General features: G+C 66.4%; 391 protein-coding genes, 10 pseudogenes and 1 riboswitch (2 of these 402 running past the window's edge). Of the genes and pseudogenes, 196 read left to right on the top strand and 205 right to left on the bottom strand.

Annotated features, from left to right (window positions below):
• The 10 genes from KR541_RS27685 to KR541_RS27640 form a co-directional block, all read right to left on the bottom strand.
• Positions 1-839, bottom strand: the 5' portion of a protein-coding gene (locus KR541_RS27685; RefSeq protein ID WP_235356115.1) for a quinone oxidoreductase family protein. It extends 115 nt beyond the left edge of the window; only the first 839 of its 954 coding nucleotides appear in the window; its start codon is at positions 837-839; the stop codon falls past the left edge of the window.
• 63 nt (positions 840-902) lie between these two features.
• Positions 903-1,469 carry a TetR/AcrR family transcriptional regulator gene (locus KR541_RS27680; protein ID WP_050010910.1) on the bottom strand — a complete coding sequence of 189 codons (567 nt, stop codon included), beginning with the start codon at positions 1,467-1,469 and terminating at the stop codon, positions 903-905.
• 117 nt (positions 1,470-1,586) lie between these two features.
• Positions 1,587-2,453 carry an MOSC domain-containing protein gene (locus tag KR541_RS27675; RefSeq protein WP_050010911.1) on the bottom strand — a complete coding sequence of 289 codons (867 nt, stop codon included), beginning with the start codon at positions 2,451-2,453 and terminating at the stop codon, positions 1,587-1,589.
• A 94-nt stretch (positions 2,454-2,547) separates the two neighbouring features.
• Complete coding sequence (locus KR541_RS27670; RefSeq protein WP_050010912.1) at positions 2,548-3,501, bottom strand: ABC transporter substrate-binding protein; 954 nt, start codon at positions 3,499-3,501, stop codon at positions 2,548-2,550.
• A gap of 33 nt (positions 3,502-3,534) precedes the next feature.
• Positions 3,535-4,719: a c-type cytochrome gene (locus KR541_RS27665; protein WP_089489309.1), complete on the bottom strand. Its 1,185-nt coding sequence runs from the start codon at positions 4,717-4,719 to the stop codon at positions 3,535-3,537.
• A 50-nt stretch (positions 4,720-4,769) separates the two neighbouring features.
• Entirely contained in the window at positions 4,770-5,591 is an 822-nt protein-coding gene (locus KR541_RS27660; protein ID WP_176015326.1) for an ABC transporter ATP-binding protein, read from the bottom strand.
• On the bottom strand, positions 5,585-6,682 hold the full coding sequence (locus KR541_RS27655; protein ID WP_050010915.1) for an ABC transporter permease: 1,098 nt from the start codon (positions 6,680-6,682) through the stop codon (positions 5,585-5,587). The genes KR541_RS27660 and KR541_RS27655 overlap by 7 nt, the downstream gene beginning before the upstream one ends.
• A gap of 4 nt (positions 6,683-6,686) precedes the next feature.
• Complete coding sequence (locus KR541_RS27650) at positions 6,687-7,721, bottom strand: ABC transporter substrate-binding protein (protein WP_027782912.1); 1,035 nt, start codon at positions 7,719-7,721, stop codon at positions 6,687-6,689.
• A 33-nt stretch (positions 7,722-7,754) separates the two neighbouring features.
• Complete coding sequence (locus tag KR541_RS27645) at positions 7,755-8,594, bottom strand: class II aldolase/adducin family protein (RefSeq protein WP_124554185.1); 840 nt, start codon at positions 8,592-8,594, stop codon at positions 7,755-7,757.
• Between the two features lie 23 nt (positions 8,595-8,617).
• Positions 8,618-9,703, bottom strand: a complete 1,086-nt coding sequence (locus KR541_RS27640; RefSeq protein ID WP_050010917.1) for an LLM class flavin-dependent oxidoreductase — start codon at positions 9,701-9,703, stop codon at positions 8,618-8,620.
• A 241-nt stretch (positions 9,704-9,944) separates the two neighbouring features.
• Between KR541_RS27640 and KR541_RS27635 the strand changes: the two genes are divergently transcribed.
• On the top strand, positions 9,945-11,303 hold the full coding sequence (locus KR541_RS27635) for an acyl-CoA dehydrogenase family protein (protein ID WP_216089922.1): 1,359 nt from the start codon (positions 9,945-9,947) through the stop codon (positions 11,301-11,303).
• Positions 11,304-11,382: 79 nt separating this feature from the next.
• On the opposite strand, the gene KR541_RS27630 is transcribed toward KR541_RS27635, so the two are convergent.
• On the bottom strand, positions 11,383-12,357 hold the full coding sequence (locus tag KR541_RS27630; RefSeq protein ID WP_179233168.1) for a LysR family transcriptional regulator: 975 nt from the start codon (positions 12,355-12,357) through the stop codon (positions 11,383-11,385).
• Between the two features lie 17 nt (positions 12,358-12,374).
• On the opposite strand from KR541_RS27630, the gene KR541_RS27625 reads away from it, so the two are divergent.
• Together KR541_RS27625 and KR541_RS27620 are read left to right on the top strand one after the other, a co-directional pair.
• Positions 12,375-12,941, top strand: a complete 567-nt coding sequence (locus KR541_RS27625; protein WP_050010920.1) for a cysteine dioxygenase family protein — start codon at positions 12,375-12,377, stop codon at positions 12,939-12,941.
• A 105-nt stretch (positions 12,942-13,046) separates the two neighbouring features.
• Positions 13,047-14,678, top strand: coding sequence for a rhodanese-related sulfurtransferase (locus KR541_RS27620; RefSeq protein WP_050010921.1), 1,632 nt, complete (start codon positions 13,047-13,049; stop codon positions 14,676-14,678).
• A gap of 70 nt (positions 14,679-14,748) precedes the next feature.
• On the opposite strand, the gene KR541_RS27615 is transcribed toward KR541_RS27620, so the two are convergent.
• Entirely contained in the window at positions 14,749-15,894 is a 1,146-nt protein-coding gene (locus KR541_RS27615; protein WP_050010922.1) for a glycerophosphodiester phosphodiesterase, read from the bottom strand.
• A 369-nt stretch (positions 15,895-16,263) separates the two neighbouring features.
• Between KR541_RS27615 and KR541_RS27610 the strand changes: the two genes are divergently transcribed.
• Both KR541_RS27610 and KR541_RS27605 read left to right on the top strand, forming a co-directional pair.
• Positions 16,264-17,328 carry a phytoene/squalene synthase family protein gene (locus KR541_RS27610; RefSeq protein ID WP_089489316.1) on the top strand — a complete coding sequence of 355 codons (1,065 nt, stop codon included), beginning with the start codon at positions 16,264-16,266 and terminating at the stop codon, positions 17,326-17,328.
• 465 nt (positions 17,329-17,793) lie between these two features.
• Positions 17,794-19,008, top strand: coding sequence for a porin (locus KR541_RS27605; RefSeq protein WP_050010924.1), 1,215 nt, complete (start codon positions 17,794-17,796; stop codon positions 19,006-19,008).
• A 67-nt stretch (positions 19,009-19,075) separates the two neighbouring features.
• Here the strand turns inward: KR541_RS27605 and KR541_RS27600 are convergent, their stop codons facing one another.
• From KR541_RS27600 to KR541_RS27545, 12 genes are all read right to left on the bottom strand, one after another.
• Positions 19,076-20,554, bottom strand: coding sequence for an efflux transporter outer membrane subunit (locus tag KR541_RS27600; protein WP_050010925.1), 1,479 nt, complete (start codon positions 20,552-20,554; stop codon positions 19,076-19,078).
• A 10-nt stretch (positions 20,555-20,564) separates the two neighbouring features.
• Positions 20,565-21,719: an ABC transporter permease gene (locus KR541_RS27595; protein WP_050010926.1), complete on the bottom strand. Its 1,155-nt coding sequence runs from the start codon at positions 21,717-21,719 to the stop codon at positions 20,565-20,567.
• Positions 21,716-22,666, bottom strand: coding sequence for an ABC transporter ATP-binding protein (locus KR541_RS27590; protein WP_124638088.1), 951 nt, complete (start codon positions 22,664-22,666; stop codon positions 21,716-21,718). Before KR541_RS27590 ends, KR541_RS27595 begins: the two co-directional genes overlap by 4 nt.
• Complete coding sequence (locus KR541_RS27585) at positions 22,663-23,628, bottom strand: HlyD family secretion protein (protein ID WP_050010928.1); 966 nt, start codon at positions 23,626-23,628, stop codon at positions 22,663-22,665. The genes KR541_RS27590 and KR541_RS27585 overlap by 4 nt, the downstream gene beginning before the upstream one ends.
• The gene (locus tag KR541_RS27580) at positions 23,625-24,320 is read right to left on the bottom strand and encodes a TetR/AcrR family transcriptional regulator (protein ID WP_050010929.1); all 696 of its coding nucleotides are present in this window, start codon (positions 24,318-24,320) and stop codon (positions 23,625-23,627) included. The genes KR541_RS27585 and KR541_RS27580 overlap by 4 nt, the downstream gene beginning before the upstream one ends.
• A gap of 275 nt (positions 24,321-24,595) precedes the next feature.
• Positions 24,596-25,015: a cupin domain-containing protein gene (locus KR541_RS27575; RefSeq protein WP_124630287.1), complete on the bottom strand. Its 420-nt coding sequence runs from the start codon at positions 25,013-25,015 to the stop codon at positions 24,596-24,598.
• Between the two features lie 10 nt (positions 25,016-25,025).
• A complete protein-coding gene (locus KR541_RS27570; RefSeq protein ID WP_050010931.1) occupies positions 25,026-25,463 on the bottom strand; it encodes a carboxymuconolactone decarboxylase family protein in 438 nt (145 codons plus the stop codon).
• 95 nt (positions 25,464-25,558) lie between these two features.
• Positions 25,559-27,043, bottom strand: a complete 1,485-nt coding sequence (gene pdxR / locus KR541_RS27565; RefSeq protein ID WP_216089921.1) for a MocR-like pyridoxine biosynthesis transcription factor PdxR — start codon at positions 27,041-27,043, stop codon at positions 25,559-25,561.
• A 103-nt stretch (positions 27,044-27,146) separates the two neighbouring features.
• A complete protein-coding gene (locus KR541_RS27560; RefSeq protein ID WP_050010933.1) occupies positions 27,147-28,424 on the bottom strand; it encodes an MFS transporter in 1,278 nt (425 codons plus the stop codon).
• Between the two features lie 29 nt (positions 28,425-28,453).
• The gene (locus KR541_RS27555) at positions 28,454-31,276 is read right to left on the bottom strand and encodes a molybdopterin-dependent oxidoreductase (protein WP_216089920.1); all 2,823 of its coding nucleotides are present in this window, start codon (positions 31,274-31,276) and stop codon (positions 28,454-28,456) included.
• Entirely contained in the window at positions 31,257-32,111 is an 855-nt protein-coding gene (locus tag KR541_RS27550) for an FAD binding domain-containing protein (RefSeq protein WP_050010935.1), read from the bottom strand. Before KR541_RS27550 ends, KR541_RS27555 begins: the two co-directional genes overlap by 20 nt.
• 56 nt (positions 32,112-32,167) lie before the next feature.
• Entirely contained in the window at positions 32,168-32,845 is a 678-nt protein-coding gene (locus KR541_RS27545) for a TetR/AcrR family transcriptional regulator (protein WP_050010936.1), read from the bottom strand.
• A 332-nt stretch (positions 32,846-33,177) separates the two neighbouring features.
• Between KR541_RS27545 and KR541_RS27540 the strand changes: the two genes are divergently transcribed.
• The 3 genes from KR541_RS27540 to KR541_RS27530 all read left to right on the top strand — a co-directional run bounded on the left by KR541_RS27540 (position 33,178) and on the right by KR541_RS27530 (position 35,838).
• Complete coding sequence (locus KR541_RS27540) at positions 33,178-34,560, top strand: sensor histidine kinase (RefSeq protein ID WP_050010937.1); 1,383 nt, start codon at positions 33,178-33,180, stop codon at positions 34,558-34,560.
• A 339-nt stretch (positions 34,561-34,899) separates the two neighbouring features.
• On the top strand, positions 34,900-35,289 hold the full coding sequence (locus KR541_RS27535) for a BON domain-containing protein (RefSeq protein ID WP_050010938.1): 390 nt from the start codon (positions 34,900-34,902) through the stop codon (positions 35,287-35,289).
• Positions 35,290-35,379: 90 nt separating this feature from the next.
• Entirely contained in the window at positions 35,380-35,838 is a 459-nt protein-coding gene (locus KR541_RS27530) for a DUF3331 domain-containing protein (RefSeq protein WP_050010939.1), read from the top strand.
• A gap of 23 nt (positions 35,839-35,861) precedes the next feature.
• Here the strand turns inward: KR541_RS27530 and KR541_RS27525 are convergent, their stop codons facing one another.
• The 3 genes from KR541_RS27525 to KR541_RS27515 form a co-directional block, all read right to left on the bottom strand.
• The gene (locus KR541_RS27525; RefSeq protein WP_050010940.1) at positions 35,862-36,293 is read right to left on the bottom strand and encodes a universal stress protein; all 432 of its coding nucleotides are present in this window, start codon (positions 36,291-36,293) and stop codon (positions 35,862-35,864) included.
• 185 nt (positions 36,294-36,478) lie between these two features.
• Positions 36,479-37,024 (bottom strand): RNA polymerase sigma factor, encoded by a 546-nt coding sequence (locus tag KR541_RS27520; RefSeq protein ID WP_050010941.1) that lies wholly within the window; start codon positions 37,022-37,024, stop codon positions 36,479-36,481.
• Between the two features lie 110 nt (positions 37,025-37,134).
• Entirely contained in the window at positions 37,135-37,365 is a 231-nt protein-coding gene (locus KR541_RS27515; protein WP_050010942.1) for a DUF4148 domain-containing protein, read from the bottom strand.
• A gap of 584 nt (positions 37,366-37,949) precedes the next feature.
• Here KR541_RS27515 and KR541_RS27510 point away from each other — a divergent pair.
• The 4 genes from KR541_RS27510 (at position 37,950) to KR541_RS27495 (ending at position 41,712) form a co-directional block, all read left to right on the top strand.
• On the top strand, positions 37,950-38,618 hold the full coding sequence (locus KR541_RS27510) for a response regulator transcription factor (RefSeq protein WP_050010943.1): 669 nt from the start codon (positions 37,950-37,952) through the stop codon (positions 38,616-38,618).
• A 128-nt stretch (positions 38,619-38,746) separates the two neighbouring features.
• On the top strand, positions 38,747-39,130 hold the full coding sequence (locus tag KR541_RS27505; protein WP_050010944.1) for a response regulator transcription factor: 384 nt from the start codon (positions 38,747-38,749) through the stop codon (positions 39,128-39,130).
• Positions 39,131-39,272: 142 nt separating this feature from the next.
• Complete coding sequence (locus tag KR541_RS27500) at positions 39,273-40,349, top strand: sensor histidine kinase (RefSeq protein ID WP_050010945.1); 1,077 nt, start codon at positions 39,273-39,275, stop codon at positions 40,347-40,349.
• Positions 40,350-40,521: 172 nt separating this feature from the next.
• Entirely contained in the window at positions 40,522-41,712 is a 1,191-nt protein-coding gene (locus tag KR541_RS27495) for an MFS transporter (RefSeq protein ID WP_089489322.1), read from the top strand.
• Between the two features lie 34 nt (positions 41,713-41,746).
• Here the strand turns inward: KR541_RS27495 and KR541_RS27490 are convergent, their stop codons facing one another.
• On the bottom strand, positions 41,747-43,012 hold the full coding sequence (locus tag KR541_RS27490; RefSeq protein WP_050010946.1) for a condensation domain-containing protein: 1,266 nt from the start codon (positions 43,010-43,012) through the stop codon (positions 41,747-41,749).
• Positions 43,013-43,264: 252 nt separating this feature from the next.
• Here KR541_RS27490 and KR541_RS27485 point away from each other — a divergent pair, with 252 nt between their 5' ends.
• The 4 genes from KR541_RS27485 (at position 43,265) to KR541_RS27470 (ending at position 46,983) form a co-directional block, all read left to right on the top strand.
• Positions 43,265-43,681 carry an organic hydroperoxide resistance protein gene (locus KR541_RS27485; RefSeq protein WP_050010947.1) on the top strand — a complete coding sequence of 139 codons (417 nt, stop codon included), beginning with the start codon at positions 43,265-43,267 and terminating at the stop codon, positions 43,679-43,681.
• Positions 43,682-43,897: 216 nt separating this feature from the next.
• Complete coding sequence (locus KR541_RS27480) at positions 43,898-44,446, top strand: RNA polymerase sigma factor (RefSeq protein WP_050010948.1); 549 nt, start codon at positions 43,898-43,900, stop codon at positions 44,444-44,446.
• A gap of 20 nt (positions 44,447-44,466) precedes the next feature.
• Entirely contained in the window at positions 44,467-45,309 is an 843-nt protein-coding gene (locus KR541_RS27475) for an anti-sigma factor (RefSeq protein ID WP_235356117.1), read from the top strand.
• 210 nt (positions 45,310-45,519) lie between these two features.
• Entirely contained in the window at positions 45,520-46,983 is a 1,464-nt protein-coding gene (locus KR541_RS27470) for a catalase (protein ID WP_050010950.1), read from the top strand.
• 169 nt (positions 46,984-47,152) lie between these two features.
• Here KR541_RS27470 and KR541_RS27465 read toward each other — a convergent pair whose 3' ends face one another.
• On the bottom strand, positions 47,153-48,058 hold the full coding sequence (locus tag KR541_RS27465) for a ketopantoate reductase family protein (protein WP_050010951.1): 906 nt from the start codon (positions 48,056-48,058) through the stop codon (positions 47,153-47,155).
• Between the two features lie 308 nt (positions 48,059-48,366).
• Between KR541_RS27465 and KR541_RS27460 the strand changes: the two genes are divergently transcribed.
• The 3 genes from KR541_RS27460 to KR541_RS27450 all read left to right on the top strand — a co-directional run bounded on the left by KR541_RS27460 (position 48,367) and on the right by KR541_RS27450 (position 51,593).
• Complete coding sequence (locus tag KR541_RS27460) at positions 48,367-49,659, top strand: MFS transporter (RefSeq protein WP_050010952.1); 1,293 nt, start codon at positions 48,367-48,369, stop codon at positions 49,657-49,659.
• Positions 49,660-49,803: 144 nt separating this feature from the next.
• The gene (locus KR541_RS27455) at positions 49,804-50,721 is read left to right on the top strand and encodes a LysR family transcriptional regulator (protein ID WP_089489325.1); all 918 of its coding nucleotides are present in this window, start codon (positions 49,804-49,806) and stop codon (positions 50,719-50,721) included.
• A 122-nt stretch (positions 50,722-50,843) separates the two neighbouring features.
• Entirely contained in the window at positions 50,844-51,593 is a 750-nt protein-coding gene (locus KR541_RS27450) for an SDR family oxidoreductase (protein ID WP_050010954.1), read from the top strand.
• 45 nt (positions 51,594-51,638) lie between these two features.
• Here KR541_RS27450 and KR541_RS27445 read toward each other — a convergent pair whose 3' ends face one another.
• Both KR541_RS27445 and KR541_RS27440 read right to left on the bottom strand, forming a co-directional pair.
• Complete coding sequence (locus KR541_RS27445; RefSeq protein ID WP_050010955.1) at positions 51,639-53,276, bottom strand: glycoside hydrolase family 32 protein; 1,638 nt, start codon at positions 53,274-53,276, stop codon at positions 51,639-51,641.
• Between the two features lie 177 nt (positions 53,277-53,453).
• Positions 53,454-55,037 (bottom strand): glycoside hydrolase family 68 protein, encoded by a 1,584-nt coding sequence (locus tag KR541_RS27440; protein WP_050010956.1) that lies wholly within the window; start codon positions 55,035-55,037, stop codon positions 53,454-53,456.
• Positions 55,038-55,224: 187 nt separating this feature from the next.
• Between KR541_RS27440 and KR541_RS27435 the strand changes: the two genes are divergently transcribed.
• The 6 genes from KR541_RS27435 to KR541_RS27410 all read left to right on the top strand — a co-directional run bounded on the left by KR541_RS27435 (position 55,225) and on the right by KR541_RS27410 (position 60,373).
• Entirely contained in the window at positions 55,225-56,253 is a 1,029-nt protein-coding gene (locus KR541_RS27435; protein ID WP_050010957.1) for a substrate-binding domain-containing protein, read from the top strand.
• A gap of 374 nt (positions 56,254-56,627) precedes the next feature.
• Positions 56,628-57,314, top strand: coding sequence for a type 1 glutamine amidotransferase domain-containing protein (locus KR541_RS27430; RefSeq protein WP_050010958.1), 687 nt, complete (start codon positions 56,628-56,630; stop codon positions 57,312-57,314).
• A 144-nt stretch (positions 57,315-57,458) separates the two neighbouring features.
• The gene (locus tag KR541_RS27425; protein WP_050010959.1) at positions 57,459-58,568 is read left to right on the top strand and encodes an NADH:flavin oxidoreductase/NADH oxidase; all 1,110 of its coding nucleotides are present in this window, start codon (positions 57,459-57,461) and stop codon (positions 58,566-58,568) included.
• Positions 58,569-58,707: 139 nt separating this feature from the next.
• On the top strand, positions 58,708-59,778 hold the full coding sequence (locus KR541_RS27420; protein WP_089489328.1) for an AI-2E family transporter: 1,071 nt from the start codon (positions 58,708-58,710) through the stop codon (positions 59,776-59,778).
• On the top strand, positions 59,766-59,951 hold the full coding sequence (locus KR541_RS27415; protein ID WP_143328899.1) for a hypothetical protein: 186 nt from the start codon (positions 59,766-59,768) through the stop codon (positions 59,949-59,951). Before KR541_RS27420 ends, KR541_RS27415 begins: the two co-directional genes overlap by 13 nt.
• A 47-nt stretch (positions 59,952-59,998) precedes the next feature.
• A complete protein-coding gene (locus tag KR541_RS27410) occupies positions 59,999-60,373 on the top strand; it encodes a hypothetical protein (protein WP_089489329.1) in 375 nt (124 codons plus the stop codon).
• A gap of 39 nt (positions 60,374-60,412) precedes the next feature.
• Here the strand turns inward: KR541_RS27410 and KR541_RS27405 are convergent, their stop codons facing one another.
• Positions 60,413-61,207: an SDR family NAD(P)-dependent oxidoreductase gene (locus KR541_RS27405; protein ID WP_050010962.1), complete on the bottom strand. Its 795-nt coding sequence runs from the start codon at positions 61,205-61,207 to the stop codon at positions 60,413-60,415.
• A 160-nt stretch (positions 61,208-61,367) separates the two neighbouring features.
• Here KR541_RS27405 and KR541_RS27400 point away from each other — a divergent pair, with 160 nt between their 5' ends.
• Entirely contained in the window at positions 61,368-62,213 is an 846-nt protein-coding gene (locus KR541_RS27400) for a helix-turn-helix transcriptional regulator (RefSeq protein ID WP_050010963.1), read from the top strand.
• 12 nt (positions 62,214-62,225) lie between these two features.
• Here KR541_RS27400 and KR541_RS27395 read toward each other — a convergent pair whose 3' ends face one another.
• The 7 genes from KR541_RS27395 to KR541_RS27365 form a co-directional block, all read right to left on the bottom strand.
• The gene (locus KR541_RS27395; RefSeq protein ID WP_050010964.1) at positions 62,226-62,813 is read right to left on the bottom strand and encodes a LysE family translocator; all 588 of its coding nucleotides are present in this window, start codon (positions 62,811-62,813) and stop codon (positions 62,226-62,228) included.
• Positions 62,814-62,911: 98 nt separating this feature from the next.
• On the bottom strand, positions 62,912-64,396 hold the full coding sequence (locus KR541_RS27390; protein WP_216089919.1) for a heavy metal sensor histidine kinase: 1,485 nt from the start codon (positions 64,394-64,396) through the stop codon (positions 62,912-62,914).
• On the bottom strand, positions 64,393-65,088 hold the full coding sequence (locus tag KR541_RS27385; RefSeq protein ID WP_050010973.1) for a heavy metal response regulator transcription factor: 696 nt from the start codon (positions 65,086-65,088) through the stop codon (positions 64,393-64,395). Before KR541_RS27385 ends, KR541_RS27390 begins: the two co-directional genes overlap by 4 nt.
• 33 nt (positions 65,089-65,121) lie before the next feature.
• A complete protein-coding gene (locus tag KR541_RS27380) occupies positions 65,122-66,633 on the bottom strand; it encodes an efflux transporter outer membrane subunit (RefSeq protein ID WP_124630341.1) in 1,512 nt (503 codons plus the stop codon).
• 5 nt (positions 66,634-66,638) lie between these two features.
• Positions 66,639-67,871: an efflux RND transporter periplasmic adaptor subunit gene (locus KR541_RS27375; RefSeq protein ID WP_124630270.1), complete on the bottom strand. Its 1,233-nt coding sequence runs from the start codon at positions 67,869-67,871 to the stop codon at positions 66,639-66,641.
• A gap of 36 nt (positions 67,872-67,907) precedes the next feature.
• Entirely contained in the window at positions 67,908-71,156 is a 3,249-nt protein-coding gene (locus KR541_RS27370) for an efflux RND transporter permease subunit (RefSeq protein ID WP_089489335.1), read from the bottom strand.
• Positions 71,157-71,341: 185 nt separating this feature from the next.
• Positions 71,342-72,085: a Crp/Fnr family transcriptional regulator gene (locus KR541_RS27365; protein WP_050010976.1), complete on the bottom strand. Its 744-nt coding sequence runs from the start codon at positions 72,083-72,085 to the stop codon at positions 71,342-71,344.
• A gap of 168 nt (positions 72,086-72,253) precedes the next feature.
• Between KR541_RS27365 and KR541_RS27360 the strand changes: the two genes are divergently transcribed.
• Entirely contained in the window at positions 72,254-73,906 is a 1,653-nt protein-coding gene (locus KR541_RS27360) for an acyl-CoA synthetase (protein ID WP_089489336.1), read from the top strand.
• 37 nt (positions 73,907-73,943) lie between these two features.
• Here KR541_RS27360 and KR541_RS27355 read toward each other — a convergent pair whose 3' ends face one another.
• Positions 73,944-75,932, bottom strand: coding sequence for a methyl-accepting chemotaxis protein (locus KR541_RS27355; RefSeq protein ID WP_089489337.1), 1,989 nt, complete (start codon positions 75,930-75,932; stop codon positions 73,944-73,946).
• 138 nt (positions 75,933-76,070) lie between these two features.
• Positions 76,071-76,502, bottom strand: a complete 432-nt coding sequence (locus KR541_RS27350; protein ID WP_204384250.1) for a YqaA family protein — start codon at positions 76,500-76,502, stop codon at positions 76,071-76,073.
• Between the two features lie 356 nt (positions 76,503-76,858).
• On the opposite strand from KR541_RS27350, the gene KR541_RS27345 reads away from it, so the two are divergent.
• Entirely contained in the window at positions 76,859-78,547 is a 1,689-nt protein-coding gene (locus tag KR541_RS27345) for a DUF6119 family protein (RefSeq protein WP_204384251.1), read from the top strand.
• A gap of 92 nt (positions 78,548-78,639) precedes the next feature.
• Here the strand turns inward: KR541_RS27345 and KR541_RS27340 are convergent, their stop codons facing one another.
• Positions 78,640-79,305: a LysE family translocator gene (locus KR541_RS27340; RefSeq protein WP_216089918.1), complete on the bottom strand. Its 666-nt coding sequence runs from the start codon at positions 79,303-79,305 to the stop codon at positions 78,640-78,642.
• Positions 79,306-79,590: 285 nt separating this feature from the next.
• Here KR541_RS27340 and KR541_RS27335 point away from each other — a divergent pair, with 285 nt between their 5' ends.
• Positions 79,591-80,073, top strand: coding sequence for an Lrp/AsnC family transcriptional regulator (locus KR541_RS27335; RefSeq protein WP_006479115.1), 483 nt, complete (start codon positions 79,591-79,593; stop codon positions 80,071-80,073).
• An 804-nt stretch (positions 80,074-80,877) separates the two neighbouring features.
• On the opposite strand, the gene KR541_RS27330 is transcribed toward KR541_RS27335, so the two are convergent.
• Positions 80,878-82,527, bottom strand: a complete 1,650-nt coding sequence (locus KR541_RS27330) for an IclR family transcriptional regulator (RefSeq protein ID WP_216089917.1) — start codon at positions 82,525-82,527, stop codon at positions 80,878-80,880.
• 177 nt (positions 82,528-82,704) lie between these two features.
• On the opposite strand from KR541_RS27330, the gene KR541_RS27325 reads away from it, so the two are divergent.
• The 3 genes from KR541_RS27325 to KR541_RS27315 all read left to right on the top strand — a co-directional run bounded on the left by KR541_RS27325 (position 82,705) and on the right by KR541_RS27315 (position 86,650).
• Positions 82,705-83,664 carry an MBL fold metallo-hydrolase gene (locus tag KR541_RS27325; protein ID WP_124593332.1) on the top strand — a complete coding sequence of 320 codons (960 nt, stop codon included), beginning with the start codon at positions 82,705-82,707 and terminating at the stop codon, positions 83,662-83,664.
• Positions 83,665-83,847: 183 nt separating this feature from the next.
• Complete coding sequence (locus KR541_RS27320) at positions 83,848-85,206, top strand: MFS transporter (RefSeq protein ID WP_216089916.1); 1,359 nt, start codon at positions 83,848-83,850, stop codon at positions 85,204-85,206.
• Positions 85,207-85,300: 94 nt separating this feature from the next.
• Positions 85,301-86,650: an MFS transporter gene (locus KR541_RS27315; protein WP_050010984.1), complete on the top strand. Its 1,350-nt coding sequence runs from the start codon at positions 85,301-85,303 to the stop codon at positions 86,648-86,650.
• Here the strand turns inward: KR541_RS27315 and KR541_RS27310 are convergent.
• Positions 86,647-87,447, bottom strand: coding sequence for an SDR family NAD(P)-dependent oxidoreductase (locus KR541_RS27310; RefSeq protein ID WP_050010985.1), 801 nt, complete (start codon positions 87,445-87,447; stop codon positions 86,647-86,649). The genes KR541_RS27315 and KR541_RS27310 overlap by 4 nt on opposite strands.
• 133 nt (positions 87,448-87,580) lie before the next feature.
• Between KR541_RS27310 and KR541_RS27305 the strand changes: the two genes are divergently transcribed.
• Together KR541_RS27305 and KR541_RS27300 are read left to right on the top strand one after the other, a co-directional pair.
• Entirely contained in the window at positions 87,581-88,540 is a 960-nt protein-coding gene (locus KR541_RS27305; protein WP_050010986.1) for a GlxA family transcriptional regulator, read from the top strand.
• Between the two features lie 78 nt (positions 88,541-88,618).
• Complete coding sequence (locus KR541_RS27300; RefSeq protein ID WP_089489342.1) at positions 88,619-89,767, top strand: epoxide hydrolase family protein; 1,149 nt, start codon at positions 88,619-88,621, stop codon at positions 89,765-89,767.
• Positions 89,768-89,868: 101 nt separating this feature from the next.
• Here KR541_RS27300 and KR541_RS27295 read toward each other — a convergent pair whose 3' ends face one another.
• Positions 89,869-90,360 (bottom strand): 2,4'-dihydroxyacetophenone dioxygenase family protein, encoded by a 492-nt coding sequence (locus tag KR541_RS27295; protein ID WP_050010988.1) that lies wholly within the window; start codon positions 90,358-90,360, stop codon positions 89,869-89,871.
• Between the two features lie 152 nt (positions 90,361-90,512).
• Between KR541_RS27295 and KR541_RS27290 the strand changes: the two genes are divergently transcribed.
• Genes KR541_RS27290 through KR541_RS27280 form a run of 3 tightly spaced genes read left to right on the top strand, consistent with a single transcriptional unit; the run spans position 90,513 to position 92,612 of the window.
• Complete coding sequence (locus KR541_RS27290) at positions 90,513-91,001, top strand: MarR family winged helix-turn-helix transcriptional regulator (RefSeq protein WP_373452499.1); 489 nt, start codon at positions 90,513-90,515, stop codon at positions 90,999-91,001.
• Between the two features lie 37 nt (positions 91,002-91,038).
• On the top strand, positions 91,039-91,374 hold the full coding sequence (locus KR541_RS27285) for a hypothetical protein (protein WP_050010990.1): 336 nt from the start codon (positions 91,039-91,041) through the stop codon (positions 91,372-91,374).
• Positions 91,371-92,612, top strand: coding sequence for an MFS transporter (locus KR541_RS27280; RefSeq protein ID WP_050010991.1), 1,242 nt, complete (start codon positions 91,371-91,373; stop codon positions 92,610-92,612). The genes KR541_RS27285 and KR541_RS27280 overlap by 4 nt, the downstream gene beginning before the upstream one ends.
• A gap of 12 nt (positions 92,613-92,624) precedes the next feature.
• Here the strand turns inward: KR541_RS27280 and KR541_RS27275 are convergent, their stop codons facing one another.
• Entirely contained in the window at positions 92,625-93,575 is a 951-nt protein-coding gene (locus KR541_RS27275) for a LysR family transcriptional regulator (protein WP_050010992.1), read from the bottom strand.
• Between the two features lie 105 nt (positions 93,576-93,680).
• Between KR541_RS27275 and aptA the strand changes: the two genes are divergently transcribed.
• Both aptA and KR541_RS27265 read left to right on the top strand, forming a co-directional pair.
• Positions 93,681-95,036 carry an omega-aminotransferase AptA gene (gene aptA / locus KR541_RS27270; protein WP_050010993.1) on the top strand — a complete coding sequence of 452 codons (1,356 nt, stop codon included), beginning with the start codon at positions 93,681-93,683 and terminating at the stop codon, positions 95,034-95,036.
• Between the two features lie 49 nt (positions 95,037-95,085).
• Positions 95,086-96,603 carry a CoA-acylating methylmalonate-semialdehyde dehydrogenase gene (locus KR541_RS27265; RefSeq protein ID WP_050010994.1) on the top strand — a complete coding sequence of 506 codons (1,518 nt, stop codon included), beginning with the start codon at positions 95,086-95,088 and terminating at the stop codon, positions 96,601-96,603.
• Between the two features lie 128 nt (positions 96,604-96,731).
• Here KR541_RS27265 and KR541_RS27260 read toward each other — a convergent pair whose 3' ends face one another.
• Positions 96,732-97,106: a COG4315 family predicted lipoprotein gene (locus tag KR541_RS27260; RefSeq protein ID WP_050010995.1), complete on the bottom strand. Its 375-nt coding sequence runs from the start codon at positions 97,104-97,106 to the stop codon at positions 96,732-96,734.
• Positions 97,107-97,178: 72 nt separating this feature from the next.
• Here KR541_RS27260 and KR541_RS27255 point away from each other — a divergent pair, with 72 nt between their 5' ends.
• Complete coding sequence (locus KR541_RS27255; protein ID WP_150123282.1) at positions 97,179-97,436, top strand: hypothetical protein; 258 nt, start codon at positions 97,179-97,181, stop codon at positions 97,434-97,436.
• A 75-nt stretch (positions 97,437-97,511) separates the two neighbouring features.
• A complete protein-coding gene (locus KR541_RS27250; protein WP_050010996.1) occupies positions 97,512-97,889 on the top strand; it encodes a nuclear transport factor 2 family protein in 378 nt (125 codons plus the stop codon).
• A 97-nt stretch (positions 97,890-97,986) separates the two neighbouring features.
• On the opposite strand, the gene KR541_RS27245 is transcribed toward KR541_RS27250, so the two are convergent.
• Positions 97,987-98,790, bottom strand: coding sequence for a helix-turn-helix transcriptional regulator (locus tag KR541_RS27245; protein WP_050010997.1), 804 nt, complete (start codon positions 98,788-98,790; stop codon positions 97,987-97,989).
• A 132-nt stretch (positions 98,791-98,922) separates the two neighbouring features.
• On the opposite strand from KR541_RS27245, the gene KR541_RS27240 reads away from it, so the two are divergent.
• On the top strand, positions 98,923-100,329 hold the full coding sequence (locus tag KR541_RS27240) for an APC family permease (protein ID WP_050010998.1): 1,407 nt from the start codon (positions 98,923-98,925) through the stop codon (positions 100,327-100,329).
• Positions 100,330-100,393: 64 nt separating this feature from the next.
• Positions 100,394-101,503: a DmpA family aminopeptidase gene (locus KR541_RS27235; RefSeq protein WP_050010999.1), complete on the top strand. Its 1,110-nt coding sequence runs from the start codon at positions 100,394-100,396 to the stop codon at positions 101,501-101,503.
• A gap of 153 nt (positions 101,504-101,656) precedes the next feature.
• Here KR541_RS27235 and KR541_RS27230 read toward each other — a convergent pair whose 3' ends face one another.
• Both KR541_RS27230 and KR541_RS27225 read right to left on the bottom strand, forming a co-directional pair.
• Positions 101,657-101,869: a hypothetical protein gene (locus KR541_RS27230; RefSeq protein ID WP_050011000.1), complete on the bottom strand. Its 213-nt coding sequence runs from the start codon at positions 101,867-101,869 to the stop codon at positions 101,657-101,659.
• A gap of 136 nt (positions 101,870-102,005) precedes the next feature.
• A complete protein-coding gene (locus tag KR541_RS27225; protein WP_050011001.1) occupies positions 102,006-104,189 on the bottom strand; it encodes an FUSC family protein in 2,184 nt (727 codons plus the stop codon).
• Positions 104,190-104,387: 198 nt separating this feature from the next.
• Between KR541_RS27225 and KR541_RS27220 the strand changes: the two genes are divergently transcribed.
• Positions 104,388-105,335 carry a LysR family transcriptional regulator gene (locus tag KR541_RS27220; protein ID WP_050011002.1) on the top strand — a complete coding sequence of 316 codons (948 nt, stop codon included), beginning with the start codon at positions 104,388-104,390 and terminating at the stop codon, positions 105,333-105,335.
• Between the two features lie 110 nt (positions 105,336-105,445).
• Here the strand turns inward: KR541_RS27220 and KR541_RS27215 are convergent, their stop codons facing one another.
• Both KR541_RS27215 and KR541_RS27210 read right to left on the bottom strand, forming a co-directional pair.
• Positions 105,446-105,748 carry a DUF4148 domain-containing protein gene (locus KR541_RS27215; protein WP_050011003.1) on the bottom strand — a complete coding sequence of 101 codons (303 nt, stop codon included), beginning with the start codon at positions 105,746-105,748 and terminating at the stop codon, positions 105,446-105,448.
• A gap of 213 nt (positions 105,749-105,961) precedes the next feature.
• Positions 105,962-107,104 carry a porin gene (locus tag KR541_RS27210; RefSeq protein ID WP_050011004.1) on the bottom strand — a complete coding sequence of 381 codons (1,143 nt, stop codon included), beginning with the start codon at positions 107,102-107,104 and terminating at the stop codon, positions 105,962-105,964.
• A gap of 335 nt (positions 107,105-107,439) precedes the next feature.
• Between KR541_RS27210 and codA the strand changes: the two genes are divergently transcribed.
• From codA to KR541_RS27185, 5 genes and pseudogenes are all read left to right on the top strand, one after another.
• On the top strand, positions 107,440-108,681 hold the full coding sequence (gene codA / locus KR541_RS27205) for a cytosine deaminase (RefSeq protein WP_050011005.1): 1,242 nt from the start codon (positions 107,440-107,442) through the stop codon (positions 108,679-108,681).
• Positions 108,682-108,844: 163 nt separating this feature from the next.
• The gene (locus KR541_RS27200; RefSeq protein WP_050011006.1) at positions 108,845-110,179 is read left to right on the top strand and encodes a chloride channel protein; all 1,335 of its coding nucleotides are present in this window, start codon (positions 108,845-108,847) and stop codon (positions 110,177-110,179) included.
• A 252-nt stretch (positions 110,180-110,431) separates the two neighbouring features.
• Complete coding sequence (locus KR541_RS27195) at positions 110,432-110,746, top strand: helix-turn-helix domain-containing protein (protein ID WP_080334114.1); 315 nt, start codon at positions 110,432-110,434, stop codon at positions 110,744-110,746.
• Positions 110,743-112,002, top strand: a complete 1,260-nt coding sequence (locus KR541_RS27190; protein ID WP_050011008.1) for a type II toxin-antitoxin system HipA family toxin — start codon at positions 110,743-110,745, stop codon at positions 112,000-112,002. The genes KR541_RS27195 and KR541_RS27190 overlap by 4 nt, the downstream gene beginning before the upstream one ends.
• A 115-nt stretch (positions 112,003-112,117) precedes the next feature.
• Positions 112,118-112,264 (top strand): annotated as a pseudogene (locus tag KR541_RS27185) (TIGR00366 family protein); the annotation flags it as partial.
• A 14-nt stretch (positions 112,265-112,278) separates the two neighbouring features.
• Here KR541_RS27185 and KR541_RS27180 read toward each other — a convergent pair.
• From KR541_RS27180 to KR541_RS27165, 4 genes are all read right to left on the bottom strand, one after another.
• Positions 112,279-113,607 (bottom strand): MFS transporter, encoded by a 1,329-nt coding sequence (locus tag KR541_RS27180; protein WP_050011009.1) that lies wholly within the window; start codon positions 113,605-113,607, stop codon positions 112,279-112,281.
• A gap of 223 nt (positions 113,608-113,830) precedes the next feature.
• Positions 113,831-114,763 carry a 3,5-dioxohexanoate:acetyl-CoA acetone transferase gene (gene kce, locus KR541_RS27175; RefSeq protein ID WP_050011010.1) on the bottom strand — a complete coding sequence of 311 codons (933 nt, stop codon included), beginning with the start codon at positions 114,761-114,763 and terminating at the stop codon, positions 113,831-113,833.
• A 35-nt stretch (positions 114,764-114,798) separates the two neighbouring features.
• On the bottom strand, positions 114,799-115,605 hold the full coding sequence (locus KR541_RS27170; RefSeq protein ID WP_050011011.1) for an SDR family oxidoreductase: 807 nt from the start codon (positions 115,603-115,605) through the stop codon (positions 114,799-114,801).
• A 73-nt stretch (positions 115,606-115,678) separates the two neighbouring features.
• Complete coding sequence (locus tag KR541_RS27165) at positions 115,679-116,389, bottom strand: GntR family transcriptional regulator (protein ID WP_050011012.1); 711 nt, start codon at positions 116,387-116,389, stop codon at positions 115,679-115,681.
• Positions 116,390-116,676: 287 nt separating this feature from the next.
• Here KR541_RS27165 and KR541_RS27160 point away from each other — a divergent pair, with 287 nt between their 5' ends.
• A complete protein-coding gene (locus KR541_RS27160; protein ID WP_124630339.1) occupies positions 116,677-117,129 on the top strand; it encodes a type VI secretion system amidase immunity protein Tai4 in 453 nt (150 codons plus the stop codon).
• Between the two features lie 54 nt (positions 117,130-117,183).
• Here KR541_RS27160 and KR541_RS27155 read toward each other — a convergent pair whose 3' ends face one another.
• The gene (locus tag KR541_RS27155) at positions 117,184-117,975 is read right to left on the bottom strand and encodes an IclR family transcriptional regulator (RefSeq protein WP_124630253.1); all 792 of its coding nucleotides are present in this window, start codon (positions 117,973-117,975) and stop codon (positions 117,184-117,186) included.
• Positions 117,976-118,134: 159 nt separating this feature from the next.
• Here KR541_RS27155 and KR541_RS27150 point away from each other — a divergent pair, with 159 nt between their 5' ends.
• The 5 genes from KR541_RS27150 (at position 118,135) to KR541_RS27130 (ending at position 122,525) form a co-directional block, all read left to right on the top strand.
• Positions 118,135-118,911, top strand: coding sequence for an ABC transporter substrate-binding protein (locus KR541_RS27150; protein WP_089489349.1), 777 nt, complete (start codon positions 118,135-118,137; stop codon positions 118,909-118,911).
• Between the two features lie 88 nt (positions 118,912-118,999).
• The gene (locus KR541_RS27145) at positions 119,000-119,656 is read left to right on the top strand and encodes an amino acid ABC transporter permease (RefSeq protein ID WP_050011016.1); all 657 of its coding nucleotides are present in this window, start codon (positions 119,000-119,002) and stop codon (positions 119,654-119,656) included.
• Positions 119,653-120,408, top strand: a complete 756-nt coding sequence (locus KR541_RS27140) for an amino acid ABC transporter ATP-binding protein (protein WP_124630252.1) — start codon at positions 119,653-119,655, stop codon at positions 120,406-120,408. Before KR541_RS27145 ends, KR541_RS27140 begins: the two co-directional genes overlap by 4 nt.
• Positions 120,405-121,715 (top strand): NAD(P)/FAD-dependent oxidoreductase, encoded by a 1,311-nt coding sequence (locus KR541_RS27135; protein WP_050011018.1) that lies wholly within the window; start codon positions 120,405-120,407, stop codon positions 121,713-121,715. The genes KR541_RS27140 and KR541_RS27135 overlap by 4 nt, the downstream gene beginning before the upstream one ends.
• Positions 121,716-121,793: 78 nt before the next feature.
• Complete coding sequence (locus KR541_RS27130) at positions 121,794-122,525, top strand: class I SAM-dependent methyltransferase (protein WP_050011019.1); 732 nt, start codon at positions 121,794-121,796, stop codon at positions 122,523-122,525.
• A 24-nt stretch (positions 122,526-122,549) separates the two neighbouring features.
• Here KR541_RS27130 and KR541_RS27125 read toward each other — a convergent pair whose 3' ends face one another.
• A complete protein-coding gene (locus KR541_RS27125; protein WP_050011090.1) occupies positions 122,550-123,971 on the bottom strand; it encodes a cytochrome-c peroxidase in 1,422 nt (473 codons plus the stop codon).
• A 96-nt stretch (positions 123,972-124,067) separates the two neighbouring features.
• Positions 124,068-125,741 (bottom strand): phospholipase C, encoded by a 1,674-nt coding sequence (locus KR541_RS27120; protein WP_124554250.1) that lies wholly within the window; start codon positions 125,739-125,741, stop codon positions 124,068-124,070.
• Positions 125,742-126,142: 401 nt separating this feature from the next.
• Here KR541_RS27120 and KR541_RS27115 point away from each other — a divergent pair, with 401 nt between their 5' ends.
• Positions 126,143-127,000, top strand: coding sequence for an EamA family transporter (locus tag KR541_RS27115; RefSeq protein ID WP_216089915.1), 858 nt, complete (start codon positions 126,143-126,145; stop codon positions 126,998-127,000).
• A gap of 70 nt (positions 127,001-127,070) precedes the next feature.
• Here the strand turns inward: KR541_RS27115 and KR541_RS27110 are convergent, their stop codons facing one another.
• The 3 genes from KR541_RS27110 to KR541_RS27100 form a co-directional block, all read right to left on the bottom strand.
• Positions 127,071-127,562: a hypothetical protein gene (locus tag KR541_RS27110; protein ID WP_063772871.1), complete on the bottom strand. Its 492-nt coding sequence runs from the start codon at positions 127,560-127,562 to the stop codon at positions 127,071-127,073.
• On the bottom strand, positions 127,559-128,272 hold the full coding sequence (locus KR541_RS27105; protein ID WP_089489353.1) for a M35 family metalloendopeptidase: 714 nt from the start codon (positions 128,270-128,272) through the stop codon (positions 127,559-127,561). Before KR541_RS27105 ends, KR541_RS27110 begins: the two co-directional genes overlap by 4 nt.
• Before the next feature lie 309 nt (positions 128,273-128,581).
• Positions 128,582-129,055 (bottom strand): Lrp/AsnC family transcriptional regulator, encoded by a 474-nt coding sequence (locus KR541_RS27100; RefSeq protein WP_050011023.1) that lies wholly within the window; start codon positions 129,053-129,055, stop codon positions 128,582-128,584.
• Between the two features lie 322 nt (positions 129,056-129,377).
• Here KR541_RS27100 and KR541_RS27095 point away from each other — a divergent pair, with 322 nt between their 5' ends.
• The 6 genes from KR541_RS27095 (at position 129,378) to KR541_RS27070 (ending at position 133,749) form a co-directional block, all read left to right on the top strand.
• Complete coding sequence (locus KR541_RS27095; RefSeq protein WP_050011024.1) at positions 129,378-130,763, top strand: amino acid permease; 1,386 nt, start codon at positions 129,378-129,380, stop codon at positions 130,761-130,763.
• A 46-nt stretch (positions 130,764-130,809) separates the two neighbouring features.
• A complete protein-coding gene (locus tag KR541_RS27090; protein WP_124554254.1) occupies positions 130,810-132,012 on the top strand; it encodes an amino acid aminotransferase in 1,203 nt (400 codons plus the stop codon).
• Between the two features lie 167 nt (positions 132,013-132,179).
• Positions 132,180-132,578 (top strand): DUF488 domain-containing protein, encoded by a 399-nt coding sequence (locus KR541_RS27085; RefSeq protein ID WP_050011026.1) that lies wholly within the window; start codon positions 132,180-132,182, stop codon positions 132,576-132,578.
• 120 nt (positions 132,579-132,698) lie between these two features.
• Positions 132,699-132,989 carry a DUF1488 family protein gene (locus KR541_RS27080; protein ID WP_050011027.1) on the top strand — a complete coding sequence of 97 codons (291 nt, stop codon included), beginning with the start codon at positions 132,699-132,701 and terminating at the stop codon, positions 132,987-132,989.
• A gap of 16 nt (positions 132,990-133,005) precedes the next feature.
• Positions 133,006-133,245 (top strand): hypothetical protein, encoded by a 240-nt coding sequence (locus KR541_RS27075; protein ID WP_006479066.1) that lies wholly within the window; start codon positions 133,006-133,008, stop codon positions 133,243-133,245.
• A gap of 153 nt (positions 133,246-133,398) precedes the next feature.
• Complete coding sequence (locus KR541_RS27070) at positions 133,399-133,749, top strand: hypothetical protein (protein WP_050011028.1); 351 nt, start codon at positions 133,399-133,401, stop codon at positions 133,747-133,749.
• A 29-nt stretch (positions 133,750-133,778) separates the two neighbouring features.
• Here the strand turns inward: KR541_RS27070 and KR541_RS27065 are convergent, their stop codons facing one another.
• From KR541_RS27065 to lhpI, 3 genes are all read right to left on the bottom strand, one after another.
• Positions 133,779-134,555: a helix-turn-helix domain-containing protein gene (locus KR541_RS27065; RefSeq protein ID WP_050011029.1), complete on the bottom strand. Its 777-nt coding sequence runs from the start codon at positions 134,553-134,555 to the stop codon at positions 133,779-133,781.
• A gap of 16 nt (positions 134,556-134,571) precedes the next feature.
• Complete coding sequence (locus KR541_RS27060; RefSeq protein ID WP_050011030.1) at positions 134,572-134,976, bottom strand: response regulator transcription factor; 405 nt, start codon at positions 134,974-134,976, stop codon at positions 134,572-134,574.
• 169 nt (positions 134,977-135,145) lie between these two features.
• Positions 135,146-136,081, bottom strand: coding sequence for a bifunctional Delta(1)-pyrroline-2-carboxylate/Delta(1)-piperideine-2-carboxylate reductase (gene lhpI / locus KR541_RS27055; protein ID WP_050011031.1), 936 nt, complete (start codon positions 136,079-136,081; stop codon positions 135,146-135,148).
• Between the two features lie 263 nt (positions 136,082-136,344).
• Here lhpI and KR541_RS27050 point away from each other — a divergent pair, with 263 nt between their 5' ends.
• From KR541_RS27050 to KR541_RS27020, 7 genes are all read left to right on the top strand, one after another.
• Positions 136,345-137,082 (top strand): FadR/GntR family transcriptional regulator, encoded by a 738-nt coding sequence (locus KR541_RS27050; RefSeq protein WP_050011032.1) that lies wholly within the window; start codon positions 136,345-136,347, stop codon positions 137,080-137,082.
• A gap of 115 nt (positions 137,083-137,197) precedes the next feature.
• A complete protein-coding gene (locus KR541_RS27045; protein WP_050011033.1) occupies positions 137,198-138,319 on the top strand; it encodes a branched-chain amino acid ABC transporter substrate-binding protein in 1,122 nt (373 codons plus the stop codon).
• 68 nt (positions 138,320-138,387) lie between these two features.
• Entirely contained in the window at positions 138,388-139,395 is a 1,008-nt protein-coding gene (gene lhpH, locus KR541_RS27040; RefSeq protein ID WP_050011034.1) for a trans-3-hydroxy-L-proline dehydratase, read from the top strand.
• A gap of 175 nt (positions 139,396-139,570) precedes the next feature.
• A complete protein-coding gene (locus tag KR541_RS27035; protein ID WP_050011035.1) occupies positions 139,571-142,150 on the top strand; it encodes a penicillin-binding protein 1A in 2,580 nt (859 codons plus the stop codon).
• Positions 142,151-142,229: 79 nt separating this feature from the next.
• Positions 142,230-143,108 (top strand): flagellar brake protein, encoded by an 879-nt coding sequence (locus KR541_RS27030; RefSeq protein ID WP_050011036.1) that lies wholly within the window; start codon positions 142,230-142,232, stop codon positions 143,106-143,108.
• A gap of 223 nt (positions 143,109-143,331) precedes the next feature.
• Positions 143,332-143,661 carry a DUF4148 domain-containing protein gene (locus KR541_RS27025; protein WP_050011037.1) on the top strand — a complete coding sequence of 110 codons (330 nt, stop codon included), beginning with the start codon at positions 143,332-143,334 and terminating at the stop codon, positions 143,659-143,661.
• A gap of 299 nt (positions 143,662-143,960) precedes the next feature.
• Positions 143,961-144,365 (top strand): lysozyme inhibitor LprI family protein, encoded by a 405-nt coding sequence (locus KR541_RS27020; RefSeq protein WP_050011038.1) that lies wholly within the window; start codon positions 143,961-143,963, stop codon positions 144,363-144,365.
• A gap of 82 nt (positions 144,366-144,447) precedes the next feature.
• Here KR541_RS27020 and KR541_RS27015 read toward each other — a convergent pair whose 3' ends face one another.
• Together KR541_RS27015 and KR541_RS27010 are read right to left on the bottom strand one after the other, a co-directional pair.
• Entirely contained in the window at positions 144,448-145,095 is a 648-nt protein-coding gene (locus KR541_RS27015) for a response regulator (protein WP_006479054.1), read from the bottom strand.
• Complete coding sequence (locus tag KR541_RS27010) at positions 145,092-147,194, bottom strand: PAS domain S-box protein (protein WP_050011039.1); 2,103 nt, start codon at positions 147,192-147,194, stop codon at positions 145,092-145,094. Before KR541_RS27010 ends, KR541_RS27015 begins: the two co-directional genes overlap by 4 nt.
• Positions 147,195-147,514: 320 nt before the next feature.
• On the opposite strand from KR541_RS27010, the gene KR541_RS27005 reads away from it, so the two are divergent.
• From KR541_RS27005 to KR541_RS26950, 12 genes are all read left to right on the top strand, one after another.
• Positions 147,515-147,985, top strand: a complete 471-nt coding sequence (locus KR541_RS27005; RefSeq protein WP_176016895.1) for a universal stress protein — start codon at positions 147,515-147,517, stop codon at positions 147,983-147,985.
• A gap of 310 nt (positions 147,986-148,295) precedes the next feature.
• Entirely contained in the window at positions 148,296-148,802 is a 507-nt protein-coding gene (locus KR541_RS27000; RefSeq protein WP_050011041.1) for a cupin domain-containing protein, read from the top strand.
• Between the two features lie 185 nt (positions 148,803-148,987).
• Positions 148,988-150,013, top strand: coding sequence for a DedA family protein/thiosulfate sulfurtransferase GlpE (locus tag KR541_RS26995; protein WP_050011042.1), 1,026 nt, complete (start codon positions 148,988-148,990; stop codon positions 150,011-150,013).
• Between the two features lie 541 nt (positions 150,014-150,554).
• Positions 150,555-159,632, top strand: a complete 9,078-nt coding sequence (locus KR541_RS26990) for a two-partner secretion domain-containing protein (protein WP_216089914.1) — start codon at positions 150,555-150,557, stop codon at positions 159,630-159,632.
• A 1-nt stretch (position 159,633) separates the two neighbouring features.
• On the top strand, positions 159,634-160,083 hold the full coding sequence (locus KR541_RS26985) for a hypothetical protein (RefSeq protein WP_143328900.1): 450 nt from the start codon (positions 159,634-159,636) through the stop codon (positions 160,081-160,083).
• A gap of 182 nt (positions 160,084-160,265) precedes the next feature.
• Positions 160,266-161,705 (top strand): UbiA family prenyltransferase, encoded by a 1,440-nt coding sequence (locus tag KR541_RS26980; RefSeq protein ID WP_050011044.1) that lies wholly within the window; start codon positions 160,266-160,268, stop codon positions 161,703-161,705.
• Between the two features lie 14 nt (positions 161,706-161,719).
• A complete protein-coding gene (locus KR541_RS26975; RefSeq protein WP_150123283.1) occupies positions 161,720-162,910 on the top strand; it encodes a hypothetical protein in 1,191 nt (396 codons plus the stop codon).
• On the top strand, positions 162,907-163,245 hold the full coding sequence (locus tag KR541_RS26970; protein WP_050011046.1) for a hypothetical protein: 339 nt from the start codon (positions 162,907-162,909) through the stop codon (positions 163,243-163,245). The genes KR541_RS26975 and KR541_RS26970 overlap by 4 nt, the downstream gene beginning before the upstream one ends.
• Positions 163,246-163,328: 83 nt before the next feature.
• Positions 163,329-164,996 carry a ShlB/FhaC/HecB family hemolysin secretion/activation protein gene (locus KR541_RS26965; RefSeq protein ID WP_235356123.1) on the top strand — a complete coding sequence of 556 codons (1,668 nt, stop codon included), beginning with the start codon at positions 163,329-163,331 and terminating at the stop codon, positions 164,994-164,996.
• A 190-nt stretch (positions 164,997-165,186) separates the two neighbouring features.
• Positions 165,187-165,477 carry a hypothetical protein gene (locus KR541_RS26960; protein ID WP_239468970.1) on the top strand — a complete coding sequence of 97 codons (291 nt, stop codon included), beginning with the start codon at positions 165,187-165,189 and terminating at the stop codon, positions 165,475-165,477.
• Positions 165,464-166,846 carry an amino acid permease gene (locus KR541_RS26955; protein WP_089489366.1) on the top strand — a complete coding sequence of 461 codons (1,383 nt, stop codon included), beginning with the start codon at positions 165,464-165,466 and terminating at the stop codon, positions 166,844-166,846. The genes KR541_RS26960 and KR541_RS26955 overlap by 14 nt, the downstream gene beginning before the upstream one ends.
• A 209-nt stretch (positions 166,847-167,055) precedes the next feature.
• Positions 167,056-167,991 (top strand): universal stress protein, encoded by a 936-nt coding sequence (locus KR541_RS26950; protein ID WP_089489367.1) that lies wholly within the window; start codon positions 167,056-167,058, stop codon positions 167,989-167,991.
• Positions 167,992-168,453: 462 nt separating this feature from the next.
• Here KR541_RS26950 and KR541_RS26945 read toward each other — a convergent pair whose 3' ends face one another.
• Positions 168,454-168,888, bottom strand: coding sequence for a hypothetical protein (locus KR541_RS26945; RefSeq protein ID WP_050011050.1), 435 nt, complete (start codon positions 168,886-168,888; stop codon positions 168,454-168,456).
• A 542-nt stretch (positions 168,889-169,430) separates the two neighbouring features.
• Between KR541_RS26945 and KR541_RS26940 the strand changes: the two genes are divergently transcribed.
• A complete protein-coding gene (locus KR541_RS26940) occupies positions 169,431-169,685 on the top strand; it encodes a DUF3562 domain-containing protein (RefSeq protein ID WP_050011051.1) in 255 nt (84 codons plus the stop codon).
• Positions 169,686-169,871: 186 nt separating this feature from the next.
• Positions 169,872-171,671: a methyl-accepting chemotaxis protein gene (locus KR541_RS26935; protein ID WP_089489369.1), complete on the top strand. Its 1,800-nt coding sequence runs from the start codon at positions 169,872-169,874 to the stop codon at positions 171,669-171,671.
• Between the two features lie 21 nt (positions 171,672-171,692).
• On the opposite strand, the gene KR541_RS26930 is transcribed toward KR541_RS26935, so the two are convergent.
• Positions 171,693-172,670 (bottom strand): sigma-54 interaction domain-containing protein, encoded by a 978-nt coding sequence (locus KR541_RS26930; protein WP_235356122.1) that lies wholly within the window; start codon positions 172,668-172,670, stop codon positions 171,693-171,695.
• A gap of 454 nt (positions 172,671-173,124) precedes the next feature.
• Here KR541_RS26930 and KR541_RS26925 point away from each other — a divergent pair, with 454 nt between their 5' ends.
• The 4 genes from KR541_RS26925 to KR541_RS26910 all read left to right on the top strand — a co-directional run bounded on the left by KR541_RS26925 (position 173,125) and on the right by KR541_RS26910 (position 176,896).
• Positions 173,125-175,116, top strand: a complete 1,992-nt coding sequence (locus tag KR541_RS26925) for a hybrid sensor histidine kinase/response regulator (protein ID WP_216089913.1) — start codon at positions 173,125-173,127, stop codon at positions 175,114-175,116.
• A 66-nt stretch (positions 175,117-175,182) separates the two neighbouring features.
• A complete protein-coding gene (locus tag KR541_RS26920) occupies positions 175,183-175,593 on the top strand; it encodes a BON domain-containing protein (protein ID WP_050011054.1) in 411 nt (136 codons plus the stop codon).
• Positions 175,594-175,672: 79 nt separating this feature from the next.
• On the top strand, positions 175,673-176,221 hold the full coding sequence (locus KR541_RS26915; RefSeq protein WP_089489370.1) for a hypothetical protein: 549 nt from the start codon (positions 175,673-175,675) through the stop codon (positions 176,219-176,221).
• Between the two features lie 51 nt (positions 176,222-176,272).
• Complete coding sequence (locus KR541_RS26910; RefSeq protein ID WP_216089912.1) at positions 176,273-176,896, top strand: DUF4142 domain-containing protein; 624 nt, start codon at positions 176,273-176,275, stop codon at positions 176,894-176,896.
• Positions 176,897-176,927: 31 nt separating this feature from the next.
• On the opposite strand, the gene KR541_RS26905 is transcribed toward KR541_RS26910, so the two are convergent.
• The 3 genes from KR541_RS26905 to KR541_RS26895 all read right to left on the bottom strand — a co-directional run bounded on the left by KR541_RS26905 (position 176,928) and on the right by KR541_RS26895 (position 178,554).
• On the bottom strand, positions 176,928-177,431 hold the full coding sequence (locus KR541_RS26905) for a PRC-barrel domain-containing protein (protein ID WP_216089911.1): 504 nt from the start codon (positions 177,429-177,431) through the stop codon (positions 176,928-176,930).
• 99 nt (positions 177,432-177,530) lie between these two features.
• The gene (locus tag KR541_RS26900) at positions 177,531-177,962 is read right to left on the bottom strand and encodes a CBS domain-containing protein (protein WP_012340039.1); all 432 of its coding nucleotides are present in this window, start codon (positions 177,960-177,962) and stop codon (positions 177,531-177,533) included.
• A gap of 343 nt (positions 177,963-178,305) precedes the next feature.
• On the bottom strand, positions 178,306-178,554 hold the full coding sequence (locus KR541_RS26895) for a hypothetical protein (protein ID WP_089489373.1): 249 nt from the start codon (positions 178,552-178,554) through the stop codon (positions 178,306-178,308).
• 121 nt (positions 178,555-178,675) lie between these two features.
• Between KR541_RS26895 and KR541_RS26890 the strand changes: the two genes are divergently transcribed.
• The 5 genes from KR541_RS26890 (at position 178,676) to KR541_RS26870 (ending at position 184,766) form a co-directional block, all read left to right on the top strand.
• A complete protein-coding gene (locus tag KR541_RS26890; protein WP_050011058.1) occupies positions 178,676-178,975 on the top strand; it encodes a hypothetical protein in 300 nt (99 codons plus the stop codon).
• A 308-nt stretch (positions 178,976-179,283) separates the two neighbouring features.
• On the top strand, positions 179,284-179,595 hold the full coding sequence (locus tag KR541_RS26885) for an ATP-binding protein (protein ID WP_041492268.1): 312 nt from the start codon (positions 179,284-179,286) through the stop codon (positions 179,593-179,595).
• 203 nt (positions 179,596-179,798) lie between these two features.
• Complete coding sequence (locus KR541_RS26880; RefSeq protein ID WP_050011059.1) at positions 179,799-180,680, top strand: MipA/OmpV family protein; 882 nt, start codon at positions 179,799-179,801, stop codon at positions 180,678-180,680.
• A gap of 94 nt (positions 180,681-180,774) precedes the next feature.
• A complete protein-coding gene (locus KR541_RS26875; protein ID WP_124630234.1) occupies positions 180,775-182,469 on the top strand; it encodes a VRR-NUC domain-containing protein in 1,695 nt (564 codons plus the stop codon).
• Positions 182,466-184,766: an ATP-dependent DNA helicase gene (locus tag KR541_RS26870; protein ID WP_216089910.1), complete on the top strand. Its 2,301-nt coding sequence runs from the start codon at positions 182,466-182,468 to the stop codon at positions 184,764-184,766. Before KR541_RS26875 ends, KR541_RS26870 begins: the two co-directional genes overlap by 4 nt.
• 15 nt (positions 184,767-184,781) lie before the next feature.
• Here the strand turns inward: KR541_RS26870 and KR541_RS26865 are convergent, their stop codons facing one another.
• The 3 genes from KR541_RS26865 to shiA all read right to left on the bottom strand — a co-directional run bounded on the left by KR541_RS26865 (position 184,782) and on the right by shiA (position 188,778).
• The gene (locus tag KR541_RS26865; protein WP_050011062.1) at positions 184,782-185,555 is read right to left on the bottom strand and encodes an IclR family transcriptional regulator domain-containing protein; all 774 of its coding nucleotides are present in this window, start codon (positions 185,553-185,555) and stop codon (positions 184,782-184,784) included.
• A 382-nt stretch (positions 185,556-185,937) separates the two neighbouring features.
• Positions 185,938-187,239: a UDP-N-acetylglucosamine 1-carboxyvinyltransferase gene (locus tag KR541_RS26860; RefSeq protein WP_050011063.1), complete on the bottom strand. Its 1,302-nt coding sequence runs from the start codon at positions 187,237-187,239 to the stop codon at positions 185,938-185,940.
• 231 nt (positions 187,240-187,470) lie between these two features.
• Positions 187,471-188,778: a shikimate transporter gene (shiA, locus tag KR541_RS26855; protein WP_089489376.1), complete on the bottom strand. Its 1,308-nt coding sequence runs from the start codon at positions 188,776-188,778 to the stop codon at positions 187,471-187,473.
• 359 nt (positions 188,779-189,137) lie between these two features.
• Here shiA and KR541_RS26850 point away from each other — a divergent pair, with 359 nt between their 5' ends.
• Positions 189,138-190,265, top strand: coding sequence for a 4-hydroxyphenylpyruvate dioxygenase family protein (locus KR541_RS26850; protein WP_050011065.1), 1,128 nt, complete (start codon positions 189,138-189,140; stop codon positions 190,263-190,265).
• A 45-nt stretch (positions 190,266-190,310) separates the two neighbouring features.
• On the opposite strand, the gene KR541_RS26845 is transcribed toward KR541_RS26850, so the two are convergent.
• From KR541_RS26845 to KR541_RS26835, 3 genes are all read right to left on the bottom strand, one after another.
• The gene (locus KR541_RS26845) at positions 190,311-191,651 is read right to left on the bottom strand and encodes a type II toxin-antitoxin system HipA family toxin (RefSeq protein ID WP_050011066.1); all 1,341 of its coding nucleotides are present in this window, start codon (positions 191,649-191,651) and stop codon (positions 190,311-190,313) included.
• A 2-nt stretch (positions 191,652-191,653) separates the two neighbouring features.
• The gene (locus KR541_RS26840) at positions 191,654-192,061 is read right to left on the bottom strand and encodes a helix-turn-helix domain-containing protein (protein WP_050011067.1); all 408 of its coding nucleotides are present in this window, start codon (positions 192,059-192,061) and stop codon (positions 191,654-191,656) included.
• Between the two features lie 176 nt (positions 192,062-192,237).
• Positions 192,238-192,903 carry a cation diffusion facilitator family transporter gene (locus KR541_RS26835; protein WP_050011068.1) on the bottom strand — a complete coding sequence of 222 codons (666 nt, stop codon included), beginning with the start codon at positions 192,901-192,903 and terminating at the stop codon, positions 192,238-192,240.
• A 270-nt stretch (positions 192,904-193,173) separates the two neighbouring features.
• Between KR541_RS26835 and KR541_RS26830 the strand changes: the two genes are divergently transcribed.
• The 9 genes from KR541_RS26830 to KR541_RS26790 all read left to right on the top strand — a co-directional run bounded on the left by KR541_RS26830 (position 193,174) and on the right by KR541_RS26790 (position 205,718).
• Positions 193,174-194,193: a DNA-binding protein gene (locus KR541_RS26830; RefSeq protein WP_204384263.1), complete on the top strand. Its 1,020-nt coding sequence runs from the start codon at positions 193,174-193,176 to the stop codon at positions 194,191-194,193.
• A 169-nt stretch (positions 194,194-194,362) separates the two neighbouring features.
• Entirely contained in the window at positions 194,363-194,983 is a 621-nt protein-coding gene (locus KR541_RS26825) for a TetR/AcrR family transcriptional regulator (protein ID WP_050011070.1), read from the top strand.
• A gap of 234 nt (positions 194,984-195,217) precedes the next feature.
• Entirely contained in the window at positions 195,218-196,276 is a 1,059-nt protein-coding gene (locus KR541_RS26820; protein ID WP_050011071.1) for an NADP-dependent oxidoreductase, read from the top strand.
• A gap of 92 nt (positions 196,277-196,368) precedes the next feature.
• The gene (locus tag KR541_RS26815) at positions 196,369-196,668 is read left to right on the top strand and encodes a putative quinol monooxygenase (RefSeq protein ID WP_050011072.1); all 300 of its coding nucleotides are present in this window, start codon (positions 196,369-196,371) and stop codon (positions 196,666-196,668) included.
• A gap of 144 nt (positions 196,669-196,812) precedes the next feature.
• Positions 196,813-197,268 (top strand): (2Fe-2S)-binding protein, encoded by a 456-nt coding sequence (locus KR541_RS26810; protein WP_006479019.1) that lies wholly within the window; start codon positions 196,813-196,815, stop codon positions 197,266-197,268.
• A gap of 1 nt (position 197,269) precedes the next feature.
• Entirely contained in the window at positions 197,270-199,489 is a 2,220-nt protein-coding gene (locus tag KR541_RS26805; protein ID WP_216089909.1) for a xanthine dehydrogenase family protein molybdopterin-binding subunit, read from the top strand.
• 16 nt (positions 199,490-199,505) lie between these two features.
• Positions 199,506-200,810, top strand: coding sequence for a c-type cytochrome (locus KR541_RS26800; protein ID WP_050011074.1), 1,305 nt, complete (start codon positions 199,506-199,508; stop codon positions 200,808-200,810).
• A 153-nt stretch (positions 200,811-200,963) separates the two neighbouring features.
• Positions 200,964-202,409, top strand: coding sequence for an NAD-dependent succinate-semialdehyde dehydrogenase (locus KR541_RS26795; RefSeq protein WP_050011075.1), 1,446 nt, complete (start codon positions 200,964-200,966; stop codon positions 202,407-202,409).
• Between the two features lie 372 nt (positions 202,410-202,781).
• Positions 202,782-205,718 carry a Tn3 family transposase gene (locus KR541_RS26790; RefSeq protein WP_216090248.1) on the top strand — a complete coding sequence of 979 codons (2,937 nt, stop codon included), beginning with the start codon at positions 202,782-202,784 and terminating at the stop codon, positions 205,716-205,718.
• A 289-nt stretch (positions 205,719-206,007) separates the two neighbouring features.
• Here the strand turns inward: KR541_RS26790 and KR541_RS26785 are convergent, their stop codons facing one another.
• The 10 genes from KR541_RS26785 to KR541_RS26740 form a co-directional block, all read right to left on the bottom strand.
• Positions 206,008-207,498, bottom strand: a complete 1,491-nt coding sequence (locus tag KR541_RS26785) for an ISNCY family transposase (RefSeq protein ID WP_050017844.1) — start codon at positions 207,496-207,498, stop codon at positions 206,008-206,010.
• Positions 207,499-207,954: 456 nt separating this feature from the next.
• Positions 207,955-208,401 (bottom strand): hypothetical protein, encoded by a 447-nt coding sequence (locus tag KR541_RS26780; RefSeq protein WP_124906032.1) that lies wholly within the window; start codon positions 208,399-208,401, stop codon positions 207,955-207,957.
• Positions 208,398-208,601: a hypothetical protein gene (locus KR541_RS26775; protein WP_175033142.1), complete on the bottom strand. Its 204-nt coding sequence runs from the start codon at positions 208,599-208,601 to the stop codon at positions 208,398-208,400. Before KR541_RS26775 ends, KR541_RS26780 begins: the two co-directional genes overlap by 4 nt.
• A 231-nt stretch (positions 208,602-208,832) precedes the next feature.
• Entirely contained in the window at positions 208,833-209,768 is a 936-nt protein-coding gene (locus tag KR541_RS26770; RefSeq protein WP_216089907.1) for a hypothetical protein, read from the bottom strand.
• 269 nt (positions 209,769-210,037) lie between these two features.
• Positions 210,038-210,235: a CsbD family protein gene (locus KR541_RS26765; protein ID WP_124906022.1), complete on the bottom strand. Its 198-nt coding sequence runs from the start codon at positions 210,233-210,235 to the stop codon at positions 210,038-210,040.
• Positions 210,236-210,411: 176 nt separating this feature from the next.
• Positions 210,412-210,837, bottom strand: a complete 426-nt coding sequence (locus tag KR541_RS26760; RefSeq protein WP_124906028.1) for a PRC-barrel domain-containing protein — start codon at positions 210,835-210,837, stop codon at positions 210,412-210,414.
• Positions 210,838-211,506: 669 nt separating this feature from the next.
• Entirely contained in the window at positions 211,507-211,704 is a 198-nt protein-coding gene (locus tag KR541_RS26755; RefSeq protein ID WP_216089906.1) for a hypothetical protein, read from the bottom strand.
• 482 nt (positions 211,705-212,186) lie between these two features.
• A complete protein-coding gene (locus tag KR541_RS26750) occupies positions 212,187-212,360 on the bottom strand; it encodes a CsbD family protein (RefSeq protein WP_012328521.1) in 174 nt (57 codons plus the stop codon).
• A gap of 139 nt (positions 212,361-212,499) precedes the next feature.
• Positions 212,500-212,970 (bottom strand): PRC-barrel domain-containing protein, encoded by a 471-nt coding sequence (locus KR541_RS26745; RefSeq protein ID WP_216089905.1) that lies wholly within the window; start codon positions 212,968-212,970, stop codon positions 212,500-212,502.
• Positions 212,971-213,236: 266 nt separating this feature from the next.
• Positions 213,237-214,535, bottom strand: a complete 1,299-nt coding sequence (locus KR541_RS26740; protein ID WP_175033208.1) for an NRAMP family divalent metal transporter — start codon at positions 214,533-214,535, stop codon at positions 213,237-213,239.
• 966 nt (positions 214,536-215,501) lie between these two features.
• On the opposite strand from KR541_RS26740, the gene KR541_RS26735 reads away from it, so the two are divergent.
• Positions 215,502-216,089 (top strand): BPSL1445 family SYLF domain-containing lipoprotein, encoded by a 588-nt coding sequence (locus KR541_RS26735; protein ID WP_216090014.1) that lies wholly within the window; start codon positions 215,502-215,504, stop codon positions 216,087-216,089.
• 432 nt (positions 216,090-216,521) lie between these two features.
• The gene (locus KR541_RS26730; protein WP_174911959.1) at positions 216,522-217,241 is read left to right on the top strand and encodes a Crp/Fnr family transcriptional regulator; all 720 of its coding nucleotides are present in this window, start codon (positions 216,522-216,524) and stop codon (positions 217,239-217,241) included.
• Positions 217,242-217,337: 96 nt separating this feature from the next.
• On the opposite strand, the gene KR541_RS26725 is transcribed toward KR541_RS26730, so the two are convergent.
• Positions 217,338-217,766: a PRC-barrel domain-containing protein gene (locus KR541_RS26725; RefSeq protein ID WP_105801296.1), complete on the bottom strand. Its 429-nt coding sequence runs from the start codon at positions 217,764-217,766 to the stop codon at positions 217,338-217,340.
• Between the two features lie 822 nt (positions 217,767-218,588).
• Here KR541_RS26725 and KR541_RS26720 point away from each other — a divergent pair.
• The 4 genes and pseudogenes from KR541_RS26720 to tkt all read left to right on the top strand — a co-directional run bounded on the left by KR541_RS26720 (position 218,589) and on the right by tkt (position 222,780).
• Entirely contained in the window at positions 218,589-219,077 is a 489-nt protein-coding gene (locus KR541_RS26720; protein WP_175868027.1) for a Spy/CpxP family protein refolding chaperone, read from the top strand.
• 136 nt (positions 219,078-219,213) lie between these two features.
• Positions 219,214-219,477 (top strand): hypothetical protein, encoded by a 264-nt coding sequence (locus KR541_RS26715; RefSeq protein ID WP_252996688.1) that lies wholly within the window; start codon positions 219,214-219,216, stop codon positions 219,475-219,477.
• Between the two features lie 347 nt (positions 219,478-219,824).
• Positions 219,825-220,610: pseudogene (locus KR541_RS26710) on the top strand (PRC-barrel domain-containing protein).
• A 94-nt stretch (positions 220,611-220,704) separates the two neighbouring features.
• The gene (gene tkt / locus KR541_RS26705) at positions 220,705-222,780 is read left to right on the top strand and encodes a transketolase (protein WP_175868025.1); all 2,076 of its coding nucleotides are present in this window, start codon (positions 220,705-220,707) and stop codon (positions 222,778-222,780) included.
• 23 nt (positions 222,781-222,803) lie between these two features.
• Here the strand turns inward: tkt and pgm are convergent.
• Both pgm and KR541_RS26695 read right to left on the bottom strand, forming a co-directional pair.
• Positions 222,804-224,479 (bottom strand): annotated as a pseudogene (pgm, locus tag KR541_RS26700) (phosphoglucomutase (alpha-D-glucose-1,6-bisphosphate-dependent)).
• 81 nt (positions 224,480-224,560) lie between these two features.
• A complete protein-coding gene (locus KR541_RS26695) occupies positions 224,561-224,779 on the bottom strand; it encodes a hypothetical protein (RefSeq protein ID WP_105801292.1) in 219 nt (72 codons plus the stop codon).
• Between the two features lie 81 nt (positions 224,780-224,860).
• Between KR541_RS26695 and KR541_RS26690 the strand changes: the two genes are divergently transcribed.
• Positions 224,861-225,049, top strand: coding sequence for a CsbD family protein (locus KR541_RS26690; protein WP_216090013.1), 189 nt, complete (start codon positions 224,861-224,863; stop codon positions 225,047-225,049).
• A 116-nt stretch (positions 225,050-225,165) separates the two neighbouring features.
• Here KR541_RS26690 and KR541_RS26685 read toward each other — a convergent pair whose 3' ends face one another.
• Positions 225,166-225,504 (bottom strand): hypothetical protein, encoded by a 339-nt coding sequence (locus KR541_RS26685; protein WP_175868028.1) that lies wholly within the window; start codon positions 225,502-225,504, stop codon positions 225,166-225,168.
• A gap of 527 nt (positions 225,505-226,031) precedes the next feature.
• Between KR541_RS26685 and KR541_RS26680 the strand changes: the two genes are divergently transcribed.
• Positions 226,032-226,304 (top strand): hypothetical protein, encoded by a 273-nt coding sequence (locus tag KR541_RS26680; RefSeq protein WP_098553545.1) that lies wholly within the window; start codon positions 226,032-226,034, stop codon positions 226,302-226,304.
• A 52-nt stretch (positions 226,305-226,356) separates the two neighbouring features.
• A complete protein-coding gene (locus KR541_RS26675; protein ID WP_175033133.1) occupies positions 226,357-226,536 on the top strand; it encodes a hypothetical protein in 180 nt (59 codons plus the stop codon).
• Positions 226,537-226,600: 64 nt separating this feature from the next.
• On the opposite strand, the gene KR541_RS26670 is transcribed toward KR541_RS26675, so the two are convergent.
• From KR541_RS26670 to KR541_RS26655, 4 genes and pseudogenes are all read right to left on the bottom strand, one after another.
• Positions 226,601-227,782, bottom strand: a complete 1,182-nt coding sequence (locus KR541_RS26670; RefSeq protein WP_216089903.1) for a DesA family fatty acid desaturase — start codon at positions 227,780-227,782, stop codon at positions 226,601-226,603.
• Positions 227,783-227,868: 86 nt separating this feature from the next.
• Entirely contained in the window at positions 227,869-228,087 is a 219-nt protein-coding gene (locus KR541_RS26665; protein WP_059598812.1) for a glycine zipper 2TM domain-containing protein, read from the bottom strand.
• 215 nt (positions 228,088-228,302) lie between these two features.
• Positions 228,303-228,952 (bottom strand): annotated as a pseudogene (locus tag KR541_RS26660) (hypothetical protein); the annotation flags it as partial.
• A gap of 60 nt (positions 228,953-229,012) precedes the next feature.
• The gene (locus KR541_RS26655) at positions 229,013-229,465 is read right to left on the bottom strand and encodes a type II toxin-antitoxin system HicB family antitoxin (RefSeq protein WP_175033131.1); all 453 of its coding nucleotides are present in this window, start codon (positions 229,463-229,465) and stop codon (positions 229,013-229,015) included.
• Positions 229,466-229,792: 327 nt separating this feature from the next.
• Between KR541_RS26655 and KR541_RS26650 the strand changes: the two genes are divergently transcribed.
• Positions 229,793-230,665 carry a slipin family protein gene (locus tag KR541_RS26650; RefSeq protein ID WP_098553541.1) on the top strand — a complete coding sequence of 291 codons (873 nt, stop codon included), beginning with the start codon at positions 229,793-229,795 and terminating at the stop codon, positions 230,663-230,665.
• 758 nt (positions 230,666-231,423) lie between these two features.
• Here the strand turns inward: KR541_RS26650 and KR541_RS26645 are convergent.
• Positions 231,424-232,233: a hypothetical protein gene (locus tag KR541_RS26645; protein WP_235356225.1), complete on the bottom strand. Its 810-nt coding sequence runs from the start codon at positions 232,231-232,233 to the stop codon at positions 231,424-231,426.
• 386 nt (positions 232,234-232,619) lie between these two features.
• Between KR541_RS26645 and KR541_RS26640 the strand changes: the two genes are divergently transcribed.
• The 3 genes from KR541_RS26640 (at position 232,620) to KR541_RS26630 (ending at position 235,033) form a co-directional block, all read left to right on the top strand.
• A complete protein-coding gene (locus KR541_RS26640; protein WP_089489379.1) occupies positions 232,620-233,831 on the top strand; it encodes a porin in 1,212 nt (403 codons plus the stop codon).
• Between the two features lie 420 nt (positions 233,832-234,251).
• Entirely contained in the window at positions 234,252-234,743 is a 492-nt protein-coding gene (pal, locus tag KR541_RS26635; protein ID WP_050014064.1) for a peptidoglycan-associated lipoprotein Pal, read from the top strand.
• Positions 234,744-234,871: 128 nt separating this feature from the next.
• Positions 234,872-235,033 (top strand): hypothetical protein, encoded by a 162-nt coding sequence (locus KR541_RS26630; RefSeq protein ID WP_162838122.1) that lies wholly within the window; start codon positions 234,872-234,874, stop codon positions 235,031-235,033.
• A gap of 87 nt (positions 235,034-235,120) precedes the next feature.
• Here KR541_RS26630 and KR541_RS26625 read toward each other — a convergent pair whose 3' ends face one another.
• From KR541_RS26625 to KR541_RS26615, 3 genes are read right to left on the bottom strand one after another with little or no spacing between them, the layout of a single operon-like run.
• Positions 235,121-236,380 (bottom strand): cytochrome c, encoded by a 1,260-nt coding sequence (locus KR541_RS26625; RefSeq protein ID WP_216089902.1) that lies wholly within the window; start codon positions 236,378-236,380, stop codon positions 235,121-235,123.
• Positions 236,377-237,045, bottom strand: coding sequence for a (2Fe-2S)-binding protein (locus KR541_RS26620; RefSeq protein ID WP_204384266.1), 669 nt, complete (start codon positions 237,043-237,045; stop codon positions 236,377-236,379). The genes KR541_RS26625 and KR541_RS26620 overlap by 4 nt, the downstream gene beginning before the upstream one ends.
• Positions 237,042-239,918, bottom strand: a complete 2,877-nt coding sequence (locus KR541_RS26615; RefSeq protein WP_089489382.1) for a xanthine dehydrogenase family protein molybdopterin-binding subunit — start codon at positions 239,916-239,918, stop codon at positions 237,042-237,044. The genes KR541_RS26620 and KR541_RS26615 overlap by 4 nt, the downstream gene beginning before the upstream one ends.
• A gap of 453 nt (positions 239,919-240,371) precedes the next feature.
• On the opposite strand from KR541_RS26615, the gene KR541_RS26610 reads away from it, so the two are divergent.
• From KR541_RS26610 to KR541_RS26600, 3 genes are all read left to right on the top strand, one after another.
• Positions 240,372-241,928 (top strand): sensor domain-containing diguanylate cyclase, encoded by a 1,557-nt coding sequence (locus KR541_RS26610; protein WP_216089901.1) that lies wholly within the window; start codon positions 240,372-240,374, stop codon positions 241,926-241,928.
• 253 nt (positions 241,929-242,181) lie between these two features.
• Positions 242,182-242,457, top strand: coding sequence for a hypothetical protein (locus tag KR541_RS26605; protein ID WP_050014069.1), 276 nt, complete (start codon positions 242,182-242,184; stop codon positions 242,455-242,457).
• A 248-nt stretch (positions 242,458-242,705) separates the two neighbouring features.
• A complete protein-coding gene (locus KR541_RS26600; RefSeq protein ID WP_050014070.1) occupies positions 242,706-243,740 on the top strand; it encodes a succinylglutamate desuccinylase/aspartoacylase domain-containing protein in 1,035 nt (344 codons plus the stop codon).
• 61 nt (positions 243,741-243,801) lie between these two features.
• Here the strand turns inward: KR541_RS26600 and KR541_RS26595 are convergent, their stop codons facing one another.
• On the bottom strand, positions 243,802-244,869 hold the full coding sequence (locus KR541_RS26595) for a zinc ribbon domain-containing protein (RefSeq protein WP_050014169.1): 1,068 nt from the start codon (positions 244,867-244,869) through the stop codon (positions 243,802-243,804).
• A gap of 164 nt (positions 244,870-245,033) precedes the next feature.
• Positions 245,034-245,990, bottom strand: coding sequence for a LysR family transcriptional regulator (locus tag KR541_RS26590; protein ID WP_050014071.1), 957 nt, complete (start codon positions 245,988-245,990; stop codon positions 245,034-245,036).
• A 201-nt stretch (positions 245,991-246,191) separates the two neighbouring features.
• On the opposite strand from KR541_RS26590, the pseudogene KR541_RS26585 reads away from it, so the two are divergent.
• From KR541_RS26585 to KR541_RS26565, 5 genes and pseudogenes are all read left to right on the top strand, one after another.
• A pseudogene (locus KR541_RS26585) lies at positions 246,192-246,362 on the top strand (flavodoxin family protein); the annotation flags it as partial.
• The gene (locus tag KR541_RS26580; protein ID WP_050014073.1) at positions 246,359-246,658 is read left to right on the top strand and encodes a hypothetical protein; all 300 of its coding nucleotides are present in this window, start codon (positions 246,359-246,361) and stop codon (positions 246,656-246,658) included. The pseudogene KR541_RS26585 and the gene KR541_RS26580, both read left to right, overlap by 4 nt.
• Positions 246,659-246,790: 132 nt before the next feature.
• On the top strand, positions 246,791-247,816 hold the full coding sequence (locus KR541_RS26575; RefSeq protein ID WP_050014074.1) for an aldo/keto reductase: 1,026 nt from the start codon (positions 246,791-246,793) through the stop codon (positions 247,814-247,816).
• A gap of 88 nt (positions 247,817-247,904) precedes the next feature.
• A complete protein-coding gene (locus tag KR541_RS26570) occupies positions 247,905-248,348 on the top strand; it encodes a putative quinol monooxygenase (protein WP_235356226.1) in 444 nt (147 codons plus the stop codon).
• Positions 248,349-248,556: 208 nt separating this feature from the next.
• Positions 248,557-249,480, top strand: coding sequence for a recombination-associated protein RdgC (locus tag KR541_RS26565; protein WP_216089900.1), 924 nt, complete (start codon positions 248,557-248,559; stop codon positions 249,478-249,480).
• Between the two features lie 125 nt (positions 249,481-249,605).
• On the opposite strand, the gene KR541_RS26560 is transcribed toward KR541_RS26565, so the two are convergent.
• The gene (locus KR541_RS26560) at positions 249,606-249,857 is read right to left on the bottom strand and encodes a hypothetical protein (protein WP_124557144.1); all 252 of its coding nucleotides are present in this window, start codon (positions 249,855-249,857) and stop codon (positions 249,606-249,608) included.
• A gap of 95 nt (positions 249,858-249,952) precedes the next feature.
• Between KR541_RS26560 and KR541_RS26555 the strand changes: the two genes are divergently transcribed.
• From KR541_RS26555 to KR541_RS26530, 6 genes are all read left to right on the top strand, one after another.
• Positions 249,953-250,513: a GNAT family N-acetyltransferase gene (locus KR541_RS26555; RefSeq protein ID WP_050014076.1), complete on the top strand. Its 561-nt coding sequence runs from the start codon at positions 249,953-249,955 to the stop codon at positions 250,511-250,513.
• Between the two features lie 57 nt (positions 250,514-250,570).
• Complete coding sequence (locus tag KR541_RS26550; RefSeq protein WP_050014077.1) at positions 250,571-251,524, top strand: ABC transporter substrate-binding protein; 954 nt, start codon at positions 250,571-250,573, stop codon at positions 251,522-251,524.
• Between the two features lie 46 nt (positions 251,525-251,570).
• Positions 251,571-252,620 carry an LLM class flavin-dependent oxidoreductase gene (locus tag KR541_RS26545; protein WP_050014078.1) on the top strand — a complete coding sequence of 350 codons (1,050 nt, stop codon included), beginning with the start codon at positions 251,571-251,573 and terminating at the stop codon, positions 252,618-252,620.
• A 10-nt stretch (positions 252,621-252,630) separates the two neighbouring features.
• Positions 252,631-253,983, top strand: a complete 1,353-nt coding sequence (locus KR541_RS26540) for an LLM class flavin-dependent oxidoreductase (RefSeq protein ID WP_050014079.1) — start codon at positions 252,631-252,633, stop codon at positions 253,981-253,983.
• A 68-nt stretch (positions 253,984-254,051) separates the two neighbouring features.
• Positions 254,052-255,842: an amino acid ABC transporter permease/ATP-binding protein gene (locus KR541_RS26535; RefSeq protein ID WP_080334267.1), complete on the top strand. Its 1,791-nt coding sequence runs from the start codon at positions 254,052-254,054 to the stop codon at positions 255,840-255,842.
• A gap of 34 nt (positions 255,843-255,876) precedes the next feature.
• Entirely contained in the window at positions 255,877-256,809 is a 933-nt protein-coding gene (locus tag KR541_RS26530; RefSeq protein ID WP_050014080.1) for an ABC transporter substrate-binding protein, read from the top strand.
• A 70-nt stretch (positions 256,810-256,879) separates the two neighbouring features.
• On the opposite strand, the gene KR541_RS26525 is transcribed toward KR541_RS26530, so the two are convergent.
• Together KR541_RS26525 and KR541_RS26520 are read right to left on the bottom strand one after the other, a co-directional pair.
• The gene (locus KR541_RS26525) at positions 256,880-257,974 is read right to left on the bottom strand and encodes an LLM class flavin-dependent oxidoreductase (RefSeq protein WP_050014081.1); all 1,095 of its coding nucleotides are present in this window, start codon (positions 257,972-257,974) and stop codon (positions 256,880-256,882) included.
• Positions 257,975-258,044: 70 nt separating this feature from the next.
• Positions 258,045-259,004 (bottom strand): ABC transporter substrate-binding protein, encoded by a 960-nt coding sequence (locus tag KR541_RS26520; RefSeq protein ID WP_050014082.1) that lies wholly within the window; start codon positions 259,002-259,004, stop codon positions 258,045-258,047.
• 306 nt (positions 259,005-259,310) lie between these two features.
• On the opposite strand from KR541_RS26520, the gene KR541_RS26515 reads away from it, so the two are divergent.
• The 3 genes from KR541_RS26515 (at position 259,311) to KR541_RS26505 (ending at position 262,555) form a co-directional block, all read left to right on the top strand.
• Entirely contained in the window at positions 259,311-260,228 is a 918-nt protein-coding gene (locus KR541_RS26515; protein WP_050014083.1) for an alpha/beta hydrolase family protein, read from the top strand.
• Positions 260,225-260,656 carry a MarR family winged helix-turn-helix transcriptional regulator gene (locus KR541_RS26510; RefSeq protein ID WP_050014084.1) on the top strand — a complete coding sequence of 144 codons (432 nt, stop codon included), beginning with the start codon at positions 260,225-260,227 and terminating at the stop codon, positions 260,654-260,656. The genes KR541_RS26515 and KR541_RS26510 overlap by 4 nt, the downstream gene beginning before the upstream one ends.
• 453 nt (positions 260,657-261,109) lie before the next feature.
• Positions 261,110-262,555: an exo-alpha-sialidase gene (locus tag KR541_RS26505; RefSeq protein WP_216089899.1), complete on the top strand. Its 1,446-nt coding sequence runs from the start codon at positions 261,110-261,112 to the stop codon at positions 262,553-262,555.
• Between the two features lie 70 nt (positions 262,556-262,625).
• Here KR541_RS26505 and adhP read toward each other — a convergent pair whose 3' ends face one another.
• Positions 262,626-263,654 (bottom strand): alcohol dehydrogenase AdhP, encoded by a 1,029-nt coding sequence (gene adhP / locus KR541_RS26500; RefSeq protein WP_050014086.1) that lies wholly within the window; start codon positions 263,652-263,654, stop codon positions 262,626-262,628.
• A gap of 383 nt (positions 263,655-264,037) precedes the next feature.
• On the opposite strand from adhP, the gene KR541_RS26495 reads away from it, so the two are divergent.
• Positions 264,038-266,122, top strand: a complete 2,085-nt coding sequence (locus KR541_RS26495) for a TonB-dependent receptor (RefSeq protein ID WP_089489389.1) — start codon at positions 264,038-264,040, stop codon at positions 266,120-266,122.
• A gap of 522 nt (positions 266,123-266,644) precedes the next feature.
• A complete protein-coding gene (gene otsA / locus KR541_RS26490; protein ID WP_089489390.1) occupies positions 266,645-268,051 on the top strand; it encodes an alpha,alpha-trehalose-phosphate synthase (UDP-forming) in 1,407 nt (468 codons plus the stop codon).
• Positions 268,052-268,221: 170 nt separating this feature from the next.
• Here otsA and ftsH read toward each other — a convergent pair whose 3' ends face one another.
• Positions 268,222-270,198 (bottom strand): ATP-dependent zinc metalloprotease FtsH, encoded by a 1,977-nt coding sequence (gene ftsH, locus KR541_RS26485; protein WP_089489748.1) that lies wholly within the window; start codon positions 270,196-270,198, stop codon positions 268,222-268,224.
• Positions 270,199-270,655: 457 nt separating this feature from the next.
• Between ftsH and KR541_RS26480 the strand changes: the two genes are divergently transcribed.
• On the top strand, positions 270,656-272,320 hold the full coding sequence (locus tag KR541_RS26480) for an acid phosphatase (RefSeq protein WP_050014089.1): 1,665 nt from the start codon (positions 270,656-270,658) through the stop codon (positions 272,318-272,320).
• A gap of 98 nt (positions 272,321-272,418) precedes the next feature.
• Here KR541_RS26480 and KR541_RS26475 read toward each other — a convergent pair whose 3' ends face one another.
• Together KR541_RS26475 and KR541_RS26470 are read right to left on the bottom strand one after the other, a co-directional pair.
• The gene (locus tag KR541_RS26475) at positions 272,419-274,284 is read right to left on the bottom strand and encodes a phosphoenolpyruvate carboxykinase (GTP) (RefSeq protein WP_050014090.1); all 1,866 of its coding nucleotides are present in this window, start codon (positions 274,282-274,284) and stop codon (positions 272,419-272,421) included.
• 788 nt (positions 274,285-275,072) lie between these two features.
• Entirely contained in the window at positions 275,073-276,656 is a 1,584-nt protein-coding gene (locus tag KR541_RS26470; RefSeq protein ID WP_050014091.1) for an isocitrate lyase, read from the bottom strand.
• Between the two features lie 400 nt (positions 276,657-277,056).
• Here KR541_RS26470 and KR541_RS26465 point away from each other — a divergent pair, with 400 nt between their 5' ends.
• The 7 genes from KR541_RS26465 to KR541_RS26435 all read left to right on the top strand — a co-directional run bounded on the left by KR541_RS26465 (position 277,057) and on the right by KR541_RS26435 (position 283,857).
• Positions 277,057-277,578 carry a YbaK/prolyl-tRNA synthetase associated domain-containing protein gene (locus tag KR541_RS26465; RefSeq protein WP_216089898.1) on the top strand — a complete coding sequence of 174 codons (522 nt, stop codon included), beginning with the start codon at positions 277,057-277,059 and terminating at the stop codon, positions 277,576-277,578.
• Entirely contained in the window at positions 277,575-278,213 is a 639-nt protein-coding gene (locus KR541_RS26460; protein ID WP_050014093.1) for a helix-turn-helix transcriptional regulator, read from the top strand. Before KR541_RS26465 ends, KR541_RS26460 begins: the two co-directional genes overlap by 4 nt.
• 52 nt (positions 278,214-278,265) lie before the next feature.
• The gene (locus KR541_RS26455) at positions 278,266-279,240 is read left to right on the top strand and encodes a threo-3-hydroxy-L-aspartate ammonia-lyase (protein WP_216089897.1); all 975 of its coding nucleotides are present in this window, start codon (positions 278,266-278,268) and stop codon (positions 279,238-279,240) included.
• Positions 279,241-279,463: 223 nt separating this feature from the next.
• Positions 279,464-279,656: riboswitch (cobalamin riboswitch) on the top strand.
• Positions 279,657-279,873: 217 nt separating this feature from the next.
• Entirely contained in the window at positions 279,874-281,802 is a 1,929-nt protein-coding gene (locus tag KR541_RS26450) for a TonB-dependent receptor domain-containing protein (protein ID WP_216089896.1), read from the top strand.
• Between the two features lie 128 nt (positions 281,803-281,930).
• On the top strand, positions 281,931-282,482 hold the full coding sequence (locus tag KR541_RS26445) for a TetR/AcrR family transcriptional regulator (RefSeq protein WP_235356227.1): 552 nt from the start codon (positions 281,931-281,933) through the stop codon (positions 282,480-282,482).
• A 22-nt stretch (positions 282,483-282,504) separates the two neighbouring features.
• Positions 282,505-283,506: an alpha/beta hydrolase gene (locus KR541_RS26440; RefSeq protein WP_050014097.1), complete on the top strand. Its 1,002-nt coding sequence runs from the start codon at positions 282,505-282,507 to the stop codon at positions 283,504-283,506.
• Positions 283,507-283,512: 6 nt separating this feature from the next.
• Entirely contained in the window at positions 283,513-283,857 is a 345-nt protein-coding gene (locus KR541_RS26435) for a DUF6331 family protein (protein ID WP_235356228.1), read from the top strand.
• A gap of 70 nt (positions 283,858-283,927) precedes the next feature.
• On the opposite strand, the gene KR541_RS26430 is transcribed toward KR541_RS26435, so the two are convergent.
• Entirely contained in the window at positions 283,928-284,560 is a 633-nt protein-coding gene (locus KR541_RS26430) for a LysE family translocator (protein WP_050014098.1), read from the bottom strand.
• A gap of 117 nt (positions 284,561-284,677) precedes the next feature.
• On the opposite strand from KR541_RS26430, the gene KR541_RS26425 reads away from it, so the two are divergent.
• Entirely contained in the window at positions 284,678-285,139 is a 462-nt protein-coding gene (locus KR541_RS26425) for an Lrp/AsnC family transcriptional regulator (RefSeq protein ID WP_050014099.1), read from the top strand.
• Positions 285,140-285,250: 111 nt separating this feature from the next.
• Here the strand turns inward: KR541_RS26425 and KR541_RS26420 are convergent, their stop codons facing one another.
• The 13 genes from KR541_RS26420 to KR541_RS26360 all read right to left on the bottom strand — a co-directional run bounded on the left by KR541_RS26420 (position 285,251) and on the right by KR541_RS26360 (position 297,872).
• Entirely contained in the window at positions 285,251-286,432 is a 1,182-nt protein-coding gene (locus tag KR541_RS26420) for a collagen-like triple helix repeat-containing protein (RefSeq protein ID WP_216089895.1), read from the bottom strand.
• 263 nt (positions 286,433-286,695) lie between these two features.
• Complete coding sequence (locus KR541_RS26415) at positions 286,696-287,043, bottom strand: copper-binding protein (protein WP_050014173.1); 348 nt, start codon at positions 287,041-287,043, stop codon at positions 286,696-286,698.
• Positions 287,044-287,096: 53 nt separating this feature from the next.
• Positions 287,097-287,888, bottom strand: coding sequence for a DUF2182 domain-containing protein (locus KR541_RS26410; RefSeq protein ID WP_050014101.1), 792 nt, complete (start codon positions 287,886-287,888; stop codon positions 287,097-287,099).
• Positions 287,885-288,529 (bottom strand): DUF1326 domain-containing protein, encoded by a 645-nt coding sequence (locus tag KR541_RS26405; RefSeq protein WP_050014102.1) that lies wholly within the window; start codon positions 288,527-288,529, stop codon positions 287,885-287,887. The genes KR541_RS26410 and KR541_RS26405 overlap by 4 nt, the downstream gene beginning before the upstream one ends.
• Before the next feature lie 167 nt (positions 288,530-288,696).
• Positions 288,697-288,996, bottom strand: a complete 300-nt coding sequence (locus KR541_RS26400) for a hypothetical protein (RefSeq protein ID WP_050014103.1) — start codon at positions 288,994-288,996, stop codon at positions 288,697-288,699.
• 219 nt (positions 288,997-289,215) lie between these two features.
• A complete protein-coding gene (locus tag KR541_RS26395; RefSeq protein ID WP_050014104.1) occupies positions 289,216-289,464 on the bottom strand; it encodes a hypothetical protein in 249 nt (82 codons plus the stop codon).
• A 199-nt stretch (positions 289,465-289,663) separates the two neighbouring features.
• Positions 289,664-291,133 carry an efflux transporter outer membrane subunit gene (locus KR541_RS26390; RefSeq protein WP_080334270.1) on the bottom strand — a complete coding sequence of 490 codons (1,470 nt, stop codon included), beginning with the start codon at positions 291,131-291,133 and terminating at the stop codon, positions 289,664-289,666.
• 6 nt (positions 291,134-291,139) lie between these two features.
• Positions 291,140-292,270: an ABC transporter permease gene (locus tag KR541_RS26385; RefSeq protein WP_089489396.1), complete on the bottom strand. Its 1,131-nt coding sequence runs from the start codon at positions 292,268-292,270 to the stop codon at positions 291,140-291,142.
• A 2-nt stretch (positions 292,271-292,272) separates the two neighbouring features.
• A complete protein-coding gene (locus tag KR541_RS26380) occupies positions 292,273-293,199 on the bottom strand; it encodes an ABC transporter ATP-binding protein (RefSeq protein WP_050014107.1) in 927 nt (308 codons plus the stop codon).
• Positions 293,196-294,161: an HlyD family secretion protein gene (locus KR541_RS26375; RefSeq protein WP_050014108.1), complete on the bottom strand. Its 966-nt coding sequence runs from the start codon at positions 294,159-294,161 to the stop codon at positions 293,196-293,198. Before KR541_RS26375 ends, KR541_RS26380 begins: the two co-directional genes overlap by 4 nt.
• Positions 294,162-294,203: 42 nt before the next feature.
• Complete coding sequence (locus KR541_RS26370; protein ID WP_089489397.1) at positions 294,204-295,418, bottom strand: alpha/beta hydrolase family protein; 1,215 nt, start codon at positions 295,416-295,418, stop codon at positions 294,204-294,206.
• Positions 295,411-296,622, bottom strand: coding sequence for a phosphoadenosine phosphosulfate reductase domain-containing protein (locus KR541_RS26365; protein ID WP_050014110.1), 1,212 nt, complete (start codon positions 296,620-296,622; stop codon positions 295,411-295,413). The genes KR541_RS26370 and KR541_RS26365 overlap by 8 nt, the downstream gene beginning before the upstream one ends.
• Positions 296,619-297,872: a hypothetical protein gene (locus tag KR541_RS26360; protein ID WP_150123330.1), complete on the bottom strand. Its 1,254-nt coding sequence runs from the start codon at positions 297,870-297,872 to the stop codon at positions 296,619-296,621. The genes KR541_RS26365 and KR541_RS26360 overlap by 4 nt, the downstream gene beginning before the upstream one ends.
• 1,073 nt (positions 297,873-298,945) lie before the next feature.
• On the opposite strand from KR541_RS26360, the gene KR541_RS26355 reads away from it, so the two are divergent.
• On the top strand, positions 298,946-300,325 hold the full coding sequence (locus tag KR541_RS26355) for an MFS transporter (RefSeq protein ID WP_050014112.1): 1,380 nt from the start codon (positions 298,946-298,948) through the stop codon (positions 300,323-300,325).
• A 506-nt stretch (positions 300,326-300,831) separates the two neighbouring features.
• Here the strand turns inward: KR541_RS26355 and infA are convergent.
• From infA to KR541_RS26335, 4 genes are all read right to left on the bottom strand, one after another.
• Positions 300,832-301,095, bottom strand: a complete 264-nt coding sequence (gene infA / locus KR541_RS26350) for a translation initiation factor IF-1 (protein ID WP_006483034.1) — start codon at positions 301,093-301,095, stop codon at positions 300,832-300,834.
• 464 nt (positions 301,096-301,559) lie between these two features.
• On the bottom strand, positions 301,560-301,763 hold the full coding sequence (locus KR541_RS26345) for a cold-shock protein (protein WP_006483056.1): 204 nt from the start codon (positions 301,761-301,763) through the stop codon (positions 301,560-301,562).
• A 397-nt stretch (positions 301,764-302,160) separates the two neighbouring features.
• On the bottom strand, positions 302,161-302,577 hold the full coding sequence (locus KR541_RS26340) for a type II toxin-antitoxin system VapC family toxin (protein WP_235356229.1): 417 nt from the start codon (positions 302,575-302,577) through the stop codon (positions 302,161-302,163).
• Positions 302,564-302,800 (bottom strand): FitA-like ribbon-helix-helix domain-containing protein, encoded by a 237-nt coding sequence (locus KR541_RS26335; RefSeq protein WP_050014174.1) that lies wholly within the window; start codon positions 302,798-302,800, stop codon positions 302,564-302,566. The genes KR541_RS26340 and KR541_RS26335 overlap by 14 nt, the downstream gene beginning before the upstream one ends.
• Positions 302,801-303,309: 509 nt before the next feature.
• On the opposite strand from KR541_RS26335, the gene KR541_RS26330 reads away from it, so the two are divergent.
• Complete coding sequence (locus KR541_RS26330) at positions 303,310-304,587, top strand: acyltransferase family protein (protein ID WP_235356230.1); 1,278 nt, start codon at positions 303,310-303,312, stop codon at positions 304,585-304,587.
• Positions 304,588-304,678: 91 nt separating this feature from the next.
• Positions 304,679-306,067: a DHA2 family efflux MFS transporter permease subunit gene (locus KR541_RS26325; RefSeq protein WP_050014114.1), complete on the top strand. Its 1,389-nt coding sequence runs from the start codon at positions 304,679-304,681 to the stop codon at positions 306,065-306,067.
• 9 nt (positions 306,068-306,076) lie between these two features.
• Here KR541_RS26325 and KR541_RS26320 read toward each other — a convergent pair whose 3' ends face one another.
• Positions 306,077-306,457: a DUF4377 domain-containing protein gene (locus KR541_RS26320; RefSeq protein ID WP_050014115.1), complete on the bottom strand. Its 381-nt coding sequence runs from the start codon at positions 306,455-306,457 to the stop codon at positions 306,077-306,079.
• 296 nt (positions 306,458-306,753) lie between these two features.
• On the opposite strand from KR541_RS26320, the gene KR541_RS26315 reads away from it, so the two are divergent.
• On the top strand, positions 306,754-307,950 hold the full coding sequence (locus KR541_RS26315; RefSeq protein WP_124630215.1) for a tyrosine-type recombinase/integrase: 1,197 nt from the start codon (positions 306,754-306,756) through the stop codon (positions 307,948-307,950).
• A gap of 323 nt (positions 307,951-308,273) precedes the next feature.
• On the opposite strand, the gene KR541_RS26310 is transcribed toward KR541_RS26315, so the two are convergent.
• The 7 genes from KR541_RS26310 to KR541_RS26280 all read right to left on the bottom strand — a co-directional run bounded on the left by KR541_RS26310 (position 308,274) and on the right by KR541_RS26280 (position 313,583).
• Positions 308,274-308,492: a YXWGXW repeat-containing protein gene (locus tag KR541_RS26310; RefSeq protein ID WP_050012702.1), complete on the bottom strand. Its 219-nt coding sequence runs from the start codon at positions 308,490-308,492 to the stop codon at positions 308,274-308,276.
• Positions 308,493-308,549: 57 nt separating this feature from the next.
• Entirely contained in the window at positions 308,550-309,707 is a 1,158-nt protein-coding gene (locus KR541_RS26305; RefSeq protein WP_050012703.1) for a DUF1501 domain-containing protein, read from the bottom strand.
• Positions 309,708-309,709: 2 nt separating this feature from the next.
• The gene (locus tag KR541_RS26300) at positions 309,710-311,104 is read right to left on the bottom strand and encodes a DUF1800 domain-containing protein (RefSeq protein ID WP_050012704.1); all 1,395 of its coding nucleotides are present in this window, start codon (positions 311,102-311,104) and stop codon (positions 309,710-309,712) included.
• A gap of 231 nt (positions 311,105-311,335) precedes the next feature.
• Complete coding sequence (locus KR541_RS26295; RefSeq protein WP_050012705.1) at positions 311,336-311,839, bottom strand: periplasmic heavy metal sensor; 504 nt, start codon at positions 311,837-311,839, stop codon at positions 311,336-311,338.
• A complete protein-coding gene (locus KR541_RS26290; protein WP_050012706.1) occupies positions 311,836-312,255 on the bottom strand; it encodes a hypothetical protein in 420 nt (139 codons plus the stop codon). Before KR541_RS26290 ends, KR541_RS26295 begins: the two co-directional genes overlap by 4 nt.
• Complete coding sequence (locus tag KR541_RS26285; RefSeq protein ID WP_080334195.1) at positions 312,252-313,046, bottom strand: RNA polymerase sigma factor; 795 nt, start codon at positions 313,044-313,046, stop codon at positions 312,252-312,254. Before KR541_RS26285 ends, KR541_RS26290 begins: the two co-directional genes overlap by 4 nt.
• 237 nt (positions 313,047-313,283) lie before the next feature.
• Positions 313,284-313,583: a YXWGXW repeat-containing protein gene (locus tag KR541_RS26280; protein WP_050012707.1), complete on the bottom strand. Its 300-nt coding sequence runs from the start codon at positions 313,581-313,583 to the stop codon at positions 313,284-313,286.
• Between the two features lie 293 nt (positions 313,584-313,876).
• Here KR541_RS26280 and KR541_RS26275 point away from each other — a divergent pair, with 293 nt between their 5' ends.
• From KR541_RS26275 to yddG, 3 genes are all read left to right on the top strand, one after another.
• On the top strand, positions 313,877-315,562 hold the full coding sequence (locus tag KR541_RS26275) for a purple acid phosphatase family protein (RefSeq protein ID WP_050012708.1): 1,686 nt from the start codon (positions 313,877-313,879) through the stop codon (positions 315,560-315,562).
• A gap of 106 nt (positions 315,563-315,668) precedes the next feature.
• On the top strand, positions 315,669-315,962 hold the full coding sequence (locus KR541_RS26270; RefSeq protein WP_050012709.1) for a hypothetical protein: 294 nt from the start codon (positions 315,669-315,671) through the stop codon (positions 315,960-315,962).
• A 163-nt stretch (positions 315,963-316,125) separates the two neighbouring features.
• Positions 316,126-317,091 (top strand): aromatic amino acid DMT transporter YddG, encoded by a 966-nt coding sequence (gene yddG, locus KR541_RS26265; protein ID WP_050012710.1) that lies wholly within the window; start codon positions 316,126-316,128, stop codon positions 317,089-317,091.
• A gap of 76 nt (positions 317,092-317,167) precedes the next feature.
• On the opposite strand, the gene KR541_RS26260 is transcribed toward yddG, so the two are convergent.
• Together KR541_RS26260 and KR541_RS26255 are read right to left on the bottom strand one after the other, a co-directional pair.
• Positions 317,168-317,794 (bottom strand): LysE family translocator, encoded by a 627-nt coding sequence (locus KR541_RS26260; RefSeq protein ID WP_050012711.1) that lies wholly within the window; start codon positions 317,792-317,794, stop codon positions 317,168-317,170.
• A gap of 116 nt (positions 317,795-317,910) precedes the next feature.
• Positions 317,911-318,807: a LysR family transcriptional regulator gene (locus KR541_RS26255; RefSeq protein ID WP_050012712.1), complete on the bottom strand. Its 897-nt coding sequence runs from the start codon at positions 318,805-318,807 to the stop codon at positions 317,911-317,913.
• A 222-nt stretch (positions 318,808-319,029) separates the two neighbouring features.
• Between KR541_RS26255 and KR541_RS26250 the strand changes: the two genes are divergently transcribed.
• Together KR541_RS26250 and KR541_RS26245 are read left to right on the top strand one after the other, a co-directional pair.
• Positions 319,030-319,287: a hypothetical protein gene (locus tag KR541_RS26250; RefSeq protein WP_006478949.1), complete on the top strand. Its 258-nt coding sequence runs from the start codon at positions 319,030-319,032 to the stop codon at positions 319,285-319,287.
• A 281-nt stretch (positions 319,288-319,568) separates the two neighbouring features.
• Positions 319,569-319,868 (top strand): DUF4148 domain-containing protein, encoded by a 300-nt coding sequence (locus KR541_RS26245; protein WP_050012713.1) that lies wholly within the window; start codon positions 319,569-319,571, stop codon positions 319,866-319,868.
• Positions 319,869-319,952: 84 nt separating this feature from the next.
• Here KR541_RS26245 and KR541_RS26240 read toward each other — a convergent pair whose 3' ends face one another.
• Together KR541_RS26240 and KR541_RS26235 are read right to left on the bottom strand one after the other, a co-directional pair.
• On the bottom strand, positions 319,953-321,725 hold the full coding sequence (locus tag KR541_RS26240; protein WP_216089894.1) for a GGDEF domain-containing protein: 1,773 nt from the start codon (positions 321,723-321,725) through the stop codon (positions 319,953-319,955).
• A complete protein-coding gene (locus KR541_RS26235) occupies positions 321,722-322,849 on the bottom strand; it encodes an extracellular solute-binding protein (protein ID WP_050012715.1) in 1,128 nt (375 codons plus the stop codon). Before KR541_RS26235 ends, KR541_RS26240 begins: the two co-directional genes overlap by 4 nt.
• Before the next feature lie 137 nt (positions 322,850-322,986).
• Here KR541_RS26235 and KR541_RS26230 point away from each other — a divergent pair, with 137 nt between their 5' ends.
• The 5 genes from KR541_RS26230 (at position 322,987) to KR541_RS26210 (ending at position 327,695) form a co-directional block, all read left to right on the top strand.
• On the top strand, positions 322,987-323,232 hold the full coding sequence (locus tag KR541_RS26230) for a hypothetical protein (RefSeq protein ID WP_050012716.1): 246 nt from the start codon (positions 322,987-322,989) through the stop codon (positions 323,230-323,232).
• A 130-nt stretch (positions 323,233-323,362) separates the two neighbouring features.
• The gene (locus KR541_RS26225) at positions 323,363-324,796 is read left to right on the top strand and encodes an aminotransferase-like domain-containing protein (RefSeq protein ID WP_050012717.1); all 1,434 of its coding nucleotides are present in this window, start codon (positions 323,363-323,365) and stop codon (positions 324,794-324,796) included.
• 95 nt (positions 324,797-324,891) lie between these two features.
• The gene (locus KR541_RS26220) at positions 324,892-325,281 is read left to right on the top strand and encodes a hypothetical protein (RefSeq protein WP_050012718.1); all 390 of its coding nucleotides are present in this window, start codon (positions 324,892-324,894) and stop codon (positions 325,279-325,281) included.
• Between the two features lie 195 nt (positions 325,282-325,476).
• Positions 325,477-327,261: a nitrite/sulfite reductase gene (locus tag KR541_RS26215; RefSeq protein ID WP_050012719.1), complete on the top strand. Its 1,785-nt coding sequence runs from the start codon at positions 325,477-325,479 to the stop codon at positions 327,259-327,261.
• On the top strand, positions 327,258-327,695 hold the full coding sequence (locus KR541_RS26210; protein WP_050012721.1) for a DUF934 domain-containing protein: 438 nt from the start codon (positions 327,258-327,260) through the stop codon (positions 327,693-327,695). Before KR541_RS26215 ends, KR541_RS26210 begins: the two co-directional genes overlap by 4 nt.
• A gap of 83 nt (positions 327,696-327,778) precedes the next feature.
• On the opposite strand, the gene KR541_RS26205 is transcribed toward KR541_RS26210, so the two are convergent.
• From KR541_RS26205 to KR541_RS26190, 4 genes are all read right to left on the bottom strand, one after another.
• Complete coding sequence (locus KR541_RS26205) at positions 327,779-329,059, bottom strand: virulence factor family protein (protein WP_050012722.1); 1,281 nt, start codon at positions 329,057-329,059, stop codon at positions 327,779-327,781.
• The gene (mprF, locus tag KR541_RS26200) at positions 329,056-331,650 is read right to left on the bottom strand and encodes a bifunctional lysylphosphatidylglycerol flippase/synthetase MprF (RefSeq protein ID WP_050012723.1); all 2,595 of its coding nucleotides are present in this window, start codon (positions 331,648-331,650) and stop codon (positions 329,056-329,058) included. Before mprF ends, KR541_RS26205 begins: the two co-directional genes overlap by 4 nt.
• A 425-nt stretch (positions 331,651-332,075) precedes the next feature.
• Positions 332,076-332,510 (bottom strand): hypothetical protein, encoded by a 435-nt coding sequence (locus tag KR541_RS26195; protein WP_176015744.1) that lies wholly within the window; start codon positions 332,508-332,510, stop codon positions 332,076-332,078.
• Positions 332,511-332,589: 79 nt separating this feature from the next.
• Positions 332,590-333,504 carry a LysR family transcriptional regulator gene (locus tag KR541_RS26190; RefSeq protein WP_216089893.1) on the bottom strand — a complete coding sequence of 305 codons (915 nt, stop codon included), beginning with the start codon at positions 333,502-333,504 and terminating at the stop codon, positions 332,590-332,592.
• 116 nt (positions 333,505-333,620) lie between these two features.
• On the opposite strand from KR541_RS26190, the gene KR541_RS26185 reads away from it, so the two are divergent.
• Together KR541_RS26185 and KR541_RS26180 are read left to right on the top strand one after the other, a co-directional pair.
• Entirely contained in the window at positions 333,621-334,064 is a 444-nt protein-coding gene (locus KR541_RS26185; protein ID WP_050012726.1) for a GlcG/HbpS family heme-binding protein, read from the top strand.
• Positions 334,065-334,068: 4 nt separating this feature from the next.
• Positions 334,069-334,845, top strand: coding sequence for an SDR family oxidoreductase (locus tag KR541_RS26180; RefSeq protein ID WP_050012727.1), 777 nt, complete (start codon positions 334,069-334,071; stop codon positions 334,843-334,845).
• 205 nt (positions 334,846-335,050) lie between these two features.
• On the opposite strand, the gene icmH is transcribed toward KR541_RS26180, so the two are convergent.
• The 3 genes and pseudogenes from icmH to tssL all read right to left on the bottom strand — a co-directional run.
• Positions 335,051-336,265, bottom strand: a complete 1,215-nt coding sequence (icmH, locus tag KR541_RS26175) for a type IVB secretion system protein IcmH/DotU (protein ID WP_216089892.1) — start codon at positions 336,263-336,265, stop codon at positions 335,051-335,053.
• Positions 336,266-336,283: 18 nt separating this feature from the next.
• Entirely contained in the window at positions 336,284-340,393 is a 4,110-nt protein-coding gene (tssM, locus tag KR541_RS26170) for a type VI secretion system membrane subunit TssM (RefSeq protein ID WP_204384282.1), read from the bottom strand.
• A gap of 25 nt (positions 340,394-340,418) precedes the next feature.
• Positions 340,419-341,198: pseudogene (gene tssL / locus KR541_RS26165) on the bottom strand (type VI secretion system protein TssL, long form); the annotation flags it as partial.
• A 54-nt stretch (positions 341,199-341,252) separates the two neighbouring features.
• Between tssL and KR541_RS26160 the strand changes: the two are divergent.
• Positions 341,253-342,503: an IS256 family transposase gene (locus KR541_RS26160; RefSeq protein WP_050014915.1), complete on the top strand. Its 1,251-nt coding sequence runs from the start codon at positions 341,253-341,255 to the stop codon at positions 342,501-342,503.
• Between the two features lie 41 nt (positions 342,504-342,544).
• On the opposite strand, the pseudogene KR541_RS26155 reads toward KR541_RS26160, so the two are convergent.
• The 14 genes and pseudogenes from KR541_RS26155 to tssH form a co-directional block, all read right to left on the bottom strand.
• A pseudogene (locus tag KR541_RS26155) lies at positions 342,545-342,949 on the bottom strand (DotU/TssL family secretion system protein); the annotation flags it as partial.
• Between the two features lie 137 nt (positions 342,950-343,086).
• Entirely contained in the window at positions 343,087-343,350 is a 264-nt protein-coding gene (locus tag KR541_RS26150) for a PAAR domain-containing protein (protein ID WP_080334197.1), read from the bottom strand.
• A gap of 16 nt (positions 343,351-343,366) precedes the next feature.
• Entirely contained in the window at positions 343,367-344,557 is a 1,191-nt protein-coding gene (locus tag KR541_RS26145) for a tetratricopeptide repeat protein (RefSeq protein ID WP_235356176.1), read from the bottom strand.
• Positions 344,554-346,215: an SEL1-like repeat protein gene (locus tag KR541_RS26140; protein WP_252996819.1), complete on the bottom strand. Its 1,662-nt coding sequence runs from the start codon at positions 346,213-346,215 to the stop codon at positions 344,554-344,556. The genes KR541_RS26145 and KR541_RS26140 overlap by 4 nt, the downstream gene beginning before the upstream one ends.
• Positions 346,212-347,858, bottom strand: coding sequence for an SEL1-like repeat protein (locus tag KR541_RS26135; RefSeq protein WP_235356177.1), 1,647 nt, complete (start codon positions 347,856-347,858; stop codon positions 346,212-346,214). The genes KR541_RS26140 and KR541_RS26135 overlap by 4 nt, the downstream gene beginning before the upstream one ends.
• 12 nt (positions 347,859-347,870) lie before the next feature.
• Positions 347,871-349,841 carry a phospholipase D-like domain-containing protein gene (locus KR541_RS26130; RefSeq protein ID WP_089489752.1) on the bottom strand — a complete coding sequence of 657 codons (1,971 nt, stop codon included), beginning with the start codon at positions 349,839-349,841 and terminating at the stop codon, positions 347,871-347,873.
• A 30-nt stretch (positions 349,842-349,871) separates the two neighbouring features.
• Entirely contained in the window at positions 349,872-352,601 is a 2,730-nt protein-coding gene (locus KR541_RS26125) for a type VI secretion system Vgr family protein (RefSeq protein ID WP_124631107.1), read from the bottom strand.
• A 75-nt stretch (positions 352,602-352,676) separates the two neighbouring features.
• The gene (locus tag KR541_RS26120; protein ID WP_124631106.1) at positions 352,677-353,012 is read right to left on the bottom strand and encodes a hypothetical protein; all 336 of its coding nucleotides are present in this window, start codon (positions 353,010-353,012) and stop codon (positions 352,677-352,679) included.
• A 67-nt stretch (positions 353,013-353,079) separates the two neighbouring features.
• Entirely contained in the window at positions 353,080-354,426 is a 1,347-nt protein-coding gene (gene tssK, locus KR541_RS26115) for a type VI secretion system baseplate subunit TssK (protein ID WP_050012732.1), read from the bottom strand.
• Between the two features lie 31 nt (positions 354,427-354,457).
• Entirely contained in the window at positions 354,458-354,964 is a 507-nt protein-coding gene (gene tssJ / locus KR541_RS26110; RefSeq protein WP_050012733.1) for a type VI secretion system lipoprotein TssJ, read from the bottom strand.
• Between the two features lie 87 nt (positions 354,965-355,051).
• Positions 355,052-355,537, bottom strand: a complete 486-nt coding sequence (locus tag KR541_RS26105; protein WP_050012734.1) for an Hcp family type VI secretion system effector — start codon at positions 355,535-355,537, stop codon at positions 355,052-355,054.
• 93 nt (positions 355,538-355,630) lie between these two features.
• A complete protein-coding gene (gene tssC, locus KR541_RS26100; RefSeq protein WP_124639598.1) occupies positions 355,631-357,124 on the bottom strand; it encodes a type VI secretion system contractile sheath large subunit in 1,494 nt (497 codons plus the stop codon).
• 27 nt (positions 357,125-357,151) lie between these two features.
• Positions 357,152-357,694, bottom strand: a complete 543-nt coding sequence (tssB, locus tag KR541_RS26095; protein WP_050012736.1) for a type VI secretion system contractile sheath small subunit — start codon at positions 357,692-357,694, stop codon at positions 357,152-357,154.
• Positions 357,695-357,750: 56 nt separating this feature from the next.
• Positions 357,751-360,426 (bottom strand): type VI secretion system ATPase TssH, encoded by a 2,676-nt coding sequence (tssH, locus tag KR541_RS26090; protein ID WP_216089890.1) that lies wholly within the window; start codon positions 360,424-360,426, stop codon positions 357,751-357,753.
• A gap of 488 nt (positions 360,427-360,914) precedes the next feature.
• Here tssH and KR541_RS26085 point away from each other — a divergent pair, with 488 nt between their 5' ends.
• The 5 genes from KR541_RS26085 (at position 360,915) to KR541_RS26065 (ending at position 366,372) form a co-directional block, all read left to right on the top strand.
• Complete coding sequence (locus tag KR541_RS26085; RefSeq protein ID WP_050012738.1) at positions 360,915-361,586, top strand: TagK domain-containing protein; 672 nt, start codon at positions 360,915-360,917, stop codon at positions 361,584-361,586.
• A gap of 133 nt (positions 361,587-361,719) precedes the next feature.
• Positions 361,720-362,277: a type VI secretion system baseplate subunit TssE gene (tssE, locus tag KR541_RS26080; RefSeq protein ID WP_050012739.1), complete on the top strand. Its 558-nt coding sequence runs from the start codon at positions 361,720-361,722 to the stop codon at positions 362,275-362,277.
• Positions 362,278-362,309: 32 nt separating this feature from the next.
• Positions 362,310-364,199, top strand: a complete 1,890-nt coding sequence (tssF, locus tag KR541_RS26075; protein WP_216089889.1) for a type VI secretion system baseplate subunit TssF — start codon at positions 362,310-362,312, stop codon at positions 364,197-364,199.
• Positions 364,199-365,272, top strand: coding sequence for a type VI secretion system baseplate subunit TssG (tssG, locus tag KR541_RS26070; RefSeq protein WP_050012741.1), 1,074 nt, complete (start codon positions 364,199-364,201; stop codon positions 365,270-365,272). Before tssF (KR541_RS26075) ends, tssG begins: the two co-directional genes overlap by 1 nt.
• Positions 365,269-366,372, top strand: coding sequence for a type VI secretion system protein TssA (locus KR541_RS26065; protein WP_050012742.1), 1,104 nt, complete (start codon positions 365,269-365,271; stop codon positions 366,370-366,372). Before tssG ends, KR541_RS26065 begins: the two co-directional genes overlap by 4 nt.
• A 139-nt stretch (positions 366,373-366,511) precedes the next feature.
• Here the strand turns inward: KR541_RS26065 and KR541_RS26060 are convergent, their stop codons facing one another.
• From KR541_RS26060 to KR541_RS26045, 4 genes are read right to left on the bottom strand one after another with little or no spacing between them, the layout of a single operon-like run.
• Complete coding sequence (locus tag KR541_RS26060; protein ID WP_089489415.1) at positions 366,512-370,705, bottom strand: bifunctional nitrate reductase/sulfite reductase flavoprotein subunit alpha; 4,194 nt, start codon at positions 370,703-370,705, stop codon at positions 366,512-366,514.
• A gap of 16 nt (positions 370,706-370,721) precedes the next feature.
• Positions 370,722-371,069, bottom strand: a complete 348-nt coding sequence (gene nirD / locus KR541_RS26055) for a nitrite reductase small subunit NirD (RefSeq protein ID WP_050012744.1) — start codon at positions 371,067-371,069, stop codon at positions 370,722-370,724.
• 38 nt (positions 371,070-371,107) lie between these two features.
• On the bottom strand, positions 371,108-373,681 hold the full coding sequence (gene nirB, locus KR541_RS26050; RefSeq protein WP_050012745.1) for a nitrite reductase large subunit NirB: 2,574 nt from the start codon (positions 373,679-373,681) through the stop codon (positions 371,108-371,110).
• Between the two features lie 21 nt (positions 373,682-373,702).
• Entirely contained in the window at positions 373,703-375,028 is a 1,326-nt protein-coding gene (locus KR541_RS26045; RefSeq protein ID WP_050012746.1) for an MFS transporter, read from the bottom strand.
• Between the two features lie 659 nt (positions 375,029-375,687).
• Between KR541_RS26045 and cobA the strand changes: the two genes are divergently transcribed.
• The 6 genes from cobA to KR541_RS26015 all read left to right on the top strand — a co-directional run bounded on the left by cobA (position 375,688) and on the right by KR541_RS26015 (position 380,803).
• The gene (cobA, locus tag KR541_RS26040; RefSeq protein WP_050012868.1) at positions 375,688-376,449 is read left to right on the top strand and encodes a uroporphyrinogen-III C-methyltransferase; all 762 of its coding nucleotides are present in this window, start codon (positions 375,688-375,690) and stop codon (positions 376,447-376,449) included.
• A gap of 120 nt (positions 376,450-376,569) precedes the next feature.
• On the top strand, positions 376,570-377,163 hold the full coding sequence (locus KR541_RS26035; RefSeq protein WP_050012747.1) for an ANTAR domain-containing response regulator: 594 nt from the start codon (positions 376,570-376,572) through the stop codon (positions 377,161-377,163).
• Between the two features lie 5 nt (positions 377,164-377,168).
• Complete coding sequence (locus tag KR541_RS26030; protein ID WP_050012748.1) at positions 377,169-378,221, top strand: CmpA/NrtA family ABC transporter substrate-binding protein; 1,053 nt, start codon at positions 377,169-377,171, stop codon at positions 378,219-378,221.
• Between the two features lie 134 nt (positions 378,222-378,355).
• Positions 378,356-378,955 (top strand): uracil-DNA glycosylase family protein, encoded by a 600-nt coding sequence (locus KR541_RS26025; RefSeq protein ID WP_050012749.1) that lies wholly within the window; start codon positions 378,356-378,358, stop codon positions 378,953-378,955.
• A 90-nt stretch (positions 378,956-379,045) separates the two neighbouring features.
• On the top strand, positions 379,046-379,987 hold the full coding sequence (locus tag KR541_RS26020; RefSeq protein ID WP_050012750.1) for a helix-turn-helix transcriptional regulator: 942 nt from the start codon (positions 379,046-379,048) through the stop codon (positions 379,985-379,987).
• A 117-nt stretch (positions 379,988-380,104) separates the two neighbouring features.
• Entirely contained in the window at positions 380,105-380,803 is a 699-nt protein-coding gene (locus KR541_RS26015; RefSeq protein WP_050012751.1) for a fumarylacetoacetate hydrolase family protein, read from the top strand.
• Between the two features lie 55 nt (positions 380,804-380,858).
• On the opposite strand, the gene KR541_RS26010 is transcribed toward KR541_RS26015, so the two are convergent.
• The 7 genes from KR541_RS26010 to pdxR (KR541_RS25980) all read right to left on the bottom strand — a co-directional run bounded on the left by KR541_RS26010 (position 380,859) and on the right by pdxR (KR541_RS25980) (position 388,995).
• The gene (locus KR541_RS26010; protein ID WP_050012752.1) at positions 380,859-381,398 is read right to left on the bottom strand and encodes a DUF4303 domain-containing protein; all 540 of its coding nucleotides are present in this window, start codon (positions 381,396-381,398) and stop codon (positions 380,859-380,861) included.
• A 126-nt stretch (positions 381,399-381,524) separates the two neighbouring features.
• On the bottom strand, positions 381,525-382,736 hold the full coding sequence (locus tag KR541_RS26005) for an MFS transporter (protein WP_216089888.1): 1,212 nt from the start codon (positions 382,734-382,736) through the stop codon (positions 381,525-381,527).
• A 228-nt stretch (positions 382,737-382,964) separates the two neighbouring features.
• Positions 382,965-384,560, bottom strand: coding sequence for a trypsin-like peptidase domain-containing protein (locus KR541_RS26000; RefSeq protein ID WP_179233170.1), 1,596 nt, complete (start codon positions 384,558-384,560; stop codon positions 382,965-382,967).
• 348 nt (positions 384,561-384,908) lie between these two features.
• On the bottom strand, positions 384,909-385,814 hold the full coding sequence (locus KR541_RS25995) for a hypothetical protein (protein WP_050012755.1): 906 nt from the start codon (positions 385,812-385,814) through the stop codon (positions 384,909-384,911).
• A gap of 44 nt (positions 385,815-385,858) precedes the next feature.
• Positions 385,859-386,704 (bottom strand): CPBP family intramembrane glutamic endopeptidase, encoded by an 846-nt coding sequence (locus KR541_RS25990; RefSeq protein WP_050012756.1) that lies wholly within the window; start codon positions 386,702-386,704, stop codon positions 385,859-385,861.
• Between the two features lie 368 nt (positions 386,705-387,072).
• Entirely contained in the window at positions 387,073-387,474 is a 402-nt protein-coding gene (locus KR541_RS25985) for a hypothetical protein (protein WP_235356178.1), read from the bottom strand.
• A gap of 42 nt (positions 387,475-387,516) precedes the next feature.
• Positions 387,517-388,995, bottom strand: a complete 1,479-nt coding sequence (gene pdxR / locus KR541_RS25980; RefSeq protein ID WP_050012757.1) for a MocR-like pyridoxine biosynthesis transcription factor PdxR — start codon at positions 388,993-388,995, stop codon at positions 387,517-387,519.
• A gap of 195 nt (positions 388,996-389,190) precedes the next feature.
• On the opposite strand from pdxR (KR541_RS25980), the gene KR541_RS25975 reads away from it, so the two are divergent.
• Positions 389,191-390,393: a GNAT family N-acetyltransferase gene (locus tag KR541_RS25975; protein WP_050012758.1), complete on the top strand. Its 1,203-nt coding sequence runs from the start codon at positions 389,191-389,193 to the stop codon at positions 390,391-390,393.
• Here the strand turns inward: KR541_RS25975 and KR541_RS25970 are convergent.
• Positions 390,362-390,859: pseudogene (locus KR541_RS25970) on the bottom strand (DUF3331 domain-containing protein). The gene KR541_RS25975 and the pseudogene KR541_RS25970 overlap by 32 nt on opposite strands.
• A 371-nt stretch (positions 390,860-391,230) precedes the next feature.
• Between KR541_RS25970 and KR541_RS25965 the strand changes: the two are divergent.
• From KR541_RS25965 to KR541_RS25950, 4 genes are all read left to right on the top strand, one after another.
• Positions 391,231-391,971, top strand: coding sequence for a GNAT family N-acetyltransferase (locus KR541_RS25965; RefSeq protein WP_050012760.1), 741 nt, complete (start codon positions 391,231-391,233; stop codon positions 391,969-391,971).
• Positions 391,972-392,318: 347 nt separating this feature from the next.
• Positions 392,319-393,383, top strand: a complete 1,065-nt coding sequence (locus KR541_RS25960; RefSeq protein WP_050012761.1) for a 2,3-butanediol dehydrogenase — start codon at positions 392,319-392,321, stop codon at positions 393,381-393,383.
• 318 nt (positions 393,384-393,701) lie between these two features.
• Entirely contained in the window at positions 393,702-394,358 is a 657-nt protein-coding gene (locus KR541_RS25955) for a VC0807 family protein (RefSeq protein ID WP_050012762.1), read from the top strand.
• Positions 394,359-394,443: 85 nt separating this feature from the next.
• The gene (locus KR541_RS25950; RefSeq protein ID WP_050012870.1) at positions 394,444-395,310 is read left to right on the top strand and encodes a CPBP family intramembrane glutamic endopeptidase; all 867 of its coding nucleotides are present in this window, start codon (positions 394,444-394,446) and stop codon (positions 395,308-395,310) included.
• A 33-nt stretch (positions 395,311-395,343) separates the two neighbouring features.
• On the opposite strand, the gene KR541_RS25945 is transcribed toward KR541_RS25950, so the two are convergent.
• The 5 genes from KR541_RS25945 to KR541_RS25925 all read right to left on the bottom strand — a co-directional run bounded on the left by KR541_RS25945 (position 395,344) and on the right by KR541_RS25925 (position 401,067).
• Positions 395,344-396,324 carry an aldo/keto reductase gene (locus KR541_RS25945; RefSeq protein WP_050012763.1) on the bottom strand — a complete coding sequence of 327 codons (981 nt, stop codon included), beginning with the start codon at positions 396,322-396,324 and terminating at the stop codon, positions 395,344-395,346.
• Between the two features lie 160 nt (positions 396,325-396,484).
• A complete protein-coding gene (locus tag KR541_RS25940) occupies positions 396,485-397,156 on the bottom strand; it encodes a MarC family protein (RefSeq protein ID WP_027780810.1) in 672 nt (223 codons plus the stop codon).
• 137 nt (positions 397,157-397,293) lie between these two features.
• Complete coding sequence (locus KR541_RS25935; RefSeq protein ID WP_050012764.1) at positions 397,294-398,094, bottom strand: enoyl-CoA hydratase-related protein; 801 nt, start codon at positions 398,092-398,094, stop codon at positions 397,294-397,296.
• Between the two features lie 38 nt (positions 398,095-398,132).
• Positions 398,133-399,455, bottom strand: a complete 1,323-nt coding sequence (paaK, locus tag KR541_RS25930; protein ID WP_050012765.1) for a phenylacetate--CoA ligase PaaK — start codon at positions 399,453-399,455, stop codon at positions 398,133-398,135.
• Positions 399,456-399,510: 55 nt separating this feature from the next.
• Positions 399,511-401,067: a 3-hydroxyacyl-CoA dehydrogenase gene (locus tag KR541_RS25925; protein ID WP_050012766.1), complete on the bottom strand. Its 1,557-nt coding sequence runs from the start codon at positions 401,065-401,067 to the stop codon at positions 399,511-399,513.
• Positions 401,068-401,608: 541 nt separating this feature from the next.
• On the opposite strand from KR541_RS25925, the gene KR541_RS25920 reads away from it, so the two are divergent.
• Complete coding sequence (locus KR541_RS25920; RefSeq protein ID WP_124631091.1) at positions 401,609-402,697, top strand: calcium:cation antiporter; 1,089 nt, start codon at positions 401,609-401,611, stop codon at positions 402,695-402,697.
• Between the two features lie 134 nt (positions 402,698-402,831).
• Here KR541_RS25920 and KR541_RS25915 read toward each other — a convergent pair whose 3' ends face one another.
• The 6 genes from KR541_RS25915 to KR541_RS25890 all read right to left on the bottom strand — a co-directional run bounded on the left by KR541_RS25915 (position 402,832) and on the right by KR541_RS25890 (position 409,908).
• Positions 402,832-403,689 (bottom strand): amidohydrolase family protein, encoded by an 858-nt coding sequence (locus tag KR541_RS25915; RefSeq protein WP_216089887.1) that lies wholly within the window; start codon positions 403,687-403,689, stop codon positions 402,832-402,834.
• Positions 403,686-404,708, bottom strand: a complete 1,023-nt coding sequence (locus KR541_RS25910; protein WP_089489424.1) for an NAD(P)-dependent oxidoreductase — start codon at positions 404,706-404,708, stop codon at positions 403,686-403,688. The genes KR541_RS25915 and KR541_RS25910 overlap by 4 nt, the downstream gene beginning before the upstream one ends.
• Positions 404,705-405,790 carry a LacI family DNA-binding transcriptional regulator gene (locus tag KR541_RS25905; RefSeq protein WP_050012770.1) on the bottom strand — a complete coding sequence of 362 codons (1,086 nt, stop codon included), beginning with the start codon at positions 405,788-405,790 and terminating at the stop codon, positions 404,705-404,707. The genes KR541_RS25910 and KR541_RS25905 overlap by 4 nt, the downstream gene beginning before the upstream one ends.
• 8 nt (positions 405,791-405,798) lie before the next feature.
• Complete coding sequence (locus KR541_RS25900) at positions 405,799-407,685, bottom strand: TRAP transporter large permease (RefSeq protein WP_216089886.1); 1,887 nt, start codon at positions 407,683-407,685, stop codon at positions 405,799-405,801.
• Positions 407,686-407,688: 3 nt separating this feature from the next.
• Entirely contained in the window at positions 407,689-408,720 is a 1,032-nt protein-coding gene (locus KR541_RS25895; protein WP_216089885.1) for a TRAP transporter substrate-binding protein, read from the bottom strand.
• Positions 408,721-408,999: 279 nt separating this feature from the next.
• Positions 409,000-409,908: a LysR family transcriptional regulator gene (locus KR541_RS25890; protein ID WP_050012772.1), complete on the bottom strand. Its 909-nt coding sequence runs from the start codon at positions 409,906-409,908 to the stop codon at positions 409,000-409,002.
• A 113-nt stretch (positions 409,909-410,021) separates the two neighbouring features.
• Here KR541_RS25890 and KR541_RS25885 point away from each other — a divergent pair, with 113 nt between their 5' ends.
• Both KR541_RS25885 and KR541_RS25880 read left to right on the top strand, forming a co-directional pair.
• Entirely contained in the window at positions 410,022-410,960 is a 939-nt protein-coding gene (locus tag KR541_RS25885; protein ID WP_089489426.1) for a 2-hydroxyacid dehydrogenase, read from the top strand.
• A 64-nt stretch (positions 410,961-411,024) separates the two neighbouring features.
• A complete protein-coding gene (locus tag KR541_RS25880) occupies positions 411,025-412,389 on the top strand; it encodes an MFS transporter (RefSeq protein ID WP_050012774.1) in 1,365 nt (454 codons plus the stop codon).
• A 27-nt stretch (positions 412,390-412,416) separates the two neighbouring features.
• On the opposite strand, the gene KR541_RS25875 is transcribed toward KR541_RS25880, so the two are convergent.
• A complete protein-coding gene (locus KR541_RS25875; protein ID WP_050012775.1) occupies positions 412,417-413,385 on the bottom strand; it encodes a LysR family transcriptional regulator in 969 nt (322 codons plus the stop codon).
• Positions 413,386-413,745: 360 nt separating this feature from the next.
• Here KR541_RS25875 and KR541_RS25870 point away from each other — a divergent pair, with 360 nt between their 5' ends.
• From KR541_RS25870 to KR541_RS25855, 4 genes are all read left to right on the top strand, one after another.
• Positions 413,746-414,918, top strand: coding sequence for an HPP family protein (locus KR541_RS25870; RefSeq protein WP_050012776.1), 1,173 nt, complete (start codon positions 413,746-413,748; stop codon positions 414,916-414,918).
• Between the two features lie 120 nt (positions 414,919-415,038).
• Positions 415,039-415,452 (top strand): MarR family winged helix-turn-helix transcriptional regulator, encoded by a 414-nt coding sequence (locus KR541_RS25865; protein WP_050012872.1) that lies wholly within the window; start codon positions 415,039-415,041, stop codon positions 415,450-415,452.
• A 14-nt stretch (positions 415,453-415,466) separates the two neighbouring features.
• Positions 415,467-417,254: a chloride channel protein gene (locus tag KR541_RS25860; RefSeq protein ID WP_050012777.1), complete on the top strand. Its 1,788-nt coding sequence runs from the start codon at positions 415,467-415,469 to the stop codon at positions 417,252-417,254.
• A gap of 435 nt (positions 417,255-417,689) precedes the next feature.
• Positions 417,690-418,022: a hypothetical protein gene (locus KR541_RS25855; RefSeq protein ID WP_171984430.1), complete on the top strand. Its 333-nt coding sequence runs from the start codon at positions 417,690-417,692 to the stop codon at positions 418,020-418,022.
• A gap of 98 nt (positions 418,023-418,120) precedes the next feature.
• Here the strand turns inward: KR541_RS25855 and ppnP are convergent, their stop codons facing one another.
• Together ppnP and KR541_RS25845 are read right to left on the bottom strand one after the other, a co-directional pair.
• Entirely contained in the window at positions 418,121-418,441 is a 321-nt protein-coding gene (gene ppnP, locus KR541_RS25850; RefSeq protein ID WP_006478890.1) for a pyrimidine/purine nucleoside phosphorylase, read from the bottom strand.
• Positions 418,442-418,613: 172 nt separating this feature from the next.
• Complete coding sequence (locus tag KR541_RS25845) at positions 418,614-419,516, bottom strand: LysR substrate-binding domain-containing protein (RefSeq protein WP_050012778.1); 903 nt, start codon at positions 419,514-419,516, stop codon at positions 418,614-418,616.
• A gap of 181 nt (positions 419,517-419,697) precedes the next feature.
• On the opposite strand from KR541_RS25845, the gene KR541_RS25840 reads away from it, so the two are divergent.
• From KR541_RS25840 to KR541_RS25830, 3 genes are all read left to right on the top strand, one after another.
• Complete coding sequence (locus KR541_RS25840; RefSeq protein ID WP_176015767.1) at positions 419,698-420,882, top strand: M20 aminoacylase family protein; 1,185 nt, start codon at positions 419,698-419,700, stop codon at positions 420,880-420,882.
• A gap of 43 nt (positions 420,883-420,925) precedes the next feature.
• Positions 420,926-422,251: an MFS transporter gene (locus KR541_RS25835; protein ID WP_050012780.1), complete on the top strand. Its 1,326-nt coding sequence runs from the start codon at positions 420,926-420,928 to the stop codon at positions 422,249-422,251.
• 242 nt (positions 422,252-422,493) lie between these two features.
• Positions 422,494-423,036 carry a cysteine hydrolase family protein gene (locus KR541_RS25830; RefSeq protein WP_089489429.1) on the top strand — a complete coding sequence of 181 codons (543 nt, stop codon included), beginning with the start codon at positions 422,494-422,496 and terminating at the stop codon, positions 423,034-423,036.
• 50 nt (positions 423,037-423,086) lie between these two features.
• Here the strand turns inward: KR541_RS25830 and KR541_RS25825 are convergent, their stop codons facing one another.
• The 3 genes and pseudogenes from KR541_RS25825 to KR541_RS25815 form a co-directional block, all read right to left on the bottom strand.
• Positions 423,087-423,587 carry an AAA family ATPase gene (locus KR541_RS25825; RefSeq protein ID WP_089489430.1) on the bottom strand — a complete coding sequence of 167 codons (501 nt, stop codon included), beginning with the start codon at positions 423,585-423,587 and terminating at the stop codon, positions 423,087-423,089.
• On the bottom strand, positions 423,584-424,102 hold the full coding sequence (locus KR541_RS25820) for an NUDIX domain-containing protein (RefSeq protein WP_050012783.1): 519 nt from the start codon (positions 424,100-424,102) through the stop codon (positions 423,584-423,586). Before KR541_RS25820 ends, KR541_RS25825 begins: the two co-directional genes overlap by 4 nt.
• A 289-nt stretch (positions 424,103-424,391) precedes the next feature.
• A pseudogene (locus tag KR541_RS25815) lies at positions 424,392-424,640 on the bottom strand (porin); the annotation flags it as partial.
• Positions 424,641-425,043: 403 nt separating this feature from the next.
• Between KR541_RS25815 and tssF (KR541_RS25810) the strand changes: the two are divergent.
• Complete coding sequence (gene tssF, locus KR541_RS25810; RefSeq protein ID WP_216089884.1) at positions 425,044-426,840, top strand: type VI secretion system baseplate subunit TssF; 1,797 nt, start codon at positions 425,044-425,046, stop codon at positions 426,838-426,840.
• A 2-nt stretch (positions 426,841-426,842) separates the two neighbouring features.
• Here tssF (KR541_RS25810) and KR541_RS25805 read toward each other — a convergent pair whose 3' ends face one another.
• The 11 genes and pseudogenes from KR541_RS25805 to KR541_RS25755 all read right to left on the bottom strand — a co-directional run bounded on the left by KR541_RS25805 (position 426,843) and on the right by KR541_RS25755 (position 440,658).
• Complete coding sequence (locus KR541_RS25805) at positions 426,843-427,094, bottom strand: PAAR domain-containing protein (RefSeq protein ID WP_050012786.1); 252 nt, start codon at positions 427,092-427,094, stop codon at positions 426,843-426,845.
• A 24-nt stretch (positions 427,095-427,118) separates the two neighbouring features.
• Positions 427,119-427,994 (bottom strand): tetratricopeptide repeat protein, encoded by an 876-nt coding sequence (locus KR541_RS25800; RefSeq protein ID WP_216089883.1) that lies wholly within the window; start codon positions 427,992-427,994, stop codon positions 427,119-427,121.
• Between the two features lie 836 nt (positions 427,995-428,830).
• A pseudogene (locus KR541_RS25795) lies at positions 428,831-429,361 on the bottom strand (lytic transglycosylase domain-containing protein); the annotation flags it as partial.
• Positions 429,362-429,400: 39 nt separating this feature from the next.
• Positions 429,401-430,611 (bottom strand): IS3-like element ISBcen6 family transposase gene (locus KR541_RS25790; protein ID WP_141661769.1). Its coding sequence is split into 2 segments (ribosomal slippage): positions 429,401-430,296 and positions 430,296-430,611, totalling 1,212 coding nucleotides; the frame shifts between segments, so codons are not numbered across the junction.
• A gap of 40 nt (positions 430,612-430,651) precedes the next feature.
• Entirely contained in the window at positions 430,652-432,433 is a 1,782-nt protein-coding gene (locus KR541_RS25785; RefSeq protein WP_252996685.1) for a hypothetical protein, read from the bottom strand.
• Positions 432,434-432,495: 62 nt separating this feature from the next.
• Entirely contained in the window at positions 432,496-435,000 is a 2,505-nt protein-coding gene (locus KR541_RS25780; RefSeq protein ID WP_216089882.1) for a type VI secretion system Vgr family protein, read from the bottom strand.
• A gap of 488 nt (positions 435,001-435,488) precedes the next feature.
• Positions 435,489-436,595 (bottom strand): porin, encoded by a 1,107-nt coding sequence (locus KR541_RS25775; RefSeq protein ID WP_089489432.1) that lies wholly within the window; start codon positions 436,593-436,595, stop codon positions 435,489-435,491.
• A 62-nt stretch (positions 436,596-436,657) separates the two neighbouring features.
• Positions 436,658-437,077 (bottom strand): DoxX family protein, encoded by a 420-nt coding sequence (locus tag KR541_RS25770; RefSeq protein WP_050012789.1) that lies wholly within the window; start codon positions 437,075-437,077, stop codon positions 436,658-436,660.
• A gap of 175 nt (positions 437,078-437,252) precedes the next feature.
• Positions 437,253-438,530, bottom strand: coding sequence for a cytochrome c (locus KR541_RS25765; protein WP_050012790.1), 1,278 nt, complete (start codon positions 438,528-438,530; stop codon positions 437,253-437,255).
• Between the two features lie 2 nt (positions 438,531-438,532).
• The gene (locus tag KR541_RS25760) at positions 438,533-440,152 is read right to left on the bottom strand and encodes a GMC family oxidoreductase (RefSeq protein ID WP_069617960.1); all 1,620 of its coding nucleotides are present in this window, start codon (positions 440,150-440,152) and stop codon (positions 438,533-438,535) included.
• The gene (locus tag KR541_RS25755) at positions 440,152-440,658 is read right to left on the bottom strand and encodes a sugar dehydrogenase complex small subunit (RefSeq protein ID WP_050012792.1); all 507 of its coding nucleotides are present in this window, start codon (positions 440,656-440,658) and stop codon (positions 440,152-440,154) included. Before KR541_RS25755 ends, KR541_RS25760 begins: the two co-directional genes overlap by 1 nt.
• Before the next feature lie 310 nt (positions 440,659-440,968).
• Between KR541_RS25755 and KR541_RS25750 the strand changes: the two genes are divergently transcribed.
• The 3 genes from KR541_RS25750 to KR541_RS25740 all read left to right on the top strand — a co-directional run bounded on the left by KR541_RS25750 (position 440,969) and on the right by KR541_RS25740 (position 450,104).
• Positions 440,969-447,019: an alpha-2-macroglobulin family protein gene (locus tag KR541_RS25750; protein WP_050012793.1), complete on the top strand. Its 6,051-nt coding sequence runs from the start codon at positions 440,969-440,971 to the stop codon at positions 447,017-447,019.
• A gap of 11 nt (positions 447,020-447,030) precedes the next feature.
• Positions 447,031-449,283: a penicillin-binding protein 1C gene (gene pbpC / locus KR541_RS25745; protein WP_050012794.1), complete on the top strand. Its 2,253-nt coding sequence runs from the start codon at positions 447,031-447,033 to the stop codon at positions 449,281-449,283.
• A gap of 131 nt (positions 449,284-449,414) precedes the next feature.
• Positions 449,415-450,104: a hypothetical protein gene (locus KR541_RS25740; RefSeq protein WP_124631076.1), complete on the top strand. Its 690-nt coding sequence runs from the start codon at positions 449,415-449,417 to the stop codon at positions 450,102-450,104.
• A gap of 28 nt (positions 450,105-450,132) precedes the next feature.
• On the opposite strand, the gene KR541_RS25735 is transcribed toward KR541_RS25740, so the two are convergent.
• Both KR541_RS25735 and KR541_RS25730 read right to left on the bottom strand, forming a co-directional pair.
• Positions 450,133-450,654 (bottom strand): GNAT family N-acetyltransferase, encoded by a 522-nt coding sequence (locus tag KR541_RS25735; RefSeq protein WP_050012796.1) that lies wholly within the window; start codon positions 450,652-450,654, stop codon positions 450,133-450,135.
• A gap of 20 nt (positions 450,655-450,674) precedes the next feature.
• The gene (locus KR541_RS25730) at positions 450,675-451,922 is read right to left on the bottom strand and encodes a multidrug effflux MFS transporter (protein WP_050012797.1); all 1,248 of its coding nucleotides are present in this window, start codon (positions 451,920-451,922) and stop codon (positions 450,675-450,677) included.
• Between the two features lie 291 nt (positions 451,923-452,213).
• On the opposite strand from KR541_RS25730, the gene KR541_RS25725 reads away from it, so the two are divergent.
• Positions 452,214-452,738, top strand: a complete 525-nt coding sequence (locus KR541_RS25725; RefSeq protein ID WP_050012798.1) for a hypothetical protein — start codon at positions 452,214-452,216, stop codon at positions 452,736-452,738.
• Positions 452,739-452,813: 75 nt separating this feature from the next.
• Here the strand turns inward: KR541_RS25725 and KR541_RS25720 are convergent, their stop codons facing one another.
• Positions 452,814-453,710, bottom strand: a complete 897-nt coding sequence (locus KR541_RS25720) for a glutamate/aspartate ABC transporter substrate-binding protein (protein WP_089489435.1) — start codon at positions 453,708-453,710, stop codon at positions 452,814-452,816.
• A 213-nt stretch (positions 453,711-453,923) separates the two neighbouring features.
• Between KR541_RS25720 and KR541_RS25715 the strand changes: the two genes are divergently transcribed.
• The 3 genes from KR541_RS25715 (at position 453,924) to mgtA (ending at position 459,276) form a co-directional block, all read left to right on the top strand.
• Complete coding sequence (locus KR541_RS25715; protein WP_124631073.1) at positions 453,924-454,130, top strand: hypothetical protein; 207 nt, start codon at positions 453,924-453,926, stop codon at positions 454,128-454,130.
• Positions 454,127-455,794 carry a S8 family peptidase gene (locus KR541_RS25710; RefSeq protein WP_216089881.1) on the top strand — a complete coding sequence of 556 codons (1,668 nt, stop codon included), beginning with the start codon at positions 454,127-454,129 and terminating at the stop codon, positions 455,792-455,794. Before KR541_RS25715 ends, KR541_RS25710 begins: the two co-directional genes overlap by 4 nt.
• Before the next feature lie 716 nt (positions 455,795-456,510).
• On the top strand, positions 456,511-459,276 hold the full coding sequence (gene mgtA, locus KR541_RS25705; protein ID WP_089489756.1) for a magnesium-translocating P-type ATPase: 2,766 nt from the start codon (positions 456,511-456,513) through the stop codon (positions 459,274-459,276).
• A 114-nt stretch (positions 459,277-459,390) separates the two neighbouring features.
• Here the strand turns inward: mgtA and KR541_RS25700 are convergent, their stop codons facing one another.
• Together KR541_RS25700 and KR541_RS25695 are read right to left on the bottom strand one after the other, a co-directional pair.
• Positions 459,391-459,675 (bottom strand): transcriptional regulator, encoded by a 285-nt coding sequence (locus KR541_RS25700; RefSeq protein WP_124631070.1) that lies wholly within the window; start codon positions 459,673-459,675, stop codon positions 459,391-459,393.
• Between the two features lie 71 nt (positions 459,676-459,746).
• Positions 459,747-460,622, bottom strand: coding sequence for a LysR family transcriptional regulator (locus tag KR541_RS25695; RefSeq protein WP_050012801.1), 876 nt, complete (start codon positions 460,620-460,622; stop codon positions 459,747-459,749).
• 51 nt (positions 460,623-460,673) lie between these two features.
• On the opposite strand from KR541_RS25695, the gene KR541_RS25690 reads away from it, so the two are divergent.
• Both KR541_RS25690 and KR541_RS25685 read left to right on the top strand, forming a co-directional pair.
• Positions 460,674-460,952, top strand: a complete 279-nt coding sequence (locus tag KR541_RS25690; RefSeq protein WP_050012802.1) for a hypothetical protein — start codon at positions 460,674-460,676, stop codon at positions 460,950-460,952.
• 198 nt (positions 460,953-461,150) lie between these two features.
• A protein-coding gene (locus KR541_RS25685) for a serine hydrolase (protein ID WP_089489438.1) crosses the window boundary here: on the top strand, positions 461,151-461,373 show its 5' end (the start). 860 nt of this gene lie beyond the right edge of the window; 223 of the gene's 1,083 nt are visible here — the first part of the coding sequence; the start codon lies at positions 461,151-461,153; its stop codon lies off the right edge, out of view.

Raw genomic sequence — 461,373 nt, 5'->3', positions numbered from 1 at the left:
GCGATCCAGTCGAACAGCCGCGCCGAGTGCGCGCGGAGCAGTTCGGGCGTGTAGATATGATCGAAGAAGGTCGTATAGCCGATCTTGATGCTCCTCGGCAGGCTCATGAGGTCGATCGGCCCCGGCCCGCCGAGCACCGGACCGTACCAGCAGAAGGTTCCCGAGCGGCGCAGCACGTCGAGCGACCCCTGAAAGGTCTTCGGCCCGGAGCCGTCGTAGACGACGTGCACGCCTTCGCCGTTGGTCAGGCGCAGCGCCTTCGCGGCGAACCGCCCGCTGGTATCGACGATCAGATGATCCGCGCCCGCTTCCCTGGCCGCGGCGACCTTGTCTTCGGACGAGACGCGCCCGATTACCCGGCCGCCGCGCAGCTTGATGATCTGCGTCAACAGCAGGCCCAGCCCGCCGGACGCCGCGTGGACGAAAGCGACGTCGCCCGGCTGTACGGGATAGAAATCGGTCGCGAAATGGCTGGCGGTGAGACCCTGCATCATCACGGCGGCGGCCGTGCGATCGTCGATCGTATCCGGAACCGCCACCAGCGACGTGGCGGGGATCGCAATCTGCTCAGCATAGCTGCCGGGCGCGTAGGCCCACGCGACGCGCTGGCCGGGTGCGATGCCGTCGACGCCGTCGCCGACCGCCAGCACCCGGCCCGCGCCTTCGACGCCAAGAATCTTCGGGTTCGGCCATCCCGTCCACGCCATGCCCTGTCGCACGCCGATGTCCATGAAGTTGACGCCTGCGAAGGCGATCTCGACCAGCGCCTCGCCCGTACGTGCGACCGGGGCGGGCCGCTCGACCTGCTCCAGCATGTCGCGGCCGCCGGTGCCGTTCATCACAATGGCTTTCATGATTTACCTTGTTATTGAATGATCATTCATTAATTTGCCAAAAAAAATCTACCGTAGCGCCCGCAGCGTCATGTCGGCCAACGCGCTCAGGCTTGCGTGGTCGGCGCCGCCGCGACCGGCCGCGCGGATGCCGGTGATGTTCGCGATCAGGAACCGGGCGGTCGCTTCGGGAACGAGGCCGGCGGCCACGTCGCCTTCGCGCTGCGCATCGCGGACTCGGGCCGCGATCGCGGCGATCAGGCTATGGGCCAGCACCGCATGGATCTCCGCGAGCTCGGGGCGGGACACGCCGAATTCGTAGACCGAAATCGTACCAAGACAAGGTTGGGCGGCCGCTTCGACCACGCGACGGAGCAATGCGTCGATCCCGTCGATCGCGCGTGCGCCGCTGCGCAGCGCGTCGAAGTGCGCAGCGCATTCGCCCATCCCGTAGCGGCGCACGGCCGACAGGTAAAGCTGCCATTTGTCGCCGAAGGCCGCATAGAGGCTCTGCCGCCCGATGCCCATCGCGCTGACGAGCATCTGGGCCGAGCTGCCCTCGAAGCCATGCTCGCTGAAAACGGCGATCGCGCCGTCAAGCGCTGCATCCGTGTCGAATTCCCTTGGTCTTGCCATGAGCGAACTATATCAATTCAGGAACAATCGTTCAATAAAATTGTGGGTGGAGAGCCGAGCCTTGATCTGCCGGCGCATGTGCACGCCTGTGCGGCAGTCGTCGTGGCGGATCGTCGCTCAGTCGCCGAACCCGATCTCCGCTTCGACCGGCTGCCCGACTTCGAGCCACGCGCCCGCGCCTTCGACGACGATCGCATTGATGCCGAACGTCAGCGCGCCGTCGTAATTCGGGTTCGCGCGATAGGTCTGCATCGTGTCGGTCGGCTCGTGCGGCCATGCGGGATCGGGCGTGCCGGTGGCCTGGTCGATCGTCGGCACCGGGCAGCGCGTGCACAGCTTCACGAGCCGCAGCCGCACCGGCGTGTCGCCGTCGGTGTCGAGGTGCTCGACGAAATCCTCTTCGTACGCGTCGAGATCCGACACGACGATGTTCGGACGGAAGCGGTTCATCGGGATCGCCGGCGCGCCTTTCGCGGCGAGCCGCGCATTCAGGTCGTCGAGCGACGACTGACCGATCACGAGCAGCGGATAGGCGTCCGAGAATTGCGTATGCGTATCGATGTCGCCGGTCCATTGGCGGTTGCAGCCGCGGCGCGCGTCGGGGCCGAAGCGCGCGAGCTTCGTCGGCGTGCCGAGGAATTCGGTGAGCCACGCGGCCGTGTCGGCGCCCGTGTCGATCGCGTCGACGGTGTCGCGCCACACGGTCGCGGCCATCTTCGGCGTGGCGGGCGTCGCGTCGCCATCCAGCGGCGTGCGGATTGCCGGCATGCCCGGCGCGTTCAGCACGAGCGCGTCGCTGTCGAGCGTCGGGCGGATCAGCGCGAGGCGCGGGTGCGTACGCTGCGTCAGCATCTGCCCGTGCGGATCGGTGATCAGCCAGTGGCGGTCGTACGCGAGGCCCGTTTCGAGCAGTTGCGCACGCGGCAGCGCGATGCCGGCGCAGGATTTGATCGGGTAGACGAAGAGTTCGGCGATGGCTGGCATGACGTGGCGCTGGCTGAAGGCGGGATGATCGAAACGCGATTGTGCCAGATCATGCCCGCGCCGTTCGGGCGGTCGCGCGCCGCCACGCGGCCCGTCACGCGAGCGGGAAGCCCGTGTCGAAGGTCGTGCGCACGTCGAGCGGCTGGCGCAACAGCCCGGCCTTCAGGTAGAAGTCGGCCGTGCGCTGCTGCTCGGCGATCACCGTCGCGTCGATCGGCTGCCAGCGCGTGCCGCGGCGCTCGAACTGCAGCTTCGCGGCGGCGGGCGGAATGCCGATGATGCGCGCGAGCGCGGCCGAATACGCGTCGACGTGCCGGTACGACCAGGCCTGCGCGCGCACGACGCGCCGCAGGAAATCGTGCAGCACGTCGCGCTTCGATGCGATCGCCGCGTCGGTCGCCGCAAGATAGCTGAGGCCCGACCACAGCCCGCGGCCGTTGACCAGCACGCGTGCGCGGCCGCTCGTTTCGGCGAGCGCGGTATAGGGCTCCCAGGTCGCCCACGCGTCGATCGAGCCGGTGGCGAGCGCCAGCATCGTGTCGGCCGGCGGCAGGAAGCGGAACGACACGGCATCGGGCGGCAGGCCGGCCGCGTCGAGCGCCTTCAGCGTGACGAAATGGCCGATCGAGCCGCGCGTGGTGCCGATGCGCTTGCCTTTCAGGTCGGCCGCGCCTTTCAGCGCCGCGTCGGGTTGCACGAGCACGGCCGTGCCGTATGGATCGGAACGGTTCGCGCCGATCACCTTGATGCGGGCGCCCGACGCGAGCGCGAAGATCACCGGCGCGTCGCCGATCGGCCCGCAGTCGACGGCGGCCGCGTTCAGCGCTTCCGCGAGCGGCGCGGCGGCCGGGAATTCGGTCCATGCGATGTCGTATGCGAGGCCGTTCAGTTCGCCGGCCGCTTCGAGCAGCGCGCGCAGCCCGCCTTTCTGGTCGCCGGCGCGCAGCAGCGGGCGGGCGCCGGATTGCGCGCGCAGGGCGGCCGGCGCGGCGACGATCGTGGCAAGGGCGCTCGCCTGCGCGAGGAAGTGGCGTCGGGTCGGATTCATCGTGAAGTTCTGTCGAAGGAAGGATTCGTGGGTTCAATGCGGGAGCCCGGCCTGTACGTCGCGCACGGGTTCCTGATCGACGCGCAGCAGCAGCGCGGTCAGTGCGTCGCCGCTTGTCACGCGCGCGGCGGCCGGCCGGACCGCCGCGTCCGAGCGGCACAGCAGGTCGGCATCCGACCAGCCGGCGCTGCCCGGCAACGCGCGCGCCCGCAGCCAGCCGCGCCGATCCGCCAGCAGTTGCGTGCCGCCGAGCGCGTCGGGCGCAACGCCGGCAATCGTCGCGAATGCGCGCCACGCATCGGCCGTCGTCGCGACGCAGTTCGCGCGCGCGCCGGCTGACGTTGGCACGGGCGCGCCGCGTTCGGTGACGAGCAAGGTCTGCCAGCGCGCGTCTTCCGGCGGTGGCGTCGCACCCGGCGCGAGCGCGACGACGCGCACGCGCTGACCTTCGCGCCAGCGCTGGAGCGCCTGAGGCGCGGCGTCGCCGCAGCGCACGTCGAGTGCCGGCAGCGGGACCGGCACCGGCCACGCGCCTTCCGCCTGCGCGCCGCTACCGGCGGACAACGCTTTCAGGTAGTCGAGCACGGCCCACGTGTCCTGCGGGCCGAGCGTCGCCGCGAAGCCGGGCATCGTCGCTGCGCCGTGCTCGTCCTGCGTGCCGTGGCGCACGCGCCAGAACAGTTCGCCGTCGAGGCGACGCGCGAGCAGCGTGCCGGCGAAGGTCGGCGGCCAGTGCGCGAGCGTGGCCGCGAGCGGCCCTTCGCCGCGTCCGTCCGCGCCGTGGCAGGCCGCGCAATGTTGCGTATACAGGTGCGCGCCGCGCATCACGTTCGATACGGAAAACGGCGCGGGATCGCGCTGGAAGCTCGTCGGCACGGCAGGCGCGAGCCACAGCGAAGCGGGCGGCCACGGCGCGAACCACGCGACGGCGAGCGCGGCGATGGCCGACGCGACACGCCACTTGCGCGAAGCCAGTGCGAGGCAGGCGAGCACGACGGCCAGCGCCGTCACGCCACAGGCGAACGCGAGTTGCCGCGTGAGTCCCGCGTCGATGTGCAGCGTTTCGAGCGCGATGCGGCGTGCCCACGGCCACGCGGCCTGGCCGTCGGCGTCGCCGGTCAGGCCGAGCGCGTGCAGCACACGCGCCAACGCGATCTGCGCGCGATACAGCAGTTGCAGGAACGCGATGGCCCAGTCGGCGAATGGCGGCGCGTTCATCGCGCGCGTCTCCGGCGTACCGCAGTCAAACGTCGAACGGCATCCGGCATCTACCAGCTCGCATCGAGCCCGAGATGCCGCAGCGCGTCGTGGCGCAATGCGGCGAGGCGCGGGTCGCCGCGATGGCGCGGGTAGGGCAGGTCGACGCGCAGTTCGGCGACGATCCGTGCCGGGCGCGGCCCGAACACGATCACGTGCTGCGCGAGGAACAGCGCCTCTTCCACGTCGTGCGTGACGAGCAGCGCCGAGAAACCGTCGCGTTGCCACAGCGCGGTCAACTCGGCCTGCATCGTGAGCCGCGTCAGCGAATCGAGCTTGCCGAGCGGTTCGTCGAGGATCAGCAAGCGCGGATCGTTGACGAGCGCGCGGGCGAGTGCGACGCGCTGCGCCATCCCGCCGGACAACTGATGCGGAAACACGTTCGCGAACTCCTGCAGCCCGACGCGCGCGAGCGCATCGTCGACGCGATGCTGCGCGGTGCGCGCGACGCCGCGCGCTTCGAGGCCGAGCGCGACGTTCGCGCGCACGCGCCGCCACGGGTACAGCGTCGGGTCCTGGAACACGACGATGCGCGACGGATCGGGGCGTTCGATCGGCGTGCCGTCCTGCGCGATCGTTCCTTGCCGCGCGGCGTCGAGCCCCGCGACGAGCCGCAGCAGCGTCGATTTCCCGCAACCGCTCGGGCCGAGCAGCGCGACGAATTCGCCGGCCGCGACCGACAGCGACACGTCGTCGAGCACCGGTAGCGCGCCGCCGGGGCCGTCGAACGCATGGCTCACGCGGCGGATGTCGATGCGTGCGCCGCGCGGCGACGTGACGGCGGGCGCCGCGACCGTGGCAGCGGACGATTCGAGTACGGCGGCGCTTACCATTTGACGGTTCCTTTCTGCCACGCGAGCACACGGTCGCGCACCGCGAACAGCAGCGCGATCAACCCGGAAAACAGCAGCGCCATCACGAGCAGCGCCGCATACATGTTCACGTACGACGCCCAGCCCTGCGCCCAGCTCAGATACCAGCCGAGCCCCGACTTGACGCCCATCATCTCGGCGACGACCAGCACCGTGAACGACGCGCTCAGCCCCATGAAGATGCCGACGAACACGTGCGGCAGCGCGGCCGGAATCGCGACGCGCAGCACGAGGAAGCGCGCGTTCGCGCCGAGCGTGCGCGCGACGTCGTAGTACTGCTTGTTCACGCTCGCGACGCCCGACCACGTCAGCACGGCGACCGGAAACCCGGTGGCGAGCGCGATCAGGAACGCCGCGGCTGAATAGCTCGACGGGAAGAAGTAGAACGTGAGCGGCAGCAGCGCGGTGGCCGGCACGGGGCCGAGCACGCGCAGCACCGGATGCACCCAGTAGCCGATCCGGCGCGACCAGCCGATCGACACGCCGACCGCGAAGCCCACCGTGACGCCGTACGCGAACCCGAGCGCGAGCAGCTTCAGCGTGTTGCCGGCGCTGCCGGCGAGGCGCGGCCAGTCGTCGACGTAGACCTCGATCAGCGCCTGCGGCGGCGCGAAGAACGGCGTCGGCAGCCAGCCGGTTTTGGCGGTGACGATTTCCCACGCGGCGAGCACGAGCGGCAGCGCGACGAGCCACGGGCCGGCCGGTCGCACCCGTGCGAGCCGCGTGCGGGTCGCCGCGACGAGATGGCCGAGCGTCGCGGCGACGAGCAGCAGCGCGGCGATCGTCCACGCGGCCGTGCCGAACGTATCGGTGTACGCCCAGTCGCTGAAGCCGACGATCCGGTTCGGCCACAGCTGCGTGAGCGCGCCGAGCGCGGCCCACGCGAGCGCGGCGGCGATCCCGGTCGGCCAGGTGCGCGCGCGCCGGGCTTCTGCGGCCAGCGTGGCTTCGCAAGTCGTGCAGGCTGCGCGCGCGGAAACCGTAGCGTTGGCAGCGGCGCCGGCCGGGGCCGATGCGGCGCGTGCGGCGGAAGCGTGTTCGATCGTCGACATCGCGTTACCCCAGTACGTTCGCATAGACCTGCTGCGCGAAGCGCTGCGGGTCCGTGCTCTTCTTCAGCACGCTGATGCGCCGGAAATCGTCCGCATAGAACGCGATTTCCTGCTGCAGGTCGACGTTGGTCGGGTGATGCGTGTAGGTGAGCGTCGCGTACAGCTTGCGCAGATCCTCGGGGCTGATCTTCGGCGAATACTTCGCGAACACCTTCGCTGCTTCGTTCGGGTTGTCGTGCGTGTATTCGGTGGCCTGCACGATCGAGCGCGCGAGCGCGGCGGCCGACGGCCGGTCGTTGCGCACGAGGTCGCCGCGTGCGCCGATCACGCAGCACACCTTGCGCGCGTATTCGCCGGACAGGTTGGTCGCGAGTTCGGTATACGCGCCGTTGCTGCGCTTTTCGAGCAGGTAGAGATTCGGGTCGCCGTCGGCGATCGCGTGGATTTCGCCCTTGTCGACCGCGACGCCGAGCAGGTCGGCCGGATACTGTCGCCACGTGATGTCGCGCTCGGGATCGATGCCGTTCTTCGCGAGCAGGATCGAGAAGAAGTGCTTGCCGGGCGCGGCCAGATCGCTGACGCCGACCGTCTTGCCCTTCAGCGCCTGCAGCGTCGTGACGCCTGCGGCCTTCGCGCCGAGCAGCCGCACGCAGCCGCCGTGCGAGCTGCCGATGATCTTCACGTCGAAGCCGGCTTCGAGCGGCTTCAGCCAGCGGTGGATCATCCCGACCGCCGCATCGGCCTTGCCGGTCGCGATCGATTCGAGCAGCTGGTCGGTCGAGCCGCTGTAGTTGATCAGTTCGACCTTCAGCCCGTTTTTCTCGAAGAAGCCGCGCTCCTGCGCGACGACGATCGGCGTCAGGCAGAACGCGTTCTGGTTCCACGCGAACGTGAGTTTCTTCAGCGGCGGCGCGGACCAGGCCTTGCGGCCGAGCGTGATCGCCGGCACGGCGAGCGCGGCGGCGCCGGCCGCGCGCAGCAGGCGGCGGCGTTGGTCGTCGTGCGCGTCGGCAGGCGTGGGCGCGGTGGTGTGGGTCATGTTGTCTGGTCTCCGGTGTGGCGGAAAGGCGGCTCAGTCGAGCAGGTCGGGTTCGTCGGCGACGACGCGCGCGAACAGGCTGTCGAACGCATGCAGCGCGCCGTCGGGGCCGCCGATCTGGCCGTGCGTATGGCGCGCGGTCGCATGATCGATCGGTTGCGGCGTGCCGGCCGCTTCGGCCAGCAACTGCGTGTGCGCGACGTTGTCGAGCGCGATGTACCACCACGCGGCGGCCTCGACCGTCGGGCCGGCCGTCAGGATCCCGTGGTTCTTCAGGATCACGCCCTTGTGCGTGGTGCCGTCCGGCTTCGCGAGCGCATCGGCGATCCGCGCGCCTTCGCTGGTGTCGACGACCATCCCCGTGAAGTCGTCGAACAGCGCGTGATCCTCGTAGAACACGCACGCGTCCTGCGTGAGCGGATCGAGCGGGCGGCCGAGCGTCGACCAGGCCTTGCCGTAGGTCGAATGCGTGTGCGCGGCGGCGACGACGTGCGGATGGGCTTCGTGGATCGCCGCGTGGATCGCGAACGCGGCCTTGTTCAGCGGCCGCGTGCCGATCGCGGTTTCGCCGCGCGCGTTGACGAGCAGCAGGTCGGACACCTTGATCTGCGAGAAATGCACGCCGAGCGGGTTCACCCAGAAATGGTCGGGCAGCTCCGGATCGCGTGCGGTGATGTGACCGGCGAGGCCCGCCGCGAAGCCGAAGCGCGCGAACAGGCGGAACGCGGCCGCGAGCCGCTCCTGCCGGTGGCGGCGCTCGGCGGCGACGTCGACGCGCGGCGCGGGCGGATCGAACCAGAAGTGCTGGCGCGGCGTATCGGCGAGCACGAGGCCCGATGCGGTACGGTTGGGCGAGGACAGGACGGCGGACATGGTCGCGTAGGGCTCCGTTGGTCTCAGGCAGCGCGGCGCGCCGCGTCGCGTGCGGCGACGGCGCTGCGCACGCGCGGAATCAGTTCGCGGCCGTAGTCGATCGCGTCTTCCAGCGGATCGAAGCCGCGAATCAGGAACGTCGTCACGCCGAGGTCGTAGTAGTCGAGCAGTGCGTCGGCGACCTGTTCGGGCGTGCCGACGAGCGCCGTCGAATTCGAGCGCGCGCCGGTGAGCTTCGCGATCTCGGTCCACAGCCGCTTGTCGACGCGCGAGCCGCGCTCGGCCGCGGCGAGCAGGCGGCGCGCGCCTTCGCTCTGCTGCGGGCCGCCGGCGCCGAGTCCGGCCGCTTCGCGCAGCCGGCGCGTTTCGTCGAGGATGCGGTGCGCACGCGCCCACGCTTCGTCCTCGGTCGCCGCGAGGATCGGGCGGAACGACACGGAGAAGCGCACCTGGCGGCCGTGTTTCGCGGCTTCGGCGCGGACGCGCGTCGTCAGGTCGCGCACCTGGTCGAGCGATTCGCCCCACAGCGCGTAGACGTCCGCGTGCTTGCCGGCCACCGCGAGCGCGGCTTCCGACGCGCCGCCGAAGTAGATCGGCACATGCGGCTGCTGGACCGGCTTCACTTCCGAGAAACCCTGCTTGAACCGGTAATGCGCACCGTCGTGATCGAACGGCTGCGCTTCGGTCCAGATGCGCCGCAGGATGCCGAGGTATTCGTCGGTGCGCGCATAGCGTGCGTCGTGATCGAGGAAATCGCCGTCGCGCTGCTGCTCGCTGTCCGAGCCGCCGGAGATGAAGTGCACGGCGAGCCGGCCGCGGCTGAACTGGTCGAGCGTCGCGATCTGCCGCGCGGCGAGCGTCGGCGCGGTGAAGCCCGGCCGATGCGCGAGCATGAAATGGATGCGCTCGGTCGCGGCCGCCGCGAACGCGATCGTCAGCGTCGCCGACGGGCCGGTCGAGTGATGCGGCACGAGAATCCGGTCGAAGCCGGCCGTTTCGTGGGCGCGGGCAAAGTCGCGCACATAGTCGGGATCGACCACGGGGCCGGACGCCGGGTGGATTTCCGACTGCTTCTGGCTCTGGATCATGCCGATGAATTCGACGCTCATCTGGGGTCTCCGGTACAGGGACGTCCCGGCGCACGGCCGGGCAGGAATGGAGCGCAGGTTAACGCCGGGATCATGCGGAATGGAAATAATCAATCCCGATTTGAATATCAGATTTGCATGGTTTGGGGCCGTATGCGTTGCGCATACGCTATGGGCTCATGAATGATCGGGCGCGCGTTGACGCTGTATTTGCCGCCGCGCTTTCGCCGCCGTGTTCGACCTACCCAGGGAATCCGTTTCGATGTCCGCCAGCCTTGCCGCTTCCTCGCCGCCACCGCAACCTTCGCTGCGCCTTCTGCCTGCTGACGCTGCTGACCTCGTCGCCGCTGCAGACGCCGACGAGGCGAGCGACGCGCGCGTCGCCGCGCTGCTCGAGCGCCTCGCCCCCGAGCTCGCCGCCGATGCGGCCCGCAACGACGTCGACGGCCGCTTTCCGCACGAGAACTTCGCACGGCTGCATCGTGCCGGGCTGATCGCGCAGGTCGTGCCGCGCGAGCATGGCGGCGCCGGTGCGACGCTGGCGCGGGCGAGCCGGATCGTCGCTGCCGTCGCGCGGGCCGACCCGGCGACCGCGCTGGTGTTGACGATGACGTATCTGCAGCATCGCGCGCTCGGCCGCGCCGACAACCGCTGGCCGGCGCAGGTGCGACGCGCGGTGTTCGACAGCGCGGTCGCGCACGGCGCGCTGATCAACGCGCTGCGCGTCGAGCCCGCGCTCGGTTCGCCGTCGCGCGGCGGGCTGCCGGACACTATCGCACGCCGCGATGGCGACGGCTGGCGGCTGTCGGGCCACAAGCTCTACAGCACCGGCATTCCGGCGCTGCGCTGGCTGGCCGTGTGGGCGCGTACCGACGAGCCGACGCCGCGCGTCGGCGTGTTTCTCGTGCCGCGCGACCCGGAGACCGACGGCGACCGCATCCGCGTGATCGAAAGCTGGAATCACGTCGGCCTGCGCGCGTCGGGCAGCCACGAGGTCGTGTTCGACGACGTGCCGCTGCCGGCCGATCACGCAGTCGACGTGCGCGCGCCGGACGCATGGGCCGTGTCGGCTGCCGCGCACGCGGATGCCGACGCGCAGGCCGATCAGCAGGCGTGGATGGTCGCGCTGCTCGGCAGCCTGTACGACGCGGTGGCGCGCGCGTCGCGCGACTGGCTGGTCGAGTTCGCGACGACGCGTGCGCCGAGCGGGCTCGGCGCGCCGCTCGCGACGCTGCCGCGCGTGCAGGAGGCGGTCGGTGAAATCGAGGGCTGGCTGCATACGAATCGCGTGTTGCTCGACGAACACATCGCGCGCACCGACGCAGGCAACGCGCCGTCGCTGACGACCAGCGGCCTCGTCAAGCGCACCGTGACCGAGCACGCGATCCGGACGGTCGAGCAGGCGTTGAAGCTGTCCGGCAATCACGGGTTGAGCCGCGCGAATCCGCTCGAACGCCACTATCGCGACGTGCTGTGCAGCCGCGTGCATACGCCGCAGGACGACGCGATCGCGGTGGCGGCGGGGCGGGCGGTGCTCGATGCGGCAACGCGCGGGCGGACGAACGCGGCGGCGGACGCAACGTCACGCAACGGGATCGAAACCGGTCGACGCGATGCGTGAGCCGGGCCGGGTTGCCTTGCCCGGAAATGGCGAGGCGGGAGGCAGGCGCTGTGCGGTGGCCGCAGCCACCGCCACAACGTTAGGCGGCCTTGTCGTGCGATCGTTCGGGCAGCGCGAATGCCGTGCGCGCATGCGCGGCGACGGCCGCCAGCGGCGCGTCGAGGCGCGCCGCATCGTGCCGGCGCAGCAGCCACAGGTCGATCTGCGGCTTGAAATCGGCGAGCGGCACGATGTCGAGCGCATCGCGCAGCGGGCTGCCTTCGACGAGCGGCAGCGGCATCAGCCCGAGGCCGAAGCCGTTCGCGACGCTCTGCAGTTGCAGGTCGCGGCCGTACGCATCGAGCGTGACCGGCATCGGCAGGCCCTGCGCGTCGAGCGCGCGCCGCAGGCCCGCACGAAAGCCGCAGCCGTCCGGATTGAGCACCCAGCCGCGCGCGTGGCAATCGGCAAGCCGGTAGCTGCGTCGCGGCCAGTCGCCCTTGCGGCCGACCGCGACGAGCCGCGTGGCCAGCAACCGTTCACCCTCGACCTGCGCCGGCAGCACCATTTCGCGGGCGAGGAAGACCAGCGCCGCATCGAGTTCGCGGCGGGCGACGCGTTCGACGAGCAGGCCGCCCCATGCGGTCGTGACCTGGGTCGCGAGCGCGGGCCACTGCGCGGCGAGCTCCGCGATGAGCGCCGGCAGCATCAGCTCGCCGAGCCCTTGCGTGAGCCCGATCCGGAATTCGCCGGCCGGGGGCTGCTCGCCGGCCGTCAGTTCGCGCAGCGCGTCGACCTCGCGCAGGATCGCGCGACACTGCTCGAACACCTGCCGGCCGATGTCGGTCGGGCGCGGCGGCTTCGTGTTGCGGTCGAGCAGCGTCACGCCGAGCGCTTCCTCGAGATTCTGGACGCGCCGCGTGATCGCGGGCTGCGTCATCCCGAGCTCGGCCGCGGCCTGGCTCAGGGTCTGGCAGCGGACGACCGCTGCAAAAGCGTCGATATCGCTAATTTTCATGTTTGTTCTGCATGGTCTTTCGGGTGCATCATGACGATCCATCATATTCCGCATCATATTCGAGGAGCCGGCCGATGAGTACGCTTTCGTTGCAGCAGACGCCGCTGCGTCCGTTCGTCGAGGGGCTGGATGCGCTGCTCGCGTCCGGCGCGAACGAGGCGCGCATTCTCGACGAGGGCGGCGCGCTGCTTGCCGCGCTCGTCGAACACGACGACTGGTTGCCCGACGCGTTCGCGCAGCCCGATCCCGAGCGTTACCGGCAGTACCTGCTGCATCTCGACCCGGGCGAGCGCTTCTCGGTCGTCAGCTTCGTGTGGGGGCCAGGCCAGGCCACGCCGATCCACGACCACACGGTGTGGGGGTTGATCGGGATGCTGCGCGGCGGCGAGTTCTCGCAGCCGTACCGGTTCGACGCGGCCGGCAAGCCGGTGCCCGCGGGCGACGCCGTGCGGCTGCAGCCGGGCGAGGTCGAGGCCGTGTCGCCGCGCATCGGCGACGTGCACCGCGTGACCAACGCGTTCGCCGACCAGGTATCGATCAGCATCCACGTGTACGGCGCGAACATCGGCAAGGTCGAGCGCGCGGTGTACCTGGACGACGGTACCGTGAAGCCGTTCGTGTCCGGCTATTCGAATGCCTGACGCTCGGCCCGCTCGCGCGGCCCGTTGCGGGTGCGCGCGGGCAGGGCCACGCTTGCTCCGTTCCGCTTTCTTCATCGACTTCAACACATTCAACACCGAGACATCGTGACGCAATCCGCCGATTCCACTTCTACTTCCCGCTTTCCCGCCGCGTCGTACGAGAACGTACGCGCACGCCTGCTGGCCCGCGACGAGATCGCGCTGATCGACGTACGCGAGGAAGATCCGTACGCACAGGGCCATCCGCTGTGGGCCGCCAACTTTCCGTTGTCGAAGCTCGAACTCGACGCGTGGACGCGGATTCCGCGCCGCGACACGCCGGTCGTCGTGTTCGGCGAAGCGGGTGGCGAGGATCTCGCGCCGCGCGCGGCCGCGACGCTCGCGCGCCTCGGCTACACCGACGTGCGGCTGCTCGACGGCGGCCTCGCGGGCTGGGTCGCGGCGGGCGGCGAGCTGTTCATCGACGTGAACGTGCCGAGCAAGTCGTTCGGCGAATGGGTCGAGGCCGAGCGCCATACGCCGTCGCTGTCCGCGCAGAAGGTGCAGGCGCTGATCGATGCGAAAGCCGATGTCGTGATCGTCGACGCGCGCCGCTTCGACGAGTACCAGACGATGAACATCCCGACGTCGACCAGCGTACCGGGCGCGGAGCTCGTGCTGCGCGTGCGCGCGCTCGCGCCGGATCCGCGGACGCAGGTGATCGTCAACTGCGCGGGCCGCACGCGCAGCATCATCGGCACGCAATCGCTCGTCAACGCGGGGCTGCCGAACCCGGTCGCCGCGCTGCGCAACGGCACGATCGGCTGGACGCTGGCCGGCCAGACGCTCGAGCGCGGCGCGGCGCGCCGCTTTCCGGACGAGATCGACGCGACGCAGCGCGCCGACGCGCGTCGGGCCGCCCGCGCGGTGGCCGAGCGCGCGGGCGTGCCGCGCATCGCGCTGGCCGACGTCGCGGCGCTCGACGAGCCGGGCCGCACGCTGTACCGCTTCGACGTGCGTACGCCCGAGGAATACGAAGCCGGCCACCTGCCGGGCTTCCTGAGCACGCCGGGCGGCCAACTCGTGCAGGAGACCGACCATCACGCGGCCGTGCGCGGCGCGCGGATCGTGCTGGCCGACGACGACGGCGTGCGCGCGGACATGACCGCATCGTGGCTCGCGCAGATGGGCTGGGACGTGCGCGTCGTCGAACCGGCCGGTGCCGCGGCATTCGCCGAGCGCGGCCAGCCGCCGCGCGACGTGCCGGCGACGCCGCCCGCAGCCGACGTGTCGCCCGCGACGCTCGCCGGCTGGCTGAAGGAAGCCGCGCCGGGCGAACTCGCGATCGTCGACGTGACGGCCAGCGCGAACTACGTGAAGCGTCACATCCCGGGCGCATGGTTTGCCGTGCGTGCGCAGTTGCGCGACGCGCTGGCGGCGATTCCGCCCGCGAAGCGCTACGTGTTCACGTGCGGATCGAGCCTGCTCGCGCGGTTCGCGGCGGACGACGCGCGCGCGCTGCTGCCGGCCTCGGCCGAGATCCGGGTGCTGACCGGCGGCACGGCCGCGTGGATCGACGCCGGGCTGCCGCTGGAGAGCGGCGAGACGCATCTCGCGTCGCCGCGCGTCGACCGCTACCGGCGCCCGTACGAAGGCACCGACAATGCGGCCGCCGCGATGCAGGCATATCTCGACTGGGAGTACGGACTGGTCGACCAGTTGAAGCGGGACGGCACGCACCACTTCAACGTGATCTGACCGACGCGGGGCAACCGGGCGCGGCACGTCGTGCGCGGCGCCCGGTCGCGATGCGGGTCGGCGCCGGGTATCAGCGCTTGAACGTATCGACGGCCGTGCGACCGACGGCCGGATCGTCGGTGAAGAAGCCGTCGATGCCCGCGCGCAGGTATGCCTGGATCTCGCGCACCGAGCCGGCCGTATTGCGCGTGGCCGGCGTGCCGCCATCCTTCAGCGATGCGGGCAGGAAGTTGTTCTCCGGGCGGAACGTGTACGGATGCACGACGAGGCCGGCCTCGTGCGCATGGCGCACGTACGGCGTCGGCTGCTGCAGCGTGCCGTCCGCGGCGACCGCGATGATCGACGTCTTGTACGGCCCGACGCCGTTCGCATAGGTCGCGATCTCGCGCATCCCGTCGCGCGTCGACAGGTCGCCGTAGGTGCGCGTGTCGTTCGCCTTCACGAAGTCGTACGGGCGCTGGCCCGCTTCGTCCATCAGCTGCACGAGCTTCCAGTTCGGCTGGCTCGACTTGATCCGGTTGCGGATCGTCTTCAGGTTCGCGACCTCGAACGACTGGATGTAGACGGTCGCCGTGCGCGACGTGTACGCATCCTTCAGCAGCGCGTCGACGAGGCGATCCTCGAGCGGCAGGCCGATCGACTGGAAGTAGGTCGGATGCTTGGTTTCCGGATACAGGTGGATCGTGCGGCCGGTCTGCGCGGACATCTGTTTCGCGAGCGCGACGATCTCGTCGAACGTCGGAATCTCGAACTGGTCGTTGTACGCGGTGTTGGCCGGGCGCACCTGCGGGATGCGCTCGCGCGCCCGCAGCGTCTTCAGCTCGGCGAGCGTGAAATCCTCGGTGAACCAGCCGGTCAACTGCGTGCCGTCGATCGTCTTGGTCGCCTTGCGGCTCGCGAACTGCGGCAGCGTCGACACGTTCGTCGTGCCCGAGATCTCGTTCTCGTGGCGCGCGACGAGTACGCCGTCGCGGGTCGACACGAGGTCGGGCTCGATCACGTCGGCGCCGTCCTCGATCGCCTTGCGGTACGACGCGAGCGTGTGTTCGGGGCGCAGCGCGCTTGCGCCGCGATGGCCGACCACCTGGACCTTCGCGGAAATCGGCTGCGTGGGATCGCGCGTCAGATCGTCGTCGCCGCCGCACGCGGCGAGCAGGAACGCGGCGGCACAGGCGAACGGGACGTAGCGCAGGGAGGTCGGGCGCTTGAGGGGCATGTCGATGAACCTTCGAAACGGAGTCGGGAAAGGGCGCTCGCGCCGGCGGCCGGGCAGGGCGCCGGGCTGCGGAGTCGAACGGTGCGCGATCGTCGCATCGAATCATTACATATGTATTACTTCGACCTTTCCGTTTCGTTTTGGGGCGGCGGTGCGCACGGTAGCGCGCGTGACGGCAGGCGGGCGCGCACCGCATTCCGGCCGTCACAGCGAACCCGCGCGCCGGATGCACTAAACTTGCGGGAATTTTGCATCGCCGCACCGGGGCCGACGCCCGCCTGGCGCGACGATGCGGCGACTCGCGGGCCGGCGCGGGCGCCCGGCGCCCGTGTGCGTCCGGGGCCCGCGCCGGCCGATTTTTCCCGACCCATGACGACCCATACCGATCCCGCCTATCTGCTCGGCGAGCTGCTGAAGAACGTTTCCCGCTCCTTCTACCTGACGCTGCGCGTGCTGCCCGACGGCATGCGCGACCCGGTCGGCCTGGCGTATTTGCTGGCGCGCGCGGCCGACACGATCGCCGACACGGCCCTTGTCGCGCCCGACCGGCGCGCCGCGCTGCTGACCGACCTGCGCGACGACGTCGAGCGGCTTGGCGACGGCGCGGCGCTGTCGCGTTCGCTCGACGACGTGACGCGGATGCAGACCGATTCGCACGAACACCTGCTGCTCGGCTCGATGGAGCCGATGCTCGCGCTGCTGCGCGCGCAGCCGGAGGCCGATCGCGCGTCGATCCGCAAGGTCGTCGCGACGCTGACGGCGGGGATGGAATTCGACCTGCGCACGTTTCCGGACGAGCAGTCGGGGCAGGTCGCCTCGCTGCCGACGCGCGACATGCTCGACCGCTACACGTATCTCGTCGCCGGCTGCGTCGGCGAATTCTGGACCGACATGACGGGGATGCACACGCGCGCCGCGCGCGACTGGGATCTGGCGGACATGCGCGAGAAGGGCATCCGTTTCGGCAAGGCGCTGCAGATGACCAACATCCTGCGCGACTGCGCGAAGGATCTGCGCATCGGCCGCTGCTACCTGCCCGACGACGTGCTGCGCGCGCACGGGCTCGCGGTGGCCGACCTGATGCGGCCCGAGGATTCGGCACGCGCGCGCGGCGTGCTGGTCGACCTGCTGCGCGCCGCGCTCGACCAGTATCGCGACGCCTGCCTGTATACACTCGCGATCCCGCGCCGTTTCGTGCGGCTGCGGCTCGCGTGCCTGTGGCCGATCATGATCGGGCTCGAAACGCTCGAGCTGCTGGCCGGCCACGCGGCGTGGCTCGATCCGACGAAGCCGGCCAAGGTGCCGAGAAAGCGTATCTACCGGATCATGGCGGCGTCGCTCGCGCTGGTCGGTTCGAACACGGCGATTCGCGCGCGCCTGACCGCGCTCGCCGATGCGGTGTCCGCGCGGCTCGCTTCTGCGCCACGGCATTGAAGATCGCCGGCATCGCCTGCCGGTCCGCGTTCGCCGGACCGTACCCGTCCGGTTCCCGGCACGCGGACTAAAAACGTTTTCATGATTTCGTGTCTCGAAATGTGGGTGTCACGAATGTCGGCGATCCTGCGCGGCGGCGTGAATCGCGGCGTCAGCTTCGAACGCGCATTGGTAAGACGTTTTGTCGCCGAAGGCGTCTGACGACATCAGGCAGTCGTGTTGCACCCGTAAAAATGTAAAGCTAGGGTTTTCACCGGCAAATGCCGGAAACACCCGCTGCACAAGCGTTTCGGGCTGTCTTGTAACCGTTTGGTGAACCGCTGCGTTGCGTCGATCATACGATGACCGACCGCACATGTTGGGAAACAATCGGTAATCCGTCAGAATCGCGTCGGCATGTACTCGCACATGTGTCGGTCATAAAACCACACCAGAAAAGAAACATTCTTTGAGGACGGAGAATCAATGAAAAAGCGCGTCGCTTTTGCCATGACGGCAGCGGGTCTCGCAGCCGCTACCGCCGCCCACGCCCAGAGCAGCGTGACCCTGTACGGTATCGTCGACAACGGTATCGCCTGGCAGAACAACTCGTCGGCAGTCGGTGCGACCACGGGCGGTCACTCGAAGGTGCAAATGTCCACCGGCGTGTGGGCAGGCAGCCGCTTCGGCCTGAAGGGCAGCGAAGATCTCGGCGGCGGCACGAAGGCGATTTTCCAGTTGGAAGCCGGCGTCAACACGGCTAACGGCTCGTCGCAGTGGACGGGCGGCATCTTCACGCGTCAGGCATGGGTTGGCCTGACCAACTCCACGTACGGTACGCTGACGGCCGGCCGCCAGTACACCGCGTACTACACGCTGCTGTCGCCGTACAGCCCGACGACCTGGCTGACCGGCTACTACGGCGCGCACCCGGGCGATATCGATTCGCTGGATACCAGCTACCGCGCGAACAACTCGCTCGTCTACATGTCGCCGAAGTTCTACGGCTTCACGGTCGGCGGTTCGTACTCGTTCGGCGGCGTCGCAGGCGCGACGAACCGCGGCTCGACGTGGAGCGCGGCGATCCAGTACCTGAACGGCCCGGCAGGCATCGCGGTCGGCTACCAGAAGATCAACAACTCGACGCTCGGCGGCGGTGTGTGGGGCGCGAACTCGACCGCCCAGAACGGTCTGGACACGAGCGGCAACGGTGCGGAACAGGCCGTGTCGTCGATCAACAACGGCTACAAGACGGCACAGTCGCAACAGCGCGTCGCCGTGACGGCCGGTTACCAGTTCACGCCGTCGTGGGATATTTCGGCGTCGTACTCGAACGTCCAGTACATCCCGGGCGTCGGCTCGTCGTTCCGCAACACGGCGATCTTCAACACGGCAGGCGCCGTGCTGCACTGGAAGGCATCGCCGCAGTGGGACTTCGCCGCAGGCTACTCGTACACGCGTGCGACCGAGTCGAACGGCATCTCGAGCTCGGCCAAGTACCATCAGGTCACGCTGTCGCAGTACTACAGCCTGTCGAAGCGCACGGGCCTGTACGCGGTTGAGGCGTATCAGCACGCGAGCGGCAACACGCTCAACGGCGCGGCGGTCATCGCGGCAACGACGTCGATCGGCGACGGCGTGGGCGCGGGTTCGAAGCAGAACCAGATCGGCGTCGGCGTCGGCCTGATCCACCGCTTCTGATGTCGCGCGGCGCGCGAGCGCCGCTCACGGCATGCGGTATGAAAAACCGGCCTTCGGGCCGGTTTTTTCATGGGGCGGCCGTTTGCTCCGCCCAGTCTCCCGCCAGCGCCTGAAACAGCGCGGCCGTATCGGTGAGCCGGTCGGCCTGCGCGCGCGTGCGCTCGAGCGTCGTCTGCAGCGCCTGCCGCTGCGCGTCGAGCAGCTCGAACGCGTTGATCCCGCCCGCCGCGTAGCGCACGCCGGCAATCGCCCAGCTGGCTTCCGCCTCCCGCGCGGCCGTGTCCCGCGCCTGCCATTCGGCGGCATCGTGCTCGACGGCGCGCATCGCGTCGGCGACCTGCTGCAGCGCCTGCAACACGATCGACCGATAGCTCGCAAACGCCGCGTCGTAGGCGGCCTGCGCCGCGCGTCGCTTCGCCCGCAGCTCGCCGCCGCGAAAGAGCGGCTGGGCGAGACCGAGGCCGATGTTCCAGATATTCAGGCCGTTCACGATGTCGGCCACGCTCGTGCGTTCGGAGCCGACGCCGGCCGAGATCGAGAAGCGCGGATACAGGTTCGCGGTCGCGACGCCGATGTTCGCGCTCGCCTGATGCAGCATCGCCTCCGCCGCACGGATGTCGGGCCGCTCGCGTGCGAGCGTCGACGGCAGCGTAATCGGCAACGCACGCGGCAGCGCGAGCGCATCGAGCGTCAGGTCGGGGAGGTCGGCATCGGCCGGCGGCGCGCCGAGCAGGATCGCGAGGCGATGGTCGGCCTGCGCGAGTCGTGCCGCGAGCGGCGGCAGCGACGCCTGCGTCTGCGCGAGCAGCGTGCGCTGCGCGTGGACGTCGGCCTGCGACACGCCGCCCGCCGCCGCGCGCGCCTCGACGATGCGCAACTGCCGCGCCTGCGCGTCGGCGAGCTGCCGCGTGAGCGCGATCTGCTGCACGAGCGACGCGCGCAGGATCGCGGTGGCGACGACGTTGCCCGCGAGCATCAGGCGCGCCGCGTCGAGCGTGTACGACTGGTAGTCGATCCGTGCGCGCAGCGCTTCGAGCGCGCGCCGGTTGCCGCCGAACACGTCGAGCGTGTACGACACGCTCACCGATGCGTCGTACAACGTGAACGGCCCCGGGTTCGGCACATTGGCCGGCAGGCCGAACGCGGCGATGTCGACCTTCTCGCGCGTCGCGGACAGGTTCGCGTCGACGCGCGGCAGCATCGTCGCGCCGGCTTGCGCCACATGGTTCTGTCGCGCCTCGTCGAGCCGCGCGCGCGCTTCGGCGAGCGTCGGGCTGTTGCGCCACGCGGTATCGACGAGCCGGTTCAGCGGTTCGGAGCCGAATCGTGTCCACCAGCGCACCGGCGCATGCGCGGCCGGCGCGAATGTTTGCACGGCGTCGGCCGTCGTCGCCGGCGGTGCGCCGCGTGTGTAGCGTTGCGTCGCCGGCGCGTCCGGCGTGCGGAAATCCGGCCCGACCGCGCAGCCGGCGACGAACGAGGCGACCGCCAGCGAAACGGCGATGGCCGGGCGGGGGGCGCGCGCGCGACGCGAAGCCGGTTTCATCGCGCGCCGCCTAGTCCAGCGTGCGCCGGTAGAAACGCAGCGCGACGCCCATCACGACGACCGTGAACAGCGCGACCGGCCACACCGATGGCCACAGGTCGGCCCAGCCGTCGCCTTTCAGCAGGATGCCGCGCACGAGCCGGTTGAAGTAGGTGAGCGGCAGCAGGTTGCCGATCGCCCGCGCCCACGCCGGCATTCCCGCGAACGGGAACATGAAGCCCGACAGCAGGATGTTCGGCAGGAAGTAGAACACCGCGAGCTGCATCGCCTGCAACTGGTTCTGCGCGAGCGACGACAGCGTGATGCCGACCGTCAGGTTCGCGGCGATGAACAGCAGCGCGGCGAGGTAGATCGCGGGCAGGCTGCCGATGAACGGCACCGCGAACACGAAGCGTGCGGCCGCGAGGATGATCGACACCTGGATCAGGCCGATGAACACGTACGGCACGATCTTGCCCGTCATCACCTCGAGCGGCCGCACTGGTGTCGCAAGCAGGTTCTCCATCGTGCCGCGCTCGCGTTCGCGCGTGATCGCGAGCCCCGTCATCATCACCATCGTCATCGTCAGGATCACGCCGATCAGGCCCGGCACGACGTTGTATTGCGTGATCCCCTCGGGGTTGTACAGCCGGTGCAGCACGACGCCGAACGCGGCCGGGCGGCCGTTCAGGTGCGCGAGCGGCCCGCTCAGGTCCTTCGCCGCGACCGCTTGCGCAAGGCCCGACAGCGCGCCGAGCGCGGACGCGGTCGCGACGGGGTCGGTCGCGTCGGCCTCGACGAGCAGCGACGGCCGTTCGCCGCGCAGCAGCCGGCGCGAGAAATCGGCCGGCACGCTCAGCACGAACAGCACGTCGCCGCGCGCGAGCGCGCGCCGGCCGGCCGCTTCGTCGGGCAGGGTCTCGACGATGTCGAAATACGCGGAGTTGCGCATGGCGGCAATGAAGCTGCGCGTGAACGGGCTCGGATCGGCGGCGATCACCGCCGTCGGCAGGTGCTTCGGATCGGTGTTGATCGCGAAGCCGAACAGCGCGAGCTGGATGATCGGCACGCCGACGATCATCGCGAACGTCACGCGGTCGCGGCGCAACTGCAGGAATTCCTTCAGCACGATGCTCCACCAGCGCGCGGCCGAGAACGATTCGTGCAGGCGCGCCCACGGTCTCATCGCGTCGCTCCGCCGGCCGGGCCGGACGCGCGGCTCATCATGTAGATGAAGACGTCCTCGAGCCCCGTCTCGATCGGCGCGATGCGCAGCGCCGCATCGTCGCGCGCGACCTGCGCGAGCGTCGCGTCGAGCGCGACGCGGTCGTGGCCGCTCACGTGCAGCGCGGAGCCGAACACGACGGTCTGGTCGATGCCCGGCATCGCATGCAGTCGCGCGGACAGTTCGGCCAGGTGCTCGCCGGTGACCGCGCGGGTCGACAATCCCTGCGATGCGACGATCTCGGCCGACGTGCCTTGCGCGAGCAATTCGCCGTACGCGATATACGCGAGCTTGTGGCAGCGCTCGGCTTCGTCCATGTAGTGCGTGCTGACGAGCACCGAGATTCCTTGCGCGGCGAGCCGGTGCAATTCTTCCCAGAAATCGCGGCGCGCGGCCGGGTCGACGCCCGCGGTCGGTTCGTCGAGCAGCAGCAGTTCGGGCTCGTGCAGCATGCACGCGGCAAGCGCGAGGCGCTGTTTCCAGCCGCCCGACAGCGCACCGGTGAGCTGGTCCGCGCGGCTCGCGAGGCCGAGCCCGTCGAGCGCGCGCGAGACGGCGGCCTTGCGGTCGGCCATCCCGTACACGCGCGCGACGAAGTCGAGATTCTCGCGGATCGACAGGTCCTCCCAGTACGAGAAGCGCTGCGTCATGTAGCCGACGCGGCGCTTGATCTGCGTGCTGTCGCGCACGATGTCGTAGCCGAGGCAGGTGCCGCTGCCCGAATCGGGTGTCAGCAGGCCGCACATCATCCGGATCGACGTGGTCTTGCCGCTGCCGTTCGGCCCGAGAAAGCCGAAGATCTCGCCGCGCGCGACGCGCAGCGATACGTCCTTCACGACGTGCTTGTCGCCGAAACGCTTGTTCAGGCGCTCGACGTCGATCGCATACGGGGCCGGCGACGCGTTCACGGCACCCTCACGGCGACGGGCTGGCCCGGGCGCAGCTTCGATGCGTCGGCCGCGGCGGGGCGTGCCTCGATCATGAACACGAGCTTGCTCCGGCTCTCGTTGCTGTAGATCACGGGCGGCGTGTATTCGGCTTCGCTCGACACGTAGGTGATGCGTGCGGGCACGTCGGCCGCGCAGCCGTCGCAATGGATCGCGACCGCGCGGCCCGGCGCGAGCGAACCGACGGCGGCCTCCGGCACGAAGAAGCGCACCTTCAGGTTCTGCGGCGGCAGCATCTGCACGACCGGATTGCCGGCCTGCACCCATTCGCCGACGCGGTACAGCGTGTCGTACACGCGCCCGGCCGCCGGCACGGCGACGCGCTTCTGGTCGAGCTTCCATTGCGCCTCGGCCACGGCCGCCTGCGCGGCGTCGACCTGCGCGGCCTGCGCGGCAACCTGTTGCGCGCGGCCCGGCAGGCGCGCGACGTCGACCTGGCTTCGCAGCTCGCGCATCTGCGCGGCGGTGGTCTGCGCGGCCGTGCGCGCATCGTCGAGCTGCTGCTTCGAGATGCCGCCCGCCGCGTACTGGCGTTCGTCGCGGGCGAGCTGCGCAGCGGCGCGCGCGGCCTGGGCGGCCGCCTGCGCGAGCTGGGCCTTCGTCACGTTCACTTCGGGCGGGCGCTTGCCGGTCTGCAGATCGGCGAGCTGCGCACGCGCCGCGTCGAACTGATGCCGCGCCTGCTGCAGCGCGGCCGTTTCGTTGACGGCCTCGAGCGAGAACGCGGGCGCGCCGGCGGCGACTGCCTGGCCGCGCTCGACCGACAGCTGCGTCAGCGTGCCCGATTGCGACGACGACAGGTACACGAATTCGCCTTCGACGTAGCCTTGATACGTCGGCGTGCGATCGGTCTGGCGGCCGCAGCCGGCGAGCAGCGCGACGGCCGCGCCCAGCGCGAGCGGCCAGGTGCGCGCCGCGTTCACGACGGCCTCCGCGGCGCGCGCGTGCGTGCGCGAGGGGCGGCAGCGGGCGGCCGCATGCCCGAATCCAGCAGCGCGCGGACATGCCGGTGCAGCACGTCGCGGTCGATCGGCGGCAGGCCGCGCGCGCTTTGCCACAGCTTCGCGGTCGCGAGCGGCAGCATCACGAGCGCGACGATCGAATGGAACAGGAACGCGGGTTCGAGCGCGGGATTCAGCGTGCCGGCCCGCTGGGCGGCGCGAATGCGTTCGGCGAGGTGTCCGACGTGCTCGAGCGGAATGCGGCGGATCATCCGTTCGCGCAGCAATCCGCCTTCGTGGACGATCTCGCGCAGCCAGATCGACGGCAGCCACGGCATCCGGCCCGTCACGTCGAAGAAGCGGTCGACGAGTTCGGCGGCGAGCGCGAACGGGTCGTCGGCGGGCGGGTCGGTCGGCCGCCACACGAACGCGATGGCGTGCGCGATCCGCTCGTCGACGATCGCGTCGAGCAGCTGCTCGCGATTCGTGAAATAGTAGTGGACCATCGCGGACGTGACGCCGGCAGCGGCGGCGATCTGCGCGACGGTCGTCGCGGCGATGCCGCGTTCGGCGAACAGTTGCGTCGCGACGTCGAGCATGTGGTCGCGCAGGTCGAAATCGTCCACCGACGGGCGGCGCCCGCGCGGCCGGGCGACGGCGGATTTCGCGTTCATGCAGATGACGCTAATTGATGGGTTAGTTAATTTCAAGGAAGGATCCGCGCGTGCGTTGATCGCGATCAGGGGAACGGCAAGCAGCGGCGTGGACGAGCGGGGGGGGGCGACGCGACGGCGGGCAGGGCACCCGCGCCGGAATGTAGGAAGCGGCTAACGAGAAAGGGCGGGAAAACAGGCGGAAAACAGCCGGACAGCGAACGCAGGCGGAAAACCGGCGGGCGAGCGCGCGGCACACGGGCGCGGGCCCTGTCGCGCCCGCGCCCGTTCCGGCATCACTGATCGATCGGCGACTTCAGCGGCTGATGCTCGCCCGTCAGCCCGAACACGACGAGTTGCGCGGGCTCGGTCGCGCTCGCGTTGCGCGACACCTGATGGCGCGAGCCGGGCGGTTCGTACCAGCCTTCGCCGGCGCGATAGCGGCGCAGCGGGCCGTCGTTTACCTGCGACAGCACTTCGCCTTTCGACACGACGGCGAACACCGAGCCGAGATGCCGGTGCGGTTCGGACACCTGACCGGGCGCATAGTCGACCGTCGCGACGACAGCGAGCTTGCCGGGCGCTTCGGGCACGGCCTGCTGCATGATCGCGTGCACGGTGTCGTCGGCGTCGTGCGCGTGAGCGGCGGCCGGCAGCGCCGCGGCGAGCACGAGCCCGGCGCACAGCGCGACGCGATGGAGCGGGGAACGGATCATCGTCGGCGCCTTACTCGGGCATCTTGCGGAACGCGATCGCGAAGCGGTTCCACGCGTTGATCGTCGCGATCAGCATCGACAGGTCGAACAGCTCCTCGTCGGTGAAGTGCGGCTTCACGGCTTCCCAGACGGCGTCGGGCACGTGGTTGCTGGCCACCAGCGTCAGCGCCTCGGTCCATTCCAGTGCAGCGCGTTCGCGCTCGGTGAAGAACGGCGTTTCGCGCCACGTGACGACGGTCGCGAGACGGCGGTCGGTTTCGCCGCCCTTGCGCGCGTCGGTCGTGTGCATGTCGACGCAGAACGCGCAGCCGTTGATCTGCGACGCGCGCAGGCGGACGAGTTCGGCGAGCGGCTTCTCGATCGAGCTCTTCGCGAGGAATTCCTCGGCGTTGCGCATCACCTTGATCGCATTCGGGCTGGCGGCATAGAAGTTCAGGCGCGGTTGCATGGCAGGTCCTTTTCGGTTGGGTGCGCCGGGGTGGCGCGACAGGACCCACTTTAAGAGCCGTACTGGCCTGCTTGAATAGCCAATTCCACGGAAATTCAGGTAACCAGTGGCGGGCCGCCCGCGATGCCGGCATCGAGCAAGCCGGCCAGCTTCGCGAGCGCCGTGTCGATGCGCAGCGCGTCGATCCCGCCATAGCCGAACAGCAGCCCCGGGCGCACCGGCACGCCCACGTGAAACGCCGAGATCCCGTACAGGCCGATGTCCTGCGCGCGCGCCGCGCGGACCAGCGCCGCTTCGTCGAGCCCCGGTTTCAGGTGCGCGGCGAGATGGATGCCGGCGGTCGGCACGATCGCGTCGAACCACGGCGCGAGTTCGCCGCGCAGGTGCGCGATCAGCATCTTGCGACGCGCGTCGTAGTGCTTCTGCACGCGCTTCAGGTGCCGCGCGAAATCGCCTTCGAGCATGAAGCGCGCGAGCGCCGCCTGCGTCAGCGTGCACGTGTGCCAGTCGACGATCTGCTTCGCCTTGGCCAGCGCGCCGCGCAGCGCGCGCGGCGGAATCGCGTAGCCGATCCGCAGCTCGGGAAAGATGGTCTTCGAGAACGTGCCGACGTACGCGACGAGGCCCGTGCGGTCGAGGCTCTTCAGCGATTCGACCGGCCGACCTTCGAAGCGGAATTCGCCGTCGTAGTCGTCCTCGATGATCACCGCGCGGCGGCGCTGCGCCCATTCGAGCAGCGCGACGCGGCGATCGAGCGTCATCGGCATGCCGAGCGGGAACTGATGCGACGGCGTCACGTAGACGAGCCGTGCGTCGTCGGGCAGCCGTTCCGCGACGAGGCCCTGCGCGTCGACCGGCGCGCCGATCACCGTCGCGCCGAGCGACGCGAACGCGGCGCGCGCGGGCGGATAGCCGGGATCCTCGACCGCGACGACGTCGCCCGGCCGCACGACGACGCGCGCGAGCAGGTCGAGCGCCTGTTGCGCGCCTTGCGTGACGAGCACGTCGTCCCAGCTGCAGGCGACCGCGCGGCTGAATCCGACGTAGCGCGCGATCGCGCCGCGCAACTGCGGATCGCCGGCCGGGTCGTGGTACTGGCCGGGGCCGCGCGCCTGCTGGCGCAGCGCGTGATGCAGGCAGCGCCGCCAGGCGTCGAACGGGAACAGCGTCTTGTCGGTCACGCCGCCGCGAAAGTCGAAGCCGGGCGCGTCCTGCGGCGCGGGCATCGCGAGCGCGTCGGGCAGGTCGTTCCACAGCGCGCGTGCATCGACCGCGTCGATGCGCGGCATCTCGTCGACGATCGACGGCGCCGACGTTGCCGCGGCATGCGGCACGCGCGCGAGGCCGCGGGCGACGAACGTGCCGTCGCCCGCGCGCGTCGTCAGGTAGCCCTCGGCGACGAGGCGCTCGAACGCGTCGAGCGTCGTCTTGCGCGACACGCCGAGCTGTTTCGCGAGGTCGCGCGTCGACGGCAGCCGCGCGCCGCCTTCGAGCCGCCCGTCGACGATCGCCGTGCGCAGTTGCCGGAAGATTTGCCCCGTCAGGTCGTGACGGCCTTCGATGCGGATCGCGATGTCCATCGCAGTGGTTACCTTGATTCCCGGGATTTCGCGTGGATCAGCATACCGGAAGTCGACCGCGCGGCGGCTGTTCGCGGCTAGCGGCCGCAGCCGCGTCCGGCATTCAAAGCGACGTCGCCTTCGTCTCCGGCAGCAGCAGGACGGCGAGCAGCACCACGCCATAGGCTGCGCCGGAAAAGATCGCGATGGCCAGCGCGAGGCCGAGCGAATGGCTCAGCATCCCGACGAGACTCGGGAACAGCGCGCCGATGCCGCGTCCGAAGTTGTAGGTGAAGCTTTGCGCATTGGCGCGGAAAGTCGACGGATACAGTTCCGTCAGGTACGCGCCGACGCCGCTGAAGATGCCGCATGACGAAAAGCCGAGCGGAAAGCCGAGCCACAGCATCTGTGCATTCGACAGCGGGACGGTCAGGTACGCGCACACCGACACGAGGGAGAGCGCGGAGAACAGCATGAAGTTGCGTCGGCGTCCCCACCAGTCGGAAAGATACGCGCCGACGACATAGCCGCAAAACGACCCGACGATGATCACGAACAGATAGGCGCCCGTATCGAGCACCGACAGGTGTCGCTCGATCTTGAGAAAGGCCGGCAGCCACGTCGACATCGCATAGAAGCCGCCCTGGATGCCGGTGCAGAGCAGCGCGGCCAGCACCGTGCGCCGTGCGTGCGCGCGCGAGAAGATCGCCCACACCGACGGCTGGCCTGCGCCTTGTTTGCGGGCGGCGTCCGCCTGCACGAACACTTCCGGTTCGGGCACGTGCTTGCGTACGTACAGGACGAGCAGGGCGGGCACGATACCCACCCAGAACAGGCTGCGCCAGGCCAGCGACTCGGGAAGGACCGAAAACGCGATGCTGTAGAGAATCGCCGCGCCGCCCCAGCCGATGGCCCAGCCGCTCTGCACGAGGCCGACCGCTTTGCCGCGATGGGCGGGTGCGACGATCTCGCCGATCAGCACGGCGCCGACGGCCCATTCGCCGCCGAAGCCGAGCCCTTGCAGCGCGCGCAGCACGAAGATCTGCTCGAAGTTCTGCGCGAAACCGATTGCCAGCGTGCAGACGGAGAACCACAGGATCGTCCCCTGCAATACCTTGACCCGTCCGTATCGATCCGCGAGGATGCCCGCGATCCAGCCGCCCACGGACGAGAAAATCAGCGTCACGGTGCTCAACAGGCCGGCCTTGCCGCGATCGAGGCCCCACAGGTCGATCAGCGAAGCGAGCACGAAGCTGAACACCATGAAGTCGAACGCATCGGTCGCCCAGCCGGCGAACGCCGCCTTGAACGCGCGCTTGCCCGCGGAATCGAGTTCGGCGTACCACGACGCGCGCGGCACGATTCGCAGCGCGGCTTCGTCGGCATCTCTCGTTGTCGTCATTGTTGTTGTTCGTGAAGTAGGGGATGGCGTTATCGAAGCGCGCAAGGCCGTTTGCCGGTCGCGAGTGCACGCCGCACGACGTCCGGCGTGGCCGGCGCTTCGCGGATGCGTACGCCGGTCGCGTGATGGATCGCGTTCAGGATGGCCGCGGCCGTCGGCACGAGCGCCGGCTCGCCGATGCCTTTCGCGCCGTACGGGCCGACGGCCGTCGGCGCCTCGACGAAGATCGACTGCACGTCGGGCATGTCGTGCACGGTCGGAATCACGTAGTCGTGCAGATTGTTGTATCGGCCGGGGTGGTACTTCTCCATCAGCGCCATGCCAATGCCTTGCGCGACCGCGCCTTCGACCTGTCCTTCGAGCAGCGTCGGATTGACCATCCTGCCGACGTCGTGCGCGGCCACGACCTTGAGTACCCGCACGCGCCCGCTTTCGCAGTCCACCGCGACCTCCGCCATCTGCGCGCCGAACGCGTAGGTTGCATAAGGCGTGCCTTGCCCCGACGCATCGAGCGACGTGGTCGGCGGATCGAAGCGCTCCTCGGCCGCGATCACGTAGCCGTGCGCATCGACGGGCAGCGTCCGCAGATCCACCGGATGGCCGTCGACGGCGATGCCGCGCGCATCGGACGAAATCCGCGCATCGGACGCCGCGCCGGCGAACGCGAGCAACCGGTGGCGCAGCGCGGAGCCGGCAAGGAAGGCCGCGCGACCGGTGATGAAGGTCTGCCGCGACGCCGACGTGCGGCCGCAATCCGGCGACAGCGCGGTATCCGGGCCGACGAATCGCAGCCGGTCGACCGGTACGCCCAGCGCATCGGCCGCGATTTGCGGAATGACCGTGTTCGCGCCCTGGCCGGCGTCCACCGCACCCTGGTGCAGGACGATCGTGCCGTCGCGCCGGATGCCGAAGCGGACCGTCGACGGATTCGGCAATGCGGTGTTGCCGCAGCCGTAAAAGAACGCCGCGACGCCGACGCCATGACGAATGTGGCCGGGCGCCGCCGCATTCAGCGTCGCGATCCGCGCATGCGCGTCACGCCACGCCGGACGCAGCGCATCGAGGCATGCGACGAGGCCGACGCTGTCGTCGAGCACTTGCCCGGTCGGCAGCGTATCGCCGGGGCGCAACGCATTCAGCGCGCGGAACTCGAGTGGATCGATGCCCGCCGCGAACGCCAGCTCGTCGATCAGCTGTTCCTGCGACATCGTCGTCTGCGGCACGCCGAAGCCGCGGAAAGCGCCGGCCGGCGTGACGTGCGTATGAATCGCGCGCGTGCGGGCCGCGTAGTGCGGGATCACGTACGGGCCGCCTGCATGCACCGGTACGCGATTCGCGACGGCCGTCCCCCAGGACGCGAACGCGCCGGTGTTGTAGTCGCCTTCGAACGTCACCGCGCGCAGCCGCCCATCGGCATCGGCGGCGATGCTGGACGTCATGCGGCCGGGATGGCGCTTGGTCGACGTGGCCATCGATTCCTCGCGCGAGAACGCCATCGCGACGGGCCGGTCGAGATGCCAGGCCGCGATCGCGAGCAGCGGCTGGACCGTCATGTCGAGCTTGCCGCCGAAGCCGCCGCCGACCGCGGTCGCCACGACGCGCACCTGTTCCGGCGCCACGCCGAGAATGCGCGCGAGGTCGGCGCGATGCGGATGCGGCGCCTGCGTCGACGAATGGATTTCGATCACGTTGCCCACGCGTCGCGCCCAGCCGGCTTCCGGCTCGAGGTACGCATGCTCGACGAAACTGGACTGGAACGTTGCGCTGACGACGTGACGGGCATCCTGTATCGCGCGCTCCGGGTCGCCGCGGCGCACCACGCCCTCGATCAGCACGTTGCCGGGGCGATCGGCGTGCAGCTGCGGACTGTCGTCCAGCACGGCGTCGGCGATCGCGAGAACCGGCGTCAGCGGCGCCCACCGCACCGGAAAGCGGTCGAGGTCGAGCGCCGCGAGCGCGGCGCGCTCGCCGACCACCAGCGCGACCGCCTCGAGATGGTGGCGTGTCTCGGTATCCGGAAGGACCGGCTGGTCCGCGTACGGCGTCGCGACGCCGTGCAGATTCATGCCCGGCACGTCGGCGTGGGTGAGGATGCGATGCACGCCCGGATGCGCGTCGACGAATGCGGCGAGGTCGCCGAACGCGAAACGTGCGCGGTGATGCGGGCAACGCACCGCGCGCACGAACAGGCTGTCGGCCGGGTAGTCGTCGGCGCCGAATCGCTGGCTGCCGTCGACTTTTTCGGGGCCGTCGAGACGCGTGAGCGGGACGCCGACGGACGGCCCGTCGGCCGGCGCGGGCGTGCGGCACCGTGCGGCGGCGCCGCATCCGACTTCGGTCACCGCGTCGACGATCTTCTGATAGCCGGTGCAGCGACACAGCACGCCGTCGATCGCGGCCCGCGCACCGGCGCGGTCGCTGACTTCGCCGGCGTCGATGGCCGCCGCCGCTGCGGTGAGCATGCCGGGCGTGCAGAAACCGCATTGCACCGCCTGATGGGCGAGAAATGCCTGCTGCAGGCGGCTGCCGCATCGCGTGCCGTCGGCAAGACCTTCGACGGTGACGACACGGCGCCCCGCGATCTGCCCGACCGGGATCAGGCATGCATAGCGTGCGTCGCCGTCGACGATCACCGTGCAACTGCCGCAATCGCCCTGGCGGCAGCCTTCCTTGGTGCCGAACTGGCGCAGGTCCGCACGCAGATGGTCGACGAGGCGCTGCGAGCGGTCCGCCGGCAGGGGGCGCCGCGTGCCGTTGAGGTCGAACCAGTCCGGTTCCGGCGAAATCGCCGGGCCGCCGCCCGCGATCGTTTCGCGAACGTCGGCAAGCGGGTCAGGCTGCGGATGCGCCACGTGCGTTCTCCTCGATGCAGCATGTGAAAGCGCGCGAGATGGCCAGCCGCGCGAGATGAAGGCGATGCAGGGCGGTCGCCCGGCAGTCGTCGGCCGGGGACAGCTCGTCCAGCGGCGACGTTGCAAGCACGTCGGCCAGTTCGTCGCGCCGCCGGCCCGTCAGTGCATTTTCGAGCACCTGCATCCGGCGCGCAACGTCGGAGGCGCCGCCGACGGCAACGGCGGCCGCCTCGATCGTCCCCGCGGCGCACACGCGCAACTGCGCGGCGGCCGACACCACGGCGATCGCCGCGCCGTCGCGATTCGTGCACTTGATGAACGACGTACGCGCGTGCGCGCGGGGTTGCGCAAACCGCAGCGCCACCAGCAATTCGTCGGCGTCCAGCGCGGTCCGGCGGTTGCCCAGCAGGAATTCGGCCAACGGCAAGCGGCGCATGCCGCGCACGCTGGCCAGTTCGACGCTCGCATCGAGCGCCAGCAGCGCGGGGATGCCGTCCGCGACGGCGGACGCATGGCACACGTTCCCGCCGATCGTGCCCTGCACGCGAATCTGCCGGGGGCCGATCGACGCGGCTGCGTCCGTGAGCGCCACGGGCAGCCATGCCGTGCGCGCGATGGCGTCCCACGTGGCGGCCGCACCGATACGGGCGACGCCGTCGTTCAGCTCGATGCCGCGCAGCGCGTCGACGCGGCTGATATCCAGCCATGCCGAGCGCGCCGGCACGAGCCCGATATCGGCAAATGCGTCGGTGGCCCCGCACACGATGCGCGGCCGCGGCTGCGCCGCGAGCGTACCGAGCGCTTCGTCGAGGGTAGTGGCGCGAACGTAGTTCATTTCAAGGTGTCTGCATCGTCATGGTCACGCGGGGCGACATCGGCGCCGGCACACGCTCAATCGCCGATCGGCGGATCCTTGCGAACGACCCGCAGCACGCTGTCGATGACGAACGCTTCCCATCGGCGCACGGCCTCCGGCGCATTCAGTTCCTCGCCGAGGAACGCGGACAACGTGTGGCGGTTCGACGTATAAAAATACGCTGCCGAAATGATCAGCAGGAAAACGTCGCGCGCGTTCAGTTCCGTGCGGAACAATCCTTGTTCGGCGCCGTTTTCGAGAATCCTGGCCACGATCTGCACCGCATGCGACGAATATTCGCCCCGGCGTTCGAGCCTGGCCAAATGCTTGCCCTGGTGCAGGTTCTCAGTGTTGAGCAGCGTGATGAAATCGGGATTGCGCCAATAGTAGTCCAGCTTGAAGCGAATCACGGTCTTGAGCGCTTCCACGGGATTCGACGGATCCGGCGCCATCTTGAGCTCCGCCTCGTCCATGCGCCGATAGATGCCTTCCAGCACCGCGACGAACAGGCCCTCCTTGCTCCCGTAGTAGTAATAGATCATCCGGTCATAGGATTTCGCCAGCCTGGAGATCCGCTCCACGCTGCCGCCTTCGTAGCCGTAGCGCGCGAAGACCTTGGTCGCCGCGCGCAGGATCTTGTCGCGGGTTTCCTGTGCCGCTGCCTCCCGGACACCGGTTCCGCGCACCGTCTTGGCTTTTGTTGCTTGAGTCATACCGCTCCTATGGCGGCCGGCAACCTCGTCCTGCCGCCTGAAAGAAACCTGGAACAGCGGCATTCCTCGAACTTTCGTACAGGGAACGCTACATGAATTCGGGATTCTACGGAACTCTCGACGGGTTCGCAACAAATCATGAATAGGTAATTGATTCAAGGGGTTGTGGGAGTCGTGTCCGACGTATCGGCACGCATGGAGGAGGCGTGAACGCTATCTTCACATTTTTATTTTGAGAAACTGCTGCTACCATTCGTTTGTGGAGTACTCACTACATGAAATGTTGATTTCAGGTTGGCAGAGGCCGATGCCGGCAAGCAGGAGATAGACCCATGAACAACGAACTCGACGATGTCTGCAGCGCGCTCGCTGCGCGGACGCCATGGAAATCGCGCGTCGATCCGGGTGGCGCCGAAGCGGGCCCGGCCTTCGACGAACTCATGCCTCGATCGCTGCTGTCGATCGACGTGCACGTGTTGCACGACGTCTCGCGCGCAATGGCGCACGAGGCTTCGCCCGCGACGCGCGTCGCGACACTGCTCGAGTCGGCGCTGCGGGGGGCGGGGGCAACGTGGGGCGTGATCGCGGTGCTGCGCGACGGCGGCTGGGAGGCAGCCGCCGTCGCGACGGCCGCGAACGGACCGCACACCGAGCGGCGGTCGGTCGACCGGCTGCCCGTGCCGATCATTGCCGCCGCCGTGCACCTGCGCAACGGCCTGGTGCTGCGCGATGCGTGCGCCGCCGACCATTGGCGAACGGACGACTATGTGCGCCGCCGCAAGCCGCGCTCGGTGATCTGCGTGCCGATACGGTGCAATGGTGAACTGATCGGTGCGCTGTATCTCGAGCATGGCGACCTGCCGGGCATGTTTACGCCGGCGAAGGCCGCACTGGTCGAGATCATTGCGCCGCATGCCGGATGCGTGCTGGAGAATCTTCGGCTGCGCGACGAGCTGGACGCGCAGCGCGCACGCGTGGGCAGCGTCGAAGCCGCGATGCGCGAAACCCAGTCCGAAATGGACCGCACCAGTCGGCTGACCGCGTACGGAGAGCTTGCGGCGTCGATCGTGCACGAGGTCGCCCAGCCCGTCACGGCGATCGACACGTCCGCGCGTGCCGGGCTGAAATGGCTCGACCGCGGCGCGCCGAACATCGAAGCCGCCCGCGAGATGCTTGCGCACATCTGTGCGTGCACGGTGCGGGCGCGGACCATCATCGGTGCGCTGCGCGCCAGGGCACGGCGCACGGCGCCCGTGTTCGCCGTGTTCGACCTCGCCGATGCGCTGCGCGAGGCGGCGGAGATACTCGAAAGCACGCTGGACGCGATGAAGGTGAACCTGCGCGTCGACGGATGTGCGTCGGCGATACCGATGCGCGGCGAACGCGTGCCGCTGCAGCAGGCCATCATCAGCCTGCTGATGAACGGCGCGGAATCGATGATTGGTACACCTGAAGGAAAGCGTGTCATCGTGCTGACATGCGAATTGGAGCGGAACCTCGTGCGCATCCGGATCGACGACAACGGCGACGGCTTCGATCCGCAGGTGGCCGCGCGCCTGTTCGAACCGCTGTTCACCACCAAGCCGCACGGAATGGGCATGGGGCTGTCCATCTGCAAGTCCATCGTTGAAGCGCACAACGGGCAGCTGGAACTTGCGCCGCGCGAGCACGGCGGCACGCGGGCCACGGTGACACTGCCGGTTTCTTCGATGTGAGCGGGCACGGGCGCGATGTGTCGGGGCGTGAATCGGTGCGCGACCGGTGCACGTCGCGGGAAGGGGCAGGGGGGAAACGGACCGGCTGCCTATACGAACGTATGCGGCGACTCATGCCGACGCGTCAGGCGGCTAGCTGCAGATGCTATGGAGCACGCCGACGCGTCACCTTATGCTCGCTTCACCGGTACACGATTCACGTTGACGACGGCTCGACCGACCCGTCAGCGAGTCGGAATCGCGACGCGGCGCGGACGTGATGCGTGCGCATCGTGACGACGCAGGTCGCCGGAACACACGTGCTTGTCGATCCGATACCAGACATCCAAGGAACCCATCATGAAACTCCGACACATCGTCGTCACCGGCGGCCTCGCCGTCGCCCTGATCGCCGGCATGAACCTGCGCGCGTTCGCGGACGAACGACCCGATACGGCCGGCGCGGATGCCGCGCTCACGACGACGCCGGCGGCCGGCACGTCGAAGAAGGCGGTCCGTGCGGCCAATCGCACGTTCTCGCGGTCGGTGCAGAAGGCACTGTCCCATACGAAGGGGCTTGAAGGGAAGCCGATCGTCGTGTTCGGCAACGCGTCGACCGGACGCGTGACGCTGACGGGCCAGGTCGAAAGCGAAGACCTCGATCATCTGGCGGTCGAGGCGGCGCGGAAGGTACGCGGCGTCACGGCGGTGAACAGCCGGATCACGCTGCGCTCGGAAGGCGGCGCCTGAGCGACGGCCGGACGCACCGCCGTGGCCGCTTGCGTGCGTCCGCTTTCACACGACCGATACGACCGACACGACCGGATGGGAGAAACGATGATGGCGACCCTGCCTGAAGCGGACATCATGATTCGCACGTTGATCAATGTCCTCGATCCTTCGCTGGAGCAACGCGATGTTTGCCGGCAAGCGCAGCGCACGCGATACAAGTCGCGCCGCTTCGGCCGGCGCCGGTGCGACGACGACGACACGCGCGCACGTGAAGCCCCGCTTGACGCGATCGAGGTGATCGAGTGCCTGTCGTCGTCCATGATCACCGTTTCATGGAGCGACTCGCGTTCGGGACGGTATACCGAGCAGATCTGGTGCCGCAGCCGCGCACGCGAACCGGCGGTCTGCGCGTTGACGGGAAGCGCGATCGCGCGCGGCGATCGCGTGTTCCGTCCGCGCTCGAGCGACGTTTGCCTGCCCGCCAACCGGCAACGCATGATTCTCGCGGCGACCATTCAGTCATGCACCGGCGTATCGGTGCCCGACGCGACCGAGCCGGACGCGTGATGCGCGCGGCGCGAGCGGCGGCCCTACGCGGACGGCACCGTCACGACGATCAGCGCCGCACCGCGAAGGCGCTCGGCGAGATCGAAGTGAACCGGGCGCTCGCGCCACCAGCGCGCGAACCCGCTGCTCGCGCGATGGCCGACGACGATCATGTCCGGACGGGTGGTCAGCGCGTGGGCGGCGACGGCGTCGGCCGCGCGTCCGAATCGCACGAAGCCGCGCGCGTCGATGCCGTCGTCCGCGAGTTTGACGATCGCGCGCTGAAGTGCGTCGCGCGCGAATTCCTCGAGGCGGTGGTGGGCGAGACCGGTGAGCAGTCCGGCCGTCTGCGCGTTCGCGGTCACGGGATCCACGACGGTGACGACGTCGACCGCCGCGGACAGCGCGTGCGACAGCGCCGCACATCGCGCGAGCGCGGCCTGTGCCTCGTCGGTTCCGTCATAGACGAGTAGCATTCTGGAAAGTGCTGACATATTTCGTGTCGAGTAGTAGGTGCCTGGTCGCATCCCCCGCGGCGGATGCGATTGCCTACACTGAACACGCCACGCACGGCGTTTATTCCGTCGCCGTTCGTGCATGGCCGCGACGCGCCGCGAGCGAGGCGGACCCGCGGCGATCGACTTGCCCGCGGCAACGTGCATCAGCCGCCGGCCGCCGAACCCGTGAAGTTGTCCCGCGACGTGCGCGCTGCGCCGCCGCCGAGCGCGATGCGGATTGCCTTGCGCGCACGCGATATCCGGCTCATGACGGTGCCGATCGGGATGTCGAGTGTGTACGCGGCTTCCCTGTAGCTCAGCCCGTCGACGCTGACGAGCAGCAACGCGATGCGCTGCGGTTCGGGCAACCGTTCGACGGCGTCGACGATCTGGCGGACGGCCACGGCGGTCTCCGACGCTGCGCGCGGATCGGCGACCGTTTCCAGCAGCGCGTCGCTGCACTCGAGCAGCAGGCGGTCGCGCCGATTGCGTCGCCGCAACTCGTTGAGCCAGATCGAATGGACGATCGAGAAGACCCAGCTGACCGGCGCCGTATCGGACCGCAGTTGATGAACCCGCTCGAGCGCGCGAATGCATGCGCGCTGCACGAGCTCGTCGGCGTCGTGTCGATTCCCGCTCAGACGCAGCGCGAACGACCGCAGACGCGGCAGCATGTCGGGAAGCATCGTTGAAAATTCGGTTGGCTTCATGGGCGGACGGGCGTGCCCCCTACCTGGGGCGAAATGCAGTGACGGCCCGGGCGCAGGCGAGGACGCCGGCGGTGTCCCGCCCGTGCCGGGCTCGACACGAGGGCTGCCGTTCAATGCCCGGAATAGAGTTTCCTCAGCGCGTCGAGCTCGCCGTTCTGTCGCGCCGCCACGAGCTCCTGGCGGACTTCCGAGCGGGTCTTCGCCATCGGTGCGAGCGGCGCCCACTGGGTGGCGGCCTGCACGTCGGAATGTCCGGCGACCGTGTCGGCCGGGGACGCCGCGTAGGCCGATGCAGTCAGCGCGAGCGCGGCGAATGCGAGCGTGATTTTCGAAGTGTTCATGCGGGGCTCCTGAAGAAGGATGGATCGGAACGTATTCGCGTCACCTGATGGCGTCGGGAGCCTGCATGGGCCCGCGGCGTCGTGTTCGTATCAGGTTCCGCCGTGTGTGTATTGAGCCTCCGGGAGGTATCGCGCATGTGTCCGGCGCGCAGCGTTTTGCAATGTCATGTATCCGCCCCGAAGCCCGATACATTCGGATACCCATGGGTGCGTCGGCGCGTAGCGGCAACCGACGGACGCGGTCGGCGCGGTCGATATGCAGCGTCGTTTCCGCGCGGACGCCGATGCACGACCGGCGGTCATGCGCTGTGACGAGGCCGCGCAAGCCGATGAACTGCCGAGCGCGATGCGCACGCAGTTGCATCGGTGAATTGCGACTGGAATAATTGGCGCGTTCGCGTGTTTTCATTGATGCCGGCAGAGTGGGCGATCGTTGGGGCATCGTCCGCATGCGTCGCGGCAACGTGCCCGGCCGCACCATGCGAACGGGGCATCCCGCTTCGAGCGACGGCCGCACCGCATGCGTCGAGATGCCTTCGCGCCGTCACGCGGCCGTCCCAGCAAATTCACCAGCGAATATTTCAATGCCCGAGATCAGAATGCCGAACGTGGCGACTTCATCCGACGATCGGAGCGGCCGTGTCGTCTACGTCGTCGACGACGACGAATTCGTGCGTGCCGCGCTCGTCAGCCTGTTGCGCTCGATCGATCTGGCGGTATGCGCGTTTGCGTCGACCGAAGCGTTTCTCGCGGCGCCGAAGGGGACGGGGCCGTCTTGCCTCGTGCTCGACGTGCGATTGCGCGGGCAGAGCGGGATCGCGTTCCAGAAGTCGCTGGTCGAGAATGGCGGCCCGCAGATGCCGATCATCTTCATGACCGGGCACGGCGACATCGCGATGACGGTGAAGGCGATGAAGGCCGGCGCGATGGATTTCCTGACGAAGCCGTTTCATGACCAGGAAATGATCGATGCGGTCGTCGCGGCGCTCGACCGCGACGCGCAGCGGCTGGAGGCCAGCCAGTCGCTGCTCGATCTGCGCGAATGCTGGGAATCGCTGACGCCGCGGGAGCGGGAGGTGCTGCAACACGTCGCGACGGGCCTGATGAACAAGCAGGTCGCCGGCAACATGGGCATCGCCGAGATCACGGCCAAGATCCATCGCGGCCAGGCGATGCGAAAGATGAAGTGTCGTTCCGTCGCGGAACTGGTGCGCAAGATGACCGCGCTCGGCATCGAATTGCCGTCGCGGTAGCGATGGCGCCGTCGGGAGCAAGCCGACCCATACGTAGATATGGTGGCGGTTCGGCGGCGTGACGGTATGCTGGCGACTTGTGTAGCAGTATGGGGCGAGCGTGCTCGTTCCCCAGGCCATAAGCGCGGATGTCTCTTTCACTCTCAGTCACCGATCTCGTAGCGATTGTCGACGACGATCCGTTCGTGCGCGCCGCCGTGAGAAGCTTCGTGCGCGCGCTGGGCGGCGACGCGTGCGAGTTCGCGTCGGCGCCGGCATTCCTCGTGTCCGACCGGGTGGCGCGCACGCGCTGCCTGATCTGCGACATCCAGATGCCCGGGATGGACGGCATCGACGTGCTGTCGCGGATCGAAGCCGCCGGCGCGCGCATTCCGACCATATTCGTCACGGCGTTCGCCACCGTCCGCCAGCGCGAGCGCGTGCGCGCGAGCGCCGCGCTGTGTCTCCTCGAAAAACCGATCGACGCGCGGGAACTCGAAGGGTGGCTCGCCCGCGCGCTCCGGCGCGGCTGACCGTCTGGCGGTTTAGGTTGCCGCGGCGGCAACCTAAACCTTCGTAGGGGGTGAATGGCCGCTCGTTTGATGGTGCACGCCCCCGTGCGCGTGTTTTCATCTGTCCTGTACCGTCCGCCGCGACGGCGACAGGAGAACGAAGATGGCGCACATTCCTACCTTATCGTCAGCGACTGTGTTTGAATCGCGGGCCACGCGCAGCTTGCGCGGCGTCGCCCGCGCAGTGTTCCCGCATCCACGCGAATTCGTCGTGTGGTCGGTGCGCCTCCTGCTCGTCGCCGGCGTGCCACTGGTCGCGGCCGGCATATACGACGCACGCGCGACGTTCGCGAACGCATTGCGCGCGGTGGCCAGCGAGGGTCTGCTGATCGCCGCCGTCGTGGCGATCCTGTTCGCGCTGGTCGCGACCGTGCTGTGGTCGCGGCTGCGGATGCTCAGGCTGGATGCGACCGTGCGCGAGCTTGCCGATGCCATCGACAAGCAAGGTATCGAGGCGCTCCCCGATACGTGGGCCGAACGCGGCGCGCTATCGATCTCGACGCTCGCACGCGCGATCAACGGCGCGCACCGCCAGCATGCGGAACGCATGACGGAATTGCTGCACGTGCTGGCCGCCTATGCGCACGACCTGCGCACGCCGCTCACGCGAATGATGCTGCGCAGCGAGATGCTGGATGACGGTGCGCTGCGCGATGCGATCGAGCGCGATCTTGCCGAGATGAGCGAACTGGTCGACGCGAGCCTGGCGTGCGCCCGGCTTCAATGCAGTGTGCCGGAGCCGCCGCGCCGTGTCGACGCGGACGAGATGCTCGGTGTGCTGGTCGACAGCTATCGCGACGCGGGCCTCACCGTCGATCTCGACGGACGGGTCGGGCATCCTCTCGTGACGTTCCCGCACGCGCTGCGCCGCGTGCTTGTCAACCTGATCGACAATGCGTTGCGTTACGGAGGCGACGTCCGCCTGTGTGTATGCGTCGACGCGCGGCACGTGATGCTGACCGTGCTGGATTCGGGGCCGGGTATCGTGCCGACGGAGCTCGAGGCGGTGTTCAAGCCCTGGTACCGCGCGCCGCAGACGGCGGCGCGCGCGCCGGGGTCGGGGCTGGGGCTCGCGATCGCCCGCCGGCTCACGCGGGCGATGCAGGGGGACCTGCAACTGAACAATCGCAGCACCGGCGGCCTCGAGGCGACGGTGATACTGCCGCTCGCGCCTGCATGAACGCATCGCCGCGGGCCGTTCATTTCCTCCGATACATTTCGATACGCGAGCGACATACGCCGGATACATGGCGGGCGCCCAATCGGGAAGGCGGGCGCGGCATTCCGCTGGATGGCGCGGTCAACTGAAGGACCGGCAGGCCGGCCGGAATTTCGAGACGACAGGAGGCACGATGGCCGATCCCCACACGATGTCCGCGCGCGGCGCATCGTTCGTGCTGCTGGGCGCGCTGTTGACGGCATGCGGATACGGCGCGACGTTCCTGTTGTCGATGCATTTTCGTTCGGCGGGCGGAGGCGACGTCGATACCGGCGTCGCGCTGGTCGAAGCGATGGTCGGCGCGTTGATCGGCCTGCCGCTGGTCGCATGGCTGGCCCATTCGATCGGCACAGCCCGTACCGCTGCGCTGGCCGCACTCGTCGTCGGCGCGGGCGTCGTCGGGTTTGCGCTGATCGACCGCACCGGCTCACTGAGCGTCGTGCCCGGACTGCTGGTCGGCGTCGGCTGGGGCGCGTTCTACCTCGCGGCGCCGATGATGCTAGCCGAGCGCACCGCGGATACCGAACGCGAGCGCTGGTTCCTGCGGTTCGGGTCGTTTCAGATGGCGGGCGTCGGCGGCGGCCCGGCCGTCGCGTCGCTCGCGATACGCAACTGGCACTGGACGACGGGGACGGTGTTCTGCACCGTCGGCGGATTGTGCGCGATGGCCGCCGTCATGCTGGAATGCTTCGGCCGGCTGTCGCCGGCGTCGCTGCCCGCCGCGCGGCCGATGCGGCCACGATGGGGCCGCGAGATGGCGGCGATCGCCCGCACGCACGCGATCTATCCGATCGCGATCATCGCGCTCGGCTCGAGCGTCTTCTCGGGGCTGATGACGTTCCAGATGTCGATGGCGCAGGAAACCGGCGTGAAGGCCGGAACGTTCTTCGGGCTGTATTCGGCCACGGTGGTCGTCATCCGCTGGCTGCTCGGCGCGCTCGTGATCCGGATGCGCGTCGATGCGACCACGCAGATCCTGCTCGGCTTCATGATCCTGAGCGTCGCGGTGACGTTCGCCGTGCCGCACCATGCGCTCCTTCATTCGGCCAGCGCCGTGCTGCTCGGCACGGGCTACGGCCTCATCTATCCGATCGTCCAGGCGCAGGCCGTCAACAGCGCCGATGCGCGGCATCGGCACGCGGTGCTCACGTGGTTCGTCGCATCGTACTTCGTCGGCGCGTTCGGATTCCCGGCGCTCGGCAGCCTGGTGCTGGTCACCCTGGGCAGGACGATGCTGCTGACGCTCATCGCCGCATGCGGGCTGGCGGCGCTGCTGCTGTCGGTCGTCGAGCACCGCAAGCGAGTGTCGCTCGCGGCGTTCTGAAATCGGCGCAACCGGCGCGGCGCCGGGCCGCCGTTCAGCCGGCGGCGTGCTCGAGAATCGTGCGGACTTCGCCGAGCAGTCCCGGGATGGCGCGATGGCTCGTATGCGCGAGTCGCAGGACGCCGTCGATCGTGCAGGCGCCGATGACCTGATCGTCGGCGAATCCGGATGTCACGAACGGACCCCACAGCGCGTCGAGCGATACGCCGTCGTACGTGGCGGCGATGGGTTGATTGCCGAGATTCGACAGCAGGACGTCGAAGGCCAGCACGTTCGACAGGAAGCCGGCCGCGTGTTCGACGCTCGGTCGCGCCGCCATCGCGGTATCCAGCGCCTTCAGCTCCGCCGCGACGCTCGCGCGCGTTTGCGACGGCGCGAGGTCCTGCTTGATCTTGCGGGCGGCTGTCCACAAGTCGACCCCGCGCGGGTGATCGTCGATCGTGACGGTCTGCGTGATGTACACGCCGTTGGCGACACCGGCTTCGCTGGCGAAAGCGCGTACGTCGATCGGCGTGACGGTCCTCAACGCGCGCGCGGCCCAGTCGCTCGACAGGCGCCGGCCCGCTTCATGAACGGCTGCGGCAATCGCGCCATGCACGGTCGTGCACGCTTGCCGGGCGCGCGCGGCGAGGCGGCGCGTGGCTTCGGCTGAAAGCGCGACGGCGTCGATGTGCGGCAGCGCCGTCGTATTCGCACGGAACGGCTTCGGCTCCGGCGCCGGAACGGGCGCGGGCAGGGTGGCCGCGTCGTTCAGGTCGGCCGCGAGCAGCGTCTCGAGCGACTGCACGAGCGGCAGCGGCGCCGCGGGCTTGCCCGTCAGCGTGCGCAGCAGTTCGTCGATCAGATACGCGGCGCCCATGCCGTCGAGTACGGAGTGATGCGCGACCAGGATCAGCGTCGACGTCGATTCGCGCTGCAACAGTGTCGCGCGCACCAGCGGCGCGGTCGCCCAGTCGAAGCGCGTCGCGATTTCGCGGGCCGTTTCGGTTTGCCACGACGTCGCGTGGTGCTCGATCACGCGCAACGGCACCACGGCGCCGGGTACCGAATGGAACGCCGAATTGTGCTGCGCGTCGGTGGCGATACAGGTGGACAGCAGCGGATGTCTGCGCTGCAGCGCCTGAAAGGCAGCGTGCCATGCGCTGGGCGCAAAGCGCCGGTCGATCTCCGCGACCATCGCGAAATGCGTCGGCCGATTCTGGTCCAGCAACCAGAACAGATGTTCCGTGCTGCCGAGTGCCCGCACGCGCGTGTGCGCGGGCGTCGGACGATCGTCGATTTCCTGCTGCGGGTTCTGCACCGTTTCACTCCCGAAAGGTTGTCTGCCTCAACAGAACACCGCAGGGCGAAGCGTTATTCCCGCTTCGTTTCGGCAATGGCTTTGCCCGGAGCGGCGGATGTGTTTCTCAATGTGTACGCGTCGCGAATGGATACATGACGTTGCAATAGCCCGGCGTCGGGACACATGACCGATACGTGGGCGCGCTCTAATGCATCCCGGCGACGCAATACGTTCTCCGTTCATTCACCCCCATCCAGCACGGTACCGATCATGAGCCAGCAAACCAGAATTCTGTACACCGGCAAGACTCGCACCACCGGCGGGCGCGACGGCGCGGCCCGCAGTGCCGACGGTCGCCTCGACGTGAAGCTCGCCGGGCCCGGCTCGGCCGCGCCCGGTACGAATCCCGAGCAACTGCTGGCGGCGGGCTGGTCGGCATGCTTCATCGGTGCGATGGGGCTGGCCGCGCAACGGCTGAAGGTTGTGCTGCCGCGCGATACGCACGTCGATGCGGAAATCGATCTGGCCATGGCCGACGGCGCGTACTTCCTGCAGGCCCGGCTGAACGTCAGCGTGCCGGGCGTCGACGCGGACGTCGCGCAGGCGCTGGTCGATGCCGCGCACCAGACGTGCCCGTATTCGAAGGCGACGCGCGGCAACGTCGACGTGGTCGTCACGGTGATCTGACGCGCATCGCGCGCCACGCCGCCGACGCACGGCCGGCGCCCCGTGATCCGGCCTGTCGGGCGACACGCGACCGCGGATGGAATATCTGCGCCGTCCAGCTGTTTACGTGGGCTGTAGGGGTGTTGCCCGTTCAATTTCGCCTAAACCCATGGATACACATCAGATACGGCCGTTCGTCCGCGTCGGCCGGCTTGCACGTTGCGGAGATCGACGTCGATGACCGCGGCCGAACTGTCCGCCATGCTGCCCGCGATGCTTCCGCGCCTGTGGACGTTCGCGCTGCGCCTCTCCGGCGATCGGCACGACGCGGAGGATCTCGTGCAGTGCGCGTGCGTGCGTGCACTCGAACGCGCGCATCAGTTGCGGCCCGGAACGGCACCGCTCAGCTGGATGTTCTCGATCGTGCAGTCCACCTGGCTCAACGAGCTTCGCGCGCGCAGCGTGCGCCGGCGCTCGGGCATGGACTGGGACGACGACCTGCTCGAAACCATCTCCGATCCCGCCGCGCCGACACTGGAGCAGCAGGCGCTGGATGCGCAGATCGTCAGGGCCGTGCAGCAACTGCCCGAAGCGCAGCGCGCGGTGATGTTGCTGGTGAGCGTGGAAGGACTCAGTTATAGCGAAGCGGCCGACGTGCTCGATGTGCCCATCGGTACGATCATGAGCCGGCTGTCGCGTGCTCGCCAGGCGATCGGTGCGCTGTTCGCCGATCGACACGAACGACCCGTGAAAAGCGCGGCGAACAGTGAGGATCAGGGGGCTTGAAAATGGACGACGTCCTGCTCATGGCATACGTGGACGGAGCGCTCACGTCGCACCAGCGCGCGGAAGTCGACCGGGCGATCCGAACGTCGGTCGAGATCGCGACGCGGGTGGCCTTGCTCGAAGCATCGGTGTTGCCCTATCAGCGCGCGTTTCAGCGTCACCCATGGCTGCCGGTGCCGCAGAGTCTGATCCGGACGGTCGCCGACATCGCGCACGCGCATGCGCCGCCGTCGGCGCGGCCGGTCGGCGGCGGCGATCATCGGCAAATCTCGGGTCCAGCGCAGCCCGGCATACGTGGGCGGCCGTCCACGCCGGTTCGCTCGCGCGTTCGCATGATGGCGCCGTGGCTCGCGGTCGCATTCGTCGCGGGCGCGTTCTGCAGCGCCGCCGTACTGCGCTTCGCGCCGCCACCCGCATCGGTGGTCGCGCAGGCGCGGATGTCGCCGTGGATCATGGCGGCCGTCAATTATCAGCGGCTCTATACGCGCGACACCGTTGCATTCGATTCGGCGAACTTCGCGGCCGCCGCGCAGACGATCGACACGATTCGCCGGGACGACGGACTGGGGATTCGGATTCCGGACCTGCGCTCGGCCGGGCTGACGTTCAAGCGCATCCAGCGCCTGAATTTCAATCGCAAACCACTGGTGCAGATCGTCTATCTGCCCGACCAAGGCGCGCCCGTCGCGCTATGCGTGATGAAGGACGAGCGGCCGGACACCGTGCCCGACCGTCAGCAGGTCGGCAACATGGACGTCGTGACGTGGCGGCGCTCGGGAGTCGCGTATGCGCTGATCGCCGCCCCCGGCGACGCGGACCTCGGCGCGCTCGGCGACCGGATCGCCGACAGCGAACCATCGTGACGGCCGGCGCGACGCGCGTGGTGCAACCGGCTGCCGACGGAGCCCGGTACAAACCGATACAAACCGGACAAACGCCGGATACGTCGTCCATTTCCAATCTATCCGTGGACGGCCTGACGGATGGCCGTCTGCACGACGCGCGATGCCCGCACCGACGGCGGATCGCGCGACCCATGAACTGAAATCACATACCGTTGGGGGAACCAGGACATGTCAGAGGATTCGATTCCGCGCGAAATTGCCCATGCGAACGGCGCGCCGGTCAGCAACAACGTCAACATCCAGACGGCCGGCGCGCGCGGTCCCGCGCTGCTGCAGGACGTGTGGCTGATCGAAAAGCTCGCGCATTTCGATCGCGAGGTGATCCCGGAGCGCCGCATGCATGCGAAGGGCGCCGGCGCATACGGGACCTTCACCGTGACGCACGACATTTCGCGGTACACGAAGGCGAAGCTCTTCTCCGAAATCGGCAAGCAGACGCCGATGTTCGTGCGCTTCTCGACGGTGGCCGGCGAGCGCGGCGCGGCCGATGCGGAGCGCGACATCCGCGGCTTCGCGCTGAAGTTCTATACCGAGGAAGGGAACTGGGATCTGGTCGGCAACAATACGCCGGTGTTCTTCTTTCGCGATCCATTGCGCTTTCCCGACCTCAATCATGCGGTCAAGCGCGACCCGCGCACCGGCATGCGCAGCGCGGAAAACAACTGGGATTTCTGGTCGCTGCTGCCCGAGGCGCTGCACCAGGTGACGATCGTCATGAGCGAGCGCGGCATTCCGCGATCGTACCGGCACATGCACGGGTTCGGCAGCCATACGTACAGCATGATCAATGCGCAGAACGAGCGGACCTGGGTGAAGTTCCATTACCGCTCGCAACAGGGCATCGAGAACCTGACCGACGCGCAGGCGCAAGCGCTGATCGCCCGGGACCGCGAAACCCATCAGCGTGACCTGTTCGACAGCATCGAGGCCGGCAATTTTCCGCGCTGGACGCTGTACATTCAGGTGATGACCGACGCGCAGGCGAAAGCGTTTCGGTTCAACCCGTTCGATCTCACGAAGGTCTGGCCGAAGGCTGAATTTCCGCTGATCGAAGTCGGCGAATTCGAGCTCAACCGCAATCCCGACAATTTCTTCGCCGAGACGGAGCAGGCCGCGTTTTCGCCGGCGAACGTCGTGCCGGGCATCGGCTACTCGCCGGACCGGATGTTGCAGGCGCGCCTGTTTTCCTACGGCGATGCGCAGCGATATCGGCTGGGCGTCAACTTCGCCCAGATCCCGGTGAACGCGCCGCAGTGCCCGTTCCACAGTTATCACCGCGATGGTGCGATGCGCACCGACGGCAATCTCGGCGCGGCGCCGTCGTACTGGCCCAACAGCAAGGGCGCGTGGTCGGACCGGCCGCAGCTCGACGAACCGCCGCTCGAGCTGAACGGCGCGGCCGCGCATTGGGATCATCGCGTCGACGATGATCACTATCAGCAGCCGGGCGACCTGTTCCGGCTGATGGATGCGCGGCAACGCCAGTGCCTGTTCGATACCACCGCACGGCAGCTTGCCGGCGTGTCGGCGGACATCCGGCAGCGCCACATCGACAACTGCTCGCGGGCCGACCCGGCCTATGGCGCGGGGATCGCCGCGGCGCTCGCTCGACTGGCTGGCGAACGCGAATAGCGGCGGGGATCGGCGCTGCGCGTTCGGCCGCGGCCGGCGCGCGGCAGCGCGGCTGGCGGGCCGGTTCGACGCCCCGACAGCCGACGTCATGTCGCCGGTGGGCGCGCCGGCCGCGCGGCGCCGCTCGACCCGCCGCGGCGGTCGGCGACGCACGCGCGAGCGCCGCCCGTCACGAACGCGCGGCCGTCTTTGCTTCCAGCATCTTCACGAGCAGATGGAGCGTCCGATTGACCGGCGTGTCGATGCCTGCCGCGCGCCCGCGCCGCACGACCGCGCCGTTCAGGTGATCGATCTCGCCGGGTCTGCCGCGCGCCAGATCCTGCGCCGTCGACGAATACTGGCCGGGCGGAATCGTCGCTTCGATGCGCTCGACGATCGCGGCCGGCCCGTCGGCGAAATGGATGCCTTCGGCCGCCGCGACCGCGATGCACTCGGCGACGGCCGCACGCATCGTTTCGCGCAACGCATCGCGATGCGACATCTCGCCCAAGGGCAACTGGACGATCGCGGAAATCGCGTTGTACGCGCAATTGAGGATGAACTTGTGCCAGAGCGCCGCGCGCACGTCGTCGGCGATCCGGGTCGGAATGGCCGCTGTCCGCAGCACCTGCGCCAGCCGTTCGCTCGACGGCGACGCTTCGATCGCGAGATCGCCGCGGCCATGGTGCAGCAGATGCCCTGGGCCCGCCATCTCGCTGGCGACATAGACCGCCGCGCAAATGACCGGGCCGGCGATCTCCGCGCGCAGCACGGCCGCGTTGTCGACGCCGTTCTGCAGACTGACCACGAGCGCTTGCGGCGCCAGCACGCGGCTCAACGTGCGCGCGGCTTGCGCGGTATCGCCGGACTTCACGCACACGAACACCACGTCGGCCGATGCCGCGGCGTCGATATCGGTCGACGCGTCGGCCGGCACGCGACGGTCGAACGTGCGCGTCTGGACGCGCAGACCCCGGTCGCGAATCGCGTCGACGTGCAACGGACGGCCAATGAAAACCACCTCGTGGCCGTGCAGCGCCAGCATGCCGCCGAAGTAGCAGCCGACCGCGCCGGCGCCCAGAACCGCAAAACGCATGATTGCTCCAGGAGAAGGCGTGAACGTGTCACGCACGGGCGAGGCGCGCGCAAGCGGCAGGCTCGTGCGCCCTCCATCCTCATGGAACACGCGACGGCGGCCGTTTATTCCCGGCGTCGCACCGGATTCGCGACACGGCGTGCCGACATTGCTCCGCCTGCAGTCCAAATGGAGGTTGCCGAGCGCGGCCTTGAACAGTCGCCGCGGAAAATCGACGCGCAATGGAATGACATGGGGTGCCCGGGTGTTGTCCATCCGTAGCGCGTCATCGGGTTGGCGCGCGGTTCCCGATTCCTGACTTTTTCGAGATGAACTTTCCAGACTCGCTTCAGATTCCGGCTGTATCCCATCGCCCGCTGACCGGCCGCGATCACCGGACGCTCGCGCTCGCCGCGCTCGGTGGCGCGCTCGAATTTTACGATTTCGTGATTTACGTGTTTTTCGCGACGGTCATCGGTCAATTGTTCTTTCCGCCATCGATTCCCGACTGGCTGCGGCAGTTGCAGACGTTCGGCATTTTCGCGGCGGGTTATCTCGCGCGCCCGCTCGGCGGCGTGGTGCTCGCGCATTTCGGCGATCTCGTCGGCCGCAAACGCATGTTCACGTTGAGCGTGATGATGATGGCGCTGCCGACGTTGACGATGGGGCTGCTGCCGACCTATGCGTCCATCGGCATTGCCGCGCCCGTGCTGCTGCTCCTGTGCCGGTTGTTGCAAGGGGCGGCGGTAGGCGGCGAGGTGCCGGGCGCGTGGGTGTTCGTGGCCGAACACGTGCCGCCGCGCCATGTCGGCTATGCGTGCGGCCTGCTGACCGGCGGCCTGACGCTCGGCATCCTGCTTGGCTCGCTGATCGCGTCGACGATCAATCGTCATTATTCGCCGGCGGAGATCGGCGCGTATGCGTGGCGACTGCCTTTCGTCGTCGGCGGCCTGTTCGGGATCGTGTCGGCGTTGCTGCGACGCTGGCTCGACGAGACGCCCGTATTCGTCGAAATGAAGCGGAGCCGGTCGCTGACCCGCGAAGTGCCGCTGAAAGCCGTGCTGCGCGATCACGGGCGAGCCGTGCTGGTATCGATGATCCTCACGTGGACGCTCACCGCCGCGATCGTCGTCGTGATCCTGATGACGCCGACCCTCGTCGCCAGGCAATTTCACATCGCGCCCGCGCTTGCGTTGCAGGCCAATTCGGCCGCGACGTTCTGCCTGACGATCGGATGCATCGTCGCCGGTTCGATCGCGGGACGGTTCGGCACCGGCCGCACGATCTTCGTCGGCTGCCTGATGCTCGGTGCGTCGTACTGGCTGATGGCGTCGCGACTCGCCGTCGATCCGTCGCTGCTGTTGCCGCTTTACGCGCTATGCGGCTTCTGCGTCGGGGCGGTCGCGGCGATTCCGGTCGCGATGGTCCACGCGTTTCCGGCGGCCGTGCGCTTTTCCGGGATCTCGTTCTCGTACAACGTCGCCTATGCGGTGTTCGGCGGTCTCACGCCGGTGTTCGTCTCGGTACTGCTGAAGTCGCATCCGCACGCGCCGGAACTGTACGTGGGCGCGCTGTGCGTGGCGGGTGCGCTGACGGGCATCATGCTGCGGCCTGCACGGTAAGCGGTGCGCTGAAGCCATAGGGACAGGGAGATCCGGCGGTGACGACCGTTCGCGGCAAGCGGGCGGCGCAGCCGCGATCGCCCGATTGGACCGCGGCGCGCCAGTACCTTACGATCCACGACATCCTCACCGTGGAGCGACCTCATGCTGTCCGAAGACGAACTGGCGCTGCTCGACGCGATCCGCGCCACCGGCAGCCTGTCGCGGGCCGCCGCGCAGCTCGGCAAGGCGCCGTCGACGGTGTCGCACGCGGCGCGCCAGCTCGAAACGCGCTTCGACGCGCTGCTGTTCGACCGCCGCGGCTACCGGCTGCAGCTCACGCCGGCCGGACAATTGCTGGCCGACGAGGCGGCGCGGCTGGCGCTCGACGTCGCCCGGCTGACGCAGCGCGTGCGGCAGGTCGCGAGCGGCTGGGAGGACCGGCTGTGGATCGTCAGCGACGAGGTGCTGGAGTTCGATACGCTGCTGCCGGTCGTCCGCGCGTTCGATGCGCTCGATTCGGGCGTGTCGCTGCGCTTCACGCACGAGGTGCTCGGCGGCACCTGGGAAGCGTTGCGCGACGGCCGCGCGGATCTGGTCGTCGGCGCGACGAACGAGCCGCCGGCGATTCCGGGCCTCAAGTGGTTCGAACTCGGCGCGATGGAGTGGGTGTTCGCGGTGTCGCCGCGCCATCCGCTGGCGTCCGTGGGCGGGGTGCTGACGCGCGACGCGATCGGTGCGCACCGATCGGTCGTCGTCGCCGATTCGTCGCGGCGCGCGGCCGGCCGCGCGTACGGGCTGCTCGGCGGGCAGGCGGTGCTCGCGGTGCCGTCGATGCGCGCGAAGATCCTCGCGCAGCGCGATGCGCTCGGCGTCGGCTGGGTGCCGCGCCGGCGCGTCGCGTCGCTGCTCGCGCGCGGCGAACTGGTCGAGAAGCAGACAGCCGACCCGCGGGAGCCGAACCTGCTGTATGTCGCATGGCACGACGACCGCGACGGCCGCGCGCTGCAATGGTGGCTGGAGCAATTGCGCGAGCCGCGGCTCGCGCAGCGGCTGCTCGACGGGATCGACGTCGTCGGCTGAACCTGCTCGCGCCAACATGTTCGACGTTTTCGAACATGTTCGTCGCGCCGGTCGTACGGCAAGGCCCGGCGCCGCGCGCATCCTGTGTTCACGGTCAACTCACCGGTTCACAGGAGAACATCATGCAACGCTTCGAAGGAAAGACGGTCCTCGTCACGGGCGGCAACAGCGGCATCGGCCTGGCGGCCGCCCGCGCATTCGCGGCCGAAGGCGCGCGGGTCATCATCACCGGGCGCGACGCCGACACGCTGGAAGCGGCCCGCCAAACGCTCGGCGAAGGCGCGCTCGCGATTCGCAACGAAGCCGGCAGCGTCGCGTCGGCCCGCGCGCTGGCCGACGCGCTCGCCGCCGCCGGCGTGCGGCTCGACGCCGTGTTCGTCAACGCGGGCGTCGCGAAACTCGCGCCGTTCGCCGACAGCGACGAAGCGATGTGGGATCTCGTGTTCGACACCAACGTGAAGGGCGCGTATTTCCAGATCCAGTCGCTGGTGCCGCTGCTGAACCGCGGTGCATCGATCGTGATCAACGGCTCGATCAACGCGCACATCGGGATGCCCGGCTCGTCGGTGTACGCGGCCAGCAAGGCGGCCGTCAATTCGTTCGCGAAGACGCTGTCGACGGAACTGCTGCCGCACGGCGTGCGCGTGAACGTGGTGAGCCCCGGGCCGGTGCAGACGCCGCTGTACGGCAAGCTCGGGCTCGATGCGGCGACGCTCGACGCGACGGCCGACAAGATCAAGGGCCTCGTGCCGATCGGCCGGTTCGGCACGCCGGACGAAATCGCGTCGACGGTGCTGCACCTGAGCGCGCCGGAATCCGCGTTCATCGTCGGCGCGGAAATCATCGCGTCGGGCGGGATGGGGTTGCTCTGAGCGGTGAGGCGGGCGGGGACCGTAACCGGCCCCCGTCACCTGCACCTATCGGGACGCACAGGCGCCGCGTGTATCGTCGCCGGTTCCCAGTTGCGTCACCGTCAACCCCGAAAACGTCGCGCGGCCCTGTTCGGCAAACACGGCCACGCGATCCGCGTCGAGCGGCGGAAAGACCAGGTCCGTCAGCGCGACGCGGCCGCCGTTCGCGAACACTTCGACCGAGCCGCGATCGACGACGATGTCGAGCCGCAGTTGCCCGCGTTCGAGCGGCAGATCGACGATATGCTCGCGGCTGAACGTGCCGGCGAAATTCGCTTCGCCGGATCGCGAGCGGTCGAGCGTCAGCGTGCGCTTCGCGGTGTCGTACACGATCCGGGTGCCGATCGACCCGTCGGCCGAACGCCGCACGATCAGCCCCGCGCGCGCGGCACGCTGCGGCGAGAGCGTCACCGTGATGCGCTGGACGATGCCGCGTGTGGCGGCCGACAGCGGGCGGGTAGCGGAGTCGACCGTGACGTCGCCTTCATGCACGGCCGGCCGGCCGTCGGCCCATGCGTCGAACGCGGCGGCCGGCGCGACGATCAGGGTCGGCTCGCCGTCGATCGCCTTCAGCGACAGTTCGCGCGGCAGCGTGGTCGCGCCACGCCACGGGGTGGTCGGCACTTTTGCCGCGTAATCCCAGTTGCTCATCCAGGCGATCGCGACCGGCCGGGCGCCGGGTGCGCCGGAGAACGTGCCGGCCGCGTAGAAGTCGGCGCCGTGATCGACCCAGCGGAAGTGCGCGGGATCGGAGCCGGCGGGCGCGACGCGGTCCGGCGTGAACGTGCGGCCGTCGAAATCGCCGACGAAATACATGGCCCCGGAGCCGCCCGCGATCGACCACGGATTCACGTTGACGATCATTACCCATTTGATTCGCTTCGGATCGCCGTCGAGCGGTAGCGGTATGAGGTCCGGCATTTCCCACAGCGCGCCCGCATGCGGCACGTCCGGCAGCGTGAAGTCGCTGAGGAACGACCAGTGGATCAGGTCGTCGGAACGATAGAGCTTCACGACGTGCGCATCGGCGACGACCGTCGTCATCAACCAGTAGCCGCCCGCCGCATACCACGACACTTTCGGGTCGCGAAATTGCTTCGATTCCGGATCGAGCGTCAGCACCGGGTTGTGCGCATACGGCTGCCAGGTCGTGCCCTGGTCGAGGCTGTACGCGAGCGACTGCGCCTGTATGCCCGGTGCGTGACCCGAGCCGGGCTTGTAGACGCTCGTATAGAGCGCGACGAGCGGCGTGTGGCCCGGTGTGCCGAGACCGGACGTGTTCAGCGTATCGGCGACGATCGAGCCGGAGAAGATTTCCTCGGTGGCGTTCGCGCGCATCGCGACCGGCTGCTCGCGCCAGTGGACGAGGTCGGTGCTGGTTGCGTGGCCCCACGACATGTTGCCCCAGTCGTTGCCGAGCGGGTTGTACTGATAGAACAGGTGATAGCGGCCGTTCGCGTAGACGAGCCCGTTCGGGTCGTTCATCCAGTTGCGCTGCGGCGTGTAGTGGAGGGCGGGCCGCCACTGCGGCGTGCCGTTGTCGGCCGGCGTATGGCAGGACGCGGCGACGGCCTGCGTGGACGCCATGCAGACGAGCAGCAGCCGGATGAGGCGGACGGAAAAGCGGAAAGACGTCGATTTCATGCGGTGCCGGAGGCGCTTCGTCGGACGAAGCGGGAAAGGAGGGCGCAGGCCGCCTGCAACGGCGGCATGCGCAACGGTCAAAAGAAAGTCGAAAAAAAGCGGAGGCGCGCACGCGGCACGCGCGATACGCGACTCCTGAACCTCGTGCCTTTGTCGACGATGGTTATTTTCGGTTGCTTAATTGGCTTGGCCGTTCCCGTCGTTGTGGCCGGCCCCCGTCGCCGGCAGGTTCGACGGGATGTCGCCGTAGCCGCCGAGGCCGCCGCGTCCATACGTGCGGTCGACCGCCGTCGACGTGCCGTTGATGTTCACCTTCACCGTCGGCGCGAGCGTGCCGCCGCGGCGCGGGCCGATCGCGTCGATGAACGACTCGACGAGCCCGCCCGGCATCACGTAGTGCGAATACGACTGGAATTCGCGCGGGTTCTGGTTCGGGTCCTGCGCATACGGTGCGCCGGCCGGTGCGGAGAAGTCGGTCGGGTTGCCCAGCACGAGGCCGCTGCCGCCGTTCAGCGGCAGGTAATCGCTGCGGATGCCGTTGCCGACGAAGCCGTACACGCCGTCCGGGCCGTCGACGCCGGCCGCCATCGTCGTGCGGTGGCTGATCGTGAACAAGTAGTACTTGCCGTCCTTCAGGTAGATCTGCGGGCGCTCGGTCTGGTCGTCGACGCAGTTCGCCGACAGGATCGGCGGCAGGAACTTCCACTCGGTCAGTTGCGGGTTCGTCGCGACCGCGAGGCCGACGTTGGCCTTTTGATACACTGCGCCCGAATTCATCACCGCGTTGAGATCTTCGCGGTTCGGATCGTTCGGTGCATAGCCGAGATCGGCCTCGGTGCAGGTGCGTGCGCCGCGCGGGCCGCCGGTGTTGCCTTCGAACACCATGTAGGTCTTGCCCGGATGCGCGGGGTCGGTAAACACGAACGGATCGCGGAACGAGAAGTAGGTGTTCTGCTGGCCGGTCTGGTAGTAGTTGCCGTCCGGCTGCAGCAGCGCCTTGTGATCGCCGAAGCCGGTGAACCACACATGCTTGTCGTCGGCGTGGATGTTGCCGTCGGCGCGCGTGATGATCGCCTGCGGCGGCGTGATGTCGGCGCCGCCGGGGGCCGAGCGGTTGAACGACGTCGCGGTGTAGTACAGGCTGACGTTGCTGCCGTTCGTGAGGCGCGCGGAGCCCGACCATTCGGCGTTGTTGGTCATCGGCGCGGTGCCGAACACCCGGGCGCTCGCGCCGTCCGGGAACAGGTGGCCGCCCCAGGTCCAGCCGCCGTTCGCGGGGCGTTGCGACGCGGGGATGCCGGCGCGGCGATAGAAGAAGCCGATGCGGGCGTGGACGTGACGGTCGTCGAACGTGTAGCCCGCGTGCGGATCGGCGGTGAGCGAGAAGATCACCTCCCAGCCCTTGTAGCTGAGCTGGTTCGCGCGCAGGTCGGCCAGCGGCCACGTGTCCCACACCCACACGTTCGAGTTGATCAGCGGGAAGTCCTGCGGGATGTCCGGCATCGTCAGCGCTTGCGGCAGCGAGTTCTTGTCGGCGCCGGCGGTGTGCGACTGGGCGACGATCTGGCGGATGTCCGCGCGCGTCCAGCGCATCGTGAAGTTGCCTTCGGGATCGTAGGCTTGCTGCGTATGGGGCGTGGGCACGGGCGCGCCCGTGCCGCCGGACTGCGCGTGCGCGACGGACGCGAAGGCGGCGAGTGCGCCGCCAGCGAGCAGCAAACGTTTGGCCGCGATCGGGCGGAAAAGGGGAAAGTATGTCATCTCGTCGTTGTTTCCTTGGCAGGTGAAAATGAACGGCTGAGTGGGCATCGATGTCCAAACCGGTTTGGATGCTATTTCAAACCGGTTTGGAACGCAAAAGATATTTATTTGACGGTAATGATTACTCAATGGAAATAATTACCCGGTCGGCGCATCCCGGACCTCGGGCGGCCGGGCGGATCGGCGAATGCGAGGAATGACGGTGAAGGTGAATCTGAAGGCGCTGTCGGACGCGCTGGGTCTGTCGCGGACGACGGTCAGCCGCGCGTTGAACGGTTACGACGACGTCAGCGAGGCGACGCGCGAGCGCGTGGCGAAGGCCGCGCGCGAAATGGGCTACGTGGCCGATCCGACCGCGCGCCGGCTGGCGACCGGCCGGGCCGACATGATCGGCATCGTCTATCCGTTCGGCGCCGGCGATCTCGGCGATCCGCGTTTCGGCGAGGTCGTCGCGGGCATCACCGAGCGGCTCGCCGAGCGCAATCTCGATTTCATCATCGCGTCGGCGCGACCGAACGCGGAACTGGACACCTATCGGCGGATCGTCGACGGCAAGCTCGTCGACGGGCTGATCGTCGCGCGCACGCAGGTGGACGATCCGCGTCTCGCGTACCTGCAAGCGAGCGCGTTTCCGTATGTCGCGTACGGCCGCACGCAGGCGGCCGGCCCGTATGCGTGGTTCGACTTCGACAACGAAGCGGGCGCGCGCGACGCGGCGCGCCGGCTGATCGGCTTCGGGCATCGGCGCATCGCGATGATCAGCGCGCCGCTCGAGCTGAATTTCGCCGCGCAGCGGCGCGCCGGTTATCTGTCGGCATTGCGCGAAGCCGGTATCCAGGCCGATCCGGCGCTGCTCGTCGAGTGCGCGTTTACGCACGACGGCGGCCAGCAGGCGGCGCGGGCGCTGCTCGAGCGCGCCGAGCCGCCGACCGCACTGCTGGTCGACAACAACATCGCGGGCGGCGGCGCGTTTCGCGCGCTGGTCGACAGCGGGCTGCGCCTGGGCGCCGATATGTCGCTGATCGTCTACGACGGCGTGCCGCCCGATATCGCGCACCCGTATCGTGTCACGGCGGTCGTGCAGCCGACCGGGCACGCCTCGGGCCGCGCGCTGGCGGAGCTGATGCTGCGGCTGCTGGACGACGGCGTGCGCGATCACCGGCTCGAAGCGCCAGTCATCGAAGCGGGGGACACGGACGGGCCTGTGCGCGGGTAGCCGTCGGGAGTCGGCGCGGCTGCAGCGGCCGGCTGCTGCGGGCAAACGGCGAAGGGCGGCGACGGCGATGCCGGACTCCGCCCCCCGTCGAAAAGGCCATGACGACGGCAGGGGCGAATACGCGTTCCTCTAGACGACCGGTCTAATTCGAGGCTATCATCCGTCCTTGTGAATGCGGCGACGTCCCCGGCAGCTTCATGTCGCGAGACGCCGTCGTTTTATTTCGGCTACTTCTAGACGACTGGTCTAATAGGTGTATATCGCATGCGGATGAATGAATCGCACGTTGCCGCGCGCGGGCGGACTAACCATCAGGCGCGCCGCGCCGACGTGCGGCTCCGTTCCCCCGTTCATTTTCGAAGGAGTGTCCGATCATGAAGATTCTGGTTGTCCTGACCTCGCACGACACGCTCGGCGACACCGGCAAGAAAACCGGCTTCTGGCTCGAGGAACTGGCCGCGCCGTACTACACGTTCAAGGATGCGGGCGTCGAGCTGACGCTCGCGTCGCCGAAGGGCGGCCAGCCGCCGCTCGACCCGAAGAGCAGCGACCCGACGGCCCAGACCGACGCGACGCGCCGCTTCGACGCCGATGCGGCGGCCCAGGCCGAACTCGCGTCGACGCGCAAGCTGGCCGACGTGTCGGCGGACGACTACGACGCGGTGTTCTACCCGGGCGGCCATGGCCCGCTGTGGGATCTCGCCGAGGATCTGCATTCGATCGGCCTGATCGAGCGCACGCTCGCGGCCGGCAAGCCGGTCGCGGCGGTCTGCCACGCGCCGGGCGTGCTGCGCCACGTGAAGAACCCGCAGACCGGCGAGTCGGTCGTGCGCGGCAAGCGCGCGACGGGTTTCACCAATAGCGAGGAAGCGGCGGTCGAGCTGACCGAAGTCGTGCCGTTCCTCGTCGAGGACATGCTGAAGACCAACGGCGCTGAATTCGAGCGCAGCGCCGACTGGGCGCCGCATGTCGTCACCGACGGGCTGCTGATCACCGGGCAGAACCCGGCGTCGTCGGCGCCCGCGGCCGAGGCGCTGCTCGCGAAGCTCGGCCACCGCTGAACACATGGCGCCGGCCCGGCCGGCGCCGCGTCCTCGCCGTCGCCGTCGCCGGGCGCAGCCGGCCCGCCGACGGCCCGCATCGTTGCGCCGTGCGCCCCGCACGACGCATTCCCCGTTTTGCAGGACCCAATAAAGGAGTCGTGGATGTCTGCCCTGTTCGAACCGTTCAAACTCAAGGATGTCACGCTGCGCAACCGCATCGCGGTGCCGCCGATGTGCCAGTACGTCGCCGAAGACGGCGTCGTCAACGACTGGCATCACGTGCATCTGGCCGGCATCGCGCGCGGCGGCGCGGGCCTCGTGATCGCGGAGGCGACGGCCGTGTCGCCGGAAGGCCGCATCACGCCGGGCTGCGCGGGGTTGTGGAACGACGCGCAGGCCGAAGCCTTCGCGCCGTCGGTCGCGGCGATCAAGGCGGCCGGCGCGGTGCCCGGCATCCAGATCGCGCACGCGGGCCGCAAGGCCAGCGCGAACCGCCCGTGGGAAGGCGACGACCATATCGCCGACGGCGATCCGCGCGGCTGGCAGACCATCGCCCCGTCGGCCGTGCCGTTCGGCGCGCACCTGCCGAAGGTGCCGCGCGAAATGACGCACGACGACATCGCCCGCGTGCAGGCCGATTTCGTCGCGTCCGCGCAGCGTGCGCGCGACCTCGGTTTCGAATGGCTGGAACTGCACTTCGCGCACGGCTATCTCGGCCAGAGCTTCTTCTCGGTGCACTCGAACCGGCGCACCGACGAATACGGCGGTTCGGCCGACAACCGCGGCCGCTTCCTCGTCGACACGCTCGCGGCCGTTCGCAAGGTCTGGCCCGAGCATTTGCCGCTGACCGCGCGCCTCGGCGTGATCGAATACGACGGCCGCGACGAAGAGACGCTCGCCGAGTCGATCGCGCTCACGCAGCGGATGAAGCTCGAAGGGCTCGACATGCTGAGCGTGTCGGTCGGCTTCTCGACGCCCGACGCGCAGATTCCGTGGGGGCCGGCGTTCCTGGCGCCGGTCGCCGAACGCGTGCGCCGCGAGGCCGGCTTGCCGGTGTCGTCCGCATGGGGAATCGATACGCCGCAACTGGCGAACCGCGTGGTGGCGCAGGAACAGCTCGATCTCGTGATGGTCGGCCGCGCGCACCTGGCCGACCCGCACTGGCCGTACTACGCGGCCAAGCAGCTCGGCGTCGAGCGTCCGTCGTGGACGCTGCCCGCGCCGTACGCGCACTGGCTCGAGCGCTACCGGATCGCCGACAAGGTGGCCTGAGCGGCGCGCGTCCGCGCGGCGCCGGGTGGTCCGCGCATCGATCGCGCGTGCCGCCGATCCGGCGCCGATGGATAGAATGGCGGTTCGTCCGGGCGATTGCCTGGGCGAGCCGCCATTTTTTCATTTCGACAGAGGTGCCATGGGCGCACATGTCCCGTCGTCTTCCGATTCCGCCGCGCGGCCGCGCGCCCAGCAGGTCGCCCGCATCGCGCTGTATGCGGCGCTGCTGGTGCTCGCGCTGTGGGTGATCCGCGACTTCCTTCCCGCCATCGCATGGGCGTGCGTGATCGCCATCGCGATGTGGCCGCTGCTGAAGTGCTTCGAATCGCACCGGCTGTTCCGCAATCGGCCGACGCTGATCGCGACCGTCATCACGGCGGCGATCTCGCTGCTCGTCGTGCTGCCGGTGGCGGTCGCGACGACCCAGGCGATCGCGCAGGCGCACGACCTGCGCGAGTGGCTGCACACGATCCAGGACAACGGCATCCCGCTGCCGGACGTGATCGGCCGGTTGCCGTACGGCGCCGCGCAGATCACCGAATGGTGGCAGGCCAATCTCGGCCATCCGCTGCATGCGGCCACCGCGATGCACGGCGTCAATAGCGAGAAATTCATCGCGTTCGGCCGGCAATTCGGCACGAAGCTCGCGCACGTGCTGCTCGAATTCGGTTTCATGCTCGTCACGCTGTTCGTGATCCTGCGCGCCGGTCACAAACTGTCGGGCGCGTTGCTGCAGGGCGCGCGGCGCGCGTTCGGGCGTAACGGCGCGGAACTGATCGAGCGCATGGTCGCGGCCGTGTACGGCACGGTGACGGGGCTCGTCGTCGTCGGGCTCGGCGAGGGCGCGCTGCTCGGCATCGCCTACGCGCTCGCGGGCGTGCCGCACGCGGCGCTGCTCGGGCTCGTCACGGCCGTCGCCGCGATGCTGCCGTTCTGCGCGCCGGTCGTGTTCTGCGGCGCGGCGCTCTGGCTGTTCGTGCAGGGGGCGACCATGTGGGCCGTCGCGATCGCGGCGCTCGGGTTCATCGTCGTGTTCGTCGCCGAGCATTTCGTGCGGCCGGTGCTGATCGGCGGTTCGACGCGGCTGCCGTTCCTGCTCGTGCTATTCGGCATCCTCGGCGGCGCCGAGACGTTCGGCCTGATCGGGCTGTTCGTCGGCCCCGCGCTGATGACGGTGCTGACGATGCTGTGGGCCGAATGGATCGCCTGATCGCGCATGCCGTTGCACCGGTTCGATACGACGGTGCGGCGGTGCGGATGCGCATGCGCGCGCGCCGGCTGCAACGATTGATGACGATTCAGCCGGCGCGAAGGCCTGCAAACGCAGGGATTCGGATAAAGATCTCTACATTTCTTTTCGATCCGGACCCAAAGGTCGAGTAGCATGGGGTTTTCGATCACGCCGGTATGGCGCAGCAGATTTCCCGAGCATGCGATTGATTCCGATGGCCCGTCCCGCAGCGACGCTGTCCCTGGCCGCCAGTTGCCTGATGTTGCATGGCTGTGCGTGGTTCGACTCGTGGCTGCCGTTCTCGTATTCGCGCACGCCGCTTGCACGGGCCGCGTCGCGGCACGGCGCGACGCGCGCCGACGTCGTCCGCGTCGCCGGCAACCCGCGCAGCGTCTGGATGGTCCGTAACGGCGGCGGCGTCTGCTACAACTACTTTATCGAGCACGGCAACGATCACCGCGCGTACTTCGTCGTGTTCGACAAGGCCGGCGTCGTCACGCAGTCCGGCTTCGATACCTGCATGGACGCCGATCGCAAGGGCACGCTCCAGTCCGGCAAGCGCGCGTCGCGCTAGGGCGGCGGCCACGCGCGGCGCGAGCGCGTCATCCGGCCGTCACGCTATCGTGTCGACCACGCCGCCGTCGACGCGCAATGCCGCGCCGGTCGTGGCCGACGCCTGCGGCGAGCATACGTACACGACCAGGTTCGCGACTTCCTCCGTCGTCGCCGGCCGCTGGATGATCGAGCTCGCGCGTTCGCTGCGCACGAACTCCACGGCAATGTCGTCGATGCTGCGGCCCGTTTCGTCAGCCTGCGCCTTCAGCATCTCGCGCACGCCTTCCGACATCGTCGGCCCCGGCAGCACCGAATTGACGGTCACGCGGGTGCCGGCCGCGAGCTTCGCGAGGCCGCGCGCGATCGACAACTGCGCGGTTTTCGTGAACCCGTAATGAATCATGTCGACGGGGATGTTCAGGCCCGATTCCGACGAAATGAACACGATGCGCCCGGCATTGCGTTCGATCATCCCTTTCAGGTAATGCCGCGCGAGCCGCACGCCGGACATCACGTTGATCTGGAAAAAATGTTCCCATTCGGCGTCGTCGATGTCGAAGAACGCCTTCAGGCCGTAGATGCCCGCGTTGTTGACGAGAATGTCGGCGTTCGGCGTGTGCTGCGTGACGCGCGCGACGCCGGCCGCGTCGGACAGGTCGGCGGCGACGCCGTCGAAGCTTGCGCCGGGCACGGCGTCGCGCAGTTTCCCGAGCGCGGACTGCACCGACGTGTCGCTGCGGCCGTTGACGACGACGTGCGCGCCGGCGCGCGCGAGCCCTTCGGCGATCGCGAAGCCGATGCCGGCGGTGGAAGCGGTGACGACCGCGGTCTTGCCTTTCAGATCGATCTGCATGTGTGTACCGGTGGGAAGAGGACGCGGAACCCGCCGCGTCTGCCGCGGCGGCCGAATTCAAAGCTTAGGCGATCCAGCCGCGAAGCGTCGGCTCGCTGTTGCGCGGCGCCGCACAGTCTTGTACGGTGAGCGTTCGCCGTTCGAACCGGGAGCCCGCCGCGTGAGCCGTACCGCCAACCGATCCGCCGTACCGTCGCCGTTCTGGCGCGATACCGCGCTGCCGTTCATCGAGGCGCGCACCGTCGACGACGGGCGCGCGATCTGCTACGCGAAGCACACGCACGACACGTTTTCGGTGGGCGCGATCGTCGGCGGCACGAGCACGTACGTGAACGGCGCGACGCACGCACACGTCGGGCGCGGCGTGCTCGTGATCATCGATCCGGAGCAGGTGCACGCATGCAATCCGTACGGTGCCGATGCGTGGGCGTACCGGATGGTCTATGTCGACGTGCCGTGGCTCGCGCGGCTGCAACATTCGCTGGGCCGCGATCCGAACCGCGATTTTCACGGGTTTTCGCCGAAGTTGACCGAGCGCGGCGATCTGTTCGCGCAATTTGGCGGCTTCTACCGCACGCTGGTGTCGCCCGCCACCGATGCGCTCGGCAAGGAGAGCGCGGCGGTCGAATTCTTCACGGCGCTGCACGGCGCGCTCGACCGCGAACTGCCCGACCCGCGGCCCGGAGACGACAACGCGAAGCTCGCGCGCGCGGCCGACTACATCGCCGCCCATTGCCGCGAGGCCATCACGCTCGATGCGATCTGCGCGGCGGCCGACCTGTCGCCGTCGTACCTGATCCGCGCGTTCAATGCGCGTTACGGGATGACGCCGCATGCGTTCCTGATCGATCGGCGCGTGCAGTACGGCCGCACCGAGTTGCGCCGAGGCCGGCCAATCGCCGAAGTCGCACTCGACGCCGGCTTTGCGGATCAGGCGCATTTCCAGCGCGCCTTTCGGCGAATCGCGGCCGCGACGCCGGGGCAGTACCGCGGCGCGAGGCGCTGAACGCAACGGTGTCTACACGTCGAGCAGAAACAGCGCGCTGCCCGCGAGCAGCAGCGCCATCAGCCGGTTGAACACGCGCATGCGCCGCGCGTTCGCGAGCCGGTGCCGCAGCGACGCGCCCGCATAGCCCCAGCATGCGATCGACGCGAAGCAGATCACCAGATACAGCGCGGCGAACTGCCAGACCTGCGCGCGGTCGCCGTCGGCCGCATACGCGCCCATCGCGGCCACGCACGCGAGCCACGCCTTCGGATTGAGCCACTGCATCGCCGCGCCGGCCGCCGCCGACGGGCCGGCCACGTCCGGATCGGCCGCGAGCCGGCCGTCGTCGAGCGCGAGCCGCAGCGCCAGGTAAAGCAGGAACGCGATCCCCGACCACTGCGTGGCCGTCGTCAGTGCGGGCCAGCGCGCGAGCGCCGCGTGCAGGCCGAGGCCGATCAGCAGGAACAGCGCGACGAAGCCGAGCGTCGCGCCGGCCGCGTAGCGCAGACTCGCGCCGAGGCCGTGGCGCGCGCCCGCGCTGAGCGCGACGATGTTGACGGGACCGGGGGTGATCGACGAGGCGAGCGCGAACGCGGCCATCGAAACCAGCATGCTCATCAGGTGTCTCCATGCGACATGTTGAAAGTCGCATCGAGACTACGGGCGCGGCGTCGGCCCGTATTGAAGAAAACTGCCCTCGGCGGTGCGCGCCGCCGTCAGTGCAACGCGCGCGGCACGTGCGCCGGTCGCACGCCGTGCGGATCGGTGGAATCGGTGGAATCGGTGGAATCGGCCGGGCCAGCGGCGTCGGCCGCGCGCAGCGGCCCGCCCGACCACGGTTGCGTCGACACCGAAAAACCGAACGTATTGACGCCGCCCGAGCACGCGACGAACACGCCGCCGCCGTGCATCTCGGCCACGGCCTTGACGATCGACAGCCCGAGCCCGTGGTTTTCCTTGCTGTTCGCGCGCGCTTCCTCGAGCCGGTAGAAACGCTCGAACACGTGCGCGCGCTGCACCGGATCGATCGGCTCGCCGGGGTTCGACACGGTCATCTCGACGAGCGCGTCGCGGCGCGCGATCGTCACGTTCAGCGTCGCGCCCGGCGCCGAATGCTGGATCGCGTTGATCAGCAGGTTCGTCATCGCGCGGCGGAACAGCGACGGATCGACGGCCGCGCGCGCATCGCCGTGCAGTTCGGCGCGCAACTGCGCCTCGTCGAGCGGGATTTCGAGGAAGTCGAGCATGCGCCGCACCTCGTCGGCGAGCGACACGTCCTTCAGGTCGGTCGCGCGTTCGCCGCGGTCGCTGCGCGACAGGAACAGCATGTCGTTGATGATCACGCGCAGCCGCTCGAATTCCTCGAGATTCGACTGCAGCGTCTGGCGCATCCGGTCGACCGAGCGGTCGCGGCTCGTCAGCGCGACCTGGGTCTGGCCGATCAGGATGCTGATCGGCGTGCGCAGCTCGTGCGCGACGTCCGCGTTGAACGCTTCGAGCCGCGCGTAGGTTTGCTGGATGCGTTCGAGCGCGCCGTTGAACGACGTCGCGAGATCGCGCAGCTCGGTCGGCAGCGCGTCGGTGTGCAACCGCTGGCGGCGGTTGGTCGCGCTCACGCTCGCCGCGTCCTGCGACAGCCGGTCGAGCGGCGCGAGCCCGAAGCGCGCGACCGCGCGGCTCAGCAGCAGCGTGATGACGGTGGCCGTCGCGATCAGCGCGGCCAGCGTCCACACGAAACGGCGCAGCATCCGCTGCGTGCGCTCGCACGACGACGCGACGATCAGCTTCACGTCCGGGCGCTCGCCGCTGCCCGCGATCGCGACGGTCTTCGTCATCACGTTGTAGCTGCTGTTGTTGAGCGCGTACTGCTGGAACGCACCGAATGGCTTGCCGTCGGGCACACCGTCGACGGGATGACCGAAGCGGAAAGCGGCGTCGGGGCTGTCGACCTGATAGCGCGTCGACCCGTCGGGCGGTTCGAGGTCGGCGAGCTTTTCCTGCATCACGCGGCCGCGCGCGGCCGTGGTCGCATGCGACACGATCATCTGCGCGACCTTCGCGCGCGTGTCGATCGTCGCGCGCAGCTCGGCGAGCAACTGGCGCTCCATCATCACGAACAGCCCGCAGCCGACCAGCGTGAACACGAGCAGCGACACGATGCCGAACATCGCCGACAGGCGCAGGGCGATCGAGCGTTTCATGCGTGTCGCTCCACGTCGCCGTCCTCGCGCGCCTCGAGCACGTAGCCCATCCCGCGGATCGTGTGCAGCAGCTTGTCCGCGAACGGGCCGTCGAGCTTCGCGCGCAGGCGCTTGATCGCCGTCTCGACGACGTTCGCGTTGCTGTCGAAGTTCACGTCCCACACGAGTTCGGCGATGGTCGTTTTCGACAGCACCTCGCCGCTGCGCCGCGCGAGCACGCCGAGCAGCTGGAATTCCTGCGCGGTCAGGTCGAGCCGCGCGCCGTCGCGAGTCGCGCGGCGGCCGATCAGGTCGACGCGCAGGTCGCCGATCGAGATCAGCGTCGATTCCTGCACGCGCGCGCGGCGCGTCAGCGCGCGCAGCCGTTCGATCAGTTCGAGGAACGAGAACGGCTTGGTCAGGTAGTCGTCGGCGCCGCCGCGCAAGCCCCGCACGCGGTCGTCGACACGATCGCGCGCGGTCAGCATGATCACCGGCGTCTGCTTCTGCGCGCGCAACGCGCGCAGCACGCCGAAGCCGTCGAGCTTCGGCAGCATCACGTCGAGCACGACCACGTCGTAGTCGAATTCGACAGCTTTCCACGCACCGTCCTCGCCGTCGAGCGCGGTGTCGACGACCCAGCCTTCCTCGGTCAGACCGCTTTTCAGGTATTCGACGACTTTCGGTTCGTCCTCGACGATCAGCACTTTCATGTTCGTTGTCCGCGTAACCGGGTTAAGGGCGGCTCAAGGCCCGACGCTCGCGCCGCGCGGCGGGGCCGCCGACGCGACGTCGGACGGCGCGGGGCCGTTAGACGCATCGCCGTCCCAGCCGCCGCCGAGCGCCTTCGCGAGAAACACGACGAGCGCCGCGCGCTGGCCCTGGATCTGCACGGCCTGGCGCTCGCTCGTCAGCAGTTGCTGCTGGGCCGTCAGCACGTCGATGAACGGCGTCAGGCCGCCCGCGTAGCGGTCCTGCGCGAGCGACACGAGCTTGCGCGCGTCGTCGACGGCCGCCGACGCCTGCTGCGCCGCCTGCGCGAGCACCGACAGGCCGGTCACCGCATTTTGCACCTCCTGGAACGCGGTGAGCACGGTCTGCCGGTAGCTGGCCTGCGCGGCGACGTAGCCGGCCTGCGCGAAATCGACGCCGGCCTTCAGCTTGCCGCCCTCGAACAGCGGCTGGCTGAGCGACCCGCCGACCGACCACAGCAGCGCCGGCACGGTGAACAGGCCCGCGAAGCGCGTCGCGTCCCAGCCGATGTCCGGCGACAGCGTGATGCGCGGGAAATACGCGGCGCGCGCGACGCCGATCTGCGCGTTCGCGGCGGCCATCGCGCGCTCGGCCGACGCGACGTCGGGGCGCCGCTGCAGCAGGTCGCTCGGCATGCCGGTCGGCAGCGCGGGCGCGTTGATCGGCACCACGCGCGGCGGCAGCGAGAACGCGGGGGCCGGCGTGCCGACCAGCGTCGCGATTGCGGTTTCGACCTGCGCGCGCTGCTGAATCAGCAACTGCGCCTGCGTGCGCGTCGCGTCGAGCTGCGCGCGCTGCTGCAACAGGTCGAGACCCGACACCGCGCCGAGGTCGTGGCGCGCGCTCACGTAGTCGAGCGCCTTTTGTTGCAGTTCGATCGAACGCCTGACGACGTCGATCTCGGTGTCGAGCTCGCGCAGCGCGAAATAGCTCGACGCCAGATCGGCGCCGAGTACGAGGCGCGCGTTCGCGAAATCGTCGCGCGCCTGCTCGGAGCTGGCCTGCGCGGCTTCGACGTTGCGCCGCACGCGGCCGAACAGGTCGAGTTCGTAGCTGACCGCCGCGCCGACCTGGATCTCGTTCTGCACGGTCGACATGCTCTTCGTCGCGTAGTTGGTCTGCGGCCGGTCGGCGGAGATCTTGAAGCGCTGGCCGCTCGCGTTCAGCCCGACGGCCGGATACCGCGCGGATGCGACCGACGCGAGCGTCGCCTTCGCCTGGTCGTAGCGCGCGGCGACCGCCTTCAGGTTCTGGTTATTGCGCAGCGCATCGGCTTCCAGCGCGTCGAGCTGGGCGTCGCCGAACGCGGTCCACCAGGCCGGATCGAGCGGCGCGCGGGCCGGCGCGGCCGGCTGCCAGTATGCGTCGGCCGGATCGAGCCGCCACGCGGCCGGCGTGTCGACGGCCGGGCGCCGGTAATCCGGGCCGACCGTGCAGCCGGCGAGCACCGCCGCCGCGACGATCGCGACGGCGCCAATCGCGGCCGGGTGCACGCGCGTGCGTATCGCACTCAAGACTTCGCTCCCGCGACGGCCGAGGCCGGCTGCGCCGCCGGCGCCTGCACGACGACCGCGTCGCCGGTCGCGAGCGCGTCGCTCGGGTTCGCGACGAGGCGATCGTTCGGCGTGATCGGCCCGTCGACTTCGAGCGTCTGCCCGATCGTGCGCACGACCGTCACCTGTTTCAGCCGGACCTTGCCGTTCGCATCGACGGTCGCGACCGTCGGGCCTTCGGCGCGGAACAGCAGCGTATTGGCCGGCACCTGCAGGCGGCCGACCGGCGTCATCGGCAGCGTCGCCTGCACGTACGCGCCGGGCAGCAGCCGCCCGTCCGGGTTCGGCAGCGTGATCTCGATCTGCAGCGAACGCGTGGCGACGTCGATCGCCTGCGACGTGCGCGTGATCGTGCCGTCGAAGGTCCGCCCCGGCAGCTCGGCCTGCGCGACGCTCACGTGCTGGCCGACCTTGATCTGCTGTGCATACGCCTGCGGCACCTGCACGTACAGGCGCAGCCGGTCGGCCTGCACGACCGTGAACAGCGAGCGGCCGGCGTTGCCGGAATTGACGAGATCGCCGACGTCGACGTTGCGCTGCGTGACGATCCCGTCGATCGGCGCGACGATCCGCTGGAAGCCCTTCAACTCGGTGAGGCGGCGCATGTTCGCGTCGGCCGCGGCGAGATTCGCGGTGCCCTGGTTGAACGCGCCTTGCCGGTCGTCGAGTTCCTGCTGAGACACGGCATCGCGCTGGCGCAGCTGCTGCGCGCGGTCGAACGACGTCTTCGCGAGCGCGAGCGACGCTTGCGCCTGCTGGCGTTGCGCGGTGGCCTGCGCGAGTTCCTGGTTCAGCTCCGGCGTGTCGAGTTCGGCGAGCGTTTGCCCCTGCTTCACGTGCGCGCCGATGTCGGCCTGCCAGCGCAGCACGTAGCCGCTGGCACGCGCATAGATCGGCGCCTCGACGAAGCCGCGCAGCGTGCCGGGCAGCGTGAGCTTGCCGCCGGTGGCCGCGTCTACCGGATGCACGACGCTCACGTACTGGCGCGTGTTCTGCTCGGCGACCGCGTCGAGGCGATGCCGGTTCAGCACGTTGACGACGAGGGTGCGCGCGGCGCCGGCGGCCAGCAGCACGCCGATCACGATCACGACGATCCGGCCGCGTCGCGACACCGACGCGCGCGCCGGCAGGTGCATGCCGTGTTCGTCCACCTGGATGCCGACGGCGCTGTGATGATGTTTCTCTTCCATGAATTCAACCAGTTCAACCGGGTAGTGGGGCGAAAGTCAGTGACCGGCCTGGCGCGCGCGTCGCCGGGCCAGTCGCGCATGCACGCCGCCGAACACGAGCGGCACGAACAGCAACGTCGAAACGGTCGCGAACAGCAGCCCGCCGATCACCGCGCGGCCGAGCGGCGCGTTCTGCTCGGCGCCTTCGCCGAGACCGAGCGCCATCGGCACCATCCCGATGATCATCGCGAGCGCCGTCATCAGCACCGGACGGATCCGTGTCGCGCCGGCTTCGAGCGCGGCCGTGAGCGGCGGCGCGCCGGCCGCGAGGCGCTGGCGCGCGAACGACACGACGAGAATGCTGTTCGCGGTCGCGACGCCGACCGTCATGATCGCGCCCGTCAGCGCGGGCACGCTCAGGTGCGTGCCGGTGACGAACAGCATCCAAGCGATGCCGGCGAGCGCGGCCGGCATCGCGCTGATGATGATCAGCGGGTCGAGCCACGACTGGAAATTGACGACGATCAGCAGGTAGACGAGCACGATCGCCATCGCGACGCCCGCGCCGAGGCCGACATACGACGTGCGCATCGTCTCGATCTGGCCGCGCATCGTGAGGTCGGTGCCGCGCGGCAGCGTCGCGCGCGCGTCGGCCACGATGCGGTCGATCTTGCCCGCGACCGCGCCGAGATCGCGGCCCTCGACGCTCACGTACACGTCGATCGCCGGGCGAATGTTGTAGTGCGTGATCACGGCCGGGTTCACGGTGCTGCGCACCTGCACCAGGTTGCCGAGCAGTTGCAGCGGCATGCCCGTGCGGCCGCTGGCGGAGATCGGCGTGCCGAGCAGGTCGTCGACCGACGACAGGTTGTATTGCGGGGTCTGGATCTGCAGCGGGTACTGGACGCCGGTGCGCGGGTTGATCCAGAACGACGGCGTCGTCTGCGAACTCCCCGACAGCGAGATCAGCATGTTCTGCGCGACGTTCTGCGCGGAGAGATTGAGCTGCTGCATGCGCGTACGGTCCATGTCGGCCAGCAGGGTCGGTTCGTCGTTGCGTTGCAGCACGTGTACGTCGACGGCGCCGGGGATTTGCCTGATCTTTTTCATCAGGCTGCTCGCAATGGTCATGTTACTCGCGAGATCGTTGCCGAGCACCTGCACGTCGATCGCGGCCGGCTGCCCGAAGTTGAGGATCTGCGTGATGATGTCCGACGGCTGGAAGAAGAACTCGACGCCCGGGAAGCGTTGCGGCAGCAGCGTGCGCAGCGTCTCGACGTAGTGCGCGGTCGCGCGGTGGCCGGGCTTCAGCGCGATCAGCAGCTCGCCGTCGAGCGTGCCGATCGTGCCGGCGTTGCTGTACGACAGGTTGATGCCGCTCACCGGCAGCCCGAGGTTGTCGACGATCGCGCCGAGCTCGTCGGGCGGCACGGTTTCGCGGATCACGCGCTCGACCTGGTCGGCGAGCCGCGCGGTTTCCTCGATCCGGTAACCGGTCGGCGCACGCACGTGCAGCCGGAGGTTGCCGGAATCGGCGTTCGGGAAGAAGTCGCGGCCGAGCACGAACACGAGGCCCGTCGACAGCACGCAGAAGGCGAGGAAGCACAGCGCGTAGAAGCGGCGGCGCACGAGCAGGATGCTGAGCAGCACGATGTACCACGCGCGCAGCCGTTCGAACGCATGGTTGAACGCGTGATGGATGCGCGCGAAGCGCGACGTCGAAGCGGCGGGGCCGGTGCTCGCCTGCTGCGGGCGGAACAGCAGCATCGCGAGCGTCGGCACCAGCGTGCGCGACAGCACGTACGACGCGAGCATCGCGAACACGACGGCTTCCGCGAGCGGCACGAACAGGAAGCGCGCGACGCCGGTCAGGAAGAACATCGGCACGAACACGATGCAGATGCACAGCGTCGACACGAGCGCGGGCACCGCGATTTCGCCTGCGCCTTCGAGAATCGCTTCGTGCAGGTCGGTACTGAACGACGACCCCCACGCTCCCTCCGGTCGCTGCCCCCCGAGGGGGCTGCTCGGCACGCTTGGGGCGGCCCGGCGCGTACCGAGATGCAAATGCCGCTCGATGTTCTCGATCGTGACGGTCGCATCGTCGACGAGAATGCCGACCGCGAGCGCAAGCCCGCCCAGCGTCATGATGTTGATGGTCTCGCCGAGCGCGGACAGCGCGATCAGCGACGTGAAGATCGACAGCGGGATCGAGATCGCGATGATCAGCGTGCTGCGCCAGTTGCCGAGGAACAGCAGGATCATCATCGCGGTCAGCACGGCGGCGATCAGCGCCTCGTGGATCACGCCCTGGACGGCCGCGTTGACGAACACCGACTGGTCGAACAGCGGCGTGATCGTGAGCCCCTCGGGCAGCGTCGGGATCACCTTCGGCAGCAGCGCCTTCAGGTCCGACACGACCTTGAGCGTCGACGCGTCGCCGCTTTTCAGGATCGAGATCAGCACGCCGCGCTGGCCGTTCTGGCGCACGACGTTGGTCTGCGGCGCGAAGCCGTCGCGCACCGCCGCGACCTCGCGCAGGTAGGTCGTCGCGCCGTTGATCGTCTGGACCGGCAGGTTGCTGATGTCGGCGACCGTATCGGCCGACGCGTTCGTGTCGATCCGGTATTCGGTCTGTCCCATCTTCGCCGTGCCGGTCGGCAGCACGAGGTTCTGCGCATTGACCGCGTTGACGATGTCGGCCGGCGTGAGGCCCTTCGCTTGCAGCGCCTGCGGATCGAGGTCGATCGCGACCACGCGCGTGCGGCCACCGTACGGAAACGGAATCTGCACGCCCGGCACCGTGATCAGCTGCGGGCGCAGGAAGTTGAGCGCGATGTCGGCGAGCGACTGTTCGCTGAGCGTCTTGCTCGACAGCCCGAGCTGGATCACCGGAATGCTCGACGCGGAATAGGTGATCACGAGCGGCGGCGTCGCGCCCTGCGGCATCTGCCGCACGATCGCCTGCGCGGACGACACCGTCTGCGCGATCGCCGTCTGCACGTTCGCGCCCGGTTGCAGGAACACCTTCACGACCGCGATGCCGGGCAGCGACGTCGATTCGACGTGCTGGATGTTGTTGACGGTCGTCGTCAGGATCCGTTCATGGACGGACGTGATGCGATTCGTCATCTCCGTCGCGGAGAAGCCGCTGTAATTCCAGATCACGCTGATCACGGGGATGTTGATCGCGGGCAGCACGTCGACCGGTGTGCGCATCAGCGCAAGCGGGGTGGCCAGCACGATCATGATGGCCATCACGATGAACGTGTAGGGGCGCCTGAGCGCGAGATTGACGATCCACATGGAGGCAGCGGGGCAGGCGGTGATCGGGCGTCGGTGAAGGGAACCCGAATGATAGGCGTCGGCCCGCAACGGGTTACTGTCGCGAAACTGGCGGAATGGTCAGGTTGGGGCACGCCGGCCTTCGGCCGATTCCGCAGACGGAGTGCGCGGTCGCGATGGCGACGGTTTCGTGCAGCGGGCGGCGCTCACAGCTGCTCCATGCCGAAGCGCGCGAGCGCGTCGAGATCGACGACCTCGATCTGGTTGTACGCGAGCCGCAGCGCGCCGAGCTTCTCGAGCTGCTGCAGCGCCTGGTTGATCCGCTGGCGCGACACGCCGACGAGCATCCCGAGTTCCTCCTGCGAGATCGACAGCGACGGGCCGGTATCCGGATACAGCGCGGGGTTGAAGAGCTGCGCGAGCGCCTGCGCGACGCGCGCGTCGACGTCGAGCAGCCGGCTGTTCTGGATCGACGCGATGAATTCGCCCATCCGGTTGTTCAGCTGATGAATCACGAAGCGCGTGAACGGCAGGCTCGTGTCGAGCAGCGCATGAAACGTGTCGACCGGCACGAACAGCACGGTCGAGCGCTGGATCGCGACGACCTCGTACTTGCGCAGCTCGCGCTTGATCACGCTGCCTTCGCCGAACCAGCCGCCCGACGGCACGCCGGAAAACGTGCAGCCGCGCCCCGACACGTTGAAGATCGCGAGCTTCAGCAGCCCTTGATGGACGCCGATCCAGTATGCGGACGGCGCGAGCCGGCGCGCGATCACGTCGCCGGCGTCGCACTGCACGACGTGCGACTGGGCGAGCACGAGCGCCTGGTGTTCGGGCGCCAGCGTGCGGAACCACGCGCACTGGCCGAACAGCGTCGCGAGCGGCGGCAACGGGCCCGGTTCGGGGAGCGTATCGGCTGGCCGGGCGGCCGCGTCGGGATGGTCGTGCATGGGTGCGGGTTTGCGAGGATAGGGATAACGCGCAGCGCCTGAGCGGCACTCTGTCGTTTCGACGACAGACGGCTCACAATAGCGCCCGTTAGGCTGTCGGCCATTGAACCACATCAAGACGATCCGGGGTGCACGCATCCCGGTCGACAGAACACGGGAGACAGGATCATGACGCAGATGTTCGAGGCCGGGCTCGGCCGCCGCGATGCCAACTACGTACCGCTCACGCCGATCGATTTCCTGATCCGCGCGGCCGAAGTCTACGGCGAGCGCCTCGCGATCGTGCACGGCGACGTGCGGCGCACGTGGGGCGAGACCTGCACGCGCGCGAAGCGGCTGGCGAGCGCGCTCGCGCAGGCCGGTGTCGGTCGCGGCGACACGGTCGCGGCGCTGCTGCCGAACATCCCGGCGATGGTCGAGGCGCACTTCGGCGTGCCGATGGCCGGCGCCGTGCTGAACACGATCAACACGCGGCTCGACGTGTCGTCGGTGCTGTTCATGCTGCGTCACGGCGAGGCGAAGGTGCTGATCGTCGACACCGAATACGCGGAGCTCGCACATCGCGCGGCGCTCGAGGTGCCGGGCCTGAAGATCGTCAGCGTGGCCGACGCGATGCCGGCCGACCCCGACCGTTTCGCGGGCGCGACCGACTACGAGGCATTCGTGGCGGGCGGCGACGCCGGCTACGCATGGACGCCGCCCGCCGACGAATGGGAGGCGATCGCGCTGAACTACACGTCGGGCACGACCGGCGATCCGAAGGGCGTCGTCTACCACCATCGCGGCGCGTATCTCGCGGCGATCAGCAACATCCTCGAATGGGACATGCCGAAGCACGCGGTGTATCTGTGGACGCTGCCGATGTTTCACTGCAACGGCTGGTGTTTCCCGTGGGCCGTCGCGGCGCGCGGGGGCGTGAACGTGTGCCTGCGCAAGTTCGACGCGAAGACCGTGTTCGACCTGATCCGCCGCGAGCGCGTCACGCATTACTGCGGCGCGCCGATCGTGCAGAGCGCGATCGCGAACGCGCCGGCCGAGTTGCGCGCGGGGATCGACCATACGGTGCACGCGATGGTCGCCGGCGCGGCGCCCGCGCCGGCCGTGATCGCGAAAATGAAGGAAATCGGCTTCGACCTGCTGCACGTGTACGGGCTGACCGAGGTCTACGGCCCGGCGACCGTCTGCGCGAAGCAGGCGCACTGGGACGCCGTCTCCGACGAGGAACGCGCGCGGCTCAATGCGCGCCAGGGCGTGCGCTACCACCTCGAAGCGGGCGCGACGGTGCTCGATCCCGACACGATGACGCCGGTGCCGGCCGACGGCGAGACGCTCGGCGAGATCATGTTCCGCGGCAACATCTGCATGAAGGGCTACCTGAAGAACCCGAAGGCGACCGACGAGGCGTTCCACGGCGGCTGGTTCCATACCGGCGATCTCGCGGTGCTGATGCCGGACGGCTATATCCGGATCAAGGATCGCAAGAAGGACATCATCATCTCGGGCGGCGAGAACATCTCGAGCATCGAGGTCGAGGACGCGCTGTACCGGCATCCGGCGGTGGCGGTCGCGGCCGTCGTCGCGATGCCCGACCCGAAGTGGGGCGAGGTGCCGTGCGCGTTCGTCGAGCTGCGCGAAGGCGCGAGCGCGACCGAGGCGGAGATCGTCGCGCACTGCCGGCAACTGCTCGCGGGCTTCAAGGTGCCGAAGGTCGTGCGCTTCGGCGAGCTGCCGAAGACATCGACCGGCAAGATCCAGAAGTTCCAGCTGCGCCATGCGGTCGGCTCGGACAAGGCGATCGACCTGGCGGGCGACAAGAAGTAAGCCAGCCGCCCGGCCCAGGTCGATCATCGGTCGCCCGTCACGCGTTGCGTTCGAGCCGGAACACGCTGACCGCGTCCGACAACTGCGCGGCCTGGTCGCGCAACGCGACGGCCGCGCGCTCGGCATCGGAGATCAGCGTCGCATTCTGCTGTGTCGCTTCGCCGATCTGCGTGACGGCCAGGTTCACCTGCTCGATCCCGGTCGATTGTTCGCGCGACGCCGCGCTGATCTCGCCGATCAGCGTGCGGACCTGGTCGACCCGCGCGACGATGTCGCGCATCGTGCCGCGCGCGGCGTCCGCGATCCGGTAACCCTGTTCGACGGTCGTCGACGATTCGGCGCTCAGGGCGTCGATCTCCTTGACCGCGGCCGCGCTGCGCTGCGCCAACGCGCGCACCTCGGCCGCGACCACCGCGAAGCCCTTGCCGTGTTCGCCCGCGCGGGCGGCCTCGACGGCCGCGTTCAGCGCGAGGATGTTGGTCTGGAACGCGATGCCTTCGATCGCGCCGGTGATCTCCGCGATCCGGCGCGTCGCGCGGCCGATGTCGTCCATCGTCGCGACCACGCGCTGCACCGCGGCGTCGCCGTTCGTCGCGGCGGCCGATGCGTCCGCGACCAGCGCGTTGGCTTGCGCCGCGTGCTCGGCGCTTTGCTGCACGGCGGCGGTGATCTGCTCCATGCTCGCGGCCGTCTGCTCGACGCTGCTCGCCTGCGTCGCGATCCGCGCGGCGATGTCGCCGCTGCCGGCCGCGATGCCGACCGTGCCGTGCGCGATGTCGGCCGCGCTGTTGCGCACCTGTGCGACGATGCGCGCGAGGCCGTCGCCGATCCCGTCGACCGCCTGCACGAGCCGGCCGATCTCGTCGTTGCCCGCGCTGCCTTGCTCGACCGCGCCCGCGCTGTCGCGAATGCGCACGCTGAGATCGCCTGCCGCGTAGCGCTCGGAGGCGCGGGCGGCGGCTTCCAGCGGCCGGCTCACGACGCGACGCACGACGATCACGAACAGCGTCGCGAACGCCGCGACCAGCACGGCGCCGATCATCAGGAAGCGGTTGCGGGTGGCGCGCATCGTGGCGAGCAGTTCGTCGTCGAGCGCGATGCCGCCGACGAGCCATTGCCACTGCGGAATCGTCGTGAAGGACACGACTTTCGCGGTCGGGCCAGCGTCGTGCGCGGCCGGGTCGGTCGACGTGTATGCGAGCCGGCCTTGGGCCGTCGCGAGCATCTGCGCGTAGGGCGCGCGCGTGTTGTCGGCCGGTTGGCCCGCCGCGTCGGGATGCACGACGAAGGCGCCGCGCGACGGGCCCTGCGATGCATCGAGCACGAAGTAGTAGCCGTTGTCGCCGATCTTCAGCGAGCGGATGCCGTCTTCGACCAGCTTGAGCTCGGCGCCGATGTCGAGGCCGACGAACAGCGCGCCGATCACGCGGCCGGTCGCGTCGGTCACCGGCTTGTACTGCGTGATGTACGACCGGCCGAACAGCTTCGCGAGGCCCGTATAGCTGCGCCCCGCGACCAGCGGCGCATACGCGGGGCCCGCGCGGTCGAGCTTGGTGCCGACGGCGCGCGCGCCGTCCTGCTTCTTCAGCGACGTCGTGATGCGCACGAAGTCGTCGCCGTCGCGCGCGAAGATCGTCGCGATCGCGCCGCTTTTCTTCAGGAACTGGTCGGGAATCGAGTAATCGAGGTCGAGCGGCTGGCCGCCCGCGAAGAGGGTCGGCGCGGCGACGCCGCCGATATCGACCGTGCGTGCCGGGTCGAGCGAGAAGTCGGCCGGCAGGAAACTCGCGAACAGCGACATCGAGCGGTTGGCTTCGGCGGTGAGCGCCTTGTCGAACAGGTCGACCATCGCGCGGATCGACTGCTCCCTGTCGTCGATCCGCAGGTGCGCTTCTTCGGCGAGCTGCTGGCCGGCGAAATGGGCGAGCGTCCACGCGAACACGGTAAACAGCAGGGCGACGAGCGTGCACGCGAGCGCGGCCAGACGCGCGCCGACGCTCACCCGGCCCAATTGGGTCAGTCTCATGGAACATCCTGAGTGGAGTGAGAGGGGGCGGAACGCACGCGTCACCGCTCGTGGACCCGTTAATACGGCAACTTTCGCGAAATCTTTAGCGGCTGTCGCGCATCGCGGACCGGCAGGCGGGCGAAGGGAGGGCGGAGGTCAGTGCGTGACGAGCCACGCGACGGCCAGATAGCGGCCGACCTTTGCGATCGTCACGATGACGAGAAAGGTCGGCAGCGGCTCGCGCAGCACGCCGGCGATCATCGTCAGCGGATCGCCGATCACCGGCGCCCAGCTCAGCAGCAGCGACCAGCGGCCGTAGCGCGCATACCAGCCCTCGGCGCGCGCCAGCGCCGACGGCTTGACCGGAAACCAGCGGCGCTCGCGAAAGTGCTCGATGCCGCGCCCGAGCGACCAGTTGATCGCCGAGCCGGCGACATTGCCGACGCTCGCGACGAGCACCAGCGCCCACACGGGCTCGCGGCCGGCGAGCAGCAGGCCGGCGAGCACGGCTTCGGACTGGAGCGGAAACAGGGTCGCGGCGACCATCGACACGGCGAACAGGCCGCCGTAAGTGAGCAATTCGGACATCGCGGGATTGTACTGGCCCACTCTAGGCTATTCACGTAAGCAGAGTAGGTAGCCGACTCGTCCTTGGCAGTTCCAAGGGCTCGCCAGAGGGAAAAGGCGCGTTCACGCGTGAAGGTACCTTCGAACTGACCACGAACAGAATCGGGGCGACTCTCTTTAACGGAGTTGAGCGAAGTTAAATCGCACTGGCGCCTAGTATCCTCTCGTTGCAAGGAGCGACGGGCAATTCGGTTCAAGAAATCACAGCTCGATCCGTCCGATTTCGATTTGCCTTTTTTGACATAGAATGGAGTTTCATCTCAATGTCCTGATTTCGGTTCGGATGATGAGAGTCACATAAAATTTTGGATTGTAAAATGAAAAAGAAGAGCGAAGAGACCAGTAAGTTAAGTGGGCGATCCAGTACCCTTTCGATTCGTTTAATGAACAAAGGAGCTTCTGTCAAAGATGGCTTGCGCTCGGGGCACACAATGATTGAGCGAGAAAGCGAGGGTGGATATCTGTATACGGCGCAGTCCGAAGATGCCCCGCCAAGCTGGGTCAAAATTGTCCGCGAATTTTCTATAGAAGATCTCCCGGATTTGACCAATCGTCACTGCTCGGCGGTCCTGTTTTTGGAGGTTACCCCCTCTGATCTGCGAATGAGTAAACGATTTTTTGCGATAACATTTGGTAGTGGTCATCTTTTCCTTAATCCGGATTCTTACGTTAAAAATTTCGGATTGCGTGTGACGCTCAATGCGGTGGCTCGAAGTGATTTGCGCAATGTGGATGTCGCTCAATTGGATACTACTCTTATTCAGAAGAGAATTCAGGCAAGTAGAAAATCTGATCTGCGCGACTTTGGTATCGATGAGCAGAGTGACTTGTTGAGGCTGGCTGGCGGAGCCCCTACTGATAGAGAGTTTGCTCGCGCGCTAGTTGGGAAGGATGCTTTGTCTCTCACGGCAAAAATAGATCCTGCTAAGATTGCCGATAAGTGTAGGGAGGCATTTGATTTATATTGTGAAAAGCATTACGAGAGAGATTTTAAATTTATTGATTATATCGTTCCGGAAAATCGCCAAAGTGTTGTAAAGGTTCTCGATAAGAAGGTTTTTGATTCATTAAAATCGATGGTTGATGGAAGGTCGTCAAGTCTTCATATTGCGATTCCCGAGATGATTAACCCGGAGGATGCATTTGAAATTGGATATTATGGGAGTGGACTTAGATCAGGGAGCAAGGCGACATATCCGGATGTTGAAATTGAAGACTATGTTTCGGAGCTTCGATCTGGACGTATGGCGGATATCGCTGATATGTCAGAATTGAAGGCTAGTCACGAAATTCGTGTAATTGTCAATGGGGAGGGGGATAAGCGTCAGCGTCAGCGGTTATATGACTGCTTTATATTTGAAGCAAAATATGGGGGTGCAACTTATGTACTCTTTGCTGGATCATGGTATCGAATTGACAGTGGGTATTATGCACGAGTTGTTTCGAATTTTGAAAAATATTTATCAAAAAAGCCATTTGTAAAATCAACAAATTCAGTTAATGAAAGAGATTTTATTGGTGAATTGAATGCCCGTAAGGAGTTGTTGAATTTGGATCAGGTTAAATTGTCTCCATTAAATGCATCTGGCGCAAATCTTGAGCCTTGTGATTTTTTTTCTAAAAGCAGACAATTTATTCATTTGAAAGATGGGCATGATTCTGCTCCAATTAGTCATCTTTGGAATCAGGGCTTGGTATCGGCTGAGTGTTTGGTTAGTGATGGTGAGTTTCGTCAGCAATTAAGAGATAATGTGCAGATTCGCCAAATCAAGTACGGTCGAGCTGGATTTGTGAAGCTCTTGCCCAGAAAAGGGGATCAGACCGTGACTGCTAGTTATTCCGTTGTTTATGGAATTATGCGAACTGCATATGTATCAAAAAAGGCGAGGTCAAAGGGATTGGATTTGCCATTTTTTAGCAAAGTAAGCTTTCAGCCGATCGCGGAGCGCATAGGAAGGATGGGGTTTAAGGTTGAAGTGCATTTGATTGAGAAAAAAAGAAAGTAAGTATGTGTTTTGATAAAATTTTCTTAAGAATATCGGTTTATCTGGGCGAAGCGGTTTCGGTTGACATGTTGATCAGAGAATTTGTGTTTTTTTCAGTTCCAGCCGACCATGATCGCGCCCATCCCGACGAGCAGCCCGCCCGTCACGCGGTTCATCGCCCGCATCCGCGCCGGCCGCTGCAATGCGCGGCTCAGCCGGTGCGAGAACAGCGCCATCGACGCGACGCCGCCCGCGAACAGCAGCGCGAACGTCGCGGCGAGCAGCAGGAATTGAAGGTTCAGGCTCCAGTCGGCAGTCGGGCTGATGAACTGCGGAAAGAACGACGGAAAGAACAGCAGCGTCTTCGGATTCAGGCCGGACGTCGCGACGCCGCGCCAGAACAGCGCGCGCCCGGTATCGGTGTCCGGCGCGGCGATTTCGGTTCCGGTGCCAGTGGCGCCGGCCTCGGCCGGCGCCGCGGCTGCGCCGGCCGGCGTGCGGCTCAGCCATTGCTTGCCGCCGAGCCACACGAGATACGCGGCGCCGGCCCAGCGCAGCACGGTGAGCGCGTGTTCGTCGAGGTGGACCAGCGAATTCAGGCACAGCGCGGTCAGCGCGAGTTGCAGCAGCACGGCGAGCGTGCCGCCCCAGACGCACGGCAGCGCGCGGCGCCAGCCGGTGCGCAGCGCCTGGTTCATCGTGAGCAGGTTGACGGGGCCGGGTGCGTAGATGAGGACGACGGAAGCAGCGAGGAACGACAGATAAAGCTTGAACGACATGACGGACGGGCAGGAACGGGGAAGCAGGCACCGGCCCCGCACGCGGTCGGATAGGCGTGCGGGCGGCGGGGAATCGCATGCCTGCCGGCCGGCACCGCAACTCGTGATTGCGGCCGTGCGTCCCGTTGCGAGGGGGTGATCGCGGGGAGCGTGCCGGGCAGCAGGCATGGAGAAAATGTATCAAGCGGCCCGGTTAAAAGGCTTCCTGTTTTCCAGCAAAACAGACCTGAAACCGGAATGTCGTTCAGATAGAATGCCCATTTTTAGTAGAAGATTCTTCTCATCATGGCTACCCGCGAACGCACGCCGAAAACGCTCGACAATCAGGACCGCAAGATCCTCGGTGCATTGCAGAAAAATGCGCGTCTGTCGAACGCCGAACTGGCCGAACAGATCGGCATGTCGACCACCGCCTGCTGGAACCGCACGCGGCAACTCGAACTCGACGGCTACATCGACGGCTATGTCGCGCTGGTCAACCAGCGCAAGCTCGGCTATGCGGACATCGTGATTCTCGAAGTCACGCTCGATCGCCATGAAGACGACGCGCTGGCGCGCTTCGGCGCCGAACTGGCGGCGCTGCCCGAGGTGCTCGAGGCGTATCTGGTGTCGGGCGAGTACGACTACTGGATCAAGGTCGCGGTGGACGGCACGGCCGGCTACGAGCGCTTCCTGCGCGAAAAGCTGTACCGGATTTCGAGCATCCGTCACAGCCGTTCGATGTTCGCGCTGCGGTGCATGAAGGACGTGCCTTCGATTCAGGTGTGACGGGGAGAGACAGGAGCGCGGCCGTCGCTGTAACGACGGCGGGTGCGATCGGACCCGGGCGCGGAGAAAAGCCGGCGAACGGCTTACAGGAAAGGCTCGCCGGGCAGACGGCCCGCGGGAGCACAAAAACGGATGAATCTTCCGTCCGGCATGGCCCGGCGCCAGCGCGCGCACGAAGGGAAGAATGGCTTCCCGCCCGGACAACCGCCTGACGACGATCCGCGCCGATGCGAATCGGCGCCGGCTTCGGCCTGAAACACGGCCTCGGGACGACCTTGAAACGCTTCCGATGCGGTGAGCGTATCCGGCCGGGAAGGACGACCCCGGCCTCTTTCTACATGACCGGCGCGCCCGTCCAATACGCCGCGTAACAGCCGCGGTCGGCGCGCGTCAGCGCAAGCGCATCAGGCGACCGGAGCTCCGCTCAGCGCGGCAGGCGCGCGTGTGCTTCAGCGATGACTTCGCAGTTCTCGAGGTGCAGTGCCCAGGCTTCCGCCAGCAGCTCGCCAACGCGTGCGAGCCAGCCAGTGGATTGGGTGGAACGATCGGAGACATTAGACGTTTGCATGACGAAGCCCCATATAGGTGGCGAGTTAGGGATAACCCTAATCATAACGAAGCGGCCCCGCTTTGTGAAATGCGATTTCGTTATATGAGAATTACTGACAATTCATGTTGCTGCTGCGCAACATGAACATTGGCGGCCCGCGGTTGTCGGGCAGGCGTGACGACGCCGTGCCGGCGCGGCCTCGCGGGCAGAAAGAAGCGGAGTCGAACGTACGTACGTCGGGGAAAAGGGCGCGGCTACCGGCCGATCCACCCGAAGCGCCAGGACAGCCGTCGCGTCGCGGCGCGCAGCGTCTGCGCCAGCGCGCTGTCCGGCCCGCGCGGGAAGCCGCGCGACGAGCCGATGATTGCGATCACGAGCCGGATGCTGCCGGTGTGATCGAACACGGGCGCGGCAATCGTGCCGATGCCCGGCACCGGCGCGTCGAACGCGAAATCGAGTTCGTCCGCGCGGATCGCCGCGAGCCGTGAGCGGAAGGCCGCGTCGTCCGGCGCGGTGCGCGCGCCGGCGAGCCGCACGGGCTCGTCGGCGAGCAGGTCGGCCAGCACGTCGTCGGACATGCCGGACGCGAAAACCCGACCGATCGCCGTATTGACGAGGGACATCACGGTGCCGACCTGCAGGCTCACGTGCTGCGGCCGCGCCGATTCTTCCAGCCGGATCACGGTCGGCCCGAGCGGCCCGAGCGTCGCGGCGGCCACGCTCATGTCGGTCGCGCCGGCGAGCGCGACGATCTCGGCTTCCGCGTCGCGCGTCGGCGACACGCGCTGCATCGCGATCAGGCCGAGCGCCTGCGCGAGCGGGCCGCCGTCGAAACAGCCGACGTCGTCGCGGCTCAGCAGGCCGATCTTCTGCAGGCTGACCAGATGCGGAAACGCCTTCGCCGCCGGCATGCCGGCCACCGTCGCGAGATCGCGCAGCGGCAGCGCGCGGCCCGCCGACACCAGCGCGAGCAGCAGGTCGCCGGTGCTGTCGAGCGCATTGATCCCGCGCTGCGCCTTCGCGTCGTCGGCGAGCGCGGGCGGTACGCGCGCGGTGCCCGGCGCCGGTGCGGGCGCCGGCTCCGCACGCACCGCACCGAGCGACGCGGTGGCCTGCCGCGCCGCGTCGCGCAACGCCGCGGCGATCGGGCCGTTCCAGTCGACATCGATCGAACCCGTCGAACCGATGACCGTCAACGCGAGCTGCAGGCGCCCGTGCGCATCGAAGACGGGCACGCACATTCCGCTGACGCCCGGGCTCGGCCGGTCGATGCTGCGTTCGATGCCGCGCGCGCGGATCGCGTCGAGTTCGACGTGTTGCGCAGCGGCATCCGGCACGACCGGCTCGCGTTCGGCGCCCGCCAGCGTACCGCCCGCACCGGCCTGGCTGGCCGCCATCGCGTTGATGTGCGCGGCGTCGCCGAACGCGCGGAACACCCGGCCGGTCGCCGTGGTGTCGAGCGACATCACCGAACCGACGTGCAGGTTCATGTGCAGCGGATAGCCGCCGTGCTCGATGCGCACGATCGTCGGGCCGAGCACGCCCGGCACCGACAGCGCGACGCTCAGGCCGACCGTTTCCGCGAGCCGCGCCGCATGCGGCAGCGTCGCGCGGTAGGCCGGCTGGCGCTCGATCGACATCAGCCCGAGCCGCAGCGACAGCGGGCCGGGCTCGTAGTTGCCGGTGATCGCATCGCGCTTCACCAGCGCGAGCCGCGTCAGGCTCACGAGATAGGTGTGCGCCTGCGCGGTGGAGAGCTCGGCCGCCGCGGCCAGTTCCGACAGCCCGAGCGGCTTGCGCCGGCGCGCGAACGCGTCGAGCAGCCGGCCGCCGACCTCGACGCTCTGGATGCCGCGCTGCGCCTTGGGCTGCGCGTCGTCCGCGCTGACTTCGTGGTTCTGCACGCGATGATTCTTCCGTTGACGAAACCCCGCATGGTATCCGACGCCGTTTTCAGCGCCAGCCCGCAGGTTTACCCGTATTAGACAATAGCAAGCGCGTTTGCCATTGACAAATATTCAACGCAAGCCGATGATCCGCTCATTCCCCTCAACACATGGCTCGCAGCCACGGAACGCACAATGGCCAAAGCATTCGCCTCCCAAGCCGATCTGGAAGAGAAGAAAGTCACCTGGACGAAGCTGTCCGAGAACGCGTACGCGTACACCGCCGAAGGCGACCCGAACTCGGGCGTGATCATCGGCGACGACAGCGTGCTGATCGTCGACACGACCGCGACGCCCGCAATGGCGCAGGACCTGATCGCGAAGATCCGCAGCGTGACCGACAAGCCGATCAAGCACGTGGTGCTGTCGCACTACCACGCGGTGCGCGTGCTCGGCGCGTCCGCGTACTTCGACGAAGGCGCGCAGCACGTGATCGCGAGCCGCGGCACGTACGAGATGATCGTGGAGCGCGGCGAGGCGGACATGAAGTCGGAGATCGAGCGCTTCCCGCGCCTGTTCGCCGGCGTCGAGACGGTGCCGGGGCTGACCTGGCCGACGCTCGTGTTCGAGCGCGAGATCACGCTGTTCCTCGGCAAGCTCGAAGTGAAGATCATGCACGTCGGCTCGGGCCACACGAAGGGCGACACGATCGTGTGGCTGCCGTCGCAGAAGGTGCTGTTCTCGGGCGACCTCGTCGAATACGACGCGGCCTGCTATTGCGGCGACGCGCAGCTCGAACAGTGGCCGGCCACGCTCGAGGCGCTGCGCGCGCTGGGCGCCGAGAAGCTCGTGCCCGGCCGCGGCCCCGCGCTGCTGAATCCGGTCGAAGTGAACAAGGGCCTCGACTACACGAAGGATTTCGTCACCACGCTGCTCGCGCAGGGCCGCAAGGCCGTCGAGCGCAATCTCGACCTGAAGGCGGCGATGGCGCTCACGCGCGAGGCGATGGACCCGAAGTTCGGCCACGTGTTCATCTACGAGCACTGTTTGCCGTTCGACGTGTCGCGCGCGTTCGACGAAGCGAGCGGCATCGCGCATCCGCGCATCTGGACCGCACAGCGCGACAAGGACATGTGGGCCGCGCTGCAGGAGTGAATCGCACGCGGCGGGGCGGCATTCGCACGATCGCTTCGCCGTTTCACTGAGGGTTGCGGCATTCGCGGCGGTATCGTGCCGCGGCGCCGGCAGCCGTATCCGGTCTCACAAGAAAGCAGGGCGCATGCACGCCCTCGGAGACTGCCGCGCGCTCGATATCGCGCGGCCCGTTTGGAGAGAGACATGCCCCAATCGCTTCCCGCCGAAGCGACGCTCGCGCACGCGAGCGCTTCGGCGCCGACTTCCGTATCCGAATCCGCCATCAGCGACGCGCTGCTGTTCCGCAAGATCGCGTGGCGGATCGTCCCGTTCCTGTTCCTCTGCTACGTCGTGTCGTTTCTCGACCGCATCAACATCGGCTTCGCGCAGTTGCAGATGAAGCACGATCTCGGCTTCAGCGATGCGATGTACGGCCTCGGCGCCGCGGTGTTCTACGTCGGCTACGTGTTTTGCGAAGTGCCGAGCAACATGCTGCTCGCGCGGTTCGGCGCACGCCGCACGTTCACGCGAATCATGCTGCTGTGGGGCCTCGCGTCGACCGGGATGATGTTCGTGTCGCAGCCGTCGCATTTCTACGTGCTGCGCTTCCTGCTCGGCGTGTTCGAGGCCGGCTTCTTCCCCGGCATCGTGCTGTACCTGACCTACTGGTTCCCCGCGAACCGGCGTGCGGCGGCGATCTCCGTGTTCTTCGCGGGCGTCGCGGTGGCCGGCGTGCTCGGCGGGCTGCTGTCCGGCTGGATCATGCGCGACATGAGCGGCGTGCTCGGCCTGCACGGCTGGCAGTGGATGTTCGCGATCGAAGGCGCGCCGGCGATCCTGCTCGCGTTCGCCGCGTTCACGTTGCTGGTCGACCGGCCGCAGGACGCGACCTGGCTCACGGCCGACGAAAAGGCGCGCGTCGCCGCGCTGTGCGCCGAAGGCCGCGCACACGGCGGCGCGCACGACGGGCGCAGCGTGCTGGCCGCGCTCGCGAACCCGCGCGTGTACCTGTTCGCGTTCATCTATTTCTCGCTGACCTGTGCGTCGCTGACGCTCAACTTCTGGATGCCGCTGATGATCCGCGACTTCGGCGTGACCGACGTCGTGGCCGTGAGTCTCTACACGGTCGTGCCGAATGCGGTGGGCGCGGTGGGGCTGGTGCTGATCGCGCGCCGCTCGGACCGCACCGGCGAGCGGCGCAAGCACTTCGCATGCTGCACGATCGGCGGCGGCCTCGCGCTTGCGGCGCTGACGCTGCACCTGCACAGCTTCGCGGCGATGCTCGCGTGCCTGTCGGTCGCGGCGACGCTGGTCTTTGCCGCGCTGCCGATCTTCTGGGCCGTGCCGACCCGCTACCTGTCCGGCAATGCGGCCGCGGCCGGGATCGCGCTGATCAGCAGCATCGGGATCACGAGCGGCATCGTCAGCCCGTGGGTGATCGGGATGATCCGCACGCGCACGGGCAGCATGGATCTCGCCGTGTACCTGCTCGCCGCGCTGCTGGTCGCGAGCGGCGTGGCGCTGATGGTGGGCGTGAAGGGAGAATCCGTGCGGCGCGGCTGAACGTCGGCTTTGGCCGGTCGCCGTCGGTGGGCGGCGGCGACTGGCGTCGCGGTTCCCGCCCGGCCCGTATTCGCATCCATCGAGGAGACGATCGATGTCCATCCCCTTGCAAGCGGACGCCGCGCACGCGGCTGAGTCCGGTTCCGCCGCGCCCGGCAACGACGCGCTGTACCGCCGCATCGGCATCCGGATCGTGCCGTTCCTGTTCGTCTGTTACATCGTGTCGATTCTCGATCGCAGCAACATCGGCTTCGCGCAGTTGCAGATGCGGCAGGATCTCGGCCTGACCGATGCGATGTACAGCCTCGGCGCGGTACTGTTCTTTGTCGGCTACGTGCTGTTCGAGGTGCCGAGCAACGCGCTGCTGCGCCGCTTCGGCGCAAGACGCACGTTCGCGCGGATCATGGTCCTGTGGGGTGCGGTGTCGGTCGCGATGATCACCGTCGACAGCGCGAAGCAGTTCTACGTGCTGCGGTTCCTGCTCGGGCTGTTCGAAGCCGGTTTCTTCCCCGGGGTGGTGTTCTATCTGACGTACTGGTATCCGGCGCGCCGGCGCGCGTCGGTGCTGTCGATCTTCTATGCGGGCGTCGCGGTGGCCGGCATGATCGGCGGGCTGCTGTCGGGCTGGCTGATGCGCGCGATGTCTGGCGTGCTCGGGCTGCACGGCTGGCAATGGATGTTCGCGATCGAGGGCGCGCCCGCGATCCTGCTCGGCGCGATCGCATGGTTCTGGCTGTGCGACCGCCCCGAACACGCGCGCTGGCTGTCCGACGACGACCGGCAACGGCTCGCGGCCGACCTGGCCGCCGATCGTGCCGGTGCGCCCGCGCACGCGGCTGCTTCGCTGCGGCGGGTATTGGCCGAGCCGCGTACCTACCTGTTCGCGTTCATCTATTTCTCGCTGACGACCGCGTTGCTGATGCTGCTGTTCTGGATGCCGCTGATGATTCGCGAATTCGGCATTCACGACGTCGTGCACGTCAGCCTGCTGTCGATCGTGCCGAACGCGATAGGCGCGGCAGGCCTGATCGCGATCGCGCGGCGCTCGGACCGCAAGCGCGAACGCCGCCGGCATTTCGCCGCGTGCGCGTTCGGCGGCGCGGTGGCGCTCGCGTTGCTGACGCTGCACCTGCCGAGCATCGTCGCGATGATCGCGTTGCTGTCGATCGCGGCGATGCTGATCTTCGCCGCGCATCCGGTGTTCTGGGCCGTGCCGTCCGCGTATTTCGCGGGGGCCGGCGCAGCGGGCGGGATCGCGCTGATCAGCAGCATCGGCGTATCGAGCGGGATGATCACGCCGTGGATCGTCGGCGTGATCCGCACGCGCACCGGCAGCATGGATGCGGCGATGCTGATGATCGCCGGATTGCTGGCCGCGTGCGCGGTCGCGATGCTGCTTGGCGTGCGCGCCACGCCGCGCGGCGCAGGCCCGGCCGACACCTAGCGAGCCGCAGTGTAGCGCGGGGCCGGCGTATCGGCCGACAAATGCGGCGCCATCGTGCGGCGCGCGGCCTCGTACGCGTCCCATTCGTCACCCGCATGCAGCGAAGGGATCGTCACGAGCTCGCCGCGATCGAATCCGACCAGCGCCGCATCGACCATGTCCGGCGCCGTCATCACGATTTCCTTCGGCAGGTGCTCCAGCGGCAGGCCGCCCGTCTGCCAGAAATCGGTGGCCGTCGCGCCGGGCAGCACGGCCTGCACCTGCACGCCCTTGTCGGCGAGCTCGTGATGCAGCGACTGGCTGAACGCGAGCACGAACGCCTTGCTGCCGCCGTACACGCCGTTCAGCGTTTCCGGCGAGATCGCGACGATCGACGAAATGTTGATCACCGCGCCGCGGCCGCGCGCGACGAAGCCGGGCACGGCCGCATAGGTCAGCCGCGTGAGCGCGGTCACGTTCAGGTCGATCATCCGCGTCATCGCGTCGACGTCGCTGTCGAGCAGCGGCGCATGCGTGCCGATGCCCGCGTTGTTCACGAGCAGCGTGATGCTCGCGTCCTGTTTCAGCTTCGCTTCGACGGCGGCGAGCGCCGCGCGGTCGTTGAGGTCCGCGTCGACGATCTCGACGCTGCGCTGCGTGTCGTTCGTGATGCGCTCGGCGAGGGCGCTCAGCCGGTCGCGGTTGCGCGCGACCAGGATCAGGTCGTAGCCGCGGCGCGCGAGGCGGTCCGCGTAGACGGCGCCGATGCCCGACGACGCGCCGGTAATGACAGCGGTACCGCGATGTGCTTGCGTCATGATGTACTCCGTTTTGATGAGAATGGCCGGATGGCGTGAACGCATTCTGGCCTCGAAGCGCGGCGACACAAATGACGTAGATGGGTATGATTTCGGACATCGGGGCCAATCGGCACGAAACCGGAGAACGCGGATGCACCGAATCGGCTTTCTGATCAGCGACGGCTTTCAGATCATGGCGCTCGCCGCGCAGTCGGTGTTCGAGTACGCGAACATGGGGATGGACGCGCCGTTCTACGCGATGGACAGCTATTCGGTCGACGGCGGCGACGTGCGCTCGTCGCTCGGGCTGCCGGTCGCCACGCGCGCGCTGCGCGGGCGGCTCGGCGTCGACACGTGGATCGTCGCGGGCGTCAACGATCCGCTCGCCTCGCCGGCGCCGGCCGGCGTCGTTGCCTACCTGCGCCGCGCGAACGGGCAGGCGCGGCGGATCGCCGGCATCTGCACGGGCGCGTTCGTGCTGGCCGAGGCCGGGCTGCTCGCGCAGCGCCGCGCGACCACGCACTGGGCGTTCGGCCGCGACATGCAGCGGCACTACCCGGAGATTCGCGTCGAGGACGACCGGATCTTCATCGTCGACGGCCCGATCTGGACGTCGGCCGGGATGACGGCCGGCCTCGATCTCGCGCTCGCGATGGTGGAAAAGGACCTCGGCGCCGACGCCGCGCGCTCGGTCGCGCACAAGCTGGTGATGCATCAGCGCCGGGCCGGCGGCCAGTCGCAGCATTCGGAAATGCTCGAGCTGGCGCCGAAATCCGACCGGATCCAGAACGCGCTCAACTACGCGCGGCAGAATCTCGGCCGCGCACTGACCGTCGAGGAGCTGGCCGAGGCCGTGCACCTGAGCCCGCGCCAGTTCAGCCGCGTGTTCACGCTCGAAACCGGGCAGTCGCCGGCGAAGGCAATCGAGCGGCTGCGGCTCGAATCGGCGCGGCTGATGATCGAACAGAGCCGCCATCCGCTGGACGTGATCGCGAAGGAGAACGGTTTTCGCGACCGCCGGCACATGCGCGACGCGTTCGTGCGCGGGTTCGGCGTGCCGCCGCAGGCGCTGCGGCGCGATGCGCGGGCGGGCGAGCGGGAAGCGGGCTGACGGGCGCAGCCGTACGCCGCCAGCACCGGTCGGGAAAATCGCGCAGAATCCCGTCGACATGTTTCGCGAGGAGACACGATGCACGCCGAGCCGTTCGACATTGCGATACCCGATCAAGCACTTGACGACCTGCGTCGACGTCTGCACGACACCCGCCCGCCGAACCTGGCGCCTGCCGAGCCGTGGCAGCAGGGTGTAGACGGCGCGTGGCTGCATGAGCTGGCCGCGTACTGGGCCGACGGCTTCGATTGGCGCGCGGCGGAACGCGCGCTGAATCGGCTGCCGCAGTTCGTCGCGGACGTCGGCGGCCGGCGCGTGCACTTCGTGCATCGGCGCGGCACAGGCCCGAAACCCTATCCGCTCGTCGTCACGCACGGCTGGCCCGGTTCCGTATTCGAATTCCATGCGTTGATCGATCGCCTGTGCGATCCGGCCGCGTTCGGCGGCGATCCGGACGACGCATTCGACATCGTCGCGCCGTCGCTACCAGGCTTCCTGTTTTCTCCGGCGCCTGCGGTGCCCGGTACATCGGCGCTCCAGGTCGCCGACTGCTGGGCGGAATTGATGGCCGGCCTCGGCTACCGACGCTTCGGCGCGCAGGGCGGCGACCTGGGCGCGGGCGTGTCGGTCGCGCTCGGCGCGCGGCACGAGGGCGTGGTCGACGGCATCCATCTGAACTATCTGCCCGGCAGCTACGAACCGCCGATCGACGCGGCGCGGCCGCTGACCGACGACGAACAGGCGTTCCTGAAGCAGCGCGGCGACTGGGCGGCGCTGGAAGGCGGGTACGCGCACGTCCACATGACGAAGCCGCGGACGCTGGCCGTCGCGCTCAACGATTCGCCGCTCGGGCTGGCCGCGTGGATCGCCGAGAAATTCCGTGCGTGGAGCGATTGCGACGGCGACGTCGCGCGGCGGTTTTCGTACGACACGCTGTTGACCGGCATCTCGCTCTACTGGTTCACCGGCTGCATTGGCTCGTCGATGCAGATGTATTGGGAGAACCGGCTGCAGCCGATGCGGTTTACCCCCGGGCAACGCCTGGCGGTGCCCGTCGGTTTCGCGCGCTTCCCGAGGGAAATCAGCCGCCCGCCGCGCAGTTGGCTCGAACGCGTATTCGACGTGGTGCAGTGGACCGACATGCCGAGCGGCGGCCATTTCGCGGCGATGGAGGAGCCGGATTTGCTGGCCGACGATATTCGGCGGTTTTTCAGGCGTTTTCGATAACGAGCGGGGCGGTCGGCGACGCGTGCGAAGTACGCCGGTGGCCATCCTGGCAACCGGGTGCGGCCGCATCGCGCGGATCGCGCCGACGCCTATCTCGAGTCTTACCGCGTAACGAACGCCGTGGCCGCATCCGGCGCCGTACGCGCATGCTTGCGCTGGCGCAGCAGCGCGACGCGGCAGTTCTCGCGCGCCGTTTCGCGGCCGTCGTCGTCGAGCAGCACGAGGTCGCCGCGCATCACGTTCAGCGTGATCACATCCTCGCCCGGCGCGCCGAGCGTTTCCGGCGTATGTACCGAGCCGGCCGGTTCGAGCACCGTCGAACCGGCGTGCGCGACCCAGTCGTATTCGCGGTAGCGCCACGCACCCTGCAGCGTATGGACGAATACCTCGCCGTCGTGCCGATGGCGCGGAAGCGTGCCGCCGGCCGGCATCTTCAGCAGCGCGGTGAGCGTGTCCTCGGCCGCATTGATGTGCAGGTACTTGATCGCGAGCCCCGGCAGGTCGGCGCTCATCGGCAGCCACGGCAGCGCGTCGCCGGGCAGGCACGAGATCGGCGGCAGGTCGGTGGAGAGCGGGGCGGACGGCTGCGTCATGGCGGAAGGCGGGGTGGAAACGGGAAGCCCGCATTATCGCAGAGGCGGATCGCGCGGCCGAACGGGGGACACGACCGCGTGCCGAAAACGGGGGCGACAGCCGGCTCCTTGCACGATGAAATATACAGTCAAACTGTACAGTTTGACTGTCGATGTGTTATCTTGAATTGATGAACTCGCCATCGTCTCCCCCCGACACTCTCCCCCTGGCCGGTCTCGCCGGCGACCTCCGCATCTCGGTCGGCAAGCTGATGCGGCGGATGCGGGAGCAGACCCATCCGAACGACCTCACGTCGTCGCAGAAATCGGTATTGCTGCGGCTCGATCGCGACGGCCCGGCGACCGTATCGGCGCTTGCACGCGCCGAAAGCGTGCGCCCGCAGTCGATGCGCGTGACGGTCGCGACGCTGGAGGCGCTCGGCGCGGTCGCCGGCGCGCCCGATCCGACCGACGGCCGGCAGACGCTGATCGCGCTCACGCCCGGTTTCCGCAAGGTGCTGCAAGCGAACCGCGCGGCCAAGGACGACTGGCTGTTCCGCGCGCTGCACGCGCAACTGTCGGCGGCGGAACAGGCCGAGCTCGCGGCGGCCGTGAAGCTGCTGCAGCGGCTCGCCGAATTCCAGGACCCGGCGCGTTCGTAAACCGTATCGACCCGCTCGCTGAAAGGATGGCTCGCCCATGAACTTCCTGCATCTCGTGTCGTACTTCTTCGGCGGCGCGTTTCTCGCGAATGCCGCGCCGCATCTCGTCAGCGGGCTGCGCGGCGAGCCGTTCCAGACACCGTTCGCACATCCGCCCGGGCGCGGACTGTCGTCGTCGACCGTGAACGTGGTGTGGGGCGTCGTGAACCTCGTCATTGCTTATGCGCTCGTGCGCCGGGCCGGCGATTTCGACCTGAAGATCACGGCCGACGCGGCGGCGTTCGGCCTCGGCATCCTCGTGCTGGGGCTGTTCCTTGCGCGCCATTTCGGCGAACTGCACGGCGGCAACGCGTCCGACCGGGAGCGGCGATGAGCGTGCCGGCCGCGGGCGTGTTCCGCTCGCTTCGCAGCTTCAACTATCGCGTGTGGGCGATCGGCTCGCTGGTGTCGAACATCGGCACGTGGATCCAGCGCACCGCGCAGGACTGGCTCGTCCTCACGCAGCTCACGCATCACGACGCATCGGCGGTCGGCACGGTGATGGCGCTGCAGTTCGGCCCGCAACTGCTGCTGTTGCCGTGGACCGGCTACGCGGCCGACCGCTTCGACCAGCGCAAGCTGCTGATGGCGACGCAGGCGCTGATGGGCGCGCTGGCGCTCGTGCTCGGCGTGCTGACGGTCACCGGCGCCGTGCGGCTCGAGCACGTTTACGTGTTCGCGTTCCTGTTCGGCTGCGCGTCGGCGTTCGACGCGCCGGTGCGGCAGACCTTCGTTGCGGAACTGGTCGGCGACCGCGAACTCGCGAACGCGGTCGCGCTCAATTCGACGTCGTTCAACGCCGCGCGGATGGTCGGCCCTGCGGCGGCCGGCTTCCTGATCGCATCGGTCGGCACCGGCTGGGCGTTTCTCGCGAACGGGCTCAGCTTCTTTGCGGTGCTGGCGTCGCTGTCGCGGCTTCGGGAAGACGAATTGCGCGCGAACGTGCGGGCAGGCCGCTCGCGCGGCAGCCTGCTCGACGGGTTCCGCTACGTATGGCATCGCCCGGACCTGACGGCGATCCTCGTGATGCTGTTCCTGATCGGCACGTTCGGGCTCAATTTCCCGCTGTTCATTTCGACGATGGCCGCCAGCGTGTTTCACGTCGATGCGCGCGGGTTCGGCTTCCTGTCGTCGATGATGGCGGTCGGCACGATCTCGGGCGCGCTGCTCGCCGCGCGCCGCGAGCAGCCGCGGTTTCGTCATCTGTGGATCGGCGCGGCGCTGTTCGGGCTCGGCTGCACGTTCGCCGCGCTGGCGCCCGGCTACTGGTCGTTCGCGGCCGCACTGGTGCTGACCGGCATCGCCGCGATCACCTTCATGAATTCCACGAACAGCCTGATGCAGCTCTCCACCGAGCCGGCGATGCGCGGCCGCGTGATGGCGCTGCGCCTCGCGGTCGCATTGGGCGGCACGCCGATCGGCGCGCCGGTGGCCGGCTGGGTCGCGAACCATCTCGGCCCGCGTTGGGCGCTCGGCCTCGGTGCGGCGTCGGGCTTTGCCGCGGCGCTCGTCGCGACCCATTTCGTCACGCGCGAGCGCGCGCAGCCGCGCGCGGCCGACGATGGGGCCTGAACGAAGCCGCCGCTACGCCGCCGGCAACACCGCCGCATGCGCGGCTTCGAGGCACGTCTGGAACAGCAGCGCCGCCCGCGACGGCTGCGGCGAGCGTCGCAGCAGGCTCACGAACCGGCACCGGTAATTGAACCGGTGCGGCGCGATCGGCTGCATCAGCCCCTTGTTGTCGAAACTTTCCGCGTAGTGATCGGGCAGGAAGCCCAGATAGCGGCCCGACAGGATCAGCGTTGCAATCGATTCCTGGTCCGACGCGGTCGCGCTGCGCGTGAGCTTCGCGCGATGGCTCAGCTCCATGTTCGGCGAATGGAAACCGAGCCCCGCGAACGCGTGGTGGCGGATCGTCGTCCACGTGAGCTTGCCGTGCGGCGCGTCGAACAGCGGATGCTGGCGGCCGCAGTACAGCAGCATCCGTTCGTCGAACAGCGCCGAATACACGAGGCTGCCGGAGTTGCGGTGCGCGGGAATGATCCCGACGTGGTAGCTGCCGTCGATCACCCCGCGTTCGACCTCGTTGATCGACGCGACGTGCAGGTTCAGCGCGACGTCGGGCGCCTCGTCCGCGAACTGGCGGATCGCGTCGCCCAGGCGCGCATGCGGGTTGGTCGCCGTCTTGTCGAACACCGCGATGTGCAGTTCTCCGCCCATCTTGTCGTGAATCCCGTCGATTCTGCTGCGAAATGCCTCCATCGACGCGAGCAGCCGCAGCGTTTCCTCGTACACCGTCTGCCCCTCGGGCGTCAGCGTGAAGCCCGCGCGGCCGCGCCGGCACAGCACGAGGCCGAGCCGCGTTTCGAGATCCTTCACGTGCCGGCTGATCGTCGAGATGCCGATATTCAGTTCCAGTTCGGCCGCCGCCATCCCGCCGCACTGCACGACGCCCTTGAAGACCCGCAGCAGGCGGAGATCCATGTCGCTGAGCTGCCCGAGCAACGCGCGGCTCTTCGGTTTCTTTGCTTGCATAGTTGCGCAAGTGAACATTGATATTGCGATATTCAAAAGACTAATTGGCGTCCCGACAATGCGCAATATCAATACGAGAAGGAGGGGCGCGCCGCGCCGACCGACATGACCGACATCACCACCGCGCAGCACGACGAAACCAACCTCCGCACCGACGCCGCCTGGCTCGACGCGCACTGGATGCCGTTCACCGCCAACCGCCAGTTCAAGGCCGATCCACGCCTGATCGTATCGGGCAAGGGCGCGTATTACACCGATGGCGAAGGGCGCAAGATCTTCGACGGCCTGTCGGGCCTCTGGTGCACGGGCCTCGGTCACGGCCGCACGGAAATCGTCGAAGCGGTGAGCCGCCAGGTCGCGCAGCTCGACTACGCGCCGGCCTTCCAGTTCGGCCATCCGAAATCGTTCGAGCTCGCCAACAAGATCAAGGAGCTGACGCCGGCCGGCCTCGACTACGTGTTCTTCACGGGGTCGGGCTCGGAAGCGGCCGACACGTCGCTGAAGCTGGCCCGTGCGTACTGGCGCGCGAAGGGCAAGGGCACGAAGACGCGCCTGATCGGCCGCGAGAAGGGTTATCACGGCGTGAACTTCGGCGGTATCTCTGTCGGCGGGATCGGGCCGAACCGCAAGCTGTTCGGCCAGGGCCTCGACGCCGATTTCCTGCCGCATACGCAACTGGCCGAGAACAAGTTCTCGCGAGGGATGCCCGAACACGGCGCCGAGTTGGCCGACCGCCTGCTCGAGTTGATCGCGCTGCACGACGCGTCGAACATCGCGGCCGTGATCGTCGAACCGTTCTCCGGTTCGGCGGGCGTGGTCGTGCCGCCGAAGGGCTATCTGAAGCGCCTGCGCGACATCTGTACCGCGCACGACATCCTGCTGATCTTCGACGAGGTCATCACGGGCTTCGGCCGGGCAGGCGCGATGACGGGCGCCGATGCCTTCGGCGTGGTGCCGGACATCATGAACTTCGCGAAGCAGGTGACGAACGGCGTGCAGCCGCTCGGCGGCGTGATCGCGACGAAGGAAATCTACGACACGTTCATGGCCGCGGGCGGTCCCGAGTACATGCTCGAATTCCCGCACGGCTACACGTATTCGGCGCACCCGGTCGCGTGCGCGGCCGGCGTCGCGGCGCTCGACCTGCTGGTGAAGGAAGACGCGGTGGCCCGCGTGCGCGATCTCGCGCCGCATTTCGAGGCGGCCGTGCACGGGCTGAAGGGCCAGCGTCATATCACGGACATCCGCAACTACGGGCTGGCCGCCGGCCTGACGATCGCCGCGCTGCCCGGCGAACCGGCACGGCGCCCGTACGAGATCGCGATGCGCTGCTGGGCGAAGGGCTTCTACGTGCGCTACGGCGGCGACACGATCCAGCTCGCGCCGCCGTTCATCGCCGAGAAGCGCGAGATCGACAATCTCGTGAACGCGCTGTCCGACGCGCTGAACGAAGTGGATTGAGCCCGCGCTCGCTTCCGGCCATAACCGAATTCAAGCAAGAGTCAGACACATGAAACACGACAGCAATGTGACCTCCACCGTCGGCCACCTGATCGACGGCAAGCGCGTCGACGGCGGCAGCCGGGTCCAGCCGGTGTTCGACCCGGCCACCGGCGAATCGCACAAGAGCGTCGCGCTCGCCGACAAGCTGACCGTCGAAGCCGCGATCGGGTCCGCGCAGGCCGCGTTCCCGGCATGGCGCAACACGCCGCCGCTGAAGCGCGCCCGCGTGATGAGCCGCTTCAAGACGCTGCTCGAGGAGCACGCGGAAGAGCTGTGCGCGCTGATCACGGCCGAGCACGGCAAGGTGCTCGCCGACGCGATGGGCGAACTGCAGCGCGGGATCGAGAACGTCGAATACGCGTCCTATGTGCCCGAACTGCTGAAGGGCGAGCACAGCAAGAACGTCGGCCCCGCGATCGATTCGTGGAGCGAGTTCCAGGCGCTCGGCGTGGCCGCCGGTATCACGCCGTTCAACTTCCCGGTGATGGTGCCGCTGTGGATGTGGCCGATGGCCGTCGCGTGCGGCAACACGTTCGTGCTGAAGCCGTCCGAGCGTACGCCGTCGTCGACGCTGCGCATGGCCGAGCTCGCACTCGAAGCCGGCCTGCCGCCGGGCGTGCTGAACGTCGTGAATGGCGACAAGGAAGCGGTCGAGACGATCCTGACCGATCCGCGCGTGAAGGCCGTGAGCTTCGTCGGCTCGACGCCGATCGCCGAAACCATCTACTCGACCGGCTGCGCGCACGGCAAGCGCGTGCAGGCGCTCGGCGGCGCGAAGAACTTCGCGGTCGTGATGCCGGATGCCGATATCCCCAACGCGGTGAACGCGCTGATGGGCGCCGCGTACGGCTCGTGCGGCGAGCGCTGCATGGCGATTCCGCTCGTCGTCGCGATCGGCGACGAAACGGGCAACCAGGTCGTCGCGGGGCTGAAGGCCGAGATCGAGAAGATGAAGGTCGGCCCGGGCAACGGCGCGGGCGTCGACATGGGCCCGCTCGTCACGCAGCAGCATTTCGAGAAGGTGACGGGTTTCGTCGAAGCGGGCGTGGCAGCGGGCGCGACGCTCGTCGTCGACGGCCGCGGCGTGAAGGTCGACGGCCACGACGGCGGCTACTACCTCGGCCCGTGCCTGTTCGACAACGTGAAACCCGGCATGCCGATCTATCAGCACGAGATCTTCGGGCCGGTGCTCGGCGTGATCCGCGTGAAGTCGCTCGACGACGCGATGGCGCTGATCGACGCGCACGAATATGGCAACGGCACGTGCCTGTTCACGCGCGACGGCGAGGCCGCGCGCTACTTCAGCGACAACATCCAGATCGGCATGGTCGGCATCAACGTGCCGCTGCCGGTGCCGGTCGCGTATCACTCGTTCGGCGGCTGGAAGCGTTCGCTGTTCGGCGATCTGCACGCGTACGGTCCGGATGCGGTGCGGTTCTACACGAAGCGCAAGACGATCACGCAGCGCTGGCCGTCGGCCGGCGTGCGCGAAGGGACCGTGTTCAGCTTCCCGTCGAACCGCTGAGTTGACGCGCGCGCCGGCCGCATGCAGCCGGCGCGACGTGCAAAGCCGCAAAAGCCCGCCCCGATCGACGATCGGCGGCGGGCTTTTTCACGTCCCGGCGAAACGCGCGGAACGCGGCGCAAGCCGGCTCAAGGCGCGACCACGTGCCACACGTTCTTGAAGTTGTCGCCGTTGCGTTCGCCCTGTTTCATGTCCTTCGAGTAGAAGTACAGCGGCTTGCCCTTGTATGCCCATTGCGGGCTGCCGTCGTCGCGCTTGACGATCGTGTAGGGGCCGACCGGTACGTCGGTCGCGCTGGCCTTGTACGGCGGCCAGAGGGTTTCGCATGGGCCCGAACAGGCGCTGGTGCCGGCGTTGGGCTTGTCCTTGTCGAACGAGTAGACGGTCATCCCGTTCGCGGCGACGAGTGCGCCGTTTTCTTCCTTCGTGATGGAACCCTGGGCCGTGGCCGAAGCTGACGCAATGGCGAGCAGGGCGGAGCTGACGAGCAGCGCGGCTTTCATGAGTGCCTCCTGATAATCCGGTGGGCGGCCGCGATTGCGTGCACGGGCGAGCGTGCGCCGGAATCGCGATGAATGGTGCCGGAGCACGGCGCCGTCGCTGCCGGCCCGCGCGAGCCGCGGCGGGGCGAATGGCGGCGAACGGAGCGCCTTATTCACGATAGGCGGTTTTTGGCGGTGCTGCGAGAAGATGGGGGGCATATCGGCGGCACGCACGCGGCGCGCAACGGCGCGACGATCGTCGTCGTGCCCGGGTATTCGGCATCCGTCCCCGCGCCCGCGCCGGGCGTGAGTTGCGGCGGCAACGACCCCGATACGGGTTTGCGTGGATGACATCGCGCGCATTCCGCCGGAATATCTTCGTCAGCGCGAGCCGGGCTCGCGCCGATCCTTCCGGGAGGGACGACGATGCTTCAGGATCCAGGCGATGTTGCGCGCGCCAGCTATCGCGCGTATGTCGACAAGGACCGCGACGCGATCGAAGCGCTGATCGCGCCGGATTTCCATTTCACGAGCCCGCTCGACAACCGACTCGATCGCGATGCGTATCTCGCACGTTGCTGGCCGAACAGCGCGATACTCGCCGCTTTCGAGTTCGTCGACGTCGCTGTGCACGGCGAATACGTGTACGTCGTGTACGAAGCCGTGACGACCGCCGACAGGCGGTTCCGCAATGCCGAACGATTGCGCGTGCGCGATGGCCGGCTTGTCGAGGCCGAGGTGTATTTCGGCTGGTATGTGCCGCACCCGGCGCCCGATGGCGGGTTCGTCGAGTCGGGCAGGTGAATGCAATCGCGCGGCGCGAAGCTGACGTTTCGCCGTCGCGAGGCGCCCGCGCAGGGCGGCCCGCCGGGGCGTCGCCGGTTGACGGCGTGCGCGCCGCTCAACCGGCTGCATCGTCTTCCCCCAGCGCCCGAATGAACCGCGAAAACAGCTCAGGCTGCGACGAGATTCCAAGCTTCGCGTAAAGGTGCCGCCGATGCACCTTCACCGTCTCCGGTGAAATCGCGAGCCGCTCCGCGATCGCCTTCGACGAATTGCCGCGCAGCACCATTCTTGCGATCGCCATCTCGCGATCGGTCAGCACGCCCGCGCCGAAGCGCGCGAGCGCCTGCTCGACGCGCGCACCGAGGTCCGCGTCGGGCGTGGCGCGCGCGGCATCGCCCACCAGCCGCCAATGCTGCCGGATGACCGCGAGCACCCACGGCATCGCGGCCGTCAGCTTGCCGAGCGGCTCGACGTCGAAGCGCGTCGACGCACCGAGCGACAGCGACAGCAGCGTGTCGGCGTTCGGTCGCACGAGAATCTGGATCTCGTCGTCGCCGACCGCGTCGCGGAAATAGCTCAGGAAATATTCGCTCTGCCGGAACAGGTCGGGTGCGACTTCCTCGAGCCGGTAGCAGCCGTCGGCGAGCCCGTCGTGCGCGGCCTGCAGGAACGGATCGAGCAGATATAACCCGTTCAGGTAAAGCGGCACCGGCGACGCGGTGTCGGCGCCGCCCGTGTCGTATTCGTCGAGCACGAGCGGCACGCCGTCGCGGCCGATCGCGGTCGCGAGCGCGTTGTCGAACGGCGCCATTTCGTTGAGCAGCAGCACGAGGAACCGCCAGAAGCGCGGCTGGCCGAGATGATCGATCGCGCGGCCGAGCGCCTGGTGCATCGCGATTTCGGAAAAGAGACGATCCATACCACCACCGGAAGGGCGTAACACGAAGGGGGAATAGCGGTCCTGAAATTGGCTTCCTAGACTGCCACGCAATCAATCGGGCCCGAGTATGGGTGTTCAAAAAAAGGCGGCAAAGGAACAAAGGAGCACGAAATGGCGATGATGTCGGAATCGACGGGCACGCTGCAAGCGGCCTCTGCAACGGAAGACGCGCCGCGCGCGCTGTCGCAGACGCTCAGCGTGCGCGACGCTGTGATGATCACCGTATCGGGCGTGACCCCGGCCAGCTCGATCTTCGTGATCGCGCCGTTCGCGATCCAGCAGGCCGGCAGCGGCGCGGTGCTGTCGTTCGTGCTCGGCGGCGTGCTCGCGCTGGCATTCGCGCTCTGCTATGCGGAACTCAGCGCCGCACACCGCAGCGCGGGCGGCGAATACGTGATGGCCAAGCGCGTGTTCGGCACGCTGCCCGGCTACCTGACCTTCATCACGGTGCTGTCCGTCAGCGTGTTCATCCCGGCCGTGCTCGCGAGCGGCGCTGCGCCGTACCTGAACAGCGCGCTCGGCACGCACTTCGGCAATCAGTCGGTCGCGCTGACGATCGTGCTGCTCAGCTATCTGCTCGGCATGCTGAACATCAAGACGAATGCGTGGATCACCGGCGCGTTCCTGGTCGTCGAAATCGGCGTGCTGATGCTGATCGCCGGGCTCGGTTTCGGGTCGCCGCATCGCGGCGCCGACGTCCTGATCGCACCGGTCGTCGCGAGCGGCAATGCGCTCGTGCCGGCCACGCTCGCGGCCATCGTGCCCGCGATCGGCACCGCGATCTTCTGCTACAACGGTTTCGGCTCGGCCGCCTATCTCGCGGAGGACTTGCGCGGCGGCAACCGCAACGTCGCGAAGGCGGTGATCTATTCGCTGCTCGTGATCCTCGCCGTCGAACTGGTGCCGCTCACCGCGATCGTGCTCGGCGCGCCTTCGCTGACGGAACTGACGAAGAGCGCCGATCCGATCGGCTATGTCGTGCGCTCGCTGAGCAATCCGGCCGTGTCGCGCGTGGTCAGCGGCGGGATCTTCCTGTCGGTGTTCAACGCGATCATCGCGATCGTGATCGCGATGGGCCGCCTGCTGTACAGCAGCGGCCGGCATGCGCTGTGGTCGCGCACCTGCAACCGCGCGTTCTCGACGATCCATCCGCGCCTCGAATCGCCGTGGCTCGCGACGATCGCGCTCGCGATACCGTCGGCCGGGCTCGAGTTCGTGTCGAGCCTCGATGAACTGACCGCATTCACGGTCGACCTGTTGCTGCTGATCTACCTCGTCGTGGGGCTGGCCGCGCTCGCGAGCCGGTTCGTGCGCCGCGACGTCGAGCATCATTACCGGATGCCGCTGTGGCCCGTGACGCCGCTCGTCGCGGTGGCGGGCGCCGCGTATACGCTTTACACGACGCTGGCGACGGCGACGAAGCCGACCGACCTGATCATCATCGCGGGGCTGCTGGTCGCGGCGCTCGTGATGTACGTCGTATGGGCGCGCCACAGCGCGGCATTCCGCGCGCTCTGAGCATCGGCTCGACTCCGTGCATCACCGATACACCGAATCATCGAAAGACAGGAGGAATCGCATCATGCGCACGAGGGATCTCGGCATCCGCATCGGACTCGGCACGCCGGGCCGCTTCAACGCGATCACGGACGTGCCGGGCGTGCGGGTCGGACATTGCACGCTGAACGTCGAGAACGGCGACGCATCGATCCGCACCGGCGTCACCGTCATCGAGCCGCGCGCGGGTGCCGCGCACGATTCGCCGTGCTTCGCGGGCGTGCACGTGCTGAACGGCAACGGCGACGCGACCGGGCTCGAATGGATTCGCGAAGCCGGCCTGCTGACCACGCCGATCGCCTATACGAACACGCACAGCGTCGGCGCGGTGCGCGACGCGCTGGTCGCGAACGAACGCGAAGCGGCGGCCGGCCGCGTGTACTGGTGCATGCCGGTCGTGATGGAGACCTACGACGGACTGCTGAACGACATCTGGGGGCAGCACGTGAACGCCGCGCACGTGCAGCGCGCGCTGGCAGCCGCGCAGTCGGGGCCGGTCGCCGAAGGCGGCGTGGGCGGCGGCACGGGCATGATCTGCCACGAGTTCAAGGGCGGCATCGGCACCGCGTCCCGCGTGCTGGCGAGCGATGCGGGCGGCTGGACCGTCGGCGCGCTCGTGCAGGCGAACTACGGCGTGCGCGAGATGCTGCGCGTGGCCGGCTACCCGGTCGGCGAAGTGCTGCGGCACGTGCATTCGCCGTTTCGCGAAGCCGAAGCGAAAGGCGAGGCCGGCATGGGTTCGATCGTCGTCACGATCGCGACCGACGCACCGTTGCTGCCGCATCAATGCACGCGTCTCGCGCAGCGCGCGAGTGTCGGGCTCGCCCGCGTCGGCGGCGGCACCGAGGATTCGAGCGGCGACATCTTCCTCGCGTTCGCGACCGGCAACGCCGGCTTGCCGGCGGTGAACTACGGCAGCAAGGGCACGCCGACCACCGACGTGCGGATGGTCAACAACGATCATATCTCCGCGCTGTTCGTCGCGGCGGCGGAAGCGGTGGAGGAAGCGATCGTGAATGCGCTGGTTGCGGGCGGCGACGTCGCGTCGCGCGGGGTGCGGGTCGAAGGGCTCGGGCCGGCGCGCTTGCTGGATGCGTTGCGCGAAGTAGGCTGGCGGCCGGGGCGCGGCGCCTGAAACGGCACGCGCCGCTTCAATCGAAGCGGCGTGGTGTAGGACGGCGATGCGGCGATCGGCCGGGCCGCGATCGGCCGGACCGCCGTCCGTCCGCGCACGTCATGCATGCGGTGCGGGCGATGCGGGCCTGGCCGTGACGACGCGGCGTCATGCTCAGCTGCCGAAGTAGATGTTGCAGAAGCTGACGGGGCCGACGCACGCGTTCGGGTCTTCCTGATTCGATTGCGCACGATCGACGCGGCCGGCGGCCTGGATCGCCTCGGCGCGGTTCGCCTGTTGCGGTGCGGCGTCTGCCGGCGCCGGCTGCGCGTGAGCGACGGCAGCGGTGAGCGACAGGGCAACGAGGGCGAGGTGCAGCGGCTTCATTTTGTTTCTCCTGGGTGAGTGCCAGTCTCGCTGGCAGTGAGGAAACTATAGGCTCGCACTGCTTAAAGATTAATCACCGCGCCTGTAGAGCTTATTTCCATCCGGAACAAGGATCCCGTTGCGCGCGCATCGATCTTCAATGGCGGTGCCGGTTGAACGGCGCGTCTTTGTCGAGCAGCGCGCTGCGCATGAAGTGCAGGCAGCCGACGATCCGCTGCATGTTGCGACGCGCGTCGGGCACCGCGTACCACGCCTGCAGCGCGTGCTGAGCCGCGCGGATCGCGAGATTCACGGATTTCAGCGTGCGCGCATGGCGGGCGGGCGTCGGATCGTCGAAGAAGCGCGGCAGTTCGAGCAGCACCGCCTCGATCGAACCGGTCCAGCGCAGCGTCTGCGGCGGTCTCGCCGCGCAGAACATGTGCAGCTCGTCGCGCAGGTCGATGACCGCGTGGCCGATCTCGAGCGTCGACAGCATCCAGCGCAGTGCATCGCGATGCTGCCGCGTGCGGCGCACCAGCAGCGTACGCAGTTGCGCCATCAGGTCGTGCGTGCTCGACTGGAAGCGTTGCGCGAGGCCGTCCGGCGCGCCTTCGCACGCAAGCGTCACCTGGCGGCGCAAGTCGTGCGCGATCCGGCCGGTGAGCCAGGGCATGTGCGTCGGGAACACGACGGCGAACACGAGCGAGCACGCCAGCATCGCGACGACGACCGCCAGCCCGTTGTTGATCAGCACTTCGGGCGTATACGCGATCGTGTTGTCGGGGCCCGCGAGCAGGCAGAAGAACACCGCGAAGCCGATCCCGTAGCCGGACAGGCCCGGCCGCATCGCGAGAAACGCGCCGAGGCCGAGCACCGGCGCGAGCGCCGCGCACAGCAGCGGAAAGCCGTCGATGTTCGGATAGACGTAGCACAGGAAGATGTAGCCGACGGCGGTCGCGAACGCCGCGCCGACGCCCATCTGCGCGACGAACTTCGGCGCGCGCGGCGACGTCGAGCTGAGCGCGCACGCAATCGCGGTGGCGATCACCGCGAGCGAGCCGCTCGGCCATTCGGACGCGATCCAGAACGCGCTCATCGCGCCGACGGCAACCACCGTGCGCAGGAACGCGAAACCGACGAAGAACGCATTGGTTTTCACCGCGTAATGCGTGACCGAGCGCTCGAACGCGTGATCGTCCTGGTCGAGCGACGCATAGGTGTCGACGTAGCCGAGATATTCGCCGATGAACCGGTACAGCAGTTCGATCGCGGTATCGAAGTCGAGCAGGCCGCCGGCCGCGTGCTCCTCGATGGCTCGCCGCGATGCGCGCGCGGCCTTCGGCAATGCACCGTGGAAGCGGCGCAGTTCGAGCAGCGCGCCGGTGGCCGGCGCGATGCCGCGCTGGCGTTCGTCGCGCAATGCGGCGAAGCGCAGTGCGAGCGCGTCGACGTGCGGCGCCAGCGCGTCGAGCACCGCGTCCGACTGATTCGCACGCAGCCGCTTGACGAGCTGGTGCAGCGCATGCAGCCGCGTGCATGCGTTCATGAACTCGCTGTTCAGCCGTGCGAGCCGGCGGCTGCGCGCGCGAATGTGCGGATCCTCGAACGACGCGAATGCACGGTTCGCTTCGAAGCCGACGATGTCGTCGACGAAATCGGCGAAGCGCCGCTCGAAATCGCCGCGCGCGACGTCGCCCGACAGCGCGCCGGCCGTGAACGCCGCAAACGTCGCGTGGCGCGCGCTCAACGAGCGCATCAGCGCCTTCGCGGAACTCAACGGCAGGATCAGCGCGCTGACCGCGCCGGAGCATGCGATGCCGAGCGCGACTTCCGCGGCGCGCGTGAGCGCGGACTGGAACAGCGTCTGCGGCGTCATCACGGCCGGCAGGCCGATCAGCGCGGCCGTGTAGCCGGCGAGCACGAAGCCGTACCAGCGGAAGTGGCGGTTGCGCACCGCGAGCGCAATGCAGCCGCCGATCCACAGCGTGATGCCGGCCATGTACAGCTCGGGCTGCTGCGCGAACAGCCCGCCGAGCGCGAGCGCGCCGACGAGGCCTGCCGCCGTGCCGAGCACGCGGTAGAAGCTTTTCGCGAACACCATCCCCGACAGCGGCTGCATCAGCACGAACACGGTGGTCATCGCGGTGCGCGGCTGCGACATCTCGAGACGCATCGCGATGCCCATCGCCAGCAGCGCCGCGAGCACGGTTTTCGCGAGGTGCAGCCAGATCAGCCCGTCGGTCACGACCCAGTCGCGCGCCGCATTGCCGAGCGGATCGAGCCATCGCCTCCATCGTGCCGGTTCGATGGAAGGTCGCGCGATCGCAGGTGGTGGCTTCATGAAAAGGGGCCCAAGGCCGCCCGCGCGAGGTGCCGCGGTGCGTCCGAACGGGTCCGTTCGACTGGTGAGGCGCCGATTGTAGGAGCGCGGCGCCCGCGCATTAACGCAGTTGCGGGGAAACGATAGTTGCAGCCCGAGTAACAATCTGTCGCATCCAGTGGAGGAAAATGGCGGCTCCGCTACAGGTCGCTCACAGGAATGGATACCCTACAAAACATGCGGGTGTTTACGCGCGTCGTCGAGACGGGCAGCTTCACCGCCGCCGCGCAATCGCTGAATTCGACGACGGGCGCGATGTCGCGTGCGGTGTCGGAGCTCGAGGCGCGTTTGCGCACCCGTCTGATGAATCGCTCGACGCGCCGTCTCGCGCTCACGTCGGCCGGCGAAAGCTATCTGCGGCGCTGCCGCCAGATCCTCGCCGACGTCGACCGCGCGGAAGAAGAGGCGAGCTGCGCGCACGAGCGCCCGGCCGGCGTGCTGCGCATGCACAGCTTCGCGAGCGTCGGTCATCACTATGTATTGCCCACGCTGACGCGCTATCACGCGCAATTCCCGGACGTGTCGATCGAACTGTCGCTGTCGCAGCGCATGCCCGACCTGTTCGACGGCACGAGCGACACGGCCGTCGTCACCGCGTCGTCGCTGCCCGATTCGGAACTCGTGTCGCACCTGCTCGGCTCGACGTTCAGCATTCTGTGCGCATCGCCCGACTACGTGAAACGGCACGGCGTGCCGGCCCGCCCGCAGGATCTCGCCGCGCATGCGTGCCTGACGCTGTGTACGCCGGCGTTTCCGACGCACGAATGGGTGCTCGAAGGACCCGAAGGCGTCGAGCAGATTCATGTCGCCGGGCCCGTGCAGACCAATACCGCCGAATCGCTCGCGCTTGCGATCCGCGACGGCATCGGGATCGGCATGCTGCCGCTGTATTCGGCGATCGACGCGCTGCGCGACGGCTCGCTCGTCCGCGTGCTGCCCGCGCATATCCTGCAGAAGATGAACGTGTATGCGCTGTACCCGTCACGCCGCTTCGTCGATGCGAAGGTGCGGACCTGGGTCGAGATGCTGCGTGCACAGGTGCCGACGATGATCGCGCGCGACGTCGAGATGCTGAACGCGATCGATCGCGAACCGCAGGCCGCCTGAGCGCAAGCCGCCTTGACCCCGCGCGCGCATCGGCGCGCGGCGGGTTGCTTCATGCCCATGCCGGAACCGCGTCATTCGCCATCCATGCTGGATGCGAGCGACGCGCGCCGTCACAGCGCGGGCTTGGCCGCCGCGCCCGATTCGGTTGCCGGCTCGCCGGTCGGGCCGTAGGCGGCCCGCGCCGCTTTCCGTTCGGCGAGACGCTTCGCCTGCAGTCGTTCCTGCGCCGCGAGAATGTCGTCCGGATAGTTGCCGATTTCCCCGCGCGCCGGGTTGTAGCCGACCGATTCGAGGTCGATCAGCTCCTGCAGCACCTGCGCGCGCGTGACGGGCGACTTCGCCTGCTGGGCGAACGACAGGGCCGGTGCGACAAGCAGGACGGCAGCGGCGGCGGTAACGACGAGCGATTTCACGAGGTTCTCCTGAATAAGGGGTGGGTGGCCGGATCGACACGCTGCGCGCGGCGCCGACCTTGGACGTCAGTCTACGGAGCGAGTCCGCGTGCAAACACCCCGATTCCAGGAGGGCTGCGTTCCAGAAGCAACAACATTGGCGGCGTCGCCCGCGGCTACTGAACCCGTGTGTGCACACGGCTCCTGCAGGCGGACGACGTCGCGCGATGCCGGTCAGAACCGCGTGCGCATGCCGATCGTGCCGACCACCTGGTTCGCCGTGCTCGATGCGCCGCCCGACGTGTTGATGAACGCCTGGTAGCCGCGGCCCGACGCATGCTGGAACATCGCTTCCGCGTACAGGTCGGTGCGGCGCGACAGCTTGTACACGGCCTGCAGGTTGGCCTGATGCCACTTCGGATCGCTGCCGTGCTTGCTGTCGGGATTCGACACGCTGGCGTCCGTGTACACATAGGCCGCGCCGACGCTGACGGCCGGCGTCACCGCATAGCGCACGTTCACGTCGTAGTTGTTGAACGCGATCTGGCCGCTGGAGCCGAACGCGCCCGTGTTGTCGTACTGCGAGCGCGTGTAGACGAAGCCGACGGTCGCCGGGCCGAACACGTAGCTGACGCCGCCGCCGTAGCTGCGCATGCGGTCCGAGCCGATCGACCAGCCGCCCTGGTTCAGGCTTTTCGCTTCGGCCGAATCGGTCGCGCCTGGGCTCGCGCTCGTCGAGCCCTTCGTGCCGTTCATCTGCAGGTACGCGCCGGCCAGCTTCAGCGGGCCGTTCGTGTAGCTCGCGGCCACGCTGTACGCGCGGTTCGCGCTGAAGTTCGCCGAGTTGGAGAACGCGTACAGCGCGCCGACCTTGAAGCCCGCGATCGTATCGCTCGTGTACTTGACCGCGTTGTTGATACGCAGCGAGTGGTTCAGGTTGTCGTTGTCGAACGGATGCGCGAAGCCCGTATCGCCGAAATCGCCGGACGTCGCGGACAGCGGCGCGACGAAGTCGACCATCGTGTCGTACTGGCGGCCGAGCGTCAGCGTGCCGTAGCCGGCCTGGCTGAGGCCGACATATGCGTGCCGGCCGAACAGCTTGCCGTCCTGGCCGAGCCCGCCGTTGTTCGCGTTGAAGCCGTTCTCGAGCACGAACAGCGCCTTCAGGCCGCCGCCGAGATCCTCGGTGCCGCGCAGGCCGAAGCGGCTGCCGTTGATCGTGCCGGTCGCCATGCGCCACTGCGACGCACCGTTCACGTTGTTGGTATAGGCGATGCCGGCGTCGATCAGGCCGTACAGCGTGACCGAGCTTTGCGCGTGGGCGAGCGGCGCGAACAGGGCGGCGGCGCACGCGCCGGCGATCAGGGTTTTTTTCAAGGTGAAGCTCCTGCGTGTGGGACGGGAAACCAAAGTTCGGCGCCAGTATAGGAATGCGCGGCGCGCGCAAGGGCCGGGCGGCCGCGAGCGCACTGTTCCGGATCCTGCAAGAGTCGTTCACAAAACCGACACGACGCGATGCGCCCGCGCCGGCCGGCGGTTCTTGCGCGACGGCAGGCCCGCGGCTGCTGTCCTGCCCGGCCCGGCTGTCGTGTCGATGCAACATGCACGGTACGTGCGCGCATCGCTGCTTTTCCTCCATACTGGTTGCCCGGACCACACGGCCGCCGACTCGGATCGCGCGGCCGTGTCAATGCATACGACAAGAGGCCCCCATGAACCTGTTCAACGTACGCCTGCGCGGCCGCGACGGCCTGTTCACGATTGGCGTCGATGCCGGCAAGATCGCGCGGATCGATGCGCAAACCGCACCGATCGCGTCGACGAACCCCGACCATATCGATGGCGGCGGCCGGCTCGCGATTGCGCCGCTCGTCGAACCGCATATCCACCTCGATGCGGTGCTGACGGCCGGCGAACCCGCGTGGAACATGAGCGGCACGTTGTTCGAGGGCATCGAGCGCTGGGCCGAGCGCAAGGCCACGATCACGCACGAGGACACGAAAGCACGCGCGCATGCGGCGATCGGCATGCTGCGCGACCACGGGATCCAGCACGTGCGCACGCACGTCGACGTGACCGATCCGACGTTGGCCGCGCTGAAGGCGATGCTCGAAGTGAAGGACGAGGCGCGCGGGCTGATCGACCTGCAGATCGTCGCGTTCCCGCAGGAGGGCATCGAATCGTTCGACGGCGGCCGCGCGTTGATGGAGCAGGCGATCGAACTCGGCGCGGACGTCGTCGGCGGGATTCCGCATTTCGAGAACACACGGGAGCAGGGCGTCAGCTCGATCCGCTTCCTGATGGATCTCGCGGAACGCACGGGCTGCCTCGTCGACGTGCACTGCGACGAGACCGACGATCCGCATTCGCGCTTTCTCGAAGTGCTCGCGGAAGAGGCGCGCGTGCGCGGCATGGGGGCGCGCGTCACCGCGAGCCACACGACCGCGATGGGTTCGTACGACAACGCGTACTGCTCGAAGCTGTTCCGGCTGCTGAAGCGGGCGGGACTGAACTTCATCTCGTGCCCGACCGAGAGCATCCATCTGCAAGGGCGCTTCGACACGTTTCCGAAGCGGCGCGGCGTCACGCGCGTCGCGGAACTCGACCGTGCCGGGATCAACGTGTGCTTCGGGCAGGATTCGATCAAGGACCCGTGGTATCCGCTCGGCAACGGCAACATCCTGCGCGTGCTCGACGCGGGCCTTCATATCTGCCACATGATGGGTTACCAGGACCTGCAGCGCTGCCTGGACTTCGTGACCGACCACAGCGCGACGACGATGCATCTCGGCGATGGCTACGGCATCGCGGTCGGGCGGCCGGCCAATCTCGTCGTCCTCGACGCGGACAGCGACTACGAAGCCGTACGCCGGCAGGCGAAGGCCACGCTGTCGATGCGCCACGGGAAGGTCATCATGCGGCGCGAACCGGAGCGCGTGACGTATCCGGATTGACGGGAAGGCGGGCGATCGCGGCTCCCCGGTCTGGGTATTCATGAAATGCATCAGTCGATTCGAAAAATACGTTTGTCTCATGAGAGGCGCGGGCCTACGATTCGGTCCTGACGACGGCGTGCCACTTGCGCGCCGTCCTTTTTCCTCTTCGTTCGCCGACCCCATGCGCCTCGATCTTCCGTCCGCTCCCGCTGCTGCTTCGCCGACCGCCAGCCCGTTCGCGCGCATGGCCGTCGTCACGGTCCTGACCGGCATCGGCGCGGGTCTCGGCGGCATGCTGCTCGCGTTGCTGCTGCATGCGATCCAGCACGTCGCGTACGGCTACAGCGTCGCGCACGTGATCGGGTCCGAGAGCTTCCTCACTGGCGTGACCGCGGCCGAACCGCTGCGTCGGCTGGCGGTGCTGACCGTCTGCGGGATCGTCGCCGGCGGCGGCTGGTGGGCGCTTTACCGGTATGGCCGGCCGCTCGTCAGCATCCGTCGGGCGGTGCGTGCGGCCGATCCGCGGATGCCGTTCGTCAGCACGACGGTTCACGCGCTGTTGCAGATCGTGACCGTCGCGCTCGGCTCGCCGCTCGGCCGCGAAGTCGCGCCGCGCGAGATCGGTTCGCTGCTCGCCGGGCGGTTTGCCCATGCGGCGCGGCTCACGCCCTGCGACTGCCGGCTGATGGTCGCGTGCGGCGCCGGCGCGGGGCTCGCGGCCGTCTACAACGTGCCGCTCGGCGGCGCGATCTTCGTGCTCGAGGTGCTGCTCGGCACGTTCGAACTGCGCGCGCTGATCGTGGCGGTCGTGACGTCCGCGATCGCCGCGGTCGTCGCATGGATCGGCCTCGGCAACGAGCATCAGTACACGGTGCCGGCGTTCGTGCTGAGCACGCCGCTCGTCGCATGGTCGATCGTCTGCGGGCCGCTGTTCGGTTTCGCCGCGTACGGTTTCGTGCGGCTCACGAGCCGCGCGCGCGCGAACGCGCCGAAGGACTGGCGGCTGCCGGTGTTCGCGCTGCTCAATTTCGCGGTGATCGGCGTGCTCGCGATGGGGTTTCCGCAACTGCTCGGCAACGGCAAGGGCCCGGCGGCGCTGGGTTTCGACGGCACGCTGACGATCGGCTTCGCCGCGACGCTGCTCGTGCTGAAGGTACTGATCGAGGCCGGCAGCCTGCGGGCCGGCGCGGAAGGCGGGCTGCTGACGCCGGGTCTCGCGAACGGCGCGTTGCTCGGCGTCGTGCTCGGCGGATTGTGGAGCGCCGTGTGGCCGGGCGCATCGCTCGGCGGATGCGCGCTGATCGGTGCGACCGCGTTTCTCGCCGCATCGATGCAGATGCCGATCACGGCCGTCGTGTTGATGCTCGAATTCACGCGTGCGAATCACGACAGCCTCGTGCCGATGTTGCTGGCAGTGGCGGGTTCGCTTGTCGCGTATCGGCTTGCGCAGAAGCTGGCGGAGCGGCGAGCGACCGCGATCGCGGCCGTCGGCACGCCGGAGGCGGTTGCTCGCTAGCGGGCTCACGCCAGGGCTCGAGTACGCATCGATGCGCGCGGCGATCCATCCACGACGTGGCGTATCTGGAGGGCGACGGGTGGGTACGGGAAGCGCATGCATCGCTGACGCATCACTTCCGTTTCAGAGGGGATTATCCGGGAAATTCTCCCCATAAGATACAACATCAGGGAATTATATTTTCTAAGTACATCCCTTCTATAACTCTGTGATATTGTGAGTTACGAGAGATATCACGCCGGAAGCCCCCCTATGTTGGAATTAAGTTTTCGCAAGCCCAATGAAATCGTCACGCTGCTTTGCGCCAGGCTTCGCACGGAGCGGCTGGCGTTGCAACTGACGCAGAGCGACGTAGCCGCGCGTGCCGGCGTGGGTTCCAATACCGTGTCCAATCTGGAAGCCGGACGCAATGTGAGCCTCGAGACGGTAGTTCGTGTAGCCATGGTCCTGGGACGAAGCAAGGAACTCGAAGGACTGTTCCTGCCGAAGCTCGATAGCCTGGAAGACGTTCACCGGTATGAAAAAAGTGCCAAACGTCAGCGCGTCAAGAGGGGCAACCAGAAATGATCGAGCGGATCGATGTCTACTATGACGGCTGGGGGGAGCACTGGCTGTGGGGATCGATGGTTTCTACGACGGCGATCACGGGGCGCCCGTTGATCGTATTCGAATATAGCGATGACGCGCGCAAGAGGGGGCTGGAACTGTCGTCTTATGCGCTCCCATTGCATGGGGCGAGGCTGCGCAAGGACTTTCCGTCCCACCAGCTGGGATTGCCCGGCCCAGTCTATGACGCGCTGCCCGACGGATGGGGCATGTTGCTCATGGACCGCTGGTTCAAACGCCGCGGTCTCAACGCGGCACGCATCGGGCCGCTGGAGCGGTTGGCTTACATTGGCAACCACGCAATGGGCGCCCTGTCGTTCGAGCCGGTCGCGCTCGAGATCCAGGCACCGCAGCCGGATATTCCTCTCGACCGGCTCGCGGCCGAGGTACAGGAAGTCCTCAATGGTGAGGGCGGCGAATTCCTTCATCAACTGCTGCAGGTGGGCGGCTCTCCGCAAGGTGCCAGGCCGAAGGCCCTGGTCTATCGTGATCCGCAGTCCGGCGTTTTTACCACGGCCGCGGTGGCGGGTTTTGAAGCATGGCTGGTCAAGTTCCCGGCCCGGCAAGAGCATCCCGAGGTGTGCGCGATCGAAATGGTCTACGCCGAGTGCTTGCGCATGTGCGGCATCGAGACCCCGGACACGCTGCATTTCGATTTGCCTGACGGGATGGCGGCATTTGCGTCCAGGCGTTTCGATCGACGGGACGGTCTGCGCGTGCCCATGCAAAGCGTTGCCGCCTTTACCGGTGCCGACTACAAAACGCCGGGTGCGCTGGACTACGTGAACTTCTTGCGCGCGACTCACATGTGCACCAACGACGTACGCGAGAAGGCGCGGGCGTTGGAACGGGCTGTCTTCAATGTCGCGTTCAACAATCGCGACGATCATCCGAAAAACTTCGCATACGTCATGTCGCGATCCGGCCAGTGGAAACTCGCGCCGGCCTACGACGTGACATTCTGCGAGGGACCGGGCGGTTACCACCAAATGGACGTCATGGGCGAGGCGCTGCGGGTCGACCGGGCGGCATTGGTCGGACTGGCAAAGGAAGCGGAGCTTTCCGCAGCGGCTGCCGGCGACATGATCGACGCAATGTGCGGAGTGGCCAGCCAGTTCTCGGCCATTGCGAAGCGCCGCTACGAGGGGATCATCACAGAAGACACGCTGACGGACATTCAGCGTCGAATCGACGAGAACGTTGCGCTGCTGCGCTAGGGCGTGAACATGCCCTCGGGGGGCAGGGGTTGCCGAAAGAGAAGCGGCGAGACGGGCGTTCGTCGGCTCACGGTCTCGCACATGCATGATGGGGATCGGCTCTTGGCAGCGGGGCGCCATCGCGGGGCTCGCCGTGCGCGACATCATAGGATATTGCGTGACGACGCTGCTGTTCGCGGGCGTTGTGTTCGTCGCGCGAATGTACCTGTTCCGACGGCGTGAGGCGCGAGGGGCGGGGGGAACCCGCCTCCCGCCAGCTTGATTCCAGCCGGGCCTTCAGCCGCGCGACCGCACGTCGGCGCGCTCGTGCCCGTGACGCAACGCGAGGCTCGCGAACGCCGCGACGACGAGCGCGGCCGCGAGCAGCGTCAGCCCGTTCTTCGCATTGCCGGTCGTCTGTTCGATCGCGCCGACGACGGTCGGCCCGACGAAGCCGCCGAGCAAACCGCAGGTATTCACGAGCCCGAGCCCGCCGGCCAGCGCACTGCCCGCGAGCCGCGACGCCGGAAACGTGAACACGATCGACTGCACGACGAAGAACATCGACGCGGCCACGCACACGCAGAGCAGCCCCGCCAACGGCGATGCATGCGCGGCGCCGACCATCCCGGCCGCCATGATCACCAGCCCCGCACACAGCATCCGCCGCGAATGACGCGATTCGCGGGCGAAGCGCGGCAACGTGCCTGCGCCGAGCGCGGCGGCGAGCCAGGGCAGCGACGTCAGCAACCCGACCGCGACCGGCGACAGGCGCCCCGACGCGCCGATGATCCCCGGCAGGAAGAAGATCACCGTGTAGATGGTCAACTGATGGCAGAAGTACACGAAGATCGCGAGCCAGATCTGCGGATCGCGCAGTGCGGCGCCGAACGCATGGCCGCCGTGCGCGGCGACGCCTGCGTCCTGCTCGGCGGCCAGCTTGCGCTCGAGCGCGCGGCTGGTTTCCGCGGAGAGCCACGGCGCGGCGCTCGGCCGATCCGGCAATCGCGTCCACACGACGAACGCGAGCAGGATCGCCGGAATGCCTTCGACGACGAACAGCCATTGCCAGCCGTGGAAGCCGAGCGTGCCGTCGAGCTCGATCAGCGCGCCGGCCAGCGGCCCGCCGACGATATTCGCGATGCACACGCCGAGCAGGAAATAGCCGGTCGCACGCGCACGCTCCTCGCGGCCGAACCAGTACGTCAGATACAGCATCACGCCGGGAAACAGGCCGGCTTCGGCCACGCCGAGCAGCAGCCGCATCACGTAGAACGACGTCTCGCCGCTCACGAACGCCATCGCGACCGACAGCGCGCCCCACGTGATCATGATCCGCGTGATCCAGAAGCGCGCGCCGACGCGATGCATGATCAGGTTGCTCGGAATCTCGAAGAGCGCGTAGGTGAGAAAGAACAGCCCCGCGCCGAGCCCGTACGCGGCCGATGAAATGCCGAGATCGACGCCCATCGAATGTTTGGCGAACGCGATGTTGGTGCGGTCGAGAAAACTGATCACATACGCGGCGATCAGCAGCGGCATGAGTTTGCGGAACAGCAGCCGGTTCAGCGACGCGTTCGCGTCGGTCGCGGCGGACGACAAGGCCTGAGCGTGATGAGTGGACATGCGGACGACTCCGGTAAGGGGCGAACCGGCGCGCACGGCAAGCACGGCGCGCCGCGTTCGGCAAATGCCGCTGCGGCAAGGCAGCGGATGGGCAGTCGACGGAGCCGCGCCGGCGGCGCTCGAACGGAGCGGGGCGATCAAGGGCGTCCTGGCGCCGGCCGGCTCGGGCCGGCGCCTTGTCACTGCGCTTGCGGATGCTCGTGTTGAGGGCGGGACCCGGCGATCAGAAATTCACCGCGTCGCCGCCCTTGAGCGCGAGCATCGCGCGCGCCTCGGCCGGCGTCGCGATCTCGAGCGACAGGCCTTCGAGCACCTGACGCATTTTCAGGACTTGCGCGGCGCTCGATTCCGCGAGCTTGCCGGGCGCGATCCACAACGAATCCTCGAGCCCGACGCGCACGTTCGCGCCTTGCGCGGCGCCGATCGTCGCGAGCGGAATCTGGTTGCGCCCGGCGCCGAGGATCGACCACACGTAATCGCCGCCGAACAGGCGGTCGGCCGTGCGGCGCATGTGCATCAGGTCCTCCGGATGCGCGCCGATCCCGCCGAGCAGGCCGAACACGCTTTGCACGAAAAACGGCGGCTTCGCGAGCCCGCGGTCGACGAAGTGCGCGAGGTTGTACAAGTGCGAGATGTCGTAACACTCGAATTCGAACCGCGTGCCGTTCGCGCCGCAGCGCGTGAGGATCGTCTCGATGTCCGCGAACGTGTTCTTGAACACGAGATCGCGGCTTTTCTCGAGATGTTCGCGCTCCCACGGATGCTTCAACTCGGTAAAGCGCTCGAGCATCGGATACAACCCGAAGTTCATCGAGCCCATGTTCAGCGACGCGACCTCGGGCTGGAAATGCAGCGCCGGCTGCAGCCGTTCGTCGACCGTCATGTGCGGGCTGCCGCCCGACGTGAGGTTGATCACCGCGTCGGTCTGCGCCTTGATGCGCGGCAGGAACTCGGCGAACACGGACGGATCCTGCGTCGGTTTGCCGTCGGACGGGTTGCGTGCGTGCAGATGCAGGATCGCCGCGCCGGCCTGCGCGGCCGCGACCGCGGCCGTTTCGATTTCGTGCGGCGTCACGGGCAGATACGGCGACATCGACGGCGTATGGATCGCGCCGGTCGGCGCACAGGTGATGATGACTTTGCGAGCGTTGGCCACGGATGGATTCCTTTCGATGAACGATGCAGGACGCGTCAGAGCACTTCGACGTTGCCGCAGACGGAGATCGCCTGCCCGGTGATCCCGTGCCCGCCCGGCGAGCACAGGAACAGCGCGGTCGCGGCGATTTCGGACGGATCGGTCATGCGCCGCAGCGAGATCTTCTCGAGATAGCGCTTTTCCATTTCGTCGTAGCCGATGCCGAGCTGCTGCGCGCGCGCGTCGATCACGCGGCGCATCCGCGGACCGCGCACGATGCCGGGCTGGATCGCGTTCACGCGGATGCCGAGCGGCCCCAGTTCGATCGCGAGGCTTTTCACGAGGCCGACCACCGCCCATTTGGTCGCCGCATACGGCGTGCGGAACGCGTAGCCGAGCCGGCCGGCGACCGACGACAGCGCGATGATCGCGCCACCGTGTTTCGCTTCGCGCAGCAGCGGCACCGCGCGGCGCGCGAACTGGAATTGCGCGTTCAGGTTGATCGCGACGGTCTGCTCCCACTGCACGGGGTCGATTTCGTCGATGCCGCCGGTCGGGCCGGCGATGCCCGCGTTGTTGACCAGCACGTCGAGGCCGCCGAGCCGCGTCGACACGTCGGCGAACACGCGCTCGACGGCGGCCGGGTCGGATACGTCGGCCAGCGTCGCGCTGATCGCGCCGGCCGCGGCGTGCGGCGGCCGGTCGGCGAGCGCCGCGATCGCGGCTTGCGACGCGTCGCACACGTGCACGCGCGCGCCGCATTCGGCGAACGCGTCGGCGATTTCGAGACCGATGCCCGACGCGCCGCCCGTCACGAGGACGCGCAGGCCGTCATAGGGTTTCAGCAGGTCGGAAGCTGTCATGCCGGGTTGTCTCCATCGTTGATGTAGTGGGATGGCGGCCGCTCGCGTGTCGGGCGGCCGTCGCAAGCGGCCGCTACGGCTTCGCGTTCACGGTCCGCGGCGTCTGTTCGGCCCGCAGCGTCTCGGCGAGATCGTGCGCGGCGCCGCCGATGTCGAGCGCGATGCCGGCCCGCACGCCCGCGCCGTCGCGACGTTCAAGCGCATCGACGATCGCGCGGTGCGCATCCATCGAGCGCCGCATGTGCGGGATGTCGAGCGCGACCATGTTGAGGAACGGGCCGACGCGCATCCACAGGTTCTCGACGATCGCGAGCGTGTTTTCGCTGGCGCCATGCGCGTAGATCGCGCTGTGGAACGCGAAATTGCTTTGCAGGTAGGCGCGCGAGCGGCCGGCCTCGACGTGTGCCTGCATCGTCTCGCAGGTCCTGCGCACGGCCGCGATCTGCGCGTCGGTCATCCGCTCGCACGCACGCTCGGCGATGCAGCCTTCGAGCGCGATCCGCACGTCGCGCAGTTCGTCGAGCATGTCGAGCGTCATCGGCGGGACGACGAGCGCGCGATTCGGGCCGTCTACCAGCGCGCGTTCGGCGCGCAGCCGCGTGAGCGCGGCACGCACGGGCATCGTCGACGAGCCGACCGCCTCGGCCACGCTGCGCAGGCTCAGCGCCTGGCCGGGCGCGAAGCGGCCGCTCATCAGTGCTTCGCGCAGTTGCTGGTAGACCTTGTCGGCCATCGTTTCCTGTTCGATGGCTTTCAGTGCGGGCGGGACGATACGGGGCGGCAAGGCGTGGCTCCTGGGTTTGATCTGCGATCTGTGATCACACTGGTGATGTGCGAAGTTTTGTCGATCGGCGGAGCCGAGTCAAGGCGAACAGGATCGGGGAAAACCAGGGGATGGACGAAGAGGCTGTCGGCGACAGTCGGCAATACTTTTCCGCGTCGGGGTTGGATCCGATCATCGAGGCACGACTGCGGATGGCGATGGAGGCGACAATCCAGGGGCGCGGCCAAGTTACTTCAACGAACCGGGTGCGCGGTATCGTACCGATCGCGCAAATTTTGGAGCCTGTCATGAGGCGAATCTGGATCGCTGCCGCGTTGGCGTGCATCGCGTTTCAACCGGCGATGGTCGTGGCGAAGGACGTCGCACAGCAGTCGCCTGAAGCAGGCTCACGGATTTACCTCCAGAACTTCAAGGACATGGTGCTTGCGGAGTGCCTGGCTACCGCTTATAAGCACGAGCCCGGCGCGAGCACGGACATCGGCAGCAGCGCCAGCGCGTTGCGCGACTGGACCTACTACGACATGGAACGTGCGCCGGACGTGATTCACGCGCTGGTCGCGAAGTATCTGGCGCGCGACTATCGGAATCCGATTGTCGAATCCGAAGTCCGGGATGTGAAGTTCGACTTCCTGAAGTGCATCGATCTGTATCACGGCAAGGCACTGGACGCTGCGGCGAAGCAATTCGTATCGCGCCCGAACCGTACCTACCGGGTCGAGCATCCGCCGAAGCCGCAGTAGCGATCGAACGTCGTTGCGCGATGCAACGGCGCGCCGTATGCCATTTCGCTGCCGCTATTCAAGCGTCCGAATCGAATTGCTGATCCCGCGCGCGCAGTCGATCACCGCCGGCGCGAGCTTGCGACGCGCGTCGTCGAACGTCCAGCGGCTTGTCGGCGCGACCACGTGCACGGCCGCGACCGGCTGCCCCTGGCTGCCGAGCACGGGCGCCGCGATCGACATGTCGCCGATGAACAGTTCTTCCTGGTTGGTCGCATAACCTTCGCGCCGTGCGCTGTCGAGCAGCGCGACGAGATCGTCGAGCGCCGTGACCGTGCGCGGCGTATGCGGCGTGCGCGCCATGCCGTCGAGCCGCACACGCGCATCGTCCGGCGGCAACGCGCTCAGGAACGCGCGCCCGGAGCCGGTGCAGTACATCGGGATACGGCTGCCGATCGGCATGTGGATCGGCACGAACTTCGTCGACACGAAGCGCGCGACGTACACCATTTCATCCTCGTCCGGCTCGGTGAGGTTGGTGGTTTCGCCGGTCAGGTTCGTGAGCTCGGACAGGAACGGATTCGCGACGTCGATCAACGTATCGGCCGCCAGATAGTTGAAGCCGATCCGCATCACGTGCGGCGTGAGCTGGTAGCGCCGCGTGACCGGATGCTTGCGGATGTAGCCGAGCTTCTCGAGCGTATAGACCATCCGCTGCGCGGAGCTTTTCGTCATGCCCGCCGCGTCCGCCACTTCCGCCAGCGTCATCGTGCGCCGCTTCGCGCTGAACGCGCGCAGCACGTTCAGCCCTTTTTCCAGCGACTGGTTGAATAGCAGATCGTTTGCTTGGTCGGGCGACGTTTCCATGGCGAAGGGCGGAATCGATTCGATATCGCATCATAGCGTATCGAATATCGATACGCAAAAATCTGTTTGCGATGTTTTTGATTCGTTTTAAGATCAAGTCATCGTCGCAGTGTCGATCAGCGACCGGCCGGCGCCCGGATTATTCGAGAAGGAGTCACCATGGTTCCGTTCATCAAGCGGTTCGGCGCACTGGCCGCCGGTTTCGCCATCTGTATCGCACTCTCCACGGCATCGGCGGGCGCCGTTGCGGCCGAGCCCACGCTGAAGGTCGGCGCGACGGCCACCGGCGTGCCGTTCACGTTTCTCGACGTCAAGAGCAATTCGATCCAGGGGATGATGGTCGATGCGATCACGGCAGCCGGGAAGTCGGCCGGGTTTCGCGTCGACGTGCAGCAGACCGTGTTTTCCGCGCTGATCCCGTCGCTCACCACGCAGAAGATCGACATCATTTCGGCCGCGATGCTGAAGACGCCCGCGCGCCAGCAGGTCGTCGATTTCTCCGACACCGTCTACTCGTTCGGCGAAGGCCTGATCGTGAAGGCCGACGATCCGGGCCGCTATACGTCGATGGACGATTTCAAGGACCAGGTGGTCGGCGCGCAGGTCGGCACGGCGTTCGTCGATGCGCTCAACAAGAAGGGCATCTTCAAGGAAGTCCGGACCTACGATTCGATCGCCGACATCATGCGCGACGTCGCGCTCGGGCGCATCAAGGCCGGTTTCGCCGACCAGCCGATCGTCGCGTACCAGATCGAGCACGGCGTCAATCGCCAGGTGCGGCTCGTGCCCGAATACCAGAGCGTCGTGAAGGGGCAGGTGTGCTTCATCGTGCGCAAGGGCGACACCGCGACGCTCGAACAGCTCAACGGCGCGATCCGCAAGATGAAGACCGACGGCACGCTGCAGCAGATCCTGCAGAAGTGGCACATGAGCTGAGCGTCGTCGCTCGATTCCCGACCGGTATCGCCCGCGCGTCGCGGGCATCCCCAGCGGCGGTCTGTCCGGACGTCGCATAGGAGACCTCATGTTTTTTCAGAACGCGATCGATTTTCTGCCGATCCTGCTGAAGGGCGCGGTGGTCACGATCGAGATCACCGCTTGCGCGTTCGTGCTCAGCTCGGTGCTCGGGCTGATCCTCGCGCTGCTGAAGGTGTCGCGCAATCGTGCCGTGTCGACCGCCGGCAGCACGATCGTCAACGTGATCCGCGGGCTGCCGATCATCGTGCAGCTGTTCTACATGTACTTCGTGCTACCTGATCTCGGCATACAACTATCGGCGTTCCAGGCCGGCGTGCTCGGCCTCGGCATCGCGTATTCGGCATATCAGGCCGAGAACTTCCGCGCGGGCATCGAGGCGATCGACCGCGGCCAGATCGAAGCCGCGCACGCGATCGGCATGCGCGGCCCGATGATCATGCGGCGCGTGGTGCTGCCGCAGGCATTCCGCATCGCGCTGCCGCCGTACGGCAACACGCTGGTGATGCTGCTGAAGGATTCGTCGGTCGCGTCGACGATCACGGTCGCGGAAATCACGCGCGCCGGCCAGTTGATCGCGTCGTCGACGTTCCAGAACATGAGCGTCTACACGCTCGTCGCGCTGCTGTATCTCGCGCTCGGTCTGCCGCTGATGTTCGGCGTGAACCGGCTCGGCAAGCGGCTCGCACTGAGGAGGGGCGCATGATCCGGATCGATTCGATACACAAGCGGTTTCAGCAGCACGCGGTGCTGAAGGGCGTGAGCCTCGACGTGCAGGCGGGCGAAGTCGTGTGCCTGATCGGGCCGTCCGGTTCCGGCAAGTCGACCGTGTTGCGCTGTATCAACGGCTTCGAGACGTACGACGAAGGGTCGATCACGATCGACGGCGTGAAGGTCGACGCGCATTCGAAACGGATCCACGAACTGCGGATGCGGGTCGGCATGGTGTTCCAGCGTTTCAACCTGTTCGCGCACCGCACGGCGCTCGAGAACGTGATGGAAGGGCCTGTGCACGTGCGGCGCATGCCGGCCGCGCAAGCGCGCGAGCAGGCCCGCATGCTGCTCGACAAGGTCGGGCTTTCGCACCGGATGAATGCGTATCCGTCGGAACTGTCGGGCGGACAGCAGCAGCGCGTCGCGATCGCACGCGCGCTCGCGATGGCGCCGCAGGCGATCCTGTTCGACGAGCCGACGTCGGCGCTCGACCCCGAGCTCGTCGGCGAAGTGCTCGGCGTGATGCGCGGGCTCGCGCGCGACGGGATGACCATGGTGGTCGTCACGCACGAAATGGCATTCGCCCGCGAGGTGGCCGATCGCGTGTGCTTCCTGCACGACGGCACGATCTGCGAAAGCGGGCCGGCGCGCGACGTGCTCACGCAGCCGGCCCATCCCCGCACGCAGGAATTCCTGCGCCGCCTGCTGGCGTCGGACGGCGCCGACCACCCGGATCGAACATGAGCGCAACGCACGCGGCACCTGGATGGCCCGACTCGCCGTGGCCCGATTCGCTGTGGGCAGCGACCGCCGCGCCGGCGGCCGATACGCCCGCGCTCGACGCGTCCGTGTCGTGCGACGTGGCGATCGTCGGTGCCGGCTTCACGGGCCTGTCGACCGCACTTCACCTGGCCGAACGCGGCGTGAACGTCCGCGTGATCGACGGCGCGCAGCCGGGCTGGGGCGCATCGGGCCGTAACGGCGGGCAGGTGATTCCCGGGCTGAAATACGACCCGGACGAACTGGTCCGCCGATTCGGCGACGAGGCCGGCGAGCAGCTTGCCGGCATCGTCGGCGGCGCGGCCGATACCGTGTTCGACCTGATCGCGCGGCACGGAATCGACTGCGATGCGCGTCGCGCCGGCTGGATCCAGCCGGCGCCGACCGCCGCGATGCTCGACACGGTCGCACGCCGTGCGCAGCAATGGGCGGCGCGCGGCGCGCCGGTCGACGTGCTCGGCCGCGACGACGTCGCGCGGCGGCTCGGCACGCCGGCGTATGCGGGCGGATGGATCGATCGCCGCGCCGGCAGCGTGCAGCCGCTCAGTTATACGCGCGGCCTCGTACGCGCCGTGCAGGCGAGCGGGGCGGTCGTGCACGGCTTGACCCGCGCCGTCGGGCTGACGCGCGCCGACGGCCGCTGGCGGATCGCGACGTCCGGCGGCGCGACGCTGTCGGCCGAGCGCGTCGTGATCGCGACCAACGGCTACACGGACGGGCTGTGGCCTGGCTTGCGTCAGTCGGTGATCGCCGCGAACAGCTTCATCGTCGCGACGGAACCGCTCGCGCCAGCGCTCGGTCGCGACATCCTCGCCGGCGGCGAGGTCGCATCGGATGCGCGGCGTCTGCTGCTGTACTTCCGCCGCGACGCGGCCGGGCGCCTGTTGATGGGCGGCCGAGGCCCGTTCGCCGACCCGCGCGCGCCGAGCGACTGGCGACATCTCGAACGCGCGACGACGCTGTTGTATCCGCAACTGAAGGGTGTCCGGTTCGACTACCGCTGGGCGGGGCGCGTCGCGATCACCGCGGATTTCCTGCCGCACGTGCACGAGCCCGCGCCGGGCGTGACGATCGCGCTCGGCTACAACGGCCGCGGCATCGCGATGGCGACGACGCTCGGCAAGCATCTGGCCGCGCATCTGTCGGGCGATGCGCAACTGCCGCTGCCGTTCCGGGTCACGCCGATCCGGCCGATCCCGTTGCACGGGCTGCAGCGCTTCTATATCGCGGCCGGCGTCGCGTGGTATCGCTTGCTCGACAGCCTGTCCTGACGCAAGCGTGACGGCAGTCGCCATTCGTCGTCCGATCGGGCAGAATCGGCCTGCCCAGTGTCGACCGACGGATGCCGCATGACCGAACCGAACGAACCGCCCGGCCGCCGCGCGTACGCGAGCTTCGCGCAACGCTATGCGGATCTCGCGCCGACGAAGGCGCACAACGCGCTTTACGAGCGTCCGGCAACGATGGCGCTGCTCGGCGACGTCGACGGCCTGACGGTGCTCGACGCCGGCTGCGGGCCCGGCATCTGCAGCGCGCATCTCGCCGGTCGCGGCGCGACCGTGCATGCGTTCGACGTGACGCCGGAGATGGTTGCGCTCGCGCGAACGCGCTGCGCGGGCCTGCCGGTCGACGTCAGGGAAGGCGATCTCGAAGCGCCGCTCGCGTGGCTGCCCGATGCGTCGGTCGACAAGGTGCTGTGCTCGCTCGCGCTCGACTACGTGCGCGATCTCGCGCCGACGCTGCGCGAATTCCGGCGCGTCGCGCGTCCGGGAGGAACGCTCGTGTTCTCGATGGCGCATCCGATGCGCGACTGGATGGACGAACGCACGCGCGGCGACGGCACGTACTTCGACACGTCGCGCTTCGGTTTTCACTGGTCGGGGTTCGGCGAACCGAGGCCGTACGTCGAAGCGTGGCGGCGGCCGCTCGGCGACATCCTGAACGCGGTCGCCGACGGCGGCTGGCGGCTCGACCGCTTCGTCGAACCGAGGCCGCTGCCGGAGATGAAAGCCGTATCCGAACGGCTTCATGCGGAGCTGTCGCTGGCGCCGGCATTCCTGTGCATCCGCGCGCGCTGCTGATGCGGCGCGGCGCGCGGCCGGCGCTCAGTGCTGCGCGGGCGCGTCCGTCAGCGTGCCGAGAAACGCTTCGATATCCTTGATGTCCTGCGCCGTCATCGCAGGCTTGTCGCCCGGCTTGCGATCGAACGGCGCGTCCGTCACGTCGACGTTCGCGCGATATTTCGGCGGGATGTCGTCGTATTCGTCGACCTTGCCGTCCGCACCACGCGCATAGAACTTCTGCGGCGAAATGCTGCGCTCGTTGTAGAACGCCATCACCTGATCGAGCGTGTGGAACACGCCGTTGTGGAAGAACACGCGGCGCGTCGCCGAATTGCGCAGCGTCGGCGTCAGGAACATCCCGCAATACTGCGTCTGGTCCTTCAGGTCGTCGCGGAACGGCCCGCACACGCCGAGATCGTAGAACGCCGGGTTGCGGTTCTGCGCGAGCGCCCGGTTGCGCGGCGCGCCGAGCGCCTCGTACTGGTAATCGGTAAACATCGGCGGCAGCCCGTCCTTGCCGGGTTTCGACAGGTGGCAGCCCGCGCAATTCGCCTTGTCCGGATCGTTGAACAGGCGCAGCCCGCGCAGTTCGGCCTGCGTGAGGCGCGCGCGGCCTTCGAGCCAGCGGTCGTACTTGCTGTCGTACGGATGGAACGACGGATCCTCGACCTGATAGCGCGCGATCGCGAACATCGCCTCCGACACCGCGAGCTGCGGGGCGGAGAACACGCGCGGCCCGAACAACTGCTCGAACTGCGCGCGATGCGACGACTGCGCGAGCTTGCGGGCGACATCGTCGACGCTCGCGTTCGCCATCTCGACCGGATTCAACAGCGGGCCGAACGCCTGCTGCTGCAATGTATCGGCGCGGCCGTCCCAGAACATCCCGCCCTGCGGCACGAGTTGCGGCGCTGCCGACGTGCCGGCCACCTTCTGCGCCTTGACGACGCCGGCCGCCGCCGTCGCCTGCTGCGCGACGCTGGGCGCCGCGTCGTTCTCGCCGGCATCGGGGCCGATGCTGAAGTTCGGCTGGCGGTACAGGTACATCAGGGACGGCGGCGGACGATAGCCCTGCTGCGTCATCGCGAGGCCGCCCGGCTGCACGTCGAGCGCATTCGGCGGGCCGTACGCGTGATCGGGGCTGTGGCACGACGCGCACGATTGCTTGCCCGATGCCGACAGCGACGGATCGTTGAACAATGCGCGCCCGAGCTGCGCGACCGCCGACAGCGGCTGCGCGGCGGGCCGCTGCAGCACGACCGGATGCGGGTTCGCGCCGGTCCAGTCGGCGACCACGGTGCCGATCGCCGTCGGCACCCGCGCGGGAAACGCGACGGCGAACGCGCCATAGCCGAGCACGGCCGCGCCGAGCGCGAACGCCGCGCGGCGCAGCAGGCGGGAGCGAGCGCGCGGCGCGGGCGTGCCGGCGGCATCGGGAGACGGAAACGCGGGGCGAGCTGTCATGCTGTCGGTCGAAAAAACGGGCGTCGCACGAAGCGACGCGTTGAAATGGAAACGGCCGGCGCGTGATGCGCCGGCCATGCGGTCAGGCCGTGACGGTCAGATCGCCGGGGCCGCGCTCAATGCGGTGCCGAGCGTCGGGTCGAGATACAGCGGCGTCGTGTTCGGCTTCGACGTGAAGTCGAACAGGTTGCGCAGGTCGCCGGCCGTCGCATCGAACGAACCGCCGCCGATACGCTGGCCGCCGAGCCAGTTGTCCTCGATGAAGCGCACGACGGACGCCTGGTCGAGCATCGTGTGATCGACGTAGTTCTGCTTCGCGTACGGCGAGATCACGACGAGCGGAATGCGCACGCCCGGGCCGCAGCGGCCGTTCACGGTCGCGCCGTTCACGCCGGTGGTGCCGCCCGTGCCGCACTTGCCGGCGCCGTTGAGCTGGTCGACCGGGTCCGACGACGCGTGCGTCGGCGGCGTGTACACGTGGTCGTACCAGCCGTCCGAGTCGTCATAGGTGACGATCACGGCCGTGTTCTGCCAGTCCGGCTGCTGCTGCAGGAAGTTGACGACCTTCGTCACGAACGCCTGCTCGTCGAGCGGATCCGAGTAGCCCGCGTGCCCGTCCTGCGCGGCCGGCGCCTTCAGGTAGCTGACCGACGGGAAGTTGCCGGCCTTCACGGCGGCGAAGAAGTCGTCCGTGTCGTACTGGTGGTTCGCCGGTTCGGCCGTCTTGCCGTCGGTCTCGACGCTCGAGCCGATCGCCGCGATCGAACTCGGGCGCGTGTGTTGCGGGTTCGCGGTCGACGCGTAGTACTGGAACCAGTTGTGGTGCGGGATGTAGTCGGCCGTCGCGGCATTCACGGCGGTCGCGACTGTGCTGCGCGCGCAGCCCGTCGTGCCGTTGCCGTTCGTCGTCGACAGGTTGAAGCCGCCCATGAAGCCGCCCCACGTGATCTTCGCGGCGTTCAGCAGGTCGCCGATGTTCTTGCCGGTCATCATCGCCTGGTCGGTCGTGCTCGAACACACGTCGAAGCCCGGGTCGACGTCGTTGATCATCGTGAGGCCGCCCTGGCCGTCATTGATGTAGTACGAAGTCGCGGCGAGCGTCGACGGCTGCTTCGACGTCTTGACGATCTGCATGCCGTTGGTCTGCCCCGCGACGACGTTCAGCGCGCCCGGCGTCGACGGGCCATAGACCGTCGTGAACGTGTTGTCGCTCATCGCGAAGCGCTGTGCGTAGTTCCACAGCGCGGTCACCGTGTTGCCGTCGAAGTAGCCCATCACCTGGCCCTTCGTGCCGAATGCGCCGGCGCCGCCGGACGAGCCCTTGCCGGTGTATTTCGGGAATAGATCCGCAAGACCGTTGTCCTCGGCCTGCTGTTCGGCCGTGTACGCGTGGTTCTGGTCGGCGGTCGCGGCCTGCGTGCGGTCGAGACGGAACGGGTTCGCCGCGTCGGTGCCGTTGGCCGTGTTCGTGAAGTTCGGGTTCGCGGTGAGCAGCGTGCCCGTCAGGCCGTTGGACGTCGGCGTGCCGGACTTCGCGGTGAACGCCGGTTCGCCCGACGGGTTCGTCGCGTTCGGATAGGTGCCGAAGTAGTGGTCGAACGAGATGTTTTCGCCGTAGATCACGACGACGTGCTTGATCGGCGTGGCGGTCTGCAGCGCATCCTGCGACGACACGGCGGGCGTCGGCGTGGAATCGTCGCTGCCGCCACAGGCGAACAGCGCCAGCGCTGCGGCTGCGCAGGCGGTGACGAGCAAGGCTTGACGGAACATCGGGAAACTCCAGGGTAAGGTCTTCGATGGTGGAGAACGGCCCCGTCGCCGTGTCGGTTCGGCGCGAAGCTCGTGAGGGAGCACGCGCATTGGAACAGCCGCGTATGAAAATATGGGGACGGAGTGTTTTCGCGACGGTTGCGCTCCGGTATCGGTTTCATTACGGTGCGGCGCGAGGCGAAAGAGAACGGAAAGGGGCGGGCCGCCCTCAATCTCGCGTCACATGTCGCGGCTGGGCGGCTGCTTGCGGCGCAAGCGATGCGGGGCGGGCGATGGAGAGCCGGCGGCCGGATCGTTGACGGCGCGCCGTGCGTCGCTTTTTTGACAATCCGGTGACGCATTCATACGATGGACGCCTGCCGCGCACCGCGCGGCCTCCGACCCGTCAGCGAGGTTTCAGCGTGCCGATCCCCGTTCTGTTTGCCGTTCTGTGCGCGGCATTCCTGCATGCGTCATGGAATGCGCTGGTGCGCAGCAGCGGCGACCGGCTGCGCTCGGCCACGGTGCTGCAGATCGCGATCGGGCTGTTCGCGCTGCTGTTCCTGCCGACTGCCGCGCCGATCGCGCCGGCGAGCTGGCTCTGCGTCGTCGCGTCGGCCGTGATCCACGTCGTCTATACGCTGCTGCTCGTCCGTGCGTACGAGCACGGCGACCTGAGCGTCGCGTACCCGGTCGCGCGCGGCACGGCGCCGCTGCTCGTCACGCTCGGCGCGGCGGCGTTCGCGGGCGAGCACCTGAACGTCGGTGCGCAAGGCGGGCTGGTGCTGATCTGCGCGGGCATCCTGGCGATCGGGCTGGAGCGCGGGCGCGGCGCGAAACACCGGATGATGCAGGTGCTGCCGACCGCGTTTGCGACTGGCGTGTCGATCGCCGCGTACAGCGTGGTCGACGGGATCGGTGTGCGCGAGAGCGGCAGCACGGTCGGCTATACCGCGTGGATGTTCGTGCTGACGGGCGCGCTGATGGCCGTGTACTACCGGCTGCGGGCGGGGCCGCTGCGGTTGACGCAGGCGGTCGGCGAAACCGCGAAGGCTGCCTGCGGCGGCGTGTTCGCGGCGCTCGCGTACGGCATCGTGATCTGGGCGATGGACCGTGCGCCGATGGGGCCCGTGTCGGCGCTGCGGGAGACGAGCGTGGTGTTCGCGGCGCTGATCGCGCGCGTGTATCTCGGTGAGCGGCTGACGCCGCGCCGGGCGGCAGGGTGCACGGTGATTGCTTGCGGGGCGTTGTTGATCAGTGCGTTCGAGGCGGTGCGGTGAGCAAACGCCAAGATGGCCCCGTTCGGACGCCGTGTACGTACGCGCGCAGCCGACAAATCGTCATTGCCCCTCACAGAATCGCCTTGCTTCGGGGCGTAACGCGCGGGTCGTCGCAAAGCCTTTGACACCCGCCTCGGCAAAGGGGGGTTAGCTCGATGTCGATCTGGTACAGGGTTAGTGTTCCGTCGCTGTTCCGCACCATGGCATCGGTGAAAGTTTTTTTGTCGATGATGATGTGTTCGTTCCTGATTCCAAGTTGCTTCAGATATTCGCTCGCGATCTTGGCTCGCTCGGTCTTCAGGCGCTCGCGGTTCCGTTCCGTCGTATATGCACCGGATATGACAACGGCCTGAATTTCTGCATCCGGCCATTTTCGCGCCTCGATTACAGCATTTGCGATTTTCAGCCTGTCAGCATTGGTCACGTCGACGCTGTTGAGCGGTAACGGGATTCGCACCGATTCCCCAATCGTGCATGCATGTGCTGGAAAGATGCCGGCGCATGCCGACAGTGCAATCACCCGTGAGATACCGGAAAATACGGCTTTGATATGGACTCTCATTCCATGATTCTCTTGTCGAAGGTTGCGATGTATCCCGTAATACTGTCCGCATTTCTAATGGCGACGTCGGCATTGCTTTCTGCAAAAGCCCTTAGCCCTGATTCTGTGTCGGAATATATGATGTCGCCGGAATTGAATGTGTCGACATAGTGCGTGCATTCATGGATCAGTGTTTTAACCTTTGATGCCGTCCATAGGTCTCCGTTTGAAATTGTGCAGAATTTTGAATAGATGGCGATGATCCGCTTCTCAGAGTCCGGCTTGCATACCCCTGCGATGTTGTTACCGCTGTCGGGCACTACACTGCAGGTAAGACGTCTGTTCATGGAGTCGTCCCATCGAACGATCTTCTCCGGCACGAGCGCCCGCATCGCATTAAGTAGTCTAGGCAAGCCAGCGGCAAGGACTGATCTGACATCATTGTCGGAGCGGCCGAAGTAGAGTCGAGCCCGCGCTTGTTCAGCCTTGTCCCAAGCTGTGACGCCCTCAATGCGCTGTAGTATTAGAGAGATTGCTGCATCACGAGCCTTCATGATCAGCTTTCGGAATTCTCTGTTACTCATATTCGAGCATATGGGAGTCGTGTTGATTGACACATACACCATTGAGCCGGGGTTGGTATTGGTGATGGCGCCGGAATGTACCAAAACCCAATTCTCACTGTCGTCAATGTCGAAGTCGTACGGTTTTTTGTCGAAAAAATTGGTCATCCGTCAGCACCCCTTTACATGGATTCTCAAGGATCAAGCTGAGTTCTTGAGGAATGCTCTAGGGTCGCCAGAAGGGCGATTATTGTCCATCGGACGTATTCGAAATTTTGATTGAATCCGCCCGTGGCTCGTAGCGGGCCGCGCGCATACGAACATGAGATCGTAGCGCTCGATGCAATGCGGATGAGCTGCGAGGTGTGCTACGCGAGGTGGGAATAGGCCGACGAGGGATTCGAGCCTATTCGGGGCGACCACGTGCTGCGGATGCCGGGCGCGCGAATGGCGCCGCCGAGAATCCACGTGTGAAGGTCAGCCCTCCACCGGCATCGCACTCGTGCACTTGATCTCGTCGAGGCACACGCTCGAATGCACGCCGCTCACGCCGGGAATGCGCATCAGCGTCTCGAGCAGGAATCGCGACAGCCCCTTCAGATCGTGCGCGACGACTTTCAGCACGTAGTCGATGTCGCCCGTCACCGAGAAACATTCCTGGATCTGCGCGAGATCCGACACGAGTTTCTGGAATTTCGACAAATCGCGGATATGCCCGCGCTCCATCGTCACGTGCACGAACGCGGTGACGCCGAAGCCGAGCGTGTCGGGGCAGAGCCGGGTTTCGTAACGCCGGATCGCGCCGATTTCCTCCAGCCGGCGGTGACGTCGCAGCGTCTGCGCGGGCGACAGCCCCACGGCCTTCGCCAGATCGAGGTTCGACGCGCGGCCGTTCTCCTGCAGCACCGACAGCAACTGACGATCGATACGATCGAGAACCGGGTCAGGCATTTTTGTTTCCTCATTCGTCTCCCGGATGCAATCTTATCTCATAATGTAGGGTTTGCATGAGCGGGTTACGCAACCCGATTTCGCGGTCGCGACGCTAAACTGACGCCGGATTTTCGTGTGCGGCCGCAGCAGTGCGGCGTGAGCGGGCGAGTCGGCGGCCAGTCTGACCGGCGCGCTGACGCGAATCGGTTGCCGCCGCACGCGAAAATTGCAGTCCCCAACCCGGCGCCCCCACGAACGGCCGCCGGCACAGCAAAACAGCGCCCGGCACACCGAGGCGCGCCGCACCGCTTCCGGCGGAGGCGGGCAGAATGGAGAAGACATGGTTTCTGGAAACGAGAGCGACGGCCTGAAGCGCGGGCTGAAGAACCGGCACATCCAGCTGATCGCGCTCGGCGGCGCGCTCGGCACGGGGCTGTTCCTCGGCATCGCGCAGACGATCAAGATGGCCGGCCCGTCCGTGCTGCTCGGCTATGCGGTGGCCGGCATCGTCGCGTTCTTCATCATGCGCCAGCTCGGCGAGATGGTCGTCGACGAGCCCGTCGCCGGCTCGTTCAGCTACTTCGCGAACAAATACGTCGGCCACTTCACCGGCTTCCTGTCCGGCTGGAATTACTGGGTGCTGTACATCCTCGTCAGCATGGCCGAGCTGTCGGCCGTAGGGATCTACGTGCAGTACTGGTGGCCCGGCGTGCCGACCTGGGTGTCGGCGCTGGTGTTCTTCGTCGCGATCAACCTGCTGAACCTGGCCAGCGTGAAGTCGTACGGCGAGACGGAATTCTGGTTCTCGATCATCAAGGTCGCCGCGATCGTCGGGATGATCGGCTTCGGCGGTTGGCTGCTCGTGAGCGGCCATGCCGGGCCCGAAGCGAGTGTCGCGAACCTGTGGCAGCACGGCGGCTTCTTCCCGAACGGCGTGTCCGGCCTTGTGATGTCGATGGCCGCGATCATGTTCTCGTTCGGTGGGCTGGAGTTGATCGGCATCACCGCGGCCGAAGCCGACGATCCGAAGCGCAGCATTCCGCGCGCGACCAACCAGGTCATCTACCGCATCCTGATTTTCTACATCGGCGCGCTGGCCGTGCTGCTGTCGCTGTATCCGTGGCAGAAGGTCGTCACCGGCGGCAGCCCGTTCGTGCTGATCTTCCACGCGCTGAGCAGCAACCTGGTCGCGAACGTGCTGAACGTCGTCGTGCTGACGGCCGCGTTGTCGGTCTACAACAGCGGCGTGTACAGCAACAGCCGGATGCTGTTCGGCCTCGCGCAACAGGGCAACGCGCCGAAGGTGCTGTGCTCGGTCAACAAGCGCGGCATCCCGCTCGCCGCGCTCGGCGCATCGGCGCTCGCGACCGGCGTGTGCGTGCTGGTCAACTACTTCATGCCGGGCAAGGCGTTCGAGGTGCTGATGGGCCTCGTCGTGTCGGCGCTGATCATCAACTGGGCGATGATCACGGTGATCCACCTGAAGTTCCGCCAGGCCAAGCGTGCTGCCGGGGAGCAGACTTCCTTCCGCAGTCTGGGCTATCCTTTCACGAATTACCTGTGCCTGGCGTTCATGGCCGGCATTCTCGTCGTGATGTACCTGACGCCGGATCTCCGTCTGTCGGTGTACCTGATCCCGGTATGGCTCGCGGTGCTCGCGATCGGGTATCGCTTCCGTCAGAAGAATGCCGGCTTTGCGGTGCACGACGGTGCGTCCGCACGCTGACGCAGGCCACGACCGACCATTCTTCCAAACGAGACCGATTCAAGCCATGTTCGAACACATCGACGCGTACCCGGGCGACCCGATCCTGACGCTCAACGAGAACTTCCAGAAAGATCCGCGCGACCAGAAGGTCAACCTGAGCATCGGGATCTATTTCGACGCCGAAGGCCGGATTCCGGTGCTGGGCGCCGTGCGCGAAGCCGAAACCGCGCTGCAGCGCGACAGCGGCCCGAAGCCGTACCTGCCGATGGTCGGCTTGGCCGCGTACCGCGACGCCGTGCAAGCGCTGGTGTTCGGTGCGGATCACCCGGCTCGCGCGGCCGGCCGCATCGCGACGCTGCAGACGCTCGGCGGCTCGGGCGCGCTGAAGGTCGGCGCCGATTTCCTGAAGCGCTATTTCCCGGATTCGCAGGTGTGGCTCAGCGATCCGAGCTGGGAAAACCATCGCTTCATCTTCGAGCGCGCCGGCTTCACGGTGAACACGTATCCGTACTACGACGAGGCCACGGGCGGCCTGAAGTTCGACGCGATGCTCGCGGCGATCGACGCGCTGCCGGCGCGCAGCATCGTGCTGCTGCACGCGTGCTGCCATAACCCGACCGGTGTCGATCTCGACGAAGGCCAGTGGGAGAAGCTGATCGACGTGATCGAGGCGCGCGGGCTGCTGCCGTTCGTCGACATGGCGTACCAGGGCTTCGGCGCGGGCCTCGACGCGGACGCGTTCGCGGTGCGCGAACTGGCCCGCCGCGGCGTGCCGACGCTCGTCGCGAACTCGTTCTCGAAGAACTTCTCGCTGTACGGCGAACGCGTGGGCGGCCTGAGCGTCGTCTGCGAGGACGCGGCCGCGGCCGAGCGCGTGCTCGGCCAGTTGGCCGGCGCCGTGCGCTCGAACTACAGCAACCCGCAGACCTACGGCGCGAAGGTCGTCGCGGCCGTGCTCGGCACGCCGGCGCTGCGCAAGCAGTGGGAAGAGGAGCTGTCGGCGATGTGCCGCCGCATCGCGCGGATGCGCCAGTCGATCCACGACGGCCTGCGCGACCACGTGAGCGGCGAAGCGCTCACGCGCTACGTGAAGCAGCGCGGGATGTTCACGTACACGGGCCTGACCGAAACGCAGGTCGACGCGCTGCGCGAGGTGCACGGCGTATACATCCTGCGCTCGGGCCGGATGTGCGTGGCGGGCCTGAACGACTCGAACGTCGGCATCGTCGCGGACGCGATCGGCAAGGTACTGAAGAGCGGCGTCTGAACGCGGCGCGCCCCGGCGCGCAACGCTGAAGAACCGGCTGTTTCCCGTCGCGGGAACAGCCGGTTTTTTGTTGGGCGGCCGTCATGTGCGAGGCGCGGATGACCCACGGGCGGGCGCGGCGGTACGATCACGGGATCGTACGCAATGCAGGGGAGCAGAGGAGCGACATGGGCATCCGGATCATCCAGCTCGGCACGCCGCGCGCGGCCGGCGAGGGCCTGCGGATTGGCACGGTGCGGCGGCCGCCGCGCGGCGTACCGAAGGCGGAATTCGCGTCGCGCAACTACTATGATGTATGGTTGCCGACGTTGTCGCCGAGCCCCGAGCTCGTCGCGCAGGCGCAGGCCGCTGAAACCGACGCCGAATGGAACGCGTTCAAGCGCCACTTCCGCGCGGAGATGGCGCATGGCGATCCGGCCAAGGTGCTGGACCTGCTGGCCGCGCTGTCGGCGACGACTGCGTTCTCGATCGGCTGCTACTGCGACGACGAAAACCATTGCCACCGCAGCGTGCTGCGCGAGCTGCTCGCGCAGCGCGGCGCGGCGATCGAGCCCGACGCCGGCTGAAGCAGAGGAAGCGGCGGCGCGCGGCTACACCGCGATCGTGCGGTGCAGCGAGCCTGTTGACGTGGGTCAAGCGCGCGGCCGCGCGCGCCACTATGCTCTCGTCATGGAGCCATCACGACGATGACAGACCGACAGATGCACATCGTTTTCCCGTCCGAGCCGCCGGAATATTGCGCGCGCGATCTGGTCGTCGCGTTTTCGGCGCTGGTCGACGGGCGTTGCGTTCAGTGCGCGGTCACGGCCGAGGCGCTGGAAGACCATTTCGGCGCGCAGTCGCTGCTCGAACGCGATCTGCTGGGCGCATTCGACGCGCACCGGTCGGCCATCGAGGCGATGGCACGACGAATGCTCGAGGAAATCGGCGGCCGGCCGGTGCTGCTGCACAGCGGGCACTTCCGGCTCGAAGGCTGATACCGCAGGAGGGCGCATGACACTGCAGGGCAACATTCACGAACGCGACTGGTCGGTCGAAGTGGAGACGCGCCCGTGCGAATCGGGCGAATTCCGCTGCCGCGTGTCGGTCGAGCACGGCGCCGGCGCCGCGCGGTTTCATCATACGTTCGAGCACAGCCACGCGTATCCGACGGAGCGCGAGGCGATGATCGAAGGGTTGCGGGCCGGCATGACGTGGATCGAGATGAAGGCGTCGCAGACCTTCAACGTCTGAACGGTCCCGCGCCTGTCGGGCGCGGGCAGACAATCGGCCGGCCGCGATCGAACAATGCGCGCCGCGCCACGGGAAACACGGGCCGCCCCATCGTGAGGCGGCCGGCACTTGCAAGGCGGTCGACGAGCGGGCGGCCCCGTCAGGAGAGACGACATGGGCGTGGGCATGCAGATCGCCTGCCTCGGATTCACCGGTTCGGCTGCGGTCGAGGCCGAAGCCGGCGCGCAACTGGTGCGACTCGAGCGGTTTCGCGCGTGGATCGAAGGCTGCCATCTCGCGATCGAATCGCGCACGGCGGCCGATGGCGCGCGCCGGTACGACGTGCGGCTGGAACTGGTGATGCGCGACGCGACGCTCCGGTCGCTGCCGCCGTGCGTCGGGGCCGACGTGGACGACGCATTGCGTCTCGCGTTCGCGCAGGCCGAACGGGCGCTGCTCGCGTGGCAGGCAGGCGCCGCAACGGTTGCGCTGCGCGACGCGGCGACCGGCGACGCGATGCGGTGACGCCGCGCCTGTCAGCGCGGCGCCGCGTGTCAGACTCGCGCGAGCGCTTGCGGGTTGATGATGCGCACACGCTTGCCGCGCGTTTCGACGAGCGCGTCGCGATGGAACCGCGAGAACATCCGGCTGACCGTTTCGAGCTTCATCCCGAGATAGCAGCCGATTTCCTCGCGCGTCATCCGCAGGTTGAATTCGGTCGCCGAATAGCCGCGCGCCTCGAACCGCGACGACAGGTTCAGCAGGAAATGCGCGACGCGCTGCTCGGCCGACATCGTGCCGAGCAACAGCATCTGGCTCGATTCGCGGACGATCTCGCTGCTCAGCATCTGGTAGAGGAAGTGCTGCATCGGCTTGATCTCGCGGCACGCGGCTTCGAGCGCGCCGAACGGGATGATGCACACCACGCTGTCCTCCAGCGCGATCGCGTCGCAACAGTGCTGGCCGCTGCCGATGCCGTCCATCCCGAGCGTTTCGCCGGCGATCTGGAAGCCCGTCACGTGCTCGCGGCCGTCGCGATGCATCATCACCGTCTTGAACGAACCCGCGCGCACCGCGTAGATGCTCTGGAACGGATCGTCGGTGCGGAACAGCGCGTCGCCCTGGCGAACCTGCCGCGTCGTGCAGATGATCGCGTCGAGGCGGCCGTATTCGGCGGGCGTCAGGTGCGGTGGCAGGCACATCGAGCGCATCGCGCAGGCCGAGCAGCGTGCGGCCGGGTGCTTGGCGGCGTCGGCGCGCGCGGCCGGGCGCGGCGGAATCGTCGGCCGGGGTACGACGGATACGTCGGCGAAGGCGGTGGCGGTGGACATGAGGCGCTCCGGCTCGTCAGGGGCGGCGCACGCGAGCGTGCACCAGGGATTCGATGACACGGCATGCGGTGTCGAATTCGACGGTCTTGTCGAAGAAGTAGTCGGCTCCCGCCGTCGCGCATGCCTCTCTGAATGCCGGCGCCGAGTGGTTCGTCAGCACGATCGTGACGATGCGCGGCGCGGCCTTCGACAGCATCCCGATCAGGTCGAGACCGCTGCCGTCCGCGAGCCGCACGTCGACGATCACCACGTCCGCGCGACTGCTGCGGATATGCGTCCACGCGTCCTGGCCGTCTTCCGCTTCGCCCACGACGGCGACGCCGCGAATCGCGCCGACGAGCAGCGCGATCCGTTGGCGGACGGCAACCGCGTGATCGACGAGAAACACCCTGAGTGCGGCGGGTGACAGGCTGGCATTCATGCCGGCAGTATCGTGTTGCGCCGCCGAAATTGAAATCGGCCGAATTGGAACTTCGTGTAGGCCGCTTCGACGCGGTGTAGGGCGTTTCCTACACCGCGTACGGGAAATCGCCGGTGTGAATCCGACGATGCGATGCCGCGCGAGCGGCGCGAACGGTTGCGCGGCCGGGTCAGCCGGCGCGGCGCGCGGCCAGTGCGTCGCGCGCGGTGCGGCACGCGGCCAGATCCCATGCGGCGCAGCCGACGCTCTTGAACAGCAGCGGGCCGCCGCGGGCGAAGGTGCCGTTCAGCACGTCGGCGAGCGACGCGACGTGCTGCCAGTCGACCTGCGCGACGATCAGGTCGCCGGCTTCGTGGCGCGCGCCGGCCGGATCGTCGACGACGAGCCGGCTGCCCCGCACCGTGTTCGCGTCGATCTCCGCGGCATCCGCGGTGAACGCGCCGACGCCGACCACGAGCCGGCCTTCGCGCGCGGCGTCGCGATAGACGGGCGTGCGGCTCGTCGTCAGCGTGACGACCACGTCGATCGCATCGGGAATCGCGTCGCCGTCGAGCGGCGCGAGCTGCGGCGCATGCGCGCGGTGGGCGGCGCAGAAGGCGGCCGCGCCGTCCGCGCTCGTGCCGCGCACGTGAAGGCGCGCGTCCGGAAAGATCGCGGCGAGCGCTTCCGCGTGATTGGCCGCCTGCTTGCCGGTGCCGATCAGCAGGATGTCGCGCGGCGCGTCGCCATGCAGCGCCTGGATGCCGAGCGCGGTGATCGCCGCCGTGCGGCGGCCGGTGACGGTCGGGCCGTCGAGCGCGAAGCGCATTTCGCCGGTCGTCGCATCGTACGCGGTGACCTGGCCGAGAATCGTCGGCAGCCCGCGTGCGCCGTTGCCGGGGCACACGTTCACGAGCTTGTGGCTCGCCAGATCGTGTGCGCTCGACGGCATCGACAGCATCACGCCGCCGCGTTGCAGCGGCACGACCAGGCGTTCGGGGCTGACGATGTCGCCTGCCGCGTACTCGACGACCGCTTGCCTGAGCGTGGCGAGCAGCGCCGGATAGTCGAGCAGCGCGGCCGTGTCGGCCGCATCGAAAACGGGAATCGGGGAGAAGGCGGTCATCGTGTACGTCTTGGCGGTCAGTAAGCGTGGACGGCGGACGCATGCCGCGCCCGCCGCAGGTCTGCCGGTACCGTGACACAGGGCAGTGTGGATCGAATCTATACCACTTGCTGGCGCGTCGGCAACCCAGAAAATAAAGCGTGCCGGTGATTTTGGTTCTAATATCTGGCCAGAAGGCTCGCCGCTGCCGCGCTGCCCGCGCCGCTCCGGTATAGTGCGAACCCATTCCAGATCCACGCCCGCGAACGGGCAGGAGCCACACGATGATGTCCGCGCGTCCCGACTCACTCGAAGGCGGTTTCAGGCCGCTGCAGATCTACGAGCAGGTAGCCGAAAAGATCCGCGACGAGATCCGCGCGGGGCGCTACGCGGCCGAATCGCGGCTGCCGTCCGAGCGCGAGCTCGCGGCGCTGTTCCAGGTCGGCCGGCCGGCCGTGCGCGAGGCGCTCGGCGCGCTGCAGAACGAAGGGCTCGTGTTCACGAAGCGCAATTCGGGCACCTACGTCGTCGCGGCCCCGCTCGACGTGCTCGCACAGCGCGGCGACGCGCACGCGGCGTCCGAGGCCGACTTCAGTCCGACGTCGACGCTCGACGTGCGGCTGATCCTCGAGCCCGCGATCGCGCGCCGCGCGGCCGCTCATGGCCGCGCCGACCCCGGCGCCGAGCGCTATCTCGCGCAAATGGAGACCATCACCGACGTCGACGATCCGCACCAGCGCGCGTTGTGGAACGAGAGCGACCGGCTGTTCCACCGGCAGCTCGCGCTGATGACCGGCGACGCGCTGATCGTGAAGATCGCGGACGAAGTCGCGAAGACGATGGACCAGCCGCTGTGGAAGCGGCTGAAGGACGATGGCATCTACGACGGGGGCCGGATCCGGCTGTACGTGTCCGAGCACCGGTTGATCTACGAGGCGATCGTGTCCGGGGATGCCGATGCGGCCGCGTTCTATGTCGAACAGCACATTCGCCGCGTGCGGCGCGACATTGCGCCAAAATGATGGGAGTGGTTTGGTCTTCAATGTGACCAAAATCCCGATAATTATTTTGAAATTGCTTGCGATGTGACCACGCGTGTCCTACATTGGTTTCACACAAAACCAATCAGGAGACACCATGCGACACCTCATGACCGCGCTCTCGGTGGCCGTGGCCGCCGGCGCGCTGACTTCCGCGCATGCGCAGGAAGTCGTGATGATCGGCCATTCGGCGCCGCTCACGGGCCCGCAGGCCGCCAACGGCAAGGACAACGAAAACGGCGCGCGGCTCGCGATCGACGAGCTCAACAAGGCCGGCGTGAAGGTCGGCGGGAAGACCGTGACGTTCAAACTGGTTTCCGAAGACGACCAGGCCGACCCGAAGGCCGGCGTGCAGGTCGCGCAGAACCTCGTCGACAAGGGCGTCGTCGCCGTGCTCGGCCCGTACAACTCGGGCGTCGCGATTCCGGCGTCGCGCGTGTATTCGACGGCCGGCGTGCCGATCCTGCCGGTCGCGTCGAATCCGGCGCTGACGAAGCAGGGCTTCAAGAACATCTTCCGGATCGGCGCGAGCGACGAGCAGCTCGGCGGCACGATGGCCACGTTCGCCGCGAAGACGCTGAACGCGAAAACCGCCGCCGTGATCGACGATCGCACCGCGTACGGGCAGGGCGTCGCCGAGCAGTTCATCAACGTCGCGAAGGCGAACGGGATCAAGATCGTCGACCAGGAATACACGAATTCGTCGGCCACCGACTTCCTCGGCATTCTCACCAAGATCAAGGCCGCCAACCCCGACGTGATCTTCCTCGGCGGCTATGCGGCGCAGGGTGCGCCGATGGCCAAGCAGATGAAGCAGCGCGGCCTGCGCGCGAAGCTGCTCGGCGGCGACGGCATCTGTTCGGCCGACATGGGCAAGGTCGCGGGCGAGGCCGCGTCGATCGTCTATTGCGCGCAGGGCGGCGTCGCGCTCGAGAAGACGCCGGCCGGGCGCGAATTCCTGAAGAAGTACCACGACGCCTATCGCACCGATACGCAGGTCTACGGCGTCAACTACTACGACGGCATGAAGCTGCTCGCCGATGCGATGGTCAAGGCCGGCACGACCACCGACAAGGCGAAGCTGATCGCGCAGCTCGCGAAGACGAACTACGCGGGCGTCGCGGGCACCTATTCGTTCGACGCGAACGGCGACCTGAAAGGCGCGCCGACCACCGTCTACGTGATCCGCAACGGCCTGCCGGAACCGTACGCGAAGTAATTGCCGCACGGCCCGTCACCGGACGGCGGCCCGGCCGCCGTCCTTCGTTTCAACGCACCCGATCCCCCATGAAAATTTCCCGATCCCTGTCCACCGTCGAAGTGCACACCGGCGGCGAGGCGTTCCGCATCGTCACGAGCGGGCTGCCGCGCCTGCCCGGCGACACGATCGTCCAGCGCCGCGCGTGGCTCAAGGAACACGCCGACGAAATCCGCCGCGCGCTGATGTTCGAACCGCGCGGCCACGCCGACATGTACGGCGGCTATCTGACCGAGCCCGTGTCGCCGAACGCCGATTTCGGCGTGATCTTCGTGCACAACGAAGGCTACAGCGACCATTGCGGACATGGCGTGATCGCGCTGTCGACCGCGGCCGTCGAACTCGGCTGGGTGCAGCGCATGGTGCCCGAGACGCGAGTCGGCATCGACGCGCCGTGCGGCTTCATCGAGGCGTTCGTCCGGTGGGACGGCGAGCATGCGGGGCCCGTGCGCTTCGTCAACGTGCCGTCGTTCATCTGGGAGCGCGACGTGTCGGTCGACACGCTGTCGTTCGGCACCGTGACCGGCGACATCGCGTATGGCGGCGCGTTCTATTTCTATGTCGACGGCGCGCCGTTCGACCTGCCGGTGCGCGAATCGGCAGTCGAGAAACTGATTCGCTTCGGCGCCGAGGTGAAGGCGGCCGCGAACGCGAAATATCCGGTCGCGCATCCGGAGATCCCGGAAATCAACCATATCTACGGCACGATCATCGCGAACGCGCCGCGCCACGCGGGCTCGACGCAGGCGAACTGCTGCGTGTTCGCGGATCGCGAGGTCGACCGCTCGCCGACCGGCTCCGGCACCGGCGGGCGCGTCGCGCAGCTCTACCAGCGCGGGCTGCTCGCGGCAGGCGACACGCTCGTCAACGAATCGATCGTCGGCACGGTCTTCAAGGGCCGCGTGCTGCGCGAAACGACGGTCGGCGACATCCCGGCCGTGATCCCGGAAGTGGAAGGCAGCGCGCATATCTGCGGGTTCGCGAACTGGATCGTCGACGAGCGCGATCCGCTCACGTACGGATTTCTCGTGCGCTGAGCCGCGGCGCGGGGCACGCCGCCGTCGCGCGGCGTTCCGGTTGTGGTACCAGGTTTGGCGCGTCGCTCCGATTGCCGGACACGCGCCTTTTTTTGCGTGAGCGCCGTCGTAACACCGTACCGCGTGTGCCAGCCCAAGGCCGCCGCGGGCCGGACGGCCGCGCGAGTTTGGTACGATGCAGCCTTTTCAGCCGAGCTCCACCCGCGTGAATCGCCGAAACGTGCCGTCAGTGCGTGCCTTCTGTGCCAGATGGGTCGCGCGCGCCCAACCCGTCGCGGCGGCCGCCGTCGCGCGGGTCAAGCCTCTCGCCGCCACCGCGTGGCGCCATGTCCGCCACCCGACGCGCCGTGGCGCGCTGCTCGCCGCCGCCGCCGTGCCGGCGCTGTTCGCCGTGTACGTGGTCGCGCTGATCCCGTTCACGCCGGGCATCGGCGACATCCGCAAGGCGCGCGTCGACCAGCCCGCGCAGGTGCTGTCCGCCGACGGCAAGCTGCTGGCCGAATTCAAGCCGTCGAACCGCGAATGGGTGTCGCTCAAGCAGATCTCGCCGCACATGGTCGACGCGCTGATCGCGACCGAGGATCATCGCTTCTACGAACACCACGGCCTCGACTGGAAGCGCACGGCGTCGGCCGCGCTCCATACGTTCTCGGGCAGCCGCCAGGGCGGCTCGACGATCACGCAGCAGCTCGCGCGCAACCTGTACCCGGACGAGATCGGCCGCGCGCCGACGCTCACGCGCAAGGTGAAGGAGGCGATCACCGCGCTGAAGATCGAGGCCGTCTACAGCAAGGACCAGATCCTCGAGACCTACCTGAACACGGTGCCGTTCCTGTACAACGCGTACGGCGTCGAGATGGCCGCGCGCACCTATTTCGACAAGTCGGCCGACGAACTCGACGTGCTCGACAGCGCGACGCTCGTCGGGATGCTGAAGGGCAACAGCTACTACAACCCGGTGCTGAACCCCGAGCGCGCGCTGCAACGGCGCAACACGGTGCTCGGCCAGATGGTGAAGTACGGCAAGCTGTCGCCGGCGCAGTTCGCGCAGCTGCAGCGCCGGCCGCTGCGCATCGACTTCGAGCGCCAGAAGGAGCCGCCCGGGCCGGCGCCGCATTTCGCGCAGCAGTTGCGCAAGTGGCTGATCGCGTGGGCCGACCGCAACGACTACAACATCTACTCGGACGGGCTGATCGTGCGCACGACGATCGACTCGCGGCTCCAGCAGATGGCGACGCAGGCGCTCACGCTGCAGGGCAATCAGTTGCAGGGCATCGCGAACAACGCGTGGAGCGGCCGCGACGGCTGCGGCACCGACAACGAGGTGTTCCGCACCTTCATGCGCGAATCGCCCGAGTACAAGGCCGCGCAGGACGCCGGCAAGGACGACGCGGCGGCGATGAAGCTGCTCGCGGCCGACCGCGGCTTCCTGCATGCGCTGTGCAAGGCGAAGACCGACGTGCAGGCCGGCTTCCTCGCGATCGATCCGCGCGACGGGCAGATCCGCGCGTGGGTCGGCAGCCGCGACTTCACGCGCGAGCCGTTCGACCACGTCGCGCAGGCGCGGCGCCAGCCGGGCTCAACGTTCAAGCCGTTCGTCTATGGCGCCGCGTTCGCGAGCGGGATGAAGCCGGAGGACACGTTCATCGACCAGCCGGTCGAGATTCCGCTGAAGGGCGGCGAGATCTGGCGACCGAACGATGACGCGCCGCCTACGGGCAAGCCGATGACGCTGCGCGACGCCGTCGCGCTGTCGCGCAACCGGATCACCGCGCAAGTGATGGAGAAGGTCGGGCCGGGCGCCGTCGCGCGGCTCGCGCGCGACATGGGCGTGCGCGAAAGCCCGCTCGAACGCGTGCCGTCGCTCGCGCTTGGCACGAGCCCGGTCACGCTGAAGGAAATGGTCGCGTCGTACGCGACGATCGCGAACGGCGGGCTGTACGTCGAGCCGCAGATGGTCACGCGCATCGAGAACCGCCAGGGCGAGGTGCTCGCCGAATACGCACCGGCGCCGCCCGAGCGTGCGCTCGATGCCGAAACCGACAAGACGCTGCTCGACGTGATGCGCGACGTCGTGACGCGCGGCACGGGCGGCAGCATCCGCACCCGCTTCGGGATCCGCGGCGACGTGGCCGGCAAGACCGGCACGACACAGGACAACGCGGACGGCTGGTTCATCCTGATGCAGCCGGGCCTCGTCGCCGGCGCGTGGGTCGGGTTCGACGACGGCCGCGTGACGCTGCGCAGCGATTACTGGGGGCAGGGCGCGCACAGCGCGCTGCCGATCGTCGGCGATTTCTTCCAGCGCGCGCAGCGCGCCCGGATCGTCGATACGAAGGCGAAATTCGATACCGAGCCGTCGCCGGGCTGGTTCGGATCGCTGCGCGAGCGCGTGACCGACCTGTTCGACACGTGGTTCCCGCCCGAGGCGAAGAAGGCGCCCACGCCGGTCAGGACACAGCGTATCGAGCGTCCGGCCGAGACCGACGAAGAGGCGGCGTCGGCGGCTTCGGCTGCATCGGCGCCGGATGCCGCGTCCGGCGGCATCGTTGAGGAATGGGTGCCGGCGTCCGAAGTGGCCGCGTCGGCTGCGGCGCTGTCGGCGAGCGCATCGCAGCCTGCGCAGCCACCGGCAGGCGCCAGTATCACGAGCGGAAGCAGCACCGGCGTCGGCGCCGCCCCGTCGGCCGTGCCGGCTCCGCCACCGCCGGTGCCGGTCCCGGCGTCGCCCGATGCCACGGGTGCGTCGCAGTAACGAAGCCATTCAGATTCCGCGCGATGCTGCCGTAATCAAGTTGTCACGATAGCTCGCGCGGTCGCTCCGCGCTTCTCCGATGCGGCTTTCCACCGACTACGTCGCGCTCGCGCGCGACGATCTTTCCGCCGGCGTCCCGCTCGGCTTCGACCTCTACGACGCCGACGGTGCCGCGCTGCTGCCGGCCGGCACGACGCTGCAGGATGCCGCGCAGCATGCGTTCCTGTTCGACCATTTCCACCCCGTACGCCGACGCGAGGGCAGCGGCATCGAGCCGAGCGTGCCCGGGGCGGCGGGCGCGCCCGCCACGCGCATGGGCTTGTCGGCGGGCGCGGCGATCGGCATTCGCCGCCGGGTCGGCACGACGCGTGCGCTGCAACGCTGCCGGCTGATCGGTGTCGGTGCGTCGGGCGCGCTGTTCGTCGAACCGCTACCCGCCGCCGTGCTCGAGTTCGCACGCGGCGACGACGTTGAAGCGGTGGCGATCGGCGCTGCCGCGGTGTTCCGTTTCGGCGCGACGGTCGAATCGGTGCAGGCGTCAGGCGCCGCGCCGTTCATGATCCTGTCGCCGCCCGGCTTCGTCGACCGGCTGCGTGCGCGCGCGGAGCCGCGCGTGCCGGTGCGCATCGCCGCCCGCTGCAGCGGCGCGGCGCAGGGGGCGGAAGGCATCGGAATGGTGCACGACATCAGCCTGAGCGGCTTGTCGATCGCCGTCGACCGGCCGCTCGCGGCCACCGGCGAGCCGTTGCGCGTGCTGCTTCCGTACGAAACCGGCGGCCGCGTCGAGCAACTGGCGCTCGACGGCACGGTGCGGGCCGTGCATGCCGACCCGGCGGCCCCAGCGCTGACGTTGCATCATGCGGCGTTCGGCGACATCGATGCCGACGATCGCGTGCGCCTCAAGGCGTTGCTGTTCGACAGGCAGATGGCGTCGGTGGATACCGATCGCCCGCGCTGACGCGCTGCCGAGCGTGCCGGATGCCGAAGAGTGGCATTCGGTGTGCGAGCGTCGATAATCGTCTGATGAATCACGTTATTCCCGCGCGATTGTACGGTTTCGGTCAACAGTGAATTTGCGATTTAAGTATTTACCCTGATAGCGGCGACTCCTAGACTTCTACTCATGCGCAACGACCCCGAGTCCGAAGCGCCTGACAAAACAATCCTGGAGGTAACGCATCATGAAATCGCTGATCAAGGCAGTTGCACTGGCCGCCCTCGTGGCTGCACCGGTCGTCTCGTTCGCCCAATCGAACCAACAGCCGCTGACGCGCGCGCAAGTGCGCGCCGAGCTGGTCCAGCTCGAAAAGGCCGGGTACAACCCGAACGACTGGATCAACTATCCGGAAAACATCCAGGCCGCCCAGGCCAAGATCGCCGCCGCGCAGAACACGGGCGCGCAAGCCGACGCAACCGGTTACGGTTCGAACCCGATCGCGACGTCGCAGTCGGGCCAGCGCGCGGTCGTGCCGGCCGTCAGCGACCGCTCGTCGGTGTATTTCGGCCACTAAGTCGGCCGTTGTGTCGCGGCCCTTGGGGACCGTGGCTGAAGGTTTGTCGAGAAAGCCCGCACTCGGTTCAGTTCCGAGTGCGGGCTTTCTCAATGATGCGCAGCGATCGGATGCTTTCGCCGTCAGGAAAACACGACAACCGGCGAAATCGCGTCTCGGGCGTCACCCCGGCACCCGCTGACAATCCGCCGCGCGTGCGCTAGCATCGCGGTCGATGTCGCCGCGGTGGCGCGGCCCATGCACACGGGGCGCAACAAGGCGCCGGGTTCCACACTTCAACGAACAACAAAGGAGCATCCATGCGTGTCTTGACCGGTCTGCTGGGCTCGCTGGCGCTGGTGGCGAGCGTCGCCCATGCGCAGGCGAATTGTGCGGACGCGACGGATCAGGCGACGATGACGGCGTGTGCCGATCGCGCGTACAAGAAATCCGACGGGGAACTGAACCGGATCTACCAGGCCGTCACCGCGCGCCTGCGCGGCGCGCGGCCGCTCGCCGACAAGCTCGTGGACGCGCAGCGCGCGTGGATCGCGTACCGCGACGCCGAATGCCATTTCTCGAGTGCGAATGCCGAGGGCGGCAGTGCATACCCGATGGTCGTATCGACCTGCCTCGACGATCTGACCAAAGTGCGCACCGAAACGCTGAAAGGCTATCTGTCCTGCGAGGAAGGCGACCTCGCGTGCCCGGTGCCCGCGAAGTAACGCGTCATGCGCGGGCCTGCCGAGGCCCGCACCACGCCGGCCAGACGTCGTCCGTTACACGTCGTCCGCTACACGTCGTCCGTTACACGTCGTCCGTTTCGTCGAGCAGCTTGTGCCGCATCGCGTAACGCACGAGCGCCGCTTCGTGCGGCATCTGCATCTTTTCCAGGATCCGGGTCTTGTAGGTGCTGACCGTCTTCGCGCTCACGCACAACGCGTTCGCGATCTCGGTCAGCGTCTGGCCGGCGGCGATCCGCCGGAACACGTCGAATTCGCGGTCGGACAGCCGCTGGTGCGGCAGCGTTTCGGCCGGCTCGTTCAGGCTCTGCGCGAACTGCTCGGCCATCGCGAGGCTCACGTAGACGCCCCCCGACGCCACTTTCGTGACCGCGCCGACCAGCTCCGCGCTCGCGCTTTCCTTCGTCAGATAGCCGGACGCGCCCGCGCGGAACGCACGCACCGCGTATTGCTGCTCCGCGTGCATCGTCAGCACGAGCACGCGCAGCGCGGGCTTCTCGTCCTTGATCTGCTTGATCAGTTCGACGCCGTTGCGGCCCGGCATCGACAAGTCGAGCACGAGTACCTGCGCAGGCGTCGCCCGCACCAGCGCGATCGTCGACGGGCCGTCGAAGGCTTCGCCGGCCACCTCGAATCCGGTGGCGTTCTGGAGGATGTGCCGCAGACCGTCGCGTACGAGCGTATGGTCGTCGGCGATGAGCACCTTGATCATGTGATGAGCGTGTCCTGTTGAACGGTGCCGAGCGGAAACGAGACGGTAATCGAGAAACCGCGCGCGAGCGCGGTATCGATGGTCACGGTGCCGCCCAGCATGTGTGCGCGTTCGCGAATGCCGATCAGGCCGAACGATTTGTCCTCGTGGGCCGGCCCGCCGGGCGCCGCGCCGCGGCCGTTGTCCGCGACGCGCAGCACGCAAAAGCCTTCCTCGATGTCGAGCCGCAACGCCACGCGCGTCGCATCCGCATGGCGCGCGACGTTCGTCAGCGCTTCCTGGACGATCCGGAACAGCGTGGTCGCGCCCGTGCTGGTGAACGTGAGGCCGCCCGTTTCGATGTGGCGCTCGACATCGATCCCGTAGCGGTTCGTGAAATCGTTCGCGAGCCATTCGATCGCGGGCACGAGGCCGAGGTCGTCGAGCATTACCGGCCGCAGGTCGGCCGCGATGCGCCGCACTGACGCGACCGTCGCGTCGATCAGCCGCCGCATGCCTTGCAGATGCGTCTGCAGGCCTGCGTCGGGCTGCGCGCGGCCGGGCATGCGCAGTTGCTGTTCGACGACCGACAGATCCATCTTCAGCGCGGTGAGCTGCTGCCCGAGGTCGTCGTGCAGCTCGCGCGCGATGCGGGTCTTTTCCTCTTCGCGCACGTTCTGCAGGTTCGCCGATAGTTCGCGCAATTCCTCGCGCGATTGCTTCAGCGCGTTCTCGGCCCGCAGCCGCTCGGTGATGTCGCGCAGCATCACCGTATACAGCTTGCCCGACGCGTCGCGGATCTGCGAGATCGATGCTTCGATCGGGAATTCCTCGCCGTTGGCGCGCAGCCCGAACAGCACGCGCTGGCGGCCCATCTGCCGCTCGGACACGCCCGTCACGCCGAACTGGTCGACGTGCTTCGCATGTGCGGCGCGGAACCGTTCGGGAATGAAGCGCGACAGCGGCGCGCCGATCGCCTCCATTGCGGACACGCCGAACACCTGCTCGGCCATCGGATTGAAGATCACGACCGTCTGCTTCTCGTCGATCGTGATGATCGCTTCCATCGACGACCGGATGATGCCCATCATCCGCGCTTCGTTGAGGCTGCCGCGACTGCTCGCGCCCGCATCGGCGCGGCCGCGCAGTAGCGCATGGACGAGCGCCGCGAACCCGAACGACGCGATCAGCCCGGCGGCGAGCACGGTGCCGGCCGCACGCTGCGCGCCGGTCGCGCTCGGCCGGCCGTCCGCGGAATAGGCGAGCGTCAGCGCGGTGCCGCCGAAATTCAGCACATCGGTGCGCCGCATCAGGTCGGGCGACGCCGATGCTTCGTCGGTCGTCGTCTCGACGCTGACGATCGCGCGCGAATCGCCGCTGGCGGTCATCCACAGATCGATCCCGCGTTCCGCGTCGAGCGCACGCTCGACCAGGCGCCGCGGGCTCAGCGCCGCGAACAGCATCCCGTCGACGCCGGCTTCCCGCGTGCCGGACGGCGTGGCGGCGGCCAACGGCGAGCTCGTCACGGGCAGGAACAGCGTCAGGGTGCGGGCGTCGCGGGACGCGTCGTCGTCGGCCGGGTGGACGCCGAGCGCGATATCGCCGGTCCGCAGCGCGCGCGTGAGCGGCACCGCGTCGGACGCACCGAAGCGCACGACCGGCGAGTTCGACACGGGCGCGCTGAGCGTCGCTGCCGCGAGCGGATCGGCCGGCAGCGGCTTCGCGCCGGCCAGCGCGCCGCGGGCCGCGCGCGTCAGCGGCGCATAGCCGATCTGCCGGACCGGCGAGCGGCCGCTGTCGAGATCGAGCGTCTCCGCATACCGGCGCCATTGGCCGGGCGTCATGTCCGGGACGAGGCCGAACGCGCCGCGCGCACCTTCGAGCACGGCGACACCGGCCTGTAGTTCATGCCGCAGCATCGCGGTCACGTGCGTGGTCCGGCGTTCGAAACGCGTATGAACGGCGGTTTGCCACTGCTCGCGCACGAGCAGCGCGACGCCGAGCGACAGCACGGCGCCCGCGCACAGCGCAACGACGCCGGCCGCGAGCGGCTGGCGTAACATGATCTCGAGGCGCGTGGGCTCTCGGGCGTCCCGCGTCGGGGTTCCACTGACGGTCATTCGATGGCCATTCTGTTGTTCGGGCTGCCGGGGCACGCGGGCAGCGCGGCAAAACCGGGGGGAAACTCGCACCGGCTGCGTGCAACGATGATTTTCAGGACGAAATTGTGCGCGTTTTACACGTTTTTTGTAATGGGGGCAGTTGAAATTGCGGCAAACGGCGGGCAGCAGCAGGCGCGCCGGGCACGCTTGACGCGCGTCAACGCACGCGTCGGCACGTGGGGCAGACTGTTCGGCAGGCAAGCCGGCGCCGGGCCGGCTCGCGGTAACGGGCCGTGGTTGCGCAACGCGCGACGCACGCCCGGTCGGAGGGACGGACCATGTACAAGCGGATTTTCGTCGGGCTCGATGGCAGCCCGAGCGCGCGTCTCGCGCTGAACGAGGCGATCCGGATCGCGGCCGCGTCCGGCGGCGAAGTGACGTGTGCGTACGTCGTCGAACATCGGCCGCAGCTCGTCGACGTCGACGCCGGCTTCGCAGCCGAGCGCGACGGCGACGTCGCCGCGAACGATGCCGCGACGCCGGTGCTCGACGACGCGAAAGCCGCGCTCGCGCAGCAGCATGTGCGGGGCACGGTGCGCGCGCTCGACGCGTACGGCGAGGACATCGCGACGGTGCTGATGCGCACGGCGGCCGAAGCCGACGCCGATCTGGTCGTGATGGGCACCAGCGGGCGGCACGGCCTGCGCAGGCTGTTGCTCGGCAGCGTAGCGGAATCGTTGCTGCGCGCGGCCGACCGGCCCGTGCTGCTGGTGCGGCACGCCGAGGGCGGGACGCCGGCGGCCGCATAAGCGACGCGGTGCGGCGGTCGACGCTGCCTGCCCCGCGCATTGGCGGGCCGCAGGGCGCCGCGTGCTTGACCGCACATGGGCGTGATCGGCGTACTGCGCCGTGCCACCGGTACGTTCGACGGTGCGTGATTGCACGTCGGCGGTTGCCTCCCGGCACGCAGTTCTGGCAGCATCGGCCGGTGTCCGCTTGTTCGCCGCGCGCATGGCCGCGGCGATCGACGCAGGGACATCCGGCGGCACGCGATCGCAAGAATGAGGGTCGTGCAACCCCGCCGGATGCCGGTTTTCACCCTTACCGACGTCATCCGCCATGCCGATTTCCGCGACCGACCTGATTCGCCAGTTCGACCTGCAGCCGCATCCCGAAGGCGGCTATTTCCGTGAAACCTACCGCGCGACCGATTCGGTCGTGCGTCCGGCCGACGGCGCGCCACGTGCCGCGTCGACCGCGATCTACTACCTGCTGTGCGACGGCGCGTATTCGTCGTGGCATCGCATCCGCTCCGACGAGGTCTGGCATTTCTACGCAGGCGATCCGATCGAAGTGTGGGTGCTCGACGCGCGCGACGGGCTGACGATCCACCGGCTCGGCAACCCGCTCACGCATCCGGGCACCGTGTTCCAGGCGGTCGTGCCGGCCGGCAGCTGGTTCGGCGCGCGCTGCGCGTCGCCGGAGCACGTCGCGCTCGTTGGCTGCACGGTGGCGCCGGGGTTCGAATTCTCGGAATTCGAGCTGGCGGACGCGGCCGCGCTCGCGGCCGAGTTTCCCGACTACGCGGAACATGTCGCGCAACTCGCGCAGCGCCCGGACGTGTGACCGTCACGGTCGCGTCACGCCGGGCGCAAAGCCCGTGCGGACGGCCCGTGTTCCGCGCGGCCGAGGCCAAACCCGTTTAGAATGCGCAGGATGCACCGGTTGGTCGCGGACATGCCGCGGCGGCCGTTGCGCCGCCGTACCGACGGCCCTGTCGCGCGGCCCGCATGTCTTCCAGGAGCGCCGCCGTGTGGCACTTTCCCATCGCAATTCCATCGTCGCTCGGCCCGTGGGCCGTGTTCGCGAGCGTGTTGATCACGCAGCTCGGCGTGCCGGTGCCGGCCGTGCCGATGCTGATTCTCGGCGGCACGATGGCGGCGATGGGGCAGGCGTCCTGGGTCAGCATGTTCGCGGCGGCGATCGGCGCGACGATGCTGGCCGATTCGCTGTGGTTCTTCATGGGCCGCACGCGTGGCCGGCGCCTGCTGAACGGCCTCGTGCGCTTCTCGCTGTCGCTCGACACGACGCTGCGTTTCGCACGTAACGTATTCGAAAGGTATGGTGCGCCGCTGCTCGTGCTGTCGAAATTCCTGCCGGGCCTCGGCCTCGTATCGGCGCCGCTGCTCGGCACGACCGCGATCGGCATCGGTGTGTTCCTGTTCTGGGATCTGGCCGGCGCGTCGCTGTGGGCGGCGTTCTGGCTGATCGGCGGCGCGGCCATTCACGACCAGATTGTCCAGTTCGTGCTGTGGGTGCGCGCGAGCGGCGGCACGATCCTCGACGCGTTCCTCGCGATCTTCATCACGTTCCTGCTGTACCGCTGGGTGCGCCGCGTGCAGTTCCGCCGCTATCTCGCGCAGGTGCGCATCTCGCCGCCGCAGCTCGTCGAAATGATGACGTCCGACGAGCCGCCGCTGATCTTCGACGCGCGGCCGAAGGCGATTCGCGAACGCGAGCCGTACCGGATTGCCGGCGCGGTGCCGGTCGATCTCGATTCGCCGGACCTGCTCGACCCCGAAGTGTTGAAGCGGCCGATCGTCGTCTATTGCGTGTGCCCGAACGAGGCCACCGCGAAGCGGCTCATCGCGAAGATGCAGCGCAAGAAGATGATCCACAACATCCGCGCGCTGAAGGGCGGGCTCGATGCGTGGGAAAAGCACGGTTATCCGGTCGAGCCGCTGCCGGCCGATCTGGATTCGTCGCGGTATTTCGTGCGGCCCGAGCAGGGCGGGCTGGAAGGCGAATATACGGTGCGGGCGACGTTGTCGAAGTGATGCGGCCAGCGTTGCAGGTTTCGGCGCTCGATAGCGCATATTTTCCATCTTGATTTTTATATATTGTCGACAAGCGAGTTTCGCGGAGCGATCTCCGCTTATCTCGCAATGGTTCGGCTAACAATATCAGGAGCATTCAGCTGCGCTCGGTCGATTGGCACTGTGTCTAAAACCGCGTCGCACCTATCCCAATAAAGTTGCATCCCACCTCAGAATTAACAATCTGAAAACATTATAAAAATATTAATTCTTCAGCATTTTTTAATATCTCCGCCTGCAGGAGCAGGGAAGGCCAATGCTCCTCGTGTCGCGTTAATCATTTCTGACAGTGTGCGGGGATTGCTTCTGCTAGGATCGCGCAGCGGATAAGAGGAGACCCACTGCGAGCGCCGTCTCGCAATCGCGACACGCATGAGAGGCGCTGTCGTTCTGACTATCCGTTGCAAGCGCGTTCAAGACAAGACAGTGAATTACGTTCTGTCCTATTGGCGCTGAATTCAAATCGGATTGCAAGCAGGAACGCAGTGCGCGTCAACGAAGAATGAACAAGAAATGCTATCGGGTTGTGTTCAATCGCGCGCGGGGCGCGATGATGGTCGTTCAGGAAAACGGTAGTTCACCGCATGCAGCCGGGAATTCCAAAGGCGTGAGCGCGCTATCGCGCTTGCGGATCGTTTGGCAGCCGATCGCGATGGCTGCTGCATTGCTGTTTGGGGTGCCGCTATTCAGTTTCGCTCAAATCGCTCCGACTCCGGGCACGAGCACTCATGTCATTCAGACGCAGAGCGGCATCCCGCAGGTGAATATTGCCGCACCGTCAGGCGCTGGCGTGTCGGTGAACACGTACAACCAGTTCGACGTACAAAAGCCGGGCGCGATCCTGAACAACTCGCCGACGATCGTCAACACGCAACAGGCGGGGATGATCAACGGCAACCCGAATTTCGGTGCGGGCCAGTCTGCGCGGATCATCGTCAACCAGGTCAACAGCAATGCGCCGTCGCAACTGCGAGGTTACGTTGAGGTCGCGGGCAATCGCGCCGAAGTGATCCTGTCGAACAGTGCCGGTATTCAGGTTGACGGCGGCGGGTTCATCAATACGTCGAAAGCCGTTCTCACGACCGGCACACCGTATTACGGTGCCGACGGCTCGCTCGGTGGATTCAACGTATCGCGCGGCCTGATTTCTGTAAGCGGTGCTGGCCTGAATGCATCGAATGTCGATCAGGTTGACTTAATTTCGCGTGCAGTGCAGGCCAATGCAGCCATTTACGCAAAGAATCTGAACGTCGTCGCAGGTGCGAACCAAGTCAACCACGACACGCTGGCGGCTACGCCGATCTCTGGCGATGGTGCGGCACCGGCGATCGCAATCGACGTGAGCCAGCTCGGCGGCATGTACGCGAACAGGGTCTTTCTCATATCGAACGAGAACGGCGTCGGTGTCGCGAACGCCGGGACGATCGCGGCACAAGCGGGCGACCTGACGCTGCAATCCAACGGCCAGCTCGTACTCACGGGCAAGACGACTGCGAGCGGAAATCTCACGGCAACCGCAAATAGTATTCAAAACAGCGGCACGACGTATGCGCAACAGAGTGCAAACGTTTCAGCAGCCGGTACGTTGTCGAACAGCGGCACGCTCGCAGCGCAACAGAATACGACGCTCAACGCGAGCACCATCAATTCGACGGGAATGCTGGGCGCAGGTGTCAATAGCGATGGTTCCGTCGGGAAAAGCGGCGATCTGAATCTGTCGAGCACCGGCCAATTGACGGCGACCGGGCAGAACGTTGCGGGCGGGAGCGCGTCGATTTCAGGTGCTGCCGTGAGCCTCGCGGGTAGCCAGACGAGGGCGAACGGTAACGTGTCGCTGAACGCAAGCGCCGGGGACTTGAACCTCTCGAATGCGACAACGAGTGCGCAGGGCGCGCTCAATGCGAACGCAGCGGGTGCGTTGATCAACGATCGCGGCACGCTGTCGAGCCAAGCCAACGCAACGTTGACCGCAGGCAGCATTTCGAATCAAAGCGGCAAGATCTCGGCGCAAGGTCCGCAGAACGTGCAGTCGAACGGCTCAATCGCGAATCAGGGCGGCACGCTGGTTTCTGAAAGTGCGATGCAGGTGCGCGGCGGCGCAATCGCGAACAACCAGGGCACGATCCAGAGCGCGGCCGGAATGAATATTTCGGCAAGCTCGCTGGACAACAGCGCAGGTCGCGTGACGTCGCTGAATTCGGACGGTCTGTCCATTGCCACGACGGGGCAACTGACGAATGCTGCCGGTACGACCGCACTTGGCGCCCAAGGCGGTGTCATTGGTGGCAACGGCGGCGTGGCGATTCAATCGGGCAGCGTCGTGAACCGTGGCGCGGTCAGTGCGCAAACGAATCTGAATGTCGACACGCAATCCCTCGACAACGGCAGCGGGACGTTGTCGGCTGCGCAAAACGCAGTGATCAAAGCGGGTGCGCAGTTGACGAACGGTTCGGGCAGCATCACGGCCGGACAGTTCGCGACCGTGAATGCCGCGACGCTGAGCAACGATGCGGGTTCGGTACAGGCAGCGCAGTTGTCGCTCGGGGCGACGAATTTATCGAACCACGGCGGCACCATTACACAAACCGGGACCGGCGCAATGAATGTTGCCGTCTCGAACACACTTGATAATTCAAGCAACGGCGTTATTCAGACCAACAGCACCGACCTGAACCTGACGCCCGCGACGCTGATCAACGACCACGGGAAAATTACTCACGCCGGAAGCGGTGCGCTGTCGATTTCGACCGGCGCTTTGTCGAACCAAAGCGGCACGATCGCGACCAATGGCGCGTTGAGCCTGAAAGCTGCAGCCGTATCGAATAGCGCAGGTACGCTCGCCGCGCAGCGACAGGCGACGCTCGATGTGCAGTCGCTCGATAACCATGCGGGCTGCTACATCGGTGCGGACAGCATTACGCTGAAGGCTCAAGGCGCTGTCGATAACCGTGCGGGCACGCTCGAAGCGAACAACGGCGTTTCCGTGACGGCCGACAGTCTCGCCAATGATGGCGGCTCGCTTAAAAACGTGGGCACGAGCGCGCTGTCGGTTGGGACGACAAATGCGCTGACGAATACGGCGGGCGGTACGATTGGCGGCAACGGAGCCGTTTCCGTGTCGGCGGGCAGCGTCGACAATTCCAGCGGATCGCTGCTGGCTGGACAAGCGCTTTCGGTACAGTCGAACGGCGCAATCACGAATGCAGCCGGCCTTGTTCAGGCGAACGGGAATCTGTCGCTGCGAGCACAAGGCGCGATCAACAACAGCGCAGGGCAAATCGAAGCGAACGGCACGAATTCGACGCTCGCGCTGTCGGGGAGCAACGTCGACAACAGCGACGGACGTATCGCGAATATCGGCAGCGGTGCAACGACGATCGACGGCGGTGCATCGATCACGAACACGAACGCGTCCGGCAAAGCGGGAGCGGGCACGATCGGCGGTAATGGCGATGTTACGCTGACCACCCAAACGCTCACGAATGCACAAGGCGGTCAGACGCTTTCCGGCCACGATCTGACCTTGAACGTCACAAACAACGTGAATAATGCGAGTGGCGTGCTGTCGGCCGCGAACAACCTCGAGCTGAGCGCGGCAAACGCTGCGTTGTCGAATCAGGCCGGATCGATTCGTGCAAACGGCGCACTGTCGTTGAACACGGCGTCGATCGACAACAAGTCCGGAAAAATCGGCAACGACGCAGGCAGCGGCGGCAGTATTTCAATCCAGACCGGCACGTTTGCCAACCAGAACGGCGTTATCGGCAGCGATCAGGACCTGACGTTGACCGCGAGCGCGTTGAGCGGTGACGGATCGATCGTAGCAGGCCGAAACGGTGCGGTGACGCTCGGTAGCGACTACACGCAGACCATGGCGAACAAGCTGCACGCAAACGGCGACCTCACGTTTTCCACGTCGGGTAAGCTGACGAACCAAGGCGTGCTGGATGCCAACGGCGCGCTGACGGTGAATGCCGCGACCGTGGAGAACCAAGCGGGCGCCGATCTGAATTCCGGCACGACGACAATCAATGCCAACGGCGGCACGATCGATAACGCAGGTCGCATCGAAGGCGATACGGTTACGACCAACAGCACGACGCTGAACAACACCGCGACGATCATCGGCCGTGAAGTGACCGCTAATGCGAGCACGATCACCAATACCGGTGCAGCGGCGGTGATCGCCGCAGCCGAACGGGTGAATTTGTACGCGTCCAACCAGTTGTCGAACACGGGCGGCGCGAATGTCTTCAGCGTTGGCGACATCAATATCGCCGCGAACGGTCAGCGCGACGCGGACGGGTTTCTCGCGAACCGTACGCAAAATGTCTTGAACGATCAGTCCACGATCGAAGCACAAGGCAGTATCGAACTCGCGGCTGGTACGTTCACGAACACGCGTCCGGCTCCGGTGGTGACCACTGAAACCACGAGCACGACGAGTAAACACGAAACCAAGCGTCAGAAGTACATCGTGTGCGCGACGATGAATGCGGACCCGAACGGCGGGTGCTCGCAGGCAATGTGGGTGAACGGCTACAAGACGCCGCTCACCTCCACCTATAGCCCTTCGCAGGTTGTATCGGAAACGTCCGGACCGAACGCGACCGACAAGGTATTGGTCGTGAACGTGAACGGCAAGCAGCAGACGATTTACTACAACACGCTGACGACCCACGCGGACGGTACGGTGACGGTCAACTACTGGGATGCGTACGATCCGCACGTCAACTACGTTCCGGATACGGAATACACGACGCGTAGCGATGGCCACAATGGCTATCAGCGTGTCGAAATCTGGCGCGACACGACGACCACGGTTCAGCAGGACAAGATTGCAAGCCAGGCGCAGCAAGCGCAACTCGTGGCAGGCAACAACATCGTGATGAAGAACGTCGGCACGATCAACAACGAATACAGTTCGATTGCGGCGGGCGGGTCGATCAAGATCGGCGATTCGGATGTGTCCGGCAGTGCAGGTTCAGGCAGCTACGGTGGCACGGTCGTGAACAACGTCGGGCGGACGCTGTATCAGTATCAGACCGACAACATCGTATCGATGTACGCGTGGAACGAGGATACGACGCAGGATCGCGGCACGATCGTTCAGCCTTCGAAGGTGTATACACCGGTTGCCATCGGCGGCACGGGCGGCACGATCATCGCCAACCAGTCGGTGATCATCGACGCAAAGGATGTCAACAACCAGAACGTTGCCGCGCAGAATTCTTCGACTGGCGCAACCGGCGGCACGCTTGGAAATAATTCGACCAATGAGGGCGTATCCGGTGGCAAGTTGACGCCGGTTGGAGCCGCAGGCGGCTCATCGACACCGGTTGGCGCACAGCAATCGGTCGCGAATGCGTCGGGCGCACTGCCGATCACGTTGCCGACGAGCGGTCTTTATTCGATTCACGACGCACCTGGCCAGCCGTATCTGATCGTGACCGATCCACGCCTGACGAGCTATACGAACTTCATTTCGAGCGACTACATGCTCGGCCAGTTGAACCTGAATCCGGCGAGTATCGAGAAGCGCTTGGGTGACGGGATGTACGAGCAGCAGATGGTGCGCAATCAGATCACGCAACTGACGGGGCGCACGTTCTTGCCGGGCTACGCGAGTGCCGAGGATGAATATCGTGCGCTGATGACGAACGGGGCGAACTACGCAAAAGAGTTCGGCCTGGTGCCGGGGATGGCGCTGACGGCCGCGCAGATGGATGCGCTGACGAGCGATATCGTATGGCTGGTCGATCAGACGGTAACGTTGCCGAACGGCAGCACGACGCACGTGCTGGCGCCTGTCGTCTACATGGCGCAGACACACGCGAACGACCTGCAACCGACTGGCGCGTTGATCGCGGCGGACGATGTGGAAATTCATGCGACGGGTAGCGCAACGAATTCCGGCGTGATCAAGGGCGGAACGAAAACGGTCCTGACGGCGACGGATATTTTGAATCGTGGCGGTGCGATTTCGAGCAGCGGCACGAACGGCACGACGGTCGTTTCGGCGAGCAATGATGTCGTGAATGCGTCGGGGATGATTACCGGCAATCGGGTCGCAGTGTCGGCCGGTCGCGATATTGTCAATACAACGTTGGTCGACACAGTTGGCGCAACCGGCACGTCGGGCGCAAGCAAGGTCAGTACGAGTCTGATTGGCCAGCAAGGCACGATTGCGGCAACGGGTGATCTGTCCGTTCACGCCGCGCGCGATTTGAGCATTCACGGCGCGAATTTGTCGGCGGGCGGCGATGCACTGGTGACGGCGGGTCGGGATATCAACGTCGATACGGTTCAGTCCACGACGAACCAATCGATGTATCTGAATGATCAGCATCATTGGGAAGAATCCACGACGAAGAACGTAACGAACGGCATCACCGCAGGCGGCAGCTTGGGGATGCAAAGCGGCAACGACATGACGCTGAAGGGCGCGACTGTATCCGCCGGAAAAGACTTGTCTGCGCTTGCAGGCGGGAATTTGACGGCAACGACGGTCACGGATACCGCGAAGCTCGACAATGTGGCGGCGGACAGCAAGACGCGTAAGGAAGTTGATCACAACTACGACGAGCACGCTGTTGGCACGCAATTCACGGCAGGCGGCAATGCGGCGCTCGGGGCGGCGAGCACCGATGTGTCGAAAGGCAACGTCACGCTGACAGGTTCGTCGCTGACGGCGGGCATGACGAACGGTGTTGAGAACGGTACTGGTGCGGCGAACATCGTTGCAACGGGCAACGTCACGGTGAACGAGGCCCGCGAGGAACACGACAAGTACCAGTCGGTGCAGGTCCAACGCGGCAGCTTCGTCAGCAGCACGAAAACCGATTCGATGCAGAATACGCAGGCGAATGTCGGTGTCGGCAGCACCGTGTCGGGTAATACGGTCAACATTCAGTCAGGCCGTGACCTGACCGTTCAAGGTAGCACGGTGGTAGGGACGAACGATGTCAATCTCTCGGCGGCGAACGACGTCAATATCACCACGTCCAAGGATACGGTTACGCAGGACAGCTACTATCACGAAACGCATTCGGGTATTGGAACCAGCGGCTTGAGCGTGAGTATTGGCACGCAAACGAAGAAAGATACGGATCATGCTTCTTCTGTCACGAACAACGCGAGCACGGTGGGCTCGCTCAATGGCGATTTGACTATCAAGGCTGGCGATACGTTGCACGTGACAGGTAGCGACTTGATCGCCCGGAAGAATTTGACCGGCATAGCGTCGAATGTCGTGATCGATTCGGCAACCGATACCAGCAACAGGACCCATAGCGAGACAACCAGTAGCAGTGGCGTCACGCTCGGCTTGTCGGGTAGCATTGGCGATGCGATCAACGGCGCTTACCAACAAGCGCAGGCAGCGAAGAGCGGAAGCGGCGACGGTCGGGCGACGGCCCTGCATGCGATTGCAGCGGCAGGTAATGCAGCAATGGGTGTGGCCGGTTTGACAGGCGGTGCGCTTGCGGGCGGTGGTACACCGAGTATCGGCGTTCAAGTCAGCGTCGGATCGAGTCATAGCAGACTCGATACGTCGGAGAACCAGGCTACGCAACGCGGATCGAGCGTCAGCGCTGGCGGCACTACATCGCTGATTGCGACCGGCAACGGCGCGCCTGGTAGTGGCAATATCACGGTGGCCGGTTCGAACGTTTCCGGCAACGATGTGCTGTTGGCCGCGAAGAATCAGATTGACGTGCAGAACACGACGAACACCGATTCGACGCGCAGTTCGAATTCGTCATCGAGCGCTAGCGTCGGCGTGTCGATCGGCACGAACGGTATCGGGGTGTCGGCCGCCATGTCGCGCGCACATGGTGACGGCAACAGCGATGCGGTGATGCAGAACAACTCGCACGTAACCGGTTCGAATAGCGTGACGCTTGTTAGCGGTGGTGATACGAATGTAATCGGCTCGACCGTATCGGGCCGCACCGTCACTGCGGACGTGGGCGGCAATCTGAACATGCGCAGCGTGCAGGACACGACCGTCAGTAGCGCGCATCAAAGTAGCGCGGGCGGCGGCATCAGCGTCAGCACGATGGGGGGGAGTGCCAGCTTCAGTTCGTCGCACGGAAACGCGAACGGCAATTACGCGGCCGTGAACGAACAGGCCGGGATTCAGGCAGGTGAGGGCGGGTTCAATGTAAACGTCAAGGGCAATACGGACCTGACGGGCGCGGCGATCGCCAGCACAGCCGATCCGTCGAAAAACACGCTGACGACCGGTACGCTGACCTATCGGGATATCGAAAACCATTCGACCTACAACGCGGATAGCAGTGGTTTTAGCGCGGGCGCAGGCGTTGGTGTCACCGGGAAGTCGATCGGACCGGGATCGGTCAGCGGCGCAGGTGGCGTGACGCCGATGATTTCGCAGTCGGATAGTGGTAGTGAAAACGCGACCACACGAAGCGGCGTGAGCGTGGGCACGATCAATATCACTAACCCGGCGGGCCAGACGCAAGACGTGGCAAACCTGAACCGCGACACGTCGAACCTGAACGGAACGGTTTCGAAAACACCGGACGTGCAGAATCTGCTGGATAAGCAAGCCGATACGATGAACGCTGCGCAAGCTGCAGGACAGGTCGTCGCGCAAGGCATCGGCGCTTACGCGGATATGAAGCAGAAGGAAGCCCAACACGCTGCCGATGCGGCCAAGCTGGCAGGCGATACGACGGCGCAAGCCGCCTATCAAGCCGAAGCGGATTCTTGGGACGAAGGCGGAACTAACCGACTTTATCTGCACATAGCAGGCGGTGCGCTGATCGGTGGCTTGGGTGGCGGCGGAGTCGGGAGCGCGGCGCAGGGTGCAGCTGGAGCAGGACTGGCGGCGTTGCTAGCCGATCAGACGAAGCAGGCCGCAAATGCGGTGGCTGGTGCGACGGATTCGACCCTTGCCGGAAAGGTGTCAGGGAACTTGCTCATTGGTGCGTTGGGTGGGCTGGTCGGAGGAACAGCGGGCGCGGCTACTGCTTCGAATGTGAACCTGTACAACCAGTGGAACCACACGGATACGGACACGCTTGAAGAGGCCAGTGGGCAAGGCACGCCCCGGAAGAAAACGACAGCGCTTGATCTGATATTTCAGGGTATAGCGAACGGGCTGAACGCGATTAGTGGGTTTGGTGGCGGTAAGCCGCCTACGGCGAGTCCGGGATTGGTATTCGTTGGCGAAGGGGCGGGCGGGCCGACGGTCCAGTCGAGAGGGGCCGGCTATGGGCCCGGGAACGTGATGTTGAACAGCGGAAACGCCGAAAATGCTAACAGTAATTCTAATACGAATGGGAAATCACGAAACAAGCCACCTGCCCCTTTGCAGGAAGCCGAGGGATTACCCCATACAATCATAGAGCGGCCTGGACCTGACGGACAGTACACCACGTATAACGGCGACGGAACCTCGATGCAGTATCGTGGCTCCGGGCAAGATCACGGGGGAATACCGCGTCCGAATGTTAAAGAGACGACCATTAACGTGGCTCCGGACGGCACGGTCTTTGTGGGGAAAGGTGTAGTTCGACCGGCTAGACCCAATGAAATTCCAAAGGGGAAGTGAAATGAATGTGGAAGATTGGAAATACGACGCTTTTGTCAAAGCAAACGGAGGAAAATTCTCTGTTTTGGACTTCGTACATGCAGTTTTCGCGAAGGTTTCATTGCCTCAAGATTTTACGCTCTGTATGGGTCGATTTTTTGCGCCACGGATGATTATGCTTGATGGCATTATCGTAGCCTCGGACTGGTTTGATGGCGAGCGATACAAAGAGTATCGAAATAGTGGGATGAGTCCTCGGCAGGCGCAGCCGTGGATAAATATGGTGGAGATTACGGATATTTTTCGAGGAATTTCGTTCGATAATGCAAAGGACCTAGCGGCACTCATAGCGGGATTGTGGGATAGTCGAATCATTCAGAATTTTCCAGATGAGGAAGCCAGGGCTACGGTCATCCTGGAAAATGACGCGGGTGAGGTATTTGTTACTATTGGAGAATACGTTAAGGCGTAGCAGCTAATGTATTTGTGGCATTTTATGTATCGCCAATGGATTGAAAGTGCTTATTGGATTTGGCCGTGGCACGCCTACTTTTTTTGGATTGTGAGGTTCCGGGGTATTTGAGGGGGCGGGAATTTTTGGCGAAATGACGAATATGTGCAGTATGGCACCCCGTTTAAGTTGAATCACAAGAAATGCGAGAGACCAGGAAATTTCCACTTGTGGTCGATCTTGACGGCACGTTGACAACTTCGGATACCTTGATGGAATCCGTGATACGTGTCGTCAAGCGAAAGCCTGCAAACCTACTGCGCCTGCCTTTTTGGCTCGCGGGCGGCCGCGCCGCCTTCAAGGCCGAGGTCGCAGAGCATGCGGATTTTCGAGCGGAAACAATTCCATATCGGAAGTCGCTCATCGACTACCTCACCCGCGAACGCGAGAGCGGTCGAAAAATCGTGCTTGCAACTGCCGCACATTGTTCGATCGCCGAGCGTGTGAGCACGCATCTCGGCTTGTTCGATCGTGTCATCGCTACCAGTGGCGACACGAATCTCGAGGGGGAGGCGAAACTGGCCTGTATTCGCGAGCAGATCGGCGACGACTTCGTGTATGCGGGTGACAGCAAAGTTGATTTGCCGATTTGGGCCGGCGCGAGAGGTGCCATACTTGCTGGCGTTTCGTGTGATGTCGCCGCCGATGTTCGCAGCCACGTTCCCATCGAACACGAGTTCACGAATGTACGTGCAACGTTCTCCACATGGTGCAAGGCCCTGCGTGTTCACCAGTGGCTAAAGAACCTGCTGCTGTTCGTCCCATTGCTGACGGCCTTTGCATTCCTTGATGTCGACAAAGTCGGCGTGCTCGCACTGGCGTTCTTGTCAATGTCGCTTGGCGCGTCGGCAACCTACATCGGCAACGATCTTTGGGATCTGGACAGTGACCGCAGACATCCAAGAAAGCGCAATCGTCCGTTTGCGAGCGCGGTGTTGTCGATCAGTCAGGGCATCGCGTGCGCAGCGGTACTGCTGACATTGGCGTTTGCATTGGCGTTGGCTGTGTCAGCCGAATTTACAGGCATGTTCGTGCTCTATCTGTTCCTGACGACCGCGTACAGTTGGCGCTTGAAGTCGATCGTGCTACTCGATGTGGTCGTTCTGTCATTGCTGTACACGTACCGAATCGTCGCCGGAGCAGTTGCAGCGGAAATTATGGTGAGTCGATGGCTCCTTGCATTCTCCGTGTTTGCTTTTCTCAGCCTCGCGCTCGTGAAACGTTGCTCCGAGTTGGTGTTCTTGCGCCAGAGTGAAAAAAGCGCAACGGCTGGTCGGGATTATCGAGTAGGTGACCTCGAAGTCCTTTGGCCGTTTGGCATCGGTGCTTCCCTTGCTGCGGTGGTCGTATTTGGTCTGTTCATCAATGCCCCGGAAACGGTAGCTCGTTACACGGTTCCGCACCTTCTCTGGTTCGTGCAGATCGGGTTGATCTACCTGTTCGGTCGTCTATGGATCGCAACAGTGCGTGGCACGATGCACGACGATCCGATAGTCCATATTCTCGAGAATCGCGGTAGCTTCAGCATGCTTTGCATCATGGTGGTGATCGTCCTGGCCGCTCACTTCTTGCCAGCTCCGTGAGCGGCACAGTTCCTATGACCGAAAAAAACCGAAACCGCGTGCTGGTGTTCTGCCGCTTCGCCATCGTCTATGTGCTGCTGTTCGTATGCGCGGGAAACATCACCAACAGCATGTTGCTGAAGTGGGGCTTTCGTGACGACCAGAAAGGGGATTTTGCAACCAGCTACAGTCTCGTCGGCATGATGAACGGCGAGGCACCGAAGCCGTATGTCTATCGCTCGTCGTTCCCGCGAGCCGCAAAATGGATAGCCGAGCGGCTTGGGCAGGAGAAGCAGGAAAAGCTTTTCAAATCGATCAAACGACATGATTCGCTGCACAACGCCTATTTCACAAGTGTGCCGGACGAATATTGGACACCGATCGTGGCGCTCGTCTATCACCTGACGTACATCGCGATCGTGTTGTCGACGCTGTTCGCGCTGTTGCTGGTCTACAAGCTCGCCAGACTACACGGCCTGAACTTCGGGCGATCCGTTGGCTTTCTGGCGGCGTTCGGCTTCGTCTATCCGCTCACGTTTCAGCAGGGCGGTTACTACTATGACTTTTTCGAACTGCTCGGCGTACTCGGTGCCTGCTATTTCCTGTTGAAGAAGCGGATGCTGGCATGCACGTTGATGGTTTCCATCTTCTCCCTGAACAAGGAAACGTTCTTCCTTGTCCCGCTCGCGCTATTTTTCCTGCACGAGCGCGACGTTCCGGTATTGAAACGAGTCGGTTGGCTGGTGCTGCAGCTTGTGATCTGCGTGAGCACGCGCCATTTCATCATGAGCGGCTACGACGCGAATGCAGGTGGTTTCGTCGAATTTCACGTGTGGGATAACCTGAAATTCTGGCTTAATCCCTTGTCTTACCTGTCGTTCTACAACCTGATCGGCAAAGGCATCTTTACGCCAAGTCTCGAAAATCCGCTGATGCTTGTCCCGCTTGCGGTGTTCTTCGGCTCGGCGTGGCGCGCGACGCCACATCGATACCGTATCTATTTTTTTGCGGCATTCCTGCCGGTGCTGGTGTTGTTCTTCTTCTTCGGCTACCGCGATGAGGCGCGAAACTTTTCGGTCGTCTTTCCCGCCATCGTGCTGATCGCGCTCCATGGCGCGAATCGTTTCAATATGATTTTTGATGGGAACACGGGCGCATCCGATGACACCCGCACAAACGCCAGTCACCGACCAGATGTGGAAGTAGTGACGGAGGCCGCGCGGTGAACGGGCTGATCGTCGTCGCAAGTGGCTTTTTCGGTGGTCTCGCGAGCATATTGCTCCGCGTTGCGGCGCTCAAGGGAATCGCACTGGGTGAATCGAGCGTGTTGCCATGGATCGCCCGTGGGGCGGCCATAGGTGCCTACGGTGTCGGGTTCCTCCTTTACGCAATCGCGCTGCGCAAAACAACGCTAGGCGTCGCGTATCCGGCGATGGTGGCGATTTCCATGCTCGTGGTGTTGTCGTTCACCGCGTTACACGAATACCTGTTGCGGCCGATGCAGGTCGTCGGCGCTGTCGTCATCCTGATTGGGGTCTGGATGATCACGCGGTACGCGTAATCGAGAGAATCAAATACATGAAGAAGAAAATCCGAGGGGGTAGCCTTGTTGCGGGGTCGTTGCTTATCGCATCGACCTGTGCGATGGCACAGTCGGTACAGCCGCTTGGTAACGAACAACAGGCACGTCAGCAGGAGGAAGCGCGGGAGCGGGAGCGAATCGTTTCCGCGCCGGGGGTTCGTTCGAGTGTCGCGGCGAGCGCAGGCTACCCACAGCTTCCGACCGAAACACCGTGCTTCCGCATTGATCGTTTTACGGTCGACGTTCCCGATTCGCTGCCGGAGGGCGTGAAGGCGCGAGGCGCGTCCGTACTGCCCATGGATCGCTTCGCGTTCGCGCGTGAATGGCTTGAACACTATACGGGGCAGTGCGTTGGCAAGCAAGGGCTTGATGTGCTCATCAAGGCGCTGTCGCAACACATTCTTTCGCGCGGCTACATCACGACGCGCGTGCTGCTCCCCGAACAGGATTTGTCGTCCGGTACGTTGAAAGTCTCGCTGATTCCCGGCGTGATCCGACACGTGCGCTTCGCCGATGAAAAACTGCGTGGCACATGGAAAACCGCATTCCCGACGCGCGACGGCGAACTGTTGAACCTGCGCGACCTCGAGCAAGGTCTGGAGCAGATGAAGCGCGTACAGAGTCAAGACGTCTCGATGCAGATCGTTCCGGGCGACGTACCGGGCGAAAGCGATGTCGTGCTCGACGTGAAACGCGGCAAACCGTGGACTGTGGTGGCGTCGATCGACAACTCGGGCACGCGCGCGACCGGCAAGCTGCAAGGCAACCTGTCGATCGGCATCGATAACCCGCTCGGGCTAAACGACATCTTCAACGTCGGCGTGAGCCAAGACCTCGAACTTGGCGACAACCGCCTTGGTTCGCACGGCTGGAACGGCTTCTACTCGATCCCGTGGGGTGACTGGACCGCGACGTTATCGGCCTACACGAACACGTACTACCAGCAAATCGCTGGCGTGAATCAAACATTCGTTGCAAGCGGCAATTCGAAGACGATCGATTTCAAGCTTGCCCGAGTGCTTGCCCGTAGCCAGAACGACGTATTCGGCGGCTATGTCCGCTTGTCCCGTCGCTTCGGCCAGAGCTTCGTCGAAGATACGGAAATCCCACAGCAGCGTCGCAACAACACGTTCGTTGAATTCGGCCTGACTGACCGCCATTACTTCGACGGGGCGCAGTTCGACGGCACGCTGGCGTACCGACAGGGCGTCGCGGGCCTGGGTGCGCAGGACGACATTCTCGCTGCCGGTGGCGGTCCTACTTACCGCTTCAAGATGGCGGTACTCGATGCGAACCTGTCGGTGCCGTTCGCGATCGCGAAGCAGCCGTTCCGATACGTGACGAGCATCCACGGCCAATATACCGGGAACTCGCTGTACTACATCGATGACTTGACGATCGGCAGTCGCTATACAGTTCGCGGTTTCGACGGCGAAACGATGCTGGCAGCGGCACGCGGTTTCTACTGGCGCAACGAGCTGCAGATGCCGATCGGACAGACCGGACAGGCGATTTATGCAGGATTGGATTACGGCCGCGTTTGGGGGCCGCAGCCGGTTGCGTTGGTCGGTACGCAGTTGGCCGGTGCCGTAATTGGCGTCAAGGGCAGCGTCGCGACGCGTTTCGGTGGCTACGGTTACGACCTGTTCGCCGGTACGCCGGTCTACAAGCCGTCCGGTTTTCCCACTGCGCGTGTGACGGTCGGATTTCAGATGACGGCCCAATTTTGAGCGGGATCGTGACGCCCGTTGCGATCTAGCGTTGTATTCCGCGCCCTCCAATCCAACCACCACTTTCACCCACCGCGATTTTCCCCAAAATCGCCTGGCGTGAAACCGCCGATCCTCCCTATAATCCCGCCTGCATATTGCGTGCGCTTGATTGTGCACATTCGACGCGCGGTCATTCGCGCCGAAAGCGATGGATCCCGTTATCGCTCGTCAGGCGCACAGCCGCGTCGCGCGGGCCGTTCGGGTGTATTCCGTGAAAGGCCCGATCCGTTTTTCCGGCTTGTTCCGTGAAATACGGATAATCCGCGCCAATTCCAACCGAATTGACGCGGCATCCGTGTCGTTTCCCATTCGGAAATCGACAGCGGGGATTATTTCGTTTTCGGCTGCCAAAAATCGGCATGAACGGTCGCGCATGGTCATCGACACAATGACGGCGGCCCGCTCGCGGCTGCCAGGAGACGAATTTGAAACAACCTGAAGACCAGTTGCACCGCGGGCTGGAAGAACGCCACATCAACCTGATGGCGCTCGGCGCGACGATCGGCGTCGGCCTGTTCCTCGGCTCGGCCACCGCGATCCGCACGGCCGGCCCGGCCATCCTGCTGACCTACCTGCTCGGCGGCCTCGCGATCTTCCTGATCATGCGCGCGCTCGGCGAGATGGCGATCACCAATCCGGTCGCCGGCGCGTTCAGCCGCTATGCGCGCGACTACCTCGGCCCGCTCGCCGGTTATCTGACCGGCTGGACCTACTGGTTCGTGTGGATCGTCACCTGCATGGCGGAAATCACCGCGGTCGGCGTCTACATGCACATGTGGTTTCCCGGCGTGCCGAACTGGATCTGGGCGCTCGCGGCGTTGCTGGCGATGGGCTCGGTGAACTTCATCGCGGTCAAACTGTATGGCGAATTCGAATTCTGGTTCGCGCTGATCAAGATCGTCACGATCGTGCTGATGATCGTCGGCGGCGGGTTGATGATCGCGTTCGGCATCGGCAACGGCGGCATCGCGACCGGCATCTCGAACCTGTGGTCGCACGGCGGCTTCATGCCGAACGGAATCAACGGCGTGATCGCCGCGCTGCCGATCGTGATGTTCGCGTATCTCGGCGTCGAGATGCTCGGCCTCACGGCTGGCGAGGCGCGCAATCCGGAGAAGTCGCTGACGAAGGCCGTGAATTCGGTGTTCTGGCGCGTGCTGATTTTCTACATCGGCGCGCTGTTCGTGATCATGTCGCTCTATCCGTGGGACCAGATCGGCACGCAGGGCAGCCCGTTCGTGATGACGTTCTCCCGGCTCGGCATTCCGGCCGCCGCCGGCATCATCAACTTCGTCGTGCTGACCGCGGCGCTGTCGTCGTGCAACAGCGGCCTGTTCAGCACCGCGCGGATGCTCTACAACCTCGCGCAGCAGGGCCAGGCGCCGGCCGCGCTCGGTCGCGTGAACCGCAGCGGCGTGCCCGTGTATGGCGTGGCCGTGTCGGTCGCGCTACTGCTGATCGGCGTGTTACTCAACTATCTCGCGCCGCAGCACGTGTTTACGTGGCTCACGTCGGTGTCGACGTTCGGCGCGATCTGGACGTGGTGCGTCATCCTGATCGCGCAGATGCGTTTTCGTCGCACGCTGTCGGCCGACCAGATCGCGCGCCTGCCGATCCGCGTGCCGCTCTTTCCGCTCGGTTCGTTCGTCGCGCTCGGCTTTCTCGTGCTGGTCGTCGTGCTGATGGCGTTCACGCCCGATACGCGCGTCGCGCTCGTGATCGGGCCGGTGTGGATCGTGCTGCTCGGCATCGCGTACACGCTGTTCTACGCGAACCGTCCGGCTGCGTCGATGCCGACGAAGTCGTAAGCCGCGCGGGCAGGGTGCCGCGCGACCGTTCGCGATCGTTGATCGCGATCATGCACGCGCGGGCCGGACGGCCTATGCTGAACGAACGCATTGCTTGTCCGCGCTTCGCGTGGCATCCCGCCGATCCCTGACCGTAGCGGCTGTCCGGCCGCCGCGCGAAACGCCCCGTCGTCGCCCGGCGACGACGTGCACGCACGGAGACCTTCGCCATGCAGCCTGCCCAGCCCATCCCGACGCTCGCGCGAATCGCGCTCGCCGTCGATCCGACGCCCGAATCGCTGACCGCCGCCCGTTACGTGCGCACGCTGCTGCGTCCCGGCATGCGATTGCGCATCATTTGCGCGATCGACAATCCGCGTCTCGTATTGCCCGACATTCCGCGCATCGACGCGCTGCTGACGTCGGCGCGCGAGGACATGATGCGCGACGCGCAGGCCACCTGCGAGCGGATCGCGGCGCTGTTCGCCGACAGCGGGATCGAAGTCGAACAAGTGGTCGTCGACACGTCGGTCACGGGCGGCTCGGTCGCCGACGCACTGGTCAACGATACGTCGACGTGGCACGCGGACGTGCTGGCGATCGGCGCGAATCCGCATCACGGGCTGTTGCGGCTGGTCGAAGGCGCGATGTCGGACACGCTGACGAAACGCGCGCGCTGCGCGCTGCTGATCGTGCCGTCGGCCTATGCACGGACGTCGGACGGCACGCTGCAGCGGCTGATGTTCGCGGTCGACGGCAGCGAGCCGTCGCTGCACGCGGTGCGCGTGGGGCTCGGCTTCGCGGCGCCGACGACGTTGCTGTATGCGGCGTACGTGATCGATCGCGCGGTTCGTCTGACCGATGTCGTGCCGGTGCGCGCCCTCGAGGATGCGTACCGCGCAGAGGGCGAGGATGCGCTCGCTAAGATCGGCCCGCTGTTTCATGCGACAGGCAACCCGACCAAGCGCGGCATCGTCGAAACGCATCCGACCAGCGACGACGTGGCCCATGCACTGATGCGCGATGCGGTGCACTGGCGGGCGGAGCTGCTGGTGGTCGGCACGCATGGCCGTCGCGGCATCGCCGCCTGGCTGATCGGCAGCGTCGCGCGGCGGGTCGCGCATCTCGCGCAGGTGCCGGTGCTGCTGGTGCGCGGTGCGGAATGAATCGCGTGTCGTCGCGATCGAAGCGGTATGGATTGACCTGCATCAGAAACGCGGCGCATGTCGCGTGAGACAGTGGGGGAGCGTCCCCGCGACGCGGCTGGCCTTCGCATGCATGCGGGACCAAGGCCGCGCCGGCGTGCGAAAGGCGATGAAAGGCGATCGCTGTCGCACTCGCCGCCACATCATGTTCGGGCGCCGCGCCGCGTGTGTGTCCGGCGCGCCATCCGACCGGAAACTCTCTGGCACGAGGGTAGGCAACCGACGGTTGCCTTGGAGGACGGGCGGGGTGGAAGTCACCCCGTCCGCTTTCCGCCTGGCCCCGTCGAATTCATTTCCCCGTACGAATGGTCTGGAATGCGGCCGCGTCGAGCCGCGCGTCATCGCGCGCGGTCGCTTCGATACGGATCGCGGCGGATAGCGCGCATGCACGGCGCCGTGCCGTGCGCCGGTGACGTGCGCAGATCAGAGGGAGCGAAGAATCGATCGCAGGTCGTGCCGGCGGCCCGTGCAGCGACGGACCCGCGCATGCGGACGCACGACATGGAGCGGCGCACATACGCTGCACGTGCGACTGCGCAAACGATTCGCATGGGGCCACCCGGGGCGCGCCTTGCGACGCGGCTCCGATGCGGCCGGCGCGTCGGCCGCGTTGCGCGCGGACAGCGCCGCGGCGAATCGCTGCAACGCGAGGACGGACCCCGCGACGCTCTGATACTTTTCGCGGCCGATCTGCCCGTCGAGCGTGACGAGCAATCCGGCCTCGCGTGCGAGCGCGAGCAAGGTGTCGAGGTCGTCGGACGGACGGTTGCCGGCCGACGCGGGCCGGGCGGGCAGGGCGCGCGCGTTGCCCGACGCGCGCCGCTGGCCGTCCCGGCCCGGTAAGGTGCGATGTGCCATGGTTGGTCTCCTGCGCCGGACCCCGCGTGCCGGCTCGATGGCCGACTGAGCGATGTTCCGGTATGAACGCCTGGTTCATGTGATCAGTATCGTGTGGCGACGGCGCGCTGCCAAGCGGCGCGCGCTGAAGTCGCTGTCAGGAAATTGCGCGGCGCTATCGGAATCCGCTGACACGCGCGGCGGATGATCGGCCGCACCGCCGCGTTCGTCCGACGAATGCATCGCAGGGGGGCGCTTGACGCATGATTTCGGACGGTCTAAGTTTCCCCACTGCATCGGCGTCGCGCGGCGGTCCACCCGCCGCCCGTCGCCCATGCCGCGCCCCGGGGTGGCGTGGCAAGGCTTCCATCCAGTCTCGTTCGCGGGCCATGTGCACCGCGAACCCTGCGCGAACGGTTCGGAAACGGATCGACGCGGCGGCACGCGACGTGCCGTTGATCGCGCGCAAACCCGCGCCGGCGCATCGTACGCCGCGTGTCTGTCCAGTCTTTAAGCTTCCAGTACCGTCATCTTTTCGTTCCTCGACCGTCAGGAGTCTGTCGATGTCCAAGGACAATTTGCTCGATTCACTGAAGGAAGCCGCCGAACGGCGCGCGATCGGCGCGGATCAGCTGCGTGCGATGCTCGACGACGAAGTGCGTGCGCTGTCGTCCGGCGCGCGCGTGCACGACTACATCCACGTATTCGCGATCCGGCACCTGCGCGAGCGGATGCGCCAGAAGGACGTCTTCGACCGCGACACCCGGGCCGATGCGGCGCCCGCGGACGCCGATCCACGTCCGCGCCACCGGCTGTAGGGAGTAGCCGGCGGGCAGCACGCAGGTCGAACCCGGCCATCCTGACGATTTATTGGCAGTCGCAGACACCTGTCGTCATACGTTTCATCGAATCGTCACAACGACCTCAAGTAAGTGGCCCGATTTGCCGTTTACACGGTGAATTCGTCCAATCGGGCGTTCCTGCTCTCTTACCGAGTCGTTGCCATGTTCTCGTCCATTCGCGCCCGCATCCTTGCCGCGTGCGTCGCCATCGTCGTATTCGCGCTCGTCGCCACGACCCTGATCAACTATTTCATCGCACGCGCGTACAACGACGACGCGATCGACCGCAACCTGACCTCCGTCGCCAGCGGCCACGTGGTCGGGATCGCCGATTGGGTCGCGACCCGCAGCCGGATGATCGCGTCGCTGCAGGATGCCGCGCTGACGCCCGACCCGCTGCCTGTGTTCAAGCAGATGGCGGCGGCCGGCGGCTTCACGAACGTCTATGCCGGCTATGCCGACAAGGCGTTCCACTTCTCCGACCCGACCGGCATCCCGCCCGACTACGACCCGACGGGCCGCCCGTGGTACAAGCAGGCCGCGCAGGCCGGCAAGCCGGTCGTCACGCCGCCGTACGTCGATGCCGGCACGGGCAATCTCGTCGTCACGTTCGCGGTGCCGATCCTGCGCGACGGCGCGCTGAAGGGCGTGGTCGCCGCAGACCTGTCGATGGACAGCGTGATCGCCAACGTCAAGTCGATCCGCCCGACGCCGGCGAGTTTCGGGATGCTGGTCGACAGCAGCGGCCACGTCGTCGCCCACCCGGACGCCAAGCTCACGCTGAAGCCGGTCGCCGACGTGTCGCCCGAACTCGGCTCGCTGGGCGTGGCGTCGATCGCGGCGGCGAACGCGCCGGTCGAGGTCGGCGTCGGCGGCGACGCGAAGCTGGTGCGCGCGAAGCCGGTGCCGGGCACCGACTGGTACGCGCTGGTGCTGCTCGACAAGACCGAGGCGACGGCCGGGATGCGCTCGCTGCTGACCGCGTCGCTGATCACGCTGATCGTGATCGTCGGCGTGGCGTCGCTGATCATCGGCGCGATCACCGCGACCGCGTTCCGCCGCCTGTCCCAGGTGCGCCAGGCGATGGCCGCGATCGGCTCGGGCGCCGGCGACCTGACGAAGCGGCTGCCGGCCGACGGCCGCGACGAAGTCGCCGACATCGCGCGCTCGTTCAACAGCTTCGTCGACAAGCTGAACGACGTGATGCGCCAGATCCGCGACGCGAGCGAATCGGTGCGCACGGCCGCGAACGAGATCGCGGCGGGCAACCAGGACCTGTCGTCGCGTACCGAATCGGCGGCGGCGAGCCTCGAGGAAACCGCGGCGTCGATGGAAGAGATCACCGCGACCGTCGGTCAGTCGGCGGCGGCCGCCGGCCAGGCCGACGAGCGCGCGGCGGCCGCGTCGCGGATCGCGTCGCACGGCGGCGTGGTCGTGTCGGACGTCGTCGCGACGATGGGGAAGATCGAGGAAGCATCGGGCCGGATCGGCGACATCATCGGCGTGATCGACGGGATCGCGTTCCAGACCAACATCCTTGCGCTGAACGCGGCCGTCGAGGCGGCGCGGGCAGGCGAACAGGGCCGCGGCTTCGCGGTCGTCGCGCAGGAAGTGCGCAGCCTCGCGCAACGCAGCGCCCAGGCCGCGCGCGAAGTGAAGGTGCTGGTCGAGTCGACGGTCGCGAGCGTGTCGGCCGGGTCCGGGCAGGTGCGCCAGGCCGGCGATACGATGCGCGAGATCGTGGCCAACGTGGCGAACGTGACGACCATCATCTCCGAGATCACGCATGCGGCGAACGAGCAGACGCGCGGGATCCAGGAAGTGAACCGCGCGGTCAGCCAGCTCGATGAGATGGTGCAGCAGAACGCGGCGCTCGTCGAACAGTCGACCGCGGCCGCCACCGCGCTGCAGTCGCAGGCGAACGCGCTCGCGACGACGGTCGGGCAGTTCAAGGTCGCCTGACGCGGCGGCCGACCGCGCCGCTTACGAACCGTCCTGGTCGCGCATCAGCGCGAGCCGGTTGTAGAGCGTCTTCAGGCTGATGCCGAGCGCCTTGGCCGCGCGCGGCTTGTTGCCGTCGAAGTGACGCAGCGTCGCCGCGATGAAGCGCTGCTGTGCGTGGTGCAGCGTCGCGCCGACCGGCAGCGCCATCGCGCCTTCCGACGTGCTGTCGGCCACCGGCATCGGCTGCTTCGGCAGGGCGACGTCGATGCCTTCGTCCGCCAGGATGTACGCGCGCTCGATCGTGTTGTGCAGTTCGCGCACGTTGCCGGGCCACGAATACGCGCGCAATGCGGCGATCGCCGCGTCGGTCAGCCGCTTGTGCGCGCGATGCCGCGCGTTCAGCGTGTCGACGAATTCCTGCGCGATCGTCTCGACGTCGCCGTCGCGCTGGCGCAGCGGCGGCACGTAGATCGCGAACGCGGCGAGCCGGTAGAACAGGTCCTCGCGCAGCCGGCCGTCGCGCACCGCGTCGGCCGGATTGTGGCGGGTGGCCGACACGAACCGCACGTCGAGCGGAATCGATTCGGTGCCGCCCACGCGTACGATCGTGTTCGACTCGATCGCCCGCAGCAGTTTCACCTGCAGCGCGGCGGGCATTTCCGCGACCTCGTCGAGCAACAGCGTGCCGCCGCGCGCGGCTTCGAAGAAACCCTCGCGCTGCGTGATCGCGCCGGTAAAACTGCCTTTCTCGTGCCCGAAAAGTTGTGCCTCGGCAAGATCGGCGGGAATCGCGCCGCAGTTCATCGGCACGAACGGGGCGTCGCGCCGCGCGCTCAGATCGTGCAGCCGGCGCGCGACGATATCCTTGCCGACCCCGCTTTCGCCGGCAATCATCACGCTCGCGCCGGTGGGCGCGATTTTGTCGATACGGGCGAGCAGCGCGCGCATCGCGGCGGACCGGCCGGACAGCCGGCGACCGTCTGCGCGCTGCTTCGTCCGGTTGGCGGATTCACCCATAAGCGTTCGCGGGCCGTTTTGAAAAACGGCATCACGCGTCCCGTTGATTGCAATATTTATCGTCGACAGCGAAACGACCGCGAAGGTGCCGCGGAATAGAAAATTCCAATGTGCGCGGCGCGAGCGAAAGAAATCGTCCATCGTTTTTCGCGCACCCTTGCACGACGCGTCGGTCAGGTGATAACCGGCGCTTTTTTACAGAAACTCGATGAAAAAAGCGGTCGGCGACCCATTGCGACGCTGCGCGTGGCAACACCGGCAGCCACCCATCCGGGCCGCAGCCGACGCGGGCGGAGGGTCCGGCCATCCGTTGCCCGGAACGCCGCGCGCGGCCACCATCGGGTACGTCGTTTGCTGGCGTTTTCCTGCTCGCCCGGCGCGCTCGACGGTATGCCGGATGGCCGAAAGGCGGCATCCCCCCGCACGACGGGAGCCGGCGCGATGCAAGGACGCAATGAGGACTCTGACCCGTGAGTTGTTCCGGCAGGGTGCATGGGTCGTGCTGGCCGTCGGGCTGGCGTCCGCGCTGCAGGCGTGGGCGATTCGGGCCGTCGGCCAGCACGCGCCCTTTGCGCCGCTGCCTTTTTATGCCGGCGTGGCGGCCGCCGCATGGCTGACGTCGTTCGGCGGCGGCCTCGTCGCGACCGTCGCGAGCGTCGGCGTGATCTCCGCATTGTGGTGGGGCGACGCGCCGCTGGTTACGCTGCTGGCGCAAGCCAGCGCGTTCGTCGCGATCGGTTTCGTCGAATGCGTGCTGGTGGCGGCGGTGAAGCCGCTGCTCGCGAACGATCGTCCGCACGGGACCGGCGACCACGACGACGATCCGTATCCGCCGCATCGCGAGCCGTCGTCCGTCGCGTGCGTGTCCGACGACGGGCTGCTGCGCCGCGTGGTCGATGCGTCGCCCGATGCGATCGTCGGGACCGACGCCGAGCGCCGGATCGTCAGCTGGAATCCGGCCGCGGCACACATCTTCGGCATCGATCCGGCACAGGCGAGCGGACGCGACATCGTCACGATGATCGCGCCGCGCTGGTTGCGCCGGCATGCGGTGCCGGCGTCGTTCGCGAACCTGCGCACGCCGGTCGGGCCGCTCGACGTCCTGTGCGTGCGCCCCGACGGCGGCCGTTTTCGCGCCACCTTCGCCGCGTCGCCGCTCGTCGACGCGCAGGGCAACTGCACGGGCCTGTCGCTGACGCTGCGCGAAGCGGGCGAACGCCGCCGCAACGAACGCCACCACCTGCGCTCGCTGCGCGGCGCGCGCGACGCGCGCGTGCAGGCCGACGCGTCGAACCGGCTGAAGGACGAACTGCTGGCGACGGTGTCGCACGAACTGCGCACGCCGCTGAACGTGATCTACGGCTGGGTCGAGGTGCTGCGCAACGCCGACGGGCAGGGCCTCGCGCAACAGGCGGTCGACGCGATCGATCGCAGCGCGCGGTCGTTGTCGCACATGGTCGCCGACCTGCTCGACGCGTCGTCCCTCGCGACCGGCCGGCTGCGCCTGGAACGCGTGCCGGTCGATCTCGTGCGGATCGTGCGCGACGCCGCGCGCGAACTCGACGCGACGGCCGAGGCGAACGGGCTCGTGCTGTCGACGGAGTACGCGATGCCGGCCTGCGTGATTCCGGCGGACGGCGAACGCCTGCGCCAGGTCCTGTCGAACCTGCTGTCGAACGCGATCAAGTTCACGCCGCCGGGCGGACGCATCAACGTGTCGCTCACGCGTGCCGGGGAGCGCGTGCGGCTGTCGGTCTCCGATACCGGGCAAGGCATCGCGCCGGAATACCTGCCGCACCTGTTCGACACGTTCAGCCGGCCGGAAGGCGCGTTCACGTCGCCAAAGCGCGGCCTGGGGCTCGGCCTGTCGATCGTGCGCAACATCGCGCAGCTGCATGGCGGCGAGGTCGTCGCGACGAGCGCGGGGGCGGGGCGCGGCATGACCGTCACGGTGACGCTGCCGGCCGGCTGGGACGCCGACGATCCGGTGGAGCAGCCGCCACGCGCGAAGCGTATGTCCGATACGGTCGCGCTCGACGGCCAGCGCGTGCTCGTGGTCGACGACGACCCGACGTCGCGGACGAGCCTCGCGGTGGCGCTCGAAACGATGGGCGCGCAGGTATCGACCGCGCGGTCGGGGCACGATGCGCTCGAGGCGGTCGAGCGGCAGCAGCCGAGCGTCGTGCTGTCGGATCTCGCGATGCCGGACGGCGACGGTTACTGGCTGCTGGACCGGATCCGGCGCCTGCCGAACGGCGGCGGGCATCTGCCGGTCGTCGCCGTCACCGCGCACGCCGGCAACGCAGACCGGCGCCGCGTGATGGCCGCCGGGTTCGATGCCTATCTGTGCAAGCCGGTCGACATGCCGACGCTCGCGAGCGTGATCGTCGACGTCGTACCGGACGACCCGAACGACAGGAGCGGCGGGAAGCCGCGCGAGCAGTAGCGGCGCACACGGACGGCGCGGCACGCCGGTCGCGTGACGCTGAGCACATACGAAAAAGGAGACGCGATGGACGCAACGGAAAACCCGCGGCGCGACGGCACGGACGGCAAGCCGGCACGCACCCGACGCAGGACGCCGGTCGTGCCGATCGCGAGCATACTGATGATGTCGTGTGCATGGTTCGCGACGCCCCGCTACGCATCGGCCGACGAAAGCACACGTGCGAAGCTGGCGAGCCAGGCGTCGGCCGTCGGGGGCCAGATCCGCGATGCGACGCTCGCGTCCCGCGTCAGGGCCGCGCTCGTCGCCGAACGCGGCCTGGCCTCCGGCGACATCGACGTGCAGGTTCGCGACCGCGTGGTCGAACTCACGGGCAACGTGCCCGACGAGCGGCAACGCGCGACCGCCATCCGCGTCGCGCACGACGTCAGCGGCGTGAGCGGCGTGCGCGACAAGCTGCAGATTCGCCGGAAGTAACGTGATGCGCGGGCCAGCGCCGGGCCGATCGGGCGTCGCGCGCCCGCGACCCTGCGCGTCACCGGGCAGGAGGTTCGACATGGACACCATCATCGCGGGCCGCTTCTCGCGGCTCGAACAGGCGGAACGCTGCGCGGAGCAGTTGCGCGGCCACGCGATCCATCGGGACGACGTGAAGGTCTTCTTTCTCAATCCGCCCGGGCAGCACGCGCTGTTCTGGCTCGGCGGCGACGTCTATGCGGACTCCGCCGCGCGGCCCGGCGGCCTCGGCGCGCTGGAAGGCGTGGCCGTCGGCGCGGTCGTCGGGCTCGCCGGGGCCGCGCTGCTGTATCTCGGCGGCCTTCATTCGCCGCTCGCGTGGATCGGCGTGCCGCTCGTGGGCGGCTATGTCGGCGCGTTGTGCGGCGCGCTCGGCAAGATGCGCGGCGATGCGCCGGAGGGGCATGGCGCGTTGAACCAATGCGAAAACGGCGTCGTGCTGGCCGCGCATGTGACGCGGCGCACGATCACGTTCGCGGAGCGGACGATGCTCGCGGCCGGCGCGCTGTCGGTGGAGCGTACCGAGGGCGCATGGCACCACGGCGCGTGGACCGATTTCTTCACGTCGTCGGCCCATCGTCCCGCGTGACGGCAAGCCGCGCGGCCGGCCCGCTCCGTCGTTCCACACGGGAGGCCCCGGATGACGAAAACGAACCGAATCGAGCAACGCACGCGTCGGCCGCTGGGCAGCGTGCTGACGGCCATCGCCGGTGTCCTGGCGTGCGCGGCTTCGCACGCGCAGACGCCGGCTTCGTCCGCCCGGGTCGCGCCGGGCGTCATCCTCCCCGGCCCGACCGCCGACGAGGCCGGCATGACGCAGCGGCCGACCGGCATCGACGCCGAGTTCGTCGACAAGGCCGGCATGATCGGCAAGGTGGAACGGCAAGCCGGCCAACTCGCGCTCGACCGTTCGTCGAACGCGGACGTGAAGGCCTTCGCGCGCCGGATGGTCGACGATCACGCGCGTATCGCGGACGAACTGCGGCACCTTGGCGCGCAAAAGGGCGTGCCGGTCCAGACGCGTATGCTCGTGGACCCGGCCGTGACGGCATTGCGGGCGAAGAACGGGCGCGCGTTCGATACGGCGTATGTGGCGCTGGCCGGCCCACACGCGCACGAAGCGGCGGTCCGGCTTTACGAAGCCGAGGCGAAAGAGGGCCGCGACGCGCAGCTACGCGCATTCGCGGCCCGCACGCTGCCCACGCTGAACGCGCATCTGGGCGCCGCGCGGCAACTCGCGAAGGCGGTGGCCACCGCGCAGTGACCGGCTTTCGGGCGGACAGTTCGGATAGCGTTCAGTGCTGCCGCGACCCGTCTTCCGGGCTGCCCGGCGACGCCTCGTACGGCGGCGAATCGAGCGCCGTTTCGCCTTCCTCGATCAGCCAGTACGGCGAACGGCCGTAATACGCATGCAGCGCTTCGGCCCACTCGGGGTCGGCCATCGTCGGCCACCGGCTCTTGTCGAAGCCGGGCGCCTCGCGCACACGTGCAGTGTCGACGGGCAGCACGAAGCATTCGCGTTCGGCATCGAGAACGAGCGCGTTCCACGGCACCGCGAGCAGCTTGTCGCCGATCCCGAGCAGACCGCCGGACGACACGACCGCATACGCGATCCGCCCGGTGCGCACGTCGAGCATGATGTGGGCGATCTTGCCGATGTCGTCGCCGTCCATCGTCAGCACGCGATCGCCTTCGAGCGTGCGGGCGGCCATCACGTCGGGTCCCGGCCCGCCGGTGGCCGTACGCGGATTCGCGCCGACGATGCGCGCGGCGTCGCGCGACGGTTTGTCCGTTGTCATCGAAAACCTCCTGGTCGAAGCGGCAACCCGGCCCGCGCGCAGACTCGTCGCGCGGGTAGTGCGCCGGGGCGGCAGGCCGCGGGATGATCGGGGCGCCGGTCAGCGGCGGCGCGGCAACGAGACGTCCTCGAGCGTATTGGCCAGCTCGTCGCGCGCCGGTCCGCCCGCGCGCGTCGCGATGTCGCCGAGCGACACCATGCCGACGAGCTTCAGGCTGCGGTCGAGCACCGGCAAGCGGTGCAGCTGCACGTCGGCCATCCGCTGTTGAACGTCGCCGACGCCGTCGTCCTCGACGCACCACTGCACGGGCCTGGACGCGACCGCCTGCACCGGCGTATCGGGCGAATGGCCGTGCGACAGCGCCCGCACCGCGAGGTCGCGATCGGTCACGATCGCGACGAGCTCGGCGCCGTCGCAAACGGGCAGCACGCCGATATCGAAGCGCTGCATCAATTCGGCCGCATGGCGAATCGTGTCGGTCGGCGCGACGCACACTACGTCGCGCGACATGATCTCGTTGACGCGATACATGAACGCCTCCTTCGTGATCGGGACGATACGGGAGCACCGCTTGTGCCACGCGCACGGCGCGTAACGCACCTGCACCTGGCTTGCCGGGCGACGGAGAAATTTGCCATCGCGCTTGTACATCTTCCACGGCGGCAGCCGCGGCCTGGCGACGGGGGCGTCAGTGACCGATGCCCGTCATCGTGACGATTGCCAGCACCACCGCGCTTTCGATCGCGGCGAGCGCCGCCACGCCGGCCGCGCCACTGATTTCATGCCATCTGCGTTCAAGGACTTTCATCAGATCGCTCCTGATTTGAGCCGACGCGGGGCTGCGCTGCCACGCAACGCGCGCCGGGTGCCCCCGTCAGCCGTGATCGCGGGGCGGGGAAGGGACGTGCGGCGCGCGACGCTCGCGCTCGCCGGACGGCTTGGTGGGGTCGATACGCGTCGCACCGCCGACGGCGGGCGGATCGCTGGCCGGAAACGTCTCCTCGAGCCCTTCGTCGATGCGCTCCTCCGTCTTGTCTTCAGACGGCGGACGCGACGAGGCGAGCCGGAGCAGTCCGGCAGCCGGTGACACGGCGTCGCGGCGGCCGGTGGAGTATACGGTCATGGTCGAACCTCCTTGTCGATGAGAAGCCGCAAGCACCGTACCCGCGGCAGCCGGGGGCACGGCGTTTGCAAGCCGGCGGAACCAGCCGGCACGCGTCCGGGATGGACGAGAGGACATCGTGATGAATGCAGCCAGGGAAAGAATACGTTACGACGCGAACGTATGCGGTGGCGATTTCGGCCATGTGCGCGAGCGTTTCGATACGTGGAAACGCGAGTCGCGGCTCTATCGGCCGGAGCGGCGCATGTTCGACGGCAAGGACGAGGTGCGCGAACTGAACGACACCGTTTACGACGGCCCGGAACGCGCGCAGCAGGCACTCGTCGCGCAATGCGAACCGTCCGATCCGTTCGCGCTCGCCGTGCAGCTGACCGCCGAGGGGCGCACGATGTGGCTCGTCATGGCGGCGTACGATGCGTGAGCCGCCCGGCCAAGGGGCGCGGCGCGACGGCAGGCACGCCGCTTGCGAGGGCTCGCCTCGCCATTGAACGGCGCGCGCCGCCGCGCAGGAGTGACATGAACACGCCATCCATGCTGCACCGCCCCGAACCGACGACACCCGACGTCGACCCGGATCCGCCGCCGCCCGGGCACGACGACCCGGTCGATCCGCCCGTGCCCGACGGGCTGCCGCAAGGCGATCCGCCGTCGAACCCGCCGCCGATGCGGATGCCGGGCGGGCGCCGTGCGCCACGACCGGCCACGCGAACATTGAAAAGGAGGACCGTCATGGACATTCACGTGCAATCGCCAGACAAGCGCGCGATCGCTCAGGTACTGGGCCGCTATTTCGAATCGCGTTCGCTCCGCTATCACATCGAGGAATTGCCGGGCGGCGTGCTGCAGATCGGCTTTCGCGCGAGCGGCCGTCCGGTCGCCGTCACCGTTTCGTTCGACGATGCCGCCTACGACACCTACACGCACTGGGACGCGAGCCAGAAGCAGCTCGCGCTCGGCCGGCTCGCCGACGGCTTCTCGCGGATGATGTCGACCCGCAGTCCGGCCGCGCTCGCCGGCGACTATCACGTCGAGCGTTTCTGATTCCGCAATCGTCCGCCGGCTCGTGCCGGCTTTCGGCAAAGTGCCCGCCCACAACGGGCGCTTTGCGTCTGCGCGCGCGTCGCGTAGGATGTCCGTTAATTCAGCGCATGCTACGTTCGCGCCGCAGGCTGCCTGCCGTTGCAGCCGATGAAGCGCGACGCGCTTTCCCTCAGGTTCGTTTCGTGCAACCGACGGAGACCGCCTTGACCACTGTTGCTCGCCTGTTGCTGTCCGCCGGCGTACGCCGGTTCGTATCCGGCCTGTCGGCATTCGCGGCGCTCGCCGCCGCCGGCGCCCGCGACGCGTCGGCCCAGACGCCTTCGCCGCTCGGCGAATGGCAATACACGGCGGGCGTACCGCTCCAGAAACTCTTCGATCCGAACATCCCCACGTGGCAGGTGAGCGTCGGCGCCGCGATGACGCTGCAGCCGCGCTACGCGGGCTCCGACCGCTATCGCGTGATGGGCGGCCCGAATTTCGACATCCGCTATCGCGACCTGTTCTTCCTGTCGACGGGCGAGGGCCTCGGCGCGAACGTGCTGCGCGGGCCGAACTGGCGCGTGAGTCTGTCGGTCGGCTATGACCTCGGGCGCCGGTCGGCCGACGATCTCGGTCACCTGAACGGTCTCGACAACATCAACGCGGCGCCCGTGATGAAGCTCGCGGCCGACTACGTGGTCTCGAAGGATTTCCCGCTCGTGCTGCGCGCGGACATCCGGCGCAGCATCGGCGGGTCGAACGGCTGGACCGGCGATTTCTCCGCGTACATGCCGATGCCCGGCAGCAACGAGCACTTCTTCTGGTTCGCGGGGCCGACCGTGACGTTCGCCGATTCCCGCTACATGAACAGCTGGTTCGGCGTGAACCAGGGCGCGGCCGCGCGCTCCGGGCTGCCGGCCTATTCGTCGGGGGCCGGGATCAAGTCGGCCGGCGTGGGCATGACGATGGTGTGGTTCGTGAACAAGCACTGGTTCGTCACGGTGGACGGCGCGCTCGAGCAGCTCGTCGGCCGCGCGGCGCGCAGCCCGATCACGCAGCAGTCGACCAACGGCGTGTTCGACATGTCGGTGAATTACCAGTTCTGACCGGCCGGGCAGCGCAAGGGCGATGCCGCGTGCGGCATTGCCCGTCATATTTGATATGATTGCGACCTGTACAAATGTACAGTGATCGATCCCCGTGACGCCTGCCTCGCCGACGCCTCCGGCGTTTTACTACCTGACCAATTTCGAACGCGCGCTGGCCTGGCTCGGCGAGCGTTACGACGACCTGTTCGACGCGCACGAGCATGCGTTCGTCCGGCAGTTCGCGACGCTGCCGCAGGCGTCGCGCGCGCTGCTCGTGCGGATGCTGATGCGCAACGGGTCCGATTTCCGCGCGACCAAGCTCGTGTACGACGAGATCGGCTGCACGCTCGACGCCGCCGCGCCGCTCGTCGCGCTCGGCTGGGTCGATCCGGCGCCGGCGCTCACGCTCGACGAGCTGTTCGCGCTGTCCACCAAGGCCGATCTGCTGCGCGTCTTCCCGGCGCTCGCCGCGCATGCGAGCGAGCGCAAGGCCGACTGGCTCGACCGGCTGCGGCCCGCGCACGACGTCGCGCAACCGCTCGACGCGTGGTGCGCGCAGCCCGGCGATCGGGTGTTACGGGTGACGGTCGGCGCGCTGTGCGACCGGCTGCGGCTGATGTTCTTCGGCAATCTGCATCAGGACTGGAGCGAATTCGTGCTCGCCGATCTCGGCGTGTTCCAGTACGAAAGCGTGCCGATCGCGCCATCGTCGCGCGCGTTCCAGCAGCGCGGCGACGTCGACGCGTATCTCGCGCTGCAGATGTGCCGCGACGCACTCGATGCATGGCCCGACGATCTGCCGTTCGACGACCTGATCCGCGCGCTGGATGCAGTCGACTGCGCGCAACCGTGGCTCGCGACGCGCCGCGCGAAGTTGCTGTTCGCGCTCGGCCAGGCATGCGAACGCCGTGCCGACTGGTGCGCCGCACTCGACGCATACGCGCGCAGCGCGTGGCCCGGCAGCCGCCACCGGCGAATCCGCGTGCTCGAACGCTGCGGGCGCGACGACGACGCGCTCGCGCTGGCGCTCGACGCCCGCGGCGGCTTCGAGAGCGACGAGGAGCGTCAGCGCGTCGAACGCATGCTGCCGCGCCTGCAGCGCCGTGCCGGCCAGCGCGTCGAACGCGCGACCGCTGCCGCGGACGTGCCGCGCGAGACGCTCGTGCTTGCGCGTCCCGACGCGTCCATCAGCGTCGAATTCGCGGTGCGCGACCATCTGGCGCAGCCGGCTTCGCCGGTCCACTACGTCGAAAACACGCTGATCAATTCGCTGTTCGGGCTGCTGTGCTGGGAGCCCGTGTTCGCGGCCGTGCCCGGCGCATTCTTTCACCCGTTCCAGCGCGGCCCGGCCGACTTGCACGCACCCGATTTCGCCGTGCGCCGCGCGGCGGCCTTCGACGCCTGCTTCGCGCAACTCGATTCGGGCGCGTACCGCGACACGATCCGCCGGCATTTCGCGACGAAGGCCGGGCTGCAGTCGCCGTTCGTGTTCTGGGGCGTGCTGACCGACGCGCTGCTCGACGAAGCGCTGGCCTGCCTGCCGCCCGAGCACCTGCGGCTGTGGTTCACGCGCCTGCTCGCGGATATCCGCAGCAACCGGTCCGGCTTGCCCGATCTCGTCCGCTTCTGGCCCGACGAGCGCCGCTACGAGCTGATCGAGGTGAAGGGCCCCGGCGACCGGCTGCAGGACAACCAGACGCGCTGGCTCGCGTACTGCCTCGCCCACCGGATGCCGGTGCGCGTCGTCGACGTCGAATGGGCCGGCGACGACGTCGCGCACGCCGAGGCGGCGGGGTTGTCCGCATGAGCTACGTGGTCGCGGTGCGGGCGATGTGCGAGTTCACCGCGCGGCGCGGCGATCTCGACCTGCGCTTCACGCCCGCGCCGACCGCGCTCGAAGGCATCGCCGGCCACGGCGCGGTCACGTCGAAGCGCGGCGCGCGCTACGAAACCGAGATCGCGCTGACGGGCACGTGGGGCACGCTCACCGTGCGCGGCCGCGCCGACGGCTACGATCCGGTGGCGAACCGGCTCGAGGAAATCAAGACCTATCGCGGCAGCCTCGACGCGATGCCGGCCAACCATCGCGCGCTGCACTGGGCGCAGGCGAAGGTCTATGCGCACCTGATGTGCGACGCGCGCGACCTCAAGGCAATCGACGTCGCGCTCGTGTATTTCGACATCGTGTCCGAGCGCGAGACGGTGCTGACGGAAACGCTGGATGCCGCCACGCTCGCGACGTTCTTCGCCGAGCAGTGCGCGTGCTTCGTCGGCTGGGCCGAACGCGAGACGGCCCACCGCGCCGCGCGCGATGCGGCGCTGCGCGCGCTCGCGTTCCCGCACGGGCAGTTCCGCAGCGGCCAGCGCGAGCTGGCGGTGGCCGTCTATCGCGCGGCGCGCAACGAACACTGCCTGATGGCGCAGGCGCCGACCGGCATCGGCAAGACGCTCGGCACCGTGTTCCCGCTGCTGAAGGCATGCGGCGAGGGCGAGCTCGACCATGTATTTTTCCTGACCGCGAAAACGCCCGGCCGCGCGCTCGCGCTCGAAGCGGCGACGACGCTCGGCGCCGGCACGCCCGCGCTGCCGTTGCGCGTGCTGGAACTCGTCGCGCGCGACAAGGCGTGCGAGCATCCGGACCTCGCGTGCCACGGCGAATCGTGCCCGCTCGCGAAAGGCTTCTACGACCGGCTGCCGGCCGCGCGCGACGCGGCGATCGAGGCCGGGCTGCTCGATCGCGATACCGTGCGCGCCGCCGCGCTCGCGCACGACGTCTGTCCGTACTACCTGGCGCAGGAACTCGCGCGCTGGTCGGACATGATGATCGGCGACTACAACTACTACTACGACGGCAGCGCGATGCTGCACACGCTCGCGCAGCAGAACCAGTGGCGCGTCGGCGTGCTCGTCGACGAAGCGCACAACCTGCTCGACCGCGCCCGCAAGATGTACAGCGCGTCGCTCGATCCGTTCGCGTTCGCGGCCGCGCGCGAAGCCGCGCCGGCCGCGTTGCGCAAGGCATTCGACCGGCTCGCCCGCGCGTGGGGCACGCTCAATCGCGCGCAGGCCGAGCGCTATGCGGCTTATCCCGACGTGCCGGGCCCGATCGTGTCGGCCGTGCAGAACCTCGTCGCGGCGATCGGCGAACACCTGACCGACGCGCCGCGCGCGAACGGCGACGCGCTGCTGCGTTTTCATTTCGAGGCGATCCAGTTCGGCGTGCTGGCCGAGGCGTTCGACAGCGCGTCGATCTTCGACGCGACGCTGCAGGGCGAACCGATGCCGCGGCAGCCGGCGCTCGACGGCGTCGCGACGGCCGGCCGTCGGCGCCGCGTCCAGTCGACGCTGTGCGTGCGCAACGTGATCCCTGCCGGTTTCCTCGCGCCGCGCTACGAAGCCGCGCGTGCGACCGTGCTGTTCTCGGGCACGCTGAGCCCGTTCCATTTCTATCGCGACACGCTGGGGTTGCCCGGCGATACGGGCTGGCTCGACGTCGACGGGCCGTTCCGCGCCGAGCAGCTGACGGTGCGCGTCGCGAGCCACGTGTCGACGCGCTGGCGCGACCGCGATCGTTCGCTCGAACCGATCGCCGACCTGATCGCCGCCCAATACGCGGCACGGCCCGGCAACTATCTCGGCTTCCTGAGCAGCTTCGACTACCTCGGGCGCGTGGTCGCGCTGATGCAGACGCGCCATCCGGACGTCCCCGTGTGGGCGCAGGCGCCCGGCATGGCCGAAAGCGAGCGCGACGCGTTTCTCGCGCGCTTCGACGCGGGCGGACGCGGCGTCGGCTTCGCGGTGCTGGGCGGGGCGTTCTCGGAAGGCGTCGACCTGGTCGGCGAGCGGCTGATCGGCGCGTTCATCGCGACGCTCGGGCTGCCGCAGGTCAACGACATCAACGAGCAGATGCGGCGCGCGATGGACGCGCGCTTCGGCAACGGTTACGACTACATGTACCTGTATCCGGGGCTGCAGAAGGTCGTGCAGGCGGCCGGGCGCGTGATCCGCACCGAGCAAGACGAGGGCGTCGTGCATCTGATCGACGACCGTTACCGACGGCGCGAAGTGCGCAACCTGCTGCCGCGGTGGTGGCGGATCGGGTGACGGCGGCGTCGGTCGCTACAGCACGTTGAGCATCGCGAGCGCGGCTTCCTGCAGATGCGGCAGCACACGTCGCACGGCCGCGTCGGTTGTCTCCGCGCCGATCGGCATGTTCGTGCTCAGCGCGGCGACGACTTCGCCGTGACGGTTTTTCAGCGGCACCGCGATCCCGCGAACGCCGACCTGCAGTTGCTGCTCGATCGCCGCGTAGCCGGCATCGCGCGCATGGTCGACCTGTTCGAGCAGCCGCGCCTTGTTGGTGATCGTGTGCGGCGTGAACGGCGGCAGCTCGGTCTCGTCGAGCCACGCGCGCACGGCTTCGCGATCGGGATGATGGGCGAGCAGCACGACGCCGGGCGACGTCAGCGGCGCCGGCACGCGCGCGCCGAGCACGAAACCCGTCGTCATCACGCGCGACACGCCGTTGCGGGCGATGAACACGAGTTCCCAGCCGTCGAGCACGCTGACGTACGCCGATTCGTTCAGCGACGCGCTCAGTTGCTGCAGATAAGGCTGGACCGTGCGCGGCAGCCGCGCCGAATCGAAGTACGACCAGCCGACCCGCAGCACGCGCGGCGTGAGGCCGTACAGCTTGCCGTCGGTGTACACGTAGCCGAGCGATTCGAGCGTCAACAGGTAGCGCCGCGCGGCCGTGCGCGTGAGGCCCGTGCGTGCGGCGGCCTGCGTGGGCGTCATGCGCGCGTGCTGGCTGTCGAAAGCCTCCAGGATCATCAGGCCTTTTTCGAGGCCGGCAATCCAGTCGCGTCGGTCGAGTTCGGGCTTTTTCGTCATCACGAATGGGCTATGGCGCGCGATGTTCGCGCAGGAGTGGGCGATTATCGCGCGACTGGTGGGGGAACGGGAGATCGGTTGATCCGCGATCCTTGCCCGCCGGATAGGGGCTCACGTTTCGGCAATTGGACAGGTCTGAATCTGGTTTTCCGCGAGCGGGAAAAAGCCGACGGGTCGCGGAAGTAGACGTTCCGACGATGCATCGCCAGTCTGGCGCAGACTGCGGGAAGAAGCGTGAAGCAGCACGCAGTGTGCTGACGTGAATAGATGGCGGCCGATGGCAGAGCGCTGCGCGGCCGCGCATGGAAGCGACCGATACGGCATGAAAAGCGCGAGAACCGGATGCGACGCGACCGTTACGCGCGCCGCATCCGTCATGACTTTACTCGCTACTCGTCCACTCGACGTTCGCGCCCACCGAACGCAGGTTTTCGACGAAATGCGGATGCGCGCGGCGAATCGGCAGCGCGTTCATGATTTCCGAACGGCCTTCGATGCTCGCGGCCACCATCAGCAGCGCGATCGCGACGCGAATGATGTACGGGCTCTCGACGCGCGCCGGCGTCAGTGGCAGCCCGCCGAACGTGATCAGCCGGTGCGGATCGGACAGCAGCACGTGCGCGCCGAACTTCGACAGTTCGCCGGACCAGCCGAGCGCGCCGTCGTAGACCTTGTTCCAGAACATCGCGCTGCCTTCCGCACGCACGCCGAGCGCGATGAAGATCGGCAGCAGGTCGACCGGCAGGTACGGCCACGGCGCGGCCTCGACCTTGGTCAGGATGTTCTGCGTGAACGGCCGGCGCACGCGCAGCGGGCCGTCGCGCTCCGCGCGCGACCAGCCATCGCGGTGCGTGACGGTGACGCCGAATTTCGCGAACGTGCGGTCGATCAGCGGGAAATGCTCGGGCGACGAATTGCGCACCGTGATGTCGCCGCCGGTGATCGCGCCGAGCGCGAGGAACGTCGCGATTTCATGGAAGTCCTCGGCGAAGCGGAACTCGCCGCCGCCGAGCTTGCCGCCGCCCGTCACGCAAAGCCGCGACGTGCCGATGCCCTCGATCGCGACGCCGATCATCGCGAGGAACTGGCTGAACTCCTGCACGTGCGGCTCGGAGGCCGCGTTCATCAGCGTCGACGTGCCGTTCGCGGCCGTCGCGCACAGCGCGAAGTTCTCGGTGGTCGTCACTGACGCGTAGTCGAGCCAGTGATCGTTGGCCGTCAGCGGGCCGTCGGTACGAACGATCAGCGAATCGGGCGTGCGTTCGATGTGCGCGCCGAAACGTTCGAACACCTCGACGTGCGGATCGATCTCGCGCACGCCGAGCGTGCAGCCTTTCACGTCGTTCTCGAGGCGCGCGACACCGAAGCGCGCGAGCAGCGGCGGAATCAGCATGATCGACGAACGCATCGCCTCGGGCAGCCGATGGACGGCCGGATCGAACGTCGTGTTGCGATGGTGAAGCTCGAGCAGACCCGTCGTGAAATCGACCGACACGTCGCTGCCGAGCGTGCGGAAGATATCGAGAATCTTGCGCACGTCGGTGATGTCCGGCACGCCGACGAGACGCAGCGGCTGATCGGTCAACAGGGTGGCGCACAGAATCGGCAGGACGGCGTTCTTGTTCGCGGACGGCTTGATGTCCCCGCGCAGCGGAGTGCCGCCGTGGACGATGAGATTCGACATGATATGGGGGCGTATCGGTGACTGACGTAGGCCCATATGATGCCATTGGTCGGCACGCGGCGTGGAATGTTCGGAGGGGGAAAAGGGGAATCGGCGCGCGTAACTGACAGTGTTTGACGTCGCGCCCGCGATGTAGCAGGTCGAATTGCAGCACGTCGAATGTCGGCCGGCATGGTCGCATGACCGGCCGCGTGGCCGACCGTGAATCGGGTCGGCCATCCGGTTAGGCGATCATTGCGCCGCCCGCATCCGCGCGGCGACCACCAGCGAGATCAGGCAGCCGGCCGCCAGATAGCCGGCCACGAGGTGCCACGAACCGCCGGCCACGCTGACGAGCCCGACCGCGATGAACGGCGTGAACCCGCCGCCGACGACGCTCGCGAACTGATAGCCGACGCCGGCGCCGCTGTAGCGATATTCGGCGCCGAACAGCTCGGTGAACAGCGGCTGCTGGACGCTTACGACCATGTCGTGCGCGGCGTTCGCCAGCAGGATCGAGAAGATCACGATCCACGCGATCGAGCGCGACTCCAGCGCGACGAAGAACGGCACCGCGGACGCAAGGCCGATCAGCGCGCCGATCAGGTAGATGCGGCGCAGGCCGTAGCGATCGGCCAGCCACGCGAAGCAGGGGATCGTCACGCAGCTCACCGCGCCGACCAGCAGGCCGATGTTCAGGAACAGGTCGCGCGACATGCCGAGGTTTGTCGTCGAATAGCTGAGCGCGAACGCGGTGACGATGTACATCGTGAACAGTTCGGCGAGCCGCAGCGCGACGATCAGCAGGAACGCCTTCGGGTGGCGCGTCAGCGCTTCCAGCACCGGCAGGCGCAGCTTGCGGTTGCCGTGCTCGACCTTGTCGACGAACTCCTGCGATTCGTCCATGTTCTTGCGCACCCAGAGCCCGATCAGCACCAGCACGATGCTGAACACGAACGGCAGGCGCCAGCCCCACGACTTGAACGCGGCCTCGCCGAGCGTATGGCTCAGGATCGAGACGATGCCGGTGGCCAGCACGAGCCCGACGCCGTAGCCGACCTGCACGCCGCTGCTGTAGAACGCCTTCTTCTGCTTCGGCGCGCTCTCGACGGCCATCAGCGCCGCGCCGCCCCATTCGCCGCCGACCGCGAAACCCTGGATCGCGCGCATCAGCACCAGCAGCACGGGCGCCCACCAGCCGATCGTCGCGAACGTCGGCAGCAGGCCGATCGCGACCGTCGACAGCCCCATCAGCATCACGGTCAGCACGAGCATCCGCTTGCGGCCGAGCCGGTCGCCGTAGTGGCCGAACACGATGCCGCCGAGCGGCCGGAACAGGAAGCCGACGCCGAAGGTGGCGAACGCCGCGAGCGTGCCCATCGTCGGGCTGACTTTCGGGAAAAACTCGGAATTGAATACCAGCGCGGCGACGATTCCATACAGCAGGAAGTCGTACCAGTCGACGACGGCGCCGACGAAGCTGCCGATCGCGGCCTTGCGGGCCTGGCTGCGTGCACGCGCGCCGGCGGCGGCGTCGAGGGTGTCGAAGGTAGGGGTCATGGCGGTGTCTCCTGGCACGGCGCATCGTGGAATCGTGGCGGCGCCGCGTCCGATGCTGCATTGAAGTCGATGGGTGAACGGAGAATAGGGCGCGCGCCGCACGGCGGCAATTGGCCAATCGGATAATGCGCGCGATTATCGTTCAATTTCGTGCGATTATCGAACGATTTTCGGGTTTGCACTAGGCGGCGTGTCGATATCCCGTTCGGCCGGGGTGTGCCGCCGTGAACGATCTGGTTAAAATCTGCAGCATCGACAACTCGCCCGTCCGGGGCGGAAGTGCGGCCGCCACATCGGCCGCGCATGCCGCACGCGACAGGCACCATTCCCCCATCGACCGCATGCCCCCGGAGACTGGAATGCCCGGCAATTCCCACCCGTTATCCAGCGATACGCCGCCCGTCGCCGATCCGGCCGCCAATCCGCTCGGGATGGCCGGCCTCGAATTCGTCGAATTCGCGGCGCCCGTGCCGGACGCGCTTGCGCAGCGCTTCGAGCAGTTCGGGTTCAAGGCGATCGCGCGGCACGTCAGCAAGAACGTCACGCTGTACCGGCAGGGGCAGATGCATTTCCTGATCAACGCCGAACCCGAGTCATTCGCCGCGCGCTATGCGGAGGAATACGGGATGGGCGTGTGCGCGATCGGGTTGCGCGTGGCGAACGCCCGGCGCGCGTTCGAGCGCGCGATCCAGCTCGGTGCGTGGGCGTTCGAAGGCGAAAAGGTCGGCGTCGGCGAACTGAAGATTCCGGCGATCCAGGGCATCGGCGATTCGCACCTGTATTTCGTCGACCGGTGGCGCGGGCGGGACGGCCAGCGCGGCGGCGTCGGCGACATCTCGATCTTCGACATCGATTTCCGACCGATCGACATCGCGACCGCGCATACCGATCTCGATTGCGCGGGCGTCGGCCTGCAGCAGGTCGACCACTTCACGCAAACCGTCGGCGCGGGCCGCATGCAGGAGTGGCTGGATTTCTACCATGACTTGCTGCATTTCCGCGAGATCCACCAGATCGACGCGCATTGGCATGTGTCGGAGGAATCGCGCGTGATGGTGTCGCCGTGCGGCGCGGTGCGGATTCCGGTCTATGAGGAAGGTACGCGGCGCACCGAGCTGATGCATGCGTACCTGCCCGACCATCCGGGCGAGGGCGTGCAGCACGTCGCACTGGCCACCGACGACATCCTGGCGTGCGTCGATGCGCTGCGTGCGAACGGTGTCGAGTTCATCGAGCCGCCCGCACGCTATTACGACGACGTCGATGCGCGGCTGCCGGGGCACGGCGTCGATCTCGACGCGCTGCGCGGCCGCGCGGTGCTGGTCGACGGCGAGATCGGCAGCGACGGCGTGCCGAGGCTGTTTTTCCAGACCTTCGTCAAACGCCGTCCCGGCGAGATCTTCTTCGAGATCGTGCAGCGCAAGGGGCACCACGGGTTCGGCGAGGGCAACCTGGCGGCACTCGCCCGCGCTCGCGACGCCGGCTGAACGACCTGGCGCCGGCGGCCGTTACGCCGCCGCGCATGCCTTCGATCACGCCGGATCGGCCGCCGCGAGCTTGCGGCTGTGCCGACGCATGCCGTCGAAGATCGCGTCGGCCACGTCCGCCGGAAAATCCGCCGGGATCTGCGCAGCGGCTTCGGCAATCGCGGGCTCCGTCCGTGCGGCGACGGCCGCCATCGCGACGCGCACGTCGTCTTCAGTCAGGCCGACGCGGCGGCCCTGCGCGATCCAGTGGCGCGGCTGGATTTCGCCGATCACGTAGTGCCGGTTCTTCCCGCAGACAGCCATCGCGAGGCGTGCGCGGCGCGGCGGAATCTGGTTGCGGCGCGTGCCGATGATCGGATGCGCGGACAGCACGTCGTACAGCGGCGTGCTTCGATACGCATTGCCGGGCAGGTGCGCGATGCTGAAATTCTTCGCGTGGCCGTCGATCGCCGCCAGCACCCAGAACACGAGCTGGGCGACGAAAAAATTCATCCGGTCGCGCGACGCTTCGGCCGAGTTCGCGAGGATGCCCATGATCGTCTCGATGCCGGGGCCGCCGTCCGATTCGTATTTCGCTCCCGATGGCGTGCCGGTCGCCTGGCACATGTCCTCCTGCGGCAATCGCAGGATCCACGAGCCGTCGCGCGACGGACGCCGGTCGAAGCGCTCGACGATCAGCGCCTTCTGGTCGTCGAACCGGCCGATCTCGCACGGCGCGACCGGCAGGCCGTACGCGGCGACGAGTTTCGAGCACAGCCATTCGTTTTCGACGGACGTGCGCATGTCGGCCTGCATGTTGCCGACACGCCCGAGCGGCAGCTTGAAGATGTGCGTCGTCGGCGTGCTGCCCGACGGCCGCAGCCAGCGATTGCGCCGACGCAGCAGCGCGGTCTTTTCCTGCGCGCCGGCAATCGACAGGCGCAGGTCGGCGTCCGGCTCCGCGCGGCCGGGCAACGGCGCGGCGGTCGCGTGGCGCAGCACGTCGGCGACGGCTGCGTCGTCGAGCGTCGCGCCTTCGATGGCCTCGAGATCGACCGGCGTCTCGCCCGGCGGCAGCATCTGGATCGCGCCGACGCAGTCGCGGCCGATCGACGCGAGCAATTCGAACGGCGCCGTCGATCCGAGCCGGTAACGCTGCGCGATGCGGCGGCGGATCGGCTCGCTGTCCGGCAGCAGGTTGTCGAAGTAGTCGGCCACGATCGCGCCCTGGTGCGGCTGGTTGCCGGGCGTGAAGGGCAGCGACAACGACAGGGGCCGGCCCTGGGGATCCTCGAGCCAGTCCGGCAGGTAGACGAGACGTTCGACGCCGCGGCGGATTTCCCAGTACCCGACGGGAATGCCGTTCATCCACAGGTCGAGCCGGTCGTGGCGGGCACGTCCGGCCATCGTCACCAGTCCTCCCGCTTCGACACGCGTGGCCTGGCGCGAGTCGTCGCTGCCGGGCGCTTCCGCGCGGCGTCGGCCGCGGCTCCGGTCGAGGCCTGGGCGGCCGTGGCGCCGCGCTTGCTCGCGACCGGCTTGCGGCGCGCCGGCGGCTCGGCGCCGGAAGCCGAATCGGCCGCTTCCGCCGGCGCATCCCGTTCGTCCGGGCTGAGCATCATCCGAACGCCGAGCGCATTCAGCACCTTGAAAAGCCGTTCGATGCTGACCGCCGACGGGTTGGCTTCGAGCTGGGCATAGGATTGCTGGGTGATGCCGAGGCGGGCGGCCAGTTGCGCCTGCGTGAGTCCCGCGGATTTCCGGAAGCCGACGAGTATCGGGCGCAACTGGGTCAGGGTCTGGACTGGAAAGGCCATCGGGCGCTCCGCGAGATGACAGGCGATCGTTTGTAATCGGAAAATACAGTTTATGGCATGTATTGTACAAATACAAATCATAGCCTGTATCAACGAAAAACAAACGATAGCCTGTTACGCGGGGCCGATCGTACAGGCATGGGCGCGAATCGGGCGTTGGGCGACACCCGCGGCGTTCACGACCCGCGCGTCGAGCGATTCGCCCAATCCGCCCATGCCGGCCACTGCGCCCAGCCGCGACGGACGAACCCGGCGCCCGTGCGGATCACGAGCGCGCCGATCGCGAGCGCCGCGAGGTCGTCGAGACGGCCGAAGCCGACCAGCGCCGCGCTCATCGCGAGCGCCGCGAGCAACGACGACAGCGCATCGGTCCGCACGTGCCAGCCGCTCGCCTCGAGCAGCGCGGAGCCGGTCTCGCGCGCCTTGCGCAGCATCCAGTACGACAGCACGGCCTTGCCGGCGAGCGTGACGACAACCAGCGCAAGCGCGGTCGCGCCCGGCTGCACGACGGGCGGCGTATCGAACCGCGTCAGCGCATGCCAGATCATCTGCGCACCGGTTACGGCCAGCAATGCGCCGAGGCCCGCGAGCGCGAGCGGCTCGTAGGTCGGGCGGCGCTCCGGCGGCAGGCGCGCGTCGAACCGGCAGGCGACGAGGAGCAGCGCATCGGCTGCGAGATCGATCGCCGCGTGCGCGACGTCCGCGAGCAGCCCCGACGAATGCGCGGACCATGCCGCCGCCGCCTCGACGGCGAGCAACAGCAGGTTGATCGCGAGGCTGACGGCGAGGGCGCGGGACGTGGCTGTGTAAACGTGGGACGTGGCGCGCGACGGGCGCTGCATGGCGGGTTCGTCTGTAGAAAACGGGGGGAAGCTCGAACGCTACCGGTCGACGATGGCAGGTCCGTGACAGGCGGCCGGATAGCGGGGCAACGGGGCGCGATGCTCGACGCGAAGGCGGGCTGGGCGGGAAGATTCAACGCTGTGATCGGGGAGGGCCGCCCGAAGCCGACGATTCAACATTATAGAAATAATGTCAAATCTAAACCCTGAAAAATTGGGTATTTAACGGTTTACGTTATATTATTTACGAAATTTCCTTCGAAGCCCGCCATGTCCGACCTCGCCGCCGATGAACCCCGCCTGACCGCCGAAATCGAGCGCCTCAAGGCCGACTTCCCGAAAACCCGCGAGCTGTACCGCGAAGCCTGCGCACTGCTGTTCTTCCGTTTCGGCATCACGCCGACGGCCAACCGCCTGTACCAGCTCGTGCGCAAGGGCAGCATGAGCACGCCGACAGCCGTTCTCGGGGAGTTCTGGGCCGAGCTGCGGGAAAAGAGCCGTGTGCGCATCGAGCATCCGGACCTGCCGGCCGATCTGCAGGCGGCGGCCGGCGAACTGGTTGCGGCGCTATGGAACCGGTCGAGCACCGACGCGGCCGCCGCACTCGACGCGCTGCGCGCGGAAGTCGAGGCCGAGCGGGCAGCGGCGCAAGCAGAAGTGGCGACGCTGCAAGCCGAACTGGCCCGCACCGAAACCGCGCTGGAGCAACGCACGGCCGCGCTGCTGGCTGCGCAGGTCCGCATTCAGGAACTGGAGCAGGCAAGAGCGGCGGACGATGCATCGCGGCGGGCAATGCAAGCGGATATCGAACGCCTGAAGGCAGACAACGCGGAGGGCGACCGTGCACTCGCGCAGGCCCGTGCGGACTTCACCACCCAGCTCGACCGGCTGCGCGACGACACCGGGCGCGCCGAAGAGCGGCTGCGCGCATCGGAAAAGCGGGCGCTTCAGGAAATCGATCGCGAGCGGCTCGCGACCGTGCGCTTGCAAAAGGAACTCGACGCGGCGACATCGCGCGCGGAACAGCGCGACGCGCAGCAGCGGAAGGAAGCGGCCGCGCTACAGGCACAACTCGGTGACGCGCTGCATCGCTGCGGCGTGCTTCAGGGGCAGCTCGACGGCGCACTGGCGGCCGACGCGGCGCGCAGCGCCGAACTTGACGCGCTGAGGCGCGAGATGGCGGCGCGGGTGCGCCGGCCGCCGTTGCGCGGCGTCAAGACCATCCCGGCCGTCGAGCGGAGCGAGCGGCGGGCGCGCACGAGAAAGCGTGCCGACGAAGCGCCGCGCTGACGGCGAAACCGAGTCGTCGACATGACGCGCCACGCGCAGACGGCACGCGCGGGCGAGCAGCACGCCGGCCGGGCATTGGGCGCACGACTGGGATCGGGTAAAGTGCCGCTCAACATGCCGGCTCGACGTTACTAGACGACCGGTCTAATCGTTGCTACCATACGCCATCATGAATGCATCTTCAGGCGCCGAAGTCCGCCAGCACATCCTGAACATCGCGAAGCCGATCATGCTCCACAAGGGGTTCTCGGCGGTCGGTCTGAACGAGATTCTCGCTGCAGCGGGCATCCCGAAGGGCTCGTTCTACCATTACTTCGGCTCGAAAGAAGCATTCGGCGAAGCGCTGCTCGAATCGTATTTCGAAGGCTATCTCGCGCATCTCGACAAGCTGCTCAAGCAGCAGGCCGGCACGGGCGCCGAGCGCCTGATGACGTACTGGGGCAACTGGCTGCACACGCAATGCGCGGACGATCCGGAAGGCAAGTGCCTCGCGGTGAAGCTCGGCGCGGAAGTGTCGGATCTGTCGGAAGCGATGCGCGCGGTGCTGCGGCGCGGCACCAGCCAGATCATCGAGCGGCTCGCGGGCGGCATCGAGGCCGGGCTCGCCGACGGTTCGCTGAGCGGCGTCGACGATCCGTCGCACACGGCCGCGATCCTGTACGAGCTGTGGCTGGGCGCGACACTGCTGGAAAAGATTCACCGCAACCGCCAGCCGCTCGAAAGGGCGATGGCCGAAACGCGGCGCATGCTGAGCCTGCCGCCGGCCGCATCCGACGGTGCGCAGTCGTAGTCCGGGCGCGCACCGGCGCGCCTTGTTTTTGCCTTGACCCTAGACGACTGGTCTACTCAATCACTCATGACGAACGCTTCACGCCGCGTTACGCTGTCCCGATCGTTCCCACCGCCTGCCTGCGACCGCACCGGCCTGCTTGCCGATGCCGCCGCAGACGCGCACTTCCCGCTGGTCCATCCCTGATCCGATCGTGCCCACGAAGCACGTTCATTCCTGTTGACGGAGGCACACATGCCGCAAAGCAAGATCGCAAACCGCCAGATCGTCCTGAATTCGCGCCCGGTCGGCGCACCGACGCCGGACAACTTCCGCGCCGAAACCGGTGACGTGCCGGTTCCCGGCCCCGGTCAGGTACTGCTGCGCACCGTCTGGTTGTCGCTCGACCCGTACATGCGCGGCCGGATGAGCGACGCGCCGTCCTATGCGCCGCCGGCCGAACTGGGCCAGCCGATGGTCGGCGGCACGGTCAGCCGCGTGGTGTCGTCGAACCTGCCCGCGTTTCGCGAAGGCGATCTCGTCGTCGCCGGCGCCGGCTGGCAGGACTACGCGCTGTCCGACGGACGCGACCTGATCCCGCTCGGCCGCGATTTCGCGCACCCGTCGTACGCGCTCGGCGTGCTCGGCATGCCGGGCTTCACCGCATACACCGGGCTGCTGAAGATCGGCGAACCGAAGGCCGGCGAAACCGTGGTCGTCGCGGCCGCGAGCGGTGCGGTCGGCGCGGTGGTCGGCCAGATCGCGAAGCTGAAGGGTTGCCGCGTGGTCGGCGTCGCGGGGGGCGCCGACAAGTGCGCGTACGTGACCGGCACGCTCGGCTTCGACGCGTGCGTCGACCATCGCGATCCGGCGTTCGCCGCGAAGCTGAAGGACGCGTGCCCGAACGGCATCGACGTGTATTTCGAGAACGTCGGCGGCGCGGTGTTCGACGCAGTGTGGCCGCTGCTGAACGACCATGCGCGGGTGCCGGTCTGCGGCATCATTGCGCACTACAACGATGCGGCCTACGACGACAAGGCCGTGTCGACCGGCCGTGACCGCGTGCCGGCGCTGATGGGCGCGATCCTGCGCAAGCGCATTCGCGTGCAGGGTTTCATCATCCTCGATCACTATGCAACCGGCTATGCGCCGTTCCTGAAGGACATGAGCGAGTGGGTTGCGCAGGGCAAGGTCAAGACGCTCGAGGACGTCGTGCCCGATCTCGCCGACGCGCCGCAAGCGCTGATCGGCTTGCTGGCCGGCAAGAATTTCGGCAAGGTCGTCGTGCGCGTCGGCCCGGACGAACTGGCCTGATCCCGCCGTTCGGCGACAGACAACCGCTGCACGCTGGCGTCGCGAGACGCCGGCTTGTGGCATGCTCGTTTCCGTTTTCAAAGGAGTAGAAAATGGCGCTTCACGTGATTGCTTCGCTGTTCCTGAAACCCGAACACGCGCAGGCCGCCGAGGCCGAACTGCGCGGCATGGTCGCGAAGACACGCACCGAGCCGGGCAACCGGCGCTACGACCTGTTCCGCGAGCAGGACGGCGCGCCGACCCTGCATCTGTACGAGATCTACGACGACCAGGCGGCGTTCGACGCGCATCTCGCCAGCCCGTATTTCGGCGAATTCCGCACGAAGTCGGCCGACTGGTTCACCGCACCGCCCGTCATCAAGGTGCTGTCGGCCATCGACGTGGCCGAGTAACGACGCAAGCACGCAACACCACCGCCGCGGCTCGCCCGCACCCGGGCCGCGCGGCACCCGTTGCGCACGACGCAACGGCGACGCCCCCATGACGCGGCGCGCATCGTTCGCGCCGCTCCCCAATACAACGGCCCCGGAGGCTGAATGATCACCCTCAACATCAACGGCGAAACCCGCTCGGTCGACGCCCCCGACGACATGCCCTTGCTCTGGGTGCTGCGCGACGTCGTCGGCCTGACCGGCACCAAGTTCGGCTGCGGGATCGCGCAATGCGGCGCGTGCACCGTGCATCTCGACGGCGTGGCCGCGCGTTCGTGCGTGCTGCCGGTCGCCGCCGTCGCGGGCCGCAAGATCACGACGATCGAAGCCGTCGGCGCGACGCCGGCTGGCCACAAGGTCCAGCAGGCGTGGCGCGAGCTCGACGTCGTCCAGTGCGGCTACTGCCAGTCGGGGCAGGTGATGGCCGCCACCGCGCTGATCGCATCGAACCCGAACCCGAGCGATGCCGACATCGACGCGGCCATGGCCGGCAACATCTGCCGCTGCGGCACGTACCACCGCATTCGCGCGGCCGTCAAACAAGCCGCGAAGGAGGCCTGACATGTCGCGAGGACTCCTCGAAGCAGGCAGGGTCGGCGCCGGTGTGTCGCGCCGCGGGTTTCTGAAACTCGGCATGTCGCTCGGCGCGGCGGCCGGCGGCGGCTTGCTGCTCGGCTTCAGCCTGCCGGCGGCGGGCGACGATGCGCGCCGCTCGGTGATCGGCGGCGACGCAGCCGAGCCCGCACCGTCGGGCGTGTTCGCCCCGAACGCATTCGTGCAGATCGACCGCGCCGGCAAGATCACGCTGGTGATGCCGAAGGTCGAGATGGGGCAGGGTGTCTATACGGCGCTGCCGATGCTGATCGCGGAAGAGCTCGAGGTGCCGCTGTCGAGCGTCACGCTCGATCATGCGCCGCCGAACGAGAAGCTGTTCCTCGATCCGCTGCTCGGCGGCCAGCTCACCGGCGGCTCGACGTCGGTGCGCTACGCGTGGGAACCGCTGCGCCGCGCGGGCGCCACCGCGCGCACGCTGCTGGTCTCGGCGGCCGCGAAGCAATGGAACGTCGATCCGGCCAGTTGCCGCGCGACAAACGGCGAAGTGCAGCATCCGCCGACCGGCCGGCGCGCATCGTACGGCCAGTTGGCCGACGCCGCGGCGAAACTGCCGGTGCCGAAGGACGTCGCGCTGAAGCAGCCGGCGGATTTCAAGCTGATCGGCACGCCCGCGAAGCGCCTCGATTCGCCGGAGAAGGTCGACGGCACCGCGCAGTTCGGGCTCGACGTGCGCCTGCCCGGCATGCTGTACGCGGTGATCGTGAACAGCCCGGTGTTCGGCGGCACGGTCGCGAGCGTCGACGACACGGCGGCGAAGAAGATCCCCGGCGTGCGCCAGGTCGTGCGCGTCGACAACGCGGTCGCGGTGGTCGGCGACCACACGTGGGCCGCGAAGCGCGGCGCATCGGCGCTCGTCGTGAAGTGGAACGAAGGCGCGGGCGCGAAGGTGTCGACGAAGGACCTGTTCGCGGATCTCGCGCAGGCGGCGGCGAACGGCAAGGGCGCGGTCGCGCGCAAGGAAGGCGACGTCGGCAACGCGTTCGCGAACGCCAAGACGCGCGTCGACGCCGTCTACGAACAGCCGTTGCTCGCGCACGCGACGATGGAGCCCGTGAACTGCACGGTGCACGTGCGCGGCGACGGCTGCGATATCTGGGTCGGCACGCAGGTGCCAACCCGCGCACGGGACACGGCACAGCAGTTGACCGGCCTGTCGCCGGACAAGATCGTCGTGCACAACCATCTGCTCGGCGGCGGGTTCGGCCGGCGGCTCGAGACCGACATGATCGGGCAGGCCGTGAAGGTCGGCAAACAGGTCAATGCCCCGGTGAAGGTGATCTGGACGCGCGAGGAAGACGTCCAGCACGACATGTACCGGCCGTGCTACTACGACACGCTCTCGGCCGGCCTCGATGCGAACGGCAAGCCGGTCGCGTGGCGGCACCGGATCGTCGGCTCGTCGATTCTCGCGCGCTTCGCTCCGCCCGCGGTCAAGGACGGCGTCGATCCCGACGCGGTCGAGGTCGCGGCCGAGCTGCCGTACGACCTGCCGAACCAGCTCGTCGACTACGTGCGCCAGGAGCCGCGCCACGTGCCAACTGCGTTCTGGCGCGGCGTCGGGCCGACGCGCAGCACGTTCGTCGTCGAAAGCTTCATCGACGAACTGGCCGTGCAGACCAAGACCGACCCGGTGCAATACCGTCGCGCGCTGCTCGACAAGACGCCGCGCGCGCTCAACGTGCTCGACGTCGCGACGAAGGCGGCCGGTTGGGGCGCGTCGCTGCCGAAGGGGCAAGGGCGCGGCGTATCGGTGATGCATGCGTTCGGCAGTTTCTTCTCGATCGTCATCGACGTCGCGGTGGACGGCGGCGAAGTGCAGGTCAAGCGCGTCGTGTGCGCGGTCGATTGCGGGATGGTCGTGAATCCGAACACGATCGAGGCGCAGGTGCAGGGCGGCATCATCTTCGGGATCACGGGCGCGCTGTACGGCGAGATCACGATCGAGGACGGCCGCGTCGTGCAGACCAACTTCACCGACTACCGGATGATGCGAATCAACGAGGTGCCCCCGATCGAAGTCCATCTGGTGAAGAGCGGCGAGGCGCCGGGCGGGATCGGCGAGCCGGGCACGGCCGCGACCGCGGCGGCGCTGGCGAACGCGATCTTCGCGGCGACCGGCACGCGGCTGCGCAAGCTGCCGGTCGGCAACCAGCTGAAAACGGCCTGAGGAGGAGGGGACGACCATGCGACATCTCACCCTGAACCCGAATGCACTCCGCGCGTCGCTGCTCGCGCTGTCCGCACTGCTGGCCGGCACGGCCGCGCAGGCCGCGCAAGCGGCGCCCGCCGACAGCGCACTCGTCGCGCGCGGCGCGTATCTCGCGAAAGCCGGCGACTGCGTCGCGTGCCACACCGCGCCGCGCGGCACGCCGTTCGCGGGCGGCCTGAAGATGGTCACGCCGATGGGCGCGATCTACACGACCAACATCACGCCCGACCCGGAGACCGGCATCGGCGGCTATACCGAAGCCGAGTTCGCCGGCGCGTTGCGCAAGGGCGTCGCGAAGGACGGTCACAATCTGTATCCGGCGATGCCGTATCCGTCGTACGCGAAGCTGAGGGACGACGACGTGAAGGCGCTGTATGCGTACTTCATGCACGGCGTCGAACCGGTGAAGCAGGCGAACCGGCCATCCGACATCCCGTGGCCGCTCAACATGCGCTGGCCGCTCGCGTTGTGGAACAAGGTGTTCCTCGACACGACGCCATACGCGGACAAGCCGGCGAAGGACGCAATGTGGAACCGCGGCGCGTATCTCGTGCAGGGGCTCGGGCACTGCGGGTCGTGCCACACGCCACGCGGTGTCGGCTTCCAGGAGAAGGCGCTCGACGAAAGCGGCGCGGCGTTCCTGTCGGGCGCGTCGATCGACAACTGGTTCGCGTCGAACCTGACCGGCGAGCACAACACCGGGCTCGGCCGCTGGAACGAGGCCGACGTCGCGCAGTTCCTGAAGACCGGCGCGAACCAGCACGCGACCGCGTTCGGCTCGATGGTAAGCGTGATCAACCACAGCACGCAGGAACTGACCGACGACGATCTGGCATCGATCTCGCGCTACCTGAAATCGCTGCCGGCGGCAGGCGGCACGGGCGCGCCGCCGTACCGCTACGATCCGAAGGCGACGCAGGCCGCGCTGGGCCGACCGGCAACGGATCCGGGCGCGAAGGTGTATAACGCTTACTGCCTGCATTGCCACGGTGTGGACGGGCGCGGCTACGCGCCGCTGCTCGCGCCGCTCGCCGGCAATCCGAACGTGCTCGAGGCCGATGCATCGTCGCTGATCAACGTGACGCTGAACGGCAGCGACACGCTCGTGATCGGCGGCGTGCCGTCCGCGTATCCGATGCCGGCGTTCTCGAACCAGTTGAACGACCGGCAGATCGCCGACGTGCTGACGTTCATGCGCGCCGGCTGGAACAACGGCGCGCCGGCCGTGCAGGCGGCGGACGTCGCGAAACTCCGCAAGGCGACGGCGGCCGCGCACTGAACGCGGTGCGCCGCGCAACGATGGCGGGCCGGCGTGCCTGCCGTCGACGCCGCCGGGTGCGTGCCTGCCCCGGCGGCTTGGCTTTTTCTGTCAACCGGCGTGCGGCCGTTCGCGGCCGCGCGCGTTTTATCGACGCAATGTAGGGGTGTCTGGATGGCTAACGTGACTTATACGGATACGCAACTGCTGATCGACGGCGAGTGGGTCGACGCCGCGAGCGGCAAGACGATCGACGTCGTGAACCCGGCGACCGGCAAGGCGATCGGCAAGGTGGCCCACGCGGGCATCGCCGATCTCGACCGTGCGCTCGCCGCCGCGCAGCGCGGCTTCGAAGCATGGCGCAAGGTGCCCGCGCACGAACGCGCGGCGACGATGCGCAAGGCGGCCGCGCTGGTGCGCGAACGCGCCGACGCGATCGCGCAGTTGATGACGCAGGAGCAGGGCAAGCCGCTCACCGAAGCGCGCGTCGAAGTGCTGTCGGCGGCCGACATCATCGAATGGTTCGCGGACGAAGGGCGCCGCGTGTACGGCCGGATCGTGCCGCCGCGCAATCTCGGTGCGCAGCAGACGGTCGTGAAGGAACCGGTCGGCCCGGTCGCGGCGTTCACGCCGTGGAATTTCCCGGTCAACCAGGTCGTGCGCAAGCTGAGCGCCGCGCTCGCCACTGGTTGTTCGTTCCTCGTGAAGGCGCCGGAAGAAACCCCGGCGTCGCCGGCCGCGCTGCTGCGCGCGTTCGTCGATGCGGGCGTGCCGGCGGGCGTGATCGGTCTCGTGTACGGCGATCCGGCTGAAATCTCGTCGTACCTGATTCCGCACCCGGTGATCCGCAAGGTCACGTTCACGGGTTCGACGCCGGTCGGCAAGCAGCTGGCCGCGCTCGCGGGCCAGCACATGAAGCGTGCGACGATGGAACTGGGCGGCCACGCGCCGGTGATCGTCGCCGAGGATGCGGACGTCGCGCTCGCAGTGAAGGCCGCCGGCGGGGCGAAGTTCCGCAACGCGGGACAGGTCTGCATTTCGCCGACGCGTTTCCTCGTGCACAACAGCATCCGCGACGAATTCACGCGCGCGCTGGTCAAGCATGCGGAAGGGCTGAAGATCGGCAACGGTCTCGACGAAGGCACGACGCTCGGCGCGCTCGCGAACCCGCGACGCCTGACCGCGATGGCGTCGGTCGTCGACAACGCGCGCAAGGTCGGCGCGAGCATCGAGACCGGCGGCGAGCGGATCGGCGCGGAAGGCAACTTCTTCGCCCCGACCGTGATCGCGAACGTGCCGCTCGAAGCGGACGTGTTCAACAACGAGCCGTTCGGCCCGGTCGCGGCGATTCGCGGGTTCGACAAGCTCGAGGATGCGATCGCCGAGGCGAACCGTCTGCCGTTCGGTCTGGCCGGCTACGCGTTCACGCGTTCGTTCGCGAACGTGCATCTGCTGACGCAACGCCTCGAAGTCGGGATGCTGTGGATCAACCAGCCGGCGACGCCGTGGCCGGAAATGCCGTTCGGCGGCGTGAAGGATTCGGGCTACGGGTCGGAAGGCGGGCCGGAAGCGCTGGAGCCGTATCTCGTCACGAAGTCGGTGACGGTGATGGCGGTTTGATGGTCGGTTGAGGGTGGGCGCGCTGCAGTTGGGGGCGCGCCCGATTGGCAGATTTTTCAGCGTATGGACGTATTCGAGATTGCCGAACCCGCGCCATAGAGGGTGATCATGGCTATTTAAAATTTGACATAAGGTGAACTAGCGACGTTTTAGGGTCGCAAGAAAATTCTGCATCGAGCAAGCTCCTTGTTGAAGCACGCCACCTGGTCTCAACGACGACTGCTCGCGCAGCTTGAGCGCCTCGGCTCGTTTTCGTTCCGACACCATTCTTAGGCGATCGACACCTGCAGCCGCCATCCCGACTTTCCCCGTAGCACCTCATTTTTTACCTCGCTACGCTGGGCCGCTTTCGTCATCGATGCGGAGTGGCTGATGGACCACTGGCGATTGGCATATCTCGGGATCCGGCAGGTGCCGCGCGAGCTGAGCGAGTTCGAGCTCGCCACATTCTTCACGTTTTCCAAGCGGGAGCGTGTTGCCATTGATTCAAGACGCACCGATCTCTTTCGGCTTGCGGTCGCGTTGCACATCGGTTTTCTGCGCATGACCGGCCGGCCGCTCGGCTCGTACAAGCAGATTCCCACGGTTCTATGGCGACATCTTGGCCGACAACTGAATGTAAAGCCGCCAGACCTCGGCACGTTACGTTCACTTTACGATGGCAACCTCAAGACCTTATCCGACCACCAGCGATTTGCTCGGGACACCATCAATTTTCGCTCCATCGCGGAACATCAACGTCGGTATGTCATCCGTTGGCTCAAAGAACAGCTTACCGGCCGCCCGGAACGCGGCCAGTTGACGAACGATCTCAAACGTTGGTTCTACGACCATCGCATCGTGATACCACCGGAACGCATGCTCAGGCAGTTTGTCGTCCAGGCCGTACGCGACATCGAGGGGCAACTGCACGGCGCGCTCGAGCATGTTGTCGGTATAGAAAAACTCGAGAGTTGGGCGAGAATTCTGGCACTGCCCCATGGCGAACATTCAAGTCTCCAGCGATGGCTGTGGGCCGTCCCGTTGCGTAACTCGACCCATCAGATGAGCGAGATCCTCGACAAAGTCAATTTGCTCACGATGCACGAGGTGGCAACGCGTTGGCCGGTTGAATGCAACGATGCCATGGTGCGCCACTACGCCCGCCGGTGTGCAAGTCGCCCGCCATCAATCAGCAAGCGAATCGAACCCCAAAACCGACGAATCGAAGCCGCCTGTTTCATGCGGTATTCCCTCTGTATTGCGACTGATCAGGTACTCGAGATGCTCCGGCGGTGGGTACTGAAGGTTGTCAACGACACGTCACGCGAAGTGGATGCGATGCGGATGAAGGCCGCGGATCAACTCCGCGAGTTCGCGCTTGCCGTCAAAGCACTCGCCAATGATGAAACCCTCTCGCGCGAACAGCTCGGTGAGAGGCTTTGTCTGCTTGCAGATGATGTTTTGCAACCGCATCCCACCAGCCGTCGGAGCCAGATCCGGCAGTGCCTGGTCCGAAAGCGGTACTACGCCCGTAACCTTTTGAATCGGATCGTGCAGCTGCCGTTCGAGGCCGAGGGTGCTCATCCTGTAATCGATGCCCTCTCGTTGTTACGTGTGCTATATCGACGCCGCGCTTATCTTCTGCCCGACGGAGTCAATATCAGGCTTGGGCGGGCGTGGCGCGAGGCGATCGATGGCTACGATCGGCTGCGGGCCATGATTGCCTTCGAGTGGGCCACCCTCTTTGCGCTCCGCGTCGCCCTGCGCAACGGCTCGGTTTTCATCAACCACAGCTTCTCGTTCAGAAGTCAGTCGCATATGCTGATCTCGGCCGAGCAGTGGAAGGCAAAGCGTAACAATCACTATGGACACCTCGGCCTGCCCCAAGACCCGAACGAATTTCTCGGACCAATCCTTGAACAGCTCGAACAGCGCCTCGCATCACTCGATGATGCCGTGGTCAATGGTTCGATCCGGGTTGACACTGCCGTCCACCTCGACCCGATTGCTGCGCAGGATCCAGACGCAGAAGCCGATCAACTTCGCCGTCAGATCTTCGAAGCTCATCCGCCAGGCCAATTTCCTGAGATCATCCTCGAGATCGATAGTGCGACACGCTTCAGTTGGATCCTGCTTGGACGCGAGCCGCGGTCACGCACCGAGTTACTGATGGTGTATTCGGCGATACTGGCTCACGGCACCTCGCTGACGGCAGCTGATATTTCTCGGATGGTCCCGGAAGTGTCAACTGAGGCGATTCGCCAAATGATGAAGCGTCTCGCGGACGAACGAATGCTGCGTACAGCGGCCGACGCCGTCCTTGAATTCATGCACGAACACCCGATCGCCGCCCACTGGGGGCGAGCCGATCTAGCGTCGTCCGACATGATGTCGCTGGAGACAACCGGGACGATTTGGCGAGCGCGTGCGGATCCACGTCGCCGGACTGCATCCATCGGGATGTACACGCATGTGCTGGATCGTTGGGGCATTTTCTACGACCAGCCCATCATCCTGAATGAGCGACAAGCAGGCGCAGCAATCGAGGGCGTCGTCCGGCAAAGCGCAACCAAGGACATCGCTCAACTCGCCGTCGATACGCACGGTTACACCGATTTCGCGATGGGCGTGTCCCGGGCACTTGGCTTTGATTTATGCCCTCGCCTGTCACACCTTCGTGACCGACGTCTGCACGTGCCTCGCAGTCAGGTGGTGCCGGCGCGGCTCGCAGGGGTCACGGATCGGGACGTCCGACTCGGTCTCATCGTTGACATGTGGGACGAGTTCGTGAGGATCGCCGCATCGATTCGCTCTGGCCAATGCACGGCTATCGAAGCGATTGCCAGATTCGGATCAGCTGCTCGAGGGCAGGCTGTGTACGATGGCGGCGTTCACATCGGCCGCTTATTCCGAAGTATTTTTTTGATCGACTACTTCACAAATGCCTCTTTCCGGTCGGAGTTGCAACATGCCCTGAATCGGGGAGAAGCGGTGCATACCGTGCAACGCGCAATTCACATCGGTCGCATTCCGGTGGAGCTAGCTCGGCGCCAAGAATCGCTCGCGGCAGTGTCATCGGCGTTGACCCTGCTCTCGAACATCTTGATGGCCTGGAACACCACCCACATGCAACGAGCCCTGGAGAACATCGAAGCTAGTCGGAGGCAGCCGATCGCGACCGAGCAACTCCGGCGAATCGCCCCAACTCATATCGAAGGCATCAACTTGCGCGGCACCTTCAATTTTCCCGTGTCACTGTACGCAAAGCGGATCTTGCCGAGCATCGCTGCCGACAACCCCATTCCGTCAACCAGTCGGAGCGCCTAACGACGGGGTGAACTGGCGCCGCCGGTGAAGGGACCTCTCATCTTCGATTCACCTCGTCCGGAGACACCCCCTGCTTCGATAGCGGAGGGTAGACACTAAGCCATTGTTTTATCGGAATTAATATTTAGGGCCGCAAGGCAAGGCCTTGCCAGGCCTAAAGGCGTCTAACCGGAAAAGCGCACGGAAATCAAGACCACCCCTACCCGGATTCAGATGTCCACCTTCCAGCTATTTAAAAATGTCCGGTTTTTAGGTTGGTTTTGCTGCGTCTTTTTCCTCGTTTTGAGCATTACGCAGTGTCGAAGGTCGGCGCCTGAACGGGCAGGGCGCTTACGTTTGTTTCACTAGCCTTTGCAGACCGACGGCCAGGTTTGGTTGGCGGCTTTGCGGTTTGCCGACGTTGCGCCAGCTCCACGATCACATGCTCGACGTCGGCCTGCGTGATCTCGCGTTGCTTCTTCTTTCCCGCTTGCGGGTCGTTTCGATTGGTCCGGGTTGAGTCGCCGCGATGTGTCCGTGACGGCGCTTTACCGATTCGGCTGTTATCGCGTTGCGCCTGAAGCGCTTGCGCGACCTGCAGCACATGACTCAAGCGCTTGTGCTCAACGACGGCGCCTTGATCGATTTCGGTTAGGCGGTCGTACTGTCTGTAGTCCAACACCCGGTCGTCAGCCCGTAGTTCAATCCGTCCATCCGGGTACTCCCACACCTCGATCTGCCGGTCAATCAACTTCCGATTCTCCGGCGTGTCCTCCAGCAAGTACAGCACCCGGTCGTACTGCACCGTCAGCGACTTCGTTACTTTCCGCGGCTCGCGCCACGTCAGCGCCAAGTCCAGACTCTCGTCGGCCCGCAGCGGCCGGTGCGCATTGAAGTCACTCTTCGGCGGCTTCGCGAAGCGTGTGTTGTAGGCGGCCATGAAGGAGGGCGCGTAAGCGTTGGCGTCGGCCACCGTGTTGATTCCGCGCAATCGCATCTCCTTGACCAATCGGTCCTGCAACGTCAGGTGTGCGCGCTCGACGCGCCCCTTGGCTGAACTGCTGTTCGCGCAGAACGTGTCGATGTTCAGCTCGTACATCGCGCGGCCGAACGGCGTCACACGGTTACCGGTCTTGCCTGGCTTCACGTTGCGGAACACGCTGGCCTTGTCGCTGTAGAACGCTCCGGGCTTGCCATGGCGTTCGATATACGCCCGCGTGGCCTCGAAGTAGCTGAAGGTCGATTCGGTCTGCGTGAAGTGCAGCATCATCAACCGGCTCGTCGCGTCGTCGACGTACACCAGCAGCGTGCAGGCCGGCGCCCGTTCCTCGAACCATCGATGATCGCTGCCGTCGATCTGGATCAGTTCACCGAGGCACGCCCGGCGCGCTCGCGGCTGATAAACCTTCGGCGGACGCTGCCGACGCGGAATCCAGAGGCCAGCCTCCGTCATCAGCTTCCTGACCGTCTCCTTGGCCAGCCGAATGCCGTGACACTCCCAGAGCTTCTCGCAGGCCAGCGTCGGCCCGAAATCGGCGTAGCGATCGCGGATGATCGACAGCGCCCGGTCCACAATTACCGCGTCCAGCCGGTTGTTGCTTGGCTTCGCATACCGTCCCGACACGAGACCTTGAGGCCCGTGTTCCCGCAGCCTGGCGACCAGCCGGCGAACCTGCCGGGTCGTCAGCTCCAGCCGTTCTGCCGCACGCCATGGCTTGAGCTTGCCGTCCGCCACGTCCTGAATGACCTTGAACCTGTCCAGTTCGCGCATCGTCATCGTGATCCGTTCCGTTGCAGCCATCGCAGCCTCCGGCGCCGGACAACCGGCAGCCGGTCAGCTTACGATGGGTCGAAAAACGGACATCTGAACTTAGCCAGAAGCGGACATTTGAACTTAGCTACTACAATCGACAATGTCGCTAGTTCACCTTATGTAAAATCGAATAGGAATGCGAACCATGTGGCTCCATGACGCGCCGTCTGGGACTCGAGCATTGACACTGGCAACCAGATCTCGGTGAACCATCTCTCGTGGACAGATCGCACGTCGTTGACGCTGTCGATCGTACCGTCCCACGACCTACCGGCGTCTTCTGGTGCGCGTTTCGCTCGACGACGATGTCCGAGTTTGCGATCTAAAGGTTCGGCGCGGTTGCGGCGAACCCGCGCGTGACGAACGGGTGCTCCATGAAATCGCCGTCAAGGGTTTCCCCACGTGACATCAAGCACCGTTAGCGCGGCTTGTGCAGCGCCAGTCTCAGGGCCTTGCGCAGACGATGGCTGTGAGAATAAATGGAATGACCTGATGCGCGACGGCCTTGCTGCCCGCAAGCCGAGAATGCTCTTCGACCGAATCGATCGGCGCCTTGACGACGACGCCGTAAATCGAGCCCGGCAGAGGGTGGCCGCTTCCTTGCCTGAACAGCGCGTCATACTGCTCATAGGCGAATACGGCATAGACGCTGAAGCCGAACACCGTGAGCGCGGCGTCACTGGTAGGCCGGAATGCGTTGATCGAATTCTGTTCGACCCGCATCGGATCGCGATCGATATAGCCGTGATTGAACAGGCGCACGATGAACGCGTGCGCGTTGGTTTTACAGTCGAACTGCGCGTCTAGCGCATACGCGTGGCTCGGCGCGGGGGCGAGCCAGACTCCGCCCGCAAAGAATGCGGCCAGTGCATTGAGGATGATTTTTCTCATGGCAGTTTGCGCGAACCTGATAGGTCCGCCGTGCTCGTCACCCGTACCACGTGCCCCGATTGGACAGGCACGCTCCAATCCGCGATCTTTCTGCCGATCTTGTCGCGCAGGTGCATGCCGACCGTCTTGCGATCCGACAACAGCGAGGCTGATGCCGCGGCGACAAGCGCGGCGGATAGAACCCGTGTGATTGCATTCATGGTGGCGCTCCGTTTCGGTGACGACGGCCCGACCGTAAGCGATGTAACGGGTCGCATCCCGAGTCGTCCTGCGCGCTCTGGCCACATGGACCCCGGCGCTTGATCCGAACGTGCGTCCGATCACTCGAAGCCGAACCGCACCGCCAACCTCCGATTTGCGGAACGACTTCCATGACGAATCGCAGTGCGCCGGCGCCGGCGCGCGCGTATCTCGCAGGCTCATCCCCAGCGCTACTGCTCGGTCTGCTGCCGCAAGTATTCGTCATATTTCATCTGCATGTACTGTTGCCGATCCATTTCATGCAGTTGTCGCGGATATCGCTCGCTGGCGTCGAACCAGTCGGTCAGGCGTTGCTTGAGTCGCTTGTCGGGCGGGCTGGACAGCGCGCCGAGATACGCATCGATGGCCAGGTAGTAGCGCATCGTGTTGCGCTCCATGAGGCCGCGCATCCCGCCGATGTATTCCGCCTGAGCCGCGGACGGATCGGCGATGTTGGTGAAGCCAACCTTGCCGCGACCGAAGGCGGCCAGATAGGTTTTCATCGCAAGACGCCCGATCACGCCGTAACTATAGGCATAGGTCAGATGCAGAAACGTGCGATTGTCGCCAAGCGCCACCGCTTCCAGCGCAATCCGATAATCGCGGGTATTCAATGGTCCCCGGTCCGCATGGAGCTTGACCTGCAGGTATCCCGGGCCGGTGGTCGCCGCGTCGTATTCGAATTGCACCTGGTAAGTCATGCTGAGCTCCTCGGCAACTTCCTTCTTGCTGACGTTCACGATCAGCGTATTGCCGCCGCCGCCGGCAGTACGGCAATACTTGATATTGGGGTGCAGGATTAATGCGTCGCACCAGTTCAACGGGCCTCGCGAAGGGTCATTGAACGCGCCGTTGACGGTCGCGAACGGGTAGGCCATCACCGCGTAGACCTCACCCTTGAGCGTGGAAGACGATTCCTCCGAGTCGAGATACAACGGGCGCTCGAACTGGTTGTGATCGAGCCGGGGAATCAGTTGCCGGTAAGCCTCTCGCAAGTTGGCCACGTCGTCCGCACCGTCCACAGGCGTCCCTCCCAGGCATGGCAGGCTGCACGCCATCAGCATCGACGCCATCAGCGCCACCTTGCGTAGCGCGTGGCTGGTTGGGCTTCCGGCAGATGCACTCATCGATTTGCTCCGGCTCGCGACGGCATGCGCGTTAGGCTGATCGCACGCGAGACATTTCTTTCGTCGACGCGGCTGGCGGATGTCGCCGCGCGTCGCGGCGCGCACGGGCATGCCCGGCGCCAATACATTGGGTGAAAAACCTGCGCAGAATCCGCGCCTCTACGTTCTGTCCTGCAATCCGCGATACGAGGTAACGCCCGACTGCGGCGATTGTGCGGCGATGGATGCCGCAGTATCGCGGCATCCATCTGTCGCGGCCGACACAGCGATCAATGCGTCTTCTTCGCTTGCTTCGCCTGCTGCCTGATCGCTTCCTTGGCGTCGCCGTACTTCTTCTGCACTTCTCCGACTGCTTGCTGGGCATCGCCTTTGACTTCCTGCTTCGTGTCGCCAGTGGCTCGGCCAATTTCCTCGTTGACCTTGCCCTTTGCCTTCTCCGCGACGCCCTTGACTTGATCCTTGTTCATTGCGAATGCTCCGGTCACAGCTGCTGGATGGATGACCTGCCGCCCGTCGCGATGAGCGCATCGAGCGATGCACGCGATACGGCAGAATCTGAAAAGCAGCAATCGCTCACCGCATTCCGCAGTCACGCTGGCGCGTGCGTGGCGGAATGCCGGCAGAGCCTCCTCCTGACGTGCCGCTACATCGGCGGCGTATTACCCGAATGAAGCGCCCCGCCCCATTGCGAATCCGCCACCGCAGGCCAATGGTCCTTGTCGAATCCGGATGCGCTCTTCATCCGTTCTTCTGTTACGTCGAGCCGGAAGCATTTCTTGCCGGTATCGAGGGTGAACGCGCTCCACGGCACCGCGAAAAGTTTGTCGCCTATCCCGAGGAAACCGCCACACGACAGCACGGCGTACGCGATCCGGCCGCTGCCAACGTCTAGCATGATGTCTACGACCTTCCCGATCTCCTTGCCATCGGATGACAAGACGTTATCGCCGGTCAGCGTGGTAGCCGCCATGACATCAGGACCAGGCCCGCCTGTGGTGGTTGCGCGACCGATGATGCGGGCGCCGCTGCCGTTGCTCGGAAGTGGATTGCTGGGAGAAACAGGTGTCATGATCAGCTCCGGTATTCGTTGCACGAATTGCCGGCGAGCGTCGCCGGCCAGCGTGACGGTGCGAAGCGCGCGCCGATCGGACTCTGTTCCGAGCCGGGACGATGCGCGCTTCGCCTGCAATCGCCCGCCGTCATTCGGGCCGAAACATTCTCGATTCGAGCAGCGTTTCGGGCTGAAATGCGCGCTGGTTTCCGCGCTATGCCCAGCCTGGATCATTGCCGTATCACACTGCGCATCGCCTCGAGCAGCACCCGCTTTCGGCTCCGGTATCCATTGCTGTCGACGAGATGACATTGGAAGCGCGACGGATGTACGATGCTCGTCGACGTGCCGTGCCGAGGCTCCCCCTGTGTCGATGTGTGCTCGGTGCGCGTACCGGGCATGCGGCTGGAGAACACATCCGAACTGTCGTGGCATGCGTACCAGTCAACTCAACCTACCCTATACGCGAGCAGCCCGGGAGTCGGTACGCTGCCGTACCCATGCGGGAACGGCAGTGATGCGGTCGCATCGTGGGATGCGGTCACAGATTGCCTGTTGCGACGCTGTCTTGGTCTCAAGCGTCGATTGAAAACGGCATGCCGATTTTCGATCCATGCGGACATCGACAATGGCGTATGCGCCTGCACCCTCCGCATGCCGGGGTCACTCAAGACAAGTCGGGAACGGTCAGCCGGTAGCGGGCGACTTAACCGAAGTGATTCGGCGATTCGGCGATTCGGGGATGGAAAGCGTGTTGCCGGTCAGTCCCGGTCGCTGCGCATCGTGAGAAATCATGCCGTCCTCCAGGATCGCGCACATTGCGACGAGCAGCATGATCGCGACGGCCACGAGTCCCGCATAGCCGATGATCTTGAGCGTCTTCATTTTGCTTCCTGCGATAAACGATGGCTGTCGCGACCTGGATCGTTTTGATCGCGGTCGTTGACCAGCCATCGCGTGACAAGCACGTAAACGAGATGCCCTATCTCAATCCCAAATAGCCGAGGACGAACAGAACGATGACCACGGCTCCAACGAGCCAGACAATGTTGTACATGGCAACTCCCCTCAAGTTAGACGCCGACCTGATCTGCTGCGCGGCTTGTGGGCCACGGAGCCACGCGGGCGAAGCTTCCAGCGATACCCGACGTTTTTCCGCAGCAAAGACTTGCGCGATTGAGCCGGTTATCGGTTCGAAGACGCGCCTCGCGACGGGGGCCGGGAACCCGATGCGCGAAGGACGAAACTTGACGTTCTCGCATCCGACAGCGCATGTCTGTACGGTAGTAGCCGCAGTGAGGTTGGCACGATGCGTGAAGCACCGTGCGAGAGGGGAATAGCCCCCCTCGTGAAGCCTATGTGTCCAATCAGGCTTTTTTGACAGCTTCCTTGGCGTCGCCAAGATTCTTGCGCGCCTGGCCGGCTGCTTGCTGGAGATCGCCTTTGACTTCCTGTTTCGTGTTGTGCGTGGCACGGCCAATGACCTCATTCACCTTGCCTTTGACCTTCTCCGCAGTTCCCTTGACTTGATCCTTGTTCATGGTAGAGCTCCAATACGTAACTGATCTGTGGATGCTGCTGCTATCTGTTGCCGTCAGGTGATGACACCGTCCGACCGGTGAATCGGTATTCGATAAAAATCATCAGATATCCATATTTTTACCGGCTGGCGAGGGTGTTTTAATGTGTGGGCGGACGATTCGTGGCGGCGTCTGGGGTCGCTGACCAGTACGGCTGCCGATTGTAGAACTTGTGAAGCGACGAACCCCACTGCTCATCCGCCATCGACGGCCAATGGTCCTTGTCGAACGCGGGCGCATTTTTCACGTGGTCCGCGGTAACGTCGAGCCGGAAGCATTTTTCGTCCGTGTCCAGGGTCAGCGCACTCCACGGAATGGCGTAAAGTTTGCCGCCGATGCCGAGAAAGCCCCCGCTTGACAGCACGGCATAGGCAACCCGGCCGCTACGTACGTCCAGCATGATGTCTGAAATCTTCCCGATCTCCAGCCGGTCGGACGTGAAGAGCTTGTTTCCCTTGAGCGTATCGGCTTCCATCACGTTGGGGCCGGGCCCGTCGCCGGCCCCGCTGCCGACAATCGCCGCACCCGTATCGCTGGTCGATGGCCGATGGGTCGGGTCTAATATCGTCATGATTCCCTCCTGGTTTCATTTCGCGGGACGCCGGAGCGGATCGCCGGCTCGCCGTGATGGACGGCACACACCGGTCACGCGATATGAACGGTTACGTGCCGGACAGGTGTCGCCTCTGGCCGCCCTACCCGTTGCGCACCTGCCGCTCACGCTGAGCGCCCGGTGCATCGTAAAGGGAGAGCGAGTTGCAACGATGCGCGGTGCCGGGATACGAAGTCGGTACGGCGCCGTACCGGGCCGCGAGAATGAACGATCGGAGCCGATGCTCAGATGAAAACGAACATCGCGATCACGGCGGCGCCCATCACACCGGTTGAAAGCCATCCCACCCACCGCAGCAGCACGGGCGTGACGAAGGCGCCCATGACCTTTGGGTTCGACGCCATCAGCATCATCAGCACCATGATCGGTACCGACGTGACGCCGTTGATGACCGCGCTCCAGAACAGCGCCTTGATCGGGTCGATCGACGTGAAATCGAGCGCGAGGCCCACGACGGTCGCGAGCACGATGATCGCGTAGAACCGTTTCGCCAGTTGCGGCTCGAGCGCGAGGCTGTTTTTCCACTTGAACGTGCCGGCCATCGCGTAGGCCGCCGACCCGGCCAGCACCGGCAGCGCGAGCAGCCCCGTGCCGATGATGCCGAGACTGAAGAGCAGGAACGCAAACTGCCCTGCGATCGGTTTCAATGAGGAGGCGGCCTGCGCCGACGTCTGGATATCGGTGATATGGTGCGCATGCAGCGTGACCGCAGTCGTGAGAATGATGAAAAACGCAACGAGATTGGAAAATGCCATTCCGATCGACGTATCGAGGCGGATGCGGCTCAGGTTTTCCGGCCCTTGCGACGGCATTTTCGTCAGCGCCTGCTGTCCCTCCTTCGCCTGCAGTTCCTCGACCTCCTGTGATGCCTGCCAGAAGAACAGATACGGGCTGATGGTGGTGCCGAACACGGCGACTACCGTCGTGATGTAGCCGGTGCTCCACGAGCCGTGCGGAAGTACCGTGCGCAGCGCCACGGTCGCCCATGGGATCTGGACCGCAAAGATCACGCCGACGTAGGCGAACAGCGCCAGGGTGAGCCACTTGAGGATACGGACATACCTGCGGTACGGCACGAACATCTGCAACACCAGCGAAAACACGCCTAACACGACCGTGTAAGCCCGCGTGGGGCCGCCGACCAGCAGGTTGACGGCTGCGCCCATGGCCGTCAGGTCGGCCGCGATATTGATCGTGTTCGCCACCAGCAGGAGGATGACGGTGCCATACAGCAGCCACCGCGGGTAATGACGTCGCAGATTCGTCGCGAGACCATGGCCGCTCACCCGGCCGATCCTCGCGCTCACGACCTGAATGGCAACCATCAGCGGATAGGTCAGCAGGACGGTCCACAGCATGTCGAAGCCGAATTGCGCACCCGCCTGCGAATAGGTGGCGATGCCGCTCGGATCGTCGTCCGCCGCACCGGTGATCAGTCCAGGTCCGAGCTTCGTCAGCCACGAGTCGGCCTGGCTATCGACATCGCTGCTGAGTGTTGCGGACGGATCCTTGTCGTATTCCATAAACGTCCCGAGCGGCGCGCCACCTGTTGATTGCATGAGCGAATCTGCTATTCATGCCGCGCACCAGTCTTGGTTTGGCACCCGCAGTGATTGACCAGGGCGCCACCGCGAACGCGTGCGGCGTGCCGCCGATTGAACTGTGCCGGAACGGCTGTCCATTGCGAAGCCGTAACATCGGACATGATGAAACGGGCCTCAAGGAACCTGACCGGCCGGGTTCACGTGATGACCGCAGCCGACCTACCATCCTTCCCGTTGCCCGGACCCATGCGCCCCCTGGTCATCGGCACGCCCCGAGTGATTCATGTGGTCACGGGAAGGGCCGCGTTGATTCCACCCGCTTTCGTGACCACCACCGTACGAGCCGCCATACCCCCCGCCTCGATCACCACGATAGCCGTCGCCGGGTACCCAGAGGCATCCGGCAAGCATGGTTGCAATGGCGGCAAGACCGACATAGATAGATGAACGCATGTTGCTCTCCTTACCAGTCGCATTCGAGTGTGGCGCTTCGTTTGATCGACCGGAGACGAATGACGGAATCATTCTCCACAGATGTGAACCACGTCGATGTTCGTGAAGAGATCGCGCACGAATGCATGGTCGCGGGAGACATCCTCCTGTAGACGAGGTTGCGTGTCTGTACGATGAAGGACGCTTGCGGTGGCGGACCGGTGGAAGCACGTTGTCGCCATCGCGATTCTCCGCAACGAGGTTTGACATACGTTGCCGGACCGGTTGCACGACATTGACCGACACGGGCCAACCTTGTTGTCGGCTTGCCAAAATCGACATGCCGGACGTGACGCGCGCCGACAGTCGACATTCCGCCCACACGGCTCGCGTGCTGCAAAGCTGAACGAGACGCGGGCCAGGGCGGATTTTGCGTCTTTGTACGCTGTCGTACCGCGTCCGCAGCCGCCCTGGCGTAGCGTCAGAAACGCCATCAACAACCAGGAGACGACGATGCTGAGACGAACATTCATATTGGGTACGCCGGGATCCATCCTTGCCATTTCCCTTGCGGTTTCGGGTTGCACGACGACCGGCACATCCGACGCCAGCGGCCACCAGGCCGACAAACGCCGCACCATCGATGCAGGCGTCGACTCGACCCTTGCACGCCTTTACACGACCGCCAAAGGGTCGCGTGAACTCGTCGGCAAGGCACGCGGCGTGCTGGTATTCCCGTCCGTCATTGCGGCCGGCTTCGTCCTCGGCGGCCAGTACGGTGAAGGATCGCTGCGCGTTGCCGGCAGCACGGTCGGGTACTACAGCACCACGACCGGCTCGATCGGGCTGCAGATCGGCGCGCAATCGAAAGCCACCATTTTCCTGTTCATGACCGCGGATGCGCTTGATCGCTTCCGTAACAGCGAAGGCTGGTCGGTGGGCGGCGACGCATCGGTGGCGGTACTGAAAGTCGGCGCGAACGGCAATGTCGACACCAGCACCGCGACCGCGCCGATCGAAGCGTTCGTCCTGACGAACAGCGGGTTGATGGCCGGTGTGACGCTCGAGGGAACGAAGATCACGAAGCTGACGGCGCTGTAGCGCTCACGCTCAAGTCCTGCTGGGTGAACCAACCGGCCAACACGTCGATCCGATGGCGCGGCGGCAGATCAGAGTTCAACACGCCTGATACGCACATAGGCGTGCTCGTGCGCGGAGCTTGTCTGGCAACGTACCGGACGCGCGCGAGTCATCGCGGCACACCGTTTCGCGGTCGACGCGGAGTAGGCCTGGCGACCGCGATTTCCCGTCAAACGCTCCGTGAAATATCGGTTCCGTATCGAGCGCGCGCGATTGCGCGCACCTTGATGAGACATGTGTCGGCACTATAATTTTCGAAGGTAGGCTCGTATTCGAACGGCCACCCCGCGTTCATCGATAAAAGGGACACATTGCCGCCTTCCGCCGATTCCCGCAGCGCCCACATCGGCCGGATGCTCGTTCGTCAGCCGGACGCAAGCGCAGGAGCCACACATGCAGGACAACCCGCCCCTTACCGAAAATCACCTGCTTGCCGCGCTGCCGGAAAACGAGCGCGCCCACTTCGCTGAACACCTGACGCTCGTCGAGATGCCGTTGGGAAAAGTGCTGTACGAGTCGGGTGGCCAGCTTCATCACGTCTTTTTTCCGACCACGTCGATCGTTTCGTTGCTGTATGTGATGGAGGACGGCTCGTCCGCTGAAATCGCGATCGTCGGGCATGAAGGCATGATCGGCGTGTCGTTGTTCATGGGCGGCGAAACGACCCCGAGTCGCGCCGTCGTGCAAAGCGCGGGGCAAGCTTACCGGCTCGACGCGAGCATCCTGAAAGAAGAATTCCGGCGCGGCAACGCGATGCAACGCCTGTTGTTGCGCTATACCCAGGCGCTCATCACGCAGATGGCTCAGACCGCGGTATGCAACCGGCATCACTCGATCGATCAGCAACTGTGCCGCTGGCTGCTGCTCAGCCTCGACCGCCTGCCTTCGAATCAGCTGCGCATGACGCAGGAACTGATCGCCAACATGCTGGGCGTGCGCCGGTCGGGCGTGACGGAAGCGGCATTGAAGCTGCAGGACGCGGGCCTCATCCGCTACAACTACGGCCATATCGAGGTGCTGGACCGGCCCGGGCTCGAAGAGCGCGTGTGCGAGTGCTACGGCGTGGTCAAGCGCGAATTCGATCGCCTGCTGCCCGATCTGAAGCGACTCTAGCCGCCTCTGCACCGCAGCGCGGCGCGAACGACTCCAAATGCTCGATTCCGTGACCATGCGACTGCCGGTGCGATGGAAGTCCTGCCCTACCTCGTCTCATCCGACCACCCAGTACGGCGTCCGGTTGTAGTACTGGTGAAGCGACAATCCCCACTGTGATTGCGTCATCACCGGCCAATGCTCGTCGTCGAAGCCCGGGGTGCCCTTGACGTGGGCGGCGGTCACGTCCAGATGGAAACATTTGTCGTCGGTATCGTATTCCATCGCACTCCACGGAATGGCGCAAAGCATCTCGCCCGTTCCTCCGCTGCAAACAACCGCGTAGGCAATTTTGCCTTGGTGCAAGTCGAGCACGATGTCGAAAACATTCCCGATATCCTCGCCGTCCGACGCGATGATCCTGCTGCCCTTCAGCGCATCCGCAGTCGTCACCATATGACCGGATTCATCGCCGGTATCGCCTTCGACAAGCTTGCCCCCGTTGCTATCATCCCCAGATCGATTCGGGGTGTTGAGCATTCTCATGATGTCCTCCTTGGACAAGATCCGGGAATATTCATGGTGTATACAGTCTCGACATTGACACTCAACGCACGAGAGAACGCTGCGCGCACCGGCATCGGAAGTCGGTACGGTTCCGCACCTGGACACACCGGAAATATCAGCTTGCCGTCGCTCCGACAGATACCACTGCGTTCATCGATATCGCTGAATACGGGTGACAACTCGATGGGTCCTTGTCACGCAAAGCGCCGATCAGCGCCGCGCAACCTGCGTTAACGGTGCTTGATCTGCGACGACTTCCGGTGATGCTTTCGATGGGCCGGGGTGGCAATCATCGCGGTGACACCGCCTATCGCCGGCGGATCGCTGGCGGGGAACGTCCCCCAGACGGCCTCGTCGACGTTGCATTCGCTCTTGGCGCCATTCGTATGCTGCTCTCGATACCTGCTGCGCATAACCGCCTCCATGGCGCTGAGAGCCGGACGAGGCCGGCCCGGATTCGACGGGCTGCGTGCCGGCAACACGCCAGCGTGGAATGCAGCCGGTCACGACGCCAGCACAGGCCCGATTTGAAAACTCCACCGGGCACGCGCGCGGCTTGCGTCGCTGCCAGATCGGCCATGATCTCGACTCATCCGGACTGCGCCGACAAGCGCGCATGCCGGTCCGCGCAAGCGCAAGGCCATTCCGGTTCCACTCGCCAGGTGGACCGGCAAACCGTTCGGCATCGGACAGACTGAGCCCCCGCATCCCGCGTAGAGCTGGGCTATCGGACCGAATCCGCCGCCGACCGGATGCGTCGCGGTACGTCGACTCCTTCCCGATTTTTTACCAGGATCCGCCATGACACTCGCTCGTCTCGCCCTCCCCCGACAGATTGCCGGCGCGTTCGCCGTGGCGGCGACAGTCGCCCTCGGCGCAGCCGTCTTCTCCCCGCTCTCGATTGCCGCCGGCCCCGCACCGGATCAATCACAGCCCCACGTCATGACCGTCGCGGCCCAAAAGTCGGTCGACGGGCGCATCAACAGCCTGCACCAGCGACTTGGCATCACACCTGGCCAGGAATCCCTGTGGCAGCCAGTCGCGCAGGTCATGCGCGATAACGCGAACGCGATGGAATCGCTCAGGAAGATCCGTAGCGATCACGCGAGCACCATGAGCGCGATGGACGACCTCCATTCCTATGGCGATGTTGCCAACGCGCACGCCGATGGCGTCAAAAAGCTGACCACGGCATTTCAACCGCTATATGACAGCATGTCCGATACGCAAAAGCGGAGCGCGGATGCGATTTTCCGTGGCAATGGTCGTCACCTGATCAAGAAACAATAGTTCCGGACCTTCCGCTGATACCGGCTATCCATGTCAGTCACGGACCAGCGGATCGCTGATCGACCGTACACAGGAGAACATGATGGACGTTTCTATCGGACATGCACGTCGAAACATAATGGCGCCGAGATCGGGCATGCGACTCGTCGGCTTGATCGTCGCGATCGGCTGCCTTTTCGCCGCACCGCAGTTGCATGCGGAGAGAATGAATCACGGTTGGGACCAGAGCAATCACGCGCGCATGAGACATCAGGGTGGTCGCCACTACGACCATTACCGGAACGGCGGCCACGAAGGTTATAACGGCGACGAGGAGTATGCGTATGGCGCGCCTCCGATGGTTTACGCGCCGGCACCGGCACCGGGCATCTCGCTGTTCATACCGCTGCGGCTGCGTTGAGACACGAACCGAATCCGGCAGCCTCGGTCGCCCGGCAGCCCGTCGACGTGGCGATCCTCACTGCTTCGCGATCCCGACGACGAAGACCGAGAGGATGTTCCGCGACGTGCTGGGAAGGACGGCTCGCCGCCGGATAGCCCCCCGTGCTCGAACCGGTGCACGCTTTGTACGGTTTCGTACCGCATCGGCCATTCGTCGCGTGTAGCGTTTCAACCATGCCGGCCATCCGAGGAGACGCGATCGGCAGGAATCGCTCCGCACCGACGGATGAACGACTGGATGCCACGGTGTGGCAGGCAGTTCAGCCGGATCACCGACGTGCCGGGCATCGCTCTGGCGAGGACATCATGTTGCGAAGCATTCGAAGGTTGCACGGAGACACGGTTCGAGCGAAGGACGGCGATATCGGGCACATCCACCAGGCCTACTTCGACGATGACAACTGGTGCATCCGTTACCTCGTCGTCGAGACGGGCGACTGGCTGCACGACAGGCAGGTGCTGGTTTCGCCGTATTCCGTCACGCATGCCGACCCTGAAACCCGCACGCTATACGTCAGCCTGACGCAACAGCAGGTGAGAGACAGCCCGAACGTGGACACGCACAAGCCGGTATCCCGCCAGCACGAAATCGAGATCCTGCGTTACTACAACTACCCGACTTACTGGGGCGGGCCGAACCTTTGGGGAATGGGCGCGTACCCGGCTTTCGATCCCGCCGGGCCGTCGCAGGACCCTGAAGCGGGCGATCCGCTTTTCTCGGGCACCGCGCCGCCCAGCGCACCGGCGGATACGCATTTGCACAGCACCGGCGAGGTCGACAGATATCGGCTCGAAGCCACGGACGGACATATCGGCCACGTGTCGGACTTCATTTAGGACGACGAAGCGTGGGTGATCCGCTACCTGGCGATCGACACGTCGAGCTGGTGGTCGACCGGCAAGGAAGTGCTGGTCGCGACCCACTGGCTCGACCAGGTGGACTGGTCAACGGAAACGGTATCGACCACGCTCACGCGCGATGCAATCCGCCGGAGCCCTCTATACGACGATTCGCAGCTCGTTCATCGCAGCTACGAAATCGAGTTGCACGACTTCTACGGCAAGCACGGCTATTGGCACGGAGACCGATGACGCAGACCGGTAACGCAGACCCGCGCAACGGGTAGCCAACGCAACCACCATGCCGTACGGGATATCCCGTGACCGGACGCCAGGGAGCAACTGCATGACCTCAGCCGTTTTCCCGCCAACCGAAGATGCGGCACTCGATACGCTTTGCATCAATACGCTGCGCTTCCTGTCGATCGATGCCGTGCAGAAAGCGGCGAGCGGTCATCCGGGCTTGCCGCTGGGCGCAGCACCGATGGCCTATGCATTATGGATGCGCCATCTCAAGCATCATCCCGCCAATCCGGCGTGGCTTGATCGGGATCGCTTCGTCCTGTCGGCCGGACATGGCTCGATGCTGTTGTACAGTCTGCTTCACCTGACCGGCTACGACCTGCCACTCGACCAGATCGGTCGCTTCCGGCAATCGGGCAGCCTCACGCCCGGCCATCCGGAGCGCGGCCTGACGCCCGGCGTCGAAACGACAACCGGCCCGCTCGGCCAGGGCTTCGCCAACGCCGTCGGTATGGCGATTGCGGAGACACAGCTTGCTGCATGCTACAACCGCCCCGGCTTCGAGATCGTCGATCACCACACCTACGCGCTCGTCAGCGACGGCGACCTGATGGAAGGCGTCGCAGCGGAAGCCGCATCGCTGGCCGGCCATCTCCGGCTCGGCAAGCTGATCTGCCTGTACGACGACAATCGGGTCACGCTGTCCGCCGGTACCGCGATCACCTTCACCGAAGATCGCGCGCAACGGTTCGACGCCTACGGCTGGCATACCGAAACGGTCGACGACGGCAACGATCTGGCCGCCATCGACGCGGCGTTGGTCAACGCGCGTGCCGAGCAACTGCGTCCGTCGTTGATCCTCGTGCGCACGCATCTCGGCTACGGCTCGCCCAACCGGCAAGATACCTACCAGGCTCACGGATCGCCGCTCGGCGACGCCGAGGTGCGCCTGACCAAGCACAACGTCGGCTGGCCGCCCGACCCCGCGTTTCATATCCCTGCACCAGCGCTCGCGCATTTTCGTCGTGCACTGACGGAGGGGCGAGCCCGGGAAGAGCACTGGAACGCAATGTTCGCAGCCTATGCGCGCGCGTTTCCCGAGCTGTCCGAGGCGCTGCTGAACACGATGCGCGGCACGCTGCCCGACAGGTGGGATCGCGATATCCCGGTCTTTCCGGCCGATCCGAAAGGCATTGCGACGCGGGTTGCATCCGGAAAGGTGCTGAATGCCCTTGCCTCCCGCGTCCCTTCGCTCGTCGGCGGCTCCGCCGATCTGAATCCTTCCACTTTTACCGGGCTGACCGGGTTCGGCGATTTCGAGGCCACCGGCGTGAACGCGCTCGACCGGCAAGGCTCCGATGGCGGCGGCTGGAGCCGCAGCGGCCGCAATCTGCATTTCGGCGTGCGAGAGCACGCGATGGGCGCGATCCTGAACGGCCTGGCAACCCACGGCGGCATCCTGCCGTTCGGCGCGACTTTCCTGATCTTTTCCGACTACATGCGTCCGCCGATCCGGCTCGCCGCATTGATGCGCCTGCAGGTGATCTATGTGTTCACGCACGACAGCCTCGCCGTCGGCGAGGACGGTGCGACGCACCAGCCGATGGAACAGCTTGCCAGCCTGCGCGCGATCCCGGGCCTGCTGGTGATTCGACCGGCCGATGCCAACGAGACGGCCGTCGCATGGCGGGTGGCGCTCGAAGCACGGGAGCAGCCGACCGCGCTGGTCCTGACCCGCCAGGACGTCCCGACGATCGATCGCCTTCGGTTCGCGCCGGCCGAGGGCTTGCGGCGCGGCGGCTACGTGCTGGCCGACGCCCCCGACGGCCACCCCACGCTGATCCTGATCGCGACAGGCTCGGAAGTCGCGCTCGCGCTGGCAGCGCACGCCGCACTGCTCGCGCGCGGCGTCGCGGTTCGGGTTGTGTCGCTACCTTGCTGGAGATTATTCGACGCGCAGCCCAAGTCGTATCAGGACGCCGTGCTGCCGAAGTCGGTCGGCGCGCGGCTAGCGATCGAAGCGGGGGTATCGCAGGGCTGGCACCGCTATGTCGGTGATCGTGGCGACGTGCTCAGCATTGCGAGCTTCGGCGCGTCGGCGCCGGGCGACGAGCTGATGCGCGATTTCGGCTTCACGGTCGAGAACGTCTGCGATCGCGCGCTGAAACTGCTGGCGTGATCATTGGGCGGGCCGTGCGCGTATCAGGCGTTCGAGCCGCCACCCGCATCGCACGTGCCGGCTTCGATCACCGCGTCGACCATCGACTGCGCATCGGACACGATGCGCGCCACGTGATCCTCTCCGTTGAAGCTTTCCGCATAGATCCGGTAGAGATCTTCGGTACCCGACGGCCGCGCAACGAACCAGCCGTGTTTCGTCATCACCTTGATGCCGCCGATCGTGGCCCGATTGCCTGGCGCCCGATCGAGTATCTGGACGATCGCTTCTCCCGCCAGTTCGGTGTGCGTGAACTGGTGCGGCGTCAGCCGCGCCAGCAATGCGCGCTGCTCACGTGTGGCTGCGGCCTGTACCCTCCGTTCGGCGGGCGCGCCGAATTGGTGCGCCAGACCTCGGTAAAGCTCCGCCGGATCGCGGCCGATTCGGGTCGTCATTTCGGCGGACAGCAATGCGGGAACGATGCCGTCCTTGTCGGTCGTCCAGGGTTGCCCGTCGAGTTGTAGGCACGTGGCCCCCGCACTCTCCTCGCCGGCAAAGCCCAGCGTGCCGTCGAGTATTCCGCCGACGAACCACTTGAAGCCGACGGGCACTTCGTAGACTTCGCGATCGCATGCGCGGGCGACACGATCGATCATCCCGCTGCAGACGACCGACTTGCCGACCGCCGCGCGCGCGGGCCACCTCGACCGATGCGCAAACAGGTAATCGACGAGCACCGCGAGATAGTGATTGGGCGGCAGCAGGCCGTCGCCGCGCGTGACGATCCCGTGCCGGTCGTGGTCTGTATCGCACGCGAACGCGACGTCGAACCGGTCTTTCCGCGCGATCAGGGTCTGCATCGCATACGGCGACGACGGATCCATGCGGATCCGTCCGTCCCAGTCGACGCTCATGAAGCGAAAAGTCGGGTCGACTTCCTCGCTGACGATCGCGAGATTCAGGTGGTAACGCTCGGCAATCGCGCGCCAGTAGTGCACCCCGGCTCCGCCGAGCGGATCGACGCCGAGTCGGATCGGCGCGCCGCGCAGGATGTCCATGTCGATGACGCTAGCCAGGTCATCGACATACGTCGCGAGGAAGTCGTACCGGTGCGTCGTGGCGGCATCCGATGCCTTCGACAACGAGACGCGGCGCACGCCCGCGAGCCCCGCTTCGAGCAGATCGTTCGCCGCTGTTTCGATCCATCGGGTGACAGTCTCTTCGGCCGGGCCGCCGGTAGCCGGGTTGTACTTGATGCCGCCGTTGTCCGGGGGATTGTGCGACGGCGTCACCACGATGCCGTCGGCAAATCCGGCACTGCGTCCGCGGTTGTACTTCAGGATCGCGCGCGACACGGCCGGCGTAGGCGTGTATTCGCCCGGCGACGCCAGCATGACCTCGACGCCATTGGCAGCCAGCACCTCAAGCACGCTCGCCTGCGCCGGTTCGGAAAGTGCGTGCGTATCGATGCCGAGAAACAACGGACCATCGATGCCGTGCGAACGTCGATACCGGCAGACCGCCTGCGCGATCGCAAGGACATGCCACTCGTTGAAGCTGCGGGTCAACGCCGAGCCCCGGTGTCCAGACGTGCCGAACGTCACACGTTGCGCCGGGATGGACGGGTCGGGCATATCGTGTAGTACGCGGTCACGAGGCGGGGGACGTCGATCCACAGCGCGTATGGCGCGAGTTGGCCCGCCAGCGGACTGACGGGCATCGCGGCCGGCGCGCCCGGCGGGTCGAATGGCGTGGGATTCAACTTGCCGCCTGTATGGGTCACATCCACATTCTCGTCTGCTCAATGCGCGTTCGGCTTGCCCGCTCGACGCTCGAGCATGAGGATCAGGGCGATGATGCTGACGAAATGCTTGCGTTCCGCGGGCGTCAGGTCACCGAATTCCAGAATCGATTCCAGCCGCATTCGCCAGAGGGCCCATGGCGCAGGCTCACCGAGCGTGACGCGTGCAATGAGTCGTTCGAGTGAACGCAAATCTCCCTCGATTGCGGTATGCGCCATGGCCACGCTCCGATTGTCATGAGGATCGGCGTACAGTCTATGACGAAGCACTGCACCGCTCTGCCCGCTACCGTACATCGAGTGCATGCCGGTTCGGGCGGGGATCAGGTGAGAGGCCGCATCGCCGAAGCGAAAGGCAGACTGAAGGAAATGGTCGGCAGGATCATGGGAAATCGATCGACCAGAATGCAGGGCACGGTCGAGCAGGTCGTCGGAAAGACACAAGCGTCATTCGGTGACGCGAAAGAGCAATTCAGGAAGCGGCCGTAGGGGGTTCGCGCGAACGGTTCCGTAGCGCCGCGCGATCGGGCTACGTGATGCGGATTCACTGGATGTTGACCGCGCGTGCAGGCAACATCCGGCGATACCCGCTTCCCGACTGACCGTCACGATGCCGCAATGCGTCGGGGGTGGTGGTCGCCATGCGCAGCGGCAAGCGGCTTGTGCTGCTCGTTTCCCACGCCGGGAAAGAACGCGTTCCACGCGTCCCGGACACCTTTCGCCGCGGTCGCATCTGCGGTCGCATCCACTGCGTCGCCCGACTTGTCCGGATCGGAGCGCAAGCCTCGCCAGCGCGTAAAGGTGAGCATCGGCTTTTCCGTCCATTCGCCATCGCCAAACTTCGCAAACGCCGTGTCGCCGCTCACCAGTCGCACTTCATACCATCCGTCGCGAACGGGCGCGTATTGGTCCAGCGCAAACCATCGTGTAGATTGGGTTTTCATCATTGCCTCATGGGTCCATGAATCGCTGTACAGGACAAAATCCGGTCTCGCCTGGTCGACGCATGCGCGCTAGTCCGCACACCGATTCAGCCACAGACGGCCTGCCGCCGTCATGTTGATCGAACCGCCGGTGCGCGACTCGTATGCAAGCCCGTGAGCCAATAGTTCATCGGCTATGGCGCGTGGAATATCAGCCTGGGAATCCGGAATTCGATCAAGCGATTTGAGAGTCTCGACGACCTCGAGTGAAAGTGGGATGCACACGGCGGCCTCCTCGGTGTTGAGTTCATCGTGAACCGGAAGACGCGCGTCGGTCTGTACGGTATCGACTATTTGGAAGCAGATTCTTCCGCAACCGCACCGCAACCCGGTGATTGACCCGTATCGAAAATATGCTTCGGCATCCGATATTGTTATTGCGAAACCATTGACGAACGCGCACACTGAAGATACCTGCCGGTTTGTTGTCAAGGCATCGGCGCCCTTGAATCCTTCGGCGCCAATCGTTGCTCTGTCAGGAGCAAATCATGACCATCCCCACTCTCGAATATCGCGGACATGAACTCCGCGTCTATTCACAAATGCTTTTCCCGCCGTTCGGCGATCCCCACGCTCCCGGCCCGAAGCGTTTTGCTTCAATCGTGCGCATCGACACGATTCCGGCGACCTCCGCAACGGCACCGCGTTACTCGACCATTTTCGAGCATGGCGCTCCGCAAACGGCGGCGCTCGCACTCGACCTGGCAATGCAATTCGGCAAGGACATCGTGGACGGCAAGATCGCCCCTGCGGCGATCTGATCCGTCCGCCGCATCCGACCCGACGCGAGCACACCTCACTCAGGAGCGATTCATGAAATATCACTCAGGCACCTCAATCGATCGGCGCGATGACGCGACCCGGCAAAAGCAGCGGGATAATCTGGCCCGTGCCGACGTCGAACGCGCCGAAAAGCGCATCCGCCAGGATGCCGGCATCAATTCCAATGCGAGCAAGTGGCGTTATTCGCGTCCAGACAATCGGGCGAGATGAGCGGCGCTTGCGCCGCACCCTGTGGCAGACCGGTCCCGCATGGCGGGTCACCGGCGTGCCGGGATCACGCATACCGGCGCAGACGCATCGAGAAATCGGCAATCGCCTTGATGCCGCTCTGCTCCGCGCAACGGCACCAATCCTGCAACTGAACCAGCAATTGCTCGTGCGACGCGTGTGACCACGTCCATAGCTCGAGCAACGCCTCGTACATATCGACGTACACGCGCATTCGCCGGTTCGCATTAGGGCTCGTCAGCGCCCGCAGATCGGGCTTGCCCCGATGGCCCCAGGCCTGGCGCAACCAGCGCTTCATGGCGAGCGCGAATGTGCGTTTGTCGTCGCGGCTCATCTCCTTGATACGGCGCAGTTCTCGCCGGCAGGCGGGTTCGAGCATGCGCGCATAGGCGGCCATCACCGCATGGCGGTTGCGGATGACCGCTTGCAGCGTTGCGTCGTCGACCACTGCCTTGTTCGGGAGCAGGCGCGGCTTCGTAGCGACGCGCCGAACGGTCGCCAGTCTCAACGCCGCCAGCAGGCGGATGTACAGCCAGCCGATGTCGAACTCGAACCATCGGTTCGACAGCCTGGCGGACGTCACGTATGCGTGGTGATTGTTATGCAGTTCTTCCCCGCCGATCAGGATGCCCAGCGGGAAAATGTTGGTGCTCGCATCGGGCGTCGCAAAATTCCGATAACCGCCGAAGTGGCCGCAACCGTTGATCACGCCGCCGGCCCAGAACGGAATCCACATCATCTGGATCGCCCACGCCGCCACGCCGGGGAGCCCGAACAACCCGACGTCGATCACGGCGAGCAGCCCGACGCCGAGATTCGGATAGCGGGCATAGACGTGGCGCTCGAGCCAGTCGTCGGGCGTACCCGATCCATACCGGCGCAGCGTTTCCTCGTTCCGCACTTCCTCCCGGTACAGTTCCGCGCCGCGAAGCAGCACGGTCGCGAGGCCACGGGTTCGCGGGCTATGCGGATCCTCCGGGGTCTCGCTCCTCGCGTGATGCTTGCGATGCACCGCGACCCACTGCATGGTCAGCATGCCGGTCGTCAACCACAGCCAGAACCGGAAGAAGTGGCTGACGCACGGGCGCAGATCCAGCGCCCGATGCGCCTGACAACGGTGCAGGTACACGGTCACGCTGATGATGGTGACGTGCGTGAGCGCGAACACGACCCGCGCAAGCTGCCACCAGGACAGCCTCAGCCCGCCGTTCAGGAGAAATGCCGACATACCGGTCGCACTCCGGGTCACGCACGTATCCACGCGCTTCGCCGTGACGGCGAGTGCGCGTGCCGATTCCCTACCGTTCGGCCGGCCTATTTCCCGACCTGGTTGCCGACAACGCCGCCGACGGCCGCGCCGCCCACCGTGCCCAACGCACTGCCGCCCGTCAGGACCGCGCCGGCGACGCCACCGACGCCCGCCCCGATCACGGTATCCGTTCCGCGGCGAGACATACCGCCGCAACCCGCCAGCACGACAATCGTCAACGTGACTATCGCCATCTCGACTGCCACGGAATGTAGCTTTCTCATGATCATCCCCTCGGGTTGCCGCCGCGCCGTCCGATCCGGCACGACGCACGGAAGCCCATGCGCTGACATCCCGATGAAATGCGGGACGTCGGTTCATGATGGACGGTACATCGCGCGCAGTCCGTCCGCTAACGTACCGGCGCGGATGCCGACCTGTCGCCTCACAGAAGCACCGCTTGCGCCGCCCCCAGCGTCACGACCACGCGGTGGCGCCGGCCGTCGTCCACGAGTCGCACCGCCACTTCGCCGGCGGCGAGCCGCGCGCGCCGGTCGTCGATGATCTGATCTGCGAGTCGCCGCAGGTTTTCGATCAGCACGATCCGCAACGTGATCGCCACCGCCCACAGTTCGCCGATCGTCAGCGGTTCCACGGCCTGATAGGCAAGCATGAACCGGCATAGCATATCGGGATCGAAACGGCTGTCCGTGTGGGCGACGAATGACCAGTTGATCTCGAACACGCGCGGATAACCGGCAAACGGCCCGTACCGGCAAACGGCCCGTTGCCGAGCTTGGGCAGTTGCCGATAATAGCGCGGGGAAAGATCGTCACGGATCTGCCGCACCTGCTCCGCGACGAGATAGTAGTTGTCGAGCAGCCACTCCGCTGCCGGCGTGATTTCTTCGCCGCGCGCGTCTGCGGCCACGGTGTTCCGGTACGCCTTCAGCAGATGATCCGCGTTGTCCTTCAGCCGCGTCGCCAGAGACGGGCCAGAGGCCGCCCCGGGAACTACCTTCTGCGCACGCGCCAGACTTCCCGCATGCTGCGCCAGCCGTTCATCGCCGAAGAACTCCTCGCGAATCGGCCGTGAATTGCTCCATGGCGATGTCCGGCGTCGCGAAACACGCACAACGTGAATCTTCAACGCACCTTCTCCCCAATGACCGCACCACCCGTCCGGCGTCATACCCGGTGCGTCGCACCATCAACCCGCTTCCGACAGCGATTTCGCGACGGGTTCGAAACGCACGTCGCGATGCTGCGCGGATCGGTCGGCGGCGTTCGCGCACGCCATCGACACGAACGCGTCGCGAGTCATGCGCAGCGCGCTCGCCGTCATGTCGATGTCGCGCACGATGCGCTTCGGCAGGCACAGCGCGATCCGCACGGAACTCGAGGTCACGCCGGTCAGGTCGATATCGAAGAACCGCCAGATTCCGTTACCCCGGTCGACATCCGACGCCTGCAATATCGCCATGTCCGTGGTCGGCGGCGGCACGAGACGCGCGGAGCGGTCATAGCAGGCCATGACCTGTCGCGCCGCGGCCGCCTGCAACTCGCCATACGAGTCGCCCTCCACATCGATTTCCGGAAAATCCGGAAGCGCGCCGCGATAGCGGGGATTCCCGTGATGCGTGATATAAACCGGATATTTCATGAACCGCTCCCGACAGAAAATGACGACGAACGTCATCATGCGTCGCGGCGGCCCGACGAGTCGGTACGCTGAAGAACAGTCTGCGGGGCACGTTTCGTGGTGACCTGCCCGCCGTTCACACCCCGGATCGCCCGATGCCTCGCTATCCGGTCCGTCAGGCACAACGCGCACGATCGAGGTACGGCACCGTACCGATCGGCACTGCAATGGCGCGCACACTCACATCAAGGGCCTCTGTCCCCGTTGCCAGAATGCCCAAGACGATCCGGATGCGGCGTGCTTCATCGCTCATCCGGCAGGCCGTTGTCACCCAAACGGAGCCTCACCATGAATCCCATCACACTCGTTTTATCGGCTGCCTTCGTCCTCGCGGCATTCGCCGCCGGCGCGTGGGGCTACCTGTATCTCGCGGTCTCCCTTTTTATCGTCGCGGTCCTGATCGCGTTGTCCGTGCGGGTCGCCAACGTCTGGGAAAAGTTCGTGATCCTTCGGATTGGCAAGTTGCAAAGCGTCAAGGGCGCCGGCTTCTTCATGATCATTCCAATCCTGGACAACGTTGTCGCGATCATCGACGAACGTATTCAAACCACCGCCTTCAACGCCGAACAAGCGCTGACCAAAGACACCGTTCCTGTCAACGTCGACGCCGTGATTTTCTGGCACGTCCATGACGCGCAGAAAGCCGCGCTCGCCATCACCGACTACCGGCAAGCCATTGACCGCGTTGCGCAAACCTCCCTGCGGGAAATGATCGGGGCATCGATGCTGGCTGCATTGTTGTCGGATCGCAAGGCGGCCGACATGCACTTGCGCGACGAGATTGGCAGAAAGACCGTGGAATGGGGCGTGACTGTCCGCTCGGTCGAGACCCGCGATGTCGCGATCCCGGTCGCGCTGCAGGATTCGATGTCGCGGCAGGCGCAAGCCGAGCGCGAAAAGCAGGCACGGGTGATCCTCGGCTCGGCGGAGGCCGAAATCGCCGCCAAGTTCGTCGAAGCGTCGCAGGTCTACGAAAATCATCCGGGTGCGCTTCAGTTGCGGGCGATGAACATCATCTACGAAACGACGAAGGAACGCGGCGCGACGATCCTGATTCCCAGCGCGATGGTGGACAGCCTGAATCCCGTGCTCGCGCTTGCGATTGCCGGGCATGACGCGGCGGGCGCCGCGCCCGTGCCTTCGCTCAAGACAGCGGCGTAATCGCTAGCTCGTATTAACTCCCCTGCGACGCCTTGCACAGATCGCCCGGACATTGCCAGAACGGGGTACACCTACAATTTGATGACGAGTCTGTTGTGAATACTCCACCATGGGCAGGAGGCAGAAATCGCTTTACCACGTTACAACGCGGGGATGGTCGCGGCGAAGGTCAGTCCGACACTCATTCCAGATCGGCCGTCGATCCTGATATAGCATCGATTGCTGAACCTGCGTGAACGTGTCATGGCAAGAAGGTAGTGGCCGCGCTCATATCGCAAAGGCTGATCTTCGAATTGCGCCTGGTTCGTCACCGAGACGGTGCCGCCGACGCGCCACGCGACTGCTGCTACGAAGTTCGCCTGGTTCGCGTCGGCAACTGACCCGACATGCGCCGCGATGACGGTGCATCACCTTGCGGGAGACTCGCGCGCTTTCATTTCCTATTAACGGTTGGTTTGACGGTATGCCTCGAACCCGCCGGCATGGCACCCAGACAACAACCATTTGATTTTAAACCAATATTTAGTGGGGGCGGGTCGCAAACCCGCATGCAGTCTAGAGCGCTCTAACCGGAGAACTCCACGGAAATCAAGGTTACCCCGGGTATGACATCGATTGTGGCAGCCATATCCTAATGTCGTGTTCTGGCCTGTAGGTTGATTGTCCGCACCCTTGGGAGCGCCGGCGACGAACGCGACTGGGACGATCACCATGACGTCCACGTCACATCGGATCAGCCCGCCGTCGTCCGCCTCGATTCAACACGGCACCCGACCACCCACACCGTTGCCCATCATCGTGCACCAGCGCTGCGTGTCCTGTTGCGGTGCCGGATACGGCAACCCGGTCCGCGGATCGATCGAGTCCAGCGGATTCGGGCCGGGCGGATGGTTTGCCGCGTGCATCGCGGCGTTCTCCGCCATCTGTTTCGCGGTCGCCGCGTTCTGTCGAGCGAGGTCCGCCTTCTGCGCGTCGTCCAGCTTCTTCGTCATGGTCACCAGCCGCGCGAACTGCGGATCGCGAACATCCTGCAGCGGCGGCAAAGGCGGTGCGAACGGCATGAAAAGCAACGGCCCGTCATATCGCGGCACCGCCAGTTTCGACGGCTTGCCGAAATCCGCGGCCATGCTGATCTCCCACATGCCGGCGTTCATGCCGAGCGCGTGTTCGTAGTGTCGGTTCACGTCCGCCAGGCTGAGCGGCCCGGACGGTGCAGGCAATGGTTGCAGGGATGGCGGCAACGTCTGCCGGGTGGCAGGATAGATTGCGCGAACCCAGCTCACCGCAGCGAGCGAGTATTGATAGAGAACCGCGTCGTACTTTTCCAGCACCTGCGCTCGACTATAGTTGCCGGGATTCTGGAAAACGGGCTTGTACGCCGCGAGACTGTCGATGTATCGCATGTTCGCATTTCGCTGCTCCGCAACGAACTGCTGCTGAGGGTCGACCGGCGCAGATGAAGACAGCGCAGCGCAGCCCGACAGCAGACTGACGACGAATGCAACACCGGCCGTCGTTCGGGACACCAACCGGATGGGACGCAAGATAGGGGACATCGGAAACGCCATGGAGACTCGACAGGTTTTCGTGAATCGGCGCGCTGCCGACAGCGGTCGGCATGCGCCACGCGCGCCCTATTCTGCCCTGCTCCATGTCGTTCCAGGTGGAATCGCGTCCGATCGTGGTGGATTCCGGTCTCGGGATTTCTACGGCGAGCGTTCGGGCCGGGTCTAGACGTTCGGCACACCACCGTCGCGCGATGGCGCGCCGAACCCTACGCACCGTCTCAGCCGCTCCTTCCCGACCGTCTCCCCGCAAGTCGCCCTACCGCGATTCCGAGTGATTGGGCAGAGGACCTTTCCTGTGCAACGCCTTAATCGACCGCCGCACGATCTCCAATAATGGCCGCTCGATCCGTCGGCCGCCAGGCCGGCCCAACAACAACAAAACGCCTATGCATTCCTGCCAAACGAACCAGCATGCCGGCACACGCGTCGCGGGGACCGTCATTGCCGCCTGCCTGACCGGCTTCGTGTCGGATGTCGCGCTTGCCCAGAGCAGCGTGACGCTGTACGGCCTGATCGACACGTCGATCACCTACTCCACCAACCAGCGCACGCGCGGTGCCGGCTCGCCCGGCAGCGGCGGCGTCGCGATGACGAGCGGCGCATTGAATGCGTCGCGCTGGGGGCTGCGCGGTCGCGAGGATCTCGGCGGCGGACTGGCCGCGGTCTTCTCGCTCGAAAACGGCTTCTCTGGCACCACCGGCAAGCTGTCGCAGAAAGGCGTCGATCTGTTCGGCCGCCAGGCGTGGCTCGGCGTGGAATCCAGGACGGCCGGCGCGCTGACCTTCGGCCGCCAGTACGACCTGATCCTCGATTTCGTGACGCCGCTCGGCGCGTCCGGCCCCGGCTGGGGCGGCAACCTTGCGGTCCACCCGTACGACAACGACGATTCGAACCGCAACCTGCGCATCAATAACGCGGTGAAGTACACGAGCCCGACGGTTCGCGGGTTGACCTTCGGCGCGATGATCGGGTTTTCGAACACGCCCGGCCAGTTCTCCAACAACGCGGTGTGGAGCACGGGCTTGTCGTACGCGAACGGGCCGCTGAAGCTCGGCGCCGGCTACCTGAAGATCAGCCGCGACCGCAACGCGCCGAATCCGGACGGCGCGCTGAGCACGGTCGACGGCTCGGCGACCATCACGGGCGGCAACCAGCAGATCTGGGCGATGGCCGGCCGTTACGCGTTCGGGCCGCACTCGGTCGGCGCCGCGTGGTCGCATTCGACCACCGACGGCGTGACGGGCGTGCTCCAGGGCGGCAACATCGCGCCGCTGAAGGGCGAATCGCTGGTGTTCGACAACTTCTCGATCGACGGACGCTACTTCGTCACGCGCGCGCTGAGCGTCGCCGCCGCGTACACGTACACGATTGGCCGCTTCGACACCCGCACGGGACAGACCCGCCCGAAATGGAACCAGGTCGTCGCGCAGGCCGACTATGCGCTGTCGAAGCGCACGGATGCGTATCTCGAAGGCACTTACCAGAGCGTGAGCGGCGGCAACGGCAATCCGGCGTTCAACGCGACGGTCTGGACCATGACGCCTTCCGCGAACAGCAATCAGGCCGTCGTCGCGCTGGGGCTACGCCACAAGTTCTGACGATGCGGCGTGCGGGCGGCGCCGTCACGCGGCTGACCGACTGCATTCGGCGAGCGCTTCCTCCATCACCCGATCGCGGTGTCCGGCACCGGCAAGGCCGCGCGCTCTGCGCGGCCTTTTTCGCCGTGGCGGGCGTCGCGTACCGCACCCCAGGCGCGGAAGCAAGAATGCCTCCCGGCTGTCGCGTTTGCGCAAAAAATGCGGAGAAACTGGGCACGTTGTGACATTTTTCCTAATCTGTTTGCAGCGACGCCGCGCTCCGGCGTTCCGGCCCGCAACATTCTTTCATCTGGCGCACCACCGGCTTACGAACCTGCATCACGGCAACGGAGCCGGACCTTTCGCGCCATGGCGACCGGACGGCTGCGTGCGAATGGCACGCGCCCCGCTTTCAACGCAGTCAACCGCTGGAGAAGAACGATGAGCAAAATGAAGCGAATTGCGGTCCTGGCAACTTTCGTCCTGCTGGCCGGTTGCCACCACGCGGCGAAGACGCCCGAGAATGCCGGCGCGGCGCCGACGCCGTCGAGTGAAACCGTCGCGACGGTGACGGCCGACGATCTGAACAATCCGAACAGCCCGCTCGCGAAGCGCAGCATCTACTTCGATTTCGACCAGTACTCGGTGAAGCCCGAATTCCAGTCGCTGCTGCAGGCGCACGCCGACTACCTGCGCAGCCATCCCGCGCGGCGCGTGCTGATCCAGGGCAACACCGACGAGCGCGGCACGTCCGAATACAACCTCGCGCTCGGCCAGCGCCGCTCGCAGGCCGTGGCGAGCGCGCTCGAAACGCTCGGCGTGCCGGCGACGCAACTCGAGGCTGTCAGCCTCGGCAAGGAAAAGCCGGTCGCGCTCGGCCACGACGAGGAAGCGTGGGCGCAGAATCGCCGCGCCGATCTCGTCTATCGTTGATCCAGGCACCGCCGCGGCGATACGCAAAAAGCATGGAATAAGCGCCCCGCCGAAACGTCTTGTCATCGCGCAGACGCGGTTCACGCGAACCGCCTTTCCTGTTGCCTGCGCGCAGCAAGGAGATCGCAATGAAATCGGCAACGTTGGCTGCGGCGCTGATCGCGGCGCTGGTGCTTGTGCTGTCCACGGGCTGTACGTCGTCGGGCAGCGGTACGTCGCAAGGACCGGGCATGAGCCGGTACGGCGGCGCGGGAGGCAGCGGAGGCGGAGGCGGTGGCGGCGGCTACTGACGCGCCGCCGCAAGGAAGAGGCGCGAAATCGCGCGCGAACACCGGAAGCCGGCTGCTCGCGCGTGGTGCACTACCCCGGGACGCGACTCAACGCATCGCCTTCACGTCGGCCGGCGTGACGCTCGCGGGCTGGCCGCCCCACGTCGCGCGCAGATAGTTCGCGAGCTGCGCGAGTTCGTCGTCGCTCAGCGTTTTCGCGAAACCCGGCATCGGCTGCAGGTTTTCGAAGCCGGCAAACTTCTGCTCGCCGATGCCGTCGAGCATCGCGACCAGCAGATTGCGCGAGTCGGCCTGACGCACCGTCGAATTGCCGTTCATCGGCACCGCCACGTGCGGCTTGCCTTCGCCGTTGAAGCCGTGACAGCCCGCGCACACCGCGAGATACACCGAGCGGCCGGCCGCCAGTTGCGCGGCATCGGCCGACACCGACTTCACCGGTTGCGGCGCGGGCGGCGTATCGCCGAGCAGGTACGTCGACAGTCCGCGCAGGTCGTCCTTCGTCAGGTATTGCGTGCTCAGATGCACGACCGGATACATCTCGCCGAACGCCGAGCCTTGCGGCGCGATGCCGACGCCGAAGAACGTCTGCAGGTCGGTGCCCGTCCAGCCGCGCGCGGCGAGCCCGGCCGGCGTGATGTCGGGCGCGGCCACGCGGCCGAGCGCGGCGCCCGCGAACGGCTTCGCGCCGTCGAGCTGGCCCGTGAACGCGCGCGGCGTGTGGCATTCCGCGCAGTGACCGAGTGCGCCCGCGAGATAGCGGCCGCGCTGCCAGTCGGCGGATTGTCCGGCCGATGCATCCGGCAGACTGTCCTTCAGGAACAGCATGTCCCAGAAGACCATGCCGAAGCGCAGGTTGTACGGGAACTTCAGGTCGTGCGCGCGGTTTTCCTGCGCGACAGGTTTGACCGTCATCAGGTACGCGTACATCGCGTCGGCGTCGGCGCGCGTGAGCTGCCGGTACGACGTGTACGGCATCGACGGATACAGGCGCTTACCCGGCGCCTTGCCGTCGTGCAGCGCGGCGTAGAAATCGTCCGCGCTCCAGCCGCCGATCCCGTGATCCTTGTCGGGCGTGATGTTCGAGCCGTAGAACGTGCCGAACGGCGATTCGAGCGCCGCGCCGCCGGCGAACGGCGCGCCGTCCTTCGCGGTGTGGCACGCCGCGCAGTCGGCGGCCTTGACGAGATAGCGCCCGCGCGCAACCGCGTTGGCGCCGGGCGCGCCGGACGCCGCGCTCGACGCCGGCGCGTCGTGGCCGCCGCACGCGGCGAGCAGCAGCGCGAAGGACGCCGCGAGCGCGGGCAGGCCCGCGGCCCGCGCGGCACGATGAGCGAATGTGCGTTTCATGGCGCTTCCTTCACGAGTCCCGGCGTCGTCAGCACCACGTCCTTGACGGCTTCGTAGTAGCGGACATAGCCCGTGCAGCGACAGAGGTGTGCGTCGAGCGCGTCGGTGATCGTGCGTTCCACGTCTGCCTTCGCGATCGGCTCGCGCTTCAGGCGCTCGATCAGCACGGTCGCCGCGTTGACGAAGCCCGGCGTGCAATAGCCGCACTGGAAGCTGAAGTGCTCGAGGAACTTCTGCTGGATCGGCGACAGCTCGACCACCTCGCCGGCTTCATTGCGCTTCGCGTGGCCTTCGATCGTGCGGATCGAACGGCCGTGGAAGAAGTGCGCGCCGGTGATGCACGTGCGCATTTCGTCGCTCGTGCCGTCCGGCTTGTCGACGATCACGACGCACGCGTGGCAGATGCCCTGCCCGCAGCCGAGCCGCGAACCGGTGAGGCCCAGGTACTCGTGCAGGAACTCGATCATCATCAGCCCTTCCGGCACCTGCATCGGGCCGACCGACTTGCCGTTGATGTTGAGCGACAGCGGCTTCTGCTGGAACCGGACGAGCGGACGCTCGACGGGCGCCGCAGCGAGTGCAGCCGGTGCGACGGGCACGGATGCCGAAGCGGCCGAAGCCGCGCCGGCGCTCGCGGCCGAAGCCGCGGTTTGGGCGGTCGTCATGCGAGCACCTCCTGAATCTTTTGCGGGGTCACCGGCAGGTCGGTGAAACGATGGCCGATCGCGTGCGCGATGCCGTTCACGATCGCGCCGACGACGGGAATCATCACCACTTCGGCGACGCCCTTCGGCGGATCGGTCTCGGACAGCGGCGGCAGCACGTCGCCCGTCTGCGTCCATACGGCGACGTCGGACGCGCGCGGCAGCCGGTAACGGTTGAAGTTCCACGTGCCGTTGCCGGGGCCGTCCTCGTAGAGCGGCAGATACTCGTGCAGCGCATGGCCGATGCCCATCGCGAGACCGCCCTGCAACTGGCCCGATACGAGTTGCGGCGAAATCTGGTTCCCGCATTCCATGATCGAGTGATGCGTGAGCAGCTCGACCTTGCCGGTCGCTTCGTGCACGGCCAGCTCGACGAGCGTGCCCACCGCCGTGTAGTACGTGACGGCCGCGTTGTTGCGGCTCGTCGGCGGGATGAACACGCGCTTGCGATCGAGCACGCGATAGCCGTTCGCGGTCGGCGGCAGCGTGCCGCGCAGCGCGGTCGCGCCGGCTGGTGCGGCGGTGCCCGGCAGCGGGCCGTCGTCGCCGGTCTTCGGCGCGCCGACGCGCAGCGACAGCCCGTCGATCGGCAGACGCTCGACCGCGCCGCCCACTTCGAATTCGGCGTCGGTCCACTGCCAGCGGTTGAACACGTGCACGACGGCGCCGGTCGGCAGGCCGAGCGCATGCGCCTGCTTCGCGAGCTGCTCGAACGTCAGCGGCTCGAGGCCGTCGGCGGTCAGCTTGCCGTCGACCCAGCGCGCGTCCTCGATGCGGATCGTGTACGGCGCGGCCTGGCCGCCGCCGAGGCCGCGTGTCCAGATCGACATCGCGGCCGGCCACAGCCCGTAGCGGAACACGGCGCGCGCGGCTTCGCGCGTGCTGTGCGTGAAGTAGTACGCGGAGTTCGTCGCGCTCGACGGCGACGCATAGCCGGGCGACCAGCGCGGGTTCGCGCTCAGGCGGTCCTGATCGGCCTGCGACATCAGGTACGGGTCGCCGCTCGTCTCGACCGGCAGGTCCGGCCATTCGGTCAGCGCGACGCGCACGTCGGTCGCCGGACGGCCGAGCCATTTCGCGACCGCGACGGCCTGAGACGTCGACATCCCGGTGCCGATCTCGGCCGCCGTGTGTTGCAGCGATACCTTGCCGTGCGCGTCGAATTCGACCTTCGCGAACGACGCTTCCGCACCCGTGCCGAAATCCTTCTGCACGCACGCGAAGCCGACGCCGTAGCGCTTGCCCGGATGCGCCGCCTCGAATTCGGCCTTGCGCGCGGCACGGCGCGTCCACAGCGGATGCTGCTTCGCGCGCTCGAGCACTTCGTCGACGCGCAGCGCGCCGGCGGGAATCGCCCCCTGTGTGTTCTTCATTCCCGAACGCAGCGCGTTGCGCAGCCGGAAGTCGATCGGGTCGATGTTCAATTGCGCGGCGATCTCGTCGACCGCCATCTCGGTCGCGGCCATGCTCTGCAGCGTGCCGTAGCCGCGCGCGGAACCGGCGTCGATCGCGCGCGACGCGATCGCGACGGCCGCGAGGTCGCTCTTCGGGAAGTAGTAGATCGATTGCGCGGCCGTGGCGCCGACCATCGCGACCGACGGCGAGAAGTTCGAGCGCCCCCCGCCGTTCGCCTCGAAGTCGCCCTTGAACGACTGCAGCAGGCCCGTGTTGCGGTCGACCGCGATCCGGTAATGCATCTTGAATGCGTGTCGCTTCAGCGACGTCTGGAACTGCTCGTAGCGATCGTTCGCGAAACGCACCGGGCGGCCGTCCGCGTACAGCGCGCAGACGAGGCCGTAGAACGGCACGTTGAAGTGATCCTTCGAGCCGTAGCCGACCGTGTAGCACGGATGCACGAACAGCTTCTTCACCGGGAAGCGGCATTTCGCGACCATCGCGGCCGCGTTCTCCGACACTTCCAGCGGCGACTGGGTCGGCACGACGAGATGCAGCGATTGCGTCGCGGCGTCGTACCAGCAGTTCGCGTTGTCGGGCTCGAGCGCGGCCGTGTCGACCGACTGCGTGTTGTATTCGCGGTCGAACACGAGCCAGTCGGCCGACGGCTGGTCGAGTTCGGCGGCGATCTGCCCGGCGAGGAACATGCCCTGCTCGTCTAGCTTGCCGTGCTCCTTGCCGTCCGGCCAGACCGGCAGATGCTTGCGCATCATGCTCGGGAAGATCGGCGCGTCCTTCAGGCTCGAATAGACGTCGTCGTCATAAGCCGTCTTGCCGCCCACGCGCACGTAGCGGAAGGTGCCCCACGGATCGCGCTCGAGCGGGCCCGTGACCGCGCCGTAGCGGATCACGTCGTCGCGGAACTTCAGCGCGTTCTTCGCGAAGCGAAAGCGCGCGAAGTCGTGATAGATCAGGATCGCGACCGCATGGCCGAGATACGCGGGCGTCTTGCCGGCCGGCAACAGCATGTCGTCGCCGTAGAACGCCGGGAACGCGACGCCGTCGCGCGCGAGATCGTCGGCCGTGACCACGCGGTCCGGTTTCAGCTCGTCGCCGAGCAGCGACAGGTCGAAGCCCTCGTACGTGCGGTCGGCCTGCGTGACGCGCAGGATCAGCGCGTGCGACTGCTGCTGCGGCCAGTGCGGCATGTCGGCCGCGCGCACGTCGCGGGCGAACACTTTCGAGCCCGTGACCTTCGCGATGCCGTCGATGCGGAATTGGGGGATGCCGGTGACGCTATCCCATTTGACGGGCGTGAGGAGTTTTTCTTCGAAGAGCGCCGCGAACGCGCGGCTGCCGATGGGCGCGACATACACCGCGACGCCCGCCAGCACGCTGGCTTTCAGAAAACCCCGCCGTGACAGGCCGTGGTTTTTCATTTGGGGGGAACCTCCTGAGGCGGCTCGGACGGCGATCGGGTGTCGCGGCGTCCGGAGCGGCGCGCATTCTGGCATTGTTTTGGATATATCGCCTATAGTATTTCCCGCATGAAATACTTATTGGAATTCTTATAACGGGTTTCAGCCGGGCTGCGGCGGGTGGTCGCAGCGGCGATTCGTTTGCGGTTTGCTTGCGGCGGAGGCAGTCGCGCCGGCTTCGGCGGCCGCCGCACATCGTTCCGTTCGCAACGAACGCTGCGTTCGCGCCGCCGCCTCCGCAAGCCCCCGCCGCCGGGGCTGACAACCCGAGCACGAGACGATGCGCGGCGCCGCCAACCGGCCCGCGACGCCGGTTTTTCGTGGTAATGTCGTGCGCATCCGGCTCGGCCGGGCTTCCGCCACGTGCCGTGCGGAGCCGCCAGCCATCGCAACATCGTGTCGAGGTCGACAATCATGGCAGTCAGGGCGTCTCTCCTGAACTCCGTTCTCGCCACTCCCCCCTCCGGCAACCACCGCGTGACGGCCGCGCTGCGTCCGTCGATGCTCGTGACGCTGTTCGAGGACATCCGCCCGATGGCACTGTCCGGGCTCGGGAGCGGTTTCGTCGCGGCCGTCGCACTGATGCGGCTGCAGCAGCTGTGGTGCCTCGCGTGGCTCGTCCTGGACGTCGGCCTGCTCATTGCGCGCCTGTCGATCGTACGAGCCTACACGGTGCGGCGCGACGCAGGCGACGATCGCATCGAGTACTGGGCGATGCGCTATGCGCCGGTGTCGCTCGTCGCGTGCTTCGTGCTCGGCCTGGGCGTGATGGGCTGCGTGCAGGCCGCCGACGTCGAGCTCGGCACGCTGTCCGTGATGGTCGCGGGCGGCGTGTTCGGCGGAATCGCGTCGCGCAATTCGGCGCTGCCGCGGCTCGCGATGACGCAGGTCGTGCTCGGCGTGCTGCCGATCGGCGTCGGCGCGCTGCTGGCGCCGCGAACCGGCGCGTGGCTGCTCGTGCCGCCGCTCGCGATCTATCTGGCGGCGATGCGTACGGTCGTGCAGCGTCACTACCGCGTGCTCGTCGCGCTGATCGCCGCGCGCCAGCGCAACGCCGAACTCGTCGCGCGCTTCGACGCCGCCCTCACCTACATGCCGCACGGCCTGTGCATGATCGACGGCGACAGCCGCGTGATCGTCGCGAACCGGCGCACCGCACAACTGTTCGGCTCGCCGCGCGAGATCATGCTCGATACGCCGCTGCCGGCCGTGGTCGCCGCGCTCGGCACGCATGCCGTGACCGATCCCGGCGGCGCCGGCCTCGCCGCGCAGTGCGATGCATGGCTGAACCGCGCCGAGTCCGGGCCGCTCGACATCGTGCTCGCCGACGGCCGCCAGCTCGAACTGACGCGCCACCGCGTGCCGGACGGCAACGCGGTGATCATCGTCGAGGACGTCACCGCGCGCCGCCAGACCGAACAACAGATCCGGCACCTCGCGCGGCACGACGCGCTGACGGGGTTGCCGAACCGCCACGAACTGCATGCGGCGCTCAAGCGGATGCTCGCGCGCCGGCCGCGGCTGCCGAGCCCCGCGCTCGCCGTCATGTATCTCGACCTCGACGGCTTCAAGTCGATCAACGATCGCTTCGGCCACCAGGCCGGCGACGAAGTGCTCACCCAGGTCGCCGAGCGGCTCGGCAAGACGCTGCCGCCGGGCGAGCTCGCCGCACGCATCGGCGGCGACGAATTCGTCGTCGCGATCGACGACACGACGATGCAGGCGTGCTCGATCCTCGCCGCGCGGATCATCCGGCAGATTTCCGCGCCGTACGCGCTGTCGATCGGCGAGACCGTCTGCATCGGCATCAGCATCGGCATCGCGCTCGACAACGGGCACGGCTCGCCCGACGAGCTGATCCAGCACGCCGACAGCGCGCTGTACGACGCGAAGTCGGCCGGCAAGGGCATCTACTGCTTTTACTCGAGCGGCAGCGGCAGCCGCCGCATGGCGCCGGCCGCCACGACCTGAGCCGCCGACGCGCGCCGCGCCTCCGCCCTTTCCCGGCCTGCCGCCGCCTCCCGACGATTCAATTCCGAAACGCTTTGCGGGTTCGCACGTGACGCCGCGCGTTCGCATGTCACGTGACGTGTTCCGTAACATCGCCGTCCGGCGCCCCGCACGATGACGGCAGAAGCCCGCACGATCGAGGCCGAGCGCGGTATTTACCGGCTGGCATTCTTATTGCTCCTTGATGGGGAAAGAACGTTTCAGGGAGCTCGCCATGAATACCGTCGACGTCCTCGCGCGAACCGAAATCATCGACGAACAGGCGGTGATCGACGGCGCATCGCTGATCCGCCGGCTCGTGTCCGACCGCCGGATGCCGGCCGCGTACGATGCCGCATGCATCGACAATCCGCCGCTCACGCTGTACGGCGCGTTTCGCCAGGGCGTCGCCGATCACGCCGCGCGGCGTGCGAATCCGTATCGCGCCGGCAGCCGTTTCTGGGCACTGTGGGAAGAAGGACGTCTCGAAGCTGAAACATCCGGCCGGTAAGCCGGTCGTACGCGCCGGCCCTGTCGCGACAAGGGATCGGCGCGAAACGCGACGCGCGAATGCAGCCGGCTGGCGCACCGGCATGCGTTCATCGCTGCAACATCGCGCGGCCGCGCGTGGAGGGCCGCCAACGCACGGCAACGCGCCCGGCCGCGGCCGCGCGTCTCGCGGTCGATCCCGCCCCGCCCGCCGCGCGCGGCCGGTTTCCCCTATAAGATGGCAGATTCCGTTCATCGAACGATACCGCCATGACCGCCTCTTCCTCTCCGCGAAATCCCATCCACTGCGAAATCGATCTCGACGCGCAAGGCAAGCACGCGGGCTACCTGCGGCTACCGCACTCCGTGCACCGCTCCGCCTACGGCTGGCTGCCGATTCCGATCGCGTCGATCCGCAACGGCGACGGCCCGGTCGCGCTCGTGATGGCCGGCAACCACGGCGACGAGTACGAAGGCCAGATTATCGTGTCGCAGCTGATGCGCGAGATCGAACCCGACATGGTCAGCGGCCAGTTGATCCTGCTGCCGATGGCGAATTTCCCGGCGGCGGATGCGGGCCTGCGCGTGTCGCCGCTCGACGAAGGCAACCTGAACCGCAGTTTTCCCGGCGACCCGACCGGCACGCCGACGCAGATGATTGCTCACTACATCGAGCACGCGCTGCTGTCGCGCGCGCAGTATCTGGTCGATCTGCATTCGGGCGGCAGCTCGCTGCTGTACCAGGGCGGCAACATGCTCGCGATCGATCCGCTCGATGCCGACGAAGCCGAGAAGCTCAACGGGCTGCTGGTCGCGTTCGGGTTGCAGAACGCGCTGCTGCACGCGCCGAATCCCGTGCATTCGGCATCGGCCGCGCGTCGGCAAGGCGCGATCTCGATCGTCACCGAACTCGGCGGCGCCGGCATGGCCGATCCGTCGCTGATCCGGCTCGGCCGCCACGGGCTGCTGCATTACCTCGGCTATATCGGCCTGCTGCATGGCGCGCTCGTGCCCGACGCGCCGCCGACCGTCACGCGTTTCATGCGCGTCGACGGCGATCGTCATTTCGTCTATGCGTACGAGCGCGGGCTGTACGAGCCGCTCGTCGAACTCGGCGACCAGGTGAAAGCCGGCCAGCCGGCCGCGTGGGTGCATTTCCCCGATACGCCGTTACGCGAACCGGTGCTGCACCGGTTCAACGGCGACGGCGAAGTGGTGTGCAAGCGGGTGCCCGCGCAGGTCCAGCGCGGGGATTGTCTGTTTCAGTTGGCGGAATTGTCGACGCCGCCGCGCGTCATCGAGTGAGGAACGCGACTCGCGTGTTCGGGACCGTCGTACGCCAACGCCGGTGCGTACACGCGGACCGTCAGTCGGATGACACCGGCGACTCATTGCCCTGCGCAACGCCGCATTGATGGCAATGCGGGAAAAAGAAGAAATTCCGGCCACCGCATTCGCATACGTTGAAAAGCCTCAATCCGCAATGCACGCAGAACGTGGAATCGTCGCCGCCGAGATTCCATTGTTTGTCGCACGACGGGCAGCGCTTTTTCTCGAGCGACCGGACGGCTTTTTCGTATCCGATCGTCCGCGCGCGTTCGCCTCGATCCTGCTGCAATTCGAGCCGTTTGCGCTCGGCATAGCGCTGAAAGGCCTTCATCATGTAAAGGCCGGCGAATACCGTCAGCACGATACCGACCACGACCCGCACATAGCCGCCGAAATTCGGCAGGTACGGCACCAGTTCAATGAAAAACGCGCTCAATGCAAACAGGCCGAAACCGTACACGAACGGCCAGTAGCGCGCCTTGCGGTAGCGGATGAACAGCCAGGTCGCAACCAGCAGGATCGGCAGCGTCAGCGCCAGTCGCAGCCCGAACACCTGCATCTCGTAGCGCCGCGTTGCGTCGTCGAAGCGCCGTTCGGCGGCTGCGTCCGCTTCGGCGATTTGCGTGTCGACTTGAGCCTGCTGCGATGCCAGTGCCCGTTGCTGGTCGCCGATCGCATCGATCTGATGCTGCCAGTTGACCACCACGGCCTGGAGCGTATCGAGCGTGCGCGTTCTCGCCAGAATGTCCGGGTCCCTCGTCCCGTCACCTGTCACCGCGCGGGTGGCCAGCCAGTTGCGGAAGCTTTCCTTCTCGGCCGCGTATTCCTTCGCGGCGCGGCCGCGCGCCACTTCCATCGTGTCGGCCTTCTCGGCAAGCGCGTCGCGCTGCGCCCGCAACTGGCGCCGCGCCGCGTCCAGCCGCGCTTTCACCGGCGCATCGGCGAATTGCTCGATGACCGGCGGACCGCCCCTCGGGGCGAACGCCATGTCGCGGATCACGAGACTGCCGAGCATGTTCAGAAAGACGGCGAAGATGATCGCAATCGCCCAGGAGGCGAGTCGCACGAGCCGCGCCGGGCCGGTCAGGCCGTCGCCGGAAGTCATCATTGTTTTTTCCCCGTTGTTCGACTGGTTTCCATTGTCATCAATCTTGATGCAACCGTCGATTGCCTCGTGCTCGACGCCGCCACGATTCTGTGCAGCAGCATCACGGTTTCGCGCCGACGAGCACAACGCGCGCCTCGATACCAACGAAACGCGGCTCACCTCTATGCGGCGTAGGCATCCAACGCGTCCATAGGCACATGCAGTTTGCTATCTGCCGTGAGTGCGTCCAGCAGATGTTTCACGGTGACTTGCACCCGTGGCGCCACGAGTGCCCGGTGCGGGTACTGCATCACCATCTCGTATGTTCCGGGATGGTGAAACTGCTGGAGGACTGTCTTCAACGAACCGGAACGCAACCGATCCCACGCAAGATGAACGCCGACCTCGGCAATGCCAACGCCGTCGCATGCCGCCTGGACCAGGGATTCCGGTGCGGACAGCGTCAGCGTCGCTTTGCCGGACGGATCGAGCGTCGTGATGCTTTTGTCGTCACCGTTGAAATTCCACGACGCGACCTGACCGCTCAGGAATCGCCGTGCAATAAGTCGGTGCACGCGCAACGAATCCGGTGTCTCGGGCACGCCATGGCGCGCCAGATAGTCGGGAGACGCAACCAGCACGGTATTCAAGCGACAAACCGGGCGGGTCACCAGCGCGGAGTCCGGGATGTTGCCGCCTCTGACCGCAATGTCGTAACCGTCCCGGACAAGATCGACGACCCGATCGTCAAAGTCGACTTCGACCGACAGGCCGGGATAACGCGCGAGCAACGCAGGCAACGCCGGCAGTACATGGTCGCGCCCGAAGGCCGCGCTTGTCGAAATACGAACGCGCCCGGTCGGCACCGCGCGCTGCGCGGCAACCGAATCGATCGCTGCATCCAGCGTTTCGAGCGCGATGCGCGCGTGGCGGAGAAACGCCTCCCCTTCTTCAGTCAGCTTGAGCGAACGGGTCGTGCGATTCATCAACCGCACGCCCAATGCTTTTTCGAGGCCCGCCACATTCTTGCTCACGGCGGCTGACGTGACGCCCAATTGCCGGCCCGCCGCCGCAAAACTTCCCGCATCCACGGCCTGGACCAGGGAAATGATGGCTCGAACACGCTGCGAAGAATCCACATTTTCTCCATGACGGTCATCGCGCTCGTCGTTGCTGCGCAGGAGGATTCTAAACTTCCAGTTGAGGGTGGTTCAACCCTGTCGGAACTTCTCGTAACGATTGACGGTGGCGACAATGCCGAGCATCGCCACTGCCGCGAACCTTGCGAGACCTGAATGCTCATTACCGTCCTCTATGACAGTGGCTATGGCCACACCGCGAAGCAGCCGCAGGAGAAGAATCGTGTCGGCGGTTGGCTCGGCGCCATGGCGCAATCGGATGACGCGTCGCCGGACATCACGCCCATCCAGAGCGATATGGAAACGGCTGCCCATCTTGGCGAGCGCGTCGCCGAAGTGACCGGCCAGTTCAAGTCAGGAGCCGCACGATGAAATTACTTTGCCTCGATGTCCCGCTGCCCGGCGCCAGCCCGCAAGCCTATCAACCTCACCTCGTCGAAGAAGCGCGCCATGCGTGGCATCTCTATAAAAACGGCTTCGTGCGCGAAATCTCGTTCCGTCAGGATCGCCCGGGCGTCGCCATCATTGCCGAGAGCGATTCGGTGGACGCTGCAAGGCAGGCGCTCGCCGAGTTTCCGCTTGCCAAGGTCGGCCTGATCGACTGGGAGATCATTCCGCTCGGCCCGTTCGTCGGCTGGGAATCGCTGTTTGCGTCGCGCGACGCTTGACGATTCGGCAGCGTCTACCCCGAAGTCGATCCGTGTTTTTCGTGTGGTGATTGCGCAAGGTCGACCGCGAGCCACAGGCTTTGCGCGGTATGTCCAGTGGTGCCGTGTCGTCCCAAACCCTTCAAGGTGAATATGGAATATGTCAATCTGGGCCGAACGGGCCTGAAAGTCTCTCGTCTCTGCCTTGGATGCATGAGCTATGGCGAGCCGACTCGCCTGCCCCAGCCTTGGTCACTGGATGAAGCGGCCTCTCGTCCGTTTTTTCGGCAGGCCCTCGAAGCGGGCATCAATTTCTTCGACACTGCCAACATTTATTCGGGCGGAAGTTCCGAAGAGATCACGGGCCGGGCGCTCAACGACATGGCACGGCGCGAAGAGATCGTCGTCGCGACCAAGGCCTTCTTTCCGTGGCGTAACGCGCCCAATACCGGGTTTCTGTCGCGCAAGGCGCTGCTTCAGTCGATCGACGACAGCCTCGGCCGGCTCGGGATGGATTACGTCGACCTCTACCAGATCCACCGCTTCGACCACGGCACGCCCATAGAAGAAACGATGGAGGCGCTGCACGACATCGTGAAGTCGGGCAAGGCCCGCTACATCGGTGCATCGTCCATGGAAGCATGGCGCTTCGCCAAGATGCAGCACATCGCGGAGCGCAACGGATGGACACGCTTCATCTCCATGCAGCCGCAGTACAACCTCCTTTATCGGGAGGAGGAGCGCGAAATGTTGCCGCTTTGCGCCGACCAGGGCGTCGGGGTCATTCCATGGAGCCCGATGGCGCGTGGCAGGCTGACGCGCGATTGGAGCGAAACCACGCACCGCACGCAGAACGATGCCTTTGCACTGGCAATGTATCGGAACGCTGAAATCCAGGACCGGAAGGTGGTCGACGTCGTGGCGCGCATCGCCGAGGCTCGCGGCGTTCCGCGGGCGCACGTTGCGCTGGCGTGGCTACTGGCGAAGCCCGGGATCACGGCGCCGATCGTCGGCGCGACGAAGCCCGAGCATCTGGCCACCGCAATCGGCGCGCTCGACTTCGCACTAACGCAGGACGAAATCGCTGCGCTCGAAGCGCCGTATGTCCCGCATCTGGTTGATGGCATCGTGCCGCCGCTTCCGGACCATCCGCCGACGATCTCGTCGCCTCGGCACTGAGCGAAGCAAACGGATGGCGGTACGTCGCGCACGCGCCCCCGCCATCCGAAGTGCCGTCCGTGGACGAACGTCGAACGCAGATCGATCTATGAACCGCCCGTTCATCGAATATCGCCGCCCTGTCATCTTCGTGCTCGTGATGATGTGTGTGCTGCTGTGGTTGGGCAAGCACGGTAACGTCCACGCGCAGGAGCCGAAAATGTTGGTCCGAATCTCGGAAATCGAAATATTCAATCAGCATCTCGACGAATATCAGCGCGTTCTGAACGAGGAGGCTGAGGTGTCGGTACGCGCGGAACCGGGAGTGCTGTGCATTTTCCCGACCGCTCAAAAGGACAGTCCGACGCACATCAGGATTCTGGAAATTTATGCCAGCCGCGACGCTTACGATGCGCATATCAAATCGCCGCATTTCCAGAAGTACAAGCGCTCGACGCTGGAGATGGTGAAGTCGCTGCGACTCGTGGACATGGCCGCGCTCGATGCGGACGCAATGCCGCTGATCTTCAAGAAAATGAGCGGTCGGCCGTAACGAATGCTTTGCCAGACCGGAAGCAAGGATTGCAATTCGAGTAAGGCCGGCGTCAAGCTCAAAAACGAACGAGCGGTCCTGCAGTGCGTGGCCGTCCGCTTTCGGAGGTCGAGTGGCCCGCCAGGCGGCTTGTCGCTGCAGGCTCACGACCGTTCATGGCCGGCAACCCTCCCCGTCATATAGAATGACGCGCTTTGCCCGTACGCCTATGTGGTTCAAGAACCTTCAGCTTCACCGTCTTCCCGCACCCTGGGCCGTTACCGCCGACCAGATGGAAAAATGGCTGGCGCCCCACCCGTTCCAGCCGGGCAGCAGCGTCGAAATGCAGCGCGCCGGATGGGCGTCGCCGCGTGACGACGGCGCGCTCGTGTATTCGAACAACCGGCAGATGCTGCTGCTGTTTCGTGCCGAAAAGAAGCTGCTGCCGGCGTCGGTCGTCAATCAAGTGACCAAAGCGCGTGCGCTCGAAATCGAGGAGCAGCAGGGCTTCAAGGTCGGCCGCAAGCAAATGCGCGAACTCAAGGAACAGGTGACCGACGAACTGCTGCCGCGCGCGTTCAGCATTCGCCGCGATACCCGCGTGTGGATCGACACGGCGAACGGCTGGCTCGTCATCGATGCGGCTGCGCAGGCGCTTGCCGACGACGTTCGCAGCCTGCTCGTCAAATCGATCGACCAACTGCCGCTCGCCGGCGTTCAGGTGGCGCGTTCGCCGGTCGCCGCGATGACGGACTGGCTGCTGTCCGGCGACGCGCCGGGCGGATTCACCGTCGATCAGGACGCCGAGTTGCGTTCGACCGGTGAAGGCGGCGCCACGGTGCGATACGTGGGCCACGCGCTGGAAGCGAACGACATGCGCCGGCACATCGAAGCCGGCAAACAGTGCATGCGCCTCGCGATGACCTGGGATGACCGGATCTCGTTCGTGCTGACACCGTCGCTGACGATCAAGCGCGTCACGCCGCTCGACGTGATCAAGGAGGCGGCGGACCCGACCGCGCAGAATGACGATGAACGCTTCGATTCGGACTTCACGCTGATGACGGGTGAATTGGCGCGGATGCTGACCAGTCTTGTCGATATCCTGGGGGGCGATCGGCAGGACGCGATTCCTCAGGCGGCGGCAGCCTGAACGCCGTCGTCGTCGTCGATCGTCGCCCCGCGCTGACCCGACAATTCGGGGAGAACCCGTCGCCACGCTGGCGGCGGGCCTCGGCCGAGCGCTCGCGATCCTGACGAGCCAGCCTCGAATCGGCCTCACCAGTCGGCCGTCGAAACGACGACACCGCGCCAATCCTCGGCGATCATCCACGTCTTACACACCTCGAACGGGCATGGCCGCCACCCCGCCCGTTCGCCCCACCCCACTTCTCCTGCAAGCCTTCTTCCACCTTCGTCGAAATCCTTATCGAAATTGCTTCGTTCGTCTTTGCCGGCCGCGCCGCTAACGTGTTCAAAACGGCGGCGGCGCGCCCGATGCATCGCACGAAGCACGACAGCCGCCGCCATCACGACAACTGCGTCGCGATAACGGAACAGACCGGACGGGCCGCGTGCCCGCACCCCGCCAGGAACGTCCGCATCGCGCGCCCTTCGCGATGCCCATGGCCACGAACGACCGCATCATCGACACGACGCCGCTCGACGTCCGCGCGCAGCCGCTGATCGACGCACTGATCGACGAGTATTCGACCCGTTACGACGCATACCGCCCCGACAGCCGCGCGTCGGCCCGCGACGAACTCGCGCGCTACCCGGCCGAACTGTTCGCGCCGCCCGAAGGCGCGTTCGTGCTGTTGCTGCGCGACGGCGAGACGATCGGCGGCGGCGCGTTCAAGCGCTACGACGCGCAGACCGCCGAACTGAAACGCATCTGGACGCGCATCGACCTGCGCCGCCAGGGCCTCGCGCGGCGCATCGTCGAAGCGCTCGAACTGCGCGCCACACAGCAGGGTTATCGCCGTCTCTACCTGACGACCGGCTTTCGCCAGCCCGAAGCGTGGGCGCTGTACGACCGCACCGGCTACACCCGGCTGTTCGATGCGTCGATCGATCCCGAAGCGTATTTCCACCTGCGTTTCGGCAAGGATCTCGTCGATCCGTCGCGCACGTCGACGCTGGCCGACCTGTGGGCGCCCGTGCCCGAAGCGGCACTGCCGCGCTGATCGCACGGCACCCGTTCCGCTTTCAACGATTCCCCGCTTCCACGACAGGACGTTTTCATGCATCGAGCCGTACCGCTTTCATCCCGTGCCGTGCGCACGCTGGCCGCCGCGCTGATCGGCCTGAGCGCCTTCGCCGCCGCGATGGCCGCGGCCGCCGCGACCTTCGACCTGAGCCCCGAGCAGCGCGGCCGCCCGCGTGGCGCGGCCGATGCGGCGGTCGAGCGCGCGGTACCCGCGTCGTTCAAGTTCGCCGAGCCCGGCACGCTGACGATCGGCATCGCGCCGAGCCTGCCGCCGATCAGTTCGTATGCGACCGACGCACGCACGGTGATCGGCTTCGATGCCGACGTCGGCCAGCTCGTGTCCGACAGCCTCGGCCGCAAGCTGAAGATCGTCGCGCTCGCGTGGGCCGACTGGCCGCTCGCGCTCGAATCCGGGAAAGTCGACGCGGTGATCTCGAACGTGACCGTCACCGAGGAACGCAAGCAGAAGTTCGATTTCTCGACCTACCGCAAGGATCAGGTCGGCTTCTACGTGCGCAACGACAGCAAGATCCAGTCGATCCGCGAGCCGAAGGACGTCGCGGGGCTGCGCGTCGTGACCGACGCCGGCACCAACCAGGAAAAGATCCTGCTCGCGTGGGACCGCGACAACGTCGCGCACGGGCTGAAACCCGTGCAGATCCAGTACTACGACGACCAGGCGATGCGCATCGTCGCCGTGCAGTCGGGCCGGGCCGACGTGGTGTTCAGCGTGAACTCGGTGCTCGCGTATCAAAGCGCGCAGCAAGGCAAGACGCGGCTCGTCGGCGCGATCAGCGGCGGCTGGCCGCGCACGGCCGACATCGCGATCGCGACGCGTCGCGGCAGCGGCCTCGCCGATCCGCTGACCGTCGCGCTGAACGGGCTGATCAAGAATGGCCGCTATCAGCAGGTGCTCGACCGCTGGAACCTCGCGTCCGAAGCGATCGACCAGTCGCGCACGAATCCGCCCGGGTTGCCGAAAAGCTGAGCGCCCGCAACCGTCCATCCACGCTCACGCAGGAACGCCGCTCACCATGTCTTATTCGCTTTCGTTGCTGGACAAGAGTCCGATCGCCGACGGCGCGAACGCCGCCGATGCGCTGCGCTTCACCACGACGCTCGCGCAACGCGCCGAACAGCTCGGCTACGAACGCTTCTGGGTCGCCGAGCATCACGGCACGCCGGGGTTCGCGAGCTCGGCGCCGGAGATCGTCGTCGCGCACCTGCTCGCGCACACGTCGCGCATCCGCATCGGCTCGGGCGGCGTGATGCTGCAGCACTACAGCCCGTTCAAGGTCGCCGAGACGTTCAAGCTGCTGGCCGCGCTCGCGCCGGGCCGCGTCGATCTCGGCATCGGCAAGGCGCCCGGGGGGCTGCCGCTGACCACACGCGCGCTGCAGTGGTTCCACGACAAGACGCGCAAGCCCGATTTCGCGGGGCAGCTCGCGGAGCTCGACGCGTTTCTCGGCTGGGGCGTGGCAGAAGATCATCCGCTCGCTGGCGCGGTCGCGATGCCGGTGCCGCCGCAGTTGCCCGAACGCCTCCTGCTCGGCGGCTCGCCGGATAGCGGCGCGCTCGCCGCGCGCAACGGCTGGCGCTTCTGCTACGCGGGCCATTTCAACGGCGACGACGCGAATCTCGAACGCTCGCTCGACGCGTACCGCAGCGCGGGCGGCGAGAAGCCGCTCGTCGCGCTGTACGCGGTCGCCGCGCCGACGCGCGACGAGGCCGAGCGGCTGATCGGGCCGCTGAAGATCTTCAAGCTGCAGTTCGCGGGCGGCCAGAGCTTCAATCTCGGCAGCGCGCAGGCCGCCGCGGAATTCGCGCGGCAAAGCGGCGCGTCCGACTACCGGATCGACGAGTTGCGCCCGACGGTGCTGGCCGATACGCCCGAGCGCGTGCATCGTGCGCTCGACGCACTGAGCCGGCGGCTCGACGTCGACGCGTTCGTGATCGATTCGCCGGTATCCGACTATGCGGCGCGGCTCGCGTCGGCCGAATGGCTCGGCGGCGCGTTGTCCACCACGCCGTTGCAGGCGGCCTTCGCGGCCGACCGCTCCCTCTCCCCTGACCAGAACGCGTGACGCTCTCATCATGACGACCCGACGATCGATCCCTTTCGGCCTGATGCTGCAAGGCGCAGGCAGCCACATGAATGCGTGGCGGCATCCGAGCAATCCGCCCGACGCAAGCATCAACCTCGACTTCGCGATCGGCGTCGCGCGCAAGGCGGAAGCCGCCGGCGTCGCGTTCGCGTTCGTCGCGGACGGCCTCTACATCAACGAGAAATCGATCCCGCACTTCCTGAACCGCTTCGAGCCGCTGACCGTGCTGTCGGCGCTCGCGGTCGCGACGAAGAAGATCGGGCTCGCGGGCACGATTTCGACGTCGTACAGCGAACCGTTCACGGTCGCGCGCCAGCTCGCGTCGCTCGACGCGATCAGCGGCGGGCGCGCGGGCTGGAACGTCGTGACGACGCCGCTCGAAGGCACTGCGAAGAATTACGGCAAGGCGCACCCGGATCACGAACTGCGCTACGAGATCGCCGACGAATATCTCGACGTCGTGCAGGGTCTGTGGGACAGCTGGGACGACGATGCATTCGTGCGCGATCGCGCGACCGGCCGCTTCTTCGACCGCGACAAGCTGCATACGCTCGATCACCACGGCCGCTTCTTCCAGGTCGCGGGCCCGCTGAACATCCAGCGCTCGCCGCAGGGGCAGCCGGTGATCTTCCAGGCCGGCTCGTCCGATACCGGCATCGGCCTCGCGGGCAAATACGCGGATGCCGTGTTCACGCATTCGCCGTCGATCGACGAAACGGCCGCGTTCACGCGGCGCGTGAAACAGAGCGCCATCGAGCACGGGCGGCAGGCCGACGACGTGAAGATCTTCCCGGGCGTCGGGCCGATCGTCGGCCGCACGGCCGCCGAAGCGGAGGACAAGTACCAGGCGATCCGCGACCTGCTGACCATCGACGAAGCGCTCGCGTACCTCGGCCGCTATTTCGATCACCACGATTTCACGCAGTACGCGCTCGACGCGCCGTTCCCGGAACTCGGCGAGCTCGGCCGCAACAGCTTCCGCTCGACCACCGACCGCATCAAGGCCGATGCGAAACAGAAAGGCCTGACGCTGCGCGAGACGGCGCTCGCGGTCGCGACGCCGCGCCCGAACTTCATCGGCACGGCCGAGCACGTCGCCGACGAACTGATCCGCTGGCACGACGCGGGCGCCGGCGACGGCTTCATCCTCGGTTTTCCGGTGCAGGCGCAGGGCGTCGACGATTTCATCGAGCTCGTGATTCCGGTGCTCGAGGCGCGCGGCCGCTACAGCCGCGACCTGCCCGGCGCCACGCTGCGCGACCACCTCGGTCTGCCGCGCAAGGCGAGCCGCTACGCGACGCCTGGCGCCGCACAGGAAGCGGCCGCCGAAGCGCACGCTTGACGCCGCCGCGCCGCCCGTGCGCGGCGCGGTGCACCTGCCCGATCGATCGATTCGAGGATTCCCACGACATGAGCGACACGACCCACCTCGGCGGCGCGCTGCCGCCGCTCTCTTCCCCCGGCACACGCGAGCCCGGCACGCATGTGCGGATCGTGCCCGCGCGCCACCGGTCGCGCACGGCCGGCACCGTGCTCGCGCTCGTGCTGATCGCAATCACGCTGCATTCGATCCTCGGCAATCCGCAGTGGGGCTGGCCTGTGTTCGCCGAATGGTTCCTGTCGCCGCCGGTGCTGTCGGGGCTCGCGCGCACGCTGGTGCTGACGCTGCTCGGCGCGGTGTTCGGCTTCGTGCTCGGCGCGTTCGTCGCGCTGGCCCGGCTGTCGCGTTCGCGCCTGCTGTCCGCCAGCGCCTGGACCTTCGTGTGGCTGTTCCGCTCGATTCCGCTGATCGTGCTGCTGCTGATCCTGAACAACCTCGGCTACCTGTACGAGCATGTGCGGCTCGGCGTGCCGTTCACCGACATCGTGTGGTTCGACACGCCGACCACCGATCTGATCAGCCCGTTCCTCGCGGCCGTGCTCGGCCTCACGCTGAACCACGCGGCGTTTTCCGCGGAAGTGATCCGCGGCGGCATTCTCGCGGTCGACCAGGGGCAGCTCGAAGCCGCCGCCGCGCTCGGGCTGCCGCGCGGCCGGCAGACGTCGCGGATCGTGCTGCCGCAGGCGATGCGCGCGATCCTGCCGACTGCGTTCAACGATCTGATCTCGCTCGCGAAAGGCACGTCGATGGTGTACGTGCTCGCGATGCCGGAGCTGTTCTACACGGTGCAGGTGATCTACCGCCGCAACCTCGAAGTGATTCCGCTGCTGATGGTCGCGACCGTCTGGTACCTGATCATCCTGACCGCGCTGTCCGCGATCCAGGTGCAGGTCGAGCGGCACTATGCGCGCGGCGCGCTGCGCAATCCGCCGCCGTCCGTGGTCACGTTCGCGCTCGCGCGGATCGGCGGGCTGTGGCGGCGTGTCGCGTCGCGTCGTGCGGTATCGAGCGCGCATGTCGACGAGCGCCGCGCCGATACCGCGGCGGCCGTGTCGCGCACCGGCGGCGAAGTGGCCGTGCATGGCGTGTCGAAGCAGTTCGGCATGCAGCGCGTGCTCGACAACGTATCGTTCGTCGCGCCGCGCGGCAGCGTGACCGTGATCGTCGGGCCGTCGGGCTCCGGCAAGTCGACGCTGCTGCGCACGATCAACCATCTCGAACGCGTCGACGACGGTTTCATCGACATCGACGGCGAACTGATCGGCTATCGCCGCGACGGCGACGTGCTGCACGAATTGAACGAACGCGACGTACTGAAGCGGCGCACGGCCGTCGGCATGGTGTTTCAGAACTTCAACCTGTTCCCGCACCTGACGGTGCTCGAGAACCTGGTCGAAGCGCCGGTCGCCGTCGCGGGCGTGACGCACGACGCAGCCGAGCACACGGCGCGCACGCTGCTCGCGCGGGTCGGCCTCGCGGATAAGGCCGATGCGTACCCGCGCCAGTTGTCCGGCGGCCAGCAGCAACGCGTCGCGATCGCGCGGGCGCTCGCGTTGCGACCGAAGGTGCTGCTGTTCGACGAACCGACGTCGGCGCTCGATCCCGAACTCGTCAACGAAGTGCTCGACGTGATCAAGGAACTCGCGCGCTCGGGCACGACGCTCGTGATCGTCACGCACGAGATCGGCTTCGCACGCGAAGTCGCGGACAACGTGCTGTTCATGGAACGCGGGCGCATCGTCGAGGCCGGGCCACCCGCCGTCGTGCTCGACGCGCCGTCGCATTCGCGCACCCGTGCGTTCCTGTCGCGGGTGCTGTGATGCGCGCCGCTTCCCACCTGCGAGGTGCCGCGCGATGACCGATCGACGCCGATTCATCACGGCCGCGCTGGTCGCGGCATCGGGCCTGCCGCGGCATGCGGCGCGCGCGGCGGCCACTACCGCCGATCTTGATCCGCGCCAGGCCGGCCGCCCACGCGCCGGCCCCGACGACGCGGCCATCCGCGCGGCAAGCGGCTATCGCTGGGTACGCGACGGTGCGTTCACGGTCGCGATCTCGCCGCATGCACCGCCGGTGTCGACCTATGCGACCGACGCGCGCACCGTGGTCGGCGCCGATCCCGACTATGCGCAGCTCGTCGCCGACGCGCTCGGCCGCACGCTCGTGCTGCTGCCGATCGCGTGGGCCGACTGGCCGCTCGGGCTGACGTCCGGCAAGTACGACGCGGTGATCTCGAACGTCGGCGTGACCGAGAAGCGCAAGGAGAAATACGATTTCACTACCTACCGGCTCGGGCTGCACGGCTTCTACGTGCGCACCGCCAGCCCGATCGCGAAGATCGCGGAGCCGAAGGACGTCGCGGGTTTGAGGATCATCACCGGCGCCGGCACGAGCCAGGAGCGCATCCTGTTCGAATGGAGCAAGCGCAACGTCGCGCAGGGGCTGAAGCCGGCCGAGCTGCTCTATTTCGACGACGATGCGACCGCGCGCGTCGCGCTGCTGTCGGGCCGCGCGGATGCGGAGCTGAACCCGAACGCGTCGCTCGCGTACGAGGCCGCGCGCAGCGGCAAAATTCGCCGTGTCGGCGTCGTCAATGCCGGCTGGCCGGCGAATGCGGATGTGGCGATCGCGACGCGTCGCGGCAGCGGGCTCGCGCCCGCGCTGACGCTCGCGACCAATGCGCTGATCGGCAACGGCCGCTACGGACAGGCACTCGCGCGCTGGGGGTTGCAGAGCGAGGCGATCGCGCGGGCGGAGACCAATCCGCCGGGGTTGCCGTCGTTTTGAGCGTTCAATGCACTCGCCCCGGCATGCCGTGACGGCGATGCCGGGGCGATTCGACTCACTGCTTGTTCGCCTACGCCGACACCGCGTCCCGATACCGGTCCAGTTCCGCGACATGCGCATGAATCGCCGGAATCAGCTCGCGCCCGTAAGCCAGCGCATCGTCGAGCGGATCGAAACCGCGAATCAGGAACGTCGATACGCCGAGCCGATAATACGCGCCCAGCGCCCGCGCGACCTGCTCGGGCGTGCCGACCAGCGCGGTCGAATTCCAGCGCGCGCCGGTCAGGTTCGCGACGCCCATCCACAGCCGCTCGTCGACCACGTCGCCCTGCGCGGCGGCCGCCATCAGCCGCTGCGAGCCCGCATTCTGCGGCGCGTGACCCGCGATCGGCTGGCCGTTCGCGATCCGCGCCGCGCGCACGCGCTCGCGGATCGCCTCGGCCTTTTCCCACGCGGCTGCCTCGGTATCGGCGATGATCGGCCGAAACGACACGCTGATGCGCGGCGCCCGCCCGAACGGCGCGGCAGCGGCACGCACGCGCGCGATCTGCTCGCGCACCGCGTCGAGCGGCTCGCCCCACGTCATGTAGACGTCCGCATGCTCACCGGCGACCGCGAGCGCGGCCGGCGACGAGCCGCCGAAATAGATCGGCACGTGCGGCCGCTGCGCGCCCTTCACGACCGGCGACGCGCCGCGCAGCCGATAGAACGCGCCGTCGTGATCGACCGGCGCATCGGCCCGCCAGATCTGTTTCAGCACGTCGAGATATTCGCCGGTGCGGCGATAGCGCGCATCGTGCGGCACGAAATCGCCGTCGCGCTGCAGATCCGCATCGTCGCCGCCGGACACCACGTTCAGCGCGAGCCTGCCACCGCTGAACACGTCGAGCGTCGCGATCTGCCGCGCGGCGGCCGACGGCACGATCACGCCCGGCCGGTGCGCGAGCAGCAGCCGGATGCGTTCGGTCGCGGCGGCCGCGAACGACGCGACGATGAAGCCGTCCGCCGCGTTGCTGAAATGGCCGACCAGGATCTGGTCGAAGCCGGCCGCCTCGTGCGCCTGCGCGAAGCGGCGCACGTAGTCGGGCTGGACGGCCGCGCCGCCCGGTACGTCGACCTCCGCGCCGGGTGTCGCGGTGATCATGCCGATGATGTCGACTGGCATGTCGGGGTGTCCTTGGGTATGTCGATCGGGAATCGCGGAAATCGCGGGAATCGTGAAGCGGGCCGCACGGTCACTGCGCGGCTGCCGTCTTCTGCGCGAACGCACCCGCATACGAGCGGTCGAGCAGCTTCGACGTGTCGTACGCGGCCGGAATCACGCCGGACTTGTGCAGGAAGTCGGCCGTGTTCTGCGCATCCTTCGCGGCCGTTTCGTCGACCGGGCCGACGCGCTGTTTGGCATTGTTGAGCCAGCGATACGCGACGTCGGGTTCGAGATTCGCGCGTTTCGCCCACAGGTCCGCGTACTCGCGCGGATGACTGTCGACCCACTGGCGCGCGGCCACCACGCGCCGCAGGAAATCGGTGATCTCGGCGCGCTTGCCCGACGCGGCCTGCTCGTTCGCGGCGACGAAGCTCAGCGCGGGCATCAGCCCCTGCGCGGTCGTCACGGGCCGCGCGCCCTGCCGCAACGCGAGCGTGCTGACGAACGGTTCCCACAGCGATACCGCATCGACCGAACCGTTCGCGAGCGCGTTGGTCGCGTCGATCGGCATCAGGTACGCGTACTTCACCGAATCGGCGCGCAGGCCCGCATGTTCGAGCGCGCGCAGCACGAGCTGCTGGCTCCAGGCGCCGCGCCAAACCGCGATGGTCTTGCCCTGCAGGTCGGCCACGGTGCGCACCGGCGAGTTCTTCGGCACGAGGATCGCGACGCCGTCGAGGCTCTGCCGCGACACCGCGACGACCTTGACCGGCGCGCCGCGCGCGGCCAGCGTGAGCAGCGCGGAATCGCCGAGGAAGCCGATGTCGATCGCGTTGCCGTTCAGGCTTTCGGCCACCGGCGCGGCGGCCTGGAAGTGCTTCCACTCGATCGTGTAAGGCAGGTCCTTCAGCACGCCGGACGCTTCCATCGACGCCTGGATGTTGAAGTAGTTCTGTTCACCGACGCGCAGCGTGACGGTGTCTTTGGCGATGCCCGGCTGCGCGGCGAGCGCCAGCAAGAGCGCCGTGACGATTCGGCTCAACAACATGATCTCCCGGAAGGTTGGCGGGCAGCCGCGCGACCGCGGCGCCCTTTTGTCCGTTTCGTCCGCCGTGCGAAACCGCCGGCGAGACGGATGGAACCGGTGAAGATACGTCGATCCACTTCATGACACAAACGCAATATTCTTCTATGTAAAGATGCGAATGTTTTATGAAGCATTCGTCCATGAGCGGGGCTCGCCGCCGGCCGCCGCTTCGTGAATTTCGAACGATTCCTCGATATATATTTCGCACACGAAATAAATCATGAACTATATTTCGCATACGAAATAACTGCCCGATCGAGGATGGCCATGACCTCCCAACCCATCGAGTTTTCCGCGGCCGACGGCTATGTGCTGCACGGCACGCTGTGGTCGCCGGACGCGACGCCGCGCGCGCTGGTCCTGATCCATCCGGCAACGGCCGTGCCCGAGCGGCTGTATGCGGGCTTCGCACGCTTCCTGACCGAGCGCGGTTTCGCGGCGCTGACCTACGACTATCGCGGCATCGGCGCATCGCGGCCCGCGCGGCTGGGCGCGCTGCGGGCCCGCATGCGCGACTGGATGGAGCTGGACGTGGGCGCCGCGACCGCATGGGCCCGGCACGCCTACGAAGGGCTGCCGCTGCTGGCGGTCGGCCATAGCGTCGGCGGACATGCGATCGGGCTGTCCGGCGCGACGCCGCATCTGCGCGCGGCCGTGCTGGTCGCCGCGCATGCGGGCAGCACGCGGCTGATCGCGCAGGCGGCCGAACGCGTGAAGGTCCGGCTCATCCTGCGCGTGCTCGGCCCGCTGATGTCCGCGCTGCTCGGCTACGTACCCGGCAAGCGGCTCGGGCTCGGCGAGGATCTACCGGCCGGCGTGTTCCGCGAATGGAGCCGCTGGACGACGCTGCCGCGCTACTTCTTCGACGATCCGACGCTCGGCGCGGCCGAGCGCTTCTCGAAGCAGCAGTTGCCGATCCTCGCGCTCGGCTTCGACGACGATCCGTGGGCGAACCCGGCCGCGATCGGCCTGCTGGTAAGCTATCTGGCCCGCGCGAAGGTCGAACGCCGTCAGATCGATCCGCGCGCGGCGGGCAGCGGCCCGGTCGGGCACATGGGCTTCTTTCGCAGCCGGCCCGGCGCCGTGCTGTGGCCCGACGTCGCCGACTGGCTCGCGCAGGCAATCGACACGCCGCGCAGCGCGAGCCGTCCGTCCCTTTCCATTGCAGCCGGGAACCCAGCTTGAGCGAAGACCGACGACTGTTTTTCATGTTGAACATCGGCCAGCGGCGCGTGCAGCGCTGGATCGACCGCAACGCCGAAACCGACACGCGCGCGAGCGCCGCGCAGGCCGGCGCGCTGTTCTGCCTCGCGAAGCAGGACGGCGCACTGATCGGCGAAGTTGGCGCCGCGCTGCAGCTCGCGCCGTCCGCGATGACGGGGCTCGCCGACCGGATGGCGAAGGCCGGCCTCATCACGCGTCACGCCGATTCGGACGACGGCCGCGCAACGCGGCTCTATCTGACCGACGCAGGCCACGCGGCGCTCAAGCGTGCGCGCGTGCTGCTGCGCGAACTCAACGGCAAGCTGTGCGACGGGTTCTCCGACGACGAACTCGACGTCGTCGCGCGCTGGCTGCACGCGTTGCAGGAACGGTTTCCGGCAGAGCGCTGAGCAGCGCATCGCGCTGGCGACCGGCTCGCGCCGGCATCCATCGCAAGCGATTGCGATTCGCGTTTTCGATTCGATTTTCATGCCGCCGCAACGGCAAATCTTGCATGCCGGCCACCCGCTTCCGGCAACGCTTTCCGGCTACGTCCTGTTACAAAAAACCGCCTGTCGCGCGACATTCGAATCGCCTACATTGCAATCCACTTCGACACATTCGTCGCATGCCCTGACTGGCGTTCCCGTCGGGTCGACATCGCAGACACACCCGACAAGCATTGAAAACGAAGAGGAGTCTTAACCGAAGCGCTGGCGGCATCCAGCGCACGCGGATTGCGATGACTGAAGCGGCACGCTGAACCGGACGTCACGACGTGCGCGGCACGATCGGCCGCGCTTCGGTTCGCATTGCCTCGTCGTGCCCCGCCATCGCCCCCGCACCTCACCGAGGAGTCGTCCATGCGACGCATGATCGTGTCCCATCCGCTTGTCACCCGCCTGTCCGCCGCGATGGCGCTGGCCGCCGCTGCCGCCGCGCACGCCGACCCCGTCGTCGTGTCCGGCCCGAGCACGTTCGCCGCGTGCACCATCGGCGGCCCGGGCACCAACTACGTGAATGCAGAAGTCGAACCGTGGCTCGCGGTCAACCCGGCGAACCCGAACAACATGATCGGCGTGTGGCAGCAGGACCGCTGGTCGAACGGCGGCGCCCACGGGCTCGTCGCCGGCTACACGTTCGATGCGGGCGCAACGTGGGCGCGCACGCCGCAGCCGTTCAGCGCCTGCGCGCCGGGCGGGCTCAAGTACGAGCGCGCGTCCGATCCGTGGGTCTCGTTCGGGCCGGACGGCACCGCGTATTCGGTATCGATCTCGTTCAACCAGTCGAACAACGCCAACGCGGTCGGCGCGTCGGTGTCGACCGACGGCGGCCAGACATGGAGCAGCCCGGCCGTGCTGATCGCGAACGACGAACCGACGACGCAGTTCTTCAACGACAAGGAATCGGTGACCGCCAACCCGGTGAAGGCCGGCACCGCGTATGCGGTATGGGACCGCCTCGAGCTGCCGAACGGCAATCCGTACGCGAACCTGCACACGGCGGCGTACCGCGGGCCGACGCTGTTCTCGAAGACGACCGACGGCGGCAAGACGTGGAGCGCCGCGAAGGTCATCGTCGACGTGCCGTCGCGCCAGCAGACGATCGGCAACCAGATCGTCGTCGATCCGAAGAGCGGCACGCTCTACGATTTCTTCGACCTGATCCAGCCGCCGTTCAACAAGGCGGCCGGCAAGGTCGCGTTCGTCAAGTCGACCGACGACGGCGCGACGTGGACCAAGCCGCGGATCATCGCGGGGCTGCAGACGGTCGGCGTCACGGATCCGAACACCGGCGAACCCGTGCGCACCGGCGACATCATTCCGGAGCCGGCGATCGACCCGGCATCGGGCCAGCTCTACGTCGCGTGGCAGGACAGCCGCTTCAACGGCGGCACGTACGACGAGATCGCGCTATCGACCTCGAAGGACGGCGGCGCGACCTGGAGCGCGCCGCAACAGGTGAACACGCCGACCGGGCGCCCCGCGTTCAATCCGTCGGTGCGCGTCGACAACACGGGGGCGGTGATGGTCACGTACTACGACTTCCGCGACCTGCAGGCCGGCAACACGACGACGCTGCCGACCGGCTTCTGGCGCAAGATCTCGCACGACGCCGGCGCCACGTTCGCCGACGAGCGGCGCGTCGGCGGCCCGTTCGACATGAAGCTCGCACCCAACGCCGAAGGGTTCTTCATCGGCGACTATCAGGGGCTCGACGTTCGCCCGTCGTCGTCGTTCCATCCGTTCTTCGTCCAGACCAATGCAGGCAACCTGACGAACCGCACCGACGTATTCTTCGCGCCGTGATACGAGGATGACCGTCACGCCGCCGCCGCGACGCCATCCGTCGCGCGGCGGCGTGCGCCTGTTCACCGCATCAATGCATGTCCGTCAGCACGATGCGGCCGTCGACCTTCCCTTCCCGCAGCTTCGCGAAGATGTCGTTGATGTTGGCGAGCCGGTCGCGATGGATGTGCGCGCGCACCAGGCCGTCCGCCGCGAAATCGAGCGACTCCTGCAGATCGCGCCGCGTGCCGACGATCGACCCGCGCACGGTGATGCCGTTCAGCACGGTCGAGAAGATCGGCAACGGGAAATCGCCCGGCGGCAAGCCGTTGAGCGCGACCGTGCCGCCGCGACGGACCATCCCGAGCGCCTGCGCGAACGCGCTGCGCGACACGGCCGTGACGAGCACGCCGTGCGCGCCGCCGATTTCCTTCTGGATCACTTTCGCGGGGTCGTCGACCGACGCATCGATCGTCAGGTGCGCGCCCAGTTGCCGCGCCAGCGCGAGCTTGTCGGGCGAGATGTCGATGGCCGCGACGTGCAGGCCCATCGCACGCGCATATTGGACGGCCACGTGCCCAAGACCGCCGATGCCGGAGATCGCGAGCCACTGGCCCGGCCGCGTGTCGGTGACGCGAATGCCCTTGTAGACCGTGACGCCCGCGCACAGGATCGGCGCGATCTCGTCGAACGCGACCTGCGCGGGCAACTGGCCGACGTAATCGGGATCGGCCAGCACGTATTCCGCGTAGCTGCCGTTCACCGAATAGCCGGTGTTCTGCTGGCCATGGCACAGCGTTTCCCAGCCCGTGCTGCAGTACTCGCAATGGCCGCAGGCCGTGTAGAGCCACGGCACGCCGACGCGATCGCCCTCGCGCACGTGCGTGACGCCCGCGCCGACCGCCGCGACGATCCCGACGCCTTCGTGGCCCGGGATGAACGGCAGCGACGGCTTGACGGGCCAGTCGCCGTCGGCCGCGTGCAGATCGGTATGGCAGACGCCCGACGCCTTGATGTTGACGAGAATCTGGCCCGGCCCCGGTGCGGGAATCGGAACTTCCTCGATGCGCAACGGCTCGCCGAACGCGTGTACCACGGCCGCTTTCATGGTCTGGGTCATGCGTTGCTCCTGTCTGGTCGATGAGCAAACCAGTATCCGGTTTCGGTATCGGAGCACGTTGATACGCGTCAACGCATCGGAACGATGCGACGGCCGACGCGACAGCCCGAGCCGGCGGCCGCACGCTGCCCCGCCGCTCACGCGACCATTTCACCGATCCGACAGAAACCCGACGGAGTCCCGCCATTCAGCTTGGAATTTGAAATGATATAACATATCATTTTGCGTGCTCGTCCGCCTGACGCCGTTTCAACCCAGGTGGCCGGGCCTCGCCGAGCCATGTTCCAGCGGGTCATTGCGCGTCAATGACGCAACAATATATCGTATCCAGCGGTGACCCGCATCGCTCGTTATCCGATCCGATTCCAACCGATTCACCGACCATGCGCGACCTTCCTCGCTTACCGCTTCGCCCGCTCTCGTCCCTGTCGTTGATCCTGTTCGCCGCCGCTGCTCACGCGCAGACCGACGTGCCCGCCGCGGCCGGCACCCATACGCCTGCCGCCGCGCCGCTCGCGCCGATCTTCGTGACCGCGAACCCGCTCGGCGACACCGAACTGATCGCGCCGACCGTCCAGCTTTCCGGCGAGGCGCTGACGCGCCGCCAGGCCGATTCGCTCGGCGAAACGCTCAACGGGCTGCCCGGCGTGTCGACCACCACCTACGGGCCGATGGTCGGCCGTCCGATCATCCGCGGGATGGACGGCGACCGGATCCGGCTGCTGCAGAACGGCGTCGCGGCGTATGACGCGTCGTCGCTGTCGTACGACCATGCGGTGCCCGAGGATCCGCTGTCGATCGAGCGCGTCGAGATCGTGCGCGGCCCGGCCGCGCTGCTGTACGGCGGCAACGCGGTGGGCGGCGTGGTCAACACGATCGACAACCGGATTCCGCGCGAAGCGATCGAAGGCGTGACCGGCGCGCTCGACGCGCGCTACGGCGGCGCGAATTCGGTGCGCGCGGGCGCCGCGCAAGTCGAAGGCGGCAACGGCCGCTTCGCGTTCCACGTCGACGCGTTCGACCGCGAAACGAGCAAGCTGCGGATTCCCGGCTACGCGCGCAGCAGCCAGCAACGCGCGATCGACGGCCCCGACACGCCGCAGCCGGAAGGCAACGTACCGAACAGCGACGGGCGCGTGCACGGCGGCGCGGTCGGCGCGTCGTACACGTGGGCGGACGGCTTCGCCGGTCTCTCGTACAGCGGCTACGAATCGAACTACGGCTCCGTCGCGGAAAGCGACGTGCGGCTGCGGATGCGCCAGGAACGCCTCGCGTTCGCGTCCGAGGTGCGCAACCTGAGCGGGCCGTTCACGAAGCTGAAATTCGATTTCGCGTACACCGACTATCGCCACAAGGAAGTCGACAACGGCGAGACGGCGACCACCTTCCGCAACCGCGGCTACGAGGCGCGCATCGAGGCGCGCCATCGCAAGATCGGCCCGTTCGAAGGCGCGATCGGCGTGCAGTTCGGCCAGAACACGTTCTCGGCGCTCGGCGACGAAATGCTCGTGCCGTCCACGCGCACCAACAGCGTCGCGCTGTTCGGCCTCGAGGAATGGCAGGTCGTCCCCGCGCTGAAGCTGAGCCTAGGCGGCCGCTTCGAGCACGTGAAGGTCGATCCCGATCCGGCCGGCATCGAGAAATTCGCGGGCGCGCAGCCGCGCGACTTCAATGCGGGCAGCCTGTCGGCCGGCGCGCTGTTCTCGCTGACGCCGGTTTGGTCCGTCGCCGCGAACGTCGCGTACACCGAACGCGCGCCGACCTTCTACGAGCTGTATTCGAACGGCCCGCACGATGCGACCGGCCAGTTCCTGATCGGCAACCCGAACGCGTCGAAGGAAAAAGCCGTGTCGACCGACCTGTCGCTGCGCTATGCGAGCGGGCCGAACCGCGGCAGCGTCGGCGTGTTCTACAACCGCTTCTCGAACTACCTGACCGAATACAACACCGGCCGCGTGGTGGACGACGACGGCGCGCCCGTCGCGCCGGGCGCCGACGGCTCGCTCAACGAGGCGATCTATCGCGGCGTGCGCGCCGAGTTCTACGGCATCGAGCTGGACGGCAAATGGCGCGCGTTCGCGCGGCGCGGCCACACAGTCGATCTCGAACTGACGGCCGACTACACGCACGCGCGCAACGTCGACACGGGCCAGCCGCTGCCGCGCATCGCACCGCTGCGCGCGACGCTCGCGGCCGACTACGGTTACGGCCCGTTCGGTGCGCGTGCGCAGGTCACGCACGCGTGGTCGCAGCATCGGGTGCCCGACGACGACTTCTCGACGGACGGCTACACGTCGCTCGGCGTGATGCTGACGTATAAGTTCCGCGTCGGCCCGACGCACTGGCTCGCGTACCTGCGCGGCGACAACCTGACGAATCAGGAGATCCGCTACTCGACGTCGGTCGTGCGCGGCTTTGCACCGCAAGGCGGCCGCAGCGTGATGGCCGGATTGCGCACGACGTTCTAACCGCGGTACGGCTCGCGGCGCCCGCCGCGGGCCGCTTACCGATGCGAATCCGAACTGGCTGCACGCGCACGAAGCCGACATGCGCCACTGGCGACCGCCGACCGGCTTCCGCGTGACGGCATACGCGACGGAGACGACGATGCGCATGCCGTCATGCACGCATGCGCATGCGTCGGTACGATCGCGCGTCATTCGCGCCGCTCGCCGCACAGCCTTGTGCCCACTGCGTCACAGCGTGCAGCAAATTTCGGTCCCGCTCGGGCATCGCCCGTTGCCGCACCGCCGTCATGGGATACCGCGCGACAGGTTCGCGCGCGCCGTTTGTCGACCCGGACTTTTAAAACGCACGAATGACGAGTATCCTAAAAAAGCACTTTTCGACCGGACGGCGAATCGCGTGCCCCTGACTCCCGTCCGATCGCCATGCGGCCCCGTCGTATCGCGCACCGCGCGCCGATGGCGGCGTATGCCTGTCGCGCCCTGGCCGCACGAACCTTTCCCCAACAATCGTCAGGAGAGCTGGTGAGCCGACTCGTCGTCGTATCCAATCGCATTGCAGATCCCCGTAAAGCCGCGGCCGGCGGGCTTGCCGTCGCCGTGAAGGACAGCCTGCAGGAAACCGGCGGCGTCTGGTTCGGCTGGAGCGGCAAGCTACGCGGCGGCGACGATCGCCCCACGCATGGCGACGACGTGCAGATCCAGAACGTCGGCGGCATTCAGCTCGCGACGGTCGATCTCGATCCGCAGGACTACGACGCTTACTATCTCGGCTACTCGAACAACGTGCTGTGGCCGGTGTTTCACTACCGGCTCGATCTCGCGCAGTTCGACCGGCGCTTCGCCGACGGCTACCGGCGCGTGAACCAGCTGTTCGCGCGCAAGCTGCGCACGCTGCTGCGGCCCGACGACGTCATCTGGGTCCACGACTATCAGCTGATTCCGCTCGCGGCCGAGCTGCGCGCGATGGGCTGCACGAATCCGATCGGCTTCTTCCTGCACATTCCGATGCCGCCGCCGCCGATCATGGCCGCGATCCCGGAACACGAATGGCTGATGCGCTCGCTGTTCGCGTACGACCTCGTCGGCTTCCAGACCGAATCGGATCTGCTCCACTTCGAGCATTACGTCGAAGCGGAAGCCGGTGCGGCGCGGCTGCCGGACGGCCGGCTGCGCGCGTTCGGCCGTACGTTGTCGGCCGGCGCGTTCCCGATCGGCATCAACGTCGACGAGTTCGAATCGCTCGCGCGCGATCGCGACGGCCTCGACATGTTCGAACGCATGCGCGACGAGTATTCGCGCCGTCAGTTGCTGGTCGGCGTCGATCGGCTCGATTACACGAAAGGGCTGCCGCAGCGCGTGCATGCGTTCCGCGAGCTGCTCGAACAGTATCCGGAGAACCGCGACCGTGCGACGCTGATCCAGATCGCCGCGCCGAGCCGCGAGGATCTCGGCGCGTACGACGACCTGCGGCGCGAGATGGACAGCCTGTGCGGCGCGATCAACGGCGACTACGGCGAGCTCGAATGGATGCCGATGCGCTACATTCACCGCACCGTCGCGCGCAAGCGCCTGCCGGGCCTCTACCGCGCGAGCCGGGTCGCCCTCGTCACGCCGCTGCGCGACGGGATGAACCTCGTCGCGAAAGAGTTCCTCGCCGCGCAGGACGCGGCCGATCCGGGCGTGCTCGTGCTGTCGCGCTTCGCGGGCGCGGCCGAGCAATTGAAGGCCGCGCTGCTCGTCAATCCGTACGACACGCAAGGCACCGCGCAGGCAATCCAGCGCGCGCTCACGATGCCGCTCGAAGAGCGCCGCCAGCGTCACGCGGCGCTGATGGCGATCATGCGCAAGACCGACGTGCACTGGTGGCGCACGCGCTTTCTCGAAGCGCTCACCGAAGCGGCCGAAGTCGCGGCCGCGACCGAATCCTGACGCGCTGACGCGCGCCTACGCCCCGTCGTCATGCATTCGAGCGCGCCGCCGTTCGACTGATACGTGCGCGTCGCTCAGCGCGACGTCGTGGTGGGAAGGACCATAAAGAAAGACCATAAAGAAAGCGTGCGACGTCGGAATATCGGCGCGCGCCGGTCCACGCAGCGGCTTCAGCGATCGGATTCGTGCGACCGTCCGTACGCGACGAAATCGCGCTCGACGGTGGACGCCTGCTCCGTTTCGATCGCGCCGCCGCGCGCACCGGCGTCGTCGCCCGACGAGGCCGACGCGGCCAACGACGGTTCGATGCGCGCGTCGATCAGCGCCTGCAGCGCGTCGCGTTCGAGCACCTCGCATTGCAGCAGCCGTCGCGCGATGCGTTCGAGCGCGTCGCGACGTTCGCCGAGCGTCGCCGCGACGCGCGCATGTGCATCGGCCAGCAGCGTGCGCACCTCGTCGTCGATCATCCGCGCGGTGTGCTCGCTGCAGCGGCCGTCGCCCGCATGCCATGCGCCGGGCAGGCCCTGGCGCGCGTCACCGTCGTCGAACGTCGCGAGCCCGATCTTCTCGCTCATCCCGTACTGCATGACCATGTGGCGCGCCATCGCGGTCGCGCGTTCGAGGTCGTTCTGCGCACCGGTCGACACGTCGCCGAACACGAGTTCTTCCGCCACGCGCCCGCCGAGCAGCGCATCGATCCGGTCGAGCAGCTCGCTGCGGCGCAGGACGTAACGATCCTCGGTCGGCACCTGCTGCGTGTAGCCGAGTGCAGCGACGCCGCGCGGAATGATCGACACCTTCTTCACCGGATCGCAATGCGCGCGGCTTTCCGCGACGAGCGCATGGCCGGCTTCGTGATACGCGATGGTCAGCTTCTCCTGCTCGTTCATCACGCGGCTCTTGCGCTCGAGGCCCGTCAGCGCGCGGTCGATCGCCTCGTCGAAGTCCGCCATCGCGACCGCCGGCTTGCCGAGTTCGGCCGCATGCAGCGCGGCCTCGTTGACGACGTTCGCGAGATCGGCGCCGACGAAGCCTGGCGTGCGCGACGCGAGCTCGCCGAGATCGACGTCGGCGGCGAGCTTCACGCGCTTCACGTGCACGTCGAGGATCTGGCGGCGGCCGTTTACGTCGGGCCGGTCGATCGCGATGTGACGATCGAAACGGCCCGGGCGCAGCAACGCGGGATCGAGGATCTCGGGCCGGTTCGTCGCGGCCATGATGATCACCCCGGAGCCGGCCTGGAAGCCATCCATCTCGACCAGCAACTGGTTGAGCGTCTGTTCGCGCTCGTCGTTGCCCGACATCGGGCCGACGCCGCGCACCTTGCCGAGCGCATCGAGCTCGTCGACGAACACGATGCACGGCGCCTTCTGCTGCGCCTGCTCGAACAGGTCGCGCACGCGCGCGGCGCCCACGCCGACGAACATCTCGACGAACGCCGAGCCGCTGATCGAGAAGAACGGCACGGCCGCCTCGCCGGCCACCGCGCGCGCGAGCAGCGTCTTGCCCGTGCCCGGCGCGCCGACGACGAGCACGCCTTTCGGAATCTTGCCGCCGAGCCGCTGGTAGCGATCGGGGTTGCGCAGGAACGCGACGAGCTGCTGCAGTTCGGCCTTCGCTTCGTCGATGCCCGCGATGTCATCGAACGTGATGCCGGTCTCCTGCTGCACGTACACGCGCGCGCGGCTCTTGCCCATGCCGGTGAAGTCCTGCAGCCCGCCACGCTTGCGCAGCATCATGTTCCACACGAACACGAGCAGCATCAGCGGCAGCAGCCACGACGCGAGCGACGCGATCCAGCCGGTGTCGGGCGTGCCGTGATAGCGGATGCCCGCGGCGGTCAGCGTGTCGATCAGGTGTTCGTCGGTCACGCGGCTGGTCGTGAAGCGCCACGGCGCGCCAACCTGCTGCACGACCGCCGCGTCGGACGCCGGCAGCATCGCGCCGGCCTGCGGCATCTTCAGCGCGCCCGAGATCGACGCCGGGCCGACCTCGAGATCGTCGACGAGCCGCGCGGCGACGAGCCGGTGGAAATCGCTGTACGCGATCGGCGTCGACGTCGGGTGCAGCATCAGCAACTGCGCGGCGAACAGCACGAAGAAGCCCGCCGCGATCAGCAATCCCGGGTAGTCGAATTTCCTGTCCATCGCATCGGGCCTGCCATCTCCGCTGCGCGGCGTGCGCTCACGCCGGCACGCGCGCAACCGGTACGCGGCCGCCATGCGAAAACGACTTGCATCCGCGCATCGTCGCCTCGCCGTCTCGCGTCGTTCGTCGCATCGATGCCGCCTCGACAACACCGTCGTCGGCATTGCCGGGCGATCCTCGCCCGGGCGGCACGCCGTGACGCACCGCCCTCGATTCCAGTCTAGTTCGTGCGCGGGCGTCGCGCCGCTCGCCGCGCAGCGTCGAATCGTCGGACGAACGGCTTTCATCCGCCCCCTTGCCGCGTTATAGTCGCGTGCATGACATTTTTGTGACAGTCGCCTCGCGCCGCCGCGCGCGAGGCCGGCCGTCTCATCCCGTCCCGCGTCGCGACAGCCCGTGCGGCGCCGGCGCGCATCGAACGACAATGCCCACCCGCCCATCCGAGGAGCCCACGACGTGAACGACACCCCCGATCGCCCCGACGACCTACCCGCCGATCCCGACCGCCGCCGTGTGCTCGGCGGCCTCGCCGCACTCGGCGCCGGTGTCGCGCTCAGCGGCTGCGAAACCACCGCGGGCAACGCGCCGCGTTCGGCCGCCGACCTGCGCATCGACGAAGCGCTGCGCCAGCGCGTGCGCCACATCGTCGTGATCTATGCGGAAAACCGCAGCTTCGCGAACCTGTACGGCGATTTCCCGGGCGTGCGGTATCCACTGAGCGAAGTGCGGCCCGAACACGCGCAGCAGCTCGATCGCGACGGCAAGACGCCGCTGCCGGCGCTGCCGAAGATCTGGGGCGGGCTCGTGCCGCAAGCGCAGGAAGTGGACGGCAAGCGCTACGCGATCGCCGAGCGCGACATCGACAAGCTGCCGAATGCGCCGTTCCGGATTTCGGACGCGCAAGGCAAGCCGCTGCCGAACGGCGTGATCACGCGCGACCTGTGGCATCGCTTCTACCAGAACCAGATGCAGATCGCGGGCGGCCGCAACAACCAGTTCGCCGCGTGGGCCGATTCGGGCGGCCTCGTGATGGGCCATTACCGCAATTCGGCCGACACGCTGCGACTGTGGAATCTCGCGCGGCAATACACGCTGTGCGACAACTTCTTCATGGCGGCCTTCGGCGGTTCGTGGATGAACCACATGTTCCTGATTTCCGCGCAGCCGCCACTGTATCCGGACGCGCACAAGCATCCGCATGCGGCGAAACTGCTGTCGAAGGTCGAAGGCGACGACCCGGCCGGCACGCGCCTGAAGCTCGCCGACGATTCGCCCGCGTCCGCGCTCGACGGTCCGCCGAAATTCGCGGTCGACGGCCCGCTGACGCCGGACGGCTACGGTGTGAACACGATGGCGCCGCCGTACCAGCCGAGCTACGTGCCGCCGCCCGATCCGGGCAACGCCGCGTATGCGGATCCGGCCGACCATCGCGTGATGCCGCCGCAGGGCTACGCGACGATCGGCGACCGCCTGTCGGAAAAGAATGTCGACTGGGCGTGGTACAGCGGTGCATGGCAGTATGCGCTCGAGCATCGCGACACGGGCATGGTGCCCGACTTCCAGTACCACCACCAGCCGTTCAACTACTTCGTGAACTTCGCGCCGGGCACCGAAGCGCGCCGCAAGCATCTGCGCGACGCGGGGCTCGGCGACGAGCCGTCGACCAACCACTTCATCGCCGACATCGACGCGGGCCGCCTGCCGGCCGTCACGTTCTACAAGCCGCAAGGCAACCTGAACATGCATGCGGGCTATGCGGACATCGAATCGGGCGACCGCCACATCGCGACCGTGATCGACCATATCCGGCGCGGCCCGCAATGGGAAAACACCGTGATCGTGATGACGCACGACGAGAACGGCGGCTGGTGGGATCACGTCGCGCCGCCGGTCGGCGATCGCTGGGGCCCCGGCTCGCGGATTCCCGCACTCGTGATCTCGCCGTTCGCGAAAAAGGGCTTCGTCGATCACACGCTGTACGACACGAACTCGATCCTGCGCTTCATCAGCCGCGTGCACGGCCTCGCGCCGCTCGACGGCGTGGTCCTGCGCAACAACGCGTTCGCCGCGCGCGGCGCGACGCCGCCGGGCGATTTGACGAACGCGCTCGATCTCGGCTGACACCCGGCCGAGCGCCAGAAACGACGACGCCCCGGGCCATGCGATGGATGGCCCGGGGCGTTCATGCCGCTTTCAGGTGGTGACGTCGATGCCGCTCGTCAGCCGCCGATACGCCGCTCGATCTTCTTCATCGTCTCGGTCATTTCAGCCGGCAAGCGCAGCTTCAACGTATCGAACAGCGCCGCGTGCAGCTTCAGTTCCTCGCGCCATTCGTCGGCGTTCATCGACGTCACCGCATCGAACTGATCGCGCGTGAAATCGAGGCCGTCCCAGTGCAGATCTTCATACGCGGGCGACACGCCGAACGCATGCTCGCCGCCACCGCCCGTGCCTTCGAGACGATCGAGCATCCACTTCAGCACGCGCATGTTCTCGCCGAAGCCCGGCCACACGAACTTGCCGTTCGCGTCCTTGCGGAACCAGTTGACGCAATAGAACTTCGGCAGCTTCGCGCCGGCGGCTTCGAGCTGCTTGCCGAGTGTGAGCCAGTGCGCGAAATAATCGCTGACGTTGTAGCCGCAGAACGGCAGCATCGCGAACGGATCGCGGCGCACGACGCCCTGCTGGCCGACCGCGGCCGCGGTCGTCTCGGAGCCCATCGTCGCGGCCATGTACACGCCTTCGACCCAGTCGCGCGCTTCGGTCACGAGCGGCACGGTCGTCGAGCGGCGGCCGCCGAAGATGAACGCGTCGATCGGCACGCCGGCCGGGTTTTCCCAGTCGTCGTCGATCGACGGGCACTGCGCGGCCGGCGCGGTAAAGCGCGAGTTCGGATGCGCGGCCTTGCGGCCGGTTTCCTTGCCAATCTCGGGCGTCCACGGATTGCCCTGCCAGTCGGTCAGCTTCGCGGGCGGCGTGTCGGTCAGCCCTTCCCACCACACGTCGCCGTCTTCCGTCAGCGCGACGTTCGTGAAGATCACGTTTTCCTTCAGCGTGGCGATCGCGTTCGGGTTGGTCTTCACGCCCGTGCCCGGCGCCACGCCGAAGAAACCGGCTTCCGGATTGATCGCATACAGGCGGCCGTCGCGGCCGGGCTTCAGCCACGCGATGTCGTCGCCGATCGTCGTGACCTTCCAGCCGTCGAAGCCCTGCGGCGGGATCAGCATCGCGAAGTTGGTCTTGCCGCACGCGGACGGGAACGCGGCCGCGACGTGATACTTCTTGCCGGCCGGCGACGTCACGCCGAGGATCAGCATGTGTTCCGCGAGCCAGCCCTGATCGCGCCCCATCGTCGACGCGATGCGCAGTGCGAAACACTTCTTGCCGAGCAGCGCGTTGCCGCCGTAGCCCGAGCCGAAGCTCCAGATCTCGCGCGTTTCCGGAAAGTGCACGATGTACTTGACCGGATTGCACGGCCACGGCACGTCCTGCTGGCCGGCTTCGAGCGGATGACCGACGCTGTGCACGCACGGCACGAAATCGCCGTCCTCGCCGAGCACGTCGTACACGTCGCGCCCCATGCGCGTCATGATCCGCATGTTCACCGCGACGTACGGGCTGTCGGACAACTCGACGCCGACGTGCGCGATCGGCGAGCCGAGCGGGCCCATCGAGAACGGCACGACGTACAGTGTGCGGCCGCGCATCGCGCCGCGGAACAGCCCGTTGAGCGTCTCGCGCATTTCGGCCGGCTCGATCCAGTTGTTGGTCGGGCCGACGTCATCGCGCGACGCCGCGCAGATGAACGTGCGATCCTCGACGCGCGCGACGTCCGACGGATCGGATTGCGCGAGATACGAGTTCGGGCGCTTCGTCGGGTTCAGGCGTGTGAGCGTGCCCTGGTCGACCATCGCCTGGCACAGCGCGTCGTATTCTTCCTGCGATCCGTCACACCACACGACACGCTCGGGCTCCGTGAGCGCCGCGATGCGCGAGACCCAGTCGATCAGCTTGCGATGCTTGACGAAGGCCGGCGGAGCGATCAGCGGGCCGTGTGTCGCTTCGGCCAAAGTGTTTTGCGACATGAGGATGTCTCCAGATTATTGGGCGGGGATGGGGATGCGGGGCGAGCCCGCGAGATGGGGAATGCGTGCGGAGCGCAGGAAGATGCGGCGCGCAGGACGGGACGCGCGAGCGGAGCGCGCGTCGATGCCGCGATGCGGGCGAGAGAAAATGAAGTCTCGTTAGAAAGTGCGAACACGAGTTTCGCCATGCAAGCAACCTGCCATACAACTCCATGCCGGCCAGCATACCATCGCCGTTATTGACGAGGCGTTGCGTTGCAACAAGAAACAATTGTGACGACGTGCCGGCATGCGCGTTGCAGACAGGCGCTTTTTACGGCGTCGTCCCGCGCGCTTTGGGGACGAAACGAGCGCGACGACCGCCCCGCAAGGGTTTCGCACGAACGGCAATTTCAACCTGCCGGCCGTGCGCACGAACCACGCGAACCCGCGCCGTGCGAGTTAGCGTTTTCGCTACTCAGGCAAACCCTGAATTAGGTTGTGTACACAAACATCCCGTTCGAATACCCGATGCACGCCCCTGCTTAAAACGGTGCGCGCGGCAATCCGGGGTAATACGTGCGCACGCTGTTCGACAGCGTTCGCAATGACGAGAAATTCCAGCGCAATGTGCGCCGAGATGATGAACCGCCGCGGGCGTTTCATCGATTTCGAACCGATCGACGTGGTGTCGACGAGCCAGTACGCAGTACGTCGTAAAGGCCATGTACGGGTAACGCACGGCGATCGCGCAGACAAAAAAACGCCAGCCCCGAGGAGCTGGCGTCGTGCTGCGGATCTGACGATGATCAGAACTGGTTCATCGTGTTGTCCTTGCCCGCTGCCTTCAGCGCCGCTTCGCCGCTGAAGTATTCCTTGTGATCGTCGCCGATGTCCGAACCTGACATGTTCTGGTGCTTCACGCACGCGATGCCCTGACGGATTTCCTTGCGCTGCACGCCCGCCACGTAGCCGAGCATGCCCTGGTCGCCGAAGTATTCCTTGGCCAGGTTATCGGTCGACAGCGCAGCCGTGTGGTACGTCGGCAGCGTGATCAGGTGGTGGAAGATGCCTGCTTCACGCGATGCATCGGCCTGGAACGTGCGGATCTTCTCGTCGGCGAGCTTGGCCAGTTCGGTTTCGTCGTATTCGACGCTCATCAACTGCGCACGGTCGTAAGCCGACACGTCCTTGCCCTCGGCCTTCATCGCATCGTAGGCCTGCTGGCGGAAGTTCAGCGTCCAGTTGAACGACGGGCTGTTGTTGTACACCAGCTTCGCGTTCGGGATCACCTTGCGGATCTCGCTGACCATGCCGCCGATCTGCGCGATATGCGGTTTTTCGGTTTCGATCCACAGCAGGTCGGCGCCGTTCTGCAGCGACGTGATGCAGTCGAGCACGCAACGCGCCTCGCCCGTGCCGGCGCGGAACTGGAACAGGTTGCTCGGCAGGCGCTTCGGACGCAGCAGCTTGCCGTCGCGCTTGATGACGACGTCACCGTTGCCCAGCTGGTCGGCCGACAGTTCTTCGCAGTCGAGGAACGCGTTGTATTGATCGCCCAGGTCGCCCGGCGTGTTCGTCACGGCGATCTGCTTGGTCAGGCCCGCGCCCAGCGAATCGGTCCGCGCGACGATGATGCCGTCGTCCACGCCCAGTTCCAGGAACGCGTAGCGGATCGCGCGGATCTTCGCGAGGAAATCCTCGTGCGGCACCGTGACCTTGCCGTCCTGGTGGCCGCACTGCTTCTCGTCCGACACCTGGTTTTCGATCTGGATGCAGCACGCGCCCGCTTCGATGAACTGCTTGGCCAGAAGGTAGGTCGCTTCCGCGTTGCCGAAGCCGGCGTCGATGTCGGCGATGATCGGCACGACGTGCGTGACGTGGTTGTCGATCTTTTGCTGGATCGCCGCCTTCGCAGTCGCGTCCTTCGCGGCATCCAGCTCGCGGAACAGGCCGCCCAGCTCGCGGGCGTCGGCCTGGCGCAGGAACGTGTAAAGCTCGCGGATCAGCGCGCTGACCGAGGTCTTTTCGTGCATCGACTGGTCAGGCAGCGGGCCGAACTCCGAGCGCAGCGCGGCGACCATCCAGCCCGACAGGTACAGGTAGCGGCGTTCGGTGCTGTTGAAGTGCTTCTTGATGGAGATCATCTTCTGCTGGCCGATGAAGCCGTGCCAGCAACCCAGCGACTGCGTGTACTTGGACGGATCGGCATCGTACGCGGCCATGTCGGCGCGCATGATCTTCGCGGTGTACTTCGCGATGTCCAGGCCGGTCTTGAACTTGTTCTGGGCACGCATGCGGGCCGCATACTCGGGGCTGATGGCATTCCACGCGCTGCCGTGGTTTTCCTTCAAGCCAGCCACTGCCTTGATGTCGTCTTGATATTGGGACATGTCTATCTCCTGGGAACGAAGCGCATTGAGTAAAGGGGTTCAGCGTGCCCGCCGCGTGTGACGAAGCGAACTGCATGGACTCAATAGTAATCCTGTCTCACGCGTTTTCGGCCAAGTCTTATATAAGACATAAGATATAAATTTCTCTTGTTTTTCAATTAGATAGCCAGTCGTTTTTGCGATGCAAAACACGGTTTCAAGCGGCGGTAAAACGCGGCGGCAGGAATTCGGCCTGCATCCCGCAATATGAAATTCCCTTTCGGCTGCTGAAGAATCGGCGCGCTTCGCGCACACTGGCGCCACGATGCCCGCCGCCCTTTGTCATATCAATGACAAAACGTCTATACTTGGACGATTATTTGACCCGTGCGCCTCGACGCGTGGGCCTGCCTGGAGCGACATGAACGACTCTCCCGTTTTCGACACGCTTTGCGAACTGCTGACGACATCCGGCGCGCGTTTTCGCGTGCTCGAGCATCCGGCGGAAGGCAAATCCGGCGCGATCGCCGCGCTGCGCGGCACCCGCCCCGAACAGGGCGCGAAGGCGATGCTCTGTACGTTCAAGGATGGCGGCGACGGCGCCGCGCTCGCGGTGATTCCCGGCCATCTGAAAATCGACTTTCGCAAGGTCGCCGATGCGGTCGGCCGGCGCAAGGCGACGCTCGCGTCGCCCGACGTCGCGGCCGCCGTCACGCGCTGCGTGATGGGCGCCGTACCGCCGTTCGTGTTCGATACGAACGTGGCGCTCGTCGTCGATCCCGCGCTGGTCGAGCGCAACGCCGAGATCGCGTTCAACGCGGGCCGCCTCGATCGCTCGGTCGTGCTCGACGCGACCGACTACGTCCGGATCGCGCGCCCGCTGCTGGCCGACATCACGCGGCCGGAAACGACGGACACCCCGACACACCAGGATCACGCATGAGTACAACCCGCAAACCGCTGCTGTCGGAGCAGGCATCGCTGATCGAACAGGTGCAGCGCATCGCCGAAGGACTCGGCGAGATGTTCGCGCCGTTCACCGAGGTCGTCGTGCACGACCTGCGCACGCCGGAGCACGCGATCCTCGCGATCCACAACAACCTGTCCGGACGCGCGGTCGGCGATCCCGCGACCGAACTCGGCCTCGCGCGCATCGCCGACGACGATTTCCCGCAGGTGCTCGCGAACTACCCGAACCGCTTCGCCGACGGCCGCACCGCGAAAAGCACGTCGATCGGCATCAAGGATTCGACCGGGCGCTATGTGGCCGCGCTGTGCCTGAATGCCGACGTCACGTTGTTCCGCGGCTTCCAGGGCATGCTGAACCAGTTCTGCCGCACGGACGGCGAAGCCGTCGTCGACACGCTCGACCCGGCCGGCGCGGACGCGATCCGGCAGCGCATCGACGCCTTCGCGACGCGCCTTGCGACGACGCCGCGCGAGTTGAAGACCGACCAGCGCCGCGAGCTGATGCAGACGCTGAAGGCCGACGGCTTCCTCGAGGTGCGCCGCGCGATGGAGATCGTGTCGCAGCATCTCGGCGTGTCGCGCGCCACCGTCTACAACGATGCGAAGTGACCCGGTGCGCCCCCGCATTCCAGTCGACTGACTTTTCAATCCTCCAGCAACCATGAACTCTCCCGCTCTCCCCACGTACGGCGACGTCGCCGCCGCCGCGACCCGGCTCGAAGGCCACGCGCACCGCACGCCGGTGATGACGTCGCGGACGATCGACGACGCGCTCGGCGCGCAGGTGTTCTTCAAGTGCGAGAACCTGCAGCGCATGGGCGCCTTCAAGTTCCGCGGCGCGTTCAACGCGCTGTCGCGCTTCAACGCGGAACAGCGGCGCCACGGCGTCGTCGCGTTCTCGTCGGGCAACCATGCGCAGGCGATCGCGCTGTCGGCGCGCATGCTCGGCATTCCCGCGACGATCGTGATGCCGCAGGACGCGCCGGCCGCGAAGATGGCCGCGACGCGCGGCTACGGCGGCAACGTCGTGACCTACGATCGCTACACCGAGGATCGCGAGCAGATCGGGCGCGATCTCGCCGAGAAGCACGGGCTCACGCTGGTGCCGCCCTACGATCACCCGGACGTGATCGCCGGCCAGGGCACCGCGGCCAAGGAACTGTTCGACGAAGTCGGCCCGCTCGACGCGGTGTTCACGCCGCTCGGCGGCGGCGGGCTGCTGTCGGGCACCGCGCTCGCCACCCGTGCGCTGTCGCCGCACGCGAAGCTGTACGGCGTCGAGCCCGAAGCCGGCAACGATGCACAGCAATCGTTCCGGTCCGGCACGATCGTGCACATCGACACCCCGCGCACGATCGCCGACGGTGCGCAGACGCAGCACCTCGGCAACCTCACGTTCCCGATCCTGCGTCGCGACGTCGACGACATCCTCACCGCGACGGACGCGGAACTCGTCGACTGCATGCGCTTCTTCGCCACGCGTATGAAGCTCGTCGTCGAGCCGACCGGCTGCCTGTCGTTCGCCGCCGTGCGCCGAATGAAGGATGCGCTGCAGGGCAAGCGCGTCGGCGTGGTGATCAGCGGCGGCAACGTCGATCTCGAGAACTTCTGCGCGCTGGTGTCGGCACCGGCCTGAGCGTCGCGGCACGCATCGATAACGACACGCGCCGGCCGTCGGCCTTCGGAACGACGGCCGCCGGTTCCGGCGCGACCGGACGCGTTCGAATCCGGCCGTTTCTTCAGACCTGAAACACGGCCCGCGCCCCTCGAACGAAAGGATTCGGAAAGCCGCCGCCGGGCAATGACGTTTTTTCGCACCCGCGCGCGGCCGGACGATTGACGTCCCTGACCGCCCGCCATTACCCTTGCGCGCTGATGGTTCCCGGAGACGGGATCAAAAGGGAACGCAGCAGGGGCAACGCCCCGAATCTGCGGCTGCCCCCGCAACTGTGAGCGGCGAATCCGTGCCACCGCATGCCACTGGGAAACCGGGAAGGCCTGCACGGATGAGGACCCGCGAGCCAGGAGACCTGCCATCGACCCGAGGTCCACGCAGCCGCACCGGGCGGGGTGTCCCGATGCGCGCGGCACCGCCCCCGGCGGTCGCCCGTTGCATGGACGACCCGACCTCAGGATCCGTCAGATGTCCATCGTTCCCGAATCCGCTTCCCGACCCGAAGCGTCGCACCGACGCGCCGTCGGCATGCGCCACCTGCCCGCCCTCCGCCCGCGATCGCCGTACACGTCACACGCCTCGTCCCGCCGCCTCATGAACATTCGTCACCTGCTCGCCACGTCCGCCGCCACCGCGCTGCTTTCCCCGCTCGCCCACGCGGCCGGCGAAACGGCGCTCGCGCAGCCCGCCGCGCCCGCGCCCGGCGCGGACCTGCCGACGATCAGCGTGACCGACACGCGGCACCTGCCCGAATCGTTCGACCGACGCTATGCGTCGACCCAGGTGCTCACGCGCGAGGACCTCGACCGGCTGTCGCCCGCCGACCCGAGCATCACGCAGGCGCTCGCGACGCTGCCGGGCGTGACCGTCGCGCAGAACGGCGGGCCCGGCTCGTCCGCGTCGGTCAGCATCCGCGGCTCGTCGGCGAGTCAGGTCGCCGTGTTCATCGACGGCATCCGGATCGGCTCGCCGACCACCGGAATCGCGCCGTGGGCCGACCTGCCGACCGAAGCGTTCGAGCGCGTCGAGGTGATCTCCGGCCCGGCCGCCGCGTCGTTCGGCAACAACGCGATGGGCGGCGTCGTGCAACTCTTCACGCGCCGCGCCGCCAACCAGCCGAACCGGACCACCGTGTCGGCCGGCGGCGGCTCGAACAAGACGTTCGACACGCAGTTCCGCACGTCGGGAACGGTGCCGTCGACCGGGCCGCTGGCCGCGCTCGGCGGCCTCACCTATTCGCTCGGGCTGCACGACTACAACACGGCCGGCATCGATGCGACGCGGCCGTTCTTCTACGGCCACGAAGACGGCCGCAATCCGTATCACGCGCAGGATCTCGACGCGCGGCTCGGCTATGCGCGCGACAACTGGTCGATCTCGACGTTCGCGCTGTATCACCGCTCCGATCTGTCCTACGACAACAGCGGCTACGCGAATCGCGAGCTCGACCACCAGTTGACGACGGGCGTTGCGTTCCATCTCGACATCACGCCCGATACGCAGTTCGACCAGTCGTTCGGCTATGCGAACGACCGCCAGTTCATCTACGCGGACGACCCGGCCCTCGCGACCGACCAGATCAATTCGCAGCGGATCAGCACGTCGACGTCGCTGACTCATCAGGAGCACCGATTCCACCTGTTCGGCCTGCCGTTGTCGGGCGAATCGAAGCTCGCGTACGACTTCACCCGCGAACAGGCGTTCCTGCCGGTCGACATTCCCGGCGGCGTGCCGACGCGCAACGATTCCGCGTTCTCGCTGCACCAATCGGCGACGCTCGGCAGCGTAACGATGTTCGTCGCCGGCCGTCACGAGATCATCGCCGGGCAAGCGGTGAACACCGGCAACGCCGCACTGTCGTGGGCGATCACGCCGGTCTACACGGCGCGCATGTCGTACGGCAACGCGTTCCGGCTGCCGACGTTCAACGACCTGTACTACCCCGGCTACGGCAACCCGAACCTCAGCCCGGAACGCAGCACGTCGGTCGAGGCCGCGCTCGACGCGAACACCGCGTACGGCACGTTCACCGCAGCGATCTACGACACGCGCGTCAACAACCTGATCGCGTACAACCCGGCGACGTTCTCGCCGATGAACATCGGCCGCTCGCATATTCGCGGCATCGACCTGTCGTACAAGGGCACGATCGGCCGCTCGACGCCGATCAGCGTCGCGGTCGGCATCCTGAATCCGCAGGACGAAACGAACCGGACGTGGCTGAGCCGCCGGCCGCGGCAAACGGTCAGCCTGAACGTCGATCACACGTGGGACGAACTGAAGCTGCATGCGCTGAGCACGGGCGCGTCGCTGCTGTACGGCGGCTCGACGTTCGACGATCCGGCCAACCGGCAGTATCTGGCGTCGTACCTGACGGTAAACCTGCGCGCGTCGTACCGGATCAATTCGCACCTGACGGTGTCGGCATCGCTGTCGAACCTGTTCGACCGGCAGTACATGACCGCGTACGGTTACAACACGCTCGGGCGTACCGCGTTCGGCAAGGTCAGTTATACGTTCTGACGGCCCCACGCATCGGCGCAACGCGCCACGCCGGCACGCGCATGAAATTGACATCGCGACGAAAGCTAATAGAATTAGGTTTTTGACTAATCTTCGTAGCATTCGTCATGGCGCGTGCCGGCCTTACCGTGGACAAACTCGTCGAAGCCGGCGCGCAACTCGCCGATGAAGCCGGTTTCGAGCAGCTCACCGGCGCGGCGCTCGCGCGGCATTTCGACGTGAAGCTGGCGAGCCTGTATTCCCATATCCCGAGCTTCGACGATCTCAAGAGCCGCATCGCGCTGTTCGCGCTGCAGGAACTGGCCGATCGCGCCGCCGACGCGCTTGCCGGCCGCACCGGCAAGGACGCGCTGGCCGCGCTCGCGAACGTCTATCGCGACTACGCACGGGCGCATCCGGGCCGCTTCGCCGCCGCGCGCCATCCGGTGAGCGCCGAGCGCGCCGCCGCGAGCGCGGGCGGGCAGCTCGTCAGGATGACGTCGGCGGTGCTGCGCAGCTACGACCTGCCGGATGCCGAGCACGCGCATGCGATCCGCCTGCTCGGCGGCTTCTTCATGGGCTACGTGACGCTCGAAAACGCCGGCGGCTTCTCGCACAGCGCACCGGATGCCGACGCGTCGTGGTCGCGCAGCCTCGATGCGCTCGACGCGATGCTGCGCCACTGGCCTTCGCCCGCATGACGCCCCGAACGGAACCCAAGCGATGAAAGACAAACCCGACGGCGTCGTGCTGCCGAGCCGTGTCGTTCCCTTCCCGACCTCGATCAGCGATGAAGCGCGCGCCGCGCTGCAACGCCTGACCGGCGACGACGGCGTGCCGCTGAACGCGCTGCACGCGATGCCGGCCGTCGACGACATCGACGCATGGATGCGCGTGAAGGCCAGCGCCGACGCGCATTACGCGACCGCTGTCGCGCAGTTCGCCGGCTCGTTGCGTTCGGGCGTCGAGACGATCCGGGTCGGCGCTGCGGACGTGCACGTCGCGACACCCGAAGCGGTGCCGTCCGGCGCATGCGCAATCATCGACCTGCACGGCGGTGCGCTGATCGTCGGCGGCGGCGCCGCGTGCCGTGCCGGCGCGCAAATGCAGGCCGACCGGCTCGGCATTCGATGCTACGGCGTCGACTACCGGATGCCGCCCGAGCATCCGTATCCCGCCGCGCTCGACGACTGCGTCGCAACCTATGCCTACGTGCTGAAGCATTACGCACCGGAAAACGTCGTCATCGGCGGCCGTTCGGCCGGCGGCAATCTCGCGGCCGCGATGGTGCTGCGCGCCCGCGACGAGGGCCTGCCGCTGCCGGCCGCGCTGGTGCTGCTGTCGCCGGAAGCCGACCTGACCGAATCCGGCGACAGCTTCGAAACCAACCGGCTCGTCGATGTCGTGCTGCCGGCGCCGCTGATGGCGAACAACCTGCTCTACGCGAACGGCGCCGATCTCGCCCATCCGTATCTGTCGCCGCTGTTCGGCGATTTCGCGGCCGGCTTCCCGCCGACCTTCATCCAGAGCGGCACGCGCGACCTGTTCCTGTCGAACGCCGTGCGGCTGCATCGCGCGTTGCGCCGCGCACAGGTGCCGACCGAACTGCACATATTCGAAGGGATGCCGCACGGCGGGTTCATGGGCGCGCCGGAGGATATCGAGCTGAGCCAGGAAATCGCGCGCTTCGTGCATGCGCACTTGCATTTGCACGCATCGAATTGAGCGAAAATGAACGGCAACGCACACAAGAACGACATCGGCATCGGCCCGGATCGCTGGATCGCCTGCGGCGATCTTGCCGGCGGCCACGCGCAGGCGATCGACGTCGATCCGCATCTGGCGGCCGTCATGCCGTTGATCGACGCGCTGGAGATCCACTGTGTCGCCGGATGCTGCGGCATCGATGCGCTCGGCCTCTGGCCGGACGACATCGCCGTTGCGCTCGACACATGGGAACCCGACGCATTGACACGGCTCGTCGACGATCTGCTGTCGGTTCGGCACGCGATCGAGGCGCTGCCGTCCGATATCGTCGTCAGCATGCGATCAACCAGTACTTCCGGAAAACGGTGATGCTCGAGCTGCTCGCCCATATCCGGACGACGGTCGACGCGATCCGCTCGACCCGCGCTGCCCCGCGCGCCTAGATCAAGCCACGTACGCCCGCGACCAGCTGGATCGCGCCGAATACCGCGACGACCGCTGCCGACATGCGCGACAGCCCGTGCATGAACGCGAACGACAGCTTCGCGCGCAGCGCGGCGGTCGCGCTGCTCAGGCACAGCCACCACGTGGCCGAGCCGACGAACACCCCGGCCACCATCCACGCGACGGTCGCCCACATCGCGCCTTCCCGCGCCCCCGGCAACGGGCCGAGCGCCGCGAAGATCCCGACGAACGACACGATCGTCATCGGGTTCGACAGCGTGAGTCCGAACGTCGTCAGGAAATCGCGCAGAACGGTCGTACGCGGCAACTCGCGCTGCCCCACCGGTGCGGCCGGCGGCTGGCGCGCGATGGTCCATGCGAGCCACACGAGAAACGCGCCGCCGCCGATCTTCAGGCCGACGGTCAGCATCGGGAACGCGGTGACGATGCCCGCGACGCCCAGCGCGCCGAGCAGCCCGTAAATCGCATCGGCGCACGCGGCGCCGATGCCGGTCGCGAATCCGGCCCGGAAGCCGCGGCTCAGGCTGCGCTGAATGCACAGCATGCCGATCGGGCCGACCGGCACCGCGATCGACAGCCCCATCACGACGGATTTGATGAACAACATCGCCTGCTCCTTTCCCACATCCAGTGGCTCGAACAGGCATCGTAGGGAAAATCCGCGCCCCGCTGAATGCGGTTTTTGAGGAAAAATGGCGGCTCTACCTTAAAAACTCCCGCCGCGATGGACGATCTGGACTGGAAGATACTGGCGCTGTTGCAGGACAACGGACGCCTCAGCTATACGGAGCTCGCGCGCCAGGTCCACCTGTCGGTGCCGGCCGTGACGGAACGCGTGAAGCGGCTCGAAGCAGCCGGCGTGGTCGAAGGCTACACCGCGCGGATCAATCCGTCCGCGGCCGGCTATCCGGTGAGCGCGCTGATCGGCATCACGGTGCAGCAACCGGCGAAAGCGAAGTTCCTCAAGCTGCTGGAGACGATTCCCGAAGTCGTCGAATGCCATCACGTGACGGGCGCGGATTCGTACGTGATGCGGTTGGTCGCCGTCAGCATGGCCCATCTCGAACAGCTGATCGAACGCATCAACCTGTACGGCGAAACGCGCACGTCGATCGTGATGTCGACGCCGCTGCCGGCGCGCGGGCTCGCGCGGCCGGCGTCGAAGCCCGGCGACACGCGCAGGTAGCGGGCCACGGTTTCGGGATTGTCCGATGGTCCCGGGCGGGACCCGTGAGCGCCGATGGCGGTCCTTCCCTGGTCATTCGGCCGGGTTCCCGTATGACGCGGCACGGGCCGGCTATTTTCCGGCCACGCCGCCGAGCAGGCCGCCCACCAGCAACGTCACTGGCGCGAGCGGATTGGAGAGACCGCCCAGCGACGAGCCGCCGCCGCTCGTACTGGTCGCGGAGCCGTTGTGCACGGTCGCCGGGATGCCGCCGACCACGCTCGTCACCAGACCGGCAATCGGCGCCGCGCCATTCGCGCCGCTCGGGTTCACGAGGCCGCCCGCATTGGTCACCGTGTTGCCGACCGCCCGGACGAGACTGCCGGCAGCGCCGACGATCGGCTGAGGCGACGTGGACGTCACCTGCCATCCGGCCGACGTGATCGCCCCGCCGACCTGTCCGAGCAGGCCCGCGACCGGCTGCCCGAGGCCGGTTGCGGTGCCGACCTGCTGCGTGAGTTGGCCCGCCGTCGTCACGACCGGCGTGATCGCGGTGCTGATCGCTTGCGTCGCCTGCTGGACCGGGCCCGACGACAGCGCCGAGCCGAGCATGGTGCCGCCCGACTTCAGGCCGCCGGCCACCGTGTCGAGCAGGCCGCCGACGGGCGTCGCGAACGGCGCGAGCGGCGACAGCGGGCCGGCGCCGAGCGCCTTCACCGTTTCGCTGAGGCCGTTGACCGGGTTGCCGGTCGAGCCGACGAGGGTGCCGAGGCCCGCGACCGTCCCGCCGACAGGGTTCGGCGTGAAGCCGATCTGGCCGATACCGTTGCTCACGGCATTCGTCGTATCGCGGATGATCGTGCCGACGCCGGTGACCGTGTCGGCCGGCCCGGCCGTCGCGGCCTTGCCGACCCCGGGCAACGTCACGTCGCCGAGCGTCGCCCCTGCGGCCAGCACGACTGCGCCGGCGGAACTGATGATGCCGTTCGTGCCGGGTGTGCCGCTGGTTCCGCTCGTTCCGCTCGTTCCGCTAGTCCCACTAGTCCCACTAGTCCCGCTAGTCCCGCTAGTCCCACTAGTCCCACTAGTCCCACTAGTCCCACTAGTCCCGCTAGTCCCACTAGTCCCACTAGTCCCGCTAGTCCCGCTAGTCCCGCTAGTCCCGCTGGTTCCGCTGGTTCCGCTCGTACTCGTCCCGATAGTGTTACCTGCCGGCGTCGGTGCCGTAACGTCCCCACCGCCGCAGCCCGCGAGTGCACACGCAGCGGCAACGGCGGCGAGTGCAACATTCGCCGTGATGAAGTGATCTTGCATGGAAGCCCCCGTTCGCTATTCAGCCGATCACTCCACCAAGCATCTACCGTGCCATTTCCATCGGCCTCCTTCACAGTTTCACAGTCGCCTTGCAATGGACGTCCACGCCGCGCGGCGGGGAAGCGCGCATCGGATGCGGATCGTGCTGCCCGGCTCAGCCCGGGCAGGCATTCCGATAACACTGACGTAACACCGGCCCTGCGTTACGTAGCACAAGAAGGGAAAAACCGACGGCGCCCACCCGTGCGCACGCCGGATCGTCGTCACGGTCGCTTCACCAGCTTCACGATCGTCAGTGTGCCGTTGACGTTTTCCACCCGAACCCGAACCTTGTCGCCTACATGCAGCGACGGGATCATCGCCGCGTCGCCGGCCCTGAATGCCATCGTCATCGGCGGCATCCCGATGTTGTCGAGCGCGCCATGCTTCAGCGTCACGCGCCTGCGCCCGGCGTCGATTTCCTTGACTTCGGCATCGGTCATTTTCGAATCCTGCGCCAACATGCTCGCATCGCCTGAATTCATGCCCGACATGTCGCCGCCCGCGAGCGCCGGCATTGCAATGACCGCCATCGCAAACGACATGGCGACAGTGTGAAAGCGGATCTTCATCGAGCGTCTCCCGTCGCACCCGGCGTGTTTCTGCCGCCAGCCGGTGCCGCGCATCACACGATCAACGTCACACCGGCCCACGCAATCAGCACGACACCCAGCACGCGGCCGATACGATCGCCGCCGGGCACGACCTTTTCCACGAACACGAACAGCGACAACGCGACGATCCACACGACATTCATTACGCCGCCGACGAACAGCAGCGCCATCAGCAACCAGCAGCAGCCCACGCAAACCACACCGTGCCGCGCGCCCAGCAGGAAACTGCCGGCAACGCCCGGACGCCAGTGCGCAACCAGGAACGCCGCCGGCGCACGGCATTGCCGCAGACACGCGCGTTTCAGCGGCGAGAATTGATAGAGCCCGGCCAGCGCCAGCACGATGGCGGAAAGGAGTGCGCTCTTCGACCACAGCATCATCGCGGAGATCAGCCCGGCCGGCTGCAGCAGCGCCTGAAGCAACGCCGCGCCGATCGAGAACGCGAGCCATGTCGTCAGATAGCCGGCCAGCAGCGCCACCGACGTGAACGCCGATCCCGCCGCTCCGTTGCCGTGCTGCCGCAGCACGCGCCGGTACAGCATCACGAGCGGCGCGGCGCCAGGCGTCATCATCGCGATCATCATCACCCACCACATCGCGATCACGGTCGGCAGAGACGGATCCATGCTGCCCATGCCATCCGCCAGCCGATGCGGAAACAGCGCGACGGTCGTCATCTCCCGTGCCGACATGCCGGTTCCCGCGCCGGTCCACAGGTAAAACCAGCACAGGCCGACGAGCGCGGCCATGCCGAGCAGCGTGACGGCGCGCTCGCGCGCGAGCCATGTATCGACCGGCGTCATGCCGCGACGCGATGCCGGATCAGCCCGTGGTTGTTCAGATGCAGCCGAGCGAATTGCGCATAGGTTCCGTCGAGATTCAGCTCGATGTTGCCCTGCGAGCGCCCCGTTCCCGAACCGATCTCGGCCAGCTCGTATTCGAAACCGTGCGGCAGGTCGATCCGCACACGGTGCTCGTCTCCCGTCACCGGATTGCGGATCGGTTCGCCGGCGGCATCGAACACACCGTCCACGTGAATCCGGCCCCGCCGCGCGTCGACATCGACGTCGAAATCGATCGTCGTGAAGATCGGATCGAACGCGTGCTCGAGCGTCGACGCATACACCGAGAACATCGTCGCGAATGGATCGGTATCCTGACCGGTCATGATTTTCAGCACGGCGTCTCGCTGCGCCGGACTCGCGCGCTCGTCGACGATCGGCTGGCACTTGCCTTTCCCTTCGTGAACCGCACCCGGCCATTGAAACACCACCGCGATCCTGACGCCGTCGAGCACCACGTCGCCGTAGTGGCCGCGGTCGATCGAAATCGCGCCCATCGCTTCGCAGCTGCCGTTGGTCGGCAACGCATTGAACTGGCAAGGGCAACCGTATGAGCAATTGCAACTGATCATTTCGGTGCCCTGAATCTCCCACGGCGTCATGGCTTCACCTCGCGCTCGGAAACGGACGAACGCTTCGAATCTAGTGCACGCGACCGGGGAAAGCAAAGCGATAACGACAGCATGAAAACCGCGGGTTTCGGCCTCACGTAAGACGTTTCGGGATGGGTTCGCGCGGTTGTGCCGGCAACCGTCCGGTCACCCCGTTCTCACACGAACAGCGACACGACGATTGCACACCACACCGCGCTCGCGCCGCACAGAAACACGCGTCGCGCGACGAACATTCGCGACTCGTCGTCGGGCGTTTTCATCGGCGACGTCGCGAGAAACGGCACGCTGGCGAGGCACGCGAACCCGGCCAGCGCGGGAACGATCACGACGTAGTCGCCGAACCGCCAGGGCAATGCTTCGTGCCATCCCCAGTAGCCGAGAAACAGCATGCCGATCGAGAACATCGTCGCCGCGGCCGAGCTGAGCGCGACCACCGATCCTGCTGGAAATTGCACGGGAACCTCCCCTCGCGCAGCGCGCGATGCAACGCCTGTCGCCGGAGATCAGCATGATCTCGTCCGCCGGCAGCGGAATCAGCGTTCGTTTGGGACGCGAATGCATCGAGCGCACCGTCTCCACTCGTCAGCGAATGCGCGTTGTCACGGATTGACGGATTCGATCCGGTCGAGCGGTATTTCGTGCCCGTTCAATCGGGCAGCACCTGCATGACGTGGCTAACCCGGTTTCTTCGTGCCCTGCGCAACGGAAATCCACCCGACCACCGCCGCGGCGACCCAGCAACAAGTGATCATCAAGTCCAGATCCATCCAGCCCTGGAAATTCGTGCTGTTTTCGAAGCTGCAGCGCTGATGGCCCCTGACCCACATGCAGCCGCTGATCAACTGCTGGACGTGCATGTAGATGCTGTACACGGCAACCGCCGACGCGATGACGGCGACCCGCAGGCTTAGGCTCTTTTTCATTGACGCTGAAGGCGTGGGATGGTCGTGGGATGGTCTCCCGACGATCTTAAGCCAATGGCGATGCGTGACGCAATCGATCCGGTGTCGACCCGATTGACCGGCACGCGTAAAGAGCGTCGATTCCGACAGCGGCGAGCGGATGCGGGACGGCGCGGGTCGGCGCTCGCCGACTCTGGCCCCCCGCCCGGCGTCCGGACTGTCAATCCGGACGAGACGCATCGCCACCGACGGCGGCAAAGAACGAAACCGTACTGGCCATTCTCGCCGCGCGAACGCGAGCGACCTCGATCCGCGTCAGGTCGTATGCATACTCGTCCCGTAGCACACGGAGCCGGTCCGAACTGCCGTTATCGAACTGGCGACGGGTCATCTCCAGAACGGTCCGTTGCCGTCGCGCGACCGCGCTACGGGCCTGCAGCGCGGTCGCATCGCGATCGATTTCGGTCATCGCATCGGCGACGCTCTGCAACGCGCCCAGCACGACCTTCCGGTAGTCTTCGAACGTGGCATGGTAAGCGGCAACCGCCGCATCCCGCGCCGCACGCAATTCTCCACCATGAAAAACCGGTGCGCTGAGCTGAGCACCGATATTCCAGATCGTCGTACCGCCGGCGAACAACTGACCGAGCACCAGCGGTGACGACCCAATGCGCGCATCCAATTCGATCCGCGGGTAAAGATTGGCCGTGGCAATGCCGGCCAGCTCGCCGGCTATATGCAGGCTCGCCTCCGCTGCGAGAATGTCGGGCCGTTGCCGCACAAGCTCCGACGGAACCACCGATGGCAGATCCTGCGGCAACTGCAAATCGTCCAAGCGAAACTGCGGCAGCGATACGGGCGATGGAACACCGGCATAGACCGCAAGTTGAAACCGAACCTGCAGCAGTTCCGCGCGCAATACCGCCAGTTCTGCCTCGATTCGATCAGCGTCCGAATCGCCATCGATCGTTTCCCGATACGCGACGCTGCCGATTTCATGCCGTTCGTGCAGCATCTGCCGAACGGCTTGCCGGTTCTGCAACACTGCGTCGGTCAATTCGATTTCGTCGCGCAGCCGCCCTTCCCGGACCACCGCAGCGATGATATTGCTGGCCAGTGTCAAGCGTGCAGCGTCTGCCTGATGCTGTCTCAGAGCCGCTTCGTACCGTTTCGCCGCGATCCGATGGCGCTGCGCACCGAAGAAATCGAAGTCGTATCGGACGTTCACGTTCGTGTTGTAGAGCATGAACGGGGACGGGTTCGGAATCATCGGCAAGCCGGCAGCTGCGGTATTCAACTGCTCCCTTTTGGCCGACGCGCCGAGGTCGATCTGCGGATAGCGACTGGCACCGTGTTGTCCCGCAAGATACTTCGTGGCCTCGATCAACCGCGACTCCGCGCTCTTTACGGACGGACTATCCTGCATCGCCTGCTCGACGAGTGCATCCAGCGCCGGCGAGCCAAAGCGCCGCCACCAACGCGGATCGGGTTCGCCACGCACACCCGCGTCATTGCGATCGATCGACCTGGCACTCATTCCCATGAAGGTGGAAGGCAATGCCAGCTCGCCCGCGGAGCGTGGGATAAACGCGGGATGGCTGCACCCCTGCACCGCGACGATGGCAACCGCGATCAACAGGACCGCAATCGCACGGCAGGCGCGGCGGCGTGGAGAGGTTCGTTGTGCCATCGTCGTTCAATCGAGCGTGGTTCGGTACGCGAGCAGGCCGACCGTCATCGCAACCAGCGCGAAAACGACCATTGTCGCGGCATCGGGCCATACTTCGTTCCATCCGCTCCCCTTCAGAAGGACACCTCGAATGGCCCGGTTGAAATAGGTCAACGGCAATCCGTTGCCGAGCAGACGCGCCCAGCCCGGCATGCCTGCAAACGGAAACATGAATCCGGAGAGCAGGACGCTCGGCAGGAAATAGAAGAACGTCATCTGCATCGCCTGCAACTGGTTGCGTGCGACCGACGAAATAGCGATGCCAACCATCAGGTTCGCGACGATCAGCAACGATGCGAGGCAATAGACCGTTACAGGATTGCCTTCAAACGGCACGCCGAACACGAACCGGGCCGCCAGCAGGATGATCGTGCATTGCAGGAGGCCAATCAGAATGTACGGCACGATTTTTCCGCAGATCACCTCGATCGAGGTTGCCGGTGACGCGAGGATGTTCTCGATCGTTCCGCGTTCACGTTCACGCGTGATGGCGAGGCTCGTCATCATGACCATCGTCATCGACAAGATGACGCCCATCAATCCGGGGATGATGTTGTACTGCGTAATGCCGGCCGGATTGTAGATCCGGTGCACGCGGGCCGAGAATATTTGCGGTGACGCAGTTGTCGCCAAGGCCCCCGTCAAATCCTTGTTCAACACCGTCTGCGTCATCGTATTGAACGCGGCGATCGCATTTCCCGTTGCCGCGGGATCGGTCGCATCCGCCTCGACCAGAATTTCCGGACGCTCGTTGCGCACCAGCCGGCGCGAGAAGTCGTGCGGCACGCTGACTACGAACTGCACGGTGCCCTTTTGCAGCGCGTCACGGGCCGCCCGTTCGGAAAACAGGCCGCCCCGGACATCGAAATATCCCGTGTTGCGCATACCGGCGACGAGCGATCGCGAAAATTCGCTTGTGTCGTCAGCGAGCACGATCGTCGGAAGATGCCGAGGGTCGCTGTTGATCGCAAAACCGAACAGCGCCAGCTGCACGATCGGCAACACGGCGATCATCCCGAGCGTCACGCGATCGCGACGGATCTGAAGGAATTCCTTCGTCACCATGCTCCACCAGCGGGAAATCGAGAATTCGATCATGATCAGCCGGGCTCCCCCGATGCGTCCTTCATCAAATGCAGGAAAACGTGCTCGATATTCGTCGCGATTCTGTGAACCTCGACACCATCGCCGCAGACGGCTGCGAGACTCGCCGCAAGCATGGCCTCGTCGCGTCCCGATACGTGCAGTGCACGACCGAACGCAATCACCTGTTCGATGCCCGGCCGGCCCTTGAGCCGGTCGTTCAGCCGGACGAGATCGCCCCCCGACACCGACCAGGTATGGAGCGCGTGCCTCCGTACGAGATCACCGGCCTCGCCGTGTGCCAGCAGCGTGCCGTACGAGATGTAGGCCAGCTTGTGGCAACGCTCGGCCTCGTCCATATAGTGCGTGCTGACGAGCACCGAAATACCGCGGGCCGCCAGACGGTGCAGTTCCTCCCAGAACACCCTGCGCACGCCCGGGTCGACACCGGCCGTCGGTTCGTCGAGCAGCAGTAGTTCCGGCGACTGCAACAGCGCAGCGGCAAGCGCCACCCGCTGCTTCCAGCCGCCCGACAACGAGCCGGTCAGCTGGCTCGCGCGCGACTCCAGACCCATCTCGGCGAGAATTCGCGCGACGCGTTGCTTTCGCGCGTCGATCGCATACAGCCGGGCGACGAAGTCGAGGTTCTCCCGCACCGTCAGATCGTCCCAGTACGAAAAACGCTGCGTCATGTAGCCGACTCGTCGCTTGATCTCCCGGCATTGCGTCAGGATGTCGAATCCGAGACAGGTTCCGCTGCCGGAATCCGGCGTCAGCAATCCGCACATCATGCGCAACGAGGTTGTCTTGCCACTCCCGTTCGGACCGAGAAAGCCGAATATCTCGCCGCGGCCGACCTGCAGGCTCAGGTTCTTGACGACGTGCCGGGTGCCGAAATGCTTGTTCAGATCGCGCACATCGATCAGCGGCATCGCACGGTTCATGGCGTCACCTCGATCGGCAGGCCGGGATGTAGACTCCGCGCGGCAACGGTATCGGGCCGCGCCTCGACGAGAAACACCAGCTTCGAACGCGCATCGTTGCTGTAGATGACCGGTGGCGTATATTCCGCGTCCGACGCGATATGGCTGATCGTCGCCGTATAGCCGCGTTCGCAGCCGTCGCATGCGATCCTCACGACACGACCGACGTGTAAATTGGCCAGCGCGGCCTCAGGCACGAAGAAGCGCACTTTCGTATTGCGATCGACCAGAATCTTGACTACCGGGTTGCCGGCGACGACCCACTCGCCCGGCGTGAAGAACGTATCGACGACGACGCCCTCGCCGGGGGCCTCCACGGACAGTTGCCGGTATTGCGTCTGCAACCGTTCGTATTCGGCCCGCTGTGCGTCCGCGCTCTGTCGTTGAGAATGCAGTTGACCGTCGCGTGCCGGCAAACGCGCCGTCCTCAGTTGACTGGCGAGCTCGCTGACTCGTGCTTTGTCCACCCGGGCTGCCGCACGTTCGCGTTCGAGCTGATCGCGCGAGATCGCCTGTATCCGGTAGTCGTCTTCTGCACGCGCGAGCCGTTGCGTTGAAAGGGCGGCGCTCGCCCGGGCCTGTTCGATCTGTGCCTTCACCGTATCGATTTCCGATGGGCGCTTGCCCTGCTGCAGGTCGCCAAGTACGTTCAGCGACGATTGCCACTGGTGATACTGACGCTTGATCGCCTGTTCCAGGTCCGGCGCGCCGATCTCGAAGACGACCGCGCCCGATTCGACACGATCGCCGCGCGCCGCGCGCAATGTCTTCAGGTTTCCCGCGTATGGCGCAGACAGATAGGAAAACTGCCCTTCGACATAGCCGTGATACGTTTCCGGCGACTTGGTACAGCCCGCGGCGAAGAAGCACGCGCAAACGAAGCCGTACCCGACCCACCGGGGCATGAGCGTGATGCGTTCCATAGTGAAAGAACCGAATGTGGCGCGGTTGTATGCGATGAACGCTTACGCGGTCGGCGCGCGATGGCCCGACTGGCATCGAGCGCCGATTCGCTGCCTGTAGGCATCGAAAAACTCCGCGGCTGCAGCTCGCCGGATTTCCGTCACGTATTGCGTGCAGCAATGGTCTCCATCGGCGAACAACGTCAGCTTGACGCCGTCGGTTCGCCCGAGCTCGTTCAGGGTATCGCGCAGCCATGTCTTGTCTGCGACCGACACCAGCGGATCGCGGCCGCCATGAACGATGTGGACACGGGCACGGATCTTTCCGAGCATCGTGACGTCGCGGATGGCGAAGTGGTCGACCGAATCCCGGGCGTCGTCGAGCGACGTAATGCCGAGAATCTGGCAAAACTTGCTTTTCAGGAAGAAAGGCAGCTTGTTGAATTGGCGCGCATCGACCGGGCCGCCCAGATCGAGAATCGCTCCAACACGCGAGTCGACTGCTGCAATCTTGTAAGCCCACATGCCGCCCCAACTGATACCGGCAATGGCATAGCCTTCCGTGTCAATTCCCGGATAGTCGGTCAACGCGTCGACGGCCGCGACGATCGCCTCGTCGAAGTTCTCCGGCCACGTCGCGCCATCGAGCAGAAATGTTTCGCCTTGCCCTGGGCCGTCGATGCACAACACGGCAAAACCCGCTTCGGAAAACAATAGCTCGCTCGCAAGATGCTCTTCCTTGACGTCGTCCATGCCGTGCACGATCACGACCAACGGAATCGGCCCCGACGATAAGCTCGGTTCCGGCAAATGCAGGTTCGCCCACATCGGTTTGCCTTGCCAGTCGATGCGCATACGGGCGAATCGCCCACCAAATGCCCGGCGTTCGGCCTCGATGTAGAAGTCTCGACAGTGCCGATAGGCCCTCGTCTTCGCCTCCGAAAGCGGCAGGCAGCCCCATTGGACCAGATGGGCGAGGAACGACAACCGCCGGTAGTGCGCAATGGCATCGTCGCCAGACATCCCAGCCAGCATCGCCTCGACCTGCCGAATCTCGGCTTGCAGGAAGTCCATGCCTTCCGTCGGCCAGTCGGAAAGACCGTCTATCGCCGCAAGGAAGCGATCGAGCGTGTTCTGGTCGAACAGCGCCGCCCGCCAGCGATTCCAGAACGGCCGCGTGATGTTCTTCACGCCCACGACGCGCGACAGCGCGAAGACGGCGCGACTCAGAATGTGATCGGCAAAGGAGTAGGTCTCGGTTTCGCTCAGGTTACGCATCGTGATTACCCTGCCTAATCTTCACGCCGAGTTCGGCGGCCTCCTGCTCGCTCAAGCCGAGCATGGTTGCGCCGAGGCGCACGATGGCCGGATCCGGCGAGCCCGCGGCCGCCTGATCCGGCGCGTACCCGAGCCGACGTTCGTTCGCGTCGATGACCTGATACAGATCGAAACCGAATCTCGAACGCATGACCGCCCGGCCCAACTCGTTGATCATGCAATTCGAGCTGCATGCGCCCGTATTTTTCGGGCGGATCCAGTCATATCGATCGATAAGCGCAATCTGGATCTCCCTCTCGGGCTTGCGCACGAGTTCGTAGTACGGCACGAGCACGGTCGGAAACCCGATCTTGTCGGGATCCGCATCGAGCGAAGCCGCGTGATCCGGGATCGCTTTGCGGAACGGCTGCACGAACCTGGCGACGAGATCGTTGACCTTCGGCAAGGCTTGCGCCGACAACACGCCCGCACCCTCCAGATTCAACCGGTTCTGCCCTTTCTGCGTGCCGATGAAGCACAGCGGAATGCGATGACGATTCGCAAAGGCGCTTGCGCTGACCGCGATCAGCGAAAAACACGGCCAGCACGCGGAGCCGTACGTCATGGCTCCCTTCTGTAGATCGACATCCGAGTTCCCGTCGATCGAAAATCCCGATCGGAACAGCGTATCCGCAAGCGCTTTATCCGGACGTTCGATCACAAGCGGAATACCGAGTTTGGCGGTGACGCGCCGTGCACTCTCGAGTGTTTGCGGCGACTGGTAACCGGGATCCAGCATCCACGCGCAAACATTCAATCCTTTCTCCGCCAGTTGAACCAGCATGTAGGTGCTGTCCTTGCCGCCGCTGTAGAGCACCATCGCGGAATACGTCGAACGCGGTTCGCGTGCCGGAATCGAATCGAGCATGGCGGCCGCCGTCCCGAGACCGCCGTCACCGACGATTGGCAAGCGTTTCGCGACCGACAGCGCCTTGTGACGCCAGGTTCGTTCGCCGTGGGCGCTGGAAATAATCGCATCGAGCAACCATTCGTGATCGGCGTCTCGTTCGTATTCGCGGCGGCGCCGATCGGATTGCATGCCCGAACAGTGTGCGCATAGCGCCGACGCTACGGTCTTGTCGACGTCGGTGCCATTCATCAGCGCGTCGTAGTGCAACGGCATCCCGCAGCGATTGCATCCTCGATAGATCGGGATCGTCTTCACGAACGGCCTCCTCGCTCGCCGGACAATCCGTCCCCATCGCGCAGAAAACGGCGGAAAGCGGTCACATCAAGCACATGCTTTCCGCATTGGAGGGACGGAATTCCGAACTTCAGCTCATCGAACGCGCGCTCGTAGGCGAGCAGTTGTGCCACATCGGCCTCGCCGATATTGCTTGCGAGCTGCGGCAGACTGGCGCGTAATACCCCCTCGGCCAGGCACGACCATGAGACGACGCTGCCGTGTCCGACGTCATCGGCGAAATCGAACGGAAAGAACGACCGATATGCGGTCGCACCTGCATCGACGAGCCCTGCGTCGCACGGAAGGATGTCGCCACGTGCCCGCACGCGCGCCCACGCTGCGTTGCGATCCCAGCAATATGGCTGGCTGTCGTCGATCAGGATCGTGCCGGCGCGCACGAGGTCGATATCGAGGATGGATGGCGTGCTGACCGCACTGACGATTACGTTGGCATCGCGGTAGCACCGGCTGCCATCCGGCAACGCGTAACGCGTCGGAAGCACCTCTACCGATACCCGCATCGGTGAACATGCCATCACTTCGTCTGCAATCGCGCGAACCCTGTCCTGCTGTTGCAGCGTGTCGACGAGGATCAACTCCGCGGGTCGCGTGGCCCGGGGCGAGTGCGCCAGCAGCCTCGCTACTCCCGCGCCCACACTGCCAACGCCAAGGATGGCGAGAACCGCATCGCCACCGCTCAATCCCGACTCGGACAGTGCCTTGTCGATCTGCCGGACGATCGAGACCGACGTCACCGCATGGCCGGTCGTCAATTCGATACCGAGTTCCTTCGAACGTGCTTCGATGCGGCGGCCGTAATTCGTCAGCGCCCCCGTCAGGCCGCCCAGGCAGACATGTCGTGCGCCCATCGCGGCCGCCTTGGTCAACCCCTCCTTCTCCATGCGACTGCGACTCGATGCACGCTTTCTCGGATCGAGCATGTCTTCCGCGAGAATCGGCAAAAAAAGGATTCCGATGTTGATGCCTTTCGCCTCGATGATCTCGCCATAGACGGGTTGCAGACAGTCCAGCAGATCAGCGAGTGCGTCGCCGTCGAGCATGCCCGCCCACGGAAACATCCGCTCGACATCGGCTCTATCGCGCGGATGAGTCAGCAGAACGACGTCCACGTCGCGCGGCGCACCGCGTCTCAGCCATTTTCTCTGCGCGGAAGGACCAAAATAGACATTCGATGCCGTTGCGGCTCGGGATTCTTTTGTTTCATCCATTGATGCGCCTCCATCATTAAAATTCGAATAGACACGACAAATCCATACAGGATGGATTTAAATTCGATCAGATGTGGTAAACCGAAAACCCGAATGCGACTAGACCAAAGAAAAACCCGCAAGCGAAGCGAATCGCCATCGTCAGTTGGGACGCACGATGCAGGAAAGTAAAACTCGGGACGAAGCAAAAACCCCCTAGACTGGCGACGGATTCTATTTTTATGGAATCAATGCGTCAATGCATGACGATGCGCCTTTTCATTCTAATTTTGAGATTGAGGTGATAATTTTCAGTTTGAAACAAATTTATCACTAGGACACGTACTAAATAAAATCCGTCAGCCGAATAAACTCCGTGGCATGCTTCAGAAAATTGGCGACCCACGAGGCCGATCATCGCAATTCCGCATTGCCGATAGTGCCCTCAGTATGCCGATAGCGATAAAGCAAACCAATTCGTCAATCCGGTAGCTGAATGGTTTTCGGCATCGCAACGGCAACGTTCCGGCCTGTGGTCGTGCCGACCGCCTGCCCCCGCGACGGCCAATCCCGCCGTCCCGACAAAAAACGCGGAGGCTTGAGCTCCGCCGATGGCAGGCTTGCGTGCGATGGCGCCGCGAACCAGCCGCGCTGCACGCGCTGGTCCGTGACGCGCTGGCACGAAAGAACGTGACCGGCGCGGCATGCGGGGCGCCGCTCGCGCCGCCGGTGCCGATCAATCAGCAAGCGGGCCGCTCGGCCGCCGTTTTCCTGGGACGCGATTCCGATTGCCGGCCGCAGGTCTCGGACGACGCTGCAGGCCATGTTCAAGCTGACCCGCAGCAAAGCGTCGCTGGTGCTGCATCTCACGCAAAAAGGTTGTCGCTCCGGAATTCTGCCAAAACGACGGCGCCCCACCACAGCCCCGCGCGGTTAATTTGCCCCCGGTGTTGTGGGAAATGGGCGTGACGCGGCAGACCGAGCTGACGAGCAGACTGGCATGCCGTTTGCGTCGCTGCCCTCGCCCTGCTGACACCATGCTGGCAGCAGGCGGCGCTTAAGCTCGCATGATCGCCCGCCCAGGAATGTCGCCCATGACTCGTCCCGGAGAAGTTTCTGCGCTCGTCGGCCGCATCGTCAAACGCCGCGGCGTGACCCTGCTCACGCTGTGCCTCGCCGTGCTCGTCGCCCAGATCGACACGGCCGTCGTCAATCTCGCCACACGCGCGATCGGCGCCTATTTCCATGCCGGTGTCGGCGCATTGCAATGGGTGGTCGACAGCTACAACCTCACGTACGCGGTGCTGTTGCTGACCGGCGGACTGCTCGCCGACCTGTACGGCCGCCGCCGCGTCTTCCTGGCGGGCACGGCCGTCTTCACCATCGCGTCGCTGCTGTGCGCACTCGCGCCGTCGGTGTCGGTGCTGATCGCCGCACGCGCGCTGGCCGGCGTCGGCGCGGCGTTGTTGCTGCCGGCGTCGCTCGCGATCGTGCGGGTCGTGTGGCGCGACCCGGTGGAACGCGGCCGCGCGCTCGGCATCTGGGCCGCGTGCAACGGCGTGGCGATGGCGATCGGGCCGACGCTCGGCGGCGTGCTGATCCGGCACTTCGGCTGGCGCAGCATCTTTTTCGTCGTCGTGCCGCTGAGCATCGCCGCGATGCTGCTCGCGATCCCGGCCGTGCCCGAGTCGTCCGATCCGCACGGCCGGCATTTCGACGGCGCGGCGCAAGTCACGGGCGCACTCGCGCTCGGCGCGCTCGCGTATGCGGCGATCGTGTTCCGCGAGGCGCCGGTCGCATGTTCGATCGCCGGTTGCGTCGCGGTTGCGTCGTTCGTTGCGTTCGTCGCGATCGAGCGCCGCCACGGCGAATCCGCGCTGGTGCCGCTCGACATTTTCCGGATCAGCGCGTTTCGCGGCGCGATCGCGGCGACCACCGGCATGACGTTCGGGATGTATGGCGTGCTGTTCCTGCTGCCGCTGACGTGGCAGAGCACCGGCCGCCTCGATTCGACCGGCGCGGGCCTCGCATTGCTGCCGATGGCGCTCCTGTTCGTCGCCGTGTCGCCGTGCTCCGGGCGGTTGTCGGAGCGCGTCGGCACGCGGGCGGCGACGGCCGGCGGCGTCGCGGTGATCGCGAGCGGACTCGTCGCGATCGGCGCATCGGCCGGTTCGTCGAGTCTGCTCGGCGCGGAGATCGGGCTCGCATTGACGGGGCTCGGGATGGGGGTCGCGACGGGTCCTTTGATGACCGTCGCGGTGGGCGCGGTCGACGCCGCGCGCTCGGGCACCGCGAGCGCACTCGTCAACGTCGCACGCATGACCGGCGCGACGCTCGGGATCGCGGTGCTCGGCACGGCGTTCGCAGCCGCGCACGGCGGCGCGGCCAGCCTGCGCGTGGCGATGTTCGCCGGCGCGGCGGTTCAACTGACGGGCGCAATGGTATCGGCAGTCAGCGTGCAGCGGGCCGCATGACGCGTCAACTGCATGCTCGCCCTTCGCTCGACGATGCTTCCCGCCACACTTGCGCGTCCGGTGCTCGGCGCGTCTCTGCAGCAGCGCCGGCATCAGTTCCTCGATGTACTGCCACGCCAGCCCGCGCGTAAAGCCGCGGGCGAACGGCGTCGCAGCGTGCACGGTCGGTCGTCGGCCCGTGCGGTTTCAGCGATGCAGGCGACGTTTGTCGCATGCGATCCGAACGCGCGGCTCGTGACGATACCGAATGGCGGGCAGTAACCGATGCCGGAATGTTCGCTGTATTTCGCGATGGCGATCGAGGATTGCCTGCGGGACGCGGCCGCCTGAGCGAGGAACACGCGCGGCGCCGGCAAAGGCGGGAGAGGTAGAAGTAGCCGCCGCGGCGCGATGGCGCCGCTGGCGACCGACGAACGGCGCACCGTGCGCCGTTCATCCGGTTCGTCCGGCCACGGGGCCGGACAGTTGGCGATCGGTGCGCGTTGCTGCGCACCGGTCCTGGCCGCTTAGCGGCGCGGCTGCCCGCTTCGCGGCGGACGCGGGGAATTCGCGTCCTTGTGCCGGAAGTTGATGCGGCCCTTGGTGAGGTCGTACACCGACAGTTCCAGCGTCACGCGATCGCCCGCGAGAATGCGGATGTGGTTCTTGCGCATGCGGCCCGACGCGTACGCGCCGACCACGACGCCGTTTTCCAGCGTGACACGGTATTTGCTGTCCGGCAGCACTTCGTCGACGATTCCGTCCAGTTCCAGCAGTTCTTCTTTTGCCAAACCAATTCCTCCAGACAAGGTGATTGACCGCGGCCGCGGCAACTGCCCGGCGCCGCTCCCGCAAACGGGACGGCGGCCGGCAGGCAGCCGGGATCGGTTCGTTCAGACGGGCCTCGGGCCTGTCTTGCGATCGGAGCCCGGCGCGTTGCGACGTTCGGGCGGTCGGTGGCTGCGGCGCCAGCAGCGCCGCGCAAGTCGGGACCGCGCCAGCTACGGCATGGCGGCGGTCTGCTCGGGTTGATGCGTTGAAGCGGTGATGCGCTCGCGAAACGACGTGCGCTTCGCGAGGGCGTTGCGTCGCATGCGGTTCACGCATGCGATGAGGGAGGCGTCACGACCGATGCATCGTGAATGTCGCGATGCATCGGTCGTGCGCATCGGAACGCACAGGCCGCCGTCATGCGGCGCCCGCGCGATACTCCATTCGGCATCGGCCGCCGCTTGGCGACCGCTGCCGATGCGGCTTACTGCGGCGTGATGTTCGACGCTTGCAGACCCTTCGGGCCGCGCTTCACTTCGAAGCTGACCTTCTGGCCTTCGGCCAGGGTCTTGAAGCCCGTGCCGCGAATTTCGGAGAAATGGGCGAACAGATCGTCGCCGCCGTTGTCCGGGGAAATGAAACCAAAGCCCTTGGTTTCGTTGAACCACTTGACGGTACCGGTATCCACAAATACTTCCTTAATACAAATAATTGAACATGCGCCCGCGACGGGCACAGAAAGAATCAAAGAGGGAGAGACCAACGACTGCCGCACGGTGTACGGCCAATGATGAGCAATCGGACTTCTTGATGACTTCGGTCTCGGACACTACGCGGTACCGGACGTTTCGTCAAGTTATTTTGATGCGGCGCACAAGCACGAGCGCTTCGGACGCGTTCCATGACGGAGGTTTTGAGTCGACACAGCCCGTTTGAATGCATCCCTCGTTCTTTGCTGACCGCCCGCTTTTACTGCGGCTCCGATTCGTGTCACCACCACAAACCCAGCATGTCGGTCTACAGCGCCATGGTGCCCGGCGCGAACAGCGAATGCGTCGCACGCGGCATCGAGCCCGCCCCCGGCGCTAGTCGAACGGATTCAACAACCGAACGCCGGTGCGAGCGAAATCGTCGACGTTGCGCGTGACGACCGTCAGATCATTGATCAGTGCGGTGGCCGCGATCAGCTTGTCGAGTTCGTGCGTCGGATCGGGCACGCGCAAATGCCCCCACATCTGGCTGATCTCGATATCGACCGGTAGGATGTTCGGCGCATAGCCGGACACGATCATCGCCATCCAGGCCTCGAGCGCCGACGCCTGCGGGTGATCGCCGCGATGACGGATCAGGTCGACGCCGCGCCGCAGCTCGGCCACCGTCACGACGGACAGGTAAAGCGGGCTCGCTTCGGCTTCGGCCTGCCTGAAGAACGCCCGCACGCCGCGGTTGGTTCGCCTGCCCTTCCTGATTTCGCTGATGACGTTCGTATCAATCAAAAACACGCGTGACCTCGCCTGAATCCTGAACACGTTGGAAATCCGCGTCTTCGCCCACCTCCGGCATGCTCATCAGCACTTGCGCGAATGTGCGCCGCTTCGGTCGGCCGAGCGCTTCGGCCAGAATGGCTCGATGTTCGGCCTCGGCGCTCCTGCCATTAGCCGCGGCCTGCTCGCGCAGGCTTTGAACGATAGTGTCATCCACGTTACGCACCAGAAGATTTGCCATGAGTACCTCCATCCAGATTTGCTATCAATGATAGCGCCATGAAGGTAAATTGCAAGCATTGCTATCACCTTCAGGACCGGACGGATCCCGGGTCGGCGTAGACCAGCGGCAACGGACGGCAGGAATCCGCCCTTCTTCCGCCGCTGGCCCGACGCATCGAACTGCTGTCGCTCAAGGTAAGCCCGCGCCGGACGACGGGGAAGCCGGCCGAATGGCCAGTCGCGTGCCATTGACGACGACGAATGTCCGACCGGCGAGGAACAGGATTTGCGAGGCGAGCCCCGCAGGCGACCAGCACGACGAGTACGCGCCCGCATCGATTCGCCCTGAAACATCGTGTTGCACAACGGGCCGCCACATCGCCCGCGACGCTCGCAATCGTTTGATACCATCGGATCACAAGACCGGCGATCGAAAGCCGTGCGAAGCGCGCAGAAGACCTTGCATCGACGCGGACCATCCGACCATCCGTGCCTGACATCCCGATCCAAGACACGAGACGCTCTTCAGTGGACTTTGTTACGCCCTCTCTGGAAACCCTGTTCTCCCCGACACCCGACAAACTCTACTTCCCGGCATGCGTTGCGGCCGTGGCGATCATCGCGTGGCTCGTCGCGCGACACGTGCCGTTCTACCGGTCGGCCGTCGACAAGTCGCTGTCGATGCGCTATCGCAATCTCGACGGTTTCCGCGGCCTGCTGGCCGTCTCCGTGGTCTTCCATCATTTCGCGTGCAACCAGGCGTTGCTGTCGACCGGCGTCTGGGGTGCCGGCACCGATTTCCTGCGCAATCTCGGCACGATTCCCGTCGCGATGTTCTTCATGGTCACCGGGCTATTGTTCTGGGAACGCGCATGCCGAGGCGCGCTCGACGTGCGGAACTTCTTCGTCGGACGCGTGCGACGCGTCGCGCCGCTCTATCTGTTTTACGCGGCCGTCATCGTCGTCTGCACGCTTTACTGGTTTCCCCGCAACGCCGTCGGCGCACCGACGCAGTTGCTGGCCGACCTGCTCAAGACCGTTTCGCTCGGCTGGTTCGGCGCGTTCCCGATCAACGGAGCGGAGCGGACGCCGTATCTGAGCGGCGTCTGGTGGACGCTCGCCTACGAATGGCGGTTCTACGTCGCCGTTCCGTTTCTCGCCTGGTTCGTCGCCACACGTGCGTGGCGCAAGCTGCTCGCGCTCGCGATCGTCACGGCGTGCGCGGCGCTGTTCGGGCCGCCCGGCGGCATGGCGCTGCTGTTCGCGCTCGGCGCGGTGGCCTACGAGGTGTCGCGGCACCCCGCGATCCGCGCGCGGCTCGCGACGAAACCGGCGGCGACCGTCGCGCTGCTGATCCTCGCGATGTCGCCGTCCCCGGCCGAACGCTATTCGATCGAAGGCGCGCTGCCGCTGCTCCCGGTGTTTCTCTGCATCGCCAGCGGGAACACGTTCTACGGCCTGCTCGACACCCGGCCGCTCGCGCTGCTCGGCACCGCCAGTTTCAGTATCTACATGATCCACATGGTGATCGTGTACATGATCATTCATGCGTTCAACAAGTTCGTTTTCCCGATCAATTCGGCTGGCGATTCCGGCATCTGGGCGCTCGCGCTCGCATGCGCGCTGGTTGCCGTCCTGTGTTCGCTGCTGACTTACCGCTATGTCGAGCATCCGTTCATCGCCAAGCGCCACGACGCACGCGCGGCACGCCGCGCGACCGCGCAAACGCGCCTGCGCCACGTCGAGCAGCGTCCCGCCGACGACGAACATGCCCTCGATGCGGTCGGCGAGACCGCTTCCCGATGACCGGCGGAATCGGTACCATCGAGCGCTTGAGGCCCGGCGGCCGCCGCGCGACCCCGCGCCGGCGCCCGTCTTCCGTACCACCGATTTCACCATGTCCCGCGAACCCACACATTCCGCGCTGCTCTGGATCGTCGCCGCGGCGTTCTTCATGCAGTCGCTCGATACGACGATCGTCAACACCGCGCTACCGTCGATCGCCCAAAGCCTGCATGCGTCGCCGCTCGCGATGCAGCCCGTCGTGGTCGTCTACACGCTGACGATGGCGATGCTCACGCCGGCCTCCGGCTGGCTCGCCGACCGGTTCGGCACGCGCCGCGTGTTCTCGGTCGCGATCCTCGTGTTCGTGGTCGCGTCGATCGGCTGCGCGGCGTCGCACACGCTCGGCCAGCTCGTCGTCGCGCGCGCCGTGCAGGGCATCGGCGGCTCGATGCTGCTGCCGATCGGGCGGCTCGCCGTGCTGCGCCGCGTGCCGGGCGAGCAGTACGTCGCGGCGATCGCGTTCGTGTCGATCGCCGGCCAACTCGGCCCGATCGTCGGGCCGACGCTCGGCGGCTGGCTCACGCAGGCGATTTCGTGGCACTGGGTGTTCATCGTCAACGTGCCGGTCGGCGTGATCGGCTTCATCGCGGTGCAACGCTACCTGCCGCACGACCAGGCGACGCAGCCGCCGCCGTTCGACTTCGTCGGCTGTGCGCTGCTGTCGGCCGCGATGATCGCGCTGTCGCTCGCGATCGACCCGCCGATGTCCGCGCACCGCACCGCGTGGGCGACCGGGCTCGCCGGGCTCGGGCTGGCGAGCGCGCTGGCGTACCTGCCCCACGCGCGGCGCCGCACTCAGCCGCTGTTCCGGCTGGGGCTGTTCCGCGAGCCGAACTTCGGCTCGGGGCTGCTCGGCAACCTGCTGTGCCGGATCGGCACGAGTTCGGTGCCGTTCCTGCTGCCGCTGCTGATGCAGGTGCAGCTCGGCTATACGCCGCTGCAATCCGGGCTGATGATGCTGCCGGCCGCGATCGCGGGCGTCGTCGCGAAACGCTGGATCGCGCCGCTCGTGAAGCGCTTCGGCTATGCGGCGTTTCTGGTCGTGAATACGGGGATCGTCGGCTTCGCGATCGCGGGATTCGCGCTGGTGTCGGCGCGGCCCGCGCCTGTTCTGGAAGGCGTGCTGCTGATCGTGTTCGGCGCGGCGAATTCGATGCAGTTCGCCGCGATGAACGGCGTGACGCTCAAGGGGCTGTCGCATGCCGATGCCGGCAGCGGCAACAGCCTGTTCACGATGATGCAGATGCTCGCGATGGGGCTGGGCGTGTCGATCGGCGGCGGGCTCGTCAACCTGTTCGCTGCCTATCGGGGCTCGATGGCGCACGGGTTCATGCTGTCGTTCGCGTGCATGGGCGCGGTGACGCTGCTGTCGTCGGTCGTGTTCCGGCGGATCGATACGGCCGCGCCGCCGGCCGGTGCGGCGGCGCGCCCTTCCGCGTGATCGCGGCCGTCAGTTCACCTGGCTGCGCTCGACGACGCGCTTGAGCACCCAGCGGATCGACGAACCGTCGGCCGGCGGCCGCGCGACGCGGTATTCGTCGACTTCGAGCGTGTACAGGTAGCCGGGCTGGTACGCGAACCCTTCGATTCCCGCATACCACAGGCTCCACGGCTCGCTCGGGCTGCTGCGCACCTGCAGGCACTCCGCCGGCGCGACGCCCGTGCAGCGCGCGGACTGCGGCGCGACATAGACCGTCTTCGTCACGGGCGTGCCGTCGGCCGGGCGCGCCGCGCTCGGCGCGATGGCAGCGGCGTCGGTCTGGCATCCGGCGACGAGCGTGCTGCCGGCAATGACGGCCGCGCCGAGCAGCGTTCGAATCTTGTGAATCATCTGGTATGCCTCTGCGAGCGTTGGAGGGCCAATTAGACGAACCGCCCGGTGAGAAGGTTCACAAACACCTTACTGAACGTGCTCGACTGCCGTCGTTTATCGGATGTCGCGTGCGAGCCGATACGTTACCGTGTTCCGGTTCCGCCGCGCGCTTCGTCACCGGCCGGGCGATCGCTGTCGACGGCGGCTTCACCGTATGGTGATCGTGTACCATCGGCGCTTCCCGATACGCTTTCGTGCGCTGCGGTCGTGCGCCCGGCCACGCCCGTGCGATTCGCGCAGCGCGTTTCCTTCGCATGACCGCATCCGCTTCGCCCGACACTGCACTCCGCCCGCTGCCGATCGATACGCTGACCGTGCCGGCCGCGCTCGACGGACGCTCAGGCACCAATCGGTCGGGCAGCGCGCATCCGCAGATCGCCGCGACCAACGACCTCGACGCCGTGCGTGCGTGGCTCGCGCGCTTCGTCGATACGCCGACCACGTTCCAGAACTACCGCAAGGAAGCCGAACGCCTGCTGCTGTGGGCCGTGATCGCATGCGGCAAGCCGCTGTCGTCGCTCACGCACGAGGATCTCGTCGTGTACCGGCAGTTCCTGCTCGCGCCCGCGCCGGCCGAGCTATGGTGCGCGAACGGCGGCCGCAAGCATCCGCGCGACGATCCGCGCTGGCGGCCGTTCTACGGGCCGCTGTCGGCAGCGAGCCAGCGGCAGGCGCTGGTGATCCTGAACGTGATGTTCTCGTGGCTCGTGCAGGCCGGCTATCTGGCCGGCAACCCGCTCGCGTTGTCGCGTCAGCGGCAGCGCCGGCCCGCGCCGCGCGTCACGCGCCATCTCGGGCAGCCGTTGTGGCAATCGGTGAAGGATGCAATCGCCGCGATGCCGCGCGACGATGCACGCGCATGCTTCCATGCGGATCGCGCGCGGTGGCTCTTCACGCTGCTGTATCTCGGCGGGCTGCGCATCACCGAAGCGGCCGATACGACGATGGGGCAATTTTTCTGCCGGCGCGACGCGAACGGGCACGCGCGCTGGTGGCTCGACGTGACGGGCAAAGGCGGCCGGCGGCGGCTCGTGCCGGCCACCGACGAGATGATGGCCGAGCTGTCGCGCTACCGGCGTGCGCACGGCCTGCCCGCGCTGCCGCTCGACGGCGAACCGACGCCGCTCGTGCTGCCGGTCGGCCAGACGCGCAAGCCGCTCACGCGTGCGGCGCTGCACCGGATCGTGAAGCAGGTGTTCCGGCACGCGGCCGACCGGCTACGTGCGAATGGCGAGGCCGGCGAGCAGGCGGCGCGCGTGCTCGAACAGGCATCCGCGCACTGGTTGCGTCACAGCGCGGGCTCGCACATGGCCGATGGCCGCGTCGACCTGCGGCTCGTGCGCGACAACCTCGGCCATGTATCGCTCACGACGACGAGCCAGTATCTTCACGCGGACGACGACTGGCGCCATCGCGAGACGGAGGAGAAGCACCGGATCGGGTGGGACTAGGGCGTGTTCACGCTAATAACGGGTTTGCGCTGGCCCCGCGAATGAATTTTTCCAAACAGGGGAACGTGCCTTTCCGCCCACATTGCGGCGTCGTGCGTCGCTTGTTTGGCACGGCCAAACGGCGCTCCTTACTCCTTGCACTGCGGGCGGAAAGGCACGTTCGCAAACCCGTTATTAGCGTGAACACGCCCTAGGCTGCGTTGCGCCGCTCAGCGTACGAGGTCGAGCCCGCCGAGACCGCCGTTGCTGCGGCACTTCGCACGATCGCTTGTGGCCGGCACGTCGATCTCGCCGCACAGCAGCACGTCGATGCGCTTGCCGTGTCAGTACACGGCCACCCAATGCCCCGGCACCCACGCCCAGTGATTGCCGGCCCACCGGTAATGCCCCTTCGCCCAGCGATAGCCGGGTGCGGGCGACGGCGGCGCCACCTCGACGACGGGCGCGGGCTGCGGCGGCCGCACGGGCTCGACTACGCAGGCGGACATCAGCATGGCGCTCGCACTCACCAGCACGGCCAGCGAAACGGATTGGATCTTCAATGTCGATTCTCCCTGTTGTGTAATAGGTTGATCGGGCCGCGCGCGGCATGCGCCACGTTACGCGACCCCACGAATCAGGCCGCTCATCGGCCGTGTCGCGCCGCTTTCCGCAAATAACGCGGACGCGGTGCGGCGCGGATCGAGCCGCAGGCTGTCGGCGGCCGCGCCCGCGATCAGCGCGTCGAGCGACGCGGTCGGCTTCAGGTCACGCCCTTCGTACAGGTCGCCCGGCCGCAGCCCCGGCCAGTCCGCGATCACGCGCCCGCCGGCAACCGCGCCGCCCGCGAGCATCGCGACCGACGCCTGCCCGTGGTCGGTGCCCCCCGTGCCGTTCACCGCGGCCGTGCGGCCGAACTCGGTCGCGACCAGCACCGTGGTCTGCTGCCACGCAGGTCCAAGGCCGTCGCGCAGCGCGGCGAGCATCGTGTCGAGCGCCTTCAACTGATTCGCGAGCCGCGCGTTCTGCGCGCTATGGGTATCCCAGCCGCCCGTCTCGATCATCGCGATCCGCGGCCCGTCGTCGCGCGCGAGAAACGTCGCGGCGAGCTTGCCGACGCCGGCCGGGTCCTGCCGTGCATGCGCGTCGCCGGCGAGGCCGCGTGCTTCCATCGCGGATTGCCACAACGGGCCGAGCTGCGCGTCGGCTTCGTAGAGCGCCGACACGCGGGTGAGCAGATCGTCCGGCGCGGCCGGCAAACCGGACGGCGCATACGACGCGGCCTGCACCGTGCCGCGCAGCGCGAGCGGCACGGTGGGCGCGAATGCGATCGCGTTGTCGCGCGTCGCCGGCAGCAGCGCGGCGAGCCGGTTCAGCCAGCCGTCCTTCACCTGGTACGGTGCGCGGCCGCCCGTTTCGAGCACGTTCTGGCCGTCGAAATGCGAGCGGTCGCGATACGGCGACGCAATCGCATGGACGAACAGCGCCTGCCCGTCTCGGTACAACTGCGCGGTCCGCGCGAGCGACGGATGCAGCGCGAACGTGCCGTCGAGTCGCGTCGCGGCCGCCGCGTCGATCGCGAGCGGGCCGCGCAGCGACGCATACGCGGGCTCCGCATACGGGACGACGATGTTCAGGCCGTCGGCTGCGCCGCGCTGGATCACGAACACGAAGCGCCGGTCGGTCTCGACGTTCGCGAACACGATCCGCGGCGCGACGAGGATCGCGCCCGCGCCGGCGGCGGCCACGCGGAGGAATTGTCGGCGGGACAGTGTCATGGTCATCTCCGTTGGAAATCGGGCGACACGAGCAGCAGCGCGAGCGAGGTCGTCGCGCTTTCGGCGCGCGCGACCGCGGTCGCGGTCGGCGCGCTCATCGAACCGGCGAGCAGCGTGTTGCCCAGCGTGCGCGGATCGAGCCGGTCGCCCGTACGCGCGGCCAGACGCTGCGCGATCTCGACGCGGCGCACGAGCGCGTCGGGCGCCGCCCAGCTCGCGGCGACGTCGTCGTAGCCGGCCGGCGAGCCCGGGCGCCACACCGGCTGGCCGAGCTGCGCGAGCAGCGGCGCGGCCTTGAGATCAGCGGTGTCGCGCCAGCCGAGCCCGCGCAGCGTCGATACGGCCCATTCCCACGGCGTCTTGAACTTGCGGTTGACCGGCGACCACGCGTCGGGCGCGTCGACCAGCGCGCGATAGACGGTCGGCAGGTCGCCGCCGCTCGCGTCGAATGCGCGCGCGAGCCGGTCGGTCAGCGCGGGCGGCGGCGTGTCGGCGACGAAATGACGGGCGAGCTGGAACGCGATGTGCCGGCCCGTCGCCTCCGATCGCGCGAGGTCGTGCAGGACCGCGCGCCCCTGCGCTTCGCCCGGTTGATCGTAGGTGCGGCCCATCACCGTGCGTGAACCCGGTTCGTGCAGATTCGCGCGAAACACGAATGCGCCGGGCGCCGCATCGCCCGGTTGCGGCCCGCGGCCGCCGGCGATGCTCCAGCCGGTCAGCGCACGCGCGAATTCCGTCACGTCGGCTTGCGTGTAACCGGTGCGCACGCCGAGCGTATGCAGTTCCATGATCTCGCGGGCGAGGTTTTCGTTGAGCCCGCGCTTCGCCGACGGATTGCGTGCCTGCGCGCGCAGCGCGGCCGGGCTGTCGGGGCCGACCGAGCGCGCCTGATCGAGGAACACCTGCATCGCGGGATGCTGCTCGACGGCGACGAGCATGTCCTCGAAACGGCCGAGCACGTGCGGGCGGATCGCGTCGCGCTCGAACGCGCCCGCGTACGCGGCCACCTGCCCCTTGTCGACCGATACCGCGAAATGGTTCGCCCAGAAATGCACGAGACGCTCGACAAAAGGCGCGGACGTAGTCAGCGCGCTGTTCATGCGCGCGGCGACGGCGCTGCGATACGCGTCGTAGCCGTCGCGGCGAATCGATTGCTCGGTTGCGCGCTTGGCGGTCGGGTCGTCGCTCGTCATCGCGTTGCGGGTGTTCGCGAAGCGCGTGGCGAGCATGATCGCGTCCGGCTCGCTCGCCCATGGGGCGGGCCCTGCGTCGTAGCGGTCGAACTGGGCGAGCAATGCGGCCTTCGGGTCGGCGGGCGGGGCTTCGTCGGCGCGCGCGCCGAGACCGAAGCGGTTCAGCGCGATCGCGGCCGGTGTGGCGTCGTTCGGGTGGTCCATGACGGGCTCTCTTGCGGTGCATACTCACGTTCAACGCAAGCACACCAAGAAATCCGTCGCGGGAAGGGAAATATTTTTTGTGATCGGGGAAACGCCGGGCGAAAGTCTCGCAGCGCGGCGGCGTGCGTTGTCGATGGATAACGACCGCGCGATTCATCGGAAGCGGCACACGCATGACGCGCGAGCAACACGCAGATTGCATGCCGCCCGCGCGCGCGGTGTTTATTCGGCTTACTCGCTCGCCGATGCGTCCGGCTTCTTCTGCAGCCTCGGCGGCAGACGCCAGTTTCCGCTGTGCTGCAAGCCGTCGACGAACTTCACGCGCTCGTCGGGCGTCAGCGTCGCCGCGAAATCGACGACGCTGCGCTCGATCTGCGCCCGCATCGCGGTGTCGGCCGCGCGCGTGCGGTCGAGCGCCGCATCGATCGCCGCCCGATCGAGTTGCGGCGCCGCGAGCAGGTCGAGCACGGTGATCCGGCCGTCGCGCCCTTCCCGCGCGAAATCGCGGCCGCTCTTGCGCGCCGCCTTCAGCGCGGCGGCGAACTCGCGCTGCCGCGCATCGGGCAATTCATCCGCGGCGAAACGCAACGCGGTGCGCGATGCGGGCGTGCCGGCCGCGTGCAGGTCGCGATGGGTCGAGAACCACTGATACGCGCCGCCGCCGATCGCACCGAGCATGAACACGTTCAGCACGACCGAGCCGATGAGGGTGAATTTCCAGCCGCGTTCGGTCATTCGTCGGCTCCGTCGATGCTCGGGCCGCCGAACGTCGTCGTCAGGTAGCCCGGTTCGTGTTGCGCGATCGGCGCGCTGCCGAGCATCAGCATCGACACGGCCACCGCACCGGCCAGCGCGCCGGCCAGCCCGACGCCTGCGAACGCGGCGCCCGACCACCACACGCGGCCGCGGCGGCGCGCGCGTTGCGGCGGCGGCGCCGTCGCGACGATACGTTCGACCAGCGCCGGCGCGGGCGGCGCCACCGTATCCTGCATCAGCCACGCGTCGAGCTCGGCGGCCTCGTCGAGCGCGTTCAGTGCGTCGCGCGGATGCGCGTGCGCCCACGCTTCGGCCGCCGCGCGTTCGGCTTGCGGCCAGCGCCGCGCGTCCGAGCCATACGCGGCGACGATGGTACGAAATCGTTCGGGTGTCATCGCTTGTCCTCGCTAGGTGGGTCGCCGGCCAGTTGCGCGCGCAGGTTGCGCCGCGCACGGGCGAGCAGGCTTTCCAGCGCATCGACGGTGATGCCCATCAGGTTGGCCGCTTCCCCATTCGACATTTCCTGATAGTACTGGAGCACCAGCGCTTCCCGCTGCCTCGGCGGCAACGCGGCCAGCGCCTGCCGCACGCGCGCGTCGCGCGAACGCAGTTCCGCATGCACGGCCGGCTCCGGCTGCGTGTCGGGCACGTCGGGCAGCGTGTCGCCGGGCTCCTCGCGCCGGCTGCGCAACCGGTCGTAGCACAGGTTCAGCACGACGCGATGCAGCCACGTGTCGAAGCGGGCTTCGCCTTCACGCCAGCGCGGCGCCTGGTTCCAGATTCGCAAGAACGTCTCCTGCGCGACGTCCTCGGCTTCGTTCCGGTCGCCGAGCATGCGCGTCGCCAATGCGAGCAGCCGCGGCAGCTTGCGTGCGACAAGCACGCGCACCGCCGATGCATCGCGTGCGCCGACGCGCGCGACGAGTTCCGCGTCCGGATCGCGGTCGCCGCGATCGTTCAACGCCGCCTGCTCCGTTGCGCGGCGCGCGGGCGCCGCATTGTCACGGCAGAAGGACCCGCCGCCCGGCTGAAGCTCATCGTCGTGCTCTCCTTGCATGCGTCGGGCCATCGCCGGACGGCGCCATGCCGACGGTTCCGATGGTTCGGGATCTCCGCGCGCGTCGCGCCAGGCGTCGCACACGGCATCGGCCGTGCCGGTTTCATCGACATCCGGTTCGCGCCGCATGTCGATCCTGTCTGCCGGCCGCGCGACCGTCGGCCGGCGCGCTCAATATACGACGACCGGCGCGGGCCGGTAATACACCGGACGGGCCGGCACCACGACGCAGCCGGCCAGCACGAGGGCCGCGGCCGCCAGTATCACGATGGTTCGAAAAAGCATCGCTTCGACTCATGAGGTTGCATGAAGAATCCGCCGCGCGCGCATCGCTTCGACGCGCGGCGGCGTGCACGTCAGGGCCCGTCAGGCCCAGTGGCCCGGCACCCAGCGCCAGGCCGGGCCGCGCGCCGCCCAATGCCCGGGCACCCAGTGGTAACCGACCCGCACGATCTGCCAGTGGCCCGGAATCCACACGTAACGGCCCTGCCGCCAGTGCCAGTGCCCTTGGTCCCAGACGTAGCCCGCCCGGGGCGCCGGCATCACTTCGACGCGCGGCGGCGGCGGCGCAAAAGGCGCGACGATGACGGCCTGCGCGAATACGGCGGACGTCGCGAACGCAGCCATGCAGCCGGCAGCCCATCGCAATGGAACAGAAAGTTTCATGAAAGACTCCGAAGTAATGGCATTGACCGGAAGCGGTCGTTCATGCGTTAAACGGAGCAGGCGGGAGAAATCCGTCGCGACATCGGCGAATAATTTTCACGGAGGCCGCGCGGCGCGGGGCCCTATGTATCGGCCAGCGCACACGCCGGGTTGCGAACTGTCACAACGCGGCAAAACTGCCCTTCGACAATGCATGCGACCGGGATCCCGCTCGTTTCCGGCCCACGCCCCGGCCGCGCTCGCGCATGGCCGTGCGGCTCCCCTCTCGCGTCCCATCAACGAACACACCGACCATGTCGAACCAGGACACCTCCCCTGATCAGCCGAACGAGCCGGCCGCTTCCGTGTCGCGTCGCGGCTTCCTGAAACTCGCGGGCGTCTCCGGCCTCGCCACCGCCGCCGGCGGGCTCGCGGCCGCCCGCGCTGCCGCGTCGAATCCGGACGGCACGCCCGAACAGGTTCACCTGACGTGGGGCAACGACCCGACGTCCGAAGTCGTGATCTCGTGGGCATCGCTCGCCGCGGCCGTCAATCCGCGCGCGCGCATCGTCGCCGACGGCGAGCCGCCGCGCACCGTGCACGGCGTCCAGCGCCTGTACACCGACGGCCTGAACGGTGAGACCGTGTTTGCGTATCACGCGCGCGTGCACGGGCTGAAGCCCGACACACGCTACCGCTACGAAATCACGGCCGACAACGACAGCAACGCCGCACAGCCGTTCTCCGCGAATTTTTCGACCGCGCCGCGCGGCCGGGCGCCGTTCCGTTTCACGAGCTACGGCGATCTCGCGACGCCGAACGGTGCGTGGGTCCTGTCGTCGCCGCAGAGCCGCTTCGCGGTGCAGGCCGTCGAGCAGTTCCAGCCGCTGTTTCACCTGCTGAACGGCGACCTCTGCTACGCGAACCTGAACCCCGCGCACCAGCCCGAGGTGTGGCGCGATTTCGGCAACAACAACCAGACGTCGGCCGCGAATCGCCCGTGGATGCCGTGCCCCGGCAATCACGAGATCGAGTTCAACAACGGCCCGCAAGGGCTCGACTCGTACCTCGCACGCTATACGCTGCCGGAAAACGGCACGCATTTCCCGGGCCGCTGGTACAGCTTCCGCGTGAGCTCCGTGCTGTTCGTGTCGCTCGACGCAGACGACGTCGTGTACCAGGATGCCGCCGCGTTCGTCGGCGGCCCCGCGCCGCTCGTGCCGGCCGCGAGCACCGGCCGACCGCCGATCGAGCCCGGCACGTCGTTCTACGTGCGCGGCTACAGCAACGGCGAGCAGACGCGCTGGCTCGAACGCACGCTGCGCCATGCCGCGCATGACGACGACATCGACTGGATCGTCGTGCAGATGCACCAGGACGCGCTCAGTTCGTCGAAGACGGGCAACGGGTCCGACAAGGGCATTCGCGAAGCGTGGCTGCCACTGTTCGACCGTTACGGCGTCGATCTCGTGCTGTGCGGCCACGATCACGACTACGAGCGCAGCTACCCGGTGCGCGGCTGCAATCACCGCGCGGGCGTCGACGCGAAGACCGGCGAAGTGGTCGAGACGCTGCAGCCGCGCCCGGTCGGCTCGAACGATCCCGACCGCACGAAGTTCGACACGAGCCACGGCACGATCCACCTGATCCTCGGCGGCGGCGGCACCAGCGCGCCGCTCGACGTGTACGGCGAAAACCCGTCGACCGGCTTTGCGCAGGCGAAGGTATTCACGAAGCCGAACCGGCCGGTGCCGGGCACCGCGCCGAACACGTTCGTGCGCCAGCCGGCCGATGCGCTCGAGGATGCGATCTGGTCCGCACGCCGCGATACGGGCACCGGCTACGGGATCGCGGTGTTCGATCACGATCCGGGCAAGCCGGGCGGCCACACGACGATCACGATGCGCTACTACCACGCGCCGGGCGCCGACCAGCACCCGACCGCGCAATACGAGCTGTTCGAGACGATCGAGCTGAGCAAGAAGCGGCGCGAGCGGTGATCGACGCATCGGGCGCCCGCTGCGGTGGGCGCCCGATGCGTTACAGTCGACGGACGGGAAGCACGGCGCGGGTTAGACTGCCCGCCTCGCACACCGGTCCACGCAGATGAGTTTCGAATACCGCATTCACACGCCCCCTTCGGCCGACGCATTCGACGCCATCGCCAATGTGCTGCGACAAGCGCATGGCGACGTCGACATCGACATCGACGTCGATCCACACGAACGACGGCTTGAAATTCGCGATGCGGCCAACGGCTGGCCGCTCATCGATCTGTCGATCGAAGCAGCCGGTTTCCTCCTTGTCACGACGCTGGGCCCGACGCGGAACGCGATGCTCGATTCGATCGGACGTGCGCTGTCGGAAATCGGTGCACCGTGGCGTATCGACGACGCGTGATCGGCTCGCACGACCGAATCGACCGGACACGCCGGTCCGGCTGAATCGCCGCGACGGCTGCGCCCCCGTAAAATGCGCGCTTCCGGCGAAATCTCCGTTTTGTATCGCTGCTCGCGATGACGGCATGCGCGAGCCGACCCGAATCATCCGAAATCGAATCAGCATGTTGAAACAGGCAGCAAACATCAAACGCAAGAACAACGCAACGCTCGTCGGGCTCGGCGCGGTGCTGTTATGGGCGTCGGTGGTCGCGCTCGTGCGCGGGGTCAGCGAAAACCTCGGCGCGACCGGCGGCGCGGCGATGATCTATACGGTGGCGTCCGTGCTTCTGCTGTTTTCGATCGGCTTCCCCGACCTGAGCCGGTTCCCGAAAAACTATCTGCTGTGGGGCGGGCTGCTGTTCGTGTCGTACGAGGTGTGCCTGTCGTTGTCGATCGGCTATGCGAGCAACGCTCGACAAGCGGTCGAAGTCGCGATGGTCAACTATCTGTGGCCGAGCCTCACGCTCGTCGCCGCCATCGTGTTCAACAAGCAGCGCGCGAACCTGCTGGTCGTGCCCGGCGTCCTGCTGTCGATGCTCGGCATCTGCTGGGTGCTCGGCGGCGACCAGGGGCTCGATCCGGCCGGCATGCTGCGCAACGTCGCGGACAATCCGCTGAGCTACGGGCTGGCGTTCTTCGGCGCGCTGATCTGGGCCGCCTATTGCACGGTGACCGCGCGCATCGCCGACGGCAAGAACGGCGTGACGCCGTTCTTCATGCTGGTCGCCGCGGTGCTCTGGATCAAGTTCGCGATCGAAGGCGGTGGCGGCATGACGTTCAGTTTGCGTGCGGTCGCGTATCTCGTGCTGGCGGCGTCGGCACTCGGCTTCGGCTATGCGGCCTGGAACACCGGCATCATGCACGGCAACGTGACGGTCATCGTCGGCGCATCGTACTTCACGCCGGTGCTCGCCGCCGCCCTCGCCGCGACGCTGTTGCACGCGCCGCTGTCGGCGGAATTCTGGCAAGGCGCGTCGATGGTGTGCGGCGGCTCGATCCTTTGCTGGCTCGCGACGCGCGGACGGCGTCGTGACACGACCGAGCCCGTGCCGATCGCCAAGGGAGCGAAGAGCAATTGCCAAGGGTGACGATGCCGGGTGCCGTCGACACAACGCCGGATCGCTGCCGGCGATTCCCGGAACCATTGATCGACGCGCGCTAGCTTCACGATTCCAGCGCGATCCGCACGGCCAGCCCGGCCAGCACCGTGCCCATCAGCCAGCGCTGAACCGCCGCCCAGCGCGGCCGTCCCGCGAGAAAACCCGCGATCGAACCGGCCGCGCACGCGATCAGCGCGTTGACGCTGACGCTCACCGCGATCTGCACGCAGCCGAGCGCCAGCGATTGCGCGAGCACGCTGCCGTGCCCCCGCACGATGAACTGCGGCAGCAACGACAGATACATCACCGCGATCTTCGGGTTCGCGAGGTTCGTGACGAAGCCCATGATGAACAGCCTGACGCGACTGTCGTGCGGCAACTGCCGGACCTGGAACGCGGAGCGCCCGCCCGGCTTCAGCGCCTGCCATGCGAGGTAGGCCAGATACAGCGCGCCGGCCGCGCGCAGCGCATCGTACGCATACGGCACGGTCATCAGCAGCGCGGTGATGCCCACTGCCGCGCACACCATGTAGAACACGAATCCCAGCGCGACACCGCCGAGCGAGACCAGCCCGGCGCGGCGGCCCTGGCAGATCGAGCGCGACACCAGATAGATCATGTTCGGTCCGGGCGTCAGCGCCATGCCGAGCGACACGAGTCCGAACGCAAACAGGATGGGCGGGGCCGGCACGGCACACTCCTTCGGGATCGATGACGAGGTAGGAACAATGTATTGCATCCCGGCCATCGTCAGCATGAATAAACTGCACGTCGCCCATGAGCGCCGTTCATCGCGTTCGCCGCTCGCTATTTGCCCTTTTTCGCGCGCGTCCGGATCGTCTTTTCGGCCTTCGGACGCTGCGCGTCGACGAGCCGCACGAACTCATCGGCAACCGCATTGCCGGCGGTATTCCACGCCAGTCGCACGGAGCGATGCAGCCGTGGCGACAGCGCCAGCACGCGGCCGCCGAACGGCGTGTACGTGAGCGTGATGCGCGGCACGATCGACACGCCCATGCCGGCCTCCGCCATCGACAGGATCGTGCGCATCTCGACGACGTTGAACGCGGCCCGAAGCGGCACGCCGCCGCGCGCGAAGTAATCCGCGATCACCGGCCCGCACCCCGCCTTCGAGAAAATGAACGGCGCCGCGGCCAGTTGCCTGGCCGACACGCTCTTGCGGCTCGCGAACAGATCGTCTGCCGCGACCGCGACGAAATCCTCGTCGAGCAGCGGCAGGTGGTGCGCGAACGTCTTCGTGCCGGCCACCACGCCGACGTCGGCCGTCCCGTCGTCGATCCACCCTTCGACTTCGCTGTCCGTCCCTTCGAGCAGCACCGCCGATACACCCGGGTGCATGTCCTTCAACGCCTCGAGCGCGGGCACGACGAACGCCAGCGACACGCTGGGCAGCGATGCGACCACCAGTTTCCCTTCGAGCTTGCCGCGCGACAGGCTGAACTGCTGGCGCAGCAGTTGCGCTTCCCGCACCACGCTCTGGACATACGGCCACAGGCGTTCGCCGGCCGCCGTCAGGACGACCGGTTGCCGGTCGCGCCAGAGCAGCTTGACCTGCGTGATGTCCTCCAGCTCCGTCAGCGCGTGGCTGATCGCGGATTGACTGCGGCTGAGCCGGTCTGCCGCGGCCGTCAGCGAGCCGAGTTCGACCACGGCGGCCAGGGCCTGCAACTGGGCAAGCGTCATCGGATTTCCTTTCGTTCGGGGATATGCACGCCGCGCATGAGGCGGCCAGTTCTGTTGAATTATATTGAACCGGTTCGATGGTCATACGTCGGGCGCGAGCGGGATCGCACACGGGTTCCGAAAGCTGCGACGCGCCTGTACCGCGGGCCGTCGACCGCCCAGCGCGTCATCCGGCCGGCGCCACGCCCTGCTCCATTCCCGAAGACGCGTTAGACTATTCGGATGGAACAATGTCGTTATTGCCAGAGAATCCGCGATGAATGGGATTGCCACGGCGACGAATGCCGCCGCGCGATCGCCAAGGCGCTGCGCCGACAGCGCGCGGGCCTGCCGATGGTGCCCGATCGCATCCGCAACGAGTTGCCGTCCGGCGCGCCGACCCAGCAGGTAATCGCCGTCCTGTCGCGCCAGCGCCTGCGCGCGCGCCGCGGTAACGAGGAACGTCGCGAGCGCAAGGAAATCGACGACGACGGGGTCTGATCCGGCAGCGCTGTCGCCCTGCGGTTCCACCGTGAGCTCTTCGCCCCGTCGTTTACCGTCCGGCGCGGGCCCCAGCCCCCGCCCCCACTTCTCCCGCGATTGCTTGCCATTCTCGCAATACAGCATGGGGACGGATCGCGTTTGCGTCGAATTATTACCCGTAAAGCAACGATCTTTCGCTGAAAGTCACGTTTACCCTAGGTGAGCCGACGCCTACGATGTAATCAACCGCTGACGACATGGTGTCGAACGCGGAAAGCCAATAAACATCGGAGGTCATCATGAAATCGCTCGTTTCCGCAGTCGTTGCCGCCGTCGCCCTGTCCGCCTCGTTCGGCGCATTCGCGCAAAGCACCGTGACCCGCGCCCAAGTGCGCAACGAACTGGTCCAGCTCGAAAAGGCCGGCTACAAGCCCAGCCAGGCGAGCCCGCACTACCCGGCCGACCTCGAGGCCGCGCAAGCCCGCGTGCAGGGCATCGACAACAGCGGCTTCGGTGCGCAGCCCGCCGCGACCGTCGAAGGCGGCGCACCGGTCGGCCGCGCACACAGCCCGCGCGACTCGGTCTACTTCGGCCACTAAGCGTGCCGCTGCGCGCCTTGCGCGTGCAGCCCGCGCCCGTGACGAGCCCGTCCCGCGACGGGCTCGTCGCGTTTCGCCCCGCCGTCAGCCGCTGCTGCTCGATGCGGCACGGTCGGTCCCGTCGGGCACGCCGCCGCGGACCAGATCCTGATAGCGCACGCACACGCACTGCGTGGAGGCCTTCGCCGCGTACATCGCCGCGTCGGCCTTGACGAGCAGCTCCTCGGCCGATGCGCCGTCCGCGGGAAACTCGCTGACGCCGATGCTCGCGCCGACGGCCATGCGCCCTTCGTCGAACTCCAGCTCCTCGGCCATCACGATCTGGATGCGCGTCGCGACATCGCCGATCACCGCCGGTGAATGCACGTCCGAAATCAGCACGATGAATTCGTCGCCGCCGAGCCGTGCAGCCATGTCGTCGCCGCGCAGCACCTGGCTCAACCGCTTCGCGACCGCGACGAGCGTGCGATCGCCGGCCGAGTGGCCGTGCTGGTCGTTGATCTGCTTGAAGCGATCGAGATCGACGAACATCACCGCCAGCCCCTCGCGCGCCGCGGCCGCATGCCGGATCGCCGCATCGAGATGCTCCATGAACAGCAGGCGGTTCGGCAGGCCGGTCAGCGGGTCGTGACCGGCGAGATGCGTGAGCTCCTGCTGCTTCGCGCGCAGCATCGCCATTTGCGTGCGGATCTCGACGCGCATGCTGTCGAAACAACGCGCGAGCACGCCGATCTCGTCGGCCCGCGCGACCGGCAGCCGTTCGGCAGCCGAATCGTCGAACACGTGCGTCGCCGCGCGCGCGAGCGCCTGCAGCGGCCGCGTGATCGCACGCGCGAACAGGATCGCGAGAATCACCGCCAGCACGCTCGACACGAGCACCATCCTGACGATCCGTTCGCCCAGCATGCCGTCCGGCGCGAGCACGTCGGCCAGCGGGCGCGCCATCCCGAGCACGACTAAGCGGCTGCCCTCGTCGTGCCCGAACGGCGTGCGCACGAACGCGAACATCTGGCCCGGCGCCTGATCGGGCTGCGCGAGTCCATTGAGCGTCACGTTCGTGCGCCCGCCGTCGAACAGCACGCGCGTGACGGCAAAACGGTCCTGCATCAGCACGCGCCGGCCGCGATCGAAACCGAACGCCTGTTCCGGATCGGGATGCACGAGAAAATCGCCCCACTCGTTCGCGAGATAGACCGCATAGTCGTCCGGCAGATCGCGTTCGATCCGGTCGAACACCCGGGAAAGTTCGACATCGACGACGAGCGCGCCGACCGTCTGGCCCGACGCGTCGACCACCGGCGTCCCGACGCGCAGGATCGGCAGCCCTTGCGCCGCATGAGATCCCGTCTCGTGATTGATCACGATCGGCGACAGGTAGATATGGCCGGGCGCCGTCGCGAGCGTATCGAATACGTAGGAGAACTGCCCTTTCTCCTGAAACGCGCTTTCGGGCAGCACGACGATGCCGCGCGCATCGCGATCCACGTGAATGCGTTCGATCCCGAAATGCCCGCTTGCGATCAGGCGGATCTGCAAGTATTCCGCATGATTTCTCATGAAGCTGTAATACACCTGCTCGAGCCGCATGCGTCGCGCGTTGTCCGCATTGTCGCCGCCCGCGACGGCCGCGGACGACGGCAACTGCGCGAGCACGAGCGCGTCGTCCGCAACGTCGGCGAGCGCGGTCGTGAAGCGCTGCCCGAGCAGTTGCGTCGACATCAGCAGACTGTGCTGCGCTTCCTGCACGAGCATCGCGCGGTTGGCGCGATACGCGTAGTAGCCGGTCGTGCCCGACGCGATCACGCCGATGCACGCGAACAGCACCGACAGCTTCGACGTGAGCCCGAGCCGGATCATTTTGCGAACCGCTCCGGCCGATCGCCCGACACGATGCGGCTCCACAGCGACTCGCGGCGCGCGATGTCCTCCACGGGCTGAAGCCACACGAGATGCTGGCGCCCGGTATCCAGGCCGCGCGGCTCGAGCGTGTTCGCGAGCCCCTGACGCTCGGTCAGCAGCGTGCCGATCGCCGGTTCGAGCATGTAGTTGATCCACGCGAAGGCAAGCTCCGGCCGTCGCGCGCCTCGCGTGACGGCCCAGCAATCGAGCCACGCGAGCGCGCCTTCGTCCGGGATCACGTAGCCGACGTCCGCGCCGGCGCGACGCAACTGCTCGACCTGCTGCGTGCCGTAGTTGCCGAACATCAGCGCCGCGCGATGCTGGATGAACAGCGCGGTCGCTTCCTCGGGAAGCGTGTAGTACGTCAGCAGGTTGCGGCGCAAGTCGATCAGCTTGCGGGCCACGGCAAGCGTCTGCGCGGGCGACAGGCGGAACGGATCGGGATAGCCGAGCGCCAGCGCCGTGAACGAGAAATTGTGCTGCGCGCTGTTGAAGTCGAGCACCTTGCCGCGATAGCGCGGGTTCCACAACTCGCGCATCGAGCGCGGCGCGGCCGGCACCTGCTTGCGGTCGTAGATCAGTCCCATCGACGAATACGTGAACGGGATCGCGTAGGACGCGCCGTCCTGCACGAGGCCGCCGATCGTCGCGAGCTGCTGGAAATTCGGCAATTGCCGCCGCCGGTTCGGGATATGCGTCAGGTCGATCGGCGCGAGCAGGCGTTCATGCGCATAGCGCTGGATCTCGGCCGTGTTCGCGGCCAGCACGTCGTATGGCGGCGGCGACGCGCTGTGCATCCGCGTCCACAGCGCTTCGTCGGAATCGACCAGCGTCACTTCGACACGCACATGAAACTGCGTCTCGAATGCGCTGACGATATCGCTATCCGCGTAACCGGGCCAGGCCAGCACGCGCAGCACGTTGTCGTTGACGGTTTCGGGAGAGACGGCGAAGGCCGGCAGAGCGGGCGCGAGCCAGCCCAGCATCGATATGACGAGCAGCATGCGCACGGCGCCGCGGGCGCGCGCGCATGCGCCGATTCCCCTGATCAATCGGACCCCGCGTGAATCGCCCGCCTGCATCCGACTGTCCTTTTTTGAGTCGATGCGATATCCCGCAACGAGACCATAAAACGCAGGGTCACGCAATCGGAACAAGCCGCACATCGCGCATATTCGCGGGCCTCACGGCCGAACGTCCCCCAATTACAGGGGCCCGTGTGGGGGTCGCGCCGACGCCCGCGCACGTCGCATCGCGCGGCGGCATCCGGAACTGCGCGGGCAATTTCGCGGGCATCTTCATCACGACCTTCACCGACGTGATGCTGTCGATCGCGACAGGCTCGTTCGTGGCGCCGCTCGCGGTGGCCGGCGGGCTGTGCGTCGTCGTGGTCGGCAAGGTCGAGCCGGTGCCGCCGCCGCCGCGCGGCAGCGGCGGGCCGATTGCCGAGCCGAACGCGGCCTGACGCAGCGGGACGGCGCGGCCGACACACCCGCGCCTTTCCTTTTCAGGCCGCGCATCGGACAATGTGCCGCGCCCGCCGGCGCGGCGCCGCTCCGGCCCGCGCACGGCGACGACGCGCTCCGCCCACGCCGATGAAACGCTACGAAACCCTCGCCCATACGATCGCCGACGACATCCGCAACGGCAACCTTGCAGTCGGCACGCGCCTGCCGTCGCTGCGGCAGATCATCGCGCAGCATGGCGTCAGCCAGTCGACGGTGTTTCGCGCGTACTACCTGCTCGAACAGTGGGGACTGATCCGCGCGCGCGAACGCTCGGGCTACTACGTCGCGCCGGGCGCCCAGCCGGCCGCGAGCCCGACGACGAAACGCCGCGCGAGCCGCGCCGGCGTCACGCGCAAGGTCGACATCAGCAGCCTCGTGTTCTCCGTGCTCGATGCGGCCACGCAGCCCGGCATCGTGCCGCTCGGCTCCGCATTCCCGGCGCCGCAGCTGTTTCCGCTGCCGCGCCTGGCGAAGTCGCTCGCGCAGGCCACGCGGCTCGTGAGCCCGTGGAGCACGGTCGTCGACCTGCCGCCCGGCAACGAGGCGCTGCGCCAGCAGATCGCGCGGCGCTATCTCGCGACCGGCATCTCGCAGCCGATCGACGAAATCGTCGTCACGAACGGCGCGCTCGAAGCACTGAACCTGTGCCTGATGGCGGTGACGCGCCCCGGCGACGTCGTCGCCGTCGAAGCACCGGGCTTCTATGCGGCGTTGCAGGCAATCGAGCGGCTCGACCTGCGCGCGGTCGAGATTCCCGTCGATCCGCGCACGGGCCTCGATCTCGATGCGCTCGCGAACGCGCTCGACCGGCACGACATCCGCGCGTGCTGGTTCATGACCAATTTCCAGAACCCGACCGGCGTCACGCTGACCGCCGAAAAAAAGCGCGCGCTCGTCGAATTGCTCGCGGCGCGCAACGTGCCGCTGATCGAGGACGACGTGTACGGCGAACTGCATTTCGGCCCGGACTATCCGCTGCCCGCCCGCGCGTTCGACCGTCATGGCCTCGTGATGCACTGCAGTTCGTTCTCGAAAACGCTCGCGCCCGGCTACCGGATCGGCTGGGCCGCCGCGGGCCGGTTCGCGGAGAAGGTGCAGCGGCTCAAGCTGATGACGACGCTGTCGGCCAGCATTCCCGCGCAGGCCGGCATCGCGAACTATCTGGAGCACGGCGGCTACGACCGGCACCTGCGCAAGCTGCGCGGCGCGCTGCACACGCAGCTCGACCGGATGGACGACGCGCTGCGGCGCTGGCTGCCGGCCGGCGTCGAATGGGTGCGGCCCGACGGCGGGTATTTCCTGTGGCTCGCGTTTCCCGACGCGATCGACGCGATGGAGCTGCATCGCCAGGCGATCGCACGCGGTATCAGCTTCGCACCGGGCCCGCTGTTTTCGGCCGCGCACGGCTTCGAGCGCTGCGTACGCGTGAACTTCGGCCATCCGTGGAGCCGCGACATCGAGCGCGCGATCCGCGTGCTCGGCGAACTGGTCGCGCAGCCGTCGGTCCGCAAGGCAGGCTGATCGCGCAACGCGCGCTGCGCCGGCCGCGTCACGGCCATGCAGACGATCCGTACGCGGGTTACATTGCAGGTCCCGCCGCCCTTTCCCGATTGCCCATGAGCCAATTGCCTTACCTCGATCACGACGCGCTGCTGAAACTGACGGCCGAAGCGGCGCACGTCACGCTGCCGTGCACGTGCACGAAGACCTCGCTCGCCGGCTGGACGACCCTGCCGCTGTCGCTGCCGGACACCCAACTGATCGAAGTGGCCACGCTCATCCCGCCGGGCGAACCCGAGCCGACCTACGCGGAATATCATCCGGCCGGCACGCGCTACGCGTCGGACGACGCGCCGATCGCGCCGCGCCATTTCCCGTACAACCGCTGCGCCGTCAGCCGCTGTCGCGCGTGCGGCCGCCTGTTCCTGCGCTACCAGGAAGGCGGCGGCTACTTCATCGACCAGCGCATTCGCGCGCTCGATCCGGCGCTCGTCGTCGACGCATGACCTCGGCCACGGGCATGCGCGCATGCCCGGCCCACGCCGGCGCCCCGCCGGCCATCTGCTGCGCCTTTTTTGTTCCGATCTGCTGCTTGTCGCGCCGCATCGCGTTCCCTACGCTGTCTTCCGTTGCCTGACATCCGTCGCAACGCCTTCCCGCGCCGCGCGCCATTCGCCGTGGCGCCTCTCGCGTATCACGTCATGTATCGATATACCGATTTCGACCGGGCGCTCGTGCACAGCCGCGCCGCCCAGTTCCGCGACCAGCTCGAACGCTGGCAGCAAGGCACGCTCGGCGAGGACGCGTTCCGGCCGCTGCGCCTGCAGAACGGCTGGTACGTGCAGCGCCACGCGCCGATGCTGCGCGTCGCGGTGCCGTACGGCGAGTTGTCGAGCGCGCAGCTTCGCATGCTCGCGCGGATCGCGCGCGACTACGACGTACCCGACGACGCCACCTACCGCGCCGCGTGCGACGCCCAGGCGTTGCTCGGCACGTTGCGCCTGCCGACCCGCAGCGCGCACTTCACGACGCGCACCAACGTGCAGTTCAACTGGATTCCGCTTGCGAAGGCGGCCGACGTGATGGACCTGCTCGCGACCGTCGACATGCACGGCATCCAGACGAGCGGCAATTGCATCCGCAACATTTCGTGCGACGAACGCGCGGGCGTCGCGCCGGACGAGATCGCCGATCCGCGCCCGTTCGCCGAAGTGATGCGCCAGTGGACGACGCTGCATCCGGAATTCGCGTTCCTGCCGCGCAAGTTCAAGATCGCGATCACGGGCGCGACCGAAGACCGCGCGGCGACCGACTGGCACGACGTCGGGCTGAAGCTCGTGCGCGACGACGCGGGCGCGCTCGGCTTTCGCGTGAGCGTGGGCGGCGGGATGGGCCGCACGCCGACGATCGCGATGCTGCTGCGCGCGTTCCTGCCGTGGGAGCACGTGATGAACTACATCGAGGCGATCGTCCGCGTGTACAACCGCTACGGGCGGCGCGACAACAAGTACAAGGCGCGGATCAAGATCCTCGTGAAGACCGAAGGGCAACGCTACATCGACGACGTCGAGGAAGAGTTCCGCCAGATCGTCGTCCACGACGGCGGCCCGCACACGATCCCGCAGGCCGAATTCGATCGCGTCGCCGCGTCGTTCGTCCCGCCGCGGTTGAAGCCGCGCACGCTCGACCTCGCGGACGCCAACGCGCGCGTGTCCGCGCAGGCGAGCCGTCATCCGGCGTTCGCGCGCTGGCTCGCCCGCAATGTCGCCGATCATCGCGACCCGGCACTGCGCATCGTCACGCTGTCGTTCAAGCGCCGCCTGCAGGCGCCCGGCGACGCGTCGCCGGACCAGCTCGATGCGCTCGCCGATCTCGCCGACCGCTTCTCGGCCGGCGAGGCGCGCGTCACGCACACGCAGAACGTCGTGCTGCCGTGGGTACACGTCGACGACCTGTTCCTGCTGTGGGAAAACGCCCGCGCGATCGGGCTCGCGAGCGCGAATGTCGGGCTGCTGACCGACATGATCGCGTGTCCGGGCGGCGATTTCTGCGCGCTCGCGAACGCCCGCTCGATTCCGGTCGCCGACGCGATCGCCGAGCGCTTCGACGATCTCGACCTGCTGCACGACATCGGCGACATCGACCTGCACATCAGCGGCTGCATCAACTCGTGCGGCCATCATCACAGCGGCCACCTCGGCATCCTCGGCGTCGACAAGGACGGCGCGGAGTGGTACCAGGTCACGCTCGGCGGGTCGGACGGCTCGATCGCAAGCGGCCCCGCGCGGCCGGGCAAGGTGATCGGCCCGTCGTTTTCGGCGGACGAGATCGTCGACGTCGTCGACGCGATCGTCAACGCGTATCTCGACGCGCGCGTCGACGCGAACGGCCGCTGCGAACGATTCATCGACACGGTGCGCCGCGTCGGAACGGAGCCGTTCAAGGCCGCCGCGAACGCCGCGCGTCATCAGGAAGAACCCGTATGAACCACGAGATCGCGAACGCAAACGAACGCATCCGGCTGCTGACGCCGGCCGACCATGCCGACGATACAGAGCAGCACGGCGCGACGACGCTGACGATCGGCAACGACGAGGCACTGCCGCCGCTCGCCGCGCGCATCGCGCAGGCCGAGCGCATCGACCTGCAGTTTCCGTCGTTCACCGACGGCCGCGCATACAGCCAGGCCTACCTGCTGCGCAAGCGCTACGGCTTCGCCGGCGACCTGCGCGCAACCGGCGACGTCCTGGTCGACCAGTTGCTGCTGATGGAACGCACGGGGTTTTCGAGCGCGGTGCTCGGCGACGACACCGACCTCACGGCCGCACGGCGGCAGCTCGACCGGTTTCCGGGCTTCTATCAGCGCGATGCGAGAACGACGATGCCGCCGCAGGACGCGGCAGCGCAGCCCGGAAAATGAAACGGGCGGCTCGCTGGCCGCCCGTACGATGAACCGGAAGCAAAACCGGCCGGCGCCCGCCGTCACGCGGGCGCCGCTGGCGTTCAGCGCGCCGCCGCCGGCTTGCCGAACCCGCCGAGGATCTTCTTCTCGAGCGCGATGTAATCGCGGCCGAAGTGGTGATCGCCCTGCGTCTTGATCACGTCGGCACCCGTGTTCGCGAGCGCCGGGCACATCGTGTCCGTCTCTTCCGCGCCATAGAAGCACTGCACGAGCGCCGGCGGCACCTTCGCGATTTCCGGCGCAACCTTCAGCGCCTTGTCGCTCGCGGGCATGCCGAGCCAGCCGGTCACGCGGATCTGGAAATCGGCCGACGGCGCGAAGCCGAGCAGCGACATCACCGCGACCTTGTCGCGCAGGTCGGCGGGCAGCCGGTTGTACGCGAACGGCATCACGTCGGCACCGAACGAGTAGCCGACCAGCGCCACGCGGTTCGCATGCCAGCGCGCCGTGTACGTGCGCATCACGCGGGCCAGATCGCGGCTCACCTGCGCGGGCGGCTTCTCGCTCCAGAAGTAACGCAGCGCGTCGATGCCGACCACCGACACGCCGTCGCGCTGCAGCGCCTCGGCGATCGTCTTGTCGAGATCGCGCCAGCCGCCGTCGCCCGAGATCACGATCGCGAGCCGGTCGCTGCCGCCCTTGGCGGGCAGTTCGACGAGCGGCAGGTCCGACACGTCGAGTTCGTCGCTGCTGCTGGTGTCGCGCAGGTGCGACGTGACGAGCGATACGAGCTTCGCGGTGTCGCCCGCGGCAGCCGTTTCGACGAAACCCGGCATCGCGCGGCGCACGATCGTCGAATCGGGCGGGCACGGCTTGAAGCGCGGATCGAGCTTCGCGGCCGGACCGACCGCGACGACGCCGGCGATCGTGTTCTCCGGCGCCATCGACAGGATCTGCTTCGCGATCGCGCCGCCCTGGCCCATGCCCGCGACGATCGGCGTGAAATAGCGCGACGACTGCGCAAGCCGTTCGAGTTGATGGCTGACCGCCTCGGCGTCGCCGTCGAGGTGGTGGCAGGCCTCCTGCTTCGCGGCGAGATTCGCCGCGTAACGCCCGGAATCGACGCCGACCGTCATCGCGCCGGCTTTCGCGAGCGCGTCGGCCGCCTGCTGATCGGCGGCATGCCAGCCGGCCTCACGCGAGAACAGCACGACGAAACCGCGCAGCGGCCCGCTCGGCCGGGTCACGGTCACGGGCCCGTAGCGGCCGCCGGAGACGGTTTCTGCTTTCACTGCGGCCGGCTGCGCGGCGCACGCGGCGCCGGCCAGCATCATTCCCGCGCAGGCGGCTGCCGCCCGCGCGATTAACTTCTTCGACATCATGAACGCCGACCTCCAGCCAGCAATGACAGATCCGCGAGCGTGACGAACACGCCGACCGAGCCCGAGGCCGCGAGATAACGCGGCTCCCAGTGCGGTTCGAACTTGCTCTTGAAAGCGCGCAAGCCGCGGAAGTTGTAGAAGCGGCCGCCGAAGCGCCAGACCATCAGGCCGAGCCGGTGGAACGGCGACGGCATCTTCGCCGCCCCCATCCCCGAGAACGGCGCGATGCCCAGGCTCAGCTTGCGGAACCCCGCTTCCTTCAGATGCAGCGCGAGCTGCGTAAACAGATACTCCATCGCGTACGGCGATGCGTCGGGCAGATGGCGCATCACGCCGACCGTCGCCTCGGTGTTGAGGTCGGTCGTCATGAACGTGACGAACGCGATCGGCTTGTCGGCCTGACGCACCAGCATCACCGACTGCGTCGACAGATAGCCGTCGTGGAACGCGGCCACCGAGAAGCTCTTCTCGCGCGCATCGCGGCTGTCGAGCCAGCCGTCGGAGATGTCGCGCAGCGCCGGCAGCGCGGCCGGCACGTCGCCCGGCGCGATCACCTCGACCGTCAGCGCATCCTTGTCGCCGCGGCGCAGCGCGTAGCGCAGGTGCGACCGGTTCGATCCCTTCAGGTCGAACTGGTCGAGCGCGATATGCGCTTCCTCGCCGAGCTTCATCAGCGTGAGCCCCGCGTCGAGATACAGCGGCAACGCGTTCGCGCGCACCTGGTAGAACGCCGCGCGGCCGCTGTGCGCGTGTGCGAGCGCGATGAACTTGCTGATCAGCGCCGGCCACTCTTCACGCGGGCCGACCGGGTCGTGCAGCGCGGCCCACGTGCGGCCGTTCTTCGCGTACATCAGGAACGCGCGACGCGATTCGGAAAACAGGAACGACTTGTCGCCCATCAGCGCGAGGCCCGCGTCGCTGCACTCCTGCGCGCGAATGATCTGCTCCGCGTCGATCAGGTCCTGCTCCGCGGGTTTCACGAAACGCCCGGGCGCCGGGCGCAGCAGTTGCCACAGCGCGAACAGCGCGACGAACACGCCGGACGCGAGCGTCGCGCGCAGCGCCCGCGGCGCGCGCGCATCGAACGAGAAATGCGACCACAGATCGCGCGTGTACGGCACGTCGCGAAACGCGAAGAACAGCACCCACACGGCCAGCATCAGCACCATCGCCACCGACACGAACCAGCTCACCGTGAAGCGCTCGGCGAGCAGCGACGAATGACGGTTGAACCGGCGACGGCTGACGAGCAGCAGCACGAGCAGCGTGCCGAGGACGCCGGCCTCGACGAACGCGAGGCCCTTGGCCAGCGACAGCGCGAGGCTCGCGAGCGTCAACGCGAAGGTCATCCACCACGCGCCGTCGAGCCGGCGCAGCAGCCCGCGCGCGACGAACAGCAGCGCGACGCCGAGCACGCTGCAGATCACCTGCGAGCCTTCGAGCACCCACAGCGGCACGATGTGGCGCAGGATCGCGATCCGGTGCCAGAACGCGGGCGTCGCGCTCGAGATCACCAGCATCCCGCCGACCGCGAACGTCACGAGGCTCAGGAACACCGGCGCGAGCTGCGACACGCGCACGGCCTGCCGCGTCACGAGCCGGCGCCGCAGCGCGCGGCCCTCGAAACCGGCCAGCAGGCCGGCCGACAGCACGAGCGGCACGCCGAAGTAGATCGCGCGATACGCGATCAACGCGGCGACCATCGCGTGCGCGGGCACTTCGCGACCGAGCGTGAAGACCATCGCCGCCTCGAACACGCCGATCCCGCCCGGCGTATGGCCGATCATCCCGAGCAGCAACGCGGCCGCGTAAACGGTAATGAAGGTCGGGAAGCCGACGGGCGCCGCCGGCAGCAGCACCCACAGCGTGAGGCCTGCGGCAACGACGTCGAGCACCGCGTAGACGACCTGCGCGACGAGATCGCGCCGCGCCGGCACGTCGAACGACAGCCATTTGAAGCGCGTGACGACCGGGCGTGCGGTGTTGCCGCACAGCACGACCAGCGCGGCGAGCGCGACGAGCAACGCGGCGCCCGTCCACGTGAGCACGCCGGGCGCGACGTGCAGCATCGCGGCGAGCGCCTCCGGCACGCAGACCATGCCGACCGCCGTCATCAGCACCATCGCGAGCGCCAGCGTGCCGCTCGTGAACACCGTCATCCGGCCGATCTGGGCGGGCGTGACGCCCGACACGCCGTACACGCGGGCGCGCACCGCACCGCCCGTCAGCGCGCCGAAGCCGGTCGCGTTGCCGAGCGCGGAACCGGCGATCGCGCCGATCCACAACGCGACGCGCGGCACCTTGGCCGCGACATAGCGCAGGCCAACGGCATCGCGGGCGACGAGCGCGAGGTAGCTGAGGGCCGTCGCGGCGAGCGACGCGCCCCACTCGCCGACGGACATGTGACGCAACTGGCGGATCACCGAGCGGTAGTCGACGGATTCCGACAGATGCTGGAAAACCACGATCAGCAGCAGGCCGATGCCGAGCGCGAGCAGCGGCGACAGCACGCGCTCGTGGCGGATCAGCGCCCGGGCACGGGCGATCACCGCCTCGGCACGACCGGGCGAACCAGGGTGGCGGGAAGACATAACGTGTTCAGTGGTGGTGCATAGCGTGTCGCGGCGCGGGTTGGCCGGGCGGCGACCTGTCTGGTTGTTCTGCATGGGCGGCCGGCCGAAGACGGGCGTGGCGCCTGGATCAGAACTTACGAGTATACGGAACTTATATTACAGAATCTTTCACGTCGCCTTTGTGCGGATTTGTGGTTTCTCGCGCATCGAAACGCATAAAGAAACCGTGCGTCCCACGAACGCAAGGTGCGCATCATACCGGCAACGGAGGTCGTTTTTTCATCGGATGAATGACTTGTGATGCATTTCGGTGGAATTTACCGCGCCGAGCCCGCCGGGTGAGGACGAAAACGCGAGGGCGCGGCGCGGTGCGGAATGGCGGCGGGCCGATTCGCTGCGCCCCTCCGCGGCGCACCGCCGGTACGGACATACGCCACCGCGCGTTACTTCGCCCGCTCATGCTCCCCCATCCCGATCGCCTTGTAGTCGTATGTCGGGTAGAACTCCGTGCGGTACGCGCCCCAGGCCGTATCCTCGAGCACACGATTGACCTCGCGCACCCGCGACGCCGGCAGCCGCAGCACGACGATCTGCCCGACTCCCATCGTCACCGTCCAGCTCACCACCTCGACGCCCGGCGGCGGAAACGCCTTGTAGAACCCCTGCTTCGCAAGCTGCGCATTCAACTCGGCGAGCGGGCGCGACTGGTCGTGTTTCAGGAACACGGTCAGCAGCACCGCGTTGTCGGGCGTTGCGACAGCCGTGCCGGCCGGCACCGTCGACGTCTGGCCGATGGCCGCTGCGCTGCACACCGCGGCGGTCGCCAGCGCGGCGGCAATCACGAACGTTCGAATCGGAAAATGCGGGAATACGGTCATCACGCGACTCCATGGCTTCGTGGGGGGAGCCGCCATCATGCGCCGCCGGGTCCATTGCTGCAGCGAGCGGCCGACGTGCTTACGCCGCACCCGCGCCTTCGCGCTCGCGCAGCACGTCGATGAACGCGCGCAGCTTGGCCGGCATGTGCTTGCGATTCACGTAGTACAGCCACATCGGCGGCAGCGTGCGGCACGCGCCCGGCAGCACCTCGACGAGCGTGCCGTCGCGCAGGTCCTGCTCGATCCGCTCGCGCACGAACGCGAACGCGATGCCGACACCGGCGCGCGCCGCGTCGATCACCGCATCGTCGTCGTTCGTCACGAACACGCCGTCCGGATCGAGATCGACGTCGCGTCGCCCGTCGCGCAGCAGCCATTTATGCAGGCGTCCGCTTTCCGAGAACCGGAAACGGACGCACGCATGATGCTCGAGCTGCGCAATCGATTCCGGCGCACCGTACCGCGCCAGATAGCCGGGCGACGCGACCAGTGCACACGTCAGCGCAGGCGCGATCCGCACGCCGATCATGCCCGGCTGCAATCGATCGGCCAGGCGAATCCCCGCGTCGAAGCCGTCCTTCGCGATGTCGACGAGTTCGTTCTCGTAGCGAATTTCGAGCCGGACTTTCGGATAGCGCTCGCGGAACGTGGCGAGCACCGGCGCGATCACGAGCAAGCGCGCGAGCGGCAGCGCGGTCACGCGCAATAGCCCGTTCGGCTCGCTGCGCGCATCCTTCAGTTCGTCCCGTGCCTGCATGACCTGCCGGTATGCCGGCTCGGTCTGCCGCCGGTAGCGTTGGCCGGCTTCGGTGAGGCTCACGCCGCGCGTGCTGCGGTTGAACAGCTTCACGCTCAGCTCGCCCTCGAGCTGCCCGATCGCCAGGCTGACGGCCGCCGGCGTCAGGCCGAGCGCGGCGGCGGCCCGCGTGAAGTTGCCGGCCGTCGCAACGGTCATGAACACGTGCAGGCCGGCCATCGGATCGCGTCTGCTCATCGTCTGCTCATCGTCTGTTCATCATTAGAAAAACTTGAAACTGCTTCGAGCGGAATACGGATTCTCCCATATACCGCAACTGCCTACACTGGCGCTGTCGTTCCTCGGAGCCTCGCATGAACCCGCTCACTGCCTCACTTCCGCTGCCGCTCGCCGTCGCCCGCCGCACGATTGACGCTGCGCTCGCGCATGCCGCGTCGCTGCAGGTGGCCGGCGTCGCGATCGCCGTCGTCGATGCCGGCGCGAACCTGCTCGCGTTCGTGCGCACCGACGACTGTTTTCTCGGCGCGATCGACCTCGCGCAGCGCAAGGCGCTGACGTCCGTCCGCTTTCGCACGTCGACCGGTGCGCTGGGTGCGATGTCGGGCGACGGTCCGCTGCGCGGCATCGAACACAGTCACGGCGGCCTGGTCACGTTCGGCGGCGGCGAGCCGCTCGTCGACGGCGACGGGCGCTGCGTCGGCGCGATCGGCATCTCGGGCGGCAGCGTCGACGAAGACGCCGCGATCGCGCAGCACTGCCGCGACCTTTTTCAGGCAACCCTTCACTCCACGAGGTAAGCACATGACACGGAAACGCATCTTCATCACCGGCGCGGGCACCGGCTTCGGCCGCGAAGTCGCGCTGCGGCTCGCCGAACGCGGCCACGACGTGACGGCCGGCGTGCGCACGGCCGTCGAGATCGACGCCCTGACGGACGCCGCCGCGCAGCGCGACACCGCGTTGCGCGCGGTGAAGCTCGACGTCACGTCGGCCTACGATCGCGCGCGCGCCGCCGAACTCGACATCGACGTGCTCGTGAACAACGCGGGCGTCGGCGAAGCCGGCGCGCTCGTCGACCTGCCGATCGAGATCGTGCGCGAGCTGTTCGACGTGAACGTGTTCGGGCCGCTCGAACTCACGCAGCAGATCGCACGCGGGATGCTCGCGCGCAAACGCGGCAAGATCGTGTTCGTGTCGTCGATCGCGGGGTTGATCACGGGGCCGTTCACCGGCGCGTACTGCGCGTCGAAGCACGCGGTCGAATCGGTGGCCGAGGCGATGCACGCGGAGCTGGCGCCGCACGGCATCCGCGTCGCTGTCGTGAACCCGGGCCCGTATCGCACCGGCTTCAACGACCGGATGATGGAAACGACGCGGCGCTGGCACGATCCGGCCGTGCATACCGTGACGCCCGAGCGGTTGACGTTCCCGCTCGAACAGCACGACCCGGAGGAAATGATCGCGAAGATGGTCGACGTGATCGACAGCGACGGCGGCGCGTTCCGCAACCTGCTGCCGGCCTCGTCGGAAGCGTTCGTGCGCGCCGAGCAGGCGCGTGCGTGGGAACGGCAGCAATAAGAAACGCCAATGAGATGAAAGGCCGGGGGCTGTTTGAATGTGTCAGGGTCCTCAAACAGCTCCCACTACATGAGCCCCTGACTTCTCCCTCCCTCGGCGAGAAGGTAGTCGGTGACTGGGCCCGCGAACACGGCTGTGCCCGTGATCTTGCTGGACATGCACTCGTCGCCTGCTCAGGGCTGAAATTGTCGCTCGCAATCGAACGTCAATTCGTAATGGTCACTTCGACACGACGATTTCTCGCCCTTCCGGACGCGGTAACGTTGTCCGCCAGCGAATCGGCATCGCCATTTCCCTCGACGATGATGCGCGGCGCCGGCACGCCTGCCGCAGCGAGAATCTGGGCGACGTGCCGGGCACGTGCTTCGGAAAGCGCGTAGTTGGATGCTTGACGTGCCGAACTGATCGGTGTGCTGTCCGCATATCCTGCCACTCGGACGGTCGCGTCCTTGGTCACGGTCGCGATTTCCCGGCCTGCCGAAGCCGCGACCGAAGCGCCCCACGGCGCGACCGTTGCGTCGCCGGGCCCAAACATTCCGCTGAATCGGAGCGTCACCGCATGGCGCCCGGCGTCGCGAATCAGTTCGACATTCCCTGCCGCGACTTCATCGCGCAGCCGCAGTTCCAGATTGCGAACCAGTGCATCGAGCGTCGACGCCGGTCGCCTCGATTTCGCGTGAACCCACCGGTCCACCGCGGCGTAGCCCCCGGCCCCCAGCAATAACGCGACGGCGAGACCTCCGGCGAACCTCGCTCGCGATCGACGCACCGAAACGGGACGTACCCACGGATCGACCGTCTGTCGCTGACGTTTCGGCGGCTTGCTGACGCGATTCACGCCGTGTCCCCCCGTCGTGACCACGTCGTGTACGTGTTCGCGAATGACCTGCAGGCGCTTTTGCCCCCCGGCTTCAAACCGGTAGCGCCCACGAAAGCCGAGATCGAGTACGTTCTGGTATAGCTCGATCAGATCGAGGTTCGCACGCGGATCGCGCATTGTCTCGTCGATCAGTCGGAAAACACGGTCGCCGCCCTGACGATCATGTCCGAACGCACTCGCCAGGCAGTTGTCCTGCCATTCGACGCCGGTTGCTTCGCCCTTTCCCCAAGACGTCCGCATCGCCGCCTCGTCGAGCGCGGAGCACAGACAATAGCTTGCGGAACGGACATGCTCGGGTCGGACCGGGAGCGCATTGCAGATCCAGGTAAAGAGGCGAACTTCGTGCCCCAGCCATCGACGCCGCGGTGCGATCGCATCGGCATCGAGCGTTTCCGGCGTATCGGCCAACGCCTGCAACAGGACGCGCGACGCTTCGAGTAGCGGGTTGATCGCTTGCCGGGCAGCCTCGAGACGTGCGGCAACAGGCAGCGACGCCACAGCCCTTGCGTCACCCTGCGGGCAAGATGTCGAAAGAGTCATCGATCGATTCCTTCCGATTCAGCGGGAGGCGCTTTCCGTGCTCGCCGGCAACATGCCTCGCGGCAACCCCGGCGGCGGGCCGCTGTCCGGCAGGTTGAACGTCGACATCGTGCTGGGACACCGGAAGGTCTTCAGCACGTCGCTCGTGAGCGGATTCGCGACGCTCCCGGCGCTTACGACGTCGAGCGCCGCTTGTCGACCGTCGAAACTGAACGCGATGCGCGTACGGCCCGGCGTCGCCGTGTCCACCACGCGACCTTTCTGGAGCAGGCGCATCAACGCCCACGGTCCGTCCGCTGCGATCGTCGACGTGTCCGGCCGAATCCGCGGGCTGGCCGTGATTTCCGTGTGGACGCCACCGCGCGGCCCCGGCCACGTGACCGTGAAAGGCGCGACCGGACCGTGTTGATAGAGCGCAGTCTGTCCGTCGATGTCGAGCGACAGACTCATGATCGTCGGGTCAAGCTCGGGAATCCGGATGTCGGCCTTCCATGTCAGTTGCTTGTGGCCGGGATCGTTGAAAAAGACATCGCGAATGGCCTTCGCATGCTCGAACGGCTCCAGGTCCGGCCCCCGCATGGGTTCGGCTGCGCCAGGCAGCGTCCGGTAGCGCCACGGCTTCGCGGCCGTGTCGACGAACGGGGCAAGCGTTTTCGTGAAGAAGTCGTCGATCAAGCCGCCCTGCGCAAATACCCGCGTGAAATCGTCGATGCCGACGTCCCGCGTGCTGTCCGGTGAAAACGGATAGTTGCCCTCGACGATCAGCCGGCACGTATCGCCGACCACCGCCTGCATCTGGCGCGACAGCAGGTGGCCAATCCCCTGATTGACTTCGCGCGAGCCGTCGGCCGAGAGCTGCAGCAATACCGCGCGGAACGGCGCGGGCATCGTGTCGGCCGTCATTTTCAATTTCGCGGCGACGTCGCTCGCCGGTGGCATGCTGTTGTTCGACAACGCATTGTCGGCGACGGTGAGCGCCGTGTAATAGTCGTTCAGCAGGTTGGTGACGCCATCCAGCCCCGTCTTGTCCGCCCGCGCGGCGACAGGCTGCGTATCGGACTGCGCATCCACGCTCCCCGTCACGACCTCGCGCAGCGCCGCGAAGTGATTGTCGACGAGTTCCCGTTCAACGCGCTCCGACGCCCGAATACCCGACGCCTTGTCCGCCTTCTGATTGAGCTGGTCGGCGGCCCGCTGCAGCAGCGAACCGTCCGACGCAGCGAGCGGCTGCGTGAGCGTCGTCTCGCGCACGGCCGCGCGGGCCAGCCGCACGAGCGGCGAATCGGGCGCCGCGAAGCTGCGCAGCACCTTCAGATTGAACGCAAGGCTCGTACCGCTCACGGTGCGGATGTCGTCGAGAAACGCGTCCCATTGCTGCGCATATTCCATCAGGTATTCGCGGCGGACCGCGTCGGTCAACGCATCGTCCGCGCCAGTCGCGCTGCTCACGATCTCAGCCGTTTTTTTTTGAGCCGAATCCGACGAACCCGCCAGATACGAGCGCCCCATCACCCACGCATCGTCGTCTCGCGCGATTTGCACGAATTCCGGCAATCGCTTGTCGAACAGATTCCGATAGCCTTCGAACGTGAAGAGCCCCGACACGCCGCGCGACAACGGTGCATCGCTCGCTCGCGTGAACACCGTGCCGGCCTGCGGGCCGATCGCGCGCAGCAACGTAAATTCGTCGGGCGCCTCCTTGAGCATGGCTGCCTTCGCGCGCTGGTAAAGGCGATCGGTTGCGTTGCTGCCATCGAGAAACGCGCGCGCCTGCTGCACCAGCGCATCGTTGCGGATGAGCGGCGACTGCACCACGCGCGCTCCGGAGAAAAGCTGCTGCACGTGGTCGATCATCGACACACGTCCACCGAAAGCAGCCGCGCTGTCGGTCTTCGCCCAGTCGTCGAGCACCCAGGCCTTGACGTCATCCGCGTTGAACTTCGCCTTGTCGTACAGCATCAGGTAGACGCGCAGCGCATCGTAGGCGGCCTTCGGGTCCTTGCTGGCGATCGCCCGGGACATGACGTCTTCCAGGCGGTGCACGATCTGCGGCAGCAACAGGTTGTCCTCCAGCACGTCATACGCATGGCGGCTTTCGGTGGCGATGTCCGCCGACGTGTAGAGACCGTAGCGCCACGTGCTGTCCGGATTCGACAGGTCCAGACCGGGGAAGGTCGGCAAATCGCGCGCGTCGGTCAGCGTGTCCGGCACGGCCTCCGGTTTGGGTGCCTTGTAGAGCTGGGTGACGCGCGCCGCAAGCGCCTGCACCTTGCGGTCAACCGCATCGAGATAGTCGCTGTTGTGGCCGAAGCTCGCGCGGAGTCCGATTGCCAACCACACGAACAACACCAGCGCCAATGTGTGGCCGATCAGGCGCGAGAGGCGGTAACGATATTCCCAGCGCAGGTTGGGGCTCACCAGATGCGCTTCAGGGAACACGACGCGAGTCAGGAGATCGTGCAAGAAGAAACCCTGATTGCCCTCGGCGCGCGCGGGTGAAACGGGCGCGTGTTTCTGAGTCGACAGAAGACGTTGAACGACTGTGTTGCGCTTCGCAACGAGCTCGCCATCCCGTTGCCGCGCACTCGTGAAATACACGCCGCGCAACGTCGAATGGAGCTGGGTGTCGTCGTAACGCGAATCGAGGAACACGCGGTCGATCATCTCGAGCAGCGGTCCGAGCAGCGCGGCGAACTCCTCGGGCAACGCGGCAAGCGATCGGCGCTTGTGCGATTCGTATTCGTCCTGCAAATGCGTATCGATCGAAGCGCTGAGCCGTTGCGCAAGTTCGGCGAGTTCCGTATGGCAGCGCGCGCGCAGCCCTTGCTTCGCAACGGTTTCCTTGCCATACGGAAGCGCGAAGCCCCATGCCTGCGCCCGCCCCTCGGCTGTCAGCGCGCCGAAATACTCGGCGAAGCCTGTCAGACGATCCATCTTCGTGACGACCACATAAACAGGAAAACGAATACCCAGCTCCTGCCTCAGTTCCGCCAGCCGCGCGCGCAACGCGGCAGCCTCCGCCACGCGCGCCTGTTCGTCGGCGCTTGCCAACGTCGCAAGATCGATCGTCAGCAACGCGCCGTTGATCGGTGCGCGAGGACGATGCCGGCGCAGCATGCCCAGAAATCCGAGCCACTCCGCACGATCCACCTTCTGTCGGCGTTCGCCCGTACCCGGGCCAGGCGACACGACATGGCCGCTGGCCATCGACGTTGCAGCGGCTTTCGAGTGCGACGCCTCGTTCTGCTTCTCATCTTCTCCAGCACCATCCGCAGCCGGCTCGGCATCGGCGCCGGCCTTGCCCGGAACGCGGGTTGCGGGCTTTCCCGTTTCCTCAGTGGGCGCGCCGACGTCATCAGCCGTCGACGTGCCATGACGCGTGTAGTAGCCGGCCGTGTCGATCAATACAGCTTCGTTGGTCAACCACCAGTCCACCGCGGCAGCGTCGCCGACAGGCGTCCCGGCCGCGCGCTGCATCTGCTCGGCAACGGGAAACGCCAACCCGCCGTTCATCAGTACGCTCGTCTTGCCGGACGCGTGCGAACCGAGCGTGATGTACCAAGGCAGTTCGTACAAATAGCGCTTGCCCTGGAATAGCTTGCCAAGACCACGCGCGCCGGTACGCATCGATTGCAGGCGCACGAGCGCGCTCGTCACGATCCCTTCGATTTTCCGCAGGCGGGCTGCAGCGGGCGACTCATTCTTGCGGCGATCCATGCGCAGCATCTTCTTCATGAACGCATCGTCTTCGCGCATTTTTTGCCACACGCGGACGATCCAGAAGAGGACAAAAGCCGCCACGATCAGTGCGATCGCGGTGAGTCGGGCCGACACGGGCTCGAACGGCGTTGTATGGCCAAGCGACAGCAGCGGCGCCGCATACCAGATCAGCAGGCACAGCAACGCGATGAACACGATGCTCGTCGACACGCCCACGAGCCAGAGCAGCACACCGGCGAGCAACAGCGCGATCAGCAGCACGCGGATGCCGGCGCCGGCGAGCGGCTTGAGCCCGCCGAACGCGAAAAACGGGCCGACGAACCAGATCACGAGCGAAACGACGATCAGTGCGAGGAACGCGAGGAACTGGCGCGAGGCCAGAAACGACAGGAACTGGAACTTCTTCATGTGTTATTCCGGAAACGGATCTGGCTTAGCGTGCGACGTCGATCTCGACGCGCCGGTTTTGCGCACGCCCCTGCGCGGTGCGGTTGTCGCCGACCGGATCGGCATCGCCCTTGCCGACGGCTTCGAGCCGGTTCGCCGGCACGCCGGCGGTTTGCAGCATCTGCATGACCTGGGTGGCGCGTTCTTCCGACAGCATCTGATTCGATGCGAAATGTCGGCTGCGAATCGGCACGTTGTCCGTGTAGCCGATGATCGTGACCTTGCCCGGCACCTTGGCGATCTCTGTGGCGATCTTCGAAATCAGCGGATTCATCGATGCCTGAACCGAAGCGCCACCGGGCTTGAACATGGCGTCGCCGCGGAACGTGACGGCGCTGTGGCGGGCATCCTCGACGACGCTTACCGTGCCTGCCGCGATTTCGTCCTCGAGCAACTGTTTGAGATGCAGTTGTGGAGGCGGTGCAGGCGGCGGCGTCATGCGGGCGATGTCGGCAATCTGCTTCTGGACGTCCGCGCTGCGGCTGAACAGTTCGTACTTGAACCATCCGAACAGGCCGAGCAGGATGACCGACAGGATCGTGACGGTGATCCATACCGGAAAATCGGTGAACGACAAGCGTTTGCCTGTCGCGGGCGATTGCCAGTGGGGCGATAGCGTCAGCGGCACGGGTTCGCGCTGAGACGTGATCACGTTGTAGAGCCGTTGACGAATCGCGTCGTGCTTGCGCTTGCCGTCGGTCATGTCCCGGTATCGGCCTTGGAAACCGAGGCTGAGAATGCGGTAGATCACTTGAAGGAGGTCCCGGGGGCCTGTCAGGAATTTCGTGTTTAAGGCATAACATGCTCTCAAGGAGAGTGTATGCCTCGCAAATCGAAAGCCCAGCCGGTGGATCTGCCGGCGATTCCGGTCGAACTGCTTGAGCAGTTTGGCAACGGTCCGATGACCGCCGAAGCCATCAATGCCGCGACGCTGGCGCTCAAGAAGGCGCTGATCGAGCGAGCGCTGAGCGGTGAGATGAGTCATCATCTCGGCTACCCTGCCGGTGCGGCCAAGCCGGCCAACGCCACAAATCAGCGCAACGGCCGAGGTGCCAAGACTGTCCTGACCGAAGACGGCCCGATTCGCATCGAGGTGCCTCGCGACCGCGACGGCAGCTTCGAACCCATCCTGATACCCAAGCACGAACGGCGCTTCACCGGCTTCGACGACAAGATCGTTGCCATGTATGCCCGGGGCATGACCGTGCGCGAGATTCAGGGCTTCCTGCTGGAGCAATACGGCACGGAGGTCTCGCCCGACTTCATCAGTTCCGTGACCGACGAGGTCATGGCCGAAGTGACTGCCTGGCAGGGCCGACCGCTTGAGCCGATGTATCCGGTCGTGTTCTTCGACGCCCTTCGGGTTAAGATTCGCGAAGACGCCGTCGTGCGCAACAAGGCGGTGTACCTGGCGCTGGGCGTGCTGCCCGACGGCACCCGTGACATTCTGGGCCTCTGGATCGAGAACACCGAGGGGGCCAAGTTCTGGATGAAGGTGTTCAATGACCTGAAGACGCGCGGCGTTCACGACATCCTGATCGCTGTCACCGATGGTCTCAAGGGTATGCCCGAGGCCTTGGCGGTGGTGTTTCCGGCGACCACACTGCAAACTTGTATCGTCCATCTGATCCGCAACAGCCTCGATTACGCCAGTTGGAAAGACCGCCGAGGGTTGGCCGCCGCGATCAAACCGATCTACGCCGCGCCCAGCGCGGAAGCGGCCCAGGCCGAACTCGATGCGTTTGCCGATGGTCCGTGGGGTCAGAAATTCCCAACCGTCAGTAGCGCGTGGCGCAACGCCTGGGATCGCGTGATCCCGTTCTTTGCCTTTCCGCCAGGCGTGCGCAAGATCATCTACACGACAAACGCGATTGAAAATATCAACTCGCAGTTGCGCAAGATCATCAAGACCCGCGGGCACTTCCCGACCGACGAGGCAGCCACCAAACTCATCTGGCTGGCCCTGCGCAACATCACGGCGAATTGGGGTAGTGCAGCTCATGACTGGAAGACCGCCATGAACCAATTCGCTATCCTTTACGCAGATCGATTCGTCCGGCCTTCCGTGTAATTACTCAACCCGCCTTGAACACGGAAATCCTGACACCCCCGGTCCCGGTGCTCATCCGGATCTTCCAGCAAGCGCCCAATCAGAAGATAGACCTTGTCGCCGCCCTTGAGATCTCCGTGGAAAGTGGTTGCAAGCCCATCGTGGATCCATTCGATTGCCGCCGAACCCTCCTGGCCCCATGCGGTTTGTGTTGCGGCTTCGTCCAGTGCCGTGCACAGACAGTAGCTCGCGCCGATCATGTGATCTCGCCGGATGTTTGCCTGTTCGCAGAGTTTCTCGAATACGCGCACTTCCTGATCGAGGAGCATGTGTAGTGCAAGTATCTGCTCAGGTTCAAGATGTTCCGGCATATCCGCCTGCGCACGCAGGAGTGCACTTGCTGCTTCAAGCAACGGGTTTTGTGCGCTCTGGACGGCCAACAGCCTTTTCGGCAACGGGATGGCCATGGCTCCCGGAGCTTCTTGCCGATTATCCGGTGATGGCTTTTGATCGACGAGGGGCGCCACGGCCTCGCTTGATTGGTTAGTCATAAAGAAACATCGATTTTTAATAACGCTTACATAACAATACGAATTTATTTAATTCAAGATACCGATATGGTTTTCAATCGACTCACCAGCACACATCCGCAACCAGCATGATGTGCTTCGAGAGCAACCGGCACTCCATCGACCAGGAAAGTTTCGTCCCCTTCCTCGATTCGATTCACGCCGTGCTCTGCGCAACGGACGAGGTCGAATTTACGAACAATGGCTTTTCCTTCAATACTATCCGTACTACTTCCCGTTAATATCTCGCCGCCGTGAGGTGCCAGCGTGTCACTGACCACAATGATCTGTCGGGACATGTTTTCTCCATTGAAGTCAATTAGAAACAAGAAGTCGATCGACTGTGAAAAGTTCATAAGTCGTTGATACGGTATAAGGACCGTGATCGACCGGTAATGTGTCGACGTCCCGCGATATATGCCCTCGACCGTCAAGAGGCGGCACCGCATTCTTCTTGAACGATGGTGTCGTCGCCTTGGCCGCATCGATCAGTGTCTTGGCGTCACCATCCCATTTCGGCAACGGTGCCGGGGGAAGCGGTAGAACTTTGTCGAGGTTTGGCAACTTCAAACGGCCTTGGAAGTGCTCCAGGGCATCGCCAATCTTGCTATAACGTTCCGCGCGGTCCCTGTCGACACGTTCTGCAAGACTTTTCCCATTTTTTAGGTACGTTCCATTGAACTCGACGGATAGTTTATTTGAACATTTCGCACTACCAAGCCTTACACCATTATGGAATATTTTCAGTGCGAGTTTTTTTGCCTCGTCAGAGTATCCACTCGATTGCAAAAATCCTAACTCATAGGCAGCATCACCATATCCCTGCGAAACTGCACACTGCAACATTTGCATAGCGATTGGCCGATTTCCCCAAAAATCGCCGTCTGGGGAATCATAGGTACCGCCCAGCTTGTCGCCAAGGAAAGTCATAGCCGATGGACTTCCCATATCTGCCGCTCTCTGGAAGAACGCATAGGCACTGGTGGCGTTTCCGCCTTTGACCAGCCCCCTCTGGTGGTACACGCCCATCTGATCGTACGCATCCGGCACACCTAGCGTCATCGCCTTCTCCACCCAACGAATCGCTACTTCCGGATTACGCTCAGGCACGCCCGGATAGCTGCTCAAAATCAATCCCGCGAGATTCAGCATTGCCTTCCAGTGATCGTGTTCGGCCGCCTGCTCGTATAGTCGATAAATCTTCGCGTAGTCGCGCCGCTTGTAGTACACGTCCGGATCGTCGAGCGCCAACGCCTGCTGGAACCACTGCTCTGCCTGTGGATCGATCGGCGGCACATGCTGATCCTGATATACGCACTTGAATTCCTTGCGGTGCGGATTAAGCAGCGGAAGTTTTTCGTAGCGGGGCTGGTCAGACATCGCGGCAGTCAATTTGTTGGTCACGGTAGTTAGCGGCCCCGCCTGCACGCTGACCGCGAACAAGCAAAGGCTCGTGACCACAACGCACAAGCGCCGCCCGACCACACTCGTTCCGGATTTGCTCACAGCGCAATCCTTTCGAAACCGTCGTCCGTCCGTGCATTGGGGCTCCCCATGAAGACCCACTGCACATGCACTGGGTCAATCTCCAAGTGACGATCAACTGGTTTCGGAAACGGCTGCCCCTCCGGCACGAATGCTTGCTGATCCCAGCGGTTGTACAAGGCCGCGAGCGGATGATCCACTCCGACGCTTGCCTCCCAAATACCCGTTTGCGGGCATCGCTCCGATCCGTGGCACGACAACTTCTCAGGCTGCGTCTCAAGTTGACGCAAAAATCCGGCATCACGCAGTTGCGCCAGAAATACCGATCGACTCGGCGGCACTGGTCGAGATTCGCCCAGGTAATGCCACTGCACCTGTTCGGCTTCCAGCCAGTTGACGTGCGGCGGGTCGAAACGCTCACCGGCCCGATAGCGCTCGGGGTGACCGCCGCGGGCAAATTTCAGTTGGTCCTTACGCATGGTCGACAAGCCGTAGAGCGCCATCCAGTAGCCACTTTCCGGCACCACCTTGTCACCGTTCACGGCATACGGACTTTGCGCTAGCGACATGACACCCTGCCCCTCAGGCATGCGGGCTCGACCTTCCAATTTGGATGCCGGGTCTTTTTTCGGAGGTGATGTCACTGCCTTGGCTGCATCGATCAGTGTCTTAACGTCACCGTCCCATTTCGGCAATGGTGCCGGGGGAAGCGGTAGGACTTTGTCGAGGTTTGGCAACTTCAAACGGCCTTGGTAGTGCTCGAGCGCATTACCGATCACTTTGTATCGTCGAGCACGAAACTGATCAACATATCCGATTAAATTTTCACCATCAGCCAATCCAAATCCGCGAAATTCTGATGCGATATTATTAGCGCATTTTGCACACCCCAATTTCACACCCTCGTGGAAGGTTCTCAACGCTTGCACTTTCGCCTCAACAGAATAGCCACTTTGCTGATAGAAACCTAACTCATAAGCGGCATTTCCGTACCCTTGGGCCACCGCACATTGCAACATCTCTATGGCGATTGGCCGATTTCCCCAAAAATCGCCGTCCGGCGAATCATAGGTACCGCCCAGCTTGTCGCCAAGGAAAGTCATAGCCGATGGACTTCCCATATCTGCCGCTCTCTGGAAGAACGCATAGGCACTGGTGGCGTTTCCGCCTTTGACCAGCCCCCTCTGGTGGTACACGCCCATCTGATCGTACGCATCCGGCACACCTAGCGTCATCGCCTTCTCCACCCAACGAATCGCTACTTCCGGATTACGCTCAGGCACGCCCGGATAGCTGCTCAAAATCAATCCCGCGAGATTCAGCATTGCCTTCCAGTGATCGTGTTCGGCCGCCTGCTCATATAGTCGATAAATCTTCGCGTAGTCGCGCCGCTTGTAGTACACGTCCGGATCGTCGAGCGCCAACGCCTGCTGGAACCACTGCTCTGCCTGTGGATCGATCGGCGGCACATGCTGATCCTGATATACGCACTTGAATTCCTTGCGGTGCGGATTAAGCAGCGGAAGTTTTTCGTAGCGGGGCTGGTCAGACATCGCGGCAGTCAATTTGTTGGTCACGGTAGTTAGCGGCCCCGCCTGCACGCTGACCGCGAACAAGCAAAGGCTCGTGACCACAACGCACAAGCGCCGCCCGACCACACTCGTTCCGGATTTGCTCACAGCGCAATCCTTTCGAAACCGTCGTCCGTCCGTGCATTGGGGCTCCCCATGAAGACCCACTGCACATGCACTGGGTCAATCTCCAAGTGACGATCAACTGGTTTCGGAAACGGCTGCCCCTCCGGCACGAATGCTTGCTGATCCCAGCGGTTGTACAAGGCCGCGAGCGGATGATCCACTCCGACGCTTGCCTCCCAAATACCCGTTTGCGGGCATCGCTCCGATCCGTGGCACGACAACTTCTCAGGCTGCGTCTCAAGTTGACGCAAAAATCCGGCATCACGCAGTTGCGCCAGAAATACCGATCGACTCGGCGGCACTGGTCGAGATTCGCCCAGGTAATGCCACTGCACCTGTTCGGCTTCCAGCCAGTTGACGTGCGGCGGGTCGAAACGCTCACCGGCCCGATAGCGCTCGGGGTGACCGTCGCGGGCAAATTTCAGTTGGTCCTTACGCATGGTCGACAAGCCGTAGAGCGCCATCCAGTAGCCACTTTCCGGCACCACCTTGTCACCGTTCACGGCATACGGACTTTGCGCTAGCGACATGACACCCTGCCCCTCAGGCATGCGGGCTCGACCTTCCAATTTGGATGCCGGGTCTTTTTTCGGAGGTGGTGTCACTGCCTTGGCTGCATCGATCAGTGTCTTAACGTCGCCATCCCATTTCGGCAACGGCGCCGGCGGGAGCGGAAGAACCTTGTCTAGGTTCGGGAGCTTAAGACGACCCCGGTAATGCTCCAAGACTCGGGCAATCTTGCTATACCGCTGGGCGCGGGCTTGATCGATGTAACCGACAAGATTGCTACCGTCGGTCAAATCAAATCCATCGAATTCGGTAAAGATATTGCTAGCACATTTGGAACTTCCAAGCCTCACCCCCTCGTGCAGCACCTCTAGTGCACGTCGCTTCGCCGATGGCGTCATCGATCGGGCATAAATGTAGCTGAGTTTATTGGCGGCATCCCCATGCCCTTGCGCCAAAGCACACTCAAGCATCTGCGTCGCAATGGGTTCATTCCCCCAGAACTCGCCCCCCGGATCGTCATATGTCCCGGCTAGCTTGCTGGCTAGGAACGTCATGGCGGACGGGCTTCCCATATCAGCTGCTCTTTGGAAGAACGCATAAGCACTGGTGGCGTTTCCGCCTTTGACCAGCCCCCTCTGGTGGTACACACCCATCTGATCGTACGCATCCGGCACACCTAGCGTCATCGCCTTCTCCAGCCAACGAATCGCTACTTCCGGATTACGCTCAGGCACGCCCGGATAGCTGCTCAAAATCAATCCCGCGAGATTCAGCATTGCCTTCCAGTGATCGTGTTCGGCCGCCTGCTCGTATAGTCGATAAATCTTCGCGTAATCGCGCCGCTTGTAGTACACGTCCGGATCGTCGAGCGCCAACGCCTGCTGGAACCACTGCTCTGCCTGTGGATCGATCGGCGGCACGTGCTGATCCTGATATACGCACTTGAATTCCTTGCGGTGCGGATTAAACAACGGAAGTTTCTCGTAGCGGGGCTGGTCAGACATGGCGGGGATCAATTTGTTGGTCAAGGTGGTCAATGGCCCCGCATGCGCGTGGATAGCATGCACGAACAGAGCGGCACAAAGAAAACGTACAAGGCCAATCGCAACAGTCATCGGCATCTCCTATCACACCGTCACTCGTTCGTTCAACGACGGAACAGTGACTCCCGCGTGCATGGTCGCTGTAGATCGATAGTCCTCAAATGGCAGCAAAAAACTATTCATCGGTTTTTCGCGCTCCCTCAGATCAGCATTCTTTTCCATTTGCTTATTCCATTTATCGAATACTTCCGACAACAAATCTCTTTCTCCCGCCCCACTTATTCGCCCCCCCGATTGCAATCCAAACACCCGCTCACGCAACTTCGCCACCCACTCCTCCCCAGTCGCAGCAATATTGATTTCGCTATCCACCGACATACTTCGTTGATTCAGGTTGGCGCTCCCGAGTGTCACGAATACATCGTCGATCAGCATCAGCTTCGAGTGAATATAAATCTCGCGATACGCCATCTTCCCTCCCACCATCCCGCTTGTGCGCAGTCGCGCCACGCTCACTTTCAGGCCAAGCGTGCCCTCCAACGCCTCCACGCTCGGACGATCGAGCACCTTGTGCCTTGCCTTGACCTTGAGCGGATTTCCGTGTTCATCCTTGAGATTCAGGTCGTATTGAACATACTTTGCTCTTTTATAGTCCTGACTCATCTTTCCGGAATCCACCAAATCGGCCTGATTCGGCATCGCTTTTCCGTGACCGAGTTCCGTCAATGTGTCAAAGGTACGCGGCACCATTCCGTCGTCCTCCGGATGTGGAATGACGATGAACAGATGGAGCCTAGGAATTTCGGCAATCGGCTTCTTGGACAGACGATCCCAAGCATCACAGAACTTTTCTCGCTGATCCTTCAAATGACGCGCGAATTCCGGGTAATAAAAGTACTGATTTTCGATATAGATGTAGTTACGTGCGTAGCTTGTCGCCTGGAAATACAGCTCCTTGATGCTTTTTTCCCGCTCGTGAGCCTGAGTCCGAACTATCTGTACAGCCTGCCGTGAATTTTTCGGCAAGGTGGGGATCCGAGGTGGCAACGCTGCCAACTCCTTCGTCTTCCAGTCTTTGGGCGCGAACAAATTCCAGCCTTGCTCAAAATTCTGGTGCAGACGCTTGAGCGCCGGCCCGACTACCCGGCAAGCGTAATCTTGCAGTGGCCTCGCATGCTTGTATTGCCCCGTACCAGTTCGATTTCCGGGATTCTGCGTAGCTTTTGCTTGCGCGTGCTCGCCATCGACATTTGTTGCCGACCAGGTCTCGCGCAGCGAGTCGTCGATTCGATGGTTTTCGCTGTCCCAGTAGTCCGTCACGGAGTTGAGGCCCATGACATATCCAATGGCATGAAGGCCTCCTTCATGCTCGTAATCAATCAGTATCGGCTTCTGGTGATGCGTCGGAAAATTCCACAGAAGCCCGGCCTCGTCTACGGGGTTATACCATTCGAACGCGGGTGGATCTTGCTCCTTTGGAGCCTGATCGATTAAAGCCTTGACATCTGATCTGGAAATACTTCGCAAAACGATCTGTAGATTTGGGTTTCTTCCTTGCGCCCTTTGCGACGAAGGGAGATGATCCTGCCACCACTTCACGCAGTAATCGTGGCGAGCGTGATTTGCGTATGGCGATCCAAGTGGTCCGTGCTTCGCATCGGTGTAACCAGGCATGTTGTTCTGCTTGGTCGATGCGAGCAAGTCATACCAAATCAGCAAGCGAACGCGAACGGGATTCCGCGCTCGAGTAGTGACTTCATGCAGCAACTCACCGTATGTTTTTCCACGCTTCCATTCCGCCCCAGAGCGGACGAGTTCCATTGCCGGATCGAACCCCCAGCAGACAATATCCACGGTTGCCTTGGCGTCACGGATGTCCTTCTCGATTCTTTCGAAGCCTTCGCGGCCACATACAAAGAAATCCAATGCGTTGCCGTAAGTAATCGGATTCTTCTCGCGCTTTTCCAGCAGCCATTGCACGGTGCCTTGCGCCCTACGCCCAGCTTCGTCGATTGCAATATCAACTGGATTATGCGTCTTGATGTCGTCGGCCATATAGTTGTCCCGTAGCGTTTCGAGCACACGTCACACGCGTTCGCCACGATTCGAGCGCAGATCGACATGCTCGGGATCGTGATTAAGCGCATCGCGCACCTTAAGATTGAACTCACCGCCGTTGCTGAGTTTGACGCGATACGCGCTTGTTCCCGGCTGATGATTCATGACGATCACGCGCCCGAACTCGTCGGTCACGCCCTCTCCGATCTTTGCGGTTCCCTTGAACAATTCGTACGGCTCGTCCACGTACCGGTTCGCGGCCCCAGGTAGCGCGCCAAGCGTGAAGTGCAGGTTTTCCGGCAATTCCGGGGCGTCGAGCACGAGCGGGCTGCTCTTGTTGTCCGGACCGGTGAATATGCGCCCAGCCGAATGCACTTCGAAACTCCCGTTTGTACCGCTTGTGATCTCACCGGCACGCCAGCGCGTGTAGCTACCGCCTCCGCTTATTTCCACTTCCTGCTGAGCACTGATGCGAATCCGGTCGGCAACGACCGTGACATTGAGTTTCGCGAGCAGGTTAATACTGTCTTTCAGCGCCTTTAGATCGATGTCACCTGCCGCGGCCACCAAGCGCATACCGGCTTGATAGACAAACAACCGTAACGCCTTGCGCATGCTCGCGAACAAGCCACCGCCCGTGCTGACCGACATGTCGGTACCGACAGTCACCGCGGCAGCACGGCCACTGCTCAGATGAATCTGTTCCGGCGTACTCGCAACGATGCCGGCGGGACTGGCGAGTACAAGCTGAGGGTCCCGGAACTGATTCAGCTTGCCGCCGCCCCGAATAGCATTCGCCTGTGCTTTCAAAGACGTCACAATGGTGGTTTGTTCACCATCGTGCGCATGAACGGACTGAGCAGTGTGTGCAAGCCCTTCTGCAAGCTCCTGGGACTCGGAAAGCTGCGCATCGATCTCGTCGACGCTGAATGCGTCGCCATTGGCGGCTGGTCGACTGAAGGTCGTGAGCAATAGCCCTTCGGCCCCCCGAACCGCAGCTTTGCCGTCCGTTCGCAATTCAGCCCCTCGACCACGCTCATCCTGCCGCCCAGCATTGCCGGCAATGCGCGTGATATACCCGAGATTCAACTGCGAAGTGCCTTCGTCGCTCGACAGGTGGGCCTGGATTTTTCCGTTCGTGTCGTCGAAGGCGAGCGTATTCGCCCGACGGCCGCCGACCTCCCGGCTGCGATAGCCGGCAAGCGTCTGGTTTTTCGGCAATGCGAACGGCGGCATGTTGAATGCATTGGCCGCACGCCCCACGATGATCGGTAAGTCCGGATCGCCGTTGACGAAAGCGACTTCGACCTCATGCCCCCGGCGCGGCAGAAAGATTCCGCCGAACTGATCGCCATGCCACGCACCGGCCACGCGCACCCAGCAACTTGAACGCTCGTCGTTGTTGCCAAGCCGGTCCCACAGAAACTGGAGCTTCACCCGACCGTACGCATCAGTCCAGATTTCCTGATTCTCCGGACACGTCACGACGGCATATTCGACGCCGTTCACACGTGGCTTTGCAATCGTACGCAGCAGCCTGAACGGTTCAATTGTCGGCTGCACCGTAAAATCCGCCTCGCAACGGTATCGCTGGCCGGATCCGGACGCTTCGCCAATCTCCTCGATCGTCAGCTTGCAGGCGATCACCGCATACTCGCGATTCGCCGCATCCTGCGGATAGTGCGACAGCACGAACGTCTGGCCTGCCACCATGCCGCGCAGGTTGCCTTTGCCGTAGGCCCTCAGCCCCTGACAACGCCGAGCCTCCATCTGCACCAGCGTCAGGTACTCCGCTTCCGTGCGCGGCTCGTTGTGATCGCCCGAGAGTCCAGCCGCACCAGCCTGCGGCTGTGCGTAATCACCCCACGTGTAGTGCTCCTGGTGGGCAAGCCCCGTATCGCGAGGATCCTCACGCGTCACCTTCAGGTCCGCACGCGGCAACGTATAGTCGTAGTCGACGCTCGTCACCGCACCTGCGGTCAGCGCGTGGGAGACCGAGAAGTCCTGAATGTGTTCCTCGTCAAGCCGTCGACCGGTCGGCGGTTCGTAGCGAAGCGCGGCATACGCGTCACCAAGCGGTTTGAGCGCGCCCATCGAGTCGCACAGCACAAGGCGATGCTTGCCTTCGCCATGCTCGAAGAAGTAGTAGATGCCCCACTCTTCCCACAGGCGCTGCAGGAACGTCCAGTCGCTTTCGAAGTGCTGGCGTTGAATGTCACGCTTGGGCCATGCGTTGTTCGGCCGCGGCGTGGTGAGCCGTTTTTCGACCGGGAACGGATACGACGAGAGCACCGCATCAGTGATCTCGACCACGGACATGTCCTGGAAGATACGACAGTCGCAATTCTTGGTTGCTTGCCAGAGCCATGGCCGCAGCGTGAGTGCATACACGATCGAACGACCATCCTCGCGCACGAGCGTCGCATGGCTCACGATACCGGTAATCTCGCGTGCGCCCGCGCCGAGATTGGCCATGCCAGCATTGCCGGCCAAGCCGGGGATGAAGCGGCCCTTGCCCTCGAGCTGAATCGATACGGTCACTTCCGTACCGATCAGCGTGTCGAGCTTGACGTTCGCCGCGATGCTCTGCGAAAACCCGAGCGCATCCGGAGTTTTCAGCTCAAGCGTGTACTCGAACAGTTCGCCAACGGTCTCGCCACCGGTGAGTTTCACCGGAGTGAGGATCGACTGTCCCGCATACAGCGGCAGGGCCGCGCCTGAGACTGATAGTGTCCGTGGTGCATCAAACAAAGCCATTCCGACATCTCCATTGAATCACTTGAGCTGCGGTTTACCTATAGTGCGTTCGGGTATCGACGCCTATCCGCCGATTCATTTCCAGCCGTTGACGAGCTGAGGCGGATTATTAATGAAATAGAAAAACAAAATACCCACCGAAACAATCAATACACAAAAAACATATACAAGACCAAGAAAGATTCCGCCGGCGATATCCGGTTCGCCGCGTACAAACAAGACAATCGCACAACCGACCGCTAGCAACGGTGGCACGATAAGGCCATAGCCCCCCCAAAACGACTGCGATCCCACACCTACAAATAAGACAAAGCAATAGCCTACGACCACAATCAACCAAGCCAGTCCGATACCGCGCCGTATGAGTTCTTTCTGAGTTGGGTTCGGAGACCGCTTGGTGATATTTTTCATTTTCCAGATTCGAGTTAGTTAAGAGCTTGGGCCAATTAGCTATCTAGCTCTCTCGCAACGGACGCGCTTATGCCCGTACGCCCCACAATTCGAGCTTGAGCGACGGAAACTCCCCCGCGACATGCAACGCAACGCCGCCATGCCGCACGACTTCCTCCCAAAGCGGCCCGCCCTGAGTCAATTCGTAATAGATGTAGCCCGCGTTGAATGGAATCTGCCGCGGGGGCACCGGCAACGCTTCGAGGCCAATACCCGGCAAGTGACTGCGCACGAGGCTCGGCAGCTTGTCCGACGGCCCCGCCTTCGCCTGCGCGAGAAACTGCTGCTTCAGCGCATCCGCAGGCATTGCCGCATGCACGGCCAGCACCAGCGCGGTGAACCCTTGCATGTCGACCGGATCGACCACCGCGTTGCGCATGCCGTGACCGCGATCCTCGAGCGCGATGCTCTGCGCGCTGCGCACCAGCACGGCGTTGAGCAGCCGATGCGTGTCGTCGACAACCGGCTTCAGGCACACATGCGGCGTCGTATGCTGATACATCGGATGCGTTTCGAGCGGACGGCGCGTATCGGTGCGCAGATGCGTCGACAACTCGCCAGCCATGCCGATCAGCAGCGCGTATACGTCCGATGGCGATGTCGCCGGCACCCGCAGCAGATGCTGAAGCAGCGGCTCGTAGCGGTTGAGAATCTGCAACAGCAGGTAATCGGTAACAGTCGCCGCGCTCGCGGTGGTGTCATCGGTTCCGGCCAGGCGCTGCGCCAGCGCATTCGCGCGCAAGCGCGCGAGATCATGAATCTTTGTCACCCAACTCGTGAGCAGATCGCTCGCGCCGTAACCGGATACGGGCGGCACAAGCGTGTCGTCGAGCGCGATGCTGCCATCCGCGCGAATCGTCTTCACGCACGTGAGTGCGAGACCGATCCATGCATCGCCCAACTCCTTTTCAGGCAGCAGGCGCACTCGCAAGTTCGACAGTTGCACCGATTCGGGCGCAAGGCCGATCGAGTTCGTGTCACGCAGCTCCGTGTCGAACACCTGATAACGTGCGAGCGAATCGGGTGTGTTGTCGAAGGTGGTCTCCTCGCAATTCGGCAACCGGACAGGCACGGCCAGATAGATGACCTGATCCAGATGCTCCTGCCGAATCGTCAACGGCGGCGGCAACGGCGTGTTGCCCGGCGCATCGAACGGCGTGCCGTCGGCGAACACCCCGGCCGCCGACTTGACGACCACCTTGCCGAGCGCCAGCGCTTCATGGTCGAGCGCGTAGTGCGTGAAGCCGAAAAAGAACGGCGACAGCGGCGCCGCACGCTGATGCGCGTATTTCTCGAAATAGCGGTCCTGCTGCTGGAACAGCTGCGGGCGGAAGAACAGCCCTTCCTGCCAGGCGACCTTGGCGTACCAGCTCATGCGTGCCGTCCGTTTTGTTGCGCGACGTGTTTCATTTTTTCGCTTCCGTGATCTTGACGGCCTTGGCCTCGAGATCGATGGTCAGTTTCAGCTTCGGCGTGAACAGGCGGTACCACGCCTTGTCCGGTGCGGTCGGCATCACATAAACTGCTCGCCACACCGCATTCGGCAAGTCGCGATAAGCCGCGATCACGCCGATGGCCTTCGTGGCCGAATCGGGCCGGCGCACGAACGTCCGGTGCTCGCCAGGGCGCAACTGCAACTCGTCGCGTTTCACCACGTCGTCGGCCAGCACCGTTTTGTGCTGGGTCTGCAGCGTGAAAAAGTCGGATGCCTCGAAGGCACCGTCGTTCTTCAGTTCGTAAACGCGCACGACGATCGGCGCAGCCCTTCCCCGGTCGTCCGGATTGACATCGGGCAGCGCGTTCACGCGCATATCGAGCCGAATCGGCTCCTTCGGCTTCGGCTCGCCACTGCTTGCGCAAGCGGAAAGCGCGAGCGCGCAGACAAGTGTGGCGACGGTCGGTATCGAGCGCATGCAGCTATGAACCCTTATTCCCAATGTGGGACGCCCCACAACCGACGGAGACGATTCGCCTGCACCGGTTGCGAGGCATCGATGCGATTACGCTTCCTTGTTGCCCTTGATGTCGAAGCTCGCGGTCACGGCGCCACCGCTGCCGCCCTGCGCGTTCTGCACGACGTACTCCTGCTTGACCTTCGCGAACGACAGCGACACCGATTCACGGCTCTTTTCCGCGTCGTTCTTGCTGCCCGACGGCTTCACGCGCGTGACGATCACGTCGCTCATCGTGAGCTTCAGGTATTCGAGCGGGTTGCCGCCGGCCTTGCGCATCACCAGCGTTGCCTGGTCGATGTGCTTGCCCGTGAGCGCGTACTTCATCAGGTTCGGGCTGGCGCGGTCGATGTTGTGCTCGAACGTCAGGTCCTTGACGGTGGCCTTGCCGGCACCGCCGCCGCTACCGGCGTGCATCGTCGATTCCTGCTGGATGTCCCACTCCCAGGTCAGAACTTCGATTTCGTCCTTGTGCTTGTCGTCGAGCGATTCACCGTTGATGCCGTCGATCTTCAGGAAAATGTCTTGCGCCATGCGTAGTACTCCTTTTATTAAATGATTTGAAACCGGGCGATCATCGTCCACCAAAGGCGTTCGATGTCCGCCCCTGCTGGACCTACCGGATGGTTAAGCCGCTTCCTTGATCGACGGCAGCTTCGTCACGAGCCGCAGCGAGACGGTCAGCCCTTCGAGCTGGAAGTGCGGACGCAGGAAGAATTTGGAGTTGTAGTAGCCAGGGTTGCCCTCGACCTCCTCGACCACCACTTCAGCGGCCGCAAGCGGCCGGCGCGCCTTCGTCTCCTGCGACGAGTTGGTCGGATCGGCGTCGACGTAATGCATGATCCATTCGTTCAGCCAACGCTGCATGTCCTCGCGCTCCTTGAACGCGCCGATCTTGTCGCGCACGATGCACTTCAGGTAGTGCGCGAACCGCGAGCACGCGAACAGGTACGGCAGGCGCGCGGACAGGTTCGCGTTGGCCGTCGCGTCCGCATCGTGATACTCGGCCGGCTTCTGCAGCGATTGGGCGCCGATGAACGTCGCGTGATCGGTGTTCTTGCGGTGCACGAGCGGAATGAAGCCGTTCTTCGACAGCTCGGCCTCGCGTCGGTCCGAGATCGCGATTTCGGTCGGGCACTTCATGTCGACGCCGCCATCGTCGGTCGGGAACGTGTGGGTCGGCAGGTTCTCGACCGTGCCGCCCGATTCGACACCGCGAATCAGCGAGCACCAGCCGTACTGCTTGAACGAGCGGTTGACGTTGACGCCCATCGCGTACGCCGCGTTCGCCCAGCCATAGCGCCCATGGTCCGAACCGTTCGTGTCTTCCTCGAAATCGAATTCGTCGACCGGGTTGGTCTTCGCGCCATACGGCAAGCGCGCGAGGAATCGCGGCATTGCAAGCCCCACATAGCGCGCATCTTCGGTGTTGCGCATCGAGTTCCACGCGGTGTATTCGAGGTTCTGCGTGAAAATCTTCGTCAGGTCACGCGGGTTCGCGAGCTCCTGCCACGACTCCATCTGCAAAACTGACGGTGCGGCACCGGTGATGAACGGCGTGTGTGCGGCAGCCGAGACCTTCGCAATCGAGCCGAGCAGGTCGACGTCCGGTGGCGTATGGTCGAAGTAGTAGTCTGCGACGAGACACCCGTACGGTTCGCCGCCGAGCTGACCATATTCCTCTTCGTAGATCTGTTTGAAAAGCGGGCTCTGATCCCAGGCCAAGCCCTTGTAGCGACGCATCGTGCGATGCAGCTCGGCTTTCGAGACATCCATGAAGCGAATTTTCAGATGCTCGTCGGTTTCGGTGTTCGACACGAGGTGATTCAGGCCACGCCACGCGGATTCGAGCGCCTGGTAATCGTCGTGGTGCAGAATCAGGTTGATCTGCTCGGAGAGCTTGTGATCGATCTGCGCGATGATCGCCGCGATGCTCTTGTACGCATCGTCGCTGATCGTTGCCGTCTGAGCCAGCGCCTGCTCGGCGAGCGTCTGAACGGCCAGTTCGACGGCTTCACGCGCGTCGTCGGTCTTGGGTCGGAATTCGCGCTCCAGCAGCTGAGTGAAATCGGATTCGGTATTCGTCTGCGCCACTGCGCCCCGTGCTTCCTGTTTCGCCATGATGGTCATCCTTTATCGGTTCGTCGGTCAGTTCGCGCCGTCTTGTGCGGCGGTTTCGTCCGCATGGCGCTCGGGCTTCGGCGCCGCGGCCAGCGACTTGAGCAGCGCCGGGTCCTGAAGCAGCTGCGTGACGAGCGCCTCGGCACCCGACTTGCCGTCCATGTAGGTCTGCAGATTGGCGAGCTGCGTGCGCGCTTGAAGCAGTTGGCGCAGCGGCTCGACCTTGCGCGCGATCGCGGCAGGCGAAAAATCCTCCATGCTCTCGAAGGTCATGTCGACCATCATCTGCCCGTCGCCCGTCAGCGTATTCGGCACGGCGAACGCGACACGCGGCCGGATCGCCTTCATGCGCTCGTCGAAATTGTCGATGTCGATTTCGAGAAAGCGCCGGTCCGATACCGCTGGCAGCGGCTCGGCCGGATGCTTGCCCGACAGATCGGCGAGCACGCCCATCACGAACGGCAGCTCGACCTTCTTCTCCGAGCCGTAGACCTCGACGTCGTACTCGATTTGCACACGCGGCGCACGGTTGCGCGCAATGAATTTCTGCGAACTGCTGGAAGCGGCCATGAATGAAACTCCTGAACAGTGGTGGTGGGACGGCGAGCTCAGCGAACCGGCTCGTCTTAATGAAGGGCGGTAGCGTCGAACGCGAGGGCCTGCCCCGGTGCGCCGGACGGATCGACCACGCCGATCGAAATACGCGACAGAGTCTGCTTCGCCTCGAAGGCCTCGAGCCACAGCGACGACAAGCGGGGCAGCACGTACTGCTCGATGAATCCGATCAACACGCGTGCGCCGGTTTCCTGCACGAGACAGCGGCCGACGATGTAATCGACGACCGCGTCGTCGTACGTCAGCGCGATTTCATGGCCGTCGGCCATACGCTTGACGACCCGGCCCAGATGCAGGCGGACGATGCTGGCGAGCGCACCGTCGGCAAGTGGCCGGTAGGGCACGACTGTCACGCGCCCGAGGAATGCCGCCGGGAATGTGTTCAGGAGTTCAGGCGTCAGTGCTGCCCGCAGGCCGTCCTGATCCGGCGCAAGCGACGGATCGGCGCAAAGACTCGTGCTCAGTTCGGAACCGACGTTGCTCGTGAGCAGGATCGTCGTATTGCGGAAATCGATATAGCGGCCGTCGCCGTCTTCCATGTAGCCCTTGTCGAATACCTGGAAGAACATCTCGTGCACGTCGTGGTGGGCCTTCTCGATCTCGTCGAGCAGTACCACCGAATACGGACGGCGGCGCACCGCCTCGGTCAGCACTCCGCCCTCGCCGTAGCCGACATAACCCGGGGGCGCGCCCTTCAGGCCCGAGACGGTGTGTGCCTCCTGATACTCGCTCATGTTGATCGTGATCAGATTCTGTTCACCACCGTACAGCGCTTCGGCGAGCGCCAGCGCGGTTTCCGTCTTGCCGACGCCAGAGGGGCCGGCGAGCAGAAACACCCCGAGTGGTTTCTTCGGATCCGTGAGACCTGCGCGTGCAGTCTGCACACGTTCGCCAATTTGACGCAGCGCATCGACCTGGCCGATCACGCGTGCCTCGAGCGTGTCGGGCAACGTGCGCACCGCGGCGACCTCGTCGGTCAACATCCGGCCGACAGGGATGCCGGTCCAGTCGGACACGATTGCCGCGACGATCGCCTCGTCGACTTCGGGAAAGACGAGCGGCGCATCGTCTTGCAGCGCCGCGAGCGCGCGTTCGAGTTCGCGCAGCTTCGGAAGCGCTGCCGCATCGTCCTGCGGGGTTTCGCCGTCGTGGGGTTCAATGGCTTCGCGTGCGGCGAGCAGCGCCTGTGCGGCAGCCGCCTGAGCGCGCCAGCGATGTTCGATTGCCGACTCTTCGCTCGCCAACGTATCGATGCGCGCGCGCACGGCCGTCAGCGCCCTGTCGGTATCCAGGCCGATACGGGCTTCCTGCACCAGCAACGCTTCCTCGGCACGTGCGGCCGCGAAGCGCTGGCGCACATCGTCCAGTTCACGCGGCGCAGCATGCTGCGACAGCGACACACGCGCGCAGGCGGTGTCAAGCAGGCTGATGGCCTTGTCCGGCAGCTGACGCGACGGAATGTAACGGTGCGAGAGCGTCACCGCCGCGCGGATCGCTTCGTCGAGCACCACGACACCATGATGCCGCGAAAACGTTTGCACGAGCCCGCGTACCATATCGACCGCGGCAGCCTCGGACGGCTCCGCGACCTGCAGCACCTGGAAGCGTCGGGTAAGCGCCGGATCTTTCTCGATGTGGCGTTTGTACTCCGCCCAGGTCGTCGCGCCGATCGTACGGATCGTGCCACGCGCAAGCGCGGGCTTCAGCAGATTGGCGGCATCGCCCGTACCCGCCTGACCGCCCGCGCCGATCAGCGTATGAATCTCGTCGATGAAGAGGATCACCGGCGCCGGGGATTTTGCAGCGGCTTCGAGCAGCCCTTTGAGGCGCGCTTCGAACTCCCCTTTCATGCTGGCGCCAGCGAGCAATGCGCCAACGTCGAGCGACAGCAGTCGCACGTCGGCCAGCTTCGGCGGCACATCGCCCGATGCAATTGCCCGGGCAAGCCCTTCCACGACGGCCGTCTTGCCGACGCCGGCCTCCCCCGTGATCAGCGGGTTGTTCTGCCGACGGCGCAACAGGACGTCGATCATCGTGCGAATCTCGAGTTCACGGCCGATGACCGGATCGATCTCGCCCGCGCGAGCGCGCGCTGTCAGGTCTGCGCAGTACTGGTCGAGCGAACCGCCCTTCGATACGACCGGAATTGCACCGGACGCTTCGCCCGGCGTTGCCGCCGAAAAGTCGCTGTGATCGTATGGCGCATCGGCGGCTTCCGGCGAGCCGTCGATCCATGCGGGCAATTTGTCGCCCAGCCCGTCGACAGGAATCTTGCTGAACGCGACAGAGATTGACAGCAGAACGCGCCGCAACTCGGGGGTCGAAACAAGCGCAGCGACGAGCCACGCGCCGCGCACTCGCCGATCGCCGTGACTCAGCGTCGCGAGCACCCACGCGCGTTCGATCGCCGTCTCGATGTGCCACGAGAAATCGCCGATCGAACTGGCACCGGCCGGCAGCGCGGCCAACGCGGTTGCGAAATCCCGATCCAGTGCGTCGCGATCGATGCCAGCGTGCCGCACGATGCGATGCAGGTCGCTATCGGGTTGCTGCAGGAGCTGATGCAACCAGTGGACGAGCTCCACGTACGGATTGCCGCGCAGCTTGCAGAACCGTGTCGCCGATTCGATGCTGCGGTAGAGCTGAACCCCGAGCTTGCCGAACAGCGCCTGGCGTGAAATCGTCATGCGAACCTTCTTGTTGTTGATTCGATATTTTCCCGGCTCTGGCCGGAGCGATCAGGAATCCTGTTCATGCGGCATTGGTCTACTGACGCACTTCGCACACAAATAATGTGCAAGCCTCTCAGGCCGAACATTATTTCAATTAACTTTCTCCGCCGTCAATCCACTCAAACGGGCAAGCACCCAGCCAATCAAAGATATTCCGCGTTCGTCCCACGTACCGAACGAGAGAGGCAACCACCCACATGACAAACCTACTAACCAATTGATTAAATTGATAAAATACGAAATTAAACGTGAACGAAATTTTTTACAATCACCCGCCAACCCCAACCATCCCAATATTCGCCGTGCGCAATCCATGCATCACATGAATTTATTATTTGGAGATTTCATCTCGATAATATTTTCAAATCGATCGGCCCATTTAAAATCGTCCAATTACGTACATCCATGAGTAAAATGCGCAATCCGCCATCACTGACTCTTCCATGCGCTCATTCCGCTTGCCGTGGCACCGTCGACTCGACACCTCGCTTGCCGAGCCCGAGTTGCGTAACGCGCCGCGCGGTCCCGACAAGCAGGAGGACGGCGCAGCCGCACTCCCGTTCGAATCGTCGGGTCTCGCTGGCCGCGGTCAGTCGATCCTTGATCTGATTGGCAGCCACGGTATCAGCGGAAACGGCGTCCGCGAGAAGCTCGGCGGCGGATCGCTTGCGACGCCGGCCCCTGAACGCACCGACGACCTCGTCGAAACGCTTCACGCGCAGTACTGGCGCGCGCTAACGGACCCGCACACCGCCCTGTCCGACTCATGGCGCGAACAGCTCGACTCCCCTGCGACGCCTGTCGCGTCAGTGATGCCCGATTTGCACGACGTACAGCTGACACCGGCAAATCCAGCCAGCGCTGGTTCCATTGAAGTGCTGCTATCTGGCAAACACAATCTCGAGGACGCGTTCGGACAGCTGGAGCAGAGTTTGATGCCCGATCTGGAAGTCGAATCCGTTCCGGAAGTGTTACGCCTCTTTGCGCCGGCCGAATTCCATGCGGCGCAAGCGCACCGCGCACCGCCTCTGCCGCCCGCGCTCACCCGGCGTGAGCATCACGCGCTGTCGGTCGACAGCCCGCTGTCCGCGCCTGTACGCGAGAGCGAAGCATGAAGATGCCATTTGCAGCCGCAGAGCCGTCCAGTCACGCCCCGAACAACGAATCGCGGGGATTTCGGTCTCTTCGAGCTGGCCCGCGCGTAATTTGGCTCGTGTGTGGCGGCCACCACTACCGGAGAATCGGTCGATGACCGAGCGCAAACAGCGTCCAGTGCGGGGCAACTCGGCCGTTCCCCGCCCACCGAGGCAGGCAAACGCGCACCTGATGCCGACCCTGCTGGACCGGCTGCGGGACGACGCACCGCTTCGACTCGTCGAAGCGCCCGAAGAATACGCCGTCACGCGCAAGCAGATGCGCGATATCGTCCAGCGCGATCTCGCCTATCTGCTGAACACGACGAGCATCGAAGACCAGATCGAGCGCGCGCACTATCCGCAGGCGGCCGCGTCCACCGTCAATTTCGGCGTGCCGCCGCTCGCCGGCACTTTTCTCGCGTCGCGCCAATGGAACGACATCGAGCAGATGATCCGGCGGGCCATCACCGATTTCGAGCCGCGGCTGATCGCCGATTCGCTGGTGGTGTCGCCCCGTCAAGGTGACGACGCCAGCGGTCATCACAATGTGCTCGCGTTCGACGTGCGCGGCCTGGTTCACATGGACCCGTATCCGCTCGAATTCATGGTGCAGAGCTCGCTCGATCTCGAGACGAGCGAGATCCAGATCACCGGCATGCGCGCCGGGTAGGCACGGCACAACGACACAACGAGACCTTTCCTATGGACCCGCGGCTACTCGACTATTACAACCAGGAACTTGTCTACATGCGCGAACTCGCCACCGAGTTCGCACAGGCGCATCCGAAAATCGCGCGCCGGCTCGGCATGCAGGCCGGCGAAGTGGCAGACCCCTACGTCGAGCGCCTGATCGAGTCGTTCTGCTTCATGGCCGCGCGCATGCAGCTCAAGCTCGATGCGGAGTTTCCGCGCTTCACCGGGCGGCTACTGGAAGTGATCTACCCGAATTACGTCGCGCCCACGCCGTCGATCGCGGTCGCGCGCCTGTATCCCGGCCAAGCCGAAGGCAATCTGGCCGCAGGCTACCGTATCGCGCGCGGCACGTCGTTCAAGGCGCGGATTCCCGATGGCGAAAAAACCGCCTGCCAGTTTACGAGTGGCCAGGACGTCACGCTCTGGCCGCTCACGATCACCGATGCGCGCCTGACGGGCATTCCGCCCGACATCCCGGCGCTCGACCGCTATGTTCCACCCGACCGACAGGTGCGCGGCGCATTACGGCTGCGGCTGGCGACGACAAGCGACATGCTCATCGCCGATCTGAAGGGGCTCGATCGGCTGCCCGTGTATCTGGCCGGCGACGAACAGGTCGCCTCTCACCTGTTCGAGCTGCTGCACGTCGCCGGCGTCGCGTCCGTGATTGCCGCGCCGGGCAAGTTCGGCGCACCGGGGGGCGCTCCCGCCGCCGTGACGCACGGCGCGATCGAACACGAGGGCTTGCGCACCGATCAGAACTTGCTGCCACTGACCTGGACGAAGTTTCACGGCCATAACCTGCTGCACGAATACTTCGCGTGCCCCGCACGATTCTGGTTCTTCGCACTCAACGGTCTGGCGCAAGGGCTGTCTCGCGTGAACGGTCGCGAGGTCGAAATCGTCGTGCTGCTCGACCGAGCGCCGGGCCTGCTCACGAACCTCGTCGACGCGTCGCGCTTCGCGCTGTTCTGCACGCCAGTCATCAATCTCTTCAAACGGCATACCGACCGCATCGAGATTTCTCCCCGCGAGACCGAGTCTCATCTGGTGCCCGCCCGGCTCGCACCGCTCGATTACGAAGTGTTCTCGGTCGAGACCGTGCATGGACAGGTCGCTGCAACCTCGAACGAACTGGAATTCCGTCCGCTCTATCAGACGCTGAACAACGACGAAGGCAATCACGGCCGGTATTTCTCGACACGGCGCGAACGACGGATCGTGTCGGATTCAGCGCGCCGTTACGGCACACGGACGCCCTATGTCGGCACCGAAGTGTTTCTCTCGCTGGTCGATCAGAACGAGGCGCCTTATGGCGAGAACATTCGTTTTCTGTCGGTCGCCGCGCTGCTGACGAACCGCGATCTCGCCACGCTCGTGCCGCGCAATGGCGTGCGCGACCTCACAACCGACGCGTCCACGCCAGTCGAAAGTATTGGCCTCATTCGCCCGCCGAGTCCGCCGAAAGCGCCGTATGCGGAACGAGAAATGGCGTGGCGCCTGATCCGCCAGCTCAACTTCAACTACCTGCCGCTCGAAGGTCTCGATCATCGTGACGGGGGGCAGGGAATACGTGACCTGCTGCGCCTGACCGTGTCGAACGACAACGATGAACAGCTGCTGCAGATCGAAAGCCTCGTCGGCGTCAATACTCGCGCGGTCACGCGCAAGCTGCCGGGCACCGGCCCAATGACGTTCGGGCGTGGCATCGAGTGTGCGGTCACGGTCGACGAGACCGGTTTCTCCGGTGTGAGCCCCTATCTGTTCGGTACGATTCTCGAGCACTGGCTGGCGCGGCATGTATCGATCAACAGCTTCACGCAGACCGAATTGCATTCGATGCAGCGCGGCCGTATCGCACGCTGGCCCGTGCGCACCGGGACCCGCGGAGTGCTGTGATGGAACGCGCTACCTTGCCGGCGCTCGTGCGCGACAGCACGCTCTCGCCCGACCTGCTGGAGAGTCTTCAAATGGAGCCGTGGCGCTTCGGGTTCCTGTCACTGCTGCGGCGCATCGGCGCGAATCCCGCGGTCGACCCCGTCGGCACTGCCCGCCGACCACGGTCGGAGCCGTTCCGGCTCGGACAACAACCGAGTCTCGCTTTCGCGCCGCGCGAAATCGCCAGCGTCCAGGAAGCGGCGGGACGGCTCAAGGTACGGCTCTTCGGTCTCGGCATGCTCGGTCCGAACGGGCCCCTGCCGATCCATGTGACCGAATGGGCGCGTGAACGCGAAGAGAGCCGTCGCGACACGACGACGGTCGACTTCTTCGACATCTTCCATCACCGGTTCCTGACGCTGTTCTATCGTGCGTGGGCATCGGCACAGTCGACAGCCGGCCTCGACCGGAAAGACGACGAGCGGTTTTCGTTCTACATTGCGAGCCTCACGGGCCACGACACCGCGGAAATCGCGCGGCGCCCCCTGCCCTCGCACGCGCGATTGGCGGCGTCCGCGCATCTCGTCCGCGAGTCGCGCGACGCGGACGGCCTGCGCGCCACACTCGAGCACTACTTCGGCGTGCCGGTCGCGATCGACGAGCACGTGTTCCACTGGATCGCAATCGATGCGGCCGATCAGGGACGCATGGGCCGGCCTGGTCCCGCCGCGACGATGGGGCAAGCCGCGATGCTCGGTCGAGTGGCACCGGACCGTCAGCACCGGTTCCGCATCGTGATCGGCCCCATCGATCTCGACGCGTATTTGCGCTTCACACCGCAGGGCGAGGATCTGCCGCGCCTCGTCGAATGGGTGCGGGCATTCGTCGGCTACGAACTGGAATGGGAACTTGAACTGCGCATCAAGCCCGAAAGCGCGCCGCCGGCCGTGATGGGCGGCCGCCAACGCATCGGATGGTCCGGGTGGCTTGGCCGCCCGAACCCCGACCGGCCGATTACCGGCATGCGGTTCGAGCCCGAGCGTTACGTACGGCATTTCGAACGGCGCACGGCTGAATCCGACAATCGACCATGAGCAAAAAGCAATCAACCCGACGGTCCGTATCCGGTCAAGGTACCGCGAAGGACACGCCGCATCACGACTGGCTCGCGCCCGTGAGCGATTCCATGCCCTGCGGCCCCGACCTCGAATACGACCACGATTTCGTCGTGCTGTTCGCGCGTGCGGCACCCAGGCAGGATGTGCAGTACGGCGCGTTCGTCGGCGCACCCGATCCCATCAACTGGAGCGAGCTCGAGCGCGACTGCCGACGGCTCATGGTGCGGACGAAAGACATTCGGGTCGCCGTGCTATATACGCGGTGTCGCACGCGGCTCGCCGGTGCCGCAGGTCTCGCGGATGGCACGAAACTGCTGGCCGCGTGGCTCGATGCATTTGCCGAACACGTCCATCCCCAGCCCGATATCGACGGTGGGCACGGCGCCGCAAGTGAAGTGCGGATGAATGCGATACAGGCCCTCGCCGATCCGGAAGGACTGCTCGCAGACGTGCGCGAGATCGTGCTTTCGAAGTCGACGCTGGCGCGACTGCAGGTGCGCGATGTCGAGCGTGCTTTTGCGCACCCTCGCCCCGCCGATGCGCTCGCGCCCGAGTCCGTTACGCAGCAGTTGCTGGATGTGCACGCGGTGCAGCCAGAGGTGATGACGGGTTTCGATGATGCGATTGCGCATCTCGCTGCAGTCGATGCGTGGTGCGCCCGTCATCTCGAAGGATATCTGCCCGATCTGGCGTCACTCACTCGGCTGCTCGGCAAGCTGAGTGTCACGGTGTCGGCGAACACCCCCGAACAGATGGAAGAAGCCCCCGATCCTGCTCTAGTCCACGACGCATCCTCAGAGAGCGATGCGTCGGTGCAACTAGAACCGGCGAATGACAAAACGGTTGCTGCCAACGACCACATCACGGCCCGACCGACATCCTCACCCGCAGACCGCCAGGCCGCGCTCACTCTGATTCGTACGGCGCGAACATGGTTCGAGACCCACGAACCCAGCAGCCCGATTCCCGTATTGCTCAAGCGTGCGGAGCGGTTCGTCGGCAAGCCTTACGCTGAGGTCGTCACGGCAATTCCGGCCGAGCTTCTGGCGCAGTGGGAAGAAACCAGCGGTTCATGACCATGGCCTCCTCGTCAGCGAAACATCGTATAGGCTCATCGAGCGCGCGACGGATTAATCGCCCCGCCATTCATGTGGTTAGCGTTTCCAAGCTGACGGCGGAGCGGCAAGCGCCCCAAGACGCCCGTCGCTCGCCCGGTCAATACACGTCCCGCATATAGCGCCGTGCCTTCGAAAGCCGCGCGACGTAGTCGTTCGCGGCTTCGTCCGACATGCCGCCGTGCGTGGCGACGATCGCCTTCAGCGCCGTATCGACGTCCTTCGCCATCCGCGCGGCGTCGCCGCACACGTAGAAGTGCGCGCCTTCCTCCAGCCATGCGAACAGCTCGGCGCCCTGCTCGCGCATCCGGTCCTGCACGTAGACCTTGTCGGCCTGGTCGCGCGAGAACGCGAGATCGAGCCGCGTGAGGAACCCGCTGTCGCGCATCGCGCTCAGCTCGTCGCCGTAGTAGAAGTCGGTCTGCGCGTGCTGCTCGCCGAAGAACAGCCAGTTGCGCCCGCGCGCGCCGCGCGCCTGCCGCTCGTGCAGGAAGCCGCGGAACGGCGCGACGCCGGTGCCGGGACCAACCATCACGATCGGCACGTCGCCGTTCACCGGCGGCCGGAAATGCGCGGACTTCTGCACGAACACGGGCACGCGGCTGTCGTCCGCGCGATCGGCGAGGAACGTCGACGCGACGCCTTTGCGCGCGCGCCGGCCGTTGTGATAGCGCACGGCAGACACGGTCAGGTGAATCTCGCCCGCGTGCGCGCTCGGGCTCGACGCGATCGAATACAGGCGCGGCTGCATGCGCTTGAGCATGCCGACCAGCTCCGCGCCCGACAGCTCGACCGGGTATTCGTGCAGCACGTCCGCAAGCTGTTGCCCCCACAACCATTGCTTGAGGTCGGCCTTGCGATCGTCGCCGAGCAGCGACTTCAGCGCGCCGTTCGCGCTGCGCGACGCGATGAAGGCCAGCGTGTCCGGATGCGGGCGCGTGATGTCGAAGTGGCGCGCGAGCGCGTCGCCGAGCCGGATATCGCCGACGCCCGGCACCGACACGGGTGCATCGGCCTTCAGCGCGGTGACGGACAGCAGTTCGTCGACCAGCTCCGGGCAGTTGGTCGGCCACACGCCGAGCGCATCGCCGGTTTCGTATTCGAGGTTCGCGCCCTGGGTCGACAGCGACACGTAGCGCGTGTCCTTCGCGGCGCCCGGCCGGTTCAGCCGCAGGTTCGCGACGAGTTTCGACGGCGCCGGATGCGCTTTCGTCGGCAGCAGCCCCGACGGGCTCAATCCACCGGCCGGCACCGCGTGCAGCGCGGCATCGGCCTCCTTGATCCGCGCGACGACGCGCTCGAGCCATTGATCGGCATCGTGCTGGAATTCGACGTCGCAATCGACGCGCGCACACAGGCGCGCCGCGCCGAGTTCCGCGAGCCGCGCGTCGAGCCGGCGGCCGTGGCCGCAGAACTGGTCGTAGTTGCGGTCGCCGAACGCGAGCACCGCGAAATGCACGCCGTCGAGGCGCGCGGCGCTGCCGCCCTGCAACGCGTCCCAGAACTCGCTGCCGTTGTCGGGCGCATCGCCGTCGCCGAACGTGCTCGTCATCAGCAGCACGTATTGCGCGCCGGCCAGCGACGCGACCGGATAGTCGGACATGCACGCGGTGCGGATCTCGAAGCCCGCGTTCATCAGCTTGGTCGCGTAATCGTCGGTCAACGATTCGATGTTGCCGGTCTGCGACGCCCACAACAACGTGACCTTCGGGCGCGGGCGCACGATGCGCACGCCGCCGGCCGCGGCAGCGTCGGGCGGCAGCGCGGGCGCGGCACGCTCCGCGGCGTGCGCGGGCAGCGAGCGGCTGAACAGCCCCGCGAGCATGCCGTCGAGCCAGAACCGCACGGGCGGCGTCAACGGCGCGCCGGCCGGCAGCACGGGCACGCTGCCTTCGCGACGGCCGGCGCTCGCCTTCAACCCGCTGACGAGGCCGGCCACGTACAGCCGCTCGGTGTCGGTCAGCGGCGGCGGCGCGAAATCGGCGACGCCGAGCGCGGCCGCGAAAGTGTCGATGTCTGCCATGTCGGATTCCTGTGAGGCCGTGATCGGCGCTATCGCGGGCACGGGCGCGGGCGGTGCATCGTCCTCGCGTGCGTCGGTGCGCGCCGTGTCGTCGGCGGTCGACGCGAACGCGTCCGTGTCGACGCGCGTCAGCGCGACCGCGCAGTATTTCAGTTCGGGTTGCTGCGATTCCGCGTCGATCGCGTCGTTCGTCACCGCGTTAATGCACAGATCGTCGCCGTACACGTCGTTCCAGTGCATCGGCGCGAAGCAGTTGCCGCGCCGCACGCGGTCGGTCACGACGGCCGGCAGCACCGCGCGGCCGCGCGCCGAACGGATCTCGACGCTGTCCTTCGCGGCGATGCCGAGCGCGCTCGCATCGTCCGGGTGCAGTTCGACGAACGGGCGCGGGTTGAGCTTGTTCAGCATCGCGACCTTGCCCGTCTTCGTCATCGTGTGCCACTGATGCTGCAGCCGCCCGGTGTTCAGCACGATCGGGAACATGTCGTCGGGCAACTCGGCCGGATCGACGTGCGGCCGCGCAAAAAAGCGCGCCTTGCCCGACGGCGTGGGGAACGCGAGGCGCGGCGCGTCGTTGCCGCCGGCTGCCGGGCGCAGCGCCTGGTTCACGCCGTCGTTCAGGTAGCGGATCGGGTGCCGCTCGCGCGCGGCGCCCGGCGCGACCGGCCACTGTACGGGCCCATCGCGCAGCGCCGCGTGGCTCGCGCCGCGCAGGTCGTAGCCGGTCGCCGGATTCGAGAAACGGACGATCTCGTCGAACACGTCGGCCGCCGACGCATAGTCGAACGCATCGCCGAAGCCCATCGCGCGCGCGACTTCCGCGATGATGCGCCAGTCGGGCAACGCGTCGCCGGGCGGCGCGACCGCCGCGCGCATCAGCGTCATGTTGCGCTCGGAATTGATCATCACGCCGTCGCCCTCCGCCCACAGCGCGCCGGGCAGCAGGATGTCCGCGTAGCGGTTGGTCTCGGTGTCGAGGAACGCGTCCTGCGCGATCACGAGTTCCGCGGCTTGCAGCCCGGCGATCACGTTGCGCCGGTTCGGCACGGTCGCGACCGGGTTCGTGCAGACGATCCAGCATGCCTTGATGTCGCCGGCCGCCATCCGCTCGAACAGGTCGATCGTGCCGTTGCCGGTGTCCTTGCGCAGCGTGCCGGCCGGCACGTGCCACAGGTTCTCGACGAAGCGGCGGTCGTCATCGGATGCCACCGAGCGCTGGCCCGGCAGCCCCGGCCCCATGTAGCCCATCTCGCGTCCCCCCATCGCGTTCGGCTGGCCGGTCAGCGAGAACGGCCCGCTGCCCGGGCGGCAGATCGCGCCGGTCGCGAGATGCAGGTTGCAGATCGCGTTGGTGTTCCACACGCCGTGCGTGCTCTGGTTGAGCCCCATCGTCCAGCAGCTCATCCATTCCTGCGCGTCGCCGATCCATTGCGCGGCCGTGCGGATGTCGGCTTCCGCGAGCCCCGTGATCTCGGCGACGCGCTCGGGCGTGTAGTCGGCGAGGAACGCGGGCATCGCGTCCCAGCCTTCGGTGTACGTATCGATGAACTCGGCGTCGGTGCGCCCGTTCGCATGCAGCAGATGCAAGAGCCCGTTGGTCAGCGCGAGATCGGTGCCTGGCCGGATCTGCAGGAACAGGTCGGCCTTGTCGGCGGTGCCGGTGCGGCGCGGATCGACGACGATCAGCTTCGCGCCGGCCTTCACGCGATCCATCATCCGCAGGAACAGGATCGGATGACAGTCGGCCATGTTCGCGCCGATCACGAAGAACAGGTTCGCGCGATCGAAATCCTCGTACGACCCGGGCGGGCCGTCCGCGCCGAGCGACTGCTTGTAGCCGGTGCTCGCGCTCGCCATGCACAGCCGCGAATTCGACTCGATGTTGTTGGTGCCGACGAAGCCCTTCGCGAGCTTGTTGACGAGGTATTGCGCCTCGATCGACATCTGCCCCGACACGTAGAACGACAGCGCATCGGGCCCGTGCGTATCGAGCACCGCCCGCAGCCGCCGCGCGGTCTCGGCGATCGCGTCGCGCGCCGGCAGCGGCACGAGGTCGTCCTCGCGGGCGCGGCGCACGAACGCACGGTCGAGCCGCCCCGAGCGGCGCAGCGCGACGTGCGCGGACGAACCCTTCGTGCACAGCCGCCCGAAGTTGGTCGGATGGTCGGCGTCGCCGGACACCTTGACGACTTCGCCATCCTCGACGTGCAGCACCATCCCGCAGCCGACGCCGCAGTACGGGCACACGCTCTTGACGGGGGTGGCGGTCATGCGTGCTCCGGGGCGCTCAGGCCGCAATCCATACGAAGCCGTCCTCGACCCGCGACGGATACGCGCTCACCGATTTCTCGGGCGCTTCCAGGCATTCGCCGGTGCGCAGGTCGAAGTGCTGCTTGTACAACGGCGATGCAACGACGACGCGCTCGCCGAGGCTGCCGATCAGCCCGCGCGACATCACGGCGGCCTGCGACACGGGATCGACGTTGTCGATCGCGAACACGCCGCCTTCCTCGGCATGCGCGACGTGAAACACGGCGACCTGCTCGCCGTTGACGAGCGCGCATACGCCGGTGTTCGGCACGATGTCGTCGAGCGGGCACACGCGGGTCCAGGACAGCGGAAGACGATCGTTCATGATGGGCTCCTTGGAAAAGACGCTGGTGTCGGTCAGAGTCAAACGGTTGCGGGTTCGGCGACGACGGGAATCGACACGGGTTTCCCGCCCCCGCGCTCGCCGGGCGTCGCGGGCCGGATCTGGCCGCGCGTCTCGACGAACTCGATGGTCGTATCCGGCGCGTCGCTGTTCACGAAGTGGCGGAAGCGCTTGCGCGTGTCGGGATCGGTGACGGCGCGCTTCCATTCGCACTCGTAGGTGTCGACCACGTGCTGCATGTCGGCTTCGAGCTCGGCCGCGATCCCGAGCTTGTCGTGCACGACGACGTCGGCCAGATAATCAAGGCCGCCTTCGAGGTTGTCGCGCCACACGCTGGTGCGTTGCAGCCGGTCGGCCGTGCGCACGTAGAACATCAGGAAGCGGTCGATATAGCGGATCAGCGTGTCGCGATCGAGATCGGACGCAAGCAGTTCCGCGTGGCGCGGCTTCATCCCGCCGTTGCCGCACACGTACAGGTTCCAGCCCTTCTCGGTCGCGATGATGCCGACGTCCTTGCCCTGCGCTTCCGCGCACTCGCGCGTGCAGCCGGACACGCCGAACTTGATCTTGTGCGGCGCGCGCAGCCCCTTGTAGCGATTCTCGAGGTCGATCGCGAGGCCGACCGAATCGTCGACGCCGTAGCGGCACCACGTCGACCCGACGCACGACTTCACCGTGCGCAGCGCCTTGCCGTACGCGTGCCCCGATTCGAAGCCGGCCGCGATCAGCTCCTCCCAGATCGACGGCAGTTGCTCGACGCGCGCGCCGAACAGGTCGACGCGCTGGCCGCCGGTGATCTTCGTGTAGAGGCCATATTTTTTCGCGACCTGGCCGACCGCGATCAGCCCTTCCGGCGTGACTTCGCCGCCCGGCATGCGCGGCACGACCGAATACGTGCCGTCGCGCTGAATGTTCGCGAGGTAGTAGTCGTTCGAATCCTGCAGGCCCGCGTGCTCCTTCTTCAGCACGAACTCGTTGAAGCACGACGCGAGGATGCCCGCGACGGCCGGCTTGCACACGTCGCAGCCGAGCCCGCGGCCGTGCTTGTGCAGCAATGCGTCGAACGTCGTGATGCGCTCGACGCGGATCAGGTGGAACAGCTCCTGGCGCGAATACGGGAAGTGCTCGCACAGATGGTTGTTGACCGCGAGGCCCTGCTTCTTCATCTCGGCCTTCATGATCTGCGTGACGAGCGGCACGCAGCCGCCGCACGACGTGCCGGCGCCCGTGCACGTCTTCAGCGCGCCGAGGCTCGTCGCGCCGTCTGCGACGGCCGCGCAGATCTGCGACTTCGACACGTTGTTGCATGAGCAGATCTGCGCGCCTTCCGGCAGCGCATCGACGCCGATCGCCGGCTTCGCCGCGCCGTCCGACGACGGCAGGATCAGGAATTCCGGCGACTCGGGCAACTCGATGCGGTTCAGCATCATCTGCAGCAGCGTGCCGTACTCGGCCGCATCGCCGACCATCACCGCGCCGTGCAGGAACTTGCCGCAGTCGGACACCACGAGCTTCTTGTAGACCTGGCGGCGCTCGTCCGCGTACTGGTAGGTGCGGCTGCCGGCCGTCGTGCCGTGCGCGTCGCCGATGCTCGCGACGTCGACGCCCATCAGCTTCAGCTTGGTGCTCATGTCGGCGCCGGCGAACGCGGCGTCCGCCGCTTCGTCCGCGTCGCCCGCGAGCTGCTTCGCGACCACGCGCGCCATGTCGTAGCCGGGCGCGACGAGGCCGTACACCATGCCGTTCCAGGCCGCGCATTCGCCGATCGCGTAGATGTCGGCGTCGCTCGTGCGGCACGCGTCGTCGATCGCGATGCCGCCGCGCGGGCCGATCTCGAGCCCGCACGCGCGGGCCAGTTCGTCCCGGGGACGGATGCCGGCCGAGAACACGATCATGTCGGTATCGAGATGCGAGCCGTCGGCGAACGCCATCCGGTGCGCGCCTTCGTCGCCGTCGACGATTTCGAGCGTGTTCTTGCCGGTATGCACGGTCACGCCGAGCGCCTCGATCTTCGCGCGCAGCATCCGGCCGCCGCCGTCGTCGACCTGCACGGCCATCAGGCGCGGCGCGAATTCGACGACGTGCGTTTCAAGCCCCATGTCGCGCAGCGCCTTCGCGCATTCGAGGCCGAGCAGCCCGCCGCCGATCACGACGCCGCGCTTCGCGTGCGCGCCGCACGCCTGCATCGCTTCGAGATCCTCGATCGTCCGGTACACGAAGCAGCCCGCGCGATCGCGGCCCGGCACCGGCGGCACGAACGGACGCGAGCCGGTGGCGAGTACCAGCTTGTCGTACGCGAGCGTTTCGCCCGACGCGAGCGTGACCATATGCGCGGCGCGGTCGATCGATGCGACTTGCGCGTTCAGGCGCAGGTCGAATTGCGGATGGCGCGCGAAGAAGCCAGGTTCGACGAGCGACAGCTCGTCCGCCGACTTGCCGGCGAAGAATTCCGACAGATGCACGCGATCGTAGGCCGGGCGCGGCTCCTCGCCGAGCACGGTGGCCTGCAGCGCGCCGGCCACGCCGGCTTGCGCCGCGACGCATTCGAGGAGCTTGTGGCCGACCATGCCGTGGCCGATGACGATGAGTTTCATGATGACGGTTCCTTCGGTCGATCAGTTCGCGGCGCTCGCGGCGGCCAGCGCGCGATCGCGCAGCTCGGCTTCGCGCGCCTTGTGTTCTTCGCTGAAGCGCACGGCCATCGCGCACAACGCGGTCGCGGTCACGGCAAGGCCGAGCAGGCTCAACGTGTGCTGCACATCGCCGACGCCCTTCAGCAGGAAAGCCGCGGCGACCGCGCCGACGTTGCCGCCCGCGCCGACGATGCCCGCGACGCCGCCGAGCGCCTTGCGGTCGATGAACGGCACCAGCGCGTAGGTCGCGCCGCACGCCATGTGCGTGAAGAGGCCGAAGGTGAGCATCGCGACGAGCGCGATGCCGATGCCTTGCGCATGCGAGAACCAGATCAGCCCGAGCCCTTCGCCGATGATCAGCGCGCACAGCAGCGTCGCGCGCACGTCGAGACTGCGGCGTGCGGCGATCTTGTCGGACAGCCAGCCGCCGAGCGCGCGGGCGAACAGCGCGAGCAGCCCGAACATCCCGACCGCGAAGCCGGCGTCCTTCAGCGACAGCTTGAAGTGATCGACGTAGTACAGCGCGGCGATGTTGTGGATGAACACCTCGACGCCGAAGCACGCGCCGTACGTGACGAACAGCATCCACACGCGGTAGTTGCCGCAGGCCGCGAAGAAGCTCGCCCAGCCGCCCTTCTTGCCGCTGTCGATCGTTACGCCCTGCTTGCGCAGCGCGACGAAATCGCCTTGCGGGCAGTCCTGCGTGAAACGCCAGTACGCCCACGCCATCACGAGCATCGCCACGCCCGGCACGACCAGCGCGATGCGCCACGACGAATCCTCGCCGAAGCCGAGCATCAGGCCCGCGGCGACGAGCAGCGGCATCAGCGCCTGCGTCGCGCCCGCGCCGGCATTGCCCCAGCCGGCCGTCGTCGCGTTCGCGGTGCCGACCACGTTCGGCGCGAACATCACCGACGTGTGGTACTGCGTGATCACGAAGCCCGCGCCGATCGCGCCGATGCCGAGCCGGCAGATCAGGAACCACAGGTAGTCGTGCGTGAACGACACGGCGAACACGGGAATCGCGCCGAGCAGCAGCAGCCCGGCATACACGCGGCGCGGGCCGAAGCGGTCGCACATCGGGCCGACCAGCAGCCGCACGGCGATCGTCGCGGCGACCGCGGCGATGTTGATGTTCGCGACTTGCGCCGCCGTGAGATGGAATTCGCGCGCGATCAGCGGCATCAGCGGCGCGCACGCGAACCACGCGAAGAAGCATACGAAGAACGCCATCCACGTCAGATGGAACGCGCGCATCGGCGCGGTGCGGAGGCTGAAGAGATCGATACGGGTAGCTTTGTCGGTCATGTCGTCCGCCCAAACGAAAAACGGCGTCCTGCGCACCCGGTCTCGTCGAGACCCGATGCGTAGGACGCCGTTGCCCATGAAGCCCGTTGCCGGGCGCGTCAGTATTCGGTACTGCGGGCGAATCGCCGTTGATCCGCCCGAACCAGCTTACGCAAACGCCGTGCCATATCGGCACGAATCCGGCCGAAAGCCTCGTCGCACAAGGCTTGCCGGACAGCACGCGACGCGAGGCGACGCATCGCGCGCTCTCCGTCGCGATGCACCGAGGCACAGATGTGGTGCGCTGCAGCACTGTCGCCGTGCGACATCGCGGTGCGCGCGGACGGCGCACGATGCACACCGATGCGACATGGCGATGGCCTATGTGAGGCATGCGCATGCACGCGTGCGGCCATCGCGCAGTGCATCGCGGCATGCGCTGACCGCGCGTTGCGTCGGTTGGCCCGGATATTGCTGAACGCTATGCATCACCGGCAACGGCGCCGGTGGGCAGTCCCCGCAAAACCCTGCCCGCCCTTCACGGCGGGTCCGACAGGACAACGGCGTCCCCCCGTGCACGGCACGGCCGGATGCCGGTGCGTTTCGACCGCCCGCCGCCGCCGCGCAACAACGCGACATCAGACCGCCGCAGCGATGCGATGCGGCACAGGAATACGACAATGACGACAGGCAAAGTCACGCTGCTGGGCGCCGGCCCCGGCGACCCCGATCTCCTCACGCTGAAGGCGGTAAAGGCGCTGGCCGCCGCCGACGTGCTGCTGCTCGACGATCTCGTCGCGCCCGGCATTGTCGGACTCGCGCCGCAGGCGCGCGTGATCCGCGTCGGCAAGCGCGGCGGCTGCCGCTCCACGCCGCAGGCGTTCATCGAGAAGCTGATGCGTCGCTACGCGCTGCGCGGCGCGCACGTGGTGCGCGTGAAGGGCGGCGACGCGCTGCTGTTCGGGCGCGCCGGCGAAGAGCTCGCGACGCTGCGCGCGGCCGCGATTCCGGTCGAGATCGTCAACGGCATCTCGTCGGGATTCGCCGCCGCCGCGAGCCTCGGCATCTCGCTCACGCACCGCGAGCACTGCCAGGGCGTCACGTTCGTCACCGCGCACCGCCAGGACCATGGCGAACCCGACTGGGCACGGCTCGCGGCGACCGGCACCACGCTCGCGATCTACATGGGGATGAGCCGCGTCGACAGCATCGCGGCCGGCCTGCTCGCCGCGCTCCCCGCGTCGACGCCGGCGGCAGCCGTGCAATGGGCCGGCACGCCCGACGAGCGCCGCTGGACCGGCACGCTCGGCACGCTCGCGCGCGGCGTCGAAGCGGCGCGGCTCGGCAGCCCGGCCGTGATCCTCGTCGGCGGCGCGATCGGCGAAGCGGCCGCGCAGGACGCGGACGCGGCAGCCGACGCGGCGCTTGCGCGGGCCGCCTGACATGCGCGGCATCGCGCGGCCTCAGCCGCTCCCCGTTTCCTTTCGCCCCGGCCGCGCGTGCGGCCTGCCTGCATCGCTCGCCGGTTGCACCGACGCATCACTGCTCCTGTTGCCCGCCTCATGAGTTCGTCCGCCCCCGCCCGCCTGCGCGTGCTGCTCGTCACCGATACCGACAAGCCGATCGGCGAACTCGGCGACGCGCTCGCGCGCCTCGGCTACGAGATGCTGAACGACGTCGCGACGCCCGCGCGCCTGCCGGCGGCCGTCGAGGAGCAACGCCCCGACGTCGTGATCATCGATACCGATTCGCCGTCGCGCGACACGCTCGAGCAACTCGCGGTCATGCATGCAACCGCGCCGCGCCCCGTGCTGATGTTCAGCCACGACGCCGACCAGGAACTGATCCGCGCGGCGGTCGGCGCGGGCGTCAGCGCATATCTCGTCGAAGGGTTGTCGGCCGAGCGCCTCGCGCCGATTCTCGAAGTCGCGCTCGCGCGCTTCTCGCACGACGACGCGCTGCGCCGCCGGCTGGCCGACGTCGAGCGCGAACTCGAGGAGCGCAAGCTGATCGACCGCGCGAAACGCGTGCTGATGGACCAGCGCAAGCTGTCCGAACACGACGCCTATGCGGCGCTGCGCAAGCGCGCGATGGATCAGGGCCTGCGCATCGTCGACGTCGCGCGACAATTGCTCGACGCGTCACCCCAGTCATGAGTCCAATGAATACCTCTCCTCCCGCCGCGCCGGAACGCGCGCATCTTCGCCTCGGGTTCGTCGCGCTCAGCGACGCGGCCCCGCTGATCGTCGCGCAACGCCTGAACCTCGGTGCGCGTCATGGCCTCACGCTCGAATTAAGCCGCCAGCCGTCGTGGGCGGCCGTGCGCGACAAGCTGCTCAGCGGCGAGCTCGACGCCGCGCATGCGCTGTATGGGCTCGTCTGCGGGCTGCAGCTCGGCATCGGCGGCCCGCAGGCCGACATGGCCGCGCTGATGGTGCTGAACCGCAACGGCCAGGCGATCACGTTGTCGCGCGGCCTCGCCGACGCTTACCGTGAGACCGGCAGCGTGCGCGCCGCGTTCGCGACGCTCGGCCGCAAGCCGCTGCTCGCGCAAACTTTCCCGACCGGCACGCACGCGATGTGGCTGAACGCATGGCTCGCGTCGCACGGCGTCGATCCGCTGCGCGACGTGCGCAGCGTCGTGATTCCGCCGCCCGAGATGGTCGCGGCACTCGCGGGCGGCGAGCTCGACGGCTTCTGCGCGGGCGAGCCGTGGCACGCGGTGGCCGAAGCGTGCGGCGCAGGCCGCACCGTCGCCGTCACGAGCGAGATCTGGCCCGATCACCCGGAGAAGGTGCTCGCGACCCGGCGCGATTTCGTCGCACTGTATCCGGCCGCCTCACGTGCGCTGGTCCGCACGCTCGTCGACGCATGCGCGTGGCTCGACAGCGCCGCGCACCGCCGCGAGGCGGCCGACTGGCTCGCGTCGCCCGACGCGCTGGGCGTGCCGGCCCGGCTGATCGCGCCGCGCCTGCTCGGCGACTACGGCGCGGGGCCGTTTGCGACGCCGCCGCTGCCGATCCGCTTTCACGACGGCGGCGCGGTGAACCGGCCCGACCCGCGCGAGGGCCAGTGGTTCCTGTCGCAATACCGGCGCTGGGGCATGCTCGACGGTTCGCACGACGACGCGGGCATCGCCGCGGCGATCGCGCAGACCGCGTTGTATGATGCTGCGGTCGCCGAAGGCGGCGCGGCGGGTCTGTCGCTGGCGTAGCGCGTAGCCGTAGCGCGCACCGCGCAGTGCAGCCGGTCCCCGCTGGCGCCCCGGAGGCGGCGCGGCCGCCGACCGCCGGCCGCTCGTGCCGCTCGGGCGACACCGCGTTGCCACCTCATCCCCGCTCCGAATCAATGCCGAAACCAACGCGCGCGCCGCTCGACGTGCTGCTCACCGAAATCCGCGCGTGCCGTGCATGCGAAGCCGACCTGCCGCTCGGCCCGCGCCCGGTCGTGCGCGCGCATCGCGACGCACGCATCCTGATCGTCGGGCAGGCGCCGGGCGCGCGCGTCCATGCGAGCGGCATCCCGTGGGACGACGCGAGCGGCATGCGGCTGCGCGACTGGCTCGGCGTCGACGCCGACACCTTCTACGACGAGACGCGCTTCGCGATCGTGCCGATGGGCTTCTGCTACCCGGGCCGCGGCGCGAGCGGCGACAACCCGCCGCGCCCCGAATGCGCGCCGCTGTGGATCGACCGGCTGCTGGCCGAACTGCCGTCGATCCGGCTCACGCTGCTGATCGGCCAGTACGCGCAGCGGCATTTCCTGCGCGGCGCGCGCAAGGCGACGCTGACCGACACCGTGCATGCGTGGCGCGACTACGGCCCCGCGATCCTGCCGCTGCCGCATCCGTCGCCGCGCAACCAGGCATGGTTCAAGCGCCATCCGTGGTTCGACGCCGACGTCGTGCCCGAACTGCGGCGCCGGGTCGCGCCGCTCGCGACGGGCTGACCAGGTAGGCGCGGGGCCGCGCCCGTCCCCGTCGCGCCCGGTTCGCTGTACCATCGCGGCTCCACCGCGTCACGAACAGCACAATCCTTCATGCCCTCCACCGCCCCGCCGCGCCTGTACGGGATGCCCGAACGCAGCGACCGGCTCGATTTCTACATCCGCGACCAGGCGTCGCGCCAGGCGATCACCGAGCCGCACCGGCACGCGTATTTCCAGATCCAGTTCAATCTCGGCGGCGACACCGAGCAGCGCATCGGCGGCGTCACGCGACCGTTTCCGCGCGGCGCGCTCGCGTTCGTGCTGCCGCACCGCGAGCACCTGATTCCGCACCCGGAAGGCGCGCATTTCATCGTGATCAACTTCAGCCAGGCGTTCCTGCGCGCCGATCTCGACGTCGATCCGCTCGATCTCGAGGACGTGCCCGCGCACCGCTTCCCCGAGCTGACGCCGTTCCGCTTCCAGGAGCACGTCGATTTCATCCTGACCGGCGATACGTACGACGAAGCGCGCCGCCTCGCGCTGTGCATGCTCGACGCCGATCGCGTGCGCACGTTCGGCTCGACCACGTTGCTGCGCGGCTACCTGCTGCAACTGATCGGGCTCGTCTGCACGCAGTACGCGGGCGCGCTCGACAAGCTCGCGCAACGCGGCGCCCAGCGCGCCGGCCGGCGCGACGCACTGGCCCGCGTGCTGCGCCACGTGCGGGCGAACCTGACCCGGGAGGACCTGACGCTCGCCGCGACCGCCGAAGCCGCGTTTCTGTCGCCGAACTACCTCGCGCACCTGGTGCGCAAGGAAACCGGCAGCACCTTCACCGATCTCGTGACCGAGCGCCGGATCGCGCTCGCGCAGTCGCTGCTGGCCCATACCAGCCGGCGCATCGCGGACATCGCACGCTCGGTCGGCTTTCGCGACGAAGGCTATTTCGCACGGCGCTTTCGTGCGCGGGTCGGCGTGTCGCCGAAGGCGTACCGCGACGCGAACGCCGCGCTGCCCGCCGCCGACGACGCGCAGCCGGCCGCCGACGCGTAGTTTTGTCCCGGTAAAACGCAGTTGCGTCGCATCCGCGCGCACGCGCGTCGGGTATCGTTGCACGCATGCCGGCCGACGCGCCGGTCGTCCGTCTTCCTACCGAACGAGGCCAATCCGATGTCCGCCTATGTCATCGACGCCGCTGAGCGTCCTTCCGTCGAAGTCGAACAGTCGTCCGCGCGCTTTCCGGTGCGCCGCGTCTTCTGCGTCGGCCGCAACTACGCCGACCACGCCCGCGAAATGGGCGCCGACCCCGACCGCGAACCGCCGTTCTTCTTCACGAAGCCGGCCGACGCGATCGTCCCGGCCAGCGGCACGGTCGCCTATCCGCCGCTGACGAACGACCTCCACCATGAAATCGAGCTGGTCGTCGCGATCGGCAAGGACGGCCGGTCGATCGACCCGGCCGACGCGCTGTCGCACGTGTGGGGCTACGGCGTCGGCGTCGACCTCACGCGCCGCGACCTGCAGGCCGAAGCGAAGAAGCTGAGCCGGCCGTGGGACTGGGCGAAGGGTTTCGACGCATCGGGCCCGGTGACCGCGCTGCGCGCGGCGACGGCCACCGGCCACCCGGCGACCGGCCGCATCTGGCTCGCGGTCAACGGCGACACGCGCCAGCAAGGCGACCTCGCCGACATGATCTGGCCCGTGCCCGACGTCATCGCGTACGTGTCGCGCTCGGTCGAGCTGAAGGCCGGCGACCTGATCTTCACCGGCACGCCGGCCGGCGTCGGCGCGCTGCAGCCGGGCGATCGCGTGACGGGCGGCGTCGACGGCATCGCGACGTTCGAATTCGTGGTCGGCGCGAAGCCGTAACGCGACATGCGCGGCGGCCGCGTGCCCGGGCCGCCGTGCGAGATTCTGATGCCGGTCAGTCGTAGCGGCGCAGGAACGCGTCGGCGACGGCGGGCGGATTCAGCGCTTTCGCCGATGCGTTTTCCAGCGCCTCGGCCGCGTCGTCGTCGCTGATCGACACGAACAGCGTGATGGCCGCCCTGTCGTCACCCGTGCCGAACACGCCGTCGCGATCGAGCAGCCGCAATGCCGCGATCATGTCGACGTGCAGTTGCCGGGAAAATTCGCTGAAGCGCGATTGGACGAACTGCGGGCTCAGCACTTCGTCGGCGAGCCTGCCGCAGATCGCGTTGAACGGCGACGCCTCGGCCGCCGCGTACGCCCATTCGGACACGCCCCACACGAACCACGGATCGTCGTCCGCCACCGCCTGTTGCGCGCGGATTCGGCGCAGCCCTTCGACAGAATTGGCGGCCGGCACCACCGTCATCGCGCCGCTGTCGGTGTACAGCGCAAACGCATAGAAATGCTCGTCCGGGTGCAACGCCCGCAGCGCCCTGAAGGTCGCCCTCGCGGCGTCGGCAATGTCCCGCTGGAAATCAGAAAAGTCGCTCATCGCATCCTCGTCCAGTCGCCCTTTGCGCTCGCCGGGACACGCGGCGCGCGGATCATGCGTCGTCTCCCGGCATGCGGCGGATTGTCCGTCATTCGGCCGCGCGCCGGTACCGGGGCGCACCCGCGCTCACCGCCCGGCGTCTTGCCCGTCGAACGCCCGCACGCACACGGCGGCCGCCAGCGCGATCGCCGCCGACAGCAGCATCATCGCGAGCGGCAGGTAGCCGGCATTGCGCGGGGTCAGCAGCGCGCCTGTCAGCGACGACAGCGCGGCGCCGCCGCCGATCGTCATCGAGCCGGCCAGCCCCGACGCGCTGCCTGCCAGCTCCGGGCGCACCGACACCGCGCCCGCATGGGCGCCTGGATTGCTCAGCCCGTTGCCGATGCCGACCAGCACGCACGGACCGAACCATGCGAGCGCGTGCGTCGCGCCGCCGGACACGAGCGCGAGGCCGGTCAGCGGACCCGCACACGCCGCGACCCGCCCGCACAGGATCGTCGTGGCCAGCGCGTAGCGGCGCGCGACCCGCGCGGCCAGCAAGCTGCCACCCACGAAACCGGCCGTGATCGTCCCCATGTAGAAGCCGATCTCCGCCGGCGCGATGCCGAACAGCGTTTTCGCGGCGAGCGGCGCGCCGGCCAGGAAGGCATAGAACGTGCCCGTCGAAAACGCCATGCACAGCGCATAGGCCCAGAAACGGCGCGCACGCAGCAGCGCCGGATACGCACGAAGCTGCTGCGCGAAGCTCGACGGCCGGCGCGTATGGGTTTCGACGAGATCGAACGCGCACCAGCCGAACAGCGCACTGCCGACCGCGCCGAGCAGCCAGAAGCTCGCGCGCCACCCGACCGTCTGATCGAGCACGCCGCCGAGCGTCGGGCCGAGCATCGGCGCGAACGCGGCGGCCATCGCCGCATAGCCGATCCGGCTCGCCGCGCGCGCCCCGCCGCCGGTATCGCGGATCGCCGCCATCGACACCGGATAGACCGACGTGATCGCCGCCTGCATCAGCCGGCAGCCGAGAAACACGCGAATATCGGTCGCCATCGCGCAGCCGAGCGAACCGAGCGCGAATATCGCGACGCTCGTCAGCACGATCGGCCGCCGCCCGAACCGGTCGGACAGCGGCCCCGTCACGCATTCGAGCGACGCGGCCACCGCCGCATAACCACCGAGCGACAGCGCGACGAGCGCATAGTCGGTGTGCAGGTCGCGCACGATCGCCGGCAGCGACGGCAGGAACAGGCTCAGCGGCAGCACCGACAACGCGCACAACAGGATCAACGTTGCGTGTCGCGGCGACGCCGGATCGGAAGCGGTCGACAGGTTCGATGACAAGCGGATGCCCTCCCGCGCACGGGCCGCACGGCCGTGCGCAACACAAAAAAAAGCCCCCGAACGAGTCGGGGGCGCATGGGTGCCGGCGCGGTGCCGCTACCGGACCCTGCGCCTGTGGACTACTACGATGAAGCAAGCCGTTTTCATGCCGAATGGCTCCTGAATGCGTGGCGGACCGCCAGCGATACCGGACGATGTTAGGCGGACGCTAGCAGCCGCGTCAACGCCCTACCGCACGCGCACCGAGACGAACTTCCGCGCGTTGTTGCGCTGGATCAGCACGGCGATCACGCTGCCGCCGCTCGCTTCGAGCGTCTGCACGTCGTCCGGCGTCTCCAGCAGCGTGTCGTTGAGTTCCAGCACGACGTCGCCGGGCAGGATGCCTGCGCGCGCGGCCGGGCCGTGCACCGCGTCCACCATCATCCCGATCGCGAGCCCCGTCGACCGACGCTCGGCGTCGCTCAGCGCGTGCATCGTCAGCCCGAGGCGATCGCCGCGGTCACCGCTGGCACCGCCGTCGCCGGGCTCGCCGGCGGCCGGCCCCGGCCCCGGCCGTCCAGCGGACTTAGGTGCGGCCATGCCGACCGTTGCGGCCGCGCTCATGCCCGCGTCGTCGGCGCCGGTGATCGTCAGCTTCACCGGCGCACGGTTGCGGATCACGCGCAGCGGCGCCTTTGCGCCGGGCAACAGCGCGGCGGCCAGGTCGTCCAGTTCCGCCGAGCGACCGATGGTCTTGTCGCCCATCTTCACGATCACGTCGCCGGGCTTCAGGCCCGCCGCGGCGGCCGGCGAGCCGGGCGCGACGCCGTTGACGAGCGCGCCTGCCGGACGCGGCAGCCCGAACGCCGCGGCCAGCCCGACGCCGACGTCCTGCACGTCCGCGCCCAGCGCATTGCCCGACGGCGCAGGCGCCTGGGCCTGCTGCGCCTGCTGTTGCGTCTGCATCTGCGCCTGCTGTTGCGCGCGCAACTGGGCGCGCATCCTTGCCGCGAATGCGATCGGGATGGCGAACGTCGTGCTTGCGTAGCGATCGGTGCCCGTATAGACCTGCACCGCGATGCCGATCACGTCGCCCGCGCGATTGAACACGGGACCGCCCGAGTTGTCCGGGTTCGGTGCGATGTCGGTCTCGAAGAACGGAAACGCGCTGCCGTCCGGCAACCGGCGCGACGTCGCGCTGACGATGCCGGCCGTGACCGTGTTGCCCGATCCGTCCGGCGCGCCGATCGTCATCACCGGTTCTCCCGCGCGGACCTTCGACGAATCGCCGACGCGCACGAACGGCAGCTTCGTCGCGTCGACGCGCAGCACGGCGACGTCGCTTTGCGGATCGACGGCCAGCACCGTCCCCTTGAATTCGCGGCGGTCGGTGAGCCGCACCGTCACGTCGGTCACCTCGTCGACCACGTGGGCGGACGTGAGAATCAGGCCGTCGGCGCTGACGATGAAGCCCGAGCCGCTGCCGGACACCGCACGCGGCGTATCGGACGCCGGCGCCGCCTGTGCGGGCGGCGCCGCACCGTGCCGGAAGAACGCGGCGAGCGGATCGTCGGGATCGAGGGCGGCAAAGGCCGGCCCGCCGGTTTGCGGATCGGGTGTGGCGGCCACGATGGTCACGACCGCCGGGCCGTAGCGCTCGACGATCGCCGGGAAATCGACCGGCATCGCGTAAGGCGCGGCGGGCGGCCGCACCTTCATCGCCGGTGGTGCGGCGTGCGGTGCGAGGGTGCCGGCAACGGCGGCGGGCGGCGGCCAACATCCGGCAAACACGCCCCCGATCAACGCGGTGCGAAGCACGGCGCGAGCAAGCGTCTGGCAAACCACGGTGCCACCTCCCCCGGCAGCCGCGACGCTACCCTGCGCGAGACGCGCAGGCGCCCGACAAGCACCGGTACACCCAACCATTTATAGCGCACGCGCCGGTTGGAACACACGAATCGAAACCCGTATGCCGGGAGGCGCCGTGGCGGCGGAACCGCGACGGCGTTCGTTTCGAACAAAGCGCGCGGTTCGTCAATCCGAATATCCACCACGCAGCGGTGCGCGTGCCGGCGTCAGCGTGACGGTCTGCGGGCAATCATCAGCCTGTCGCGCATCACCGACAGACAGCATGCGAAGCGCGGATGGTCCGTCATCGGTCCGCATCCGTCGACGAGCCGGCACCCGCTCCGTTCAGTGGCACGACAATACCGCCACCCCGCCGACGCCTTGCGTGTTCGGCAACGCAGCCGTGTAACCGACGGCGACCAGCGGCTGGGCCGCGTCATGTCCGACAACGATCGATTGAATCGTTGCGGGCCCGGTGGTCTTCAACACACCGTTCAACGGCACCTGCGTATATGTCAGCCCGTGTTGCGCACTTCCGAGCTGGATCGACAGGTTCAGCGTGGTGAGCATGCGCGTGACCGGATCCAGCATGGCCGAAGCCGAAACGAGCGTCCCATCCGCGCCGCCGTTGTTGCTCGCCACCGTGTCGGAGATTACCTGCGTACACGAAAGCGGAGCGCCCGTGGCGGGCAACGACAGCGGCGTGCCGACCGCGTAGTGCACGCCCTGCGCATCGGTATAGGTATTGCCGTCGGTGTCCATCGCGCGATTCCACCGGCCGATCGCCACATCGGTGCCGACGCCCTGGATCTCGGTCACGGCCCCGTGGTCGAGCCCGAGGCAGTCGGTCGCCGCCGCCGACGACGCCAGCGTCGTAAACGCGCCGCTTCCCTGCTGAACCAGGCTCGTCGCCGGCACATTGTCCGCCGTCATGTTGCGGTTCTTCGCCCACTCGCTCGGCAAATTCGGCACTACGAGCACCGCCAGTTGGCCGTTGTTCGCCGCAACCGGCGACGCCGCGCCCGAATAGCTGAAGCGGCCGTTCGGTCGGCAGGCCGTGGGTGCGGACGGCTGGGCAGGCGCGCCCGGCGCCGGCGTGGCGGGCGGCGTGACCGTCGGCGTTCCCGCCGTATCGTTGTTCGATGCGTTGCTGCCCGTTTTGGCCGCGCCACCGTCATCGCCGCCGCCACACGCCGCCAGCATCAACACCGTACTCGCCAGACCCACCAGACAGACTTGCTTGCCCCGCATGCTTTACCTCGTTTTCTCGTTGTAGAAACCATCATGACGCGCGCTCAGTTCGCGCCGTTGTCGTTTGCCGTACGCGCGGGCGCCATTCGCAGCGCATCCACCGACTTGACCAGCCCCCATGCGCCGACGCCGCCCAACGCGAGCGCGCCGAACCACCAGGACGTCGGCCAGATCTCGAGCAGGCTCTCCCTGGTGAGGACGAACGGCGATTTCAGTGCGACGATGACCACCGCGGTGTTGTAGCAGGCGTGAATCAACATTCCCGGCAACAACGATCGGGTAGCCGCATAGAGCTTTCCGATCAACAAACCGAGTCCGAATGCGAGCGCGAATTGATACACATTCAAGTGTGCGAGACCGAACACGGCGGCCGAATGCGCGATAGCCGTTCCCTCCGGGTACTGTCGCAAGAAGCTGCGCAGCATCACGCCGCGAAACAACATCTCTTCGAGTAGCGGCGCAATCACGCAGGTCAATACGATCAGGCCGAGTCCGCCATTCGCATAAACCTCGTCGGCGTCCTCCCGGCTTCCGCTCCACGGGAAAAACTGCCCGACGCCGACTTCAAGCACGCTCATCGCCACGAGCAATGCCGGTGTGATCAGCAAAACGGGCACGAGAAATCGCCTGATCGTCGTTCGCCAGGAATCCACGCTGTCGTGCAGCAGGCTACGGTAGGTCAATTTGCTGTGATGAAGCAGCACCGTAAATAAGAGCCCGTTCGCGAGCACCCTTCCGATGCTGGCGATCGCCATCGTCTGAAGCCCTGCGTTGCGGCCGAGCGACCAGATAATCGAGTTCGTCAAATACTCGACCAGGTTCAGCACGACGACGATAAAAAACGCTTCCAGCAGATTCGGGAAGCAATAGTGGCTTGAATCGGGTTTCATCTGGCTCTGTACGATGTCGCAGACGGCACACGCGGTGATTGCGCGCTCGGATGCCTGCGGCCGATCTCATCGGATCGGCATTTTTATTTATAGGAGCACATGGCCGATGCGACGCATCGCGACTTGCGCCGGCCTTCGTCCTCCACTATCCATTCATCATGAAAAAGTAACCGCTTGTCACGGGGCAGAATCGTCGCTCATGGCATGTGTCGTGGCAAGCGACATTGAACATCCCTTACGATCGAAAAAGCAAGACTTTCGATTCACGTCGCGCGTTCAGGAAACTTCAATATCAGGATATCGGCCGATTTTTTAAAATATTGAATGTTTTGCTGACGGCGCAGCCTTTCGGTGTTTTAAAGCACCGGTTACTTGACGCACCAGTAACGCGCGGCGAATTCCTTGTTGATTGTCACCGAGACCGTCCCGTAAGCGCCGCGCGGCGGTTTGCCGTCGGTGCAGGCGGCGCTGTCCGATACCTCGTACGTGATATTGCCGCGCTTGAACGACCAGTCGGTGCTCACGCACGGATTCGTTCCGCCCGTGGTTTCCGTGCCGCCGCGCACGTCGACGTCCGGCTTCCCGTCGACCGGATGCAGCTTGTTCCATGCGCGGTAGCGCAATGCGCGATCCGCCGCGTGGTCGATCACGATGTGATGCTTGTCGGTATCGCAGACGAAGCCGTCGCGCGTCGGTTGCGCGTGAGCGGCGACGGTCGCCCACGACGTGCAGGCAATCACAGCGAACAGCAGGGATGGGCGGAGCGTCATCACGATCGGGCAGCAAGCAGTTGAAATCGAGAAACCATACCATCACGCGCCACCCGCGCCCACCCGCTCCGCGATCGTCGACACCATCCGCAACATCGGCTCGAACGCGTCGGCCGACGTATTGCCGAAGCCGAGCACGAGCCCGTTGCCGGCCCGCGCCGCATCGATCGCGAAACCCGACAGCGGAAACGGCCCGATGCCATGCGCGCGCGCCGCTTCGACGATCGCGCGATCGCGATAACGCGCCGGCAGCCGCAACGCGAGATGCAGCCCGCACGGGCCGCCCTCGACCTGATGCGGCACGCTCAGGCTGCTGTCGAGCGCGGCGAGCAGCAAACGCCGCCGGTCGCGATACAGCCGGCGCATCCGCCCGAGATGCCGGCCGTACTCGCCCGTCTCGATGAAATCGGCCAGCGCGAGCTGCACGTGGCGCGTCCCGCCGCGCAGCATCTCCGGCAGCGCCGGCCGCACGGCGGCCAGCAACGTGTCGGGCAGCACGAGAAAGCCGATCCGCAGCGCCGGAAACATCGTCTTGCTGAACGAACCGAGATAGACGACCGGCGAATCGGACGCGAGCCCCTGCATCGCGCCGATCGGCTCGCCGGTGTGACGGAATTCGCTGTCGTAGTCGTCCTCGATGATCCACGCGCGATGGCGGCGCGCCGCATCGATCAGCGCGAGCCGGCGCGAGATCGACAGCACGGCGCCGGTCGGGAACTGGTTCGACGGCGTCGTGTAGACGAGGCGCGGCGGTCGCTCGCGCCAGTCGTCCGGTTCCGCGCGCAGCCCTTCCGCGTCGACCGGCATCGGCACGACGTCGAGGTCCGCCGCCTGCATCGCGGTGCGCGCGCCGCGATAGCCGGGCTCCTCGACCCACACCGTATCGCCCGGATTCGTCAGCAACTGCGCGCACAGCGCGATCGCGCCCTGCGCGCCCTCGGTGATCACGATTTGCTCCGGGTCGCAGCGCACGCCGCGCGTGACGGCCAGATGGCGCGCGATCGATTCGCGCAACGCGGGCTCGCCGAGCGGATCGCCGTACGCCAGCAGGTCGCGGCCGGCGCGGCGCAACGCGCGGTCGATCGCATGCCGCCACGCGTCCACCGGGAAATGCGACAGCGCGGGCACGCCCGGCCGGAAGCCCTCCGATTCGCCGGTGCCGACGAGACTCGGGCGAATCCGGCCGAGCCGCTGCGCGACGGCCGGCGGCGCCGCACGCCGGCGCGGCGGCGTGGGCCGCGACAGCCCGACGACCCGCGTGCCGCGACGGTCCGACTGCAGGAAGCCTTCGGCGACGAGCTGCTCGTACACGGCGGCCGTCGTATTGCGCGACACGCCGAGCGTTTCGGCCAGCGCGCGCGTGCCGGGCAGCCGCGTGCCGGCCGGCATCGCGCCGCCGAGAATCGCGTCGCGCACGCGGCGCAGCAACTGGCGCTGCAGCGAAGGCGCGCCGGGCGCGCGCGCCAGCGGCGCATCGAGCGGTAGCAACGGCGCGTCGGCGGAAGGAAAGGCAGTCGTCATCGGAACATTGCAGCGTGAAAGGCGGGAACGGGACGGATGGGCGGTGGCGCACCGGTAAGCGCTCATACGCCTGACGGCCACCGCTCATGGCACCATAAATTTGCCATACTCTGGCGCTTCTCATGGTACCTCGCCGGGACTACGATCGTCTGCATGCCGGCATGTCGCCGGCCGACAACCGAAGCGAGATCGACCTTGCCCACGCTCACCAACGCTTTCCAGCAGCCCATCGGCCACCCCGTTCCCGACTGGTCCGCGCGTCCGCGCCCCGAGCGCATCGCGCTCGAAGGCCGTTACTGCCGACTCGAACCGCTCGACGCCGAGCGCCACGCGGCCGACCTGTACGCCGCCTACGCGCAAGCGCCCGACGGCAGCGACTGGACCTATCTCGCGCACGGCCCGTACGCCGACGCGTCCAGCTACCGCGACTACGCGCGCGGCGCGCAGGCGAGCGCCGATCCGCTCCACTACACGGTGATCGATCGCGCCACGGGCCGCGCGGTCGGCACGCTCGCGCTGATGCGCATCGATCCGGCCAACGGCGTGATCGAGGTCGGCTCCGTCACGTTCTCGCCACTGCTCAAGCGCACGCCGGTGTCGACGGAAGCGCAGTTCCTGCTGATGAAGTATGCGTTCGACACGCTCGGCTACCGGCGCTACGAATGGAAGTGCGACGACCTGAACGCGCCGTCGCGCAAGGCGGCTGCGCGCCTCGGCTTCCGCTACGAAGGCACGTTCCGGCAGGCGATCGTCTACCGCAGCCGCAATCGCGACACCGCGTGGTTCTCGATCATCGACGGCGAATGGCCGGACGTCCGCGCCGCGTTCGACGCGTGGCTCGCCCCGGATAACTTCGACGCCGAAGGCAACCAGCGCCAGTCGCTCACCGCGATCCGCCACGCGCAAGCCGCCGCGCGCGATGCGGCCAGCCGCGCAAACGACGCCACGCGCGTCACGGTGCGCCCGCTCGTCGCCGCCGACGAAGCCGCGTGGCGTCCGCTGTGGCAGGGTTACCAGACGTTCTATGACACCGCGCTGAGCGGCGCGGTGTTCGCGACGACCTGGGCGCGCCTGATGGACCCGGCCGAGCCGATGTTCGTGCTCGGCGCGTTCGACGCGTCCGGTGCGATGGTCGGGATCGTGCATGCGATCTACCACCGCTCGTGCTGGACGGAAGGGCCGTACTGCTACCTGCAGGACCTGTACACGGCGCCCGACGCGCGCGGGCAAGGCGCGGGCGGCGCGCTGATCGAGGCCGTGTACGAACGGGCCCGCGAAGCCGGCGCGAGCCGCGTGTACTGGCTCACGCACGAAACCAACACGACCGCACGTGCGCTGTACGACAAGCTCGCGAACAACGCCGGGTTCATCCAGTACCGGCACGATCTGAAGAAGTAACGTCGTCGCCCGGACGGCGTGCGTCGCCGTCCTCCGGCGCGCCATCACACGCCGAACCGTCCATACCCGACACCGCTGCCGGGTGGATCATCTAGTCGCCATTGGCCGGCACGGGCCGCCGCACCGGCCGGAACACCGGCTCGCCCGGCTCGATCGTCTGCCCCGAGAGCGCGCAGCGACCGGGCTGCAACGCGACGCGCAGGCGCCAGCGCTGCTCGCCGTAATGACAGCGGCCGCTCTCGACCCATCGCACCAGCAGTGCATCGTCGCCCGCCTCCAGTACCGTGACGAACAGTTGCGGGCGCAACGGCGACGCCGCGGCCGTCGCGTGCGCCGGAATCGGCGCGAGCGGATGCGCGACCACGCCGTCGCGCGACGGCGGCGCATCGTCTCCGTCGAGCGTGGACGCGAGCACATCGCACGATCGGTCTTCTTCGCAGATCAGGCTTTCCATGATGTCGAGCATGCTTGACGGATTTCCGTGCAGGTGGACCGACGCAGGCGCAGCACTCAGCGCCGCCCCATCGGTTCGCGCCGCAGGAACAGACCGATCGCCGCGCCGGCAGCCGCGCGACGGCGGCATGGCGGCATGGCGGCATCGGCCGCGACCGGCGCTTCGGTCATCGTCACCGCCATCGAAGCGGCAGCGTGCAACGGGATGCCTGACGCGAGCGCAATCGGACTGCCGCACATGATACAAATTGAAGTTAACTTCAAGTAAAGGGGTAGCGTGCGCAACGATCCGTTTCGGCGATGACGACAATGGCCGGCGCGACGCCCGACGGCGTCCTGATTTAAGCTGTTGGCCTCGCCCCCGACAACGCTGCGCACCTACGCATGCCGACCGCCTCCCCCGCCCCGGCCACGCTGTTTCCGCTCGACGAGGCGTGGTCCGCCTTCCCGCGCCGCAAGGCGGCCGTACGCGCGTTCATCGCCGGATACTGCGCCGCGCGCGACCGGCGCGATGCGCCGCTGTACGACGGCCCGGACGGCCATGTCGTGCAGTTCGACGACGCGATGGGCCGGCCGTTCGAGCATTTCATGATCGAGGGTGCGCCCGTCGCCGGCGCCGGCCCGTTTGCCGTCGGCGCGTGGATCACGCGCTACGGCGCGGCCCCGCTGCCGCCCGCGCTGCACGGCAGGACGCGCCGGCTGACCGACGAGCACTTCATGGCCGCCGATATCGACGGGCTGTCCGGCGACGACGCGCTCGCGCGAGCACTCGCCTGCGACACGCCGGACGCCATCGCGGCGTTCAACGCCAGCGGCGTCTTCCCGCCGTTCCAGCCGAATCCGGCCGCGGTCCTGTTCGCGCACCGCATCGACGGCCAGATCGCGGCCACCGCGCGCTATGGTTTCGCGTCGCCGCGCGATATCGTCGTCGACCGCGTCGGGACGGCGGACGCATACCGGCGTCGCGGCCTGGCGACGCAGCTGCTCGCCGCGATCGTCGCGCACGCGCGGCACCGCGGTGCGCAGCGCGTATGGCTCATCTCGACCGAAGCCGGCCAGCCGCTGTACCGCGCTGCGGGATTCACGGCGCTCGCGACGGTTGCCGTCGACGAAGTGCTCGCCTGACTGCGGATCGAGCAACGCTGCCCGTGGCGGTTCGTCTCGCGATTCGTCTCATTGCGCTGAGACGAACGTCCCGGCGTCTCACTCGACTCGCCGCTTCGCTATCGCAGCAAATTCGACCCGCCATTTCTTCCGAACCTTTACCGGACGGCGAAAAGCGACATGGTGCAGTGCGCGTACCGGCATCTTCCGACCGCCACGCACAGCCCCGATTCACGCTGGCCCCGTTCCTGCATACCGGTCGATCGCGCAATCGCGCGACGGGCGCACCGGCAGCGTTGCCGCACGCCCGACGACAACCTGACGGAGACAGCAACGTGAGTACACCGGCATCGATCACCCCGCCCAGCATGAAAGCCGCCGTCTGGCATGGCCGCCACGACATCCGCGTCGAACAGGTTCCCGTTCCGGAGCGCCCGCCCGCAGGCTGGGTCACGATCCGCGTGCACTGGTGCGGCATCTGCGGCTCCGACCTGCACGAATACGTCGCCGGGCCTGTGTTCATCCCGGTCGACGCGCCGCATCCGCTGACCGGCCTGAAAGGCCAGTGCATCCTCGGCCACGAGTTCAGCGGCGAGATCGCCGAACTCGGTGCGGGCGTGTCGGGCTTCGCGGTCGGCGACCGCGTGACGGCCGACGCGTGCCAGCATTGCGGCACCTGCTGGTACTGTCGGCACGGGCTGTACAACATCTGCGAGAACCTCGCGTTCACCGGGCTGATGAACGACGGCGCGTTCGCCGAATACGTGAACGTGCCGGCCGAACTGCTGTACAAGCTCCCCGATAATTTCCCGACCGAGGCCGGCGCGCTGATCGAACCGCTCGCGGTCGGGCTGCATGCGGTGAAGAAAGCCGGCAACATCGTCGGGCAGACCGTCGTCGTGGTCGGCGCGGGCACGATCGGCCTGTGCACGATCATGTGCGCGAAGGCCGCGGGCGCGGGGCGCGTGATCGCGCTGGAGATGTCGGCCGCGCGCAAGCAGAAGGCGCTGGAGGTCGGCGCGAGCGTCGTGATCGATCCGAAGACGTCCGACGCGATCGCGGAAGTCAGGGCGCTGACGGGCGGCTACGGCGCCGACGTGTCGTTCGAGTGCATCGGCCACACGACCACCGCGAAGCTCGCGATCGACGTGATCCGCAAGGCCGGCAAGTCGGTGATGGTCGGCATCTTCGAGGAACCGGCGCCGTTCAACTTCTTCGACATCGTGTCGACCGAGAAGGAAGTGATCGGCTCGCTCGCGTACAACGGCGAATTCGCGGACGTGATCCGCTTCATCGCGGACGGCCGCATCGACGTGCAGCCGCTCATCACCGGACGCATCGCGCTCGGCGACATCGTCACGCGCGGCTTCGAGGAACTGGTCAACCACAAGGACCGCAACGTGAAGATCATCGTCCAGCCGGCCGTCTCCTGACCGCACGGCATGCGCGGCCGCGGCGTCGATTCACGCCGCGCCGCGCAGGCTCGCGTACCGCCAACGCATCCCGATCGACGACGTGCCGCGACACGACACGACACCACGGCGCGATCGTGCAGGACGCCCCCGGCCCTGCTGCCGCGTGCGCCGATCAATCCGCCGGCCGCCGCACGCGAGTCCGGCGGATCGCCGTCGCGGCAGGCGACACCGCAACCGCGCACGATTCTTCGATATACTGGGCCGAACCCTTTTCGGGGCAACAAGGGCAACGGCGCCTTTCGCGCGTCCGCCCCGACCTGCGTGGACTAGCGCACCGTGAAACCGCGAGCCGGACTGATTCTCGAACTCTTCGTCAACCTCGTGCTGCCCTGGGTGGCCTATCGGGTCGCGCATCCGTATTTCGGCGAAACCGGCGCGCTGTACGCGTCGGCGGTTCCGCCGATCGTCTGGTCGATCGTCGAATTCATCCGCTCGCGCCGTGTCGACGCGGTGGCGGCCATCGTGCTGCTCGGCATCACGCTGTCGATCGTCGGGATGGCGTTCGGCGGCAGCCCGCGCACGCTGCTGATGCGCGAATCGATCGGGTCGGGCACGATCGGCATCGTGTTCCTGCTGTCGCTGTTCCGCGAACGCCCGCTGATCTACTATCTGGCCCGCGCCACCGTGGCCCGCGAGATGGACGGCGGCGCCGCACACTTCGAAGCCGTCTGGGACGCGCAGCCGGGCCTGCGGCAGATGCTGCGGCTGATGACGTTCGTGTGGGGCGCCATCATGACGATCGAGATGCTGCTGCGCTGGTGGATGGTCGTCAACTGGCCGGTCGAGCGCGTGCTCGTCGTGTCGCCGGTCATGGGCTATACGGTGTTTGCCTGCCTGCTGCTGTGGACGTTCTGGTACCGACGGCGGATGCGCGTGCGCAACAGCGTCGACATCCCCGGCCGCAGCGGCGTCACCGAGACGGCCGGCCGCTGACACGCGGCTGGCCCGTTGCCCGGCGGCATGTCACGGCGCCTGCTGTATGATGCGCGGCGTCTCGTCCGCCGATTCGTTTCCCGTCATGTCCCTTTCGCTCCTTCCGTGTGCCACGATCTGGATCGCCCTGTTCGCGGCCGCCGCATTCGCATGGCATCGCCCGCTGCACGGCCTGAGCATCGGCCTCGCCGCGCTCGGCTATGCGGGCGCGCTGGCGTTCGGCCAGCTTGCGCCGATCACGCTGGCGCCGTTCGCGCTGCTGATCGCGGCCGGCTGGGGCGTGCTGCCCGGGCGCCCGCTCGCGGTGCGCATCGCCGCGCACGTCGTCTTTGCCGCGCTCGCGATCGCGCTGAGCCTGCACCTGATTCCCGGCTTCCATAATCCGCGCGTGATCGGGCCGATCCGCTTCACGCCGGACGCCGTGCCGTTCACGATGTACCTGAATTTCGACAAGCCGCTCGTCGGCCTGTGGCTGCTGTGGATGCTGCCGTGGGTCGCCCCCGACGTCGCGCTGTCGCGCGCGCTGCGCACCGGCGTCGTGGCGGCCGTCGCGACGGCTGCCGCGTGCCTGGTCGGCGCGCTCGCGTTCGGGATGGTCGGCTGGGCGCCCAAATGGCCGCCGTCCGGCTGGCTGTGGCTCGCGAACAACCTGTTGCTGGTGACGCTCGCCGAGGAAGCGCTGTTCCGCGGCTACGTGCAAGGCGGGCTGACCCGCGTGCTCCGCGCCTGGTCATGGGGCCCGTGGGTCGCGCTCGCGGCCGGCGCGGTGCTGTTCGGCGCCGCGCATGCGGCCGGCGGCTGGCCATGGATCGTGCTGGGCACGGTGGCCGGCGTCGGCTACGGGCTCGCGTGGCGGCGCGGCGGCCTGCTCGCCGCCGCGCTCGCGCATGCGGGGCTGAACGTCGTGCACTTCGGCCTGTTCACCTATCCAATGCTCGCTACCGCGCGGTGATCGCGCCGACGCCTGTGTCGCCCGCGCCGCCGCTCAGTTGAACCCGGCCACCGCGTGCGGCACGTACGGGCGTTCGAGCGTGGCGATCTCGTCGTCGGTCAGCTTCAGCGCGAGCGCGCCGAGCGCATCGTCCAGTTGCCGCGGCTTCGAAATGCCGACGATCGGCGCGGTCACGCCGCGCTTTTGCGCGACCCACGCGAGCGCGACCTGCGCCCGCGGCACGTTGCGCGCGGCGGCGATCGCCGCGACGGCCTCGACGACCGCCTTGTCGGCGTCGGCCGTCGCGTCGTAGAGCCGCTGGCCAACGTCGTCCTTCTGCTGCCGTTCCGACGACTCGTCCCAGTTGCGCGTCAGGCGCCCGCGTGCGAGCGGGCTCCACGGGATCACCGCGATGCGTTCGTCCTCGCACAGCGGCAGCATTTCGCGCTCTTCCTCGCGATACAGCAGGTTCAGGTGGTTCTGCATGCTGACGAAGCGGGTCCAGCCGTTCTGCTTGGACGTGTGCAACGCCTTAGCGAACTGCCACGCGAACATCGACGACGCGCCGATATAGCGCGCCTTGCCGGCCTTCACGACGTCGTGCAGCGCCTCGAGCGTCTCCTCGATCGGCGTGCCGTAGTCCCAGCGGTGAATCTGGTAGAGGTCGACGTAGTCGGTGCCGAGCCGCTTCAGGCTCTGGTCGATGTCGGTCATGATCGCCTTGCGCGACAGGCCGGCGCCGTTCGGCCCCGGCCGCATCCGGTAGAACACCTTCGTCGCGATCACGACGTCGTCGCGCTTCGTGAAATCGCGCAGCGCGCGGCCGACGATCTCCTCGGACGTCCCGTCCGAATACATGTTCGCGGTGTCGAAGAAGTTGATGCCGGCCTCGACCGCGCGCTGGATGATCGGGCGGCTTTCCGCTTCCGGCAGCGTCCACGGGTGCGTGCCGCGCAACGGCTCGCCGAATGTCATGCAGCCCAGCACCAGCTTCGACACATCCAGCCCGGTCGACCCGAATTTCACGTATTCCATTGCACGCCTCGCCACTCAAGTTGGGGGTTGCGGCCGGATGCGCGCCGCGCATCCGCCAGACGTTGCATGGTATCCCGCATGCCGCGAACGCGTATGACCGCGCGCCGCATGCAGGCTGCGTGAAAGGACGGACCTCGAAGGACGAACCGGAAGGCCCCGGTTACTTGGCCTGGTCGGCGATCGGCTGCAGGAACGCGGAGAAGCCGGTCAGCATGATCTGCACGCCGATGCACAGCAGCAGGAACGCCGACACGCGCTTCGCGACCTTGGTCCCTTCGCTACCGAGGTAGCGCGCGAGCAGCGCGGAGCGGCTGTAGACCTGCCAGATCACGAGCGCGACGAGCACGGACACGGCGATCGACACGATGCTCGACAGCATGAATTCCGACAGCTTGTGCGTGCGGTTCGCGTTCAGCGCGATCGCGGTCGCGATCGAGCCGGGGCCGACCGTCAGCGGCACCGTCAACGGGAAGAACGCGCGCGTCATGATCGCGTTCGCGTCGATCGGCTTGACCGGCGTGTCGCCGCCACCCGGACCGTCCGGTTCGTTCAGCATCTGCCAGCCGGCGACGGCAACCGCGAAGCCGCCGCCGATCCGCAGCGCTTCCATCGAGATCCCGAAGAAATGCAGCACCGGCGTGCCGGCGAAGAACGCGACCATCAGCACGACGAACGCATTGAACGCGACCTTCCGCGCGAGCAGATCCCGTTCGTGCGCGGTAAGCGCCTCGGTTCGTTCGAGAAACAGGAACGCGATACCGATCGGATTGATGATGCCGATCAGGCCGGTAAAGCCGAACAGGATCTCGGAGACAAGGCGATTGACGATCATCGTGCGAAGCATCGGTCGGGACGGGGCCGGCAGCGCGCCGGGGGTCACGCATTGTAGTGCAAGCGCCCGCGCCCGAGATGCAAAATGCGGCCGGCCCGGTTCCGCCGTCGATCGTCGTGAAAGTTCGTCGCGCGGCCTTATTCGGTGCCCGTCTCCCACGCCGGCGGCCGCTTCGCGAAGAAGGCCGCGAAGCCTTCCTTCGCCTCCGGCGTCGCTCGCACGCGGGAGATCGTCTGCGCGGTGAACGCCGTGCGTTCGTCCGACGGCGGATACTCGCCGATCGCATCGAAAAAGCGCTTGATCTCCATCAGCGCGTGCGGGCCGTTGCGGCCGAGTTCCGAAAGCGTCCGCTCGAGTGCGTCGTCGAGCGCATCGAGCGGCACGGCCTGATGGATCAGGCCGATCGCGACGGCCTCGGCGGCCGCGAGCTGCGTCGCGGTCAACGCAAGCCGGCGCGCCTGACGCTGGCCGACCGCCTCGACCAGATACGGGCCGATCACGGCCGGCAGGATTCCGAAGCGCGCCTCACTGACCGAAAAACGCGCGTGGTCGCTCGCGATCACGATATCGCACGCCGCGCACAGGCCCACGCCGCCGCCGAACGCGTGGCCCTGCACGCGTGCGACCGTCGGTTTCGGGCACTGCCGGATCGCGCGCATCATCGCGGCGAACCGCTCGGCGTCACGCAGGTTCGCGGCGGCGTCGTTCGCGCTCGCGCGCTGCATCCACTGCAGGTCGGCGCCCGCGCAAAATGCGCGGCCATCCGAACGCAGCACGATCGCGCGTACGTCGTCGCGCCGGCCGAGCGTCGCGAACGCGTCGGTCAGCTCCGCGATCATCGTCTCGTCGAACGCGTTCAGCACGTCGCCGCGCTGCAGCGCGACGGTCGCGATGCCGCGCGCATCGACCGCGACGGCCAGGGTCTTCAATTCATCCATCGAACAGGTTTCCTCGGGTAGAACGGCACACATCGACATCAGGCGGCCTGGCGGCGATCGATCACGCGCCGCGCCTTGCCGGTCGCGGTCGCGGGGATACCACCGGCCGCCAGCACCGTCACGCCGGACGACACGCCGACCATCGTCTTGATCCGGTGCTGCAGCTCGCGCGCGAGCGCCGCGCGATCGCCATCGGTGACCGATGCCACCGCCTCGGAGCGCAATTCGACCGCGAGGTCGAGCCGGTCCATGTGACCGTCGCGCGACAGCGTGATCTGGAACTGGCCCGACAACTGCGGCAGCGCGACGACGATTTCCTCGATCTGGCTCGGGAACACGTTCACGCCGCGCACGATCAGCATGTCGTCGGAGCGGCCCGTGATCTTTGCGAGCCGGCGCATCGCGCGCGCGGTCGGCGGCAGCAGCGCGGTGAGATCGCGCGTGCGGTAGCGGATCACCGGCATCGCCTCCTTCGTCAGCGACGTGAACACGAGCTCGCCCTGGCTGCCGTCGGGCAGCACTTCGTCGGTGACGGGATCGATGATCTCCGGGTAGAAATGGTCTTCCCAGATCACCGGGCCATCCTTCGTCTCCACGCATTCGCACGCGACGCCCGGGCCCATCACTTCCGACAACCCGTAGATGTCGAGCGCGTCGATGCCCACGCGCGTCTCGACTTCATTGCGCAGCGCTTGCGTCCACGGCTCGGCGCCGAAGATGCCGATCTTCAGCGACGATTCGGCCGGGTCCATCCCCTGCCGCACCATCTCGTCGATCAGGTTCAGCATGTACGACGGCGTGACGAGGATGATCTTCGGCTCGAAATCGCGAATCAACTGCACCTGCTTCTCGGTCTGCCCGCCGGACATCGGCACGACCATGCAGCCGAGCCGCTCCGCGCCGTAGTGAATCCCGAGGCCGCCGGTGAACAGGCCGTAGCCGAACGCGTTGTGCAGCGTATCGCCCGGGCGGCCGCCGGCCGCGCGGATCGAGCGCGCGGTCACGTTCGCCCACGTGTCGATGTCGCGCGCCGTGTAGCCGACCACGGTCGGCTTGCCCGTCGTGCCGCTCGATGCATGCACGCGCACGACCTGCTCGCGCGGCACCGCGAAGAGGCCGAACGGATAGTTGTCGCGCAGGTCGCTCTTGGTCGAGAACGGGAATTTCGCGAGATCGGCGAGCGACTTCAGGTCGTCCGGATGCACACCCGCCGCATCGAACGTGCGCCGATAGTGCGGGACGTTGTCGTACGCGTGGCGCAGCGACCACTTGAGGCGCTCGAGCTGCAGCGCCTGCAGTTCGTCGCGGCTGGCGGTCTCGATCGGCTCGAGGGCGGCGGCGGGATGCGTCGGGTGAGTCATCGGGGTACTCCTCCAATGGAGTGATGTCGTTGTCGTGTTCGAGGTGACGCGGTGGTCACGACCGGAACGTGCGGCCGGCCGCGTGCAGCGCGGCAAGACGCGGCGACACGCGATAGCGGTCCTCGCCGTAGCTCGCCGCCAGGTTCGACAGCACGCGATGCACGCGGCCGATGCCGATCGCATCGGCCCATGCGAGCGGGCCGCACGGGTAGTTCACGCCCTTCTCCATCGCGAGATCGAGATCGGCCGGCGAGCACACGCCCTGGTTCACCGTGTCGGCCGCCTCGTTCGCGAGCATCGCGACGGTGCGCATCGCGACCATCCCCGGCACGTCCGCGATGCCGACGACGCGAAAGCCCGCGTGCTGGAACAGGCCGACCGCGTCCGCATACGCGGCGTCGCTGCACTGGAGCGCGCGCGTCAGCGCGACGAGCCCCGCCTGCGCGTAATCGCGCGCCAGGTCGACGAGCACGAGATCCGCCACGCCCGTCCGGGCGGCGCGCGCGGTCGCCGTACGGCCGTCGGTCAACGCGATCGACGCGCGGCCGGCCACGGCGAGCAGCGCGTCGGCATGCGCGTCGTGGCGCCGCGCGGTCGCGATGCGTTCGACGAAGCGCGCATGCAGCGCGGCGGCCGGGCCGTCCTGCGCGAACAGCGCGACGTCGGCCGGCGCGTCACGTGCAGGTTCGAGGTCGGGCGCGGGCGGCGTCGCGCCGTCCGCATACGAGTAGAAGCCGCGCCCGGACTTGCGCCCGAGAAAGCCCGCGTTCACGAGCTCCTGCTGGATCAGCGACGGCGTGTAGCGCGGATCGTTGAAGTACGCGCGGAACACCGACTCGGTCACCGCGAAGTTCACGTCGTGACCGATCAGGTCCATCAGCTCGAACGGCCCCATCCGGAAGCCGCCCGCTTCGCGCATCACCGCGTCGATCGTGGCCGGCGCGCCGCCCTGTTCGTTCAGCACGCGCAGCGCCTCCGCGTAATACGGCCGCGCGACGCGGTTCACGATGAAGCCCGGCGTCGATTTCGCCATCACCGGTTGCTTGCCCCACGCGGCGGCGGTCGCATGCAGCATCCACGCGACCTCGGGCGCGGTCGCGAGCCCGCAGACCACCTCGACGAGCGCCATCAGCGGCGCCGGGTTGAAGAAATGCAGGCCGGCGACGCGTTGCGGCACGCGCAGCCCGGCCGCGATCGACGTGATCGAGATCGACGACGTGTTGGTCGCCAGCACGCAGGCGTCGTCGACATGACGCTCGAGCGTCGCGAAGATTTCGCGCTTCACGTCGAGCCGTTCGGCCGCCGCCTCGACGATCAGCGCGGCGCCCGCGAAATCGGCCAGCGCGCGCACCGCGCGAATTCGGTTGCCGGCCGCGTCGGCCTGCGCCGGTTCGAGCCTGCCCTTCTCCGCGAGCCGCGCGAACTGCGCGCGGATGCCCGCCAGCGCCTTGTCGCAGGCCGCTTCGTTCAGGTCGTACAGCAGCACCGGATGGCCGGCCGCGGCCGCGACCTGCGCAATGCCCGCCCCCATCGCGCCGGCGCCGATCACGCCGACGACGGCCGACGGCGCCAGCGCGCCCGAATTCACCGAATGTGCAGAGGAAACAGCCATCGCTTGCGATCCGTCATGAAGTGGAAGTGCGAGCGATTATAAACCGACCGGTCGGTAGATTTATGTCAGGGCGAGCCCGAATGTGTCGTGCAAGACACCGTTACGGAAGCTGCAACGACAAAAAATCGACAGGCCGGGGCACTTTTTGTAAACCGAAAGGTCAATGTAATGATTCGAATATGAGATAGTGCCCCCCGATCGCCTGATAAAATTCGACAAATCGCCGGATTCCAGGGGAAACGCGTGTCGCGACATCACCGCCGTCCGTCGCTCCCTTTCGGGGTCGAATCGCGGCTCCGGCCCGCGCGTCGCCACGTGATGTTCGTCGCGCTGTCAGCGGGCAACCGCATCGAATCGTTTCATCCCGCGACGGGCTTCGGCCCGCCCGCGCCGTCGCCGCCTCGCGGCAGCGAACCCAGGGCGGCACCGCTGCGTGCCGCCACCCATCGGTTTCATCGTCCTCGTTCGGCGGATAGTACGGCCGGGCTTCGTCAACCCGTGACGGCGCGTCGCGCGCCGCCACTCGCATAAGGAATCCCTCATGCCGCTCTCGTCCAACCAGCTCCCGCGCTGGACCCTCTGGGCCCCGCTTGCCGCGTGGCTGGTACTCGCGCTGTCGCGCGTCGTGCCGGCCGAAGGCCTCGTCATCGCCGTGTTCGCCGCCGCGCTGGCCGGCGCCGTGTTCGCCGCCGTCCATCATGCGGAAGTCGTCGCGCACCGCGTCGGCGAACCGTTCGGCACGCTGGTGCTCGCGGTCGCCGTGACCGTCATCGAGGTCGCGCTGATCGTGTCGGTGATGCTCGGCGCCGGCCCGGAAAAATCGGGCCTCGCCCGCGACACCGTGTACGCCGCCGTGATGATCATCTGTAACGGCATCGTCGGCATCTGCCTGCTGGTCGGCGCATGGAAGCACGGCGAACAGGACTTCCAGGGGCGCGGCGCGAGCAAGGCGCTCGCGGTGCTCGCGTCGCTGTCGGTGCTGTCGCTCGTGATGCCGAACTACCTGAGCGCCGCGCCCGGCCCGTTCTTCTCGAAATCGCAGCTCGCGTTCGCCGGCGTCGCGTCGCTCGTGCTGTATGGCGCGTTCGTGTTCGTGCAGACCGTGCGCCACCGCGACTACTTCCTCGCCGCGCACGACAGCGCGGACGAAGCGGTGCATGCCGCCGCACCGAGCAACCGCACCGCGATCATCAGCATGGTGCTGCTGTTCGCGAGCCTCGTCGCGGTCGTGCTGCTCGCGAAGCTGCTGTCGCCGGCCGTCGAGCATGCGGTGCTGAAGCTCGGCGCGCCCGAAGCCGCGGTCGGTATCGTGATCGCCGCGCTCGTGCTGCTGCCGGAAGGGCTCGCGGCCGTCACCGCCGCGCGTGCGAACCGCCTGCAGACCAGCATGAACCTCGCGCTCGGTTCGGCCCTCGCGAGCATCGGGCTCACGATCCCGACCGTCGCCGCCGTATTCATCTGGGTCGGCCAGCCGCTCACGCTCGGGATCGGCGCGATGGAAACGGTCCTGCTGGCGCTCACGCTGCTGGTCAGCACGCTCACGCTGAGCCAGGGACGCACGACGGTGCTGCACGGCGTCGTGCACGTCGCGCTGTTCGCCGCTTATCTGTTCCTGTCGTTCACGCACTGACGTCCCGATGCGCGCGGCCCGGCGAATCCTCTCCGCCGGGCCGCGTGCACGTCTTCCCGTCCCTTCCGCCCTCCTTCGCTTCACGCCGCCGTCACCGGGTCGCAATCGCACAATGCGTCCGGATCGACAGCGCGTTACGTCGCGTCATCGCGCCGCGTATCGGCGTGGAATCCGTAGAGCGCAGCCGCGTTGTCCACCAGGATTGCGCGAGCCGTCGCGTCGTCGGCCGCGCAATCGCGCAGCCAGCCGAGCAGGCGCGCATCGTCGGGCACCGGCGATGCGTTCGGGTGCGGCCAGTTGCTGCCCCACACGCAGCGCGCCGAATGGCCGCGCGCGAGCACGGCGGCAAGACGCGCGACGTCGTCGTAGCCCGGCGCGCCGGATCGCGACGTCTCGTACGGCGCGGACAGCTTCACCCATGCGTGGCCGCGATCGAGCAGGCGGCGCAGTGCGAGGAAGGACGGCGCATCCGGTGCGACGGGCGTCAGGAATTTGCCCGTGTGATCGATCACCACGCGCGCCGGCAGCCGCGATAGCGCGTGTTCGATATCGCACAGCGTGCGACCGTCGAACTGCAGATCGATATGCCAGTCGAGCGGCGCGATCCGTGCGGCCATCCGCTCCAGATCGCCCCATTGCGCAGTGCCGCCCGCCAGCATCATGAACCGCACGCCGCGCATGCCGGCGGCATGCAGACGTTCCAGCTCGGCGTCCGGCACGTCGACCGGCAACGTCGCGACGCCACGCGAGCGCGAACCGAACGCGGCCAATGCGTCGAGCGTGCAGCGGTTGTCGAAGCCATAGCCGGTCGGCTGCACGACGACCACACGCGTGAGGCCGAGCGCCCCCTGCATGCGCCGATATGCATCGACCGGCGCATGGGGCGGCCGAAACGTCGCCGTCGGCGCGAGCGGATACGCATCGTCGTAGATATGGATATGGCAATCGCACGCATCCGGGAACCGCATGCCGTCTGCCCCGTCGCGCGTCATTGCAGCCCCTGGCCGACGGATGCGCTCGACCTGCGCCAGCGCGCGAGCCGCGTCGCCTGCATGGCGTTGACCGCGCCGTTCGGCACCCGTCCATCGAGCAGCGCGGCAAGCTGGTCGACCGTCTCCAGCGCCTGGTGTTCGATCGCCGGCAGCGTCAGTCCGCCGATGTGCGGGGTCGCGATGACGCGCGGATGCGCGGCAAGCGCGGGAGGCGGCATCTGGTCCGCCGCGCGGCCGACATCCAGCGCGCAGCCGGCGAGCCGGCCGCCGTCGAGCGCGTCCGCAAGCGCCTGCTCGTCGACGAGTTCGCCGCGCGACGCATTGATGAAATACGCGCCCGGCTTCATCGCGGCGAATGCCGCCGCATCGATCAGGTTCGCGGTGGCCGGCGTGGCCGGCGCAAGGCAGACGACGTAATCCGCGTCGCGCAGCAACGTTGCGAAATCGACCTGTTCAAGCGGCGGCGAGTCGATCCGCACGTAAGGATCGCTGACGAGCACACGCATCCCGAGCGCCGTCGCGATCGGTGCGAGATGACGCGCGATCTGCCCGTAGCCGATCAGGCCAAGCGTGCTGCCGCGCAGTTCGCGCCCCATCCTCGGCACCGGCGGTGCACCACGATGGTAGGCATCCGCGTAACCGCCGATTCCGCGCGCGAGGTCGATCATCGCGCCGACGACCCACTCGGCGACGGCCGGCCCGAAGCCGGGGCTCGCCTGCGTGACCAGCACGCCGAACGCGCTCGCCGCGGCGACGTCGATCGTGCGGATGTCGACCGCGCAACGCAGGAACGCGGCGAGTGCGGGCAGCCCCGCGAACAGTTCGCGAGGCGCGGGGGTCTGCCGGTACGCGATGATCGCGTCGCATCCCTGCGCGGCGGCAATCAGTTCGTCCGTACCGAGTTCGCGATCGTGCGGGTTGCAGGTGACGTCCGCGAGCGCGCCCAGCGCGCGCAACGCCTTGGCGCCGAAGTAGTGGTCGATCATCCCGGTCGGATGCGTGACGTAGACGCGCGTCATGCTTGACCTCCGCTCGTACCGGCCGCATCCGGCGGCGGCGGCGCGACCGATGCGCGCTCGACGAGCGTCACGTCCGCGAACACGCATTGCCCTGGTGCGGACGGCGCGTCGCCCTCCTGCCGCATCACGCGCCGCACCATCTCGCCGGCCATTTCGGTGACCGGCAGTTGCACCGTGGTCAGCGCCGGCCACGAGATCGCCGACAGGAAATGACCGTCCATCCCGATGACGGACACGTCGTCCGGCACCCGCAGCCCGCCGTCGCGCAGCCCGGCCATCAGACCGAGCGCGAACAGGTCGTTGACCGCGACGATACCGGTCGGCCGCGCCGGATCGGCCGCGAGCTCGGCGCCGAGCGCACGCCCGACATCGACGATCACCGAGTCGCCGTATTCGTTCGCGGGGCCGCCGTCGAGCACGCGGGCCTGCATGGCGCCGCCCGCCTCGCTTGCCGCGGCGAAAAACCCGCGGATCTTGTCGCTGCGGCTCACGGTGATGCCGGCCACGGTCGCGAACGCGAGCCGCGTATGACCCGCGTCGACGAGGCGGCGCGTCGCGAGCCGCGCGGCCGCCTCGTTGTCGGCCGTCACGTGATCGACCTTCGATTGCTCGCCGGGCGTCGCGCGACGGTCGTAGCTGACGACCGTCATCCCGCGTTCGGCCGCGCGCTCGAGGTGGCTTTCGTCGGCGAGCGACGAGATCACGATCACGCGCCGCACGCCATGCGCGTAGAGATCGTCGAAGAACGACGCCTCCTTGCGCGCATCGCGGTACGTGTTGCCGATCAGCACGCGATGACCATACCGTTCCTGCGCGCAGGCCTCGACTTCGCGTGCGATGTAGCCGTACATCGGGTTCGCCATCGACGGCACCAGCAGCCCGACGAGCGGCGTCTGCCCCGTCTTGAGCTGGCGCGCGAGCGTGCTCGGCCGGTACTGCAGCGCATCCATCGCCGCCTTCACGCGCTCGAGCGTTGCCGGCTTCATCTGGTCGGTGCGTCCGTTGAGCACGTTCGAAACCGTGCTGACCGAAACGGCCGCATGACGGGCCACGTCCTGAATCGTACTCATGTCGTCTTGCATGGAACGGGCTACAGGCCGAAATGGGCCGGCAGCCACAACGAAAACGCCGGAGCGAAGATCAGCGCCACGAGGGCGGCGAACAGCACCAGCAGGTATTTCACCATCGGCCGGGCCACGCGGCCGACCTCGGTGCCCGTGATCGCGCACGTCGTGAACAGCCCGAGCCCGACCGGCGGCGCGAACAGCCCGAACCCCATCGCCACCACCACGACCGTGCCGAAATGCAGCGGATGGATGCCGAGCTGCAGCGCGATCGGCGCGAGCAGCGGCCCGAAGATGATCAGCGCGGGCGCGCCTTCGAGCACGGCGCCGAACACGATCATCAGCAGCGCCGACAGCAGCAGGAACATCGTCGCGCCGTACTGATGGGCAAACGCCGTCATTGTGCCCGAGACGAGGGCCGGAATCTGCTCGATCGACAGCGCGAACGACACGCTCGACGCCGCCGCGACGATGAACAGGATGCCGCTCGCCATCGACGCGGCGCGCACGAATACGCGGCCGACCGAGCGCCACGTCAGTTCGCGGAACGCGAGCCAGCCCACGACGAGCGCATAGACCACCGCGAACGCGGACACTTCGGTCGACGTCGCGATCCCCGACGTCATGCCCTTGCCGATCATCGCAACCATGACCAGCGCGACGAGCGCGCCGCCCGCGAGCGGCAGCCACGCGCGACGCTCGCCGAATACCTCGGCCACGTCGATCTTGCGTCCGGTGATCACCGTCACGACCGCGAGCGACGCGGCGAGCACGGCCGCCGGCACGATCCCCGCGACGAACAGCCCGGCGATCGAGATGTTCGCGACGAAGCCCATGATGATCATGTTCACGCACGGCGGAATCGTCTCGGCCATCACCGCGCTGCATGCGAGCAGCGCGGCGGTTTCGTTCGGGTCCTGCCGCGCGCGGCGCACGGCCGGCATCACGACGCCGCCCACCGCCGCGATATCGGCCAGCTTCGAGCCCGACACGCCGGAAAAGCAGGCCGTCGCGAAGATCACGATCAGGCCGAGCCCGCCCCGCACGCGTCCGAACATCCGCAGCAGCAATTCGACGAGCCGCGCCGACATCCCGTTGGACTCCATCAGCAGCCCCGCCAGCACGAAGAACGGCACCGCGAGCAGCACGAAGTGATCGGCCCCCGCCATCACCTGTTGCGAGTAGACGAGCAGCGGCAGCGTCGGATCCGCGAGGAAATACAGCAGCGCCGAAAACGCCAGCACGAATCCGATCGGCACGCCGAGCACCAGCCCGCCGACGAAGCCCGCGACGAGCAGCGTGCCGGGCGCGACCGCATGCGCGGGCCACAGCGCGTTCCAGCCGTAGACGGCGGCCGCGAGCGCCGCACAGCACGCGAACGTGCCGATCACCCGGCGGCGCGGCGCGTTCAGCGCATTGGCGAGCGCGAATACCGTCATGAACAGCGCGCCGAACATCATCGGATACCCGTTGATCCAGCCCGGCAAGCCGCCCGTCGTCATCTGGTCGTACGAATCCGCGAGCAACTGGCTCGACGACACCAGCAGGTTCAGCGCAACGGCCGCCACGATCCAGTGGCCGGCCTGGGTCAACGCGCCCTGCCAGCGTGCGGGCAGCAGGCCGCGAAACACGTCGATGCCGACATGCTGGCTGCGCCCGAGCACCGTCGCCGCGCCGAAGAACACCAGCACGATCATCAGCGCGCTCGCCACTTCTTCGGCCCAGTCGACCGGGTCGTGCAGGAAATAGCGGAACACGACCGACACGAACACGACGAGCACGTCGACGGCGAGCACCGCGGCCGACAGGATCTCGATCCAGCGCAGCACCGCATCCAGCACGCGGGCGGCGCGATGCGCCGGGCGGCCTGCGGCGGGCGCCGGCGCGGCGCCCGAGACGGAATGCATGTCCATCGCTCAACCCCGCGCGGCGGCGATCGCCGGAAAGAGCGGCGCAGTGGCCGGATACTGCTTCGCGAACGCCACATACAGGCGGTCTTGCATCGTCTGCCGCAGCGCCGCGTGCTCGCCCTCGGCCAGCGGGTGAAACGCCATGCCGCGCTGCTTCAGCGCCTGCTCCGCCTGCGCGGCCTTCTGCGCAGCAATCGCGCGCTGCTGCACGGTCGCATCGGCCACCGCGCGGTCGAACGCCGGCCGCAGGTTGGCCGGAATCCGGTCGAGCGCACGTCGCCCCATCACGACGGTCATCGCCGCGAATACGTGGTGCGATTGCCAGCACGACTTCACGATCTCGTCGAAACGGCTCGCGAGCACCGTGGCGGGATCGTGTTCGAGGCCGTCGACGACGCCCGTCTGCACAGCCATGTACAGCTCGCCGAACGGGATCGGCGTCGGCACCGCGCCCATCGCCTTGAAGGTATCCATGCACGCGGGCGTCGGCAGCACGCGCAGCTTCGTCCCCTTCAGCCCGGGCAGCGCCGTCACCGGCTGCTTCGTGAATACGCAGCGTCCGCCGAAATGCGAGCCCCAGGTCAGCACCGAGCAACCCGCGCGCTTTTGCAGCAGCGCGTTCAGGCTCGTGCCGACCGGGCCGTCGAGCGCCTTCGCGACGTGCGCGTAGCTGTCGAACAGGTAGCCGAGATCGAGCATCCCGAGCTCCGGTGCGATCGTGGCCCAGATCGACGAACCCGCGATCATCATGTCGATCGCGCCGATCTTGACCTGCTGCACGACGTCGCTTTCCTTGCCGAGCTGGCTGTTCGGAAAGTAGTCGACCCGAATCGCCTCGCCGACGCTCGCCTTCAGGTTCGCGGCGAGACGCTGGTACCACACGTAGTGCGCGGCGTTCTGGTCGGCCGGCATCGACGACGAGCAGCGCAGCGTGACCGCCGGCTGCTGCGCGCGCACGGTCTCCGGCAAGCTGCCCGCGGCCGCGAGCGTGGTGGCGGACACCGTCTGCAGAAAGCGCCGCCGGGTATAGGTACTCATGAGCCGTCTCCTTTGCGAGTGCGTCTCGCGACGCAACTGTATCGATTTAGTGTATCGATACAGTAATACGACGACCGATGAGAGAAAAATGAGGGTTTCCCCTGTCCGGGGTGAAATGATGGGTGGTATACGGGTGGGTTCCGGCGCAATTTTGGATGAAAGATCGCCGTTTCTCGTGCGTTTCAGACGTCGCCGAAATAATTCGAACCTACGGACCGAATCATCAGACGACAGACTTTTGAAGGCTGAAGGACGCCCCGCTCATGCGAGCGGGCGCCGCTAAACGCCCGCGTCGTCCGGGCAGCCGGTCAGAAACCGCTCGACCATCGCGTTGAACAACGGCAGCGCCGGATTGTCGTTGTCCGTGCGCCATGCGAGATACAACTCGGCCGCCACGTTCGCGCCCGCGAGCGGCCGGAACACCACGCCGTCCACATGAAGCTCGCGCGCCGACGCCGGCACCAGCGCCGCGCCGAGCCCCGCGCGCACGAGGCCGAGGATCGTATGCGTCTGGCCGACGTAGTGCAGGTAGTTCGGCAACCGCCCGGCGCCTGCGAACATCCCCGAGATCATGTCGTGGAAATACTTGCCCTCGTTCGGCGAATACGCGATGAACGGCTGTCGGTCGAGCTCGTCGGGGCCGAGTTGCGCGTAGGCCGCGAGCGGCGCGCCTTCCGCGACCGCGACGAGCATCGGTTCGCGCTGCACGAGCCGGTATTCGAGCGGCTGGCGCGCGGCGCGCTGGCGGACGAAACCCGCGTCGAGCATCCGCGACGCGAGCGCGTCGATCTGCACGGTCGACACCATCTCGCGCAATTCGACGTCGACGTCCGGCAACGCATGCGCGGCATGCGCGAGCAGCACCGGGATCATCCGGTACGCACTGACGGCCGTGAAACCGAGCGTGATGCGCCCGGCCCCGCCGTGCGCGACGCGCTGCGCGGCCTGCTCGGCGCGCGCGGAGAATTCGAGGATGTGCCGCGCGTCGCGCAGGAAGCGCTCGCCGGCCGCGGTCAGGCTGACCTGCCGGCTGCTGCGCTCGAGCAGCGCAATGCCGAGCGCGTGCTCGAGCAACTGGATTTGCCGGCTGAGCGGCGGCTGGGTCATGAAGAGCCGCCTGGCCGCCCGGCCGAAATGCAGTTCCTCGGCAACCGCGACGAAGCAGCGAAGCTGGTGTAGTTCAATCATTCAAATCTTGAATCAATCGATAGTCTTTTGATGTTAGACCGATATCGATGCGATTTCTATACTCGGTTCCACCTGATGCGCGGCCTACGTCGCGCACGACGACCGAGACTTTCATGACCATCGACATCCTGCTGACGCAGCCGCTCCCCGACACCATCGACGCCGAACTGTCCGCCCGTTACACCGTGCATCGACTGTATGCGGCCGAGCAACCGGACGCGCTGCTCGATCGCGTGGCGCCGCGCATTCGCGGCGTCGTGACCGGCGGCGCGAACGGCCTGTCCGCCGCACTGATGGACCGGCTCGCCGCGCTCGAGATCGTCGCGATCAGCGGCATCGGCACCGACGCGGTCGATCTCGACCGCGCGCGGGCGCGCGGCATCCACGTGACGACCACCCCGGACGTGCTGACCGACGACGTCGCCGACATGGCGCTCGGGCTGATCCTGATGACGCTGCGCGACCTCGGCGCCGGCGAGCGGATCGTGCGCACCGGCCGCTGGGGCAAGACGGCCCAGCCGCTCGCGACGCAGGTCACGGGCAAGCGGCTCGGCATCGTCGGGCTCGGTCGCGTCGGGCGCGCGATCGCACAGCGCGCGCAGGCGTTCCGGATGCCCGTCAGTTACTTCGGCCCGCGCGAGCATCGCGACAGCGGCTATCGCTTCGTGCCCGACCTCGCCGCGCTCGCGCGCGACAGCGACGTGCTCGTGATCGCGGCGTCGGCCGATCACGGCAACGTGATCGTGACGGCCGACGTGCTCGCCGCGCTCGGCCCCAAAGGATTCCTGATCAATGTCGCGCGCGGCAAGCTGGTCGACGAGGCCGCGCTCGTGCGCGCGTTGGCCGACGGCACGATCGCCGGCGCCGGGCTGGACGTATTCGCGAACGAACCGCACGTGCCGGCCGCGCTGCTCGAACTCGATCGCGTGGTCGTGCAGCCGCACCGCGCGAGCGCCACGCACGAAACGCGCGAGGCAATGGGCCGCATCGTGCTCGCGAACCTCGCCGCGTGCTTCGCGGGCCAGCGCCCGCCGACCAGCGTCACGCGCTGAGCGCGGCACGCCCCTTCCCGTTACAACACCGATGCCTTCGCACGACGAAGGCCAGGAGACACGCATGTCCAATCGATCCAGCGGCGCTGCGCTCGCCGCATCGTCCGCCGCGTCGCGCACGATCGGCCGCGTCCGTTATGCGGTCCTCGCGCTGATTTTCGCGGTCACCGTCATCAATTATGCGGACCGCGCGACGATGTCGATCGCCGGCACCGGCGTCGCGCACGACCTCGGACTCACGCCCGTCCAGCTCGGCATCGTCTTTTCGGCGTTCGCGTGGGCCTATGCGATCGGCCAGATTCCGGGCGGCTGGCTGCTCGATCGCTTCGGCGCGCGGCGCGTGTACGGCCTGAGCCTGTTGCTGTGGTCGATATTCACGATGCTGCAGGGCACGGTCGGCGGGTTCGCCGTGCAGGGCGCGGCCGCGACGCTCGCGCTGTTCGTGATGCGCTTCATGCTCGGCCTGGTCGAATCGCCGGCGTTCCCGGCCAATTCGCGGATCGTCGCCTGCTGGTTCCCGACGGCCGAGCGCGGCACCGCGTCCGCGCTGTTCAATTCCGCGCAATACATGGCCGTCGTGCTGTTCACGCCGGCGATGGCGTGGCTCACGCATGCGCTCGGCTGGGAACACGTATTCCTGTGGATGGGGCTGCTCGGCATCGCGCTCGCCGCACTGTGGTTCGCGTGGTATCGCGAACCGCACGGCCACCCGCGCATGACCGACGCGGAGCGCGACTACCTGCGCGCCCACGGCGCGCTCGTCGATCTCGAGGCGAACCGCGTGCGCGAGCGGCCGCGCGCGTCGTGGCGCGACGTGTCGCAACTGTTCCGCCACCGGAACCTGTGGGCGATCTACATCGGCCAGTACTGCATCACGGCCCTCACCTACTTCTTCATCACGTGGTTCCCGATCTATCTGATCAAGGGGCGCGGGATGACGATCATGGAAGCCGGCTGGGTCGCCGCGCTGCCGGCGATCTGCGGGTTCACGGGCGGCGTGCTCGGCGGCCTGCTGTCGGACTGGCTGATCCGGCGCGGCATGCATCCGTCGCGGGCGCGCAAGACGCCGTTCGTCGCGGGGATGGCGATGGCGACGCTGCTCGTGCTCGCGAACGGCGCATCGTCGAACGCGGTCGTGATCGCGCTGATGACGATCGCGTTCTTCGGCAAGGGACTCGCGGCGGTCGGCTGGGCCGTGCTCGCCGACACGGCGCCGGAAGGCATGGTCGGGCTGAGCGGCGGTGTCTTCAATGGTCTCGGCAACATCGCCGGGATCGTCACGCCGCTCGTGATCGGCTACTTCGTCGCGAGCACGGGTTCGTTCGCCGGCGCGTTGTGGTTCGTCGCCGCGCACGGGCTGATCGGCATTGCCGCGTACACGTGGCTCGCGGGCCGCTTCGAGCGGATCCGCATCGCGCCGGCCGCATGAACGTCGCGGCCGTGCGACGGCGCACCGTTACGCGCGCTGACGGCCGGCTGGCGCGTGCTCGGTCGTCAGCCGGTCGAGTTCGCGCAGATCGTTCTCCAGCGCGGGCGTGAGCGTCGTGCGCAGGTGATCGAGGAAGGTGCGGATCTTCGCATCGAGATAACGGCGCGTCGCATAGACGGCATAGACGCTCACCGTCTGCAGCCGGTATTCGGGCAGCACGCGGATCAGGCGCCCTTCGCGGATATCGTCGAGCACCGTATACAGCGCCACGCACGCGATCCCGCGTCCGGCACGCACCGCGACGCACAGCGCATCCGGCACGTTGACCTGGAATGGCGCCGGCTGCAGCGCGTAGACGGTCTCCTCGCCGTCGCTGCGTTCGAGCCGCCATTCGCCGGCCGGCGACGCGGGCGTGTCGAGGCGCAGACATACGTGGTTCGGCAGCTCGTCGGGCGTCTGCGGCGTGCCGTGCCGCGCCAGGTATTCGCGCGACGCGACCAGCACGCTGCAGCTCGTGCCGCAGGTCTGCGCGACATAGCCGGAATCGGGCAACTGCGACGCGGTCACGATCGACACGTCATAGCCCTCCTCGACCAGATTCGGCATCCGCTGCGCGAGCGTCAGCTCGACCGACACGTCGGGGTTGTCCGCCTGGTAGCGCACGATCGACGACACGACATGACTCTGCCCGAGCCCCGTCATCGCATGGATGCGCATCTTGCCGCTCGGCCGCAGCAGCGCGTTGCGCGCCTCCGCGTTCGCGTAGTCGAGTTCCGCGAGGATCGATTTCGCGCGCTCGAAATAGCGTTCGCCGCTTTCGGTCAGGCCGAGGTGGCGGGTCGTGCGATGCAGCAGGCGCGTCTGTACGTGGGCTTCGAGGTTCGAGACCGCGCGCGACACCTGCGCGGTGGTCGCGTCGATTTCCTTCGCGACCGCAGTAAAACTGCCGGCTTCGACAACGCGCACGAACAGGCGCATGTTTTCGAGCATGTCCATTGAATTGGCTTGGGGAGAGTCGGTGGGGAGGCGTCGGCGGCGCTCGCGTCAGAGGGGCAACGGAACGCGGCCGCGAACCGCGTCGAATCGATCACCGTGCCGGGGAGAAGGCGGGAGAGCGGGCATCGAGGACAGGGTTTTGGCATGACGGGGGAATTGACTGCGCCGAATTGTACGCCGCTGCAGACAAATTTGCGCGGTGATGCGCGCGCAAGCTCTCATGCGATGAAAGGATTTTGCAAGACTTGTACGTCGTGCGCGTGCAACGGCGTGATGCGGCGCGGCAATTTATATCACAACACGATATAATTCGACGCTTGTCACCGCGCCCCGGCGCCGTCCTTTTGCCGCTCACCATCCATGTCGTCAGGCTCCTCCCCGTCGCGCCGCACGTTGCGGCAATGGCTGCACAGTTTCATTCCCCATCCGATGACCCTCGGCTGGCGCGAGCGCCTGCGCGCGTGCGCCGGCGCGCTCGTGGGCATTGCGACGGTCGGCGTCACGATGCGGCTGCTGCCCGGCGTGCCGGGCCTCGTGCCGCTGCTCGTCGCGCCGATGGGTGCGTCGGCCGTGCTGCTGTTCGCGGTGCCGGCGAGCCCGCTCGCACAGCCTTGGTCGATCGTCGGCGGCAATCTCGTCGCGGCGACCGTCGGCGTCGCGTGCGCGCAATGGATCGCCGATCCGATCACGGCCGCCGCGGTCGCCATTGCCTGCGCGATCGGCGGCATGTTCGCGCTGCGCTGCGTGCACCCGCCGTCGGGCGCCGTCGCGCTCACCGCGGTGGTCGGCGGCCCGGCGATTCATTCGCTCGGCTTCGGCTTCGTGCTGCAGCCGATCGCGCTGCAATCGGCGATCCTGCTGTCGGCCGCGCTCCTCTACCACGCGCTGACCGGGCACCGCTACCCGCACGGCGGCGTGCGCCCCGAAGCGAAACCGCAGGCGGGCGCCGCACCGGCGCGCGGCGGCTTCACGCGCGACGACCTCGATGCGGTACTGAAGCGCCGCAGCGAATGGCTCGACGTCGATCCGGACGATCTCGAAACGCTGCTGCGCGAAACGGAAATGCAGGCTTATACGCGCACGTTCGGCCAGTTGAAGTGCGCCGACCTGATGACGAAGCATGCGATCGAGGTCGCGCCGTCGACGTCGGTCACGGCCGCGCTCACGCTGCTCGACCGCCACCGCGTGAAGGCGCTGCCCGTGGTCGACGGCGAAGGCCGCCTCATCGGCATCGTCACGCGCGCCGACCTCACGCGCCAGTTGCGCCATCCGGCCCCGCTGTGGCAGCGCCTGTCCGCGCGGCTGCCGCAATCGTTCGGCGGCCAGCCCGCGAGCGTCGCGTCGGTAATGACGCGCGACGTCGCGTCGGTGCCGGAAACGATGCCGATCACCGCGCTCGTGCCGCTGTTCACGCATTCGGGCCACCACCATATTCCGGTCGTCGATGCATCACGCCGGCTCGTCGGCATCATTACGCAGACGGATCTCGTCACGGGCCTTTATCAGCAGACCCAAATGCTCGAAGCCGCGTAGCGCGCACCACATGTAGCCGCCGGCGGAACGCGGAATGCAGCCAATCCGACCGATTTCGGCCATTTATATCACATTGTGATATATTAATCGTCACCGTAACCGACTGCCCGAATGACCTCGATGACCGATACCCGACGCGCACTGACGAAAAGCGATTTCCAGCAACTGTCCGAGTTCCGCTACCAGATGCGCCGCTTCGAGCGCTTCTCCGAACGCGCCGCGCAAAGCGAAGGCGTGACGCCGCTGCAATACCTGCTGCTGCTGCACATCAAGGGTTATCCGCATCGCGAATGGGCGACCATCGGCGAACTCGCGGAACGCCTGCAGGCGCAGCACCACGGCGTCGTCGCGCTGGTGACGCGCTGCGAAGCACTCGGGCTCGTGAAGCGCAAGCCGAGCGAAGCCGACCGCCGCCAGGTCGAAGTCCACCTCGAGCCGGCCGGCGAAACGCTGCTTGCCCGTCTCGCGGCCATGCATCGTGCCGAGCTGAAGTCGCTCAAGGGCACGTTCCTGGTTCCCCAGATCGATTACTGACCCTTGCCACTCCGATGAACGCACCACACAAACGCGATTTCTCGACCAACGAACGCCTGCCCAGGATCGCGTTGCTCGCCGCCGGGATCGGCCTGCTCAGCACGCTCGCCGCATTCGTGCTGTTGAGCCTGATCCGCCTGTTCACGAACCTGTTCTTCTTCCAGCAACTGTCGTTCGCCGACCATTCGCCCGCGAACAACACGCTCGGCGCCTGGGTGATCGCGGTCCCGGTGATCGGCGGGCTGATCGTCGGCTTGATGGCGCGTTTCGGTTCGGAGAAGATCCGCGGCCACGGCATTCCCGAAGCGATCGAGGCGATCCTGTTCGGCAAGAGCCGGATGTCGCCGAAGGTCGCGATCCTCAAGCCGCTGTCGTCCGGCGTCGTGATCGGCAGCGGCGGCCCGTTCGGCGCCGAAGGCCCGATCATCATGACGGGCGGCGCGCTCGGCTCGCTGATCGCGCAATGCGTGCACGTGACCGCCGCCGAGCGCAAGACGCTGCTCGTCGCCGGTGCGGCCGCCGGCATGACGGCCGTGTTCGGCACGCCGGTGGCCGCCGTGCTGCTCGCGGTCGAACTGCTGCTGTTCGAATGGCGTCCGCGCAGTTTCCTGCCGGTCGCGCTCGCATGCGCGGTGGCCGGCTTCGCACGCGCGGTGTTCTTCGGCGTCGATCCGCTGTTTCCGCTGACGACGGCCGCGCCGACGCCCGTCGCGCTGCTGTCGTGCATCGTCGCGGGCCTGCTGTCGGGCATGCTCGCGTGCGGCCTGTCGGCGGCGCTCTATCGCGTCGAAGACGCATTCGCGAAGCTGCCCGTGCACTGGATGTGGTGGCCGGCGCTCGGCGCGATCGTGATCGGCGTCGGCGGCTGGCTCGAGCCGCGCGCGCTCGGCGTCGGCTACGACGTGATCGGCGACCTGCTGCACCAGCACATCGCGCTGAAGATCGCGCTCGCGCTGCTGATCGTGAAGGCCGTGATGTGGGTGATCGCGCTCGGCTCGGGCACGTCGGGCGGTGTGCTTGCCCCGCTGCTGATGCTCGGCGCCGGTCTCGGCACCGTGCTGTCGCCGGTGTTGCCGGGCGGCGATCCGGCGTTGTGGCCGCTCGTGTGCATGGCCGCGACGCTCGGCGCGACGCTCGGCGCCCCGCTCACCGCGATCGTGTTCGCGTTCGGCCTCACGCACGACGCCAACGCGCTGCTGCCGCTGCTTGCGGCGACGCTCGTCGCGCACGGCTTCGCGACCATCGTGATGAAGCGCTCGATCATGACGGAGAAAATCGCACGTCGCGGCTATCACATCTATCGCGAATACGGCGTCGATCCGCTCGAACGGCATGACATCGGCGAAGTGATGACGTCGGCCGATCGGCTCGTCGCGATCGACGGCGCAACGACGCTCGATACCGTCGAAGCGCAATACTTCGGCGCGAGGCAGACGCACCGCGCGTATCCGGTCGTGCAGCACGGGCGACTGCTCGGCCTCGTCGATCGCGCGATGCTCGATGCGCAGCGCGCGCAAGCCGGCGCCGACACGCCGATCTCGGACGCGTTCGCCAACCGCGCACCGGCCGTCGCGCTGGCGCACGAAACGTGCCGCGTCGTCGCGTCTCGCCTCGCGATGCTCGGCCTCGAACGCCTGCCGGTGGTCGCCGACGAACAATCGCTGCGCGTCACGGGCATCGTGTCGCGCAGCGACCTGATCAAGCCGGCGCTCCAGCACTTCGACGACGAACAGAAGCGCGAGCGCTTCCGTCCGGTCGTTCCGGTCAACCTGCGCGACGTCGGCTCGCGCAAGGCCAGCTGACACAAACCGCATGCGGGGCGTTCGCCCGGCCGCGCATCGCTTCCCCGCCGCCTTCCTGCGTTTAAAGTTGGTTAACAATTCGGCAGACGAAAGTTTGTCATCATGGTGCTCATGCGACGGGGCCATCCATCAGCCATTCCACTTCGTCATCAGATAAAGCGTCGCGGCGCGGGATGCACAGACATCCCGCCAGCCGCGGCCGTCACTTCACCACACCACGATCGGGCAGCGCGCGGACCGCGCCACGCATGACGTCGAACCGTACACGACGCATGCCGCGCCGCAGCAACATGCGCAGCATCCGAGCCGCCATTTGGCAAGCGCGTTAACAACTTGTTTCGGAATGGCCGGAACCGTGCTTGCAGGATGGAATCTCACTTGCACGCAGCATTGCTGCGCATCCCACTCAATCAATCACGACTCGAGGGAGATAACGTGAACGTGAAATACTTACCGCTCATCGCATTGACCGTGGCAATTTCTGCTCATGCCGCCGAACCTGCCGTGCAGAACGTGGGACAAAGCCAGAAAGACGCGCCCGAGGTGTCGGCGTGCATCGCCAAGACCTGGGCCGACAAGTCGCAACAACAGGTGATCTCGCAGAACGTGCTGGCCAATGGCCTCGCGACCGACGTGTATGCACCGGGCCAGCAGCCGCCGAACGGCGCCGCCGCGATGGTTCGTCCGTCGTGGAAGCCGGGTGCGAAAACGTGGGTCGGCGTGCGTGGCGACGCAGCGTCCGCCGGCGACATCAACGCCTGCCTGTAACGCAGTAACGAGAACAGGCGCTTCGGATGGCCTTGCGCCATCCGCTTGCGACCAGCCCCGCTTCGGCGGGGCTTTTTCTTTGCCGCGCGGGAAGCGCCTTACAGGTAGCTGCAGACGTAATCGAGCGTCTCGAGCACTTCGATGTCGAAGCGGCTCTTGCCCGGGACCGAGAACGATTCGCCGGCGCCGTAGGTCTGCCATTCGCTGCTGCCGTCGAGCTTCACGCGGCACTTGCCGGCCTGCACTTCCATCAATTCGGGTGCATCCGTGCCGAAGTTGAGCGCGCACGGCAGGATCACGCCGAGCGTCTTGCGCGTGCCGTCCGGGAAGAGCACGGTATGCGACACGCACTTGCCGTCGAAATAGACGTTCGCGCGCTTGACGACCGATACGTTGTCGAATTGGGTTGCACTGGTCATGGGATGCCTCTGATTGCTGGATGCCGGATGGCGGTGTGGTTGGCGGCCGGCCGGAGCGCCGGGCCGGCCGCTATGATACCGGCTCGCGCAAGGTGCGCCCGAATGGCGCGCGGCCGGCACATGCCGGGCCCATGATCGTCAGGATCACTACGTGATCCTTGCGGGCGCGCGCTCACCTTAATCCCTTGCGTCGCGCGGAATCGCGCAGGCAATCGAGCAGCATCGCCGCGGCCGGCGTCAGCGGGCTGTCGCGGCGCGTGACGACCTGCACCGATACGCCCGGCAAGCGCTCGCGGATCGGCAGCACCGCGAGCTGATCGCGTGCCCACTCGCCTTGCAGCAATTGCTCGGGCATCGACGCGATCAGGTCGCAACCGGTCATCAGGCTGTGCGCGAGACCGAAGCTCGGGCACTCGACGACACGCGCCGGCACCGGCAATCCGTACGCGACGAACGAGTTGAACAGTACCTGCGTGGAGCTTTCCGGCGACGGATTCATCAGCCAGTCGGCCTCGACGAGATCGGCGAGCGACGTGGCCGACGCGAGCGGATGCCCTTTGCGCGCGACGATCAGCGAGCGGCTCGCATAGAGCTCCGCATGATCGAACTCGGCCGCCAGCAGCTCCGGCACGACGACGGCCACCGCGAAATCGAGCGAACCGTCGTGCAGGCGCGGTAGCGCAACGCCGGGAAACCCTTCGACCAGATTGACGCGCGCCACCGGAAAGCGGCGCCGGAATGCACGGAATGCGTCGGGCAGAATCGTCACCGCCGCCGCCGGCGTGATCGCCGCCGCGACGGAGCCTGTCATCGCGCCCTGCGCCTGCTCGATGTCGTCGCGGGCGCGCTGCATTTCCGCGACGATCAGCCGCGCGCGCACCTGCAGTTGCTGGCCGAACGCGGTGAGCTGCACGCCGCGCGCGGTGCGCACGACGAGCGATACGCCGAGCGCGATCTCCAGCTCCTTGACCGCCTTCGTCAGCGCGGCCGGCGACACGTTCAGGCGCCGCGCGGCCGCACGAATGCTGCCTTCCTCCGCGGCGGTGACGAACGCTTTCAGCTGATGGTATTTCATGGGGCAATGCGTGATCCGTGGAAACCCTGTGCGCCGTGCCGCGCAGGGGTTCAGGGTATTCCCGAGCGACAACCGACGGTGTGCACCAAAGCAATTTAGCAGCTTCTGGTACGCAAAAGAAATTTATATGCTTGGTCGTCATATGCGCGTCAAACGCCCCACCCGCCCCACTGGAGAGACCATGCTGCCAGCCGTGAACCCCGTCATCCCCGGCATCGCCGCGATCGCCCCCGAACTCGTCGAGGTGCGCCGCCGCATCCACGCCCATCCCGAACTCGCATTCGAAGAAACGCTCACGAGCGATCTCGTCGCCGAGTTGCTCACCGGCTGGGGCTACGACGTACATCGCGGTATCGGCAAGACCGGCGTGGTAGGCGTGCTGCGCGAAGGGCAAGGCGCGCGCACGGTCGGCCTGCGCGCCGACATGGACGCGTTGCCGCTCGCGGAAACCACCGGCCTGCCGTACGCAAGCCGCCACGCGAACAAGATGCATGCATGCGGCCATGACGGCCACACCGCGATGCTGCTGTGCGCGGCGCGCCACCTCGCGGCCACGCGCCGGTTCTCCGGCACGCTGAACCTGATCTTCCAGCCCGCCGAGGAAAACTTCGGTGGCGCGAAGGCGATGATGGACGACGGCCTGTTCGACCGTTTCCCGTGCGACGCGATCTTCGCGATCCACAACATGCCGGGCCGCGCGGCCGGCGACATGGCGTTCCGCACCGGCGCCGCGATGGCGTCGGCCGACCGCGTGACGATCACGCTGCGCGGCGTCGGCGGCCACGGCGCGATGCCGCATTTCGCGCGCGATCCGATGTCGGCCGCGGGCAGCATCATGGTCGCGCTGCAGACGATCGTCGCGCGCGAGGTCGATGCACAGCATGCGGCCGTGATCACCGTCGGCAGCGTGCAGGCCGGCGAGGCGTTCAACATCATTCCCGAAACCGTCGTGATGAAACTGTCGGTGCGCGCGCTGAACGCCGACGTGCGCGCGCTGCTCGCGCGCCGTATCGAAGCGCTCGCGAAAGGCCAGGCGGAGAGCTTCGGCGTCACCGCGGAAGTCGACTACGACTACGGCTATCCGGTGCTCGTCAATCACGCGGAACCGACCGCGTTCGCGGCCGACATCGCGCGCCAGATGCTCGGCGCCGAACGCGTCGAAACCGACGCCGCGCCGCTGATGGGCAGCGAGGATTTCGCGTTCATGCTCGAAGCACGCCCCGGCTGCTACGCGTTCATCGGCAACGGGATCGGCAGCAAGGGCGGCTGCATGGTGCACAACCCCGGCTACGACTTCAACGACGACATCCTCGCGATCGGCGCGAGCTACTGGGTCCGCGTCGCCGAAGCCTGGCTCGCGGCCTGACGATCCTTCACCATGCAGTTTCGTGCCTACCCGGGGGAACCCCATGGAAACGTCCGCCCTTCCGTTCGCCGGCACGCCGGTCGACGCCCGCGCCGCCGCGAAGAAACGCCGGCTGATCGCGGCCGCCGCCGTCGGCAATGCGCTCGAGTTCTACGACTTCACGGTCTATAGCTTCTTCGCAATCCTGATCGGCAAGCTGTTCTTTCCCGTGCATTCGTCGTTCGGACAACTGATGCTCGCGGTCGCGAGCTTCGGCGTCGGCTTCGTCACGCGTCCGCTCGGCGGGCTCGTGATCGGCATGTATGCGGACCGCGCCGGCCGCAAGAAGGCGATGATCCTCACGCTGCTGCTGATGGCGCTCGGCACCGCGACGATCGCGGTCGCACCGACCTTCGCGCAGATCGGCATCGCCGCGCCGCTGCTGCTCGTGCTCGCGCGGCTGCTGCAAGGGTTCGCATCGGGCGGCGAAGTCGGCGCCTCGACGACATTGCTACTCGAACAGGCACCGCAGCATCGTCGCGGTTTCTATGCGTCGTTCCAGTTCTCGAGCCAGGGGCTCGCCGCGCTCGCGGGCGCGCTCACCGGCGTCGCGCTGACGTCGACGCTGAGCGCCGCGCAACTCGAAAGCTGGGGCTGGCGTGTGCCGTTCATCATCGGCACGCTGTTCGTGCCGCTCGGTTACTGGCTACGCCGCACCGTCGAGGAAGTGCCGGCGGCGGCACCCTCGCCCGCCGCCGCGCACGACGAACCCGTTGCGTCGCTGCCGCTCGCCGACGTGCTGCGCCATCACGGCAAAGCCGTGTTCGCGGGGCTCGGCGTAACGATCGGCGGCACGTCGATCCACTACATCATCGTGTTCTACATGGCGATCTACGGCGTGCAGGTGCTGCACCTGCCGACGTGGCTGTCGATGACGGCCGGCTGCGTCGCTGGCGCGATCCTGATGCTCGTGACGCCGATCGGCGGCCACCTGTCCGACGTGTATGGGCGCAACCGGATCGTCTGGTGGACGCGCATCGTGTTGATGGCCGCGATCTACCCGGCGTTCATCGCGCTGAACCGCTGGCCGGGCGCCGCGTCGCTGCTGTCGATCATCGCCGCGCTGTCGATCGTGCATGCGATCAACATCGGTGCGACGGGGGCCATGCTCGGCGAGTTGTTTCCGCGTGCGGTGCGTGCGACGGGCGGTGCGCTCGTGTATAGCGTCGGCGTCGCAATCTTCGGCGGCTTCGCGCAATTCTTCGTCACGTGGCTGATCGCGGCGACCGGGAATCCGAATGCGCCGGCGTGGTATGCGATCGGGTGTGGCGTGTTCACGCTGCTCGCGATTCGTTGCATGGACGAGAAGGCCGGGAAGGCGCTGGATTGAGCGGTGGCCGATGCGTGGGTGCGTGACGTACGTCATTGACGCCGCGCCCGCGCATCGGGCATGATCATTCAATGCACAACGCCACGATCACCCTTTCGACGACCACGCGCACGACCGCCTTCGGCGGGTCCGTGCGGCGAGTGCGCGCAAGATCGTAGCGTCACCGATTCCCACAGGCCCCGCCGGTTCCGGACGGGGTCTTTCCGTTTCTCCGTCTGCATCGGCCACTCAGGAGAAACGCAATGTCCGAAGTCCCTTTCCCGAAACGCGCACTGCTCGTCATCGACATGCAGGTCGGGTTGTTTCATGGTCCAGATCGTCCGTATGACGGTGAACGCGTGCTGGCCAACGTCAACCAGCTGATTCGTCGCGCGCATGAAGCCCGCGCGCCCGTGTTCGCCGTGCGTCACACCGGCCCGGCCGGCTCGCCGATTGCGCCCGACGCGCCGCTGGCCGCGTTGCTGCCGGAGCTTGCGATCGATACCGCACGCGACATCGTGTTCGACAAGACTCGCCCAAGTTGCTTCGCGGGCACGCGGCTCGCCGAGTGGTTGCATGCGGCCGGTATCGGCGAGATCGTGATCGCGGGGATGAAGACGCAGTACTGCGTCGACACGGCGTGCCGCGCGGCCGGCGATCTCGGCTTTCGCGCGGTGCTCGTTGCCGATGCGCATACCTGCATGGATACACCTGCGTTGCCGGCCGAGCGGATCGTCGCGCATCACAATGCGACGCTGGCGGGCCCGTTTGCGGTGCTGACGACGAGCGAGGCGTGCGAGTTCTGATGCACGGCGCCGATCGGATCGCGATGGATCAGCGCGGGCCTGCTATAGCGTCAGCAGAGACCGGCCATACGTATTGCCTCAATGCTCGATGATGTGTCGCAGACTGAAACGACCTTCGTCGAAAGCACTGCGTCCGCGGACAGAAAATCGCTGAGCCGCTTATCGAAGCGGAACGAAAACTTGATCAATCCGATGGTGTTCCTGAAGGTCTCCCTAGGTAACTTTCCGGTCACCGTCGCCCCGATGAAGCGCTTGATCAGGCGTATCACTCGCACACGGAACGGGACTTCGACCTTCAGGATCAGCGAACACTCGGCGAGCAGCGGATACATCCGCTTGTCGTACGCGCCTTCGACGAACCAGCCGGCTTCGGCGATGATCGTCGCGATAGCGTCAGCCATCGCCTGATCCGAGTTCTTCACATACTCTTCACCGCTCTTGTCCCAATAGACGTTGTCGAATTCATACGCGTCAGTATCGAACCTCCGAGCCAACTCCCGAGCGATAGTCGTTTTCCCCGCACCCGACGGGCCTACGATGCAAACCTTCATGTTTCAGTTCTGTTCAACCGCGCATGTTGATGCTCGCGCATGAAGTGTTTCAGCATGGGTAAGAAGAAATCGTGCCCACCGATCAGCGTGAATTCCTCTCCAAAAAGGAGAAACCACTGGAAGCGGAATTCAATAGGCTCACCACCGGGACTTGAGTCGACCTCGAAATGCGTCCGGTGCGCCTTCATTGCAATGGCGTCACTCACCATGACATGCACGACATGCCGATGCTGAATCTCACTTCTTCCGAATTTCTTCATCGAACAGAAGTAATCGCCGAGGACACGCACGACTTGAGCGTCGCTGATACCGCTCTCCTCGCGAAGCTCGCGTAGCTCGCGTAGCGCGGCGGCTATTGGCACTTCGCCGTGGTTCATCGTGCCGGCAACCACTTGCCTCCCGGCTTCCGGGAACTTCGGTTGGGTAAACGTGAGCAGTCGGTCTCGCCACGTAACATAGACCAGTACCTTGTTCTTGATTTGCACGATAGTGTTTTCAGCCAAAACCACTTCCATCCTCCGGGACAGCCAAGCCGTCGCAGAATTTTCAGCCCATAAACGTCAGAAAATGTGAATCCCTCCAGCTACGTTATCGGTAGCACGACGCGTAACGCCAGCTATAAGACTCGCGGCGAAAAGATGAACAAGCGATGCGCGGGAGCCATATAGCGGCCCGCAGGCAGGCCCGGCGCACCTCAATCTGCGCGCCGGCGCTGATGTGCACGTCACAATGATTCGGCAAAGCCGCAAACGCAACAAGGCACGGGCTGCCCTCGCCCGTGCCTTGCGTGCACTGCGCCTACACTCAGAACGTATGCATCATCCCCACGCCCGTCTGAGACTCTCCCGTCATCGGGCTCGTACTCGACGTCGCGCCACGCGGCCTCGGGAGCAGCGAGAAATTCGAATTGCAGCCGTTGCGCACGTACGCAATAGCCCCGTACAGAAACGTGCGCTCCGACAGGTTGCGCGTCGTGCCGAGCACTTACATCATCGCGTGCCCCGACGAATCGTACGACGCATCGCCGCCGTCGCCCACCTTCGCGTAGTACCCCGTCTGACCGCTCATCACCTGGAACGCGGTTTTTCCAGATTAAAGACCGTCGGCATCCCGCTGCCGACATCAACCCGCTGATCTTGTCCCGCGTCGGCGGCTGCCGTCACGGCTTTATCTCGACGAGCCGCCCCTCGAAGTTCACATTGCGAAACATATTCACGTCGAGATTCAAGGAACCACGGCTGATGCCAAAACCCGTCAATATCAGTTACTGAATATCAATCGCATGCGAACGCAGGCGGTTTGTCCCGCCGTCGTGCAGTTTCCGTAATCTCGTCAGACTCATATTTTGGCCTCGGACTATCGGACTGCAGAAACTCGGAGGATGAAGATTCGACTACGATGACCGTTGGACAATACGACGCACGTCGTGACCTGCAGAGGCCTGACGACGTTGGATATGCACGACAAGCTGCGCAGCTACTACGAACAGGAACTGACGAAACTGGAGGATCAGTTCGCAACCTTCTCCAACGAGTATCCACGAATTGCCGCCCGCCTGAGCTTTACAGGCGGACAGACGGAAGACCCACACATCCAGCGGATGATGCAGGCGTTCGCGTTGATTGCAGCCGAAATCCGGGCCAACCTGGACGACGGCGCACCGAAGTTCACCGAAGCGCTGCTTCATGTCTTGCACCCGCACTACTTGCGACCGTTCCCTGCATGTTCGATCGCTCGCTTCGATCCGATCAAGGAATTACCGGGCAAGCCGGTCGTCTTGCCGCGTGGCATGGAGCTCACGTCGCGCGGCGGGGAAGTTCGCTTTCGAACCGCTTATGACGTAACGCTTGCGCCGATCCGCATCGCAAACGCTCGATTCTCGCGCAGCACCGTCGCACCGGCACAAATCGCATTGCCGCCGAACACAACCAGCTTCATTTCCATCACGATTGAGCCGACGGTAGCCGCCTCGCCTCTCGGCGCGATTTCGCCCAACACGCTGCGCGTCCATTTCGCTGGAGAACGCCAGACCGTCGTCGCGCTGCTGGATACGGTCCTGCTGCGCGTCCGTGGCGCATTTGTCGAAGCGGACGACAGCGGACGGTGGATGCCAATTGCGGGGATACCGGTCACTCCGGTCGGGTTCGGCCCGGACGATATGCTGCTGCCGCCGTCGCACAATTCGCCGCTGGTTCAACCGCTGCTGGAATACGTCGGATTTCCGGACAAGTTCGATTTTGTCGACATTCATTTACGCCGATGTCTCAAACCTCTCCAAATGAACCGCGCGCGGCGCGTAACACTGCATCTGGCGATCGAAGGCATGCACGCCGATTCACGCATCGCGCAAGCGCTCACCCCGCTATCGGCGGACAACATCGGATTGTTCTGTACGCCAATCGTGAACCTGTTCAAGCATATGGGTGTCAAGTCGTCGCGTGGCGAAATCGCCGCGGATTATCCCGTCGTGCCGAAACCGAGCCGACCAGACATACGCGGCATCTATTCGGTTGATGCGGTTCGCGATCCGTCAGACGGGACCACTATTCCGTCGCTGAATGCATGGGGCGTCGGGGCCGGCGAACGATTCTGGATCACGCGCCACGATCCCTACGCGGCAATCCATCATCCCGGACGTGAAACGTCGCTCGTACTGCTACGCGCGGACGGGACAGCGGTGGCGAAAACGCCGCTGCAATTGAATGCCGACCTCACCTGCACGAATCGCGACTGGCCTTCGCGGATGCGGATCGGCTCCCTCAAGGGCGATCTGAAAAACGAAAACGATCACGTGCCTTGCAGGATTACGCTGCTGAAACAGCCGACACCGACGTATAGCGCGTCCCGTGAGTCGGAAGCGCAGTGGCGCGTGCTCGCACTGACGACAGCCAACCTGGCGCAGTTGACACGCGAGGGATGGCCGGACTTCGTGAAACTCATGCGCCAGCTTGCACCGAGCGACCGACGCGCCGAACACGTCGGGGCGATTTCGTTCGTCAAGCGAAACGTCGTCGAGAGACTACTGGCGATCAAGCCGCATTCGGCCCTAATGAGAGGCTTCGAAATTGTGATGGCGGCAGATGAGAGCGCGTTCATTGAAAACAGCATGGGCACGCTGATTCTGCTGCTCGACCTGTACCTGTCGCGCTACGCGCCCGCCAACAGCTTCACCCAGCTCGTCGTCCTGTCGAAGAACGACGGCTCCGTGATCGTGCGCTGTCCGATGCGGACTAGCATCGTGCCGCTGCTATAGCGCTACGCGAGACTCGAAATCAGGTGGCAGCCGCACGTCGCTCGGTGGCCGTGTCGCGCAATCGGAATGCCGTTGTCCTTCATCGATTCATCGCCTTCCTCGATGAGGTTCGGTGACACGTTGGGATGCTGCGGACACGACACGCGATCGCCTTTACGAGCGACGTAACGGCCATCGAATTTCATGGTCGATGATCCAGTTTCAACCTTACCGCCGTGGTCGGTGCCGTCACCAACTCGAATTAGATTCATCACATTTTTAAAGTGTTGAAAAATAAATTACTTCATCCTATCTAGGACCCGAGGGGGGATTTTTGCGGAAATCCCTTTTTCATTCATTTGCCGCCTATACTCACGATACTCCAGAGCCGCCAACTCTTTGGCGTCAATATCCCAATATGCATCAGCCAAATTCAATCTAGCCACGGTTCGGCTTGGGAATTTTTTCACCAAAAACTGCAATACCTCCACCGCATCACCACTTCTCTTATATTTCCCCAAATAAAATGCCAAATTATTGATGTCTTCAACATTGCCAGCATCGATATATGACCCAAGCTCAGCCACACGAAAATCCGGCATTTCGGCGATATACTTCTCTAGCGACGACTGTTGCTGGGCAGCCTTCTTAAAATCATCCAATTCACTGCGAATTTCGCTCCGCACTTGATCCTTCGATTTGTACGTCAGCGAGTCGTTTTTTCCTATAGTCGCACATCCATTTACCCGCAAAACATCCTCTACTGGCACCACCATTCCAGACGTAATATCAGATTTTTCACCATTGACTTGCCGGATCAAGCACCAATTTTTTTCGCTGGCACTCCACTTGTAGATGTAGCGATATATCTGCCCTCCTTGACTAGAGCAACTTCCATCAACAGCCAATAGGTTTGTATGCGGAATTATATATATACCCATCATGCTGCATTCATCAAAACTCTCAACCCTATACGAAAGCGATCGCCCCAAAGAAGGCGAGTAGTATTGAATATTCAACCCATTATGCGCAGCTTCGGATGTGAAAATTCCGGGTTTTCCGATTCCTTCAAAGTCGCCAACTATTTTATTCTCACCAGATAGCGCCAAAGAAGAGTGGGCACACATAGTCAACGCACAGACAAATAGTATACTAAATACGTTTTTTTGCTTCATGACCCAACCTTTAATTAGGATGCCATCAGTGCTAAAAGTCTCGCTTCAGCATGTGGGCGCACAACGGCAATGTGATACCAATTCTGATCCTTTGGCTTGCCGTGCTTATCCACCGGCTTACCTGCCGCATCATCAAGATCAAGGTATCGCCTAAATCCCTTAATGGCCTCGTCCTTATCCTTTGACGTACCCGAGACTGCCGAACCGGGATCGTGCCAATGACCCCAACCAAATGACGCACGCTTCTCGTTATAGGCACGACTCTCCTCAAATTTATATATACCTGCCCGATTCAGCTTCGTGCAAGCCTCTAGCCCAAGAGCCTTGATAGCCAGATTGAGATAGCTCAATCGATGATCATACCCATTAAATCCACCATTAATAATTCGAGAAGCCCAAATTAAATCATCTTCCTCGCTAGGTTTAAGCAAATTTACATGAATAGCAAAAAACCAAGCTGCCGATAAAACCGAATGCGGCGCCTTCTCGACCTTCTCAATCGCCGGCATCCCGGATGTTACGTCTTCGCCAGAATAATCTTGATAGGCTTGGTAATTCTCCTTGTGCGTGAGTTGAATCAACCCTCGACCTCGCCACTGGTCATACTCAAGCGGAGCATTATTCTTTGACAGCTCCCGGGTATATTTAAACTCGCCACTTTCCGTAAGTATTTGAGATATGAAATAAGCGCGCTGCATGCATGTATTGATCTTGTAATCGACAAATGCCTGATTTATAGAATCAAGGTACTCGTTAATTTTTGCGTCACCACAGGTTGTCGCAATTTTCCGCATGCTTGATAGCTCAAGTCGAGAACCAGCACAATCGCATCCTCCGCTTACCAGAAAATTCCCGATCAATCCAATCGGATGAAAGTGCCAAGGCGAAAGGTCTGTGGGGAAACCGTCAATCCCCTTGATTTCCTCCCACCACTGAAGCTTCGCGAGTCGGTCAAGTTCCGTCTTCCACATCTCCTTCTGCGTCTTCATGAGCGGGGAGAGATCTTCCCACTTGCCGAGGCCACCGCCCCATTCGGTTTCATTGCGCACTATAAGGTGCGAGACCGCTTCGGCCATCCAGCGCGTATCCAGTGCGTGCTTCAGTTCCTGCGCCGACACCGTCCCGTCGTGATTCGTATCGATCGCCTTTTCGATCTTCGTGATGAGTTCGCCAGCGTTAACCTTCGCCGCTTCCCCCATAAACTCCGTGCCGTCCTCGTCCGCCAGATATTGCTCAGTCGTATGGATGTGGCGTTTGAACATGTCGGCAGGGCCAACACTACCGTTATCGGCCAATTCGAAACCCGGCCATTCCCAAGGACTACGAAACTGTACGTTAAGGTGGCCAGTGTCGCACACCCAGCCTTTCAGTTCGGTGGAGTTGACCCTGTAATACCGGACACAGCCTCACACTAAGGTTGCTGAATCCATCGAGCGCCGGAACTCGCGAGGCGAGCGGTATTTCAGCGCGCTATGGGGATGCTTCTCGTTGTAATGCTCGAACGCGATGGCCAAGTTGCGTGCAGCAGTCGCTGCGTCCGGCTTCGGCATGAAGGCGACGTAGTCGCGTTTCATCGTCTTCACGAAGCTTTCGGCCATCCCGTTACTTTGCGGGCTGCATACCGGCGTGGTCAATGGCTTCAGGCCGATGGCCACTGCGAACCGACGCGTGTCGTCGGCCGTGTAGCCCGAACCGTTGTCGCTCAGCCACTCGATTTCGGACGGCGTATGCAACTCGATGCCAAACCGATTTTCCACTGCAGCCAGCATCACGTCGCGCACGATGTCGCCGCTGTGGCCTGCCGTCGTAGCCGCCCAGCTCATCGCCTCACGGTCACAGCAATCCAGCGCGAACGTTACGCGCAGCGGCTCGCCGTTGTCGCAGCGGAACTCGAAGCCGTCCGAGCACCATCGCTGATTGCTGCGCTCGACGGCTACCTTGCCGTCGTGTCGACGTTGGGGCCGAGGTGGAATCGGTCGGCGCTGCATCAGCAGCCCATGTGTGCGCATGACGCGATAGATTCGCTTGGCATTAAACGGCGCCAGTCCGACTGCAACGCGCTCGTTGCGCAAGATGCCCCAAACCCGGCGATAGCCATAGCTGGGCAAATCGCCAATGACCCGGCGGATCTCCTCGACCGCGGCCGCGTCGTCACTCTGCCTCGATTGACGGCCATCGCGCCACGTCGCCGGACGCGACAGTCGTGCCGATACGTTCGAGCGCGACACGCCGAGAACTTCACAAACCAGTTTCACTGGTCGTCCTCCGGCAGCGAGGGCGAGTGCGCTATCCATTTTTTTGCCCGGCCATACTCGACTGCTTCGCGGAGAATCTCGTTCTCCATGGTCTTCTTGCCGAGCATCCGTTGCAGCTCACGAATCTGCTTGAGTGCATCGGCCAGTTCCGAGGCCGGGACTACTTCCTCGCCGGCCTTGACCGCTGACAGGCTCCCATCCTGGTACAGCTTGCGCCAGTGGAACAGTTGGTTCGGATTCACGCCGTGCTGGCGCGCGACCATCGAAACCGATTTCCCCGGCTCGAAACTCTCGCGAACCATCGCCAGCTTCTGCTCCGCCGTCCAGCGCCGCCGACGCTCCGGGCCCGTCAACACTTCCATCACTTCCTGCCTAGTGTTAGTCAAAAACACAGTCCTATGCCTACCCGTTATTGTAAGTGGGTGACTGTGTCCGGCGTTTCAGGGGGCTACTCCATTCGGAGCCATCCTTCGAACCAATCGTGATGTTCCACCAATGATGGCCCTTGTCGTCGATTGCAACGTTACCCTCGCCAAGCTTGTCGAGTTCAGCACGACGAAGCACGTCCCGGAAATCCGCCCCCGGCCCGCTTGCCTTGGAAACGTCTAGCGGAAAGTTCTGCCAGCCTGACACATTCGCGGTACTGATCGTGTTCGCAAGACTGCTCTCTACCCATATCGGGTTCCCGACGTTTGCTAAATTCTGCGTGGCCTTCTGCTTGCCCTTCGCGGGCACATTTGTCACGCTCTTGGGCTGCACCTTGACCCAGCGCGAACCCTTTGCATCGGCCAGCGGTACAAGCTTCAGTCCCGCCTGCGTCAGTTTCTGATCGGGCGCGGGAATTTCGGTGACCAGCTTGGCCCCCGGCTCTATTTCCAGAAGCGGCTTGTTTTTATCGTTCAGTTCTTTGGCACGCGCGCGGCTTCGGTCCATGAAATCTTTGAAATCCGCGCCCGCGAATACTTCGAGATGCAACATTGGGTAGTTCGGCTTCGGCGGTATCGGACTCGCCTTCATGGGCCATTGATACTGGCCGACATGCGCGACGACTTCGCCTGCCTTGATGCGCTGCGGCACCTTCAGGATCACAACCGTGTCGAGCGGCTTCGGATCGACAACGGCATCCAGTTCCCCTTTGAACACGTAGCCCCAAGGCGCTTGGGGGGATACCGGCTTGCCCACTTCGGCAGGCAATATCGTGCCCGATTTGATGGCCTTGATCTTGATCCAATCCGTGTGTGCGGGATCGCCGTCACCGGCAATCACTTCGGCCCCAGTCGGCAGTATCCCGAGAATCTTGCACTTCCCGTTTGACAATTCCCGAATGCGCAATCCCGTCTGGGGAGCCGGTAGGGCCACATCTTGATCGCTATCGGTCGGTATCGGTTCGTTCGGGCTGGTGTTGTTGATCGGCAGATTGTCTGCCCCATCGGCACGCGTAGCGGGAGACTGCACAGGCGCCTTCGGCACCGATTGTTGGTCCTTCGCCTTATCGCCGACTCGATAATAGCGATCGCCTTCCCAGTACGACATCGGCGTGGGAAGCTCTGGATCGGGCTTCGGGTTCGCCTTGGCCTGCTCAATCGCCTTCTGATAGGTCGCCCAATCCATCGTATGCATGTACAGGCTGAAAAACACGAGTGGTTTGTCGTTCGCCGGTTTGGTGTTGGACGGCGCGTTATCGGCTGGAGCGGGTGCAGGAGGCGCAGCACTAGTCGATGCCGGCGCGGGAGCCGAAGCCGGAGCCGGTTTCGCAGGGTCCTTCGGTGCCGGTTTCGGCGGTAATTTCAGCTCATGTCGAACCAATACGAAGCCGGTCGAGTAGTGCGCCAGACCCAGGTTGTTCGGGTACGTCGTTTCCTCGTATTGCGTGTTCAGCCGATACGCGACAATTTTGCCGTCCGCGATGGCACGCACGCCGCTGTCCTGCTTCAACATTTCGGCGCTGCCGTCGGCGAAGTGCACGCCCCCGTGCCACATGCCGCTGACGCCTAGCGGATAAAAACCGTTCTCGCACTTCGCCAGCGCCTTGAAATACGTCATCGGGTCGGCCGCGTCGGCCTTACCTACCGGCGTGAATGGATACGCCCAGCTCAGCGGCGTATCCGCAGGTTCCGTTGGTTTCGGGGCCGATTGCGGCGCGGCTGCTGGAGGGTGCTTCTTCCTATGGGTCGTTTTGGTCATGATTCCCGACTCGGATTCGGTTTTCAGAATTTCTTATGTTGCCGCTATACCGGCCGCGCGACTCAACCGGAGAACAGCGTAAAACGCCCGCCGTCGACCGATACCGGCGACGAATGCAGCGGGTTTTGCAAGGTGCCGCTTGCCGCTCCTGCTTTCTCCCAATTCGCGCACTTTTCTACAATCTGGCCCGACGTTGCATTCTCGATCATGTTCGCCGTCAGCTTGATATACGAGCCATTCGCGCCGATCCAGATCTCATCGACCGACAGATACATCTTCTTGCCCGCCGTAATCTTCACATCTTGCGAGGCGGCCAAACTCATCGAATCGTTCTGGGCCTGGAGATCTATCGGGCCGCTCGCCGCGTAGACCTTGACACCGAGTTTTTCCGCAAACAGGCTGATTTGCTCCAACACACTGGCGAGCAACGCCCGACCGGCTGCAAGGTTGATGTCTTCCCCGGCAACCACGTTGGTTTGCTTGTTTGCCGTGATATGCGCCGACCCTTGCGTCGATGCAGCAATGCCTTCCGGACTGGACAACAGCATGATCGGCTTCGCAAAGCCGTTCGCGTTACCCGTGCCGCCGCCGGCCGTGCGACCGCCCTTGGTCGTGCCGGCCACCGGATGCTGCGTTGCGTCCGTGAAAGTTTTTAGTGCATCGTGGCCGTCTTGTTGACTCTGCGCGCGATTCGTCTGGCTCGCCTTCGACGTCGTCGCCAGCATCGCTTCGGCGCGGGTAAGCTGTTCGGACGCTGCCGTCACACTCAGCGGTTGGGTCGTGGCAGGTTGCGTCGAAACGTAGAGCCCTTGCTCGGCCCGCACCGCACCATAGCTCAATGACTTGAGGTCAAAACCCTGCCCGATGAACGCGCCGCGCGTGTTGCCCGAGTGCTGGATCAGATAGCCCAGGTGCAAATGCGAGCTATAGCTCGTCGAGTACAAATGCACGCGGTTCTGCCCACTGGCGTCGTCCATCATCAGTTGGTTATAACCTTCACCGCCGTACTCGCGCGACAGCAAGCCCGAAGTCAGCCCGTGCGTGTGCCATTCGGGCATGCTTTCGCCGCCGTGCATTCTGGACAGGATCACGGGACGATCGCAATTGCCGTTGATGAAGCCAATCAAGACTTCGTCGTTCTTGCGCAGCGGGAACATGCCGCCGCGCTTGTGGCCCGCATCGGGCATCGCCGCACGTATCCACGCCGACACGTTCTGGTCGCCGTCATTGAGTCGATTGGACGTCAGCCGCACCTTCGCACGCAGCATCGCATCCGTATAAATCTCTTCGTCCTCGGGACCGCCGACGATGCCCGTCTGAAGCTGCATGATCGGCTTCTTGTGTTCGAACGGACTACGAAACGCGACGCGGCGCCGTTGCGCCTCGATTTCGACGTGGAAGAATCCCACGCCGCCGTCGTCATGGCGTACGGACGAACCCGCACCGCTCGCGCGCGCTTGCTCGACTTCAGCGCGCAGGCTCCTGCGAAAACGCATCAGGTTCTCGAGTCCCGGCACGTTATTCTGAATGAGCCAGTTCACCGAGAGAATTGCCATTTCGCGATCCTGATCCGGCTGCGCATCGTGCACCGGGTGCCCGTTCAGCACCCCATAGCGGCCAGGCCATGCGCAACGCAATGCGCCCACACCGTAGAAGCGTTGCGCGCGTGAGCGCCATTCCTCGGTGACAACGTTTGCCTGAGCCTCGCCCATGTCGCGATCGGACCACGTATGCGACCCGGTGTATTCGTACTGCTCACCCAGCCCCGGTACATCGTCAAGATCGAACGCAGGCATCGTGACGTGCTTCGAAAGATCCGGGCGCTTGTAGTCGAACGTGCCTGTGTCGAGTTCGGCCGACTGAATTTCCTGCGAATCGATCCACTCGCTCAGACCATCGAATTCTTCGTTCTGCACCGAGCGGCTGAACAAAATGGTCTTTTGCTTCAATTCGGGAACCGAGAAAAGATCGTCCATGATGACGACCTTGTGCGACTTGCCGTCCTGCGCGATATCGAAACGCGGAAAAAGACCAAGCTCTTCGAATGTACGATGGACGTAGTTCCAGTCGGATTCCCATTGCATCCGCTGAGAATACGAGCGCAACGATTGACGCAGTTGCCAAGTAAAGTTGCCGGCCGCCTGCGGATACTTCCCAAGCACATCGGACACGGTTTGCTGCGCGGGAGTCTCGATCCAGTCGCGCCGGTCACTGCCGAGCCGCAGCAGCGCGAGGAACGAATTGAAGCGGAGCTGGTAGTAGGTATTGGCTCCGTCCCCGCCCAGGCGACTGAATGCAGTCACATAGCCGTGAATTGGCATTTCGCTGCCGTCCATTTGCCGAATCCACAGCGTCACGGATTGCCGGATCAGCGCCTTCGCCTGAATCGTTTCGAGTCGCGTCGACGTTGCGTCGATCGTGAATTCGAAGTCTCTCCCGAGACACGCGCGCCCACGGACGTACAGCGGGACCAACCCGTCTTCGCCAAGCGGCGTATCGAGGCGGACAATGCGTCCGTGTTGCACGTATTGCGTGCGCAGCGCCTTGTTCAGGAGATCGGAAACCATCAAGCTACCCCGTACCGTGTAGTAACAAAAACGGCCGCCGGGCGGTGCCGGGCGGCCGATTGGTATCTCATCGATACGGGAGCTTACGTGATGCTTTCGAGTACAACGATGTCGCGGGGCAGTATAGGCACGCGGCCCGTCGGGGGATGCATTCGACGTCTGCAGCGAAAGTGCCCGCCGTAGCTGGCATCAGTCAGACGGCGATAAATCGGGCAACCGACGTTTGCCTTGAAGTTTCCGGTCCACAAACGTTAGAAAGTGTGACGCAATCGCGCGTGTACTGCACCCGCAACGCGATACGTATGTAAGCCACGCCCGAGCCGGCGAACCGATGGCAGAGCGACATGTCGCGGCCACATAACCGATACGATGCCTCTGATTCCGCCGACCGACATCAGCACGCTTGCCAGAACGCTTCGCAAGCGCTGTAAACGCAAAAGGCACGGGTTCATCACCCGTGCCTTTTGCGTATCTGGCGTTGCCTACACTCAGAACGTATGCATCATCCCCACATACGCCCCCGTCTGCGACTCGCCCGTCATCGGGCTCGTCCCCGACGTCGCATCCCGCGGCGACGCAATCAGCGAGAAGTTCGAATTCCCGCCGTTGCGGGCATACGCGACCGTGCCATACAGGAACGTCCGTTTCGACAGGTTGTACGTCGTGCCGAGCACGTACATGATCGCGTGCCCCGACGGATCGTGCGACGCGTCTCCACCGCCATCACCCACCTTCACGTAATACCCGCCGCCTGTCACAGCCCACTGCGGCGTCGCCGAGTAGGTCGCACCAAGCCAGTAATGATCCGCACGATCGGCGACACCAGCCGGGCTATCCGGCGCCTGGTAGTGCGTATACGCGCCCTGGATCTTGAACTTCGACACCTTCACGTTCGCGCCGACGAAGTACTCGCGCGACGCCGTGAAGATGTTGCTGAACTTGCCGTTGTTGTCGCGCAGTTCGTCGTAGATGCCGCGCACGTCGAGCACCGGCGAGTGGTACGAGATCATGATCCCGTCCGAGCGGCCGAAATCGTCGGCCGCGCCGTAGTTGAAGCCGCGCGACTGGTTGCCGAACGCATATTGCGCCTGCACGTCGAAGCCGCCGATCACCGGGCTGTGATATTCGATGTTGTTGCTGCTCTGCTGCCAGTTGCGGCCGCGCACAAGCGACGCCGACGAAAACGCCTGCTGCACGAACGGATCGAATTCCCACACGCCGTCGCTGTCGATGAACAGGTTGCGGCCGGCCTGCAGTTGACCCCACGTGTTGCTCTTCAACCCGACGTACGCGCGCCGCGACCACATGCGCCCGCCGCCCGTCTGGCCGTTCATCACCTGGAACGCGGTTTCCAGGTTGAAGACGGTCGACATCCCGCCGCCGAGATCCTCGACACCTTTCAGCCCGAACATGCTGGTGCCCCAGTCGCCGCTTTCCGCGCTCCAGCGCGTCCCGCTGCCGCCGTTCGGCTTCGCGATGTGGTTCAGGTATTCGATGCCGCCGTCGATCCGGCCGTACAGCGTGACGCTCGTCTGCGCAAACGCAGCCGCCGGCGTGGCGGCCGCAATCAGCCATGCGAAGTATTTGAGTCGCAAAATGATGCCCCCTCGAAGTCTCGACCGTCCGTCGCGCGCCCCATGCACGCGCCTCGGGTCGCTTATCCGCGATCGATCGAAAAACGTCCGGGGCCGGCCGCGCAGAGCGCAAGCAAGCCGCCCGAGATCGCGATGTTCTTGTAGAAATGAATCATGTTGTTGATCTGCTCGCCGCCCGTCATCGTCCAGTAGTGGTGGCCGATGATGCCGGTGCCGATCGTATACAGCGCAAGCAGCAGCGCGAGCGGCCGCGTCTGGAAGCCGACGAGGATCGCGATCCCGACGAACAGCTCCATCACGACGGAGATCGCCGCCGAGATGATCGGAGCCGGCGCGCCCTCGCTGCCCATGAACGCGATCGTACCGGAGAAGTCGATAATCTTCTTCCAGCCGAACATCACGAACAGGATCACGAGCAGGATTCGGGACAGCAGCAGCAGCACATCGCGCTGGGACGCGAGAAACGGTTGATTCGGTGTCATGGTGTGATCAACGAAAACGATGCGCGCGCAACCGCACGCACCGGATTGCCTGTGAACCGGAGCGAGCGGCCAATCGCGCCGCCCGCCCCGCTCTGCAACAACCGGCATCGGGGCCCGCCCGATGTGCTGTGCTCCTCCTCTTTTACGTTGTCGCCCTGCTTCGTCGCATGCCGCGTCAGCGCAGCTTCGCGACGTCCTGCTCGGTCACCTTCGCGGCCGGATTGCCGAACTGCCCGGTCACGTAGTTCGTCAGCGCGGCGATCTGCGCATCCGACAGCTCGTGGCGGAATGCCGGCATCCCGACGTCCTCGCTGCCGGCCTTGCGCTGCACGCCGTTCAGGATCACCTGCACGAGGTTGGTCGGATTCGGTGCGCCGACCGTCGAGTTGTGGAACAGCGGCGGATAGTAACCGTCCGGCGTGCCCTTGCCTTGCATCTGGTGGCAGGTCGCGCAGTTGCCGAGATACAGCCGCGCCGGATCGATGCCAGACGACGCGAGCGCGACGCCGCGCAGCTTCAGGCCGTCCTCGGCCGGCTTGCCCCACGACGAGCGCGACTGCTTCGCGTCTCCGCTGGCCACCGCCGGCACCGTCCGGATGTACGTCGCGATCGCGCCGATGTCGGCTTCGGTCATCTTCGAGAAGCTGTGCTCGACAGCCTCGGCCATCGGGCCGGCCGCCTGCGCAAGGCCCGGCACGCTGCCGGTGCGCAGGTACTGGACGAGCTGCTGCTGTGTCCAGCCGCCGATCCCCGCGTTCGGGTCGGACGTGATGTTGTAGCCGTCCCAGCCCGCGAGCACCGAGCCCGACAGGAAGCTGCCGCCCGTTTCGTCGAGCGACTTCTCCTGCATCGCGATGCCGCGCGGCGTGTGGCACGTGCTGCAATGCGCGAGGCCCTGCACGAGATACGCGCCGCGGTTCCACTCGGCGCTCTGCGCCGGCTTCGGCTGGTAGACGCCGTCCTTCAGGAACAGCCAGTTCCAGATCTTCAGCGGCCAGCGCATGCTCAGCAGCGCGGGGATCTCGTTCTTCGGCGGCGCCTGCTTGACCGGCTCGACGCCGTGCATGAAGTACGCGTACAGCGCCTGCACGTCGTCGTCGTTGATCTTCGCGTACGACACGTACGGCATCGCCGGGTACAGGTTGGCGCCGTTCTTCGACACGCCGTGCCGCACCGCGCGCTCGAAGTCGTCGAACGTCCAATTGCCGATGCCGGTGTCCGGGTCGGGCGTGATGTTGCTCGTATAGATCTTGCCGAGCATCGGCACCGGCATGCCGAGGCCGCCCGCGAACGGCTTGCCGCCCTTCGCGGTGTGGCACGCCATGCAGTCGCCCGCGACCGCGAGGTATTCGCCGCGCTTGACTTGCGCCGGATCGGCCGAATCGGCCGCGCGTGCGAGGCCCGGCAGCGCGAGGCAGCCGGCGAGGAGGAAGGTGAGAGTAGATTTCCGCACGGTCAGACTTCCTTCTTCAGCGTGTCCGACATCCGCAGCGCGAGCGCCGCGATCGTCAGCGTCACGTTCACCGTACCGACGGTCGGCATCGTCGAGCTGCTCGAGATGAACAGGTTCGGATGGTCGAACGTGCGGCAGTCCTTGTCGACGACCGAGTCGCGCGCATCCGCGCCCATGATCGTCGCGCCGGTGATGTGGTTGTTCGGCGCGAACTCGTCGTTGAAGACGACGTCGGTGCCGCCGAGCACCTTCGCGGCCGTCGCGTAGACCTCGCGCGTGTGCACGGCGCCGCGCTTCACGTAATCGTCGATCGCATACGTGATCTCGGGGCGCGGGATGCCGATCGCGTCGGTGGCCGTCTTGCTCGGCACGATGCGGTTCTCGGGCTGCGGCAGGATTTCGTGGAAGCAGTCGAACTGCACGTAGCGCGCGGAACGGTCGCGGATCTGCGCGTCGAGCTCCTCGTGCTTCATCAGCTTGCCGGCCTTGAAGATCTTCTGCGTCTCCTGGTTGATGCGCGACATGTTCGACAGGTGGATCTTCTTCGCGGCTTCGGTCGCACGGAACGGGCCGTCGCGGAAACCGATCAGCGACGTCATCTCCTGCGGGCCGCGGCCCGGCCACAGCTTCTCGTTCGCGTAGAACGACACGCCGGTGCCCGGATGGTCCATCAGGTTGCGGCCGACCATGTCGGAACTGTTCGCGACGCCGTTCGGGAAATCGCGGTTCGCGGACATCAGCAGGATCTTCGGCGTCTCGATGCCGTTGGCGGCGAGCACGAAATACTTGCCCTCGACGCGATGGTCGGCGCCCGTCTTGTCCTTGTAGATCGCGGCGACGATGCGCTTGTCCGGCCCAGTCTCGAGCTTGTAGACGACCGCGCTGTCGATCAGCTTCGCGCCGGCCTGCTCGGCCTTCTCGACGTGGACGATGCCGTTGTACATCGCACCGATCGGGCAGATCGGCATGCAGTTGTTGTTCCCGCAACAAGTCGGCCGGCCGTCGTACGGGCGGCTGTTGCGCGCGACGGGCTCGGTCACCACGTGGAACTTCGGGTCATAGCCGTTCAGCGCGCTCTTGATGGTCTGCTCGTTGAACGACAACGGCAGCGGCGGCATCGGGTATGCCTGCTTGCGCGGCGAGTACAGATCTTCCTCGGGGCCCGGGCCCCACACGCCGAGCTCTTCCTCGGCGCGCTGGTAGTAATGCTCGAGGTCGTCGTACTGGATCGGCCAGTCGCGGCCGACGCCGTACACGGTCTTCATCTTGAAGTCGTTCGGGATGAAGCGCCACGCCGACGCGGCCCAGTGCCACGTCGTGCCGCCCACCGCGCGGATGTACTGCGAGTTGAACTTGTGCTCGCCCTTCAGGATCAGGTAGTCGTTCGGCGGGCCGTATTCCGGATGCGGCGCCCACGGGCTCGACGGGTACGGCGCCATGAAATCGGTCTTGTCGGGCTGGTTGCGAAAACGCTCGACGATTTCCCAGCGCGGCATGCGCGGGCCGGCTTCCAGCAGGATCACGGACTTGCCCGCCATCGCGAGCTGGTGTGCAACGATCGCGCCGGCGACACCCGATCCGACGACGACGATGTCGGCTTTTTGCGTATCGGTATCGGCCATCAGGCTTGCCTCTCGATCGGTTTTTCGGCCCAGAAGCCGGGTTTGTTGGGGCAATACGAAGGGATTACGAGGGTATCGGACACCACGCTGAACATTAATGCTTCTTCGTAAGTAATCACGACGTTGTCGACGATGCCGAGATACCACGCGCCGAGAATCGTCAATGCGAGCGATTCCTGGTCGGGATTCAGCGAGCCGGATGCGAGCGCACCGGCGAGTTGCGACAGGCTGTCGGCCGTCTTGAACGAGCCCTTCTGCAGCGCCTGCAGATAGCGCTCGCCGGTGACGCGGCTCAGCCCTTTCTTGCCGGTCAATGCTTCGGAAAGCGTCATGAACGTATCGAGCGGCGCGGTGGCCGGATCGTCGGCCAGGGCCCGCAACGCCAGCGAGCCGGTGAGGCCCGCCGCCGTCAGCGCCAGTGCGCCCTGCAGCCATTGACGCCGCGTGATGCCGGTTACGGCTGCGTCGTTGTCACGACGCGATTGGGGGGTGTTGTCGTTGTGCATGTTTCCTTCTCTCGAACACCGGATTCGGGAAAACCACGCTTGATATTTCTCAAACATTGGCGCGGCCCTGAAATGTACGCGCACAAATCGGATCGAACAATCTTTTTATAGTCCATTAAATGTTCCGCAATCCGCGACAATCGATATTTCGCTGCAATTTTGTGTCGTCGGCGCGACAAATCTGCCGCGGGCACGCCCGTGTCGCGCGCCGACCACACACTGCACCTGCACGCCGTGCTGCGCGCGCGCGGCGGTCGGTTAGAATCCCGTGCAATCAAACAGAAAGCTTCCCTCCGAGGGCAATCGAGCGATGAAGCAGCACGACAAGCACAACAAAGAAACGAACCACACCCACCACACGACCCGGCTGCTCTGGCGCATCGGCGCCGTCGCGGCGCTCGGCGGCGCCGCCGCGCTGTCGCTGCATGCGGGCGCGGCGCGCACGGTGAGCGTGTCGCCGCAAGGCACCGTCACCGAAGTCCGGCAGAGCGTCGTGAAGTTCGACGAACCGATGGTCGCGTTCGGCTCGGCCTCTGCGCCGAATCCGGCGCGCGTGACCTGCAACGATTCGACGGCCGCGCGCGGCTCGGGCCACTGGCTCGACGACAAGACCTGGGTTTACGATTTCGAAAGCGACCTGCCGCCCGGCGTACGCTGCTCGGTCGCGCTCAACGACACGCTGCGCTCGGTCGCCGGCAATGCGGTCAGCGGCCCGCGTCGCTTCACGTTCCAGACGGGCGGCCCGTTCCCGGTGTCGGTGCGCCCCGGCTCCCGCGAGATCGAGGAGCGGCAGGTCTTCGTGATGAAGCTGAACGGCCCGGCCGAGCCGCGTTCGGCGCTCGCGAACATCTGGTGCGAAGCGGCCGGCATCGGCAACCGCATTCCCGTCACGGCGGCCGACGACGAGACGCGCAACGCGCTGCTCGATCATTTCGGGCTGAAGAAGGAGGCCGCGCGCGTGCTGACGCTGTCGTGCTCGCAGGCGCTGCCGGCGAGCGCGAAGATGCAGCTCGTGTACGGCAAGGGCGTCGCGAGCCCGAGCGGCATCGCGAACGAAACCGAACGACGCTTCGATTTCACCGTGCGCGCACCGTTCGCGGCGAGCTTCTCGTGCGAACGCGAGAACGCGAAGGCGCCCTGCACGCCGCTGCGCCCGCTCACGCTGTCGTTCAACGCGCCGATCGCGCGCAAGCAGGCCGAAGCGATCAAGCTGCGCGGCCCCGACGGTTCGCTGTCGCCGACCTTCGCGGCCGACGATCACAGCGAGGAAGTGACGACCGTCACGTTCAACCCGCCGCTGCCCGCGCAGGCGGCTCTCACCGTCGAGCTGCCGTCGGGCCTGCACGACGTGACCGACCGGCCGCTGTCCAACGCGGACCTGTTCCCGCTCGCGACGCGCACCGCGCCGATGCCGCCGCTCGCGAAATTCTCGTCGGGCACCTTCGGAATCGTCGAGCGCTTCGCCGAGCCCGGCACGCCCGCGCTGGTGCCCGTCACGCTGCGCAACGTCGAGGCCGACCTGCATATCGCGGGCCTCAACGCGGGCGGCGCGCAATTCGCGAACCTGAAGGTCGAGAACGACACCGCGATCCGCCAATGGATGCGCACCGTCGATCGCTTCGACAACTGGTCGATGACGGCCGGCTCGGTCGACGACCAGATTCCCGGCCTGCTGGAGCGCAAGGGGCAACGCCCGGTCTACGTGCCGCTCGAGGCCGGCGAAAAGCAGCCCGCGCCGAAGAACCGCCGTATCGACGTGCGCTCGCTGTCGCTGCTCGCGGGCGAGCCCGGCGCGCAGGTGCTGACGCTGCCGAAGGCCGATCCGAAAGCGCTGCGCCCGTTCGAAGTGGTCGGCGTGCCGATCGAGAAACCTGGCTTCTACGTGCTCGAACTCGCGTCGCCCGCGCTCGGCCGCTCGCTGCTCGCGAAGCCGTCGAGCATGTACGTGCGCACCGCCGTGCTCGTCACGAACCTCGGCGTGCACCTGAAACAGGGCCGCGAAAACAACCTCGTGTGGGTCACGACGCTCGACAAGGGCAAGCCGGTGCCGAATGCGCAGATCCGCGTGTCGGACTGCAACGGCGACGAAATCGCGGCCGGCAAGACCGACGCGCAGGGCCTGCTGAAGATCGACGGACCGTTCGAGCCGAAGCGCGAATGCAGCTCGTCGGAACAGCGCTTTAGCGACTACTTCGTGTCGGCGCGCGTCGACGATCCGAAGACGGGCCCCGACATGGCGTTCGTCAGCTCGGGCTGGAACCGCGGGATCGAATCGTGGCGCTTCAACGTGCCGACCGACACCGACAGCGCGCCGACCGTGCGCGCGCATACGGTGTTCGACCGCACGCTGCTGCGCGCCGGCGAAACCGTGTCGATGAAGCATTTCATCCGCACCGAGACGCTGCAGAGCCTCGCGTTCCCGTCGCAATACCCGACGCGCGTGACGATCCGCCATCTCGGCACCGGCCAGACGTACAAACTGCCGCTCACGTGGGCGGCCGACCACAGCGCGGATTCGCAGTTCACGCTGCCGGCCGCCGCGAAGCTCGGCGAATACAGCGTCGAGCTCGAAGGCGGCCCGGACGATGCGCCGAGCGCCACCTACTACAGCGGCAGCTTCCGCGTCGAGGCGTTCCGCCTGCCGGTGCTGAAAGGCTCGATCGGCGCGCGCGACGCGCAGAAGAGCCCGCTCGTCGCCGTGAAGGAAGCGCCGCTCGCGGTGCAGATCGACTACGTGTCGGGCGGCGGCGCATCGAACCTGCCCGTGCAGGTGTCGGCGCTGATGAAGTGGGCATCGCCGCCGTTCGCGGATCGTTTCGAGGATTTCAGCTTCACGCCGTATCGCCCCGACACGAGCGACGGCAATGCCGACGACGATGCGCAGGACGGCGACAACGCGTCGGCGGCGGCGTCGAGCAACGATCCCGACGCGACGAAGCTGATCGCCGACAAGCTGCCGCTGACGCTCGACCGCAACGGCGCGGGCTCGGTCACGCTCAAGGGCCTGCCCGACGTCGACGCACCGAAGCGTATCGCGCTGGAGGCGACGTTCGCGGACCCGAACGGCGAAGTGCAGACGATCCGCGGCGACACGATCCTGTGGCCGGCCGCGGTGGTGGCCGGCATCAAGGCCGGCCGCTGGGTGTCGGTCGGCCAGCGCGTGCCGGTGCAGGCGCTGGCGGTCGACCTGCAGGGCAAGCCGCGCGCGTCGGTGCCGATCGAGATCAAGGGCGTCGCGCGCATCACGACGTCGTCGCGCAAGCGGATGGTCGGCGGCTTCTATGCGTACGACAACAAGAGCGATACGCGCGACCTCGGCGTGCTGTGCTCGGGCAAGACCGACGACAAGGGCCGCATGGCCTGCGACGCGACGCTCGAGCAGGCCGGCAACGTGCAACTGATCGCGGTCGCGAAGGACGGCGACGGCCGAACGTCGAATGCGTCGACGTCGGTATGGGTCACGCGCGAGGACGAGCTCTGGTTCGGCGGCGACAACACCGACCGGATCGACGTGATCCCCGAGAAAACGTCGTACGAACCGGGCGAAACGGCCCGCTTCCAGGTGCGCATGCCGTTCCGCTACGCGACCGCGCTCGTCGCGGTCGAGCGCGGCGGCGTGATGGAAACGCACATCGTCGAGCTGAACGGCAAGAACCCGACCGTCGACCTGAAGGTCGGCGAATCGTGGGGGCCGAACGTCTACGTGTCGGTACTCGCGCTGCGCGGGCGGATTCGCGAGGTGCCGTGGTACTCGTTCTTCACGTGGGGCTGGAAGGCGCCGGTCGAATGGGCGCGCGCGTTCTGGCGCGAAGGCCGCCACTATGAGGCGCCGACCGCGTTCGTCGACCTGTCGAAGCCCGCGTTCCGCTATGGCCTCAGCGAGATCAAGGTCGGCACGGGCGTTCATCGCCTCGGCGTGACCGTGACGACCGACGCGACCCGCTACACGGTACGCAGCAAGGCGCAGGCGCACGTGAAGGTCACGCTGCCGAACGGTCAGCCGGCACCGGCCGGCACGCAGATTGCGATCGCGGCCGTCGACGAGGCGCTGCTCGAACTGATGCCGAACAACAGCTGGGACCTGCTCGACGCGATGCTGCGCCGGCGCGCGTACGGCGTCGAGACGGCCACCGCGCAGATGGAAATCGTCGGCCGCCGCCACTTCGGCCGCAAAGCCGTGCCGGCCGGCGGCGGGGGCGGCAGCGCACCGACCCGCGAGCTGTTCGACACGCTGCTGCTGTGGAACCCGCGCGTGACGCTCGACGCGAACGGCAGCGCAACCGTCGAGGTGCCGCTGAACGACGCGCTCACGCGCTTCCGGATCGTCGCGATCGCGGCGGTCGGCCCCGACCGTTTCGGCACGGGCAGCACGTCGATCCGCAGCACGCAGGATCTGCAACTGATCTCCGGCCTGCCGCCGCTCGTGCGCGAAGGCGACGCGTTCCGTGCGCAGGTCACGCTGCGCAACACGACCGACCGCGCGATGCAGGTCGTCGTGACGCCGCGCGTGACAGGCCTCGACGTCGCACCGCAAACCGTGTCGCTGGCCGCGAATGCGGCGACCGAGGTCGCGTGGACGATCACCGTGCCCGAACAGGCGCTCGATGCGGCCGGTGCGCTGAACTGGCGCATCGAGGCGGCCGAGCAAGGCGGCAAGCGCGCGTCCGACGCGCTGGCCGTCGCGCAGAAGGTCGTGCCCGCGCTGCCGGTGACCGTGCAGCAGGCGACGCTCGCGCAGGTCGACGGCACGCTGACGGTGCCCGTCGCGGCCCCGGCCGGCGCTGTGAGCAACGCACAAGGCGTGCCGCGCGGCGGCATCGCCGTGTCGCTGCAGTCGAAGCTCGCCGACGGCCTGCCCGGCGTGCGGCGCTGGTTCGAACGCTATCCGTATCGCTGCCTCGAACAGCAGACGTCGCGTGCGATCGGGCTGCGCGACCCCGCGCAATGGCAGGCGCTGATCGCGCGCATGCCCGTCTATCTCGACAGCGACGGGCTGGCGAGCTACTTCCCGCCGTCGTCCGACGATTCGCATCATGGCAGCCCGACGCTGTCGTCGTATCTTCTCGTGGTGTCCGACGAAGCCAGCCGCCTCGATCCGCGCTTCGCGCTGCCGGAAGACCTGCGCACGCAGCTCGAGGCCGGGCTCGCGCGCTTCGTCGACGGCCGCCTCGAGCGCAACGCGTGGGCGCCGCGCCAGGATCGCGACCTGCGCAAGCTCGCCGCGATCGAGGCGCTGTCGCGCTACGGCGCCGCGCAGGGCCGCATGCTCGGTTCGATCGAGATCGCGCCGAACCAGTGGCCGACCTCGGCGGTGATCGACTATCACGCGATCCTCACGCGCGTGAAGGACATCCCGCAACGCGACGAGAAACGCGCGCAGGTCGACCAGATCCTGCGGGCGCGCCTGACTTACCAGGGCACGCAACTCGTGTTCTCGACCGCGCGCGACGACGACCTGTGGTGGCTGATGACCAGCAACGAGACCAACGCCGCGCGCCTCGCGCTGGAATTCGCGGGCGACCCGGCATGGAAGGACGAAATGCCGCGCGTGACCGCCGGCCTGCTCGCGCTGCAACGTCAAGGCGCATGGCAGACGACGACGTCGAACGCACTCGGCCTGCTCGCAGTCGAGCGCTTCTCGCGGACCTACGAGAGCACGCCGGTCGCCGGCGCGACGAAGGTGGCGCTGGGCGGCGACGAGCGTTCGATCTCGTGGTCGCAAGCGGCATCGGCCGCGCCCGCCGATGCGCCTGCGTCGGCCACGCCGGCGACCCGCGCGGCCGCCGCGCGCAGCGTGCTGATGCCGTGGCCGCGTGCGTCGCAGGGGCCGGCCACGCTGTCGGTCACGCAGGACGGCACGGGCCGCCCGTGGGCCACGGTCGAAAGCCTCGCGGCGGTGCCGCTGCGCGCGCCGTTCGCGGCCGGCTACCGGATCACGAAAACCGTCACGCCCGTGTCGCCAGCCGTCAAGGGTGTGCTCACGCGCGGCGACGTCGTGCGCGTCCATCTCGACATCGACGCGCAGAGCGACATGACGTGGGTCGCCGTCAACGATCCGATTCCGGCCGGCGCGACGATCCTCGGGTCGGGCCTCGGCCGCGATTCCGAAGCCGCGACGCAGGGCGAGAAAACCCCCGACGGCGCGTGGCCGGCGTTCATCGAGCGCGACTTCGACGGCTATCGCGCGTACTACGACTATTTGCCGAAGGGCAAATTCTCGGTCGAGTACACGGTGCGGCTGAACAACGTCGGCACGTTCGGATTGCCGCCGACGCGCGTCGAGGCGCTGTATGCGCCGTCCGTGTACGGTTTGTGGCCGAACCCGCCGATGACCGTGAAGCCGGCCGACGCGGGCAAGTAACCGGGCAAGCGATGATCGATCTGGCTTTGCCGCGGCCGGCGCGTTTCGCCGGCCGCGTATTCGTCGCCGTCGTGCTGGCCGCGCCGCTCGTCGCGCATGCGCTGCCCGGCTACGACGACGTGCGCCGCAACTGGCGCAGCTCCGACTGGGTGCTGCTCGCGCGCGACGGCACGCCGCTGCAGCGTACGCGCATCGACCGCACCGAACGGCGCGGCGACTGGGTGTCGCTCGCCGACGTATCGCCCGCGTTCCGCGAGGCGATCGTCGTGTCCGAGGACAAGCGCTTCTACGAACACAGCGGCGTCGACTGGCGCGGGATTGCCGGCGCGGCATGGGGCAACCTGTGGAACGAGCGCACGCGCGGCGCGTCGACCGTGACGATGCAGCTCGCGGGCCTGCTCAGCGATTCGCCGCGCCGCTCGGGCCAGCGCTCGCTGCCGCAAAAGGCCACGCAGGCCGTGAACGCGCTGTGGCTCGAACGCAGCTGGCGCAAGGACCAGATCCTCGAGGCGTACCTGAACCTGGTGCCGTTTCGCGGCGAGACGATCGGGCTCGGCGCGCTGTCGCAGGTGCTGTTCGGCAAGGCGCCGTCGGGCCTCGACGCGCGCGAGGCCGCGATCGCCGCCGCACTCGTGCGTGCGCCCAACGCGGCGCCCGCGAAGATCGCCGAACGCGCGTGCCGGATCCTGCGCGACATGCAGGCCGCGCAGGCGTGCGCATCGCTCGACGGCTACGTGCAGCTCGTCACCGCGCGCCCGGCCAACGCCGTACGCGACGACGGCGCCGCCCTCGCCCCGCATTTCGCGCGACGCATCGCGGCCGAGGTCAAGCCGGCGGCCGGCGCGCAGATCCGCACGACGCTCGATGCGCCGCTGCAGCGCTTCGCGCGCGACACGCTGATGCGCGCGCTGACCGAACTGAACGCACCCGCGCATCGGCGCAACGTGCAGGACGGCGCGGTCGTCGTGATCGACAACGCGACCGGCGAGATCCGCGCGTGGGTTGGCTCGTCGGGGGCGCTGTCGAGCGCGCGCGACGTCGATGCCGTGCTCGCGCCGCGCCAGGCCGGCTCGACGCTCAAGCCGTTCCTCTATGCGCAGGCGATCGACGAGAAGCGGCTGACTGCCGCGTCGCTGCTCGACGACGCGCCGATCAACCTCGCCGCCGGCGGCGGCCTCTACATTCCGCAGAACTACGACAAGGATTTCAAGGGCTGGGTGAGCGTGCGCAGCGCGCTCGGCGGCTCGCTGAACGTGCCGGCCGTGCGCACGCTGGTGCTCGTCACGCCGCACCGCTTCGCGCGCACGCTGACCGCGCTCGGCCTGCCGCTCGCGCAGGAAGGCGATTACTACGGCTTCAGCCTGGCGCTCGGGAGTGCGGACGTCACGCTGCTGTCGCTGACCAATGCATACCGCGCGCTCGCGAACGGCGGCGTCGCGCGCAAGGTCGTCGACCTGCCCGCCACGGCGCCGACGCCGGCATCCGGCGCATCCGGCGCCTCGGCGCCCGCGCGGATGGACGCCGGCACGCGCGTGTTCAGCGACGCGGCCAGCTTCGTCGTCACCGACATCCTGTCCGACAACAACGCACGCGTGCGCACGTTCGGCTTCGACAACCCGCTCGCGACGCGCTTCTTCTCGGCGGTCAAGACCGGCACGAGCAAGGACATGCGCGACAACTGGACGATCGGTTTCACGTCGCGCTATACGGTCGGCGTGTGGGTCGGCAATGCGGACGGCTCGCCGATGTGGGACGTGTCGGGCGTCACGGGCGCGTCGCCCGTGTGGTCGGCCGTCGTCGGCTACCTGCATCGCGACCTGCCGAGCCGTGCGCCGCGCGCGCCGGCCGGCGTCGAGACGCGCCGCATCGCGTTCGAGCGCGACATCGAGCCGGCCCGCAACGAATGGTTCATCGCGGGCACGGCGGTCGACACGATCCGGCTCGCGGCGCCCGTCGCGCCAGGCAAGGACGGTGCGCGTGCGCCGCTGACGATCGGCGCGCCGACCGACGGCACGATCTTCGCGATCGACCCCGACATTCCGCCGAAGAACCAGCGGATCTGGTTCGAGCGATCGGCCGGGCACGCGACGAAGTTCGCGTGGCGGCTCGACGACAAGGTGATCGGCCATGCCGATCGCGTCGCGTGGCTGCCGTGGCCGGGCCGACACCGGCTCGAACTCGTCGATGCGCGCGGCAACGTCGCCGACGCGATCGGCTTCGAGGTGCGCGGCGCGTTCGCGAAGCCGGGTGCGCGCAAGCGCTGAGGCGGTGAGGCGGTGAGGCGGTCTTATCGGCCGGCCGTATTCGCTTTCCCCGGATCACGACATAGAATGACAACAGCGCCGCATTCCCCCACGCGCACCGGTTGCCTCATTCTCTCGGATTGCCCGCGACCATGAACATTCGCCTTACGCGCTTCACCCGCCCCGCGCTGGGCGTTTTGTGCGTCGCAACGCTCGCCGCCCTCCCCGCCTGCAACGGCGAGGCCTGCTTCGGCGTCGACGCGTGCTTCAACGACAACACGCAAACCGTCTCGCTGTCGGGCACGGCCGCGACGGGCGACGCGCTCGCGAGCGCGCAAGTCACGGTCAACTGCGCGGCGGGCTCGGCAACGACGCTGACGGACGGCGGCGGCAACTACCATGTGACGCTCAACGCGGCGCTGCCATGCGTGATCACCGTGGCGTCGGGCGGCGCGAGCCTGCATTCGCTCGCCTATGCGGGCGGCACCTTCAACACGACGCCCGAGACCGAGCTGATGCTCGTCTATCTCGCGGCGCAACTCGGGACGAACACGGCCGGGCTGATCGGCAATTTCCAGGGCACCCTGCGCTACCAGCGGGCGATGAACAGCCCGGACACCGTGCAGGCCGCGCAATCGGCCGTGGTGACGAACCTGCAGCAGCGCTATGCGGTCACGCTCGCCGCGCCGGCGTTCCTGACCACGTCGTTCGTGGTCGGGCAACCGGGCGTCGACAGCGATCTCGTCGCGCTGGGCAAAGCCGGGGCGATCGATTCGAACGGACTGCCGGATCCGGTGGCCGTGTCGCTGTTGCAGCAGGCCGGGGCCGCCCATCCGCTGTAAGCGATGCGAGGGGGACGAGAATCGACCGTCAGGCGCCGGCTTCGCGCGCGTCGTCGGCCAGCAACGCCCAACGCTCGTGGTCGCGCCATTCGCCGCCGATGCGCAGATAGCGCGGCGAAAATCCCTCTTGCCGGAAACCGAGCCGTCGAACCAGCGCGATCGACGCATGGTTGCCGGGCTGGATGTTGGCTTCGAGCCGGTGCAGCCCGAGTTCGCCGAACGCGACGTCGATCGCCGCGCGCAACGCGTCCGTCATCAACCCCTTGCGGCTGAAATCCGCCATTCCGTAGTACGCAAGATAAGCGCTCTGAAACACCCCGCCGACGATCTCGTTGAGATTCACCACGCCGACCACCGCGCCCGACGCCCGCTCGCGCGCGACCAATCCGACGTTCGGCCCCGTCAGGCAGCGGGCGAACCATTGATCGAACCCGGCCTGGTCGATGAACGAATCGACCCACGGCAGATGATGGCTCCGGTTCGCGCGGTTGCCGGCGATCAGATCGGCGGCGTCGGACCGGGCGACGCGATTCAGCAGGATCCGGTTCATGAGTCGATCACCATCCGCGCTTACGCCGCCTCCCCGCGCCCGCACACCACCGGCGCCGCCTGCTGCTGCGACAGATACCGCAGCAGCTTCGTCACCATCCACACGACGATGAACGACAACGCGACGAAGAACACCGCGAGCGGCGTCAGCACGTGAATCGACACGAAACCGGCCAGACCCATCATCGCGGACGACACGAGCAGCAGCGCACAGCCGAGAATCGCGCTCGTCAGGCCGGCGATATGCGGAAACAGCGAATTGCCCTTGGCCATCAGCGTCGGATACATCGCGCCCGCGCAGAAGCCCATCACGAGCACCGGCGTCGCGAGCGTCCACACGCGCAGGCCGACGGTCAGCGCCAGCACCAGCATCGCGATCGACGCGCCCGCCATCACGCGCGCGCCGATACGCAGCCGTTGCTCGGCGCTCGGCAGCCCGCGGCCGTGAATCCGGTTCGACAGGCCGCCGAGGAAATACATGAGGCCGATGCCGAGCGCGAGATACCCGAAGAAGGTCGGCGGCTTGTGCAGCGTGGTCTGCACCATGAACGGCCCGACGATGTTGAACACCAGCAGGATGCTGTAGCACAGCCCCTGGGCGAGGAAACAGCTCTGGAACACCGGGCTCGCCAGCACCTTGCCCGTGTTCGCCATCAACGTGCGCGGCTCGAGATGCACGGGCCTCGGCAAGGTTTCGCGGTAGCGCCACAGCAGCGCCCACATCGCCAGCGAGTAGACCAGCAGGAACACGAGGCATGCGCGCCAGCCGAACCATTCCTGCAGGTGCGCGCCGATCACCGGCGCGATGATCGGCGCGAGCCCCCACGCGATCGACATGTAGGTGAACGCGTGCATCAACGCCTGGCCGGAGAACGAATCGGTGATGATCGCCTTCGCCAGCAGGTTGGTGGTCGCGATTCCGAAGCCCTGCAGGCAGCGCGCGAGTATGAACGTCTCGAGGTTCGACGCGCCCAGCGACAGCAGACAGCCGATCGTGTAGATCACGAGCCCGAACGCAAGCACGCGCTTGCGTCCGTAGGCGTCCGCGATCGGCCCGAAGATCAACTGGCCGAGCGCGTAGGCCGCCATGTAGCCGGACACGCTCGACTGGATCGCCTGCGGCGTGGTCGCGAACGAACGGGCCATGTCGGGCAGCGCGGGCACGTAGATATCGATCGCGAGCTGGCCGGCGGACGCGAACAGGCAGATCAGGAACAGCAGGAAGCGCGGCGAATTCGACTCGCGCGCGGGAGTGGGCGTGGCGTTCATGAGGACCGGGAAGGAGGTCGGGCAGCAGTGCCGCACCGCAGTGTTCGGATGTCGAACATGCGTGCGGTGGTGGCGAATTCCGTATTGTGCCCGTTGTTGCACCGGGCGACAGGATTACCCTGGCGCGGGCGAGGTTGAATGCCGATGGCGGCGCATCATGGAATGCGCGGATCGGGCCGACCGACGGCAGTTTTAATGTTGATTTAAGCCGACGGTCGCATTGTCTCGGATGGCTCATTCCGTGAGCCGTACGTCATTGTTGATTCAGTCTCGTTTGATGGAGATACGAAGATGCGATTCCGTTCGTATATGGCGGCGGGCGCGCTGGCGCTGGTGCCCGCGTTCGCGCTGGCCGGGCAGGCCGGCGCGGCGGCGGCCGCCCAACCGATGCTCGTCAATGTCGACGGGCAGGCCGTGCCCGTGAAAGCCGAAACGCGCGTCGTCCAGACGGCCGTCGGCCCGATGAAGGTCAGCACGTGGCGCTGGCGTAGCCCGCAAGGCGGCGCGAGCTTCGAGATGCAGACGTCGTCGTCGGGCGGCGTGCCGCCCGCGGCGGCGTTGCGGCAAATACAGGCCGCGCAGTACCGGATGCAGGCGGCGCAGGCGCAGATGGTCGCGATGCAGCAGCAGATGATGGCGCTGCAGCACATTGCGCTCGCCAACGCGTTCGCGATGCCGATGCCGCAGCCCGTCGGGTTCGCGATACCGGCGTGGGCCGCTCCCCAACCGGTGCTCGTCATCGCCCCGGCACGGCCGCCGATGCCGTCGGCGGCACCGGCCGCACCCGCCGCGCGCGGCCCGGAGATCAAGGCCTGACGCGCTTCGCGCCGCTCGGCGCTCTGCGCTCGAACCGCCGGCACCTGCCGGCGGTTTTTCGTTGCGACGGCCGAATCAGTACTGCGCCTGATCCGTCGGATTCCTGAACAGCTGCTTCATCTCCGCCGACAGCGGATAGTTGAGGCTCACGCCCTTCGGCGGAATCGGCTGCATGAACCACTGGTCGTACAGCTTCTCGGCCGCGCCCGAGGTTTGCATCTTCGCGATCACGCCGTCGACCACTTGCTTGAACGCCGGATCGTCCCTGCGCATCATGCACGCGTAATTTTCGTGGACGAGCGGCGTGCCCGCGACCGTATACGCACCCGGATTGCGGTCCTTCGCGATCTCGCCGTACAGCAGCGGTTCGTCCATCACGAACGCGACCGCGCGCCCGGTCGTGACGTTCATGAACGCTTCGGCATGATCCTTCGCGCTGATGATCGTCATGTTCATCGCCTTCTCTTCGTTGAGCTTGCGCAGCAGACGTTCGTCCGACGTGCCGGCCGTCGTCGCGACCGTCTTGCCGGCCAGGTCCGCGAAGTCCTTCACGCCCGAATCCTTGCGCGTGCTGAAACGGATGCCGTACAGAAAGATGCTGTTCGAGAACGCGGCCTGCCTTTGCCGTTCGAGCGTATTCGTCGTCGACCCGCATTCGAAGTCGATCGTCCCGTTCTGCAGCAGCGGAATCCGGTTCTGCGACGTGATCGGGATTTCCTTCACCGCGAGGTTCGGCAGGTTCAGATCGGTCTTCAACCGGTCGATGATGCGCGACGCGATGTCGCGCGAATAGCCGATGTTCTTCTGCTGGTTGTCCGAATACGAGAACGGCACCGACGATTCGCGGATACCCAGCGACACGACGCCCGTGTCCTTGATCTTCTTCAGCGTACCGGTGAGGGCCTGCGCGTGCGCGGTACCCGCCAGCGCGCACGCGAGCGCAACGGCCAGCCAACGAAAGCGGCGATCCATGCTTTTCTCCTGACGAAACGTTGATCGAATCGCGATCGTACGCCCAACAAAATTCGCGCCGCATCGGGGAAAGCGTCAAGCGGCCGCTGTCGCGGCCTCACCGAGAAAATCGTTTCCGCGGCGCGCAAAAGCGCCTGTGCCGAACGTTTCGCCGGGTCGACCGCCTGCAATCTTGCACCCGATGAACAGATCACTCGTTCCAAACGCGCGTTCATGCTGCAAGACAGCATCGCAATCGTTTGCGTCTCGCCCCTTTTTCACACAAAACATATTCAAGAAGCCGCCTCATCAGCCGTTACCCAATGTATGGCGCGTCGCAGCAGCGCTGCGTGCGCCGAACAAAAACAAGGTCCGGTGTGCGCCGGACCAGGCACCACCGCCGGCACGACGGTTATCTTCGAGGATCGACTTTCAACATGAAAGCCAAACGCTTCAATTTCGCGCTGGCGCGCCCCGCCCATGCGCGCATGCTCGCCGGTATGCTGTCCGCCGCCGCTCTCCTGCCCCTCGCCGGTTGCGGCGGAGGCGGCGGCGATGGCAGCAACCCTTCTTCGTCCAACGCGTCCCCCGCACCGACACCGACACCGGCCCCCGCTCCGACGCCCGCTCCCGCACCCACCCCGACCGCCCCGCCCACATCGTCCGGCGGCAATGCGTGCACGTCGCAGGAGGCCGCCGTACAGATGGCCGCGCAGACCGCACCGGTCGAGCCGCCGGTCGATCACCTCATCGTCAAGCTGAAAACGCTGACGGCCACGCGCGCGATGGCGACCATCGACAACGGCTCGCGACTCGATGCGGTGATCCAGCGTGCAATGACGCGCTGGACGGCGCCCGTGACCGGCAACGCACGCGCGTACGCGAGCACGGTCGGGCAAACGCCGGTGAACGTGCAGGTCGAACGAACGATCTCGAGCGGCGCGGCCGTGCTGTCGCTCGGTCAGCGCATGGCCGCCGCCGATGCCGCCGCGCTCGCCCAGGCGTTCGCGGCCGACAGCGATGTCGACTACGCGGAGCCGGATCACCCGATGCAGATCCGCGACACGCCGAGCGATCCGCTCTACAACCAGCAGTGGTACCTGTCCGACCCGGCCGCCGGCATCGACCTGCCACCGGCATGGAACGTGACCAAGGGTTCGCCGACCGTCGTCACGGCCGTGCTCGATACCGGCTATCGGCCGCACGGCGATCTCGTCGGCAACCTGCTGTCCGGCTACAGCTTCATCAGCAACGTCAACACCAGCAACAACGGCTTGACGCGCGGCCCGGACGCAACCGATCCGGGCGACTGGGTCACGCAGCAGGAAATCGACAACGTCAACGGCCCGTACTATCACTGCGCAAGCCAGCCGAGCAACAGCAGCTGGCACGGCACGCGCGTGATGGGCGTGATCGGCGCGACCGCCAACAACGGCACCGGCGTCGCCGGCGTATCGTGGCTCGGCCAGATCCTGCCCGTGCGCGTACTCGGCAAGTGCGGCGGCGTGACGAGCGACATCGCGGACGGCATGCGCTGGGCAGCCGGCATCAACGTCGTCGGCGTACCGACGAACCCGCGGCCGGCGAAGATCATCAACCTGAGCCTCGGCGGGGTCGGCGCCTGCAGCACGACGTTCCAGCAGGCGATCGACGACGTGACCGCGAAGGGCGTGACCGTGGTCGTCGCGGCCGGCAACGACGGCCTGTCGACCGGGCTCGACCAGCCCGCCAACTGCCGCGGCGTGATCACCGTCGCCGCGACCGACGCGACGGGCCGCCGCGCGTCGTTCAGCAACTTCGGCGCCGACGTCGCGCTGAGCGCGCCGGGCGTCAACATCCTGTCGACGTCGAACACCGGCACGACGACGCCGGGCTCGGACACCTATGGCCCCGCGAACGGCACCAGCCTCGCGGCGCCGCAGGTGACGGGGGTCGCCGCGCTGATGCTGTCGGTGAACGGCAACCTCACGCCCGCGCAGATCCTGCAGAAGCTGCAAGGCGGCACGCGCGCGGCGAAGCTCGCGGCCGGCACGTCGTGCACCGCGCTGCCCGCAGGCTCGGGCATCCTCGATGCAGGGGCCGCCGTCGCGACTGCGAACCAGTAACCGGCGCCTCGTTCGACACGGCCGCGCGCATGCCGACATGGGATGCGCGCGGCTGTTTCGTGACGGGCTGTCGCACACGCCTGCGAACGCGCACTGGCGCGATCGATTATCTCGAAATAACGCCTGACAAAAGGGTTGACGCTTCGCACAGCGAGCCATTACCATCGCCCCCGTCTAGTTACATGGAGTGTTCTGTGAACACCGATGCGAGTTGTAGTTGGTGCATCACCAACTTGACTGCTGCCTGAGGAAAACGCGCAGAGCCTCGTCTTCTGCCGCATCCCGGGAAGCAGGATGCGGCGCCCTTCCGGCCTGACTATCGGCCAGATCTCCCGCCCGAATTTTCGATGTTGTCGAATGCACGCGACGCGCCGTCGTGCGCGTGCGTTCGCGTTGCGCGCGGCGCCGGCCGCGTGCGCCCGCCGTTCGCGTGCCGTCCGGCCGCGCGCCTCGTTGCGCGCGCCGCTGCCGATCGCCCGTGCCGACTATCCGCAACCGACAGGAGTGCAGATGAACTCAGACGACAGTAGTCGATTACCGCTCGCCGGTGCAACGCTGCGCATCGACACGCCGTCCGCATGCTGCGCGCCGGCGAGCGTTCCCGCCTTTACCGACCCACAGCCGATCGCGCCTGACGCGACGCGGCGGGGAGCGCTCGTGCGTCGATAACGTCACGGCCGCTCCCCGCCCGCCGCCTCGTGCGCAAGGAGCGACTCATGACGACACGACACAACACCTCGCACAAGAAACAGCGCGGCTTCATCAAGGCCGGCGCAGGCCAGCAGAACGACCCGCGCATCATGCGCGCCGCGCAGGAAGCGGCCCGCCCGCTCGAAGACACGCTGAAGTCGCTGCGCACCAGCACACGCGGCCTGACCTACGACCAGGCCGCCGACCGCCTGCAACGCTACGGCCCGAACGAAATCGCGCACGACAAACCGCCGCACTGGACCCGCCAGTTGCTGCTCTCGTTCCACAACCCGTTCGTCTACGTGCTGCTGGTGCTGGCCGCCATCAGCTTCTGCACCGACGTCTACTTTGCGGCGCCCGACGATCGCGATTACGTCGGCATGACCATCCTGCTGACGATGGTCACGATCAGCGCGCTGCTGCGCTTCGTGCAGGAATTCCGTTCGCTGCGCGCAGCCGAGAAGCTCAAGGCGATGGTCCGCACGACGGCGACCGTGCAGCGCGCGGTGACCGACACGTCGGAGCCGGCGCGCCGCGAGGTGCCGATGCGCGAAGTGGTGACGGGCGACATCGTGCATCTTTCCGCCGGCGACATGATCCCCGCCGACGTGCGGCTGCTCGCGTCGCGCGACCTGTTCATCAGCCAGGCCGTGCTGACCGGCGAGGCGCTGCCCGTCGAGAAGTACGACACGCTCGGCGCGGTGGCCGGCAAATCCGCGAGCACGCATGCAGCCGGCGCGGCGAACGACGCACCGGCATCGCTGCTCGATCTCGAGAACGTCTGCTTCATGGGCACCAACGTCGTCAGCGGCACGGCGACGGCCGTCGTCGTCGCGACCGGCGAAGATACGTACTTCGGCTCGCTCGCGCGCAACGTCGTGAGCCACAAGCGCATCGAGACGAGCTTCGACCGCGGCGTCGCGAGCGTGAGCTGGCTGCTGATCAAGTTCATGTTCGTGATGGTGCCGATCGTATTCATGATCAACGGCCTGACCAAGGGCGACTGGCTGAGCGCCCTCACGTTCGCGCTCGCGGTGGCCGTCGGCCTCACGCCCGAGATGCTGCCGATGATCGTCAGCGCGAACCTCGCGCGCGGCGCGGTCGCGATGGCGCGCCGCAAGGTCGTCGTCAAGCGGCTGAACTCGGTGCAGAACTTCGGCGCGATGGACGTGCTGTGCACCGACAAGACCGGCACGCTCACGCAGGACAAGATCATCCTCGAACACCACCTCGACCTGTCCGGCCACAAGAACGAGGACATCCTGCGGCTCGGCTGGCTGAACAGCTTCCACCAGAGCGGCCAGAAGAACCTGATCGACATCGCGGTCGTCGCGCGCGCCGACGAGATCGGCGACCGCGTGAAGCCGCGGGGTTACAAGAAAATCGACGAACTGCCGTTCGATTTCGTGCGGCGGCGCCTGTCGGTCGTCGTCGAGGATACGCACGGCACGCATCTGCTGATCTGCAAGGGCGCGGTCGAGGAAATGCTGGCGGTGTCCACGCACGTGCAGGATGAAGACGGCGTGCGCCCGCTCGACTTCGTCGCCCGCAAGCGGCTGCTCGAACAGGCCACCGCGTACAACGAGGACGGCTTCCGCGTGCTCGTGCTCGCGACGCGCACGATCCCGCGCGGCGACGAACGCGCGCAATACCGCACCGCCGACGAGCGCGACCTCGTCGTGCGCGGCTTCCTGACCTTCCTCGATCCGCCGAAGGAATCGGCCGCGCCGGCGCTCGCCGCGCTGCGCGAGAACGGCGTCGCGGTGAAGGTGCTGACGGGCGACAACCCGACCGTCACGATGAAGGTGTGCCGCCAGGTCGGCCTCGAGCCGGCCAAGCCGATGCTCGGCACCGAGATCGAAGCGCTCGACGATGCAACACTTGCGCAGGCGGTCGAACGCACGACCGTGTTCGCGAAGCTCACGCCGCTGCAGAAGGCGCGCATCGTCAAGGCGCTGCAGGCGAACGGCCACACGGTCGGCTTCCTCGGCGACGGCATCAACGACGCGCCCGCGCTGCGCGACGCGGACGTCGGCATCTCGGTCGACAGCGGCGCCGATATCGCAAAGGAAACCGCCGACATCATCCTGCTCGAAAAGAGCCTGATGGTGCTGGAGGAAGGCGTGATCAAGGGCCGCGAGACGTTCGGCAACATCCTGAAGTACCTGAACATGACCGCCAGCTCGAACTTCGGCAACGTGTTCTCGGTGCTCGTCGCCAGCGCGTTCCTGCCGTGGGAGCCGATGCTCGCGACGCAGCTGCTCGTGCTGAACCTGATCTACGACACGTCGCAGATGCTGCTGCCGTGGGACAAGATGGATCCCGAGTTCCTGAAGAAGCCGCGCAAGTGGGAAGCCGGCAACATCGGCCGCTTCATGCTGTGGGTCGGGCCGACGTCGTCGGTATTCGACATCACGACGTACATCCTGATGTGGACCGTGTTCGGGGCGGGCGCGCTGTATCACCTGAACGGCGGCGCGAGCGGCCAGATCGTGATGAATTCGGGCTGGTTCATCGAGAGCCTCGTATCGCAGACGCTCGTCGTGCACCTGCTGCGCACGCAGAAGATCCCGTTCCTGCAGAGCACCGCGTCGCTGCCGGTGCTGCTGTCGACCGTCACCGCGATCGCGATCGGCTGCTGGCTGCCGTTCTCGCCGTTCGCGGACGCGATCGGCTTCATGCACCTGCCGGGCACCTACTGGCTCTGGCTCGCCGCGACGATGGTCGGCTACATCGTGCTCGCGCAAATCGTCAAGACGATCTACGTGCGTCGCTACAAGCAGTGGTTCTGATGTCGCGCCGATGACGACGTGCCGGCCCGTGCTCGCGAGCGACGAACGGGCCGGCGCGACGTCCGCGTCGAGCCATCCGTATGCCTCGGGCCGTATCAGCGGCCCGTTTTTCAATCATTGCGCATCGTTCGCGCCGAACAATTGCGCGCACACCGCGCGCCCTTCGTCGGTCAGCGCAGCGCTGCCGGTACCGTCCTCGTTCAGCGTCGTCGCGCTCAGGCCGGCGGCGTCGAGCTGCGTCAGCACACGGCGCAGCGTGCTCATCGGCAGTTGCGCACGCTTTGCGATCTTCGGCAGCGACCACGGCTTGCCGGCCGGATCGCTCGCGACTTCGTTCAGCGTCGCGAGCGTGGCGACGAGTGCGGGATCGAGCGGGGATTCGTCGGATTCTGAAGTCATCGGTTCGGGTTGGTCGGCCGGCGTCGGGCCGGCATGCATGGAGACAACCATCGCGAGCACTATACGCCGCGTCACGCGCCCTTGAGCGCGGCGCGCATGAACGACACGAAACGCGTGGTGACGGGATCGTCGCGCTCGGCCCGCCACGCGAGCCCCACGCGCCACTTCGCGTCCCGGCCGTCGAGCGGCAGCACCGTCGCGTCGCGCAGCAGGTACTGCGCGCTCGACGGAATGAATGCGACGCCGACGCCGGCCGCGACCGACGTCAGCACCGACTGCACGTCCTCCGCCTGCTGCATCACGTGCGGCACGAAGCGGCGCTCGACGCACCACCGATCGATCTGCGCGGCCAGCCCCGGGCCGCGCGCGCGCTGCAGCGCGATGAAGCCGATCTCGTTGAGCACATCAAGATTGGCCGGCACGCGCTTGAAGCCGAGATGCGGCGGCACCGCGAGCGCGAGCGCTTCGTCGGTCACCTTGAACGACGACAAGCCTTCGTCGGCGGGCAGGCGCAGGAAACCGGCGTCGAGCTTGCCGGCGTGCAGCCGGCGCGTCTGTTCGGACGACGACAGGTCGCTCAGCGTCACCGCGACACCCGGATTGCGACGACGAAATTCGGCGATCAGTTTCGGCACGAGCGTGAGCACGGACAGGCAGATGCCGAGCCGCAAGTGCCCGCGCTGACCGCTCGTCGCTTCCCGCGCACGCGCCAGGATTTCGTCGGCATCTCGCACGAGCGCCTGCGCGTCGGGCAGGAAGCGTTCGCCGAACGGCGTCAGTTCCGCGCCATGCCGGCCGCGCTCGAACAGCTTGCCGCCAAGGCTCGCCTCCAGCGCGCCGATCTGCTTGCTGAGCGCGGGCTGGCTCATGTGCAGCGCGTCGGCCGCACGGCTGAAATGGCACAGCTCGGTCACCGTCAGGAACGTGCGTAGCAGTTTCAGTTCCATTCTTTAATGGAATCATAACGATCGAAAGATTCATTTTACCGATCGAATGCAATGGCGTTCAATACGGACATGCCCTTCCCGGAACTTACTTTCATGTCCGTCGATCCAGCGGCCGACTGCGTGGCCGAGCCGTCATCCGATGTCGCAGATGCAAGCGAATGCGCTGCTGCCGCCGCTGCGCGCGCACCGAAGCGTCGTGCTGAACGCACGGACGGGCGCAGCCGCCGCTTTCGCTTCGGCGATGCGCTGGAAGACGTGCCGCCGCGCGCGGTGACCGGTTCGATCGCGATCAGTTTCGCGGTCGTGTCGCGGCGGAACTGGCCGCGCTGAACCGTGCATCTGCCCGCCTTTCACGCGACGCGCACCGCTTGCCCGGCAGCGCAAAAAAGACCGAAATCATCCCGTATCACGCGTCATTGCGCGTCATCCAATCGTCATCGTCCCGCGATCGACCGTATAATTTGCCGCACCCGCTGACCGCCCATGCATTCCGCGCAGCCGCATCGCGCGTGAAAAGGAGACTTTCGCTTGACCGGCCTCATCGCGCGCCTGCCTCGCGCCCGGACCACCCTGATCCTCGCCCTGTCGTTCCTGCTGCTCGCATTCGCCGCGCATGCGTCCGCGCAACGCGTGCAGCCGCATCGCGCCGCCCATGCGCAGCCGCATGCCCATACGAAGGCCGTCAAGAAGACACCCCATCGCAAGAAAAAAGCGGTCAAGCGTCGTCGCTCGCGCGTGACGCATCAAGCGG

It is taken from the genome of Burkholderia sola (assembly GCF_905400185.1).
GTDB classification, from domain to species: domain Bacteria; phylum Pseudomonadota; class Gammaproteobacteria; order Burkholderiales; family Burkholderiaceae; genus Burkholderia; species Burkholderia sola.
Note: the sequence above shows the minus strand (reverse complement) of the source record. Positions and strands in the feature narration are given on the sequence as shown.

Coding starts and splice junctions, on each gene's coding strand:
- KR541_RS27525 (WP_050010940.1), bottom strand. CDS start 36,293: ATGCTACTCGTCTATGACGGAACCGACGAGGCACAGGCCGCGCTCGCG.
- KR541_RS26215 (WP_050012719.1), top strand. CDS start 325,477: ATGTATCGATATACCGATTTCGACCGGGCGCTCGTGCACAGCCGCGCC.
- KR541_RS26595 (WP_050014169.1), bottom strand. CDS start 244,869: ATGACTTCCGGCGACGGCCTGACCGGCCCGGCGCGGCTCGTGCGACTC.
- KR541_RS26380 (WP_050014107.1), bottom strand. CDS start 293,199: ATGAACCGTGCGATGCCGCTGATCGATGTGCGCGATCTGAACAAGCAT.
- KR541_RS26820 (WP_050011071.1), top strand. CDS start 195,218: ATGCCGCAAAGCAAGATCGCAAACCGCCAGATCGTCCTGAATTCGCGC.
- KR541_RS26780 (WP_124906032.1), bottom strand. CDS start 208,401: ATGAGAAAAATCATCCTCAATGCACTGGCCGCATTCTTTGCGGGCGGA.
- KR541_RS26565 (WP_216089900.1), top strand. CDS start 248,557: ATGTGGTTCAAGAACCTTCAGCTTCACCGTCTTCCCGCACCCTGGGCC.
- KR541_RS26535 (WP_080334267.1), top strand. CDS start 254,052: ATGAGCGACACGACCCACCTCGGCGGCGCGCTGCCGCCGCTCTCTTCC.
- KR541_RS25755 (WP_050012792.1), bottom strand. CDS start 440,658: ATGCACAACGACAACACCCCCCAATCGCGTCGTGACAACGACGCAGCC.
- KR541_RS26900 (WP_012340039.1), bottom strand. CDS start 177,962: ATGTATCGCGTCAACGAGATCATGTCGCGCGACGTAGTGTGCGTCGCG.
- tssE (WP_050012739.1), top strand. CDS start 361,720: ATGACCGAGCGCAAACAGCGTCCAGTGCGGGGCAACTCGGCCGTTCCC.
- KR541_RS26270 (WP_050012709.1), top strand. CDS start 315,669: ATGAGTTTCGAATACCGCATTCACACGCCCCCTTCGGCCGACGCATTC.
- KR541_RS26765 (WP_124906022.1), bottom strand. CDS start 210,235: ATGAACAAGGATCAAGTCAAGGGCGTCGCGGAGAAGGCAAAGGGCAAG.
- tssF (WP_216089884.1), top strand. CDS start 425,044: ATGCACGACAAGCTGCGCAGCTACTACGAACAGGAACTGACGAAACTG.
- KR541_RS25735 (WP_050012796.1), bottom strand. CDS start 450,654: ATGAACCGGATCCTGCTGAATCGCGTCGCCCGGTCCGACGCCGCCGAT.
- KR541_RS26360 (WP_150123330.1), bottom strand. CDS start 297,872: ATGGATGAAACAAAAGAATCCCGAGCCGCAACGGCATCGAATGTCTAT.
- KR541_RS26865 (WP_050011062.1), bottom strand. CDS start 185,555: ATGACGAAAAAGCCCGAACTCGACCGACGCGACTGGATTGCCGGCCTC.
- KR541_RS26770 (WP_216089907.1), bottom strand. CDS start 209,768: ATGAGTGCATCTGCCGGAAGCCCAACCAGCCACGCGCTACGCAAGGTG.
- KR541_RS26405 (WP_050014102.1), bottom strand. CDS start 288,529: ATGACGCCGTGGGAGATTCAGGGCACCGAAATGATCAGTTGCAATTGC.
- KR541_RS27140 (WP_124630252.1), top strand. CDS start 119,653: ATGATCCGGATCGATTCGATACACAAGCGGTTTCAGCAGCACGCGGTG.
- KR541_RS26860 (WP_050011063.1), bottom strand. CDS start 187,239: ATGTCGAATCTCATCGTCCACGGCGGCACTCCGCTGCGCGGGGACATC.
- KR541_RS26805 (WP_216089909.1), top strand. CDS start 197,270: ATGTCGCGAGGACTCCTCGAAGCAGGCAGGGTCGGCGCCGGTGTGTCG.
- KR541_RS27010 (WP_050011039.1), bottom strand. CDS start 147,194: ATGACCGTCAGTGGAACCCCGACGCGGGACGCCCGAGAGCCCACGCGC.
- KR541_RS27375 (WP_124630270.1), bottom strand. CDS start 67,871: ATGGAAGAGAAACATCATCACAGCGCCGTCGGCATCCAGGTGGACGAA.
- KR541_RS27320 (WP_216089916.1), top strand. CDS start 83,848: ATGCCCCAATCGCTTCCCGCCGAAGCGACGCTCGCGCACGCGAGCGCT.
- lhpH (WP_050011034.1), top strand. CDS start 138,388: ATGAAAATTTCCCGATCCCTGTCCACCGTCGAAGTGCACACCGGCGGC.
- KR541_RS27275 (WP_050010992.1), bottom strand. CDS start 93,575: ATGCAAGCAAAGAAACCGAAGAGCCGCGCGTTGCTCGGGCAGCTCAGC.
- KR541_RS26475 (WP_050014090.1), bottom strand. CDS start 274,284: ATGTCGCAAAACACTTTGGCCGAAGCGACACACGGCCCGCTGATCGCT.
- KR541_RS25895 (WP_216089885.1), bottom strand. CDS start 408,720: ATGAGTACCTATACCCGGCGGCGCTTTCTGCAGACGGTGTCCGCCACC.
- KR541_RS27300 (WP_089489342.1), top strand. CDS start 88,619: ATGCACGCCGAGCCGTTCGACATTGCGATACCCGATCAAGCACTTGAC.
- KR541_RS26560 (WP_124557144.1), bottom strand. CDS start 249,857: ATGGCGGCGGCTGTCGTGCTTCGTGCGATGCATCGGGCGCGCCGCCGC.
- KR541_RS25730 (WP_050012797.1), bottom strand. CDS start 451,922: ATGAACGCCACGCCCACTCCCGCGCGCGAGTCGAATTCGCCGCGCTTC.
- KR541_RS26630 (WP_162838122.1), top strand. CDS start 234,872: ATGAAATCGGCAACGTTGGCTGCGGCGCTGATCGCGGCGCTGGTGCTT.
- KR541_RS27485 (WP_050010947.1), top strand. CDS start 43,265: ATGAGCCAGCAAACCAGAATTCTGTACACCGGCAAGACTCGCACCACC.
- KR541_RS26105 (WP_050012734.1), bottom strand. CDS start 355,537: ATGGCGCAAGACATTTTCCTGAAGATCGACGGCATCAACGGTGAATCG.
- KR541_RS26180 (WP_050012727.1), top strand. CDS start 334,069: ATGACACGGAAACGCATCTTCATCACCGGCGCGGGCACCGGCTTCGGC.
- KR541_RS25700 (WP_124631070.1), bottom strand. CDS start 459,675: ATGACTTCAGAATCCGACGAATCCCCGCTCGATCCCGCACTCGTCGCC.
- KR541_RS27580 (WP_050010929.1), bottom strand. CDS start 24,320: ATGAACGCGAAATCCGCCGTCGCCCGGCCGCGCGGGCGCCGCCCGTCG.
- KR541_RS26750 (WP_012328521.1), bottom strand. CDS start 212,360: ATGAACAAGGATCAAGTCAAGGGAACTGCGGAGAAGGTCAAAGGCAAG.
- KR541_RS26220 (WP_050012718.1), top strand. CDS start 324,892: ATGAGCCAATTGCCTTACCTCGATCACGACGCGCTGCTGAAACTGACG.
- KR541_RS26920 (WP_050011054.1), top strand. CDS start 175,183: ATGGACGCAACGGAAAACCCGCGGCGCGACGGCACGGACGGCAAGCCG.
- tssG (WP_050012741.1), top strand. CDS start 364,199: ATGGAACGCGCTACCTTGCCGGCGCTCGTGCGCGACAGCACGCTCTCG.
- KR541_RS27455 (WP_089489325.1), top strand. CDS start 49,804: ATGCTGTCCGAAGACGAACTGGCGCTGCTCGACGCGATCCGCGCCACC.
- KR541_RS27035 (WP_050011035.1), top strand. CDS start 139,571: ATGCAGCCTTTTCAGCCGAGCTCCACCCGCGTGAATCGCCGAAACGTG.
- KR541_RS25925 (WP_050012766.1), bottom strand. CDS start 401,067: ATGGCTGTTTCCTCTGCACATTCGGTGAATTCGGGCGCGCTGGCGCCG.
- tssJ (WP_050012733.1), bottom strand. CDS start 354,964: ATGCGCTCGATACCGACCGTCGCCACACTTGTCTGCGCGCTCGCGCTT.
- pdxR (WP_050012757.1), bottom strand. CDS start 388,995: ATGACGACTGCCTTTCCTTCCGCCGACGCGCCGTTGCTACCGCTCGAT.
- KR541_RS26285 (WP_080334195.1), bottom strand. CDS start 313,046: ATGCGGCGCGAACCGGATGTCGATGAAACCGGCACGGCCGATGCCGTG.
- lhpI (WP_050011031.1), bottom strand. CDS start 136,081: ATGACCGCCTTCTCCCCGATTCCCGTTTTCGATGCGGCCGACACGGCC.
- KR541_RS27435 (WP_050010957.1), top strand. CDS start 55,225: ATGCGAGGAATGACGGTGAAGGTGAATCTGAAGGCGCTGTCGGACGCG.
- KR541_RS26835 (WP_050011068.1), bottom strand. CDS start 192,903: ATGCAGCGCCCGTCGCGCGCCACGTCCCACGTTTACACAGCCACGTCC.
- KR541_RS27470 (WP_050010950.1), top strand. CDS start 45,520: ATGTCAGAGGATTCGATTCCGCGCGAAATTGCCCATGCGAACGGCGCG.
- KR541_RS27575 (WP_124630287.1), bottom strand. CDS start 25,015: ATGATCCGTTCCCCGCTCCATCGCGTCGCGCTGTGCGCCGGGCTCGTG.
- KR541_RS26755 (WP_216089906.1), bottom strand. CDS start 211,704: ATGAAGACGCTCAAGATCATCGGCTATGCGGGACTCGTGGCCGTCGCG.
- KR541_RS27150 (WP_089489349.1), top strand. CDS start 118,135: ATGGTTCCGTTCATCAAGCGGTTCGGCGCACTGGCCGCCGGTTTCGCC.
- KR541_RS27020 (WP_050011038.1), top strand. CDS start 143,961: ATGCGTGTCTTGACCGGTCTGCTGGGCTCGCTGGCGCTGGTGGCGAGC.
- KR541_RS26520 (WP_050014082.1), bottom strand. CDS start 259,004: ATGTTGTTGAGCCGAATCGTCACGGCGCTCTTGCTGGCGCTCGCCGCG.
- KR541_RS26790 (WP_216090248.1), top strand. CDS start 202,782: ATGGACCACTGGCGATTGGCATATCTCGGGATCCGGCAGGTGCCGCGC.
- KR541_RS27365 (WP_050010976.1), bottom strand. CDS start 72,085: ATGCACGACCATCCCGACGCGGCCGCCCGGCCAGCCGATACGCTCCCC.
- KR541_RS27305 (WP_050010986.1), top strand. CDS start 87,581: ATGCACCGAATCGGCTTTCTGATCAGCGACGGCTTTCAGATCATGGCG.
- KR541_RS27535 (WP_050010938.1), top strand. CDS start 34,900: ATGAAACTCCGACACATCGTCGTCACCGGCGGCCTCGCCGTCGCCCTG.
- KR541_RS26925 (WP_216089913.1), top strand. CDS start 173,125: ATGAGGACTCTGACCCGTGAGTTGTTCCGGCAGGGTGCATGGGTCGTG.
- KR541_RS25715 (WP_124631073.1), top strand. CDS start 453,924: ATGCTGCAAGACAGCATCGCAATCGTTTGCGTCTCGCCCCTTTTTCAC.
- KR541_RS26280 (WP_050012707.1), bottom strand. CDS start 313,583: ATGAAACTTTCTGTTCCATTGCGATGGGCTGCCGGCTGCATGGCTGCG.
- KR541_RS26195 (WP_176015744.1), bottom strand. CDS start 332,510: ATGACCGTATTCCCGCATTTTCCGATTCGAACGTTCGTGATTGCCGCC.
- KR541_RS27025 (WP_050011037.1), top strand. CDS start 143,332: ATGAAATCGCTGATCAAGGCAGTTGCACTGGCCGCCCTCGTGGCTGCA.
- KR541_RS25985 (WP_235356178.1), bottom strand. CDS start 387,474: ATGACGCTCCGCCCATCCCTGCTGTTCGCTGTGATTGCCTGCACGTCG.
- KR541_RS25750 (WP_050012793.1), top strand. CDS start 440,969: ATGAAGCAGCACGACAAGCACAACAAAGAAACGAACCACACCCACCAC.
- KR541_RS27355 (WP_089489337.1), bottom strand. CDS start 75,932: ATGAGACTGACCCAATTGGGCCGGGTGAGCGTCGGCGCGCGTCTGGCC.
- KR541_RS26085 (WP_050012738.1), top strand. CDS start 360,915: ATGCGCTCATTCCGCTTGCCGTGGCACCGTCGACTCGACACCTCGCTT.
- KR541_RS25945 (WP_050012763.1), bottom strand. CDS start 396,324: ATGGAATACGTGAAATTCGGGTCGACCGGGCTGGATGTGTCGAAGCTG.
- KR541_RS26825 (WP_050011070.1), top strand. CDS start 194,363: ATGAATGCATCTTCAGGCGCCGAAGTCCGCCAGCACATCCTGAACATC.
- KR541_RS27195 (WP_080334114.1), top strand. CDS start 110,432: ATGTTGGAATTAAGTTTTCGCAAGCCCAATGAAATCGTCACGCTGCTT.
- KR541_RS27135 (WP_050011018.1), top strand. CDS start 120,405: ATGAGCGCAACGCACGCGGCACCTGGATGGCCCGACTCGCCGTGGCCC.
- KR541_RS26625 (WP_216089902.1), bottom strand. CDS start 236,380: ATGAAACGCACATTCGCTCATCGTGCCGCGCGGGCCGCGGGCCTGCCC.
- KR541_RS26680 (WP_098553545.1), top strand. CDS start 226,032: ATGACCATCCCCACTCTCGAATATCGCGGACATGAACTCCGCGTCTAT.
- KR541_RS26205 (WP_050012722.1), bottom strand. CDS start 329,059: ATGATGTCGAAGAAGTTAATCGCGCGGGCGGCAGCCGCCTGCGCGGGA.
- KR541_RS27200 (WP_050011006.1), top strand. CDS start 108,845: ATGCGCCTCGATCTTCCGTCCGCTCCCGCTGCTGCTTCGCCGACCGCC.
- KR541_RS25695 (WP_050012801.1), bottom strand. CDS start 460,622: ATGGAACTGAAACTGCTACGCACGTTCCTGACGGTGACCGAGCTGTGC.
- KR541_RS26525 (WP_050014081.1), bottom strand. CDS start 257,974: ATGCCAGTCGACATCATCGGCATGATCACCGCGACACCCGGCGCGGAG.
- KR541_RS25990 (WP_050012756.1), bottom strand. CDS start 386,704: ATGAAACCCGATTCAAGCCACTATTGCTTCCCGAATCTGCTGGAAGCG.
- KR541_RS26675 (WP_175033133.1), top strand. CDS start 226,357: ATGAAATATCACTCAGGCACCTCAATCGATCGGCGCGATGACGCGACC.
- KR541_RS26895 (WP_089489373.1), bottom strand. CDS start 178,554: ATGACCGTATACTCCACCGGCCGCCGCGACGCCGTGTCACCGGCTGCC.
- KR541_RS27675 (WP_050010911.1), bottom strand. CDS start 2,453: ATGCCAGCCATCGCCGAACTCTTCGTCTACCCGATCAAATCCTGCGCC.
- KR541_RS27415 (WP_143328899.1), top strand. CDS start 59,766: ATGGATCGCCTGATCGCGCATGCCGTTGCACCGGTTCGATACGACGGT.
- KR541_RS26425 (WP_050014099.1), top strand. CDS start 284,678: ATGGACGATCTGGACTGGAAGATACTGGCGCTGTTGCAGGACAACGGA.
- KR541_RS26810 (WP_006479019.1), top strand. CDS start 196,813: ATGATCACCCTCAACATCAACGGCGAAACCCGCTCGGTCGACGCCCCC.
- KR541_RS25845 (WP_050012778.1), bottom strand. CDS start 419,516: ATGAAATACCATCAGCTGAAAGCGTTCGTCACCGCCGCGGAGGAAGGC.
- KR541_RS26150 (WP_080334197.1), bottom strand. CDS start 343,350: ATGTCCCGACAGATCATTGTGGTCAGTGACACGCTGGCACCTCACGGC.
- KR541_RS26580 (WP_050014073.1), top strand. CDS start 246,359: ATGAAATTACTTTGCCTCGATGTCCCGCTGCCCGGCGCCAGCCCGCAA.
- KR541_RS27610 (WP_089489316.1), top strand. CDS start 16,264: ATGACGACCCATACCGATCCCGCCTATCTGCTCGGCGAGCTGCTGAAG.
- KR541_RS27245 (WP_050010997.1), bottom strand. CDS start 98,790: ATGGATCGTCTCTTTTCCGAAATCGCGATGCACCAGGCGCTCGGCCGC.
- tssB (WP_050012736.1), bottom strand. CDS start 357,694: ATGGCCGCTTCCAGCAGTTCGCAGAAATTCATTGCGCGCAACCGTGCG.
- KR541_RS25920 (WP_124631091.1), top strand. CDS start 401,609: ATGCCGCTCTCGTCCAACCAGCTCCCGCGCTGGACCCTCTGGGCCCCG.
- KR541_RS27615 (WP_050010922.1), bottom strand. CDS start 15,894: ATGCCCCTCAAGCGCCCGACCTCCCTGCGCTACGTCCCGTTCGCCTGT.
- KR541_RS25825 (WP_089489430.1), bottom strand. CDS start 423,587: ATGAAGGTTTGCATCGTAGGCCCGTCGGGTGCGGGGAAAACGACTATC.
- tssH (WP_216089890.1), bottom strand. CDS start 360,426: ATGACGATTTCACGCCAGGCGCTGTTCGGCAAGCTCGGGGTTCAGCTC.
- KR541_RS26890 (WP_050011058.1), top strand. CDS start 178,676: ATGAATGCAGCCAGGGAAAGAATACGTTACGACGCGAACGTATGCGGT.
- KR541_RS26885 (WP_041492268.1), top strand. CDS start 179,284: ATGGACATTCACGTGCAATCGCCAGACAAGCGCGCGATCGCTCAGGTA.
- KR541_RS27680 (WP_050010910.1), bottom strand. CDS start 1,469: ATGGCAAGACCAAGGGAATTCGACACGGATGCAGCGCTTGACGGCGCG.
- KR541_RS26315 (WP_124630215.1), top strand. CDS start 306,754: ATGACCGCATCCGCTTCGCCCGACACTGCACTCCGCCCGCTGCCGATC.
- KR541_RS26035 (WP_050012747.1), top strand. CDS start 376,570: ATGAGTTCGTCCGCCCCCGCCCGCCTGCGCGTGCTGCTCGTCACCGAT.
- KR541_RS27510 (WP_050010943.1), top strand. CDS start 37,950: ATGCCCGAGATCAGAATGCCGAACGTGGCGACTTCATCCGACGATCGG.
- KR541_RS26570 (WP_235356226.1), top strand. CDS start 247,905: ATGAACCGCCCGTTCATCGAATATCGCCGCCCTGTCATCTTCGTGCTC.
- KR541_RS27430 (WP_050010958.1), top strand. CDS start 56,628: ATGAAGATTCTGGTTGTCCTGACCTCGCACGACACGCTCGGCGACACC.
- KR541_RS26390 (WP_080334270.1), bottom strand. CDS start 291,133: ATGGCACAACGAACCTCTCCACGCCGCCGCGCCTGCCGTGCGATTGCG.
- KR541_RS27600 (WP_050010925.1), bottom strand. CDS start 20,554: ATGAAACCGGCTTCGCGTCGCGCGCGCGCCCCCCGCCCGGCCATCGCC.
- tkt (WP_175868025.1), top strand. CDS start 220,705: ATGACCTCAGCCGTTTTCCCGCCAACCGAAGATGCGGCACTCGATACG.
- KR541_RS27390 (WP_216089919.1), bottom strand. CDS start 64,396: ATGAAACGCTCGATCGCCCTGCGCCTGTCGGCGATGTTCGGCATCGTG.
- KR541_RS26915 (WP_089489370.1), top strand. CDS start 175,673: ATGGACACCATCATCGCGGGCCGCTTCTCGCGGCTCGAACAGGCGGAA.
- KR541_RS26320 (WP_050014115.1), bottom strand. CDS start 306,457: ATGATTCACAAGATTCGAACGCTGCTCGGCGCGGCCGTCATTGCCGGC.
- KR541_RS27005 (WP_176016895.1), top strand. CDS start 147,515: ATGTACAAGCGGATTTTCGTCGGGCTCGATGGCAGCCCGAGCGCGCGT.
- KR541_RS26550 (WP_050014077.1), top strand. CDS start 250,571: ATGCATCGAGCCGTACCGCTTTCATCCCGTGCCGTGCGCACGCTGGCC.
- KR541_RS26960 (WP_239468970.1), top strand. CDS start 165,187: ATGGATCCCGTTATCGCTCGTCAGGCGCACAGCCGCGTCGCGCGGGCC.
- KR541_RS27290 (WP_373452499.1), top strand. CDS start 90,513: ATGTGTTATCTTGAATTGATGAACTCGCCATCGTCTCCCCCCGACACT.
- KR541_RS26990 (WP_216089914.1), top strand. CDS start 150,555: ATGAACAAGAAATGCTATCGGGTTGTGTTCAATCGCGCGCGGGGCGCG.
- KR541_RS26370 (WP_089489397.1), bottom strand. CDS start 295,418: ATGCGTAACCTGAGCGAAACCGAGACCTACTCCTTTGCCGATCACATT.
- KR541_RS27120 (WP_124554250.1), bottom strand. CDS start 125,741: ATGTTCCGTCAAGCCTTGCTCGTCACCGCCTGCGCAGCCGCAGCGCTG.
- KR541_RS26870 (WP_216089910.1), top strand. CDS start 182,466: ATGAGCTACGTGGTCGCGGTGCGGGCGATGTGCGAGTTCACCGCGCGG.
- KR541_RS27095 (WP_050011024.1), top strand. CDS start 129,378: ATGGTTTCTGGAAACGAGAGCGACGGCCTGAAGCGCGGGCTGAAGAAC.
- adhP (WP_050014086.1), bottom strand. CDS start 263,654: ATGACCCAGACCATGAAAGCGGCCGTGGTACACGCGTTCGGCGAGCCG.
- KR541_RS27155 (WP_124630253.1), bottom strand. CDS start 117,975: ATGGAAACGTCGCCCGACCAAGCAAACGATCTGCTATTCAACCAGTCG.
- KR541_RS27670 (WP_050010912.1), bottom strand. CDS start 3,501: ATGAATCCGACCCGACGCCACTTCCTCGCGCAGGCGAGCGCCCTTGCC.
- KR541_RS27345 (WP_204384251.1), top strand. CDS start 76,859: ATGAAAAAGAAGAGCGAAGAGACCAGTAAGTTAAGTGGGCGATCCAGT.
- KR541_RS26530 (WP_050014080.1), top strand. CDS start 255,877: ATGACCGATCGACGCCGATTCATCACGGCCGCGCTGGTCGCGGCATCG.
- KR541_RS25940 (WP_027780810.1), bottom strand. CDS start 397,156: ATGATCGTCAATCGCCTTGTCTCCGAGATCCTGTTCGGCTTTACCGGC.
- KR541_RS25830 (WP_089489429.1), top strand. CDS start 422,494: ATGTCCGAAGTCCCTTTCCCGAAACGCGCACTGCTCGTCATCGACATG.
- KR541_RS25965 (WP_050012760.1), top strand. CDS start 391,231: ATGCCGACCGCCTCCCCCGCCCCGGCCACGCTGTTTCCGCTCGACGAG.
- KR541_RS26225 (WP_050012717.1), top strand. CDS start 323,363: ATGAAACGCTACGAAACCCTCGCCCATACGATCGCCGACGACATCCGC.
- KR541_RS27285 (WP_050010990.1), top strand. CDS start 91,039: ATGAACTTCCTGCATCTCGTGTCGTACTTCTTCGGCGGCGCGTTTCTC.
- KR541_RS27070 (WP_050011028.1), top strand. CDS start 133,399: ATGGGCGTGGGCATGCAGATCGCCTGCCTCGGATTCACCGGTTCGGCT.
- KR541_RS26945 (WP_050011050.1), bottom strand. CDS start 168,888: ATGGCACATCGCACCTTACCGGGCCGGGACGGCCAGCGGCGCGCGTCG.
- KR541_RS27635 (WP_216089922.1), top strand. CDS start 9,945: ATGTCCGCCAGCCTTGCCGCTTCCTCGCCGCCACCGCAACCTTCGCTG.
- KR541_RS25870 (WP_050012776.1), top strand. CDS start 413,746: ATGTCGTCAGGCTCCTCCCCGTCGCGCCGCACGTTGCGGCAATGGCTG.
- KR541_RS26025 (WP_050012749.1), top strand. CDS start 378,356: ATGCCGAAACCAACGCGCGCGCCGCTCGACGTGCTGCTCACCGAAATC.
- cobA (WP_050012868.1), top strand. CDS start 375,688: ATGACGACAGGCAAAGTCACGCTGCTGGGCGCCGGCCCCGGCGACCCC.
- KR541_RS27230 (WP_050011000.1), bottom strand. CDS start 101,869: ATGAAGCCGCTGCACCTCGCCCTCGTTGCCCTGTCGCTCACCGCTGCC.
- KR541_RS27410 (WP_089489329.1), top strand. CDS start 59,999: ATGCGATTGATTCCGATGGCCCGTCCCGCAGCGACGCTGTCCCTGGCC.
- KR541_RS25800 (WP_216089883.1), bottom strand. CDS start 427,994: ATGAAGCAAAAAAACGTATTTAGTATACTATTTGTCTGTGCGTTGACT.
- KR541_RS25690 (WP_050012802.1), top strand. CDS start 460,674: ATGGCGTTCAATACGGACATGCCCTTCCCGGAACTTACTTTCATGTCC.
- KR541_RS25900 (WP_216089886.1), bottom strand. CDS start 407,685: ATGGACATGCATTCCGTCTCGGGCGCCGCGCCGGCGCCCGCCGCAGGC.
- KR541_RS25720 (WP_089489435.1), bottom strand. CDS start 453,710: ATGGATCGCCGCTTTCGTTGGCTGGCCGTTGCGCTCGCGTGCGCGCTG.
- KR541_RS27425 (WP_050010959.1), top strand. CDS start 57,459: ATGTCTGCCCTGTTCGAACCGTTCAAACTCAAGGATGTCACGCTGCGC.
- KR541_RS26060 (WP_089489415.1), bottom strand. CDS start 370,705: ATGACCGCCACCCCCGTCAAGAGCGTGTGCCCGTACTGCGGCGTCGGC.
- KR541_RS26620 (WP_204384266.1), bottom strand. CDS start 237,045: ATGACGACCGCCCAAACCGCGGCTTCGGCCGCGAGCGCCGGCGCGGCT.
- KR541_RS27550 (WP_050010935.1), bottom strand. CDS start 32,111: ATGAACTACGTTCGCGCCACTACCCTCGACGAAGCGCTCGGTACGCTC.
- KR541_RS26495 (WP_089489389.1), top strand. CDS start 264,038: ATGCGCGACCTTCCTCGCTTACCGCTTCGCCCGCTCTCGTCCCTGTCG.
- KR541_RS26515 (WP_050014083.1), top strand. CDS start 259,311: ATGACCTCCCAACCCATCGAGTTTTCCGCGGCCGACGGCTATGTGCTG.
- KR541_RS27000 (WP_050011041.1), top strand. CDS start 148,296: ATGCCGATTTCCGCGACCGACCTGATTCGCCAGTTCGACCTGCAGCCG.
- KR541_RS25835 (WP_050012780.1), top strand. CDS start 420,926: ATGGAAACGTCCGCCCTTCCGTTCGCCGGCACGCCGGTCGACGCCCGC.
- KR541_RS27325 (WP_124593332.1), top strand. CDS start 82,705: ATGGCCAAAGCATTCGCCTCCCAAGCCGATCTGGAAGAGAAGAAAGTC.
- KR541_RS26605 (WP_050014069.1), top strand. CDS start 242,182: ATGAATACCGTCGACGTCCTCGCGCGAACCGAAATCATCGACGAACAG.
- KR541_RS27465 (WP_050010951.1), bottom strand. CDS start 48,058: ATGCGTTTTGCGGTTCTGGGCGCCGGCGCGGTCGGCTGCTACTTCGGC.
- KR541_RS27340 (WP_216089918.1), bottom strand. CDS start 79,305: ATGTCGTTCAAGCTTTATCTGTCGTTCCTCGCTGCTTCCGTCGTCCTC.
- KR541_RS26235 (WP_050012715.1), bottom strand. CDS start 322,849: ATGCAGGCGGGCGATTCACGCGGGGTCCGATTGATCAGGGGAATCGGC.
- KR541_RS27235 (WP_050010999.1), top strand. CDS start 100,394: ATGCGCACGAGGGATCTCGGCATCCGCATCGGACTCGGCACGCCGGGC.
- KR541_RS27450 (WP_050010954.1), top strand. CDS start 50,844: ATGCAACGCTTCGAAGGAAAGACGGTCCTCGTCACGGGCGGCAACAGC.
- pdxR (WP_216089921.1), bottom strand. CDS start 27,043: ATGGACATCGCGATCCGCATCGAAGGCCGTCACGACCTGACGGGGCAA.
- KR541_RS26420 (WP_216089895.1), bottom strand. CDS start 286,432: ATGCAAGATCACTTCATCACGGCGAATGTTGCACTCGCCGCCGTTGCC.
- KR541_RS25710 (WP_216089881.1), top strand. CDS start 454,127: ATGAAAGCCAAACGCTTCAATTTCGCGCTGGCGCGCCCCGCCCATGCG.
- KR541_RS27045 (WP_050011033.1), top strand. CDS start 137,198: ATGCGACACCTCATGACCGCGCTCTCGGTGGCCGTGGCCGCCGGCGCG.
- KR541_RS26610 (WP_216089901.1), top strand. CDS start 240,372: ATGGCAGTCAGGGCGTCTCTCCTGAACTCCGTTCTCGCCACTCCCCCC.
- KR541_RS26450 (WP_216089896.1), top strand. CDS start 279,874: ATGAACATTCGTCACCTGCTCGCCACGTCCGCCGCCACCGCGCTGCTT.
- KR541_RS25740 (WP_124631076.1), top strand. CDS start 449,415: ATGAACATTCGCCTTACGCGCTTCACCCGCCCCGCGCTGGGCGTTTTG.
- KR541_RS27595 (WP_050010926.1), bottom strand. CDS start 21,719: ATGAGACCGTGGGCGCGCCTGCACGAATCGTTCTCGGCCGCGCGCTGG.
- pal (WP_050014064.1), top strand. CDS start 234,252: ATGAGCAAAATGAAGCGAATTGCGGTCCTGGCAACTTTCGTCCTGCTG.
- KR541_RS26335 (WP_050014174.1), bottom strand. CDS start 302,800: ATGGCAAATCTTCTGGTGCGTAACGTGGATGACACTATCGTTCAAAGC.
- KR541_RS27395 (WP_050010964.1), bottom strand. CDS start 62,813: ATGAGCATGCTGGTTTCGATGGCCGCGTTCGCGCTCGCCTCGTCGATC.
- KR541_RS25770 (WP_050012789.1), bottom strand. CDS start 437,077: ATGACACCGAATCAACCGTTTCTCGCGTCCCAGCGCGATGTGCTGCTG.
- KR541_RS26935 (WP_089489369.1), top strand. CDS start 169,872: ATGTTCTCGTCCATTCGCGCCCGCATCCTTGCCGCGTGCGTCGCCATC.
- aptA (WP_050010993.1), top strand. CDS start 93,681: ATGACCGACATCACCACCGCGCAGCACGACGAAACCAACCTCCGCACC.
- KR541_RS26665 (WP_059598812.1), bottom strand. CDS start 228,087: ATGAGAAAGCTACATTCCGTGGCAGTCGAGATGGCGATAGTCACGTTG.
- KR541_RS26645 (WP_235356225.1), bottom strand. CDS start 232,233: ATGGCGTTTCCGATGTCCCCTATCTTGCGTCCCATCCGGTTGGTGTCC.
- KR541_RS27640 (WP_050010917.1), bottom strand. CDS start 9,703: ATGAGCGTCGAATTCATCGGCATGATCCAGAGCCAGAAGCAGTCGGAA.
- KR541_RS27030 (WP_050011036.1), top strand. CDS start 142,230: ATGCGGCTTTCCACCGACTACGTCGCGCTCGCGCGCGACGATCTTTCC.
- KR541_RS26030 (WP_050012748.1), top strand. CDS start 377,169: ATGAATACCTCTCCTCCCGCCGCGCCGGAACGCGCGCATCTTCGCCTC.
- tssK (WP_050012732.1), bottom strand. CDS start 354,426: ATGAGCTGGTACGCCAAGGTCGCCTGGCAGGAAGGGCTGTTCTTCCGC.
- KR541_RS27125 (WP_050011090.1), bottom strand. CDS start 123,971: ATGACAGCTCGCCCCGCGTTTCCGTCTCCCGATGCCGCCGGCACGCCC.
- KR541_RS27225 (WP_050011001.1), bottom strand. CDS start 104,189: ATGAAGCCACCACCTGCGATCGCGCGACCTTCCATCGAACCGGCACGA.
- ftsH (WP_089489748.1), bottom strand. CDS start 270,198: ATGGACAGGAAATTCGACTACCCGGGATTGCTGATCGCGGCGGGCTTC.
- KR541_RS26760 (WP_124906028.1), bottom strand. CDS start 210,837: ATGACACCTGTTTCTCCCAGCAATCCACTTCCGAGCAACGGCAGCGGC.
- KR541_RS26240 (WP_216089894.1), bottom strand. CDS start 321,725: ATGATCCGGCTCGGGCTCACGTCGAAGCTGTCGGTGCTGTTCGCGTGC.
- KR541_RS26505 (WP_216089899.1), top strand. CDS start 261,110: ATGCGACGCATGATCGTGTCCCATCCGCTTGTCACCCGCCTGTCCGCC.
- KR541_RS27265 (WP_050010994.1), top strand. CDS start 95,086: ATGAAACACGACAGCAATGTGACCTCCACCGTCGGCCACCTGATCGAC.
- KR541_RS26375 (WP_050014108.1), bottom strand. CDS start 294,161: ATGGAACGCATCACGCTCATGCCCCGGTGGGTCGGGTACGGCTTCGTT.
- KR541_RS27060 (WP_050011030.1), bottom strand. CDS start 134,976: ATGAATGCCAGCCTGTCACCCGCCGCACTCAGGGTGTTTCTCGTCGAT.
- KR541_RS27570 (WP_050010931.1), bottom strand. CDS start 25,463: ATGCAACCGCGCCTGAACTTCTATGCCGCCAGCCCGAATGCGATCAAG.
- KR541_RS25840 (WP_176015767.1), top strand. CDS start 419,698: ATGCTGCCAGCCGTGAACCCCGTCATCCCCGGCATCGCCGCGATCGCC.
- KR541_RS27100 (WP_050011023.1), bottom strand. CDS start 129,055: ATGCCTGACCCGGTTCTCGATCGTATCGATCGTCAGTTGCTGTCGGTG.
- nirB (WP_050012745.1), bottom strand. CDS start 373,681: ATGAAACTCATCGTCATCGGCCACGGCATGGTCGGCCACAAGCTCCTC.
- KR541_RS26015 (WP_050012751.1), top strand. CDS start 380,105: ATGTCCGCCTATGTCATCGACGCCGCTGAGCGTCCTTCCGTCGAAGTC.
- KR541_RS27310 (WP_050010985.1), bottom strand. CDS start 87,447: ATGACGCAAGCACATCGCGGTACCGCTGTCATTACCGGCGCGTCGTCG.
- KR541_RS27515 (WP_050010942.1), bottom strand. CDS start 37,365: ATGAACACTTCGAAAATCACGCTCGCATTCGCCGCGCTCGCGCTGACT.
- KR541_RS26210 (WP_050012721.1), top strand. CDS start 327,258: ATGAACCACGAGATCGCGAACGCAAACGAACGCATCCGGCTGCTGACG.
- KR541_RS26275 (WP_050012708.1), top strand. CDS start 313,877: ATGTCGAACCAGGACACCTCCCCTGATCAGCCGAACGAGCCGGCCGCT.
- nirD (WP_050012744.1), bottom strand. CDS start 371,069: ATGAACGATCGTCTTCCGCTGTCCTGGACCCGCGTGTGCCCGCTCGAC.
- KR541_RS26695 (WP_105801292.1), bottom strand. CDS start 224,779: ATGGCGCATACCGCAATCGAGGGAGATTTGCGTTCACTCGAACGACTC.
- KR541_RS27475 (WP_235356117.1), top strand. CDS start 44,467: ATGGCATACGTGGACGGAGCGCTCACGTCGCACCAGCGCGCGGAAGTC.
- KR541_RS27250 (WP_050010996.1), top strand. CDS start 97,512: ATGCTTCAGGATCCAGGCGATGTTGCGCGCGCCAGCTATCGCGCGTAT.
- KR541_RS27065 (WP_050011029.1), bottom strand. CDS start 134,555: ATGTCCACCGCCACCGCCTTCGCCGACGTATCCGTCGTACCCCGGCCG.
- KR541_RS27650 (WP_027782912.1), bottom strand. CDS start 7,721: ATGACCCACACCACCGCGCCCACGCCTGCCGACGCGCACGACGACCAA.
- KR541_RS26465 (WP_216089898.1), top strand. CDS start 277,057: ATGAACGACTCTCCCGTTTTCGACACGCTTTGCGAACTGCTGACGACA.
- KR541_RS27370 (WP_089489335.1), bottom strand. CDS start 71,156: ATGTGGATCGTCAATCTCGCGCTCAGGCGCCCCTACACGTTCATCGTG.
- KR541_RS27090 (WP_124554254.1), top strand. CDS start 130,810: ATGTTCGAACACATCGACGCGTACCCGGGCGACCCGATCCTGACGCTC.
- KR541_RS27315 (WP_050010984.1), top strand. CDS start 85,301: ATGTCCATCCCCTTGCAAGCGGACGCCGCGCACGCGGCTGAGTCCGGT.
- KR541_RS26160 (WP_050014915.1), top strand. CDS start 341,253: ATGCCTCGCAAATCGAAAGCCCAGCCGGTGGATCTGCCGGCGATTCCG.
- KR541_RS25950 (WP_050012870.1), top strand. CDS start 394,444: ATGTCCCTTTCGCTCCTTCCGTGTGCCACGATCTGGATCGCCCTGTTC.
- KR541_RS27630 (WP_179233168.1), bottom strand. CDS start 12,357: ATGATGCGGAATATGATGGATCGTCATGATGCACCCGAAAGACCATGC.
- KR541_RS26775 (WP_175033142.1), bottom strand. CDS start 208,601: ATGAATGCAATCACACGGGTTCTATCCGCCGCGCTTGTCGCCGCGGCA.
- KR541_RS26735 (WP_216090014.1), top strand. CDS start 215,502: ATGCTGAGACGAACATTCATATTGGGTACGCCGGGATCCATCCTTGCC.
- KR541_RS27495 (WP_089489322.1), top strand. CDS start 40,522: ATGGCCGATCCCCACACGATGTCCGCGCGCGGCGCATCGTTCGTGCTG.
- KR541_RS27075 (WP_006479066.1), top strand. CDS start 133,006: ATGACACTGCAGGGCAACATTCACGAACGCGACTGGTCGGTCGAAGTG.
- KR541_RS27190 (WP_050011008.1), top strand. CDS start 110,743: ATGATCGAGCGGATCGATGTCTACTATGACGGCTGGGGGGAGCACTGG.
- KR541_RS27545 (WP_050010936.1), bottom strand. CDS start 32,845: ATGACTCAAGCAACAAAAGCCAAGACGGTGCGCGGAACCGGTGTCCGG.
- yddG (WP_050012710.1), top strand. CDS start 316,126: ATGTTGAAACAGGCAGCAAACATCAAACGCAAGAACAACGCAACGCTC.
- KR541_RS27085 (WP_050011026.1), top strand. CDS start 132,180: ATGGGCATCCGGATCATCCAGCTCGGCACGCCGCGCGCGGCCGGCGAG.
- KR541_RS27255 (WP_150123282.1), top strand. CDS start 97,179: ATGGTGCCGGAGCACGGCGCCGTCGCTGCCGGCCCGCGCGAGCCGCGG.
- KR541_RS26670 (WP_216089903.1), bottom strand. CDS start 227,782: ATGTCGGCATTTCTCCTGAACGGCGGGCTGAGGCTGTCCTGGTGGCAG.
- KR541_RS26415 (WP_050014173.1), bottom strand. CDS start 287,043: ATGAAGATCCGCTTTCACACTGTCGCCATGTCGTTTGCGATGGCGGTC.
- KR541_RS27420 (WP_089489328.1), top strand. CDS start 58,708: ATGGGCGCACATGTCCCGTCGTCTTCCGATTCCGCCGCGCGGCCGCGC.
- KR541_RS26020 (WP_050012750.1), top strand. CDS start 379,046: ATGCCCTCCACCGCCCCGCCGCGCCTGTACGGGATGCCCGAACGCAGC.
- KR541_RS27170 (WP_050011011.1), bottom strand. CDS start 115,605: ATGACAGCTTCCGACCTGCTGAAACCCTATGACGGCCTGCGCGTCCTC.
- KR541_RS26430 (WP_050014098.1), bottom strand. CDS start 284,560: ATGTTGTTCATCAAATCCGTCGTGATGGGGCTGTCGATCGCGGTGCCG.
- mprF (WP_050012723.1), bottom strand. CDS start 331,650: ATGTCTTCCCGCCACCCTGGTTCGCCCGGTCGTGCCGAGGCGGTGATC.
- KR541_RS26910 (WP_216089912.1), top strand. CDS start 176,273: ATGACGAAAACGAACCGAATCGAGCAACGCACGCGTCGGCCGCTGGGC.
- KR541_RS27385 (WP_050010973.1), bottom strand. CDS start 65,088: ATGAAAGTGCTGATCGTCGAGGACGAACCGAAAGTCGTCGAATACCTG.
- KR541_RS27500 (WP_050010945.1), top strand. CDS start 39,273: ATGGCGCACATTCCTACCTTATCGTCAGCGACTGTGTTTGAATCGCGG.
- KR541_RS27110 (WP_063772871.1), bottom strand. CDS start 127,562: ATGAGAGTCCATATCAAAGCCGTATTTTCCGGTATCTCACGGGTGATT.
- KR541_RS26985 (WP_143328900.1), top strand. CDS start 159,634: ATGAATGTGGAAGATTGGAAATACGACGCTTTTGTCAAAGCAAACGGA.
- KR541_RS26930 (WP_235356122.1), bottom strand. CDS start 172,670: ATGGGTGAATCCGCCAACCGGACGAAGCAGCGCGCAGACGGTCGCCGG.
- KR541_RS25860 (WP_050012777.1), top strand. CDS start 415,467: ATGAACGCACCACACAAACGCGATTTCTCGACCAACGAACGCCTGCCC.
- KR541_RS26830 (WP_204384263.1), top strand. CDS start 193,174: ATGTCCGACCTCGCCGCCGATGAACCCCGCCTGACCGCCGAAATCGAG.
- KR541_RS26120 (WP_124631106.1), bottom strand. CDS start 353,012: ATGAAAAATATCACCAAGCGGTCTCCGAACCCAACTCAGAAAGAACTC.
- KR541_RS26795 (WP_050011075.1), top strand. CDS start 200,964: ATGGCTAACGTGACTTATACGGATACGCAACTGCTGATCGACGGCGAG.
- KR541_RS25885 (WP_089489426.1), top strand. CDS start 410,022: ATGACCATCGACATCCTGCTGACGCAGCCGCTCCCCGACACCATCGAC.
- KR541_RS27350 (WP_204384250.1), bottom strand. CDS start 76,502: ATGTCCGAATTGCTCACTTACGGCGGCCTGTTCGCCGTGTCGATGGTC.
- KR541_RS26410 (WP_050014101.1), bottom strand. CDS start 287,888: ATGACGCCGGTCGATACATGGCTCGCGCGCGAGCGCGCCGTCACGCTG.
- KR541_RS25915 (WP_216089887.1), bottom strand. CDS start 403,689: ATGACGCGCGACGGGGCAGACGGCATGCGGTTCCCGGATGCGTGCGAT.
- KR541_RS26460 (WP_050014093.1), top strand. CDS start 277,575: ATGAGTACAACCCGCAAACCGCTGCTGTCGGAGCAGGCATCGCTGATC.
- KR541_RS27335 (WP_006479115.1), top strand. CDS start 79,591: ATGGCTACCCGCGAACGCACGCCGAAAACGCTCGACAATCAGGACCGC.
- KR541_RS27505 (WP_050010944.1), top strand. CDS start 38,747: ATGTCTCTTTCACTCTCAGTCACCGATCTCGTAGCGATTGTCGACGAC.
- KR541_RS25935 (WP_050012764.1), bottom strand. CDS start 398,094: ATGGATGAATTGAAGACCCTGGCCGTCGCGGTCGATGCGCGCGGCATC.
- KR541_RS25910 (WP_089489424.1), bottom strand. CDS start 404,708: ATGACGCGCGTCTACGTCACGCATCCGACCGGGATGATCGACCACTAC.
- KR541_RS27625 (WP_050010920.1), top strand. CDS start 12,375: ATGAGTACGCTTTCGTTGCAGCAGACGCCGCTGCGTCCGTTCGTCGAG.
- KR541_RS26065 (WP_050012742.1), top strand. CDS start 365,269: ATGAGCAAAAAGCAATCAACCCGACGGTCCGTATCCGGTCAAGGTACC.
- KR541_RS27440 (WP_050010956.1), bottom strand. CDS start 55,037: ATGACATACTTTCCCCTTTTCCGCCCGATCGCGGCCAAACGTTTGCTG.
- KR541_RS26745 (WP_216089905.1), bottom strand. CDS start 212,970: ATGACGATATTAGACCCGACCCATCGGCCATCGACCAGCGATACGGGT.
- KR541_RS25905 (WP_050012770.1), bottom strand. CDS start 405,790: ATGCAAGACGACATGAGTACGATTCAGGACGTGGCCCGTCATGCGGCC.
- KR541_RS26980 (WP_050011044.1), top strand. CDS start 160,266: ATGCGAGAGACCAGGAAATTTCCACTTGTGGTCGATCTTGACGGCACG.
- KR541_RS26135 (WP_235356177.1), bottom strand. CDS start 347,858: ATGACTGTTGCGATTGGCCTTGTACGTTTTCTTTGTGCCGCTCTGTTC.
- KR541_RS26975 (WP_150123283.1), top strand. CDS start 161,720: ATGACCGAAAAAAACCGAAACCGCGTGCTGGTGTTCTGCCGCTTCGCC.
- pbpC (WP_050012794.1), top strand. CDS start 447,031: ATGATCGATCTGGCTTTGCCGCGGCCGGCGCGTTTCGCCGGCCGCGTA.
- KR541_RS27480 (WP_050010948.1), top strand. CDS start 43,898: ATGACCGCGGCCGAACTGTCCGCCATGCTGCCCGCGATGCTTCCGCGC.
- icmH (WP_216089892.1), bottom strand. CDS start 336,265: ATGACTCTTTCGACATCTTGCCCGCAGGGTGACGCAAGGGCTGTGGCG.
- KR541_RS26185 (WP_050012726.1), top strand. CDS start 333,621: ATGAACCCGCTCACTGCCTCACTTCCGCTGCCGCTCGCCGTCGCCCGC.
- KR541_RS26815 (WP_050011072.1), top strand. CDS start 196,369: ATGGCGCTTCACGTGATTGCTTCGCTGTTCCTGAAACCCGAACACGCG.
- KR541_RS25880 (WP_050012774.1), top strand. CDS start 411,025: ATGTCCAATCGATCCAGCGGCGCTGCGCTCGCCGCATCGTCCGCCGCG.
- KR541_RS27080 (WP_050011027.1), top strand. CDS start 132,699: ATGACAGACCGACAGATGCACATCGTTTTCCCGTCCGAGCCGCCGGAA.
- KR541_RS27665 (WP_089489309.1), bottom strand. CDS start 4,719: ATGAACGCGCCGCCATTCGCCGACTGGGCCATCGCGTTCCTGCAACTG.
- KR541_RS27240 (WP_050010998.1), top strand. CDS start 98,923: ATGGCGATGATGTCGGAATCGACGGGCACGCTGCAAGCGGCCTCTGCA.
- KR541_RS26045 (WP_050012746.1), bottom strand. CDS start 375,028: ATGACCGACAAAGCTACCCGTATCGATCTCTTCAGCCTCCGCACCGCG.
- KR541_RS26715 (WP_252996688.1), top strand. CDS start 219,214: ATGCGACTCGTCGGCTTGATCGTCGCGATCGGCTGCCTTTTCGCCGCA.
- KR541_RS25760 (WP_069617960.1), bottom strand. CDS start 440,152: ATGGCCGATACCGATACGCAAAAAGCCGACATCGTCGTCGTCGGATCG.
- KR541_RS27130 (WP_050011019.1), top strand. CDS start 121,794: ATGACCGAACCGAACGAACCGCCCGGCCGCCGCGCGTACGCGAGCTTC.
- KR541_RS27180 (WP_050011009.1), bottom strand. CDS start 113,607: ATGTCCACTCATCACGCTCAGGCCTTGTCGTCCGCCGCGACCGACGCG.
- KR541_RS27460 (WP_050010952.1), top strand. CDS start 48,367: ATGAACTTTCCAGACTCGCTTCAGATTCCGGCTGTATCCCATCGCCCG.
- KR541_RS27220 (WP_050011002.1), top strand. CDS start 104,388: ATGGATACCCTACAAAACATGCGGGTGTTTACGCGCGTCGTCGAGACG.
- KR541_RS26455 (WP_216089897.1), top strand. CDS start 278,266: ATGAACTCTCCCGCTCTCCCCACGTACGGCGACGTCGCCGCCGCCGCG.
- KR541_RS27105 (WP_089489353.1), bottom strand. CDS start 128,272: ATGACCAATTTTTTCGACAAAAAACCGTACGACTTCGACATTGACGAC.
- KR541_RS26720 (WP_175868027.1), top strand. CDS start 218,589: ATGACACTCGCTCGTCTCGCCCTCCCCCGACAGATTGCCGGCGCGTTC.
- KR541_RS26440 (WP_050014097.1), top strand. CDS start 282,505: ATGAAAGACAAACCCGACGGCGTCGTGCTGCCGAGCCGTGTCGTTCCC.
- KR541_RS26615 (WP_089489382.1), bottom strand. CDS start 239,918: ATGAAAAACCACGGCCTGTCACGGCGGGGTTTTCTGAAAGCCAGCGTG.
- KR541_RS26555 (WP_050014076.1), top strand. CDS start 249,953: ATGGCCACGAACGACCGCATCATCGACACGACGCCGCTCGACGTCCGC.
- KR541_RS26800 (WP_050011074.1), top strand. CDS start 199,506: ATGCGACATCTCACCCTGAACCCGAATGCACTCCGCGCGTCGCTGCTC.
- KR541_RS26640 (WP_089489379.1), top strand. CDS start 232,620: ATGCATTCCTGCCAAACGAACCAGCATGCCGGCACACGCGTCGCGGGG.
- KR541_RS26125 (WP_124631107.1), bottom strand. CDS start 352,601: ATGGCTTTGTTTGATGCACCACGGACACTATCAGTCTCAGGCGCGGCC.
- KR541_RS25960 (WP_050012761.1), top strand. CDS start 392,319: ATGAAAGCCGCCGTCTGGCATGGCCGCCACGACATCCGCGTCGAACAG.
- tssC (WP_124639598.1), bottom strand. CDS start 357,124: ATGGCGAAACAGGAAGCACGGGGCGCAGTGGCGCAGACGAATACCGAA.
- tssM (WP_204384282.1), bottom strand. CDS start 340,393: ATGAAGAAGTTCCAGTTCCTGTCGTTTCTGGCCTCGCGCCAGTTCCTC.
- KR541_RS25875 (WP_050012775.1), bottom strand. CDS start 413,385: ATGGACATGCTCGAAAACATGCGCCTGTTCGTGCGCGTTGTCGAAGCC.
- KR541_RS25865 (WP_050012872.1), top strand. CDS start 415,039: ATGACCGATACCCGACGCGCACTGACGAAAAGCGATTTCCAGCAACTG.
- KR541_RS26300 (WP_050012704.1), bottom strand. CDS start 311,104: ATGGACCACCCGAACGACGCCACACCGGCCGCGATCGCGCTGAACCGC.
- KR541_RS26385 (WP_089489396.1), bottom strand. CDS start 292,270: ATGATCGAATTCTCGATTTCCCGCTGGTGGAGCATGGTGACGAAGGAA.
- KR541_RS26305 (WP_050012703.1), bottom strand. CDS start 309,707: ATGACACTGTCCCGCCGACAATTCCTCCGCGTGGCCGCCGCCGGCGCG.
- KR541_RS26740 (WP_175033208.1), bottom strand. CDS start 214,535: ATGGAATACGACAAGGATCCGTCCGCAACACTCAGCAGCGATGTCGAT.
- KR541_RS26575 (WP_050014074.1), top strand. CDS start 246,791: ATGGAATATGTCAATCTGGGCCGAACGGGCCTGAAAGTCTCTCGTCTC.
- KR541_RS27560 (WP_050010933.1), bottom strand. CDS start 28,424: ATGACGACAACGAGAGATGCCGACGAAGCCGCGCTGCGAATCGTGCCG.
- KR541_RS27050 (WP_050011032.1), top strand. CDS start 136,345: ATGATGTCCGCGCGTCCCGACTCACTCGAAGGCGGTTTCAGGCCGCTG.
- KR541_RS26395 (WP_050014104.1), bottom strand. CDS start 289,464: ATGAAAAAGAGCCTAAGCCTGCGGGTCGCCGTCATCGCGTCGGCGGTT.
- KR541_RS26435 (WP_235356228.1), top strand. CDS start 283,513: ATGAACGGCAACGCACACAAGAACGACATCGGCATCGGCCCGGATCGC.
- KR541_RS26785 (WP_050017844.1), bottom strand. CDS start 207,498: ATGGCTGCAACGGAACGGATCACGATGACGATGCGCGAACTGGACAGG.
- KR541_RS26355 (WP_050014112.1), top strand. CDS start 298,946: ATGACTCGTCCCGGAGAAGTTTCTGCGCTCGTCGGCCGCATCGTCAAA.
- KR541_RS27655 (WP_050010915.1), bottom strand. CDS start 6,682: ATGTCGACGATCGAACACGCTTCCGCCGCACGCGCCGCATCGGCCCCG.
- KR541_RS27015 (WP_006479054.1), bottom strand. CDS start 145,095: ATGATCAAGGTGCTCATCGCCGACGACCATACGCTCGTACGCGACGGT.
- KR541_RS26850 (WP_050011065.1), top strand. CDS start 189,138: ATGCCCGGCAATTCCCACCCGTTATCCAGCGATACGCCGCCCGTCGCC.
- KR541_RS26950 (WP_089489367.1), top strand. CDS start 167,056: ATGCAGCCTGCCCAGCCCATCCCGACGCTCGCGCGAATCGCGCTCGCC.
- KR541_RS27280 (WP_050010991.1), top strand. CDS start 91,371: ATGAGCGTGCCGGCCGCGGGCGTGTTCCGCTCGCTTCGCAGCTTCAAC.
- KR541_RS26655 (WP_175033131.1), bottom strand. CDS start 229,465: ATGAAATATCCGGTTTATATCACGCATCACGGGAATCCCCGCTATCGC.
- KR541_RS27295 (WP_050010988.1), bottom strand. CDS start 90,360: ATGACGCAGCCGTCCGCCCCGCTCTCCACCGACCTGCCGCCGATCTCG.
- KR541_RS26840 (WP_050011067.1), bottom strand. CDS start 192,061: ATGGCCTTTCCAGTCCAGACCCTGACCCAGTTGCGCCCGATACTCGTC.
- ppnP (WP_006478890.1), bottom strand. CDS start 418,441: ATGACCAGTGCAACCCAATTCGACAACGTATCGGTCGTCAAGCGCGCG.
- KR541_RS26010 (WP_050012752.1), bottom strand. CDS start 381,398: ATGAGCGACTTTTCTGATTTCCAGCGGGACATTGCCGACGCCGCGAGG.
- KR541_RS27530 (WP_050010939.1), top strand. CDS start 35,380: ATGGCGACCCTGCCTGAAGCGGACATCATGATTCGCACGTTGATCAAT.
- KR541_RS27145 (WP_050011016.1), top strand. CDS start 119,000: ATGTTTTTTCAGAACGCGATCGATTTTCTGCCGATCCTGCTGAAGGGC.
- KR541_RS25890 (WP_050012772.1), bottom strand. CDS start 409,908: ATGATTGAACTACACCAGCTTCGCTGCTTCGTCGCGGTTGCCGAGGAA.
- KR541_RS27645 (WP_124554185.1), bottom strand. CDS start 8,594: ATGTCCGCCGTCCTGTCCTCGCCCAACCGTACCGCATCGGGCCTCGTG.
- KR541_RS26325 (WP_050014114.1), top strand. CDS start 304,679: ATGTCCCGCGAACCCACACATTCCGCGCTGCTCTGGATCGTCGCCGCG.
- KR541_RS25995 (WP_050012755.1), bottom strand. CDS start 385,814: ATGCGGGGCAAGCAAGTCTGTCTGGTGGGTCTGGCGAGTACGGTGTTG.
- KR541_RS26940 (WP_050011051.1), top strand. CDS start 169,431: ATGTCCAAGGACAATTTGCTCGATTCACTGAAGGAAGCCGCCGAACGG.
- KR541_RS25780 (WP_216089882.1), bottom strand. CDS start 435,000: ATGGTTTCCGATCTCCTGAACAAGGCGCTGCGCACGCAATACGTGCAA.
- KR541_RS26250 (WP_006478949.1), top strand. CDS start 319,030: ATGGAACAATGTCGTTATTGCCAGAGAATCCGCGATGAATGGGATTGC.
- KR541_RS26255 (WP_050012712.1), bottom strand. CDS start 318,807: ATGACGCTTGCCCAGTTGCAGGCCCTGGCCGCCGTGGTCGAACTCGGC.
- KR541_RS26905 (WP_216089911.1), bottom strand. CDS start 177,431: ATGACAACGGACAAACCGTCGCGCGACGCCGCGCGCATCGTCGGCGCG.
- KR541_RS27660 (WP_176015326.1), bottom strand. CDS start 5,591: ATGGTAAGCGCCGCCGTACTCGAATCGTCCGCTGCCACGGTCGCGGCG.
- KR541_RS26600 (WP_050014070.1), top strand. CDS start 242,706: ATGACCGCCTCTTCCTCTCCGCGAAATCCCATCCACTGCGAAATCGAT.
- KR541_RS27160 (WP_124630339.1), top strand. CDS start 116,677: ATGAGGCGAATCTGGATCGCTGCCGCGTTGGCGTGCATCGCGTTTCAA.
- KR541_RS27540 (WP_050010937.1), top strand. CDS start 33,178: ATGAACAACGAACTCGACGATGTCTGCAGCGCGCTCGCTGCGCGGACG.
- KR541_RS27260 (WP_050010995.1), bottom strand. CDS start 97,106: ATGAAAGCCGCGCTGCTCGTCAGCTCCGCCCTGCTCGCCATTGCGTCA.
- KR541_RS26470 (WP_050014091.1), bottom strand. CDS start 276,656: ATGTCCCAATATCAAGACGACATCAAGGCAGTGGCTGGCTTGAAGGAA.
- tssF (WP_216089889.1), top strand. CDS start 362,310: ATGGACCCGCGGCTACTCGACTATTACAACCAGGAACTTGTCTACATG.
- KR541_RS26845 (WP_050011066.1), bottom strand. CDS start 191,651: ATGGCCGGACGTGCCCGCCACGACCGGCTCGACCTGTGGATGAACGGC.
- KR541_RS26730 (WP_174911959.1), top strand. CDS start 216,522: ATGCAGGACAACCCGCCCCTTACCGAAAATCACCTGCTTGCCGCGCTG.
- codA (WP_050011005.1), top strand. CDS start 107,440: ATGAACCTGTTCAACGTACGCCTGCGCGGCCGCGACGGCCTGTTCACG.
- KR541_RS27445 (WP_050010955.1), bottom strand. CDS start 53,276: ATGAAATCGACGTCTTTCCGCTTTTCCGTCCGCCTCATCCGGCTGCTG.
- shiA (WP_089489376.1), bottom strand. CDS start 188,778: ATGACCCCTACCTTCGACACCCTCGACGCCGCCGCCGGCGCGCGTGCA.
- KR541_RS26965 (WP_235356123.1), top strand. CDS start 163,329: ATGGCACAGTCGGTACAGCCGCTTGGTAACGAACAACAGGCACGTCAG.
- KR541_RS26650 (WP_098553541.1), top strand. CDS start 229,793: ATGAATCCCATCACACTCGTTTTATCGGCTGCCTTCGTCCTCGCGGCA.
- KR541_RS27520 (WP_050010941.1), bottom strand. CDS start 37,024: ATGAAGCCAACCGAATTTTCAACGATGCTTCCCGACATGCTGCCGCGT.
- KR541_RS27360 (WP_089489336.1), top strand. CDS start 72,254: ATGACGCAGATGTTCGAGGCCGGGCTCGGCCGCCGCGATGCCAACTAC.
- paaK (WP_050012765.1), bottom strand. CDS start 399,455: ATGACTCACCCGACGCATCCCGCCGCCGCCCTCGAGCCGATCGAGACC.
- KR541_RS26685 (WP_175868028.1), bottom strand. CDS start 225,504: ATGAAAACCCAATCTACACGATGGTTTGCGCTGGACCAATACGCGCCC.
- KR541_RS26130 (WP_089489752.1), bottom strand. CDS start 349,841: ATGGCCGACGACATCAAGACGCATAATCCAGTTGATATTGCAATCGAC.
- KR541_RS26290 (WP_050012706.1), bottom strand. CDS start 312,255: ATGACACCCGAACGATTTCGTACCATCGTCGCCGCGTATGGCTCGGAC.
- KR541_RS26190 (WP_216089893.1), bottom strand. CDS start 333,504: ATGAGCAGACGCGATCCGATGGCCGGCCTGCACGTGTTCATGACCGTT.
- mgtA (WP_089489756.1), top strand. CDS start 456,511: ATGACGACACGACACAACACCTCGCACAAGAAACAGCGCGGCTTCATC.
- KR541_RS26545 (WP_050014078.1), top strand. CDS start 251,571: ATGTCTTATTCGCTTTCGTTGCTGGACAAGAGTCCGATCGCCGACGGC.
- KR541_RS27405 (WP_050010962.1), bottom strand. CDS start 61,207: ATGCAGATCGATCTGAAAGGCAAGACCGCGGTCGTCACCGCTTCCACC.
- KR541_RS25725 (WP_050012798.1), top strand. CDS start 452,214: ATGCGATTCCGTTCGTATATGGCGGCGGGCGCGCTGGCGCTGGTGCCC.
- KR541_RS26245 (WP_050012713.1), top strand. CDS start 319,569: ATGAAATCGCTCGTTTCCGCAGTCGTTGCCGCCGTCGCCCTGTCCGCC.
- KR541_RS25820 (WP_050012783.1), bottom strand. CDS start 424,102: ATGGAAGTGGTTTTGGCTGAAAACACTATCGTGCAAATCAAGAACAAG.
- KR541_RS26295 (WP_050012705.1), bottom strand. CDS start 311,839: ATGACCGAACGCGGCTGGAAATTCACCCTCATCGGCTCGGTCGTGCTG.
- KR541_RS25785 (WP_252996685.1), bottom strand. CDS start 432,433: ATGACCAAAACGACCCATAGGAAGAAGCACCCTCCAGCAGCCGCGCCG.
- KR541_RS27605 (WP_050010924.1), top strand. CDS start 17,794: ATGAAAAAGCGCGTCGCTTTTGCCATGACGGCAGCGGGTCTCGCAGCC.
- KR541_RS26725 (WP_105801296.1), bottom strand. CDS start 217,766: ATGAGAATGCTCAACACCCCGAATCGATCTGGGGATGATAGCAACGGG.
- KR541_RS26540 (WP_050014079.1), top strand. CDS start 252,631: ATGACGACCCGACGATCGATCCCTTTCGGCCTGATGCTGCAAGGCGCA.